Genomic DNA, 433,459 nt, shown 5'->3' on the forward strand with positions numbered 1-433,459 from the left:
GCCGGGACGATCAGTGATGCGCCACACCGCCTGAGCGAGCAGCAGCGTCGCAGTCGGTGCACCCGTGATGTCGAACACACCGCAGCCGGCGAGGATACCCGGGTACGGCTTGGCGATCCCGCCCGGTTCGCGGCCATACGACCAGAATCCGAGGCCGACTTCGCCCAGGTAGTCCCACCCGGTCCAGCCGAAGTCACCGATCACTCCTGGGACCGAGGTCACGCGCTTCCAGATAGCGGGCAGGTCCCCAGGCATCGACTCGGTGCCGACGATGACGCGGTCCGGGTAACGCTTCCGCGCGCGCCGGTAGCTGGCGTAGCCGTAGTTGTACCCGGCAATGTCGACACGTTCAAAGATGCCGCGCGTGGCCTTGTCGGCGGCAGGCAGCGTGGACGCAAGCACCATCATCCGACCGAGCTTGGCAGCAAGCATGTTCGCCGCGGTACTGGTGGCAGGTGTCCGCTCGGGAGGGGTTTGGCCTGCGCTGCCGGGTTTGGCCCGGGCGGCCATCATGGCCAGCAGCGGGTTGACGGCGATCGTCGTCGGACGGGTCGGGTCGACCTCAGTGAAGAACGCCTGGATCTCGCTGGCGAGGGCGACGCCGGTTGCGATGGCGGACTCGGCTATCTCGTTACCGATCGAATACATGATCACCGATGGCCTGTTCCGGTCAGTGGCGATCATCGCGGCAGCATCCGCACGCCATTCGTCACGGAACCGCTCCGCGCCGTCGTGGGGAGTCTTTTGCCCGAACCAGACATCGGTGAGCTCGTCCATGACATACAGCCCGAACTCATCGCAGGCATCGAGGAACGCCCTCGAAAGCGGGTTGTGCGCGCTGCGAATCGCGTTGTACCCGGCCGCTTTGAGCAGCCGGGCCCGCCGGCGCTCAGCATCGGTCCACGTTGCAGCACCGAGCGGTCCATTGTCGTGGTGCACCGCCGCGCCCCGGAGGAGAACTTTCTCACCATTGACACGGAGGCCCTGCCGAGCGTCGACCTCGACCGTGCGAAGCCCGGTGCGGATGAGACGTTCGTCGAGTGTCTCACCGTCGGCAGAAGCGCTCACTCGCACGTCATACAGGTGAGGATGCTCCGCTGACCAGAGTCGCGCATCGGGAATCGGGATAGTCAGGCGGGCCACCGCATCCGAGATAGACGTCTTGCGGCGCGCAGCAAGCTGTCCGTCACATTCAAACTCGATGACGACCTCGGCGGATGCCGGGATCGGGCCGTCGACGTGTACCTCCACATCGACGGCCGCGCCCCCACTGCTGTGACCGACGGCTCGAGTCACCAGGCGAACGCCATCTCGCGAAATGCTGACGGCTCCCGCCGACTCCAGCCACACGGGGCGGTAGATGCCCGACCCGGTGTACCAGCGACTGTTCGGCACGTTCCGGTTGTCGACTTCCACTTCGATCAGCACCGACTCCCCGGGCACGATCCCGTCCAGGGGAACGCTGAACTCCCGGTACGGGCTGTCGCTGCGTCCGATCTCCTGTCTGTCCACGACGACGCGGGTCGTACCGTAGACGCCCTCGAACGTGAGCTGGTACGACCGCTCCCCTGCGTTCACGGGAGCCGTCCACCGTTTGCGGTACACATACGTACCGCCGGCGAAGAAACCGCCGTGGTTGTCGGTGCCGGCATCCGCTGACCGCGGCTCGCCGATCATCGCGTCGTGAGGAAGGCGGACGGGGATGCCCGTATCCTCGCCGGTGCGGTGGAAGGTCCATCCGTCGGTGAAAAGAGTCGTCGTCATGGTTCAGCTCCAAGTCAGTGGCAAGGGAACATCTGGCGGTGTTCAGCGGACGCTCTTGACCTTCCACTGCACCATGATTCCGGCGATGATCGTGAGGACCGCGGCGATGAGGAAGAGAAGGCCATAGTTCTTTTCGTCTCCGCTTACGCCGATCAGGATCAGCGGGGCGGCGGCCAGCGGTGCGAAGCCCTGCGCGATCGACGTCGAGTAGCCGTTGATGCCGAGGAACCGGCCGGCGTCCGTGTCCTTCTCAGGAAGGACGTTCAGAACGAGCGCCTGGTCGACGGACGAGAACACGCCCAGGGCGAGACCGGTCAGGGCAGATCCCACGAGGAGAACGGCGAAGTCGCTGCCCCCAAACGCGAGCGTGATTGCGCCGATGGTGTAGACGATGCCGGAACCGAGGACGAAGATCTTTCGACGTCCGAGCTTGTCAGACAGGATTCCACCGAGGAGCGCTCCGACCCCGGTGACTGCGAGGCTCACGAGCGAAAGGATGACGATGATGCCGCCGATGTCAGCGACCTGTCCGCCTTCGCTGAGCCGCGAGGCAAAGAACAGAGAGGTGAACGTGGTGGAGAACGTCACGCCGGTCATGAACAGGAGACGTGCGAGCCAGTTCCAAGCGAAGTCGGGGTAGTCACTCGGCTTGAAAACCATGCTCCTGAGGACCTTGCCTGTGCTCATCCGGTCGGGGAAATCGAGGTCGCGGGTGTCGCGCTCGGGGACAAAGGCGAACCATGCAAGCATCGCCAGAAGCCCGACCGCGCCCGGTACGAGGAAGACGAGGAAGTTGTTGCCGATGAACGCGCTGGCAAGGCCGACACCGACGACCGGCGCAACCATCTGAACGAACCCGGTCATACCAGCGACTCGCCCGTACTGAACTTCAGGCAGTCGATCAGCCTGCGATTGGATCAGGGAGTTCATCGCGGTGCTCCACCCCGCGGAAGTGATGATCCAGCCCACGATCAGAACCGGAATGCCGCTGGCAGAGGCGACCACCGCGAGCCCGATGAAACCGACGATCGCGCCACCGAGCGCGAACTGACGACGCCGGCCAAACCGCGATCGTGTGCGGTCACTCCAGAGGCCCATGAGCGGACCGGTGATCGTGGTCACAATTGCGGCAATACCGATGATGTAGCCGAGCACCTCGACGTTCGCCGGCGCCAGCTCCTGAACACGCAATGCGAGTGAAATACCGATAGGTGCGACCAGCGCGACGTAAGCACCGAACATCGCCAGCAGCAGGAAAGTGATGTACTTCGCCTTCACGGGCGTACGGATCGCTCCCGTGGCCGTGTTCTCCGCGCGCGTATCAGCAGCAAGTGCCTGCTGGGCAGGCGAGGTTGAAGCGCCTGGCACCGTCGGTGCGTTTGGGTTATCCGACATGATGACTCCTTTGTCTTGGGCCGGGGCATCCGGCTTGTCACATGGGTTGTTGCAGTGCAGCTCACAGTTCGTTACCACGTGACAACTCAGTAGAACACAGCCAATTATCACGTGTCAACTCTCGATTGTCACGAGACAATCCCGTAGGCTCTCATCAACGACGCAGAACGAGGTGGCTAATGGCGACGACAAGTGCAGATGTGGCTCGGCACGCAGGATTGTCGCGCGCCACAGTGAGCCAGGTTCTCAACGGACACGGCAATCGGTTCGCCGCTGACACCGCCGAGCGAGTGCTGCGAGCGGCGAAGGAACTCGGCTACGAACCATCGGCAGCTGGACGGATGCTACGTCAAGGTTCGAGCGACTTCATCATCGCACTCATCCCCAACACGACTTTCGGCGGCAATCTGCAGGACATCTATGAAACCGTCACCGACCTGCTCGCGGAGAAGGGACTGACTCTGGTTCTGCGCCTGTCGACGCAGTCACCGACGTCTCTCGACCGTGTCCTCGCCGGCATGCTGCCCCGCGCCGTCCTCTCCCTCCAGCCCTTTACGGATGCCGAGCGGCAGGTGCTCGCGGAACGCGACGTTCCCGGATTCGATACTTCGAGCGGAGAAGACCTGAATTACAAAATTGGGCGAATCCAGGCGGAGCACCTCATAGAACGCGGTTTCCAGCGCCTCGCGTTCGCTCACCTCCACGACAGCCGACAGGATCCTTTCGGAACGGACCGCGAAGTCGCCGTCCGCGACGCGTGCGAGGAGGCAGGACTCCCCGCGCCCGCTGTCATCAGCCTCGGAATCGACCGGGACCAGGCAAGCGCCGCGCTCGAGGGTCTCGAGCCCGGTTACGGCATCGCTTGCTACAACGACGACGTCGCCATCACGCTCCTCACGGCGATCACCCGTCGTGGATGGCGGGTTCCCACAGACATTGGACTTATCGGGATGGACAACACCCCGCTATCGCACGTGACTGAGCCGCGACTCACAACCGTTGGCCTGGACCTCACGGCGGTAGCCCAGAGCAACGTCGCGGCGGCACTCGCCGCGCTCGGCAGAGAAGATGCACCACCCTTCACCGACATGGGCCTCAGGGTGATACCGGGAGAGTCTGCCTAGGCTGGCGATGGGATCCCGGCAGCGCTACTCGAGACGGATTCACTCGTGACTCCCGACGCCCCGGTGCGGATCGGGGTGCTCGGCGCAGCGCGTATCGTCAAGGGTGCGCTTCTCACACCATCCCAGGGAATGCCAGGAGTCGAGATCGCATCGATCGCGGCCCGCGATCGGGCCCGTGCGACCGACTATGCCAAGAAGCACGGCATCCCGCAGGTGCACGCGTCCTATGACGAACTGCTCGCCGATCCGGAGATAGACGCCGTATACATCCCGCTGCCCGCTTCCCTGCACGCGAAGTGGACGATCGCCGCGATGGCCGCTGGCAAGCACGTGCTATGCGAGAAGCCGTTCGCGAGCAACGGGGCAGCAGCGCAGCGAGTTGCAGAAGCATTCGTAGGTTCGAACCGGGTCGTCATGGAGGCCTACCACTCGCACTTCCACCCACTGTACGGACGGTTGCGAGAGATACTCGCGTCCGGCGAGATCGGCGGCACGAAGTCCGCGCGAGCCGTGTTCTGCGTACCCATCCCACCCGGCCGAGACATCCGCTGGGATACGTCCCTCGGCGGAGGCGGACTGCTGGATGTCGGCTATTACCCCGTCCGCGCCCTGACCGAGCTGTTCGGCTCTTCACCGGTCGTACAGCGCGCGCAGGCGTGGCGCCGCGGCGACATTGATCGCCGTATGGAGGCGACCTTGCAGTTTGAGGGGGGCGTGACGGGCGAGATCGTGTCGTCCATCTGGTCCCGCACCCTTATCTCGATGGGAATGGAGATCGTTGGCGAGGCTGGCTCTATCCGCGTCTCATTCCCCTACCATCCGCAGATGGGTACCCGCATCAGAGTGAACGGCACCCAAGGCCGTCGCGCCGAGAGCACCGAGACGCGTTCCACCTACTCGTACCAACTTGAAGCGTTCCGGGATGCGGTCAGGGATACGGTGCCCGTGCGAACCGGACCCGACTCTGCGGTGGAACACATGCGGCTGATCGACGAGATCTACTCAGCGGCAGGAATGACGCCGCGGTCTGAGGGAAATCGAGTTGATGACACCCAGGTATAGGTGATCCCGCCGAACAAAGCGAACCTCATCAGGGCTTGCGTAGAACCGCGCGGCTGCGGGATTTGTTGCCTGACACCGCCGTGACCAGAAACCCGGTGGAGAAGCGGATTAGGTAAACAAAAAACCCCCGCCGAAGCGGAGGTTTTCACTGCTGGGGTACCTGGACTCGAACCAAGAACAAATGAACCAGAATCATCCGTGTTGCCAATTACACCATACCCCAATGGCCAAAAGCATTGCCCCGGCCGAGTGTCAACTGTAGCCTACCGGCGGCTCACTCTCAAATTGAGCGGGCCTCAGCGAAGACCGTGTCACGGATGATCGTCGCGGACACCTGAGCGCCCTCCCCCGCGGCCACAATGAGCTGCTCAGGCCCCGGCGGAGTGATGTCGCCAGCGGCATATAGGCCGGGAATCGACGTGCGCCCGGCGGCGTCCACGATGAGCAGGCCGTCCTCGTCGGTGTCGGCGCCCAGGGCGTCGAGGTAGTCCAGTGCGGCCGTCCAGCGCGGTCGCACGAAACCGGCAGTGCGCGGCACGACCTCACCATCTTCGAGTCGCAGGCCGGTGAGCTCACCCCGGTCGCCGACGATCTCGGCCACGACGCGTCGCTCCACCGGGATGCCGCGCGCAGCGAGCATCCGTTCGTCGTCGTCGGTCACGGTTGCGACCCCGTTGGTGAAGACGATGATGTCGTCGCTCCACACCGCGACCATCAGGGCACGCTCGACGAGGTCGTCGGTCTCTCCGATTACCGCCAGCGCCTCGCCGGCCTTCTCGTAGCCGTCGCACTCGTAACAGCTGTGCAGCGCGGTGCCATAGTAGGCGCGCAGGTTGCCGATCGACGGCAAAGTCTCGCGGAGCCCGGCAGCCACGAGCACGCGCGTCGTGGTGACGTCACGGTCGGGAGCACCACGCACTCCGGATGCCGTGACGCGGAATCCGCCGTCAACCGCCGTCACGCTGTCGACGAGGGCGAACTGCACCTCTGCATCGGAATACGACGTAACCTCATCGCGGCCCATCCGACGGAGCTCAAGCGGCGAGACACCGTCGCGGGTGAGGAATCCGTGCGAGTGCAGGGTGGCGGCGTTCCGCGGGCGGTTGCCGTCGAGCACCAGCACGCGCTGGCGCGCCCGGACCAGGTTCAGGGCAGCCGAAAGGCCGGCCGGTCCCCCGCCGACGACGACGACATCGACCGGCGCGGTCATGCGGCCAGGTGCGCCGACAGTCGCGACAGACGCGCAAGCGTGTCCGTCTTGCCCAGGATGTCCATCGATTCGAACAGCGGCGGCGAGACGCGGCGACCGGAGACCGCGACCCGGAGTGGGCCGTAGGCGATCCGCGGCTTGAGCCCGATTCCCTCGATGAGCGTCGCGGCGAGGGACGCCTGCACGCTCTCGTGGTTCCAGTCCGCGTCGGCGATCGCATCGAGCGCAGCAACGGATGCCGTGAGCACCTCGTCGGCGTTCTGCGGGAGGCTCTTCAGCGCGTCGTCCTGGTACTCGATGCCTGCGGCATCCGTGAAGAGGAAGCCGAGCATCCCCGGCGCTTCACCGAGCAGGCCGATGCGTTCCTGCACGAGCGGCGCCGCCGCGGTGAGAATCGCGCGCTGGTCATCGCTGAGCGGCTCAGTGAGGATGCCTTCGGTCACGAGATACGGAATCGTTCGTTCGGCGAAGTCGGCGACATCGAGCAGGCGGATGTGGTCTCCGTTGATCGACTCGGCCTTCTTGAGGTCGAACCGTGCGGGGCTCGGATTGACGTTGACGACGTCGAAGGCGTCGACCATCTCGTCGAGCGAGAACACGTCGCGGTCGGCGGACAGCCCCCAGCCGAGGAGGGCCAGGTAGTTGACGAGGCCCTCGGGGATGAACCCGCGGTCCCGGTGGTGGAACAGGTTCGATTCCGGGTCACGCTTCGACAACTTCTTGTTGCCGTCGCCCATGACGTAGGGCAGGTGGCCGAAGCGGGGAACGAAGGTGGTCAGCCCGATGTCGATGAGCGCGTGGTACAGCGCGATCTGGCGCGGGGTCGACGGCAGGAGATCCTCTCCGCGGAGCACGTGGGTGATCCCCATCAGCGCGTCGTCGACCGGGTTCACGAACGGGTAGAGCGGGTGCCCGTTGGGGCGCACGACGACGAAGTCGGTGAACGAACCGGCCGGGAAAGTGATCTCACCGCGGACGAGGTCGTCGAAGCTGAGGTCGGTGTCCGGAACCTTGAGCCGCAGTGCGGGCTGGCGGCCTTCTGCACGGTAGGCGGCCTTCTGCTCGTCGGTGAGGTCGCGGTCGAAGTTGTCGTAACCGAACTGCTTGGGCCGGCCGGCGGCGGCGTTGCGTTCGTCGATCTCCTCGGCGTTCGAAAAGCTCTCGTAAACGTGCCCGGCCTCCATCAACCGGTCGATCACGCCGCGGTAGATGTCCGAGCGCTGTGACTGGCGGTACGGCCCGTGGTCTCCCCCTGCGCCCTCGCCCTCGTCCCAGTCGAGCTTCAACCAGCGCAGGGCCTCGATGATCAGACCGTAGCTTTCCTCGCTGTCGCGGGCGGCATCCGTGTCTTCGATCCGGAAGATCAGCTTGCCTCCCGTGTGCCGCGCATATGCCCAGTTGAACAGGGCGGTGCGGATCAGCCCGACGTGAGGCGTACCGGTCGGAGACGGGCAGAATCGGACGCGAACGTCGCTGCCGGTGGCCGTTGAGAAGAGGGAAGAAGTTGCGGTTGACATCACCGGCAATCCTAGCCGTTGCGCGGCACGAGGGTCGGTGGCCGCCGCGAGACGACGATGGCACCGACCACGACGACAGCGACGAAACCACTGCCGGCGACGGCCAGTCCGCCGAAGCCGATGAGGGCGAGCGTCGGCCCCGCGAGTGCTCCCCCGACGGCGCCGGACAGGTTCATCAAGGTGTCGGTGATGCCCTGCACCCGCGGCCGCCGGAGCGGAGCCGTCGATTCGGTGACGAGCGCCGAACCGGCCACGGTCGACGCACTCCAGCCGAGGCCGAGCAGGATGAGCCCGACGGTGACCGCAGCGGCGGCCTCGGCGCCGATCGCGATGGTGACGAGCGCGGCTGCGAACAGTCCCTGGCCGAGCAGGATGATCGGGATCCGGCCCAGCCGGTCGGCGAGGATGCCGAAGACGGGCGACAGCGCGAACATGCCGGCGACGTGCAGGCTGATGGTGAGCCCGATGATGGTGAGGGTCGCCCCGTGGTGCAGCAGGTGCACCGGCGTCATCGACATCACGGCGACCATGGTCGCATGGCTGAGCGCCACGGTGAGGATCGCGAAGCGTTCCCTCGCGCGGGACTCGTGGGCGGCCACCGCTGGCTTCGCCGAGGCATCCGCCGTTGCGCCGAGCGCCCGCGCCGTGAGGAGCGGGTCAGGCCGGAGGGCGAGCAGGTAGACGGCTGCGGCAAGCACCTGGGCGGTGATGCCGAACAGGAAGGGGCCGCTGAGCGGCACGAGCCCGAAGATCCGGCCGACAGCGTCTCCCGGTTCGAGGAGGTTCGGGCCGACGACGGCGCCGAGCGTGGTGGCCCAGACGACGATCGAGAGGTCACGGCCGCGGGTACGGTCGGTGGCCAGGTCTGTGGCGGCGAATCGTGCCTGCAGGCCGACGGCGGCGCCTGTGCCGATCAGGGCGAGGGCGAGCAGCAGGAGAGGGAAGCTGCGAACGGATGCCGCCACGATGGTGAGCGCGGCACCGAGCGCGGAGACCAGCGCCCCCGTGCTCAGCGCGACCCTCCGTCCGCGGCGAACGGCGAGTCGGGCCAGCGGGATCGCCGCAATGGCCGCGCCGAGAGTCGACATCGTTGCGGCCATCCCGGACCACGCGTCCGAGCCGGAGATGTCAGCGGCGAGGAGGGCGCCCAGCGAGAGCGTGGCGCCGATGGCGAACCCGCCGAGTACCTGACCGGCAGACAGGAGCCAGACGGTGCGTCGCTGCAGGGCGGCGAGCTCCGCCTCCTCGAGTCCGCTGGCGGTCATCCGCGTCAGGCGGCGGTGTTGCGGAGGATGCCGAGTCCGGTGACGGCGACCTCGACAGTGTCTCCGGAGACGATGGGACCGACACCCGCGGGAGTGCCGGTGAGGATCACGTCGCCGGGGAGCAACGTGAAGACGGCCGACGCATAGGCGATGATGTCGGCGACGGAGTGGATCATGTCAGACAGCGGCGCGTGCTGGCGTACCTCACCGTTCACGCGCGTCTCGATCGTGGCGCCGTCGAAGGAGAACTCCGTGTCGATGACAGGGCCGAGGGGGCAGAACGTGTCGAAGCCCTTCGCCCGCGTCCACTGGCCGTCCTTCTTCTGGAGGTCGCGTGCGGTCACGTCGTTGCCGATGGTGTAGCCGAAGATGACGCTCTCGGCATCCTCAGGGCGGACGTTCTTCGCCACAGAGCCGATCACGACGGCGAGTTCACCCTCGTGTTCGACCCGTTCGGAGATGGCGGGCAGCACGATCCGGTCGCTGGGCCCGATCACCGACGTGTTCGGCTTGAGGAAGAGCAGCGGCTCGGCTGGGGCCTCTCCGCCCATTTCCTTGGCGTGGTCGGCGTAGTTCTTACCGACGCAGACCACCTTCGACCGTGGGATGACCGGGGCGAGGAGCACCGCATCCGCCAGGGCGACCCGCTCGCCGGTGGTCTCGAAACCACCGAACATCGGGTCTGCGGCGAGCACGACGAGATCGGACTCGTCGATGATTCCGAAGTTGATGGCACCGTCATGACTGAATCGCGCAATTTTCACGAGTCGAGCCTAGCCGGTGTGTCTCGCGAGCGTCAGGCGATCTCGCCGAACAGCCGGTTCCGGTCTGCCGAGGTCTCGACGACGGCATCCAGCACCGCTATCAGCTGGCGTTCCTCATAGCGGAAATGTGTTTCCATCACGGCTTCGATGCCATCGAGGTGCGCGAGCTGCTCCTCAGCGCTCAACCCACGGTCCATCGCCGCGCGGAGGCCCTGGATGAGATGGTCGATCATGTTGTGATCCTGGCGGAGATTGGCGATCACCGGTTGGAGGTCCGGTCGGGCGGCGACGATCTCGGGGAACAGTGCGGAGTCCTCGCTCCGGTGGTGACCATCGAGCGCGGCGCAGAAACCCCGGCAGTAGACGAGGAGATCCGCAGTGGGATCGCCAGGTGGATCTGCCCCCTCGAGCGATTCCCGCGCGAGTTCGAGCGCATCACGCAGGCGCCGGTGGACGGCCCGCAGTTCATCGCCCCACCTGACGGCGCGGGCACCGTCACCCGACACCGGTCGGGTGGGTGATGTTCCGTCCACCATGTGATTCGTCGCGATGCGTCAGGCGTCGAGCCGGACCAGCCAGCCGTGCCGATCCTCGACGCGGCCGTACTGGATGTCGGTGAGTTCCTGGCGGATCGACATGGTCAGTTCGCCGGGCTCTGCGTCTGCAGCGCCGATCGAGTACTCGGCGGTCTTGAGCTCGCCGATCGGAGTGATGACGGCGGCGGTGCCGCAGGCGAACACCTCGGTGATCTCGCCGGAATCCATGCCTGCACGCCACTCCTCGACCGTCACAGCGTGTTGCTCGACGGTGTACCCGCGGTCCTCGGCGAGCTGGATGATGCTGTCACGGGTGACACCCTCGAGGATGCTGCCGGTCAGTTCGGGCGTGACGATCCGCTTGTCCTTGTGTACGAAGAAGATGTTCATGCCGCCGAGCTCTTCGATGTGGGTGCCGGTTTCGGCGTCGAGGAAGAGAACCTGGGCGCAGCCGTTCTCGGCTGCTTCCTGCTGCGGGAGGAGGGATGCCGCGTAGTTGCCGCCGCACTTCGCCGCACCGGTGCCACCGCGACCCGCGCGGGTGTACTGGGTCGACAGCCAGATCGACACCGGCTTCACACCGCCGGAGAAGTAGGCGCCCGCCGGGCTCGCGATCACGTAGTAGCCGACCTTCTGGGCCGCACGCACGCCGAGGAATGACTCGTTGGCGATCATGAACGGCCGGAGGTACAGACTCGTGTCGTCGCCGGAGGGCACCCAGTCGAGGTCGGCTGCGACGATCTGGCGGAGCGATTCGAGAAAGTCGTCGACGCTCAGCTCGGGCAGCGCGAGGCGCCGGGCCGACCGCTGGAACCGCTCGGCGTTCTTGCCCGGGCGGAACGTCCACACCGATCCGTCGGCATGACGGTAGGCCTTGAGCCCCTCGAAGATCTCCTGGCCGTAGTGGAGCACCGACGACGCCGGGTCCAGCTGCAGCGGACCGTACGGCTGCACGCGGGCGTTGTGCCAGCCCTCGTCGACGGTCCAGTCGATGGCGACCATGTGGTCGGTGAAGTGTTTGCCGAACCCGGGGTTGGCGAGGATCTCCTCTCGTCGCGCCTCGGCGACCGCGTCTGCCGTCGGACGCTGCTCGAAGGCGAGGGGGAAGGAGTCTGTGCCTGTTCCTGTTGCGAGGGTCATGTTCGTTCCTTTGGGTGCTGAGATCTAGTGTGCGCCGATGGCTGCGACGATCGCATCCCCGACCGTTGCCGTCGAGCGGGAACCGCCTGTCCTGGCGGCGATGTCTGCGGTGACCGCGCGGGTGACGGCTGCCGATTCGTCGGCAAGGCCGAGGTGCTCGAGCAGGAGCGCCACGGAGAGGATGGCGGCGGTCGGGTCTGCGACCTGTTGTCCGGCGATGTCGGGAGCTGAACCATGAACCGGCTCGAACATGCTCGGGAACGTGCCGTCCGGGTTGATGTTGCCGGAGGCCGCCAGTCCGATGCCGCCGCTGATTGCGCCGGCCAGATCGGTGAGAATGTCGCCGAAGAGGTTGTCCGTGACGATGACGTCAAATCTAGCAGGATCCGTTACCAGGAAGATCGTCGCAGCGTCGACGTGAAGGTAATCGACGGTGACGGCCGGGAACTCGGCTGCCACGGCGTTCACGATTCGCTGCCACAGGCTGCCTGCGAAGGTCAGCACGTTCGTCTTGTGCACGAGCGTCAGCTTGTTGCGGCGTTCGGATGCCTTCGCGAACGCGAACCGGACGACCCGCTCGACACCGTATGCCGTGTTCACGGAGACCTCGTTGGCGACCTCGTGCTCTGTCCCCTGCCGGATGGCTCCGCCGTTCCCGACGTACGGACCCTCCGTGCCTTCGCGCACGACGACGAAGTCGACGTCACCGGGGTCGGACAGCGGGCTGGGGACCCCGGGGTAGATGCGGGTCGGCCGGAGGTTGACGTAGTGGTCGAGTGAGAACCGCAGCTTCAGCAGCAGTCCGCGTTCGATGTTCGCCTGAGCGAGTCGAGGGTCCCCTGGCACTCCCCCGACGGCACCGAGAAGGATGGCGTCGTGCGAGCTGATGGCGGCGAGGTCTTCGTCGGTGAGCACGTCGCCCGTCTCGAGGAAGCGCGCGGCACCGAGGGAGAACTGCGTCTTGTCGAAGCTGACATCGCTGCCCGCTGTGACGGCATCCAGTACCTTCACGGCTTCGGCGATGACCTCGGGGCCGATCCCGTCGCCGGGGATGACCGCAAGCTTGACCTGACGCGACATGGACGCTCCATCTTCGAGAGAGTGTGGGTTTCAGACCCGTCCAGCCTACTGTGCGTGCTTCGCCGGCTACCGCACCCGACGGAGGGAGACGGCCGCAACGAGACCGGCGGTCACGATGAGGGCGAACCCGATCCAGGCGGCGAGGCCGACCCCGCTGTCGAACGCCAGCCTGGCCGAATCGATGAGCTGCGTCGCAGCCGTCGCCGGCAGCTCCCCTGCCACGGAGATCGCCCCGCCGAGCGTCTCCGATGCCGCATGCTGCTGCTCGGCGCTGAGGCCGCCCGGCAGCACGACGGCGTTCCGGTAGCTGGCGGTGAGGATCGTGCCCAGGGTCGCGGTGCCGAGCACAGCACCCAGTTCGTAGGCCGTCTCCGACACCGCGGATGCCGCACCGGCCTTGTCGATCGGCGCGTTGGCGAGGATCAGCTCGTTCGACACGGTCTCTGCGGCACCGATCCCGAGCCCGAGGGCGACGAAGCAGATGGCGATGCCGACAGCGGACACGTCACCGCCGGTGAGCGCGATCGCGCCATAACCGACCGCTGAGAACGCGAGCGCGACGGGGACGACGACCGCCGGACGCACCCGAGCGGCGATCGGCACGATGACGAGCCCGGCGATGATCATGGTCACCAGCCCGGGCACGAGCGCCAGTCCGGACTCGAGCGGGGAGAGACCGAGCACGAGCTGCAGGTGCTGGGAGACGAAGAACAGTCCGCCGACGAGCGCGACGACGCTGAGCAGGTTGATGAGCACGGCACCGCTGAACGCGGGCTGGCGGAACAGCGCCATGTCGAGCATCGGAGTCTCGAGCCGGATCTGCCTGCGCACGAACAGGACGCCAGCGGTGAGGCCGACCACGATGCAGGCGATTGCGAGAAGGTCGAAACCGTCGGTGGCCGCGTGCTTGATGCCGTAGACGATGGGGAGCATGGTGACGAGCGACAGGATGATGCTCGTCGGGTCCAGCTTGCCCGGGTTCGGGTCGCGTGACTCCGGCACGAGGAACGGCGCCAGGACGAGCAGGGGCAGGAGGACAGGAACGGCGATGAGGAAGACGGACCCCCACCAGTGGTGCTCCAGCAGGATGCCGCCGATGACCGGGCCGAGCGCGCTGCCGGCCGCGAATCCGCTCGCCCAGACCGCGATCGCCAGGCGGCGCTGGTCACGGTTCCGGAAGATGCTGCGGATGAGTGAGAGGGTCGACGGCATGAGCATGGCGCCGAAGAAGCCGAGGGCAGCGCGGGCGGCGATGAGCAGCTCGATCGACGGAGCGAACGCGGCGACGACCGACACGGCGCCAAAGCCGGCCGAACCGATGAGGAGGAGCTTCTTGCGCCCGATCCGGTCGCCGAGGCTGCCCATGGAGACCAGGAGACCGGCCAGGACGAGCGGGTAGATGTCGATCATCCAGAGCAGCGATGTGCCGCTCGGGGTCAGCGCTTCGGAGATGGCCGGGAGGGCGAAGTTGAGCACCGTGTTGTCGACGGAGACCAGCAGCACCGGCAGCATGAGGACGGCCAGAGCCACCCAGCCTCGGACGCCGACACGGTCGGTAGAGGTCTCGGGGCGGGCGCCGAGAACGGGGAGAGTCACAGGAGGTCCTTGCGGGTGGTACGAATGGTCAATCCGTTCACTATACCGACTGGACGGTATAGTGGCAATGTGAGCCCCTCCCCTCCTCGGTACGATGGCCGCATGACGCGCACCGAAACCGCCCGCGATCGCATCCTCGTCGCCTTCGAAGACCTCCTCATCGAGTCCGGTGAGCGCGGAGCGACCCTCGATGCCGTCGCGGCAAGGGCAGGCGTGTCCAAAGGCGGGCTGCTCTATCACTTCGGTTCGAAGGACGCTCTCACCGCCGGGCTGATCGAACGCCTGACTGAGCTCACCGAAGCGGATGTGACGCTGATGCGTGCCGCTCCGGCCGGGGTCGTCGATTACATGGTCCGCACGTCCGTCAACGTCGGCTCTGCATTCGACCGTGCCCTCATCGCCGCCGCCCGCCTGGCTCAGACCTCTGATCCGCGTGCCGGCGACGCACTCGCATCCATCAGGAACAGGTGGCTCGAGATCGTGACCGAGGCCGTCGGCGACGCGACCCTCGCCAGGGCTATCGTGCTGATCAGCGACGGCCTGTACTACAACTCGGCCCTGATGGGGATGGGAACCCCGGATCCCGCCGACACCTCCGAGGAGGGGCTCGACCGCCTGATCGAGATGATCGGCCGGCTCTCGCCTACCACAGACTGAGGCCGACACTCCGGAAAACGGCATCCCTAGCACCGCGGGGGGAATAGCCCATAGTGTGATCTCACCAGACATCTAGTGGATGTCCACCAGAAAGGGAGCAATCACGATGAGTATTGGTTTGGGAATTTTTCTGTTCGCCGTCGGTGCGATCCTCACGTTCGCATTCAACATCACCGTGGACTGGATCGACCTCGACCTGGTCGGCTGGATCCTCATGGGAGCCGGACTCGTCGTCGTCATCATCGGCATCGCGCTCCTCACACGGAAGCGCCGGTCGGTCACGACCACCCGCAGCGGCGTCGACCCGGCCACAGGGGCTCGCATCAACACTGCTGAGCGCGACGACACGCTCTAGACCACGCAGGAACGACAAGAGGGCCACCGCATTCCGCGGTGGCCCTCTTCGTTTCGATCGGCGGGTTACTGCTCGGTGACCTCGATCGCACGGAGAACGGTCGCGTCGATGTCCGACCGGACCGACTCGAGGATCGCGTCGGGAACGGGCGAGTCGACGGTGAGGACGCTGAGCGCCTGTCCCCCGGCCTCGCGTCGGGCGATCTGCATACCGGCGATGTTGATGGATGCCTCGCCGAAGCGACGACCGTAGACGGCGACGATTCCGGGGCGGTCGGTGTACAGCATGACGATGTGGTGCTTCGCGATCGGCACCTCGACGTCGTAACCGTTGATCTCGACGAGCTTCTCGATCTGCTTGGTGCCCGTCAGGGTGCCGGACACCGAGATCTGCGAACCGTCGCTGAGCGCACCGCGCAGCGTGATGACGTTGCGGTACTCCTCGCTCGTGCTGTCCGTGATCAGACGCACGACGATGCCGCGCTGTTCGGCGAGCAGAGGCGCGTTGACGTACGACACCGTCTCGCTGACGATGTTCGTGAAGATTCCCTTGAGGGCGGCGAGCTTGAGCACGCTCACGTCGTAGTCGTTCAGTTCACCGTGAACCTCGACGTCGACGCTCGTGAGTGGCGAGTGCGCGAGGGAGGCGAAGATCTGGCCGAGCTTCTCGACCAGCGGGATACCCGGGCGCACGTACGGGTCGATGACGCCGCCGGCCACGTTGACCGCGTCAGGGACGAGTTCGCCGCCGAGTGCGAGTCGCACGGAACGGGCCACTGACACACCGGCCTTCTCCTGCGCTTCGTCGGTCGACGCACCCAGGTGCGGTGTCACGATGATGTTCGGCAGACCGAGGAGCGCGTCGTTCGTCGGCGGTTCGGAGACGAAGACGTCGAGGCCTGCTCCGGCGATGGTTCCGGTGATGAGCGCTTCATGGAGAGCATCCTCATCGATGAGGCCGCCACGGGCGACGTTCACGATGTAGGCCGTCGGCTTCATGAGGGCGAACTGGTCGGTACTGATCATGCCGGTGGTCTCCGGCGTCTTCGGCATGTGGATGGTGATGAAGTCTGAGCGCTCGAGGAGTTCGTCGAGGGTGACCAGCTGAACGCCGAGCTGCTGGGCGCGAGCGCTCGTGACGTAGGGGTCGTACGCGACGATCGTCGTACCGAAGGCCTGGAGCCTGGCGGTGATGAGGGCGCCGATCCGGCCGAGTCCGATGATTCCGACCGTCTTCTCGTAGACCTCGGTGCCGGTGTACTTCGATCGCTTCCACTGGCCCTGGGCGAGGGCGTTGTGCGCCTGCGGGATGTGACGGGCGAGGCTGAGGATGTGACCGACGGTGAGCTCGGCCGCCGAGATGATGTTCGAGGTGGGGGCGTTGACGACCATGACACCGGCGGTGGTGGCCGCTTTGATGTCGACGTTGTCCAGACCGACGCCTGCGCGTGCAATGACCTTGAGCTGCGGTGCTGCGGCGAGGGCCTCGGCGTCGACCGTCGTGGCGGACCGGACGAGGATGGCGTGCGCGTCAGCGAGCGAGGCGAGCAGTGCCGGCCGGTCGGTGCCGTCCACCTGGCGGATGTCGAAATCGGGCCCGAGGGCGTCGACGGTTGCTGGCGAGAGTTCTTCGGCGATCAGTACGACCGGTTTTGACACAGGGGACATCCTTTGCTGGCAACGGGGAGGCCGGGCGTCGCAGCCGTCGGGACGCACGTGCTCCAACTTTACTCGACCCGGTGCGGGTGTTACGTCAGCACGGCTCCGACCCCGAACAGGGCGAGCAGGCTGAGTGAAACGGCAGCTACCGTGCCGAGACCGGCGAGGTACAGCAACACCTGGGAGAGGACGTCCCGTTTCCGGCCGAGCTGGAAGGCCAGGGCGAAGACGGCGACAGGAAGCAGGATGCCGATGATCAGCACCACCCAGCCGACGGCATTGATGCTCGTCTCCAGGCCAGTTGCGATGAGACTGACCCCGGCGAGATTACCGACCGCCTCCCACACGTCGTAAGCGAAGAGGAGCCCGAACAGGATGGCGAGGGTGAGGGTGAGCCAGCGCGGCGTAGCCGTGCGGGCGGCGGGAACGGTGGATTCGGTCATGTCAGCTCACCCCGACGATGAAGGGCCACGGCGCCAGAACGACGGCGCCGACGACGAGGGCGATGAACCGCGCACGCAGCGACTGTGACGCTCTGGTCACCCAGAACGTCGCCGCGATCCAGAGTGCGGGCGCGAGCACGGCGAACCACAGCCCGACGGTGTACATTGCAGCGCCGACGATGTCGGTCGGGGCGGCGGTGCTCCGCTGGGCGGCGATGAGCCAGCCGATCGAATAGAGCAGGTAGATGCCGGCGATAATCCCGAACGCGACGAGGGCGACCGAGCTCATCTGCCCCTGTCGCTGATCGGCGGGCTCGGGAGCGACACGGCCGGGCTTGCCGACGACCTTCCACCCACCGGCGACCGGGGGCGTGGCGGGCGCCTGTGCACCGCGCGCGGGCGGTGGCGTGGGCTCCGGATCTCCGGCCCAGGTCAGGGCGTCGTCGTCTGGGTGATCCGAACTCATGACTGCCAGCGTACCGGTCGCCCGAACTCTGCGAGATCGCGGTTAGGCACCCAAACGAACCGATCAGGGGTTTTTGGGTGCGTAAGTGCTCTCTCGTGCGGCGGACACTGCACGCGCGACGGTGCCGGCATCCGTCACGTCGTGGCCGTCGTCGCCACCGCCAGGGCCGCTGCCGAATGTTCTGCCGGCGGCCGCGCGGGCGGAGAGGTGGACGGCGTCGACGCCGATCGACGCGAGCGAGGGGATCGACTCGACGGTCACTCCCCCTCCGGCCATGATCTCGACCCGCCCCGCCGACTCGCGCACGAACTCGGCGAGGACGTCGAGTCCGTCCGCACTCGAGGCGGCGCGCCCCGAGGTGAGGATCCGGTGCACACCCAGCTCCGCGAGCTCTGACACGAGCGATGCGGCGCCCACCGCGATGTCGATCGCCCGGTGGAAGGTGACGGTCAGGTCCCCCGCCGCGGCGACGAGTCTCTCGATGGTGGGTCGATCGAGCGACCCGTCCTCGGTGAGGGCACCGATCACCACTCCGGCCGCTCCCAGGCGTCCAAACTCGTCGATGTCCCGTTCCATCACGTCCCTGTCGCTGCGCGAGAAGACGAAGTCGCCCGGCCGGGGACGGATGAGCACGTGGACGTCCTGCGCGCCCGCCGCGCGAGCATCCGCCACGGCGACGCCGACCGCTCCGACGGACGGGGTGAGTCCGCCGAGCACGAGTCCCTGGCAGAGCTCGACCCGCGTCGCCCCGTGTTCCCTGGCGATGCGGGCGCCCTCCACGCTCTGCACGGCGATCTCGACGGCAAGGCTTCCGGCGTGGGAGGGAACGCGGGCGCTGGTCGAATCCATGACGCGAACCTACACGGCGTCGGCCCTCTCCGCACACGCTGACACCGTCCGCCCATGCGGCACTCGGTCCAGGCGAAACGGATGCCGTAACGTCGTCCGCGAGGACGGTCATCCCGTTCGATCCCGTCGCGAAGGACTTCGAATGAACAACGCCCCCGCCTCGCCCGACGTCGCCTGGTTCGACCACGGGCGGTTCGGCCTTTTCATCCACTGGGGCGTGTACGCACTCCCGGCGCGGCATGAATGGGTGCAGAACCGCGAATACATCCACCCCGACCGCTACGAGATCTACAGCGAGCACTTCGACCCCGACCTCTTCGACGCACGCGACTGGGCACGACGGGCGCGACAGGCGGGTTTCACCTACGCCGTCCTCACCACGAAACATCACGACGGGTTCTGCCTCTGGGACTCGGCGCTCACCGATTACTCGGCGCCGAAGACGACCGCCGGGCGGGATCTCGTCCGCGAGTTCGTCGACGCGTTCCGTTCCGAGGGCATGCGCATCGGGTTCTACCACTCCCTCATCGACTGGCACCATCCGGACTTCACGGTCGACGGCATCCACCCGCTCCGCAACGATCCGGCCGAGATCGAGCGCAACAGTGAACGTGGCTTCTCGCGGTACCGCGACTACCTGCACGGGCAGGTGAGGGAACTGCTCACCGGCTACGGCCAGGTCGACTACCTGTTCTTCGACTTCAGCTATTCGCAGGGCATCGGCTCGCTGCCGGGCAAGGGCGCGGCCGACTGGGGGTCCGAAGAACTGCTGCACATGATCCGGGAGCTCCAGCCGGGCTGCCTCGTCAACGACCGGCTGGAGATCGGCGGAGACGTCACGACGCCGGAGCAGTACCAGCCCGCCGTCACGCCGACCGACCACGATGGCGCGCCGATCCGCTGGGAGGCCTGCCAGACCATCAACGGGAGCTGGGGCTACGACCGCGACAACCTCGCGGACAAGTCGAGCGAGCTCCTGCTCAAGATGCTCATCGACACCGTCTCGAAGAACGGCAACATGCTGCTCAACATCGGACCGGATGCCCGTGGGTCACTGGACGACCGGACCACCGAGCGGATGAGCGACCTCGCCGACTGGTTCCGCCTGCACAGCCGGTCGATCTACGGCGCGGGCGCGAGCGAGTTCACGCCCCCGACCGACGTCAGGTACACCCAGCGCGGCGACCGGCTCTTCGTGCACGTGTTCTCGTGGCCGTTCGTGCACGTCCACCTGCCGGGGCTCGGCGGTCGCGTGCGCTACGCGCAACTGCTCGCGGACGGATCCGAGATCCCATTCAAGGTGCACCTGCCCGAGCATGACCAGCCGAACCAGCACACGCAGCCCGTCGGTCTGGGGTCAGACACGGTAACGCTGCACCTGCCGGTGCGTTCCCCGAACACCCCTGTCCCTGTGATCGAGGTCTTCCTGACCGAGGCGTGACAGCGAGATCGCAGTTACGTACTCAAACGGGCTCGAAATGGCCGCTGTCGGTGCGCAACTGCGATCTCGAACAACGACACAACAGAGAACGGCCCCCGCCTGAGGCGAGGGCCGTTCTGTTCAAGCCGGTCGGACCTTAGCGGGCGACCGAACCGTCGGTGTAGTCGTCGTCGTTCGACGCGTTCCACGCGAAGAGCTTGCGCAGTTCGCGGCCGGTCTCTTCGATCGGGTGAGCCTCGCCCTTGGCGCGGAGCTCGAGGAATTCGGGTGCTCCTGCGTCCTGGTCGTCGATGAAACGCTTGGCGAACGCGCCCGACTGGATGTCGGCGAGAACGGCCTTCATGTTCTCCTTGACCGAGGGGTCGATGACCCGCGGGCCGGAGACGTAGTCGCCGTACTCGGCAGTGTCTGAGACGCTCCAGCGCTGCTTGGCGATGCCACCCTCCCACATGAGGTCGACGATGAGCTTGAGCTCGTGAAGAACCTCGAAGTAGGCGACCTGCGGCTGGTAGCCGGCTTCGGTGAGGACCTCGAAGCCGTACTGTACGAGCTGCGAGGTGCCACCACAGAGGACAGCCTGCTCGCCGAACAGGTCGGTCTCGGTCTCTTCGGTGAACGTGGTCTTGATGCCGCCGGCGCGGAGTCCGCCGATTGCCTTCGCGTAGCTGAGGGTCAGCGGCCAGGCGTTGCCTGTCGCGTCCTTCTCGACGGCGACGATGACGGGAACGCCACGGCCTGCCTCGTATTCGCGACGAACGGTGTGGCCAGGGCCCTTCGGGGCGACCATGATGACGTCGACGCCCTCAGGAGCCTCGATGTACCCGAAACGGATGTTGAAGCCGTGGCCGAAGACAAGGGCCTTGCCGTCAGAGAGCTGGTCCTTGATGGACTCTGCGTAGATCGTGCGCTGGAACTGGTCGGGCGCGAGGATGACGATGACGTCGGCCCAGGCAGCAGCCTCGGAGACGGTCTTCACCGTGAAGCCCTGCTCCTCGGCCTTCGCGATCGAGTTGGAGCCCTCCTTGAGGCCGATGACGACCTCGACACCGGAGTCACGGAGGTTCAGTGCGTGGGCGTGGCCCTGTGAGCCGTAGCCGACGACCGCGACCTTCTTCCCCTGGATGAGCGAGAGGTCAGCATCTGCGTCGTAGAAAATCTCAGACAATTGTTGTTTCTCCTTGTTGTTGAGGTTGTTGGTTCGGGCGGTGCCGTCTGTGTCGGCGGATGCCCGGCTAGTTCTTGAAAACGCGCTCGGTGATCGATTTGGAGCCGCGGCCGATGGCGAGCAGGCCCGACTGGGCCATCTCCTTGATGCCGTACGGTTCGAGCACCTTGAGGAACGCGTTGGTCTTTCCGGAATCGCCCGTGACCTCGATCACGACGGCATCCGTTGCGACGTCGACGACGCGGGCGCGGAACAAGTTCACTGCCTCGAGCACCTGGGACCGTGTGGTGTTGTCCACACGGACCTTGATGAGCAGGTGCTCACGCTGGACGGACTGGTCGGGGTCGAGCTCGACGATCTTGATCACGTTGATGAGCTTGTTCAGCTGCTTGGTGATCTGTTCGAGCGGAAGACCTTCGACGGTCACAACGACGGTGATCCGGCTCAGGCCGGGGATCTCGCTCGTGCCGACCGCGAGGGACTCGATGTTGAAGCCACGACGGGCGAACAGGCCGGCGACTCGGGTGAGCAGACCGGGCTTGTTCTCGACGAGCAGGCTCAGGACGTGGGTGCTCATGGTCTAGGCCTCCTCATCGAACGACGGGCTGTGCTCTTTGGCGTACTGCACGTAGCTGTTGCTGACGCCCTGGGGCACCATCGGCCACACCATGGCATCCGCGCTCACCACGAAGTCGATGACGACGGGGCGATCGTTGGTCTCCAGTGCGAGCTTGATCGCGGCGTCGACCTCCTCGGCCTTCGTGACGCGGATGCCGAGGCATCCGTATGCGTCGGCCAGCTTGAGGAAGTCGGGGATCCTGATCGTGTCATGACCGGTGTTCAGGTCGGTGTTGGAGTACCGGCCGTCGTAGAACAGCGTCTGCCACTGGCGGACCATCCCGAGGGACGAGTTGTTGATGACGGCGACCTTGATCGGGATCTTGTTGATCGCACAGGTGGCGAGTTCCTGGTTCGTCATCTGGAAGCATCCGTCACCGTCGATCGACCACACGACGCGGTCGGGTTCGGCGACCTTGGCCCCCATGGCGGCAGGAACCGAGTAACCCATGGTCCCTGCACCGCCCGAGTTGAGCCAGGCGTTCGGGCGCTCGTACTTGATGAACTGGGCGGCCCACATCTGGTGCTGGCCGACTCCGGCCGCGTAGATGCCTTCAGGTCCGGTCAGTTCGCCGATCCGCTGGATCACGTACTGCGGCGCGAGGAGACCGTCGGTCGGTTCGGTGTACCCGAGCGGGAACTCCTCGCGGAGTCCGTTGAGGTAGGCCCACCACTCGTCGGTGTCAGGCGTCGACTCACGCAGAACTGTGCCGAGTGCTGCGGTCAGGTCGATGATGACATCTTTGGCGTCGCCCACGATCGGGACGTCAGCGGTGCGGATCTTCGAGATCTCGGCCGGGTCCACGTCGACGTGCACGATCTTCGCGTTGGGTGCGAACAGCGCGGTCTTGCCGGTGACCCGGTCGTCGAAGCGGGCTCCGAGCGACACGATGAGGTCCGACTCCTGGAGTGCGAGCACAGCGGGAACCGTTCCGTGCATGCCGGGCATGCCGAGGTGCTGCTTGTGCGAGTCGGGGAATGCCCCGCGCGCCATCAGCGTGGTCACGACGGGGGCGCCGATGAGCTCGGCGAGCTCGAGGAGCTCGGCCGATGCCTTCGCGCGGATCACGCCGCCGCCGACATACAGCACCGGTTTCTTGGCCTCGACGAGCAGCTGTGCCGCCGCCTGGATCTGCTTGCCGTGCGCCTTCGTCACCGGACGGTAGCCGGGCAGGTCGATCTTCGGCGGCCAGATGAACGGCGCCTCCTGCTGCTGTGCGTCCTTCGTGATGTCGACGAGCACGGGGCCGGGTCGACCGGTCGACGCGATGTGGTACGCCGATGCGATGGTGGCCGGGATGTCTGCGGCATCGGTCACGAGGAAGGAGTGCTTCGTGATCGGCATGGTGATACCGACGATGTCCGCCTCCTGGAAGGCATCCGTTCCCATGAGATTGGAGAACACCTGGCCGGTGATGGCGAGCACGGGGACGGAGTCCATGTGCGCATCCATGATGGCCGTCACGAGGTTGGTCGCGCCGGGACCGGAGGTCGCGATGGCGACACCGACCTTGCCGGAGGATGCCGCGTAGCCCTCGGCCGCGTGGCCTGCGCCCTGTTCGTGGCGGACGAGGATGTGACGGATCTTGGACGTGTCCATCAGCGGGTCGTAGACCGGCAGGATCGCACCACCGGGAAGACCGAACACGTCGGTGATACCGAGAAGCTCGAGTGTCCGGACGACGGCTTGTGCGCCGGTGAGCGTTTCGGGGCCGTCTTGGGCGGCTTTGAGATCGGCGGGCGATATGGCGGTGCGAGGTTCCGCAGGCATCGTATGGATTCCCTTGTCGATGGTTGGATCTGAACTGAACGCGGAAGCTATCCCGTGATCGCGCCCTCCGCAGCGGAGTGGACGAGCTTGGAATACTTTGCGAGGACGCCACGGGTGTAGCGCGGGGGAAGCGGTGCCCAGCCGTTGCGGCGGGCGGCCAGCTCTTCTTCGTCGACAAGTAGGTCGAGCGACCGAGCTGCGATATCGACCCGTATCAGATCACCATCGCGCACGAAGGCAATGGGACCAGCGTCCACTGCTTCGGGTGCTATGTGGCCGATGCAGAGGCCGGTTGTGCCGCCTGAGAATCGACCGTCCGTCAATAGTAGTACATCTTTTCCGAGGCCAGCGCCCTTGATGGCGGCGGTGATGGCGAGCATCTCGCGCATGCCAGGGCCGCCCTTCGGGCCCTCGTAGCGGATGATGATGACGTCTCCAGCGGAGATCTGTCCGTCGGTGAGCGCGTCCATCGCCGCACGTTCGCGTTCGAAGACGCGCGCTGGTCCTTCGAAGACGTCGGCGTCGAAGCCGGCCGTCTTCACGACGGCTCCGTCCGGTGCGAACGACCCGTGGAGCACGGTGATGCCGCCGGTGGCGTGGATCGGGTTGTCGAGGGTGCGGATGACGGTGCCGTCGATCGGCATCGGGTTGAGGTCGGCGAGGTTCTCGGCGACCGTCTTGCCTGTCACGGTGAGAGCGTCACCGTGGAGCAGGCCGGCGTCGAGGAGGGCCTTCATCACGACGGGGACACCGCCGTGGCGGTCGACGTCGTTCATCACGTACTTGCCGAACGGCTTGAGGTCACCGATGTGCGGCACGGTGTCGCCGATGCGGTTGAAGTCGTCGAGGGTGAGGTCGACGTCGGCCTCACGGGCGATCGCGAGCAGGTGCAGCACGACGTTGGTGGAGCCCCCGAATGCCATCGCGACGGCGATGGCATTCTCGAACGCCTTCTTGGTGAGGATGTCGCGGGCGGTGATCCCGAGACGCAGCATGTTGACGACGGCCTCACCTGAGCGGTGGGCGAAGTAGTCGCGGCGGCGGTCGGCGGAGGGCGGCGAGGCGGAGCCCGGGAGGCTCATGCCGAGAGCTTCGGCCACTGAGGCCATCGTGTTGGCCGTGTACATGCCGCCGCAGGCACCTTCGCCGGGCGCGATGGCGCATTCGATGCGCTTGAGGTCTTCTTCGCTCATCGTGCCGGCCTTGCACGCGCCGACCGCCTCGAAGGCGTCGATGATGGTGACATCCTTCTCGGTGCCGTCGCTGAGCTTCACCCAGCCGGGCGCGATCGACCCGGCGTAGAGGAAGACGCTGGCAAGGTCGAGACGAGCAGCGGCCATGAGCATGCCAGGCAGCGACTTGTCGCAGCCGGCGAGCAGCACGGTGCCGTCGAGGCGTTCGGCCATGACGACTGTTTCGACGGAGTCGGCGATGACCTCACGCGAGACGAGGGAGAAGTGCATTCCCTCGTGGCCCATCGAGATGCCGTCCGATACGGAGATCGTCCCGAACTGCAGCGGGTATCCCCCGCCGGAGTGGACGCCTTCCTTGGCACCCTGCGCAAGCCGGTCGAGCGACAGGTTGCACGGGGTGATCTCGTTCCAGCTCGACGCGATACCGATCTGGGGCTTGTCCCAGTCCGCGTCGCCCATCCCGACCGCGCGGAGCATTCCGCGTGAGGTGGTGGCTTCGATTCCGTCTGTGACTGCTCGGCTGCGAGGTTTCAGGTCGATCTCTGACATGGTTCGAGTCTAGAACCTCGAACATGCCCCGGCTTTCATCGGCCGGTGGCGGCTCTCAGCACGGCAAGGCGCTCGAGAACGGCTGCGACCTCGATCGGCTCGGCGACGCGGAACGGCGCAACGGTGGGACCGTTGCCGCTCTTGAGCGCGAGGTCCTCGCCTCCGAGCACCTTGAAGGCATCCTCGTCGGTGACGTCGTCGCCGGCGTAGAGCACGGCCGTGGCGCCGGTGTAGTCGCGCAGGTGCAGGATCGCGTCTCCCTTTGTGGCAGACAGCACGGAGAATTCGAGCACGTCCTTGCCATCGCGGATCGTCGCATCCGGGTAGACGTCTGCGACGATTCTGCGCGCGGCATCTTCGGCGGTGAACGCGGCGTCGGAGTCGACGCCACGCGTGTGGACGGCGAACCCGGCCGGCTTGCGTTCGATCCGCGTTCCGGGGTGGTCATGGGTGAACCCGGCGAACGCCTGCACGAGGGCGGCGACCCTCTCGGTGTCCTCAGGGTCGAGAGGCGGATGCGCGTCGACACCATCGAACCTGTACTCGGCACCGTGCGAACCGACAAGGAGCACTCCGGCCGGCGCCTCCGACGCTCGCTGCAGACTGTCGACCGCGCGTCCGGAGACGAAGGCGACTGTCGTGTGCGAGACCTCGAGCAACCGCTCGACCGCGAGACGGGCCTCAGGCAGGGCACGCGCATCCTCCGGGCGGTCGACGAACGGGGCCAGCGTTCCGTCGAAGTCGAGAGCGACGAGGAGGTGTTCGGTTTCAGCCAGCCGCCCCAGCGCGGCGTCGAGGGCCGGGTCCACGGCGCTCACTTGCGCAGGTCCGGATACTCGTGGGAGACCGGGTGTGACGTCGAGGCGAGCGCGAGTTCGTCAAGGAAGACCCTTGACCACTTCACCACGTCGTTCTCGAGGACCCGTTTGCGCATGGCCCTCATCCGCCGTCGTCGCTCCGTCTCCGGCATGTCGATTGCCCTGATGATGGAATCCTTCACACCGTCGATGTCGTGCGGGTTGATCAGCAGCGCCTGGCGAAGGTCGTCGGATGCCCCGGCGAATTCGCTGAGGATGAGCACACCCCCGAGGTCGGCGCGGGTCGCCACATACTCCTTGGCCACGAGGTTCATCCCGTCGCGGAGCGCTGTGACGAGCATGATGTCGGCGGCGAGGTACAGCGCGACCATCTCCTCGCGCGGATAACCCTGGTGGAGGTAGTTGATGGCTGTGTGGCCGATCGAGCCGTAGTCGCCGTTGATCCGCCCGACGGTGAGTTCGATCTCGTCACGGAGCTGCATGTAGCTGGCGACACGTTCACGGCTCGGGCTGGCGACCTGGACCAGTGTCACGTCCTCGACGGCCAGGCGCTTCTCGGCGAGGAGTTCGCCGAACGCCTTCAGCCGGTGGCCGATGCCCTTGGTGTAGTCGAGGCGGTCGACGCCGAGCATGATGGTCTTCGGGTTGCCGAGTTCCTCACGGATCTGGGCCGCCCTGGCCTTGACCTCCGGGCGCTGGGCGAGTTCGACGTAGCTCTCGGCGTCGATCGAGATCGGGAACGCCCTGGCGATGACCCGGCGGACAGGCGCGCCGCTCGTGTGGGATCGGTCGCCGGTGCTCTCGTCAGACGAGTCGCCGACCGGCACCCAGATCCGGGTCCCCTTGGTGTCGTAGCCGAACAGCCGGCGGACAGCGCGGGCGAAGTTCCCGGCATCGGCGACACGCTGGAAGCCGATGACATCGGCGCCGAGCAGGCCGGAGATGATCTGCTGCCGCCACGGCAGCTGCGAGAAGATGCCGTACGCGGGGAACGGGATGTGGTTGAAGAAGCCGATGGTGAGGTCGGGGCGTGCCTCACGGAGCATCCCGGGCACGAGCTGGAGCTGGTAGTCGTGCACCCAGACGGTGGCGCCGAAATCCGAGATCCTCGCGGCCGTATCTGCGAATCGACGGTTGACGGCCACGTACGCCTCCCACCATTCCCGGTGGTAGCCGGGCTGCGCGATGACGTCGTGGTAGAGCGGCCAGAGGGTGTCGTTCGAGAAACCCTCGTAGTAGTTCTCGATCTCTTCGGTGTTGAGCGCGATCGGCACCATGCGGATGCCCTCGTGCTCGAACGGATCCAGGTGCACGTCCGGTGCTCCCGGCCAGCCGACCCATGCGCCGTCCGACGCCTTCATCAGGGGCTCGAGCGCCGCCACGAGTCCGCCGGGTGACATCCGCCATCCGGAGCTCCCGTCCGGGCCAGTGACGCTGTCGACCGGGAGCCGGTTGGCGACGACGACGAAGTCGTATGTCTCGTCTGCGCTGGATGTCGTCTCGATGATGTGTTTCCCCCTCGGCCCCTGTTCGGACACCGCCTGTCGGCGACTGTCCGGTGGCCTCACAGGTTACCAGTGGTTGCAGAATGGACACCCCGTGTTCAGGCGCAGATCCTAGGCTAATGGCGTGATCAGGATCGGAATGAGCACATCGTGCGTGTACCCGCTCGGAACGGAGCGGGCGTTCGAGTTCGCCGAGGAGGCCGGCTACGACGGCGTCGAGGTGATGGTCACGAACGACGACGTCACCCAGGAAGCGAGCGCATTGAAAGCGCTGAGTGAGGCCTACCGGATGCCTATCCTCTCGATCCATGCACCGGTTCTGCTTCTCACCCACTTCGTCTGGGGAACGGATCCCCTGGTGAAGCTGCAGAAATCGGCTGAGCTGGCGAGGGATGTCGGGGCGGACACCGTCGTCGTCCATCCGCCGTTCCGCTGGCAGAAGGAGTACGCGGACGGCTTCCTCGACCACGTCCGCACGATCCGGCAAGACTCCGGCATCCGGATCGCCGTCGAGAACATGTTCCCCTGGCAGGTCCGCGGGCGCACCATGAAGGCGTACTCCCCCGGCTGGGATGCCGTCGAACTCGACTGCGACGACGTCACCCTCGACTTCTCGCACGCGGCCCTGTCCGGCCAGGATGCTTTCGACCTGGCCACGAGGCTCGGCCCCAGGCTCCGCCACGTGCACCTGTGCGACGGTTCCGGTTCGATCGATGAGGGCCGGGTCTTCGATGAGCACAGCCTCCCAGGGCACGGCACCCAGCCGGTTGCCCGCGTTCTGGAACTCCTCGGCGCTTCCGGCTGGAGCGGTTCGGTCGTCGCTGAGGTGAACATCCGCAAGGCTAAGTCGGACATCGAGCGCCATCTCGCACTGCACGAGACCCTCGAGTTCGCCCGCAGGCACCTCGGGCACCACCGCCCGGGGCCGGACCATCTCCGCGCGTTCCGCCGCCGTTCTCTCGACGCATTGCTCGGGCGCTGACGCGTCGACCGTGACTCCTCCGGCGAATGCCGATAGCGTTGAGAACCTTGGAGGTGCACCCAGATGCGCAAATACATCCTGAACTTCACGGTCATCAGTGCCTTTTTCGGCGCCGTCACCCTGATCCGGACAAGCAAGTCGGCCCCGCGTGACTGGCGGCTGGCGCTTCTGTGGCTCGGCTGGCTCGTCACCGTGGCGAACGCGTTCGCCCAGGTCTCGGAGCGGGCCGACCAGGACAAGGTCGAGGCGGAGGGCGGCGAGAGCAAACTGAAGCGCAGGGCAGCCGGAAAAGTTTGATCGACCGCGCGGCCGGAAATACCCTCCATTCAGGAGGTTTCCCGCCGTGATCCGGCGTGTCAACGCCCCGTTTCATGGCCGCTCGGCGACACTGTAGACATCACCACAGTCAGTAGCAGGGAGCACCGGACATGTTTGGTCGCCGCCGTCACCGCGCACCGGTCATCGTCGCCCCTCCGGCGCCGGTCCCGATCCCGGGTGTAGAACTCTCCGAAGAGCAACTCTTCGAGAAGATCCGCAGCCGACTCGACCAGCATCTGGGAGCCGGTGGAGACTGGACGCTCGTCCGCCGCAGCGACTCAGACACCGACACGTTCTTCCACGAAATGGCTGCGTTCTCGCTGGCCCGTGAGATCACGTCCGCCATCGTCGCGACCCCGGTCGCTGCGCCCGCCGAGCAGGCCGCAGCCACTGCCGCCGACGTCGTGCCGACCATCACCGTCCAGACCGTCCCGTCAGCGGCATCCGGTCTCACCGATCTCGACTCGGCCTTCAGCGGCGCGCCTGCGGTCGCAGAGCCCGCTCAGGCAGAGGACCGCGAGGTCCTCGAGCACGTGATGTTCGAGCTGAACACCGTGGCTGTCTGGGCGGACCCGCAGCGCCACGACCCGTCGCACGTGGACGCCGAGATGGTCACGCCATCCGGATCCTCCAGAAGGCGCTGGAACGGCACTCGCGCGTCCTGAGCGCGCCTGTCGGTCGACCTCAGGCTTCGGCCGCCTTCGCGGCGACCAATGCCCGTCGTCTGCGGCGGATGACGAACATCGGCCAGCCGATGACCAGAGCAACGAGTCCGAGCGCTGACGGATCGTGACGCCCCAGTGCGTGGCGGCGATCCCACGCACGCCTGAGCGCTCCTCCCCTGCTGCGTCGCGCCGGCCTACGGACGACCAGTCTGCTGTTATCGCGATCGGCCATCAGGTCCGAGAGCCGGCCCTGGAACGTGTTGTCCTCGACGGCGTGGAAGTAGTTCTGCGCCAGCCAGCCCGGTTCGAGCTGGGGGAATCGCAGGTTCAGGAGGTCGTCGGACGGCGCGAGTAGCCCGCTTCCCACGAAGACCTCGGTGATCGTCTCCGCTCCGACCCCGAAGTCGTCCAGCAGGATACTCGGCACCCCGAGGGCTGCCGCTTCGAGGACGGCGGTGGAACTCACGGACGCGAAACCGGCGGCGCGGCGCAGGTGGCCACGCATCGGCCCGGCCTCGACGATGAGATTCGGTGGGGCGTCCGCCGGCAGCAGGTCAGGAAGCGGATACGACTCGGCATGGGTCTGTTCCTCGCCCAGGAGTGCGCGGACCTTGAGAACGACTCGCAGGTCGGGGTGTCTGCGCGCCAGCTCGCACAGTTGCCCGACCAGCCGTAGGCGGTCTGGGCGCTCGCGAGGAACGATGGCCTGCGCGGCGAAGATGATGCTGTCCCTGGGGCGATCGGGCTTCGGCGCTGAGCTCGCGGCCCTGGCAAACGGAAGCGTAGCGAGCACGAACTCGACCGGAGTTTCGTGTTCCCGAGCGAGTTCGTCGTATGCGGCCACCTCGCGATGGCTGTGCAGCACGAACAGGTCTGCCTGTGCCCTATAGAAGATGCCCTTCCACTTGGCGGGGATCGAGATCCCCGGCAGCCCGCTCACGAGCACGGGGCGCAAGGGGCCCCTGCGGGCCAGGGCATGGAGGATGACCTCGGCGACCGGCCCCCTGCACGCGACCAGCACGGCATCCGCACGCGAGACCTCGGAGTCGGCGAGAAGCTCGGCGACCGTGAGGAAGCGGGTTCCGCCCTTCCCGAACCGCGTGTGGGCAACGGCATCCGCCACCTGCCGCGGGCTCGCGGTGAGCGCGCTCGCGACGACGACGAGTGTCAGTTCCCAGTCGTCAGGCAACGAGTCGAGAAGGCTTGCTCCCCATTTGACGAACGAATCCGAATCGGCGATGCCGACGACACGCCGTCCCACCTAAGCGCTGACGCGGCGGAGCTTGGCCAGCGGTGCGAGCTCACCCGGGTACACGCGTTTCACCCCGTCACCGAGTGCCTCCTCGAGCACACGGATGTCCCGGACGAGAGTGGCGAAACCGTGCGGTTCGAGCGAGGCCGCGTGGTCGGAGCCCCACATCGCCCTGTCCAGGGTGATGTGCCTCTCAACGACGCAGGCCCCGAGGGCAACAGCGGCGATGGAGATCTGCAGGCCGCGTTCGTGCCCCGAGTATCCGATTGGGATGCCGGGGAACCGGTCGGCGAGGGTGGGGATCATCCGAAGGTTCGCTTCCTCAGGCGGGAGCGGGTACGTCGACGTCGCGTGGAGGACCGAGAGGCGCTCCGGATCGAACAGGGACACGGCCCTGTCCACCTGGTCGAGTGTCGACATCCCCGTCGAAAGGATCACGGGCCTGCCGGTCTCGCCGATGCGACGGAGCAGCCCTTCGTCCGTGACGGATGCCGATGCCACCTTGTATGCGGCGACGTTCAGGTCTTCGAGGAAATCGACACTGGGTTCGTCCCACGGCGAGGCGAACCAGTCCAGGCCGCGGAGGGTGGCGTGGTCGCCGATCTCGATGTACTGCTCCCGGTCGAACTCCACCCGGTAACGGTAGTCGAGGTACGTCATCTCGCCCCACGGTGTGCTCCGCAGGACGCTCTTCATGTGTTCTGGGGTCGAGATCGCCGGTGTCCGTTTCTGGAATTTCACCGCCTGCGCTCCCGCGTCTGCGGCCACGTCGATGAGTTCCTTCGCCAGGGCGACGTCTCCGTTGTGGTTCAGCCCGATTTCACCGATCACATAGACAGGGTGGCCGGGGCCGACGGTGTGGGTTCCAATGGTCAGCGTCATGGCTGCGTCCTTTCGGTGAGTACGAGATCGGCGAGTTCGCGGACGGCGCCGTCACCGCCGCCGCGGGAGAGAATCAGGCGTGCGGCCGGGATGACGTCCGGGTGTGCGTCTGCCACCACGACGGGCCAGCCGACGAGACGCAGGCATTCGAGGTCGTTGACGTCGTTGCCGAGGTAGGCGATCCGGGTCAGCGGAATGCCCTTGCTCGACGCCCAGCCGCGCAGGGCGGACGCCTTGTCTTCCACGCCGTGGCGCACATCGACCGTGAGCTTCGCTGCGCGGGCGGCGACGACCGGGTTGGTCTCTGTGGACAGGATGAGAACGGGCACGCCTGCGGCTTTGAGGAGCGAGACACCGAGCCCGTCACCGCGATGCGCTGCGATCGATTCGGTGCCGTCCTGCGCGACGTGGACTCGGTTGTCGGTGTGCACACCGTCGAAATCCGTGACGACGGCATCCACATCGATACGACGCCCAGTACGGCCTTCAGCGGAAAGCACAGCGGACGCGAGGTCGGCTTCCGTGTCGATCTCAAGAGCTGATGACGGTGAGACGATGCCCATGCCGATCCGGCCGAAGAACCGGTGGCCGGACCGTTTGAAGCCCTCAGTCCTGAGCACGTAGAACCCGCCCGTTTCCAGGAACTGGGGATCACGGTCCTGCCTGCGCGGGCGGGTCGACGCGTCGTGGTTGACGGCAGCCGCCCCGGTCGGGCTCTCCCGCCAGAGGAACGCATGCGATTCGGCGGCGGAAAAGACGACGTCGCACTCGCCGAGCGTGACCCGTTCGATGGCGTCATCGAGGTCGTCAGGCTCGAGAAACGGCGACGTCGCCTGGATGAACACGAGGATGTCCGCGTGGATGCCGTCGTTCTCCAGTTCCTGGAGCGCGTGGAGCAGCGCGCTCTCGCTCGACGCCTCATCGGTGGCGAGCTCGGCGGGTCGTTCGATGACATGCGCGCCGTATGCGGCCGCGACCTCAGCGATCTCCGGAGCGTCCGTCGACACGAACACCGAGTCGATGAGCGTGGCCGACCGGGCAGAAGCGATCGCGCGGCCGATCAGCGGCACGCCGCCGACCCGCCTGATGTTCTTGCCGGGGACGCCCCGGGAACCACCGCGCGCGGGGATGACGGCGACGACCGTTGTCCTGGGTCTTGAGCTCATTTCCTCAGGCTAGGAAGGCTCTCCCCCGCAAAGATGGCCGCGCCCTGACGATCGGGTGAACGATCGGCGACGGATCGGGGCGCACCGTTCGGCTACACCGCCTCGCCGATCGGCTTCCAGCCGTCCGGGCCGGTCGACCCGGCGGGATACTCCTCGAGCGGCACCTCGCCCGAGCGCCAGGCGGCGAGTACGGATTCCACGATCCGCCAGCATTCCTCTGCGGTGTCTCCGCGAACGGACAGAGAGGGGTCGTCGTCGAGGATGCCCTCGAGGACCTCACCGTATGCGTTCAGCTGGCCCGGGCCGAAGTCAGCGGCGAACGTCATCCGCTCCAGTTCGTGTGGGTCGTCCGGTCCGTTGATGTTGATCGACAGCGACATCTCGTCTGGGGCGAGGAACAGCCGGAGCACGGTGGGCTCTGTGCTCCCGCGGAATCCCGCCGGGACCTGGTTGGCCGGTTTGAACGTGACGACGATCTCGCGACGCCGCTCCCCGAGCCCTTTGCCCGACCGCAACGTGAACGGAACTCCAGCCCATCTCCAGGTGGCGACGTGGAAGGTGACTTCGGCGAGTGTCTCAGTCTCGAGCGCCGGGTCCACTCCCTTCTCGTCGGCGTAGGACGGATAGACCCGGTCGTCGACCGTCCCTGCGGTGTAGCGGGCACGCCGCCCTGCGCCGATCGGGTCATCGTCCCACGGACGTGTCGCGCGCAGCACGAGTCCCTTGGCGTCGCGGAGATCGGCGGCATCCAGTGACGCCGGCGGCTCCATCGCGAACACGGCCAGCACCTGCAGCAGGTGGCTCTGGATCATGTCGATGAGCGCACCGGCCTTGTCGTAATAGCCGGCGCGTCCCTCGAGTCCCAGTTGCTCGTCGTAGACGATGTCGACACGTTCGATGTGCTCGGCGTTCCAGAGGGGCTCGAAGATGCGGTTGGCGAATCGTAGCCCGAGCAAGTTGAACACGGTGGCCCGGCCGAGGAAGTGATCGACCCTGTGGACCTGTTCTTCAGGAACCAGGCGCGCAAGCAGCCGGTTCAGCGCAGCGGCACTGTCACGATCGGTGCCGAAGGGCTTCTCCAGCGCCAGTAGAGTGCCTTCGGGAAGCCGGACCTCCAGCAGCGCCGTGCACGCCTGGACCGTGACGGCAGGGGGCAGGGCGAAGTAGAGGACCGGGTTGCCCTCGGATTCCGCGAGGAGCGGCTCGAGGGCGGACGGATCCGTGACGTCGGCGTGACGGAACACCGTGTCCCTGAGGAGCGCGTCGACAGCGGGTCCTGCCCCGTCGACCGTCGCGAACGATGCCCTGACGATCTCGCGCCAGGCGGCATCCGTCAGCTCGTCGACGCCGACTCCGACGAGGTGAACCCGCCGATCCGGCTGGTGGGTCAGGAGCTGGCCGAGGGCAGGGAGGAGGAGCCGCGAGGAGAGGTCTCCTCCCCCTCCGAGCAGGAACAGGGTCGTCGAGGGCTGCGTCATGGTCCGACCATACGCCAGTGGCGCGCCCCGCACGGTTGCGCTCGCCTCAGGTGTACATCAGCGACCCGGGTGTGGTGAGGAGCTGCCCCGTCTCGAGCCAGGTCTTCAGTCCGGACAGGATCATCGGCCAGCCCCCGTAGAGCTGATCGTTGGCGCCTTCCCGCAACTGGTCGTGCGTGACTGTGAGACGGCAGGAGTCCTCGACCTGCTCGATCTCCCACGTCACACGCGATGTGCCCTCGCTCTTCACATCGTCGTCCCAGAGAGCGACCATGCTCTGAACCAGGCGCCTGGGAGGGTCGAACTCGAGGATCTCGCCCTCCCCAAGCGGCGCAGACGCGTTCCCGTTCGTCATCTCGTAGTGCGATCCGGGCGCCCAGTCAGTGACGATGCGGTTGCCGAACTGATACTTGCTCCGGATGTCGTTGTCGACGATCGCCTCCCAGAGGCGGTCGGGGGTCGTCTTGATGTAGATCTCGAAAATCTTCTCCATGGTCTCTTCCAGTTCGCTTTTCAGGCCGCTGAGTCCAGCGGTCCAGTTCTCTGCGTATTTGCTCACCCAACGGTCGTGGACGAGCTGAATGGGCACGGCGTTCAGGAAGTGAAGTTTCTCCCGCCCGTCGCGCCTCGTCACAACGAGTCCGGCTTCCTCGAGCTGTTTGAGGTGCTTCATCACACCGAATCTGGTGATGTCGAATCGAGCCTCGAGCGCGCCCAGGGTCTGGCCGTCCTCACGGAAGAGCTCGTCGAGCAACGCACGCCGAGTCGGGTCGGCCAGCGCCTTGAAGATCTCATCCATGGATCGAGGTTATGTGACCATTTGGTCACATGTCAAGGGTGGTGGCGCAACCGGTCGGCTCGGGTTACTGCAACGCGGAGGTGAGACGCGCCACCCCGTCGAGGAACGTGGCCGACGCCGGTTCCTTCTGCCATTCCTCCAGGGTGAGCTGCCGACCGGCGTCGCGGTAGCCCTGCTCGACGGCACGCATCTGGGAGACGAACGACGCGCCGCGCACCAGAAGCGACCCCTCCGAGTTGAGGGCGAACGAACGGATGTCCATGTTGCTCGAGCCGATCACGGCGACGTCATCGTCGACCGACAGGTGCTTCGAGTGCAGGATGTACGGGCCCGGGTACAGCCAGATCCCGACACCTGCACGGAGGAGACTGCCGTAGTAAGAACGCTGGGCGTGCCACACCGAACCCTGGTCGCCGATCTCCGAGACGAAGAGCTGCACGTCCAGCCCGCGCTGGCACGCCGAGGTGATCGCGTACATCATCGCCTCATCCGGCACGAAGTACGGGCTCGTGATGATCACCTTGCGCTGCGCGGACGTCACCAGCGTGAGGAACAGCCTGAGGTTGTTCTCGCCGTCATAGCCCGGCCCGCTCGGCACCACCTGGCAGACCAGGGCATCCGCCGACGTGTCTGCGGGCACGTCGACGGCGGCGAGGTGGTCGTCGTCGCCGAGCAGTTCATCGGTCTCGAGGTACCAGTCGGAACGGAAGACGGCGTCGATTGCGGCGACCACAGGGCCGGAGACTCTCGTCATCAGTTCCTGCCACTGCAGGCCACGCTTCAGGTTCTTCGGCGAGTTGTAGCTGCGATCGATCAGGTTCTGCGAGCCCATGAAGCCCACCAGCCCGTCGACGACGACGAGCTTGCGGTGATTGCGCAGGTCCGGTCGCTGATACTGCCCCTTGAGCGGCCGGACCGGAAGCATGTAGCTCCAGGTCACGCCGATGCGGTCGAGTTCGGCGAACGTCTCGTCATTTCCTGCGACCCGCCTAGACGCGACGTAGTCCGCCAGCAGGCGCACCCTGACACCCCGTTGGACGGCGCGTTCGAGGGCTGCGAAGAAGCCCGTCGTCGTCGAGTCGAACGACACGATGTAGAACTCCACGTGCACGAAGCGGGTTGCGGTGTCGATCTCGGCGGACATGGCGTCGATCGACCCCTGATAGTCCCCGAGAAGTGTCGCTGTGTTCCCGCCGAGCGGAGGCAGCGCCCCGAGTTCCTCGTTCTGTGTCGTGAGAGAGGTGAACCACTCGGGCCACGTATGGCGGTCAGGAGCAAGATCGACGCCCTCGGCCTTCGCCCGGATGATGCCGTCGATCTCCCTCTGCTTGTCGCGGCGCGCTTTGGGCAGTTTGGAATTGCCGATCAGCAGGAAGAAGAGGATCCCGATGAACGGGATCAGGAAGATCGCGAGCAGCCAGGCCATCGCCGCCGTCGGCTTGCGCTCTCTGGGCACGATGATGAGCGCCGCCACCCGGATGGCGAAGTCAGCGAGCACGAGAATGCCGCCGAGAATGGCGGCCCACTGCCCGTTCACCGACGGGCCCCGGACACTGACTGATCGCCCATCTGATCGCTCCCTGTGATCCTCGCCCGGCACGGCTCGCCTGCGCCGATGTCGGCACACTAGTCCCGCGCCGGGTCCTGTGGATCACACGGATGGGGTGAGGGTCGGGCCGGCGCCTGACCCGCGCCTCAGAGACCCTCGCGGCGTCCCTTGATGAAGTAGACGATCGGGCCGATCCAGTTCACCGCGATGATCACGGTCCACATGCCCTTCGGACCATTGACCTGATCGGCGGGACGGGTGGCGAGATCCCTCCACGCGACTGCGGCCAGCGCGAGCTGCACCGTCCCGATCACGAGGACGACAGCCTTCCGTCCGGTGCTCATCTCGGTCCACTTCAGCTGCTTCGACTTCGAGTTCTTCGTCACGATCGATGCTCCTGTTCTCGGGAATGCGGTGTGTCGTCTCCCAGACTCCCGGCATCCGCCCCGTGGCACAACCGGTCGAACCATCTTCGGCCGAGTCCAGCGCTCGAACGGCATGAAAAAGCCCCGGTCGAGTGTACGACCGGGGCTGGATGGTGCACCCCCCGAGACTTGAACTCGGAACCCACTGATTAAGAGTCAGTTGCTCTGCCGATTGAGCTAGAGGTGCGTTTTCGACCCACCGACTGCGCGGTGAACCGTGGAAAACCTTAGCATGCGATCCCCGTCGTTCGCCAATCGAGCGGGGCTCGCGACGAGGACCCGTCGATACCCGCAGCACTATCGTGGAAGCATGACTGCGCCTCTCCCCTCCCTCGCTGACGATCTCGACCTGGCCCGCCGACTGGCTGACGTCGCTGACGCGATCTCGTTCGACCGGTTCCGCTCGGCGACCCTGGAGATTTCGACGAAACCGGATGCCACACACGTGACGGATGCGGACCTGGCGGTGGAGCGCGCACTGCGCGACGTCCTGGCCGCCGAACGCCCTGACGACGGCATTCTCGGCGAGGAATACGGCACGGAGGGTTCGACGGAACGCCAGTGGATCCTCGACCCGATCGACGGCACCGCGAACTTCCTCAGGGGCGTTCCCAACTGGGCGACGCTCATCAGCCTCGCCGTCGACGGCACTCCTGTCGTCGGGGTCGCGAGCGCACCGGCGTTCCGCAAGCGGTGGTGGGCCGCTGAGGGTTCCGGCGCATGGCTCGCCGAGGACGGTCAGGAGCCCAGGCGCCTGCACGTCTCCGGCGTCGAGAAACTGGAGGATGCATCGCTCAGCTTCCAGAGCATCGCGCAGTGGGATGAGGCCGGTTACCTCGACCAGCTGATCGGCCTGTCCCGGTCGGTCTGGCGAGACCGCGCCTTCGGCGACATGTGGTCGTACGGGATGCTCGCGGAAGGACTCATCGACATCGTCGGCGAGTTCGACGTGAAGGAGTACGACATCGCTCCTTTCGTGATCCTCGTCCGCGAGGCCGGCGGCCGGTTCACGTCGATCGACGGTCGCGACACGATCGCGGGCCGCAGTTCCCTCGCGAGCAATGGCATCCTGCACGACCAGGTGCTTAGCACCATTGGCCACGGTCCCGCCATCCTCGCTCAGGACAGCTAGATTCCCCGTCGTTCCCTCTACGCTTTCCGTATGAGCGCGCGAACCAGGGAACCCGTCTACACGACCGCCATCGCAGCGGGACGGCTGCTCTTCGGTGGCCTCCGGCTGAAGCCCGTCGTCACCGGAGCCGAGCACCTTCCCGCAACGGGCGGCGCCGTGCTGGCCATCACACACTTCGGATACATGGACTTCGCTCTGACCGAATGGATGGTCTGGCATCGCAACCGGCGGCGCATCCGCTTCCTCGCCAAGAAGGGTGCGTTCGACAAGCCGGTGGTCGGCTGGCTCCTGCGCGGGATGCGACACATCTCCGTCGACATGAAATCGGGGGCCGCGGCATATTCGCAAGCCATCGCGGCACTCGAGTCCGGCGAGGTGCTGGGTGTATTCCCCGAGGCAGGCGTCAACACATCCTTCACCGTGCGCGAACTGAAGACCGGAACGATCAGGATGGCCGCCGAAGCCGGGGTGCCGGTTATTCCCATCGCGGTCTGGGGCGGCCACCGTCTGCTCACCAAGGGACACAAGCCATCGCTCAGCGAAGCGCACGGTGTCCCGATCCGATTCGCCGTCGGGTCGCCACTCGCCGTCGATGCGTCAGGCGACGTCCGAGAGTTGACGGACACCTTGCGCCGAACCATGCAGGCACTGCTCGATGAGGCTCAGTCGAGCTACCCGGACGATGGTGTCGGCGCATGGTGGCAGCCCGCCCACCTCGGCGGAACCGCTCCGACACCGGAGGAGGCCGCAGTGGTCGAAGCCGAGCGTCAGCGACGCAAGGCCGCCGAGGCCGAATCCAGGTGAGCGGCGTGCGACGTCTGCGCACGGTGACGCTCTGGGTTCTCGCCGTCGTGCTGCTCCTCGTCGTGATCGGCCTGGTCTGGGCGCACTCGGTCATGGCCGGCGATCGTGACGCCGCCCTCGAGGCCTGGCGGAACGACGCGATCGAGATCACGTCGACCGATGCGGCGATCGTGATGGAACCGAGCGACAACGCGTCGGCGACCGGCCTGGTCTTCGTGCCAGGCGCGAAGGTCGACCCGTACGCCTACATGTACAAGCTCTCAGGAATCGTCGAAGACGGAGTGACCGTCGTCATCACCAAACCGACCCTGAACCTCGCCATCGCCGACCTGCGCCCGCTCGATGCGTTCACGTCGGCAGCCCCAGGTGTCGAGCGCTGGTTCGTGGGCGGCCACTCCCTCGGCGGAGTGAAAGCCTGCCAGTACGCTGAAGGCGGCGACACCGCCGGCGTCGTGCTTTTCGGCAGCTACTGCTCGTCCGACCTGTCGGGAAGCGGACTGCCGGTGTTGAGTTTCGTCGGCGAGAACGACGGCCTCAGCACCCCCGAGAAGGTCGAAGGCGCGGCAGGCAACCTGCCCGACGACGCCGTCACCATCGACATCCCCGGCGCGAACCATGCGGACTTCGGTGACTACGGCGTCCAGCCGGGCGACGGCGAATCCAGCGCAGACGATTCGGACGTCCGGCAGGTCATCGCAGACGAGTTCCGCGCCTGGGCCGACTCCCCCATCGGCTGACGAAGATCAGGCGGGCTGTGGGGACCGCAGGAGACCGGGCAGGGCGTCGACGAGTGGCGCCAGCTCCGGGAGCGCGGATGCCTCACCGAGCGCGCGTTCCAGCGCCTCGTTGTAGACGGGTCGGGCCTGTGAGAGCAGATCGGCGCCCGGGGGCGTGAGCTCGGTATAGATGCCACGCCGGTCGTCGGCGCAGAGGATGCGGGTGAGCAGGTTCCGGTCTTCGAGCCGGTTCACGAGCCGAGTCGTCGCACTCGGGCTGAGCGCGGTCGCGCGGGCCAGTTGCTGCATCCGCATGTGCCAGCCCTGCTGGCGGCTGAGCGCGTCGAGCACGGTGTACTCCACGGCCGACAGTGACACTGCCGACTGCAACGCGCGTTCGAGTTCGGCCTCGACGAGACCGTGCAGCGCAGCGAGCGTTCGCCATCCCTGCGTCCGCACCTCTACGGCATCGTCTTCGATACTCATGGACCCTCCATCGATTCGCTCCGACCTGCAACACAATTAGTTGCTTGCGCTGGTTAGTTGCGTATGCAATGATTTATCCCGCGCCTGCAAATAACAGCGTACGCGTCATTCAAGCGTAAGTACAGATCGGGAGACACATCCTCATGCCCATCGGCCTCATCGCCCTCGCCATCGGCGGATTCGGGATCGGACTCACGGAGTTCGTCATCATGGGGCTTTTGCCCGACGTGGCACGAGACTTCCAGGTCACCGAAGCGGCGGCCGGCTGGCTGATCACTGGCTACGCGCTCAGCGTGGTCGTCGGCGCGCTTTTCCTCACCGCCGCCGTGACCCGCTTCCCCCGCAAACACGTGCTCGTCGGCCTGATGGTCCTGTTCATCGCCGGGAACCTGCTCTCGGCCCTCGCCTCCGACTACCCGAGCATGATGATCGGGCGGATCGTCGCGGCCCTCTGCCACGGGGCCTTCTTCGGAATCGGATCGGTCGTCGCGGCGAGCATGGTCGAGAAGAACAAGCAGGCAGGCGCCATCGCGATCATGTTCACCGGCCTGACCGCCGCGAATGTGCTCGGCGTCCCGTTCGGCACGTTCCTCGGGCAGACCTTCGGCTGGCGTTCGACGTTCTGGGCCATCACCGCCATCGGGATCGTCGCCCTCATCGGCCTGGTGACCCTCGTTCCGAACGTTCGCTCCCATGGATCGACAAGCCTCAGGAGTGAACTGGGCGCATTCCGGTCCGGCCAGGTGTGGCTGTCGATCCTCGTCACCGTCTTCGGGTTCGGCGGTATGTTCGGCGCGTTCACCTACATCGCGTTCACGCTCACCGAGGTGAGCGGGTTCCCCGCCGGCGCCGTGCCGTGGCTTCTCGTCCTGTTCGGAGTCGGGCTCTTCCTCGGGAACGTGCTCGGCGGCAAGGCCGCTGACCGTGCCCTGGACCGGACACTCATCGTCATCCTCGCGGGCCTGGTCGTCGTCCTCGCGGTCTTCGCGCTGACGGCGCAGAACCCGGTGGTCACCATCGTGTCGCTGCTGTTCATGGGCGGATTCGGCTTCGCGACGGTTCCCGGGCTGCAGATGCGGGTCATGCGGTACGCCAGCAACGCACCGACCCTCGCCTCGAGCGCCAACATCGGGGCGTTCAACCTCGGGAATGCTCTGGGCGCCTGGCTGGGTGGACTGACGATCTCTGCCGGCCTCGGCTACACGTCGTCGATCTGGGCAGGGACGGCGCTCACCGTCGTCGCACTCCTCGTGATGATCGTCGCGGCGGTGACGGCGAAACGCACGACGTCACGCACCTCAGAGACGTTCGCGCCGCCGGTCCTGCAGCACTGACATCTTTCGGCGTCGCTCCGCGAGAGTCAGCGTGGGGCGGATGCCAGCCGGCCCGGCCCGAACGGCAGCAGCGGAGGCACGTACACGAGCGGAGCAGGAGACCCGGCTGCGATGGTGATCTCGGCCGCGCCGAACCGCCACAGCCGGTTGAACAGGAACACGGTCACCTCTGTGGGACCATCCGCCGAGACCTGCCAGGTGCCAGTCCCCCACTGGGCGGGCTGGCCGCGGCCGTTGAACACGACGGTTGGCTTGGGGAACCAGCCGATGCGGGGTTTTCGCAGGGTGAGCTCGAGCCGTTCGCAGTCCGCCATGGTCCCAGCTAACCACGGATCGCCGGAAGCGCCGGCACGCAAAAAGGCCGCCCAGTGGGCGGCCTTTCGGCGTTCAACATCGCGTGACGGCAACAGATGGTGGAGATGCGGGGAATTGAACCCCGGTCCACTGCTGTGGTCGTGTGCCTTCTACGGGTGTATCCAGTGCAGGCGTTCTACTCGGCTCCGGAATTTGCCACTGGCACCTAATCCGACGAGCCCAGCCCCAGTTTGAGTCCCTCTACGCCCTGAGACGAAACGTAGAAGCAATCTCTCTAAATGGCGCCAGGGTCCGGGTAGAGAGCATTCCCGGCCTGACGGACTTCTTTAGTGCGCTCGCTTAGGCAGCGAGGGCGAAGTCAGTGCGCTTTGAATTGGCACTTATTGTTTTCCAGAGATCGTTAACGAGATAACCCTGGATCCTCGACCCGCTTCTCACAGTTGCGCAGGCAATGTCGAAACCGATCATCCCCATGCACACTCCGTGGAGTGAGTTGCTGTCACGCGCTGTGAAATTGCCAAACCGGATGAACCGGCTTCTTCTGGTGCCTTTCGGCCCAGCTTTTCAGTATACGCGTTCCCGGGGCGCTCTGCCAGAACGGGTGAGGCCGAGCGCTCTGGGCAGCACCGGCCGCGGCCTGTAGTGTCGCTGCATGACTGAGAAATCCGAGGCCGGTGGGGTCGTCATTTCCGTGCGCGGCGTCGCGTTCGCCGAGACAGGCGCAGAACGGGCGACCGTTGGTCTGACCATCGGGTTCGATGGGGCGGAACGAACCGACGTCCGCGCGCGGTCCACCCGCGCGCTGGCCGAGTGCATCGACTCGATCACACGTCTGCACGACAGCGTCGACGGACCTCTCGTCGAGTGGACAAGCGACGACGTGCAGGTCTGGGCCGACCGTCCATGGAGCAACGAAGGCATCCAGCTCCCCCTCGTCCACCACTCCCGCGCCACAGTATCCGCAACCTTCGTCGACTTCGTCCAGCTGAGTCTGTGGCTGGAAGAGACCGCGAACCGCGACGGTGTCACGGTGGGCGGGATCGCCTGGACGGTGACGGACCTCACGCGGCGCGAGCTCGAGGCACGCGCACAACGGGATGCCGTCGCGCACGCGCTCGACAAGGCATCCGTCTACGCGGCGTCGCTCGGTCTCAGCACGGTGGCTCCGCTCGAACTCTCCGAGCCGACGGTCTTCGCCCAGCCGTTCGGGCGCCAGGAGGATGCACGGATGTTCGCGCTGGCAGCAGGGGCGCCTGTGGACTTCACCCCGGCTCCGGTCCGCGTGGACGTCGAGGTCCACCTGAGGTGTACGGCACGGGGAGACGCCCCGAGCTGACCCGTGCGGTCAGGCGCTATCGATCAGGGAGGCGTGCAGCAGCTCGAGGTCGTGCATGCTCAGCCCCGAGCGGAGCAGGTATTGGCGAACCGACCCGTACTCCTCGTCGATCTCGTCGAGCACGGCATCGAGCACCTCCGCCGGGCTCCCGCCCATGAGCACGCGAAGTTCAGGTGTCTCGACTCCCCCGTGTTCGACGATGAGCTCGATCATCCCCTCGAGCCATTCGCCGCTGAGGTTCGCCTCCGACCTGGCGTAGTCGTCGACGACGAGCCGTCGGTCCACGCCGACCGCGAGCAGCGCGAGCGCGACGACGATGCCGGTGCGGTCCTTGCCCGCGGTGCAGTGCACGAGAACTCCGGTGCTCGCGTTCGCGATTTCGCGCAGGGCGCGCACGACGACGCCCGCGTGCTGGGTGACGATCTTTGTGTACAGCACAGGGAGGCTCACCGCCGCGCTCCCCTGCGACGCGCCAGACCCCTCGAACACCGGGAGCCGGACCACTGTCACATCCAGCCCGTCGAGATCGTCCGGCATGATCTGGGCCTCGAAGTCGTCCCGCAGGTCGACGACGACCCCGACTCCGAGTTCACGCAGGTGGCGTTTGCCGTCCGGTCCGAGCCGGTACAGGCCGTCTGAGCGGAGCAACCGTCCGGATCTCACGCGGCCATCCACCGCCGGATACCCGCCGACGTCGCGCAGGTTGTACGTGCCGTTCACGGCGATCCGGCGTGAAGTCGTCATTCGCCCAGGTGGTTCTTCGCAGAGATCGCCCGCGCAGCTTCACGGGTCGCTTCGCGCTCGCGCAGTGTCTGGCGCTTGTCGTACTCGCGCTTGCCCTTGGCGATGGCGATCTCGACTTTTGCCTTGCCGTCGCTGAAGTACAGCTGCAGCGGGATGATCGTGTACCCGCCAGGAGCGACCTTGTGACTGATCTTGAGGATCTGGGCCTTGTGCAGCAGCAGCTTGCGCTTGCGCCTCGGCGGGTGGTTGTTCCAGTTGCCGCCGGAGTACTCAGGGATGTGCACGGCATCGAGCCAAGCTTCCCCGCCCTCGATGAACGCGTACCCGTCGACGAGAGATGCCCGGCCGGCGCGCAGCGACTTCACCTCGGTTCCTGTGAGGACGAGCCCCGCCTCGAAGGTGTCTTCAATCAGGTAGTCGTGGCGCGCTTTGCGATTGGTGGCCACGACATTTTGACCACGTTCTCTGGGCACGGTTCACTCCGACAGTCGATGCGCGGCGGGGTGCCGCTGGATGCTTGCCGCACCGGTCGCGCGACAGCCCATTAGTCTAACAACACGAAGGATGCCGGTTGGCCGGTCCCGGCTAGATCTTCAGGTACCGCTTGATCGCGAAGTTGGCCGACAGCGCCGCGAGCACCATCCCGAGGAGGATGAGGAGCGGAACGACCACGAACGCGTCGGAGACGTCGACGAAGCTGACGAACGGCATCCGCGGGGCAAGGTAACCGGCGATGAAGTAGTGCACGATCCCGACGACGGCCGCGCCGGCGAGGACCGAGCCGATCACCGCCGAGAACACGCCCTCGAGGATGAACGGCGTCTGGATGAACCGGTTCGACGCACCGACGAGGCGCATGATCCCGATCTCCTTGCGTCTCGAGTACGCGGACAGCCTGATCGTCGTGGCGATGAGCAGCACGGCGGCGACGAGCATCAGCCCGGCAATGCCGATGGCCGTGTAACTGGCCACGTTGAGCACCTGGAAGATGGCGTCGAGGTATTGGCGCTGGTCGGTCACCTCTTCCACGCCTGCGGTGCTGGAGAACGCTTCGACGAGGACCTCGGACTGGGACGGGTCGTTGAGGTTGACCCAGTAGGTCTCGTTGAGCTGCTCGGGGACGACGAGGGCAGCGAGTTCGTTGCCCTCGAACTGTTCCTGGAAGTTCTCGTAGGCGAGCTGGTGGTCCTCGAAGTAGAACTCATCGATGAACGGCGCCAGGGTCTCCCCCTCGAGTTGCGCGGTGATGCTGGCCTTCTGGTCGTCGGATGCCGCTCCGCCGGTGCACGTCTCGGCCGGCGAATCAGCGGTGCAGAGATAGATCGCCACCTGCGCGCGGTCGTACCAGTAGTTCTTCATCTGGCCGATCTGCATCTGCAGCAGGACGGCCGTGCCGACGAAGGTCAGCGAGATGAAGGTCACGAGGATGACAGAGATCACCATGGACACGTTGCGGCGGAGGCCGGTGCTGGCCTCCTGCCAGATCAGTGAGAGCCTCATTTGACGGGCCCCACACTCTGCTCGTCGTCACTGTCCGGTTTGTCGGCGGCCCGCAATCCGAGTCGCTCAGCGAGCGACAGGTGGTCGGTGACGGCGCTGAGGTCGTCGGCGTCCGACCGAGGGAGGTTGATCGCCCCGGTCGCTGCGGCCGGGGTCACCCGGTCGGTCTCACCGGTGTCGCCGTGGGCATGCAGGGTCCTGCGCTGTGCTGGCGTGGTTTCGGGTGCTGGGGTGTTGATGAGAATCTGGTGTGCCTCTGTCTCGGCGTCGGCCTGGGCGGTCGCTTCTGCGACCTCCTGGCGGGCGGCCTTGGCCGACTGGCCCTTGGCCACGGCGGGCTTGAGTTCAGGAACGATCCCGGTGGTGCCGTATCCGCCTTCGCGCTCATCGCGCACGATCACGCCGTCGACGAGTTCGATCACGCGGCGCTGCATCTTGTCGACGATGCCGGCCTCGTGGGTCGCCATGAGCACGGTCGTTCCTCCGGCGTTGATCCGTTCGAGGATCTGCATGATGCCTGCGCTCGTCGCGGGGTCGAGGTTTCCGGTCGGCTCGTCGGCGAGGAGGATCTGCGGCTTGTTCACCACTGCGCGGGCGATCGCCACACGCTGCTGCTCACCACCGGAGAGTTCGTGGGGCAGGCGGTCGGCCTTGTTCTCCAGTCCGACCATCTTCAGCACGTCGGGCACGGCTTCCTGCACGTAACCGCGTGACTTGCCGATGACCTGGAGGGTGAACGCCACGTTCTGGAAGACCGTCTTGTTCGGCAGCAGGCGGAAGTCCTGGAAGACGACGCCGAGGTTGCGGCGGAAGTAGGGGATCTTCCGGCTGGAGATCGACCCGAGGTCGTTCCCGAGGACGAAGATCGACCCCTTGGACGGCTTCTCCTCCTTGAGGATCAGGCGCAGGCAACTCGACTTTCCGGAGCCGGACGCACCGACGAGGAAGACGAACTCTCCCCTGGCGATCTCCAGGTCCATCTCGTTGATCGCCGGACGCTTGGTGCCGGAGTATTTCTTCGTGACGTTCTCAAACCGAATCATGACGATTCGAGCCTAGGCAGGCTTCGGCTCAATGCCGACGTGACACGCCTACGCCCTCCGGGTTGCCGGGCTCGCCGGTCAGTCGTCAGTCGGCTGTTTGCGCCAGCGGATGCCTGCGGCGATGAATCCGTCGATGTCACCGTCGAAAACGTTCTGTGGGTTGTTGACCTCGTGGTCGGTGCGCAGGTCCTTGACCATCTGGTACGGCGCGAGAACGTACGAACGCATCTGGTCGCCCCAGCTCGCCGTGATGTTGCCGGCGAGTTCCTTCTTCTTCGCGTTCTCCTGCTCACGCTGGACGAGGAGGAGCCGCGACTTGAGCACGCGCATGGCTGCTGCGCGGTTCTGGATCTGGCTCTTCTCGTTCTGGCAGCTCACGACGATGCCGGTCGGGAGGTGGGTGATGCGCACGGCGGAGTCCGTCGTGTTGACGGACTGGCCACCGGGGCCGGAGGAACGGAACACATCGACGCGGATGTCGTTGTCTGGGATGTCGACCTCTTCGGTCTCCGCCATCAGCGGGACCACTTCGACCGCGGCGAAACTCGTCTGACGCTTGCCGGCCGAGTTGAACGGGCTCATCCGCACCAGGCGGTGGGTTCCGGCCTCGACGCTCAGCGTGCCGAAGGCGTACGGCGAATCGATCTCGAACGTGGCGGACTTGATGCCGGCCTCTTCGGCGTAGCTCGTGTCGAGCACCGTGGCCTTGTACTTGTGCTGTTCGGCCCAGCGCAGGTACATCCGGAACAGCATGTCGGCGAAGTCGGCGGCGTCGACGCCACCTGCTCCTGCACGGATGGTGACGACGGCGGGCAGCGGGTCGTACTCACCGTTCAGCAGCGTCTGCACCTCGAGGTCGCCGATCTGCTTCTGCAGGTCGAGGAGTTCGGTGCGGGCTTCAGCTGCCGATTCTTCGTCGCCCTCGGCGATGGCCAGGCCGACGAGCACCTCGAGGTCGTCGAGCTGGTTCTCGATGGCGGTGATGCGCGCGAGCTCGGACTGCCGGTGGCTTAGGGCGCTCGTGATCTTCTGCGCCTTGTCGGTGTCGTCCCACAGATCGGGCACACCGGCCTGTTCGCTCAGGTCGGCGATCTCGGCCCGGAGCCGGTCGAGTCCGACGACTTCACGGATGTCGGCGAAGGTGGTGCGAATGGCCGCGATCTGGTCGTTCAGGTCTAGATCTAACATGTCGCACCCAGCCTACCTTCCGGCGGCTCTCCCCGGTCGGCCGCCATAGACTCGAATCACCATGACAGACGGCACCCCGGCATTCAGCATCCGCTCCGTGGCCACCGGGGTCTTTCTCCCGACGCTGTTGTTCTCGATCGGTGAGGGCGCGTTGATCCCCCTCATTCCGATCGCCGCAACGAGCCTCGGCGCCAGCCTTGCCATCGCCGGGGTCATCGCCGGGATGCTCATGATCGGCGAGCTCGTCGGCGACATCCCGAGCGGATGGCTGGTCAGCCGGGTCGGCGAGCGTCCCTCCATGATCGGGGCCGCCCTGCTCTCGATCGTTGCCGTCCTCGGGGCCGTCCTCTCCCCCAACGCCTGGCTGCTCGGCGCCTCGATCTTCGTGCTCGGGCTCTCGACAGCCGTGTTCGCGCTGGCCAGGCACGCGTTCATGACGAGCTACGTGCCGCTGCAGTACCGGGCGCGGGCCCTGTCGACTCTCGGCGGCGTGTTCCGCGCCGGTCTGTTCATCGGCCCGCTCATCTCCGTCCCGGTGATCCACTTCACCGGAGGAGCGCAGGGCGCGTTCTGGATCATGGTGGTGTCGTGCCTCGCCGCCGTCCTGATCCTCGTGCTGCTCCCGGATCCGGAGTCCATGTTCGGCTCAGTGGCCCAGGCCCGGCGCAACGGGCACACCCACACCGCCGGCCAGGACCTGGCCGCTGAGGAGTCCCACGGCCTGTTCCGCACTCTCTGGATGTTTCGGGGCGTGCTGGCACGGATGGGGTCGGGGGCCGCTCTGATCGGCGGCATGCGGGCCGCGCGCACGCTGATTCTGCCGCTGTGGGCGGTGAGCCTTGGCGTCAGTGAGGCCAACACCGCCCTCATCATCGGACTCGCTGGCGCCGTCGACTTTGCGCTGTTCTACGTCAGCGGCCAGGTGATGGACCGGTTCGGTCGCCTCTGGAGTGCCGTGCCGTCGACGATCGGCCTCAGCCTCGGGATGCTGCTGCTCGCCTTCACCCATGACCGGCCGGACGCCGTGGTCTGGTTCATCGTCGCAGCCGGCGTGCTCTCCGTCGCCAACGGACTGGGCAGCGGCATCCTGATGACGCTCGGAGCCGACCTCGCTCCCCCGGCGCATCCGGCCCCGTTCCTCGGGGCGTGGCGGTTCACCGGTGACGCGGGTTCGGCGACGGCGCCGCTCGTCGTCGCCGGGCTGACCGCCCTCCTGTCGCTGTCGTTCGCGGCTGGGGCGGTCGGAGTGATCGGGGCGATCGGGGCCTGGCACCTCGCCCGGATGATCCCCCGCTATATCCCCGGTCGGCCGAAACAGGCGGTCTAACGCAACGACCCCCACGCTGACCCGCTGATGACGACGACGCAGATCAGCGTGACGACAGCGATGGCGCCGAAGACGCTGGCCATTGCCAGGAGCCGCTTCCGCCCGGCCGGGACGGCGAAGCGGACGACGAGCAGGGTCAGGTAGAGGCAGATGACGACAGTAAGCCCGATCCAGGCGACGACCGGTTCCAGCGCGACAAGGCCGAACAGCACCGCGACGCAGATCCCCGTGAGGAAGGCGCCGAGCACCAGCCAGACCAGTCCGGTCGATGTGGTCAGCGCGGGCTGGTTGCGTACCCCGGTCGGATCCGGAAGGTCAGTCATTTCTGCTCCGCTCGCCAATCGTCGCTCGTGATGTGGGAACCGCCCTGCGGCCCCATCTGCAGCATCCCGCCGTCGACCGCCCAGGATGCACCTGTCACATAACTGGACTGGGCGGATGCGAGGAAGGCGATCACCGCGGCGACCTCACGGGCGTCGCCCGGTCGGCCGAGCGGAACTCCCGGTCGGTGGTGGTCGTGCGGGTCTTCGTCCTCCTGGCCGGTCATCCCGGTGGAGATTTCGCCTGGGGCGACCGAGTTGGCCGTGATCCCGAACTCGCCGAGTTCGAGGGCGAGAGTCTTGATCAGACCGCCGAGCCCGTGCTTCGCCGCGTCGTAGGCGCTCGAGGCGTATCGCGGCTGGTGTTCGTGCACGCTCGTCGTGGCGATGATCCGTCCGCCGGCCCCTGCGTCGACCATCCGTCTGGCAGCGCGCTGGATGCACACGAAGGCGCCGTCGAGGTCGGCCGCGACGGTGTGGCGCCACTGCTCGAGGGTCATCCCGAGGAACGGGACGTTGTCACCGAGACCGGCGTTGTTCACGAAGACGTCGATGCCGCCGAGGTCGTCGCAGAGCGCGTCGATGACGTCGCCACAACGCTCCAGGTCGGTGGTGTCGAGATGGGAGACGACCGCGTTCCTGCCGCGCGCGCGGACCTCTGCGGCCGTCCTGTGCGCTCCCTCTTCGTTGCTGCTCCAGGTGACCCCGACGTCCATCCCGGCTTCGGCGAGCGCAACCGCGGTCGCGCGCCCGATCCCCGAACTGGAACCGGTGACGATGGCGAAGCGAGGGGTGAACGTCATGTGAGAAGCCTCCGGTGCGGTGGTTGGAATGCTCCCACCGAACACCCTCGTGCGCCTTCGTCTCAAGCCCTTGACGTCATTTCGCCCTCAGCAGGCGATGCGATGTCATCCCGCGGTCGGCGAGAGTAAGCCCGGAGGAGGACGAGGCGACCGGTGTCGGACCCGCAGCATGGAAGACATGAACAGCACACCACGACACCGCCTCCTTCCCGCCCTCGCGCTCGCCCTCCCACTGGGGATCGCCTTGTCCGGCTGCTCCGTCATCGATGAGGTCGCGCACAAGATGCGCACCGAGCACTTCGCGACGGCAGCCGAGCTCGTGGACGACTGGCAGGGCGACGCTCCGTGGTTGCCGACAGATGCCACAGACATCCGGATCCGTGAGTCGACGATCAACGACACAGCGGTGCTTCTCGCCACCAGCGACACCGATCTCGATCCGGCGGTATGCACCCAGGTCAGCCGACAGTCCGCTCCCGCCTATTCAATTGACGATGCGCCCGATGCCTACGGCACTGATCAGGTGTACGCCTGCGGTGTCTGGACCGTGATGGCGTCTGATGACGGCTGGTACGGCTGGAACCCCGGCCACCCGGACGAGCAGGCGAAGGCACCGAAGCCATAGCCCGGTCGGGGTGGCGTCCCCGACGCCGGACGTCAGCCGAAGGTTGCCGCGAACTGAGGCGAGCAGGTCTCTCGCGACGTTGGGCCGCCGGGGAACCGGTGACCTTCGTCAAGGAGAACCGAGCGGAATTCCGCATCCTCGATGAGGTGGAAGGCCAACTCGCCCTCGAACCGGTCGACGATCCGGTACAGGTCGTCGTGTGAGACGCCCAGACGTTCGGTGAGCGCTCGCTCCAGGTCCTCTTCGTCGACACTGACGAGAGCACTCAGCCGAGCCAGGGCGGACTCCGCAGGGTGGGTCGCGAGTCGGCTCGCCACGGCTTCAGGCGCAGGGAGCGGCGCGGTGAGCATGGCGGCAGCGTCGACGACCCCTGAACCGTAGGCGTTGGCATCCCAGTCCGCCGGGACGCGGGATCCCCCTGAGCCGAGCTGGTGGAGGAATGCGGCCTGGACACGTGGGCCGTACCGTTCCCTCAGCGCATCCGTCCCGTGGTGCGCGCACCAGAGGGCTGCTACGCCGGCCAGGTGGGCGACGGCGTAGGAGGTACCCGAGGACCGGAACACGTCCGCGTGCGGGGTGTCACCGGTCCAGAGATACCCGGCGACGTGCACTCCCCAGCCCGGCGCGCTCACGTCGACGGCACGGCCCCTGGACGACTCCGGCCAGGGCTGATCGTCCGGGCCGGTCGCCGCGACAGCCAGGCAGTTCGCGTACGAGGCGGGCGCGACAACGATCCGCACATTGTTGCCTGCGGCGGCCATCACGATCATCCCGGCGTCCACCGCGCGTTGGATCGCGGCACGCAGGCCGAAGAACCCCTTGCCGCCGACGCTGATCGACACCACCGGGCAGCCGGTGACCCGCGCGTGTTCGACCGCGCGCGCCACGTCACTGTCGAAGAGCTGTACGACGCTTTCCACCGCGCGGAGCGGGACCACGCGCGCCCCGGGCGCAACGCCGACGATGCCGTCTTCTTCACTCCCCTGCCCGACCATGACACTCGCTGTCGTCGTGCCGTGCCCGGGAAACGTGAGCGGCCAGGGGGAATCGCTCGGGGGCACCATCGGGTCGCGGGCGTCGTCGTCGTTGTCGATGACATCCCGGTCGGTGGCGAGATCCAGTGCCGCCCTGCCGAGATTCGGATGGAGAGTGTACCCGGTGTCCGGATGCCCGATCCGGATGCCGTTCCCTTGTCCAGGCTCGATCGCCCAGGCCTCATCGCACCGGATCGCGTCACGGGCCCAGCGCGCGGACTCGCTCCCCGGAGGGAACTCCTCGGCGACGAGCGACCGGGCGTCGTGCGGCTCACCGATGAACGCCGTCACCGGGAGGTCCGCTTCCGCCCTGCTGACCGTCCCGGTCTCGAGGATCTCCTGCACCAGGGTGTGGGCACGACGGGCGTACTCCGCAGTGCCGACCTCCTCGTCGACGTGCCCGCAGATCAGCACCATGCGGTCGTCGTCCGCCGCGAGCGGCTCGATGTTCCAGTCGCCGAGCGACCCGTTCAGCACATCAGACAGCGCATCGGGCGGGGACTGGAGCGGGTGGCGGCTCTCGACGCAGATCCGCATCTCGTGCACCCGCCGCGTCGCTGCGGCATCCGCTCTGTCCATCTGGCACTTCCGCTCCGATCGGGAACCCGCGTGGGTCGGAGCCTAGCGATGCGGTGCGCCGCCGGACAAGGGTCACCGGAACACCGAGCGAGCCACCGCCGTCACTTCCAGCCGGATGCCGTCCGGCACGAACAGGGTCAGGACCGGTGGCTGCCACGCCGCAGACACCGTCACGGTCGCACTCTTGCCGTCGAGGGAGGCGGCTTCTTCGAGGGCGAGGCGATCGAAGGTCCCGACGCCGACGGGGTTGTCCTCGAGGAAGCCGGTCACGGCATCCCTGACTTCCGGCGACCGGAGGGTGAGTGCCGGCTCACCGCCGTCGAGTGACACGGATGACAGCTCGAACGCCTCCGCCCCGACGAGGGCAGCGGCGTCGGCAAGGCTGTACAACCTCTTCCGTTCGAGGTACAGCGACGTGGCCGCCGCGACCAGCAGGATGAGAAGAAGAGAAAGCATCCCGTAGAAAATGGCGAGAATCAGGGTCGAACCGTCTTCGCCGGGCCCGCCGCGCAGCATCCGTCTCATCGCTCGGCCCAGAACCGGGAGACCTGCTGGCGCGCGGTCGCCTCCACGGGCACGCTCGCCGCATGGGAGAGGTTGAGCACATCGGGGACCAGCGGCAACGGCACGGTCACCCGGACGGTCACTGTCACCACGGCATTGCGAGCCGGGCAGGAGGCGCCGGTCGACCCGCTGCAGGACACAGAGACGGATGCCGCCTCCGGGTCGATCCCGTAATCGGCCAGCCCGAATTCGATCGCGCGAGCTGCGCGCTGGGCTGCGTCCTCCGGCGACTCCGCCTGGACGAAGACACGGGCCGCCTGCCGCGCCGCGCCCTCGGTCGCGAGCGCACCGGCCTGCACGGTGGCCAGCGTCAGGATCAGATACACGAGCGGGACAAGGAGGATCAGGCCGGCCGTGACGAACTCGAGTGCTGCCGTTCCCGCGTCATCGACGAGCCGGAACAGGCGCGGACGGTGCTCACTCGTCGAGGGTTTCGATGGCGGCATGACCGCTGACCTCCAGTGCGCTGTCGAGTCCCACCAGCCCGATCAGGGGCAGCCGGGTGACGACACGGATGCCGACGCTGGGGTGACCGAGGTACGTCCCGTAGTCGGCGGAGACGTCCGAGGCGAAGTCGGACCCGACCGCGACGGTGATGAGCTCGCGAGTGCGCGCCACACCATCTGCCGGTTCGTTGTCGGCGAGCGCCGCGACTCGCGCTCCTTCCGCGGCCGCGTCGATGACAGTGTTCCGCACATGCAAAGCCAGCCCGAGCTGGAGAACCGCGAGGGTGAGCACGGTCAGCAGGATGGCCACGAACGTGAACTCGACAACGGCGGACCCGTCGTCGTCTTTCCACGCCGCCCCAACCATGACTACATTCCCGAGACCCGGGCAATGGCCTGCTCGAAGATCTGGCTGAGTGCCGGACCGGCGAGACTCCAGATCAGGACGACGAGTCCCGCAGTCATCAGGGTGATGAGGACCCAGCCCGGAACGTCGCCCCGTTCGTCATGAACGTGATCGCGCAGGGATCGGTATCGTCTCGACAGGGTGGTCATGATGTCTCCTTCGGTTCGTTGGGATGCGTCCGGGCTGCTGTCAGAATCCGGACTGGAGCACGAAGACTCCCGGGTAGATGGCGAAGAGGATCGAGAGCGGCAGGATCAGGAATACGAGTGGAACGAGCATCGCCACCTCCTTCTTGCCGGCGATCTCCAGGAGTGTCCGTTTGGCATCCTCACGGGCATCCTGCGCCTGGGCCCGCAGCACCTCTGCCAGTGGAGATCCGCGCTCCAGCGCCGCCGTCAGTTGTTCGACACAGCGGGTGAGTGCGGCGAGGTCGACCCGGCGAGCGCAGTCAGCAAGGGCTTCGGTCAGGGGGATGCCGGTGTTCACAGCACTGACGACCCCACGGAACTCGCGGCTGACCTCGCCGGACCCAATGCGGGCCACCCGCCGGATCGAGTCGAGGATGCCCTCCCCCGCCGACAGGCTGAGACTCAGGAATTCGAGCACGGTGGGAAGCTCGGCCGCGATCCTCCCCAGCCGTGATCGCGCCTGACGCTTGAGTGCCGTGTCGCGGGCTACTGCTCCCGCCGCGGCGCCGATGATCGGCGCCGCCGCGACGAGGATCGGCGGGAGGGTGCGGTTGGCGCCTCCGACAACGGAGACGAGCACGCCGGCTACGGCGCCGACGAGTGCCCAGCCCAGTTGCTCCATCCGGAATCGATGCACGGTGGAGGCGCTGCCCGCCTGGCCCAGACGGCGCTGCACGACGGCCGTGCCGCCGAGCAGTCCGGCCAGGACCTCGACGAGTCGGTGCACCGTTGGGGCGAGGAGGGTCCCGAGGATGGGGATCGGATCCACGGTCCGCTTGAGGGTGAAGACCCGTGCGCCTTCTGACACATCCACGATGTACGGCGCGACGCGTTCGGCGAGAGTCGGCCCGCCCATTCGCGGCAGCACGGTCGCGAGCGACCAGAGGCCCAGCCCGAGGATTCCGCCGAACAGCACGCCCCAGGCCAGTGTCGCACTCATCGGAACCACCGTCGTTCCTGCGGCAGCCGCCCGAGCGAGAGCATCGCGCGGTAGGCGAGAAGTGAAAGCGCCGCACCGCCGGCGATGAGCACAGCCCCACCAGCGGAGTTGTACGCCAGCGCTGCCTCCGGTCGTGTGGCCAGCAGAAGGAGGATGCACCAGGGCGCCGCGACTCCAAGCTTCGCGGCGTTGCGGATCCAGGATTGCCGAGCCTCCACCTCTGCGCCGATGGCGATGTCCTCCCGGAGGTATGCGGCGAGGCTCCTGAGCACGACCGTGAGGTCTGAGCCTCCCACGTCCCGTGCCATCCTGAGCGTTTCGAGGATCCGGTCGGGAACAGGATCGGCCAGGGTGTTCTTCAACCGGTCCAGACATCCGCCGAACGACCCTGTGCTTCGGTAGTCGTTCTCGAAGGAGACGAATTCCGGACGCAGGGCTTCAGGGCCGGTGTGCGCGAGACTCGCGACGGCGTCGGGCAGGGCCAGCCCCGAACGCACGGCGCCGATGAGGTGGTCGACGACGTCCGGCCAGAGCGAACGGTTCGACGCACGACGTGCGCGCGCCCTCCACCGGACGATGAGAAGAGGCGTGAGTCCCCCGAGAACGGCTGCGCACAGCGAGAGCGACCCGACACGCAGCACCGCCTGGGCGAGCGCGCCTGTAACGATCCCGGCCAGCACGGAGAGTGTGACGAAGACGGCCGGGGGCACCCGCCCCAAGCCCGCGAGCGCGAGCGCCGCCTGAAACCGTCCACTCGACCGCGTCCGCTGCCGTGTCTCCCTCGCCCGTCTGGGGAACAGCCAGGGCGAGGCCACAAGCAGTACTCCGGCCGCCAGGAGACATCCGAGTGCGATGGCCATCAGGTGCCTCGCCGGAGGATCGCCGCGGGGTTGAGGCCCGCGTTCTCGAATTTCACCAGCCGGGTGGGGTGGCTCCCCGTCGGTTCGAGGAGTCCGTTTCGCATCGCGAACAGAGGGCTCGCCTCGATCACCGGCCCATTGAGGGTGCCGCTGAGTGCGAGGATCTGGACCACCCGCCTGAAGCCGTTCCGGTCCAGCTCGCAGTGCACGACGATGTCGATGCAACTCGCCACCGTGGGTTGGACGAAGGAGGCGTCGATGTTCCGGCCGGCGAGCAGCGGAAGCGTCGACAGTTTGACGAGGGCGTCCCTGGCCGAGTTGGCGTGGATGGAGCACATTCCGGGGACCCCGGAGTTGAGCGCGATGAGAAGGTCGAGGCTTTCCGCCTCACGAACCTCGCCGACGATGAGGCGATCCGGCCGCATCCGGAGCGCCTCCTTGATCAGCCGACGCAGGGTGATCTCGCCAGTGCCCTCCAGGCTCGGCTGCCTGCACTGCATCGCGACGACATCGGCAGCGGCGAGGTCCAGCTCGAACGTCTCCTCGACGGTGACGATCCGTTCGGTCGTCCGCACACTCGATAGGAGTGCGCCGAGCAGCGTGGTCTTGCCCGCCTGCGTGGCACCGGAGATGAGGATGTTCTGGCCGGCGAGAACACAGCACCGCAGGAACTCCGCCGCCTGCGTACTGAGTGACCCCCCGGACACGAGACTGCTCAGGTCGCGGACGTGCCGGCTGAACTTGCGGATGTTCACGGCCATGTGCCGCCTGGTCACATCCGGGATCACGACGTGAAGGCGGGAACCGTCCGGCAGGGACGCATCGACGAACGGAGAGCTGAGGTCAACGCGGCGACCGGTGGTCTGGAGCATTCGCTCCACGAGGTCGCGCACCGAGGTCTCGGTCAGCACCGTGTTCGTCAGTTCGGGGATGCCGTCCCGCGCCACAAACACGCGCGTTGGCGAGTTGATCCAGATCTCCTCGATGCTCGGGTCATCGAGGTAGGGCTGCAACGGCCCGAACCCCGTCAACGAGGCGACCACCTCGCGCTGGGTCACGACTTCGTCATGCAGAAGCGGGAGCGCGCTGCCGAGGGCGCGTTCGCTGTAGCGCCGAACCTCTTCGCGCACATAGTCCTCGGCGAGACCGTCTGCCCCCGACAGGTCGACGCCCTCGCGCCGCACCCGGTCGCGGACACGGCCGGTGATGATCTCGGTTGCCGACGTCATCCTGAAAGTCTGCCCAAACCATCCGCGGCCCGTTCGGGTTATCCACAGGGAGGTCCCAACGGCGCTTTGGAACCTCACAGGATGCTGAGATCCCTGCCTCTATGCTGGTAATCACTCGCGGGAGTGGTGAAATTGGCAGACACGCAGGATTTAGGTTCCTGTGCTTTCGAGCGTGTGGGTTCAAGTCCCACCTTCCGCACGAGGGCATGTCGCCGACCGGCCTCACAGACAACTGACTATCGGAGTAGCTTCGCATGATCCATACCGGGCTCATTCCCTGGCTCGACCCAGCGACCATCATCGACGGCGCGGGACCATGGGCGCTACTTGTGATCTGCCTGATCGTCTTCGCCGAGACCGGGCTCCTCGTGGGCTTCCTTCTCCCCGGTGACACTCTCCTCGTCATCACGGGCATCTTCACCTTCGGTGGCATCATCAACATCGACATCTGGTGGGTGGCCCTCGCGATCGGCTTTGCAGCTTTCCTCGGCGGTGAAGTCGGCTATCTGATCGGCCACAAGGCCGGCCCGCGCATCTTCGAGCGCAAGGAATCCGGCATCTTCAGCATCGAGAACGTGCAGCGCACCAACGCGTTCTTCGAGCGGTTCGGCGGTCTCGCCGTCATCCTCGCCCGCTTCGTGCCGATCATCCGCACGTTCGCGCCCGTCGCCGCCGGTGTCGGCCACATGAACTACAAGAAGTACACGCTCTACAACCTGATCGGTGCCGTCATCTGGGGCGCAGGTCTTACCTACTTCGGTTACCTCCTCGGGTACATCCCTCCTGTGGCTGAGTTCGTCCAGGAGTACATCGACGTCATCCTCATCGGTGCCGTCGTGATCACGCTGATCCCGACCGTGTGGCACTACATCCAGTCGAGCCGCAAGGCCAAGCGTCTCGCAGCAGCGGGCGCAGACGTCGTCACCGATGAGGACGAAGCGCGTCAGATGGTGCTCGACGCCAAGGCGTTCGAGAAGAAGCCCGAACTCTAGGACTTCATTCCCCCTCAGGAATGTCGCGGATGCTCGTGACCGGCGTGTTTCGACGGCTCGAGCTGGAACGTCGAATGCTCGACGTCGAAGTGACCGGCGAGGCACTCTGACAGGGTGTCGAGCATCTCACCTGCTCGGCCTTCTGCGAAGACCGCCGGTTCGACGACGACGTGCGCCGTGAACACGTGCTCTCCCGTCGTGATCGACCAGACATGGACGTCGTGCACGTCGATCACGCCCGGCGCACCACGGATATGGCTGCGGATCAGCTCCACGTCCGTGTCAGGCGGTGTGGACTCGTTGAGCACCCGCCACACGTCGCGCAGGAGGAACCAGGCGCGGGGCAGGATACCTGCGGCGATGATCAGGGAGGCGATGGCATCCACCTGGACGAACCCGGTGAGCAGGATGATGACAGCGGCGATGATCACGCCGATCGACCCGAGCAGGTCGCCGAGCACCTCGAGGTAGGCCCCTCGCATGTTGATCGACGTCTTTGCCGAGTCGCGCAGGATGAGCATCGACACGGCATTCGCCACGAGGCCGATGATCGCCACGACGAGCATCGGGCCGCCGAGCACCTCGATGCCCTCAGGGTCCATCAGGCGGGTCACGCCCGTCACGGCGATCGACACAGCGACGACAACGAGGATGATTCCGTTCGCCAGCGCACCCATCACTTCGACGCGGCGGTAGCCGTAGGTGTGCCGTTCGGTGGCTGGGCGCGCGGCGATCCCGAGCGCCACGAGCGCGATCAGGAGGCCGGTGAGGTCACTGAACATGTGGCCGGCGTCTGCAAGCAGGGCGAGGGACCCGGTGAGGATTCCCCCGACCACCTCTGCGACGAGGACGACGGCGACGATGGCGATTACGAGCACCAGCTTGCGCCGGTTCGTCGTGTTCTGAGCGTGATCGTGTGCCATGGTTCTTCCACGCTAAGCCCCGTCTGGGGCTCCGGGCCAGCGGAACGCACAGATAGGAATGATCGCCGTTCTCATCACCGCGGCCGCGAGGGCCGGAGGCTAGCCGAGTGCTGGTTTCACGTCCCGCACGATCGATTCGAGGATGCGGGCGTTGAACTCCACGCCCAGCTGGTTGGGCACCGTGACGAGCAGGGTGTCAGCGGCGGCGACCGCTTCGTCCTGTGCGAGTTCGGCGGCGATCTGATCGGGTTCGCCGACGTAGCTGCGGCCGAACCGCGCGAGTCCGCCGTCGAGCACGCCGACCTGGTCCTTCGCCTCGACCTGGGCGCGGAGGCCGAAGTAGTGCCTTGTCTCGTCGTCGATGAGGGGAATGATGCTCCGACTCACCGAGACGCGTGGTTCACGATCGTGACCGGCTTCCGCCCACGCCGCCCGGAACATCCGGATCTGCTCCGCCTGGAGCTGGTCGAACGGCACACCCGTGTCTTCGGTCAGCAGAGTCGAGCTCATGAGGTTCATCCCCTGCTCGGCGGCCCAGACGGCTGTGGCCCTGCTGCCGGCGCCCCACCAGATCCGCGCGGGCAGACCGTCTGAGCGCGGCTCGATCGGGAGCGGCTGGTCGACGCCCGTCATCTGCGGGTTCGACCGGGCCACTCCGGCGCCGGCGATGGCCGCACGGAAGAGCTCCGTGTGCCGCCTGGCCATGTCTGCGTCGCTCTCGCCGTCGGCGGGAAGATGGCCGAAGGATTCGTAGCCGCGCAGGGCGGTCTCGGGTGACCCTCTGCTGATGCCGAGCTGCAGCCGCCCGTCGCTGATGAGATCCGTTGCCGCTGCTTCCTCGGCCATGTAGAGCGGGTTCTCGTAACGCATGTCGATCACGCCGGTGCCGATCTCGATGCGGCTTGTCCTGGCTGCCGCAGCGGCGAGCAGCGGGAACGGCGAGGCGAGTTGCCGGGCGAAATGGTGCACCCGGAAATATGCGCCGTCGACGCCGACTTCCTCAGCAGCCACCGCGAGCTCGATCGACTGGAGAAGCGCGTCCCTGCCGGTCCTGACCTGCGATCCGGGTACCGCTTGCGAATGGCCGAAGGAGAGGAACCCGATGCGCGTCATGCTGAGTGCAGCGCCCAGGGGTGCGCGTGTATTCCTCCGATCAGGCGAAGCGGATCTCTAGCGCCCGTCCTTCTTCGCCTGGCGCCTGGCGCCCTGCGACTGGCTCGATGCGTCACGTTTCATTCCCCCGGTCGTCTGCTGATGCGAGCGCGCTCGACCCGTGTCAGTGCCGGGTGCGCTCTCGATCCCGGATGATCCCGGTCCGGTCGATTTGCCGGCGCTCGCCCGTGCCAGACGCTCATCCTTGAGCGACTCAGCGGCGTCATGCGCGACCCGAGCCAGTTCGCCGCTGACGATCGACAACGCTTCTTCGAAAACGTAGGCCCGCGCCCGAGCCTTGTCGGACTTGCTGGCGGCAGCGCCACGGGCCCCGGCGTCGACGACTTCGCCCGCCGCTTTTCGTCGATAGTTCGTCGTGTGCTTGTTCCGCGCCCGTCGGACGCGCTTGTGCAGCGACAGCAAGCCGTCTTCATCCAGCTGTGCGAGGCGAGCGTCCTCCAGTTCGCGAATGAGATCGAGCTCGTCCTGTTTCAACACCCACAGATATTGGTCCATTTGCCGATGCTCGCACACTTCGCCGTACCGGGAAAGAGAAGATGTTGCGTCGAGTCGCCCACCTTGACGGGTGCCCGCGGCGGCTCACCCGTCGAAGTGGGCAACTCGCGGTCAGATCAGGGTGCGGAGCGTCGGCACGAGGTCGGCGAAGGCCCGCGCCCGGTGGCTGATCTCGTTCTTCGTCTCTGGCGGCAGTTCGGCGGAGGAGACCGCGTGGCCTTCGGGGATGAAGATCGGGTCGTAGCCGAATCCGTTGGTTCCGGATGCCTGCGTCGCCAGTCGACCGGCCCACACGCCCTCGGAGACATGCTCGAACCCGCCGTGAGCGAGTCCATCAGGCACGACGAGAGCGATCGTGCAGCGGAAGCTGGCCGACCGGTGTTCGGCAGCGATGTCGGCGAGCTGGGCCAGCAGGAGGTTGAGGTTGTCGCTGTCGCTGTGCCCTGGTCCTGACCACCGAGCGGAGAAGATGCCTGGGGCCCCGCCGAGCACGTCGACGGAGATGCCGCTGTCGTCGGCGAGGGAGATCTTCCCGGTGTGCGCTGCGGCCGTCCGAGCCTTGATCAGCGCATTCTCGCTGAAACTCACCCCGTCCTCGACGGGTTCAGGGCCGTCGTACGCGACGACCGTGATCTCGGGCATGGCGCCGCCGAGAATCCGCTGGAACTCCTGGACCTTGTGCTGGTTGTGCGTAGCCAGCACGACCTCGATACTCATGCCGAGTCGCGCCCGAGGGCCTCGACTTGCAGCTTCGTCAGGTCCGCGGCGCCGCCGAGGGCGAGGTCGAGGAGCGAGTCGAGTTCGCGGCGATCGAATGGGGCGCCTTCGGCCGTGCCCTGCACCTCGACGAAGAGGCCGCGGCCGGTGACGACGACGTTCATGTCGGTCTCTGCGCGCACGTCCTCGACGTAGGCGAGGTCGAGCATGGGCGTGCCGTCGATGATGCCGACCGACACGGCCGCAACGCTGTCGATCAGCGGTGAGGACTTCTGGCCGATGAACTTCTTCTCGCGAGCCCACTCGATGGCATCCGCGAGGGCGACATAGGCGCCGGTGATGGCGGCTGTGCGGGTCCCGCCGTCGGCCTGCAGCACGTCGCAGTCGATGACGATGGTGTTCTCTCCAAGAGCCTTTGTGTCGATGACGGCGCGGAGGCTGCGCCCGATGAGGCGGGAGATCTCGTGGGTGCGCCCACCGATGCGGCCCTTCACGGACTCACGGTCCATGCGGCTGTTCGTCGACCGGGGAAGCATCGAGTATTCGGCGGTGACCCAGCCCTTGCCCTTGCCCGCCAGCCAGCGCGGCACTCCGTTCGTGAACGAGGCGGTGCACAGCACCTTGGTGTTGCCGAAGGAGATGAGGGCCGAGCCTTCGGCCTGGGCGCTCCAGCCGCGCTCGATGGTCACCTCACGCAGTTCGCTCGTCGTTCGGCCGTCTTTGCGGGTGATGTCGGTCATGTCGTGGTTCTCCCTGGTGGGCGCCGATCGGCGCGGGTGTCGGAAAGGCGAAAAATCAGTGGCTGCGGATGTCGGATGCTGCGCGAAGACCGGACAGGTCGATGACGCCGGTCTGTACGAGGTCGACGTGCGAGATCTCGCGGCCGATCAAGCGGTGGGCAAGCAGCAGGAACTCATCCTCGCTCGCGCCGGTTGCCTCGTAGTGGTGTGCAGGCGGTGCCGGGCTGGTGCGTTCGAGACCGCTGGAGACCAGCTCACGGTAGACGTCGTTGGCCGTCTCCGTGTCGCTCGAGACGAGGGTCACGTCCGAGCCCATCACGTACGAGATGGCCCCCTTCAGGAACGGGTAGTGCGTGCAGCCGAGCACGACAGTGTCCACGCCGGCGTCTTTGAGCGGCTGGAGGTAGGCCTGCGCCGTGGCAAGGACCTCGGGGCCTGTGGTGATGCCGTTCTCCACGAACTCGACGAACCGGGGGCAGGCCTGGCTGAACAGTTCCAGGTCCGGGGCTGCGGCGAACGCATCCTCGTATGCCCGGGAGTTGATGGTCCCCGCTGTGCCGATCACGCCGACGCGGTGGTTGCGTGTGCTGCTCACGGCCGTGCGGACGGCGGGCTGGATGACCTCGATCACCGGAACGGAGTACCGCTCACGGGCATCCCTCAGCATGGCGGCGGATGCCGTGTTGCAGGCGATCACGATCATCTTGACGCCCTGGGCGACGAGATCGTCGAGCACCTCGAGGGCATATCGTCGCACGTCGGCGATCGGCTTCGGACCGTACGGGGAATGAGCGGTGTCGCCGATGTAGAGGATCTCTTCGTTGGGAAGCTGGTCCTGGATCGCACGCGCCACGGTGAGCCCGCCGACGCCGGAGTCGAAGATCCCGATAGGCGCGTCATTCACACTCCCAGCCTACTCGCCGCATTCACCGGCCGTAATCGTCGCCGCCATCGCTAGGCTGGCGTCGTGAATCCAACGCCGATCCCCGGGGCCTCGACCGCGCTGCACACCGATCGCTACGAACTGACCATGGTCGATGCGGCCATCCAGCACGGAACGGCAGACACCGAGTGCATGTTCGAGGTCTTCGCACGCCGGCTGCCAGGCGCCCGCCGCTACGGCATCGTCGCCGGCACCGGCCGACTGCTCGACCTGATCCGCGACTTCCGGTTCGGTGACGCCGAGCTCTCCTGGCTCAGGGAGAACGACGTCGTGACCGCGAGAACGCTGGACTGGCTGGCCGACTACCGTTTCTCCGGCGACATCTGGGGGTACCGCGAAGGTGAGGCGTACTTCCCCAACTCCCCCATCCTCGTCGTCGAGTCCAGCTTCGCCGAGGGTGTCCTGCTGGAAACGCTCGCACTCAGCGTCCTCAACTACGACAGCGCCGTGGCCAACGCCGCCACGCGGATGGTGACCGCCGCGCGAGGGCGTCCGCTGGCCGAGATGGGCTCACGCCGCGCACACGAGCACAGCGCCGTCGCAGCATCCCGCGCCGCGTACATCGCCGGTTTCGACAAAACCAGCAACCTCGAAGCGGGGCGCACCTGGGGCATCCCGACCATGGGAACCGCAGCGCACGCTTTCACTCTGCTCCACGACTCGGAGGAGGAAGCGTTCCGCGCCCAGGTGGCAGCGGTCGGCGCAGACACCACTCTCCTCGTCGACACCTACGACGTCCTCGAAGGGGTCAGGGCAGCAGTGCGGGCTGCTGGCACGGGCCTCGGTGCCGTCCGACTCGACTCCGGCGACCTCCCCACCCTTGTCGTCGAAGTTCGCGACCTGCTCGACTCACTCGGCGCGACCGGAACGAAGATCACGGTGACGAACGACCTGGACGAGCACGCGATCGCCACACTCGCCGCCGTCCCTGTCGACTCATACGGGGTCGGAACATCGGTCGTCACCGGCTCCGGATCCCCCGCGGCGGGAATGGTCTACAAACTCGTTGCGCGCCGCGGCGCGAACGGCGAGTGGATCTCTGTCGCCAAGAAATCAGCTGAGAAGGTGAGCATCGGCGGACGCAAGTTCCCGGTTCGACGGCTCAACGGGGCGAACATCGCCGTCGAGGAGCTCATCTACGTCGGCGACGGCCCCGAGGATTCCGATTCGGGTTCCACCTCGGAGCGCCCCCTGCTGGTTCAACTCGTCCGCGACGGGAAGATCGACGAGCAGTACACCGGTCCTGAGGGCACCAGGCTGGCCCGTGAGCACCGTGCGCGGATCCTCTCGGAGTTGCCGGCGGATGCCTCGCGGCTCGGTCGCGGGGACCCGACGCTCCCGACGACCTTCAGGAACTGAACGGCTCTATTCGGACTTCATCTTCTCGTAGATGGCCTTGCAGCTCGGGCAGACCGGGAACTTCTCCGGGTCGCGCCCCGGGGTCCACTTCTTGCCGCACAGAGCCTTGACCGGCTTGCCGCTGAGGGCCGACTCGAGGATCTTGTCCTTCTTCACATAGTGCGAGAAGCGTTCGTGGTCGCCGGGTTCGATTCCCTCGTTGTTGAGGAGTTCCTCCAGCTCACGGTCCAGGACCGAGGTGCCGCCGCCCTCCGATGGGGAGCCGGGATCTGCAATGCTCAGGCGCGCGTCAATCATGGGTCGATTCTACCCGCGTCCGCTGAACAGTCGAGCGGAGTCAGTGGCTCAGGGCGAACGCCATGATCTCGGGACCGCGACGGTCGAAGACCCGCCCGCCCGCCCAGACCCCGACGATGACGGCGATCAGGCCCGCACCGACGCCGAAGAACAGCGACGCGAGGTGCAGCGCCGGGTCCTGGGTCAGGCCGAGCCAGCCGAAGATCAGCGCGGGCGTCGCGACGACCAGAGACCCGATCAGGCCGATCGACTGGGACAGGCCACCGAGTGTTCCGGAGGACTGGGGCTGCTGGAACGGGCTGTCGCCGGGCAGTGTGGCCGGGTACGGCAGGCGTGCGGAGATGTAGCTGGACAGTCCGACACCACCGAGGAACAGCGCGCTCGAAACGCCGATCATCGACGGGAGTGCCGACCAGTCGCCGTACAGCAGGATGCTCACCATCGACCCGATGATGACCAGCGGGATGCCGATGAGCAGGACGGGGAACATCCGGCCGATCCGGTCGGCATACCCGCGAACTCCGGAGACGAAGTGCAGCCAGACGGCCGTCGAGTCGAAGGCGAGGTCGTTGTGCAGCGACCAGCCGAGGAAGATCGCCATCACCGGGAGCGGGAGCAGCGCGAGCGTCTGCAACGGCACTCCGACGACGAGCAGCGCTGCGACCATGACCACGGGGACGACAGGGATGATCACGATCGACGAGAGATAGCGGGCGTCGCGAGTCCAGTAGCTGATGCTGCGGGCCGCGATGACGGATGCCGGCCGGGCCGGAAGCACGTCGAACCAGCCCATGCCGCCGTAGGTCTTGACGACCTGCTCGCGCTCGGGGGTGACAAGCATGTGGGCGACGAGTCGATCCCAGGCCAGCCAGAGCAGCCCGACGGTCGCCACGGCGATGACAAGTTTGAGGAGGGTGGCGAAAATATCGCCCAGAGCGGCGTCCCCGGGGATCGACCACACGGCGCCGAACGGTGTCCAGCTCACGACATTCGCAGCATCTCCCAGCACGGCGGCACCGTCGCGGGTCCAGTCGACGCTGGACAGGAGGATCACGGCTGGCGCAAGCAGCACGAGGACGAGCGTTCCGATCACTCCGGTCAGCTCGCGGGAACGCCGCGTGGCCAGAAGAAGGGAGGCGAGAGCGGTCATGACCCTGGCGGCCAGGACGCAGGTCGCGACGGCCAGAGCCGCGGAAATGACGGCGAGGATCACCGGAAATACCCCGCGCGACCAGGTCACGACGGTGAGGAGGCTGAGGATGATGATCACGACGGACGGCACGCTGACGAGGGCCGCGATGAGCAGACCGGTCGACAACTCACGCGGTTTCAGCCCGACCAGCGCGAATCTCCGCGGATCCATGTCGTCATCGACGCCGAACACGAGCGGGAGCAGCACGAAACCGAGCACGACGAACGACCCGACGATGACCAGCACGTTCCTGGTGAGTTCGTCAGGCGCGAACCGAAGCGCGATGAGCCCACTGCCGATGAGCATGATGAGCGCGATACCTGCAGCGGTGCCGAAGACGATACCGATGACCTGCCAGACACTTCGCCGGAACCCGTTGGCCAGCAGCTGCAGCCTTAGTCGGAGAAGCTGTGCAACCATTCCATTCCTTCTGCGGCCTTGCGACCGCCGGCAAGTTCCACGAACCGGTCTTCGAGCGTTCCGTTGCCGCGCACGTCGTCGACGGCCCCGGATGCCAGCACCTGACCGTTGACGATGATGGCGACGTGGTCGCACACCCGCTGGATGAGGTCCATGCCGTGGCTCGACAGGACGACGGTGCCGCCGTGGGCCACGTACTTCTGGAGGATCTCGATGACGTTGGCCGCTGACACGGGGTCCACCGACTCGAACGGCTCGTCGAGCACCAGCAGTCGTGGCGAGTGGATCATCGCGGCGGCAAGGGCCACCTTCTTGGTCATACCGGCCGAGTAGTCGGTCACGAGGCGGTTGAGCGCGTCTTCGAGCCCGAATGCCTTGGCCAGGTCCTTCACCCGGGAACGGACGGTTCCGCCGTCGAGGCCGCGGAGGATCCCGGCGTAGTAGAGAAGTTGTGCGCCGGTGAGACGGTCGAACAGGCGCAACCGGTCCGGCAGCACGCCGATCGATCGTTTCGCGGTGTCGGGGTCTGCCCACACGTCGATCCCATGAACGGAAATCGACCCGGAATCCGGACGGAGGAGGCCGGTGACCATCGACAGTGTCGTGGTCTTTCCCGCGCCGTTCGGTCCGACGATTCCGTAGAACGACCCTTCGTGCACGTCGAGGTCGATGCCATCGACGGCGACCGTGTCGCCGAAGCGGCGTGACAGGCCGGAGATCTGGAGCACGACGGGCGACGTCGACGGGTCGACCCTGGCGGCGTCAGCTGCACCGGTCTCGTCTGCGGCCTCGATTTCGTCGAGAAGCTCACTCACCATCGCTGCATCGACGTCGGCGGATGCTGCGTCGACGGCGTCGTCACTGACGAGCTCCTCCTCGGTGACGGGAGGGGCCGGGGCGGCGACAAGCGCGGCAGCCGCGATGGCGGCGGTGAGTGCGGCTTCGTCGGCCATGGAGTCGTTGGATGTGTCGGTGTCGGTATCGCCGGGCCCGACGAACTCGGGTTCGATGAACTCGGGTTCGATGAACTCAGGTTCGATGGACTCCGGTTCGACGAGCGGAGCATCGGCGTCGATTGCCGTGTCCCGGCCGGGAGTCTCGTCCAGGACGAGCGCGTCGGCCGCGGGTTCCTCGGCCGCGGCCGACGGCTGTGGCTCGGTGAAGATCGGTTCTGCTCCCTGGGCCGGAAGCGGAGGCAGGGGCGGCACCGGCGGCACATCAGAGACGACGGTCTCCTGGAAGTCGGAGGCCGTTTCGTCGGGCTCGTCGCTGACGGGGCGGGCGTCGACGTCCGGCTCCGTGACGGACGATGCCGGCACGAGCGCGAGGAACGGCCAGCGCTTGCTCCACACGAACCGCATCGGCTCCTGGTCTTCGAGGAGCGGGTGCTGCTCGGGAGCCTCTGGCATCGTCTCGAACTTCAGCGCCGCCTCTTCGGGGCTCAGCGATGGCAGCGGAGGAAGGACACCGGCGGGAGCGGGCACGGCGTCCGTCGGCAGGACAGCGGTGGCGGCCTCGGGCGCGCCTGCGGCCGGCGCACCGGTCTTCCCTGAGTCGCCTGGGGCTGTGATCGCGAAGTCGCCGGAGGTGACCTGCGCGGCAAGGGTGAGAGGAGCGCGTTTCGCAGGTGCTCGTTTCGCCGTGGTGCCCGGGCCGTTCCGCGGCGCCGATGACGTTGATTTTCGTGCGGGAGTCGTCTTCTTCGCCGGTGTCGTCGAGGCATTGGCGGTGCGCTGAGGTGCTTCAGCCGATTCCGTCGTGCCTTCCTCGGCGGGACCGGCAGTGTTCTCTGCCAAAGGCGAAGAAGTCGGTGTCGCGGCAGCGTCGACGGCAGCGGGTGTGGAGTCGATGGTGGTCGGTACTGTCTCGGAATCCGGAACGGGCTTCGTCCCAGCGGCGGCCGGCTTCCTGGCGGCAGCATTGGGTTTCTTCGCGGAACCGCCGGTGGCCGGACGCTTCACCGTCGACGCGGGGCGGACGGGCCTCGTTGGCGCCGGGGTGGTCGAATCACCCTCGGGCGCGGGCGACTTCGGTGCCGTGCTCCTCGGAGTCGTCGTCCGCGCCGGGCGGGACGTGGTGGGCGTGGCTTTCACCCCGCCGGCCTTTGAGGCCGCTGGCTTACGGGCGGCGGGCTTGCGGGCAGCGGGACGCGCGGCTGGTGTCCCCGTCGCCTCGGTGGAGCTTGAGGCAGACTGCGACTTAGCAGACGATTTTGCGCCGGATGTCCCGGATTTCGGCGTCGAGCTGCTGGTCTTCGGTGACCTCGTCGTCGCGGATTTTGTCGAGGGTGCGGAGGCATCCGACGACTGCCCGACAGGGGATGCGTCCTGCATCTTCTGGTCGGGCGCGTCCTGGGGGGAATCGAGCTCGGGAGTCACTGGTACAACCTACCAAGTGGCCACCGTCTATTCGAGGCCGAGGCCGACTTCGACGTCATTCGAACCTGTTAATACCCCGAGTGCCGTATTACGATACGACAACAACAGAGCGGCCACTGCTGTCCCCAGTAGGGGTGTCGCGCTAACGTGGGCGGTGGCATAACGGGGTGTCATTTCATCGACTTACAGGTTAATTCCACGCAAACGTTGCCATCGCTGGCGGCCGGGGGGCCTGAATCTATCTTGAGGAGAATCTCGTGACGACCCAGGTTGTAATTCTTGCAGCGGGCATGGGCAGCCGACTCGGCCGCTCGCTGCCGAAGCCGCTCACCGAGCTGAGCGACGGCCGCACGATCATGCAGCAGCAGTTCGACAACATCCACCACGCGTTCGGCAAGACCGCCAAGGTGACCATCGTTGTCGGCTACAAGCTCGAGCACATCATCGAGGCGTTCCCTGACGCATCCTTCGTCTATAACGAGCAGTACGACCAGACGAACACGTCGAAGAGCCTGATGCGCGCACTGAGCGCGTCACAGCCCGGCGGCGTCCTCTGGATGAACGGCGACGTGGTCTTCGACCCGACCGTCCTCGACCGCGCAGCCGCCATGATGGCTCGCGACCAGTCCTTCGTGACGGTCAACACCTCGAAGGTGTCCGACGAAGAGGTCAAGTACACGACCTCAGCCGAGGGCTACATCAAGGAACTGTCGAAGACCGTCAAGGGTGGCCTCGGCGAGGCCGTCGGCATCAACTACATCTCGCGCGACGACAAGGCGAACCTGCTTCGCCACCTCGCCCGCGTCGACGACCAGGACTACTTCGAGCGTGGCCTCGAACTCGCCATCGAACAGGACGGCCTCCTCGTCGAGCCCGTCGACATCTCGGACCTGTACGCAGTCGAGGTCGACTTCGCCGAAGACCTGGAACGAGCGAACCTTTTCGTCTAGACCGCACAGACACACTGACCGGCACGCGTCCCTGACCGTGCCGGTCTTTGTTTGCCGGTAGGTTGGTCGCTGTGAGTTCACCCGCCGCCGTACGACCGCCACAGCGCTCGTCCGTCACTCGCTACCGGCACGCGCTCTGGCTTCTGACCAAGAGGGATCTGCGCGTCCGGTATTCGACGAGCGCGCTGGGCTACGTCTGGTCGATTCTCGACCCGTTGGTCATGGCCGGGATCTACTGGTTCGTCTTCGCTGTCGTCTTCGACAGGGGCGGGCGTATCGGCGAGCAGCCATACATCGTCTTCCTGTTGATCGGACTGCTGCCGTGGATGTGGTTCAACGGTGCGGTCTCAGACAGCACCCGCGCTTTCCTCCGCGAGGCGAAGCTCGTCAGATCCACGTCGATCCCCCGCACGATCTGGGTGAACAGGCTCGTTCTGTCGAAGGGCATCGAGTTCATCGCTGCCCTTCCGGTGCTCGCACTGTTCGCGATCGTCGGCGGCGCACCGTTGCACTGGGAAGCCGTGTTCTTCCCGCTTGCGATCCTCATCCAGGCGATCCTCACCGTCGGCGTCGGCCTGATCGTCGCTCCGCTGGTGGTCTTCTTCCGCGACCTCGAAAGGGCGACGAAGCTGATCCTCCGGTTCCTCTTCTATGCCTCCCCTATCGTCTATGGGCTCAGTGACCTTCCGCCCGAGATACAGCCCTTCGCGCGATTCAACCCGCTGGCCGGGATCTTCTCGCTCTACCGTGGCGCATTCTTCCCCGCGCAGATCGACTGGCTCGCCGTGGCCATCGCCATCGGCATGTCCCTGCTGTTCCTCGCCCTTGGCCTGTGGATCTTCAAGAGGTCCGAACGCACCGTCCTGAAGGAACTGTGATGCCGGCACCCGTGATCCGCGTCGACAACGTCGGCATCCGTTTCCGAAGGAACCGCGGCGGGCGACGCAACTTCAAGGACCTGTTCTCCAGCCGCGACCGACGGTCACGCCCTGGCGAGTTCTGGGCGTTCCGCAACGTGTCGTTCGACGTCCAGGCCGGCGAGGCGATCGGCGTCGTGGGTCGCAACGGGCAGGGCAAGTCGACCCTCCTCAAGCTCGTCGCCGGCGTTGTGCTCACCGATGAGGGAACCGTCGACGTCAACGGAGGCGTCGCGCCGCTCATCGAGATCACCGGCGGATTTGTCAACGACCTCACCGTGCGCGACAACGTCTATCTCACGGCCGGCCTGCACGGCATGACCCGTCGCGAGATCGAGGAACGGTTCGACGAGATCATCGAGTTCGCCGAGATCGGCGACTTCATCGATACGCCGTACAAGCACCTTTCCAGCGGCATGAAGGTGCGGATCGCCTTCAGCGTGATCTCGATGCTCGAAGAGCCCATCATCCTGGTCGATGAGGTCCTGGCCGTCGGAGACCGTGGCTTCAAGGAGAAGTGCTACCAGCGCATCGAAGAGCTCCTCGCCGGCGGGCGCACGCTGTTCTTCGTCTCGCACAACGAGAAAGATCTGCGCCGGTTCTGCACGAGGGGCCTCTACCTCGACAAGGGCAAACTGGTCCTCGACGGGCCGATCGGCGACGTCCTCGACCGGTACAACGCCGAATACCACCGCTGAGGCGGTTCGGGAACCCCACGGTCGATCCTGCTCGTTCCCAGCACGGAAACCTAGACTTGTGCGCGAACAGCACCACCGATCGTGCCGCAGGGGGACGAATGACCACACAATCTGACCGCGTGAGAATTCTGGATGACGCGACGCCGGCATCCGCACCGGAGAGCGGCCCGGCATGGCTCCGTGGCATCGACAAGGCACTCTCGGTACAGCGCCCCGTCGTTATCGCCCACATCCGTGCGCTGAGGCGCGCACACCCGAACGCGACGCCTGCCCAGCTGGTGCGCATCCTCGAACGGCGCTACCTCGCTGCAATCACCACCGGCGGCGCAGCCGTCGGCGCGACCGCGATGGTGCCCGGCTTCGGCACAGGCCTCACGCTGACACTCTCAGGCGTCGAGACCGTCGGTTTCCTCGAGACCACCGCGCTGTTCGCGCAGTCGGTCACCGAAGTGCACGGCATTTCGCTCGATGACCCGGTGCGAGCCCGCGCCCTCGTGATGACTCTCATGCTCGGCTCCGCCGGAACGGACCTCGTCCGGCAGTTCACCGGTCAGGTGCTTGGGAGCGGACCTGCACGGAAAGTGTTCTGGGGCGAGATGGTCGCACAGCGCGTTCCCCAGGCGATGATGGGACCGGTCGCCGACCAGCTCAAGCGGCGCTTCATGAAAATGTTCGTCGTCAACCAGGGCACCTCGTTCATCGGCAAGGCGATGCCGTTCGGCATCGGCGCGGCCATCGGCGGTATCGGCAACAACATCGCCGGTCGGCAGGTCGTCAACTCCTCCCGCAACGCGTTCGGGCCGGCGCCGCTCTACCTGCCGCTGGAACTCGAGCCGGTCGGCCGGGCGCCACGACCGACGATCAGGGAACTGCGGGAGCGCCTTCCGCTTCCACGCCGCGCGCGACGAATCGACAAAGCAATCGTCAAAGACAGCACGCACTAGCGGAGGTCGTCGTCGTCCTCGCCGGTCTCCTGGGACTGGGTGGGGTCGTCGGCGCCGGTCGGCTGCACGGTCGGTACCGCGGTCGAACCAGTCTCGGCGGATGCCGCGAGCTGCGTTTCCTCGTCGTCGGCGTGCAGGGCAGCGTAGCGCTCCCACTCCCCCATCAGGTGCTCGACTGCATCGTGGAACCGCTGCGTCGCCGCGCCGGGCGTAGGGTCCCCGAAGTAGCGCCGCACCCACTGGTCCAGCCTCCCGACGGTCTCGGGGTCATGGAGCAAGCGGTCGGAGTGTGCGACGATCGACGACGCTTCCGAAGCATCCAGCCATTCGCACGCGGCGAGGTAACCGGCCGTGTCGACCTGGGCTTCCGGATCGGCGGGGCGGGTGATCATCAGCGGCTTCCCGCTGGCGAGACGGTCGTAGACCATCGCGGAGATGTCGACGACGGCGACGTCGGCTGCTGACAGCTGCCAGCCCAAGTCGGAACCGGTGTCGTACACGTGGTGCGCTCCGGGGTCGGACGCATTCGCGGCCGCGAGCATCCCGATGATTTCCCGGTTCGCTGCGCCATAGGCGTGATCGACGACCCCGCTGCGCGGATGCGGCCGGTAGATCACCCGGTGCGTCCCTGTGGCGAGGAGAGCACGGACCATCGGCACACCGTGCGTGGCGATCGAACCGTATGCGGCGGCCCTGCGGTCGCCCTCCCAGGTGGGCGCGTAGAGCACGACCGTGCGGTCGTCAGGGGTGTACGGCAGGGTTCCTGAATAGTGGTCCGCCTGCGGCCGGCCGATCTTGATCGCGCGCTTGTCGAAGTCGTAGTCCCAGAGCACCTTCTGCAGCCGGGCGATGGCGGCGTCGCCGGCGACCAGGCTGTAGTCGTAGGCCTTGAACTGGTTCGTCGTCATGTACATCTTGTCGCTCTCACCATGGTTGATGAAAACGTGCCAGCGCTGCCCGTAGCGGAACATCTGGAAGTTCTTGGTGTTCTGATTGACGTAGAACACGATGCGGATGTCCTGCTCGGCGAGCGTCTGTTCGAGCGCGACGACCGTGCGCACGTAGGCGACAGGGAGCGGGGACTCCTCGAAGAGCCGGGTCGCGGCTGTGGCGCCCCTGCTGAGGACGACGACCGGCCACGTCCGACCGAGGACCTCGAGCGGCTTGTACCACTGGCGGATCTGGTACATGTTCACCTGGCTGTCGGCGAAGTACACGGCGATCTTGTACTTGCCGGGCTCGAGCGGAGGGAGCTGCGCCAGCCGATGTGACAGGGCGGCACGTGCGCGGCGGTTGGCCAGGAGGTCCCGGCCGATCCTGACAGCCTTGCGCGCGTCCCTCAATACACCCATGGGATCCAGCGTAGCCAACTAGATCACCGGGGGTCGGCCTGCGCGGGTCATCCGCCAGACTGTCGACCATCGAATCGGGCGACGCTCCTCCGGGTTGCTTCGCCAGCCTTCACGCCAGCCGCCGAACCAGGCCCGCAGCGCCTTCGGCTGCCGCCACCAGCGCAACAGGTGCACGCCGGTCCAGGCGCCGACGTAGACGGGAACGAGCGGCAGCGGCAGGTTGCGGCGCGCCAACCAGACCCGGTTGCGGGCGTTGAGCCGGTAGTACTCGGAGTGCCGGGTCTGCACGACCACGGGGTGGTGCGCCTCGAGATCGCCCGCGTACCACGCACGCTTGCCCTGGTCCCAGACCCGCCACGCCAGCTCGATGCCCTCGTGTGCGTAGAAGAAGGGCGACGCCCATCCACCGGTCGCGTCGAACACCGCGCGGGGCAGGAAGACCGCCGCCTCGAGGCAGGAGAACACATTGCCCGGGTCGCGCGCGTCACCCTTGCGGATGCGTGGAATCCAGCGCCGCGGCGCCGGTTTGCCCGTCGGATCGGTCAGTCGTGGCTGGACCAGGCCGATCCCGGGCTGGCGGTCGATCAGTGCGATACATGCGGTCAGGAACCCGGCATCCGGGATGAAGGCGTCGTCGTCGAGAAAGAAGATGTACTGGCCGGTGACGGCATCCGCCCCCCGGTTCCTGCCTGCCGGGATTCCGATGTTCTCGGGCAGCGCGACTCCGCGCACCCCGTCGGGGAGCCCCTCCGGCTGCCAGCCGTTTCCGACCACGACGATGTCCAGGTCGACGCCCCGCTGGTCCTGCATGCTCCGGATGCCACGCGCCAGGTCCTCAGGACGCGTCCCCTGGGTGAGGATCACGACGCCGACGTGCGGGAGCAGCTCAGGCACGGACGCGCTTCGATGACATGATCGCGACGAAGTGGCCGAAGAGCGTGATGATGCCCAGGCCGAGGAGGAGGACGAGGACGGCACGCATCGCGGTCAGCTCACCGACGAACAGACCGACGATCGCCGCAGCGAAGATGACCATGGTCAGTTCGACCGAGTGGAAGATCCGGTGGAACGGGAGGAACTTGGCGACCCGGCGTGCGACCGCGAGGATGCCGCCGGTCGGGGCGGACTCCCCCTCGGTGTAGGTGAGTTTGGGGGCGCCGTAGTTGGCCCTGGCGACCCTGACCATGTCGTTGAGCGCCTTGTTGAGCACGATGACGAGCGCGAGCAGCGCACCGAGTGTCGTGTACAGGTAGTCGGCCGGTGCCTCGAACGGGTATCCGGCGGCCCGGATGGCGAGAGCGAGCGGGATCAGGGACTCCGTCGAATAGTGGCCGACGGCATCCAGGAACGCGCCTGCGGGTGAGGAGGTGCGACGCCATCTGGCGACCTCGCCGTCGCTGCAGTCGACGAGCATCTGCAGCTGGCCGAGGAGCAGGCCGAGGAACGCGCCCCAGATCCCGGGGATGAGCAACGCTCCGGCGACCGACCAGCCGGTGAGGATCATCAGGCCGGTGACGCCGTTGGCGGAGATGCGCGTGCGCAGCAGCAGCCAGGTCAGGTATGGCGAGATGTCACGCAGGTACAGCGACGCCGTCCAGTGTTCCGCGTTGCGCCTCCCCCTGACCTCAGGAGGTTGCGCGACTTCGCGCAACTCCGCGATCGACCGGGGCTTGAGCGGACGTTCAGCCGGCGCTTCCGACACTCGTGCCTCCGGTTCTTTCGTTCTTCAGTGCTGAGATGTTGCTCGCCAGCGACAGGAAGCCCAGCACGAAGCCGACTCCCCAGCAGAAATGGATACAGGGCAACACTACGAGAAACCAGAGCTGCGACCGAAGACCGTCACCGCGAGCGACGACGAGCGTCGCGACGATCACGAGAAGGAGGTAGACGGCGGGGACGAACCAGCCGAGCAGGAGGACGGTGGGGTTGCCCATCGCTGCCTGGAGCAACCCGACGAGGCCGAGGATGATGCCTAATCCGACTCCCACCACCATGACCGGAGGAGCGAAGTACCTCAGGGTGTTCGCGGTCGGGAATCGGCGGGTCAGTTCTCCCCGCCACATGCCGGTGGAGAAGAATTGACGGGCGAGGGCGGTGAAGCTCGGCCGCGGACGGTAGGTCACCTTGAGGTCAGGCGTGAACCAGACGACTCCCCCAGTGGAACGGATGCGACGGTTGAGTTCCCAGTCCTGACCGCGCTTGATGCGTTCGTCGAACATGCCGACGCGTTCGAGCGGTTCACGCCGGAACACCCCGAGGTACACGGTGTCGGCCGGGCCTTCGGCTCCGCCGACGTGGTGTGGGGTTCCGCCGAGTCCGACGCGACTCCCGTAGGCGCGCGCCACGGCGCGCTCGAACGGGGTCGTTCCCTGCGCGTCCATGATCCCGCCGACGTTGTCAGCGCCGGTCCGCTGGATGGTTTCGACGGCGATCCGGGCGTAGTCACTCGGCAGCACCGAGTGTGCGTCGACCCGCACGACGACCGGGTAACTGGTCGCCTGGATGGCGATGTTGAGACCGGCAGGGGTCGACCCGACGGGGTTGGAGAGCACTCGGATGCGGGAGTCAGCGCGGGAGAGCTCCTCGACGAGCTCGTTCGTTCCGTCGATCGACGGACCGACGGCGATGGCGACCTCGAACGGTCCGGTGTAGTCCTGGCTGAGGAGGCTGTCTACGGCCGCTCGCACGTGGGTGACATCGTTGAGTACCGGCATCACGTAGGAGACTCCGACAAGAGCGGCGTTGGCGCCGGTCGATGTGCTCTCTGCCATGGTCTCCACTCGATGATTTGGTCGGTTGAGCCTATCAGTGGGCCTCATGGCCAACGTGTTCCGCCCACGCAAAACGCCCGCGAGCGGCGCTCGCGGGCGTTCGGCGGAAGGATCAGAGAACGAGTTCGCCGAGCGTCACCTCGACGGTCTTGGTCTTGCCGTCGCGCACGTAGGTGACCTCAGCCGTTGCGTCTGCCGCGAGTGCGCGGACCTGCGCGGTGAGGTCGGTCGCGTTGGTGACCGGATGTCCGTCGAAGTTGGTGACGATGTCACCCTTCGCCAGACCCGCAGCCGCTGCCGCGCCACCCGAGCTCACGTCGCTGATGAGAGCGCCGACGACCGGGCTGTCTGCCGAGCTGGCGGCGTCTCCGACACTGGCACCGAGCAGACCGTGGGTCGCTTCGCCGTTCTTGATGATCTCATCGGAGACGCGCTTGGCGATGTTCGCGGTGATCGCGAAGCCGACGCCGATGTTTCCGCTCTGGCTGGAGCTCTCCGAGCTGCCGGCGCTGGCGATCGCTACGTTGACACCGATGAGCTTGCCATCGCCGTCGACGAGCGCGCCACCGGAGTTACCCGGGTTGATGGCGGCATCCGTCTGGATCACCGAAAGCGAGATCACGGACTGGCCCTGGGTCTGGGTGTCCGGTTCTTCACCGGGAAGCTGGAATCCCCACACGTCGTAAGGGCTGTCAGAGCTGTCGTCGCCTGAGGAGTCCTCGGGGACTGCAGACGACGCGACGGTGATACTGCGGTTCAGCGCGCTGACGATGCCGTCGGTGACGGTGCCGGCGAGCCCGAGCGGTGCACCGATCGCAACGGCGGCGTCACCGACGTTGAGCTTGTCGGAGTCGGCGAACTCCATCGGGGTCATGCCGCTGGCGTCCTCGAGCTTGATCACTGCAAGGTCGTAGACCGGGTCGGTTCCGACGATGGTGGCCTTGTAGAGGTTGCCGTCGTTGTCGGTGACCTGGATCTGCGGGTCGGACAGCTTGCCGTCGAGGGTGACGACGTGGTTGTTGGTGAGCACGTAGCCGTCTTCGCTGAGCACGACGCCTGAGCCGCTTCCGCCACTGTCTGAACTCTGGACGGCAATCGTCACGACGCTCGGGGAGGCTTTCGCCGCGATGGCCGTGGCGCGGGTCACGTCGCTCGTGTCGTTGATGGTGACGTTCTGCGATCCGGTGGCGCCGGAGGTGACGGTGCCTGACTGGTTCTCCATGAGCAGGGCAGCGGTGCCGGCTCCTGTCGCACCGCCGACGAGGGCGCCGATGGCGAGCCCTGCGATCAGCAGGCCGACGCTGGCGCGGCGCTTGCCGGGCTTGTCGGTCGGCGCCGGGGCACCGGCGAACTGCGGGCCATTCGGGTCGGTCGGGAAGTGCTGGCCGGCGAACTGGTGCTGGTCACCGACCGGCGGGTACACGTCTGTGGCGTAGCCGGTGGGGTTCGTCGGGTAGGCGGCGGTGTGGCCGTGCGGCGCCTGTGCACCGATTCCGAAAGCGGCTCCGGATGCCTGAGGGTATGCGTCTGTTGCAGCTGTCTGCGAGTACTGCGGCTGTGCGGCCTCGGGGAAATACGTCGGCGCCGGCGGAATGTTCTCCGAGGCGGGCGCGGTGGGCGCTTCGACGGCGGGTGTCGCGGCTGCCGGCTCGTGTGACGGAACGTACTCGGGGGTGGATTCGTGGGAACCGTCCGTGGGCGTCGCCGTGGCAGCGGGTGTCTCCGTGGGGCTGGAGGCGGCATCCGTTGCGTGGCCAGAAGGAGCCTGGGGCTCCCGAGCGTCGTTCGAGTCCTGTGGGTGTTCGTTCATGGTGATTGCTCCTTCCAAGCACAGTCAGCATCCAACGCCAAGCTGTACGTTCTATAAGCGCGCGCTGTGAGCGGACTTTGGTCCCGCCGTGACCTTGCCACAGGCACTGCTCGCGGGTTTGCAGACCCTTGAGGAGCGGACTTCCAGCCTAACGCCGGATCAGCAACCAGGCCCGGTCGGATTCCTCGTGCACTCCCGTTCGACCAGTACCGTCTTGGCGTCTCCGGCGAGCGCGGCGACGATCGTCGCCGGGCCGGGAAGAGTGCCTGCGATGCTCTGCCACGGCAGGGAGTCGACCCGGAATTCCACGGTGTACGACACGGTCACACCGATCCGGTAGACACCCTTCGTGTCGAACACATGACTCGTCGGGGTGGGAGAGAATTCCGGGAGGCCGAGGGCAGCCCAGGATGCCCCGGGAACCGTCGACCGCGACGTCGAACCATCGCCCCACGACCATGCGTAACTGGTGGGGGTGAACCGGACGTCGAGCGGGTAGCTGAACAGCGTGCCCGAGACGACATGGGTCTGCGTTCGGGCTATGAAGTTCGCTGGGAGGCCGATGAGCATCCAGCCGTCCGGCTCCATCGTGAGGGTCGGTGCGATCGGACGGAAACTCGCGAGGTCGCTGAGGGTGATCGCTTCGATCACACACATCGGTCCGCTCCCGCATTCGAGGTCACGATTCGGAACGCTTGGCCCGGCGTCTCCCCCACCGCCCCCGTTGTTCCCATTGCCACCGTCGTTGCCGCCGTTGCTCCCTCCGTCGGTGCCCCCATCACCCCGGATGATGGCCTCGCCGCCGTCGATCGAGCCCTCCGTACAGATGCCGCCCTCCTTGTCGGCCTCAGTGCACGCGCTAGCTGGTACGGCTGCAATCGAGAAGGCACCTAAGGCCAAAACCGGGCCGATTACGAGCAAAAATCTTCGCCAGACCACGAGTCGCTCTCCGATATTAGAAGTGATTCAGATCCAACCTCGTCCGTCACAAACGTGACTTGGACGGGAAAGCGCTCCAGCCTCGACGCAGGAGTCACGTCGCTTCCCGCACCATCCAGAACTCGTACGCCAGACACATCCCGGCAAAGGGCCAGAGTCACAGTCGCACTTTCCCCGGCATCAGACAGTTCCTGGACAGAAGCAGTGTCGAATGTTGTGGCTCCAGTGGTCCGCCACCCGTTTTCCTCCAACGCCCCGTCTTCACTAAGTTCGACGAGATATTCGGGCGTTACGTACGCGGCCAAGGAGTCGTCACCTTCTCCGCCGGCGGCAAAGACCTTGTCCAGTGCAGCCGTGTACTGCTGATACACATCCGTCGCCGCCGCGAGCGCTTCCTCCTCGGAAGCGAAAATCGAGGTCGGCGTTGGCGTCGCAACCGGTGGATCCGCGGGGGCACATCCGGCGAGCGCGAGGGCACCGAGAAGGCAGGCGAGTGATCCTGCGACCGCGCGCCGCAGCATCCGTGTCGTCGTTCGCGACCGCTCGAAGGCCATGGCGACAGGTTAGAGCAGTACTTCTCGGGGCGGGAGAGTTATCCACAAGATCGGACCGGCCCACGGATAGCCTTGAACCCTCGGCGGCAGGCGCCTCCGGCGAAAGGACAGGTCATGGCGGAGCACGGAGGCTGGCAGCGAGCGGCAGCGGGTGCAGGGCTGCTTCAGCCGGACGGGTCCATCGCAGCCACGATCTTCGCTGAGATGAGCGGACTAGCCGTCGCGACCGGTGCGATCAACCTCGGCCAGGGATTCCCTGACGAGGACGGGCCACAGGAGGTGCTCGATGCCGCTCGGCAGGCGATCACCGACGGAGCGAACCAGTACCCGCCAGGTCGCGGCATCCCTGACCTGCGCCTCGCCGTCTCCGAGCATCAGCAGCGCTTCTACGGACTCGCTGTCGATCCTGACACCCAGGTGCTCGTCACCGCGGGCGCGACGGAGGGCCTGGCCGCTGCGATCCTCGGCCTGACCGAACCGGGAGACGAGGTCCTCACCTTCGAGCCGTTCTACGACGCGTATGGCGGACTGATCTCCCTCGCCGGCGCCGTTCACACGACGGTTCCTCTGCGCTGGCCGGACTTTCAACCGGACCCTGACGACCTACGCCGCGCGGTGACGGACCGCACCCGGGTCATCCTGATCAACAACCCGCACAACCCGACCGGAGCGGTGTTCGACCGCCAGACACTCGAGCTGATCGTCGAGCTTGCTCACCGGCATGACGCGATCATCGTGACCGATGAGGTCTACGAACATCTCACCTACGGGGTCGCACACACGCCGGTCGCGTCGCTGCCCGGGGCGTGGGAACGCACCGTCACCTTGTCCTCAGGCGGCAAGACCTTCAGCACCACGGGCTGGAAGGTCGGTTGGGCCACCGGCCCCGCCGGGCTGATCACGGCGATCACCACCGTCAAGCAGTTCCTCACGTACGTCAACGGCGCGCCGTTCCACCCGGCGATGGCCACCGGCCTGCGCCTGCCGGACGAGTACTTCCACCGGATCTCGGCCGACCTCGCGGCGAAGCGTGACATCCTGGCCGCCGGTCTGACATCCGCGGGGTTCAGCCTGTCGCTTCCTGACGCGTCCTATTTCATCGTGGCGGATGCCGCAGCGTTCGGCGTCGCGGATGCCGCGGAGTTCTGCCGCCAGTTGCCGTCCCGCGCGGGGGTCGTCGCGGTTCCCATCACGGCCTTCGTGCACGAGGACCACCGGAGCGACTACCGCTCACTGGTGCGGTTCGCTTTCTGCAAGCGCACGACCGTCCTGGAGGAGGCAGCCTCTAAGCTCGCCGGCCTCAACGCCTGAGACAGCCGACTCACTCGGTGCGCGGGACCACCGTGAAGCGACGCGCCTGAAGGGCGGGATTGACGGAGCGAACCGCAGCGATCGTCGCCGCCGACGCGAACCCGACAGCGACATCCGTCTCGGTTCCAACGCCGGCGATCTGCGTTCCCCTCGGGTCGATGATCATGCTGTTGCCGACACCGATCGGCGGCGCGTGGTCGGCAGCAGCCACGTAGACCGTGTTCTCGATCGCCCGCGCCGTCACCAGGGTGCGCCAGTGGTGTTCCTTGAGCGGCCCCCTCACCCACTCGGCCGGAACCAGGACGACATCCGCGCCGGCGTCGACGATGCGTCGCGTCACCTCGGGGAAACGGATGTCGTAGCAGGTCTGGATGCCGAACCGGAGTCCGCCCGCCTCGAAGGTCTCGGGCTCATCCAGGTCACCAGGAACCACCCAGTCGCTCTCGCGCTGGCCGAAGGCGTCATAGAGGTGCTGCTTGCGATACCGCGCGACGAGTTCAGCCTCAGGAGACAGGACGACGATGGTGTTCGCGAACCGAGAAGGATCAGCCGTTCGCTCGACGAGGCCGGCCACCACGTGGACGCGGAGTTCCTGGGCCAGCCCGGAGAGCGACTGCACGAACGTCCCATCGATCGGCTCGGCGTGCGAGACGAGGTCCTCCCCCATCGGATCGCTGAAGTAACTCGAGTACTCAGGGAAGACGACGACCGATGCTCCGCGCTCGACCGCACGCTCCGCGAGGACGCGAATGGTGAAGAGGTTGGCCTCTGCGTCTGCACCGGGAACGAACTGGGAGACGGCGACCCCGACGGGCGCATGTTCGGTCATTGCCCCAGCTTAGGGAAGGTGAACCCCAAAGTGGTGGCCCGACTTGACCGCAGACATGCCCGTCGTCGTGCAGAATGAGTGCATGGGATTTCTGGTCTATGGCGATGGCACTGAGTACGAGATCGACGACCGGGCACTTGCGCACCTCAAGATCGTCGTCGGGTCGAAGCTCCGGCGGCAGGAGGGCTTCTTCGTCAGTTGGGAGCATTCCCCCGAGCAGGGCTCAGGACGGGTGTCGATCTGGGTGTCTCCGTCCATTCCCCTCCAGTTCCGTTTCGTGGGCAGCAAGACACCTGAATTGAACCGGCAGTGGCTCGAGGTTCTGGCGGACTCCTCCTTCGGCCCGCGGGGACTCCACCTGATCAGCGAGGCTGAAGCGAGCAAGCAGGCACCGGCCACAAAGCCCTGACCTCCGCTGCACCAGCCGAAGACTTCGCCGCGGGCGCCTTGGAACAACCTGTGCATTTGCATGGATTTGTCGATCTGCCCGCACTGTTGATCCGGTCCCTTTTTGCCATGATGTTGCGACTGACCCCTGTTCAGGTGTCAGTTTGCGCGCAACCGCGTACTGATCGCACACATCTTGCTTCACCGGCCGTTACCGATTTGTTAACTTAACCGCGCTAAGAGATGAAAATCGGACCCGATTCGCGTAGGGTCTATGTAGTCCAACCGCTCGAACCTGAGCGACAGGACGTGCGTGAGATGCCTCCCCTCTCGTCTTCTCACGCGGTCAATCCCGAATCATGTTGCAGACGAGGCAGCGTCCTTTTGCGTGTCGCTCGTGAGGCCCCCGGAGAATTTACTTTGGCGAATGATGGTGCCCCCCTGTCACGGAACGGCCAGTTGACCCGACGCGACAGACAGCGAACCATCCGCGAAGCAGCCGTCGAAACCACGGAACTCCCCAGCCGTCGCTTGCTGCGTGAACGCGCCGCTGCCGCACGGGCAGCCAACCTCTCGTCTTTTGATGTCGAGGAGCCCTCCGCGACGCTCGCTCCTGAGCCCACACCTCTTCGACGCCGTCGCGACGCCCGTGCCGCGGTGCAGGCGGAGCGCCCCACACCTCTCGAAGACATCCAGATCGTCGAAGAGACCGTCGACCTGTCGCCCGTCTGGGCAGACCCGACGCCGTCGCAGGACTTCACCGAGCCGGCTGCTGTGGATGCGGCCTCTGCTCCCACCTACGACGCACTCGGATCGTCCGATGAAGCCGACGCCCCTCGCGAAGACGCACCGGCTGACGCCTTCACCCCGATCGATGCTCACCACTCCTTCATCGCAGCGGCGTTCATCGCTCCGCCTACGGCCACCCATCGCCCGCTGATCATGTCAGCAAGCGCGGAGTCCGCACCGGTCCGCGCCAGCGACGCAAGCGCCCCGGCACCCGCTCCGAAGCCCGGCCGATGGCGTTCACTCCGTTCTCCTGCGATCGTCGCCCTGGCCATCCCCGCCCTGCTCGGCACCGTCGCCCTCCCCGCCTATGCGTTCTCGCCCGGCAGCGGCACGGCCGCAATCACCGACGCGAATGCAGCGCTCTCCAGCGACAACCTCACCGCCCAGTCACTCACGGTGAGTGACGACGTCACTCTGGCCGAAGTCGAACGCGATGGCTACTCGGCCACGAGCGAGGCTGAGCTCGAAGCGAGCTACGCAGCCGCCGGCTACATCTACGACAGCGCTGCTGCCCTTGCCGGGTACCTCGCACCCTCGTCCAGCGGATGGTGGCGTCCCCTGCCCGGCGAGATCACGTCGAAGTACGGTCCTCGTGGCCTGATCTGCAACGGCGCCGGATGCTCCAGCTCGTTCCATGAAGGCATGGACTTCGGCGGGGCGTGCGGTACCCCGATCAAGGCCACTGCGGCTGGCACCGTCAGCTTCACCGGCAACGCCGGCGCGTTCGGCAACCGGGTCATCATCGACCACGGCAACGGCCTGCAGACGATCTACGGCCACCTGCTCGGCGGGTCGTACAAGGTTGCGGTGGGCGACGTCCTCACTGGCGGAGAAGTCATCGCAGAAGTCGGCGCCACCGGCGTCGTCAGCGGCTGCCACCTCGACCTCAAGGTCGTCATCGACGGAGCACACACCAACCCCGCACCGTTCCTGCGCGAGCACGGCGTCACCGTCTAGTTTCCTGCGAATCGCGCGCTGCCTACAGGCCGGGCGACGTTTTTGCTTGCCATTCGGCGTCGAAGCGGCCAAAATCGGCACTACCCGTCGGTCACGGCGGGATGTTCGCGATCAGGCTTGCCAGGTCGCAGACCTGGTTCGGATGAGACGAGTGGGCATGGGCACCCTGACGTACGACGGCGTGATCGTTGAATTCGACGACCGGCTCCTCGCACACCTCCAGATCGTGATCGTCCAGAAGCTCCGATGCGGCGAGAGTTTCCTCCTGTCGTGGAAGGATGCCGTCAGCATCGGCAACGGTCGCAGCTCTGTCTGGCTCCACCCATCGATCCCGCTGTACTTCAAGTTCTGGGGAAGCCGACCACCGACCATCAACCGTCAGTGGATCGCGGAACTGACCGCCTCCGCGAACAGCGCGCATGGCCTCGTGGTCTTCGGCGAGGATGGCTCACACCAGCCCACCGCGGGTCGCGGCGGCGAGCCCGCCGGGCCTCACACGCCCCACGCACCCGGCGAGAATCCGCCCCAGGAGCACTGACTGCCTGGCCTGTGCGGCGCGGCATCACCCACCATCAAAGTCAAGCCCTTGTCGGGCCCCTGTTCTTGAGGTTTGATGTAAACGATCATTCACTGAGTCTGCCCGCCATCGGGACGGAAGACGGACTCGTGGCTGATCATGACCCGCTGGAGATCAGAATGACCATCGAAGCTGTGCACCCTCCTGCCGGTACTCAGAAGTCGTTCTCGGCAGTCTGGGTGCCCGTCGCGACCGGCCTGTGGGCCGGCAGCACCGCAGGCAACTTCATCGGGTTGATCGAGAAGGTCGCCGATCGTGGGTTCACCGCCAGGAACGGCCGGAGCGAGAATCTGGGCCTGTTCCCGACGCTGCCGGAGGCCAAACGGGCTGTGGAGCGCCAGCGGCGCTGAGTGCACCTACGGTTGCTCGGACCGCTCTCCTGTGACGTTCACGGAGGTCTCCGCACCGTCGAGCCATGATGTGAGGGCGCGGGTGGCCGCTGTGGCTAGAGCGGGCCCAAAGGTCGTGGCCTGCTCCCGGATGGTGCTCGGGTCGATACCGCGGGCAGCGAGTTCGTGCGCGTGGCCGATGAGCCATCGTTCGATCTGCGTATGATCGGCCTCCAGGTGAAACTGGATTCCGAGCACCCTGTCCCCTATCAGGAACGCCTGGTGCGGTGTCGTGGGCGTCGAAGCGAGGGATGTTGCTCCTGGCGGTAGGTCGAACTCCTCCCCGTGCCAGTGGAACACTCGCACACCCTCCAGCGGACCGAGCGCCGACCCGACACCCGCAGGGGCGAGATCGATGGTGGCGTAGCCTATCTCGGCCTTCGTCGACGCGCGAACCGGGGCATCGAGCGCCCTCGCGATGAGTTGCGCGCCGAGGCAGACGCCCAGGGTGGGCCTGTTGACGGCCAGCCGCTCGCGAATCGCATCACGTTCGTTCGACACGAACGGATACGTGGTGGTGTCGTTCACGCTGATCGGACCCCCAAGAACGACGACGAGGTCCGGCGCGAGAAGAGAATCGACTTCCATCGGAAGAACGCCGGCTTCGACGTACGTCACGTCATACCCGCGGGCGTCGAGAATCGGCTCCAGAAGGCCGAGATCTTCGAATCCGACGTGGCGGACAGCTGTCACTGTGCGGCTGATGTGATGCTCCCTTCAGGCGGTGCCGTACTGCCCGCTGGTCGGCCCGGATAAGAGCGTCACCCGCGAGCACGTCCCGAGAGGACATGGTCACCACAGCTCAGCATTGTAGGGACGCGACCAGAGAGCAACCGTTAGGGTCACGGCCTTGAACCGCGCCTGGTGCATCGCCTCGAGTTCTTCCCGGCTGGAGACACCTCTGGCGAGAAACGGCTCGATCGTTGCAGTGAACGGCACGATGAAGGCGATGAGGTGTCGCACCGGGATGTAGGGCGACGCGGATGCCACCTTGTCGGTGCGATTCTTCCCATCGGGAGTGTGACGCCATCGTCGGAGGTCCTTTCGTGCCGTGATGCGTGTTGAGAGGGGCTGTCGGATTTGTCAGCTGCAACGGTCGGGCGGGGCGGACTTCACCCGCCCGACCGTCGTCATTGCCCTAGCGGGTCGCTTTCACTGCACTGAGAATCAGGTCGACGACCTTCTCCGGCTGGCTGATCATCGGCACGTGGGAGCTCCTGACCTCGACCGTCTTCGCTCCGGCCCGTTTCGCCATCGCTCGTTCTGCCTCAGGCGGGATGATCCTGTCGTTCGAGGCAACCATGTACCAACTCGGGATCGTCTTCCATGCCGGCGGCCCTGACGGGGTGACCAGAGACGCAAGGGCGCCGGGACGCTGGCTCGCCGCCATCACGGCCGCCTGCTTCTTCGACAGATCCTGCGCGAACAGGCGGTGGAACCAGACGGGATCGATGTAGGCATCCTGATTCCCATCAGTGGCTCCAGGAATCGGTCGCGTGACGAGATGATTGATCACGTCCGTGTGACCGCCGCCGAGTTCGTTGGCCTGTTGCACCGATTCACCTTCGGCCAGGGCGAACGCAGCGATGTAGACCAGCGCTTTGACGTTCTTGTTCCCTGTCGCGGCATTCGTGATGACTGCACCGCCGTACGAGTGCCCGACGAGAACAATCGGTCCTGGAATGGTTGAGAGGAATGACTTGAGATACTCGGCGTCTGTGGGCACTGCCCGCAGGTTGTTGGGCGGGGCGTAGACCGTGTACCCATCCGATTGGAGACGTTCGATGACACCGGACCATCCGGAGGCGTCCGCGAACGCCCCGTGAACGAGGACGATCGACGGTTTGGCGCCTCCTTTGCCTCCGCCCTCCTTCGCCGGTGACGCCGTCGCGGGTGCCGCGAACGTGAGACCGGCGAGGAATGCGGTGAGGAGCGCCAGGACGATGAGTCGCGGCTTTCTGCGTCGGGTTTCGGTTCTGAACTGCATTGTGATTCTCCCTTGCTTGGCAGAGCGAATTCGCCCGAACGGTTGCTACGGCGACCGTTCTTGTGATGGCGATTCGACCGGTGTGGGCACGCCTGCCTGGAGCCATCGGATCGTCGATCTGACGGCATCAGGAGCGTGGCTGAACACTTCCCGGGCGCTCGTGGCACCCTCGCTGAAGTGGCTCCACCCGTCCGTGTGAACGGGTACGGCGATTCTGGGTTTCAGGCCGGCAAGAAGTGTGGTCGCCTGAGCGGCGGTCATGGTGAAGCGGAGGGGGCCGGTGACGCCGAAGCGCACCGCCCCCATATGCAGGACGGCGACATCGACGTCCAGTCGTTCGGCGACCTGCTTCAGTCCCCGGTAGTAGACGGAATCCCCCGAGAACCACACGGCGGCTTGCTTCTCGGATTCTCGGCGGATCGCGAATCCGATCACCGCCCCCGCGATCGGCCGGCTCAAGGGTGGACCATGACGGGCTGGTGTGGCCGTCACGATGATCGGCCGCCGGCCCGGGTGTTCGAGTCGGGTGCTGGACCACGTACGCAGGCCACGTACGTTCGATGCCGCCAGTCGTCGGCTGCCTGGCCGGGTGGTCACCACGGTGGGGATGTTCGGTAGGAGGGCCCTACCGACGTCATCCAGATTGTCTGCGTGATGGTCGTGGGACAGAAGGACAGCATCCAGGGGCCCGAGATCCTCCAGCGGAATCGCAGGCGGCTCTGTCTTGACCGAGGATGTGCCGAACCCGAACGAGTAGCGTCGGCCCGGGACATCGAAGGTGGGATCCGTGAGAATCCTCCAGTCATCGATCTCGAGAAGCACCGTCGGACCACCGATGTGAGTGAGCACGATGTCGTTCACGGATCCCACCTCCAGCCTCAGTGAAGAAGTTGCGACCGGTTCGTTGTGGCGTGCGTCAGCGCCCAGGACAGGGCATAGTCTGCGACTTCTTCCCAGCCCTTCTGGCTGACGATGCGGTGCGAACGCCCGGGGAACTCCACACGCTCCACCAGCGACGGACCCGCGGAATACTTCTTCAGCATCGCTTTCTGGATGGCCGGAGGTGCCACGTGGTCGATACCACCCGAGATGAGCAAGAGAGGTGCCCGGTCCTTCTTCAGGAAGTCCACTCGGGTGATTCCTGTCTTCTTCTTCGGGAGCGAGAGGACGCCCTCGAAGAAGATGCGGTTGGCGGAGTTCACAGCGCTGGCTTCCCACTCGCGGTCGGATTCAGCCCGGCTGAGATCATTGCCGAAGGTGTAATGGAAATGGCCTGTGCTGAGTCGATTCGCCTTATTGATGCGGAACGGGTTGGACAGGATCGGCAGCCCGGTCCGCAGAGTGGACCACGGCAATGTCAGGACGCCGGCCGGCTGACCGGGTTCGACGCCCACGCCGGCGATACCGAGTCCGCGGTCGAGCAGCATCTGGGTGAAGATCCCCCCGAAGGAATGCCCCATGATGATGGGTTTCGCCGGGAGGTCGCGAATGATCCTGTCGTACTGGTCCACAGCCTTCGTGATACCGAGGCCCTCGAGGGGTTTCGGATTGCGGCGGACCTCAGCCGGCGTCCGATCGCCGATACCGGGCCATCCCGGCACGATGACGTCGTGGCCCAGGTCCCGGTAGCGCTGCGCCCAGGTGTCCCAACTGGATGGGGTCATCCAGAGTCCATGGACGAGGACGATGGGCGGTTTGGGTGCGAGGTTGTCTGACATGATGCTTCCTTCGGGTTGGGGTCAAGACCGGATGAAGTCGAGGAGGTCCTGGGAAAGGCGATCCTTCTCGGTGTCGGTGATTCCGTGGGCTGAGCCTTCGTAGACCTTGAGTTGCGCGCCCTTCACCATCGCCGCGGAGCGTTTCCCCCCGACTTCGAAGGGGACGATCTGGTCGTCGTCACCGTGGATGACGAGGGTGGGGACATCGACCTTCTCCAGGTCCGGGCGGAAGTCGGTGGCGGAGAATGCAGCAATGCACTCGTATGCTCCGCGGTGGCCGGCCTGCAGGCCGTTCAGCCAGAATGCGTCACGGACTCCCTGCGGCACATCGCCGGTTCGGTTGTTGCCGAAGAAGGGTCCGTCGGCAAGATCCCTGTAGAGCTGCGACCGGCCGCCCTTCTCCCCCGCTCGGATGCCGTCGAACACCTCGAGAGGAAGTCCTTCCGGGTTGTCGTCGGTGCGAAGCATCATCGGCGGTACGGCGGAGACGAGCACGAGTTTGGCCACCCGACCGCTCCCGTGGCGGCCGATGTAGTGCGCGACTTCACCGCCGCCGGTCGAGTGCCCGACCAGTACCACTCCTGTCACGTCGAGCGTGTCGAGAAGCTCTGCGAGATCGTCGGCGTATGAATCCATCTCGTTGCCGTTCCACGGCTGGGACGACCGCCCGTGCCCGCGCCGGTCGTGGGTGATGACGAAGCATCCGTGTTCCGCCAGGAAGAGTGCCTGTGATTCCCAGGCGTCCGCGTTCAGAGGCCAGCCATGGCTGAGCAGGACCGGGGTCCCCCCTGGTTCACCCCAGGTCTTGTAGTAGAGATCGACGTCGTCGCGGGTCTTGATGTAGCTCATGGGTATCACTTTCCGTCGGTTCTGTGCGTTGGACCGCCAGGCGGTGCTGGCTGCTTGTAATGACAAGAGCGAATGTAATGACAGGTGGGTGCGCACCGCCTTCACGCAGGGTGCACATTCCTGTGCCACCCGTGCACGAGGAGGCACGACGGCACACGGGGAGGCACTCCGTGCACAGGAAGTTGCACGCTCGGCCATCGCGACCGCGGCCAGCAGCGATTATCGTCCTTCTCGACGGGAGGATTTCGACCGTCGCGGCTGGCTGAAGGGGTGCCCATGAAGCGCTTCGGCGCAGACGTCGCCCTGGTGACGCGCGCCGCGGATGAACTGGGAGAGGAGTTCGTCGCCGCCTTCCTGCGGGAAGGCGCTTCTCGGGTCTACGCGGTGGGCGAGATTCCCCGGGAGTGGGCTGACAGCCGTGTGGTTCCTCTCGTATTCGATCAAGGGAAAACCGGATCTCTGAAGAATCTGGTCTCGGTCGCTCGGGACGTCACCGTCGTGGTGAGCATGCCGGCGCCCGAACCGGCAGCTGTCCCGGTCCTGGCGGTCGACGACGGGACGTTCACGGACCTGGTCATGAAAAACACACTGGGAGCGATCCACCTGGCCGGCGCCTTCGGTCCGGTCCTCGCGAAGAACGGTGGAGGCGTGCTCGTGATCGTCCGGTCGGTCCAGGCATGGATCAGCGTGAACGGTGCATACGCGGCGAGCCAGGCTGCGCTGTGGTCCGTGACGAATGCGCTGCGGGTGGAACTGGCCTATGCCGGCATCGACGTCGTCGGTGTCGTGCTCGGCCTGACCCTGCGTGACGCGACCGGTGATCCGTCGCACCCGCGAACCGATGCGCGCTCTGTGGCCACGATGACACTGGATGCCATCAGCCGGCAGGATCCCGAGGTCCTCGTCGATGAGTACTGCCGCTCGGTGAAGTCGCGTCTCTCCCAACCCCTGGTGATGCTGTACCCCGAGCTGGAATGACGTCAGGACTACGGAAGGTGATCGGGAGACCACGCCTGTCGCCGTCGGAGCACGACCTGTTCGCCCGGGCTCCGGTGGGACCATTCGGAGGGCGCGCAGCCGAACCGCAGCCGGAAAGCTCGCGAGAAGGAGGAATGGTCGCCGAAGCCGCACAACCGCCCGACAGCGGCAACGGAGATGCGGGCGTTCTTGGGCTCGCCCAGCATGGTCGCGGCGCGGATCAGTCGCTCTTCGCGAATCCATTCGTGCATCGGCACGCCGAGTTGGCGCATGATGGTGAAGAGGTACCGACGTGAGATGCCGAAGTGTGCCGAGATCCGCTCCGCGGTGAGATCTGACTCGGTGACGTGGGCACGGATGTACGTCATCACGCGCAGTCCGAGAGTGCGCCCAAGGGGCTCCCTGCTTCGGAATTCGTCACCGACGGCGATCGCCAGCACGGCTCTGACGATGTCCATCGACGGGGTCGCCAGCACTGACTCGCTTTCCGACTCCATCGGAGGCAGCTCGGCGAGGCTCGTGATGTGGCGGGACAGAAGCGAAGCCAGCGGGCTCCTGCTCAGGTCCTTCGTCACCAGATCGCGGACGAGAAGATGCGGGAGCCCGAGTTCGTCCATAGGAATCGAGAATCCCCAGAAGGAACTGCGTTCAGGCACGGCCACTTTCCAGGGCGACAAGCTCCAGATCGGAACCAGCGATCGACCTCTGCCGCGAACCTGCCCGTCGCCCTGCTCGAAGTCGACCCGGCCGTCGGAGAAGGTCAGAACGAGACGCGGTGATGACAGGTCCCTGGCCTGAGACGCCGTCCGCTCTCCCAGATAATTGCAGAAATCCGTGCTGGTGAGTTCGATGTCGCGAAAACGGCGGGTTCTGTGGGTGAACTCGATAGCCGCTGACGGGTCGAGAGCCCGGGCGTGGAACGGAACCGAGGCACCCTGGGCGACCTCGTCGAGCAGCGCGGAGCGCTCCGACGAGCGCAGGTCGCGCAAGCTAAACTCTTCCATGCGGTCGCACCGGCCCTAGAAAGACGGATGCAGCTCGGCGTCCTCCCGAGCCGCTGTTGGCACGACAGTAGCGCACGGCCAGAGACGTTGGCTAGCGGGTTTGAGAGCGCGATCATCGGCGACCGTCCGCAGTGGATGCTCGCGGCGGCGAACAGGCGGTCGGAAGTGCCGGTCGACGGGCGCAGCCGGAGAAGAGAATGGCTGTCCCGGGCAAAGGAAAAGGCCCGGAATCTCAATGATTCCGGGCCTTCTTTGTTGCGGGGGCAGGATTTGAACCTACGACCTCTGGGTTATGAGCCCAGCGAGCTACCGAACTGCTCCACCCCGCGGCACAAGAACTTACTCTAGCACGGGATCAGGGGCCGCGCGAATCGAGGCGGGCCCGGGATCGGGTCAGGACAGGATCGCGTACGCCTTGATCGCCCGTCGCTCGTCCATGGCGCGATAGCCCTCGGGGATCGCCTCGAGATCCACCCTCAGGTCGAAGACTCGGCCGGGATCTACCCGACCTCCGAGAACGTCCGGGAGCAGCTCGTCAGCATACGCACGGGCGGGCGCCACTCCCCCGACGAGTCCGATATTGCGCCTGAACATCAGGGTGATCGGCACGTCCACGCCGTGCGGCACCCCGACGAAGCCGACACGCGAACCGGCACGGGCCAGCCCGAACGCGGTCGTCATGGACTGCTCCGTTCCCACGCACTCCAGCGTGGCATCCGCACCGACGCCGTCGGTAAGCTCCAGCAACTCGGCTACGGCGTCGTCACCACGGGAGGCCACGACGTCCGTGGCGCCGAACTCCCGAGCCTGCGCCTGGCGGTCGGCGTGCCTGCTGAATGCGATGATCCGTGCAGCGCCGAGGCGCTGAGCGGCCAACACACCGGACAGACCGACAGCTCCGTCCCCGACGACGGCGACGGTCGCCCCGGGCGCCACACCGGCGGACACGGCGGCGTGGTGGCCCGTGGCGAAGACGTCCGAGAGGGACAGGAGCGACGGCAGCAGCTCGTCGGCCGGCCTGCCACCGGGAACGACGATGAGAGTGCCGTCGGCGAAGGGAACGCGGGCGGCCTCACCCTGGCCGCCGTCTGCGCCGGCGGAACCCCAGGCCGACCCGTGCGTGCAGACACTCGTGAAGCCATGGAGGCAGTTCGCGCAGGTGCCGTCGCTCCAGGTGAACGGTGCGATGACGAAGTCGCCGACCCTTACCTTCGCGACGTCGCTTCCGACCTCGGTGACCTCGCCGAGAAACTCGTGCCCGATCGTCGAGCCGGATGCGCGCGGGTTCTCGCCGCGGTACGGCCAGAGGTCACTGCCGCACACGCAGGTGGCGACGATCCGCACGACGGCATCCGTGGCGTCGACGATCACCGGGTCGGGTCGGTCGACGACGCGGACGTCGCGTGGCCCGTAGAACTGGACGGCTCTCATGACGCGGCTCCGTTCGGTTTCGATGCAACAAGGGTCAGCGCGAGGGGCAGCCAGGTAGTTTCGGGCCAGCCGAACATGCCCTCGCCTCGCGGCACGAGAGTCGGGAACATCCGCCACGGCAGCTCGTCGTGTTCGCCGAGGTGGTCGACGGTGAGTCCGGCGTCGCGGAGGGCGCCGAAGGTGGCCGACAGCGGGTGCATCCATTCCCACGTGCGCGTGTTCTGGAGCACAGCGGTCTCGTCGGCGTAGTCGACGGTGTCGTCGAAAATGTCGGGCTCCGCGTCGGAGTACGAGTAGGTGAACACGGGAAGGCTCCCGCCCGCCGGGTCCTCATCGAAGACCTGGGCTGACGGATGGCTGTCGGCGAAGTACAGCATCCCGCCCGGCTTCAGGAACCATTCGATGATGCGCGCCCATTCAGCGATATCCGGAAGCCAACCTATTGTTCCCCAGGTGGTGAACACGAGGTCGAAAGAGTCGGGTTCCGGCAGAGCGTGCCTGGCGTCGTAGATGTTCGCCGCGACGAAGCGGGACCGGTCGGCGAGACCGACCTCCTCGGCGAGTTTCCGTGCCTCGCGGACGGCTGGGAGAGAGAAGTCGAGTCCGATGACGGATGCTCCCCGCTGGGCGAGGGTGAGTGTGTCTGCCCCGAAATGACACTGGAGGTGGAGCACACGCTTGCCGCTGAGGTCGAACCGGCCGTCCTCCCCCGGGAACAGGCGTGCCAGCTCGGCCTCATCGACGCGGGTGAGCCGACCGGAACCCTGGCGCAGCGCCGACTGGTCGTAGAAGGTGCTGTTGACGTGGATCGGGACGCGTTCGTCCCATTGTGCCCGGTTGGCGTCGAGCCAGTCACCTGAGCGGAGATCGACCGGGCGTGGGATGTCTGACGAGTTCTCTGTCATTCACCCCACGCTACCGGTCGTCTAGCCGTCCAGCAGGTCGAGAGCCTCGGCGAGTGCCGCGTTGAGTCGGGCGTCGGCTTCGCCGTACGCCGTCCAGTTGCCCTCGGACAGAGCGGCAGCCTTGTCGTCCATGGCCGTCTTCGCGTCATCCAGCGCGTTGCGGAGCGCTGCGTCGACAACCGGGTTGCCGGTGTTGGGATCGACCAGGTCGTCCGGCTCCTCCGGCTCGGTCGGCGTCTCCGGCGCTGCCGGGTCGTCGGTTCCCGGCGTGTTGCCGTCTCCGGCGCTGGCGCCCGAGTCGCCGCCGAACAGGGAGTCGAGCGCCTCATCGAGGGTGTCCTCGAATGCGATCTGGTCGCCGAACGCAACGAGCACCTTCTGCAGCAGCGGATAGCTGGTCTCACCGGTGGACTGCACGTAGACCGGCTGCACGTAGAGCAGTCCGCCACCGACAGGCAGTGTCAGGAGGTTTCCGTTCAGCACCTTCGACTGCCCCTGCTTGAGCAGGTTGATCAGTGAGGAGACCTCGGTGTCGGTGTTGAACGCGTTCTGCACCTGCCCTGGGCCTGGAACCGTCACGTCCTTCGGAAGGGTCAGCAGCCGGAGCTTGCCATAGTCATCCCCGGGCTTTCCTGCACTGGCGCCCGCATCGGCATCCACGGCCAGGTAGCCGGTCAGCACGCTGGACGCGCTGTCACCGGTGCCGCGAGGCACGAAGGTGGAGTACAGCGAGTACGTCGGCGCCTCCTGCCCAGGCATCTGCATGGTCAGGTAGTACGGCGGCTGGAGCAGGTTCTCGGCGGCTTCGGACTGCGGGTCGGTCGGAGTCGACCACGCGTCGGTCTTCGAGTAGAACTTGCCGGCATCCGTCACGTGGTACTGCCCGAGGATCTGGCGCTGCACCTTGAACAGGTCGGCCGGGTAGCGCACGTGGCTCATCAGGTCGCCACTCATCTTCGACATCGGTTCCACCGTCGACGGGTAGATCTTCTGCCACGTTTTGAGGATGGCATCGTCCGTGTCCCAGGCGTAGAGGGTGACCGATCCGTCATAGGCGTCGACCGTGGCCTTCACCGAGTTGCGGATGTAGTTGATGTCGTCGAGCGCGAATCGCTGGTCTGCTGTCGCGGAGTCGGCGATCGCCGTGGACAGGCCCACCGTGCGTGAGTATGGGTACGCGTCCGAGGTGGTGTACCCGTCGACGATCCACACGACGCGGCCGTCGACCACGCTGGGGTACGGGTCGGAGTCGAGCGTCAGGTACGGCGCGACCTTCTTCACACGCGTCGCCGGGTCACGGTCGTAGATGATCTGCGACTCGCTGGTGACGTCGTCCGAAAGGAAGATCTGCTCGGACTGGAACTTCAGCGCGTAGACGAGCTTGTTGAGCACGTTGTCGAGTTTGGGCCCGCCGTCGCCCTCGAAGGCGTTGTAGGTCTCTGACTCGCCTTCGTCTCCGGACGGGTAGTCCAGCTCGACCGGCTTGTTGCCCTTCGGAGCTCCGACGATGGAGTAGTCGGGAGACGCCTCACCGAAGTAGATCCGCGGCTCGAAGTCGCCGAGGGCACCGGTGGTGGGGATGCCTGACTCGAGGAAGACGGGCTGGCCGTCGACGGAGCGCTGGTTGCCGTAGGCGGCGACCAGGCCGTAGCCGTGGGTGTAGACGAAGGTGTTGTTGTACCAGGTGTCATCGGCGTCCTGCTTGAGTTCGCGGAGCGCGACGACAGCGTCCTGGCTCTCCCCGTCGACCTGGTAGCGGTCGACGTCGAGGTCTGGCGAGAAGCTGTAGTAGTTCTTGAACCGCTCGAGCTGCGAGATCGACGGGCTCACGAGTGCCGGGTCGATGATCCGGATCGACGCCGTGGTCTCGGCGTCCTCACGGAGGGCACCCTTCGCGGCGTCCGTCGTCGCGTTGTACGGGATCTCCTCGACATCGGCGACGCCGTATGCGTCCCTGGTCAGGTCGATGTTCCGCTGGATGTATGGCGTCTCGAGGGTCTTCGCGTTCGGGTCGACCTGGAACCGCTGCATCACCCACGGGTACGCGGTACCGACGAGGAGGCCCGCGACGAGGAGCAGCGCGGTTCCGACGACCGGGAGCCGCCAGCGTCCGATGAACGCGGTCACCAGGAACAGGACGGCGACGAGAGCCGCGATTCCGGCGAGGATGACACGACCGGGGATCGTGGCGTTGTCGTCGGTGTAGTTCGCACCGGTGATGAGGTCGCCGGTCTGGTTGAGCGTGACGTACTGGTCGAGCCAGATCGAGACGGCCTGGAGTGCGATGTAGAGGGCGGCGAGGATCGCGATCTGGATCCGCGCGGCCTTCGAGATGCGGAGCTCACGGCCGGAGACGCGGATGGATCCGTAGAGGTAGCTGACGGCGATGGTCAGCAGGGTTGCGAGCAGCACGACGGCCGAGGCGAAGCCGACGAGACCGCGGAAGAACGGAAGCTCGAAGAAGTAGAACGAGACGTCGAGGCCGAATTGAGGGTCGGTCTCACCGACCGGCGTGCGGTTCAGCCAGAGAAGCACGACTTCCCACCGCGTGGCGGCGGCGAATCCGGCGAAGAGCCCGAGGACGATCGGGATGCCGTAGGTCGCGAGGCGCCGGAGCGGCTCGACGAGTTCCTGGTAACGGTCGAGTTGGCTGCTCAGCTTCGCGTATACCGGACGCAGTCGGTAGGCGAGCTGGATGCTCGCCCAGATCGGAATGGCCATGCCGAAGAAGCCGATGGCGAACATCACGGCGGTCGCGATCCACTGGGTGGTCAGGACCTTCGCGAAGCCCAGCTGCTCGAACCAGAGGTAGTCCGAGTACAACCCGGCGAAGATGAAGAACGCAACCACGAGCGCGCCGACGACTGCTGCCGTGATGGCGAGCGGCGCGCGACTGCGGTTGGGGGCGGGACGAGCTTGTGCTGCTTGAGCGGATGTCACTTGTGGCCTCTGTCAGTGTTCGGGGTCTGGTCACAAGTCTATGGGGATGTGCACTCCAGAGGCTGGGAGCTAGCCGGTCGACTGGTGGGGATGCGCCCGGCGAAGGCTGGAAATCAGTCGGTCGACCTCGGCGCCTCACAGGTGGGGAGGGCGTCCAGTCCGTTCGACGACTCGATCGCGTCGAGGGCCGCCAGCGAGTCGTCCAGCGTCGCGACGCTCAGCACCCGCAGGCCGTCAGGAACATGGCCGACCACTTCGTTGCAGTTCGCGGCCGGGGCGAGGAAGTAGCTCGCGCCGGCGTCGAGGGCTCCATAGAGCTTCTGACGGATGCCGCCGATCGGCCCGACGGTGCCTTCGGCATCGATCGTCCCCGTGCCTGCCACGTTCTCGCCGCCGTTCAGCTTGCCCGGCGTCATCTTGTCGATGATCCCGAGCGCGAACATCATGCCAGCACTCGGACCTCCGACATTGTCGAGCTGAATCGTCACGTCGACAGGGAAGTCATAGAGAACCTTCGTCGCGATGCCGATGATGCTCGTGTCCTCGCCGTCAGCGGACGTCGCAGCGACGGGAGTGATCGACACCGTTGACGGCACTCCCCCTCGGACGATGTCGAAGGCGGCAGCCTGGTCGGTTCCGTTCGCAGTGATGGCGTCGCGCAGCGACGTGAGGTCGCTGACGGCGGTGTCGTTCACCGCGATGATCTCGTCATCGACTTTGAGCTTTCCGTCCGCCGGGGCGCCGTCGGCGACCTGCCCGACAGCGAGCTGCGCCGGGAAGTCGTAGTCGAGTTCGGTCAGAGCCGCCGCAATGGCATCCTGCTGCGAATCGACCATGAGGGCGGCGTTCTCCGCTTCGCGCTCCTCGGTCGACACGCCTTCCGGGAAGAGAGCTTCGACGGGCACGACGGCCTTGCTCGGGGAGAACCAGGCAAGGGCGATCTCGAACCAGTTCGGACGCTGTTCCCTGTTTCCGACCGCCTGGACGGTGAGCATGTCGAGTGCACCCCCGGTGTCGAAGGTCTCCGCCCCTTTCACGGTGACCATCGGTACTTCTTCGTCGTCGATCGTCACGGTGCCGAGCGTGTTGAACACCGGGCCCGGCTGCTGGATCACGTAGGACGTGGGCCACAGAGCGAGGGCGAGGAGGATCACGAAGGAGAGGGCGAGGGCCAGCCAGCCGCGGGTGCGCCGACGGTGTGCGCGCTCCATCGACGCGAGCTCCGCCTCCGAATAAAGCGCCTGCGGTTCGGTGCCTGGCGGGTATTCGCTCAAGAGACTCATCGTGCCTTTCATGGTGTTCGCGACGGGCGGACAGCAGCCAGGGGCAGCCGCGCGAAACTCGGAGGATCACCGACTAGCGTAGATCCCGCAACCGAATGCTGTCTGAAAGGTGGCCTCTGTGCCCGACGAATCCGACAAGAACCCCGAGGACGAGTTCCGCGACATGCTGCGGCAGTTCCTGGCAGGGAACGCCGGGATCGACCCGAGTCAGCTCGCCGGTGCCGCCGGTCTTCCCGGTGATCCTGCGTCGGTCAACGCGATGCTCAGCCAGCTCCGAAACGCGCTCCAGGGCGGCGGAGACGGAAGCATCAACTGGCAGGCCGCCACCGACCAGGCCGTGACGCTCGCGAACGGTGAAGCCGTCCCGACGAGTGCCGAGCAGCGAGCTGCGCTCGACCAGGCCTTCTCGATCGCCGCGTTGTGGCTCGACGACGTCACCGGCATTACCGAGCTGACGAGCGTCCCGAAACTCCTCACCCGCGCCGAGTGGGCCCGCGCGACGATGCCGGTCTGGACCCAGCTGGCCGAGCCGGTCGCCACCAGCATCTCGGATGCCCTCACCCGCGTGCTCAGGGAGCAGGCACCCGAGGAGTTCCAGGGCATGGTCGAGAACGCCGGAGCCCTGCTGAGGAGCATCGGCGGCGCCCTCTTCGCCATGCAGCTGGGGCAGGTCGTCGGCCAGCTCTCGATGGAAGTCGTTTCTGGCGGCGACGTCGGAATACCTCTCCTCGACGACAACCAGGCCGCGATCCTCCCGCAGAACGTCGCGGCGTTCGGCGACGGGCTCGACATCCCTGACGACCAGGTGCAGCTGTACCTGGCGGTGCGGGAGATCGCCCATGCCAGACTGTTCCGACACGCCCGCTGGCTCCGCCTGCACCTCATCTCCTCGATCACCGAGTTCGCCCGTGGCATCCGAATCGACACCGACCGGCTGGAGAGCCTCGCGGACGGCTTCGACCCGTCGAACCCCGAGGAACTGCGCCAGGCCATGGTCGACGGCTCACTCATCCCACCGAAGACCGATGCCCAGCTGGCCACGCTCGCCCGCCTCGAAACCATCCTCGCCCTCGTCGAAGGCTGGGTCGACGTGGTGACCGCCCGCGCGACGTCACGCCTGCCCAAGGCCGACGCCATCGCCGAGATGGTCCGTCGTCGCCGCGCGACCGGTGGTCCCGCTGAGTCCGCGTTCTCGACCCTCGTGGGGCTCGAACTGCGGCCACGGCGATTGCGCGAAGCCGCAGCGATGTGGCAGCAGATCACGGATGCCGTCGGCGACGAGCAGCGCGACGCGCTCTGGTCGCACCCTGACGTCATCCCGACCGGCGAAGACATCGACGACCCGGCAGCGCTGATCGCCCGGCTCGAGGCGCATGCTCGCGGCGAGGTACCGGAACCGGACGACTTCGACACGGCGCTCGAGAACCTTCTCCGCGGCGAAGAGGGCTCAGGCAGCAGCGAGAACCCGCCGGTCGTCTGAACCGACGACGCTGCCCTGTGGAGAAACCGCACGGGGCAGCTCCAAGTGGGGCATGATCTCCCGCATGCTTCTCAGACTCGACCCCCGGTACCCGATCGTCTGGCGAACTCCGACGTCGCTGCAGATCGGCGCCGAGCAGGCCATCGCCCGGCTCGACACGATCAGCACGGCCGTCGAGCATCTGCTCGGCGCGGTGATCGCCGGCATCAGCCGCGAAGAACTCGATGAGCTGGCCGTCCGGGTCGGAGCGGCTCCCGCCGAGGTCCAGGAGTTCCTCGACGGTGTCGCGCCTGCACTCGTCTCCCCCGAAGCGCAGCGCGAGTCGCCCGTCTGGATCGTCGACGGACACGGAAGCACTGCCGACGGCATCCGTTCACTGCTCCTGCGCGAGGGACTCGCAGACGCTGAGGACCCCGACACCGAACGACCTCCGGACCTTGCGGTGGTTGTCGCCGCCCACGTGATCGACCCGAGACGATACGTGAGGTGGCTGAGCCTCGACATCCCGCATCTCGCGGTGGTCTACACCGACGTCGGTGTGGAGATCGGTCCCCTGGTCGAACCGGGCGCCGGACCGTGCCTGCACTGCCTCGCCCTCGAACGGACGGATGCAGATCCGGCGTGGCCCGCGATGGCATCCCAGTTGCTCGGTCAGCCGTCCCTGGCCGAACGCGAACCGCTGGTGAGCGAGGTCAGCGCGCGCGTCGCCCGGATCGTGACAGCCCGGCTCGCCGACGGGACGAACGACCTCGCCTCCGCATCCCTCAGGATCGACGGGTTCCGGGTGACGGGGCACCTGCTCGCGCACCGGCCACACCCGGATTGCGGATGCCGATCTCTGTCAGGAACCGCGAGCGATCCCGCGGTTGCGGCGACCGACCGGAGTGCTCCGCCCACGACATGAACAGGCGGGACCGCGCCCTCGTGATCCCGACGTACATCAGGCGCCGTTCCTCATCCACCTGCTCGAATGACTTCGCGTAGCTGATCGGGACCAGGCCCTCGCTGAGCCCGAGGAGGTAGACGACGTCCCATTCGAGTCCCTTGGCGGAGTGGAGGGTGGCCAGCGTCACCGCCGATACCGTCGGTTCGTGCTGTCCGGCCTGCCGCTCGAGCAGTTCGTCGGTGAACTGCCGGAAGGTCGTCCCAGTCGGAGCCTGATCGACGAGACCCATGATCGCGTTGAGGGACTCCCACTTGTCACGCACAGCGCCGGCGACCTCCGGGGCGACCTGCGTCCAGCCGAGCGAGCGCAACACATCGCTGACCGACTTGAACAGAGGCTCCCCCGTGATCGACACGGATGCCCCGCGCAGCGCCATGATCGCCTGGCGGACCTCGGGCAGGTCGAAGAAGCGCTTGCTACCCCGGAGCAGGTACGGGACTCCGACATCGCCGAGCGCCGTCTCGAGCGCCGCCGACTGCACGTTGACTCGGTAGAGGATCGCGATGTGCTCGGGTTTCGTCCCCGCTGCGATCTGCTCGAGCACGGATTGCGCGATCGACCTGGCCTCGGTCATGTCGTTCGGGTACGCCGTGATCTCCGGTTGCTGGTGCGTATCGGCCGACCGGCTCGCGTGCAGGCTCAGCGCGCCAGGGCGTCCTCGCATGAGGCGGTTGGCTGTGTCGACGATCTGCGGTGTCGACCGGTAGTTCTGTTCGAGGCGCACCACCGTCGCATCCGGATGCCGCGCCGGGAAGTCGAGCAGGTACTCGCTCCGCGCACCGGCGAAGGAGTAGATGGTCTGGCTGGCGTCACCGACGACGCAGACGTCGTTCCTGCCGCCGATCCACAATTCGAGGAGTTGTTGCTGCAGCGGCGAGACGTCCTGGTACTCGTCGACGACGAAGAACCGGTACTGCTCGTGCACCTGCATGGCCACGGCGGGTTCCGTCTGGATCATCCCGGCGCAGGCCAGAAGCACGTCTTCGAAGTCGAGCTGACGGCGCTCGTCCTTGAGGTCTTCGTATGCCTGTTGCATCGCCGCCACCTGGTCTGCGGCGAGGTTCTGGGGTGCAGGGCGGTTGGCGGCCGCGTACTGCTCGATGCTCAGGCCAGACACTTTGCGCCATTCGATCTCGGCCGCGATGTCACGGAGGGTCGCGGTGTCGAGTTTGAGCTGGAGGCGTTCCGCCGCGTGCCCCAGCATCCGTCCCTTGCTGGTGACGAGAGCCGGCATGATTCCGCCGACCGTATGCGGCCAGAAGTAGTTGAGCTGGCTCAGCGCTGCAGCGTGGAAGGTGCGTGCTGCCACCCCGCCTGCACCGAGGTGGCGGAGCCGGCCCCGGAGTTCGGCTGCAGCCCGGTTCGTGAAGGTGAGGGCCATCACCCGGTTCGCCGCGTAGGTTCCCGTCGCGACTCCGTGGGCGATCCGGTGCGTGATCGCGCGCGTCTTACCGGTTCCGGCACCGGCGAGCACGCACACAGGTCCTCTGAGCGCCTCGGCGGCGACGCGCTGATCGTCGTCCAGGCCGGCGAGGAGATCGGTCGGCTCAGCGCTCATGCCTGTGTCACCGCGGAATCCGCCGAAGCGGCCCGCGCGGCTTCGTCGAGACCGGGGCCACCGTCTGCGACGAGCCAGTGGTCGATGAGGGAACGGGCGATCGACGCCGGACCCGGCAGGAGCAGGGTTCCCGCTTCACTGCGAAGCTGCTTGCGGCTCAGCCAGCGCAGGTCAACGATCTCCTCTCCGTCCGGTTGGAGAAGGTCGGGGTCGTGTCCTGCTGCAACCCGGGCGGAGAAGCCGAGCATCATGGACCGTGGGAACGGCCACGGCTGGGAACCGAGGTAGACGGGATTCTCAACCGTCAGTCCGGACTCCTCAGCGATCTCCCGGCACACGGCCTGCTCGAGCGACTCGCCCGCTTCGACGAAGCCGGCCAGAAGCGAGTAGCGGCCTTCGGGCCAGAGGATGTTGGACCCGAGGAGGAGCCGGTCGTCGTCGTCGAGGACGAGGACGATGACGGCGGGGTCCGTCCGCGGGAAAACCTGGTTGTGGCAGTTGGGGCAGAGCCGCATCCAGCCACCGAGCGACGGCTGTGTCGCGGTCCCGCACTTGGGACAGTGGCCGTGGGAGGCGTGCCAGTTCGCGAGGGCGACGGCCGCGGTCATGAGGGCCGAGTCGCCGGCGCCGAGTGTGCTCCCAGATTCCCTGAGCGACACCCACCTGTCCGGGTCCGCTTCGATTGCGTGCGCGACGGCATCCGTCACCACGGCGAGGACCACCGGAGCGCCGACCTCGGCATGGGTTCCGGCTTCGACCGTGCGTCCGAGGTAGCACAGCACCTCTGCGGCCGGCATGGCTTCGGGAGTGAGCAGGGCCAGGCGGTCGCCGTCCATCAGGGTCTTGCCATGCCAGAGCGGGAGGACCCGCGCCTGCGGGTCGGCAAGCAGTTCGCGAAACAGGTCGGGTCTGACCCGGGCGTCGGCGTCACGGTTCACCGCGGTCCGAGCGAGGGGAAGATCGGTGAGCGCGCCGAGAACGAACAAAAGCACTCCCAAGTGCAAGGGCGTGGCGGATAGCTGCCACGGGGGTGGGCGACCTAACCTAGATGCCATGGCCAGATCGCATCTAACTCTAGCCGCGTTGGCAACCTCAGCTGTCGCGGACCTGCAGATCGTCGGCGCAGGCCCGTTCGGGCACGGATCGACTGGCGATTTCGACTCGGCGCTGTTGCGCACGAGCGATGACCGCGAACTGGTCATCCGGGTTCCCGCGAATGAGCGAGCGGCGAGCGAGCAGTCCGTCGAACTCATTGCGCTGCAGGCGATGACCGCGGGCATCCGCAGTCGGCTTCCCTTCGATGTCCCTGCCGTCGTCGGGCAGGTGTCGACGCAAGGCCCCCGTGCCGTCGTGTACGACTACCTTCCCGGTTACACCGTCGAAGCCGCCGGAATTCCCGCAGGCGACGGCGTCGCCAGCTCGATCGGTGCGGCGATCGCCGCCATTCACGCCCTCCCCGGCTCGTTCGTCGCGGAGGTCGGGCTTCCCCATCTCACCGCCGCCGAGTGTCGCAACGAGGCGCGAAGTGTCATCGAACGCGCCGCGTCGACCCGATTGCTTCCCACCGCCGTACGCAAACGATGGACGGATGCCGCCGCTGACGACAGCCTCTGGCAGTTTCAGCCCGCGGTGATCCACGGTTCCCTGGGCGCGGAGTCGTTCGTGATCACCGATCATGATGTCGGACCGATCGTCACGGCCGTTCTCGGCTGGAACGCGCTCCGCGTCGGCGACCCGGCCAGGGATCTGCACTGGCTGAGCGGCGCGGGCGAGGCAGCGGAAAGTGTGCTGACCGCCTACCGCTCCGCATCGTCTCGAAACCCGGATCGTCTGCTCGTTCAACGCTCCATGCTGCACGCCGAGCTCGAGTTGGCCCGCTGGCTGCTCCACGGAGTCGACGCGAGAGACAAGAGCATCATCGATGACGCCGTCAGCCTCCTCGACGGCCTCGTGGACCACGTCCTCGGCGACCTCATGCATCCGCTGTCGCCACAGACCGGACCGATCATGGCCGTGTCGGATGTCGAGGACATGCTCACCCGCACGCCGCAGGCTTCTGGCACGCCCGGTTCGTCAGGGATCGGCATGGAGACCGACAGTTACGACCGCTCAGAGCTCGAGGCCGTCTTCGGTCAGGACGCCGAACGGATCGGTACCGAGAAGACGTCGGTTCCCGCCGGCCAGGCGCGCACCGCGGATGAGAACGCCGCGGAACCCGACGATGCTCCTCTGGTCTTCTCCGACGCTTTCGACCCGGATGCTGTCGAGACCGGTCCGATCGAGATCGTCTCCTCGTCGGACGACCGCTCATCGGACGACAGCGGCGAACGGCACACAGACGACCACCGCGGCGATGCCGGCTACACGGCCGAGTTGGACTTCTCCGCGCTCGAAGCGGCGGAGTCCGGCGAGATCACTCCCCTGGTCCAGCGGCGACCGAGGTCTTCGGCGGAGTAGAGCCGCTCCGGCCGGATCACGAGGTCATCGGTCACGTAGTAGAACACGGCGTCGATGATCTCGGGTGAGACCCTCTTCCACTGCGCGAAAGCGAGACGGTAGAGCGCGAGCTGGTACTGCCGTTCGTCGAGCTCAGCGGCTGTCTTCGGGGCTTTGCCCGTCTTCCAGTCCACGATCTGGAACCGTCCGTCCCGCTCGTACACGGCATCGAGTTTGCAGATGATGATCTGTTCCCCGAGAACGAAGTTGATCTCCCTCTCCACCTCGACCGGGCGGAGATCCGCCCACTCGGACGCCTCGAAGGTGCGCTGCAGGACTCTGAGTTCGTCGATCTCCCTCTGCTCGAGTGGCAGCAGGGTTCCGGGCGCCTGGTCGATGTCCTGCTCGAGCAGGGTGGAATCCAGCGATTCCTGGCCGCCGGCGACCCCGGCCCGCTGCTCGACCCAGCTGTGGAACAGCGTGCCGAGCCTGGTCTGCCGGTACGGGCGTTCAGGGAGCGGACGCCGCATGCGTGTGGCGAGGGCAGCGGCATCCGTCACGAAGTCCTTGAACCGGGAAGCGGGGACTCGATCGGGCAGGTCGACGTACTCGTCGGACTGCTGGCGGGCTTCCCGCTCGGCGAGGAGGAGGGCGATGTCGTTCGACCAGATGGTGCGGAGATCGGGATCGGCTGATCGCACCGCTGTTGCGGCGGCGTGCACGGCTCCCGTTCTGGCGCCGAGCGGGTCGAGCGGCCACACGACGGCGTTCTGCTCGTCAGCGAGCGGATTCTCCTCGAATTCTGATTCGTCGGGAAGTCCGTCGCAGCTCGATGGGACGGCAGCGACGATTTCACGGAGGAACCGGCCCGGCCCGCGGGGCCTCGCCTGGGTGGACCAGAACGATCCGCTGGCGAGGAGGGCGTCCCTGGCCCTGGTCACGGCGACGTACGCAAGACGACGCTGCTCGCCCGCGTTCCGCGCCTCGAGTCCCTCGCCGAACGCGGCGTATGCCGCGTCGAAATCGGCCTGAGTGCCGGCTCCCCGCCAGTCCAGAGCGGGCAATTCGCCGCGGTCGCCGCGGAACTCGTACGGCAGTTCACCGAAGGCCGTCCAGCCCCGCTTGCTGCGGAGCGTGCCGGGCAATTCGTCCTGGACCATTCTCGGAACGACGACGCTGTCCCATTCGAGTCCCTTGGACCCATGGATGGTGAGGATCTGGACGGTCCCCGGCTCCGGATCCTCGCCCCTCGGACTGAGGTTCTCTCGTCGCTCGGCCTCCGCCAGCCAGGACAGGAAAGGGCCGAGAGTTCCCCCGTCATCGATGGCGAGGTAAGACGAGATCTGCTCCGAGAATGCGTCGAGGCTGGCCTGGCCGAGCGGGTTCTGCTCGTTGGCCGCCACCTCGATGTCGAGCTGGAGTTCCTGCACCACGAGGTTGACGAGGTCGTAGAGGTCGAGGCCCGAGCGGCGACGGAGGGCATTGAGCTGGCGGGCCACGAGCCGCATCCGGCGGATGCCCTCTGCGCTGAATTCGCGCAGCGCACTGTGATTCGCGGGGGCAGTCTGGAGGAAGTCGATGGCGTCGACGATGGATTTGCCGTCGTCGTTCGCCGCGGATGCCGCGATCCGTTCGCGGATGTCTTCCGCAATCGGCTGTTGGGCCAGATCCCGGTCTGCGAGCCACCTGGCGAGCCCGCTCAGCGCCTTGATGTCTTTCGGCCCGATCCGCCAGCGTGCGCCGGTGAGGAGCCGGACCAGCTCCGAACCTGCGGTCGGGTCGTGCAGGACGCGGAGGGCGCAGACGAGGTCGACGACGACCGGCTGCTCGAGCAGACCGGCGACACCGAGGATGTGGAACGGCACGTTGTTGCGACGCAGTGCCTCAGTGAAGACGTCGACCTTCTTCAGCGAACGGCAGAGCATGGCCGCGGTGCGCTGCCCTCCCCTGCCCGACGGCCGGCCAAGTTCCGCGGCGAGCCAGCGGGCAACGGCATCCGCTTCGTCGACCACCGTCTCGGCGAAGACGACGGTGATGTCGCCGGCACCCGCGTGCGATGGGCTGGACAGCTGCCGCACCGGGACCCGCGGTGTAGGAGGAAGAGGTGCGACGATCGCGTTCGCAGCGTCGAGCACGCGACCCGAGTTGCGCCAACTCGTCGAGAGCGCGAATGCCGCTGCCGTTCCCGTCGTCGCGAAGTCGTCGGAGAACCGTGCGAGGTTGGCCGCACTCGCTCCCCGCCAGCCGTAGATCGACTGGTTCGGGTCGCCGACCGCCATGACCGGATGTCCGGAGAACAACCGGGCCAGGAGATCGGTCTGGACCACGGACGTGTCCTGGTATTCGTCGAGGATGACGACGCGGAACCGGGCCCGGTACTCATCGACCACTCGCGGCACGCGCCGGCAGATCTCGAGGGCGAGCGCGACCTGGTCGCTGAACTCCACGAAGCCGAGCCGTTGCTTCTCGGCGGCAAACCGTTCGGCGAGGTCGACGATCAGTGCAAGCGAATCCACGTCGGCGACCGCGGCCGACACGGAGGCGAAAGGAGTGACCTTGCGCGATGAGCCGTCGTGCAGGGGCAGGGTTTCGAGCTCGTGGAACGCTTCGGCGAATGAGCGGATCTCATCGGTCCGGCCTGCCACGTCGTTATCGCTGAGCGCATGGCTGAGTGAAACAACGGCCGCAGTGACCTGGTCGACGCTCTTGTCGAGCCCCACGAGGCGCTCGTCGCCGCTGTCGACGACGATGCGCCTGGCCAGTCGCCACGCGGACGCCTCGGTGATGACCGTCGCATCGGGTTCCCTGCCGATCAGGCGGGCGTACTCGCGGAACAGCCCGCTGGCGAAGGAGTTGTACGTGGCGATGGTCGGGGCCTCGAGAACGTCGATCTCGGATTCCGGGTTCTCGGCGCGTTGGAGGTCCTGGAGCTGGCCGATGCGTACCCGCACCCGTTCGGCCAGTTCACCGGCGGCCTTGCGGGTGAACGTGAGTCCGAGGATCTCTGGCACCCGGACCTTGTGGTTGGCGAGGAGCCAGACGATGCGGTTCGCCATCGTCTCGGTCTTGCCGCTGCCTGCACCTGCCACGACCAGGGCCGGTTCCAGGTCGGCTTCGATCACGGCGACCTGTTCGGCTGTTGGCTCGGGGAGCCCGAGTCTGGCCGCGATCTCCCGCGCCGAGATTCGCGGTGCACCGGTCTGCGGGGTCATGCGCTCACCGCCGCGACGAGGTGGATGCGATACATGGAGCCTGCTTTCGGGTCGCGCTCGTCGAGGTTCGGGTTGCCGGTGAATTCCGCCGCTGCCATGCCGTGCCCGGCAGTCACCACCCGTCCGGTGAACGCAGCGCGCTCCTCGGCACTCATCGGCTGTTGCGTGAGCACGCGGTAGTTCTTGCCGGCTGGCCCGCCTGAGACGTAGAGCAGCGTGGCACCGCCGGACGTGTCCTCGGGGCTCGTCCCGTCGATGGCTCCTGCGGCCAGCGCGAGCTGGTAGCCGCCGAGCTGCGGGTTCTCGGCGACCTTCGATTTCGTCGGCGCGGTCTTGCCCGTCTTCAGATCGACGATGACCACCTCACCACCGGGAAGCCTTTCCACGCGGTCGATGGTGCCGGAGAGTTTCACCTGGCCGAGAGTCACCGAGAAGGTCCCCTCCGCGCTGATCGTCTCGCTGCCCGCACGGCGGAAGTCGCGCAGGTATTCGGACAGACCCTCGACGAGGCGGTGGGTGAGCCTGCGCTGCCGCTCGGCGAGCCATGGGGCCTCGAAGTACAGCTCGGACCAGTGCTCGTCGATGTGCTGCCAGAGTCGTTCGACGCTGATGTCGTCGTCCGTGAGCTCGGCCGCCGGGATCCTTCCCGCCTGTTCCATGGCGGCGTGGACGACGGTTCCGATTCCCGCGGCGAGCCCGGAAGGGGCGGCCGCCATCGTGTCGATGAACCACGCCAGACCCGACTTCTCGAAGGTCTCGAGCTTGGACGGCGACACGGAGACGAGGGCATCCTCGTGGCTGAGATCCACGAGAGGCGCCGTCGTCGTCGAATCGAGGAGCCCGTACCAGTCATCAGGGTTCGCACCGGGGACGTCTTCGGCCGCCAGCCTGGCGAGCGCGGTCGCCGCGTGGGGATCTCCGGTCGTGACCAGCCGCCGGCGCAATGCTCCGACCATCCCGCGTAAAGACAACGGATGCTGTGCTTCGCTGCCGGACAGGGGCTCCACCGCGCGGATGGCCGGGAAACGCAGGAACGCAGACGGCTGCTCGTCGTCATTCACCGTCGCGGTGAGCACGACCTGGAACCGGGCCCGGGAGACGGCCAGCGCGAACATCCGCAATTCATCCGAGAGGACCTCAGCGCGGGCGTCCAGGTCGGCGATGGGGAGGCCAGCAGCCAACTGACTGAGCTGGTGCGGATACAACAGTGACCCGCGCAGTTGCGGGTTCGGCCAGGCGCCGTCCTGAAGACCAGCGACGACGACGACGTCGAATTCGCTGCCGACGACGGCGCTCGGGGTGCCGATGAACACGGCCGCCGCTGCAGACTGGGGCGTCAGGGAGTCCTCGGGAACCTCCGAAGCGAGAACCTCGTCGATGAAACGACCTGCTGGTTCCTCCGGGTGTCGTTCGACGAAGCGCTTCGCCGCTGTGAAGAGCGCCATCACGCTGTCGAGGTGCCGGTTTGCTTCGTCTGCGGCCAGTCCTGAGCCGAGCGCCTGCGCGGACCACGCCCCCGCAAGGCCGCTCTTCTCCCAGAACAGCCAGAGAAGTTCCTCGATGCTCGCGCCGGAGTCTGCTGCCGAGCGTGCGTCGGCGAGCGTCTGCGCGAACCGGCCGGCTGCGCGTGCTGCCGCAGAGTCGATGGTGGCGAATCGCCCTGGCTGCTCGACCGCGTCGAGGAGGAGGTCATCACCCGAGCGGTTGCCGTCTCCGGCGAGTTCTTCATGGCGGAGGGCACGTCTCACCCGCCGCAGTGAGATTCCGTCGAGCCCGCAGAGCGGACCGCTCAGCATCGAGGTAACGAGCTCTGCTGTCGGTTCGAGCCTGCCGATCGCGAACGCCACGGCGGTGATGAGCTGCGCGGAGGCGTACTCGGCGCGGATCGTCCGGCCGCCCGAAGGCGTGGACGTCGGGACCTCGGCGAGGGCCAGAGCCCTGGCCAGCACAGGGATCGTGGCGCCCGACCGCACGATGACGGCGAGACGGGACCAGGGGATGCCGCCGAACAGGTGGTGTTCGCGGAGCACGCGTGCGATGCGCTGGTGCTCGGCAGCGGTCGATGCCGCCTCGATCCGGACGACCGGCTGGGGCACGTCGATCGGGAACTCTGGCGCGGGAGCGCCCTCGGCCGCACGATGTGCCACGGCGCCTGCCGCGCCCACCCTCGTGGTGATCTCGCGCACGAGTGTGCGGATGCCGTCGCCGTGGCGGTACGCCGTGTCGAGCGTCAGCCGTTCGATGGGGCGCCCCAGTGCTGCGCCGAGACCGGCCAGCGCCGCCGGGTCCGACCCGCGGAACGTGCTCGATGTGACATCCGGGTCGCCGAACGCCACGACCGCGACTCCGCGCCCGGCGAGCGCTCGCAACAGGGCGATCGCCGACGGGCCCTGTTCCTGGAAGTCGTCGACGACGACGAGCCGGAGCCCATCCAGACCGAACCCCCTGTTCAGTTCGGTGGTGGCCTGCGCGACGAGTTCTGCGGAGTCGAGGTGGTCGGCGCCGAAGCTGTCGACGACCTGCTCATACTCTGAGATGAATCGGGCTGCGGCGATCCACTCGGGACGCCCGTGGTCGCGGCCGAGCCTGGCCAGCGACTCGGGTCGGAGGCCCGCTTCGACGGTGCGCATCATCAGTTCGCGGAGCTCGGTCCGGAACCCCTTCAGCCGGCGCACCTCGGGGAGGAGCGGCTCCGGCCACTCCGGCCCTGTGCCGTCGGCCTCGTGCCAGGCGAGCAGCTCGGAGATCACCGTGTCCTGTTCGGCGCCGGTGAGCAGACGCGGTGCGTCACGTCCCTCGAGAGACGCGCGGGCACCGACGATCTGGAAGGCCACCGAGCTGAGTGTGCGGGCCAGCGGCCCCGTCGTCGGCACTGCCACGCGGAGGGCGAGCCGGTCGCGCAGAGCGGCAGCGGCACGCCGGTTCGGTGCGAGCACGAGAACCTCGTGCGGTTCGTAGTCGCGGAACACGATGCGATCGGCGACGAGTTCGACGACGGTCGACGTCTTGCCGGTGCCTGGGGCTCCGGCAATGGAGGCGCTGACGCCGTCCGCGAGGTCGATGACCGCCTGCTGGGAGGGATCCGGGACGATCAGCGGGGAAGCTGCCGTCGCGCGGCGCTGAGCGTTGAATCCCCGGATGGTCACGTCAGCAAAGTTATCGCGGGCCACCGACACGACGTGTCTCGCACGCCGGGGACGGCGGTGTTCGCTCTCGGCGAGTCCCGCCGGTCGAGGAGGGCAGGGCAACTGCCGTAATGTGGGCGGTAACGCATGGAAAGGTGCTTTACGTGGAGATCCGTATCGGTATTACCAACAGCGGGCGCGAGCTCAGCTTCGAGTCGGCACAGACCGCCACCGAGATCGAAAAGACGATCTCAGACGCGCTCGGTTCTGACAAGAGCTACTTCACCCTCACCGATGACAAGGGTCGCCTGTACATCGTCCCCACCGCAGGTCTCGCCTATGTCGAGGTCGGCAGCGAAGAGACCCGCCGCATCGGTTTCGTCGGCTAGGACCTGTCCGTGGAACTGCTCTTCATCATCCTGTTCGGCATCGCGGCCGGGATCGGCGTTCACTACGCACTGCCGTGGCGGGGCACCCACGGGATCGCCCTGACGCCTGCCATCGGCGGAATCGTCGCGGCGATCGTCTGGGTCGGTCTCACCTGGCTCGGCTGGGCATGGGATGGCGGCTGGATCTGGGCGGTCACCCTCGTCGTTGCGACGATCGTCGCCGCGGTCGTCGACCTGTTCCTCGGTCGCGCGCGCAAGGTCGCAGACCAGAACCGGCTCGTCGCGCTCGGCGGCTGAACGCCTGAACCTCTGGTCAGCCGTCACGCTGACCGCCTATCGTTGTGGAAACCCACGCGGAGGTAGCCATGACCAGGTTCGTCGTCGACGCCGGTGCACTCATCCACCTGGTGACCGCTGAGCTGGACGTGTCGCCGTCTCACGACTTGCTCGCCCCGACGCTCATCCGCTCCCAGACGCTTTCGGCGCTGCATGAGGCCGTCGCCCGCGGCGAACTCGAGGACGATCTCGCCCGCGACCGGCTCGCCCGGATCGGACGCATGCCGATCCGGCTCCTCGGCGACGCCGTCCTCCGCCGCCAGGCGTGGAAGGTGGCCGACCGCCTGGGCTCGGCGTCGACCTACGCCGCCGAGTACGTCGCCCTCACCCAGTTGCAGGCCGATGCCCTGGTGACGCTCGATGCCGACCTGGTGCGGAACGTCGAGGGAATCGTCAGGACCGAGTCGATAGACGCTCTCGTCAGGCCGTGAGCCCGAGGGCATCCATCCGGCGGGTGTGGGTGGCGATCAGCTCGGTGAACACCGGTTCGATCCGCTCCTCGTCGCTCTTGCTGTGCCCCTCGAGGTTCAGCGCCGAGTGCGCCAGGAGCAGGGTGTCGCCGACGAGGCGCCGACCGCACATGGCGAAGAAGTGGGCCCTCTTCGCGTCGACGGCGATGGCATCCATCAGCAGGCCGACGATCCCGGCAGATCCTGAATCGGCGCCGAGCAGGCTGGCGTAGCGGGCGCCGATGTCCGGGGGCAGGCCGTCCGACAGCCGGATGAAGAAGTCGTCCAGGAAACCCTGCGTGATGTAGAGGCTGAGCAGGCTCTCGTTGACGGATGCTCCGCGGGTCAGTGCGAGGAACCGGTCGACCCTGTCGACGAACGGAGCCATGACCTCCGTGGGGTCTTCACCGCGACGGCGGATCTCCGCGACGAGGCCCTGGTGCTTGGCCAGCGCGAAGCCGGCAGCGGCCGAGAGGGTCTGCGTGGCGTCGAGATTGCTCGAGGTGGCGCTGATGTTCGAGATCGACTGGAAGAAGCCGAGCTGGAGGTACGCGACCTGTCCGAGGTAACTCGACGTGTCTGGCGCGAGCTCTGCGAAATCGACCTTGGTGGCCTCGATCGTGCTCGCCCGGGAGCGCAGGCGCGGGACCGATGCTCGGGACCGGGACGCGCTAAACCATGAAACCACGGCTCCAGTGTAGATGCTCCGGTAGGCTGGGCTCTGTTCCCGGCACTGGATCGGGATACTACGCCTCGGTGAATATGCAGGGCGTAGACCGCTTATATGCATTGACAGGCAACCAACACGTGACTTTTACCGAACTCGGCGTCGACCAGGACATGGCAGACGCCCTCGCAGCCAAGGGCATCCTCGAACCCTTCCCCATTCAGGAACAGACCATCCCCCTCGCGCTTGACGGCCAGGACATCATCGGCCAGGCCAAGACCGGAACAGGCAAGACCTTCGGTTTCGGACTCCCCCTCCTCCAGCGCATCGGCAAGGACCCGGCGCCCGGCGTCGTCGCCCTCATCGTCGTCCCGACCCGTGAACTCTGCGTCCAGGTCACCGAAGACATCGAGCTCGCCGCCGGCAACCGCCCCACGAAGATCGTCTCGATCTACGGCGGCAAGGCCTATGAGGGCCAGATCGAGCAGCTGAAGGCCGGTGCGCAGGTCGTCGTCGGCACCCCCGGCCGCCTCATCGACCTCAACAACCAGCGCCTGCTCGACCTGTCGAACGTGCGCGAGATGGTGCTCGACGAGGCAGACAAGATGCTCGACCTCGGCTTCCTGGCCGACATCGAGAAGCTGTTCTCGAAGACCCCCCAGGATCGGCACACCATGCTGTTCTCGGCGACCATGCCCGGCCCGATCGTCGCGCTCGCGCGTCGTTTCATGTCGAAGCCGATCCACATCCGTGCGTCTGACCCTGACGAGGGCCTCACCCAGGCGAACATCAAGCACCTCGTCTACCGTGCGCACAACATGGACAAGGACGAGGTCATCGCCCGCATCCTGCAGTCCAACGGCCGCGGCAAGACCGTCATCTTCACCCGCACCAAGCGGGCGGCAGCGAAGCTCGTCGAGGAACTGAACGACCGCGGCTTCAACGCCGCCGCCGTTCACGGTGACCTCGGCCAGGAGCAGCGCGAGCGCGCCATGGCAGCGTTCAAGGCAGGCAAGAAGGACGTCCTCATCGCCACGGATGTCGCGGCACGCGGAATCGACGTCAACGACGTCACCCACGTGATCAACCACACGATCCCCGAGGACGAGAAAACCTACCTCCACCGCGTCGGCCGTACCGGCCGCGCAGGCAAGACCGGCATCGCCGTGACCTTCGTCGACTGGGACGACCTGCACAAGTGGGCGCTCATCAACAAGGCGCTCGACTTCGGTCAGCCCGAGCCGACCGAGACCTACTCCTCGAGCCCCCACCTGTTCACCGACCTCGACATCCCTGAGGGCACCAAGGGCAGGCTCAAGCCGTCCGCCGCCTCAGGTGCTCCGACCGAGAAACGCACGGGGCCGCCCCGTGACAGCTCGCGGCCGCCGCGCGACGGCGCACGCGACTCCGGTCGCGGTCGCACCCGCACACGGACGGCACCGGCAACGGATGCTTCGCAGGAGGACGCCACGGTCGTCGCCGCCGGAACGCACGACGGACAGGGCCCTGAGCACCACGACGGCAACAGCGCACCGCGCCGTCGCAGCCGCACGCGTCGCCGCACCAACCGCCCGGAGTAATCCTCCCCGAGCACCGAACGAGGTCCGTCCCGGCATCTGTCGGACGGGCCTCGTCCCATTGCGGGAGGCCAGGTGTTTTCGGGGTGTCGAGCCGGTCCTGAACGCGACATTGTTTGAGCTGAGGAGAAAACACCTGGCCTCCCGCGGCACAGCGGAGCTACGGATAAACCGGCTTCGACCCCGCCGCCGCGTCGATGATCGCCTGCACCACGGCATCCGGAGTCGTGTTCTCCCCCAGCCGGTTCGGTTTCCCGGCCCCGTGATAGTCGCTCGACCCGGTGAGCACGAGGCCGAACGTATCGGCGAGCTCGCGGAGTCGCTTCTTGCCGTCGTCGGTGTTCTCGCGGTGATCGATCTCCAGGCCGAACAGGCCGGCGGCGACGAGTTCGCCGAGGTGCTTCTCGTCGATCATCGCGTCTCGGCCGCGCGTCGCCGGGTGCGCGATCACCGGCACGCCGCCCGCCGCTCGCACCAACCGGACCGCCTTGAGCGGGTCGGGCGCGTAGTGCGGCAGGTAGTACCCGGTTCTCGGGTGCAGGATGCCGGCGAACGCCTCACTGCGGGTGGGCACGTGTCCGCGGGCGACGAGCGCGTCAGCGATGTGGGGCCGTCCCACGGTGGCACCCGGTGTCGTCTGGGCGACAACGTCGTCCCAGCTCAGCGCGTAGTCGGCTGCGATCTTCTGCACGATCGACTCGGCCCGGCGCAGACGTGACTCGCGGATCCTGGCCGTCTCGGTGTTCAGGTCCCCGTCGGCAGGATCGAACAGGTACGCGAGGAGGTGCACGCTCTTGTATCCGAAGCGGGTACTGAATTCCATTCCGGGAATGAGCGTGATGCCCACGTCGCGGGAGGCGACGGATGCTTCATGCCAACCGGCTGTCGAGTCATGGTCGGTCAGTGCCACGACACCGAGCCCTGCTTCGGCGGCCTGCCGGACCACTCGCGAAGGAGATTCGGTGCCGTCTGACACCCGCGAGTGAGTATGGAGGTCCGCTGGCCCGGTGAAGAGGGGAACGGCGGTCATTCTCACAGTGTATGGCGCGCGCGGCGCGGAGCCGTTTCCGGGCTTCTCCCAGTCCTGGGTCGATAGTGTGGCTGGACCATGCTCAGATTTCTCGGCGCCATCGCCACCGTCGCGGTCGCGGTCGGTCTGCTCATCATCTCCTGGCCGCAATTCTTCGGGCTGCAGACGACGTGGATCATCGCCCAGATCACCTCGATGCGTTCTTTGGCCATCGTCGCGGCGCTCCTCGCCGCCGTCGCGTTCGCCCTCCTCGCGCTGCTCCGTCCGCTCCGTGCATTCGCGGGTACGATCGTCGTCCTGCTCCTCGTCTTCGCGGTCGGCAACGCCGCCATCAATGTGTCGAGAGGACTCGGGAACACCGACTTCGCCGAGGAGACCCCGGACGCCATCACCGTGCTCAGCTGGAACACCCTCGGCGACGCCCCCGGCGCGACGGCCGTTGCCGACCTCGCCGTCGAGTCAGGCGCCGATGTGATCTCCCTGCCCGAGACCACACAGGAAACCGGAATCGAGATCGCCGAGACCATGCGTGCCGCCGGCCGCCCGATGTGGGTGCACACCGAATGGTTCGACCAGATCTCGCCTGCGCGGTCCACAACCGTCCTGATCAGCCCCGACCTCGGCGATTACATGAAGATCACGAGCAACGAGGAACGGGACGACAACACCACCGTTCTTCCCACGATCATCGTCGAACCCGTCGACGGCGACGGCCCCACATTCGTCGCAGCCCACGCCGTGGCCCCGATCACCGGGCAGATGGACAACTGGCGCGACGACCTGTCCTGGTTGGCCGAACAGTGCCAGGGCGAGAACATCATCATGGCGGGCGACTTCAACGCCACCCTCGACAACATGGCCGGACTGGGCAGCGCCCCCGATGCCGCGCTCGGTGCGTGTGTCGACGCCGGGCGGGCCTCGAACAACGGTGCGGTCGGAACCTGGCCCACCCGCATCCCAGCGCTCACCGGAGCCCCGATCGACCACGTCATGGCCACGCCCGACTGGACCGTGACGGGGATGCGTGTCGCCACCGAGTTCGACGGCACAGGAAGCGACCACCGGCCCGTGATCGTCCAATTGACCCGGGCGGGCACCGGCGGCTGACCCCCACCCGATGGCCATCGGTGGAACAATGGGAGCATGCAGACCCCCAGCGACACAACAACCACGACTTCGACCCCTGGCGTCGTGCCGGCCAGCGACGAGACCACGAGCGAAGAACCGCGCGGCACCTCGAACCGGTCGACAACACCGGCGTCGACCCAGTTCCAGGACTTCATCGGCTCCAAGTGGGCCGATCGCGTCGACGAGCTCCCCGCTCCGCGTGAACAGGCCGGCTACACAGCCGGCCGGCGCGCCCGCGTGTCCGCCGCCTTCACTGGCAAGCGCCTCGTCATCCCGGCGGGATCGCTGAAACAGCGCTCGAACGACACCGACTACCCCTACCGCGCCCACTCCGCGTTCTCGCACCTCACCGGCTGGGCCTCCGACGCCGAACCCGACTCGGTCCTCGTCTTCGAGCCGAACGGCGACAGCCACGACGCGACGCTGTACTTCCGTGAGCGCGCCGACCGCACGTCGAACGAGTTCTACGCGAACCCTGCCATCGGCGAATTCTGGATCGGCGCCCGGCCCTCCCTCACTCAGGTCGCCGCCGACCTCGGTCTGGCCACCGCGCACATCGACACCTTCACGACGACGGATGCCGACGTCACGCTCGAAGAGGACGACGAACTGACCACGTTCCTGTCCGAACTGCGCCTGGTCAAGGACGACTACGAGATCGCACAGATGCGGCTCGCGGTCGACGCCACCGCGCGCGGCTTCGACGACGTCATCTCGGACTTCCCGCGGATCACCGCCCACGAACGCGGTGAACGCGCCGTCGAGGGCGTCTTCTACACGCGCGCACGGCTCGACGGGAACGCGGTCGGGTACGACACCATCGCCGCGTCCGGCCCGCACGCGTGCATCCTGCACTGGACCCGCAACGACGGCCCCGTCTCCCCCGGCGACCTCATGCTGCTCGACGCAGGCGTCGAAGTCGACAGCCTGTACACGGCAGACATCACGAGGACGCTTCCGGCGAACGGCCGGTTCTCGGAGGTCCAGCGCGCCGTCTACGAGGCCGTCAGGGAAGCCGCAGACGCCGCGTTCGCGATCGTGCGCCCCGGCATCGTCTTCCGCGACGTCCACGCCGAAGCCATGAAGGTCATCGCGAAGCACACCGCCGCGTGGGGACTTCTGCCGGTGAGTGCCGAGGAATCCCTCGAGCCGGAGAACCAGTTCCACCGCCGATACATGGTGCATGGAACGAGCCATCACCTCGGGATCGACGTCCACGACTGCGCCGCCGCCCGCCGGGAGATGTACCACGACGGTGAGGTGAAGGCCGGCATGGTTTTCACCATCGAGCCCGGGCTCTACTTCCAGCCGGACGACCTCACCGTTCCTGAGGAGTTCCGCGGGATCGGCGTCCGGATCGAGGACGACATCCTCGTCACCGCCACCGGCGCCGAGAACCTGTCAGCGGGCATCCCGCGCACGGCCGACGAGGTCGAGGCCTGGATCGCGCGCCTTTCTCCTTCGGTCATCGGCTCCGCCGCTGCCCTCTAGGAAACGCGACTTCGGTCAGCGGCTCCGCCGCTGCCCTCCAGGAAACGCGACAGGTATCGGGGCAGTCGCCGCGTCAGAGCGGCTGCTGCCCCGCTCCGTTGAGCACGTTCTTCGCGCGGTTGGCGAGGTCGGGTGCGACGGTGACCGTGTAACTCGTCGCGATGACCTGCATGACGGAGGTGAAGTCGCGGCGCCTGCGGTTCACCGCGTAGGACACGATGGTGAACATCATTCCGAACGCGGCACCGATGAGCACCGCTGCCCCGACGAAGACGAGGTCGGATGCCGGGTTGATGATCACGAGCAGAAGCCCGAAGAAGAGACCGAGCCAGGCACCGCTCAGGGCGCCGGCGCCTGCCGCGCGGCCGTAGCTCAGTTTGCCGGTGACGCGCTCGACGCTCTTCAGGCCGTCGCCGACGATCGAGACCTTCTTGACCGGGAAGTCGGCCTGGGCGAGGAGATCGACGGCTCGCTGCGCTTCGCTGTACGTCTCAAAGCTGGCGACGGTCTCGCCGCGGGGAATGACGGTGTCGAGGGGGGCGCGGGACATGCCGCGGCGCTGCTGTTGATTGCTCACTGCCCCATTCTCCCACCCAGCCCGGCAATCCGCCGCAGACCGCGGCATCCGTGCCCCCGCTCCCGGCTTCGCGCACTAAGTTAGAGGGGTGAGTGGCACCAGAGTTTTCGTCGCCCGTCTGGCCGGGTGCACCGTTTTCGACCCCGCGGGCGACCGCGTGGGCAAGGTGCGCGACGTCCTGGTTGTCTACCGAAAAAACGATCCGCCCCGCGTCGTCGGCCTCATCGTCGAGATCCCCGGAAAACGACGGGTCTTCGTATCGATCGGCCGCGTGACCTCGATCGCGTCCGGCCAGATCATCACGACCGGTCTCATCAACGTGCGCCGGTTCGAACAGCGCGGCGGTGAAGTCCGCGTGATCGCGGAACTCCTCGGACGCAAGGTCGTCTTCGTCGACGGTTCAGGCGAGGCGACCATCGAAGACCTCGCCATCGAAGAGGTCGGCCCTGGGGCATGGGCGGTCAGCCAGTACTTCGTTCGCCGACCCAAAGTGTCCTCTTCACCGTTCGCCAAGGGGACGACGGCGTTCGCCACCTGGCGTGAGATTCGGGAAAAGCAGACAGGCAGCGAAGCACAGTCCGCCGAGCAGCTCATCGCGACGTACTCCGATCTGAAGCCTGCCGACCTCGCCAACACCCTCCTCGACCTTCCTCAGGACCGCATGATCGAGGTCGCGGAAGAACTCCCCGACGACCGTCTCGCCGACGCTCTCGAAGAGATGCCGGAGTCGGACCAGGTCCACATCCTCACCCAGCTTGACGACGACCGTGCCGCAGACGTGCTCGACCAGATGCAGCCTGACGACGCCGCAGACCTCATCGCGCAGCTTCCCGCCGAGCGCGGCGAGCACCTGCTCCAGCTAATGGAGCCCGAGGAAGCAGAAGACGTCAGGATGTTGCTGGCGTTCGCCCCTGACACGGCCGGCGGTCTGATGACGACGGAACCCGTGATCCTCTCGGCTGACTCGACGGTCGCCGAGGCCCTGGCGCTCATCCGCCGCCCCGAACTGCCGCCCGCGCTGGGCGCCGCCGTGTGCATCACCCTGCCCCCGTACGAACCGCCCACCGGTCGGTACCTCGGGATCGTCCACTTCCAGCGGATGCTCCGCTACCCGCCTCACGAACGGCTCGGCACGATCATGGACCAGAGCCTCGACCCGGTCACCGCCAAGGCGTCGGCCGCCGAGGTGTCGAGGATCCTCGCCAGCTACGACCTCGTCTCGGTTCCGGTCGTCGACGACACCCATCGACTCGTCGGGGTGGTGACGATTGATGATGTCCTCGACTACCTGTTGCCGGAAGACTGGCGAAGTCAGAACGATGACGACCCCGTAACGACGCACAGACCACAGGGAAGGAGGGCAGCCCGTGCCTAAGATCCGCAGGAACGAGGTTCGCCTCGACGCCCCGAAGGGCCTTCGCACGTCGATGATCCCCGGCCGCAACCGGGAGTCGAGCGACCGGTTCGGCCGCTTCACCGAGTGGGTCGCCAGAAAGATGGGCACCCCGACCTTCCTCGCCGGCCTCACCATCTTCTGCCTGGCCTGGATCGCGTACAACACGTGGGGCCCCGAGAACTTCCGGTTCGACTCCGCCGCCCTCGGGTTCACGGCGCTGACCCTCATCCTGTCCCTGCAGGCGTCGTACGCCGCACCGCTCATCCTCCTCGCGCAGAACCGCCAGGACGACCGTGACCGGGTGCAGATCGAACAGGACCGCCAGCGCTCTGAGCGCAACCTCAACGACACGGAATACCTCGCGCGTGAGGTCGTCGCCCTGCGCCTGGCCATGAAGGATATGGCCTCGAAGGACTTCATCCGCCAGGAGCTTCGCGGGCTGCTGGAGGAGCTCGACAAGGACAGGGACGATGTCCAACGCTGACCTCGAAGCCCGCATCACCGCAGCACTCGGTCGGGTGATCGACCCCGAGATCCGCAAACCGATCACTGAGCTGGGCATGGTCGCCGGCGTGTCCGTCGATGACGCGGGCGCGGCATCCGTCGCCATCTCCCTCACCATCGTCGGCTGCCCCGCCGCCACCGCCATCGAACGGGATGTCACCACAGCGGTCGCAGGGGTGCCGGGCGTCACCGGCACGATGATCACCGTCGGCGTGATGAGCCCTGACGAACGCCGCGCTCTGACCGATCGCCTGCGTGGTTCGAAGGCGGCCAGGGTCATGCCCTTCGGCCCCGACTCGCTCACCAGGGTCATCGCCGTCACGAGCGGGAAGGGCGGGGTCGGCAAGTCCACCCTCACCGCCAACCTCGCCGTCGAGCTGGCATCCAGGGGGCTGACCGTCGGCATCGTCGACGCCGACGTGCACGGTTTCTCGATCCCCGGCCTGCTCGGTCTGACGGATGCCGCGGCCGCGGCAGGTGCGATCACCCGCCCAACGCAGGTCGGCGACCTCATCATGCCGCCCATCGCCTACGGGGTGAAAGTGATCTCCATCGGCATGTTCGTCGAGCCCGGCGCCGGCTCAGCCGTTGCCTGGCGCGGACCCATGCTGCACCGCACGATCACCCAGTTCCTCACCGACGTGTACTTCGGCGACCTCGACGTGCTCCTGCTCGACCTGCCCCCGGGTACCGGCGATGTCGCCATCTCGATCGGCCAGACGCTCCCCCACGCCGACGTGATCGTCGTCACCACGCCGCAACCCGCGGCGGCGGATGTCGCCGAACGAAGCGGCATCGTCGCGAGGCAGACCGGCCAGCGAGTGATCGGCGTCGTCGAGAACATGGCCGGCCTGGCCCAACAGGACGGCACCATCCTGTCGCTGTTCGGCGAGGGCGGAGGCTCGGAGGTGGCCAGACGGCTGAGTACCGATGACGCGGGACCCGTACCCCTGCTGGCCTCCGTTCCGCTGAGTGTGCCGCTCAGAGCGGGAGGCGACTCGGGGATCCCCGTCGTGCTCGGAGCGCCCGGTGACCCCGCCAGCGTCGCGATCAGGTCCGTCGCCGACCGGCTGATGTCGAACGGTCGCGGCCTTGCCGGGCGCCGGCTCGGCCTGGCGCCGGTGTAGCAGACCATGCGCCGGTGGTGGACGACGCCCCTCCTGGTGGCCGCATGCGCCGTCGCGCTCCCGGCTCTGGCCGGTTGCGCCGTTCCCACTCCAGCCGGGCTGCCAGACGGCGTCACCGTCGACGTTCTCCAGGGCCGCACCGACTACACGAGTGGGACCCTCGTGATCCGGATCGTCAACGAGTCCGCCGAGGAACTCGTCGTGAGCAGTGCGAGCCTGGACGCCCCAGGGTTCGCAGAGCCGGCCACCTGGGACAGGGGAACGACGGTTCGGGCGGGGACGACGGTCGACCTGCGGGCCTCCGTGCCCGAGCAGGACTGCACCGAAGCGTCAGGGTCACCCCGGGTCGAGCTGACCACCGGAGCCGGGGACCGGCGAGCCACGGTCGCCGTGGAGGCGACGGATCCGCTCGGCACCCTCGAACGGCTCCACGCCACCGGCTGCATCACCACGCTCGTGGATCGGGTCGCCCGGATCTCCGTCGGCCCGCCCGTCGTGGAAGGGGTCGGCGCGGCATCCGTTGCCGTCCTGCCCCTCAGCCTGGCCCCGACCGGAGCGGACGGCAGTGTCGAGATCGCAGGGATCGGTTCCACCCCTTTGCTCCGGCCCGCCCAGGATGCCGCGGGCGATGCGGACGGCTGGCCGGTCACGCTGGCGGTCGACGCGGCATCCGCACCGGTCACAGTGCCACTGCGAATCGTCCCTGCGCGCTGCGACCCGCACGCGATCGCCGAGGACAAGATCGGTACGGTCCTTGTGATCTCGGTCACGCTGTCGGATGGCACGACGGGCGACTACCGCCTGACCCCGCCAGAGGACGTCCGCGAGGCACTGCTCGACTTCGTCCGTGAGCACTGCGGCATGGCCTGAGATCCAACGGAGCTTCTCGAGAGTGCACTAGTGGCTCGAAAACGGGCCGTCAGAGCGCCACTACTGCAGTCTCGGCGCGTTCCCTGAGTGCAGGGCCGAAGGGTTACGTCGATTCGGGATCGAACGGCGGCGGCTCGACGGCCTCGCCTGCCGCCATGCGACGACCCCTGTCGACCGCAGCAGCCGACACGATCGTCGGTGTGCTGACGGCGGGGGTGGCGGCGGCCGCGGCAGGAGCCGGCGGCTTGATCACCGGTGCCGGGTCGGGGGCGTCGTCGTCGTCGAGGAGGGCCTCACGGATGATCCGGCGCGGGTCGTATTGCCGCGGATCGAGCTTCTGCCAGTCGACGTCGTCGAACTCGGGGCCCATCTCGTCGCGCATGCGATCCTTGGCACCACGGGCCATGTCCCGCAGGGTCCGGATGAGTTGCGCGAACTTCGCGGCATAGCCGGGCAGCCGCTCGGGTCCGAGCAGGAAGACGGCGATCACTGCGATGATGAGCAGCTTCTCGAACGTGAGGCCAAAGAACACGAGTTCAGACTATCGCGCCGCGCCTCACAATTCGGCGCGCCGTGCGCCGGTACTGTTGTGCCAACCACCATCGGGAGCGAAGAAGTGTCTGAACAAGATTCGAACTGGAAGTACGCCGACTACATCGTCACCGAATCTGAGGCGATCGCGAAGGCACGGGCGCAGTCCCTCGAGCTCGGCATAGAACCGCTGTCCCCCGCCATGGGAGCCCAGGTCGCCGTGCTCGCCGCTGCCACCGGCGCCGTCAACATCGTCGAGATCGGCACGGGTGCCGGTGTCTCCGGCCTCTGGCTGCTTCGCGCGTCCACCCGCTCGGTACTGACGTCGATCGACTCGGAGGTCGAGCACCTCGGCTACGCCCGCCAGGCATTCGCCGACGCTCGCATCGCCTCGAATCGCGTGCGACTCATCACAGGCAAGGCACTCGACGTGCTCCCCAGGATGAACGAGAACTCCTACGACCTCGTCTACGTCGACGGCGACCCTGCCCAGGTGATCGAGAACGTCGAGCACGGGCTGCGTCTCGCCCGCACCGGCGGCACCGTCCTCGTGCCACACGCCCTGTGGCGTGGCCGGGTCGCAGACCCCGCGCAGCGCGACGACGTGACGAGCGCGTTCAGGACCCTCGTCCAGGAGATCGCCTCGTCCAGCGCTGTCGTCAGCGCCCTCTCCCCCGTCGGAGACGGGCTGCTGCAGATCACCAAGCTCGACTAGCCCCGAAACGACGAAAGACGCGGATGCGTGTGGTCTGGTGACCACCGGCATCCGCGTCTCTGTTGTTCGACTGACTAGCTGGGAGAAACGACCCCGGCCAGCGCATCGTGAAGTTCTTTGGCCTCTGCATCGTTGACAGAGACGACAAGTCGTCCGCCACCTTCGAGCGGAACCCGCACGATGATCAGCCGACCCTCCTTTACGGCCTCCATTGGCCCATCCCCAGTCCTCGGCTTCATCGCTGCCATTCGGCTCCCCTTTCGTGGCTGTGACTTCTATTATCGGCTATGCAGGGCGGGCAGACGAAATCCGATCGCCCCAATGCCCGTAACTGGGGGCACGATCACGGCGGCGTCCAGTCGTATCCGTCGACCTGCCAGGCGATGAAAACCCAGCCCACCTGCCCGGCCAAAGAGAGCGCGACCATCGACACGCGGTACACGACAGACCGCGGTTGGGCGAGAATGCCCGCCACCGGGAACACCGGAACGAGCAGACGGAACGTGCTCGACTGCGGGAAGAATACCGCGAGCAGGTAGAGCAGGTAGCTCGCCACCCACAACCGGAGATCCACGCCCAGGCGTTTCGCCTGCGGCGAGAACAACAGGGCGACGGCCGCGGCCACGAGCAGGACGACGCCGCAGAACCCCCACCAGTAGCCCGATGGAAGACCGAGGCCGCGGACGGCCCACCAGTCCAGGCCCTGGATCCACGGCGTGAACGGCACGAGATGGGCGTAGCCGATGTAACTCGACCTCCAGGCCAGTTCGGTGTCCGTGTATGCCGAGAGCGACCCGGTCACGGCCCACGCGATGAGCAGCCAGCCCAGGCCGAAGATTCCGCTGGCGAACGCTGTGACGGCTGCCGCGACCGCTTCCCGGCGCGGGAACGGCACCCGGCGACGCGTCCACCACCGATGGCAGACATGCAGTGCGAGGAACAGGGCGAAGGCGAGGCCGCTCGGCCGGGTGAACGACATCACCGCGATCACGGGCAGCGCCGCCCAGTACCTGTGGCGCATCACCAGGTACAGGGCGCCGGCCAGGAGCATGAGGTGCATCGACTCGGCGTACGCCACCTGGAGGATCGGCGACAGCGGCGACACCGAATAGAGCACAACCGCGAACATGGCCGTTCCGGCGTCGAGGACGAGCCGGAACACCTTCGCGACGAGGACCGCCGAGACGAAACCGCAGGCGACGGAGACGAGCACGGCGACCGGCGCCCACGGGAGGCCGGTGAGCACCATGAGGAGCCGAACCACAGCCGGGTACACCGGCATGAAGGCCCACGCGTTCTCGGCGACGTGACCATCCGCCGTGAGCGGGAGCTCGCTCGGATAGCCTACCTCGGCGACGATGTTGTACCACCGGCCGTCCCACATCGACGCAAAGTCGGCGTAACCGGGGCTCGCGCCGGTCCAGGCGTTCGCGTGCTGCCCCGCGGCGAAGACGAGAAGGATGCCTGTCGTCACGATCCGCGCGGCTCCGAAGACGAGCAGGGCCTGCCCCCACCACGGGACACGCCGCCACAGGCCGACGATCGACCTGCCGGTGACCTCAGTCACGTGCGCCGGTCAGCCAGGTGCGCAGCGCCGTCTCGACCGAGGTGATCTCGTCGAGGGCGACGCGCTCGTCATCCGCGTGCGCCTTGAGGGGATCACCGGGGCCGAAGTTGACGGCCGGGATGCCGAGGGCCGAGAACCGCGCCACATCGGTCCAGCCGTACTTGGGCATGGCGCGTCCGCCGACCGCGGCCAGGAACTCCTGGGCGATCGGGGCGTCGAGGCCCGGCCTGGCCCCGTCGGCGGCATCCGTCACTGTCACGTCGAATCCGGCGAAGATCTCGCGCACCTCATCCGCTGCCTGCTCTGCGGTGCGGTCGGGAGCGAACCGGTAGTTCACCTGTACGGTGCAGTCGTCGGGGATGACGTTGCCCGCGACGCCTCCCGAGATGATCACGGCGTTGAGGCCCTCACGGTAGACGAGCCCGTCGACCTCGATCGACCGGGGCTCGTACGCGGCGAGGATACTGAGGATGGGGGCAGCCTTGTGGATGGCGTTCTCACCGACCCAGCTGCGCGCGGAGTGCGCACGGAGGCCGGTGGTAGTGACATCGACGCGGAGGGTTCCGTTGCAGCCGCCCTCGATGTCGCCGCGGGTCGGCTCGCCGAGGATGGCGAAGTCACCGACGAAGAGGTCAGGCCTGCGCTCGGCCAGCAGGCGGAGGCCGTTGATGTCGCTGGAGACTTCTTCGTTGTCGTACCACATCCAGGTCACGTCGAGTGCCGGCTCCGTGAGCTCCGCGGCAAGCTTCAGCTGGACGGCGACACCACCCTTCATGTCGACCGTTCCCCGGCCCCACAGGTACTCCCTGCCGTCGATGGTCTCGAACCGGGTGGGCAGGTTGTTGTTGAGAGGCACGGTGTCGATGTGCCCGGCGATGATCACCCGCTGGTCCCGGCCGAGTGCCGTCCGCGCGACGATGGTGTTGCCCTCACGGACGACCTCCAGGTGGGCGAGGGGCGCGAGCGCGCGCTCGATGGCATCCGCAAGAGGGGCTTCGTTCCCGGAGACCGACTCGATGTCGCAGATCGCCTGCGTGAGGTCGATCGACCCGGCTGAGAGGTCGAGGACAAGGGCTGGGGCGGTCGAATCCGGCATCGCCCCAGTCTACGGGCGGTCGAACCGCCCGGCAGGGCGTCAGCCGGACAGGGGCTGATTCGCTAGCCTTGAGGCATGACGACCGCACCCGAGACCGCAACCGCCCCGACACACGCGTGGGGCTACGGCCTCGCCACGGTGAGTGCGAGCGGAACCGTCCTCGACACGTGGTACCCGGAGCCGCGTCTCGGCACGCTCCCGGCCGGCCGGGAGCGATGGATCGCCCCAGCTGACATCGAAGCGCTGGCCATCCCAGACGATCGCCGGAACGTCCGCGTGGACATCGTCACCGTGGAGATCGACCTCCGCGAACAGCCGAAGGACACAGCGGATGCCTACCTCCGTCTGCACCTGCTCAGCCACCTGCTCGTTCAGCCGAACACGATCAACCTCGACGGCATCTTCGGTCACCTCCCGATCGCGGTCTGGACGAACGCCGGGCCCGTCGCGCCGAATGACTTCGACCGCCTGCGCCCGTCCCTCTCCCGCCAGGGCATCCACGCCACCGGCATCGACAAGTTCCCGCGGATGCTCGACTACGTCACGCCTGCCAAGGTTCGCATCGCCGACGCCTCCCGGGTGCGTCTCGGCGCCCACCTGGCACCGGGTACGACCGTCATGCACGAGGGCTTCGTCAACTTCAACGCCGGGACCCTCGGGTCGTCCATGGTCGAGGGACGCATCTCGCAGGGCGTCGTGGTCGGTGACGGCTCAGACATCGGCGGAGGGGCATCCATCATGGGCACACTCTCCGGCGGCGGCACCCAGCGGGTCTCCATCGGGGCCCGGGCGCTGCTCGGTGCGAACTCCGGTATCGGCATCTCGATCGGCGACGACAGCGTCGTCGAAGCCGGCCTGTACGTCACCGCCGGAACGAAGGTCGTCGTCCTCGACGGACACACCGCCGACGACGGCAGCCCGCGGACGGTGAAGGCCGTCGAGTTGTCAGGCGTCCCGAACATCCTCTTCCGGCGGAACTCCGTCACCGGCGCCGTCGAGGTCCTCCCCCGCACCGGTGCCGGCATCCAGCTGAACGAAGCCCTGCACGCCTGACCCGTTTCCCGACCTCTTCACAAAGGAGTGATGTGGCCCGCACCGCGACACCCGGCCGGCGATCCCGCGCCTTCACCGTCTTCCTCAGCATCGTGGCGGTGTTCGTCGTCGTCGTTCTCATCGGGGGCGGGTTCGTCGTCTGGACCGTGCAGCGGTCGTTCCCCCAGCTCGCCGGGGAGATCTCCGTGCCAGGGCTCGACGGCGAGGTCAGCGTTCTCCGCGACGACGCCGGCATCCCCACCCTCGAGGCGGAGAGTGCACACGACCTGTACCTGGCACAGGGTTTCGTCCACGCGCAGGACAGGTTCTGGGAGATGGACTTCCGTCGCCACGTGACCAGCGGCCGGCTCTCCGAACTGTTCGGCGACGCGCAGGTCGGGACCGACACGTTCGTCCGCACCCTCGGCTGGCGCGCGGTGGCCGAGGAGGAAGTGAAACTGCTCGACGAGGAGACGCTCGGCTGGTACCAGGCGTACGCCGACGGGGTGAACGCCTACCTCGAGCAGAAGAGCGGCGCAGACCTGTCGCTCGAGTACGCCGTCCTCGGGCTCCAAAACCCCGGCTACGAGCCGGAGAAGTGGACACCGGCGGACTCGGTGGCCTGGCTCAAGGCGATGGCATGGGACCTGAGGTCGAATCTCGAGGACGAGATCGACAGGGCCCTGCTCGCGACGGAACTGACCCCTGAGCAACTGGCGCAGGTGTACCCGCCATACCCGTACGACGAGAACCCGACGATCGTCCCGAGCCCCGCCCCCGTGCCTGCCCCGGCATCCGTCGGCGAGGCAACGGCGTTCAGCGCGGTCAGCGACGAGACCGTCGAATCGCTCGTCCAGCTCCGCGGCATCCTCACGAAGATGCCTGCCCTGCTCGGCCGCGCAGGGTCGGACATCGGTTCCAACTCCTGGGTGGTGTCAGGCGACCTCACCGAGTCGGGCAAACCGCTCCTCGCCAACGACCCCCACCTCGGCCCAGCCCTCCCGTCGGTCTGGTACCAGATGGGGCTTCGCTGCTCCACGGTCTCGGACGCGTGCCCGTTCGATGTGGCCGGTTTCAGCTTCTCCGGCATGCCCGGCATCATCATCGGGCACAACGACCGGATCGCCTGGGGTTTCACCAACCTCGGCCCCGACGTCGCCGACCTCTACCTCGAGAAGGTGTCAGAAGACACCGTGGAACTCGACGGCGTTTCGGAGCCGCTCACCATCCGGGAGGAGACGGTCAAGGTCGCAGGCGGCGAGGACGTGCCGATCCGCATTCGTTCCACCTCCCGTGGCCCCCTCGTCACCGGGATCAGCGACGAGTTCGGCACCATCGCCGCCGACTACCCCGCGACAGCCGAGCTGCCTGAGGGCAGCTACGAGTTGTCCCTCCAGTGGACCGCACTCACCCCCGGCCGCACGCCCGGCGCGATCTTCGCGGTCAACAAGGCGACGGACTGGGCGTCATTCCGTGAAGGCGCGAAACTGTTCGACGTACCGTCGCAGAACCTCGTCTACGCCGACGTCGACGGCAACATCGGCTACCAGGCCCCCGGGCTGATCCCGATCCGGCGCAGCGGTGACGGCACCGTTCCGCAGCCGGGCTGGACGAGTACAACCGGCTGGGCTGGCTACCTCACGTTCGACTCGCTCCCGTCGCAGTACAACCCCGCCGCCGGGTACATCGTCACGGCCAACAACGCCGTGGCAGGCAGCGGCTCTCCCACCATGATCACGAGGGACTGGGATGCCGGCTACCGCGCATCGCGCATCGTCGAGAGGATCGAGGAGGGCATCGACTCCGGCGGAGCATTCACCGCGGAAGACATGAGCTCGATCCAGGCCGACAACGCGAACGCCATTGCCGAACGAATGGCACCGTTCATCGCCGACCTCGCACCGTCGAGCAACGCCAGTCTCGGCAAGAAGCTCCTCGACGGCTGGGACTTCCAGGACGACGCGGACAGCGCACAGTCCGCGTACTTCAACATCTTCTGGCGGAACCTGCTCGAGAACTCATTCGCACCGAAGCTGCCGGAGAGCGTTCCGCCCGCAGGGGGCTCCCAGTGGTTCCAGGCGGTCGGCGCCTTGCTCGAGGACCCGGACTCGGACTGGTGGGCCGGCCCTGACGACAACATCGTCACGCGGGACGATGCGCTCACCCTCGCCCTCAGCGAGGCGTGGACCGAGGCGAGCCGCCTCATGGGAGACAACCCCGAGAACTGGACGTGGGGCGAGCTTCACACCCTCACCATCCGCAACGGAAGCTTCGGCGAGTCGGGGATCGCGCCGATCGAGATGCTGTTCAACCGGGGCCCGTACGAGCTTGCCGGTGGGTCGAGTGTGGTGAACGCGGTCGGCTGGTATGCACCTGACGGCTACACCGTCGACTGGGTGCCGTCGATGCGGCAGGTCGTCGACCTGGCCGACTTCGACTCCTCGACCTGGATCAACCTCACCGGGGCATCCGGGCACGCCTACCACGCCAACTACGTCGACCAGACGCCACTGTGGCAGAAGCACGAGACGCGGGTCTGGCCTTTCAGCCCGGACGCCGTCGAGGACGCGGCGAGGGACACACTGACCCTCGTACCGTGAACCGGCTGGCCGCGCCCGACGGCGGCCTGCCGTGGGTCAGGGGGTGTCGGCGACGAAAATGACCTCGGCCACTGCCGGCCACCCGGTCAGGTCGTCCAGCGGGTCTTCGTCGAAGTCCACGGGTTCGGCGTCATCCGCGACCGTGATGACGACCGCGCGCAGTCGCCCGCCGGAGACGACGACGGATGCCTCGGCGAGAATCCCCGATGGCGTACGAAATTGTGCTCTCACGGGGAAGGTGAAGTCGTTCGGGACGACTCTCGGAGTGGCTTCGTCTACCGAGATGACGACCTGACCGTCGAAGACGGCCGTGTCTTCGGTCGGCCAGTACTCGGCCTGGGCGGTCGCCCACTGCCGGCGGAGATCCTCGGCGGAGTACGCCGTGGTTTCGGACAGCATCCCGTCGACCAGGTCCCGGACGGTCGGGTCGACATCGGCGTGGCGCGGGGCGTCATCCCTGTCATCACGCGGATCAGCGCGCCACTCGTAAGGGCTCTGCCAGGGGCTCCCCATCCGGTCGCTCGAGCGGAAAGCTGCAATCGAGGTCAGGGTAGAGGCCACGGCGAGAAGGAGCCGCGGGCGCCGCACGCCCGCCTTCCTCAGCCCGGAGGTGATCCTGGCGTCGATCTTCTCGCTCACGTCGGAGAGCCCGAAGACGGTACCGGCGACGCCGACGGCGGCCGCTGCCCGCAAGAGGATCTCGTCGTGAAGCGCCTCGGTTCGCCTCAGCTCGAGGAACGTGAGTCCACCAGTGATCACGGCGGTGACACCTCGGAACGCGAGCCGCGGGCCCGGGCCAAGTCGCGCCGGGTCGACCAGGCTGAGCGCTCCGACGACGATGCTGGATGCGACTCCGTATTCGATCCGCTCCGGGTCGAGGAGGCTCCTGAGCAGTCGTGAGCCGGTGTTGTCGCGCATGAGCCGGATCGGTCAGCGCTGGGGCAGTTCGCGTTCCACCGAACCGGTGTACAGCTGCTGCGGGCGACCGATCTTGGTCTGCGGGTCGAGATTCATCTCACGCCAGTGAGCGACCCAGCCTGGCAGCCGTCCGATCGCGAACAGCACGGTGAACATCCGCGTCGGGAAGCCCATCGCCTTGTAGATGACGCCAGTGTAGAAATCGACGTTGGGGTAGAGGCGACGTTCCTTGAAGTAGTCGTCTTCGAGGGCGATCTGCTCGAGTTCCTTGGCCAGGTCGAGCAACGGGTCGGAGACGCCGAGCTGGGCCAGAACCTCGTCCGCGCTCTCCTTGACGATCTTCGCGCGCGGGTCGTAGTTCTTGTAGACGCGGTGCCCGAAGCCCATGAGCTTGACACCGTCCTCCTTGTTCTTCACCCTGTCGACGAAGCGCTGGACACTCTCCCCCGAGTCGCGGATGCGACCGAGCATCTCCAGAACGGCCTCGTTGGCACCGCCGTGCAGCGGACCGGAGAGGGCGTTGATGCCGGCCGAGACGGAGGCGTACAGGTTGGCGCCGGTCGATCCGACGAGGCGGACGGTCGACGTCGATGCGTTCTGCTCGTGGTCTGCATGCAGGATGAGCAGTCGGTCGAGCGACTTCGACAGCACGGGGTCGATCTCGTACGGCTCGGCCATGTTGCCGAAGTTGAGCCTGAGGAAGTTGTCGGTGAAGCTCAGGCTGTTGTCCGGGTACAGGAACGCCTGGCCGAGCGCCTTCTTGTGCGCGTATGCCGCGATGATGGGCAGCTTGGCGAGCAGGCGGATGGTGGTCAGTTCGACCTGCTCAGGATCGCGCGGGTCCGCTGCTGTCTCGTAGTAGGTGGAGAGCGCAGACAGTGCGCTGGAGATGACGGCCATCGGGTGCGCGGTGTGCGGAAGTGCCGAGAAGAAGTGCTTGAGATCCTCGTGCAGCAGCGTGTGCCTGCGGATCTTCTCGTCGAATTCACCGAGCTGGTCTGCCGTCGGCAGCTCGCCGTAGATCAGCAGCCAGGCCACCTCGAGGTAGCTCGACGAGTTCGCCAGCTGCTCGATCGGGTAGCCGCGGTAGCGCAGAATCCCTGCGTCTCCGTCGATGTACGTGATGTCGGACTTCGTCGCGGCCGTGTTGACGAAACCGTAGTCGAGCGCCGTCAGCCCCGTCTGGCGGGTCAGCGTGGACACGTCGATGCTGGAGGCCCCCTGGCTGGACCCCAGGAGCGGGAACTCGGCGGTGCCCCCAGGATAGGTAAGGGTCGCTTTGTGGTTTCCTGCGCGGAAGTCCTGCTCGACGTCGCCCACGGCGCCTCCTTGTACTGGTGATTCGCTTCGGACCGTCCTGCTGGAACCGCTCTGAGCGGTGCAAGGTCCGGATACAGCCTAATCGGCTCCCGGGCCAACTGTTGCATCCGCCAACGACCCGGATGCGGTGTTGGAGCTAACCTCCAGCGCCGCTGGCACTCAGCCGCTCGGCAGCAGCGGCGATCCGCTCGTCGGTGGCGGTGAGCGACAGCCGGACGTGCTGAGGGAAGACGTCTCCGTAGAAATGACCCGGACCGGCGAGGATGCCGAGGCCCGCCAGTCTGTCGATCGACGCCCAGGCATCCTTCCCCTCGGTTGCCCAGAGGTAGAGCCCGGCCTCGCTGTGGTCGATCCGGAAGCCGGCGCCCTGGAGCGCCGGGAGAAGCACGTCCCGGCGGGCGCGGTAGCGCTCCTTCTGCTCCGCCACGTGGTCGTCATCGCCGAGTGCGGCGACCATGGCAGCCTGCAGCGGACCTGGGAGCATGAGTCCCGCGTGTTTGCGGACGTTGAGAAGCCGCGCCAGCGTCTCGGAGCAGCCCGCTGCGAAGGCCGCGCGGTAACCGGCCATGTTCGACTGCTTGCTCAGTGAGTAGATCGCGATGATGCCGCTGGTGTCGCCATCGGTCACCCGGGGGTCGAGGATGCTCGGGATCGGTGTCGACTCCCACTCGCCGTCCCAACCGAGTTCGGCGTAGCACTCGTCGTTGACGATGAGCGCGCCCAGCTCACGCGCTCGCGTCACCGCTGCACGCAACCGGTCGACGCCGAGCACGCGTCCGTCCGGGTTCCCGGGCGAGTTGAGCCAGACGAGCCTGGTCGAGTCCGGCCAGTCTGCGGGGTCGTCGGATGCCATGGCGACCGCACCGCACAGGGCGGCGCCGATCGCATAGGTGGGGTACGCGGCCAGCGGATGCACGATCGTGTCGCCCTCGCCCATCCCCACCATGAACGGCAGCAGGGCGACGAGTTCCTTCGAGCCGATGCTCGGGATCACGTTGTCGACTTCGAGGCCGGGGACGCCGCGGCGGCGGGCGAACCACTCGACGATCGCTTCCCGCAGCGCAGGGGTTCCTGCCGTCGTCGGATACGCGTGGGCGTCGGTCGCGGCCGAAAGCGCCGCGCGGACGACCTCAGGAGTCGCGTCGACCGGGGAGCCGATCGACAGGTCGGCGATGCCGTCCGGATGCGACCGGGCGCGCTCGGCGTACGGCGCCATGGCATCCCACGGATAGTCGGGAAGGGGCTGGAGCGCCACCGGTCAGGCCTGCGGCGGAAGGGCCGCGATGATCGGGTGGTCGTACTTGATCACGCCCACCTTGGCCGCTCCGCCAGGAGAACCGACCTCGTTGAAGAACTCGACGTTTGCCTTGTAGTAGTCAGCCCACTCCTCGGGCAGGTCGTCCTCGTAGTAGATCGCCTCGACCGGGCAGACCGGCTCGCAGGCGCCGCAGTCGACGCATTCGTCCGGCTGGATGTAGAGGGACCGTTCACCCTCGTAGATGCAGTCGACGGGGCATTCATCGATGCACGCACGGTCTTTGACATCCACACACGGGAGGGCGATGACGTAGGTCACAGTGGCTCGGTTCCCTTCGAAAACAGGTGAGGCAAGTCTACGCCTCGGGCCGGTGCCGCTCGTCCGCCTGGACGGTCGCGGCGTCACCGCCGGGCTGCGCTGCGGCGCGTTGAGGCAGGCGTGGCCAGGCGACGACCACCGTCGCGAGGCCGACCGCGCCGTACGTCCAGACGAAACCGAGAACACCCTGCGGGATGAGCACCGAGCCGCCGGCACTGGCGAGGGAGAACAGTCCGATGACGACGACCATGCCCAGGGCTGCCCAGAAGACGGCCAGTCGGTCCGTGAAGAGCAGGCGGAAGCCGATCATCAGCGCGAGGACGCCGACGAGCGCGAGAATGAGCGCGATGGGGATCGAGAGTTCGCCGATCCGGAACACGTTCTGGTGAACGACCGTTCCGACGGCGCCGTAGATGGCCCCGACGAGGAAGCAGAGGAGAGCTCCGGCGACCCGTGACAACAGCGGAGAACCGCCTTCGGTGCGGGGGGCGGCCGGCTGGGCGTCATCAAGAGTCACCGCCACAGTGTAACTGGACAGCATCCACGGCCCCGGCTAGTCTCTACTTTGGTAAGGCTACACTTACTTCCCCCCTCCTCCGGTCGCGTCAGCGTTGATTCCCGGCTGCCTCCATCACAGAAGGTCCCGTGTTCGCTAATTACCTGATCGGCCTGCGCGAAGGCCTCGAAGCGGCCCTCATCGTCGGTATCCTGATCGCCTATCTGGTCAAGATCGACAGGAAGGACCTGCTTCCGCGGATCTGGCTCGGCATCGGTATCGCGGTTCTCGCGTCTCTGACCACCGGGGCCATCCTGACCTTCGGTCCGTACGGCCTGAGTTTTCAGGCGCAGGAGGCGATCGGGGGGATCCTCTCGCTCGTCGCCGTCGGCTTCGTGACCTGGATGATCTTCTGGATGGGCCGCACGGCCAAGGATCTCAGCCGCAACCTTCGCACCGGCGTCGACCGGGCAGCAGCGGGGGCCGGATGGGGAATCGTCCTGCTAGCCTTCCTCAGCGTCGGCCGCGAGGGCATCGAGACAGCGTTGTTCGTCTGGACGACGGTCGGCCCCAACAGCACGGGAACTGAGGCGCTCACCGGCGTCCTTCTCGGCATAGCGACAGCCGTCGTCCTCGAGGTCCTGATCTATCGCGGGCTCCTCACCATCAACCTCTCCGTGTTCTTCACGTGGACCGGCTATGCCCTCATCCTCGTCGCAGCCGGCGTTCTGCTCTACGGCATCGGAGACCTGCAGGAAGCAGGCTTCCTCCCCGGCTGGGGTGTGACGGCTTTCGACGTCAGCACCGCGATCCCGCCCACGAGTTGGTACGGCACCCTCCTCGGCGGCACCCTCAACTTCAACCCTGCGCCCACCTGGCTGCAGGTCGGCTGCTGGCTGGCCTACACGGCCATCACCATCGTGCTGTTCGCCCGGCTCACCAGGCGACCGGCGACAGCAAGAACCCCCGCCCTTGTCTAACGGAGTAACCATATGACCGCTCGTCCCGCCCTGGGCCTCGCCGCCCTCGCCGCCGTCGCCCTTACCCTCACCGGATGCGTCGCCAACAACACGGCGACCGACGCCCTGACCGTCGATATCACCGACGACAACTGCGCGGTCTCCAGCGCAACAGCGCCATCCGGCGCGATCACCTTCAGCGCGACGAACAACGGCACGGCCGTGAACGAGTTCGAGATCCTCGCAGAGGACAAGCTGCGGATCGTCGGCGAGAAGGAGAACATCACCCCAGGGCAGACCGTCGACTATGTCATCCAGCTCGAACCGGGAACGTACTACACCGAGTGCAAGCTCGGAATGGTCGGCGCGGGGATCGGCACAGCCGAGTTCACCGTGAGTGGAAACGCCGGGGCGGTCGACGCCGACGAGCAGGAGCGCACGGATGCCGCTGTCACGAACTATGTCTCCTACGTCAAGGACCAGGTCGGCGAACTGGTCGCAGCCGTCGACACCTTCGGCGAGGCATACGCCTCCGGTGACGACGAGACGGCCAGGTCCCTCTTCCCCACCACCCGCGTGCACTACGAGCGCATCGAGCCGACGGCTGAGGCATTCGGCGACCTCGACCCCAAGCTCGACTTCCGTGAGCCGATGGCAGAGGAGGACGGAATCGAGTTCACCGGCTTCCACCGCATCGAAAAGGACCTGTGGGCTCCTGAAGGCTTCACTCCGAGCAACGCCGCCGAACGTCGCGTCCTCGCCGACGGCCTCATCGAGGACGTCGCAACACTGTACGACCTCGTCTACTCCGACGACTTCACCGTGAGCCTGTCCGACATCTCGAACGGCGCCATCGGTCTGCTCGACGAGGTCGCGGCGTCGAAGATCACGGGTGAGGAAGACGAATTCAGCCACACCGACCTCTGGGACTTCCAGGCCAACGTCGAAGGCGCATCCGTCGCCTACGGCAACGTCCGTGAGATCGCTGAAGCTCGCGGCGAGGAAGGCGAGGAGCTGGTTGCGGACATCGACGAGCAGTTCGAGAACCTCAACACCCTCCTGGCACAGCACGGCAACCTCGCTGACGGGTTCGTCTACTACGACGAGCTGACCCCGGAGCAGATCAAGGAACTCTCCGACGGCATCAACGCCCTCGCCGAGCCCCTCGCCGTGCTCACCCACACGGTCCTCGACATCGCCGAGCCCACCGAGTAGATGCAGATGACCGACGCCGAACCCGAACGCACCGACCGCGGTGGGCTGTCCCGCAGGGGGCTGCTCGCCCTGGCCGGTGCGGCCGCAGGAGGGCTCGCTGTCGGCGGGGCGGCCGGTGCCGCGGTCGGCGCGGCCGTCGCTGCCACGCCTGCAGGGCGAGCGACGACGTACCCGTTCTTCGGCGAGCACCAGGCCGGGATCACGACGCCGGCGCAGGACCGCCTGCATTTCGCCGCATACGACGTCTCACGGACGACGGACCGCGCCGATCTGATCGAGCTGCTCCAGGACTGGACGTATGCGGCATCCCGGCTGACACAGGGTCTTGACGTGAGCGAGGAGGGCGCCGTCGGCGGATCGGATGTCGCCCCGCCAGATGACACCGGCGAAGCGCAGGGGCTGCCAGCGGCCGGGCTCACGATCACGTTCGGTTTCGGTCCGACCCTGTTCACCACGGCTGACGGCGTCGATCGCTTCGGGCTCGCGGATCGCCGGCCGGCCGCGCTCGTCGATCTTCCGCACTTCTCCGGTGACACTCTCGACGAGAGCATCTCGGGCGGTGACCTGTGCATCCAGGCCTGCGCAGACGACCCGCAAGTGGCCGTTCACGCCATCCGCAACCTGTCACGCATCGCCTTCGGCCGTGCAGCACTTCGGTGGTCGCAGCTCGGGTTCGGGCGCACATCGTCGACGTCGACCGCCCAGGTGACACCGCGCAACCTGTTCGGCTTCAAGGACGGCACGGCGAACATCAAGGCGGAGGAACCGGCTACCGTCACCGAGCAGGTGTGGGCCGCTTCCGATGACGGCGCCGAGTGGATGGCGGGCGGTTCCTATCTCGTCGCCCGCAAGATCCGCATGATCATCGAGACCTGGGACCGGGCGTCGCTCGGTGAACAGGAGCGGATCGTCGGGCGGACCAAGGGTGAGGGAGCCCCGCTCAGCGGTGGAACCGAGTTCACCGAGCCCGAGTTCGACTCGTCGGAGGGCGCAGCGATCGACCGCGACGCCCACGTGCGGCTCGCGCATCCGAGCATGAACGACGGCGCGAAGCTCCTGCGCCGTGGGTACAACTTCGTCGACGGCAATGACGAGCTCGGCCGCCTCAACGCCGGGCTGTTCTTCATCTGCTTCCAGCGCGACCCGCGCACGCAGTTCATCCCGATCCAGAAACAGCTGGGCCGGAGTGACCTGATGAACGAGTACGTGAGGAACATCGGTTCGGGCATCTTCGCCATCCCGGCCGGCGTCAAGGACGGCGGCTGGATCGGGTCGGCACTGTTCGCCTGAGCTGTGCACCCCGAGGGAGCGGCGCGTTGACCCCTCGAGTCGCCACGAATGGTCGCTCGAGCGCCGAATCGCCGGGAACTGCTGCCTGCACCCGCAAACGACGACATCTCGTGGCGAATCAGCACCGGATGCTGGCAGCGTTGCCGTCGGCGCTCAGGCCATCCCTGTCCACAGGCGGAGCAGCGCCGCCACGACGGCGGCCGCGATCACGACGACCAGGAACGGCACGCGGAGCCAGTACAGCGCAGCGGCGACGACGAGGGCGGGCACCCGGGCGTCGAGCACCAGCTGCTGACCTGCTCCGAGCGTCTGGACGGCGATGAGCGCGGCCAGAAGCGCGACGGTGAGCAGGTCAGCCGTCCGGGCTGCCGCCGGCTTCTCCAGCCAGTGCGGCGGAATCGCATAACCGACCAGCTTGATGGCGACGCAGGCGATGGATGCGAGCAGGACGATGTGCCAGACCGTCATGGCGTCCCCGCCTCCCCCGCGGGCGTCCGTGTGCCGAGCCAGTTCGTCACCCCGAAGATCACGGCGACGAGGGCAGCGGCGATCACCGGGACACCGGGAGACACGACGGGCGTCAGGGCGGCCGCGAGGACCGCCGCCGCGCAGGCGACCGCGATGGTCTGGTGACTCTTCAGGCGCGGCCACAGCAAGCCGAGGAAGGCGGCAGCGGCCGCCGCGTCGAGGCCATAGGCGCGCGTGTCCCCGAGCAGGTCGCCGATCAGCGCGCCGAGCAGGGTGGTGAGGTTCCACCCGATGTAGACGACGATCCCGGTGACCCAGAACCCGCGGCGCTGTGCAGCAGGTTCGTCCTGGGCGAGCGCGACGGCCGTGGATTCGTCGATGGTGAGCCACGCCGCAGCGGTGTCGCGCCAGATCCCCCTGCCGCCGACCACGGGCTTCATCCGCATCCCGTACGCGGCGTTGCGTGAGCCGAGGAGCACGGCACTCGCGATCGCGGCAGGGCCGGCGGCGACTCCCCCGGAGGCGAGAACGCCGACGAGGGCGAACTGCGACCCTCCGGTGAACATCAGGAGGCTCAACACGCAGGTCTGCCAGACGTCGAGCCCCGCAGCGACCGCGAGGGCACCGAACGACACCCCGTACGCAGCGGTGGCGACGCCGACAGCGATGCCCTGGCGGGCCGCCGCCTTCTCAGGGGTAGTCGGTTGGCGTTCTCGTCGTCGCATCGGCTAGGCGACAGGCACGACGGTGTAGATCACCGTCTCAGGCGTGGAGACGAGAGTGACGTCGTAGCCGTCACCGGACAGGTGCACGACGGAACCGTCCGCATTCGACACACGCCCGGTCTCGCTGAAACCGGCCCCGGCGAGGGCTTCGGATGCTGCGTCTCCCGAGTCCTGCGCGGTCACGTTCACGACCCAGCCAGCTTTCCCGTCGATCGTGGTCTCTGCGCCCATGACGTTTCCGCTGACGAGGGGAACGGCGTCGGACGGGAACCCGTCCGGCACTCCTCCACTGAGCTTCACGTCGAGCGCTCCGCCCGTGGCATCCTCGATCGCCTGTTCGACCCCGCCGGTGATGCCCTCGCCGATCTGGGTGCACCCGGTGAGGGCGATTGGGACGGCCAGGCAGGCGAGAAGGGCGACGGTGAGACGAATTCTGGGCATGGGTAGAGATTACCGTCCAACGACAAAGCGCCCGGGATCAGGGATCCCGGGCGCTTCCGCCGTTCGGCGGGTACTACTAGTCGTTCTGCTTCTTCAGCCGGCTCGTGTTGCGCGCGCGGGCGTTCGCGTCGAGCTCGACCTTGCGGATGCGGACGATTGCCGGGGTGACCTCGACGCACTCGTCTTCACGGGCGAACTCGAGGCACTCCTCGAGCGACAGCTGGCGTGATGGCGTCATCGACTCGAACGTGTCCGAGGTCGACTGGCGCATGTTCGTCAGCTTCTTCTCTTTGGTGATGTTCACGTCCATGTCGTCATTACGCGAGTTCTCGCCGATGACCATGCCCTCGTAGACCTCTTCGGTCGGGTTGACGAAGAACGTCATCCGCTCCTGGAGGGCGATGATGGCGAACGGGGTGACCACACCTGAGCGGTCGGCCACGATCGAGCCGTTGTTTCGCGTGACGATGGCGCCTGCCCACTCGTCGTATCCGTGCGAGATCGCGTTGGCGATTCCGGTGCCGCGGGTAAGCGTCATGAACTCGGTGCGGAATCCGATGAGGCCGCGCGAAGGAATGATGAATTCCATGCGGACCCAGCCGGTGCCGTGGTTGGCCATGTTCTCCATACGGCCCTTGCGAGCGGCCAGGAGCTGGGTGATGGCGCCGAGGTACTCCTCGGGAACATCGATGGTGAGGTGCTCGTACGGCTCGTGCGTCTTGCCGTCGACCTTCTTGGTGACGACCTGCGGCTTGCCGACGGTCAACTCGAAGCCTTCACGACGCATCTGCTCGACGAGGATGGCGAGGGCGAGTTCTCCACGGCCCTGCACTTCCCACTTGTCAGGCGCACCGATGTCGAGGACGCGGAGTGACACGTTACCGACGAGTTCACGGTCGAGACGGTCCTTGACCATGCGGGCGGTGAGCTTGTGGCCCTTGACCTTGCCGACGAGCGGTGAGGTGTTCGTTCCGATGGTCATCGAGATCGCCGGCTCGTCGACCGTGATGGTCGGGAGCGGGCGGACGTCGTCGGGGTCCGCGAGCGTCTCACCGATGGTGATGTCCGGGAATCCTGCCACGACGACGATGTCACCGGGGCTTGCGCTCTCAGCCGGGTAGCGGTCGAGGGCCTTGGTGATGAACAGCTCGGTGACGCGCACATTGTGAACGGAGCCGTCGTACTTGACCCAGGCGACCGTCTGACCCTTCTTGATCGTGCCCTGGAAGATGCGCAGGAGCGCGAGGCGACCGAGGAACGGCGAGGCGTCGAGGTTGGTGACGTGAGCCTGGAGGGGGTGCTCGTCGTCGTAGACGGGAGCGGGGATGTGCTTGATGATGGCGTCGAACAGCGGCTCGAGGTCGTCGTTGTCCGGCAACGTGCCGTTGTCAGGCTTGTTCCAGCTCGCAGCACCGTTGCGGCCAGAAGCGTAGACGACGGGTACGTCGAGGACGGCGTCGAGGTCGAGGTCGGGGACGTCGTCTGCCATGTCGCTCGCGAGGCCGAGCAGAAGGTCCTGGCTCTCGGCGACGACCTCATCGATGCGGGCATCGGGGCGGTCGGTCTTGTTGACGAGGAGGATGACGGGCAGCTTGGCCTCGAGCGCTTTGCGGAGCACGAAGCGCGTCTGCGGGAGCGGGCCCTCACTCGCGTCGACGAGGAGCACGACGCCGTCGACCATGGACAGGCCGCGCTCGACCTCTCCACCGAAGTCGGCGTGGCCGGGGGTGTCGATCACGTTGATCGTGATCGGACCGTTCGTCGCGTGCTTGCCCTTGTACGACACCGCCGTGTTCTTGGCGAGGATCGTGATGCCCTTTTCGCGCTCGAGCTCGTTCGAGTCCATCGCGCGCTCTTCGAGGTGTGAGTGCTCGGCGAACGAGTCCGTCTGACGGAGCATGGCGTCAACCAGCGTGGTCTTGCCGTGGTCGACGTGAGCAACAATGGCTACGTTTCGGAGGTCGTCGCGCGAAGCTTGCGCCATGAAGAAAATCCTTACAGAGAATGGATGCCGCTGGAATTCGGTGCGGCCGGAAGTGGAGAGGTGGGCACAGAGCCCGACCCAACAGAATATCCTACCGCACTCGGCTCGCTCCCCCGCTGGGAGCCCCCGGTGGAGCCCCGGTGGCACGGGCCGGAACGATGAAACGGGACCGCCCCGAAGGGCGGCCCCGCTCTGATCAGCTGTGGCGTCGAAGGACACCGACGCTCTGGTGGTGTCGGGTCAGCGCCCGAACTCGAAGTTGCCGCCCGGGATCGCCTCGAGGAGTTCCTGCGTGTAAAGCTCGCGCGGGTTGTCGAAGACCTCGTCGGTCGTCGCGGACTCCACGATCCTTCCCTTCTGCATCACGCTGACGTTGTCGGCCACGAGGCGGACGACGGCGAGGTCGTGTGTGATGAACAGGTAGGTCAGGCCGAGCTCGGACTGCAGCTCGGTGAGCAGGTTGAGGATCTGCCCCTGCACGAGGACGTCGAGCGCCGAGACCGCCTCGTCGAGTACAAGCACATCCGGCTTCAGCGCCAGCGCACGAGCGATGGCGATGCGCTGCCTCTGACCTCCGGAGAGTTCACTCGGGTAGCGGAACCGGGTCGCAGACGGAAGCGAGACCTGGTCGAGAAGCTCGCGGACGCGGGCCTCCCGTTCCTTGGCGTTGCCGACCTTGTGGGCGAGCAGAGGTTCGGCGATCGTGTTGCCGACGCTGTACTGCGGGTCCAGCGACCCGTACGGGTCCTGGAACACGGGCTGCACCCGGCGCCGGAACTTCAGCAGGTCCGGCCCCTTCAATGAAGCAACGTCCTGACCGTCGAAGTCGATCTTTCCGCTCGTGATGCTCTCGAGCTGGAGGATGAGCTTCGCCACGGTGGATTTACCCGAACCGGACTCACCGACGATCGCCGTCGTGGTTCCGCGCTGAACACCGAACGACACGTCGTTGACGGCAAGGAGTTCATCGTGCTTGAACCCCGCTTTGCGGATCCGGTACAACTTCGACACGTTCTGAACCGAGATGAGATCCGCGGTCGGTGCCGCGTTCTCCCGCTCGGCAGCCCGGGCGAGGAGCGCGTCATCCAGCGAGCCTTCGGAGAAGATCTGCGCTTCGTTCGCGGCACGGTGCTTGACCGACTGGATGCGACGCGAGGCAAGGCTCGGCGCAGCAGCGACGAGACGCTGGGTGTACGGGTGCATCGGGTTCGCGAGGATCTCCTGCGACGGTCCTGACTCGACGACTTTGCCCTGGTACATCACCACGAGCTGTTCAGCACGTTCGGCGGCGAGGCCGAGGTCGTGCGTGATGAACAGCACACTGGTGCCGTAGTCGCGCGTGAGCGTCGCCAGGTGGTCGAGGATCTGGCGCTGCACCGTGACGTCGAGCGCCGATGTGGGCTCGTCGGCGATGAGCAACTTCGGCCGGGACGACAGCCCGATACCGATGAGGACCCGCTGGCGCATTCCGCCCGAGAACTGGTGCGGGTACTGCTTCAGACGGTCGCCGGCATCAGCGAGCCCGGCCTCCTGCAGCACCTGGATGGTGCGCTGGCGCGCCTCTTTGCCCTGGGCGATGTTGTTCGCCTTGATGGCTTCCTCGACCTGGAACCCGATGGAGTGCACCGGGTTGAGGTTCGACATCGGGTCCTGGGGCACGTAGCCGATCTGGTTTCCGCGAACCGCCTGGATCTCCCGGGCGGAAAGCTTGGTCAGATCGCGTCCTTCGAAGAGGATCTGGCCGCCGGTGACCTTACCGGTGCCCGGCAGGAGGTCGATGATCGACTGCGCGGTCGTCGTCTTGCCCGAGCCGGACTCACCGACGATCGCGAGGGTCTGGCCTGCGTACAGGGTGAAATCCACACCGCGCACCGCAGGAACGATGCCGCGCTGGGTCTCGAAGCCGACCTGAAGATCGCGGATCTGCAGGAGAGGTTCGTTCGACGGGTCGTCGAGCGAGTTGACGGTCTGGGTGGCTGGCTGGCTCATCGGCGCGCCCTCGCCTTCGGGTCGAGTGCATCACGGACGACGTCGCCGAGCATGAGGAACGAAAGGACGGTGATGGAGAGCGCCGCGGCCGGGTAGAGCAGAGTCTGCGGGCTGGTGCGGAGCGAGTTCGTCGCCTGGTTGATGTCGTTGCCCCAGGACATGACGTTCGTGGGCAACCCGACTCCCAGGAACGACAGCGTCGCCTCAGCGACGATGAATGTTCCGAGCGAGACGGTCGCGATGACGATGACCGGGGCGATCGAGTTCGGCACGACGTGTCGGAGAAGGATTTTGCCCCTCTCCACGCCCAGGGCGACGGATGCCGTCACGTAGTCGGAGTTTCGGGCGCTCAGGACCGCGCCGCGCATGATGCGGGCGATCTGTGGCCAGGCGAAGATGCCCAGCACCACGGCGACCGTGACCGGCGTGCGGTTCGGGAGGACCGAGATGAGGACGATGGCACCGAGGACGGTGGGAACGGCGTAGAAGATCTCACCGACGCGGGAAACGACGGAGTCGAGGAATCCACCGAAGAAGCCGGCGAGAGCTCCGACAACGACACCGATGATGGTCACCATCAACGTAGCCAGCAGGCCGACCGTGACCGACGCCTGTGCCCCATGGATCACCCGGGAGTAGACGTCACAACCCTGCCGGGTGAAACCGAACGGGTGCCCGGCTTCGGGACCGCCGTTGCTGTTGGCCAACTGGCAGTCCGTGTTCGGCGGCACCTGCGTGAACAGGCCGGGGAACAGCGCGACGACGATGATGAGGACGATCATGACCGACGAGATCCAGAACATCGGCCTGCGGCGCATCGCGTCCCAGGCATCCGCCCACGTGCTGCGCGCCTTCTGTGACTCGTCCAGCTTGTCGACCGGGGCGACAGGGGTCTCCTCGATCGGGGCGACGTAGTGGCCCTGAGGTGTGAACTTCTTACTTGGCATAGCGAATCCTTGGGTCAAGCAACGCGTAGAGCAGGTCGACGAGCAGGTTGGCGATCACGAAGATGATGACCATCACTGCGATGAATGAGACGACCGTCGGGCCTTCGCCGAGCTGGATAGCCCGGTAGACCGTTCCTCCGACTCCGTTGATGTTGAAGATGCCTTCGGTGACGATCGCACCGACCATCAGCGACCCGAGGTCAAGGCCCAGGAAGGTGACGACCGGGATGAGCGAGTTCCGGAGCACGTGAACGCGCACGACACGGTTTCGTGAGAGCCCCTTGGCCGTTGCTGTCCGAACAAAGTCAGCACTGAGATTGTCGGACACGCTCGCCCGGGTGAGCCGGACGATATAGGCGAACGAGACGGATGCCAGCACAATGGCCGGCAGGATCAGCTCGCTCCACGGAGCGTCGCCGGACACGGTTGTGCGTGCCCAGCCGAGTTGAACTCCGAAGATCAGCTGGAGCACGAAACCGATGACGAAGGTCGGGACGGAGATGAGGAGAAGACTGACGACGAGAGCGGACGCGTCGAACAGTTTGCCCTTGCGCAGTCCGGCGATGAGGCCGATCAGGATTCCGGCGATCGATTCGAACAGCAGCGCGAGGATCGCGAGGCGGGCCGTGATCGGGAACGCCTGGGCCATCACGTCCGAGACGGGGCGACCGGAGAAGGTCGTGCCGAAGTCGCCCTGGAACAGGCCGATGATGTAGAGGAAGTACTGCACGATGAACGGCTTGTCGAGGTTGTACTCCTCACGGATGATCTCGATCACACCAGGGGCAGGTGGTCGGTCTCCGTACAGCGCCGCAATCGGGTCTCCCGGAAGCGAGAAGACCATGAAATAGATGAGGAACGTTGCCCCGAAGAAAACGGGGATCGTTTGGAGGATGCGTTTGCCTGTGTACCAGAGCATCAGGCAGTCTCGCCGGGTCGAATGAACATGAATGTCGCAATCACTGGAGAAGTCTAATCAATGAAATGTCCGGGGCGAATCCGCCCCGGACATTTCATTGCTTGTTTGTGCTGGGCTGGTGAAACTTAGCCCTTGGTGATCTGGTAGTACAGCGGAACCGAGTTCCAGCCGAACACCACGTTGTCGACGGTGTCAGCCGAAACGCCGGTGACGTTGGAGTACCACAGCGGGATGGACGGGAGGTCCTCGAGGAGGACTTCCTGAGCTTCCTGGTACTTCGCGGTCGCGTCTTCAACGCTGCTTGCCGTTGCACCTTCCTTGAGGAGGCTCTCGAACTCTTCGCTCGAGTAGTCTTCGTAGTTCGATCCGGCGCCAGTGACGTACAGCGGAGCGAGGAAGTTGTACAGCGACGGGTAGTCGGCCTGCCATCCGGCACGAGTTCCACCGGTCAGCTTGTCGGCGTCGCGGTCTTCGAGAGCGGCCGCGAAGGTCGGGTACGGCTTGCCGACAGCCTCGATGCCGAGGGTGTTGACGATGCTGTTGATGACAGCGTCGACCCAGGCCTGGTGGCCACCGTCGGAGTTGTACGCGAGGTCGAACACGGTCGAGCCGTACGGCGCGATCTCGTCGGCTTCAGCCCACAGCTTCTTGGCTTCTTCAGGGTTGTACTCGAGGACGTCAGCACCCTTGAGCTCGTCGGTCCAGCCGTCGATCACCGGGGAGGTGAAGTCGGTGGCCGGGGTACGGGTGCCCTGGAAGATGACATCGGTGATCTCATCGCGGTTGATGGACATCGAGAGTGCGGCGCGACGCAGCTTGCCTTCCTCGCCACTCCAGTGCTCGAGGTAGTACGGCATGTTGAATGCCTGGAAGACCGCTGCCGGCTGGTTGACAGCACGGTCACCGAACTCATCTTCGTAGGTCTCGAATGCGGAGTCGGGAACAGCGTCGAGCACATCGAGGTTTCCGCCCTGGATGTCCGCGTAAGCGGCTTCCTGAGTGGCGTAGAAGATGATGTCGAGTCCGCCGTTGGCCGGCTTGCGAGGACCGTTGTAGTCAGGGTTGGTGACCAGCGAGATCTTTTCCTCGTGGACCCAGGCGCCTTCTTCGGCCAGCATGTACGGGCCGTTGCCGATCGGGTTCTCGCCGAAGGCTTCCATGTCCTCGAATGCGGCCTTGGGCAGCGGCGAGTATGCCGAGTAGCCCAGGCGCAGCGGCCAGTCAGCCTCGGGAGCGGCGAGTTCGACCGTGAAGGTCGTCTCGTCGACGACCTTGAGGCCGGTCAGTTCGGAGTCCTTCTCGTAGTCGAATCCGACGATGTTGTCGAAGAAGTACGAAGAACCCTGCGCGTTGCTGAAGAGTGCGCCGTAGTTCCAGGCGTCGACGAACGACTCAGCCGTGACGGGCTCGTCGTTGCTGAAGGTCCAGCCGTCTTCGAGCGTGACCGTCCAGTTCGTCGCGTCGTCGGACTCGATCGACTCAGCGACCTCGTTCTCGATTTCACCGTCAGCGGTGTACGAAACGAGACCAGCGAAGAGCGAGTCGATGATCTTTCCGCCGCCCACCTCGGTGGTGTTCGTCGGGATCAGCGGGTTCTGCGGCTCGTTGCCGTTCGTGGTGATGATCGCTGTGGCGTCACCCTTGGGGTCTTCTGCTGCCGGCTCATTGCCCGACGCGCAGCCCGTCAGCGCAAGTGCGCTGGCAGACAGCAGCGCAAGGGCGCCGAGGCCAATGCGTGATTTCTTCAATTTTCCTCCTGTGCAAGTGAGCACGGCAGGCAGAATTGTGCCCCGTCTACCGCGCTGGATACAAGAACCCTAAGTATCGTTGGGGTGATCTGCAAAATTCGGCGGGCAATCGTTACACACCGGTAACTCAGTCTGAAGAATCTTGCATTTTTCGCACGTTTCTTGCACTTCTGAGCGTGACGGCGCGCGAAATCCACAACTTTCCCCGATAACGCACACGGAGCGAGAATGCCAGAGCAGGGCCGGGCGCGGGCATGGTGGGAGATCGCGATCGTTTTGGGGCTGAGCGTGGGGGCCTCGGCGGTCTATTCGCTGGTCGCGATCGTCGCCCGGCTGACCGATGACCGACCTCTCTCCGACCAGTCCGCCAGCCTCAACCCGTCGCAGAGCGAACGGGAGTGGCTCGATTTCACCTACCAGTTCCTCGGCATCACCTTTGAGCTCTTCGCCGTCGCACTCGCGCTGTACCTTCTCTGGCGGCCCGGCATGAGCGGCATGGCGCGGATCGGTCTGGACTTCCGTCAGCCCGGACGCGACGCGACCCGCGGCATCCTGCTGTTCCTGGCCATCGGCATCCCTGGCATCGCCCTGTACGCGGCGGGACGGCTGACCGGGATCACCGTCGCCATCGTGGCCTCACCCCTCGACACCCACTGGTGGACGGTTCCCATCCTCATCCTTTCCGCCCTGCGTGCGGCACTCGTCGAGGAGGTCATCGTTGTCGGGTACCTCTTCACCCGGCTGAAGGAACGGGGCTGGTCTGACTGGACAATCATCCTGTCAACGGCAGTGCTCCGCGGAAGCTACCACCTCTACCAGGGCATCGGTCCGTTCATCGGCAACGTCGTCATGGGGATCGTCTTCGGCTGGTGCTACCGCCGATGGGGCCGCGTCGCGCCCCTCGTCGTCGCTCACACGCTGCTCGACGTCGCGTCGTTCGTCGGCTACCCGTTGGCCGTCATGCTCTGGCCGGACTTGTTCATGCAACCGAAGTAACGCCGTCCATCACCTTGTCGCGCGATCATCGACCCCATTAGGGTGTCACGCAGTGCACAGAGCGGTGCGCTGCGCATCGCTGCGCTGAATCCCAGGAGGATCATGGCACACGACGACACAGGGACGAACGCCCCTAACACCGCGATCGACTACATCGCCATCGAAGAATCCCCGCCATTCATCGAACACAAGAGACGGCATCGAAGTTTCGTCTTCCCGCTCACCATCGCCTTCCTCGTCTGGTACTTCGCGTACGTCCTTCTCGCCGACTACGCGCACGAGTTCATGTCGATCAAGGTCATCGGCAACATCAACGTCGGACTGCTGCTCGGACTCAGCCAGTTCGTGACGACGTTCGCCATCACAACCTGGTACGTCTCGTTCGCGAACCGGAAGCTCGACCCGGCCGCTGAGAAGTTCCGGAACGAACTCGAGGAGATGGAACGCTCATGACCGTCGGAGAACCCATACTCAACATCTCGATCTTCGCGGCGTTCGTCGCCGTGACCCTCGTCATCGTCATTCGCGCCTCGCGGTCGAACAAGACGGCGAACGACTTCTACGCTGCAGGGCGATCGTTCAACGGCGGGCAGAACGGTACAGCCATCGCCGGCGATTACCTCTCTGCAGCATCCTTCCTCGGGATCTGTGGGGCCATCGCGGTCAACGGATACGACGGATTCCTCTATTCGATCGGTTTCCTCGTCGCCTGGCTCGTCGCTCTGCTGCTCGTCGCCGAGCTGCTCCGCAACACGGGCAAGTTCACGATGGCGGATGTCCTCTCCTTCCGTCTCAAGGAACGTCCGGTCCGTCTCGCCGCAGCGACAGCGACACTCGCGGTCTGCTTCTTCTACCTGCTCGCGCAGATGGCAGGGGCCGGCGGACTCGTCTCGCTGCTGCTCGGCGTCAACGACAGCCTGGGTCAGTCCGTGGTCATCGCGGTCGTCGGTGTCATCATGATCCTTTACGTACTCATCGGCGGCATGAAGGGCACCACCTGGGTGCAGATCATCAAAGCCGTTCTCCTCATCGCCGGCGCCGGTGTCATGACGGTATGGGTGCTCGCCCTCAACGGGTTCAACCTGTCCACACTGCTCGGCAGCGCGGCGGAGGTCGCGGGCGAAGGCATCCTGAACCCGGGCGCTCAGTACGGACTCACCGGGTTGTCCCGGCTGGACTTCGTCTCGCTCGCGCTCGCGCTCGTACTCGGGACCGCGGGTCTCCCCCACGTGCTGATGCGGTTCTACACGGTCCCGACCGCCAAGGAGGCCAGGCGAAGCGTGGTCTGGGCGATCTGGCTCATCGGGCTGTTCTACCTGTTCACTCTCGTGCTGGGCTACGGAGCCGCGTACCTCGTGGGCAAGGAGACCATCCTGGCCGCACCGGGCGGGGTGAACTCCGCGGCACCACTGCTCGCGTTCGAACTCGGCGGGTCGATCCTGCTCGGGATCATCTCGGCCGTGGCGTTCGCGACGATCCTCGCGGTCGTCGCCGGGCTCACCATCACAGCGGCAACCTCGTTCGCACACGACGTCTACGCCAACGTGATCAAGAAGGGTGCCGTCCCGCCGAACGGCGAAGTGAAGGTCGCCCGCATCACCGTCGTGGTGATCGGACTCCTCGCCATCGCCGGCGGCATCGGCGTGCAAGGCCAGAACATCGCGTTCCTCGTGGCACTCGCGTTCGCCATCGCAGCGAGCGCCAACCTGCCGACCATCCTCTACTCCCTGTACTGGCGCAAGTTCACCACGCGCGGCGCACTGTGGAGCATGTACGGCGGGCTGGGTTCCGCACTGCTGCTGATCATCTTCTCCCCCGTCATCTCAGGGGCGGAGACCTCGATGTTCCCCGACGCGAACTTCGCGTTCTTCCCACTGAACAACCCGGGCATCATCTCCATCCCGCTCGGGTTCCTGCTCGGCTGGCTCGGAACGGTGACGTCGTCGGTGAAGGAGGATCCGAGGGTGGCTGCTGAAATGGAAGTGCGCTCGCTCACCGGTCATGGGGCGGAGAAGGCTTCTTCCCACTAGGCACATAGGGTGAAGGGAGTATTTTCTCCTCAGCTCAGACAATGACAAGGAACGCCCCCGGACACCGTGCTTCCGCTTCGGCGGGCCGTCCAGTCCGGGGGCGTTCCTTGTCATAACTCGACACCCCGAAAACACTCCCTTCACCCGGCGAATATGAGTGGTGCGGCCGTGCCCAGGACCTGCGGGCTCGCTAGGTGGACGGGCGGGCTCGCTGAGCGCTGGAAGGTCGCCCCGGGCTGGGGGCGGGGGCCAAAAGGGCCGATTGGTAGGGTTGGCCGGGACACGGCGTTTCGGGACGCCGATTTCTGAGGGGAAAACATGTCCACTGATACAACGTCGTACATACGCGGCCGTTTCACCGTCATTGCACTTGCCACTGCGCTGCTCGCCTCCGCCCTCGTCGCCGTTCCGGTCACCGCCCAGGCTGCAGAGCCCGTCGTCGGCGGCTACACACTCACTGAGGCGAGGAAGATCATCCTCGACGACACGAACGCGATCCGTAAGGGTCTCGGACTCAAACCGGTGGTCCAAAGCGCTGCGCTCAACACCGTCGCCCAGAACTGGTCGGCGAAACAGGCGAGCGTCAGGACGATGTCCCACAACCCGTCGTACGCGAAGCAGTACCCGGCCGGCTGGACGACAGCGAGCGAGAACGTCGCATACGGCTACGCGGTGAAATCCGTCGTCGCCGCGTGGAAGGCCTCCCCCGGCCACTACAAGAACATCACCCAGGCATCCGCCAACGCACTGGGCATCGGTGTGGCGACAGCCAGCAACGGGTCGCTCTACTACACCCAGAATTTCGCCACCTACCCGGGAGGCGTCCCGTCTGCCATCGCCGGCACCAGACCGAGCATCAGGACGCCGGGCGACATCGTCGTCGCCGACACGTCCGGTCGGCTCTGGAACTACGGCAGGCAGGGTCAGGTCGGCACGACAGCGAGGACGCTCATCGGAAGCGGCTGGACGGGGATCAGGGAACTCCACGTCAACGACTGGAACAGCGACGGCATCCAGGATCTCGTCGTCCAGTGGCAGAACGGGCAGATGCACGTCTACCCCGGTCGCGCAGCCGGGGGGTTCACGCCCAGGATGCTCATCGGTTCCGGCGGCTGGGGCAACGTCGAGGTCGACATCGCGAAGTGGAAGACGACGGACAGGTACCCGTCCGTCGTGATGAAGGATGCCGCGGGCGCGCTCTGGCTGTACCCGAACACCCGCGGTACGACGCTCTCCGCCCGCACATCGATCGGCAGCGGCTGGTCGGCGCTGAGCGTCAAGATCGCCGACTACAACAAGGACGGCAAGCAGGACGTCCTCGCGACGAACGCGAAGGGTGAGATCTGGCTCTACCGGACCACCGGCGCCGGACGATTCGTCGCGGAGACTCGGACGAGGATCGGTTCAGGCTGGTCGGGCTTCACATCCGTCGTCCTCAGCGGCTTCGGCGGGGCCGGCACCACAGGCCTCATCGGCAAGGATTCGGCCGGGGCGCTGTTCTATTACCCGATCCTCACCGGCAAGTTCGGTGCCCGCCAGGCGATCGGCACCGGCTGGGGCGCGATGGCGCTGAGCAACGACTAGTCAGCCTCAGGCCCGCAACCACATCGCGCGACGTGGTTGCGGGTCGCAGTCTCTTTCCAAAGATTGCCTGAGTTAAGGCTGCCGCCTTTCACAAGGCTTCGCCTCGTGAAGCTGAGGAGCAATGCTCCAGCGACCTGCTAACCCTCAAACGCCTCGGGGGGCGGGCAGGCACACACGAGGTTGCGGTCTCCGAACGCGTTGTCGATCCTGCGCACCGGCGGCCAGTACTTCGTCCGCACGAGTGAACGGACCGGGTACACGGCCTGCTCGCGGGTGTAGGCGTGCTCCCACTCCCCCTCGATCACGGCTTGCGCGGTGTGCGGTGCGTGGACCAGCGGGTTGTCGTCCGCCGGCCAGGTTCCGGCCGCGACGGCATCCGCTTCGCCCTTGATCGCGATCATCGCTTCGATGAATCGGTCGATCTCGGCGAGGTCCTCGCTCTCCGTCGGCTCGACCATGAGTGTGCCTGCGACCGGGAACGACATTGTCGGTGCGTGGAATCCGTAGTCGACGAGGCGCTTGGCGACGTCGTCGACCGTCACACCTGTGGCTTCCTTGAGCGGACGCAGGTCGAGGATGCACTCGTGCGCGACGAGACCGTTGTCGCCGGTGTAGAGCACCGGGTAGTGGTCGCGCAGCCGGGTGGCGATGTAGTTCGCCGCCAGGACGGCGGCGCCTGTGGCCTTCTTGAGACCCTCTGCGCCCATCATGCGCACATATGCCCACGAGATCGGGAGGATGCTCGGACTGCCGTACGGAGCGGCTGAGACCGGTCCGCCGCCGTGGACGAACGGACCGTGGTCGTCACGCTGGGCGAGCGGGTGCCCGGGGAGGAACGGCGCGAGGTGCGCCTTCGCCGCGACCGGCCCGACACCCGGGCCGCCACCGCCGTGAGGGATGCAGAACGTCTTGTGCAGGTTGAGGTGCGAGACGTCGCCGCCGAAGTCACCGAACCTGGCGTAACCGAGCAGCGCGTTGAGATTGGCGCCGTCGACATAGACCTGTCCGCCGGCGTCGTGGACGGCCTGCGTGATCGCGGTCACCTCGTGCTCATAGACGCCGTGCGTCGACGGGTAGGTGATCATCAGTGCGGCGAGCGCGTCGGCGTGCAGGGCGATCTTCGCCTTCAGATCGTCGAGGTCCACGTTGCCGAGCTCGTCGCACGCGACGACGACGACCTTCATGCCGGCCAGAACAGCGGATGCCGCGTTGGTGCCGTGTGCACTCGACGGGATGAGGCAGACGGTGCGTTCCGTCTCTCCGTTCGCGCGGTGGTAGCCACGGATGGCGAGGAGCCCGGCGAGTTCGCCCTGGCTGCCGGCGTTCGGCTGGAGGGACACGGAGTCGTACCCGGTGACCTCGGCGAGCCAGCTCTCGAGCTGCTCGATCAGTCCGAGGTAGCCGATCACGTCGGCCTCAGGAGCGTACGGGTGCAGCCCGGCGAACTCGGGCCAGGTGACGGCTTCCATCTCGGTCGCCGCGTTGAGCTTCATCGTGCACGAGCCGAGCGGGATCATGCCGCGGTCGAGCGCGTAGTCCCTGTCGGCCAGCTGCTTGAGGTAACGCATCATGGCGGTCTCGGAGTGGTGGGTGTTGAACACCGCATGGGTGAGGTACTCGCTCGTGCGACGGAGGCCGTCAGGCAGTCGGGTGGTCTCAGCACCGTCGACGATGTCGATCTTCTCGTCCCGTGAGAAACCGAACGCGACGACGACGGCCTTCAGCTCCGCGGCGGTCGTGGTCTCGTCGACCGAGATGCCGATGGTGGCGTCATCGACGAGGTGCAGGTTGATGCCCAACTCGCGAGCCCGGCCGATGATCGTCGACGCCTTGCCGGGGATGTGAACCCGGATGGTGTCGAAGAAGGTGTCGCTGACGAGAGTGAGTCCGTAGCTCGTGAGGATGCTCGCGAGCACGTCGGCGCGGTGCGCTGTCTCGGTGGCGATCCGGCGGAGCCCGTGCGGGCCGTGGTAGACGCCGTACATCGATGCCATCACGGCGAGGAGGACCTGCGCGGTGCAGATGTTCGACGTCGCCTTCTCCCGGCGGATGTGCTGCTCCCGCGTCTGCAGGGTGAGCCGGTATGCAGGGTGCCCCGCGGCATCCTGGCTCACCCCGACGAGGCGGCCGGGCAGCTGGCGTTCGAGTCCCTTGCGGACGGCCATGTAGCCGGCGTGAGGGCCGCCGAAGCCCATCGGCACGCCGAGTCGCTGGCTCGTGCCGACGGCGATGTCGGCGCCGAGCTCGCCGGGCGAGGTGACGAGAGCGAGGGCGAGCAGATCTGCGGCGACGACCGTCAGCCCGCCCTGTGCCTTCACTGACGCGAGGACGGTCGAGGGGTCCCAGACGCGGCCCGATGCGCCCGGGTACTGGACGAACGCGCCGAAGCTGGCGTCAGGGAGTGCGCCTCCGCCTGCGAGGTCCACCTCGACGAGATCGATGCCGACGGCTTCTGCCCTGCTGGCCAGGAGTGCTTTCGTCTGCGGGAACGCGTCTTCATCGACGACGAACACGTTCGTCGCGAGCTTGGACGCTCGCCTCGCGAGGAGCATCCCTTCGACGACGGCGGTGCCCTCGTCGAGCATCGACGCGTTCGCGGTGTCGAGTCCGGTGAGGTCGGTGACCATGGTCTGGAAGTTGATCAGCGCCTCGAGGCGGCCCTGCGAGATCTCCGGCTGGTACGGCGTGTACGCCGTGTACCAGGACGGGTTCTCGAGCACGTTCCGCTTGATGACCGCTGGGGTGACCGTGCCGTAGTATCCGAGCCCGATCATCGACGTGCGGACCGTGTTGAGGTCGGCGAGTTCCCGAAGCTCGGCGAGGGCTTCCCGCTCACTGGCCGCTGCGGGGATCGATGAATTGAGGATCTCGCTCACGTGGATCGACTCGGGCACTGCGGCCTCGACGAGTGCGTCGACGCTCTCGTAGCCGACGGCGGCCAGCATTCCGGCCTGCGCCGCGGCATCCGTTCCGATGTGGCGCTCGGAGAACAGTTCCGCCATTATTCGCCGACCAGCGCGGAGTACTCGTCCCAGCTGAGCAGGCCGTCCGGCAGGGCGTCGAAGCGCACCTTGATCAGCCAGCCGGCTCCGAACGGGTCACTGTTCACCAGGCTCGGGTCATCGACGACGTCGGAGTTCTGCGCGGTGACCGTGCCGTCGACAGGTGCGAAGAGTTCGCCGACGGACTTTGTCGACTCGATCTCGCCCACGACGGTTCCCGAGGCGAGCGTGCCGTCGACGTCGGGCAGCTCGACGAAGACGACGTCACCGAGCTTCTCGGCGGCGTAGTCGGTGATGCCGACCGTGGCGATGTCGCCGTCGATGTCGAGCCACTCGTGCTCGGGCGTGTACTTCAGCGTGGTCTTGTCAGCCATGGCCTTACTTCTCTCTTCTGTAGAACGGGAGTGCTGTGACAGTTGCGGGAATCGCGGTGCCGCGGACATCGACGGCCAGTTCGGTGCCAGGCTCGGCGAGCGCCGGATCGACGTACGCCATCATGATCGGATGCCCGAGGGTCGGCGACAGGGCGCCACTCGTGACGATTCCGACCGTGGCGCCGTCGGCGACGACGGGGTATCCGGCCCGGCCGGCGCGACGCCCGTCAGACACGAGGCCGACGAGGACCCTGGCGCCGTCGGCAGGACCGGCTTCGACGGCACGACGGCCGACGAAGTCACCCTCCTTGGTGAGATGGACGACGCGGCCGAGCCCGGCCTGAACCGGCAGGGTGTCGACGCCGAGTTCGTGGCCGTAGAGCGGCATGCCCGCCTCGAGGCGCAGCGTGTCCCTGCTGGCGAGGCCGGCTGGGACGAGCCCGCGCTCCGCTCCCGCGACGGTGAGCGCGCGCCAGAGATCGGCGGCATCGGCGGCGTCGACGTAGAGCTCGAACCCGTCCTCGCCGGTGTATCCGGTGCGCCCGACGAACACGGAACGACCGTTGAAGGTTGCGCCTGTCGACCAGTAGTACTTGAGGTCGGCGAGCGACTGCTGGCCCTCCGCGACGGCGAACCCTGCGGTGTTCTCGATGATGGCGAGGGCGTTCGGACCCTGCACGGCGATGAGCGCAACGCTGTCACTGACGTCGCGGACAGCCACGTCGAAACCGTCGGCGCGTTCGGTCAGGGCGGTGACGACGGGTTCACGGTTCCCCGCGTTGGCCACGACGAGATACGCGCCTGGGGCGTTCTGGTAGACGATGAGATCGTCGATGATCCCACCGGTCTCGGTGAGCAACAGGCTGTACTTGGCCTGCAGGAATTTGACCGTGGAGATCTTGCCAGCGAGGGCGTAGTCGAGGAACGCTGCGGCATCGGGGCCCGTCACCTCGATCTCGGCCATGTGCGAGATGTCGAAGATACCGGCGGCCGTCCGCACGGCCGCGTGCTCGGCGAGGTCGCTGGAGTAGCGGACAGGCATCTGCCAACCGGCGAAGTCGGTGAAGCTCGCCCCGAGGCTCTCATGGATCGGGAAGAGCGGGCTGGTGCGTTCAGGGATGGGGTCCGACACGAGTTCTCCAGAGTTCCGCCCGAGTCGCTCGGACGGTCGCAAATGCGGCTGCGGCACGCGAGGTGCCTTGGGAACTCCCCCTCTGTCATCGGCCTGAGAGTTTCGCGCGCCTCCGTCGTCTTGACGAGAGGCGGCTTTCACCGTCGGCGGAACGCGCAAGCGTGTTCGCTTTCCAGAGTGGCCAGTTCGATGCGGTACGTAAACCTGAGAGATTGGCGGGGAGGCTTGCTCCTTCGGTGCCGGGCGTGCCCGGCTCTCCCGCATCGCGTGTGCGGCCCGATATTCGATTTGCGCCCAGCCTACCGCGAGCGCGCCCCTCCCCGCGCCGCAATCTGTGGATGTGACGGACGATGAAAGACCGGACTTTCTGTTTTGGTCACAATGACACTAAGATGGTCAGAGACTTAGAGTCATTTCGACTTTAACCACAGATGAACGGGAGGACACTATGACCGCAGCGCACGCCGCCGTTCAGGTTGCCGTTTCGACCGTCATCTTTGCGCTTCGTCCCCATCCGGAAACCGGGCTGATGACGATGTGGATGCCGCTCGTCCGTCGCATCCGCGAGCCGTACGTGGGTCAGTGGGCGCTCCCAGGCGGTCCGCTGGAATCCGACGAGGATCTCGCCGAGTCCGCAGCCAGGACCCTCGCCGAGACCACGCTGCTCACCCCGCGGTACCTCGAGCAGCTGTACGCCTTCGGAAACACCGACCGCTCCCCCGGCGACCGTGTCGTCTCGATCGTCTACTGGGCACTCGTGCGCTCGGAGGAAGCCGACGTGGCGGTCGAGACCGAGAACGTGCGCTGGTTCGAAGCGGACACCCTGCCCGACCTCGCCTTCGACCACAACCTCATCGTCGAATACGCCCTCTGGCGCCTCCGCAACAAACTGGAGTACAGCCACATCGCCCACGAATTCCTGGGCGACACCTTCACCCTCTCCGAACTGCGCGAAGTCCACGAGGCCGTGCTGCAGAAATCACTGGATCCCGCCAACTTCCGGCGCCAGATCGAGGGCTCAGGCCAGGTCGTTCCCACCGAACACCTGCAGACCGGCGGCCGGCATCGCCCGGCGCGCCTCTACCGCTACAACCGCGCGGCGACCGCCGAGAACAACGGACCCCTCGGGACCCGGTCGGTTTCTCCCCGCCCGGTGCAAGGAGCATCATGACCATCACCGCCTCCGTCGACAGCACCCTGACGCAGATCTCCGCCGGCACCGCACCGGGCGCGTCGTGCAGCCCCGACCTCGTGCAGAAGCCCTGGGTCTTCGACCTGCAGCCACCCGGCTACGGCCCTGGCTCGTCGATGGGCGATGTCATCCCGGCCGGCTCGCCGCGCCAGGGTGCCCTGCCCGCCTTCTACCGTGAGGCCGGCGCCGACGAACTCGACCGCCGCATCCGCGCCGCCAAGGCCGCCCTCGGCGACCGGCTCGTCATCCTCGGGCACTTCTACCAGCGCGACGAAGTCCTCGCATACGCGGACTACGTCGGCGACTCGTTCCAGCTGGCGACCGCCGCGAGAGAACGAACCGAGGCAGAGGCCATCGTCTTCTGCGGCGTGCACTTCATGGCGGAGACCGCCGACCTGCTCAGCACCCAGGAACAGTCGGTCATCCTGCCCAACCTCGCCGCAGGATGCTCGATGGCCGACATGGCGAACATCGACCAGGTCGAGGAATGCTGGGAACAGCTCGCCGAGCTGTACGGAACTGAACCGGACGCCTCGGGCCGCGTCCCCGTCATCCCGGTCACCTACATGAACTCCTCCGCCGCTCTCAAGGGCTTCTGCGGCCGCAATGGCGGAATCGTCTGCACATCGTCGAACGCCCAGACGGTCCTCGAGTGGGCCTTCGAGCGCGGACAGCGCGTGCTCTTCTTCCCCGACCAGCATCTCGGCAGGAACACCGCCAAGGCGATGGGGGTGCCGCTCGAGCAGATGCCGATGTGGAACCCGAACAAGCCCCTCGGCGGCAACGACGCGCAGTCGCTCGACGACTCACGCGTCATCCTCTGGCACGGTTTCTGCTCGGTGCACAAGCGCTTCACGGTCGACCAGATCGCGAAGGCCCGAGCCGACTTCCCCGGCGTTCGCGTCATCGTGCACCCCGAATGCCCCATGCCGGTCGTCGACGCCGCAGATGAAGCCGGCTCGACCGACTACATCCGCAAAGCGATCGAAGCAGCGCCCGCAGGCACGACCTTCGCCATCGGCACCGAGATCAACCTCGTGCAGCGGCTCGCCGCCGAACACCCGGAGCACACGATCTTCTGCCTCGATCCGGTGATCTGCCCGTGCTCGACGATGTACCGGATCCACCCCGGCTACCTGGCATGGGTGCTCGACGCTCTGCTCGACGGCGAGGTGCTCAACCAGATCACCGTCTCGGACGACGTCGCCCTTCCGGCACGAGTCGCCCTCAAGCGGATGCTCGCCGCCCGCCCTCCCGTGCAGGCGGGGGCCTGACCATGAGCCGCGTGCTCGTCGTCGGCAGCGGGATCGCCGGACTCACCACAGCGCTGTCCGCCGCTGCACGCCACGAGGTCGTCCTTGTCACCAAGTCCACCCTGGGCCAGAGCAACACCCGCTACGCGCAGGGTGGCATCGCCGGTGTGATGTTCGCGGACGACAGCGTCGATGCGCACATCGCCGACACCCTGTCAGCAGGGGCCGGGCTGTGCGACGAGGACGCCGTGCGGGTGCTCTGTGCGGAGGGCCCCGACCGGATCCGTGAGCTCATCGGGCTCGGGGTTGAATTCGACCGCACCGGAGGCGATTTCGCCCGCGGGCGTGAGGCTGCCCACTCCTACCCCCGCGTCCTGCACGCCGGCGGCGACGCGACCGGCGCGCGGATCGAGGCGGCACTCGTGGCACGCATCCGCGAAAGCGGGGCCGAAATACTCGAGGACACATTCCTCATCGACCTCACTCTCGAAGCGGGACGGGTCTCCGGTGCGCGACTCCGGCTGGCCGACGGCACCGAGCGCACTGTCGACGCCGATGCGGTCGTTCTCGCCACGGGCGGCGCCGGGCACCTGTACCCGTACACGACCAATCCGTCTGTCGCCACGGGCGACGGGGCCGCCGCCGCGCTTCGTGCCGGTGCGGCGCTGGCGGATCTCGAGTTCTACCAGTTCCACCCCACAGCGCTCACGACACCCGACCGTTTCCTCGTCTCAGAGGCGGTTCGCGGAGACGGCGCCGTGCTGAGGAACGCCGACGGCCACCGGTTCCTCGAGGCGATCCACCCCGACGCAGAACTCGCCCCGCGCGACGTCGTCGCCAGGGGAATCGCCTCCGAGATGGCCGCACAGGGCGGGCTTCCCGTCGTCCTCGACGCGACCGCGCTCGGAGCGGACTACCTGGCCGAGCGGTTCCCCGTCATCGACCAGGCCGTGAGGGCATCCGGAATCGACTGGTCGCGTGAGTTCGTCCCTGTCAGCCCGGCCGCGCACTACTGGATGGGCGGTGTCGTCACCGACCTGTGGGGTCGCACGACGGTGCCAGGACTCTACGCCGTCGGCGAGGTGGCCCGCACGGGCGTGCACGGGGCGAACCGCCTGGCCTCGAACTCGCTGCTCGAAGGCGCCGTCTTCGGGGCCCGCACCGCAAACGCGCTCGACACTGATACCGACAGGGACTGGCCGGTCGCGGCCGTCGACACGGTCGCGCTCCTCCCCGATCCCGCCGTTGACGCTCCTGAATTCTCACGCGACGCCCTTCAGCACCTGATGTGGGACGAAGCCGGCCTCCTCCGCAACGGCGCCGGCCTCCGCCGAGCCGCCCGTGTTCTCGGGGCCTGGGCTGGTCGCGCGTTGCCCGCCGACGGCATCCGTTCCCTCGAGGATCGCAACCTGCTCGCCCTTGCCGTCGAGCTCGTCCGCGCAGCCATCGCCCGCACCGAATCGGTCGGGGCGCATGCGCGCTCGGACTTCCCCGCACAGGTCGCAACGCCGGCCGAACCCCGAGAGGTCGTCACCGCATGCTGACCCGCCCGTTCATCGATCGCGTCGTCGGCGCCGCCCTCGAGGAAGACGCCCCGTGGGGCGATCTCACCAGCTCGACCCTCATCCCAGAACAAGCCGTCGCGACCGCGGATCTCACCGCCCGCCAGGACGGAGTCTTCAGCGGTGGCGAGGTCTTCGAGGCCGCATTCCGGCTGGTCGACCCCACGATCGAGGTCAGCCTGCTCGTCGCAGACGGCGATCAGTTCTCGCGCGGGGACCGGCTCGCGACGGTGACCGGACCGGCCCGCGGCATCCTGCAGGCCGAACGGATCGGCCTCAACTTCACCCAGCGGATGTCGGGAATCGCCACGCTCACCGCGCGATACGTCGCCGCTGTGGCCGGCACGAACGCGCGCATCGTCGATACCCGCAAAACCACACCGGGGCTCCGCGCGTTCGAGCGCCACGCGGTGCGTTCCGGCGGCGGCCACAACCACCGTTTCTCGCTGTCTGACGCCGTGATGGCGAAGGACAATCACCTCGCTGTACTCACGGCAGGCGGCCTGTCTGTGACCGATGCACTTCTCGGGGTCCGTGCCCGGCTCTCGCACACCACCCACCTCGAAGTCGAGGTCGACCGACTCGACCAGATCGACGCCGTGCTCGCCGCCGGGGTCGATACGATCATGCTCGACAACTTCAGCCTCGACGACCTCCGTACCGGCGTCGACCTCATCGCCGGGAGAGCGATCGTCGAAGCCAGCGGCAACGTCACCCTCGACACGGTCGGCGCCATCGCCAGGACCGGCGTCGACGTCATTTCGTCCGGCGCGCTCACGCACAGCGTGCCGTCGCTCGACCTCGGGCTGGATGTGTCGATCAGCGCGCCGCAGGAACCCTGATGTTGTACCTCGACCACGCCGCAACGACACCGGTTCGTCGGGAAGTACTCGAGGCGATGTGGCCGTACCTGACCGGCGAGTTCGGCAACCCGTCCAGCCACCACACGGTCGGTGAACGGGCGGCGGTCGCCCTCGCCGACGCGCGCAACCGGGCAGCTGCAGTCCTCGGCGTGCGCGCGGGAGACGTCGTCTTCACGTCGGGCGGCACAGAAGCGGACAACCTCGCGGTGAAGGGCATCGCGCTCGGATCGCCTCGTGGCAGGCATCTCGTCACGGCGGCCACCGAGCACGAGGCCGTGCTCGGGTCCGTCGACTACCTCAGGCGCCTGCACGGCTTCGACGTGACCTTCGTCGATCTCGAGCCGGACGGCACAGTCACGGCCGAAGCCCTCGACGCGGCGATCCGACCTGAGACCGCCCTGGTTACTGCGATGTACGCGAACAACGAGATCGGCACGGTGCAGGACCTCGCGGCCCTCGGCGCCGTGACGACCGCTCACCGCGTGCCGTTCCACACCGACGCCGTCCAGGCCGCCGGCTGGCTCGACCTCCGTGTGTCGAGTCTCGGCGTCGACGCCCTGTCACTCGCCGGGCACAAGATCGGAGCGCCGAAAGGCATCGGCCTGGCGTGGCTGCGCGGCCGCATCCCGATCGAACCGCTCGTGCACGGCGGCGGGCAGGAGCGCGGTCGCCGCTCAGGCACCGAGAACGTCGCGTCAGCGGTCGGCCTGGCCACCGCGCTGGAACTCGCCGAATCCGAGCGGACGGATGCCGCAGCGCGAGTCGGAGCGCTCCGCGACGAGGTCATCGCGCGAGTCCTCCACGACGTCCCAGACGCTGTCCTCACCGGGTCGACGACCTTGCGGCTGCCGAACTCGGCGTCGTTCTGCTTCCCCGGCACGAGCGGCGAGGCGATCCTCCTGGAGCTGGAACGACGCGGAGTGGTCTCATCGAGCGGATCGGCCTGCGCGGCAGGAAGTGATGAGCCGTCACACGTCCTCACGGCCCTCGGTGTGCCCGCGGACCTGGCCAGGACAGCGGTCCGCCTCACCTTCGCCGCCGACCTGACCCGCGAGCAGGCCGACTCCGCCGCCGACGCTGTTGCGGCATCCGTCGCTGCCGTCTCCGCCCTCGGCTGAACCGGACTATCACAGCGAAAACGGGGATCTTCCGTTCGCCTCTGCTCGGGCGTACGGTGGCGTCATGGAGATCAATTCATCCGAGCGGAGGCCGAAACGGCCCGGGGTGACGAGTGCGCTGAAACTCGATGACTCGACGGCGACCGAGAGCCTGGAAACCACTCGGCGCGACCTGTCCGAGCTGCGCAAGCCGCACAGCCCGGTTGAAGGCCTGCTGCCGCACCTGGCCCAACTGCGTGGAGGCGAAGCGCCCCCGCCTCCCTGATGCGCGGCGATGACGACTCCGGTCAGGGCCGGAGGACCTTCCACGCGAGCAAGTGCTCGACCGTGATTCCCTCGTAGCCCGGCAGAGCACCGAAGGCGCGTCGCGCTTTCGCGGTCTCCGCCTCGAGAACCGCCCGGCCCTCGTCGAAGAAGGTGTACTGCGCACCGCCCGCCACATCGGGCGTATCCGTCTCCACTCCGATCGAGAACGGGGTTCCGGATGCCACGGCGGCTCGCACAGCGGGAGTGGCCAGTTCCACGATTCCCTCCTCCCCGCCGGCGTGGTCGGAGAACGCGACGATGGCCACGGTGTCGAGTTCGGCGACGAGCCTGTCGAAGACGGTGCCGGCTTGATACGGCATCCGTGCCAGCCACCACGGCAGGTCCAGGCCGAGCTGCAGTGCACCCGATGCCGACCGGGCAGAGTCGAGCAGCCGGAGAAACCCCTCTGTGAGCTTCTTGGGTTCCATCGGTTCCGTCTTCCCGGCCCACGGTTCGACATTCAGCTGAACGGCGGGGACGTCCGCCGTCGCGCGGGCATCGCGGATCCACTGTGCGGCGAGCCGCGGGTCGCGGAACCACGGCCGGTCACCGCCCAGCGCGGAGACGCGAACGCCCTCGGCGGTCAGCCCATCGACCGAGGCCGAGAACCAGCCCGCCATCGCACCGGTGTGCGTAGCCCAGGGTGCGTTGCAGAACACCCGCCGGAGACGGTGCTGTCGGGCGAAGGACGCGATCTCCGCTGGGGCGAGATCGGCCTGTCCGCGACCACGCTCGTCGACGGCTGGGTCCACCGAGTTGCCCCAGGCCCATGTTCCGGTGATCGCCGAGGCGTCAGGAGTGTCAGTCACGAGGACCCCATCGTCGGGCACAGGAGGCTCAAAAGCAAGGCTCTGTCGTGAATGCCCGGATGTTCCTATCGTGTGGGGATGACTTCAGACAGCTTCGACACAGATCCGCACGACCCGACTGAGTCTCCGCGGGAAGTTCCCGGCTCTCCCGACTCGCCCGATGCGCCGCTCACGTCAGCCGGAGAGCGCTCGGACACGATCGAGGAGGACGAGGACGGCGGCGTCCTGCCCATCGCGGAACCGACGGCGGATGGCGCCACCGCTCCGTGATCGTCTGCCAGCAGGACCGCGTAACCTGAAGGTTGCGGTCGCGGTTCTTCGTGGCCAGACGAAAGGCTGCCCATGGACACCATCGCGCTCAAACGATTCGTCGTGGCTGCCGAGGAGCTGCACTTCGCCCACGCCGCCAAGTACCTCGGCATCCCGCGGTCGACGCTCATCGCGTCGGTCCGCAGCCTCGAGGACGAGCTCGGCACTCCCCTCTTCGACACGGGTGCGTCGACCACGACCCTGACCGCAGCAGGGCGGGAACTCCTCGCCGAGGAGCAGCGCAAGGCGGATGCCACGGCAGCGTCAGTGCAATTTCGTCCCCAGCCGGCCGGCGGCAAGGCGAAGGCGAACAAGGGCAAAGGGCGCGCGCCGGCCGTGAAAGGGCAGCCCCGCCCAGGAAAACGACGGCAGTCGCGCTGAGCCGGCGAGGAATCTTCAGCCGCCTAGGCTGTCAGGCATGATCCAGTTCGCTCTCCGGCCGGCGCCACGCACCTCGATCCCCCGCGCCATCGCGCGCCTCGCGCTCGGGGCCTTCCTGCTGATGGCCGGTATCAGTCACCTCACCTGGAGCCGGGAGGCCTTCCGGGCCCAGGTTCCGACGTGGCTGCCGCTCGACACCGACTTCGTGGTTCTCGCCTCCGGCGTGGTCGAGATTCTCCTCGGGCTCTCGCTTCTCCTTCTGGCTCGTTGGCGGGTTCCGGTCGGCTGGATGACTGCGGCCTTCTTCGTCGCGGTGTTCCCCGGGAACATCTCGCAATTCACCACCGGCACCGACTCGTTCGGACTCAACACCGACCTGGCGCGCGGCATCCGTCTGCTGTTCCAGCCGCTTCTGGTGATCTGGGCACTCTGGGCCACCGGCGCCTGGCGGGCCTGGCGGCAGGCGAGGGCCGAACGTCGTGACCCGGCGGACGAGACAACGGATTCCGCACGACGCTAGCGTGGACGGCATGATCATCGACGTACCGACCTCGCTGGGCCCCGGCCGCCTGACCGTCAGCGAAGCCGCTGAGCCGAGGGCGCTCCTGTGGCTCGGACATGGGGCGGGCGGGGGCATCGGAGCCGCGGACCTGACGGCTCTCGCCGGCGCTCTCCCGTCGCGTGGGATCACTGTCGTGCGATATGAGCAGCCCTGGCGGGTGGCCGGCAAGAAGGTCGCGTCCCGCCCGGCGACGTTGGACATCGCCTGGCGGGAGACCGCGCCGGTCGTCGCCGGGCTGGCCGCAGGGGTGCCTCTCATCGTCGGCGGTCGAAGCGCCGGCGCGCGGGTCGCCTGCCGGACAGCCGCGGAGCTCGGTGCTGCCGGCGTGGTCTGTCTCGCCTTCCCGTTGCATCCGCCCGGGCGACCTGCCGTGTCGCGAATCGAGGAATTGCTGCAGCCGACGGCCCCTGTGCTCGTGCTCCAGGGCGATCGCGACACCTTCGGGATCGCGACGGATGTGGCCTCGGATGCGGCCGGTCGCGACAACATCCGCGTCGTCGAGGTGACCGGTGCCGACCACGGAATGAAGGTGCTGAAAGCGTCCCCGCTGACCGCCGGAGACGTTGCCAGGCTCGTGACGGCATCCGTCGTCGAGTTCGTCGATGGCTTACCCGGCTGAGTTCTCCGGACGGACGGATGCTGGTGTCGCCGCCTGAGCCGACGACCTACGCCGCGCGGACCTCGATCTCGCCGGGCAGCGCGCCGTCGACCCCGAAGACGAGCTTGCGGTTCGCGACCTTGTCGCTGAAGAAGCGGTCGTGACTGACCACGACCACTGCGCCAGGGAAGTGCACGAGAGCCCGCTCCATCACCTGGGTGCTGGCCATGTCGAGGTGGTTGGTCGGCTCGTCGAGGACGAGCACAGACGCACCGGAAAGCAGGCACTGGGCCATGGCGACGCGTGCCCGCTGTCCTCCGGACAGGGTGCCGATGCGCTGCTTCAGCTCGGCCTCGGAGAACTGGAACATCGCGAGAAACCGCCCGACCGACTTTCGCGTGGCCGCGAAGGCGAGGCTGCCGGGCATCGCGTTGACCGAGTGGGTGATGGTGTCTTCGTCGTCGAGTTCGGCGAGAACCTCGTTGTACGACACCACTCGGGCACCGCTGGCCCAGACCGCTTCACCAGAGTCCGCCTTCTCCTGGCCGGTCAGCACACGCAGGAGGGACGATTTGCCGCTGCCGTTCGCACCGATCACGACGATACGGTTACCGCGTCGGACCTCGAAAGTGAGGTCCGAGAAGAGCTGTTTATCTCCGTAGGCCTTCGACAGTCCTGACACGCGGCACAATATGTCCTTGACATGGAGGCCGCCGTAGATCTCGGTGATGATCTGGTCGACGGGCCGAGGCGCGCGGGATTTCTTGATGCCCGACAGCTTCTTGTCGAGCCCGCGACTCGCGGCCTTCGCGGCCTCGCGACGGTCGGCGATGCCCTCCGCCTCGAACGCCAGCAGCTCTGACTCATGCACGAACTGCTGCTCGAGGGTCTTGAGCCTGAACTGTTTCTGCACCACGTACTCGGCGAAGTTGCCCGGGTACTCGTGCAGGTGGAAGTTCTCGAGTTCGACGATGCGGGTGACCACGGAGTCGAGGAACCGCCGGTCGTGCGAGACGATGATGGCCGCGCCGCGGAAGTCCCGGAACCAGGCTTCGAGCCACTCGACACCCGCGACGTCGAGGAAGTTGGTCGGTTCGTCGAGGAGAAGCACGTCAGGGCGCTCGAGCACGATCTTCGCCAGCGCGGCGCGGTTGCGCCATCCGCCGGACAGCTCGTCGATCGGGCACACTCGGTGCGCGGCGTCGAACCCGAGTCGGGTCAGGGCCTCGTCGATCCGGCGCGTGTAGTCCCATCCGTCGAGCCGGTCCATCTCCTCGAACAACTCACCCTGACGGCCGACCAGTGCGTCGAGGTCAGCGGTCGGGTCAGCGGCGATGGCCGCGTCGATTCCGGCGAGCTCCGCTTCAACGGCACGGATGTCGCTGAACACGTCGTCGAGGACCTCGCTGATGGTGGCAGACCCGTCCAGTTCGGAGAACTGCGAGAAATAGCCGAGGCGGATGCCATTCTCCAGCGCGAGCGTTCCGGCATCCGGCGTCACCTGCTCGAGGATCAGTTTGATCAGGGTCGTCTTGCCAGAGCCGTTGCGGCCGATGAGACCGACCCGGTCGCCGGTCTCGAGCCGGAAGAAGGTGTCACGGAGCACCGGGGTGTTCTCGTAGCGGACGGTGACGTCGTTCAGCCGGATCAGGCTCATGCCCATGTCCTCCTCAAGGATCGTGTCGTTGAGGAGGAAGTACCTGAACGCTGGAGCACCTCCACCGTAGCCGAACGATCTGTGACCCGCGTCCAGCGGGTCACGCGACCAGGGCTACGACAGAAGCTTCGCCTTCGCGGCCGAGAATTCCTCGTCGGAAAGGATGCCCTGGCTGTGGAGTGCGGCGAGGCTCTGGAGCTGCGCCATCATGTCGTTTCCGCCGCCGGCGGGTGGTGGAGGCGGAGGCGCCTGTTGCGCGTACTGCGCCGCTGCTTGCTGCGCAGCGGCGTCGATCTGAGCCTGCTGCTGTTGCTGCGCCCAGGCGTCCGCCTGGGCCGCTTCCTGCGCCTTTGCAGCCTGGCGGTTCTGCATCCCACCCGACACCGCTGTGGCGGTTCCAGCCACGACCGCGGTCGTCGCCGCCGCGCGGAGCAAACCTCCGCGCCTCCGTCTACCCAGCATGATTACTCTCCTTCGTTCGTAGCTTCGGCGCTCATCGCCGCAACCAGTTCGTTGACGACGGGCGCGGGAATCTGTTCGGTGTGAAGCACCCGGCCGCCTGCTGAATAGAGGGTCTGCGCGAATTCCCTGGCCCATCGGTGCTCGACGACGAGGATCGCCGCCGATGTTCCCGGTTCGATCGCACCGGCGAGATCTTCGACGTCTTCTTCGCCGGCAAGCCCGACCTCGACGACCTCGAGCTGACTCAGGCCGTACTCGTCGGCGACGGCGTCCAACTCGATCACCCGTAGTTCGTCTTCGGCCGAGCGCGAGACGAAGAGGAGGTCGAGCAGTCTCACCGTGTCAGCCTGAACGAGGTCGATGATCGCTCCGATCACAGCTGTACCGGGCCGGTCTCCATCGAACCCGATCAGGTAGAGCTCCACCGGCCCGTACTCAAAATCCGACATGATCTGCGCTCCGTCTTCTCTTCGTTGGCATGGGTCCGCGCGACACCATCACTTTCTCGAAAGCGTAGGCAGATGCAGACGACGGAGCCTCACCCGCACCGGATGATGTCGGTCGGTTTTCAGACCGGCGGCTGCCGAACAGGCAGCGCGCGACCCATCAGTGGACGAGCACCTTGAGCACGATCATCGCAACTCCCATCAGTGCCGTGCCCAGACTGCCCAGGACGCGGATGCTCGGCTTCGCCCCTCGAACAGCGAAGACCCGGTACCCGACAACGGCAAGGATTCCGACTCCCAGCCACAGGGCTGTCCACACCGCCGCGTCGTCCGAGATTGCCTCGAGTGCGCCGAGAAGCAACACGATCGACGGCGCGATGGCGGCGGTCAGGAACCCGACGGACCGGCGGAGTGCGCTTCTGAATGCCGCTCGCAGGGTCGTCTCGTCCCCTGCGACCGTGTGATAGCTGGCCACTGTTCCTGCGTAGAGGTGCGCGATCCAGAAGACCAGAACCGTGCCGAGTACCGCCTCGAGCGTCTCCCACGCGGTTGCGCCCGCACTTCGCGAGACCACGATCATCCCTCCGACGAGCACAGTCCCATAGACCGACTCCTCGCTGATGAGAAGCAGCCGGGGCTTCCCGTGAACGTGTTCATGGTGGTGATGACGCGTCGGGTCACTCATCGTTTGCCCATCGATCATTCGGATCGTTCATCGAGGGTTTGCCTGACATCAGAGGCTCCCGATACCTTTGCCCACCATCACCACTCCGATCACCAGGAGAAGCACCGCCATCACGGTCGCGTTGTTGTGCACGAGCCAGCCTCGCAAACTCTCGAGGGGACCGGCCATGCGCTTCGATGCAATGAGGTAAGCGATCACCGGAACGGCGACCGAGCTCGCGGCGATGACGACGAAGATGAGAAGAACTCCCGCGGTCTCCCCCGCGGTCAGCTCGCCGGTGCCGATGATCACGCCGGCGCCTGCCGCCATTAGGAGGTTCTTGGGGTTCACCGCTGCGAGCAGGAAGCCCAGGCCGAGGCTTCGAGCCGGAGTGATCGTGTCGATCGCGGCCATCCATTTGGGCAATGCTGCCTCCTCGCCCGGTTTCGGACGGCTCCGCCATTGCTTCAGGGCGAGGAAGAGGAGCCCGGCGCCGAGGAGGATCTTGATCGTTCCAGCGACCGGCTTCGAGGCATCCGAATCCTGCTCGGGGATGACTGACGACAACAGGGTGAAGAGGACGACGCCGACGATGATGCCGAGAAGCCAGCCGACGAGGAACCCGACGCTTGCCCCTCGAGCCTTCGGCGCGAGCAGCATGAGGATCGCTGCGATGATCGGGATCGGACTGATCGCAATACCGAGTGCCAGCGGCAGGATGTCTCCGATTACTGATCCCACGACCTTCCCTCCGTACCGTTGCGGGCCACGCGTCGCCCGGTCCCACGGGGCTGGTCGGCTCAGGCTATCCACCGGGTCTTCACGCCGACTCATCCGGAACGGGTGAGGACCTCTTCTGTCCCGCATTCGCGTCTCATCTCTTCTGCGTGAAGTCACCGTGCAGGGGGTGGCAGGCGATCTTGCGCCGGGTCTATGCTGCTCCGATCCGAGGGGCTTTGAGCTTCGCTCACGAATGGAAGATTGACATGCCAACACACGACCGTCACGCCCGCTCCATGTTGCCGATTCCGGACCGGCCGGCCCCGGGTCTGACAACGTACGATGCCAAAGACCCGGCCACGGCCTATCCACCGATCGAGCCGCTGCTCCCACCACACGAAGCACCAAATGTGCTCGTCATCCTGCTCGACGACGTGGGCTTCGGCGCCTCGAGCGCGTTCGGCGGCCCGTGCCACACGCCGAATGCTGAGAAGCTCGCCGCAGGCGGACTGAAATTCAACCGTTTCCACACGACAGCACTATGCGCACCCACACGCCAGGCGATGCTCACCGGGCGCAATCACCACTCCGTCGGGATGGGTAGCATCACCGAGACGGCTACCTCCGCTCCAGGCAACAGTTCGTTGAGACCCAACTCGAAAGCGCCACTCGCCATGACGCTCAAACTCAACGGCTACTCGACGGCCCAGTTCGGCAAATGCCACGAAGTGCCGGTCTGGCAGTCATCCCCGATGGGACCCTTCGACGCGTGGCCGTCTGGCGGCGGCGGATTCGAGACGTTTTACGGGTTCATCGGTGGCGAGAACAACCAGTGGGAGCCGGCCTTGTACGACGGAACCACACCGGTCGAGCCCCCCGCGACCGCCGAAAACGGCTACCACCTCACCGAAGATCTGGCCGACCACGCCGTCAGCTGGATCCGTTCGCAGAAGGCGCTCATGCCTGACAAGCCGTTTTTCGTCTACTTCGCACCAGGAGCGACGCACGCTCCGCATCACGTTCCTCCGGAATGGCCGGCAAAGTACAAGGGCAAGTTCGCCGGCGGCTGGGATGCCCAACGCGAATCGACTTTCGCTCGGCAAAAGGAGCTGGGTGTCATTCCGGCCGATGCCGAACTCACTCCGCGGCACAAGGAGATCCCCGCATGGGACGACATGCCCGCCGAGCTCAAGCCAGTTCTAGAACGGGAGATGGAGGTCTACGCCGGTTTCCTCGAGCACACCGACCACCATGTCGGCCGGGTGATCGACGCCATCGATGACCTCGGAGTGCTCGACGACACGATCATCTACTACATCATCGGCGACAACGGAGCGTCAGCGGAGGGAACGCTCAACGGCGCCTTCAACGAAATGGCGAACTTCAACGGAATGGCGGCTCTCGAGACCCCCGAATTCATGGTTTCCAAGATGGATGAATTCGGCACTCCCACTTCCTACAACCACTACGCGGTCGGCTGGGCGTGGGCGATGGACACGCCCTTCCAGTGGACCAAGCAGGTCGCCTCGCACTGGGGCGGCACCAGGAACGGAACCATCGTGCACTGGCCGAACGGCATCGCCGAGAAGGGTGGAATGCGATCCCAGTTCACTCACTGCATCGATGTCGCCCCCACCATCCTCGAAGCCGCCGGCCTTCCCGAGCCGACCATGGTGAACGGTGTGTTGCAGACGCCGATGGAGGGCACGAGCATGCTGTACGCGTTCGGCGATCAGACTGCCGCCGAACGCCACAGCCTGCAGTACTTCGAGATGTTCGGCAACCGCGGGATCTACCACGACGGCTGGAGCGCCGTCACGAAACACCGGACCCCGTGGGACATGGTCGGAGGAGGCACGATCGCGTTCGACGACGACGCCTGGGAACTCTATGACGGCACTGCTGACTACAGTCAGGCCCGAAACCTCGCCTCCGAACATCCCGACAAGCTCCACGAACTTCAGCGGCTCTGGCTGATCGAGGCGGTCAAGTACAACGTGCTTCCTCTTGACGACCGCACCGCGGACCGGGTGAACGCCGACATCGCCGGCCGGCCGACCCTCATCCGTGGCACCTCGCAGCTTCTCTTCTCCGGAATGGGCCGACTCTCGGAAAACAGTGTCATCAACATCAAGAACAAATCGTTCTCGGTGACCACTGAATTGGAAATCCCCGCGAAGGGCGCCAACGGTGTCATCATCGCCCAGGGCGGTCGTTTCGGGGGCTGGAGCCTCTATCTAAGGAACGGGACGGCGAAGTTCGTCTACAACGTCCTCGGGATCCACGAGTTCGGCACCGAAGCCGAAAAACCGCTTCCGACGGGAATCCATCAGGTGCGGATGGAGTTCGCCTACGACGGCGGCGGGCTCGCGAAAGGCGGCGGCGTGACGCTGTACTACGACGGCACCACTGTCGGGACCGGCCGGGTCGGTGCCACCCAGGCCATGATCTTCTCCGCGGATGAGACGACGGACGTGGGGTACGAATCCGGCACGTCCGTCAGCCCCGATTACGACCTGCACAGCAGTCGCTTCACCGGGAAGATCAACTGGGTGCAGATCGACGTCGGCGACGACGACAACGACCATTTCATCGACCCGGACGAACGCATGCGTGTCGCGATGGCGAGGCAATAGGCGGCGGCCCGTCCCCCAGAGCTCTAGTGTGCGTCGTCGACGAGCTTCAGGCCGACGATGCATCCGATGAGCCCGAGAAGCAGCGCGATCTTGATCCAGGAGATGCTCGCATCACCGGTGATCATCGACCACGCCACGGTCAATGCCGCGCCGATGCCCACCCACACCGCGTATGCGGTGCCGATCGGGATCTCACGCATGGCCCACGCGAGACCGCCCATGCTGACGGCGAGAGCAACGCCGAAGATCACAGACGGCCAGAGCTTTGTGAAGCCCTCGGACTTGCCCAGGGCCGTCGCCCAGACGGCTTCAAGGATTCCGGACGCAATAAGAATGACCCACGACATGACTGTTCGTTCCTGGCCAGTCTTGTCGCGTTCCGGGTACTGATCCCTCGTCCGGGGCCGCATCCCGCGGCCTCTGATCAGGTTAGCAAGGATGCGCGTTCCTGGCCCGTTTGCTCCGCATTTGCACAGGGAGCGGGGCTTGCGTCCCCGCCGTGACACGAATCATCCCGATCGGGTGATGATTCGTTGGCGCGGCAGGAAGAGCCTGTCCATGCGCGCGAAATTCGCGCTGAGCAAGGAACACCCAAAGGATTGGCGACATGGCTGACAGTGACGTGGACAAACTGGGACCGGTGGATTTTCTCGTGATCGAGTTTCCGGCGGGCCAGGCGAACTTCACGGGCGAGATCGCTCAGGAACTGGTGAAGCTGGTAGACGCAGGCACGATCAGGGTGATCGACATGGTCATCCTTTCCAAGGACGACGATGGAAGCGTCGAGGCGATGGAGTTGTCGGATCTCGGCGATCTCGGCGCTCTGGTCCAACTCGAAGCCCAGCTCGCCGAGCTGCTCGCGGCGGAGGACGTGGAGCGGCTCGCCAACGCGATGGAGCCGGGAAGCGTCGCCGGTGTTCTCGTCTATGAGAACCTCTGGGCGGCGCCCTTCGCGTCGGCGGCGCGGCATGCCGGTGGCCAACTGATCGCCAGCGGACGAATTCCTATCCAGGCGATCATTGCCTCGGTCGAGGCCGATGAAGCACGCGAGAAGACAGGAGCATGAGATGCCATTGAGAGCTGCACGAGTCGGACGGGTGGGCGTCGTCGGCGCTCCGGTGGCCCGCGCCGCTGTCGTCGGAGCCGCGGTCCGCCCCGGCCCTGCCCCGGTCGCAAAAGCGGCCGTGGTCACGGCAGCCGTCACACCGGGGCGGCGTCGCCGTTTCTAGACGGGACCGGGTCCGAGTGGCCTGGAATCGTTCTCAGACACAGCCGGGCGTCTCAGCCCAGCTGCGCCGTCAGCGCGTCTTCGTCCGCGGTCAGGGTCACTGACGCGCTGTGCCCGTCCGACCGCACGACGTAGTCGCCGAGGAACCCTGAGAGCGACAGCCTCCCGTCGGCATCCGTACGCATGTGCGTTTCCGGCAGCCACCACTCGCCCTTGATCAGCGACCGCAGCGCCTCGAACGACGGTTTCGCCGAGCCGTCAGCACGGACGAGACCGCCTGGGGCACCGAGCCAGGCACCGTCATCCGTGATTCCCCAGTAGGTGATCGCCTCGACCGACGGATGCCCGACGAGCGATCGGTAGTGGCGGACGATCTCGTCGGCCTGGCGCTCCTCGCCCTCCGGCGTCGACGGCCACGACGGGATCTGGTAATCGTTGAGGTCGACGATCTCCGGCGGCATGAGGTGTCCCGAGAGGATCGTCGACTCGGTCAGGTGCAGGGGCAGCCCGAAACGGGCGAAGCGGTCGACCGTCTCCAGCATGGCTTCCTCACCCCAGTAGCCCTGGTGCATGTGAGTCTGGAGACCGATCGCATCCACGGTGATGCCCGCGTCGAGGACGGCCTCGATCAGCGCCTCGTATTCGCTCGACAGGTCGAAGTCGTTGAGGACCAGCGTGGCCGACGGGTTCGCGGCCCGCGCCTCCTCGAACGCCAGCCCCACGATGGGAACACGACCGATGCTTCTGGCCAGCCGGGAGATGCCGTTCTCCTCTGCCGTGAACACCGGCATGATGACGACCTCGTTGATGGCATCCCAGGTGTCGATGACACCGGCGAAGTCGGTGACCTCACGTCGGATCCGCGCCCGCTGCAGTTTCTCGATCTCGTCGACCGGCACTGCGGTGAGCCATTCGGGAGCGAGCGTGTGCCAGGTCAGCGGATGCCCCTTCACCGTCACTCCCCGGTCGGCGAACCACTTCGCCGCGGCGAGGAGACGCGCGGTGTCTGGGCTGCCCTGAACCGGCTCGAACCCCCGCCAATAGAACGGCAGGGTCGCGGTGTTGAAGAGCTCCAGCCATTTCGCGGACAGATCGGCGAGCCCGTCGAGCGACGCACCACCGAACGTCGCTTCGTTCGCCGAGTCGCGACCCGTTTCACCGTTGGCGAGCGGGATGAAATCGAACCCGATGTTGCCGAAGGCGAAGGCATGACGCTGCTGTTCGACGGTGACGGTCGCATCGCGAACCCGCTCACCGCGAGCGTCGAGCACGGTGACCTGTGCGGTCGCGCGTCGGTGGTCGACGCTCACCCGGTGTGCCGCGCGATCTCGTCGATACTCGGGTGGAACGCACGGTCGAACCCGACCCGGCGCGTGTCGCCGGTCAGCCGAACGGAGTGCGAGATTCGGATGTCGGTGCTCGACGCTCCGAGTCCGACCACGATCTCGCCCGGCTCGACGACGCGCCGTCCGTCTCGCCCGGTGAAGCTCGTGACATCGGCGGGGACGTGGATCGAGAGGTCGACCGATTCCCCGGGCTCGAGTTCCACACGGTGGAAGCCGACGAGACGCTGGACCGGCCGGACCACGGATGCGACGGGGTCATGGACATAGACCTGCACGATTTCGACGCCCCTCCGCTCCCCTGTGTTCTGGACGCGCAGACCCACGGTCGCGACACCGTCGACGGAGATCGTGTCAGGGCCGTGGTCGCGAGCGCTCCAGGCGAAGTGCGAGTATCCGATGCCGTGACCGAACGCGAACGCCGCGGTCGGGTCGATGCTCGACACGCTGTTCGAGCGAGCGAGAGGCGCGGCGAGGTACGTAGACGGCTGCGTACCCTCAGAAGCGGGGATGCTCACCGGAAGCCGGCCGCTCGGGTTGACCCGACCGGAGAGGATGCCGGCGAGTGCACCGGTTCCTTCCTCACCTGCGAAGAAGGCCTGCACGATCGCCGCGGCACCGGTGACGGCGGAGCCGAGAGCGTACGGCCGACCGGCGAGCAGGGTGACGACGGCGGGGGTCGACGATGCGAGGACCGCGTCGAGCAGATCCTGCTGGGCGCCGGGCAGACGGAGCGACTCGACATCGCATCCCTCACCGCTCGTGCCGCGACCGAAGAGCCCGGCCCTGTCGCCGAGCGCGACGATGACGATGTCTGCCCGATTGGCAGCATCCACCGCGGCGTCGATCCCGGACGTCTCTCCCCCGTCGATCGTGGTGCCGACGACGTACTCGATTTCGGCCCCGGGGAACTCGGCACTCAGGCTCTCCAGCAGGGTCGGCAGCTCGATTCCCATGGCCGAATCGGGATGCTGGACACCCACGTGGGCAGGGAACGAATAGCAACCGAGAACGGCGAAGGGATCGTCGGCTGTCGGACCGACGACGGCTATGCGCCGCGGCGAGGCGAGCGGGAGGGTGCGGTCGTTGCTCAGCAGAACGATCGACTGTTCAGCGATCTCGCGGGCGACGGCGCGGTTGCCGGCATTGTCGAGGTCGATGGTCCCGCGAAGCGCTTCGGCGTCATCGACGTTGACGCCGTTCAGGGCGTCAGGGGTGGCATCCCAGTCGAGGTCGAGCAGACCGAGCTCGACCTTCTGACGCAGCACGCGACGCACGGCGCGGTCGATGACGGCTTCGTCGAGGGCCCCGGATCGGATCGCTTCGACGAGCGGCTCACCGAAGGTCTTCACGGTAGGGAGTTCGACATCGACACCTGCGGTCAGCGCGAGCGCCGCAGCCTCGCCCCAGGAACCAGCGACCCGGTGGAGCATTTTGAGGAAGGCGATGCCGAAGTAGTCGGCGACAACGGTTCCGTCGAAGCCCCAGGTGTCGCGCAGCAGCCCGGTGAGAAGTGACTCGTCAGCGGCCGACGGTACGCCGTCGATGTCGGTGTACGAGTGCATCACCGAACGCGGCTTGCCCTCCCGCACGACCATCTCGAACGGCGCGAGCAGCACATCGGCGAGCTCCCGCGAGCCGACCGAGACAGGAGCGAGGTTGCGCCCGGCCTTGGACGCCGAGTAGCCGACGAAGTGCTTGAGGGTTGCGATGATCCCGGCCGATTCAAGGCCGCGGACGTAGGCGGTTCCGATCGCGCCGATGAGGTACGGATCCTCTCCGATGGTCTCTTCGACGCGACCCCAACGGGCATCCCGGACGACGTCGAGCACCGGAGCGAGGCCCTGGTGGATGCCGACTGAGCGCATGTCGGAGCCGATGCGGTGTGACATCCGTTCGATGAGGCGGGGGTTGAACGAGGCACCCCATGCCAACGGCACCGGGTATGCGGTTGCCCCCCACGTCGCGAATCCGGCCAGGCATTCCTCGTGGGCCACGGCGGGTATGCCGAAGCGATTGGATGCCGCGATCCGGCGCTGGCTGCGGAGGAGCGACAGGGCTCCGAGAGCCGGGTCCACCGGTGCGGATCCGAACGGCCGGGTCAGCTGACCGAGACCGTTCGGCAGGAGAGCATCGAGGTCGACGACGTCGTCCATGTCGTGCTGGTGCGGTGCGACGTCTCCTCCCTCACTTGAGGCGCCGACCCAGACTCCGAACAGCTGGGCGATCTTCTCCTCGAGGGTGAGTTCGGCGAGAAGTGCTTCGACCCGGTCTGGACCGGATGCGGTGACGTCACGCCACGCAGGCGCGGTTGTAGTCGGTGTCGTGGTGCTCAAGGGAGGTCCTAACCTTTGACGGCGCCAGTGAGTCCGCCGACGATGCGGCGCTCGAACAGCGTGAAGAAGATGAGCGCCGGAATCATCGAGAGCGAGGTGAACGCGAGCACCTTGGCCGTGTCGACCGAATACTGCGAGGCAAACGCCTGGACGCCAAGCGGCAGTGTGTACGTCGACTGGTCACTGAGGATGAACAGCGGCAGGAGATAGCTGTTCCAGCTCGCCACGAAGGCGAGGATGCCTGTCGTCACCACGCCGGGCAGGGATAGCGGAACGACCATCCGGAAGAAGAAGCCGAGTCGGCTGGTACCGTCGATCGACGCGGCCTCCTCGATTTCATCGGGGATGGCTTTGAGGAAAGGCACCAGGATGATGATCGTCACAGGGAGGCCGAAGGCGATCTGCGGGAGGATCACGCCCGCCAGGCTGTTCATCAGGCCCAGGTCCTTGACGAGGATGTAGAGGGGTGTGATCGCCACGGTCATGGGGAACATGAGCCCGGCGGCGAACAGCGAGTACATCGCTCCCCGACCGGCGAACCTGTATCGAGCGAGGATGAAGCTCGCCATGAGACCGAGCACCACCACACCGAGTGTCGTGGCGATCCCGGCAATTGCCGAGTTGCCGACCTGCTGCCAGAACGTGGAGCTTGCGAGCACCTCGGCGTAGTTGTCGAATCGCCACGGGTTCGGGAATCCTGCAGGCGAGTTGGTGATCTGCGAATTGTCGCGGAACCCACCGAGGATGATGTAGATGACGGGTCCGAGACAGAGTGCGATGAAGACAAACGCAATGAAGTAGGTCGCCGGGCTGCCCCACGGCTGGCGGCCACCTGGTGGACGCTTTTCGCGAGGGAGCGCGGGGGCTTCGAGAACAGTCATCACTTCTTTCCTTCTGTGAGAGCGCCGGCTGTGTCACGTCGAAGGACGAACCGCTGGTAGATCAATGCGATGACGAGGGAGATCAGGAACATGACGACCGCGACAGCACTGCCGTAGCCGAAGTTGCCCGATGTGCGTCCGTTGGCGACCATGTAGGTGGCCATCGTGGAGGTTCCAGCCGTCGATGCGACGTACTGACCCCAGATGATGAAGACGAGGTCGAACAACTGCAGTGAGCCGATGATCGAGAGGAACGCCCAGATCCGGAGGGTCGGTCCGAGGAGGGGCAGAGTGATCGTGCGCTGAATCTGCCAGTAGCTGGCTCCGTCGATCGCAGCCGCTTCGAACAGTTCGTCGGGAATACTCTGCAAACCCGCGAGGAACAGGATCACGGCGAAGCCGATGTACTTCCACGAAATGATGACCATCAGAGACCAGATGGCGATGTTCGGATCCGAGAGCCAGTCGGCCTGGAGTGCGCCAAGTCCGATGCTCTCGAGAAGTGCGTTGACAGCACCTGAGGTCTGGAGCATGAGGCCCCAGCCGATCCCGACGATGACCTCGGAGATGATGTACGGGACGAAGATGAGGACGCGGATGAGCGAACGGCCTCGGATCTTCTGGTTGAGCAGGAGTGCGAGGATGACCGCGATGGGTCCCTGGATCACAAGTGACAGCACCAGGATGAACCCATTGTGGCGCAGCACGTCGTGGAACGCAGGGTCCTGGAAGATGATCATGTAGTTGTCGAAACCGACGAAGTCGGTGGCTGGCCCATAGCCCTTCCAGCGGAAGAAACCGTAGTAACCGGCGAGGATGACCGGGAAGATCACGAAGCCGACGAAGACGACGATCGCTGGTCCGGCCAGGACCGTGATTTCGAGGCGCTTGCGCCAGTCAGTTTTACGCCGTCTGGGCCGCGGTGCGGCAGGGGACGACGCGCGTGCGCCATCCCCTGCCGTAACCGTGGCCTGCGGCGGCTGCTTGTCGGTCATTGACGAAGCACCCCCTGCAGGTTCAGTCATTATCTGGTGCTATCCCTTTGCTGCTGCGTCGTTCACGGCGGAGACGATGTCTTCAGCTGTACCCTGACCGGCGAACAGGTCGACCACACCCTTGTTGAGCGCGTTTCCGACGTTCTGTCCGAACAGCGTGTCGAGCCACACCGTGACGTACGGCGCCTCGTTGTAGGACTCGATGATGGAGAGCAGCGCAGCGTCCTTCACGACGCCCTGAGCCTCCTGGTTGGCGGGAATCGTCTGGAACGCCTCCGCGTAGCCTTCCTGGTACTCCTTCTGCATGAAGAAGTTCAGGAAAGCGCTGCACTCTTCCTTCGGGGCCTGTGCCGAGCAGGTGAAACCGTCGACGCCGCCCATCATTGCGCCAGGCTCGCCCTCGCCACCGTCGACCTCGGGGAACGGGAACCAGCCAAGGTCGGGCAGCGGCTTCTCGTCAGGGGTCAGCGAAGCGATGACACCCGGGTTCCACGCACCCATGAGTTCCATGGCTGCCTTGTGGTTGGCGATGAGGCCTGCGGAGCTACCTGCACCCTGCTGCGCCGAGGTGGTGAGGAATCCGTTGTTGAACGGCTCGGTCTCGACGAAGTCTGCGAGGTTTTCGCCAGCCTCCAGCCAGCACGGGTCGTCGAACTTCATGGTTTCTGCTGCCGTGTTGAGGGTGTCCTGCGAGCAGGCCCGAACCGCGAAGAAGTAGTACCAGTGCGCTGCAGGCCAGGCATCCTTCGCCCCGACGGCGATGGGGTCGACACCTGCACCCTTGAGCTTGTCAACGGCTGAACCCAGCTCGTCGAGGGTCGTCGGCGTTCCTTCGACACCTGCTTCAGCGAAAAGGTCCCCGCTGTAGTAGATGCCGCCGGGCAGCACGGCCGTCGGCATTCCGTAGATCTTGTCTTCGATTGCGAAGGCGCTCAGCACGCCTTCCGGCACCGCGGCCTTGGTGGAATCGTCGACCAGGTCGGTGATGTCCATCGCCTGTCCGGCCGCCACGACGTCGGCGAGCTTGCCGCCACCACGTGCCATGAAGATGTCGGGAGCGTCACCGGAGTTGAGCGCCGTCTGGAGCTTCCCATCCATTTCTTCGTTCTGGATGGACTGGACCTTGATCTTGACGCCCGGGTTCGCCTCCTCGAAGTCGGCGACCGTTGAGTCCCAGTAGGCCTTGCCTGCGCCGGTTGTCGAGTTGTGCCAGAACGTCATGGTGACATCGCCACCATCTCCGCCCTGGTCACCCGAACTACAGGCTGCCAAGCCTGCGAGCGACACTGTCGCGACAGCTCCCGCCGCGAGCAGCTTTTTGATGCTGCGTTTGTTCATCGTTGAACGCCTCTCGAAAGTTTCGACAACCACGTCGAAAGTGATTAGGATGGTTTGAGCCTAGGCATTTGCCTGGCGAAGCGCAAGTTGTCTCAGACAACAAATAGGGATTGGTTTCTCCATGGCCGACACCGAACACAAGGTAAAGCTTGCTGAATTGGCCGATGAGGCGGGTGTTTCGCTCTCCACGGTTTCAAAAGTCCTCAACGGACGATCCGATGTTTCTGCCGGAACGAGGGCGAAGATCGAGAAAATTCTGGACCGCCAAGGGTACAAACGACGGGCTGGACTCCCCAATCGCGGCACGCTGATCGAGCTGGTATTCCCGGAACTCGAGACGGCATGGGCGATGGAGATCATTCGTGGCGTCGAAAATATCGCCCGTGCCAACGGGCTCAGTGTCGTCCTCACTGAGTCCGGTGACCGTCACTCCCCCTCCGCGCCGTGGATCACCGGCGTGCTGCGACGTCGCCCGGTCGGGGTCGTGCTCGTCTTCTCCGATCTGGCCGCCGAGGCGAAAGCGAAACTGCGGTCACGCGCCATCCCCTTCGTGATCATCGACCCCGCAGGGGACCCGGCACCCGACGTCCCCTCGGTCGGATCCGCGAACTGGTCCGGCGGCCTCGTCGCCACCCGTCACCTCATCGAGCTCGGACACACCAGAATCGCAGCGATCACCGGCCGTGACGACATGATGTGCTCGTTCGCCCGCGTCGACGGCTACCGGTCAGCCATGAACTCGGCCGGCATCGAGATCGACGATCGATTCGTACGTTTCGGAAACTTCCAGGTCGACGGTGGGCGCAGCATCGCGCTCGAACTACTCTCGCTTCCCGACCGTCCCACGGCGATCTTCGCGGGAAGCGACCTTCAGGCACTCGGCGTGATCGAGGCGGCCAGAACACTCGGACTCCGCGTGCCCGACGACCTGTCGATCGTCGGCTACGACGACCTGCAGCTCGCACAGTGGTCGAGCCCGGCGCTCACGACCGTGCATCAGCCGCTCACCGCCATGGCGGAAGAGGCGGCTCGACTCGTCATCCGGATGAGCGAGACGCCGCTCGACTCCGCCCCGCGCATGGATCTCGCCACGCGGCTCGTCGTCCGCGAGAGCACGGCGGCACCCGCTTCGGTCTAGTCGCCTCAATCGAGACTGCAGTAGTGGCTCTATCTGGCGAGGTTTTCGAGCCGCTGCTGCACTCTCGATCGTTCGACGCGCCCTCTTCCCGCCGAGTGATCGTTGATGGCACGATGGACCCGCGTCCACAAGGACGGACGGAGGCGGATGTCATGACCATCGAGGTGAGACCGGCCCACGACTTCGACGACATGGCGACCATGTTCGCACCGAAGAAGCCGGAGTCCTCGGTCTGCTGGTGCCTCTCGTGGCGGTTGAGTGCGAAGGAGAATCGGGAGCTCAAGGGAACACAACGGGCGGACAAGGTCCGCGAGCTCTGTTCGCGGAAGCTTGCGCCGGGCGTTCTCGCGCATCGGGATGGCGAGGTGGTGGGCTGGGCCGGAATCGCGCCGCGCGCAGACCTGCATCCGTTTGCGAACTCGAAGAAGATTCCTCACATCGACGACATCCCGGTGTGGTCACTGTGGTGCATCCGGGTTCGGCCCGGTTTCCGAAAACAGGGCATCACCGAGGCGCTCATCGAGGGCGCAGTCGAGTATGCACAGGCATCCGGAGCGCCGGCGGTCGAGAGTTACCCCGTCGATAACGCCGGTGAACGTGTCGATCTGACGATGGCGTTCGTCGGCACGCGCAGCATGTTCGAGCGGGCGGGCTTCACCAAGGCCGCCGACACCGACTCGATCGCGGGCGGATTCCCGCGAATCCTGATGCGGCGGAGTCTCGTCTGACCCGGAGCTTTCGCCTCACTAGTCGGCGAACTCGAACCGTGCCTCTGGGCGGTTCTCCACGGCGGCCTGAATCCGGCGGGCCATGTCGGGCGACAGCGTGGGTAACGCGTCCAGGGCGAACCAGGATGCCTCGGTGTTCTCGTCATCGGCCGGCTCAGGTTCTCCGGCCACCCACGACAGGCGGAACACGAGATCGAGGTACTGGGTCACATCACCGTTCGAGTAAACGACGGGTTCGGTGACACGCACCCAGACCAGGCTTTCCGGACGGGACTGAACACCCGCCTCTTCCTCCACCTCGCGAACCGCCGCAACCGCGGGTTCTTCGCCCGGGTCGATGATCCCCGTAACCGGTGTCCACGCCCCGTTGTCGACTCGCCGCACGAGCAACACCTCGTTCCCTCGAACGACGACGGCTGTGACGCCGGAAAGCCACAGGGGGGCGGTGCCGATCTTCTCGCGCAGGGCCAGCACGAACTCCGGTGTCGCCATCGTCAGGACCTCTCCCCTGTGTTCGGTGGAATCGGCCCATCCTGACACGGTTGACACCCATCTGCTTGCCAGGCGTCTCAGTGGGCGCCGAGCTGCACTCGCTTGAGCTCAAGGAAGTCGTCGACCTGCACCTCGAAGGATTCCGCCGGAGTCCGCGGCCACCACCGGAGCAGCGGCGAGCGCTCGGGGGCCGGCCGGCGGACCACAAAGGGCGGCCAGTATTCGTCGGCGCCCGCACCGCGCCAGGCGCGATCGGAATGGAGGGCCTCGTCGACCTGAACGCCGAAGGGCTGGTCGGGTCGCAGGGGTAACCATCGCAACAACGGCGAGCGCCTGGGCGGTGGATAGAGAGTCAGGTGGGTCCAATCGTCGGGATCGCCCCAGTAGAAAACCGTCGTCCAAGCCTCGGCCCACGGATCGGCGAACTCGGCCCAGCGATCACGGAGGTAGCGGATGGAACCGTAGATCCAGACATCCGCCGCGTATTCGGTCGGCGAGTCCTGAGGCGACAGTCGGGCCAGGAGGTGGTCTAGCTGGTCATACTCATCCGACAACACCAGAGCGATCTCCTCTTCGATGGCGCCCAGGGGCCGCGACGTCTGGAGGTCGAGAAAGAAGTCGCACACCTCGCGCGATCGAATCATCCCCGCCCGGTGTCCTGCACGGACCACATCCGGCGTGATCAGGGACGGTGGGAACATCGCGCACAGGCTTGGGAAGGGCACCGTTACCGTCATGCCCTCACCACTTCTTTTTTCGCGCCCACATCTGAGTCCGCTGCAATCCTCGTGCAGCGTGTTCGTTATACCTGTGCAAGGCTCCCGGCACGATCCAGAACACGGTCAGCGGTGACAGGAACTTTCGCCCCCTGGCGTCTGTCCAGACGAGCCAACTGAAATCGGAGACGCCCGTGACTCGGTCGCGGCTGACCGTGCGACTCCACAGAAAGCCGCGGACGACGATTCGGTCGGGGGCGAGTATCACCGATTGGCGCCAGGAACGCACGCCGAACAGAACGGCCATTCCAGCGGACGCGATCAACGCTAGTGCGGTCCATGACTCGGGAATAACCATCTCTCGGACGGCTATCAGCGCCACGTACAGGAACCCAAGGGGTACAGCTTGGCAGGCAATACGCGTTGCAAGAAGAGGTCGGAGTACCACAGTTCTCGCTACGTGTGTCATCCCTGGCCTCTCTGTGCGCCGGCCGAGCCTATCGCCATGTCGCGCCACGATGGTGACGCGCACTCCCCCACAAGATGGGACAGCGACGTTGCGGCAAGTCGCAATTCGTCACCTCCGCTCTGCCAGACTGATGCCCACCATGCACGAGTTGAGACCCACATCACACAACGGCATACCTGCCTACTCGCTCGGGCGCGAGGGAGTCACGACGGGGACGCTGACCTTTGGGGTTGGCCGACGCGACGAGCCTCCGACGCTGGCAGGGATCACCCACCTGATCGAGCACGTCATACTGCGCCTGGTCCAACCCGTTCCGATCCTCCACAGCGGCAGCGTCGATACTGACTCCGTCGAGTTCTTTGCTTCGGGGACGGATGCCGCCGTTGCCAACTTCCTGAACGCCGTCAGCGCGGCGATCGCCGGGCTCTCCTCCATCTCCGACGAAGCTGTGTCCTTCGAGAAGCGCGTGATCGAAGCGGAGAATGCGTTGGCGTTCCATCATGTATCTCCTGGACTTCTGTCGTATCGGTTCGGACTGCGGGGGCTTGGAGTCGCGGGACTCGGCGCTCCGACGGTTCATGGACTCAGCCGATCCGAACTCGTCGAATGGGCTCGGCGTTGGCTGACCGCGGAGAACGCCACGTTGTCGTTCACAGGAGCGGTGCCAGCAGCCCTTGACCTCGTGCTCCCATCGGGCAGTCCCGAAACGCGCGAGCCCGCACAATCTCCGGCAACCTCACCGAGAATCATCAGATCCCCTAAGGACGGAGTCGCGCTGTCACTCCTCGTGCCGACGGCGCAGGTGGATGTCCTCGGTGCGGCGCTGACCGCCGATCTGTTCACCCGGCTTCGGCACGCCCGCGGGCTGATCTACGGCGTCGAACACTTCATCACCCGTGTTGACAACGACGTCTGTCAATTGGACCTCATCTTCGACCCCACTGACAAAGATCTCATCATCACGCTTACGACAAGCATCGACACCCTGCGCGAGCTTGCGGCTCTCGGATTCTCTGCAGACGCCATCGAATACACCCGCAACGTTGTCGCAGCAGCCGTCAGCCAGGACAGGGTGAACGGGACTGTATACCTCGACAGCGTGGTGGTTGACGCGCTCCGCGGGCGGGCGACTCCCTCCCCCGCGTCGTTGATCGACGCCGCGGAGTCGGCGACGGCGACGGGATTGAAATCAGTGCTCAACAGCTGTCTTCCGTCCCTGATCGTGGCCGTGCAGCGCGACGGTCGCCTGCCCAAGAAAGCGATCCAAGAGCTTGCTCTGCCCATAGACGACTACAGCATTTGGCGTCAGCACACTGGCAAGAAGGCGGAACGTCAGCACAAGAATATGCGAGAGTCCCGGCCCAGCTGGCACAACAGATCTTCGAATGATCGGCTTTGGCTCACGAAGACACATCTCTTGAGGCGCAAGGCAGGTCGCCTGACCTCGATCCGGCTGGCCGATGTCGCGGTAGTCGGGAATCGCAGTTGCGGATGCATCTGCCTGATCGATCGCGAAGGCAGGAGTCTGGAACTGGTCGTGCGCGCTTGGAAGCAGAAGAGACGTCTGCGGCGTCAACTGTTGAACGCGTTCCCCGCCGAGCTGGTGCGAGCGTTCCCCGGAGACGAGTGAGCTGTCACATCGTCGGCGGGAACGCGTGCGGGCGATACACGCTCTCCTTCATCCGGTCGCAGCGGGCGCACCCGTGGTAACGCCCGCCATCTGGCGCGTCCTGCTTCAGGACCCATTTGTGGAGTCCCAGCCGGCATCGAAGTGGACGTTTCATTTCCGCCTCCCAGAGTGTGGGACGACGCCGACTGCGGAGTGATCTGGCCGGGTGAACGCCGGCCGTGACGCCCACGGCGCCGTTTCCTCGCAAGGTACTCCTCAGGGTTGTCGAAAACAACCGTCGGCGAACCGACCACTGCGGAAGTCCGCGGTCTCAAGGGGCTGCCGCACCGACCGCGTGCAGGTTATTGTGAGCCCGTGAGCCCATCGAAGAGCCCAGCCGCCGTGCTGGAGGTCGACGCCCGCGAGGTGCACGTCTCGAGTCCCGACAAGATGGTCTTCCCCGAGCCGGGAGTCACGAAACTCGACCTGGTCAAGTATTACCTGGCCGTCGCCGACGGAGCGCTTCGCGGAGCCGCCGGCCGGCCCATGGTTCTCAAGCGGTTCGTGAAGGGCATCGACCAGGAGGCCTTCTTCCAGAAGCGCGCGCCCGACAAACGGCCGGAGTGGATCGACACCGCCACGCTGCACTACGCCTCAGGGAATTCTGCTGAGGAAGTCGTCCTCCGGGATGCCGCCTCCCTCGCCTGGGTTGTGAACCTCGGATGCATCGACCTCAACCCCCACCCTGTCCGAGCGGAGGACCTCGATCACCCGGATGAGCTCCGCGTCGACCTGGATCCCATGCCCGGCGTCGACTGGCGCCAGATCGTCGACGTCGCGATGATCGCCCGCGACGTGCTCACCGACCATAGTCTCGTCGGCTGGCCGAAGACATCCGGATCACGTGGCATCCACATCTACGCCCGGATCGAACCACGCTGGGATTTCCGACAGGTCCGGCTCGCGGCCGAGACCCTGGCGCGCGAAGTCGAACGACGCGCGCCAGGCCTCGCCACCGCGAAGTGGTGGAAGGAGGAGCGCGGCGAGAGCGTCTTCGTCGACTTCAACCAGAACGCGAAGGACCGCACCGTCGCCTCGGCGTACTCGGTTCGCGCACTGCCGGATGCCCGCGTGTCGACGCCACTGGACTGGGAAGAGGTTCCGGGATGCCGCCCGGAGGAGTTCACCGTGCGCTCGGTCATGGAGCGGTTCGCAGAGCGCGGCGACCCGGCATCCGGAATCGACCGCGCGGTCGGCAGCCTTGAAGCGCTGCTCGCTCTCGCCGACGAGCTCGGCCCGGCGGAGAAGCCTCCGAAATCCTCCGACGGATCCGGGCGACGGGCGTCGACGATGCCGCTCATCGAGATCGCCCGCGCAAAGACCAAGCCGGAGGCGTTGGACGGCCTCGAGCACTGGAAGTCGAAACACCCCGGCGTGGTCAAGCTCCTCGAGCCGGCCGACGTGCTGGTCGACGGGATGCGTGGATCGAGCTCGCTCTGGTACCGAGTCCGCGTGAACCTGCAGCACGTCCCAGAGAAGGAGCGCCCGGAACAGGAGGAACTCGAGGTCGACTACGACCCGTGGGCGGGAAAGAGTCACCCCTAGACGCGGCCCGGGCGGCGCGACGATCGGTGCTGCTCATACGTCGTCCGGAGCGAATCATGCCCCGAAAGGGGTGGGGTGCGCACGCGCCCCCGGACAATACGCTCGTGGCCATGCCTCCAACGAATGTCGCGCCGGCAACGCCGTCAACGTGTGACCGCCCGCGTGAACACTGACCTCCCCGACAACGGCGCGAGCGGCGTCCACCCCGCACCGTTCACGCACCCATTTGCCACAAACCCCGAAACAACAGGCCCTCCAATCGTGTTTCCCGGGTACGCCGGGGGTCCCGTGGAGCAGGCCAACTACTATTCGTATGCGCCTGCCGCTCCGTTCCAGGCGCCGCCGCCTCCTCCGCCGGCTCCAAGAAAGCGAAGGGGATGGCTCGTCATCGCGGCCTGGATCGGCGGCGCGGCCCTGGTGCTCGGTCTGACGCTCCAGGCCGGCACCCTCGTCGCCGACGCGGTCACCGACGCGGTGCAGGGCTCCGACTTCCTTGCCGACCCCGTTGGGGCAATCTATTCCGACCCATACCTCGTGGACGGCGTCGAGGTCGTAGAGGTTGCGGAGGCGTGGACTTTGTGCGCGAGCGAGTCATGCTGGGAGTGGGTGCTCATGACCGAGCCGGAGTGCGCCACCGCCACTGTCACAATCACATTCACCAACATGTACGGCAACTTCCCTCACGAGATCGAGCGCTTAGTGACGGTCGAACCCATGACATCCATCGTCGTCGAAGCCGCTGAAGCGGAGGGCGACGACTATGCGCAGCTGACATCGATCAGCTGCAAGTAGGTCGATGGGGGTGAAATCTACCCAGGCGAACGTTGCCTGTTTTCCTCCTCTTCGCCCGAGGCTCCTCTTCCAATGGTTCATGGATGCCTGGTGCAGGCCTGTGTCTCGGACGTATCGTGTGTGAGACGTTCGCGGGCGACGGTTTCGGATCCGTCAGTGCATTTCGGAGCACAGGGCCGCGGCGAAAGGAGATTCCCATGCCAGGACGCATCCACATCGACCACTTCACAACGCTCGACGGGGTTGCCCAGGCCCCAGGTGGCCCCGACGAAGACACCGAAAGCGGGTTCAGGTTCGGCGGCTGGCAGGCGCCCCTGATCGACGAGGCCGACGGCGCCCAGGTATCCGAGGGGATACAGGCCATGGACGCCCTCCTCCTCGGGCGGCGAACCTACGACATCTTCGCCTCCTACTGGCCCCATCATCTCGACGGGCCCGCTGCCGAGATCGCACGCAAGTTCGAGGCGATCCCGAAATACGTCGCGTCGCGGGGAACGCCGGAGCTGACCTGGCGCGACTCGCACCTGCTCGGGAGCGATCTCGTTGCCGAGCTCTCAGCATTGCGCGAGCGGCACCAGGAGATCCACGTCATCGGCAGCATCGACTTCGCCCGTACCCTCGTCGCCGAGAACCTGTTCGACCAGTTGAACCTGTGGGTGTACCCGATCGTGGTCGGTGCCGGCAAACGCCTGTTCGCCGACGACGGACCACCCACCGCCCTCACTCTGCTCGCTGCAGAGCCTGCTTCTTCGAAGGGCGCGGTCCTCCTGCGTTACGGCCCGACCGGATCTGTCCCCGAGACAGGCGATATGAGTGACGAGGGCGGCGCATGACCGGCGCGCCCACAGCGTTCGAGGTCCACGAATCGGGAGCCCTGTTTCACGGCACAAAGGCGGACCTGACGATCGGAGAATTCCTGGTTCCCGGACGCGGCTCGAACTTCGAAGAAGGAAGGACGGCCAACCACGTCTACGTCACCGCGACTCTGGATGCCGCGACCTGGGGCGCTGAGCTGGCCGTCGGTGAGGGCAGCGGTCGGATCTACATCGTGGAACCGACCGGCGCGCTGGAGGACGACCCCAACGTGACGGACAAGAAGTTCCCCGGCAATCCGACCCGGTCATTCCGTACCCGGGAACCGGTGAAGGTCGTGGGAGAACTCGTGGAATGGGTGGGACACACGCCCGACCAGGTGCAGGCCATGCGCGACGGCCTCGCTGACCTCCGACGCCGAGGCCAGGCGGTCATCTACGACTGACGCCAACCGCGGAGTGCGGGCACCCGAAGTGGGTGGCGTCCGACGGGCCGGCGAAACCATATTCTGGGGGCTATGCCCCGAACGATCGTCGCGCCGGCAACGCCGCCTGCCCTCGAGATGTCATGTGAACGCTAGAGAACCCTCTGACGACGCGAATGCTCTTGACTCTGCTGAACCGCTGAACCCATTCGATGTAGCTCGAATCTCTTCCGAGTCGTATCTGTACCCGGCAAACCCCGCGCATCCACCGACGTTCACCTCCCTGGCGCCCGAGCCCCCGACAGCTGAGGTGTCTCCGGCCCCGGACGGGAGCTCGGGGTTCCTCCACCGGTGGCGCCAGGCGACACGACGGGAGTCGGAGAGTGAGCAGGCCCGCGACCCGATCAGTGAAAATATCCGGGCCGAGAGGCGTAGGTCGATCCGTCGGATCGCCGTCCCTGGCGTGCTCGTCCTGATCGCCGTCGCGGCTCTCGCAGTGGTGCTGGCAGGAGTCGTCGAGTGGTGGTCGCTGGCGACATTCATGGTCTCTTTCTTTGCGTACAGGGTCTACATGGCGACCGATGAGTTCCGCAGGCGCCCACCGTCGACCCGTCCGCCCGGCGAAAGACGCAGACGCGTCGCGCAGCTTCGTGAAGCAGAAAGCCGGCGACTCGAGGTGAAGGAGGGTCCATTCGGCTAGCCGGTGAAGTATCACCATCCCCGCTCCAAAACTTAGCCCTTGTGCTTAGTATCTTCTCCCGATAACTTAGCCGTATGGCTCAGTATTCGGCCCCGCTCGACGGCGTCTTCCAGGCCCTCGCCGATCCCACCAGACGTGCGGTTCTCGGACGTCTGGGATCGGGTCCGGCGAGCATCGGTGAGCTAGCGCAACCATTCGACATGGCACTGCCCTCGTTCATGAAGCACATCCGCTACCTCGAGGACACGGGGTGGATCACGACCCGCAAGAGCGGCCGGGTGCGGACCTGCACCATCGAGAAGAAGTCGTTCGACGTGCTCGAATCCTGGCTCAGCGACCAACGACGCATCTGGGAGGACCGCACCGACCGTCTCGAGCAGTTCGTCACCACCAATCACGACAAGGAAGCATCCGAATGAACACGACGCCGCATCCCGAACTCGACCTGACCGTCTCGCGCATCATCAAGGCTCCACGGACCGTGGTCTGGAACGCGTGGACCGAACCGGAGAGGTTCCAGCAGTGGTGGGTTCCCGCGCCGGAGATCTGCCGGGTGCAGGAGATGGACCTGCGGCCCGGTGGCTCATTCCGCACCGAGATCAGCCAGGATGCTCGCGAGTTCGGCCCGCACATCACCGGCTGTTTCCTCGTCGTCGACGAACTCGAGCGCATCGTCTTCACCGACGCCCTCGTCGCCGGCTGGCGCCCATCGGAAGCATCCTTCGTGACCGCCGTCATCACGATGAAGGATCACCCCGAAGGCACCGAGTACACGGCCACCGCGATGCACCGCAATGTGACCGACCGTGACCAACACGAAAAGCTTGGGTTCCACGACGGCTGGGGCACCGTCACACGACAACTCGCCGAGCTGGTCGAGTCGCGAGCCTAGCGGTCCACCCGAGTCGGCCAGTGCGACCCGCTTGACGCGTGCTCGACCCTGAGTAGCATTTTTCGCATGTCCGGTCGCATCGTCGCACGCACCCTGTCCGCCGCCTCACTGAGCGCCCTCCTGATCATCTCGGGAGCACCCGCGGTCGTCGCCGCTCCCCAGGTGACGCGAGGCCACGTCGAGGAGGTGATCGCGCTTCCAGACGGGTTCCAACCGGAGGGCATCACGATCGACCATCGCGGCACCGCATACGTCGGCTCACTCGCGGACGGCGACATCTACGCCTTCGACGTGCGCTCCGGCGAGGAGATCAGGACCCTCGAGGGCCCCGGCACCCCGTCGGTCGGCCTGAAGATCGACAATCGGGGCCGGCTCTTCGTCGCAGGCGGGCCGACCGGTGAGGGCCGGGTCGTGGATGCCGCCTCTGGCGATGTTCTTCGCAGCTACATTTTCACCGATGCGCCGACGTTCGTGAATGATGTCGTCCTGACGCGCGACGCAGCATGGTTCACGGATAGCCAGCAGGCGCAACTCTACAAACTCCCTCTGGGACGACACGGTGCTCTGCCGAAACCTGATGGCTTCAAGGTCCTCCCCCTGTCGGGCGCATGGGTGCAGCAGCCCGGGTTCAACGCCAACGGCATCGCAGAAACGCCCAATCACAAGGCGCTTCTCGTCATTCAGTCGGCCACCGGCATCCTGTATCGGGTCGACGCCAGGACCGGTGTCGCTACGGCGGTCGATCTGGGGGGTGCCCTGCTGCCCAACGGCGACGGGCTGCTCGTCGTCGGACGGACGCTGTACGTCGTGCAGAACCAGTTGAATCAGGTCGCCGTGATCCGCCTCAACGCGTCGGGGACCAGCGGAACGCTCGTCGACGAGCGCACAGATCCGGACTTCCAGGTGCCGACGACGATCGCACGGTACGGCAAGGCTCTCTATCTGCCGAACGCGCGCTTCGGCACTCCGCCTACGCCGGACACCGAGTACTCGGTGGTCCGCATTCGCCGGTAACTCGCACGACGCCGCCACTGTCATCTGAAGAGGAGGCCCGCAGTGGATACCTGGATGATCATTTTTCTCGGGGTAGGAGCCCTCGGGTTCTTCCTCGTCGCGTTCCTTATTCATCGCCGCGACAAAAGAGCACGAAACACTGGGGCCGATCCGGAGTCCTCCAGGAGGGAGATAGCCGACGCCCAGGCCCGGGCTGCGAACACGGGCCCATCGATGGATGGTTTCGGCGGCGGTCTCTGAAGCGATCAGACGTTGAAGCGGAACTCCACCACGTCGCCATCGCTCATGACGTAGTCCTTGCCCTCCATGCGGGCTTTGCCCTTGGACCGCGCCTCGGCGACCGAACCGGTCTCGACGAGGTCGTCGAAGGAGACGATCTCAGCCTTGATGAAGCCACGCTCGAAGTCGGTGTGGATGACACCGGCCGCTTGAGGCGCCTTCGCCCCCTTGGGGATCGTCCATGCGCGGGTCTCTTTCGGACCGGCCGTGAGGTAGGTCTGCAGTCCGAGCGTGTCGAAGCCGATGCGGGCGAGCTGGTCGAGGCCGGACTCCGCCTGGCCGGTGGATGCCAGCAGCTCGGCGGCATCCTCGGGGTCGAGGTCGATGAGCTCGGACTCGAGCTTCGCGTCGAGGAAGATCGCCTTCGCCGGGGCGACCAGAGCGGCCAGCTCGGCGAGCTTGGCCTCGTCCTGCAGCACGGCCTCGTCGATGTTGAAGACGTAGATGAACGGCTTCGACGTGAGCAGTCCGAGTTCCTTGATCGGCTCGAGGTCGAGGCCGGAGCTCGACAGCGGCTTGCCGGTGTCGAGATAGGCCTTCGCCGCCTCAGCAGCCGTCAGAACGCTCGGGTCGAGCCTCTTGCCACGGACTTCCTTCTCGAAGCGCGACTGCGCCTTCTCAAGGGTCTCCAGGTCGGCGAGGATCAGCTCGGTGTTGATGGTCTCCATGTCGCCCGCCGGGTTCACCGCGCCGTCGACGTGCACAACGTCTTCGTCGGCGAATCCGCGGATGACCTGCGCGATGGCATCCGCTTCACGGATGTTGGCGAGGAACTTGTTGCCCAGCCCCTCCCCCTCGCTCGCGCCACGGACGATGCCGGCGATGTCGACGAACGACACGGCAGCGGGAAGGATCCGCTCGCTGCCGAAGATCTCGGCGAGCACAGGCAGACGCGAGTCTGGCAGGTTCACCACACCGATGTTCGGCTCGATCGTGGCAAACGGGTAGTTTGCCGCGAGCACCTGGTTCTTGGTGAGCGCGTTGAACAGGGTTGATTTGCCGACGTTAGGAAGACCGACGATACCGATAGTTAGAGCCACGAGGGTCTATCGTACCGGGCGTTCCTCCACGAGCCGTGCCCGGAAGCACTCGGTGATGTACGGCAGCCCGACCACCGGTCGGCCGGACAGGTCGGGGTGGTCCTCGAGCAGCTCGATCTCAGCGGCGATCGTCGCATCCTGCTCCGCTTTCGACTTGACCAGGAAGTAGCTTCGCGAGCGGACGAGGTCGAGCATCCCGTCACGGTCCAGCGTCTGCACCCACCGGGTCTGCCAGGTCTCGAGCGGCCCGAACGGCGGACCGACCGGAGGCGCCTCATCGTCCACCTCGTAGTGGGCCGTCCCACCCATGAGCTCGCCGAGCCGCGCCACCCAGTCGATGCTCTCGTCGCGGGTGTTCCAGACGAGGCCCAGGGTCCCTCCCGGGCGGAGCACCCGCGCCACCTCCGGCACCGCCCGCTCAGCATCGACCCAGTGCCAGGCCTGCGCCACGGTGACCGCGTCGACGCTGGCATCGGCGAGAGGGATCGTCTCAGCGGTTCCGACGAGGGTTGTGATGTCGGGGGCGGATGCCGTGAGCTGGGCGAGCATGTCGGCGGACGGATCGATGGCGATCACGTCTCGGCCGCTCCGTGCGAGAAGGGTGGTCAGTTTGCCGGTCCCCGCCCCGAGGTCGAGCACAGTGCCCGCGCCATCAGGAACGAGCCACTCGACGGCATCCGCCGGATAGCTGGGCCGTGCAACCGCGTAGGCTTCCGCGGCCTGCCCGAAGGACAGCGCATGGTGCTCAAGCCGGCTGCGGTCACGCATGGAATCTCCCTGGTTATCGGTTCACGCTAACGGACGGCACTCCGCCCGGACACGTCGGCGAGATCGACCGCAGGTGCCGGACGGCTGGTGAGCCACACACCGGCGATCACGAGCGCCCCGCCGATGAGCTGAACGACGGTGATCGGCGTGCCCATCGCGAGCGCGATCAGGGCAGTGAAGACGGGCATGAGGTTGAGGTAGACCCCGGCGCGGTCAGCTCCGATCTTCTTGACCGAGATGTTCCACAGCATCAGGCTGAGCACCGACGGGAACAGACAGATGTACGCCACACCCCACCAGCCTGCGGCGTCGAGGGTGATCGGGCCGCCGATCGTCAGGCTGATCGGGGCGAGGATGACAGCGGCCATGACCGCCTGTACAGCGGCGGATGCCACCGGCGGCGTCGAGAGGGACCGCCCGATCACCGTGTACGCGGTCCACACGGCGACGGCTCCGAGCATGAACAGTCCGCCGATGTTGTAGTCGGTGGTGAAGACCTGCAGCAGCCGACCGTCGGTGAGCACGAGCAGCACCCCGAGGAGCGAGATGGCCAGTCCGATACTCGCAGCCGGGCGCATCCGCTGCCGGATCACGATTGCGGCGACGACCGCGATCAGCGCCGGATTGGTGGCGCCGACGAGGGCCGCGTTGAGCGCGGTCGTGTGCCGGAGCGCCTCGTAGCTGAACAGGCAGAACGCGATGAGTCCGAGGCACGCCTGGAGCAGATGCATACGCCACTCACGGAGCGCCGCACGCCAGTTCGGCTTGTCGATCACAACGGCAAGGCCGACCAGGAGCGGGGCCGCGACAGCCCAGCGGATCGACGTCAGCTGAAGCGGACTGACGTGCCCGGCGACGAGGTGGCCGACGACGTAGTTGCCCGACCAGAACAGGTTGGCGAGCACGAGGAAGAGGTACACCCGCCACGAAGCCATTGCTCGAGCCTATCGAGTCATTCCGCCGGTCGAGTTGCGGGCGTCAGCGGGACCGCAACCGGCCGCTCTGCCTCCCGTCGCGTGTCGGCGGTCGCTGTCACACTGGCGACATGGATCCCATACTGGCTCTCGTTCTCGGAGTACTGCTCGGCGCTCTCGTCGGCGCTCTGGCCACGCTCGTCGTCGTTCGGCGACGGTCGACGGGTCCGGGCGACCCGGCTGTCACCGAGGCCAGGCACGAGTCCGAACTCATGCGCCTGCGCGCGGCAGAGGGCGAACGCCAGGCCCAGCTCGCCGAGCTCCTCGCCCGAGCCGAGACCCGCGCAGAAGCCCTCCAGGAGCGCATCGACGCTCAACGCGACCAGTACCAGGATCTCGTCGACCGGCACCGCCGCGAGCGCGACGACGAGGCCGAACGCGCCCGCGCCGAGAGCCGGGTGCTGCAGACGCTCGCCCCGGTGCGCGAGAGCCTGCAGGAGATGCAGCTGAAGGTGACCGAACTCGAGACCCAGCGCAGCCGTCAGCATGGCGAACTCGCCCAGCAGCTGCGGAGTGCGACCGAGTCAGAGGAACGGCTCCGTTCGACGGCTGAATCGCTCGCAGCGGCGTTGAACAACAACTCCACGCGTGGGGTGTGGGGTGAAACGCAGCTCCGGAGCGTGGTCGAAGCCGCCGGCCTGCTCGAACGGGTCAACTTCGATGTGCAGTCCAGCGTGACGAGCGACAGCGGCGCCGGCCGCCCAGACATGGTCGTCTACCTGCCAGGCGGCAAGAGCATCGCAGTGGATGCCAAGGTGCCATTCAGTTCGTACATCGAGGCGAGTGCGATCCCGCTGACGGCATCCGAACCCGAACTCGCCCGCCGGGCGCTCCTGCTGAAGGCGCACGTGAAGGCGATGCGTGACCACATCACCGCGCTCGGCAGCAAGACCTACTGGGACGGCCTCGACGCGAGCCCGGAGATGGTCATCGCGTTCATCCCGAGCGAGTCACTCGTCTCCAGCGCCCTCGAGGCCGACCCGACCATCATGGAGTTCGCGTTCAGCAAGCGCGTCGCCCTCTCCTCCCCCGTCACCCTGTGGTCGGTGCTGAAAACGGTGGCGTTCAGCTGGCAGCAGGATGTCGTCTCCCAGGAGGCGAAGACCCTCTTCGACCTCAGCCGCGAGCTCTATGGCCGCCTGGCGACGATGGCCGGGCACATCGACAAGCTCGGACGCTCGGTGAAGGCGACCGTTGCCGACTACAACCGTTTCGTCGGATCACTCGAACGCCAGGTCCTGCCCTCGGCACGCAAACTCAACGTGCTCGACGAGTCGAAGACGATCCCTGCGCTCGCCTCCCTCGACGAGTCGGCTCGCGACCTCGCCGCCGTCGAACTCGTCGCCGAGCTCGACAGCGGGATCGAGGCGGGCAGGATCACCCAGGAGATCCGTGACCGCGCCAACAACTGACCGGGGCTGCAGGGAAAAGTAGCTCCTAGAGCCACTTCTCCGCGAGGTGCTCGGCAACGATGCGACGCATGGTGCCTGACTTGGAGCGGAGCACGACGCTCTCGGTACGGATGATGGAGCCGAGCCGGCGCACGCCGTCCACGAGCCCACCGTCGGTGACGCCGGTGGCCACGAAGAACGTGTTGTCGCTGGCGACCAGCTCGTTCGCTTCGTAGACGTAGTCCATCTTGAGACCGGCATCGATGCCACGCTGGCGCTCGAGGTCGTCCTTCGGCCACAACTGGCCCTGGATCAGACCGCCGAGGGCCTTGACCGCACACGCGGTGACGATGCCTTCAGGGCTTCCGCCGACGCCGACGCACATGTCGATACGGGTCGAGTCACGGACGGCATTGATGCCGCCGGCCACGTCGCCGTCGAGCATGAGCCGCGTTCCCGCGCCGCCTGCACGGATGTCGTCGATGAGTTGCGCGTGGCGCGGGCGGTCGAGGACGGCGATGGTCATGTCACCGACGGACTTGCCCTTCGCCTTCGCGAGTGCACGGATGTTCTCACCGATCGGCTTGCGGATGTCGACGACACCGATCCCCTCGTGGCCGGTGACGATCTTGTCCATGTAGAACACGCTGGACGCGTCGAGCATCGTGCCACGGTCGGACACGGCGATGACCGACAGGGCGTTCTGTCGCCCGGCCGCGGTGAGGCTCGTGCCGTCGATCGGATCGACGGCGATGTCGCAGGCGGGGCCGCGGCCGTTGCCGACACGCTCCCCGTTGTAGAGCATGGGGGCTTCGTCCTTCTCGCCCTCACCGATCACGACGAGTCCATCGAAGTTCACCGTTCCGAGGAACGCGCGCATGGCGTCGACCGCAGCGCCATCCGCGGCGAGTTTGTCTCCCCGGCCGATGAACGGAACGGCGCGAATCGCTGCCGCTTCAGTGGCTCGCACGAGCTCTAGAGCGAGGTTGCGATCCGGGTGTGCGAGGAGCGAAGAATTGTAGGTGGTCACAATGGTCCTTAATCGAAAACGACGGCGTTGCGATGGCGGGCTCGCTGTGTACCCCTTCAGCTTATCGGCGACACACTCCCCGGGCCACGAAGATGAACGCATGTGCGGTCGCCTCGGTGAACGACACCACCCGTGCGCGGCTGCGTCGCATTGTCAGCGAGGTGTTCGGACCTCGGTGTCCCGAATGTCGATTCCCGGCCCGACGCTCCAGGAGCGGGTGACGATGTGGTCCCCGTCGACCCGAACGCCGGCGAGGACTCTGCCCGTCTCCAGCCGGCAGTCGGTGACGGCCGTGAGGAACAGCCAGGCGTCTCCGGCACAGAGATCGGCGAGTGAGAGGATCGTGCCGGTGCTGAGACCGGCACGACGGATGCTGTCTGCCTCCCTGCGGCGCTGCGGCGCGAGTCGGCCCTGCATCTGCCCGCCGAGCGCGCGAACGGCCGCGGCCGTGAGGATTCCCTCAGGTGCTCCCCCGATGCCGACGACGAGGTCGATTTCCGTGCCGGTCTGAGCGGCCAGCAGGGAGCGTTCGACGTCCCCGTCGCCGAAGAGATCGACCCGGGCACCGGCCGCGGTCGCCTCCGCCGCGAACGCGGCATTCCTCGGCCGGTCCTGCACTGCGACGATGAGATCACTGACGCTGATGCCGCGCGCTGCGGCGAGGCGCGCGAGGTTCTCGCGCAGCGGGGCGGCCAGATCAAGCGACAGGCCCGACGCATCCGTCACCAGCTTCTCCATGTAGTGCGCCGGACCGATGTCGAACAGCGTGCCGCGGGCGGCAGCGGCGAGCACGGCGACCGATCCCGGGCGGTCCTCGGCGGCGAGTCTGGTTCCGTCGACGGGATCGACGGCGATGTCGACGGCCGGTCCGTTGCCTGAACCGAACCTCTCGCCGATGTGGAGCATCGGCGCTTCGTCCTTCTCGCCTTCCCCGACGAGGACGAGTCCGTCGACGTCGAGGGAGGCGAGCGCGTCGCGCATGGCGACGACGGCGACCCGGTCCACTTCGTGTTTGTCGCCTGAGCCGATGAGGTCCAGAGTGGCGATGGCCGCCCTGCGCGTGGCGTGGGTGAAGCCCTCGAGGAGGTCGGGGGTCAAGGCAGGAGAAGGCACGGCTCCATCCTGCCCTGTCCCCGCGCGGACGCGTCGCCGATGGGCTGATCGCTACACTGAATCCGAAGACATCCATCTCGTCAAGGAGAAGCTATGCCCGTCGCAACCCCAGAGCAGTATGCAGAAATGCTTGACACCGCGAAGGCGAAGGGCTTTGCCTATCCCGCATTCAACGTGTCGAGCTCTCAGACCATCAACTCCGTACTCCAGGGTCTGACCGAAGCAGGCTCTGACGGCATCATCCAGGTCACCACCGGAGGCGCAGACTACTTCGCCGGGCACACCGTGAAGAACCGGGCTGCCGGAGCGATCGCCTTCGCGAAGTTCGCCACCGAGGTCGCGAAGAACTACCCCGTCACCGTTGCGCTGCACACGGACCACTGCCCGAAGGACGCCCTCGACGGCTTCGTGATGCCGCTCATCGCCGCCTCCGAAGAAGAGGTCAAGGCCGGCCGCAACCCGCTGTTCCAGTCGCACATGTGGGACGGTTCAGCCGTTCCGCTCGACGAGAACCTCGAGATCGCCAAGGAAATGATCAAGCGCACCCGCGCGATCAACGCCATCCTCGAGGTCGAGATCGGCGTCGTCGGCGGCGAGGAAGACGGTGTCAGCCACGACATCAACGAGCACCTCTACACGACCCTCGATGACGCGATCGCGACCGTCGAAGCGCTCGGCCTCGGCGACAACGGCCGTTACATGGCTGCTCTCACCTTCGGCAACGTGCACGGCGTCTACAAGCCGGGCAACGTCAAGCTCAAGCCTGAGCTGCTCAAGGAGATCCAGGAAGGGATCGCCGCGAAGTACGGCACGGCTGCCAAGCCCCTCGACCTCGTCTTCCACGGCGGATCCGGCTCGACGGACGCCGAGATCGCCGAGGCCGTCGCGAACGGTGTCATCAAGATGAACATCGACACAGACACCCAGTACGCGTACACCCGTGCGATCGCCGACTACATGCTCAAGAACTACGACAGCGTGCTCAAGGTCGACGGCGAAGTCGGAAACAAGAAGGTGTACGACCCCCGCGCCTGGGGCAAGGTCGCCGAGTCCGCCATGGCCGCTCGCGTCGTCGAATCGACCCGCCAGCTCGGCTCGGCAGGACACTCTCGCGGCTGATCCCCGCCCGAACAACGACGGATGCCCCGGCCGATTCGGCCGGGGCATCCGTCATTCCACGGGAAAAGCGGTCAGTTCATCCGGTTGACGTACTCGGCGAAAGCCGGGTCGCCTGCCATGGCGATGGCGATACAGGCGAACACCGCGATGTTCGCGATCACGCCGAAGACGAGTGGAATCCACCAGGCAACCTTGCCGCGGCCGAGCGCACGGAGCGAGAGCCAGAGGGCGAGACCCCAGAGCAGCACCTCGACGACGATGGCGGTCCAGCCCATCGTCGCGGCGAGACCGGTGGAGGTGAACTCGCCGACATCCAGCTGCGCGAACGCGGCGGTGATGGCATCCGGCAGATCGACGAGGGCGGACAACGACAGGAGGATCGTCACGAGTCCGATACCGAGCAGAAGCACCGTGGCGAACCGGTCACCGCTCGGCGCCTTGCGTTCCGGCGTCTGGACGCTGATGTGGCTGGTGGGCGACACCTGCGATTCGACGGGAACCGGCTCGATGTCGTCAAGCGGTACCTTGATGGCCGCGCGCTGTTCGTCTGGCGTAGCGTATTCGCCGAACTGCGGGCGCGGGCGGGGAGAGTCGCTCATGGTCGGTTGCGTCCGCCGAGGGCTCGGGAGTCCTTGGCGCCCTTCAGATTGGTGCGGAGTTCCTTCGGCAGCGAGAACATGAGGTCCTCTTCGGCCGTCTTCACTTCCTGGACGTCGACGTATCCCGCCGACGCAAGGCTGTCGAGCACTTCGGTCACGAGAACCTCGGGCACCGATGCGCCGCTCGTCACGCCGATGGTCTCGGCCCCGTCGATCCATTCCTGCTTGATCTCGCTGGCGTAATCGACGCGGTACGCCGTCTTCGCCCCGTATTCGATGGCGACCTCGACGAGCCGGACCGAGTTGGAGGAGTTCGCCGAGCCGACGACGATCACGACGTCGGCATCCTTCGCGACCTTCTTGATCGCCACCTGGCGGTTCTGGGTGGCGTAGCAGATGTCGTCGCTGGGCGGGTCCTGCAGGTTCGGGAACCTGGCGCGCAGGCGGCGGACCGTCTCCATTGTCTCGTCGACGCTCAGCGTCGTCTGGGAGAGCCAGACCACCTTGTCCGGGTCCCTGACCTGAACGGTGTCCGCTTCGTCTGGGCTGCCGACGAGCGTCGTGTGCTCGGGCGCTTCGCCTGCGGTTCCCTCGACCTCTTCATGGCCTTCATGGCCGATCAGCAGGATCTCGAAGTCGTCTCGGGCGAACCGGACGGCCTCGCGGTGGACCTTGGTGACCAGGGGGCAGGTGGCGTCGATGGCCTGCAGGCCACGATCGGATGCCGCGTTCACCACAGCGGGAGAGACCCCGTGTGCGCTGAAGACGATGTGCGACCCCTCGGGGACCTCGTCGACCTCCTCGACGAAGATCGCACCCTGGCTCTCGAGTTCCGAGACCACGTGGATGTTGTGCACGATCTGCTTGCGCACATAGACGGGGGCGCCGTAGTGCTCGAGCGCCTTCTCCACAGCGATGACGGCACGGTCCACACCGGCGCAGTACCCGCGGGGCGCAGCGAGCAGCACCCGCTTGTGTCCGACCACCGGGGTATCCTTGAGCCTCGAACGCACGCCGGGGATTCTCGGCATGGGCAGGCTGATTGTTGCGTCACTCACGTTCCAATTGTAGGTGGCTCCCGATGTGCACACGCTGGACGACGAAGAAGAGAGCAAACGGATGCCGGACGCCCCCGCCACCGCAGAGAATCCGTGGCCGGTCGGCCTGCTCGGCGCGAAGATCCGGGACTACATCGACCGGCTCGGCACGGTCTGGGTCGAGGGCGAGATCACCCAGTGGGGAACATCGGCCGGGAACATCTACGGCAAGCTCAAGGATCTCAACCAGGACGCCACGGTCGGCTTCACCATCTGGTCGTCGGTGAAGGCACGGATCCCCGATGACCTCAAGCACGGCGATCATGTCGTGGCCCTGATCAAGGCCAACTACTGGGTCAAGGGCGGAAGCCTGACCATGCAGGTGCTGCAGATGAAGCACGTCGGGCTCGGCGATCTCCTCGAACGCCTCGAGCGCCTGCGCACCCAGTTGGCCGGTGAGGGCCTGTTCGACGTATCGCGCAAGAAGCGGCTCCCATTCCTGCCGCACTGCATCGGGCTGATCACCGGCAAGGATTCGGACGCCGAGAAGGATGTCATCCGAAACGCACAGTTGCGCTGGCCCGCCGTGAACTTCCGCGTCGTCCATGCCACCGTCCAGGGCGACCGCACAGTGCCCGAGGTGATCTCGGCGATCAAGCGCCTCGACGCCGATCCGGAGGTCGATGTCATCATCGTCGCCAGGGGTGGCGGCGACTTCCAGAACCTGCTCGGTTTCAGTGACGAGCGCCTCGTCCGGGCCGCAGCCGCGGCATCCACCCCCCTGGTCAGCGCAATCGGCCACGAAGCCGACCGGCCGCTCCTCGACGACGTCGCCGACCTCCGTGCCTCGACACCGACCGATGCGGCGAAGCGGGTCGTCCCCGACGTCACCGAGGAACTGGCTCGCGTCCAGCAGGCCCATGCCCGGCTCGGAATGAAACTGGCGTCGTACCTCAACACGGAGACCGCGAAGATCCACCAGATCCGGTCCCGACCCGCCCTGGCCTCAGCGACGTGGATCGTCGACACCAGGGCGCAGGAACTCACGCGATACGTTGCCCGCGGGTCCGAACTGATCGAGCGCATGCTCGACCACGGCTCGCGCGAGATCGCCGACCTCCGCTCTCATCTGCGCGCACTGTCTCCGCAACGCACCCTCGACAGGGGTTACGCGATCGCCCAGCGCGTCGACGGCGGCATCCTGCGCACCCCTGCGGATGCCCCAGCAGGCACCGCACTCACCCTCACCCTGGCCGCCGGTCGGATCACCGCCCACTCGGACGGAGAACCGGACGAGGCCGAAGCCGTCCGCAGTTAGGATTGGACCATGCCAGAAACCTCCGAGGTGGCCAGCCTCAGCTACGAAGACGCGCGCGATGAACTCGTCCGCGTCGTCTCCGAACTCGAGCAAGGGGCTCCGACACTGGAGCAGTCCCTCGCCCTGTGGGAGCGCGGCGAAGCACTGGCACGCCGCTGCGAGGACTGGCTGATCGGCGCGAAGGCACGGCTCGATGCTGCGCGCGCGGCGACTGGGTCGACTGAGGCGCAGATCACCGAATGAGTCCCCGCCGCCCACCGCGAGTCGTCGCTGAGCTCGGCCGCCCCGAAACTCCCGAGGAGACGGCCGCTCGCAAGGCCGAGAACTCGCGGAACTACCGCAAACGCAAGACGATCAACAACCTCGTCTACTCACTGCTCGTGTGCGTCGCCCTCGTCGTGGTCATCGCGCTGGCGGTGCCCCGCTCAGACACCTCCCTCCTCGAGGACGTCGACTATCACGCCGTCGCCGCCGACGCTCAGAAGTCCTCGGACGCACCACTCGCCGACCCCGAGCTCCCGGGCAGCTGGAGCGCGAACCGCGCCGAAACCGACACCGAGGGCGGGGTGTCGTCCTGGAACATCGGGCTGATCACGCCCTCCGACCAGTTCATCCAGATCACGCAGGGCTTCGACGCCAACGAGACCTGGCTCTCCGACCAGCTCAGGAAGTCCGCGGCCTCTTCGACCCTCACCGTCGACGGCGTCGAGTGGACCGTCTACGACAACCGGGAGCTCGACGACGTCGGCAACGTCGAGTATGCACTGACCACCGAAGCAGGCACGTCGACCTTCATCGTCTTCGGAACCGCGACCGAGGAGGAATTCCTCACCGTGGCATCCGCACTGAGCGATCAGGTCACGGCCAATCTGAACGAGGGAGACGAGTAATGCCCACTCTCAGGCCCAGCAAGGCATGGTCAGTCATGCAGCGCGGCAACGCGAGGTTCGTGTCGGGCGAACCGGAGCATCCGCGCCAGGACGTCGAGCGACGGGAAGCCCTCGCGCTCACCCAGGACCCGGACGTGGTGCTCTTCGGCTGCTCTGACTCCCGGCTGGCCGCCGAAATCATCTTCGACAAGGGACTCGGTGACCTCTTCGTCGTGCGGAACGCCGGCCAGGTCATCTCCGACTCCGTCGTCGGGTCCCTTGAATACGCCGTCGGCGTCCTCCACGTTCCCCTCATCGTCGTCCTCGGACATGACGGATGCGGCGCGGTGCGGGCCGCCATCGACGCGTGCGCGCCGGATGCGACACCGCTGCCCCCGCACATCGACGGCCTGATCCAGCAGATCGTTCCCGCCGTCCATCGGGTCGCGAAAGCCCGCGGCGTCGAACCCCAGAACGCCGACCCGTTCGAGGTCGGTCGCGAGCACCTGCGCGACACGGTCGCCGAACTGCTCGAACGGTCGGAGATGATCAGCGACGCGATCGCCGCAGGCACGCTCGGTATCGTCGGAGCCAACTACAAGCTTCTGGAAGGCACCGCCGTGCCAGACATCATCATCGGAAACATCAGCTCCACCCCCGAGGCGGAGTAACAACGCAGCACAACGACGCAGAGCAGCGTCGCAGAACACACATCAAGGAGATCACACCGTGTCTGACACCACCGAGTACCGCATCGAGCACGACACCATGGGCGAGGTCCGGGTGCCGGCGAACGCGCTGTACAGCGCACAGACGCAGCGCGCCGTCGAGAACTTCCCGATCTCGGGCGCCGGACTCGAATCGACCCAGATCGCCGCGCTTGCCAGGATCAAGAAGGCCGCCGCGGCCGCCAACGCCCGCCTCGGTGTGCTCGACCCCGCCATCGCCGAGGCAATCGGTGGCGCCGCTGACGACGTCATCTCCGGCCGCTACGACGACCAGTTCCCGATCGATGTGTACCAGACCGGTTCAGGGACCTCGTCGAACATGAACATGAACGAGGTGCTCGCGAACCTCGCCGGAACCCGTCTGGGCTCTCCCGTTCACCCCAACGACCACGTGAACTGCTCGCAGTCGTCGAACGACGTATTCCCCACGTCGGTGCACATCGCGGTCACCAGCGCCCTCATCGACGACCTCATCCCCGCTCTCGACCACCTCGCCGTCGCGCTCGAGGCGAAGGCCGAGCTGTGGAAGGATGCCGTCAAGGCGGGCAGGACGCACCTCATGGATGCGACGCCGGTCACCCTGGGCCAGGAATTCGGCGGCTACGCCCGCCAGGTCCGGCTCGGCATCGAGCGGGTCCGCTCCGCACTCCCCCGCGTCGCCGAGGTCCCGCTCGGCGGAACCGCCGTCGGCACCGGCATCAACACGCCGGCAGGGTTCCCGCAGCTGGTCATCCAGCTGCTCGTCGAGGACACCGAACTCCCGATCACCGAGGCGGCAGACCACTTCGAGGCGCAGGCCAACCGCGACGGACTCGTCGAGGCATCCGGTGCCCTCCGCACCATCGCCGTGAGCCTCACCAAGATCTGCAATGACCTGCGCTGGATGGGTTCAGGCCCGAACACCGGGCTCGGCGAACTGCACATCCCCGACCTTCAGCCCGGCTCGTCGATCATGCCGGGCAAGGTCAACCCGGTGATTCCCGAGGCCGTGCTCATGGTCGCCGCTCGTGTCATCGGCAACGACGCGACGATCGCCTGGAGCGGGGCATCCGGCTCGTTCGAGCTGAACGTGCAGATCCCCGTCATGGGAACCGCCCTGCTCGAGTCGATCCGCCTGCTCTCGAACGCGTCTCGCGTTCTCGCCGACAAGACCGTCGACGGGCTCGAAGCGAACGTCGAACGGGCTGAGGCTCTGGCCGGAATGTCCCCGTCGATCGTCACCCCGCTCAACAAGATCATCGGCTACGAGAAGGCCGCGAAGATCGCCAAGCACGCCGTCGCGCAGGGCATCACGGTCCGTGAGGCCGTCGTCGGCCTCGGCTTCGTCGAACGCGGCGACATCACCGAGGAGCAGCTGGACAGCGCCCTCGACCTACTGTCGATGACCCACCCCGGTTAAACCCGTCACGAGGTGCCCGGTTCGGCAGGTTCTGTCCAGGCAGAACCCGCCAGACCGGGCAACTCGCGTCAACGGCGGTTACCAGCGGTCGTGGACCGCGCTCTTGATGTCGGCGTCATAGATGGTGCGCACGGCGTCGAGGTACGCGGCGGGAAGCGGGCCTGCCGTGCCGGCCTCGGCGTTGGCCTCGGCCTGGGTGATCGACCGTGCTCCGGGGATCACCGAGGTGACGCCGTCCTGCTGGCTGACCCATGCCAGAGCGGCCTGAGCGGGCGTGAGCCCTGCCGGGGCGAACGAGGCCAGTTCGGCCGCGGCACGGACACCGGTCGAGAAGTCGACCCCGGCGAAGGTCTCGCCGACGTCGAAGTGGCTGCCGTCTCGGTTGTAGTTGCGGTGGTCGTCGGCGGCGAATTCCGTCGTTGGCGTGTAGCGACCGCTGAGCAGGCCCGACGCGAGCGGGACACGGGCGATGATGCCGACGCCGGCCTCCTTCGCGGCCGGGAGCACCTTGTCGAGGGGCTTGAGCCGGAACGCGTTGAGGATGATCTGAACGCTCGCCGTGCCAGGACGCGCGATCGCGGCGAGGGCCTCGTCGCAGGTTTCGACGCTCACCCCGTAGTTCGCGATGGCGCCTTCGGCGACGAGGGTGTCGAGGGCGTCGTAGACGGCGTCTGAGGAGAACACCGAAGTGGGCGGGCAGTGCAACTGCACGAGGTCGAGTCGGTCGACGCCGAGGTTGAGGCGCGACCGGTCTGTCCACCCTCGGAAGTTGGCGAGCGTGTAGTTGGCTGGGTCCTGTTCGGCGCGACGGCCCATCTTCGTGGCCACGAACACATTGGTTCCGGGATTCGCCGCGAGGAACCGGCCGATGACCTGCTCGCTGCGGCCGTCGCCGTAGACATCGGCGGTGTCGAAGAAGGTGACGCCGGAATCGACGGCGGCGTCGAGCACGGCGAGCGCATCAGCCTCTGACACGTCGCCCCAGTCGGAGCCGAGCTGCCAGGTGCCGAGGCCGATGATCGAGACGGGGTGGCCGGTGCGGCCGAGGGTGCGCTGTTCCATGCCCACAGCCTACGGGGTGGACCCCGTCATCGGAGCGAGTGCGAGAGTCACCCAGAAACCCGCGAGAAGGAAAGGCCCGAACGGAATGCGGGTGTGTCGACCACCCACGCGGCGAGCCAGGACGACGACCCCCGCGACGCCTCCTGCGACGAATGCCAGCACGATCCCGAGCACGGCGGGGACCACTCCGAACGAACCGAGGCAGAGCCCGAGCACACCGGCGAGCTTCACGTCACCCATGCCCATTCCCCCGCCCAGGTTCAGGAGCAGGAAAAACCCGAACCAGGCCGCACCCGCGGCGAGCGCGACGGTCGGCGGCGTCCCGGTCAGGATTCCGTGCAGCGCGATCCCGGCGATGGCCGCCGGATAACAGGGCAGGACGAGCCGGTTCGGCAGCCTGCTCGACTCGACGTCGATACGGACAAGGTCGAGGGTGACGGCGGCGACGGCCAGCGGACCAAGAAGGAGCGGACCTGGCCCGATCGCGAGCGCGGCGACGGCCGCGAGCATCAGTGCGGCAGCGGTGCGACGCACGAGCAGGAACCGGTGCCGACGGGCATCCGTCTCGATTCCAGGTGCAGTCTGCAGAGCCATGGCGACACGCTAGCCGGGCTGTGGCGCCCCGAGGGGGTTATCCACAGCCCGGCATTGCTGTCAGGCGAGTTCGTTGCCCTCCAGGAGCTCGGTCACCAGGGCGGCGATGTTGCTCCGCTCCGACCGGGTCAGTGTGATGTGCGCGAACAGATCGTGACCCTTGAGGGTTTCGATGACGGAGGCGACGCCGTCGTGACGGCCGACCCGGAGATTGTCCCGCTGTGCGACGTCGTGGGTGAGGATCACCCTCGAGTTCTGGCCGATCCGCGACAGGACGGTCAGGAGCACGTTGCGTTCGAGGGACTGGGCCTCATCGACGATGACATACGCGTCGTGGAGGGAACGGCCACGGATGTGGGTCAGCGGCAGCACCTCGAGGATGCCGCGCTCCACCACCTCTTCCAGGACGTTCTGGGAGACGACCGAGCCGAGGGTGTCGAAGACGGCCTGGCCCCACGGGTTCATCTTGTCGCCCTGGTCACCCGGCAGGTAGCCGAGTTCCTGGCCGCCGACCGCGTACAGCGGACGGAACACCATGATCTTGCGGTGCTGCTGGCGTTCCAGAACGGCTTCGAGTCCAGCACAGAGGGCGAGCGCGGACTTCCCCGTCCCTGCTCGACCTCCCAGGGAGACGATGCCGACCTCCGGGTCGAGGAGCAGGTCGATCGCCAGGCGCTGCTCGGCGCTGCGACCATGGAGGCCGAACACGTCACGGTCGCCGCGAACCAGCTTGAACTCCCGCTTGCCGGTGACCCGCCCGAGCGCCGAACCACGGTCGGAGTGGATGACCAGACCGGTGTTGACCGGCAGGTTCTCCACCGACTTCGACAGCCCGATCTCGGTCTCGTAGAGGTCGCTCATCTCGTTCGCCGAGACGGTGATGTCGGCCATCCCGGTCCAGCCCGAATCGACCGCCTGCTCGGCGAGATACTCTTCGGCGGCGAGACCGATCGACGCGGCCTTCACCCGGAGAGGCAGGTCCTTCGAGACCACGGTCACCGCGAGTCCGTCGTTGGCCAGGTTCATGGCAACGGCGAGGATGCGGGAGTCGTTGTCGCCGAGCTGCAACCCACTGGGGAGAACGGCCATGCTGGAGTGGTTCAGTTCGACGCGGAGCGTTCCGCCTTCGCCGACGGGAATCGGGAAGTCGAGCCGCTCGTGTTCGATCCGGAGTTCATCGAGAATCCGCAGGGCCTGGCGGGCGAAGTACCCGATCTCGGGATCGTGACGCTTTCCCTCGAGCTCTGAGATCACCACCACCGGGATCACGACGGCGTGTTCCGCGAACCGGAACAGTGCCTTCGGATCAGACAACAAAACCGAGGTATCCAAAACATAGGTACGCTCGGTCTGCTTCTGGTGTGACGGCTGTGAGGTTGTGTTCTGTGCTTGCCCTTCTGTTCTCTGCTGTGCTGTGTGGGTGCGTGTCGCGGTCATAGCCACTCCCAGCCGAACCTTTCGGTTCGGTTCTCCAGCGAGTGCGGCCACGTACGTTTCGAGTCGAACTTATATGGCCGTCTCGACCAGGCGCCGTGCCTGATAACTGAGACGTTACGACTCCTCTGCCGCGGTGCCACACCCGACACGCTGACTGGACATTGCGCGCAGGTAAACTTTTCCCGAACGCCGGATCAGTACGCGATCGCCGTGGAGAACGAGACGAAGGAGTCGCGGAGCATCCCGAGCGTTTCGCTCGTCGTCCCGGCGTGAATGCTGAGCCGGATGCGGTTCTGCCGAATCGTCGCCGTGACGCCGTGGTTGTGCAGCGAAGCGACGAGGAGGGTGACCTGGTCTTCGGGCGGGTCGAGGATGACGATACCGGCCCGCTCGTGTTCAGCCCTCGCCGATACGACCGAGATCACGAACTCGTCGGCGAGCTCGAGGACTTCGCTGACCCGCTCGCTCACCGCCGAGTGGATCACACCGACACCGACACCGGCGATCTCCTCCAGTGCGGCGGACAGCCGGGCTTCGGCTGAATAGTCCGGGTTCGCCACGCTGTAGGCACGCGCCGTCTTAGACGGGGGTGGAACGGCGTCCCAGGGTTCGTACTCGTCTGTTCCGGTGTAGCCGCTCACGACGGGGACGAGGTGATCGAGTGCCCGGTCGCTCAACGCGAGGAATCCGGTCCCCCACCCGGCGCGTACCCATTTCTGGCCACCGGATGCGACGACATCCGCGAGCTCGAACGGTGCGTCGACGACGCCGAAGCCCTGGATGGCGTCGACGATGAGCAGGCGCTCCCCGATGACCTGCCTGATGCCCTCGAGGTCGGCGAGGTAGCCGGTCCTCGTGTCGACGAGGCTGACGGCGACGGCCGTGATGGCCGGCGTGAGCTGCTCCTTGATGGTGTGTGGTGTGACCCGCCCGTGGTCGGTCTCGAGCCAGGTGGGCTGAAGGACCTGCATCGACTCAGCGGCCCTGGTCGCAGCCACGGTCAGGCTCGGGAAGTCCCCAGCAGACAGCAGCAGTCCCCCGGTCATGCCGAACATGGTGTGCATGAGGCCCATGCTCGTGTTCGGCTGGCTGACGATGTTCTCGGGCGCGAAGCCGGTCAGCGCAGAGACGGCCGTGCGCATCCGTTCGTCCTGGCTGCGGAGCGCGTCGGCGGCGCCGAATCGTGCCCGCCCCAGCAGGTCGACCTGGCCGCGGACCTCGTCCTGTACGACCGCGGCGAGCGGACCCACCCTCCCATAGTCGAGATAGCCGGATTCCTCACCGAATCCGTCGATAAACTCGTCGATTCCGGTCATCATTCCCCCTCAGCCGCCGTAACGACGTTGCCGTCTCGAGTAGTCGCGCAGCGCCCGGAGGAAGTCCACCTCGCGCAGGTCAGGGCCAAGCGCTTCAACGAAGTAGAACTCGCTGTGGGCGCTCTGCCAGAGCATGAAGTCGCTGAGCCGTTGCTCTCCGGAGGTGCGGATCACGAGGTCGGGGTCCGGCTGGCCGCTCGTGTACAGGTGCTCGCCGATGAGGTCGGGGGTAAGGAGTTCGGCGAGGGACTCGAGGTTGCCGCCGGTGAGGTGGTGCTTCTCGACGATGTCGCGCATGGCGTGCACGATCTCGGTGCGCCCGCCATACCCGACGGCCAGGTTGATGTGGAGGCCCTTCTTCTGGGCGGTCCGCGATTCAGCGGCGTCCAGTGCGCCGATGAGGGGCTCGGGCAGTCCGACAGTCGACCCGACCCGCTTCACCCGCCAGTCGCGGTAGTGCGACAGCTCTTCGGCGAGGTCGGCGATGATCTCGATCAGATCGTGCAGTTCGTCGGACGACCGGGAGCTGAGGTTGTCGCTCGACAGGAGATAGAGGGTGACGACCTTGACGCCGAGATCGTCGCACCACTCGAGGAACTCGCGCATCTTCGCAGCGCCGGCGCGATGGCCGTGCGCTGCGGTCTCGTAGCCGAGCTGCCTCGCCCACCGGCGGTTGCCGTCGATGATCATCGCCACGTGGTGCGGGAGCGACTCGGATGTCAGACCGCGGCGCAGGCGCTTCTGGTACAGGTTGTAGAGAAACCCGGGTCCCGGCTTCGACTGGCTCTTTGTCACACCGTTACGTTAGTCCAATCCGTCGGATTCCTGCGGTCCTGCCGCGTATCCTGTGATCTATGCCCCGAACTCCCCCTGCAGCTGAACGTCCCCGGCGCGGAGCCGGGAATCCGCCGGTCGGGTCGGACGAGGCCGTGGATGCAGCGGTCGCCCGCGACGACGCCGAGGGCCCGTCGCTCCCCAACATCCCGCTCCTCGACGATGAGATCGCCACCCCTGAGGACGTGAAGCCGACCTGGCGCGGCTGGATCCACGCCGGCACGTTCCCGCTCGCCATCGTGGGCGGAATCGTGCTCGTGACCATTGCCCACGGCCCACCGGCGAAGTGGAGCACTGCGGTGTTCGCGCTGAGCTCGATGCTGCTGTTCGGCATCTCGGCGCTCTACCACCGCTTCAACTGGGCTCCACGGACGAAGATCCTCCTCAAGAGGATGGATCACGCCAACATCTTCCTGCTCATCGCGGGCAGCTACACGCCGATCGCGGTGCTCGCCCTGCCGCCCGAGAAAGGGACGCTCCTCCTCGCGCTGGTCTGGGGCGGAACCATCCTCGGCATCGCGTTCAGGGTGTTCTGGCTGCATGCGCCTCGCTGGCTGTACGTGCTGCTGTACATCGCTCTGGGCTGGGCGGCCGTGATGTACCTGTTCGACATCTTCCGGGTCAACCCGGCCACGATGACGCTGATCATCGTCGGAGGACTGCTGTACACGGGCGGCGCCGTCGTCTACGCGATGAAACGGCCGAACCCGTTCCCCGGGCATTTCGGATTCCACGAGATCTTCCACGTCTGCACGGTGCTGGCGTTCCTCTGCCACTGGACCGGCATCCTGCTCCTGGCGATCGATCCGGCCTACAACGTCGGCTGATCCCGCTCAGTCTCGGCGGGTGAGAACGAACACCGGGATCTCGCGCTTCGTCTTCGTCTGGTAGCCGGCATACGGCGGGAAGGCCGCTACCGCGCGCTCCCACCAGAGCGCCTTCTCGTCCCCGGTCACTTCCCTGGCCGTGTAGTCGTGCTTCTCGGTCTCGTCCTGCAGTTCCACGTGCGGGTGTGCCCGAACGTTGTAAAACCAGACCGGATGCTTCGGCGCGCCGCCGAGGGACGCCACGACCGCGTACTCTCCGTCGTGTTCGACGCGCATGAGGGCTGTCTTGCGGATCTTGCCGGTCTTCGCACCCAGGGTGGTGAGGACGATCACCGGACGGCCCTGGAGGGTCGTCCCCTCCGTACCGCCCGAACTCTCGTACAACTCGACCTGCTTCAGGGCCCAGTTGGACTTCCCCGGTGCGTACTCGCCTTCCAGCGGCATGATCCCCTCCACGTGTCGGAGGCGTTCGCGTCCGACCCGATCAGTGTAGTGTCGCCGCTTCCCGGTCCCTACCATGGGAGCGTGGGCGAACCATCCGCAGCCAGGAGGACCGAGGTCCTCGTCGTGGGAGCCGGCCCGACCGGCCTCCTGCTGGCGGTCGCGCTCACGAAGCTCGGTGTCGATGTCATGCTCATCGACGGCAAGGACGGACCCACCCGCGAATCACGCGCGCTTGCGGTGCAGGCTCGCACCATGGAGATCCTGGACCAACTGGGGCTCGCCGACGACTTCCTCGACGAACGGATGCTGGCGACACGCGTGAGTCCCGGGTTCGAACGCACATCGTTCGGCGTCGTCCCGATCGGTAGCATCGGCGCGGGGGTGTCACCGTTCCCCGGGCTGAACATCCTCGAGCAGTCACGCACGGAGCGGATCCTCGTCGACGAGCTCACCAGACTCGGTGGGGCGGTGTTGTGGAAGCACGCACTCTCCGGCCTCGTCTCCCCCGGCTCGAGCGGAACGGGCGTGGATGCCGTCATCGACGGACCTGACGGCCCCGTGACCATTTCCGCCGAGTACTGCGTCGGTGCCGACGGGGCCTCGTCGGCCGTGCGCAAACTCCGTGGCATCCCGTTCGAGGGCATCACAAACGAGCACACGTTCTACGTCGCCGACGCCCACGGCGTCACCGGTCTCGAACCCGGTGCGGTCTGTGTCCGATTCGGCACGGACGACTTCCTCGTGACATTCCCGATGGCTCCAGGAGGTCACGACCGCCTGCTCGGCACGATCCGGTTGTCGCGTTCGGGCGAGGTCGTCACCGAGGACGCCGCCAGGGCCAAACTCTCGAAAGTGTTCGGGGTCGACTACGACACCACGAGCTGGTTCTCCACCTATCGGATCTCACACCGGGTGGCTGCTCGGTTCCGCGACGGCCCCGTGTTCCTGGCCGGGGACGCCGGGCATGTGCACTCGCCGGTCGGTGCGCAGGGCATGAACACCGGTCTCCAGGACGCACACAATCTCGCCCTGGCCCTCGTCGGCGTGCTTCGGCGAGGCGTGGATCCGTCTGCGCTCGACCGGTATGAAGCCGAGCGCCGGCCGGTGGCACTGCGGCTGGTGTCGACGACCGACCGGGTGTTCGCTCTCGTGACCGGCACCTCGCGGCTGTCCCGGTTCATCCGTCGCCGTGCCAGCCGCGTGGTCGTACCGCTCGTCGTCCAGGTCGTCCCGGGGGTGCCAGGCGCGAGCAGGTTGTTCGAGTATCTGTCGCAGACCAGGATCCACTACTGGATGAGCGAGGATGCCAGGAAGACGGGCAGACGGGGACGCGTGGTCGGCCGGCGGCTGCCGTGGACCGGCTCGAACTTTGACGTCCTTCGGAGCCTCGACTGGCAGGTGCACGCGTATGGCCCGGTCGAGCGCCGCGACGCGGTCCGGGTGAGATCAGGGACCGGACTCCCGCTCCACCTCTTCGCGACGACAGGAGGCAGCCGCCTGGTGAGCGGCCGGTTCTACCTCGTCCGCCCCGACGGATTCGTGGCCGCGGAGTCGGCGGGCCCGCCCGCGCCGGCGGTGTTCGGCCGCGCGCTCGAGGACGCCGGCGTGCGGCGCGCTCGCCCGAGGCGGGTCGATACGCTGGTTCGATGAGTTCTGTCAGGATCACGTCACCCACCGAAGACGACTGGGAGCGCGTGCGCGCCCTCCGAATCGAAATGCTCAGGGACACGCCGATCGCCTTCATGGAGACTGTCGAGGCGGCCGAAGCAAACACCGAGGACGTCTGGCGGATGCGCGCGAACCGCGGCTCCACTCCTGACAGCGTCCAGCTCGTGGCCGTGGACGAGGCCGGATCCTGGGTGGGGACGATGAGCGGTTTCGTCGATCACGTCGAGACGAGCGGTCCGCTGCTCGTCGGCGTCTACGTCTCGCCCGGTTTCCGCGGCAGCGAGGCCGGCGTGACCGATGCACTCCTCGACGCCGTCGAGGAGTGGGCGCGGGGCCTCAGCGACGTACTGACCCTGCACGTACACGAAGACAACGACCGGGCGATCGCCTACTACCGCAGGCGCGGTTACGAGGCGACCGGCCACACCGTTCCGTACAACCTGGACCCGTCGAAGAACGAGATCGAGATGCGGCGCAGCCTCTGACCGCTACGGTCGCTCGTCGCCTGGCCGTGGCGCGTCGCCGGCCGGGCCGTCATCCGTGGCGGCAGTGCCGTCACGTTCGTCCAGCTCGGCCTGGAGACGCTCGCTGATCTCCGCCTTGTAGTTGACCCGCCTGATACGTCGCAGCATGTCGAAGATGAGCAGGAAGACGGCTGCCGCGATGGCCGCCACGATGAAGAAACCGGCCGGCCCCGGGGTGACATCGTTGGCGTCGATGTTCAGCGACGGCGTCGGAGTCGGGGTCGCCGCCAGCCGCCATATGGCATCCGTCACGGTGTTCCAGCTGGCGGTCATTCAGTGTCCTCAATCCCGGCGAACAGGTCGCTCTCGTTTGCGACGGGCGGCACAAGGGAACGCACCCGTTCGAAGTCTTCGTACGGCCACGCCGCACGTTGCAGGTCGTTCGACCAGAAGAAGAAGCTGGAGTCTGCAGCGACCTGGCTGGCGTGCGACCTGAGCGCGGCATCCCGCACCTCGAAGAACTCGCCGACCGGCACGTGCGTCGTCGCACGGGCAGGACGATCCTTCATCCAGGACACCATCTCGCTGAGCTGCTCGATGAGCGGCGAATCCGGCTCCTGCCGCAGGAGTTCGTCGAAGTTCGCCTGGACCCGTTCCGCATTGAAGATGTGGTCGTAGTACAGCTTGGAGACCTGCCAGGCCGGTCCGGCTTCCGGATAGGCCGATGCATCGGATGCCGCATCGAACGCAGCGACGGACACCTCGTGGCAACGGATGTGGTCGGGGTGCGGGTACCCACCGTTCTCGTCGTAGGTGATCATCACCTGCGGCTTGAACTCGCGGACGATTCGCACGAGCGGCTCAGCGGACACGCTGAGCGGGATGGCAGCGAACGAATTCGGCGGCAGGCTTCCGTCCTCCTGCCGCATTCCCGAGTCGACGTACCCGAGCCAGCGGTGACTGACGTCCATGATCCGCGCCGCTTCGGCCATCTCCCTGCGTCGGAGTCCTGCAAGGTCCCGCTCCCCCATCGCCCGCTCGGCGAGATCGTCATTGAGGATGTCGCCCCGCTCGCCGCCGGTGCAGCTGACGACGAGGACTTCGACGCCCCGCGAACGGTAGTAAGCGGAGGTCGCTGCGCCCTTGCTCGACTCGTCGTCGGGATGCGCGTGGACCGAGAGCAAGCGGAGTGTCACGATGGCCTGGTCTTCCGGTGAGAGTGTGGAGGCGTCGAAGCGATTAGCCTTGTCTCTACAGACTAACGTTTGCACGGATGAGGGTTGATGGTTTCGAACACTGAGCGGGACGCCTCCGTCATCGATGACCGCTACGGACGCACCCCGCGCCGGCGGACCCGCGAACGCCGCATCGCCTGGACTCTCGGTGGCGCGTTCGCCCTCGTCTTCGTGGCCTGGGTGGTGTGGGCAGGGCTCGACGCAGCCGGTCCGGGAATCGACGTGAGGGATACCGCGCACGTGGTCGTCGATGAACGGACAGTCAACGTGACATTCGAGCTGTCCGTCGGTGAGGGAACGACGACCCATTGCGCCGTCCAGGCGCTCAATGACACGTTCGCCGTCGTCGGCTGGAAGGTCATCGAAGTCCCCGCTTCAGAGCAGCGAACCCGGACATTCACCGAGTCGGTCACCACCATCGAAAAAGCTTCGACGGGTTTGATTTATCGCTGCTGGCTGGCATAAGCTCATCTGATACCCGGAAGCCGGGTCCAGTTGATACGCCCTGACGCAACCGTCAGGGCGTCCGTTTATGTAAGGAGTTCGCCATGGCTGCAGAGACTCAGGTCACCTTCCTCACGCAGGATGCTTATGACCGACTCGCCGGCGAGCTTGAGACGCTGTCCACCGTCGGGCGCGAAGAGATCGCCAAGAAGATCGAATCCGCTCGCGAAGAGGGCGATCTCAAGGAGAACGGCGGCTACCACGCAGCCAAGGACGAACAGGGCAAGCAGGAAGCGCGCATCCGCACCCTCACACAGCTTCTTCGCGACGCGACGGTCGGTGAAGCCCCCGAGAGCCACGGCGTCGTCGAGTCCGGCACCGTCATCACCGCCACCGTCGCCGGGGGCAAGGAAGTCTTCCTCCTCGGCAACCGTGAGATCGCCGCCAACTCCGACCTCGATGTCTACAGCGAGCAGAGCCCCCTCGGCTCCGCCATCCTCGGGCTCAAGGTCGGCGAGAGCACGACGTATACCGCTCCGAACGGCAAAGAGATCACAGTGAAGATCACGAAGGTCGACACCTACGCGGGACAGTAGCCCCGACGACACACGAACGGGCCGGCGAGATTCTTCTCACCGGCCCGTTTCTCGTATCCCGCCTCGGTCAGTCCTCGACGATCTGAGGTGAGTAACCGGCATCCTGCAACGTCCGGACGACGAGGTCTCGGTGTTCAGGTCCTCTGGTCTCCACGCTGAGCTCGAGCTCCACTTCGCCGATCTTCAGTCCGTGCCCGTGCCTGGTGTGCAGCACCTCGATCACGTTGGCGTTGGCCTGTGCGACGAGTTCCGCGGTCCGTGCCAGCTGCCCAGGACGGTCGGGCAGCGGAATGCGCAGGGTGAGGTACCGGTCGGATGCCGCGAGACCGTGGCTGATCACCCTCTGCATGAGCAGCGGGTCGATGTTTCCGCCAGAGAGGATGACGACGGTCGGTCCGGTCGGGGCAACGCTGCCGGCGAGGATGGCTGCGACGCCGACGGCTCCGGCCGGCTCGACAACGAGCTTCGCCCGTTCGAGCAGCACGAGAAGAGCTTTGGCGATGTCGTCCTCGCTCACCGTGATGACCTCGTCGACGACGTCGCGGATGATGTCGAAGTTCAGCAGGCCGGGCTTGCCGACGGCGATCCCGTCGGCGATGGTGGCCTGCACGATCACCTCTTGCGGGGTTCCTGCGGCCAGCGATGGCGGGTAGGCGGCCGCGTTGGCCGCCTGGACGCCGACGACGCGGACCGTGCGGCCGGCCGCCGCAGCGCGCTGCTTGAGCGCTGAGGCGACGCCGGCGATGAGCCCTCCTCCACCGATCGGGATGATGACGGTTTCGACCTCGGGGACGGAGTCCCAGATCTCGAGACCGAGGGTGCCCTGCCCGACGATCACGTCGGGGTGGTCGAACGGCGGAATGAAGATCGCCCCGGTCTCCTCGGCGTACGCGGCCGCGGCGAGCAGGGGCTCTGCGACTGTGTGTCCCTTGAGGATCACCTGGGCGCCGTACTGCTTCGTGGCCTGCAGCTTCGGCAGCGGAACACCGATCGGCATGAAGATCGTCGACGCGATGCCGAGTTCCCTCGCCGCGAATGCCACGCCCTGGGCATGATTTCCGGCCGAAGCCGCCACGACGCCGTGCGCCCGCTCCTCGTCTGTCAGCTGCGCCATCCTGTTGTAGGCACCGCGGATCTTGTACGACCCCGTCCGCTGGAGGTTCTCGCATTTAAGGAAGACCGGTGCGCCCAGAAGCTCGGCGAGGTACCGCGAGCTCTCCATCGGTGTCTCCTCCGCGACCCGGGCGACGACCGTGCGTGCCTTCTCGAACTGGTCGAGCGTGGGTCCTGCGAGGGGGGTGTCAGTCATTCGGGATTCCTTGCTGTGGTGACGCTGCTGCCTGCGGGTGCGCTGCGGGCTTCTTGCGGACGTGCCGCTCGGTCGGGACGGTCTGCCAGATCACATCGCCGAGGATGAGGGGGGTGCCTGGTGCCCGGGTTCTCCACGCGCCGGACGAGATGTACTTCGCCATCACGTTGATCACTGCGGCCACCGGAACGGCGAACAGCGCGCCTGGGATCCCGGCGAGCAGCGTGCCTCCTGCGACGACGAGGACGACAGCAAGCGGGTGGACCTTCACCGCCGCACCCATCAGGAGCGGCTGGAGCACGTGGCCTTCGAGCTGCTGCACCAGGAGCACCACGCCGACCATGAGCAGGGCGATGACCCAGCCGTTGTAGACGAGGGCGATGAAGACGGCAACCGTACCGGTGACGACAGCACCGACGATCGGAACGAACGAACCCAGGAAGACGAGCACGGCGATCGGGATCGCGAGGGGCACCCCGAGGAGGAACGCGCCGAGACCGATGCCCACGGCGTCGATGGATGCAACGAGGATCTGCGTCCGCGCGTAGTTGGTGAGCGTGGACCACCCGGCCTTACCCGCGCCGTCGATCGCCGGTTGGGCCTTCTTCGGCATCAGCCGGACGATCCATCCCCAGATGCCCTTGCCGTCGATGAGGACGAAGATCAGGCAGAACAGCGCGAGGAAGACACCGGTGGCGACGTGCCCGATGGTGGAGCCCAACGACAGTGCACCGCTCAACAGCGCCTGGCCGTCGTTCTGGACCGCGCTGAGGGCATCCGCGATGAAATCGTTGATCTGCGAGTCGGTGAGATGCAGCGGCGACTGCAGGAGGAACGTCTTCAGGTCCTCGAACGACGCGACCGTCCGCTCGCGGACGACGTCGAAGTCACGCGTGATCTGCCAGATCGCCAGCCAGAGCAGTCCGCCGACGATAGCGAGGGTACCGAGGATGGCCGTGGCGATCGCCAGTCCCCTCGGCCAGCGATGGCGGGTCAGGAAACCGACCAGCGGCGTGAGGAGCGCGGAGACCAGCACACCGATGAGCAACGGGATGATGATGAGTCGCAACTGGACGATGAGGACCACCAGGACGGCGAGCGCACCGGCGATGACGAGCAATCGCCACGACCAGGCGCCGGCGATCCGCATGCCGCGGGGGACGTCGTGCTCGATCCCGCTCGATGGCACGGGGTCGTGGGCTACGGCTTCGGTTTCTGAGGGCCGAAACACGCGGGCCCACCAGCTTTTCTCAGTCGATTTGGCCACCGGATCAGTCTATGCCGCCACTGTCGGCGGCACGCGCTAACGTCGGGAGCTATGACCGACACTGTTTCCCCGGCGCTGGCCAGACGGATCGCCCTCTCCGCGCAGGGTTTCGGGCGGCCCCTCCCCGCCGACGCCGGCACTCGTCAGCTGAACGCCCTCGTCGACCGGCTCGGAGTGCTGCAGATCGACTCGGTGAACGTGTTCGAACGCAGCCACTACCTTCCTGTGTTCGCCCGGCTCGGTGCCTACGACAAAGCAGCGCTCGACGCCCTCACCTTCGCACCGAAGGGCCGGTACATCGAGTACTGGGGTCATGAGGCGACGATCATGCCGCGCGACAGCTGGCCGTTGTTCCGGTGGCGGATGCAGGGCTACCGCGATCGCAGCTCCGCCGACCCCGCGAGCTGGTCGAACGCGAACACCGAATTCCTGCGCTGGCTCCACTCGGAACTCGCCGAGAAAGGGCCGTTGCCCGCGAGCCAGATCGAGCACGACGCGAACAAGCGGGTCGGTCCATGGTGGGGCTGGTCGGACGTGAAGATCGGCCTGGAGACCCTGTTCCGCTGGGGCGAGATCGTCTCAGCGGGCCGTGTCGGGTTCGAACGCCGCTACGCGCTCCCCGAGCAGGTTCTGCCTGGCGAGGTGCTCGACCGGACCATCCCGAAGGCTGATGCGATCCGGGAACTCGTCAGGCGGTCGGCCGTCGCGCACGGCATCGGAACCCTCGACGACCTGGCGGACTACTACCGCCTTCCCTCCGCAGACGCCAGGCTGGCCGTCGCCGACCTCGAGGACGCGGGCGAGCTCCTGCCCGTGACCGTACCGGGCTGGCTCCGGGGAAACCGGCCGAGGGAGGCCTGGCTCCACCGGGACGCACGTCGGCCTCGCCGCATCGAGGCATCCGCTCTCCTGTCACCCTTCGACCCGGTCGTCTGGGCGCGCAACAGGGCACACCGGCTGTTCGACTTCCACTACCGGATCGAGATCTACACGCCGAAACACAAGCGAGTCCACGGCTACTACGTGCTTCCCGTACTGCTCGATGACCGCCTCGTCGCACGCCTCGATCTCAAGAACGACCGCGCCGCAGGCACGCTCCGCGTGCAGTCCGCCTGGCTCGAACCCGGTGCCCCGTCGGATACCCCAGAACGGGTCGCGCAGCTCGTCCGCCGGGCAGCCGCCTGGCAGCGAAACGATTCCGTCACCGTGGCCGACCGTGGCACGCTGGCGCGGGCGCTGGCCGGGGCGCTCGGCGTGTCTCTCGGCGTCCCGGTCGATGACGATGGGGAGAAGTCCCCATAGATCAGGGCATTTTGCGCTCAGTGAGTCCCCTTCTTCGATGCTAGGTTTGCAGCGATCACGTACGACGAGGGGAACGCACACATGGCCGAGGACGACAAGACGCCGGCAACACCCGGGGGCAATGGGAATGGCCAGGACGGTGAGCCGATAAACGCGCCACAGCCCGGCACTCCCGGTACCGGTCAGGAGCCGTACAGCCAGGGTCCGAGCGACCCCCAGGCTCCATACGCTCCGGGGCAGGACAACCAGCACAACCCTTACAACCAGGGTCAGGCAGCACCCCAGAACCCGGCCTCGCCGCAGAACCCGTACGGGCAGGCCCCGGCCGGTCCGCAGAACCCGTACACGCAAGGCCAGCCCGCATACGGCCAGGACCCGAGCGCTCCCCAGGCTCCGTACGGTGAGAACCCCTACGGTCAGACCCCCGCGCAGAACCCGTACACGCAGGGACAACCACCCGTCGACGGTTACAGCCAGGGGGCACAGGCTGCAGCTGCGTACACGCAAGGCGCATACAGCCAGGGCGCTCAGCAGGCAGGTAACCAGGGTGGCTACCCGCAGGCCGGCTATGCTCCCGGCGCGTACCCTCAAGGTCCTGCCGGCGCACCGACCCCGGCGGGCTACCCGCAGCCGGCGGGCGGACAGCGGCCCCCGATGGACCCGAAAAAGAAGAGGAAGATCATTCTCTTCTCGTCGCTCGCCGCCGCACTGGTCCTCCTGCTCATCATCGGTTCGGTCGTCATCAACGTCATCAACTCGACCCAGTACGGCCCCGAAGCTACTGTGCGCAGCTACCTGACGGCGATCAGCCAGGGTAAGGCGTCGCAGGCCAACAAGCTCGTCGACCCCGGAGTGACGAAGGACGCCGCGTCGCTCCTCTCCGATGACGTGCTCGGCGAAGCCAAGGCGCTCATGAAGAACGCCAAGGTCACCAAGGTGTCCTCGCGCGGCGACTCCGCGTACGCCGAGGTCAGCTACAGCGTCGACGGCACCGCCTTCGACGACGTCCTGGAACTCAGCAAGGACGGCAAGCAGGGCGTGTTCTTCGACAAGTGGAAGATCGACAAGCCGCTCCTGTCATCGGTGTACGTGTACACCGACCAGGGCACGGTCGTCTCGGTCAACGGCAAGGACGTCGACTTCGGCAAGGAATACGAACTCGCCGCGTACCCGGGCACCTACGAAATCGGCGCACCTGAGGGCGACTTCTTCGAGGCCGAATCGCAGACGTTCGTCGCTGGTACCGGTTCGAAGGCCAACTACGAAGCGGTCGAACTCGAGTTCACCCCGAGTGAAGGTCTGACCACGGCGGTCCAGGAAGCACTCGACGCCCACCTGGACGAGTGCGCAACGTCGAAGACGGACGACCCTGAGGGTTGCGGGATGTACACCGGCGCTGTCTATGACTTCGCCGATGAGCCGACGATGAAGTACACCGTCGAGAAGTACCCGGTTGCCGTCGTCGACGAGTCCGGCCGGTACTTCTCCACCGAGGGCGGAAAGGTCACGGCAGTCGCGACCGGCACGCTCTACGGCGGTGGCACAGGCACCGAGAGCTACACGACAGGTACGGACTGGAACCTCGACGGTTCCATCGTCATCGACGGTGAAGAAGTCACCCTCGAGGACATCTACTAAACGCGCGGTACAACGAAGCGGAGCGGGCCGACAGGCTCGCTCCGCTTCTGCGTTTCAGCGGTAGATGACCGCCGGCCCGTACGCCACCTCCTCCCAGCGTCCACCCGTTCCGGACCCTGTCACCCGGCGCACCGGGTGAGTTCGACCGACGTGAGTCCGTGAGCAGCTGTGCCGCGTATGAGTCGCGAGTATCGCTGTCGACGGCTAGAAACCTCCGCCGATGGTCCGCAGCCGGGCGACCCGCTCGTCGATCGGCGGGTGTGTGCTGAACAGGCGCGCGACAGCTCCCGGCTTCAGCGGGTCGGAGATCCACAGGTGCGCCATCGACGTGTTCTGCCGCCGCATCGGCCGACCGTAGGCCGCAAGCTTCTCGAGGGCGCTCGCGAGGGCGTCCGGGTGGCGGGTCGTCAGGGCACCGGTGGCATCCGCGAGATACTCACGCTGCCGCGAGACGGCCATCTGCACGAGGCTGGCCAGCAACGGTGCGATGATCATCGCGGCGATCCCGAAAATCAAGACGATCGGGTTCCCCCCACCATTGCTGTTGCGGTTTCCGCCACCGAACCAGACCATGCGCATGAGCATGTCGGCGAGGAAACCGATGGCGACGACGAGCCCGAAGACCATCATCGAGACGCGGATGTCGTAGTTCTGCACGTGGCCCATCTCATGCGCCATGACTCCTTCGAGCTCGGAGTCCGTCAGGATGTCAAGCAGTCCGGTCGTCGCGGCGACCGAGGCGTGCTGGGGGTCTCGGCCGGTGGCGAATGCGTTGGGCGCCGGGTCGTCGATCAGATAGACCTTCGGCATGGGCATACCCGTCGTGATCGCGAGGTTCTCGACGATGCGGTAGAGCCGCGGGTTGTCCGACTTCTGGATCTCGTGCCCGCCGCTGACAGCGAGGGTTTGGCTCGACGCGAAGAAGTACTGGATGACGGCGTAGATCGTCGCTCCGACGAGCGTGAAGATCGTGATGGTCAGGCTGTTGTAGATCGCGCCGGCCAGGGCGCCCAGTCCCCCGATGATGAGCAGGAACACGAGAATGATGACAACGGTGTTCACCTTGTTCTTGCGGATGGCCCGGTACATTCAGTGTCCTTTCGGGGAAACAGAACAGGCTCGGGTGCACGCTGTTCGCGCGCACCCGAGCCCGGAAATCGCTCTGGCGCTTAGAACTGCACGCGCGGCGGCTCTGCGATGGCCGCGTTGTCGGTGACCTCGAAGAACTCGCGCTCGCTGAAACCGAGGTTCTTGGCGATGAGGTGGTTCGGGAAGACCTTGATCTTCGTGTTGAGTTCGCGGACGCCGCCGTTGTAGAACCGGCGTGAGGCCTGGATCTTGTCTTCGGTGTCGACGAGCTCACCCTGCAGCTGCAGGTAGTTCTGGCTGGCCTGGAGCTGTGGGTACGCTTCGGCGACCGCGAAGATCGACTTGAGTGCCTGCTGCATGTGGTTCTCGGCCGCTGACGCGTCTGCCGGGCCCTGCGCGCTGAGGGTTTCGGCTCGCGCCCGCGTGACGTTCTCGAAGACTGCCCGCTCGTGTGCCGCGTAACCCTTCACCGACTCGATCAGGTTGGGGATGAGGTCGGCCCGTCGCTTCAGCTGCACCGTGATGTCGCTCCATGCCTCGTCGACACGGACATTGAGGGACACCAGCGAGTTGTAGGTGACCCAGAAGTAGATGCCGATGATGGCCGCCAGTGCGACGACGATGAGTACCGGAATGAGCCATTCCATGGCGAGAACTCCCTTATGTGCTGTGTGCAGTGCGTACGGGTGACGCCTGTGAACTCCATCATTCTACGTGCCTGACCAGCCCGGGAGCGCGGTAATCAACCCACCTCAAGGCAAACCCTCGGGGTCAGGAACCGAGAACCCGGTCCAGGTACGCGTTGGAAAAGAGGCGGCGGGGGTCGAGCCTGTCTCGGAGGGCGATGAAGTCGCCAAAGTGCGGATACAGCGCCGACAGCGACGCGGCATCCTGCGTGTGCATCTTGCCCCAGTGCGGCCGGCCGCCGTACTCCTGGAAGATCGATTCGACCGCCGCGAAGTACGAGTCCGGGTCTTCGCGGTGATACCGGTGCACGGCGATGTAGCCGGTGGCGCGACCGGATGCCGTCGACATCCAGAGGTCGTCCGATGCGGCGAAACGCACCTCGATCGGGAAGCTGACGCGCCATTTCCTGCGCGCGATGAGCGTCGTGATCTCGCGGACGACGGCCGGAACGTGTTCAGCGGCGACCGCGTACTCCATCTCGCGGAAACGGACCGTCCTCCGTGTCGTGAAGACCCGATGGGAGGAGTCCGTGAACCGCCGGTTGCCCGTGAGCTTCTCGGCCAGCCGGTTCACGGTCGGCGTCACGGACGGCACGACCGTCCCAGCGAAGCAGCTGGCTCGGTAGATGCCGTTGGCCATGACCGTGTCGTCGACCCAGCGTGAGAGCGGAGGGAGGGGTTTGCGGGGTGCGGATGCCGGCAGTCTCGTGTTCGTCTTCGTCAGGGCGGTCTCGGTGTGGGGGAACCAGTAGAACTCGAAGTGATCTGCCGTCGCCGCCCGCTCGGCGATGGTGTCGACCACGTCGGCGAGGGGCTCGGGCCGTTCGACCGCGTCGAGGAGGAACGTCGGCACACACGCGATCGTCACCTCGGCCAGGATGCCGAGCGCGCCGAGGCCCAGCGCGACGGCAGGGAGGAGATCGGCGTTGTCCTCCTTGTCGATCCGCAGCACCTCACCGTCCGCCGTGACGAGCGTGGCGCCGACGACCTGGCTGGCGAGTCCGCCGAACCGCGACCCGGTGCCGTGAGTGCCCGTGGAGATCGCTCCACTTATGCTCTGCCGGTCGATGTCGCCGAGGTTGGCCATGGCAAGGCCGAACGGTGCGATCAGACGCGGGATCTGGTGCAGCCGGGTGCCCGCGTAGAACGAGACATGACCGTCCGGGGTCGGCCGCCCGACCAGGCCGGTGAGGTCATCCAGCGCGAGCTGGACTCCTGTGGCGACCGCAATGCCTGTGAACGAGTGTCCTGCTCCGACGGCCTTGATCGGGATTCCTGACCCGGCGGCGGCCCGGACGGCGCGCTGCACCGCCGCCGTGGTGCGTGGTCGTTCGACCCGGAGTGGCCTCGACTGCTCGGTTCGCGCCCAGTTGTGCCACACTGCCCCGGTCGCCGTCACAGAAACGCCTTTCCCTCGCCGCGATAGGTCGGAAGCCGGTCGATCACCTGGTCGCCGTCGACGACCACGAAGTCGTTCACCCGCTCGCTCAGCTCGCCCGATTTCGAATGCCGGAGCCAGACCCGGTCGCCGGTGCTCAGGCCGGATGCGGCCGCGCCGCGGATCGGCGTCTGCACCTCCCCCGCCATCTCGCGCGGGATCAGCTCGAGGCCTTCCGGCCACGCCAGTCGTGGAAGCCGGTCCTCGCCTGGCGGGCCTGATGCCACCCAGCCGCCGCCGAGGATGACGGCCATCGACGGGGAGGGTTTGCGCACCACCGAGAGCGCGAACGATGCCGCGGGCGCCGGGTGGAACGTGCGGTAGTTGTCGAACAGGTGGCCGCCGAGGATGCCGCTTCCTGCGGCGATCTCGGTGACCGAGTCGTCCTGGGAGGTGCTCTCGACCGAGCCGGTGCCCCCTCCGTTCACGAATTCCAGGTCGGAGACCGCGCGCACGGCCGCAACGGCCTCGCCACGGCGCTCGGTGAGCTCGCGGATCGAGTTTCGCTTCATCCAGCGCATGGTTTTGGACCAGGCACCCCTCGACGCGGTCTTGTCGCCCAGGCCGGCGATCTGTGCCTCGTACGCCATCATCCCGACCAGCGTGAACCCGGGCCGCGCCTCGATCGCTCGCGCGAGAGCCGCCGCCTCTTCCGCCGTGCGGACCGGCGAGCGCCAGACACCCACGTGGCCGAGTGGAGCAGCGGTCTGCCACGACACGTCCAGTTCGAGGCAGACGCGGATGTTCTCCCGTGCGTTCGGCGGCACGCACGCGTCGACGAAATCGAGATGCTCGACCGAATCGACCATCAGCGTCACGCGCGAGGCCGCAACGGGGTCCGCTGCGAGCCTGCAGATTGCCGCGGTGTCCGCCGTCGGGTAGCCCACCACGATGTCGTCCACGGTCTCAGCGAGCCAGAGTGCCTCAGGCAGTGTGAACGCAAGGATTCCGGCGTAGCCGTCGGTGTCCAGAAGGGCGTCGACGAGCCCCCGCACCCTGATCGACTTGCTCGCCACCCTGATCGGCTTGCCTGCTGCACGCCGGACGAGGTCGTGGGTGTTGTGCTGGAGGGCCCCGAGGTGCAGCACGGCGAGCGGGCTTTCAAGACCTGCCGTCGCGGCATCGAGCCCCGTCCAGAACCGATTCGGGTCCTGCCAGGGCGCCGGAGTTGGGGCCGCCTTGCCCATGGCGGAGAGCGTGATGGCCATCGGCCCTCCCTTCCGGTCTCCACGCTAGCGGTTCCCGGCCCCAGGACGCCCTGTCTCTGAGACTGAGAATGACCCCCAAACAGGCGTGGCGGTTTGACATCAGGCAGGGCCGGCTCGTAAATGGAAGCACGGTGGGGATACTCAGAGTTGCTCGACGTGTTGGGGGCCGGTCGGCGCAGCTGACCTGGCGACGCTCGCGAGCCTCCGGGTCGATCATGGCAGCATCCGTCGCTCTCATTCTGCTCCTGGCCGCTCCGACCGCCGCCCATGCCGACCCCGACGACCTTCCGCTGGCCCCTGAAACCGCACCCACGATCACCTCGCCGGACACCGGAGAGTTCCTCGGCTCTGCGAGCACGGTGATCACCGGCACCAAGGCCGCGGGATCGGAAGTCCAGATCCTCGCCGGCTCGTCGCGCACGAATGTCTGCACGGTCGAGAGCGATGACACCGACTTCTCCTGTGAAGTCTCTCGTCTGCCCAGCGGCCCGTCGATCAGTCTTTCCGCCGTACAACTGGGCGAAGGGGGCCCCAACCTCGAGTCGGTTCCCGTCGTAGTCGACGTCCTCGCTGAGCCCACGATCGCAGGGTCGACGCTCCAGCTGACCAGCGGCCTGGTCCAGGGCGGCGGCTACCCCAACGCGACGATCACCCTCTCCGTCGGCGGCGGATCATCGTGGAGCTTCCCTGCCGGTCCGGATGGCACGTGGGCCTACGTCCTGCCCCGCTCCATCGGAAGCGGTGCACACACGCTCACGGCGACACAGGCGACCTCGTTCAGCCACAGCCGGCAATCGAGCCCCGCCCCCGAGAGACGAATCCTCCTCGACGTCGACGCACCAGCCGTTCCGCGGCTGACATCCCCCGCCCCCGGCAGCACCGTGCGCACGAGCGGTGTGGTGTTCGCCGGCACCGGAGAGAATCAGGCGACCGTCGAAGTCTTCGCGGTCACGGCATCGGGCTCAGACGTCGCCCTGTGCTCGGCCGTCGTCTCCCGCGGGTCGTGGACCTGCACAGGTGCTGCTCTGCCCGCCGGCACGGCCAGGGTGACGGCGTTCCAGAAGGATGCCGCAGGCAACGTCGGCGGAGGGAGCGCCCCGCTCGAGCTTCGGATCGTGGCGCCATCGACGACGTCGCCGTCCCCGAGCCCGACACAGGAAGACAGCGAAGGGCCCGATCCGGCTCCCGTGGTTCCCGCCGTCCCGCCGACGACACCCAGCCCGGCTCCGCCCGGATCCGGACCGACGACCACCCCCGAGTCGAACGGCTGGGTGAACGCGACGCCGTTCACGTCCGGGGTGCCGTCGGCGCTCGGCGCCGTCGACCTGTCCTGGCTCCGCGCGCTTTCCCTGGCCGCCGTGGCCATCCTCCTCCTGCTCGTGCCGGCCCGGATGCTGGCGACCACCGTCGGCGCACGCCGCGCGGGCCACCGCCCGCCGAGCCTCACCGGCAGGAACCGGGTACCGACGCACGACGATCCCGATCCCCTCGTCTCGACACCCGGCGCCGTCCTCACCGCCGGCGGTGCGGTCGTGGCCGCAGGCGGCATCGTCCTGTTCGCCAATCCCGTCCACGGGCAGCCGGAATACCTCCGCGTCTTCCTCGCTTCGGTGATCGCGATCGCTCTGCTGAACCTGGCCTCGACATACCTGCCGAAGCTCCTTGTGCCCCGCTGGGCGGCGAGCACAGCGCGGATCGCGCTGTCGCCGCGGTTCCTCGTCACGGTCGCCGCCGTCGCCCTCTTCTCACGCCTGCTCGACCTGCAGCCCGCTCTGCTGTTCGGCGTCGTCTTCACCGTCTCCGCCGTAACAGGACTCCGCACCGCCCGTGGCGTCCTCGCCCTGATCCGCATCGGTGTGGTGTTCACATTCGGCCTCGTGGCTTGGCTCGCCTCCACGGTGCTCGGCGCGCCCTCCGGCTTCGCCGACATCCTCCTCACCGAAGTAGCGAACATCGCCGCAACCGCCGGCATCGGCTCCGCGGCGATCCTCCTCGTACCGCTGGGGAGACTGGATGGCCGGGCACTGCTGATCTGGTCACGACCAGCCTGGTTCGCCTCTGCGTTCGTCGTGCTGACCGTCCTCTTCGCGCTCCTCGCTCCCGTCGTCGACGTGTGGCAGAACAGCGGCGGCATCCTGATCGGGCTGTTCGCTCTCGTCGTGTTCGGCGCCATCGGGATCTCCGTCTGGCTCTGGCGCCGCCTCGTCCAGCCCGACCTGACCTCGGACTGAATCCACCGCCCACGGGCTGACGACGTCGTCCATGTCGGTCGCCTGCAGGAGAATGGGAGCGTGTTCATCGTGCTGTCAGGATCCCCCCGCGGTGCGGTGACCCTGACAGAACTCGACGACGATGGTGCCGTCACGGGGTCGTTCCTGCTCGGCGCCGACGTGTCTGGAGACATCGCGCGACGTGAGCGCGACCGCCCGCGCTGGGTATGGAGCGACACGACCCTCTGGTATCCGGTGCTCCTGGCCGCCGGGATCACGATCGAACGCACGCACGATCTGCGCCTCTGCCACCGCATTCTCAAGCTGTCAGAGGCTACGAGGGGATCGCAGCTGGCCGACGCACCGCAGAACGCCTGGGATCAGGCCGCCGTCCCGTCGAGCGATCACGCGAACACGCTTTTCGATGACGGGCCATCCCCGGACGAAGCCGACCCGGTGGAGGAGTTCCTGCTGCAACGGCGCACCCTGGACGAGGTCGCGAGGGCCGAGCCGGAGCGAGCGTCGCGCCTGCGGCTGCTTCTGGCCGCTGAGTCGTGTGGCGCGCTGATCGCGGAAGAGATGCGACAGCGCGGGATGCCATGGCGGGCGGACGTTCACGCGGCCACCCTGTCCGAGGTCCTCGGTCCGCGGCCGCAGTTCGGCGGACGCCCGGCGAAGCTGGAGATCCTGGCTGAGCAGATCCGCGTAGCGCTCGACGCCCCGAGCCTCAACCCCGATTCGCAGCCCGAGTTGCTCCGCGCGCTGAAGCGGGCCGGCCTGGCCGTCACCGGAACGAGCAAATGGGACCTCCGCGAGCTGGAGCATCCGGCGATCGCACCGCTCCTCGAGTACAAGAAGCGCGCCAGACTGCTGTCTGCCAACGGCTGGGTGTGGATGGATGCCTGGATCCGCGACGGCCGGTTCCATCCCGAGTACGTCGTCGGGGGCGTGGTCACCGGGAGGTGGGCGACGCGGGGCGGCGGCGCGCTGCAACTGCCTGCCCAGGTGCGTGGCGCGGTGATGGCCGATGACGGCTGGACCCTCGTCGTCGCGGATGCCGCACAGCTCGAGCCGCGCATCATCGCGGCGATGTCCCGAGACGAGGCCATGGCGAATGCCGGCCGCGGACGCGACCTCTACCAGGGGCTCGTCGACGCCGGCGTCGTCGACACTCGGGCGCACGCCAAGGTGGCGATGCTCGGCGCACTGTACGGCGCGACCACCGGCGAAAGCGCGCAGCTCATGCCCAGGCTCACCCGGGCGTTCCCGCGGGCGATCGGCCTCGTCGAGGCAGCAGCGAGGTCCGGGGAGCGTGGCGAGCAGGTGAGCACCTGGCTCGGTCGCAGTTCCCCGCTGCCCGGCGAGAACTGGCACGAGGTCCAGCGCGCGGGGACCGACCCTGAGGCAACCGCACACGACGAACGTCGCGCTCGTCAGGTGGGCCGCGATTGGGGCCGCTTCACACGAAACTTCGTCGCCCAGGGCACCGCGGCGGAATGGGCCATGTGCTGGATGGCCGGCCTTCGGCAACGACTGCGGGCGCTGGGCGACGAGCGGGGTGAACCGCACCTGGTGTTGTTCCTCCACGACGAAGTGATGGTCCACTCCCCCGAGCACCTGGCGGATGCCGTCGGCGACGCGATCCGCGAAGCAGCCGCGGAGGCCGGTCGCCTCCTGTTCGGCACGTTTCCGGTGGACTTCGCGCTGACCGTTGCAGCGGTGTCGAGCTACGACCAGGCGAAGTAGGGCGCCGTCACGCCAGCCTCGCCACCATCTCGACGGGAGCGAGCACCCCGGCCTTCATGCCGGCGAGGAGGTTGCCCATCCGGTTCCTGCCGTCCGGACCGAGCACGAGGTGCATCCCGAGTGGTGACGGCTGACCGCCCGGTGACGGCTGCGGGCCCCGTTCGATGAACTCGATCCCGGCGTCACGGCGATCGGTGGTGCTCTCGACGGTGAAGCCTGCCGCCTGGAGCGCCTTCGCGTAGTCGTCCGGCGAGCCGACGAACGAGATGTCTGCCGTCGGTGCCCACGGCTGGGGATAGGTCATCTCCCCGGAACTCGTGATCATGATGTCGTACAGGGCGAAGACTCCCCCCGGCTTGAGAACCCTGGACACTTCGGTGAACAGGGCCGGCTTGTCTGCGATGTTCATCCCGACGTGGATCATCGTGGCCACGTCGAATTCGTCGTCGGTGAACGGCAGTCGGAGTCCGCTTCCCTCGATGAAGGCGACGTTCTCGGAGAGGCCGGTCCTGCCGGTGAGGGACGTGGCGGTTCGGACGAACTCCGGCGTGACGTCCACGCCGACGACCGTCGCCCCGAAGTGGTGCGCGAAGAGCCGCGCAGGTCCGCCGATGCCTGAGCCGACGTCGAGCACGGTCGACCCTGCAGCGATCCCGGCCGCGCGGGCCAGGTCGCGGGTCGCCTGGACACCGCCGACGTGGAACTCATCGACGGCGAGGAGGTCGTCGGGCTCGAGCCGATTCAGGTCATGCCCTGTTCGCACCAGTGCGTCGAGGATCGAGTCCTCGAGCTCAGGGTTACCGTAGTGGCGGGCGACGGCGGTGTCGGTGTCCATGGCATGTCCTCTTCATCGAGTTGTCCGCGAAGTATACGCGCGGAGGCACATGCCGGGACAGGGGTAAGGCGAGGAGACCGACTGCCGTCAGCCTGCGACCTTCGGGTTCGACACACAGGCAAGAGGAACGAGGGTGATCGCTCCGGCCCGAGGGACCGCGAGGAAGAAGCTGCCGTGACGGACTGCTACCACCGACGTTGATTCCTAGCCAACTCAGATCGACAAACCCAAGGGCACCTTCGGTCGAATAGGCGAGGCGCGCTTCGCATACCCTGGACGCACTGTTGTCATCCATGTTCAGTCGTGCATTGGGGGATGCTCCTGGAGGAAGCGAGAGTCTTCAATAGGCGTAAACCCCTCCGGCCAGATCGTTTTCTCATCCCAGCCGCCTATGGCGGTGAGTTGATCCGCGTCCACAGGTGAGATGCTCGACAGGTCGGTCCAGAGCATGTTGGAGCCGCTGAAGTCTGCGCCTTCAACCCATGTATGTTGAAGCCGCGACCGCGATAATTCTGCACCGGTGAAGTTGGCATCTGTGAAGTCGCCCCCATCGATCTGCGCGTCGTAGACGAGCGCATCCGTCAGGTTTGCTTCGCGAAAAGACGCGTTTGTTATGACCGCTCCACGCAGCCACGCCCCTGTCAGGTTTGCTGAGCTCATGTCACTTCGCCAGAGCGATGCTCGACTAAAGTCCCAGCCAGACAGTTGAGCCCTCGCAAATGAAGCCTCAGATAGGTTCACGTTAGAGAGATTCAACGGTCTAAGCAGCTTCGTTTTAGCGACTCGGCCTAACGATTCCGCCACGGTCTTGCATACGGACGCGATTTGGGATGGGTCAACCTCTTGAGTTTGAGATTCGTCCATCGCATCGAATTCCGACTCGGAGGGAACTTGTGAGTATTCGCGGAGGTAAGCGGCGAAGACTTCGGCGATTGTTTGACGATCCGACTCGCTCGGCGCATCTTGCGCGAGACGTTCTAATGCATAGATGCCGCCCAGTTGAATTGCGACCGGCTCAGCCCCGAGTTGGGAGACGGCCTCTGTGTATCGGTGAGTCCAGTGACGGTCTCCCTCGAGCCTGGAGAGATACTCCTCCCTCCTATGGCGAAGCCACGTGAAGGTGAGCCCGACCACAGCGAGCGCGCCACCGAGCACGAGCAGCACACCTTGACGCGCGGTACTCTCGGCATTTGCCCAAGTCGCCCCGGAAATCCCGTGGGGCTTTCGTTCCCACGGCCAGGTCCAAGTCCAGCTCAGAAGAAAAACAGGAACCGAAGTAACCGCAAGGGCCACCCCTGCAAGAGCAACAAGGACGATGACAGCTGCAGCCGCAATGCGAACCGACCGGATAACGAGGCCCTGGGTCTGCCCAGACCGCGACCCCATTCGCTGCTTGCTTTGTTGTGGGGCCGTGTCGCGAGGCTTGATCGCCATGCAGGAGTCCCTCGTCTCTGTTTTGTGGAAATTGCGATCCTGTACTTGTACCCTGCCAGCGGTCGAGCCTCAACCGACCAGCCATGGATCCCCCAAAAGGGGTGTGGTCTGGATCACGGGAAGAGCGCCGGCTCTTGCCGGAGCTTGTCGTTCGCCGATTGGATTGTGTGTCGGATGAAAATCCGTCGAGCACACAGCTCGGACACAGTCCCCCAGAGAGGGGACTGATCGTTACCCGGAGCATCGGCATAGGCTGACGGCCTGGGCAAGGGGCATTGCTCAGGAGAAAGCGATAGTCCCCTCGCAATACTCCGAATGCATTGCGAGGGGACATTTGCCCGATCGGGGGCACTCCCGGGCCCCTCAACCGTATTGGTTCGCCCAGGCACTCCGGTATCCCTCGGACGGGGCCGTGGCATCGATGATCGCCGTCAACGGTTGCAATTCGGTGAATATCTGGTGCACCCCTGCCGCCGGAGCATCCCGGATCCTATTCTCGAAGACATGAGCGGGCGTCCTCGGCGTGTGTGTCAGTTCTGCAGGGAACTGAGTCTGATCCTGGAGCTCTCCGAGGGTGCGATCAACGACACCGCTCCTGCCTGGCGCTGCCACAACAAGTACTGCGAGCACCACAACGAGGTGCAGTGCCTGAAACCGTCGGCGAGGCAGCGAGGCGACGCTCGAGATCATCACGCGGCCCGCGGCTGACGTGAGGGCAGTGGTACCCCCGGTGGGACTCGAACCCACACTGGAGCGATTTTAAGTCGCCTGTCTCTGCCATTGGACTACGGGGGCGTGCGGTTCCAGCTTATGGGGCGCGTCACAGCGATTTAGACGGAATACCACGTTCAGGGAACGACGACGACCTTGCCGAGTGCACGGCCCTCCCCCACCCGGCCGAGCGCCTGCGGCACCTCGTCGAGGGTGAACGTACGGTCGATGTGGATGCCGACTTCGCCGGCGACACATCGTTCCGCGACCGGCTCGAAATATGCAGGCCCCTCCCGAGCGACGAGGATCCCCATTCGGCGACCGGTGACGAGCCCGATCGCCGCCCCCACCGTCACGATTCTCAGGAGCGCCCGGACGCTGCCGCCCACGCAGTAGTACCGCCCGCCCGGCGCCAGCGCCCGGCGGTACGCGAAGACGGATCGATGGGCGACGAGATCGAGCACCAGGTCGAACGGCTCCATACGGGTGAAGTCCTGCGTGCGGTAGTCGACCACGGCGTCAGCGCCGAGCTCGCGCATGAAGTCGAGCTTGCCTGCGTTGTCGACACCTGTCACGTGCGCACCGGCGAGCCCGGCCAGCTGGATCGCGAAGGACCCGGCGCCGCCACCCGCCCCGTTGATCAGCACCCGCGCGCCCGGACGAGCGAGCGACATCCCCTGACTCGCAATCGCTCCGGCCTGTGGAATGGTGGAGGCCTCGGCGAACGTGAGTTCCACCGGTTTGGTTGCGAGAGCATCCGCCGACGCCACAGCGAATTCGGCGAACCCGCCAAGAAGAGCCAGATTGTCGCCGTACACCTCGGCCCCGACCCGGAACCGGGTGACTCCGGGTCCGACGGCAGTGACCCGCCCGGCGATGTCGGAGCCGAGCACTCGACGCCTCGGCGCTCGCAGGCCGCCGATCCTGGCGTACCCCGGAGATCCGGTCAGCCCTTCCCAATCCGAGAGGTTGACGGAGGTCGCGGCGATCTCGACGAGCACCTGGCCAGCCCCGGGCACCGGCACGGGGACGTCCTCGACCCTCAGTACGTGCGGCAGGCCGTACCGGTCGTGAACGACGGCTTTCATGCGTCAGCCGGTTCGGCACCGACCACGCGACCGTCACCGTCGGTGACGTAACGGCCGATGGAGAGATCGAGCACGACGATGGTGTTTCCGAACGGATCGTTGACGACCGCGAGGCGTCCGACGGGAATGTCCGTCGGGGCGACGACGACCGATCCCCCGGCGCTGACGATGTCCACCACGGCATCGTCAGCGGACTCCACGAGCCAGTTCACGGCCGCGTCGAGCGTCGTGGTCAGCACCAGTTCGGTGTCACTCGCCGGCAGACGCAAACCCGCCTGCCCGATGTCGTCGTTGCGCCACGCCAGCTCGTGGCCCAGCCGATCCCGGTAGAAGCGGAGCCCCTCCTCGATATCCGGCACGGGGATCATGACGGCATCCACGGAGCGAAGAATCGCTGTTCTGTTCATCGATCGCCTCCCAACAGTCGGCTGAGGCGATTCTAGACAGGCATCCCCGCCAACGGGAAAGGCCCGGTCCGTTCCCGGACCGGGCCTTTCTCTTTCTCGAGCTACTTCGACGCGGCGACAGCTTCCTTCTCGGCCACAGGCTTGGGGGCCTTCTTCGTCGCAGGCTTCTTCACGGTCTCGACCGGCTTCACCACTTCGGCCGCAGCAGGCTTGGGCCGGGAGGCGAACTCCTCGAACGCGGCGCGCGGGTTCTGCGCGGCGCTGAGGTTCACGATGTCGCGGCCCAGGAAGAAGTTGTTCACCCAACCGACGATGACGCGGATCTTGCGCTCCCACGTCGGCATGGCGAGTCCGTGGTAGCCACGGTGCGCGAGCCAGGCCGGAAGGCCCTTGATGGCGATCTTGCCGGCCTGGAAGACGCCGACGCCAAGACCGAGGCCGGCGACGGCACCCATGTTCTTGTGGAAGTACTGCTTGGGCTCTTCGCCCCGCAGCACGGCAACGATGTTCTTGGCCATGAGCTTGCCCTGACGCACAGCGTGCTGTGCGTTCGGAACGCAGAAGCCGCCGACTCCGCCACCGGACAGGTCGCGGATCGCGGTGACGTCACCGGCGCCCCAGGCATCCGGAATGAACTCGTCATCGGTGCCGACGCGGAGGTCAGGACGGACGACGAGGCGCCCGCGCTCTTCGATCGGAAGGTCGGTGTTGCGAACGATCTGCGGGTTCGCCATGACGCCGGCGGTCCAGACGATGAGGTCGGACTCGAATGTCTCGCCCGTCGACAGCTCGATCTTGCCGTCGAGCGCAGACGAGAGCTGCGTGTCGAGGTGCACGAGGGCTCCTCGCTGGGCCAGGTTCTTGAGCACCCAGTGGCTGGTCTTCAGGCTGACCTCGGGCATGATCCGTCCCATGGCCTCGATGAGGTGGAACTGGACGTCCTCGAAGGTGATCTGCGGGTACCGTTTCAGCAGAGCGCTGGCAAATGAACGCAGCTCGGCGAACACCTCGATGCCGGCGAACCCTCCGCCGACGACGACGAAGTTGAGCAGGCGGTCGCGTTCGGGGCCGGCGGGAAGGCTGGCCGCCTTGTCGAAGTTGGCCAGCATGCGGTCGCGGATCGCGATCGCCTCTTCGATCGTCTTGAGGCCGATGGCCTGGTCGGCGACACCCGGGATCGGGAAGGTCCGCGACACGGCGCCTGCGGTGACCACGACGATGTCGTAGTCGAACTCCCACGATTCGCCGAGGGAAGGCTGGATGGTGGCCTTCTTGTCCGCGTGGTTGATGTTGGTGACCTTGGCGGTGATCACCGTCGTCTTCTTGAGGTGGCGTCGCTGGGCGACCACCGCGTGGCGGGGCTCGATCGAGCCTGCAGCGACCTCCGGGAGGAAAGGCTGGTACGTCATGTAGGGAAGCGGGTCAACGACGGTGACCTCTGCTTCGCCGTGGCGAAGCCACTTTTCCAGCTTCCATGCGGTGTAGAAACCGGCATAGCCGCCGCCGACAATCAGAATTTTTGGCACGGTGAGAATTCTCCTACTGGGGGGTCACAAGGACTCAAACAGGTTACTTACTGCGAGACACACGTTTGAAATGCCGGGTAGCGGCGATGGCACCGAGCACTACTAGGGTACCAGTTCCCAGGAACAGGGCGAGCGGGAGGCTGACATAGAGCAGGCTGTCCCGCGTCGGCAGGAACGGATTGGCCGGTCCGGCCACGGTATCGAGCGGAGGCACGGTCGGGATGCTTCCCTCATCTTCAGGCACAGGCTGAGGTGTGGATGCGGCCTTCCTGTGCTGGGTGATCCACGCGGCCAGGTCGCCCATCGGGTTGGCGTCGACGGAGGGAACGTCAGCCGTGAGTGCGGCGAGAGCGTTGATGTAGCCGTATCCATAGATCGCGCTGGGGAGCTTCTCGCCTGCCACGGGCGACGCGGTCTTGATGATCCGGTTGATCACGTTGGCGGTATCCATGTCCGGGTAGCGCGAGCGCACGAGGGCAGCGATTCCCGCGACGATCGGCGACGCGCCCGAGGTACCGGCCCACTGGACGTAACTGCCGTCCGGGGACACTCCGACGAGCTCCTCGCTCGGTGCGGCCACCGACAAGGTGATGCCCTGGCTGGACGCGTCATAGCTGGCCTTGCCTGACGGGTCGACCCCGGCGACGACGAGCACGCCGGGGATCGTTGCAGGGGCACCGACCTCGTCTGTGCCGCTGCCGCGGTTGCCTGCGGCAGCAACGATGATGACGTCGTGCTCGTTGGCGTAGGTGAAGGCTTCGTCCCAGCTCTCCGGCCAGTCCTTCGTGTTCGTCGTGAGCGACATGTTGATGACGTCAGCACCGTTGTCGACTGCGAAGTGGATGGCGTCGGCGATCTGGTCGGCGAACTGGATGGTCGATCCGCTCGAGCCGAAACCGACGGAGATGGCGATGAGGTTCGCTGAGGGCGCGGTGCCGATGACCCCGGTGTCGCTTCCGTTGCCCCGGCCGGCCGCGAGCGATGCCACCCAGCTGCCGTGCGGGTTCTCGTCCGCTCCACCGACCGGTGTGCGTCCGTCTGCGCTTCCGACACCGGATGCGTCATGACCGGCGACGACCGCGCCGGTGAATTCAGGGGGCCCGCTCGCGATGCCGGTGTCGATGATCGCGATCGTCGCCCCAGCACCTGTGCTGAACTTCCAGGCCTCCGAGACGCCGTAGTCGGCGAGCCAGTATTCGGCGTCCCTGACGGGGTCGGCACTCGCCGGGCTGGCGCCGGCCGTCACCGTGCCCGCCACGATGAGGGCGGTCAGCCCGCCTGCGAAGATCCCCCGATACTTCATGCCCCTGCTCACTCCCCCGCCGGAGCGGTTTCTGCGATGTCGACGACGCACTGGCACACCGTCGGACTCCAGTCTGCACGTTCGAGCGCAAGATCGCCGACCGGATTCACTCCCGGCCCTGCCGCGAGCGTATGACCGACGAGAGCGTGGAGGCATTTCACGCGCACAGGCATCCCCCCTGCGGAGATGCCGGCGATCTCAGGAACCACGGCGATGCTCTCCCGATCGGCGAGGTACGCCGCGTGCGCTGCGGCGTAGCCGGACCGCAGCGCGTCGTCGTCAGCCAGCAGGTCGTTGTACTCGTTCATCACCTGGGTCGCCTCGAGGGCAGACACTGCTGCGGTTGCCGCGGGGTGGGTGAGGTAGTAGAAAGTCGGGAACGGGGTCCCGTCGTCGAGCCGCGGAGAGGTGGAGACCACGGTCGGTGCTCCGCACACGCAGCGGGCGGCGATCCCCACCACGTTGCGCGCGGGGCGGCCCAGCTGGGCTGAGACGGCCCGGATGTCCTCAGCCGTCACGGTCTCGAAAGGCGGTGTCGTCATGCATCCATTATCCCTGCTCGGGACGACGGGTCAGGGCGTCGGCTCAGGGGTGGGCGTCGCCGGGACACCCGAGTCGGTGGCGACCTCGGCGAGACCTGCGCTGACGAGTGAAGCGAGCATGGATTCCGCCCAGTCGACCCTGGTGGCCTGTAGCTCCGTGCTGACCGGCGCTTCCGACTCTCCGAACAGCGCGGCATCCACGTCGTTCATGACGATGAAGCTGATCTCACCGGGGTTCACGTAGAAGAGCCGGTCGCGCGCCTGCGTCATCACGTATGTGCTGTCGTTCCACCGTTCACGTTCTTCGCTGAGCCGGCTGATCTCGTCTTCGCTGGCGTCGACGGATGCCTGCAGCTGCGCGATCTGCTGGCGCTGCTCGATGTATGACTTGAGGTTCGGCGCGATGACGATGATCCCCAGAACGAGAAGCGCCATCATCAGCAGTCCGAACCCGGAGAAACGGATGCCGCGGATCCAGCTTCCCGCCTCGGATTCGGGCACAGCGACAACGGGCTCGGGCAGGCGCGCGTCGCGCTCCCGGCCGATGCGCCACTTGCCTGCCTGCGTGCCGGTGGAACCCGGTCGTCTGGCCATGCGTACCGCCCCGTTCCTGTCGTCGCTCCACGCACAACTCCCGGTGTGCGCCGATTTCTCAGCGCGCACCGGGAGTCGGGTGAAAGTGGTTTACGCCGAGAACCTCGGGAAGGCGCCACGACCCGCGTAGACCGCGGATTCGCCCAGCTCTTCTTCGATCCTCAACAGCTGATTGTACTTTGCGACCCGCTCGGATCGGGCAGGCGCACCGGTCTTGATCTGGCCCGCGTTGGTCGCGACCGCGAGGTCGGCGATGGTCGTGTCCTCGGTCTCACCCGAACGGTGGGAGAGGATCGCCGTGTAGCTGGAGCGCTGCGCAAGGGCGACGGCGTCGAGCGTCTCGGTGAGCGTTCCGATCTGGTTCACCTTGACGAGGATCGAGTTGCCGACCTTGAGGTCGATGCCCTTGCCGAGACGGCTCGGGTTCGTCACGAACAGATCGTCGCCGACGATCTGGACCTTGTCGCCGAGTTCGGCGGTGAGGTGCTGGTAGCCTTCCCAGTCCTCTTCCTCGAGCGGGTCTTCGATCGACACGAGCGGGTACGCGGCAACGAGCTCGGCGTAGTACGCGCTGAGGTCCTGTGCCGAGAGCTGCTTGCCCTCGAAGTGGTACGAACCGTCCTTGAAGAACTCGGTCGCCGCGACGTCGAGCGCGAGGGCGATGTCCTTGCCGGGGGTGTAGCCGGCGTTGGTGATTGCCTCGACGATGAGGTCGAGCGCTGCGCGGTTGCTCGGCAGGTTCGGTGCGAATCCGCCCTCGTCGCCGAGCCCGGTTGCGAGGCCCTTCGACTTGAGGAGCGCCTTCAGCGCGTGGTAGGTCTCGACGCCCCAGCGCAGGCCTTCAGAGAAGCTCTCGGCCCCGAGGGGAACGATCATGAACTCCTGGATGTCGACGTCGTTGTCCGCGTGGGATCCGCCGTTGATGATGTTGAGGAGCGGCACGGGGAGTACGTGTGCGTTCGGCCCACCGAGGTAGCGGTAGAGCGGGAGGTCCGCAGCCTGCGCTGCGGCCTTCGCGACGGCGAGGCTGACACCGAGGATGGCGTTGGCGCCGAGGCGTTCCTTGTTGTCGGTGCCGTCGAGGTCGATGAGGGTCTTGTCGAGCAGGCGCTGGTCGTCGGCTTCGAGGCCTTCGACCGCTGCACCGATCTCGTCGAGGATGCCGTCGACGGCCTTGAGCACGCCCTTGCCCTGGTAACGGTCGGAGTCACCGTCGCGCAGTTCGTACGCTTCGAATGCGCCGGTGGATGCGCCGGATGGAACGGCAGCGCGCTCCACAACGCCGTTGTCGAGGAGGACCTCGACCTCAACGGTCGGGTTCCCACGGGAATCCAGAATTTCGCGAGCGCCTACAGCCTCAATGAGTGCCACAGTATTTCTCCTGTTCGGGGTGGTGCGGTGGATTGTGTGGAGCGACGTTGACCCGAGGATCAGTCTAGCCATCCGGTTCAGGCAGGTTACGAGTGCGTTGCGGGAGGCACCCCCCCCGAACGCCCGGAAAGTTGCATCCCGTGCACAAAGAAGGCGAACCGTGGCCAGCCGGGAGTTGTGGAGTTCCCCAACAATTCGATCCGATCGTCGTTCACCATCGCCAACGCTGCTACGTTCACCCTGCTACCAGGAGTGACACCGATGGGCCGCGTCAGAGACGACCGGACCGGAGGCGTCGAGGCCACAAACCGGCTGGTCGCAGCATCCCGCAACCCGCCGGTTCGCCGGCACCCCGAACAGACGTACGTCACAGCAGACCACTCGCGTTCGGCTTCCCACCTGCTCCTCCGGTGGCGGCTGCCCGGTCTCTTCGTCGCGCCTGTGAGGGTCCCTCTTCGGCACACTTCAGGAGAATCCTTTGAGCAGCACTCCCCTATCAGGCCCGGCCCCGGCCCTCGCCTGGAAGATCGCGACCATCGTCCTCAGCGTTCTGATGATCGCCGCGGTGGCGTTCTTCTTCTACTTCACCCAGAAGATCACAGACGGCGCCCAGCAGCTCGACTCGGGTGCGAGCCTGGCCGCCGCCGGATCAGGCGACCTCTCGGACGGTGCGACCGAGATCGACGACGGTGCTGCGACCCTCGCGGACGGCGCGACGAGCGCCGCCGCAGGGGCGGAGAAGCTCGAGGCGGGAGCGACAAGCGCCTCTGCGGGAGCCGGAAAGATCGCGACGGGTGCGCAGAGTGCCGCCGATGGCGCCTTCGCCCTCTCGAACGGTGCAACGAGCGCCGCCGCGGGAGCGCAGAAGCTCTCCGCAGGTGCGACGAATGCATCGGCGGGCAGCTCGACGCTCGCGGCTGGCGCCGGAAGCGCCTCAGACGGCGCCGCGCGGGTCTCCGCCGGGGTCGCCGGCGTCAGGGACGCGATCGAGGACAAGCTGTACCCGGGTGCGACCGACCTCGCCGCGGGCGCCAAGCGGCTCAATGCCGGGGTCATCGAGCTCAGCACGGGTGCCACCACTCTCGCGACGGGCGCCGGTCAGCTCGCCCCGGCGGCAAAGAGCCTCAACTCGGTCCTGCCAATGGTGACGACCTTCGCCGGTTCAGCACGGGATGACTCGGCCATCGTCGTCTCCGAGCTGGAAACCCTCATCAAGGATCTCAAGAACACGGGCCCCACCAGTGACCTCGTCGCCAAGCTCGAAGCCATCCAGACGACCGCCACCGCGACACGCGCAATGGCGACGGGAGCGGCGAACACCCTCGATGCGCTCGAGCCCGCTGTGACAGCGATGGCAAGCTTCCCGACGATCGCGTCCGGAAGCGCCGGCCTTGCGGCCGGACTGGGCGACACCGCACCGATCAAGGGCGTTTTGCCCAAGGGCGGGCTGCTGTACGCCGAGAACGTGCCCGCACTCGCCGCTGGCGCCGGTCAGCTCGCAGCCGGACTCGGGGCCACTCCGCCGATCAAGGATGTGCTCCCCACCGGCGGCCTGCTCTACGTCAAGAACCTGCCGACGCTCGCTGCCGGAGCATCCGACTTGTCTGCCGGGGTGAACAAACTCTTCGTCGGCGCGACGAGCCTCAACGCAGGTCTGTCCACGCTGCAGGCCGGCGCGTCGAGCCTGTCCGTCGGCAACGACAAGCTGGCGGTCGGCGCGTCGAGCCTCTCCACCGGCACGCAGACACTCGCCGAAGGCTCATCCAGGCTGAACGCAGGACTCGCCGCCCTGTCGGCAGGCTCGACCTCACTCGCTGAGGGCACCACGAAACTGGCCGACGGCGCAGGCACGCTCAGCGACGGCACCACCACGCTGGCCGATGGCGCCGCCTCGCTCGCCGACGGCAACGCGAAGATCAGCGACGGCACCACCGAACTGCACAGCGGCGCAGCTGCCTTCAGTGCGAGCCAGCTGACCGGTTCCCCGTGGCTCTGGGCTACTGTCCTGGTGCTCGTGCTCGCCGGAGCAGCACTTCTCGTCCGTCGCATGGTCCTCACCACGCGCGCCGAGGCCGCAGCCGACTCGGTCTGACCAACTCGAGAGGCGTGGATCACGGGGCCAGCCGGCATCCGTCATCCACGCCCCTCGCGTCGTCAGCTGAGTGGCTTGAACTCCAGGTCCTCTGCGGATGCCATCGACGCGGCCACGAAGGCGAACGCGCTGAATCCGGCAGTGGTGACGCGGTCGAGCAGGGCTTTCATGTTCTTCACCCGCGGTTCGAGCCTGACCCGCCTGCCGGAGGCTACGAGGTCAGATTTGAGTGCGATGAGGGCGGCTGGGTCGACGTCACGGTCGTAGACGAGCACGACGGACTCGACACCGGCGTCCTCGGGCAGGTCGAGCAGGTCCACGATCCGTTCGAAACCGATCGAGAAGCCGGTCGCGGGCACATCCTGGCCCAGGAATCGGCCGATCATCCCGTCGTAGCGTCCGCCGCCACCGAGGGAATAGCCGAGACCGGGGTGTTCGATCTCGAAGATCGGGCCCGTGTAGTAGCCCATCCCCCGCACGAGGAACGGGTCGAAGACGACGGGGGTCGCGCCGCTTGCGTCTCCCTGCCCAGCCGCCAGTCCGATGGCCGCCAGTTCGGCGATCACCGACTCGTCGACCCCGCGGGGCAGCCTCGAGCGGATCTGTTCGGCGCCGAACGGCAGCGCGGGTGCTTCGGGCTGGGCGAAATACTCCTCCAGCCGGTCGACGGCCGCCGGGGTGGCCTGTCGTTCGCGCAGTTCGGCGATGACGCCGGCCGTGCCGACCTTGTCGAGTTTGTCGATGGTGATGAGCACCCCGGGGTGCTCGTCCGCGACGAAACCGAAGGCGTCGAGCATGCCTGTCAGCAGTCGGCGGTCGTTGATCCTGACCCGGCAGTCTGTGAGGCCGAGGGCGGCGAGCGCGGCGGAGGTCGCCGTGATCAGTTCGATCTCGGCGAGCGGCCCTGCCTCACCGATGATGTCGATGTCGCACTGCACGAACTGGCGATAGCGGCCCTTCTGCGGCCGCTCCGCCCGCCAGACCGGCGCGATCTGGATCGACCGGAAGACGGGTGGCAGTTCGGCGCGGTGGGTGGCGTAGAACCGTGCGAGCGGCACGGTGAGGTCGAACCGCAGGCCGAGGTCGGTGAGCGAGTCCAGGCTGTCCGATGACGCCGCGGCGGCGGCATCCTCAGCGGTCAGGCCGCGCTTGAGCACGTTGAAGGCGAGCTTCTCGTTGTCACCGCCGAGCCCGGAGTGCAGGCGGGCGAAGTCTTCGACGACCGGCGTCTCGATCTCGTCGAAACCGTATGCGGAGAACACGCGCCGGATGACACCGAGGGCGTGTTCTCGCCTGGCCTTGTCTCGGGGAAGGAAATCGCGCATGCCGCGGGGCGGTGTCACAGGAGAGGCCATGGCTCAATTCTGGCACGCGGTCGGGCGCGGCCCCGGTCAGTCGCCGCGGTCTGCGCGTTCCCGCTCCCTGATGCCGTCCTGAAGCTCGCGCAGCGCTGAGCGGAGGGCGCGCTCGGCGTCGAGTCCCTGCGACCTCGCGTCCGCGGCGATGTCGAGCAGCACGCGGCCGAGCTCCGATTCGTCGGCGAACCTCTCGATCGGGCGCTCGACGGGTGGTGTGAGTCCCGCGCGTTCTGCCCGGGTGAGGACCTTTTCAGCGAGGGCGAGGGCAGGCATGCTCTGGGGAATCCCGTCGAGGGCGCTCGTCCGCGTCGACTTCTCGGCGGCCTTCGCTGCGCTCCAGACCCGCCAGACATCCTCGACCGTGAGCGCGGTCTCGTCGCCGAAGACATGGGGATGCCGACGGATCATCTTCTCGTTGGCCGCTCTCGCGATGTCATCGAGCGAGAACCGCTCGGAGTCGGTCCGCCTGGCGATCTCCGCGTGGAAGACCACCTGGAGAAGCACGTCTCCGAGTTCTTCGAGCATGACGTCACGGTCATCGGCCTCGACCGCGTCGATCAGTTCGTAGCTCTCTTCGATCAGGTAGGTGACGAGGGAGGCGTGGGTCATGGTCTTGCTCCACACGCAGGTGTCGAGCACCGTTCTCATCGACGCGGCAAGCGCGTCCATGTTCGGCAGGGCGCGAGGGTTCCCCGCTCCGAGGTCGTCCGTCATCGCTTGCGACGCCAGGTCCTGGCGATGACGGCGCGGATCAGGAAATCGCGGAGGTCGTCGTGCGGGGGGTAGATGATCTGCAGGGTGTCAGGCTTCGTCGACTTCGACAGCACGGCCTTCTCGTGGCTGAAAGTGTCGATCGAGAACCTGCCGTGGTATCGCCCTGTGCCGCTCTCCCCCACTCCGCCGAACGGCAGGGTCGGAACGAGCAGGTGGGCGGCGGGTATGCCGAGCCCGACAGCACCGGAGGAGGTCTCCCTCAGGAACCGGCGCTCCACCGACCGGCTCGGGCTGAAGACGTACAGGGCGAGCGGCTTGTCACGTGCGGTGATGAAACGGATGGCGTCACTCACCCCGGCGACGTGCACGATCGGCAGCACAGGGCCGAAGATCTCGTTCTCCATGAGTGGGTGGTCTGGATCGACGCCATTGAGCACCGTCGGTGCGATGTACCTGGCGTCCCTGTCCACCTCCCCGCCGATCTCCGGGGTCGTCCCTGCGAGCAGCGTAGCGAGCCTGTCGACATTCTGCCCGTTGACGATTCGAGCCAGGTCCGCGCTCGTGCGTGGTTCGTTCCCATAGAGCTCGGCGATGGCCGCTGCGAGGTGCGGTACGAGGGCTGCGGCCGTCTTCGCCGTGGCAAGAAGGTAGTCGGGCGCGACGCAGGTCTGCCCGGCGTTGAGGAACTTGCCCCATGCGATGCGCCGTGCCGCGACGGCGAGGTCTGCGCCGTCGTCGACGAAGACCGGTGACTTGCCTCCGAGTTCGAGCGTGACAGGGGTGAGATGCTCGGCGGCCGCGCGCGCGACGATGCGTCCGACACGTCCGTTGCCGGTGAAGAAGATGTGGTCGAACCGTTCGGCCAGGAGAGCGGTCGTTTCGTCGACGCCTCCTTCGACGACGGCGACGGCGGCCGGGTCGAGGTACTCCGGCAGGAGTTGGGCCATCAACCGGGATGACGCGGGGGCGAGTTCGCTCGGTTTCACGAGCACCGCGTTGCCCGCGGCAAGTGCGCCGACGAGCGGGACGAGCGAGAGCTGTACGGGATAGTTCCACGGGCCGATCACGAGGACGACACCGAGCGGCTCCCGCACGACCTTCGCGCTCGCTGGGGCGAAAGCGAGCGGGACCGCGACGCGGCGCGGGCGCAGCCAGGACCGGAGGTGACGAAGGGTGAAGTCGATCTCGCCGACGATGAGCCCGATCTCGCTGATCTGAGCTTCTGTCGGGCTTTTTGCGAGGTCGGTGGCGAGGGCCCGCTCGAAGTCGGGTCCGCGCTCGATCAGCATGCGCTTGAGCGCGGTCAACTGCCGCACCCGCCAGGCGAGCGGCTTGGTGCCGCCCCGTTCGAACGCGTTGCGCAGCGTGCCAACGATCGACGCGGCATCCGCACCGGGAACGGACACGACGGGGACGCCGGTCTCTGTCGTGCTCATGCTTTCGGCTCCTCCGGAACGACGGCAACGGACGGAGCGGTCTGCTCCGTCCTGCCGGTGAACTCATCCATGCTCGAGTACACGCGGAATACCTGATCGGCGACGACGTCCCAGGCGCGCTGAGGGAGGGCACCCTTGAGAACGGTGGCGAGGCTCACCGTCCACGGTGTCATCCGCATCGGCCTGCCCGAGAGCATGGCCTGCCAGGCCCGCGCGACCGCGATGTCAGGAAGAAGGACTGGCGTGAGCAACGGCCCGCGTGCACCGTCGAACATTCCCGTCGCGACATACGACGGGCAGAACGTGGTGATCTTGACGTGGGTGTTGCCGGACCGTTCGAGTTCGAGCCGGACCGAGTCGCTCCAGCCGATGAGCGCCCACTTGGACGCCGCGTAAACGCTCATCCTCGGGTTGGACAGGGTGCCTGCTGCCGACGCGATGTTGAGGATCCGCTTCTCCCTGGTGGGATCCAGGATCATGGCCGGCAGGAATTCGCGGGTGACGTGCATCGGAGCGATCGCGTTGATGCGCATCGTCGGCTCGGTGTCGCGTTCCGAGTCGGTGTTCCAAAAGTAGTCGTTCCCCCGAACGATTCCGGCGTTGTTGATGAGGACGTCCGGGACGCGTCCCTCATCGAGTTCGTGGCTGGCCGCGCTCCTCACGTCGTCGAGTTTCGACACGTCGACGACGCGGGTGTGGATCACCGTCCCGTAGCCGGAGAGGGCGCTGGCCGTCGCATCGAGGGCGAGCGGATCGATGTCCCACAGGGTCACCGATTCCGCCTCTTCCTGGACGGCGCGTTGCGCGTAGAGCCGGCCCATCCCTGACGCCCCTCCCGTCACCAGGACGCGGGCGTGTGCGACGGTAAAAGCCACGGGAACCTCCATCGGTTGCTGAGGATTCTCACCCTATTCCATGCCGGAAGCACGAGGGCCGGGGCACGCTAGGAAGCGGCCTCGGCCCCCTTCGGAGGGAGTGGGAACAGTGCGTCGAGGAACTGCGCCACCCACGCGATGAGGTCGGCGTCGGTGAGTTTCTCGCCGTGCTTCTCCGGCATCGGGACGATCAGTGCGTTGGCCTGCGCCAGGTATTTGCCGCCGGGGTACATCCGTCGGAGGCGTGCCTGCAGAGAGTCGGGCAGGTTCGCCGGGGCGGCGCGCAGGTTGCTGCCCATCGCCACGAGTTCGCTGAGCCCGACGCGCTGGGCACGCTGACGCAGCTGGGACACGGCGATGAGGTTCTGTACCTGGGCCGGCGGCTCTCCGTACCGGTCGGTCAGCTCGTCGATGACGAGTCCGATCTGGTCGTCGGCCGCAGCGGGCCCGGATGCCGCGGACAGCTTCTGATAGGCCTCGAGCCGCAGTCGCTCGCTATCGACATAGTCCTCGGGGATGTGGGCGTCGACGGGCAACTCGAGACGGAGTTCCGTCTGGCCCTCGGCGACGTCCCCGCGGAAGTTGGAGACCGCCTCGCCGATCATCCGCAGATAGAGGTCGAAGCCGACGCCGGCAATGTGCCCCGCCTGCTCGCCGCCGAGCAGGTTGCCCGCTCCACGGATTTCGAGGTCCTTGAGCGCCACCTGCATCCCGCTGCCGAGTTCGTTGTTCGCGGCGATGGTCGACAACCGGTCGTGTGCCGTCTCGGAGAGCGGCTTGTTTTCGTCGTAGAGGAAGTAGGCGTATGCGCGTTCGCGACCGCGGCCGACTCGACCGCGGAGCTGGTGCAGCTGGCTCAGCCCGTACTTGTCTGCCCTGTCGATGATGATGGTGTTGGCGTTCTGGATGTCGAGGCCGGTCTCGATGATCGTCGTGCAGACGAGCACGTCGAACTTGCGTTCCCAGAAGTCCACGACGACGCGTTCGAGCACGTTCTCGGACAGTTGCCCGTGGGCCACGGCGATGCGGGCCTCCGGAACGATCTCGGCGAGCTGTGCCGCGATCCGGTTGATGCTCGATACCCGGTTGTGGACGAAGAAGATCTGGCCCTCGCGGAGGAGCTCCCTGCGGATGGCTGCACCCACCTGCTTCTCGCTGTACGGGCCGACGAAGCTGAGGATCGGATGCCGTTCCTCGGGCGGGGTGGCGAGCGTGGACATCTCCCGGATGCCGGTGACCGCCATCTCGAGGGTGCGCGGGATCGGCGTGGCGCTCATCGCCAGGATGTCGACGTTGGTCTTGAGCTTCTTGAGAGCGTCCTTGTGCTCGACACCGAACCGCTGTTCCTCGTCGATGATGACGAGTCCGAGGTCCTTGAACTTCATTCCCTCGCTGAGGAGCCGGTGGGTTCCGATGACGACGTCGATGGTTCCACGTTCGAGTCCGTCCCTGGTCTCCTTCGCCTCCTTCGCCGTCTGGAACCGGCTCAGTGCCCGCAGGTGCACGGGGAACCCGGCGAACCGCTCGGAGAAGGTTTCGAAGTGCTGTTTGACGAGCAGGGTGGTCGGCACGAGCATGGCGACCTGCTTGCCGTCCTGGACGGCCTTGAACGCCGCCCGGATGGCGACCTCGGTCTTGCCGAAGCCGACGTCGCCGGAGAGGAGCCGGTCCATCGGTATGGGCCGTTCCATGTCTGCCTTGACTTCGTCGATCGTAGTCAGCTGGTCGGGAGTCTCCGCGAACGGGAAGGCCTCTTCGAGTTCACGCTGCCACGGGGTGTCCTTGCTGAAGGCGAACCCCTTCGACGCCATCCGCGCCGAGTACAGCTTGACGAGTTCGATGGCGATGTCGCGCACGGCACGGCGCGCCCGGCCTTTGGCCTGCGACCAGTCGCTTCCACCCATCTTCGACAGGGCGGGGGCTTCTCCGCCGACGTATCGGCTGAGCAGGTCGAGCTGGTCGGTGGGGACGAGGAGTTTGTCTCCCGGGTAGCCGCGCTTGGACGGCGCGTACTCGAGGGTGAGGTACTCGCGGCGCGTCTTCGTGGGGTTGCGGCCGCCGCTGGACACCTCACGCTGGCTCAGTTCGACGAACCGGCCGATGCCGTGCGTCTGGTGCACGACGTAGTCACCGGCTTTGAGCTGCAGAGGGTCGACGACGTTCTTGCGCCGTGAGGCCAGCTTCTTGACCTGGCGGGAGTCGTAGCCGATCGTGCGGCCGTAGAACTCGTTCTCGCTGATCAGGGCGAGCCTGGCGTCGACGAGCTCGAAGCCGTTCTCGACCGTCGCCTGCAGGAGGTACGCGATTCCCGGTTCGGGATCGGAGGGGAACTCGGCGACGAGCCTCGCCGGTACCTCACGCTCCGCAAGGACGTCCCTCGCTCGTTCGACGAGTCCGGTTCCGCGGGCTGCGATAGCGACAACCCAGCCGTCTCGGAGCCGTTCGGCCACGTGATCGATAGCACCGTCGACGTTTCCGGAGAAGCTCGGGACCGGGTCGGCCGAGACTCGCACGGTGAGGAGCTCGTCCATCTCGCGTTCCTCGGGCAGGACGTCGTCCGGCCCCTGCTGAAAGGTACTGAACGTCCACCACGGGTGGTCGGAGGCCGGGGCACCTGGTGCGGTGAACCTCGTGGCGTCCCTGAGGTCACCGAGGCTGATGAACTCGCCGCTGGCGAGGTCGATCGGCGCCTGAGCGCCCGCGGTTGCCGCGCTCCACGCCGCAGCGAGGAACTCGCGGTTGGTCTCGGAAAGGCTGATCGCCCGCGTCGCGACCCGTTCAGGCGAAATGACGGCGACCGCCGCTCCGGCCGGGAAGTAGTGGCTCACGGGGACGAGCCGCTCGAGCAGCGCCGGTGCGAGCGATTCCATGCCTTCGACCGGGATGCCGTTGGCGATCTTCTCGAGCATCGCGGTCATGCTCGGGAACTCGTGCTGCATCTCGGCCGCACGCTGGCGCACGGCATCGTTGAGCAGCAGCTCGCGCGCCGGCGGGAGGGCGATCCGGGCGACGGCATCCGGGATGGACCGCTGGTCGGCGACCGAGAACGCGCGGATCTGCTCCAGCTCGTCGCCGAAGAACTCGACGCGGTACGGATGCTCCGCCACCGGTGGGAAGACATCCAGGATGCCGCCTCGGACGGCGAACTCGCCACGACGGGACACCATGTCGACGCGGACGTACGCGAGTTCGACGAGCTGGCGGGCAAGCTGCCCGAGATCGTGACCGCGGGCACCGGCGACGAGCGGAAGCGGCTCGACCGCGGTGAGGTTGTCTGCCAGGGGCTGCAGGGCAGCGCGGACGGAGGCGACGACGATGAGCGGCGCGTCTCCTGACCAGTCCGTCATCTCGCGCAGGGCGGCGAGCCGCTTGCCGACGATCTCGGCGCTCGGGCTGAGTCGCTCGTGCGGCAGGGTCTCCCAGGCCGGGAAGTCGACGATCCTGGCATCAGGAACGACGCTTTCGAGCGCAGCTCGCAGGGATTCGGAGTCGCGTCCGGTCGGTGTGACGACGAAAAGCGCTGCGGGAAGACCCGCACGCCGCCTCGCCTCGATCAGCCCGGCCAGGAGGGGCGCGCGGAGGCCGTCGGTGACGGAGAAGTCCGCGTCACGGGTGGCATAGCCCAGGGCGTTGTCGAACGTGGAGGCGCGCGAAAGCGCTGCGATTAAGCCCTGAAGGATCACCGGGACAGTCTACGCGGCACGTCCGACATTGCCGCCCGCAGCGTCAGGAGGGCGAGTGGACCTTGAGCTGTGCGGCCTGCAGCCCGACCGTCGCGATGAGCTCGACAGCATCCGCCGCGTCCGCGATCAGATTGGGCAGGACGTCCCGCTCAGCGCCCGCGAAGTCCTTCAGCACGTAGTCGGCGGGATCCTGGCGGCCGGGAGGACGCCCGATTCCCACGCGAACCCGGAGGAAGTCCGGGCTCCCAGCGGCCTTCACGATGTCGCGGACACCGTTGTTGCCCCCGTGCCCGCCACCCTGCTTGAGCTTGATCGTGTCGAACGGAAGGTCGAGTTCGTCGTGCACGATGATGAGGCGCTCAGGCTCCAGCGAGTAGAAGCGGAGCAGGGCGGCGACGGGTCCGCCCGACACGTTCATGTAGCTGTTGAGCTTCGCCAGGACGAGCTTCGGTCCGCCGGGAGCCGCGAACCCCTCTGCCACCAGGGCAGGGGTCTTGTGCTTCTTGAACCCTGAACCCAGACGTGTGGCGAGCTCGTCGACGACCATGTGCCCGACATTGTGCCGGTTGCGGGCGTATGCAGGACCCGGGTTGCCGAGCCCGACGATGAGCCAGGTGTTCTCCGCCACAATCGGCTCCTTCTTTCTGCGCCACCACATGAGTTCTCCTTAAGCGGACGAGCCCGCCGGTTCGCAACCATTCGGCTGCGAACCGGGCAGGCTCGGTCTGTTCGACGGGACGTTACTCGGCGGCCGGAGTCTCGGCTGCTTCGGCCTCGGCTGCAGCTTCGGCTTCTTCTTCGGTCTCCTCCGGCTCGGCGATCGCGACGACGAGCAGGTCGGGGTCGCTGAGCAGGCTGGAGCCGGTGGGCAGCGGGACGTCCTTGGCGAGGATGTGCGCACCGACCTCGAGGCCCTCGATCGAGACGGTGAGGTTCTCGGGGATGTGAGTCGCCTCGGCCTCGATGGACAGCGTGGTCGCGTCGCGGTTGACGACGGAGCCGGGAGCGGACTCGCCCTCGAGGTGGACGGGGATGTCCACGGTGACCTTCTCGCCCTTGATGACGACGATGAGGTCGAGGTGCTCGATGATGCGGAGCACGGGGTCCTTCTGGACGTCCTTGACGAGGGCGAGGCTCTGCTTGCCGTCGATTTCGAGCTCGAGGACCGCGTTCGACTTGCGGATGATGAGGCCGATCTGGTGCGCGGGGAGCGCAACGTGCTTCGGCTCGGTGCCGCGACCGTACATGACGGCCGGGATCTTGCCTGCGGCGCGAAGCTTGCGCGCCGCACCCTTGCCGAATGAGGTGCGGGTTTCTGCGACTACTTTGTTGTCGTCAGCCATGGTGATCTCCTTGGGGTGAGCCTGGGCTCTTTCGCGTGAACCGGAGCGCACTCCGGATGGTCTGGGAGGAGGGCCGGCGAACCGGACTCCGTGTCAACTCGAACGCATGTCAGCGTGAGGAAAAGCCGGTTCCTGGAGAAAATCCTGGGTGCCTTGCCCACCGCGTCGATTACGGATGCCGCTGTGCAGCATCCCTCGCCGAAGTTCAGTCGCCAAGTCTACCCCATGACGCGGAGCGGTAACGCGGGCAAGCGAGACGGCGGGCGATCAGCGCTCGGCGTTGACGGAGTTGATCGCGTCGACGGCTTCGGAGACGATGGCGGGGACGGCCTGGTCGATGTCGACGACGATTCCCGGCTCGTCGTCCGCCAGGGGCTCGAGGGCCGCGAACTGCGAATCGAGGAGACTGGGCGGCATGAAGTGGTCGCTGCGGCCCTCGAGGCGTGAGGCCAGCACCTCGCGCGAGCCGGAGAGGTGCACAAACCGCGTCGCCGGCGCGTTCTTCAGGATGACATCCCGGTAGACACGGCGGAGTGCTGAGCACGCGATCACCATTCCCGTTCCCTCCTTGCCCGCTGTGGCGAGGGTGGAGCCGACTGTCGCAAGCCACGGCCAGCGATCGTCGTCGTTCAGCGGGGTCCCGCCGGCCATCTTCTCGACGTTCGACTGGGGATGCAGCGCGTCACCATCGACGAACGGAACCCCGAGGGCGCCGGCGATGAGCGCTCCGATCGTGCTCTTGCCCGACCCCGACACCCCCATCACGATGATCTGGGCGCCCTCGGATGTTCCGTGTGAATTCGTCATGCGTCGATTCTGCCTGTTACCAGTCGTGGACGGTGCCGTCGGCGAGGCGGTTGTACGGCAGGTAGGCGGTTTCGTACGGGTATTTGCCTGCCTCGTCGACGTTGAGTTCGACGCCGAGACCCGGCTTGTTGCCCGGGTGCAGCATGCCGTCGTTCCAGGTGAACGACTGCTCGAAGACGCTGTTGGTCTTCTCTCCGTGCTGCATGTACTCCTGGATGCCGAAGTTGTGGATCGACATCCCGAGGTGCATGGCCGCGGCCATTCCGACCGGCGAAATGTCGGTCGGTCCGTGCATGCCCGACTTGATCTGGTACTGCGACGCGTAGTCGAGCACCTTCTTGAGGTGGCTGATTCCGCCCGTGTGGGTGACGGCGCTCCGCACGTAGTCGATGAGCTGTTCACGGATGATCTGCTGGTAGTCCCAGACCGTGTTGAAGATCTCTCCGATGGCAAGCGGAGTCGTGGTGTGCTGGCGCACGAGGCGCAGGGCTTCGGGGTTCTCGGCGGGCGTGCAGTCCTCGAGCCAGAACAGGTCGTACGGTTCGAGCGACTTGCCGAGCTTCGCGGCCTGGATCGGAGTCATCCGGTGGTGACCGTCGTGGAGGAGCGGGATCTCGGGGCCGAACTCGTTGCGGACAGCCTCGAAAACCGTGGGGACGTGGCGCAGGTAGCTGCGCGTGTCCCAGTCCTCCTCGGCCGGCAGCGCACCGCGCTGGGCGGGTTCGTGGTCGTAGCGCACGCCGGTGTTCGCCTCGAACGTCGCGTTGGACGCGATGCCGTAGATCGACTTCAGCCCGGGAACGCCCGTCTGGATCCGGATCGACTTGTAGCCCTGTTCCTGGTGCTCGCGCACGCTGTCGAAGAGCTCGGGGAGCGACTTGCCCGATGCGTGGCCGTATGCCATGAGACCGGTGCGGGACGCGCCTCCGAGAAGCTGGTAGAGCGGCATGCCCGCCGCCTTGGCCTTGATGTCCCAGAGCGCCACGTCGACGGCGGCGATGGCCGCCATGGTCACCGGTCCGCGACGCCAGTAGGCGCTGCGGTACAGGAACTGCCAGGTGTCCTCGATGTTGTGGGCGTCACGGCCGATGAGCAGCGGCACCACGTGTTCGGTGAGGTACGCCACGACGGCGAGTTCCCGGCCGTTGAGGGTGGCGTCACCGAGGCCGGTGATTCCGTCCTCCGTGGTGAGCTTGAGGGTGACGAAGTTCCTGTCGGGACTCGTGACGATGACGTCGGCCTTCTCGATTTTCATTGGGTTCCTTGTGTCGTTGGGGATGATTCTCAGGAGGGGCTATCTGGCGGCGGGGTCGTCGACGTCGGTCGGCGGGACCGCCGTAGCCGCCGGGCGCTGTGCCGTGAAGGCAGCGGTGGAGAGAGCAGGGTCGATCGGCGACGGATCCTGGCCGGCGTCGTCGCGGCGCGCGGCGATCTCGAGGACGATCTCCTTGTGGCGCTTGTCGGTGAGCGGGTAGAAGAACATCACGACGATGGCGAGAACGGATGCCACCACGGGGATGAGGCCTGCACCGGCCCGGATGCCCCACTCGGCCTGAACGGACTGCTGCACTCCGCCGGAGACGTAACCGCCCCAGGCGAGGGCGTATGCGGCGAGCGCGCCGCCGACGGCCTGGCCGGTCTTGCGGGTGAAGGAGAACAGGGCGTAGATGATGCCCTCGGCGCGGACGCCGGTCTTCCATTCGCCGTATTCGACGGTGTCGGCCTCTAGCGCCCAGACGAGCATGTTCACGAGCACGATGCCGAGCTGGCAGACGACGAGTCCGCTGAAGCCCAGCCAGACCAGATTCGGCGGGGCGAGGAAGACGATCACGCCGCCGACGGCCATGATTCCTGCGCCGGCCATGTATGCGGCGCGTTTTCCGAACGTGCGGACGATCTTCGGCACGAAGCCGGCGATGCCGAAGACGATGACGAGCTGGATGATCGAGAACACAGCGTAGAGCGGGAGCGCGTCGAGGACGTCACGCAGGTAGTACAGCTGCACCGTACTGAGTGCAAGCATGCCGGTGAGGAACACGAACGAGCTGATGCAGAGCATGACGAGCGGCTTGTTGCTCTTGAGAATCGCGAAACTCTGCTTCATGGTCACGTGCGGCACGTCGCGCTTCACGCGCTCCTTCGCCGTGAACGCCGTGAAGAAGTACAGCATCGTCCCGACCACGACGAAGCCGAGCGTCATCGACGTGAAGATCGACTGGAGGTCGTTCTCCGGGGTGATCAAGGGCGCGACGAAGATGCCGAGGCCTGCGCCGACGATCATGGCGCCGATGGTCCTGGCGCTCGCGAGCTTGGCCCGCTCCCCCGGGTCCTGTGTCATCGCGCCGGCGAGCGAACCGAACGGGATGTTCACCAGGCTGTAGGCGAGGCCGAGGGCCGCGTACGTGAGGTAGGCGTAGATGAGCACGCCGGTTTCACCGATCTGCGGGATGGAGAAGGTGGCCACGCTCAGCAGCAGGAGCGGAACCGAGCCGAACATGAGGAACGGACGGAACTTACCGAATCGCTTGCTGTAGGTCTTGTCGACGATGCGGCCGGCGAACAGGTCCGCGAACGCGTCGAACACCCGCACGACGAGCAGCAGTGTTCCTGCAGCAGCAGCCGAAATGCCCGCGACATCCGTGTAGTAGATGAGCAGGAACATCGTGGCCGTTGTGAACGCCAGGTTGTTGGCCGCGTCACCGGCGCCGTACCCGATGATGCTGATCTTCGGCAGCTTGCCGAGCGCCTCGATCGGTGGCGTCGTCGTTGTCGAACTCATGGGGGCTCCTTTACCCGTGTGGCCGCGAGCGGCTATGCGTCGAGGGCGCTCCGCGTGCGGAACAGCATGGGCCAGGAGGTGCGGGCACCCGCTGGCGTTCTCGTGGTGTCGGCAACCTCACCGGTCGTGGTGCTCGCCAGGATGGCAAGGTTGCCGAGCTCGATGGAATCGCGTCGATTCCTGATCGTTGCGATGAGCGTGCGCGACGCGACGGAGCGAGCCGACCGGCGGAAGGCAACTGCCGACATGGTGTCTCCTCTACGCATCGTTGCGGGAACGCGTCCTCGCGAAACTTCGAATGATTTCGGTCGGGATACCCGGCCGCTGGTTAACAGTGAAGCACGGATTTCTCGATTTGGCAAACGGTTGCCATCCTTGTCCCGAAAGATGTCCTGCGGCCAGGTTCACGTTCGACGAACCACCCGGCGGCGACCCTGCATCCGCTCATGTGTCCCGGCATCCGTTCATCCGTCGCGAATGTCGGGTTCCGGCGCGGACACTCGGCACACGCGCCGGATGAGCCAGCGGCGACGCGCTTCACCCGTTCACGCGTCACAAACGGTCGGAATACGAGTCGCGAACGCGCACTTTGCGTCCAACGAACGACCGGCGGCGTCGCGGCATCCCACCGGGCCCCGCGTCGGGTCGTGCGTCAGACGAGGGTGGGCACGACTTCCGCGGCGATGGCCCGGATGTCGGAGAGGAGGCTCTCGTCCGCGGCGAGCCGGGCGTCGATGAGGCGCAGCAGTGCGGCATCCCGGGCGTCACCCGAGGCCAGAGCGGTCGCGATCGCGGGCGCCTGGGCGTCCGGCAGCTCGGTTCCCGCCGTCACGAGGGCCAGCCACGATCCGATGGCACGGGTGCCGCCGCCGCCGTCACGGCCGGCCGCTCGCTCCGCGAGGAGCACGTCGACGACCCGGACCCTGAGTTTCGTCACGCCCTCCATCCCGATCTGGGCCAGCTGGTGTTCGATGCGCGCGTTTCGAAAGCGTTCGAGAAGCGAGGCTCGATACTCGTCGAGGTCCAGTCCCTCAGGCAACTGCCTGGAGGCCTCGTCCCAGAAGGCGGTGACCCACGCCAGGCAGGTCTCGTCGACGATGGCCGCGGCCACGGTCTGATGACCCCGCAGGCGTCCCGCATAGGCCAGAAGACTGTGGGCGCCGTTGAGGAGCCAGAGCTTGCGGCGCTCGAACGGTTCGATGTCGTCGACGAACCGTGCTCCTGCGCGTTCCCATGCCGGGCGCCCTGCCGGGAAATCGCCTGACAGGACCCAGTCTCGGAACGGTTCCGTGATGACCGGTGCGGTATCGAGCCAGCCGGAGATCCGCGCAGCCTGGTCGATATCAGCCGACGTCGTTCTCGGCGTGATCCTGTCGACAGACGTCGAGACGAACGACACGTTGCCGGTGATCCAGGATGCGGTCGCCGGGTCGACGAGGTTCGCGAGAGCCGTCAGGCCGTTTGCGACGAATGCGCCGTTGTCCGGCATGTTGTCGCAGGGGATGATCGCGAGTGGTCCGCCGCCTGCCAGCCGGCGGGCGTGCAGGCCGAGAACGAGGCGACCCAGCGTCGTCGTCGGCCCGCCGGCGAGCGACGGCGGAGCCTCGTCGCCGAGAGCGGCCGACAGCCAGTCGATATCGGCGCGGACCGCGGCGTCGTCGAGGTTCGGCAGCGCGGCCGAGGTGAGGCGATAGCCCGGCTCTGTGACGGTGGTGGTCACGATGGCGGTGGTCGATGCGGCCAGAAGGTCGACGAACCGGTCGAGATCGGCGCCGTCGATCGCCTCGACGATACTGGGGACGACGGATGCCGAGTCCCCATCGGCCGACCGCTCGATGAGCGTGTAGAGCCCGCCCTGCGGTGCGAGTTCCTGTGCGGCGGTGGCGTTGCGTCCGGTGAAAGCTGCAATACCCCACTCCCCCTCCGGGTCGGCCTGGGCCGTGTACCAGGCCTGGTGCGCGCGGTGGAAGGCGCCGAGCCCGATGTGCACGATCCGGACCGGGGCGACAGATGCCTGTCGCCCCTCACGGGCGGCATACGTCTCACGGGTGAGCGGCTGGGCGGGTGTGCCGGAGGGCGAAGTCACAGTTTGAAGACCTTTCGGGGCAGGGTGTCGACGAGGTCGACGGCGATGCGTTCGGCGGCGGCCTGGTCGACCCGTCCTTCGCGGACGAGCCTGGCGAGGAACACGGAGTCGAGCCGCCTGGCCATGTCGTGCCTGGCAGGAATGGAGAGGAATGCGCGTGTGTCGTCGATGAACCCGGAGCTGCGGTAGAAGCCGGCCGTCTCGGTCACGGCCGACCGGAACCTGAGCACGGAGTCGGGGGCGTCGAGGAACCACCACGGCGCACCGATGAACACGCTGGGGTAGAAGCCGGCCAGGGGCGCGACCTCACGCGAGTAAACGGTTTCGTCGACGCTGAACAGGACCAGGTGGAAGTCCTTCTCGTTGCCGTACTTCTCGAGCAGGGGGCGGATGTTTTCGACGTACGTGGTCGTGACTGGGATGTCGTGGCCGGTGTCAGGTCCGAACGCGGCGAAGGTCTCGCTCGAGTGGTTGCGGTACACACCAGGGTGGACGGTCATCACGAGACCGTCCTCGACGCTCATCCTGGCGCTCTCGAGCAGCATGTGTCCGGTGAACGCACGGCTCTCGTCTGCGTCGAGCGCGCCGGAGAGCGCGCGGTCGAACAACGCAGCGGCATCCGATGGCGACAGGTCGACCGTGTACGGTTCGAGCACGCCGTGGTCGGCTGAGACGGCCCCGTTGTCCACGAAGAAGCGCCGGCGGCCGGCGAGAGCTTCCAGATAACCCGTGTAGCTCGAGAGGGATGTTCCATTCCAGTCGGCGAGCCGGCCCACATTTGCGGCCCATCCTGGCGCAGCGGGGTTGAGGTAGGCATCCGGACGGAACGTGGGCAACACACGACCGGCGAAGGACGGGTCCCCCGCAAGGGCGCGGTGGCCGGCGAGGTCGTCCATCGGGTCGTCGGTCGTGGCCAGCACCTCGATGCCGAAGCGCTCGAAGAGGGCACGCGGCCGGAAAGCCGGGGTGGCCAGCGACGCCTGAATCCTGTCGAAGACGGCATCCGCATTGGTGGAGTCCGGGTGCACGTCGATGCCGAACAACTCGCTGAACGTGCTCTGCAGCCAGTACCCCGAAGCGGTTCCGGCGTAGAGGTGCCAGTGGGCGCTGAAGGTGCGCCACACCTCGCGGGGGGACGCAACAGCCCCACCCGAGGTCCGGTCAGGGATGCCGAGAGCGTCGAGACCGACACCGGACGCGTGCATGAGCCGGGTGACGTAGTGATCGAACCGGATGAACAGTTCGGCCGGATTCGGGAACGGCTCGTCGTCGACGAGGAGCGCTGGGTCCACGTGGCCGTGCGGGGAGATGATAGGCAGGTCTGCGACCCGTTCGTACAGCGCCCTGGCCACGTCACGCGTGGCGGGGTCTGACGGGAACAGTCGGTCCTGGTCGAGTTGCAGCTTCATTGACACTCCTTCATTCAATCTGCACCCTACCGTTTTGTCAACCGGTTGCCAAGTCACTGCCCCTGTGCCACACTGAGGATTATCGAGGGACCCGCCCAGCGGTCCCGGTATCTGTCAACCGGCTTCCACTGGCGGCGGCCGCGAATCCAATGGAGGACTTCACTGTGGCGAAAATCGGCGTTCAGGCCATGATGCTCAAAGACAGCTTCGCGGAGGTCGGTCCGTTCGAGACACTCCGCCGCGTCAGCGACATCGGCTACTCGGCCGTAGAGATCTCGCAGATCCCGATGACAGGCGAGAACGTTGCCGAGCTGGCGAGGGCACGCGATGAACTCGGCATGGACATCGCCTCACTCTCCGCGAACCTCACGATCGCTCCGGGGATGCCGGGGGAATCGCTGACGACGGGGTTCGACAAGATCGTCGCAGACGCGAAAGCACTGGATACGTCGATGGTCCGCATCGGCATGCTCCCGTTCGATGCAATGGGGTCTCTCGACAAGGTGCTCGCCTTCTGCGACGCCACGAATGACGTGGCCGGACGCCTCGCCGGGCACGGGATCAGCCTGTACTACCACAACCACCACATCGAGTTCGCGAAGTACGACGGCAAGCACCTGCTGGACATCATCGCCGACCGGGCCCCGCTCCTCGGCCTCGAGCTCGACGTGCACTGGATCCAGCGCGGAGGTCTCGACCCGGTTTCCACCATTGCGAAGTATGGTGACCGCGTGGCGATGATCCACCTCAAGGACTACCGGATCGGCACGCTGCCCGACTCGGCGTTCACGGCCCTGGCGGCCGGGGACTTCCCCGGCTTCATGACCGCGTTCACCGGCGTCGTCCAGTTCGCCGAGGTCGGCGAGGGAAACCTCGACTTCCGCGGGATCATCGAACAGAGCATCGCAAGCGAGGCGAAGTACCTCCTCGTCGAACAGGACGACCTCTACGGGCGGGACGTGTTCGACTGCCTCACCACGTCGAAGGACAACCTCGTCAGGCTCGGCTACGCCGACCTGTTCTAGGATCGCCGGGAGGTTTCGCCCGGAACGCCCGATCAGCGCCTGGGCGTCCCGGTCGAACCGCGGATGACGAGTTCGGTGACGATGGGCTGCTCGTCGGCATCGGCGGCCACGTCCGCACCGCCGCCGCCGCTGATCATGCTCAGCGCGAGACGCACGGCCCGCTCCCCCGCGAGCGCCAGCGGCGTGCGGATGGTGGTGAGTGCAGGGGTGGTGAAGTCCGAACCGAAGATGTCGTCGAAGCCGATGATGCTCATCCGCCCGGGGACGTCGATCCCCTGCTCGGCAGCCGCGCGAAGAAGGCCGATGGCCATGAGGTCGTTGTACGCCACGACGGCGGTGACGCCTGCGGCAACGACGCGCGACAGCGCGGCGCGACCACCGTCGAGGGTCGGGACGCCTGGCCCGATCTCAACGATCGACATCCCGCGCGCCGGAGCACGATCGAGCAGGCTTGCCCACCTGGTCGCGCTCATCCACGAGGTCGCCGGGCCTGACAGGTAGGCGATGCTGGTGTGACCGAGGGATTCGAGGTGCGCGAGTGCCTCCTCGATGCCCGGCGAGACATCCGGAAGAATGCTCGACACGCCTTCAACGTCGCGGTTGATCAGCACGAGCGGCTTCGATTCGGCCAGCTTCTGGATCTGTTCGTCGTTGAGTCGGGTGGTACCGAGGATCAGGCCGTCGACGGACGGCTGAACACGCTCGGCCGTCGTCGCCTCGCGCTCCCCCGATTCCTGCGACTCGGCGATGACCAGGGTGTATCCCTGCTCGGATGCCGCGTGCTCTGCGCCGCGGACGATGCCGAAGATCATCGGGTTGGTGATGTCGGCCAGGAGCAGCCCGAGGGTGTTCGTCCGGCCGGTCGGCAGGGCGCGGGCCATCGGGTTGAGCCGGTAGTTCAGCTCCTTCGCCGCCTGATGGATCCGCTCCTCGGTCTTGATGTTGATCCGGCCGGGCTGACTGAGCGCCCGTGAGACGGTCGACGGGTTCACCCCGGCGAGCTTCGCGACGTCGTAAATGGTCGGGGCGGACTTGCCGCCGCGCGGGCCACGCTGCCGCACCGGCTGCTGCGGTTCTTCGGCTACGGCGTCACTCGGCATGTCGGTACTCCTCCGGGCGCGATCTCGGCGCCGTCTCGTCCGCCTCTGCGGTCGGGTCTACGGTATCGCACGGATTTGCGACTCGGCCTACGCCGCGACGCCGGCCTGAATGTCCTGTTCACGCTGTTGCGCGAGAAGTCGGAGCCGATTCGCGCGGCGCTCCTCCTGGCGGTCGGGATCAGGGACGGGTGATGCGAGCAGAAGCCGCTGGGTGTACGGATGCTCCGGGGTGACGGTGACGTCTCCTGCATGCCCCTGTTCGACGATCTCACCCCGGTACATCACGGCCACCCGGTGGCTGATGTGGCGCACGACGTCGAGGTCGTGCGACACGAACAGGTACGAAACTCCTGTGTCCCTCTGGATCTGGAGGAAAAGATCGAGCACTCGGGCCTGCGTGGTGAGGTCGAGCGCTGAGACGGGCTCGTCGCAGACGATGAGCTTCGGCGAGAGCGCGAGAGCTCTGGCGATCGCGACGCGCTGGCGCTGCCCGCCGGAGAACTCCCGCGGGAGCCGCTGGGCGGCATCCGACGGCAGTCCGACCTGATCGAGGAGCTCTCCGACGCGTTTGCGGGCCGCCGCCTTACCGATGCCCTGGACACCGAGCGGTTCGGCGAGGATGTCTCCGATCTCAAGGGCGGGGTTGAGCGATGTGTACGGGTCCTGGAACACGACCTGGAGGTCACGACTCAGTTCCTTGCGCTTTTTCCGGCTGGCGTGGCTGATGTCCTGTCCGGCGAAGGTGATCGAGCCGGCGGTGACCGGGGCGAGGCCGAGGACGGCCCTGCCGAGCGTCGTCTTGCCCGACCCGGACTCTCCGACGAGACCGAGCGTTTCGCCCTGCCCGATGGAGATGTTGATGTCGGTCAGTGCGCGGAACGACTTCGCCCGGAAGCCCGAGCCCGGGTATTCCACGTTGAGGCTGTCGATGGTGAGGAGACGGTCGCCCATCATGCACCGTCCTTTCCGGTTGTCGTGAGCATGGACATCGGCGTCTTGCCTTCGAGCATCGAGCCGAGCAGGGTCTGCGTGTACGGATCCTGCGGATTGCGGAGGATGTCACGGACTTCGCCGGACTCGACCACCCGGCCGCTCTTCATCACGACGACACGATCGGCGAGGTCTGCGACGACACCGAAGTTGTGGGTGACGAGGATGACACCGACGCCCAGACGTTTCTGCAGGTCGCGGATCAGGTCGAGCACCTCCGCCTGGACGGTCACGTCAAGCGCCGTGGTCGGCTCGTCCGCGATGATGAGGTCCGGTTCGCAGCTGATCGCTCCGGCGATGAGCACACGCTGCGCCATCCCGCCAGACACCTCGTGTGGATAGGCGTCGAATGTTCGCTGCGGGTTGACGATTCCGACGCTCTCCAGGAGAGCGAGGGCACGCTTCTTCGCTTCGGCTCTGGAGATCCCGAGGACTTTGACCATCGGTCGGACGAGCTGGGACCCGACGGTGTATGCCGGGTCGAGGTTCGACATCGGTTCCTGCGGGATGTACGAGATGCGCTTGCCGCGGAGGTCTCGGAGGCGGTCCTGGTGCACAGTCTCGTCGCCAGGAGCGACCGAGTACTTTCCGTCGAACTGGATGCTGCCTCCGACGATCCGCGCCGTATCCGGGAGCAGGCCGAGGATGGAGAACGCGGTCTGGGACTTGCCGGAGCCCGACTCCCCCACGATCCCGAGGACTTCTCCGCGGTCGAGGGAGAAGGACACGTCGTCCACGACCTTCTTGATCGACCCGTCCGCCTGCGGGTAGCCGACAGCGAGGTGGTTGACCTTGAGCAGATGTTTCTCGGTTCCGGCTTCGACCTTCGCGATGATCTTGCGGAGCTTCCCCGTGCGCGGTGACGGGGTGTCACTGCGCGGCGACGGCGCCGGGACGACCGTTTTCTTCGGCTTCGGGATCTTCTGGCCGTCCTCGAGAGCATCGCGCACGGCGTTCCCGAGGAGGACGAGCGCACCGATCGTGAGGCCGATGGCGAGACCTGGCCAGAGCAGGAGGAGGGGGTTGAGGTAGACGTTGCGGAACCCGTCACTGAGCATGACGCCCCAGGTGGCCTCACTCGGGTCACCGAGACCGAGGAACTCAAGTCCGGACTGGATGGCTATCGCCACTCCGCAGACCATCGCGGTCTGGATGATGATCGGGGCCCGTACGACGCTGAAGATGTGCCTGGTGATGATGCTCACGTCGCTGAGACCCGCCACTCGTGCCGCATCGACATACAACTCGTTGCGGACCGACTGCACCGCCGTCCGTGTGAGCCGGAAGTAGCCGGGACTGATCAGCACGCCGAAGACGATCATGCTCGTCCAGACCGACGGACCGAAGGCGGCTCGGACGGAGAGGAGGACGATGATGCCCGGGAGGCTCATCAGCATGTTCGCGAACCAGCTTGCGACCTGGTCGAATTTGCCGCCGTAGTACCCGGCGATCAGGCCGGTGGGCAATCCGATGGCGATGGCGACGATCGCGCAGAGCAACGCGGACAGCAGGGTGAGTTGTGCTCCGTAAACGAGCCGGCTGAACACGTCCCGGCCGGCGCTGTCGGTACCGAGGAGGTTGTCGCCGCCTGGGGGCGCCAGCGTATTGGTGATGTTCGCGAAGTTCTGGTCGAACGGAGCGATGAGAGGGGCGAAGACGGCCACGAGCACCACGATGCTGAGGACGGAGAGGGCGAGGACACCGAGCGGGTTCCTCAGTATGCGGCGGAAGACGTGGGCACGCACGACCGTGCCCGCCTGGCCGGGGATGTCGACGGGCTGGGTCATGAGACACGCACCTTCGGGTTGAGCCAGCCGTTGATGAGGTCGACGACCAGATTGACGATGATGACGATGACGACCGTGTAGAGCACGACCCCCATCACGAGCGGGATGTCGCCGAGGGTCGTCGCACTGACGGCGAGGGCGCCCATCCCGGGGAGGGCGAAGATCTGCTCGATAATGACGACACCGCCGAGCATGCCGACGAACTGCAGGCTGAGCACGGTGAGTCCGGCGGGAGCCGCACTGCGGAGCACGTGCTTGAACAGGATCTCGCGTTCGGAGATGCCGCGGCTGCGGAGCGTACGAACGTAGTCCTTCTCCAGTTGCTTGATCACGGCACTCCGAATCTGCTGGGCGCCTGAGGTGACGGCATTGATGGTGAGGGCGATGACCGGAAGGGCCATCGAGGCGATCCAGGCATCCGCGCCTGCTCCAGGCGTGATCGTCGAGATGGCGGGGAAGAATCCGAGTTGGATACCCAGGACGGTGACGAGGACGATGGCGAGGACGAACCCGGGGATGGCGTCTCCGATGACGGCGCCGATCTGCACCACCCGGTCGACCCAGCCGCGCTTCACCGCTGCGGCCATGCCGAGGGCAGTGGCGACGATCGCGGTGAGGAGGATGGCGACGACGACGAGGGTGAGGGTGATCGGGAGCCGGTTGGTGAGGGCGTCGGCGACCGTCTCGGCGCTGAACCAGGAGCGGCCGAGATCACCGGTGATCGCGGACCCTGCCCAGCCGAAGAAGCGGACGGGGAGTGGCTGGTCGAGGCCGAGCTCGGCCTCCTTGAGCGCGACGGCCCCCTCCGTCGCCTGGTCCCCGAGGATGTTCCTGGCGATGTTCGAGCTGGAGAAGTACAGAAGCGTGTAGGTCAGGATGCTGATCGCCGCGAGGAGGACGACTCCCGCCGCGAGACGCTTGAGAGTGAAGGTAACCATGCTGCTCCATTGCAAGTTGGTTGAGGTATGCGGGGGTAGGGGCGGATGCCGATGCATCCGCCCCCGCGCCGGGAATCGGCGCGTCGATGGGTGTTAGCTCGCCGGAGCGAAGTTGTAGATGGACGGAACAGCCTGCTGCGTCTGCGGCGTCGAGGTGATCTTCTTGCCGTTGATGTAGAACATCTGGTCGACGCGGAACAAGGGGGCGAACCAGGCGTTTTCGGTGACGTACGTGTTGACGTCCTTCGCGAGTTCGGCCGATTCGTCGCCACCCGTGCGGACGGCGTCGATCATTTCCTGCAGTTCAGGGTCGGTCGAGTCGAATGCGTTGTACAACGCGTCAGTGGAGATCATCTGGTTGATGGCCACCCACGGTTCGCCCTGGAAGAGGAAGAAGAATGCAGCCGGGTACTTGCCAGAAGAGATGTCCGTCACGATGTTGGCCGGAGGAACTGTCACGGACGTGAGCGTGATGCCGACATCTGCGAATTGCTGGGTCAGGATGGCCATCAGGGATTCGAGGCCGACGAAGGACGGGATGGTCAGGTCGAAGCCGTCTTCGTAGCCTGCCTCAGCGAGGAGTTCCTTCGCCTTCTCGGGGTCGTACGGGTAGCTCTCATCGAGTTCATCCACATACGCGCCACTGTCCGGCCCGAAGACCTGGTTGGTGACGGTGCCGTAGCCGAGCTGGAACTGCTCGAGGATGCTCTCGCGGTCCAGAGCGTAGTTGATCGCCTGGCGAACCTTGACGTCGCCCATTGCCGGGTTGAGTGCGCCGTCGCGGTCGAGGAGGAGCAGTCCTGCCCAGTCGACCTGGTTGTCGCTGAGCGTGAGGCCAGCGCCCTCGACCTGCGCTGCGGCGCGGGCGTCCACCAGGGTCGCGTCGACCTGGCCGGAGACGATCGCGTTGGTCCGGGCGGTCGGGTCCGTGAGCACCTTGAAGACGATGCTGTCGAACTTCTGGAGGTCCTTGTTCCAGTAGTCCTCGCGAGCGGTGAAGGTGTACTGGGAGCCGACGACCGAGGCCTTGGCATCCATCACGTATGGGCCTGAACCGACCGGGTCGGCGGCGATCTCATCGGTGCCGAGGGCCTCGGGGCTGCCCATCAGGCCGAGGGCCTGGCTGAGGTAGTACTCGAAAGCGGGGTCAGGTGACGTGAGCGCGATCTCGATCGTGTCCTCGTCGACGACGCTGACGGAGTCGAGGGCCTTGGCCTGCGCGGCCTGACGTCCGTTGGATGCCGTGAAGCCTTCGAGGTTGGCCTTCGCTGCTTCCGGGGTGAAGTCCTCGCCATCGCTGAACGTCACATCGGTCCGAAGGTCGACGGTGAGCTTGGTGAGCGAATCGTCGTACTCCCATTTCGTGGCGAGCATCGGGCTCAGGGTGCCGTCCGGCTCGCGGAGAAGGAGCGAATCGTACGCGGCCTGGTACGGCTGGAGCGCGTGACCCACGTGAGCCTGGCTGGGATCCCACGAGGGAATGTCGACGACGGCGCCGAGTGTGAGAGTTCCACCGCGGGCTGACGTCTTGTCGCCGGCTGGAGTAGAACCACCGGCTCCGCAACCCGAGAGCAGCACTGCTGCCCCGGCTGCGAACGCAGCGACTGTGAGTGAATTACCGAACTTCATTGTTGGCTCCTGTGCATCTTTGCGGGAAGGACCGGATCTTTCTCCGGGTAAAGGGGCGAAGCGGGCCTCGCTGGACTCAGGCTACAAAGAATTGCCCGGTTTGGCAACCGATTGTCAAAATTGCCTCATCGACCGTTACCTGGGTGTGATAACTCCGGTATTTGCCGGAGAATGCAACAAAGCAATCGGTTGCATAATTCTCCAGGACCATGCCGCGGAAACACGAAAGGCCCCGCCGCTTTCGCGCCGGGGCCCTCCTGGAATCCAGTCAGCCGCGGACGGCAAAAGTTCCCTCGTCGACGATCCGCGAGTTCAGCTCCGACAGGAACTCGTCCTCGTCGAAGTCCAGTGAGACCTCCTTGCCCGTCCACGCAGACAGGTGGATGGCGTTAGCAAGTCGCACACCCTTCACGCCGTCCGAGCCTGGGGCGAGCAGCGGTGTGCCGTCCAGGATGTTCGCCGCGAAGTTCTGGAGGACGCCGGAGTGCTGCGTGCCCCAGGCCGAATCGAACTCGATGGTTTCCTGCGTGTACAGCTCGTCGACGTCGAGCTGACCCATGAACAGTTTCATGACGTCGCCCATGTCCATGCTCTCGGAGAGTTCCCGCTCGGGCCGCTTCAGCCGCGTGACCGTTGCGGTCTTGCTGTTCTCGACGACGATCTTGCCCTGGTCGCCGACGATCTCGAACCGGTCCGTCCCCGTGAGCTCATGGGTGGCGGTGATGAAGACGCCTGTCGCGCCGTTGCCGTAGTCGACGAGGGCGGTGACCTCGTCCTCCACGGCGATGTTGCGACGGTAGCCGAAGGCGACCTTCGAGTAGACCGACTTCGGGACGCCGCAGATCCACTGCCACAGGTCGAGCTGGTGGGGTGCCTGGTTGACGAGTACCCCACCGCCCTCGCCGCCCCAGGTCGCGCGCCAGGCACTCTGGTCGTAGTACCCCTGCGGCCGCCACCAGTTGGTGATGATCCAGTTGGACCGCAGGATCGTGCCGATCTCGCCGTTGTCGACGATCTCCTTGAGCCGGATGTAGAGCGGGTTGTTGCGCTGGTTGAACATGATCCCGAAGCTGAGTTCCGGCTTCGATGCCGCGAACGCGTTGAGTTCTGCCACCTGCTTCGTGTAGACGCCAGCAGGCTTCTCGACGAGCGCGTGGATGTCACGCGCCAGGGCGTCGATGCCCATCTGAGGGTGCAGGTAGTGCGGCACACATGTGACGACGGCATCGACCGTTCCGCTCTCGAGGAGTGCGATGTGGTCATCGAAGAACGCAGCATCGGGGTAGGCCTCGGCGGCGACAGCAGCCTTCGCCGGGTCGATATCGGCGATGGCGCCGATCTCCATGTTGGGCACGAGGCCGTCGGCGATGAACGTGGCGTACATCGAGCCCTGGGCGCCGAGCCCGATGATTCCGAGGCGGACTTTTGTCGTCATTGCTGTGGGTTCCGTTCTGAGTTGTCGAGCGTCGGGGAGCCGGGAAATCCGGCCCTGTCGGGGAAGGATTGGTCGTACACGTCCTGGATGATGTCGAACGAGGCGCGGGCTGCTGCCGGCCCGATCCAGAACGGGTTGCCCGTTCCGAAGCCGGCGTAGAAATCCTGGATGAGCAGCTCGTGCGAGACACCCCAGTAGGCTCGCTCACCCTCTGCCGTCTTCCGCTCCGCGACCCTCTCGACGGCTCCGTCCGCGTGCGTGATCGTGAGATCGCCACGGATGTGCAACGTCGCCCGCTCGGTCACGATCTCGATGTCGACGGGGGCGTTCGCCGAGTGGGCGAGTGTGGCGTAGAAGACACTGCGCGCACCGTTGACGTGCCGCAGCGTCATCTCCGCGGTGTCCTCGACCTCGATGACGTCGTCGAGGAATCGGGTACTCGCGTTGCCGCTGACCGATGCAACCGGGCCGACGAGCCACTGGACGAGGTCGAGGGTGTGGATGGCCTGATTCATCAGCAGCCCACCGCCCCCGGTCGACCAGCGCCCACGCCAGGGGCGATCGAGGTAGTAGTCGGCGCTCCGGTGCCACAGCACCGTTGCCGATGCCCCGAGAACGGCGCCGAGATCGCCGGTGGCGAGTGCGGCGCTGGCGGCCTGGACAGGGGCGTTGTACCTGTTCTGGAAGCAGACGGCGAGGCGCGCGCCGCTCGTCTCAGCCGCCAGCTGAAGCCGGTCGGCCTCGTCCCGGGTGTGCGCAAGCGGCTTCTCGAGGATCACGTCGATCCCGCGGTCGAGCGCGGCGACCGCGATGGCGGAGTGGGTGTGGTGCGGGGTGCAGATGTGCACGACGTCGGGCTTCAGCTCGTCGAGCAGTTGCCGGTGGTCGGCGAAGCCGGGAACACCGTTCGCCGTGGATGCCGCCGCGAGTCTCCCCTGATCGGTGTCGCAGACCCCGACCAGGGTGGCCCCAGGCACGGTCGCGATGGCATCGAAGTGCAGAGCTGAGATGTCGCCGCAACCGATCACGGCGGCGCGGATGGTTGTCACGAGCGCGCCCCTGCCTGATCGGCGAGCGGGCCGAATCCGATCCGCCCGATGATGCCCTCGTACTGGCGGAGGTGGTCGGCGAATGCGACGTCATCGGCGCTTCTGCCGTCGGAAGGGCCGGCATCGAACGGGAACCAGGTCGCGGCATCTCCGTCAGAGAGTGCGCGTCCGCCGACGACTGCCGTACCGGCGCGAACGGCGGCCGTCGCGGTGCCCGACGCGTCGTCGGGGACGCTGATGGCCACGATATGGATCGCCGTGGCGTCGAGCGCGGCAGCCAGGTCCGGGAAGAGACGTGGGCGTTCGCCTTCGAAGCGATTCACGACATCGTCGGCAAGGGCCTGTCCCGACTGTTCGTCCGTACCGATCAGGGCGACGAGCCTCAGGTCGGGGTGAGCGACAGCGACCCTGGCGTGCGCGCGGGCGAGCTCACCGGATCCGACGATCGCGACGAGAGCGGGTGACCCACTCATCTGGTCGCCACCCCGATGCCGGAGAGCAGTACGTCGAGGGCCCTGGCGGCCTCGCCGAAAGCGGCGGGACCGGAGAAGCCGCCAAGCGCGTGGGCCTCGTCGAGATGCGGCTCGAGTGAGGCGAAACCGGTGTACCCGTCGTCGCGCAACGCCGTGAGCGTCTGGAGCACCTGCCCGTCACCCTGCCCGGCCGGAACGACCGTGCCGGTCGAGGCGACGGCATCCTTCACCTGCAGGTAGTCGAGGTAGGGGCGGAGCATCGCGAAGCCGTCGTCGTGCGGTGCGGCGACACCGACCTGGACGAAGTTGGCACTGTCCCAGGCCAGGCGGAGCGCAGGGGAACCCACTGACTCCACGAGGTCGAGCACGCGCTCGGGGGTGTCACCGTAGATGTCCTTCTCGTTCTCGTGGAGGAGGACGACGCCCTCGTGCTCCGCCTCGTCGGCGAGCAGTCGCATCCGGAGCATCACGTCGTCGCGGGTCGACTCGACGGAGACGCCGTCACCTCGGAAGAACGAGAAGATGCGGATGTTCGGGGTCTCGAGTGCGTGGGCGACACGGATGATGCGGCGCAGGCGCTGGACTTCGAGGTCCGGGTCGAGTGAGATGTCCACTTTGCCGATCGGCGACGCCACCGCGGACACGCCCATGTCCTCCTTCGCCAGGAAGCCGGCGAGGGTCGAGAGCTGGTCGTCGGAGAGGTCTACGACATTCGTGGTCCAGGCGCTTCGCACTTCGATGTGGGAAGCGCCGAGGGCCTTGAGCACGGCGACCTGGACGGCAGGGTCGGGATCGATCTCGTCGCCGAAGCCGGACAGGGTCCAGGTCACCGGATTGGACTGGGTCATGAAAGGAAAACCACCTTTGCGTGTGTTCACGTCACTGGGAACCTCGCCGGAGCAACTCCGCAAGGCAATGCGCCCACTCTAGGCCGGAGTACGAGTTTGTGCAACCGATTGCCAAACCTCGCAGGAGCGGCCGGGTCGAGAATGTCCTGCGGTTTGGCAATCGGTTGACAAATTGCGGGGCGATGGTGTCTCATGGATGCTGCGGCGTGTGTTCTTCCCGCCGATCCGTCCCCTGAAAACAAGGATGTCCTCATGGTCGATCTTCGCGCGAAACCGTTCAATCTCGACGACGAAGCGGTCGCGTGGGTCGAGCGGACCGCCGAATCTCTCACCCTCGAGGAGAAGATCGGCCAACTCTTCATCAACCTCAACGTCTCGTTCGACGAGGGTTACCTGGACAACGTCGTGAACAACCTCCACGTCGGCGGGATCCGCTACATGGGCGCCGACTCTGCAGCGGTCCAGAAGCACATCCGCTACGCGCAGTCGAAGGCGAAGGTGCCCCTTCTCGTCGCCTCGAACCCGGAGATGGGCGGAGCCGGCAGCGCAGACGACGGCACCCTCGTCTCGACGCACCTCCAGGCCGGGTCACACCCGGACAAGTCGATCGCCCGCCGGATGGGCCGCGTCGCCGGCCGGGAGACGGCAGCGATGGGGTGCAACTGGGCGTTCGCCCCGATCGTCGACATCCATTACAACTGGCGGAACACCGTCATCAGCACGCGCTCGTTCGGCAACACCCCTGACGTCGTCATCGAACGGGCCAAGGAGTACTTCGACGGCATCAGCGAATCGAAGACCGTCTGCGCGATGAAACACTTCCCCGGTGACGGAATGGACGAGCGTGACCAGCACGTCGTCACGAGTTACAACACGCTCGGTTACGACGACTGGACCGCCACATACGGCCGGGTCTACCGCGAGCTCATCGACCACGGCGTGCAGTCGATCATGATCGGGCACATCGGAGCGCCTGAACTGTCCAAGCACTTCCGCCCTGCGATGACGGATGCGGATGTCCTGCCGGCGACTCTCGCCCCCGAGCTCCTCAACGACCTGCTGCGCGACGAGCTCGGCTTCAACGGGCTGATCCTCACCGACGCGTCGATGATGATCGGTATGACCCAGGCGAAGAAGCGCAAGGACCTCGTCCCGGCCGCGATCGCCGCCGGGTGCGACATGTTCCTCTTCTTCCGGAACGCCGACGAGGACTTCCGGTACATGCTCGACGGCTACCGAAACGGCATCATCACCGAGGAGCGACTGCATGACGCCGTCCTCCGGATCCTGGCGCTCAAGGCATCCCTCGGCCTGCACACCGCTCCGCGCGACGAACTCGTCCCGTCGCCTGAGGCACTCTCGGTCATCGGCAACGCCGAGCATCACGCCATCGCCGCCGAGATCGCCGACAAGACGGTCACGCTCGTGAAGGACACCCAGGGCAACCTGCCCCTCACGCCGGCGACTCACAAGCGAATCCGCCTGTATGGCATCAGCGGCCAGGCCGACTTCACAGGTACAGACCCGAACGGCTATCTCGAGATCGCTCGCGACGAACTCGAGAACGCCGGCTTCGAGGTCCACGTGTTCAAGAACGCGAAGCAGCGGGCCGCAGAGGGTGAGGAGAACGTCTACTTCCACACCGTGATGGCTGACGAAGCGAACGAGCAGTACGCCGAGAAGTACGACGCGGCGATCGTGTTCGCCAACGTGACCGGCTTCGCGCAGGAAGCCAGCGTCCGCATCATCTGGTCGACGCCGATGGCGGCGGAGATCCCCTGGTACGTCACCGAAATACCGACCGTCTTCGTCTCGCTCGCACAGCCGAACCACCTCATCGACGTGCCCATGGTGAAGACCATGATCCACGCGCACGCGCCGAGCCGTGAAGCGATCTCCGCTGCCGTCGACAAGATCCAGGGCCTGTCCGAGTTCACCGGGACGTTCAACGAGAACGTCTGGTGTGACACGTTCGGGACCCGCCTGTAACCGACGGCCTCACATCATCGGCGTCGTCACGTGAGAAATCGGACACACCCGGTTTGCTAGCGTGTACACAGAGCCGCCGTGATCCGGCCGCCCCATGTTTTCTTCGTCTTCCTTCGGTGCGCCGTCGCGTGGACTGTCCGAACTTCTGACCGCTGAACACAAGAGGAGACCTCCATGGCGGATACATCACAGGCCCAGGCCAACATCGGCGTCGTCGGGCTGGCGGTGATGGGCTCGAACCTGGCCCGGAACCTGGCCAGTCGCGAGGGCAACACGGTCGCGGTCTACAACCGCTCGTGGGCCAAGACGGACACCCTTCTCACCGAGCACCCCGAGGCTGGATTCGTGGCCTCGGAGAAAATCGAGGACTTCGTCGCGTCGTTGCAGAAGCCGCGCACGGCGATCATCATGGTGCAGGCGGGCAAGGGCACCGACGCGGTCATCGACCAGCTGACCGAACTCTTCGAACCGGGCGACATCATCGTCGACGGCGGCAACGCGCTGTTCACCGACACCATCCGTCGCGAGAAAGCCGTCCGTGAAACCGGCATCAACTTCGTCGGCGCAGGCATCTCCGGCGGCGAGGAAGGCGCGCTCAAGGGCCCGTCGATCATGCCGGGTGGCTCCGCCGAGGCCTATGAGACCCTCGGCCCGATCCTCTCGTCGATCGCCGCGGTCGCCGAAGGCGAGCCGTGTGTCACGCACATCGGCACCGACGGCGCGGGCCACTTCGTCAAGATGATCCACAACGGCATCGAATACGCCGACATGCAGCTCATCGCAGAGGCCTACGACCTGATCCGCCGCGGAACGGGCAAGTCCCCCGCAGAGATCGCCGACGTGTTCGCCGAATGGAACAAGGGCGAGCTCGAGAGCTACCTCATCGAGATCACCGCGGAGGTCCTCCGTCAGGCCGACGCGAAGACCGGGCAGCCGCTCGTCGACGTCATCGTCGACCAGGCCGGTTCGAAGGGCACAGGCGTCTGGACCGTGCAGACCGCCCTCAACCTCGGCACCCCGGTGTCAGGCATCGCCGAAGCAGTGTTCGCCCGCGGCCTGTCGTCTCACCCGGAGCAGCGCGAAGCGGCATCCGGCCTGCCGGGCCCGAGCGACACCTGGACCGTGGACGACAAGGACGCCTTCATCGAAGACGTTCGCCTCGCGCTGTACGCATCGAAGATCGTCGCGTACTCGCAGGGCTTCGACGCCATCGCCGCCGGCGCTGACGAGTACGACTGGAACATCGACCTCGGCGCCGTGTCGAAGATCTGGCGGGGTGGCTGCATCATCCGTGCGCAGTTCCTCAACCGGATCGCCGACTCTTACGAGGCCGTGCCCGACCTGAAGCTCCTCCTCTCTGCGCCGTATTTCGCTGACGCCATGGCTGGTGCCCAGGATGCCTGGCGTCGCGTGGTCGTCGCATCGGCGCAGTCCGGCATCCCGGCCCCTGCCTTCTCATCGTCGCTCTCCTACTACGACGGCCTGCGTGCCGAGCGTCTGCCCGCTGCCCTCGTGCAGGGCCAGCGCGACTTCTTCGGCGCGCACACCTACAAGCGGGTCGACGCGGAAGGAACGTTCCACACGCTGTGGTCCGGGGACCGCTCCGAGATCCAGGCCACGGACAGCCACTAGACACCCACCGGCCGACGGGTCCCCACCGCTTCCGCGGTGGGGGCCCGTTCCGGTTGCGGGCGAGGCCGGAAACCGTTCGGCCCGGTACGCTCGAGGTAACGCCGCACACCGGAAGGCCCCATGACCTCGAACCTGTCGACGACCACCCCCGAGACCCGCCGCGTGGTCAGCTGGAACCTCCTGCCCGGGCTTCTGCTCGCCGCGTCCGGCTTCCTGCTCTTCGGAGTCCACTGGCGCCCTGGCGGTTACGTCGTCCTCCTCGCTGCGCTGATCGCCGCCGTCATCGTCAATCGCGCTTTCGCGAAGGACCTGCTGCTCATCGCCGCCGGCCTGGTGATCATCAGCCTCGTCCAGATCAACACGGACATCTCCTGGGACCACATGATCATCATGGGGATCGCCCTCGCTGCCGCTGTACTCGTCCCGTACCTGACGTCACGTTTCCTGTACCGCGACCACGCGATCCGGTTCCCGGTGGCGACAGGGCAACGCTGGACGAAGGTCGAATGGTGGTACCTCATCGCCGTTGTCGTGCTGGGCTGGATCCTGCTGCCGATCTACATGATCCCGACCGGTGTCTACGAGAACTGGCCGGCGGCATCCTCCCCTGACGAGATCGCGCGCCTCTTCCTCGGCACCAACGCGCTCGGTATCTGGGACGAACTGTTCTTCATCTGCACGTGCTTCACCCTGCTCCGCAGGCACTTCCCCGACTGGCAGGCGAACCTCATCCAGGCCGTGCTGTTCACCTCGTTCCTCTGGGAACTCGGCTTCCACGCCTGGGGCCCTCTGATCATCTTCCCGTTCGCACTCGTTCAGGGCTGGATTTTCAAGCAGACCAAGTCGCTCAGCTACATCGTCAGCGTGCACCTGCTGTTCGACTTCGTGCTGTTCCTCGTGCTGCTGCACGCCCACAACCCCGAGTGGCTGACGATCTTCCCCTACTGAGAGTCCCCGGCTGGGAATCGCCCGGGTGGCTCGCCTGCCCGTTGGCGGCGCGCCCGCTGCGGAGGACAATGGGGACCCCAACCACGAGGAGATCATCATGACCGACGACCACACCCTGGATACGCCCGTCGAGGACCAGCACCCGCAACCGCTCGACGACAAGGTGGCCGGCATCCTCATCCAGGAGGAAGCCGACCTCGCCGGGCACGATCAGGCCGAGATTCTCGAGGCACTCCGCCAGCGATTCTCGGACGCAGGCATCGCCATCTCCGAGGACGAAATTCTCGAGCAGAGCACCCGGATCGCCGCAGCAGACGCCGGGTCGTTCTCGAGCGAGTGAGGCAGGTCGGCTGAGATCACGGGTTCGAAAACTGTCAACCCCCTGTGCGGGGGCCCATTCCGAACTACCCTCAGAAGTAGAAGATTCTCCCCCGAGTTACCCCGCTTAGGCGCTAGTGAGAGCACCCGGACGACGGGATATTCCGGAGAATCCTCGAGGGCGGGATAGTCGGGATATTCCGCCCTCTTCCTTGGCCTGTTGGGTGTCGGCTTATGCCGCGCCGTCGAACATGCTCGTCACGGAGCCGTCCTCGAAGACCTCACGGATGGCGCGCCCGAGCAGCGGGGCGATCGGCAGCACCGTGAGCCGTTCGAACCGCTTCTCCTCCGGGATCGGCAGCGTGTCGGTGACGACGACGGAGTCGATGAAGTCGCTCTGCAGGATCTCGGTGGCCGGGTCGCTGAACACCGCGTGAGTGGCGGCGACGACGACGCCGATGGCCCCTGCGGCTTTGAGTGCCTCCGCGGCGCGAACGATGGTACGGCCGGTGTCGATGAGGTCGTCGACAAGGAGGCAGACACGCCCCTCGACCTGACCGACGATCTCGTGCACGGAGACCTGGTTCGGGACCAGCGGGTCGCGGCGCTTGTGGATGATCGCGAGGGGAACGCCGAGCTTGTCGCTCCAGATGTCTGCGACCCTGACCCGGCCCATGTCAGGGGAGACGATAGTGAGGGTGCTCGGATCGAGCTTCTCGCGGAAGTGGCCCAGGAGAACGGGCATCGCGAACAGGTGGTCGACGGGGCCGTCGAAGAAGCCCTGGATCTGGGCGGCGTGAAGGTCGACAGACATGATGCGGTCGGCGCCCGCCACCTTGAAGAGGTCGGCCACGAGACGGGCGGAGATGGGCTCACGTCCGCGGCCCTTCTTGTCCTGGCGGGCATAAGGGTAGAACGGCGCGACGACGGTGATGCGCTTCGCTGAGGCCCGCTTGAGCGCGTCAACCATGATCAGCTGTTCCATCAGCCACTCGTTGATCGGTGCCGTGTGGGACTGGATGACGAAAGCGTCGCTCCCCCGCACGCTCTCATCGAAGCGGGCGTAGAGTTCGCCGTTCGCGAAGGTCCTGGCATCCGTCGGCACGAGTTCCGAACCGAGCTCTGCAGCGATGTCGACGGCCAGTTGCGGATGCGCACGGCCTGACACGAGAACGAGTCGTTTCACTCCACTGCTTTTGATGCCCGACACGACCCCTGCTTCCTGCCGACACCGTCGGCGTTACTGCCTAGTTTTCTTCGAGAGAAGTTTGCTGTGCTGCCTCAGCCGCCTGGGCTGCTGCCGTGCCTGGCCGGTGCGAAACCGTCCACCCGTCCATGTTGCGCTGTGGGGCGACGCTGATGGCCAGCGCTCCGGCCGGGACGTCCTTGCGGACGACTGTTCCTGCGCCGGTGTAAGCCCCGTCGCCAATTCTAACCGGAGCGACGAAGACACCGTGCGACCCGGTGCGCACGTGGGAGCCCACGACCGAGGAGTGCTTCTTCACACCGTCGTAGTTGGCGAAGATGCTGCCTGCGCCGATGTTGGAGCCCTCGCCGATCTCGGCGTCGCCGACGTAGGAGAGGTGCGGCACCTTGCTGCCGGTGCCGATCCGGGCATTTTTGGTCTCGACGAATGCCCCGATCTTTCCGTCGGAACCAAGGATCGTTCCCGGTCGCAGGTAGGAGAACGGGCCGACGGATGCCCCGGCACCGATCACAGCGAGGGTCGCGTCCGTGCGCTTCACTTCGGCGCCTTCACCGACCTCGCAGTCGACGAGGGTGGTGTCTGGCCCGATGACGGCGCCGGTCTCGATCGCGGTGGCGCCGAGGATCTGTGTACCCGGCTTGAGGGTGACGTCTGGGGCGAGGGTCGCTTTGAGGTCGATCCACGTCGACGCCGGGTCCTGGACCGTGACACCGGCCATCTGCCATCCCCGCACGATCAGTGCGTTGAGCCGCAAGGCCTGTGCGCTGAGTTGTGCCCGGTCGTTGACCCCTTCAACCAGCCACGGTTCCGCGACAGGGATGGCATCCACGCCGCCGCCGGCCGAGCGGAGCAGCCCGACGACGTCCGTGAGGTACTTCTCCCCCTGCGCGTTGTCCGTGGTGAGGTTCGCCAGCTGTGCCCGCAGGGTGCCGAGCGTGAAGAGGTATACCCCGGCGTTGATCTCGTGGACGGCGAGCTCGGCGTCCGATGCGTCCTTCTGCTCGACGATGTAGTCGAGGCCGCCGGAGTCGCCGCGGATGATTCGACCGTATCCGGTCGCGTCGTCGAGGATCGCGGAGAGCAGGGTCGCAGCCGTCCCCGCGTCGCGGTGGCGGGCGACGAGGGAGGCGAGAGTCTCCGCGTCGAGGAGCGGAACGTCTCCGTTGACGACGAGGACGTCGCCGTCGAAGTCGGCCGGGAGCGCGGCGACGGCCTGCTCGACGGCACGACCGGTGCCGGGCACCTCGTCCTGGTCGACGATGATGCTGTCAGGCAGCTCGGCGGTGATGACCTCGACGAGGCGATCACGCTCGTGCCGAACGACCGCGACCACGTGCGCGGCGTCGAGCGCCCGTGCCGTGGCGAGGACGTGACCGACGAGCGGCACACCCGCGATCGGGTGCAGCAGTTTGGGGGTCGAGGACTTCATCCGTGTCCCCTGGCCTGCGGCCAGGATGACGATGGCGAGCTTGGTGTCTGGCACAGGTTCTCCCCGAGAGTGCGATGGGCGCGAAGCCCGGATGGTGGTCTGTCGTGCCGGTCCGGTTGGCCGGGATTCTCCGCTCCGCCTCCAGGACTCGAACCTGGACCGAACAACTCCAAAGGTTGCCGTGCTGCCATTACACTAAGGCGGACCGCACTCGCGTGCAGGAACCAAGTCTGCCAGATACTTGCCGGACCGCCCGCCGCCGTCTCGCCGTCATAATGGGAACATGCCCGAAGACACCGACGAAGTCGACCGCATCGTCGACGCGTGGCAGACCGAACGCCCCGACCTCAACTTCGCCCCGTTGCAGGTGCTGTCCCGAGTCGGCCGGCTGACCAGGCACCTCGACAGGGCGCGCAAGACCGCGTTCACCAGGTCGAAGCTCGAGTCGTGGGAATTCGACGTGCTCAGCGCCCTCCGCCGGGCAGGGAGACCGTACACCCTGAGCCCTAAGCAGCTGCTGCAGCAGACGCTCGTCTCGAGCGGAACCATGACCAACCGGATCGACCGGCTCGTCGATTCGGGCCTGGTCGAACGCAAGGCGGACCCAGGGGACGGCCGCGGCATCCTCGTCGTGATGACCGCAACCGGTCTCACACGCGTCGACGCGGCCATCACCCGGCTTGTCGATGCCGAGTCCGAGCTGCTGTCCGCCCTGTCGACCGCAGACCAGCACAAGCTGGCCGCGCTCCTGCGGAAGCTCAGCCTGGGGTTCGACCAGAACTGACGGACGTCAGCGCCTCATGATCTTGCGCGCGAGCTTGTTGCCCACGAACTGGATCACCTGCACGAACACGATGACGACGAGCACGGCCGCCCAGGTGACGACCGGGTTGAACTGACGGTAGCCGTACTGGATCGCGAAGTTACCGATCCCGCCGCCGCCGATGTAGCCGCCGACCGCCGACATGTCCACGAGAACGATCAGCACGAAGGTGTAACCGAGGATCAGCGGTCCGAGAGCCTCAGGCAGAAGGACAGTGCGGATGATCCGGAACGGTCCTGCACCCGCTGCGCGAGCCGCTTCGATCACGCCGGGCGAGACGGTGAGCAGGTTCTGCTCGACGATGCGGCTGATGCCGAACGCCGCACCGATCGAGATGGCGAAGATGAGTGCGCCGTTGCCGATGCCCGTTCCCAGGACGGCGCGCGCAAGCGGCTGGATGGCAGCGATGAAGATGATGAACGGAATCGGGCGGAAGATGTTCACGAGCACGTTGATCACGGTGAAGGCGAACCGGTTCTCGAGGATCGAGCCCGCCCGTGTCGTGTACAGGCCGAGGCCGATGAACAGTCCCGCGATCCCGCCGAACAGCAGGCTGGCCGCGACGATGTACAGCGTCTCCCACGCCGCTTCACCGAGCAGGGGCAGAAGGTCGATGAGTTTGTCCACCTCAGCTCACCTCCGTCACTTCTGAGTGGGTGGCTATTCGGGTCAGCGCCGCATCGATCGCGGCATCCTCACCGGTCAGGGCGAGCGTCAGGTGGCCGAACGCCCGGCCGCGGATGTCGTTGATCCCGCCGTAGACGAGTTCGAAACGGATGCCAGCGGCCGCGAGGTCGAGGAAGACCTGCGCCTGGGAGTCGTTGCCGTCTCGGAACGAGAAGGTGACGATCCTGCCATCGTGGCGGGCTTTGAGCGTGGCGACCTCGACCGGGGACGGGATGCCCTGCACGACGGTCGACACGAACCGCGCGGATGCCGCGTTTTGCGGCTGGGAGAACACGTCGAAGACGTCGCCGCGCTCGACGATCCGACCGCCGTCCATGACCGCGACCTTCGTGGCGAGGCTGCGGATGACGTCCATCTCGTGGGTGATGAGGATGATGGTGACGCCGAGCTCACGGTTCACCCGGTCGAGCAGGCCGAGCACCTCGCTCGTCGTCTCCGGGTCGAGCGCGCTGGTTGCCTCGTCTGCGAGGAGTAGTGACGGGGAGGTGGCGAGAGCGCGGGCGATGCCCACGCGCTGCTTCTGCCCGCCGGAGAGCTGGTCGGGATAGTTCTTCGCCTTGTCGCTCAACCCGACGAAGGCGAGCATCTCGGCGACGCGGGCCGTGACCTCTGCAGCCGGGCGGCCGGCGACCTCGAGCGGGTACGCGACGTTCCTGGCCACTGTCTTCGAGTTGAAGAGGTTGAACTGCTGGAAGATCATCCCGATGTCACCGCGGACGGCGCGCATCGAGCGTTCGCGGAGCGACGTGATCTCGGTGCCGTTGACGATGATGCTGCCTGAGGTGGCTTTCTCGAGTCCGTTCACCAGGCGGACGAGCGTGGACTTACCGGCGCCGGAATAGCCGATGATCCCGTAGACGTCACCCCGCTCGACCTCGATGGTCACGCCGTCGATCGCGACGACGGGGGTGCCACCCTTCTCGGACGATGGGTACGACTTCACGACATCAGTCATGCTGACGATGCTCACGGGGTGTTCCTCTCGCTGACGCGAACAGGCGCCGAAGCGGATGCTCCGGCGCCTCTCACGCTTTCTCGTGCTTTGACGTGGGTCCTAGCCCTGCTTGGCGATGTTTTCCTGCTCGGTCTTGAGCGACGCGATCAGGTCCTCGACCGGGGTCTTCACGATGACAGCGGTTCCGCCGGAGTTCTCGATGACACCGTCGGTGACGGCCTGCGTGTCCTGGTAGATCTTGACGAGCTTCTTGTAGGTCTCGTTGTCAGCGTCCTCCGACCGCGCGGCGAAGATGTTGACGTACGGGAGCGCATTCGGGTCGGACGGGTCGTCCTGGGCGATGGCGTCGGTGGCTTCGAGGCCGGAGTCGACGATGAAGTCGTTGTTGATGATCGCCGCGGCGACGTCAGGAAGCGACGTGGCCGTGAGGGTCGGGTCGAGCTCGGTGACCTTCACACGGGACTTGGACTCATCGATCTCGGAGACGGTGGAGAAGGTGCTTCCGCCGCCCTTCAGCGTGATGAGGTCCGCCGACTGCAGGACGAGGAGCGCGCGAGCCAGGTTGCTGGGGTCGTTGGGGACGGCGACGGTGGCGTCGTCGGGGATGTCCTCGACGTTCTCGTACTGGGTCGAGTAGAGGCCGAGCGGGTAGATCGCCGTCGCGCCGATCGGCACGAGGTCCTGGCCGTTGGCCTCGTTGAACTGCGCGAGGTAGATGATGTGCTGGAACTGGTTGAGGTCGACTTCGCCCTCGGCCAACGCCGGGTTCGGCTGGTTGTAGTCGGAGAAGTCGACGAGCTCGACAGTGATTCCCTCGTCGGCCGCAGCCTCGACGTAGGTCTCCCAGTAGGGGTCGCTCGCGCCGACGACTCCGATTTTGACGGTCTCGTTTTCGCCCGATGCATCGTCGGAGGTGCCGCCGGCGTTCCCGGCGCACCCAGCGAGGAGCGCTGCGAGCGGCACGACGGCCAAAGAGGCCAGGATGCTCTTCCTGAGGGATGACTTCTTCACAGTGGTTCCTTTTGTTCAGCGTTCGTGACGCGTGGTGCGTGCCATCGGTGGGCGACGTGCGGGCACAGCGAACACCGGAGGTTCCCGGAGGAAAAGGGGAGCTGCGCCGCGTCGACGCTGGCACAGAGCAAAAATAGCTGGGAATTCTCCAGAAAGCGAAGCGAGTCGTCATGCTCCGTAACAGAATGTCCGGCTGAAACGTCCTCCGGCCTCAGAATCTTCGATTCCGCCGGATGCCGGGGAAACGACCGTCGGCGGGCGCGCGCTGTGGTCGCAGTCCGGCCGATTTCTGAGAGTACGCCGGGCCCGGCCGCCTACGGCCGTCAGACGGCGACGTCGACCTCGAGCACCGCCCACGACAGGGCGGGAAGGCTGAGCTTCACTCCCCCGTCGATCACGCTGACTCCGGACAACGGGCGCAGGCGGACCCGCTCCTCGTCAGGAGAGTTCGACGTGTGACGGTCGCCGTCCGGCGCTTCGAGGACCTCGGCCCTGACGACGTGCTCGGCCCGGAAGCCGTGGAGCACCAGGTCGACGTCGGCCGCATCGTCGAGACTCCGGTTGGCCAGGAACAGCGCCACCCTCGAGTTCTCCTCGTCCCAGGTCGCGCTGACGTCGACGACGTCCGCGCCGCCGAACTGGGCGGTGTCGATGCGGTCGGCTGCGACCCTCGCGGAGAGAATCCTGCCGCGAGCGAGCGCGGCCATCCTCGCGAACGGCCAGAAGATGGCCTGACGCCAGGCCGGCCCGTTCTCCTCCGAGCGGATCGGTGCGATCACGTTCACCAGCTGCGCCTGGTTGGCGATGTGCACCCGGTCCCCGTGCCGAAGAAGCGAGTTGAGGAAGGTGCCGACCACGACGGCATCCGTCATCGTGTATTCGTCCTCGATCAGCCGCGGGTGCTCCCGCCAGCCGGACTCCTTGACCCGATGCTCCTGGTCTTCGGTGTCCTTACCGCGCTGGTACCAGACGTTCCATTCGTCGAACGAGAGGTTGATGTGCTTCTTGTGCCTGCCTCGCGCGCGGACGGCGTCCGCGGTGGAGATCACCGACTCGATGAAGTGGTCCATGTCGAGTGCTGAGGCGAGGAAGCTCGCGGCGTCGCCGTCGTGTTCCTGGTAGTAGGCGTGCAGGGAGATGTAGTCGACCTCGTCGTACACGTGGCTGAGCACCGTGTGCTCCCACTCTCCGAAAGTCGGCATCCCTGAGTTGGAGCTGCCGACGGCCACGAGTTCGATGCTCGGGTCGACGTAGCGCATGGCTTTCGCGGCTTCCTTGGCGAGGCGGCCGTACTCCTCTGGGGTCTTGTGGCCGATCTGCCAGGGTCCGTCCAATTCGTTGCCCAGGCACCAGAGTTTGATGTCGAACGGCTCATCGGAGCCGTTGGCCTTGCGCAGGTCGGACAGGTACGTGCCACCCGGGTGGTTCGCGTACTCGACGAGCTCGCGCGCGGCATCCACTCCCCGTGTCCCGAGATTGATGGCCTGCATCACCTCGACGTCGGCGAGCCGGGACCAGTCCATGAACTCGTGCAGGCCGAACTCGTTGGTTTCGACGGTGTGCCAGGCGCCGTCCAGTCGCCGCGGCCGTTTCTCGACCGGACCGACGCCGTCTTCCCAGTTGTAGCCGGAGACGAAGTTCCCGCCCGGGTAACGCACGACGGTCGGGCCGAGTTCGCGCACGAGGTCGAGCACGTCTGTGCGGAACCCGGACGCGTCGGCCGAGGGGTGTCCAGGCTCGTAGATTCCGGTGTAGACGCACCGGCCCATGTGCTCGACGAAGGATCCGAACAACCGGCGGGGAACATCCCCCACCGTGAACTCGCGGTCGAGGGTGATTCGCGCCGTGCTCATGTGTGCCTTTCGTCGGTCACGCGCCTACTGCCCGCCGAAGCCGGTGGTGGCGATGCCCTTGATGATCTGTCGCTGGAAGAAGAGGAAGAGGATGATCAGCGGCGCTGCTGCCAGGAGAGCCATCGCCATGTTCTGCGCGTACTGCACGCCGTACGCGCTCTTGACCGTCTGCAGACCGACCGGGAGGGTCATCAGCGACGTGTCGTTGATGATGATGAACGGCCAGAGGAAGTTGTTCCACGCCGCGATGAAGACGAAGATCGCCACCGCGGACAGGATGGGACGCGAGAGCGGCAGCACGATGGTCCAGAAGATCCGGAGCCGGTGCGCCCCGTCGACGCGCGCGGCGTCCTCGAGCTCGATCGGGATCTGGTCGAAGAACTTCTTGAGAATGAACACCATGGCCGGGTGGACGACCTGAGGCAGGATGAGTCCCCAGTAGGTGTCGACCAGGTTGAAGGCGAGCATCTCGTAGAACAGCGGGATGATGAGCACCTGCGGCGGGATGATGATCGACGCGATGACGAGGAAGTACAGCCAGCCGCGGCCGGCGAAATCGAGTCGCGAGAACGCGTACGCGGCCAGGGCGGCCGTGCCGACCGTGATGACGGTGATCACCGCAGACGTCAGCAGACTGTTGATCGCCCAGATCGGGATGTTCCCCTCGCTGAGCACGTTGGCGTACGCCTCGAACGTGAAGCCGTTGGGAGCGGACCAGGTGACGGGCGTCGCCCCGGCATCCGCTTCGCTCTTCAGCGACGTGACGATGGCCCATGCGAACGGAAGCAGCCAGGCCGCGGCCATGAGGATGAGGATGGCGATCGCGACGATCCGGCCGACGCCGAAACGTTTCTCCCCCGGTTTGCGCGAGGTCGTCGTGCGGGCCCGGACCTCGACGGTGGTCGTGTCGACGGCGGTCATGACCGTGCCCCCCTGCTGCGCGAGATGCGTATCTGGATGATCGAGATGATGATGATGATCGCGAAGAAGATGAACGAGATCGCCGCGGAGTAGCCGAAGCGGTATCCGGTGAATCCTGTCTCAAAGATGTACACGACGGCTGAGCGGGTCGCGCCGCCAGGACCGCCAGAGGTCATCTGGTAGATCTGGTCGAACACCTTGAGCGAGGCGAGAACCTGCAGGATGAGGATCAGCCCGGTCGTCGGGGCGAGCTGCGGGAGGGTGATCGAGAAGAGCTGGCGCCATTTGCCCGCTCCATCGATCGATGCCGCCTCGTACTGCTGCTCGGGGATGTTCTGCAGGGCGGCCAGGTAGAGCAGGAAGTTGAAGCCCACCGTCCACCACACGGTCGCGACGACGATTCCGTGCATGGCCCACGCCGGATCCTGGAGCCAGGCGATCGGCTCGACACCGAACGGTTTGAGCATCTCGTTGATGAGCCCGAGCTGAGGGTTGAGCATCCAGACCCAGAACAGCGACACCACGGTCGACGCCAGGAGGAACGGCATGAAGAACGAGAGCCGCCAGAGCCACTGGCCGGGAAGACCGAGGTCGACGAGCAGCGCCATGATGAGCGCGATGAGCACGAGGGGGATCGTCGACAGGACGGTGAACCAGAGCGTGTTGCCCATCGAACGCCACATGTCCGGATCGCCCAGAGCTTCCGCGTAATTCGCGAAGCCGACGAAATCCGTGTTGGCGCCGGTCAGTGTCGTTCCGGTGAAGCTGAGGTAGAGGCCGTAGAGAATCGGCCAGATGAGAAAGAGAGCGAAGAAGATGCCGAACGGCGCGAAGAACGCCCAGCCTGTGAGGTTTGCCGCCCTCCGCCTCGAGCTCTTTGTATCCGCCGCTGCCGGGCCCGCCTGGCCCTGTGCGCGGCTGCTGACTGCTGATGTCGTCATTGCAGGCTCCTTACTCAGGCGACCGGGTTTGGTTTGGCGAGGAGCTTGTTCAGGCGGTCTTCGAAGCCCTGGATGCCCTCAGCGGAGTCGCCGCCTCGATAGACGCCCTGGACGTACTCGGCGAAGTAGGTCTGGAAGTCCGAGCCGGAGCCCGTGAACCATGCCGGCGGGTCGTAGTTGAGCACCTCGGCAGCTGACGCGTAGTGAGCCTGCGGAACGAGGTCGGCGTAACCGTCGGATTCGATGATCGGGAGAAATGCCGGGATGTGGCCGGCACCGGCCCAGTCGAACGATCCCTTCAGGACGCTGGAGACGAAGCGGTAAACCTCGCGGCGCTGTGCCTCGTCCGGTGTCGACTGGTGCGGGAGCACGAATGCGTGCGAATCGGCGTATGCGGCAGGGGTGCCGAAGAGGTTCGGGATGGGCTGGGCGTCGAACGGGATGCCGGCCTTGACGGCTGTCGGCAGTTCCCAGACACCGGTGAAGAACATGCCGCTCTCGCCGTTGACGAACTCGGCGACGGCGGTCGCGTAGTCGCCGTTGGTGGCGGCGATGGTGCCGTCCAGCAGCTGCTTGATGAAGTCGAGGGCCGTCACGGCTGCGTCGTGATCGATCTGTGCGGGTTCGCCGGGATTCAGCGACATGTCCGCGCCGAGCTGCTTGTAGAACGTGTAGAACAGCCGCCACATCTGCGCACCGTCACCGAGGTAGCCATACGAGAGCCCGTGTTTTCCCGTCACTTCCTGCATCGCCGCTGCGACCTCGAGGAACTGCTCAGGCGACGTGATCTCGACCAGTTGTCCGTCCTCGCCGAGGACCCCGGCCCGTTCCGCGACGTCCGTGTTGTACATCAGGATGAACGGATGCGCGTCGAGCGCGATCGAGAACAGGTCGCCGTCGATGATCCCCTTCTCCCAGATCCGTTCGGGGAAGTCCTGCTCCGTGACACCGAATTCTTCGAGCAGGTCCAGGTCCCAGGGGTCGAGGAGGCCCCCAGGTGCATAGCCCGGCAGCCGTGACGCGTGCATGATGGCCACGTCAGGGGCCCGCCCGCCGACGGATGCCATGGCGAGCTTCGTGTAGTACGGCGTGCCCCAGGCAAGCACCGTCTGCGTGGCGTTGAACTCGGGATTGTCGGCGTTGGCCTGGTCGACCAGGCCGGCCATGACGATCCCGTCACCGCCGGAAAGCAGGTGCCAGAACTTCAGCGGACGTGCTTCGTCGCCGCCGACGACGGAGCAGCCGGCGAGCCCTGGCCCGATCATCGCCCCGCCGAGAACGGCGGCTCCGCCGATCAGCAGTGTTCGCCTGGACAGGTGGGTCAGGTCGGTCATTGTGCACTCCCTCGTGGACCCGGCCAACTTTACAGCGTTGTAAGAATGGCGCAAGCTTTTTTCCCGCGGGAATGCAAAATCCCCCGCCGGCCCTGGTCGGGGCTCAGCGGGGGATCTCGGCGACAGGACCTAGGGTCGGCGGAACTGGTTGACCATTGGGCAGTCGAACGGATCGCGAGCGGAGAGCCCGACCCGGTTGAGGTAGTCGACGACGATCGCGTACGAGCGGACCAGGGTCGTCTCCGTGTATGGGACGCCGATGGTCTTGCAGTGCTCGATCACGATCTCGCGAGCGTGCTTGAGGTGCGGGCGGGGCATGCTCGGGAAGAGGTGGTGCTCGATCTGGTAGTTGAGCCCGCCCATGAAGTAGCTCATGCCGCGGCCGCGGATGTTGCGGCTGGTCAGGACCTGCTTGGAGAGGAAGTCGACCTTCGCGCCTTCTGCGATGAGCGGCATCCCCTTGTGGTTCGGTGCGAAGGACGCACCCATGTAGACGCCGAAGACGGCCATCTGGACACCGAGGAAGGCGAACGCCATTCCGATGGGGAGGAAGGTGAAGAGAACGGCGAGGTACAGTCCGAGCCGCAGGGCGATGAGGGTGAGCTCGAGCCAGCGCTTGTCGACCTTCTCGGTCGTGAACAGCGTCAGGATGGAGCGGAAGTGCAGGTTGATGCCTTCAAGGGTGAGCAGCGGGAAGAACAGGTAGCCCTGCTTCCTGGTGATGAACGCGAGAACGCCCTTCGCCTTCGCAGCGTCTTCCTCGATGAACGAGATCGTGTCGATCTCGATGTCGGGGTCCTTGCCGACCGTGTTCGGGTTGGCGTGGTGCCTCGTGTGCTTGGTCATCCACCAGGCGTAGCTGATGCCGACAACGCCATCGGCAAGGATCCGCCCGAGGCGGTCGTTTGCCGGGCCGGACTCGAACACCTGGCGGTGCGAGGCCTCGTGGGCGACGAAGGCGACCTGGGTGAGGATGAGGCCGAGGCCCGCTGCGATGAGCAGCTGGAACCAGGAGTCGCCGAGCAGGATGAACCCGGTAGCGAGTCCGCCGAGCGCAAGGGCAAGGGCAGAGAGGACGAGCATGTAGAACCCGGTGCGGCGCTGCAGGAGGCCGGCCTCCCGGATGGTCTTCAGAAGCGATGCGAAGGTCGTGGTTGGATTTTCCAGCCCATCGATGCGTGCGGTGGTCTTGCGTACAGGGCCAAGGGTCGCAGTAAGCGTCATGGCACCTCCCAAAGTGGTAGGTCCGGCTTCCCAGCCGTGATGTAAACGGGATGTTCCAGACACTACGCGAGTGCATATGCCCGGAACTGATTACAGTACGGCTCTGGGCATATAATCAGCGAAATTTGGCTTGCGGTTGTGCTTTGCCGGAGCGTGGGTTAGTGTGGGCAACGCAGTAGTAGTGTTACGCAGTGATTGATTTACGGCGGTTCCTTCATCTGAAGAACCGCCGTTTCTTGTAGGAGCGGACAGGTACGCCGCATTTGGGATGCCGACAGTCGGCATCCACGCAAGACTCCTAAGGAGATCATCATGGCAACAGGAACCGTCAAGTGGTTTAACGCAGAAAAAGGCTTCGGATTCATCGCTCCCGATGACGGAAGCGCCGACGTGTTCGCGCACTTCTCGGCCATCGCTTCCAGCGGCTTCCGCTCGCTCGAAGAGAACCAGAAGGTTGAATTCGAAACCGCAACGGGCCCCAAGGGCCTGCAGGCTGAGAACATCCGCCCGCTGTAACCAAAACTATTACTCCGTCAGCCTCGGCTGACCTTGTGATTCTTTGAACGCCGGCCTTCACGGGAAACCGTGGAGGCCGGCGTTTTTTGTGCGGTAGGCGACGACGGGGCAACCGGCCGGAACGCCGGCCGGCCGCTCCGGGTGGCTACTCGAGAAGTTCGGAGAGTTCCAGCCAGCGTGTCTCGAGCTCGACCAGGTCGGATTCGTACCCTCGCAGCTTTTCGCTGAGGTCGCCGAGGCCGACGTAGTCACCCTGGTCGTGGGTGGCGAGGAGCTCGTGGGTGTCGACGATCTTCTGCCTGACCTTCTGGATCTTCCTGTCGGTCGAGGCGATCTCCTTCTGCGCGTTCCGCAGCTCGGCTCCCCCGAGCTTCGGGGTCGATGCCTGGACGGAACCGTCGGCGGCGAGCGGGGCGATCAGCGCTGCAGCGCCCTGGCCGGCACGGAGCGCGAGGTATTCATCCACGCCTCCAGGGAGGTGGCGCAGGTGCCCGTCGAGCACCGCGTACTGCTGGTCGGTGACCCGTTCTACGAGGTACCTGTCATGCGAGACGACGAGAAGAGTGCCGGGCCACGAGTCGAGGAGGTCCTCGATCGCGGCGAGCATGTCGGTGTCGAGGTCGTTTGTGGGCTCGTCGAGGATGAGGACGTTCGGCTCGTCGAGGAGGATGAGCAGGAGCTGCAGCCTGCGGCGCTGCCCTCCTGACAGGTCCTTCACCGGTGTGGAGAGCTGGGCGCTCGAGAAGCCGAGCCGCTCGAGCATCTGCCCGGGGGTCATCTCCTTGTCACCGGTCACGTACGAGGTCTTCTGCATGCCGACGACCGTCGACACCCGCTCGTTCTCGAACTCGGTGAGCTCGTCGAGCTGCTGGGTGAGGCTGGCGATGCGAACGGTCTTGCCACGCTTGACCCGGCCGGAGGTCGGTTCGACCGTTCCGGTGACGAGACCGAGCAGGGTGGACTTCCCTGCACCGTTGACGCCGAGGATGCCTGTCCGCTCCCCCGGCGCGATCCGCCACTCGATGTCCTTGAGGACCGTCCTCGTCCCTGTCGCCGATTCGGGATCCGGGTAGACCACCCCGGCGTCGAGCAGGTCGACGACGTCCTTGCCGAGCCTGGAGGTGGCCATCTGCGCGAGTGCGACCGTGTTGCGGGGCTCAGGTTCGTGTTCGATCAGTTCGTATGCGGCATCCATGCGGAACTTCGGCTTCGTCGTCCGCGCGGGCGCTCCGCGGCGCAGCCAGGCGAGTTCCTTACGCATGAGGTTCTGCCGCTTCGATTCGCTTGCCGCGGCCATCCTGTCGCGTTCGACGCGCTGGAGGATATATGCGGCGTAACCGCCTTCGAACGGTTCGATGATCCGGTCGTGGACCTCCCACGTGGCCGTGCAGACCTCGTCGAGGAACCACCGGTCGTGTGTCACGACGATGAGTCCGCCGCTGGAGGGCGACCAGCGCTTCTTGAGGTGGTTGGCCAGCCAGGCGATGCCCTCGACGTCGAGGTGGTTGGTGGGCTCGTCGAGGAAGATGACGTCCCAGTCGCCGACGAGGAGCGCGGCGAGGGCGACGCGGCGGCGCTGGCCGCCGGAGAGCGAGCCGATGGTGGCGTGCCACGGGATGTCCTGGATGAGCCCGGAGATGACGTCACGGATGAGGGAGCTTCCTGCCCACTCGTGTTCCTCGGCCGATCCGACGATGGCCTGGGAGACGATGAGATCGTCCGGCTGCTCGTCGCGCTGGTCGAGCATGCCGATGGTGACGCCGCGGCGTCGGGTGACGCGGCCGCCGTCCGGCTCGATCCGGCCGGCGAGGAGGGAGAGCAGGGTCGACTTTCCGTCGCCGTTGCGTCCGACGACGCCGATCCTGTCGCCCTCGTTCACCCCGGCAGTGACGTTATCGAAGATCACACGGGTCGGGTATTCAAGGTGGAGCTGTTCCGCTCCGAGAAGATGGGCCACCCTCCAAGACTAAGCGCCGGAGGCGGACGGTCCCACCACTCAGTCGTGCAGCAGCCGCGCCCCGTGGACGGGCCCTGTCACCCGGATGACGTGCAGCCGGGAGGCGCTGAGTCCGACCTGTAGTTCGAGTGCGGTGTCGGCGTCAGGGGCGAGGAACGCGACGGTGGGTCCTGATCCCGACACGATACCGGCCAGCGCACCCATCTGTTCCCCGAGTTCGAGGATGGTGCCGAGCCCGGGCGCGAGGTGGAGCGCCGCAGCCTGGAGGTCGTTGTGCAGTGCTTCGGCGAGTTGCCTGGCGTCTCCGGCGCGGAGGGCCTGGAGCACCTCGGTGTCGACGGTGGGCTGTGCCTGGGCGGGGAAGATGTCCTGTGCGTGGCGTTCCCGGTGGGCGTCGAGAGCGCGGTAGACGTCGGGAGTCGACATCCCGAACTCGGCGAGGGCCAGCACCCAGTGGAAGGTGCCCTTCGCCAGCGCCGGGCTGAGGCGGTCTCCCCTGCCCGTGCCGATCGCCGTGCCGCCGATGAGGGCGAACGGGACGTCAGCGCCGAGCCTCGCTCCCATCGCGATGAGATCCTCGCGCGAGGCATCCGTGCCCCACAGGGCGTCGCAGGCGAGGAGGCTGGCAGCGGCGTCCGCGGACCCGCCGCCCATTCCACCGGCGATCGGGACGTGCTTCTCGATCTCGAGCCGGACTCCTCCGCGGTAGCCGGCCTTGCGGGCGAGCATCCGGGCGGCCTTGATGGCGAGGTTGCTGCCGTCGACCGCGAGTGACGACGTGTCGATCGGACCGCTGAAGCTGACGGAGAAATCGGACGCCGGGAATGCACGGACCTCTTCGTAGAGCGAAACGGCCTGATAGGCGGTGGCGAGGTCGTGGTAGCCGTCGTCCATGAGTTCGCCGACCTTGAGGAAGACGTTGATCTTGCCTGGCGCCCGTGCGTGCGCGAACGTCTGGGCAAGCGGAGCGGTCATGGATCCAACCTAACGCAGCGCAGGGGGCAGGGCGTTTCGCAGGAGTTCCTTCGCCAGGGGCATGGCCTCCTCCGATGGGAGCCCGAGAAAGGTCAGAGCGACGGTGCTCTTGCCGCCTGAGCTCGGCGGGACGCTCGCGGTCACAGCCGTTCCGTCGTCGAGCTTCCACCTGGCGCTGTAGTACTTCCCTGACGCATTCACCGACGACGCCGGTCGGCCGAGGGCTGCAGAGACGGAGTCAACTGCGGCGCTGAGGGCCGCCTCCTGTTCATCGGTGACGCGACGGGATGCCGTGACCTCGAACGTGCCGTCGGCACGCTGCCCTGGACGGCGTCGCCCGGCGTGCTGTTCGAAATCCACGGTGATGTTCTGCGCCCACCACGGGTTCACACCGTTCTCGGCGACGAGCCAGGTGGCGATGGCGTTGTGGCTCCACGCGCCCGCCCCGACGTCCGCCAGCGTCTCCCGCCAGTGCTCGCGGCTCCGCCCTGTCGCCGCGAGCACGGAGGCGTCCCCCGTGTTCCCGCTCTGCGGCGAGACGACCATCAGAGCGACCCGACCTGCCTGGCAATCGCAAGAAAATCGTGGACGGTGAGTTCCTCACCGCGTGCCGTCGGCGCGACGCCCGCAGCGGTCATGGCATCCGTTGCCGCCGCAGACCCGCCGAGGAGCTGTCCGAGCGACTGTCGCAGCATCTTACGGCGCTGCTGGAATGCGGCGTCGACGATGCTGAACGTGGTGACGCGTTCCTCCTCGGTACCGATCGCGTCTTCGCGTCGTTCGAAGCCGACGAGAACCGAATCCACGTTCGGGACGGGCCAGAAGACCTGACGGCTCACGTTGCCTGCGGTCCGCCACGCGCCGTACCAGCTCGCCTTCACACTGGGGCTGCCGTAGATCTTCGACCCGGGCTCAGCGGCGAGCCGGTGTCCGACTTCGGCCTGGACCATGACGACGCCAGCCCTGATCGACGGGAAGTGCTCGAGGAGGTGCAGCAGGACAGGCACCGAGATGTTGTACGGAAGGTTCGCGACGAGCCTGGTCGGGTCTCCCGGCAGGTCCGTGATCCGCATGGCGTCGGCGCTCACGACCGTGAGCGGCGCGCCCGGCTGCAGCAGTTCGACCGTCTTCGGGAGCTGGTCGGCGAGGCGGTGGTCGATCTCGACCGCCACGACACTTGCCCCTGCAGCGAGCAGTCCAAGGGTGAGTGAACCGAGCCCTGGACCCACTTCGACGACATGTTCGCCCGCGGTGACCTTCGCCACCTTGACGATACGGCGGACGGTGTTCGCGTCGACGACGAAGTTCTGGCCGAGCTTCTTGGTCGGCTGGACGTCGAGGAGGTCGGCCAGGTCACGGATCTCTGCGGGGCCGAGCAGGCTCATGAGCCGTCCTTCTGTGAGGGGGTGTCGTAGGGGTCAGGGGGCGAGCTCACGGGGTCGTCGTCCCAGTGACCGTAGACGTATTCGGTGTTCGACGAGATCTGGGCGGCCAGCATCGACGGATCGGTGCCGAGGTGGGCCGCGATGGACCGCACCGTGTACGGAAGCAGATACGGGGCGTTCGGCCGGCCGCGGTGCGGCATCGGCGTGAGGTACGGGGCATCCGTCTCGATCAGCAGCAGGTTCCGAGGGGCTACGTCGAGGGCGTCCCGGAGGTTCTGCGCGTTCTTGAACGTCGCGGTACCGGCGAACGACATGAACCAGCCGTTGTCGGCGCACTCCCGGGCGAGCTCGGCGTCACCGGAGAAGCAGTGGAAGACGGTGCGCTGGGGCGCTCCGACACGGCGGAGGGTCTCGAGAACCTCTGCGTGCGCGTCGCGGTCGTGGATCTGCAGGGCGAGGTTGTGGTCCTTCGCCATCCGGATGTGGGCTTCGAACGAACGCTGCTGGGCGTGCCTGCCGTCCGGTCCTGTGCGGTAGAAGTCGAGACCGGTCTCGCCGATGGCGCGGACGCGGGGGCGGGCGGCGAGTTCGTCGATCGCGGCCAGGGCGTCGTCGAGGGTGCCATCGGCGTCGAGCCGCGGTGTCTCGTTCGGGTGAATGGCCACCGCGGCAAGCATCCGGGGTTCGATGGCGGCGGTCTCGGCGCTCCAGATGGAGCTGGGCACGTCCGTGCCGACCTGGACGATCCCGCGGACGCCGACACTCGACGCGCGGTCGAGGTGCTGCCGGTAGTCCAGGGCGCCGTCGGCGACCGGGCGACCGGATGCGACGTCGGGGTCGAGGTGCGTGTGGTTGTCGTACACCGGCACGAGAAGAGCCTCAGGCAGCGGGGGGTAGCTGAATTCCGTGCGCGTGGAAGCGGGATCAGTCATGGCTTCGACGGTACCCCACTTGGGCGGCGAATCGAGGCCGGGGATCCGGGCCGGTCAGTTGACGGTGCTCTCGATGCGCGGGAACAGTGCCTCGAGAGCCGAGACCGTCGTTCCTGCCGGGAGCTGGCCCCAGGTCCCCGCTTCGCGGAGCGGCTGGTCGTCGAGCGCGCCGAGGGCTTCGGCGGCGCCGAGCGACGTCCACAGCCGCGCGGTCGCGTCAGGCAGCACGGGTGAGAGCAGCACAGCGAGGGCACGAAGGCCGTCGACGGCCGTGTACAGCACGGTGCCGAGCCTGTCCCGGTTGGCCTCGTCCTTGGCGAGGGCCCACGGTTCCTGGTCGGTGATGTAGCCGTTGAGTTCGTCGACGATCGTCCAGATGGCCGCGAGCGCGTCGTGGACGGCCAGCTTGTCAACGGCGGCATCCGCGTTTGCAGCGGCGGCCGCGACGACAGCGCGGATGCCGAGGTCGGCTTCGGTCGGTTCGGCTTCGGACGGGACGACACCGTCGTAGTAGCGGCTCACCATCGCCACCACCCGGGAGGCCAGGTTCCCGAACCCGTTCGCGAGCTCGGCCTGGTACCTGGCGGACAGGTCCTCCCAGCTGAACGAGCCGTCCTGACCGAAGGCGATGGCGCGCATGAAGTAATACCGGAAGGCATCCGTCCCGAACGTGTCGGTGATCTCGGTCGGTGCGATGCCGGTGAGCTTCGATTTCGACATCTTCTCGCCGCCGACGAGCAGCCAGCCGTGGCCGAAGACCTGCTTCGGCACGTCGAGTCCTGCGGCCATCAGCATGGCGGGCCAGATGACGGCGTGGAAGCGGAGGATGTCCTTGCCGACGATGTGGGTGGCCGGCCATCTGCGGGCGAACTCTTCGTCGTCCTGGCCGTAGCCGACCGCTGTGACGTAGTTGAGGAGGGCGTCGAACCAGACGTAGACGACGTGTGAGTCGTCCCACGGCACCTTCACACCCCAGTCGAAGCTGGACCGGGAGATCGACAGGTCGCTGAGTCCCTGGCGGACGAACTGGATGACCTCGTTTCGCGCGGATTCGGGCTGGACGAAGTCCGGCCGCTCCTCGTAGAGGGCGAGCAGTCGGTCGGTGAAGTCGCTCATCCGGAAGAAGTAGTTCTTCTCCTTGAGCAGTTCGAGCGGCTTGGAGTGGATCGCACAGACCTTCTGGCCCTCGAACGGTCCTGTTCCGTCGACGATCTCGGACTGAGGCTTGAATTCCTCACAACCGACGCAGTACAGGGCCTCGTACTCGCCCGAGTAGATGAAGCCGGCGTCGTACAGCCGCTGGAGGAACAGCTGCACGTTGGTCTCGTGACGCTCATCTGTGGTGCGGATGAAGTCGTCGTTCCTGATGTTGATCGTCTTCAGCAACGGCTTCCACGCCTCGTTGACGAGCTTGTCGGCCCATTCCTTCGGAGTGGTGCCGTTGGCGGTCGCCGTGCGGAGGATCTTCTCGCCGTGCTCATCGGTGCCCGTGAGCGACCAGGTGTCGTCGCCGGCCTGGCGGTGCCAGCGTGCGAGGACGTCTGCGGCCACCTCTGTGTACGCGTGCCCGATGTGGGGCGCATCGTTCACATAGAAGATGGGCGTGGTGATGTAGAAGGATTTGCCGCTGGCCATGGGAACAATCCTATGGCCGGACCCCCCTGCGTTACGCCCGCCCGCGAGTTGCTGGGTTTGCGGGGGTACGAGGCGGGCGCGACCCCCTCATACCTTGCAACTCGCGTCAGTTCTTGACGGCGAGCGCCGCCTGGTACAGCTCGCGCCTGCTCAGACCTGTGGCCTCGGAGACCTGCGCAGTGGCATCCTTCAGCCGCTCCCCTGCCGTGACGAGTTCGAGGACCTGGACGACGCCGTCGTGCAGGTTGAACTCCCGTTTCTCTGCGCCGGCGACGACGACGCAGATCTCGCCGCGCACGCCGGCCCCGGCCCATTCGGCCAGTTCAGTGGCGGTGCCGCGTTTCACTTCCTCGAACATCTTCGTCAGCTCGCGGCAGACGACGACGCGCCTGTCTGCGCCGAAGACGGATGCCGTGTCGGCGAGCGAGGCCGCGAGGCGGTTCGGCGACTCGAAGAAGACCATCGTGCGTCGCTCGTGCTCGAGCAGGCGCAGGGCCTGCACGCGGTCCCCATGCTTGCGCGGCAGGAAGCCCTCGAACGTGAACCGGTCGGTGGGAAGCCCTGAGACGGCGAGCGCCGTGATGACCGCGCTCGGACCGGGGATGACGGTGACAGCGACTCCGGCGTCGACGGCCGCGACGACGAGGTGATAGCCGGGGTCTGACACGGTCGGCATCCCCGCGTCACTGAGCACCAGGAGGTCGGACTCGCGGGCCAGTTCGATCAGCTCTGCCGATTTCTCCCGCTCGTTGTGCTCGTGCAGGCTCACCAGCCGCGGTTTGTGGGCGATCCCCAGCCCCTTGAGCAGCTTCACGGTCGTCCTGGTGTCCTCGGCGGCGACGACCTCTGCCGTGCTGAGTGCGTCGACGAGGCGCTTCGATGCGTCCCCGAGGTTTCCGATCGGGGTCGCTGCGAGGATGATCATGGCTCCAGTCTCCCACCCCGGGCGGCAGGCAGAGCCGCGCCTGTCGTTAGCATTGCAGGGTGTCCACCCCGAATCGCGCGCCGTTCGGCGAGGTCGTGACCGGCGACCAGGCCGACGTCACCGGCCCCGTCGACACCGTCGACGATGAACCCGTCGAACGCGGTTCCCGGCTGGACGAGTGGGCCACGCGGATGCTGTCGACCAGGCGCCGCCGACTGGCCTGGTACTGGGGGGCGCCGCTTCTCGTGACGCTGCTGGCCGGCATCCTGCGATTCTGGAACCTCGGTCACCCGCACTCCCTCGTCTTCGACGAGACCTTCTACGTCAAGGATGCCTGGACGCTCCTGCAGAACGGGTACGAGTCGTCGTGGCCGGCGGACTCTGATGCCGCGTTCAACCGCGGTGACACGTCCGGATTCCTGGACGACCCGTCGTACGTCGTGCACCCGCCGCTCGGCAAGTGGATGATCGCCCTGGGGCTGGCGGTGTTCGGCGCAGGGGACAGCGTCGGCTGGCGGATCTCCACGGCGATCGTGGGTACTCTCGCCGTCCTGCTGCTCATGCTCATCGCGCGCCGTCTCTTCGCCTCCACCCTCCTCGCGGTTCTCGCCGGGTTCCTCTTCGCCATCGACGGCCAGGCGATCGTCATGTCGCGGGTCGCCATCCTCGACAACTCCGTGATGCTGTTCACCCTGCTCGGATTCGGCTGCGTACTGCTCGACAGAACCAGGCACGAACGGGTGCTCGGCGCGCGCGTGGCCGCCGCCAGGGCAGCCGGTCGGAACCCGGCCTGGGGTCCGGTCATCTGGTGGCGCCCCTGGGTGCTCGCGGCCGGGCTCTCGTTCGGCCTTGCCTCAGGAGTGAAGTGGAGCGGATTCTACTTCCTCGCCGCGTTCGGCCTCTACCTGATCGTCGTCGATGCACTGACCAGGCGCAGGCTCGGCCTCGGGCTGTGGACAAGCGCGGCCGTGCTCAAGCAGGGTCCGGCCACGTTCCTCCTCTTCGTGCCGCCAGCCATCGCCGTCTATGTGGCGAGCTGGACGAACTGGTTCGTCACGGACAACGGCTACTACCGGCACTGGGCCGATCAGGCCTCGAACGCCTGGACGGGAGCGTTCGCCTGGGTCCCTCCGGTCTGGCAGAGCTTCGTGCACTATCAGCAGTCGATCTACACCTTCCACGTCGGGCTGACGCAGCCACATCCATACTCGGCGAATCCGCTGGGCTGGCTCGCCATGACCAGGCCGACGAGCATGTGGTACGCGTCGCCTGGCGCGGGCGAAGAGGGCTGCGTTGCCGAGCCGTGCTCCCAGGCGATCACGTCGATCGCGAACCCCGTGATCTGGTGGGCGGCCGTCGCAGCGCTGCTCTACCTCGTCTACCGCCTCGCCCGCTACCGCGAATGGCGGGTGGGCCTGATCCTCATGGGGGTCGTCGCCGGCTACCTTCCCTGGCTGCTCTACACGGAGCGAACCGTCTTCCAGTTCTACACGATCGTCTTCCTCCCCTATCTTCTTCTCGGGCTGGCCTTCGTTCTCGGACTCGTCCTCGGTTCCGCCGAGGACGAAACCTGGCGCAGGAGCAGGGGAATCGCCCTCACCGCCGTCTTCCTCGTGTCCGCAGTGCTCCTCAGCGTGTTCTGGTACCCGCTCTGGTCGGCCACGACCGTGCCGTACTGGTTCTGGATGCTGCATTCCTGGCTGCCGACGTGGGTGTGACAGCACCGCAGGCCCTCCCGGTGTGGCGGTCCCGCGCCCCTGGGCTGGCCCTCGCGGCCGTCGCCGTCGCCGTCGCCTCCGGCGTCCATCTCCTCGTGCCCGTCGTTCCGCTGCTCACCTTCTGCGTGGTGCTCGGCATCGTCGTCGGGCAAATCCCGGCGAGCCGCGCCCTCCTGGACGGCGTCTTCGCCGCAGGCATCGCCTTCTCGGCCAGACGGCTGATGAGGATCGGTGTCGTCCTGCTCGGGCTGAAGCTCAGCCTCGTCGACGTCGCCGGCCTCGGCTGGGCCACGTTCTTCAGCACGGTGGCAATCGTGCTGGTGAGCTTCGGCGGAACGTGGGCACTCGGCAAGCTGTTCCGCCTGCCCGGTCACGAGCCGTTGCTCATCGCGACCGGATTCGCGGTCTGTGGGGCGAGCGCGATCGGCGCGATGGCCGGAGTGGTCCGGGCGAAGAACTCGGACCAGGCGCCGCCGATCGCCCTCGTCACCCTGTGCGGGACACTCGCCATCTTCGTCCTTCCCGCGTTCTGGCATCCACTCGGGCTCGATACCCTGCAGTTCGGTCACTGGGTCGGTGCAGGCGTCCATGACGTCGGCCAGGTCGTCGCAACAGCCCAGCTCGCCGGCTCGGGCGCGCTGGCCGTGGCCCTCGTCGTGAAGCTCACCCGCGTGCTGATGCTTGCGCCGATGGTGGCCGTCGCCGCCGTCGTGGAGCGTCGCCGCGCTGTCCCGACCGGAAGCACGCGGCCGCCGATCGTCCCCCTCTTCGTCGTCGGTTTTCTCCTCGCCATCCTCGTGCGGACCTTCCTGCCGGTCCCCGAAACGGCGCTCTCGGCGGCAGACACCGTGCAGACGATCCTGCTCGCGCTGGCCCTGTTCGCGCTCGGTGCCGGTGTGGATCTCCGCCGACTGCTGACGACCGGCTGGCGTGCGCTCGTCGTCGGCCTGCTGGCCTGGCTGCTCATCGCGCTCCTCGCCCTCGCCGCGGTTCACCTCGTCGGCTGAGCCGCCCAGCCCTCTGCGTCACAGTGTTACGACGACGCAGAACCGGCCGTCGACTGAGCCGGTAGCCTCGGTATCATGGCAGATCGCGAATACGGCTTCCGCACAAGAGCAATCCACGCGGGCAACATCCCCGACTCGGCAACAGGCGCCCGCGCCCTGCCGGTCTACCAATCGACGGCGTTCGTCTTCGACGACACCTCGGATGCCGCGGCCCGCTTCGCGTTGCAGAAGTACGGCAACATCTACTCCAGGCTCGCCAACCCGACAGTGGCCAGCTTCGAGGAAAGGGTGGCCAGTCTCGAGGGCGGACTCGGTGCCGTCGCGACGGCATCCGGCCTAGCCGCGCAGTACATCACCTTCGCCAGCCTCGTCGGCGCAGGCGACCACATCGTCGCGTCCGCGAATCTCTACGGCGGGTCGATCACCCAGCTCGACGTGACCCTGCGCCGCTTCGGTGTCGACACGACGTTCGTTCAGTCGGCGAACCCCGAGGACTACGCCGCTGCCATCACTGACAAGACGAAGCTCATCTTCGCCGAGACGATCGCGAACCCGTCAGGAGAGATCGCCGACATCGAGGGACTCGCCGACGTCGCCCGCGCCCACGGCATCCCCCTCGTCATCGATTCGACGATCGCAACGCCATACCTCAACCGCCCGATCGAGTGGGGCGCTGACATCGTCACCCACTCGGCCACGAAGTTCCTCGGCGGGCACGGCACTACCCTCGGCGGTGTCGTCGTGGAGAGCGGCCGGTTCGACTGGCACAGCGACAAGTTCCCGCTGTTCGGTCAGCCGGTGCCAAGCTACGGCGGCCTGCAGTGGTCGGGCAACTTCGGCGAATACGCCTTCCTCACCCGGTTGCGCGCCGAGCAGCTCCGCGACATCGGCCCCGCCCTGTCGGCCACGTCCGCAGCGCAGCTGGCGCAGGGCGTCGAGACGCTGTCCTACCGGATCCAGGCTCACGTCGACAACGCGGCCGCCGTCGCCGGCTGGCTCGAACAGGACCCGCGCATCGAAGCAGTCAACTGGGCCGGCCTCGAGTCGCACCCGCACCACGAGCGCGCGAAGAAGTACCTTCCGAAGGGCCCAGGCAGCGTGTTCAGCTTCGTCGTCAAGGGCGGCCGTACCGTCGGGCAGAAGCTCATCGAATCCGTCGACCTCGCCAGCCATGTCGCGAACATCGGCGACACCAAGACGCTCATCATCCACCCGGCATCGACCACCCACGCTCAGCTGACCGAGCAGCAGCTCGTCGACGCCGGCGTGCTTCCCGGTGTGGTGCGATTGAGCGTCGGCATCGAAGACGTCGACGACATCATCTACGACCTGGACCAGGCACTCACACAGGCAGTGGAGGCATGACCATGACCGACCTCGTCACCACGCAGCTGCAGAACGGGCTGACCTGCTCGCTCCCGGCGGACTCCCCCCTCGCGAAGCTGCTGAAGTCGCAGCGTACCTGGGTGGGCCCTGACGCGAAGGAACGCCTCGGCATCCTGCGCACGGCGAAATCCGTCGCGATCGTCGGCGCCTCACCGAACCCCGCGCGCTCGAGCTACTTCGTCGGCACCTACCTGCTCCAGTCGAGCGACTTCCGCGTGTACTTCGTCAACCCGAACGCGACCGAGATCCTCGGCCAGAAGGCCTACCCGGACCTCGCCTCGCTCCCCGAGGTGCCTGACATCGTCGATGTGTTCCGTAAGGCGAGCGACATCCCCGCCGTGATCGACGACGTGCTCGCCAGCGGCGCGAAAACCGTGTGGGTGCAGCTCGGCATCTGGAATGAGGAGGCTGCGCGGTACGGCGAGGAGAAGGGCCTCACCGTCGTGATGGACCGCTGCATCAAGGTGGAGCACGCGCGGTTCAACGGCGGGCTCAACCTGTTCGGGTTCGACACCGGACAGATCACGTCACGCAAGAGCCTGCGCTAGCCGTTCGCGCTCCCACGCACCTTTTCTGCGGTGTGCGCAGGATCTGCACCGTTTTCTTGCGCCAGATCACCCGTGTCGTGTGCACTCTGCCCACCCGGGTTCCGCCCCGTTTATAGTGGCGGAGGACTCCCGCTGGGAGCGGATTCGCAAGGAGGCGATATGACGGCGTACGTCTCTGCGTTCGAGTTGTTCTCGATCGGGATCGGGCCGTCGAGTTCGCATACGGTCGGGCCGATGCGCGCTGCGCTCGCCTTCGTCGCTGCGCTCGACGACGCCGGGGCCCTCGACGACGTCGAGCGGATCACGTGCGTCCTCTACGGCTCGCTCGGTTCGACGGGCATCGGCCATGGGACGCCGGATGCCGTCGTCGCCGGGCTCAGCGGCGCCAATCCTGAAACCTGCGATCCAGCGGCCGTTCACCGGGCCTGGACGGATCTCGAACCCGGCTCGACCCTCATGCTGGCCGGACGGCGTCCGATCCGGTTCGAGAAAGCGGATGTCGGCTTCGAACCCCGCACCCGCCTGCCGGGGCATCCGAACGCGATGACCATCCACGCCTGGTCCGGTGGCCACGAGCCGTTCTCGAGTGAGACCTACTACTCGGTCGGCGGAGGATTCATCCGCCGCGAGGGCGAAGATCTCAGCGCGCGCCCCTCCCCGGCCTATCCGCTGCCGTTCGCCACGTCCGTCGCCCTCCTCGAACTCTGCGACCAGTCCGGACTGCGGATCGACGAAATCGCCAGGCGCAACGAAGAAGCCGTCCGCTCCCCTGCCGACGTCGACGCGGGTCTCGACGCGATCTGGGCGGCCATGACCGAATCCGTACAGAACGGCCTCGCAGGCAGCGGGCTGCTCCCCGGAGGACTCCGCGTCAAACGACGCGCAGCAGCGGTGCGCGAGCACCTCGAGATCGCCGAGGCCGAAAGCGGGAGGGAACTGCCGAGCGAGTGGCTGCACTCCTTCGCCCTCGCCGTGAATGAGGAGAACGCCGCAGGCGGACGCGTCGTCACCGCGCCGACCAACGGCGCGGCCGGTATCATCCCCGCCGTCGGCTCGTACTACCTCCGTTTCGTCCCAGGGGCGTCCCACGACGGCATCCGGCGCTACCTGCTCACCGCGACGGCCATCGGTTCCCTGTTCAAGGCGAACGCCTCGATCTCCGGCGCGGAGGGCGGTTGCCAGGCCGAGGTCGGTTCTGCCTGCGCCATGGCCGCCGGGGCGCTCTGCGCTGTGCTCGGCGGCACCCCAGGCCAGGTGGAGAACGCCGCGGAGATCGCGATGGAGCACCACCTCGGCCTGACCTGCGACCCGGTCGGCGGCCTGGTGCAGGTTCCGTGCATCGAACGGAACGCCATCGCATCGTCGACGGCGGTGAGCGCAGCCCGGCTGTCGCTGCACGGCGACGGCACCCACCTCGTGTCCCTGGATGCCGTGATCGAGACCATGCGGCAGACCGGCGTCGACATGTCGACCAAATACAAGGAGACGAGCGAGGGCGGCCTCGCCGTCAACGTGATCGAGTGCTGACCACCGTCACCGTGTGACGCAGCGTGACCGTGTGTGTCACCGCGTGGGACACGCCGGCCTGTCCCGGCCTAGCGTGGAATCATGCCTCCCCTCCTCAGCGGCCCGACGGTCACGACGCAGTGGCTCGCCGACCATCTCGGCTCGGACGACCTCGTCATCCTCGACGCCACGGTCCTCGTCGTGAGGGACGCCACGGGGACGCCTGCCTTCATCTCCGGCTACGACAGGTACCTGCTCGACGCGCACATCCCCGGCGCGGTCTTCGCGGATCTTCTCGAGGTGTTCAGCGACCCCTCCGCCCGGTTCCCGTTCACCAGACCGGACGCCGCATCGTTCGAGCGCGCTGCGGCATCCGTCGGCATCCGGGATTCCAGCACCGTCGTCGTGTACGACAGTGCAGGCGGGGCGTGGGCGTCCCGGCTGTGGTGGCTCTTTCTCAGCTACGGGTTCGAGACGATCGCGGTGCTGGACGGTGGGCTGACCGCATGGCACACCGAGGGCCGGGACACCGACGCCGGGCACATCGAGCCTGAGGCGGGTACGATCGTCGCGAGATCCCGACCGGGGTTCTGGGTGGACAAGGCCGAGGTCGAGCGGGTCGTCGCCGGTGATGCCGGCGGTGCTCTCGTCTGCGGCCTGCCGTCTGCAGAGTTCTCCGGCGCCTCTCCGACCGGGCGACGCCCAAAACACATCCCCGGGAGCGTGAACGTCCCTGCTTCCACACTCATCGAACGCGCAACCAGGACGTTCCTCGACCCCACCGACCTGCGTGCCCTGTACCCGGCGGACGTCACCGGCGCCGACCGTGTGATCGCCTACTGCGCCGGAGGGATCGCCGCGACCGCGACCGCCCTCAGTCTCGTGCTGACCGGGCACGGCAACGTGGTTGTCTTCGACGGCTCGCTCAACGAATGGCTGGCCGACCCGGCAGCACCGGTGTCGACGGGCTGACGCTCAGACCGCCGTCGGCAGACGGCAGACGAAGTCCTCGCACAGGTACGCTGCCCGCGCCCCGTTCCTGCTGGTTCGCGCCTCGAACAGCTCGAATCCGGCCGAGGCGAACTCCCGCGCCTGCTGCTCGGTGACCAGTGCGGTCACGTCGGTGGCCTGGTGCCGGATGCCGTCGGGCAGGCCCGCGGTGCGTCCGGAGTCGTCAGGACTGACGACGACGAGCTGCACAGGCGTCCCGGCCAGGCGACGCATCAGGGTCAGCGACGTGCCGAACGCGATCGGGTTGGCCAGGGCGAGCCCCGCGACCGGTTCGAGGGCGCTGACGGCTGCGTCGAGGTAGCGACGACCGCCGGTGAGGACATGGAGGCGCCACGCGGCCTGCGCGCTCGCGCTCGTCCCGGACGGGTATGCACCCTCGGAGGGGTCGCTGCCGATGGCGATGCCGTGGCCGGCCAGCACCGGGTCGCCGCCGCCCGGCTCGGCGAAGACCGTGCCCGCCGCCTCACCGGCCGTGAGGATCTCATCGACCAGGGCGCGCGCTGCGATCGCGTAGACCGGCTCGCCTGTCGCTGTGGCGAGCGAGAGGAGGCCGTCTGCGAGCATGCCGTAGTCCTCGAGGGTGGCTCGGGCTGCCGAGCGCCGTTCGGCAACGGATGCACGGATCAGCCGGCCGTCGCCGTCGCGGTGGTTCTCGAGCAGGTAGTCTGCCGCCCATCTCGCCGACTCCAGCCAGTCGTCCCTGTCGAACACCACTGCGGCCCTGGCCATGGCCGCGATGGCCAGGCCGTTCCAGCCGGCAAGGACCTTCTCGTCGAGGGCAGGAGGGTCCAGGAGAGCCCGTCCGGCGGCATCCTCGGCGTAGTAGCCGCCTTCGGAACGCGCACCGTCGATCACCGACTCCGAGTCCTGGGCGCTGGCGTAGCCGCCGGTGGGCAACTGCAGCACGCCGGTCAGGAAGCCGGCCACCCCTGCGGCTGCCTCGCCTGCCCAGTCACGGCTGTCGTCTGCTGCCCACGCGGTCGTGCACGCGTCGAGGAGGAGAGCGTTGTCGTAGAGCATCCGCTCGTAGTGCGGGTCGCTCCAGTCGCGTTTCGTGGCGTAGCGGAAGAATCCACCTTCGACCGGATCGCGGAGAGGCGACGCGGCCATGCGCTCGAGCGTCCGGACGCCGAGCGGGTCCCCTGATGCGAGGAGAAATCCCAGGACGGGGGCGACCGGGAATTTCGGCGCCCCGCCGAAGCCGCCGTACTGGGGGTCTTCGTGTGCGGCGAGCAGGGCGACGGCGGTGTCGAGGTCCGCGTCGGCAGGCAAAGCTCCGCCGGTGGGAACGGGAGACGCGGCAATGGCCTCCCCGATCGCTGCCGCGTTCTGCATCACTTCCGTCCTCCGGTTCGACCACGCGTCGATTACCGCGTCGAGGACCTGCCGGAACGACGGATGCCCCTGCACCGGCTCAGGGGGAAAGTAGGTCCCTGCGTGGAACGCGACTCCACCCGGCGTCGCGAAGACGCTCAGTGGCCAGCCCAGCTGCCCGGTGAACGCGGCGGCCTGTGCCAGATAGCTGGCGTCGACGGACGGGTATTCCTCGCGGTCGATCTTGATGCTGACGAAGTTGTCGTTCAGCACAGCGGCGATCGCCGGGTCGCTGAACGACTCCCTGGCCATGACGTGGCACCAGTGGCAGGTCGAATAGCCGATCGACAGGAAGACGGGGACGTCGCGCGTGGCTGCCTCGTCAAAAGCATCCGTTCCCCATTCACGCCAGTCGACCGGATTCCCGGCGTGCGAGCGGAGGTAGGGGCTGATGGCGGTGGCGAGGCGGTTGACCATGCCTTCAGCCTAGGCTCGGCTGGGCTACCAGGCTCCGACGTACGCGGATATCTCGTCGATCTCGCGGTCGCGGTTGTGCACGAACGGCAGTCCCCTGAGGACGGCGAGTTCGACCCGCTGCTTCACCGCATCCGAGGTGAGGGTGTACTCGGTGAAGTCCGTCGTCGACGCATAGACGCCGATCGGCAGGGTGAGCGCCTGGAAGAATCCGAACAGCGGCCGGAACTGGTGCTCGAGGATGAGGGCGTGGCGTTCGCCGCCGCCCGTCGCCGCCAGCAGCACCGGCTTGTCGACAAGGGAGTACTGGCCGACGAAGTCGAAGAGGTGCTTGAACAGGCCGGTGAACGAACCCCGGTAGACGGGGCTGGCGACGATGAGGAGGTCGGCGTCCTCGATCCGGCGGAGTTCTTCTTCGACCCCTGGCGCAACCTGCTCGCGCGTGAGAGCACCGGCGAACTCGGGACCGATGTCGCTGAGCTCGATGACGTGACGGGAGATCTCCTGGCGTTCGGCGATCGCGTCGAGAATGGTCGTCACGAGCACGCTCGTCTTGGACGGCGCGTGAAGGCTGCCGCAGACCGCGACGACCCTCAGGGGACGGTTTCCTGTGTTCTCGACCATGCTGCGACGCTACGCCGGTTCACACCGGCGATGCCATGCGCGTGCAACACGACGTAACGCGCGTGTCAGGAGGCGAGGACGACGTTCTTCTCGCCGGCCCGGATCGGCGTGGACAGCCGGTTCCCTGCGGGGGGCAGCGGGCACACGTAGAAGTCGCTGAAGGCGCACGGCGGAAGGTAGGCCCGGTTGAAGTCGACGACCACGCGGCCGTCCTCGTCCGCGAGGGGCATGTCGAGGAACCGGAACCGGTAGCTCTCGGTGCCGCTCGTTCCGTCGGCGAAGACGGCGTGCAGGCCACCTCGCTCGCGCGTGACGGTGATCGACACGGGTCCGTCGGGCAGGTCGAGGTCGACGACGCCGGCGGGTGCGTCCTCAGACCGGTGCCCGTCGATCGTGGTGAACTCCACGCTTGCGTCAGGTGCCGCCGGGCGGAAGGTGCCCTCGAAGATGAAGGACTCGTCCGGATCGAACGCTTCGATGCCGCGCAGGACGGTGCGCGTCGGCGCGTCGGGATCGAGCAGGCGGAGCGCGAGTGCCCCGTCGCGCTCGAAGTAGCGCAGTCGCTTCTCACCCCACTCGATGTCCTGGCCGGCGCCGAGGGTCACCGAGTCACCGGTGACGGCGCCGATGGGCCGTCCGCTCTGGAGCAGTGTCAGGCCGTCGAGGTCTGGACCCGTTCCGATGATCCCGTCCGGCGCGGCATGCCACCGGCCTGGCACACCGTCGTACTCGGCAGGAGCACCCGCCAGCCAGTGGGTGGCCGCGAGAGCGGCGAGGCCGAGGGGGGAACCTGTGCCCCGTTCCCGGGCTTCGTGCCAGGTGTCCCAGTCGGACGTGAATGCGTCTGTGCTCGAGTCGAACGTGTCAGGCAACGTCATGGTGTGTCTTCCCTGTCCGATCAGTTGACGTCGTTCGGGTGGGAGCCGACCCGGCCGTCGCGCTCGAGAGCGGAGATCGCTGCCACCTCGGCATCCGTCAGTTCGAAGTCGAAGACGTCGAGGTTCTCGGCGATCCGCCCACGGCTGTTCGACTTGGGGAAGACGATGTTGTCGTTCTGCAGGTGCCAGCGGAGAACCACCTGGGCGGGGCTCTTGCCGTGGGCTGCTGCCGCTCCGGCCACACTTGGCTCATCGAAGAGCGGGTACTTGCCCTGGCCGAGCGGGCCCCAGGCCTCGATCTGGATCCCGTTGTCCCGTGAGTACGAAACGACGTCCCGCTGCTGGAGCGCCGGGTGGAGTTCGATCTGGTTGACAGCCGGGACGGCTCCGCCGTCGGCGATGATCTTCTCGAGGTGTTCGACGAGGAAGTTCGAGACTCCGATCGATGTGGCCTTGCCGTCTGCCTGGATCCGCTGCAACGCTTTCCAGCTTTCACGGTAGAGGTCCCGCTTCGGGGTGGGCCAGTGGATGAGGTAGAGGTCGACGAAGTCCAGCCCGAGCTTCTCGAGGCTGAGGTCGATGGCGTCGTGTGCGGACTGGGTGCCCTGGTCCGAGTTCCACAGCTTGGTGGTGATGAACAGGTCTTCGCGCGGGATGCCGCTGGCCGCGATCGCCCGTCCGACGCCCTCTTCGTTGCCGTAGATGGCTGCGGTGTCGATGTGGCGATAACCGACTTCGAGGGCATCCGTCACGATCCGTTCGGTCTCATCCGGGTCGACCCGGAAGACTCCGAAGCCGAGCTGCGGGATCGTTGCGCCTGAGTTGAGAGGGAGTACCGGACCAGTCCACGTTGTCGTCATCGTTCCAGCTAACCACCAGCGGCTGGGGTTCCCAACTTCAGCGGGGTCGGCTTCGCCGTCAGCGGAATCGGCGGCCCTGGTCGCGGCGGAACAGCACGAGCGCGACGACGAGCATGACGAGGGTCCAGACGAGGATGCCGACCCAGGCCCACGTTTCCAGTGCCCCGCCCTGCACCGCCCAGATCACCAGTTCCCTCGCCTGTCTCGACGGGAAGAACTTCGAGAGGGTGTCGGGCCACGGCGCGAACATCACCGGGGGAAGGAACAACCCGCCCGCGAAGGCGAACCCGAACGAGATGAGCTGGATGACGGCGATCGCAGCCTTGGACGGCATCGAGTAGCCGACGGCGATTCCGATGAGCATGAACGGGAGCGCCGAGACGGCGAGGGTACCGAACCCGAAAAGGATCCGCCACGGTGGCGCCTCCGCGGCTGTGAAGATCCCGCCGATGACGATCACCGGGATGATGGCGACGAGTCCCATCAGGCCGATCGAGAAGATGTAGGCGAGGACCCTGGACATCCCAGGGGCTGGGAGCGTTCGCAGGTACGGGTCCCAGGGCTTCTCTCGGTCCTGGGCGATGCTGAGGCCGAAGCTGAACAGCGAGTTGCTCATCACGGCGAAGACACTGAGCGAGATGACGGCATGGGTCGCGAACAGCGGGTTCGCCGCCACCGTCTCCTGGGGGACGACGAAGAAGAGCAGTGCGAGCGCGGGGAACACGAGGGAACCGATGACGGCGATGGGCACGCGCAGAGTCTCGATGAGGGAGTATTTCGCGTGGACGACGGCGAGGCGGAGAACGGTCATGGCCCGGTGTTCCCTTCGGTGGCCGGCACCGCTGCCGCGGCGCCGGTGAGGGTGAGGAAAGCTTCCTCGAGGCTCGCGCCCCTGACGGTGAGGCCGGCGAACGGGATGCCCGACCGCACGAGGTCGGTCACGGCGGCGTCGGCGTCCTTCACGAAGAAGGTATGTGAGCCGTCGTCCTCCTGCTGGGTGGACATGACGGTGCTGAGCCGGGCGACGGCCGCGGCATCCGGCGTCGTCAGCCGCATCATGCGCACCCCGACCCGGTCGAGGACGGCTCCGAGGTCGTCGTCGGCGAGGATCGTGCCACCGCCGAGGACGACGACCCGTTCGGCGAGCGCCTCGATCTCGTCGAGGTAGTGGCTGGTGACGACGACGGTCGCTCCCTGGTCATGCTGCCGTCTGACGGCATCCCACAGCGTCCGTCTGGCGTCGACGTCGAGCCCTGTGGTGGGTTCGTCGAGGAGGACGAGAGTGGGGCGCCCGACGAAGGCCAACGCAACACTCAACCGGCGTTTCTGCCCTCCGGAGAGGGCGCCGGTCTGTTTCTTGAGCATGGCGGACAGGCCGAACTCGTCGGCCACCGCGGCCGTCGGAACCGGATTTTCGAAGTGCTTGCCGACGAAGTCGATCACCTCGCCGACGCGGAGGGTCGGCGGCAGCGCGGTCTCCTGCGGAGTCGAGCCGAGCAGCCGACGCGTCCGGAAATCGGACGGGCTGGCACCGAACAGCTCGACGCTGCCGCTGGTCGGGCGCCTCAGGCCCTGCAGGAGGGACAGCAGGGTGGTCTTCCCTGCGCCGTTGGGCCCGAGGAGGCCGACGATCCGGCCGGCGCCGATCTCGAGCGAGACGTCGTCGAGCGCGGTGACGTCACCGAACCGCCGGGTGACGTGGTCGAAGCGGGCGAGGGAGGTCATGATGCTTCTCCGAGCAGAGCGCGCAGCGACTCCGTGTAGTCCTCGAACGCGCGGCGACCGCTCCGGGTCAATTCAAGGTAGGTCACGGGCGTCTTTCCCTGGTGGGTCTTGGTGACGAGAACGTAGGACGCCCCTTCCAGCTTGCTGAGATGGGTGGAGAGATTGCCTGCGGTCATCTCGAGGATCTCCTGGAGTCGGGGAAACGAGATGCTCTCTCCGGATTCCAGCGTTGCGAGAGCTGCGGTGATGCGGAGCCTCGCCTGGGCGTGGATGACGGGGTCGAGGTCAGCCATTGCGCCGCGCTCCGGACAGCGCTGCGCGACGCACCCGCCGCGCATAGATCTCGGAGCCGATCGCGAGCGCGATGAACGCTCCACCGCCGGCAAGCGCGAGGAAGAGGTAGTGGTTGGGGTACTGGAAGAACGGGGCGACAACGGCGACGACGACGAGCCAGACCCCGCTCACGAGGGCGGGGACCGCGTGCCAGATTGCCCCAGACACCATGAACAGCACCCCGGTCATCAGCACGTAAGCAGAAGGGAAGTAGATGCTCGCCACCGCTGGAGGCATCCCGTTGACGATGAGCCCAGCCCCGAGAACGTACAGGGCGATCATCGACACCGACCAGGTCGAACCGTAGACGGCACCCGTGAATGCGCTCGCCGGGGAATTTTTCACACCGCGGGTGTTGCGGATGCCGAGAACGATCGAAATGACGATCGCAATGGCGACGAGAATGCCGAATCCTGTGGCCGCGATCGGCACCGGGAGCGAGAACGCGGGCTCGGCACCATCGATGAGCCAGAGGAGAAGGAAGCCGACGAGCCAGGCGATCCCCCACGTGGCGGTGATCACTCCGACGAAGCTGCCCATCTGGGTCGTGGCGCTGCGCTGCTGAGCCTGCACGAGCTCGAGCATGGCCGCCGGGTCGAGCGGCTCATCGCCATCGACCGTGCGAGCGTTCGATGCGGATCCGGGTTGCCGGTCTCCGTGGTCTGCGTTGTCCATGACTACTTTGTAACACAAACCACTTTGCTCAATCAAGAGGTTTGCTCGAAGTTTCTCGCGAGTTGCCGAGTATTACGGGTGTCAGGGCATCCGTCACCCATCGAACCGGGCAACTCGCGGGGCGCGTGTCCTACGATGGAGGGCTATGTCTTTCACGATCTCCTACCCTCCCGAGCTGCCCGTCAGCCAGATGAAGGACGAGATCATGGAGGTCATCCGTGACCACCAGGTCGTCATCGTCGCTGGAGCCACCGGGTCGGGGAAGACCACCCAGCTGCCGAAGATCCTCCTCGAACTCGGGCGCGAGTCGATAGCGCACACCCAGCCCCGGCGCCTGGCCGCCAGGACCATCGCCGAACGCATCGCCGAGGAGCTCGGCGTCGAGCTCGGCGGTCTCGTCGGGTATCAGGTGCGGTTCACCGACCAGGCCGGCAAGGACACGAAGGTCAAGCTGATGACCGACGGCATCCTGCTCAATGCGATCCACCGTGACCGGATGCTGCGGGCCTACGACACGATCATCATCGACGAGGCCCACGAACGCAGCCTCAACATCGACTTCCTGCTCGGTTACCTCAAGCAGTTGCTGCCGAAACGGCCGGACCTCAAGGTCATCATCACCTCGGCCACCATCGACCCGCAGAGTTTCTCCCGCCATTTCGAGGATGCTCCGATCGTCGAAGTGTCCGGCCGCACGTATCCGGTGGAGATCCGCTTCCGGCCACTCGTCGCAGACGCGCCCGCCGAGGACGACGACCAGGACGACGCCTCCGAGACGCAGCCAGACCTCGACCCCATCGACGGCATCACCGCAGCCCTCGACGAGCTGGCCACTGAATCGATGGGCGATGTGCTCGTCTTCCTCAGCGGCGAGACGGAGATCCGCGACACTGCCGACGCCCTCCGCGCCCGGTATGCCTCAGGCGGCGCCGGCGTCACCGAGGTCCTCCCCCTGTACGGCCGTCTGAGTTCGGCCGAGCAGCACCGTGTCTTCCAGCCGAGCACCGTCGCCGGGGTCCGCCGCCGGATCGTCCTCGCCACGAACGTTGCCGAGACGAGCCTCACCGTTCCCGGCATCAAGTACGTCATCGACGCAGGCACCGCGCGGATCTCCCGCTACAGCGTGCGGTCGAAGATCCAGCGGCTCCCCATCGAGGCGATCTCGCAGGCGTCGGCGAATCAGCGCTCAGGACGCTCCGGCCGCACGAGCGACGGCATCGCGATCCGCCTGTACTCGGAGCAGGACTTCGAGGCCAGGCCTGAGTTCACCGAACCGGAGATTCTCCGCACCAACCTCGCCGCCGTCATCCTGCAGATGGTGTCGCTGGGTCTCGGCGACATCCAGGCCTTCCCGTTCCTCCAGCCGCCGGACTCCCGCGGCATCAAGGACGGGCTGGATCTGCTGCGCGAACTCGGCGCCATCAGCACCGCCGAAGGACAGACCCCTGCCCTGACCAGGGTCGGCCGTGACCTGTCCCGCCTGCCCATCGACCCGCGCTTCGCCCGCATGGTGGTCGAGTCGAAGAGGCACGGTGTCTCCCGCGAGGTGATGGCCATCGTCGCGGCCCTCACCATCCAGGACCCCAGGGAGCGGCCACTGGAGAAGCGGCAGCAGGCGGACGAACAGCACGCCAGGTTCACCGACCCGACGAGCGACTTCCTCTCGCTGCTGAACCTCTGGAACTACCTCGAGGACAAGCAGAAAGAGCTCGGCTCGAGCGCCTTCCGGCGGTTGTGCAAGACCGAATTCCTCAACTACCTGCGCGTGCGGGAGTGGCAGGACGTCGTCCGCCAGCTCCGGCAGCTGTCCAAACCGCTCGGGCTCACCCTCTCCGACCGGGCGACGAACCCCGACGGCATCCACAAATCGCTTCTCGCCGGCCTGCTCTCCCACATCGGTCTGAAGGATGCCGCCGCAGCGGCAGCGAACAGTGCCCGCGGCAAGACCCCTGGCCGCCCAGGGCCCGCGAAGAAGGGCGACTACATCGGCGCGAGGCAGACCCGTTTCGTGATCTTCCCGGGTTCCGCCCTGTCGAAGAAACAGCCGAATGCGCTCATGGCGGCGGAACTCGTCGAGACGTCCCGGCTGTTCGCGCGCACCAACGCGGCCATCGATCCGGCGTGGGCCGAGCAGATCGCCGGGGACCTCGTCAAACGCAGTTTCTCGGAACCGCACTGGGAGAAGGGACAGGGTGCCGTCGTCGCCTGGGAGAAGGTGATGCTCTACGGTCTCGCCATCGTCCCCCGTCGCCGCGTCCAGTACTCCCGGATCGACCCGGAGCTCTCGCGTGAGCTGTTCATCAGGCACGCGCTCGTCGAAGGTGAATGGGACTCGCCCCAGGCCTTCGACCGAGCCAACCGCAAGCTCCGCAAGGAACTCGCCGAACTCGAAGAGCGCACCAGGCGCCGTGACATTCTCTTCGACGACGAAGCCGTCTTCGACTTCTACAATTCCCGCATCCCCGCCGAGGTGTTCTCCACCCGCAGCTTCGAGGGCTGGTGGCGCGATGCCAGGAAGTCGACGCCCGACCTGCTCACCATGCGGCAGGAGGACCTCCTCCCCGATGACGCTCCCGAGGTCGATGAGGCCCAGTTCCCGCCGGTGTGGCGACAGGGCGATCAGAAGCTCAGCCTGCGGTACCGGTTCGAACCGGGCGCCGAGGACGACGGCGTCACAGTCCAGGTCCCGCTTCCCCTGCTCCCCCGGCTGTCGCCGGCCGGATTCGACTGGCAGGTCCCCGGTCTCCGCCAGGACCTCGTCACCGCCATGATCAAGTCCCTGCCGAAGGCGATCAGGCGCAATGTCGTCCCTGCGGCCGACTGGGCCCGCCGGCTGATGGCCGAACTGCCGGATGCTCCTCCCCAGCCGCTTCCGCAGGCCACGAACAACGACACACTTGCCGCACACCTCGCCATCGCGATCAAGCGACTCTCATATATGCCGATCGAAGCATCCGATTTCGATCTCTCCCGCATTCCCGGCCATCTGCAGGTGACCTTCCGGGTCGTGGACGAGAAGGGACGGCAGGTCGCAACGGGGAAAGACCTCGTCGAGCTGCAGCGCCGCCTGGCCTCCCGTACCAGGGAGAGTGTGGCGAAGGTCGCCGAGGCGACTCCGAACGCCCTCGAACGCTCGGGGATCACCCGGTGGGACTTCGACGAGCTGCCCAGGTACGTCGACACCCGCCACGCCGGGAACACCATCCGCGGCTACCCCGCGCTCGTCGATGACGGCGCGTCCGTGTCGATCCGGATCATGGCGACGGAGGCCGACCAGCGCCGGGCGATGCCTGGTGGTGTCCGGCGGCTTCTGCTGCTGGCGGTGCCGTCGCCGGTGAGCTACGTGCAGCAGCACCTCACCTCTGCCGAGAAACTCGTGCTCGCCACAAGCCCGTATCCGTCGACCCAGGCCCTGTTCGACGACTGCCTCGTCGCGTGCATCGACGACATCCTCTACCGCGTGTCTCCGGACGGATCCCTGTTCATGCGGGCCGAGTTCGAGACCGTCCGTGATCGGGTCTCAGGCGCGATGATGAACACGATGTTCGACACGGTCTCCCTCGTCGCCAAGGTGCTCTCCGCCGCCAGGACAGCGGAGAAATCGCTCAAACGGGCCACGAGCCTCTCCCTCCTCCCAGCCCTGTCAGACGCAACGGCCCAGCTCAACGGCCTCGTCTTCCCCGGGTTCGTCTCGTCGACGGGAACGGCACGGCTTGCCCACCTGCCCCGTTACCTGGCCGGGATAGCCCACCGCGCGGAGAAGCTCCCGGACAACCCGAATCGCGACCGGGTCTGGATGAACGAGATCCAGGCCGCCACGGCGCTGTTCGAAGCGGCGGGAGGGACGATCCCGCTCGACGCGTTCGCTCCCCCGCACCTCGCGAAAGCGCGCTGGATGCTCGAGGAACTACGACTCAGCCTGTTCGCCCAGAACATCGGCGCTGCAGAGACCGTGTCCCTGCAGCGCATCCGCAAGGTTCTCGCCGGCTAGAGCACCTTCGACAGGAATGCCTGCGTCCGGCCGTGCTGCGGGTTGGCCAGGACCTCTCGCGGGTCACCGGACTCGACGACGACCCCTCCATCCATGAAGACGAGGGAATCGGCGACCTCGCGGGCGAAACCCATCTCGTGGGTGACCACGATCATCGTCATCCCGGTGCTCGCGAGTTCCTTCATCACGTCGAGCACTTCGCCGACGAGTTCCGGGTCGAGGGCGCTGGTCGGCTCGTCGAAGAGCATGAGCTTCGGTTCCATGGCCAGTGCCCTGGCGATGGCGACACGTTGCTGCTGCCCGCCAGAGAGATGAGCCGGATAGTGGTCGATGTGGCCGGCCAGACCGACGCGCTCGAGCAGTTCCCTGCCCTTGGCGACCGCTGCGGAGCGGCTCAGCCCGCGGACCTGGATGGGCGCCTCGATGACGTTCTCGAGGGCGGTCATGTGCGGGAAGAGATTGAACCGCTGGAACACCATGCCGATGTCCCGGCGCTGGCGGGCGGCGACCTTCGGCTTGAGCTCGTAGAGCTTGTCTCCGCGCTGTTCGTACCCGACAAGCTCGTCATCGACGAACAGACGTCCGGCATCGACCCGCTCGAGGTGGTTGATGCAGCGGAGGAACGTCGACTTGCCCGACCCGCTGGGGCCGACGAGACACATCACCTCGCCACGCGCGACTTCGAGGGTGATTCCCTTGAGGACCTGGTTGGAGCCGAAGTTCTTGCAGACGCTTTCGGCGCGGACCATCGGTGCGTCGGTCATGTTCTGCCCCCCTCCTCGTGCGATTTCGGTGTCTGTACGGGCTGGGTTCCGGTGTTGGCTCCGTCGGCCGAGTCGTCGATGGGGGCGTTCCTGTCGAGGCGCATCGCCCCGATGCCGCGGGAGAACCGCTTCTCGAGGAAGTACTGGCCGACCATGAGGATGGAGGTGAACAGGAGGTACCAGCTCGACGCGACGAGCAGCATGGCTACGACGTTGAAGTTCACTGCCGAGATGTCACGCGACCGGGTGTACAGGTCAAGGCTGAACGGCACAGCGACCACGAGCGACGTGGTCTTGAGCATCGAGATGACCTCGTTGCCGGTCGGAGGGATGATGATGCGCATCGACTGCGGGACGATGATCCGGCGCATCGTCTGCGCCCAGCTCATCCCGAGTGCAGTGGCCGCTTCTTCCTGGCCCTTGTCGACCGAGAGGATACCTGCACGCACGATCTCCGCCATGTATGCGGCCTCGTTCAGCGCCAGACCGATGACGGCGAGGGTGAACGTGTTCAGCAGTTCGCTGGTCTCCCATGAGGCCAGCGGCTGGAGCCCGGGGACACCGATGTCGATGGTGTTGTAGATCACAGAGATGAGGCCCCAGAACACGAGCTGGACATACACGGGTGTGCCGCGGAAGATCCAGAGGTAGAGCCAGGCCACGCTCTTCACCACGGGATTCGGCGAGAGCCGCATCACGGCGAGCAGAAGTCCGAGAACGATGGCGATGACCATCGAGTAGACGGTGAGCTGGAGGGTCACCCACGCCGCCGCGGCGATGCGCCGGTCGAAGATGTACTTGCCGTATTCAGGCCAGTCGTACGCGGGCCTGAGTGCCGCGTCCCAGACGAACAGCGCAAGCGCTGCGACGAGGACGACGGCGATGACCATGCGCCACGGGTGACGCAGCTTGATGGCCTTGATCGGCCCGGCACCCACCGGCGCGGCGGTTTCCTGCTGCGCCGATGGGTTCTGCATGTCCGCGGACATGATTAGCCCTTCGAGGCTGCGTTGATCGTGATCTCGTCGAGGCCGCCGTCTGCAACGCCCCACTCGTCGAGGATCTCGGTATAGGTTCCATCGGCGATCAGCGACTCGAAGGCGGAGACGATGGCCTCGGTCAGCTCGCTGTCCTTGGCGATCGGGAGGCCGTACGGCGCCTCGTCGAAGGTCTCGCCAGCGGCCTGCAGCTTGTCGGGGTTCTGAGCGATGGCGTAGAGCGTCACCGGGGAGTCAGCGCTGAACGCGTCGGCCTGGCCGAGAGCAACCGCGTTCGCGGCGGCATCCTGGGCCTCGAACTGCAGCTTCTCGATCGGTTCCTTGCCTGCAGCCACACACGCATCCGACTTGGCCGGGACCTCTTCGGTGTCCTGGAAGGTGGTGGACTGGACGGCGACCTTGAGCCCGCAGGCGTTGTTCGGGTCGACCTCGGTACCCTTGGTCGACGCCCACTGGACGCCTGCCGTGTAGTAGTTGATGAAGTCGACCTGCTCTTCACGCTCGAGCGTGTCGGTGAAGGAGGAGAGACCGAAGTCGAGCTTGTTGCCGACGATCGAGGGGATGATGTTGTCGAACTGAGACGACTTGTACTCGGTCTCGAGCCCGAGCTTGGCGGCCATGGCGTCGATCAGGTCGATCTCCCAGCCGATCACCTTGCCGTCGGGATCCTTGTACTCATTCGGCGCGTAGTTGGCGTCCGTGCCGATGACGAGCTTGCCGGCCTCCTTGATGTCGTCCGGGAGGAGCGCGACGCTGGCCTCGTCGACGGAGACGCCGCTGCCGCCGTTGCCACCTTTCGATGGGGCGTCCTCGTTGTTCACACAGCCGGTCAGCACGAGGGCAGCGGCTGCCGCCAGGGCCAGGGGTGCAACAAAGGTTTTGATGCGCATGAAGATCGTCCTTACGTTCGCAAACGCCAATGCTGGCGTTACACCGAGACTAACCCAACAGCGACGGGGGTCAGGCCGCCGCAGGCGCCGTTTCGGGCTCAGCGCACCTCGACGGTGCGCTCGTGCAGCCCGGTCGCCCCATCAGGTAGCACGCCCTGTCTCTTCGAGGTCTGCTTCTCGCCATCGGAGTCGACAGCGCGCACACGCAGAGTGTGGGTGCCGGCGCCCGCGTCCCAGGTGTAGTGCCACTGGACCCACGTGTCGATCGAGATCGCCGTGGCCAGAGTCGCTTTCTGCCATGCCCCCTCGTCGACCTGCACCTCGACACGACCGATCCCGACATGCTGGTGCCAGGCGACACCGGCGACCGTGATCGGACCGGCCGTGAGGGATTGTCCTGTGGCCGGCACGTCGATGCGCGACGAGAGTTTCACCGGGCCCCTCTCCCCCCAGCCACGATCGGTCCAGTAGGCGGACGCGGCGTCGAATCGCGTCACCTCGAGTTCGGTGACCCATTTCGTGGCCGAGACGTACCCGTAGAGTCCGGGGACGACCATGCGAACGGGAAATCCATGTTCCGGCGGAAGGGGCTCGCCGTTCATTCCCAGCGCGAGGATCGCGTTGCGGTCGTCTTCGAGCACTGCGAGTGGCGTCGAGGCCGTGAACCCGTCGATGCTGCGCGAGAGCACCATGTCGGCCCTGGCGCTCGGTACCGCCCGGGCGAGCAGCTCACGAATGGGATAGCCGAGCCACAGCGCGTTTCCGATCAGTCCGTCGCCGACCTCGTTCGAGACGCACGCGAGAGTGGTGATGCTCTCTTCAAGTGGCAGCGCGAGCAGTTCGTCCCAGGTGATGATGACCTCGCGATCCACCATGCCGTGGATGCGCAGGCTCCACGTCGACGGGTCGACCGCGGGGACGGCGAGCGCCGTGTCGATGCGGTAGAACTCGGCGTTGGGCGTGATCACGGAGGTAAGGCCGTCGATCCCGAGTTCGGCGGCGGACGGAACCGACGCCGTCGAGGCGGGCTTAGGCAGACGGATGGCGTCGCGGGCCGCCGCGATCGTCCGGGAACCCGCCTGCAGCGCGTAGCCTCCGACGGCGGAAATAACCCCGAGTGCCGCCGCGCCGCCCGCCCAGCCCAGGAAGCGCCGCCTGTCCACCCCGCCGTCACGAGCCGGGAGCACCGGCGCCGAGAGCGTCTGGACCTCTGGCAACCGGCGCACGAGTAACTGCAGCGCGACGACCCCCGCCAGAGCCGCTATCGCGGCGGGCGCGATGGCGAGCATCGGTGGGTTGGCGCGCGTCGACGCGGCAATCGCTCCGACGACTCCGAGGAGCCAGATGACCACCCGCCCGAGGGGCGGCCGACGGGCCTCGAGCACGCCGGCGGCGCCGGCGACAGCGACGAGCACGGCACCGATTCCGATGAGGAGCGCGATCTTGTCGTTGGTGCCGAACAGCGCGATCGCCGTCTCTTTCGCCCATGACGGCGCCAGGTCGATGAGCAGCGAGCCCACCACCACGAACGGACTCGATGAGGGAGCGAGGAGTGCCGCCCCCAGCTCACCGACGCCGGTTCCGAAGACGACGGATGCCACACCGGCTGCTGCCGGCAGCACCCAGTGCCCTCGCGGGCCGCGCCGGTCTCTCATGGGTTCAGGGTAGCCCCGCATCCTGTATGGTGCGGCCCGAAACCATCAGTGGGCCAGGGCCACCGTCACACCGCCAGTAGGATGCCGATCACCAGAAGCTGACCTGCGCGAGAACGAGGAGACCGATCAGGAAGACGACCACGATTCCCGCGAGGATTCCCAGCGTCTTGCGCGACATCTTCGCCACTCCGAACCCGACGAGGAACGGGAGCGAGAGCAGGAACAGGGTGGCCACCCACCAGAACGTGGCGTACCCGGTCGCCGAGACGTCGACCGCGTTGGTGAACAGGAACCGCGTCTCAGGGTGGGTCGCGAAGGCGAACGCCGCCGAGAGAGGGACCGCGATGAGAGCCGCAGTGACGACTCCGGCGAAGAACCCCCACATCCCGGCCTTCGAGCTGTCGACCGTGGATGACGAACGTGATTGCGACTTCTGCGCGGCAGCCATGCTGAGACCTCTTTCGTCGCGCGGGCGTCGACCCGCGGCTGTTCTGACTCGTAGCTTGGCACCCGCGGGCGTCCGATGCCACGCCCCGTGGTCACCGACGCCGAATTTCACCCGCCGAGGGTGACCGCCACCGGCCGGATCACCCCCTGGCGCAACAGCGCCGACGGGAAACCGGGGTCCGCATCTTCTGATCCGTTCACCCCTGAAGGATGATGTGGGCTGGCCGAGGTGCGTCCACCATCAAGGAGTCCGGTCCTGTGACGGGTGCGCCCGCGACAGGACGCCGGGCATTCGCGCGAGAGGAACCTCATGAGCACACAGCTGGCCAGCTGGAACGAGGGGACGGCGAAGGATGCCATCCTCGATTTCGTCAGAAGGAGCACGGCCGACGACTCCGCTGAAGCAGTGCCGCCAGAGGATCGTGTCGCCGTGTTCGACAACGACGGCACGCTCTGGTGCGAGAAACCGATGCCGATCCAGCTCGACTTCATCCTGCGACGACTCGTGGCCATGACGGAAGACGACCCGGACCTGCGCAAGGCTGAGCCGTGGCGTGCCGCCTCCGAACGTGACTACGTCTGGCTGGCCTCTGTGCTTTCCGACCACTACGCCGGCGACGACACGAAGCTGGCCGGGATGGCCGCCGGCATCCTGAAAGCCCACGCCGACATCAGCGTCGACCGGTTCGACGAGCTTGCTGCCGAGTTCCTTCGCACGGCGCGCCACCCGACGCTCGACCGCAGCTACCTCGACTGTGCCTACGCCCCGATGATCGACCTCCTCGGCTATCTTCGGGCGAACGGCTTCGCCACGTACATCGCGTCGGGTGGCGGACGTGACTTCATGCGACCGATCACGGCCGACGTGTACGGGATACCGCGGGAGAACGTGATCGGCAGCGCGACCGCCCTCGCGTACACGGCCGACGACGACGGGGGGACCATCGTCAGGCGGGCTGAGGCCGACTACCTCGATGACGGACCGGAGAAGCCGGTGCGGATCTGGGATCGAACGGGTCGGCGCCCGGTTCTCGCCGCCGGAAACTCGAACGGCGACATCGAGATGCTGGAGTTCACCCGACGCTCGGGGAGGCCGTCCCTGCAGTTGCTTGTTCTGCACGACGACGCCGAGCGCGAATTCGACTACACCTCAGGGTCGGAACGCGCTCTCGAGCGGGCGAGAGACGAAGGCTGGACTGTCGTGAGCATCCGGAACGACTGGAACACCGTCTTCTGACCGGCCGATGACATCCGCCCGCCGCCCCCAGAGCACAGCGACGGCCGACCAGATCCTGGAACGGCTTCGCGAGATGGCGGACCCCGCCGAATTCGCGAAGATCAGCACACGGGTCGACCCCGGCCAGGTGATCGGCGTGCGGATGAAGTCCCAGTTCGACCTGGCGAAACGGGAGTCGACGATGGACCTCGACGAGGTACGCCGACTGCTCCGGTCGCCGTGGTACGAAGCGAGGATGGTGGCCATCAGCATCCTCGACGCCCGCGCTCGCCGCTCTCCCGCCGACACGGACGAGCGACGCCGCCTGTACGAGCTGTACCTGTCCGAGCACAGCCACATCGACACATGGGACCTCGTCGATCGCGCGGCGCCCCGCGTGATCGGGGGCTACCTGCTGCACCGCTCGCGGGCTCCCCTGTTCGACCTCGCGAGATCGGTGAATATCTGGGAACGACGCACGGCCATCACCGCGTCGTTCTGGATCATCCGCTCGGGTGATCTCACCGACCCCCTGGCAATCGCTGACCTCCTGCTCGACGACGAGGAGCATTTCGTGCAGACCTCGGTCGGTACGGCGCTCCGTGAGGTCGGCCGGGTCGACGCGGACGCGCTCGAGGCCTTCGTGACACGCAATGCCGACCGGATCAGTCCGGCCACCCGCCGCCTGATGAAGGACGGTTCATCGCGCTAGAACGTCGGGCACGGAGGGCGGAGGTGTCGCAGCCCTGCCCGGCACGCAGAAGGCGGTCATCCGATGGGTGACCGCCTTCTGTACAACGAACCGGACGGGCTAGAAGTTCCAGTCCTCGTCTTCGGTGACAACGGCCTTGCCGATTACGTACGACGAACCGGACCCGGAGAAGAAGTCGTGGTTCTCGTCGGCGTTCGGAGAGAGCGCTGAGAGGATCGCCGGGTTCACATCGGTGACCGTCTTCGGGAACATCGGCTCGTAGCCGAGGTTCATCAGCGCCTTGTTAGCGTTGTAGTGCAGGAACTTCTTCACGTCTTCGGTCAGGCCGACGGCGTCGTAGAGGTCCTGCGTGTACTGCACCTCGTTGTCGTAGAGCTCGAACAGGAGGTTGAACGTGTAGTCCTTGATCTCCTGGCGGCGCTCCTCGGTCTCCTTCTCGAGACCCTTCTGGAACTTGTAGCCGATGTAGTACCCGTGAACGGCCTCATCGCGGATGATGAGCCGGATCATGTCGGCCGTGTTGGTGAGCTTCGCGCGGCTCGACCAGTACATCGGCAGGTAGAACCCGGAGTAGAAGAGGAACGACTCGAGCAGTGTCGAGGCGACCTTCCGCTTCAGGGGGTCGTCGCCGGTGTAGTAGTCCATGACGATCGAGGCCTTCTTCTGAAGGTTCTCGTTCTCGACCGACCAGCGGAACGCCTCGTCGATCTCCTTGGTGGAGCACAGGGTCGAGAAGATCGATGAGTAGCTCTTGGCGTGCACGGACTCCATGAACGCGATGTTCGTGTACACCGCCTCTTCGTGCGGAGTGACGGCATCCGGGATCAGCGACACGGCGCCGACGGTGCCCTGGATTGTGTCGAGGAGCGTGAGCCCCGTGAACACCCGCATCGTCAGCTGCTGCTCCTCGGGGGTGAGCGTGTTCCACGACTGGACGTCGTTGGACAACGGCACCTTCTCGGGCAACCAGAAGTTGTTGACGAGGCGGTTCCACACCTCGACGTCCTTCTCGTCCTCGATCTTGTTCCAGTTGATCGCCTGGACGTGGTCGACCAGCTTGAGCTTGTCAATCATTGAAGAGTTCCTTTATGAGTACGTTGATCGAGCGAGTCGAGATCAGAGCATGCAGCTGACGCAGCCGTCAACCTCGGTGCCCTCGAGTGCCAGCTGACGCAGGCGGATGTAGTAGATCGTCTTGATGCCCTTGCGCCATGCGTAGATCTGAGCCTTGTTGATGTCACGCGTGGTGGCGGTGTCCTTGAAGAACAGCGTCAGCGACAGGCCCTGGTCGACGTGCTGCGTTGCAGCGGCGTACGTGTCGATGATCTTCTCTGCGCCGATTTCGTAGGCGTCCTGGTAGTAGTCCAGGTTGTCGTTCGTCATGAACGGAGCCGGGTAATAGACGCGACCGAGCTTGCCTTCCTTGCGGATCTCGATCTTCGACGCGATCGGGTGGATCGATGACGTGGAGTTGTTGATGTACGAGATCGACCCGGTGGGCGGCACGGCCTGCAGGTTCTGGTTGTAGATACCGTGTTCCATGACGGATGCCTTCAGCGCGGCCCAGTTGGCCTGCGTCGGGATGGCCACGGCGGAGGTGGCGAACAGCTCGGCGACGCGTTCGGTCGCGGGCTCCCACACCTGATCGGTGTACTTGTCGAAGAACGTTCCTGAGGCGTAGGTCGACTTCTCGAAACCGTCGAAGGCGATGCCACGCTCGATGGCGATCCGGTTGGATGCCCGCAGCGCGTGGTACAGCACGGTGTAGAAGTAGATGTTCGTGAAGTCGATGCCTTCTTCGGAGCCGTAGTAGACCCGCTCGCGGGCGAGGTAGCCGTGGAGGTTCATCTGGCCGAGGCCGATGGCGTGCGACTTGTCGTTGCCGTCTTCGATGGAGCGGACAGATTCGATGTGGCTCTGGTCGGACACCGAGCTGAGGCCGCGGATGGCGGTCTCGACGGTGCGGCCGAAGTCGGGCGAGTCCATCGACAGGGCGATGTTCATCGAGCCGAGGTTGCAGGAGATGTCCTTGCCGATGACGTCGTACGACAGGTCGGCGTTGTACGTGGTCGGCGTGTTGACCTGGAGGATCTCGGAGCAGAGGTTCGACATGTTGATGCGACCCTCGATCGGGTTCGCCTTGTTCACCGTGTCCTCGAACATGATGTACGGGTAACCGGACTCGAACTGGATCTCCGCGAGGGTCTGGAAGAAGTCGCGCGCCTTGATCTTGGTCTTCTTGATCCGTGCGTCGTCGACCATCTCGTAGTACTTCTCGGAGACCGAGATGTCGCCGAAGGGAACTCCGTAGACCTTCTCGACGTCGTACGGCGAGAACAGGTACATGTCCTCGCCCTTCTTGGCGAGCTCGAACGTGATGTCGGGAACGACAACGCCGAGGGAGAGCGTCTTGATCCGGATCTTCTCGTCGGCGTTCTCACGCTTGGTGTCGAGGAACCGCATGATGTCCGGGTGGTGCGCCTGCAGGTAGACCGCGCCTGCACCCTGGCGGGCTCCGAGCTGGTTGGCGTAGCTGAAGGAGTCTTCGAGGAGCTTCATGACGGGGATGATGCCGCTGGACTGGTTCTCGATCTGCTTGATCGGCGCGCCGGCCTCACGGATGTTCGAGAGGAGGAGGGCGACACCCCCTCCGCGCTTCGACAGCTGCAGCGACGAGTTGATGCCGCGGGAGATGGACTCCATGTTGTCTTCGATACGGAGCAGGAAGCAGGAGACGAGTTCGCCGCGCTGGGCCTTGCCCGAGTTGAGGAAGGTCGGGGTCGCTGGCTGGAAGCGACCGGCGATGATCTCCTCGACGAGCGCAGTGGCGAGCTTCTCGTCGCCCTGGGCGAGTCCGAGGGCGGTCATCACGACACGGTCCTCGAAGCGCTCGAGGTAACGCTTTCCGTCGAAGGTCTTCAGCGTGTACGACGTGTAGTACTTGAACGCACCGAGGAAGGTCTGGAAGCGGAACTTCTTGGAGTAGGCCAGGTCGTTGAGTCCGGTGATGAACTCGAACGAATACGCGTCGAGCACCTCCCTCTCGTAGTACTCCTTCTCGACCAGGTAGTCGAGGCGCTCGCGCAGCGAGTGGAAGAAGACCGTGTTCTGGTTGACGTGCTGCAGGAAGTACTCCCGCGCGGCCTCCTGGTCTTTGTCGAACTGGATTTCACCGTTCGGGCCGTAGAGGTTGAGCATCGCATTGAGCGAGTGGTAATCCATACCGGTGTCCATGGGCACCTCGGTCACTACTGTTCCAGCCAAAATGATTCCAATCCTTCGTGAACGACTCGTACGTCGTCTGGTGTTCCGAATACTTCAAAGCGATACAGGTTCGGCACACTGCACTTGGCGGAGATGATGTCTCCGGCCAGGCCGTATGCCTTACCGAAATTCGTGTTGCCTGCGGCGATCACGCCGCGGATGAGCTTCCGGTTCTTCTCGTCGTTGAGGAACCGGATGACCTGCTTGGGCACCGCGCCATGCCCGTCTCCCCCGCCATAGGTGGGGGTGACGAGCACGTACGGTTCGTCCACGGCGAGAGCGGGCTCTTTGGCGTGGAGCGGGATGCGCGCGGCCGGCACATCGAGCTTGTCGATGAAACGCCGGGTGTTCCCCGAGACGCTGGAGAAATACACCAGCTTCGTCATGGCTGTCACCCCGATAGCGCGTTGATTGAGCTTGTCGAAATCACTCAGGAAAGACGCGATGCCAGCTCGTTGATCTTGTCGGGGCGGAAACCGGACCAGTGGTCCTCGTCGGTGATGACGACAGGGGCCTGCAGGTAGCCAAGAGCCTTGACGGCCTCGAGCGCGGTTTCGTCGGCAGAAAGGTCGAGGATTTCGTACTCGAGCCCCTTGTTGTCGAGTGCGCGATAGGTCGCGGTGCACTGGACACACGAAGGCTTGGTGTAGACCGTGATTGTCATCGAACTGAGGCCCTTCTTCTTCATTCTTACTTGCCGCCGGCCGGTACTGGCTGACCGGGTGTCCCAATACTACATATAGTTGGTGCCTTTGGGGAGCACCCCAACCACTAGTAGTTACACGCCTGTAGTTATCAACACCTGTTTCCACCGATTTGTTCCGTTTTCCACCGTTTCTCCACCTTCTTATCCACATGTTCGCGAGGGTCGGAACAGGCGGAATTGAGCAGATTCCGGGGCGTTCGCTACCGCCTTCTCCACAGTTCTCACGCTACGGCGAACCACCGACATTTAATTTCCCGCGCGCGGCCGTTTCCGGCGTGTCGCGCACCCCGGACATCGCACGCCAGCGTGTCGCCCTCGCCGCTCCCTAGACTTGACCCCATGAGTGCATATTCGAGCCTGCTGAAGACGTCAGGCGTCGCTCGAATCATCACCGCCCAGCTCGTGGCCCGGTTCCCGTTCGGGATGCTGTCGCTCGCGTTCCTCCTCCACGTCGAGCAGGTCACCGGTTCATATGCGGCCGCTGGGCTCGTCCTCGCCGCCGCGAGCGTCGGCCAGGCCGCCGCTGGACCCCTGACGAGCAGGTGGATGGGTGTCTGGGGCATGCGCCCCGTCCTCACGCTCACGCTCGTCGTCTGCGCGGTGACAGTGACCGCCGTCGCTCTCATCGAGATGCCCGTTCCCGGCTACATGGCGTTCGCGCTCGTCGCAGGGTTGTCCACTCCTCCGATCCAGCCGGCCGTGCGCACCATCTACCCCAAGATGGTCAACTCGAAGCAGCTCACTCCCCTGTTCTCCCTCGACGCCTCCGCACAGGAGATCATCTGGATCCTCGGCCCGGTGATCACGACCTTCATCTCCACGCAGGTCGGCACCGACTGGGGAATCCTCGTGGCCGTCGTGATCATGGTGCTCGGCGGAACCTGGTTCATCTCGTCGCCCGAGGTCGGTCGGGTGCGGATCCCCCGCTCGAAGCGCAAGCTCGGGCAGGTCCTCAAACGTCCGCCCGTCCTCCTGGCAACCGTGGTGGGGTTCCTCCTGATCGGTGCCTGTGCCGCCGTCGAAGCCGGGGTCGTCGCGACCTTCGGCCACGACGGCCTCGATGCCGGGATCGTGCTCGGCATTTTCTCGCTCGGCAGCCTCGCCGGCGGACTGACCCTCGGTCACATCCCGATCGGGCCGTGGGCGCTGGCCAGGCGCATGTTCATCGTTCTCGTCGGCATGGCGGCGTCGATCTTCTTCTCCAACGCGATTCTGCTGTCCATCACGCTGTTCGTAGCCGGAATCGGGATCGCGCCGGCCCTCACGGTACTCTTCGCGATGGTCTCGGCCAGCGTGAAGTTCAGCGACACCGCCGAGGCGTACGGCTGGGTCGGCACCGGACAGCTCATCGGCGCCGCGCTCGGTTCAGCAGTCGCAGGGCTCCTCATCGACCAGAACGGCGCGACGGGCGCATTCTGGGCGGCGACGCTGTTCGCTCTCGTCGGTTTCCTCGTGCCGCTGCTCGGCAAGCGCTGGCATCCCGATCTCCGTGGCAGGGACATCAGCCCGATCCCTGACACAGAACCGATCCAGGTCCACCCGTCCTGACGGGCAGACCTGGATCGTTTCGCTCAACCGGCGATGAGTGCTGTTTCGCGGACCGCGCGCAGTGCAGGTGCCAGCGCCCCCAGTTCGTCGATCAGGCCGTCGAGCTGAGCCACCTGTCGGTCACTCGGGGTGAAGAACCCGTCGTCGACCTGACTGGACGCTTCCATGATGTCGACGTGGGTGCTCGCCGCGACGAGCCCGAGGGAGGACAACACCGGCCGCAGCGCGGCGGCGCCGAAGGCTCCACCACCTCGTCCGCCGTAGCTGACCAGCCCGACCGGCTTCCTGCCCCATTCGTCGAAGAGGAAGTCCAGTGCGTTCTTGAGTGCAGGCGCGTAGCTGAAATTGATCTCGGGTGAGACGAACAGGAACGCGTCCGCCTGCGCCACCCGCGTACTCCACGCGACCGTGTGCCTGCGACTGTACTCGTGCAGCCGAGGCAGCCGCACTTCATCGACCATCGGCAGATTGAGTTCTGCCAGGTCGACGAAGTCGATGTCGAAGCCGCCGCGTTCCGTCACGTGTTCGTGGACCCAGAGGGCGACGGAGAGTCCGCACCGCCCTGGTCGTACGCTACCAATGATGACCATGAGTCTGATCGGGGTTTCGGGCCCCCGGTCAGTTGGGTAATTTTCCAACATAAGGGTTATGTCTCCAGCAAAAGGAGAAACTGGGGGCAGCAGTCCTCGCGGGATTCGGGGAGGTACTCGGGTGGGGCAACCCTTCGTACGTGACCTCTAGCATGCTCTGCTGGAGCGCCCCTGCAACCCCCCACTATGGGGCTGATGACACGGAGTGTCATCCTGTGATTCGGATCGTGACGCTACTGTGAGCAATCGCTCTTCTGCGACGCAGACCCCGACTCCTAGAGTGTGTCCATGGAGCTCCAATCGACTCGCCGCCGTGCTGCCGGCCGCGCTGTGCCGCTCGTCGCACTCGTCCTCGCCTGCTTCCTGCTCGCCGGCTGCTCGGCCGCAGGGAGCTCGGACAGCGAGAGCCCGGCCGATGGCGGCGCGATCCCCGGCAGGGACCTCGGATCGTCTGAGGATGGCGGCGGTATCGATGAGGGTGCTCTGGATGCCGACCGCCAGGTCGTCAGCACCGCCTCGCTGTCGCTGACATCGAACGACCCGGTCGCCGCGGCCGACTCCGCCGTCAAGATCGTCCTCGATGTGGACGGGCACGTCGACAACCGCACAGACACCCCCACCGATGACTTCCAGGAGGAGTCGTCGCAGCTGGTCCTGCGGGTGCCGTCGGCAGACCTCGACGCGACGATGGTCGAACTGAAGACTGTCGGCGAACTCGTCAGGTCGTCACTGAGCCAGAGCGACGTCACGACCCAGGCCGTTGACCTCGATGCCCGCATCTCGGCCCTCGAGACCAGTGTCGCCAGACTGCTCACGCTGATGTCGCAGGCCACGACCACCGCCGACCTGATCGACCTGGAGTCTGCACTGTCCCAGCGCCAGACCGAGCTCGACGGGCTCTCCGCCCAGCGCGACGCCCTCGGCGACCTCGTCGACTTCGCGACCGTCGAAATGTACATCTCGACACCGGGCGAAGTGGCCGGTGCTGCCCCCGGCGACTTCTGGGGTGGCATCGTCGTCGGCTTCCAGTCCCTCATTGCGTTCTTCGGCGGCCTGCTCGTCGTCGTCGGCGTGATCCTGCCCTGGCTCATCCCGGTCGGGCTGCTCGCCCTCCTGATCTGGTGGCTGGTCCGCCGTCGCGACCGCTCCGCGACCGCCCCACCGGCGCAGGGTGGCCCTGGCACGACGACGCAGGACGCCATCCCCCCACGCCCACCGCTCCCTCCCCGGCAGGAGGAAGCCGGGGTCGACGGCGCCGTCCGATAGAAGGCAAGCCCGCCGGGACCCGGGCATGAGCCGACATACGATGGGCCCATGACGACTCTGATCGACAGCCCGGCCGACGCCGAGCGCCGTGTCGCGCTCACCAGGATGAAAGGAACAGCGACGGCCCTCCTCGGGCTGATGGCCGTGATCTTCTGCGTGTCATTCGCGCTGCAGGACGAGGTGCCGTGGCTGGCATGGGTCCGGGCGGCGAGCGAGGGCGGCATGGTCGGCGCGATCGCCGACTGGTTTGCCGTCACCGCCCTGTTCCGGCATCCGCTCGGGTTGAAGATCCCGCACACCGCGATCATCCCCCGCAGGAAGGATGAGATCGGCGCGAGCCTGGGAGAGTTCGTCGAGTCGAACTTCCTCTCCGCCGCCGTCGTCCGACAGAAACTCGAGTCGATCGGCGTCGGCCGAACGATCGGCGCGTGGCTGGCCCGCCCGGAGAACGCGGCCCGTGTGGCAGACGAAGCCTCGAGCGCGGCACGCGGGATGCTCGAGCTCCTCGATGACGACGACGTGCGGGATGTCGTGGAACAGCTCGCCCGCACCCACCTCATCGACCCGGCGTGGAGCGAACATGTCGGGGCGTGGGGCGAGCGGCTGATTGCGGACGGCGGGCACCACAGCGCCGTCAACCTGTTCATCGACGGTCTCGACGAGTGGCTCACGGCGAACCCCGAAGCGTTCTCCCGGCTCGTGTCCGCACGGCTGCCCGGCTGGCTGCCGTCCTTCGTCGACCGTCTCGTCGACGAGCGGATCTACCGTGAAGCCGTCGACTTCGTGCGGCGGGTGCGGTCGGACGACCGGCACGCGGCCAGGCTCGCCCTCGACACCTACCTGTCCGAACTGACCCGCAAACTCCAGGAAGACCCCGAGACGATCGCCGCCCTCGAACGGGCGAAGACCGAGGTGTTCGACAGCCCACGGGTCCGCGATCTGGCCACCCGGGCGTGGAACACGACGAGGCAGGCCCTCATCGTCTCACTCGAGAACCCGGAGAGCGGGCTCAGAACCCAGCTCGCCGCCACCCTCGTCGACGTCGGCCAGCGCCTCGGACGTGACGACCGGCTGGCCGGCAAGATCGACGACTGGGTGACGGATGCCGCCGTCACGCTGGTCGGAAATCATCGACACGAGATCGCCGGCATCATCGCCGAGACCATCGAACGCTGGGACCCCCAGGAGACGAGCGAGAAGATCGAGCTGCAGGTGGGCAAGGACCTCCAGTTCATCCGGATCAACGGCACCGTCGTCGGCGCACTGGCCGGACTGGGGATCTACACGGTGGCGACCGCCCTGTTCGGCGGCTGACGCCAAGCTTTCACCTTCCGGTCAGCTGGGCGCAGCAGGACATTCGGTTGCCGTCGACCCTCGCGGGACAGTCTGAGGGCATGAGAGTCGCACTGGTTGCCGAATCATTCCTGCCTCACATGAATGGAGTGACCCACTCGCTCCTCCGCGTGCTCGACCACCTCGCCGAGCGCGGCGACGACGTTCTCGTCATCGCGCCGAAGGCATCCGCCACCCCGACCGAGCTCCACGGGTACCGCGTCACCTCCCTGCCCGCGTTCTCATTGCCGTCGTATCCGAACGTTAGGCTCGCAGCGGGAAGCGTCGCCAGGCTGAGCCGGATCCTTGCCGCGTTCCGTCCTGACGTCGTGCACCTGGCCTCCCCGTTCGTGCTGGGGTGGCGAGCGCTCCGCGCCGCTGAACGACTCGCCCTTCCCACGGTCGCCGTGTACCAGACCGATGTGCCCGCGTATGCCAGCAGGTACGGGTTCCCACTCGCCGAACCGTTCCTCTGGGACCAGGTCAGGCGCATCCACGGGAGCGCCACTCTCAACCTCGCACCGTCGGGTTACGCGCTGGCGCAGCTGGAGTCGCACGGAATCGGGAGGACCCGACTGTGGGTGCGCGGGGTCGACACCGAGCGGTTCTCCCCGGCTCGGCGCGACGACGGCTGGCGGCGGCTGGTCGCCCCGAACGGCGAGCGCGTCATCGGCTACGTCGGCCGGCTGGCAGCCGAGAAGCAGGTGGAGGACCTCAGGGCCCTGGCCGGCATCCCCGGTACCAGGCTGGTGATCGTCGGCGACGGACCCCTGCGCTCCCGCCTGCAGCGGCTCCTCCCCCACGCCGTGTTCCTCGGCTTCCTGGGCGGTACCGAGCTGGCGACCGCCGTCGCCGGTTTCGACGTCTTCGTCCACCCGGGAGAACTCGAGACCTTCTGCCAGACCATCCAGGAGGCTATGGCGAGCGGTGTCCCCGTCGTGGCAACCGGCAGAGGCGGCCCGGTGGACCTGGTGGACTCGAGCCGCACTGGCTGGCTCTACCGACCTGGCGACCTCGACGAGTTCAGGGACCGGGTGGCCGATCTCACCGGTGACGAGACGAAACGACGGGCGTTCGGCGCCGCAGCCAGGCTCGCCGCAGAGCCAAGGACCTGGAAGAGCGTCTGCAGCGCCCTGATCGGCCACTACAGTTCCGCCATCGAGATCAACGCCGACCAGTGGACCAGCCGTCTGGCCAGGCGGGGACGGCAGGACGCGTAACGACCGGGCGGCCGTTGACCCTCTCGCGCCGCGGTGCGACGATGGAGCCATGGCAGAGCAGAAGACCCTTCCGAGCTCGAGCGATCCCGCCGAATTTCTTCGGTCGGTCGAGAGTGACGCACGCAGGGCAGACGCCGAACGACTGCTCGCCATCATGACCGACGTCACAGGAGAAGCGCCGGTGATGTGGGGATCGACCATGATCGGGTTCGGTGCCTTCCACTACCGGTATGCCAGTGGCCGTGAGGGAGACTCCATGAAGGTGGGGTTCTCACCGCGCAAGAGCGCGCTCACGCTGTACGGCCTGCAGGGTCACCCGGGCAGTGCCGACCTGCTGGCGCGGCTGGGCTCCCACACACTCGGCAAGGGCTGCGTGTACGTGAAGAAACTCGAGAGCGTCGACGAGGACGTTCTCCGCGAGCTCATCGCCAACGGATTCGAACACGCCGAGGCATCACTCAACTCCGCGTCCTGAGCCGGCCGCCGTGTTTCAGTCGGACGATGAGGAGCCTGGCGGTGAGCAGGCCTGCTGGCTGACCCTGGTCTGCGACGTCTGCGGCGCACTGAACGAGCGCGAAGCCGCGGTGTGCTGGCGGTGCGACACTCCCGTGCAGGTCGCCCGCTGAATCAGGCCAGGTCGATGACGGCCGCCGCGTGACGACCGGGACGCGAGCCGGGCGAACGCAGCACACCGTCGTGAAGCTCGAGGACCCGGTCGGCACGTTCCATCAGCAGGGGGTCGTGTGTGGTGACGACGGCGGCGACACCGCGGGAGTGCACGAGGTCGCCGATGAGGTCCATCATGTCGGCCGCCGTGCGACTGTCGAGCTGCCCCGTCGGTTCATCGGCGAGCAGGATGCGCGGCGACGAGGCGAGCGCCCTGGCGATGCCGACCCGCTGCTGCTGCCCGCCGGACAGCTCGTACGGCCGCTGGTCGGCATGCGAACCGAGACCGACCAGGTCGAGCATCTCCGCGACGACCCGCGAGCGGTCGGCCGGGTCCGTCCGGGTGATCCGGAGGGGGACCTCGATGTTCTCCGCGGCAGACAGGATCGGGATCAGGCCGAACGACTGGAAGATGTAGCCGAGTTCGTCGCGCCTCACCGCCGCGAGGTCCTGCTCGCTCATGGTCCCCAGCTCACGGTCGCCGACCCAGACCCGGCCGTGCGTCGGCGTGTCCAGGCCGCCGAGCAGGTTCAACAGGGTGGTCTTCCCCGACCCGGACGGACCGCGCACGACGAGAAGCTCCCCCGCGTGCGCCTCGAGGGAGACGTCGCGGCAGGCATGTACGTCGCCGGCAGCCGTGGTGAAGACCCTGGAGACCGATTCGGCCCGAAGTGCCACCGTCATGATTCCTGCCCGTCCTCTGTTCTGCGCCCCTGGCCGCCCTCATCGCCCGGCCAGACGCCGACGTGGTCAGGCTCGAGCGCCAGTCGCACCCGGTCCTGCAGCCGGAGCGCAGACGTGAACTCCTCGGGCAGCTGCAGCCGCCCTGCACGGTCCATCACGGCGAACTCCTCGGCGATGCTGTACTCCGTTCCGTGTTCGTCGGTCTCCATCCGTCTGAGCACTTCGGTGGATGTGCGACCGTCACGGATCTGGATCGTCCTGCGGACATGTCCAGACACCGCCGGGTCGTGGGTGACGATCAGGGTCGTCACCCCGCTCTCCTCGTTCACCGTCCGCATCGCCGCGAGGACCTCCGTGCTGGTGGCCTCGTCGAGTTCCCCGGTCGGCTCGTCGGCGAGGAGCACCTTCGGAGCGTTCGCCATCGCCACAGCGATTGCCGTGCGCTGCTGCTGCCCGCCCGACATCTCGAACGGCCGCCGGTCGCGGCAATCGCCCACGTCGAGCAGCTCGAGCACCTCAGCGACCCGGGCTTCCCGTTCCCTCGCGGTCGTGCCGCCGGCGACCGTGAGCGCCATGGCGACGTTCTCCGCTGCCGTGAGGTACGGCAGAAGGTTCCTCGAGGTCTGCTGCCACACGAATCCCACACTCCGTCGCTGGTAGCGGATGCGTTCGGCCCGCCCCATCTCCAGCAGATTGTGCCCGGCGACATGCGCGACGCCCGCCGTCGGGGTGTCGAGACCGGACAGGATCGTGAGCAGGGTGGACTTGCCGGAGCCGGATGCCCCGACGAGCGCGACCATCTCACCTGGGTCGACCCTCAGGTTCAGTCCCTGCAGCGCCTGGACCTCGATGCCCTTGGCCGTGAAAATCCTGACCAGGTCGATGCACAGGATGTCCGGTGGTGTTCCTGGAACCATCATTCCTCTTCTCCCGTTCCGATCGTGCCGGATCGGTTGACACGGCGGAGCAACCACGTCGCTGCGAGCACCCCGCCACCGGCCACGATAACAAAACTGCCGGTGATGACAGCGGTGAGCAGCGGGTTCATCGACACAGAGGGCTGAACCGTTCCACCGGTGAACGGCCGCAGGTCGATCCCCGCGATCACCAGGTACGGGAGGACGTGGCCGAGCAGCACGCCGACCACGACGGCCGTTGCGAGCATCGGCCCGAGCTCCCACCAGACCAGACGGCCGTTCTCCCTCCTGTCTGCACCGAGGATCCGGAGCATCCGCAGGACCCGGTTGCGCGCTGGCGCGTTGACCACGAGCGTGATCACGAGTGCGAGAGCGCAGAGAAGCCCGGTGACGATCAGGGTTGCCACGAGGGTTCCGGTCAGGCCGGAGACCACCGGATTGGCCCGTTGCTCGTTCGCGGCGGAGACCGGTGACGTGACATCGGAACCGGGGCCGAGGATCGACTCGATCTCGCCCGCCAGTTCCGGGGTGTCCACGCCGTCGACGAGGTCGATCAGGACGATCTTCGGGGAGAAGTCCACGTTGATGAGGTCGTCGGCGACCTCCCTGTCGATCAGCGCCCACGTCCGTCGACTCGACAGCGGGGTCTCGCTGGGAACCACACCCGCCACGTCGACCGTCTCCGACCCGAGCTCGATCCCGGTGGCGGGGCCGAGGGCGTCAGCGAGCTCCGCGGAGACGAGAACGGATGCACCGTCGCTGGCGGGCACGGTGAGCTCGGCTCCGAGCGGGAGGGCTCCAGGGGCTCCGTCTTGAACGGCGCGGAGAGCATCGACGTCGACGACGAGGAAGGTCACGTCTGTGCGCGTCCCGTCGATGACCGTCTGGGTCTGTGCTTCGTCGTAGACGACGGCGAGGCTCTCGACACCGTCGAGTCCTTCCATCTCGGCAACGCCGTCGCGGGTAACCACGGAAGACTTCGCGCGGAGGTCTGCGCCCACCTGGGTTCTGGCGGCCGTCGAGATGCCGTCGTCGAGCGTGGTGAAGAACACACCGGAGAAGACGGCCACCGAGACTCCGACCGTCATGGCCAGGACGGGGACGACCCCGGCGACAGGGTCCCGCAGCGCTCGAACCGATCCGACAAAACCCGTGAGGCCAGCGCGTGCCCGAGTGACCCGGACGAGGCTGCGCAGGGGAATCGGGTACACCCGGAGTGCGAGAACGCAACCGGCGAGCGAGAGGAGCAGCGGTGTCGCCGCGAGGAGCGGATCGACGCCGGTCTGCTCGGCAGACGTCGTCAGCCCGCGGGTGAGAAGCAAGGCGACGGACACCGCGGCAAGGGCAACGACGACAAGCTCGAGAAGCGGCCGGGTCCCGCTCCGGTCGCCCAGGTCGGATCTGACCTGGCGGAAACTCCCCGGGCTGCTCGCCGCGAGCAGGGCAGCGGGCGCCAGCCCGACGAGGAGGCCGACAACGACGGCGGGGGCGCCGACGGCCAGGTTCCCGGGCCGGAGGATCGTTCCGGCGATGGTGCCGATCACGGCAGCGGGAAGGCCGATCAGAAGGCCTTCGACAGCCAGGGTGCCCCGGACCTGTCCGTCGGTTGCTCCACGTGCCGCCGCGAGCACCAGGCCGGGGCGACGCCGGGACGCGATCAGCCCTGCGGCCAGCCACACCACCGCGAAAGCAACCCCCAGCGGACCGGCAACCACGAGGGCCATGACGGCGTTCGTCGCCTGCACCCGGTCGATCGACTCCTGGATGGTGGAGAGTGCGCCGCTCGTGAACGCCCGGGTCGGCGGGGCGAGGCTGAGAAAGTCCTCCGGTGGTGTGACCTCGTACCGGACGCGGGAGAACTCGCGGATGGACGTGGCGAGAGGTTCGGCGTCTGCTGCGTGGATCGCGGATCCGTCGAGCGGGAACCAGACGCGGGTCTGGACGCGCACCCCGACGCCTGCGGACTCTGGCCACGATTCGGGGTTCACGTACGCCCCGCCGATGTACGTCGGAGGGGAGACTCCGTCATCGATGATCGACGGGCGGAGGGTGGCGAGGGTGTGATCCCAGTACGGGTCGTCGCTCGCCCGCGCGTCGAAAGTCCCGGAGAGCTCGACGGATTGTCTGCCCCCGTTCGCGACTCCGATCGACCGGACCTCACCGACCGGCCATCTCATGAACGATGCCGTCGCCTCGGACAACGCCACCTGCATGACTCCGGTTGTCGGCACAGGCGAAGTGACCGCCGCGGGGAACTCGCCGTCGACGAGCTCGATGTGGTCCTCCATCCGCGGGTCGAAGGTGAGGGAGATGAAGTTCCGCTGGCCACCGGTGTCGTCTGCACCCTCGACGATGACCGGATCGTATGTCGCCGTGTATCTGGCCGCACCCACCGCTGACTGCAGGAGCTCCGGCATATCGCTGCGCACGTCGGCCAGTTCCTCGTCGAACTTCCCCCATACCGCCTCCAGGTCGGCAGGCAGGTCGGTGGACCCGGCTTCCCGTGGCGCACCGGATGCGGGCGGGATCCTGTCGTTCGACATGATGTCGCGCTGGGCGGCGGACAGCCGGGCGAGGTCGAATCCCAGTCCTGCCGTATTCGACGCTTCGATGGTGCCTGGCGTGAACGCGAACAGCGCAGCGATCGCGAAGGTCAGCACGGCCACGAGCAGGGAAGCGCTCACGTCTGAGGCGATGTGCCGCCAGAGCAGCCACCGGGCTTCGACTCGGGAGCGACGGGCGGTCATCGGGACTCCGCTCGTATTCCCCGACGGGCATGAACGTTCACGCGGCTTGCGGACAGAGTGGCGATCCCGACGGCGACGACGAGGAAACCGGCCAGAAGGGCGGCGAGCGGCGGGAGCGCGAAGCCGAACCCCATGGGCACGCTCCCCGGTGTCGCCCCCACCGCCGCGCGCGAGAGCACCTCGACGGTTCCCGCAGAGACCAGGATGCCTGCACCGAGACCGAGGACGACAGCTGTGTCGAGAATCGCGACGAGTTCGGAGAAGCGGCTCCGCGCCTGGTCTCTCTGTGGCATCCCGAACGCACGCAACACCGCGACGTCGTCCCTCCCGGCGACCGCGAGAGTGGCCGTCATGGCCGCGAAACCGACCGCGGCGAGGAGGAGGGCGCCCGCCATCCCCCACCACAGGACGGCGAGGACCGGTTCGAGGAGGAGGGAGCTCGACTCGGTGGCGCGCGACGTGACGAGACTGGTGTGGTTGGACAGCGCCCCGACGGCAGCGGTCACGGCGTCCGGTCGATCGGTTCGAAGCCACACGTCGCCGGGTTGCGGAATGCGCTCGGACGTCCGCAGGAGGTAGTCGTTGAGGCTGGGCAGGTCGGCACTGATGCCCTGGCTTCCCGTCGTCCCGGGAAGAACCGTCGTCGTACCGACGATCACGGCCTCCACAGATGCGCCGGACCCTGCCAGGCGAAGAGACAGCCGGTCGCCGACGGTCGCAGCGACCCGAGAGGCCGTGCTCTCCGTCACCACGACGGCCAGATCCTTCGCCTCTGCGTCGCCGCCGACCATCGCGCGGCGGGTGGGGTCCCGCCACGACAACGTCAGCTCCAGGGGCGCGGGGAGAGAATTCCCTGCTAGGGTCACGGCGACGTTCTCGGCGCCCTCGGATCCGGACAAGCTCGCCTCTGCAGCCTGGATCCGCCAGACGCCGGCCGGAGGATCGACGGTGAAGGTCACGGTCTCACTCGCGTCGCCGATCGTCGTCGTTCCGAGTGGGAATCGCGTGAGTGCTCCGTCTTCATCGGCCATCCAGAGGAAGGCCCCCACTGTCCCCTCACTGTCTGCGGTCGGCGCCGCGACCGTCAGGGTGATGCTGACGGGGCCGCGCTCCAGCGGAGTTCCCGCCGGCTCGGCGGCGAGTGCGTCCGCGAGAGCCACGGCATCCGCTTCTCCACCGGGAAAGGTCATCAGACCGGGGACGGCCGCCGCACGGACCGCGATGAAGGGAATCGCGTCACTGCCGACGGTCGCCTCAGTGGCGAGCACGGGGGCGGCCGCCTGCACTCCGGCCAGTGCCGCATATGGGACAGCCGAAACGAAGGACCCGTCGTCACGGATGCTGCTGGACACGTCGATCGCGACGCGCACGTCAGCGCCTGTGCGAAGCGCCGCTGCCCGGTCGTCGAGGGTGCGCCACCCGTTCTCGTACCCGGCCGCGAACGTCGCACCTCCGACTGCCAGGGTGACCAGGAGAACCACCAGACCGTAGATCGGGAGCCGCCTCGCCATTTGTCGGACGGGGAACACCGGGAGCATCCCCGGCCGGGCAGCGGCGAGCCGCTCCACGGCCGTGAGGATCGGAAACAGCAGCAGGAGGCCGAGGAGCCCGACGGCGAGGAGAGTCGCCGTGGGCGCGACGACCGCGATCGGATCGACCTGTCCGCCGCCTTCCCGAGCCCCGTAGAGTCTGAGCTGCCAGAGCGAGACCGCAGCAGCGATCACGGCGATGACCGTGGCACCCGATGTGACGGCCAGAGCACGGCGCGCCGTCCCGATGTCCCGTGCCTCCCGCTCCGAACGTCGAACCGCGAGCAGGGACGCGATCGCCACGGCCAGGGCGACGGCCAGGGCGACGGGCCAGAGGGATGCGACCTCCGAGGCCGCGGTGCCTCCGGCGATGAGGGCGAGCAGGAGCCACGCGCCTGCCGCGCCGATGGCGGCGGCGGGCAGTGCGACGAGCAGGGCCTCGGCCACGGTCACGGCCGCCAGCTGCCCGGCTGAGAACCCGCGGGAACGGAGCAGGCGGGAGTCGGCGGTACGCGCGGAAGCGAGCAGCCGGACGAGCTGCCAGACAGCCACGAGCCCCAGTGTCGCGACGAGGGCGATGGGCACCACGGCGATCGCGGTGACGGTGGCAAGCCGGTCACCGATCACCTGGAGCGTGGCGGCCAGGGTGCCCCGGACGGTGGCGGAGTCGACTGTCAGGTTTTCATCGTCGGCGACGCGTGCCTCGAGCCGGGGCAACGCCGCCGAGAGTGAGGCGATGTCCTCTGCGGCGACGACCGACGTGTCAGGCGCCACTTGCCAGCGGACCGTCGCCGGCACGTCGAGAGAGGCCAGCTCGTCCTCTCCGAGAACGAGCGGACCGGCGACATCGCCGTCGGCTCCTGAGAGAATCGCCGGCTCGGCGAACCAGTAAGGGTCGGTCGCGTCGTTCGGGCGCCACGTGCCCACGACGGTGACCGGCTCAGGCGATTGCGCGAGGTCGAGCACGTCTCCGACGCCGACGCCGAGACGCTCGGCGGCATCCGCCTGCATGGTGGCCTGGTCTCCCATCCCGGAGTTCCCCGCCCAGTCGCCGTCGACCAGGCTGGCGTGGTCCTCCAGCTCAGGGTCGACGCGCAGCAGGACCTGTGCCGCATCGAGCGGTTCACCGGGTCTCGACACCTCGACCGCTGACGACTGCACGGTACGGACCACCGTCACCGGCAGATCGCCGAACACGGTATCGAACTGCGCACTCGCTGCTGCGGTCTGGGCCTCGGGGTCGTCGGACAGGTTCGTCTCGATGAGGATCGCCGACGCGGTCGGCGGCGCAGTCTCCAGCGTCGAGCGGATGCCGGACTCCGACGCCGTTGCGAGGAAGGCCGCGAGGCCGACCAGAAGCGCGACGATCATGGCGGCGACGAAGCCGATGGCTGCCAGCAGGCCAGCGTGCGCGCGCGACCGCTTCGCTGCCAGCACCAGAGGACCCACTGCCGAGCCCTCCCCGATGTCTGTTCCCAGCGGCCTTCGCTGTTCGTCCGACCGATCGGTGAACGATGACTTCACACTATCCGCGCCGCGGCCGCCAGCTGGGTGACGCCGCGCGCTCAGAGAACGCGATTGCCCTGCGCGTCGAGGAACGTGGTGTCAGGCATCCGTCTGGCGATGATCTGAAGCGCCGCGTAGCCGTCCGGTGTCGTCTGCGGCCAGTGCCACGTGCGGACCTGTGGTGCTGAGGGAAGTGCAGCCTCGAACAGGTCCACCTCGACGCCGGTCCTCAGGTGTTTGGCGGGCACGACGATGCCGAGCACCCGGCCCTGCTCGTGGAGGGTGGCGAACTGGATGCGCGACCCGGTCTTGTCGTCCCGGACGATGAACTCGCGGGATTCGGGGTCGTCAGGTGGGATCTCGGTGGTGTCGAACCGCGCGGACCCTTCCGCCGAGAATGCGCCCTTCATCCTCCGGCCGAAGAGAACGATCACGACAACGAGCATCGCCGCAATGGCGACTCCCCAGAGCCATCCACCTGGCACACTGTCGAACATGGGACTCCTCCTGGCTGCAGAAATCCCAGCTTACTGATCGGCGTCGGTACGAGACGCAACCAAGTGTTTACACACCCGAAACAGTGAGGACTACTCAGGTTCGTCCGGTGAACTTAGAGTGGCACCACCGGACGCGGAACCCGCACCTGCCGCATCCGCCCGGACGCCGACGATGTCGCTCTGACCTCTCGACCCGCACGGCCGATGCCTGGCACCGGCCGTGACGAGACAGACCGCACCAGCTCTTCTCCCGAATAGAGTTCGCCATGACGTCCATCGAGTCCCGATCCCGCCTGTCCACGAGCCTCGTCGTTGAGCCGGCCCTGCCCCTGCGTTCAGCTGAGAGTGGCAGGTCGCAGTCCCCCTCGCTGATCCTCCTCGTCCTGATCGCGACGATCGGGATCCTGGCGTACACCGGGTTCCTCCTGAACCCGGCCAGCCGCGGAGACTGGCTGCCGTACATCATGGTCATAGCCGCCGAATCCATTCTGATCGCCCAGGCGCTCCTCTCGATGTGGACGATCCTGTCCGCCGCCCACGATCCGAGGGACTTCGCCTTCCACCACGCGCACGGGTCACTCTTCCGTTCGCGGGACATCATGCGGGACGGCCACGGCGATTCCCCGGAACGCTGGGTGATGCATCTGGAGAACAACCCAGCGTCGATCGACGTGTTCATCACGACATACGGAGAGGATCTCAGCACCATCAGGCGGACCGTGACCGCTGCGCTCGCGATGACCGGCTCGCATCTCACCTGGGTTCTCGACGACGGCAAGTCCGACGAGGTGAAGTCGCTGGCCGGGGAACTCGGAGCCCGCTACGTGAGACGGCTCAGCACCGGAGGCGCAAAGGCAGGCAACATCAATCACGCCCTTTCTCTGACGAACGGCGAGTTCTTCATGATCCTCGACGCCGATTTCGTCCCCCAGGAAGACTTCCTCGTCGAAACGATGCCGTTCTTCGCCGACCAGCGGGTCGCCTTCGTCCAGACCCCGCAGAGCTACGGCAACCTGCACAACGTCATCTCGCGAGGCGCTGGCTACATGCAATCGGTGTTCTATCGGTTCATTCAACCCGGCAGGAATCGGTTCAATGCCGCGTTCTGCGTGGGGACGAATGTCATCCTCCGCCGCACGGCTGTTTCCGACATTGGCGGCTTGTACACCCACTCGAAGTCTGAGGACGTCTGGACCTCGCTCATGCTCCACGAGCGGGGATGGCGGACGGTCTACATCCCGCTGGTCCTCGCCGTCGGCGACGCCCCAGACACCATCGAGTCCTACACGAAGCAGCAGTTGCGCTGGGCGACAGGCGGATTCGAGATCCTTTTCCAGCACAACCTGTTCAGCCGTCGGAGCCGGCTCACCGTGGATCAGCGGCTGCAGTACCTTGTGACGGCGTCGTTCTACCTCACCGGCATCTCGCCCCTGCTTCTCCTTCTCGTTCCCCCGCTGGAGATCTACTTCGACTTGCGACCGGTGCACCTCTCCACCACCCTGGCCACCTGGCTCGTGTACTACGCGGGCTTCTACCTGTTGCAGATCCTCTTGGCGTTCTACACGATGGGTTCGTTCCGCTGGGAGACCCTGATGCTGGCGACCGCGTCCTTCCCCATCTACGTCACTGCCCTGCTCAACGTGCTGGTCGGTAAGGACCAGAAGTGGACGGCGACCGGCGACAGGAACCGGGCACGGTCACCGTTCAACGTGATGATCCCGCAGATCCTCTTCTTCGTTTTCCTGTTCCTCACCTCGATCGTCGCCATCTGGCGCGACATCGACAACGGGATGCTGACGCTCGCCACCGCGTGGAATGTCACCAACACCGTCATCCTCGGCGGATTCGTCGCTACCGCTGTCCGCGAGGCATCCAGGGCGGTCCGCCCTGTTCGGTCGGCGCCGCGTGTCCTCGCGAACGACACGGCGACGGCAGTCCCGTCCGCGGTGACCTCATGACGTGGCAAAGCCGGCTGAAGCTCTTCTTCGGCCTCATCGCGGTCGTCGGTATCGTCGCCGTGCTTACGTTGGTCTTCACCCAGCGCCAGTCGCAGGTCGCGAGCGACTCCGCCACCATTCAGGCTGAACGGTTCCCGGTCGGCATCGACTACGGAGGCACGGTCGTCGAACGCCTCGTCGACGACGGCGAAAGCGTCGAGCAGGGCGACCCCCTCTTCGTGATTCTGAGCACCACGCTGCAGGCGGATCTCGCCGAGGGTCTGCTGAAACCGGAAACCATCGCGTACTCGGTCACGGCCGACGGCACGATCACCATGACGGCGTCGGTGGCGGGTACTGTCAGGGACGTCACGACGGAGCGGGGATCGTTCGCCCAGGCAGGGCAGGTGCTCGCCACGATCGACCGGACCGGTTCGCTCTTCGTAGCCGCTGAGTACGAACTCACGAGCCGCGACTATGGCCGCATCGAAGAAGGTGCGAGCGTGGACATCCTCCTCCCTGACTTCCAGCGGATCACCGGTCGTGCGGCATCCGTCGAGGTCTCGACGACCGACGGGAGCGCAACGACCACCGTTGTCGTCACCAGCGATGAACTGGTGGACGGTGGGAACAACGGGCTCATGTCCCGCGGCACACCGGTCACCGCAACCCTTCAGCTGCGTAACGACGGCATATTCGCCGGACTCAGTGATGGCTTGTTCGACTTCCTTCGAAAGATCGGGGTGTGACGTGCTCTCTCGCAATCTTCGGCTCCTGGCGGCGGCAGTCGTCGTGGCGTCAGTGAGCGGCTGTGCGTGGCCGCACGAGGGTCGGACCGAGCCTGCGACGTCCTCGTCGATGCCTGCGACGATCTTCCCCGACGATGCCATCGCCCCGCTCCTGGGCGATGTTCCTCAACGCACGGTGACGGCTCTCCCCCTCGCCCGCCTGGCGGACGGACTGATTCCCCCGACGAATCGGTGGTTCTCCGGCCTGGTGTACGGGGAACCGTCGATGCCCATCTTCCCCCTCCCGCTGTCCTTCCAGTTGACGGACGACGGAATGAGTTTCGGCCTCCCAGTCGTTTCGTCATCCTCCGCGGTCATCATGGGTGGTTTCCTCGGGGCCGTCGTCGCCGACATCGGCGCCCAGGAGCACGAGGTAGTGGCATACGACACGGCCTCCGTCACGTTGTCGCACCTGGTCGATGGCGACGAGATCGGCCGCACCGTGATCGCCCAGGGTTCGCCATTCGTCACGTTTACGGCATCAGTCGACTCGACGGTTAATATGAGTACTTCGTTCACCCCGTCGTCAGAGTACGGCGTCGCGACGGCCTCCGTCGGATCTACGACCTACGGACTCGTCTCAGACGCGACGCTCGGGACAGATGGGTCATCGGTCAGCGTCGGAGAAGCGCAGAGTGTGACGTGGTTCGCCCTCCCGACGGACGGCGATCTCGATGAGCTGGCCGCGACTGCCCGCCACCGGGTGACAGGGACAGCGCTCAGTTATGGCATCGACGAACGGAACGCGAAGACCTCACTCACGTACCGGACGACGGGAGCAGCGGACACTCTCGTGGCCGCGATGCCGCATCAGGAACGTACTGACGCCGACTGCACCGCGGGGACGTACCCAAGCGTTTACGGTGAACTGCGGCTCTGCCGCACATCGACGCTGAGTTGGACCACTCCGCTCCTCACGCCAGCGGGCTCAGTCGACCTCTCTGGCCTGGATGCTGAGGAACGGAGCCGACTCGTCACGCAACTGGAATCCGACGTCGCTGCGTCGCCCGATTTCCCAGCGGACACCTACTTCGGTGGCAAGGCCCTCTACCGGTCGGCGAACCTGCTCAGCATCGCGCGCGACCTGGGAGCCGACGACATCGCAGCGACAGTGGAGGACCGGCTCATCGCCGAGATCGGAACCTGGATGGATCCGGCTGGCTGCGAGGATCGGTCCGCCCGGTGCTTCGTCTACGACCGAACGGCACAGGGCATGGTCGGACTCGAGCCGTCGTTCGGCTCCGACCAGTTCAATGACCACCATTTCCACTACGGGTACTTTCTTTACGCGGCCAGCGTGGTCGCGGCAGGAAACGACGAGCTGGCGGATGAGTGGGCGCCGGTGCTGAACCTGCTGGCAGCCGATCTCGCGACAAGCGGCTCGAGTTCGTTCTTCCCTGAGCGACGCGTGTTCGACGCCTACGCCGGCCACTCCTGGGCCAGCGGCACAGCGCCGTTCGCAGACGGAAACAACCAGGAATCGAGTTCAGAGGCCGTCACCGCCTGGAACGGTCTCGCTCTCTGGGCGCAGGTCAGCGGCCAGCCAGGCCTGCTCACCGAGGCGACCTGGATGCTGTCGGCTGAGGCAGAGTCCGCGCGCTCCTACTGGACCGACTTTCCCCTCAGTGAGGCGGTGTACGACGGTTTCGACCGCACAATCACGTCGCTCGTGTGGGGTGGCAAGCGCGACTACGCCACATGGTTCAGCGCCGAGCCGAGCGCCATGCTGGGAATCCTGGTGCTGCCCATGAGTCCGGTGTCCTCCTACCTCGCAGGCGATCCGGAACGGATCCAGGCGAACATCGACGACGCAGCGCCCGATGGCTTCGACGTGCTCTTCGGCGACTACCTCCTGATGTACTCCGCCCTGGCCGGAACGGCCGCAGCGGCCGCCGCGCTCGACGCCGCGACGAAGCTGCCTGAAACTCGGATCGACGACGGAAACAGCCGTACCTACCTCCTCGCGTGGATCATGTCCCGCCGAGCCGGGTGAAAGTGCTGGACGGATGTCCGAGGTCTGGCGGACACTGGGACGGTGCCTGAACTTCCGGAAGTACACGCGCTCGTCACCGATCTCGGCTCACGCCTCGACGGCCGTCTCCTCGAGCGGTTCGACATCGTGGCATTCGCCGCGCTCAAGACATTCGACCCTCCGGTCGCCGCGCTCGCCGGCGGCACCGTCCGGCAGGTGACGAGGCACGGAAAGTTTCTCGACATCCAGGTCGACGACCTCCACGTGATCATCCACCTCGCTCGGGCCGGGTGGATCCGCTGGCGCGCCGATCCACCCGCAGCGTCGGGCAGGCCGGGGAGGACCGCTCTCGCCGCACGACTGGTCCTCGACGACGGGTCCGGCTTCGACATCACGGAGGCAGGCACGAAAAAGAGCCTCGCCGTGTACGTGGTGCGCGATCCGAACGACGTCCCTGGGATCACCCGGCTCGGACCCGACCCGCTCTCCCCCGACTTCACCCTCGACGTGTTCAGAGGCATCCTGGGCGGGGCGGGGCGGTCGCAGATCAAGGGGGTGCTCCGCAACCAGTCGCTCATCGCCGGCATCGGCAATGCGTATTCCGACGAGATCCTGCACACCGCTCGGATGTCGCCGTTCGCGCCGGCGGCGATGGACGACGAGAAGGTGGCCCGGCTGTTCGAGGCCATGCAGTGGACGCTGGCCGGCGCGATCGAACGTGCTGACGGGCTGGCGGCGTCGGAGCTCAAGAAGGAGAAGAAGTCCGCAATGCAGGTGCATGGCCGGACCGGAGAACCGTGCCCGGTGTGCGGAGACATCGTTCGCCAGGTGATCTACACCGACTCGACCTTCCAGTACTGCCCCACCTGCCAGACCGGCGGAAAGCCGCTCGCCGACAGGGTGCTGTCCCGGCTTCTCAAATGAGCCGCTGACGCCTGGTCAGTTCTTCGCCGCGAGACTCTTCGCGTGATCGGGGACGAAGTGCTGCTCGTCGATGTCCGGGCGATCCTTGTCGCTGGCGTCGGGCCGATCGGGAATCGTCACCTCAGGCGGTTCGGTCTGCTCGTACGGTACCTGGGAGAGCAGGTGGGCGATGCTGTTCAACCGCGCCGCTCGTTTGTCGTCACTCTCCACGGTCCACCACGGAGCCTCGGGGATGTCCGTCGCGGCGAACATGGCGTCCTTCGCGTGGGAGTAGTCCTCCCACTTGGTGATCGACGCCAGGTCGGTATCCGACAACTTCCAGCGCCGCATCGGATCCTTCAGTCGCGAAGCGAAGCGCTTCTGCTGCTCGACGTCCGAGACCGAGAACCAGTACTTGATGAGAAGAATTCCGTCGTCGACCAGCATCCGCTCGAAGGTCGGCGTCTGCACGAGGAACCTCTCGTATTCCTCGGACGAGCAATAACCCATGACGCATTCGACACCGGCGCGGTTGTACCAGGAACGGTCCATGAGGACGATCTCGCCAGCAGTGGGAAGGTGCTCGATGTACCGCTGGTAGTACCACTGGCCGCGTTCGCGCTCGCTCGGAGTGGGCAGCGCGACGACCCGGGCCGACCGGGGGTTGAGGTACTGAACGATTCGCTTGATCGCCCCGCCTTTTCCTGCGGCGTCACGCCCCTCGAAGAGCACCAGCACGCGCGCGCCGCTCGAAACGACCCAGCGCTGCATGGCGACCAGTTCGACCTGCAGTCGGGCGAGTTCGGCCTCATAGAGCGCCTTGTCGACCCGCTTCTGCTTCTTCTTCGACTTTTTCGATTCGGACAACGTGTGCCCTTCCCAGCTCGGATGCCGGACCCCAGGGTCCAGACGGTGCGGCACTTACGAAACGGCGACGGTTTTCAGGGTGGACCTAAGGAGATTCGAACTCCTGACCTCCTCGATGCGAACGAGGCGCGCTACCAACTGCGCCATAGGCCCTGATGTTGTCCAGATTATCACGCGATTCATCGCGCGCGATTCACTAGCTTGCGACGCGGCGGCGGCTGAGGATCGCCGCGACGTCGGTCTGCGGGATCTCGGTGTCGTCGACGATTCCCATGCCCGCGAAGCGGTTCTGAGCCTCCGTGCCGGCCGCAGGCTGGTCGACGACCGGTGTGGTGATCGACGGCAGAACCGGTGCCTGTTCGGCAGCGCGTGCAGCCATGACCTGGGCCAGTGCCGCACGTCGGAGGGCTGCGTGCGCGTCGGCCTGCGCGATGGCATCTGAGGCCGCTGAACCCTGCGAGAGGTGAAGCGGTTTGGGGAGCGGCGACGGCGTCCAGGTCGCGACCTCGGGTGCAGACTCTTCGACATCGACCGGCTCGAACACGTCGGCCTGCCTGGCCGCCTGTGCGGGCGCAGCTACCCGAACACCACGTGCGGTCACCCTGGCCATGCGGACGAGGGCAGAGAGCGCGAGGACGGCCGTGCCGCCTGCTGCTGCCAGGAGGACGGGGGATCCGGCGGTGGCGAACAGCCACCCGCCTGCTCCTGCGGCGAGAAGAGAGACCATGAGCACGCCCGTAGCGGCGAGCCGTGCCCGGCGGCGTGCCCGGGCCAGCCGGACCCGCGGTTCGGCGCGCAGAGAGGCGATCGCGGCCGATGCTGAGGCGCGAGCGCTCTCGGCGGAGACGGTGGCCTCGAGGCGAGCGCGTTCGCGGGCCTCCGCTTCGAGCTGCTTGAGGACCTTCTGTTGTTCGGCGACATCGCGTGCTGTCGCTTCGACCCGGATCTCCTGCGGAACTTCAGAGGTCTCGGCGAGGATCCGCAGTGTCTGCTGAAGCCGGATCGCGTTCCGTTCGACCGCGACGTACTCGCTGCGACGCAGCCAGGTCGGGAGAAGGTAGACGATCCAGAGCGCGGCGGCGACGGCGAAGACGATTCCGCCGCTGAGGAGTCCGCCACCATTCATGGCTCTACGGTATGAGCGTTCCGGTCATTCGGACTTCATTGCGGGGGGTGTGTCACCCGAAAGTTGAGGTTGAAGGTTTAAAACAGTGCGGGGGGCGGCAGCAACGGTGTCTGGGACGCCAGAAGGTCGGTGGCCGGGATGCTCGCGGCTCCTGCCGGTACTGTGCCGTCGCGCCAGCGACGCAGCACGCCATGCGGAACCTCTTCGCGGACGAGCCCGAAGCAGAAGTGGTCACGCCAGTCCCCGTTGATGTGGATGTAGCGGCGGCGGAATCCCTCGTAACGGAATCCCAGCTTCTCCACGACCCGCAGGCTCGGACCGTTTTCCGGCCGGATGCAGATCTCCATCCGGTGCAGGCCCAGTTGACCGAAGCAGTAGTCGGTGGCGAGCGCGACTGACGTGGGGGTCACCGACTTGCCCGCGAAGCGCTCGGACACCCAGTAACCGAGGGTCGCCGATGAGAGGGAGCCGTACGTGATCCCGGAGACATTGAGCTGGCCGGCGAACTGGCCCTCATATTCCATCACCAGAGGCAGTCCACCCCCGGACCGCGCGTTCTGCAGGAGCGAACGGATGCTGGACCGCATGTCGAATGAGCGCGGTGCGTACGGGCTGGTCGCCTCCCATGGGCGCAACCAGGTGCGGTTGCTCAGGAGTTCGTGCTCCATCGCCTTCGCGTCGCGAACGCGAACCGGGCGGACCGAGATCGGGCCGTCGCTCAGCACGGGCACGGGTAGAGGCACCGCTGTTCTCCTTCAGGCTGTCCGGCGAGGGCTATTCGAGGTTGGCGGCGAATTCCTTGAGCCACGGCTTCAGGTCGACTCCGAGATCCTCGCGGTCCGACGCGAGCTGGACGATCGCCTTGATGTAGTCGAGGCGATCGCCGGTGTCATAGCGGCGGCCGCGGAAGATCACGCCGTACACGCCCCCGGCGATCGACTCGTCAGCGGCGAGCACCTGGAGCGCGTCGGTCAGCTGGATCTCGTTTCCCTTGCCCGGCTCGGTCGTCTCGAGGATGTCGAAGATCTCCGGGCGGAGCACGTACCGGCCGATGATGGCGAGGTTCGACGGCGCATCCTCAGGGGACGGCTTCTCGACCAGCCCGGTAACCCGGACGACGTCAGGGTTGTCGGTGGCCTCGACGGCCGCGCAGCCGTACATCTGAATGGTGGAGGGATCGACCTCCATGAGGGCGATGATCGTCGCGTTGCGGGTCTCCTGCTCGTCGATCATGGTGGTGAGGAGCGGGTCGCGGGCATCGATGAGATCATCGCCGAGCAGGACGGCGAACGGCTCGTTGCCGATGTGACGGCGGGCACGAAGGACGGCGTGGCCGAGGCCCCGCGGGTCACCCTGACGCAGGAAGTGGATGTCAGCGAGCTCACTCGCTTCGACGACACGGTCGAGACGGGTGGTGTCACCCTTCGCCTCGAGGGCGTGTTCGAGCTCAGTGACCCTGTCGAAGTGGTTCGCGAGGGCGTTCTTGTTGCGGCCGATGATCATCAGGACGTCGTGCAGACCTGCCTCTACCGCCTCCTCGACCACGTACTGGATCGCCGGCTTGTCGACGACAGGCAGCATCTCCTTGGGCATGGCCTTGGTTGCCGGAAGGAAGCGAGTCCCAAGTCCGGCTGCGGGGATGACGACTTTTCGTACTGATGAAGACATGGGTCAATCGTAGTGGGAGCCGATTTCGCCCGGATAACCCCTGAGCGAACGGATGCCGGTTACGACGCATCCCCCGTTTAGAATGAGGCCATGCCCAGTCCCGCCGATCATCAGAAGCGCGCGCTCCGTGCCGAACTGCGGGAACGGCGGCAGAATCTCACCGCGAACGAGCGGGAGAAGGCCACCATCGGTGTGACGAACAACCTCGTCGCCCTGGTCACCGGCCTGGATGCCAGGAGCATCGCCTGCTACCTCTCCGCGGTCAACGAACCCAACACGCGGCCCTTCCTCAACTGGGCCCTCTCCAATGACATCCGCGTTCTGTTCCCCGTCAGCCGCGAGGACGGACTCCTCGACTGGACCGTCGGAGACGAGGGCGCCGAGACCGAAGGCCTGTTCGGGATGCCCGAGCCGGTCGGCGAACTCCTCGGACCGATCGCCATCAACGAGGTCGACCTCATCATCGTCCCCGCCGCCGCCATCGGCACCGACGGAACCCGCCTGGGCTGGGGCCGCGGCTACTTCGACAAGACCCTCGGCTCGATGGAGAAATGCCCGCCGGTCTATGCCGTCGTCTTCGACAACGAAGTCCAGTCGGACGTCCCCCGCGAGAAGCACGACCAGCCGGTCAACGGCGCCGTGACGCCGTCCCGCATCTACGATTTCTAGCTCCACGACCCGGCACACTGCCGCAACCACCCAGGAATACTCATGCCCACGTACTCGTACAAATGCACCGTCTGTGACACCGCCTTCGACATCCAGCAGTCGTTCACCGACGCGTCCCTGACCGAATGCCCCACCTGCCAGGGCAAGCTGCGCAAGCTGTTCAGCGCCGTCGGCGTGACGTTCAACGGGTCGGGTTTCTACCGGAACGACTCGAGGGCGTCGGAGAAGAGCTCAGCGAAGAAGGCACCCGCGAAGAAGGCGGAGAAGGCTGTATCGTCGTCTCCTGCTGCCAGCAGCTCGACCTCGAGCTCCTCAGGCAGCACCGCTTCCGCTTCGTAGTTCGCTCGTCAGACAGGAGACACCTGCCATGCTCAAGGGTTTCAAGGATTTCATCATGCGGGGCAACGTCATCGACCTTGCCGTCGCCGTCGTCATCGGTGCCGCATTCACGGCGGTCGTGAACTCGATCGTCGTCAACATCTTCAACCCGCTGATCGGCGCCCTGTTCAAGGCCGACAGCCTGAACGAGGCGTTCAATGTGTCGATCGGTGACGCCACGATCAAGTTCGGCGCCGTGGTCGGGGCGATCATCACCTTCCTCATCGTGGCCGCCGTCGTGTACTTCGTCTTCGTCCTCCCGATCAACAAGATGAAGGAGCACGCTGAAGCCCGCCGCAAGGCCGGCGTTGTCACCGAGAAGGCTCCAGTCACCGAGATCGACGTGCTCACCGAGATCCGCGACCTCCTGGCCAAGAACAACGCCAGGTCCTGACGAGGACTGAACGTCCGACCGCGAGCAGCCAGGCTGCTCGCGGTTCGTCGTTAACGGTGGTGTCCTGGCGGACGGCCGGTCAGCCCCAGTGCGGAGGGACGTCCCGTTTCAGCTGGTCGTCGTTGCTGTCCGCTCCGCGCGACCCCCACGTGGCGTCCGTGTCCTCTGTCGCCTTCACCGGCACCTGGACGTCCTGCGGAGTCGGGTCCGCACCGGGCACGCCAGGACGGACGGCGCGCCGGGAACCGCGGATGCGTCGTACGGGCGGGTCGCCTCGCTCGCCTGCTGCGGGGGGTGGGGCGCTCATGCTCCCAGTTTAAGCATCAGAACCGCGTGTCGCCGTCCGTGGCATCCGTCTGCCCGGTCCGCGTCGACGCGTCGAGCTGCGGTGCCCCGAGCATCGACACGATCTTCGACGCGACGCCGTCCGGGTCGCTGAAGAGGTCGAAGCTGTGCACACGGAGGTAGTGCCAGCCCAGGCGCCGGAGCACATCAGGCCGCAAGCGCAGGGACTCACGCAGCGAGTCCGATCCGACCTCGGGGTCGGACTCGACGGCGATGGCCTTGCCGTCGTACGACGCGACAAGTGCGAGCTTGCCCCGGTAGCCGACCTCGACCGAGAGGCCGTGGCGGTACAGGCGCTCGGCCAGGTCGAGCAGCATCGGCTCGGCACCGTCCGTCGCCGGTGGGGTCGGGACGTGCTGGACCGGCTGGCGCAGGATCTCGGTGAGCGCGGCGATGCCGTGCTGCATGCGATCGACGTCGATGTCCTCGGGGCGGATGCAGGAGACGATGACCATGGAGCGGCGGGCCCTGGTCATGCCGACGGCGAGCAGCCGGTCTCCGCCCGGCTTGGCGAGGGAGCCGAAGTTGGACAGCACGCGGCCGTGCGGGGTGACCCCGTAGCCGAGCGAGAAGATCACCCGGTCGCGGCTCTCTGCGACCGATTGCTCGAGGGTGAGCACCGTGAACGGCTCCGCCCGCTCCTTGAGGATGAAGTCAGAGAGATCGGCGCGCATCGCGAAGGCGGAGATGACGGCCTGGTGGACCCGGGTGGCGTGCTTCTCACTCGCGGTGATGACCATGAGCGACTCGCGCGGCCGATTGATGGCGTGTTCGAGGACGAGGTTGACGACGCGGGCGACCTCGGCGTCGACGCTCTCCACTCCCCCGGTCTCGGGGTCTGGCATGCCGTGGCCGTTGGGAACGTAGTCCAGGGTGAGGCTGCCGTGGCCGAGGAACGATCCTGCCCAGGGCAGGGATTCGATCTCTCCACCGTAGAACCGGTGGTTGACGAGTTCGGCCAGGTCCTCACCGCCTGCACGGTAGCTGCGGGTCAGTGTGAGGGTCGGCAGCAGTCCCGACAGGTGCGCGAGGGCGGAGTCGGCATGCCTGGCGTCGACGTCGTCTGCGGCGGGTTCGGCGTGGGCCGTCTCGCCGATGGCGATGTCGAACGGGGTCGGGCTCTGCGTGACCGGGTCACCGACGGCGACCACCTGTCGTGCCCGTCGGATCGCTCCGGCGTTCTCGGCGAGCGTCGTTGCGCCGGCGTCGACGAGGAAGACGGTGTCGAAGCGGACTCCGTCTGGGATGACGTGCACTTCATACGGCGACGCCAGCCAGACCGGTGACAGCACGCGGGACAGGTGAGGTGCCGTCGCCTCGAGGCGAGCGGCGGTGGCGCCGTCGCCGCGGAGCAGCTTCTTCAGGGCGGTCGCCTCCTCCGGGAAGTCGACGAGGCCGATCTTCCAGGTGTCGGCGAGCAGCGAACCGAGGAGAGCACCGGATGCCGAGGCGTGCGCTTCGTCGACGAGGCGGAAGTCTGCCTCGAGGCGGTCGATGACGCTCGTGTTGGCTCCGAGCAGGGCTCGGTCGGTGGCCAGCATGTGTTCGAGCACGGACTGCCACCAGGCGAGTTCGAGCTCGGCGGAGACCTGCTCCTCGGGGACGTGCCTGACGGACAGGTCCGTGATGAGCGGCGCAAGGCCCTTCTCGCGCAGTTCGGCGATGAGGGTGGTGCGTTCCTGGAGGTTCTCCATCACCTGCGAGTCGGCGGCCAGGCCGGAGAGCAGGCGAACGAGTTCCTTCACCGGGAGGGAGATCAGGGCCTGCGACTTGTCGCGGCCGAGGGGCACATCGAGCTTGCCGAGGTCCTCGACGACGCGCTGGTAGGCGACCTGGACGTCGGCGATACCGAGCGGAACCTCGGGCGTGACACCGGCGGCCACGTAGCGCTGCCACAGTGTGCGCTGCTGCTGGATGCGACGGAGCGCTGCGTTCATGTCGGCGACATGGACGCCCGGGCGCACGTATTCGCGGGCGAGCTTCTTCAGACGGCGACGGTTCGCGCCTGACATGGCCGGGGCATCCCGCCTCGCGCTCGTCGCGGCGATGAGTTCACCGAGCGACCGGTCGAAGACGCTCGGCTGGAACTTGTCCAGGGTCTCGCGGACGTCGAGGAGGAGTCGCAGGTAGACGCCGAGCTCCTCCACCGACTCGAATGCGCGCATCCGGGTCTGGCCGATGAGCTCGTAGCCGCGCTCGAGCAGGCGGGGCAGCTCGGTGCGGTGCAGTTTCTTGGCGAGGTCGTGGGTCGCCTTGGCCTGCTTGGTGCTCGCGAACTGGGCGCCGTACCACGGCGAATCGTCCGGGCCGTACTGGAATTCACCGAGGGATGCGGCTGTGGCGAGCTTGCGGGCGATGAGTTCGCGCTTGCCGGCGAGCTTCTCGAGCGATGCCAGGTCGAGGCGTGCCGAGGTCGTCGGCGGAACGGGCAGGTTGCCGAGGCGGGTCAGTGCTTCGAGGGTGTCGATGACGCTGACCTTGAGTCCCCCGTCGACGCGCCCGAGCGAGCCGCGGTAGTCGAGAAGAACCTTGCGCAGACGAACGAGTGCGTCGTCGACGTCGGCCACCTTGGGCGCGACGGCCTTTTCGTTGCGTGAGATCGCCTGGATCAGGTCGCGGCGGATGGTCCCCGGGCTCACCGTGAATCCGGGAAGGCCCACCTTGCTGAAACGGTGACGGATGCCGTCGAGGCTGGAGCGTCTGGCGCTCACGACGAGGACCCGTTTGTGCTGGGAGACGAGCTCACCGATGGCGTTGACGACCGTCTGGGTGCCTCCGGTGCCCGGGAGTGTCGTGACGACGATGGAGTGCCCGGCGGAGATCTGGGCGATCACGTTCTCCTGCTCGGTGTCTGCATCGAGGAGGAGGGTGTCCGTTGTCGGCGGGCGGTCGTCCTGGCCGATGGCATCCACGGGGCTGAACAGTCCTTCGACGAGTCTCCGCGCGCCCGGGTTGCCTGCCAGCGCGTCGAGGACCGGGTGTTCGAGTTCGCCGGCGTCGCGAGAGAGGGCGGTGCCGACGTCTGCGAACGACGAGACGACGAGGCGCGGCTGGACGCTGAACCATTCGAGGTGCTGGGTGAGGCCGCGGAGCCGGTCGATGACCGGCTGCGGCTTGAATACGCCGTTCGTGACGGCGAGCGCTTCGAACGCCTCGGCGTCGAGGGTGATCCGGTACTGCTCGTGGAGCGCACGGGCGAGCTCAGGGTTGAGGAACGGAGCGCCCTTGAGCTTGAGCTCGAAATCGCGGCCGTAGCGGCGGATCGCCACGGGGCGAAGCAGAACGGGTGCGGAGAAGTCCTCGCCGTCGTTGCGCCACTGGGCGAGGCCGATGGCGAGATGCACCGACTCGATCCCTCGGACCGTTCGGAGCTCGATGCCCTTGACGGTGATCTGGTCTGCGGCGGCTTTCGCGCTGCGGAGGGCGAGTTCGTCGCGGATGAGGTTGGACAGAAGTGTGGAGTGTCCGGTGATGAACTGCGGCAGACCGCCGGGGTGGGTGGAGCTCAACTCGATGCGCGTGCGCGGTTCGTCGACGAAGTGCAGCAGAGGTGAGCGACCGCCCACTGCTGCGAGCTGGCTGCGCCAGCGCTGTCGTTCCGTTTCTGCCACGTTGCCCACCGCGAAGTTAGGATCGCCCGTGCTCAAGCCAGTCGGACTGGTGACTGAGAGCGCAAGCGAAGTATTGGCGTCGTCGATATCAAAATCACGCGCATCTGGTTTCTTGTCTAGCCGCCACACAACCCACACCCTAAGCGCTCGGGTGGCCAATCGCCGGTAGCTTCACCGGTTTTTCGCCGAGTTGGACTCGTTCTCGAGGTATTCAGGCCCGCGCCCTCACCCGCCCACGCAATTGTTGCTCCCGCTGTAGCACGGCTGGTAGTTCGTTGGAAGGGGTTCGGGGGCCTCGTCGGCACGCATCCATCGCCCCTGGGGAACAGCGAACAGGAGTGCGGCCACCAATCCGATGACGACGAGGATGCCGGCGACCCACGCGAGTTCCCAGCGTCGCGAAATCACGGCGCTGAGAACGGATGCTCCGAGCGCGATCACGCAGATGGCCGCCGTCAGCTCGTACCGGTGGACATCTCCGCCGTTGACGACCGCGGGAGTCCAGATCGTGAAGTACACGTCGACGAACTGGAAGAAGAGCACGCCGACGAGGATCGTGCCCCCGCCACACAGGATGCCCGACAGGATGGCGAGAGCCGTTTCCCACCACGGAATCCGTCGCGAGGGCACCGCCGGCGTGTTCTCGACAGCGTCAGTTTCGGTCCCCCCGGAATCCACCATCCGTCCATACTGCCTCGTGGGCATCCGCCGGTCGAGTCTCGCCCACCGAGCGCTGCACTTTCCGTCGAGCGCGGCAGTTGCAACTGCAGCGTTCGACGGGAGCTGTAGCGCTCGAGCAAAATCGCGACAAGCTCAGGAGAAGTTCCCGAAAAAAGTTGTTGCGCGCTCCGAGTCGATTCCACTACGGTGATGCCTGCGCCATTTACGAAAGGAGCCCAGCGTGATCAATTTCAAGTCTGCAATCGCATTCCACACGTCCGTCGGCTTCGTCGGCGTCTTCACCGCCTGATCGGCCAGTAGATAACCCACCGGTCCAGACGGTGGTGACGCTTTCGAAGCCCGACCAGGCAGGTCCAGCAGAAGTCTGCGTTCTCCTGCCCGCAGGTCGATCACCCCGCGTGTGACGCGCATCCGCGTGTCATCCCCGTGTCGCCTAGTGCGGCCATCTCTCTCTTCGGCGACCCCGAACGCTCTCCTCAGTGCGCCCGGAATCGCCAGCCAACGCAAGGAATTCCATCATGAATACCCAACTGGTAACCGCGCCCGGTCGCCAATCCCACCCGCCCCAACCTGTTCCCGCCCTCGACCAGCGCCCCGTGCGCCGCGTCGGACTGCTCGATCGAGCCGCGCTGCACCTCGGTGTCGCTCTCATCAAATGGGGGCGTCGACCGAACCAGCGCAAGTCTCGCGAGGGGCTCGCCTCCTGGGCCGAAACGTATGAAGCCCGCCGCAAACTGGAACAACTCCACAATGAGCACGAGATGTGGGGCGCCGACCTCACCCGGCTCAAGTAAATGACCGCGACCGAACGGGGTCGGTACCGAAGCTCAGCTCCGGTACCGACCCCGTTGTCGTGCGCAGCCTCAGCGCACTGAGTGCTCCCCCAGGACGACGGTTCAGGGGTGTCGTGAGGGATTTGAGACTCATAGGGCGGTGGAGAGGATGCGCTCGGTCGGGAGCGGGTGCAGGCTTCAGACCAATGCTCAGCTGACGGCAACGCCGTCGTGCGTCGCGGAGGGCACGGCCGCCGTGGCCGGTCGAGCACCGAGGGATCCTGTACTGCGCAGGAAGACGATGACCCAGCTGAAGATCAGGACGCCTGCAACGAGCTCCACGGCGGTGAGGTTGTAGTACCCGGTGATGAAGAAGACGGCCAGGACGACAATCACGCCGATGTACACGTAGCCGAGGATCAGGAAGATACGCGGCATCGACGGGACCCACCAGCGCAGGGCGATGACCATGACCACATAGATCGCGACCATTCCCGAGGCCACCGTGTTGTGGATCTCGAGAAACTCGTCGACGGGGAAGATGCCGACGCAGGCGAGGAAGATTCCGATGAGCACGAGCGCGATCCGCAGGAATCGTCTGCCTCGCGCTTCACGAGGCGTCGTCGTCGGGAGGTTTGCTGTCGCGTAGTGCGCGATCGTCGTGACCATGACTCCGGCGATGATCAGGGTGAGGTTGAACGCCCGAGCCGACACGTCGTCGGTGATGCCGAGCGAACTGAGGTTGAGCTTCCACCAGAGCGGATCCGACGCGCTCAACATACTTGCCAGGGCGCCGACGACGAGGAACACGGCAAGGACGAGCGAGAGCAGCATCGGGGTGAGGCTGACCGATGAGATGAACGTCACATAGGCGGTCAGCCCGATGCCCACCCCCGCGAGCACCGATGCTGACAGGGCGAAGACGACCGCACCCTGGAAGCTCATCTCCAGCAGCGACGACATCCCCAGCCATCCCAACAAGGCGACGAAAGCATGAGCGAGAGCGACTGCGGCCACGTCCCACCAGTGCAGGCGGGTGGCGGACATCGGCCCGCCCCCGGATCTGGCGACGAGCATCCGCCCCCCGATGAATGTGACGAACGACGCGATCGCACCACCGATGGCGATGAACTGGCCGAGTGAGCCCGGGCCGGCGATCGGCAGGTAGCTGCCCCAGAAGACGATCCCCGCGACGATGAAGGAGATGACGAGGACGAGGGCGGCCACGACGAGCGCGCTGGATTCGACCGACTCGGAGTCGGCGATGGGACGTCGCAGAATGCGGCCGATCGGTCTGGGCTGGCTCACGGGGTCTCCTTCTTCCTGGCTCGGCTGGATGGCGCGCGCGGACCCCGAACGGGGACCACGTTGGGGATGCCGCGGCTCAACAGAAGCGACACGAGCGCGATCACGACGAGGGCGAAGAACGCCGTCTGGAGGGACGAGATCTGCGACTCGGTGTAGATCGTGTTGAGCGTTTCGCCTTCGCTGTCGGACAGGCCGGCGTCCTCGGCGATCTGGGCGACGGTGGAGACCGGAACGATCGGGAGAGCGCCCTGGGTCTGTTCGCTCACGGTCGCCTTGACCCCGTCGGGCAGGTCACTTGCGGCGACGCCTGTGGCGAACGACGTCGTCAGCGCCCCGATCAGCACCGAACCGATCAACGCTGTACCGAGAGACGACCCGAGATTCTGGAACACGCCCTGAAGCCCGCCCACCTCACTCGTCTCCTTCTCGCCGACGCTCGACATGTTGACGTTGCCGAGCTGACTGGCCAGCAGGCCGAGTGCGGCACCCGCGAAAAACATGCCGATGCCGAATGCAGGACTCTTCAGCTCGGTATCGATGGCGCTCAGGAGCACGATCGAACTGATGACGAGGACCCATTGCCCCACACGAACGATCCGGCGCGGCGACCAGAGACTGGAGAGCCGTGTCCCGACGATCGAGAAGAGTATGAGGGAGATCGACAGGGGGAATATGCGGACGCCGGTTTCGAGGGCGTCGAGCCCCAGTGTCATCTGCAGGTAGACCGGCACCATGAAGAAGAGCCCTGCCGTGATGGTGTACTGCGACCCCAGCACGGAGAGACCGCTGCGGAGAGGCTTGATGCTGAACAGCGAAACGTGGACGAGAGGAGCCTTGCCCGCGGAAACGAGCGCGGACTGGCGGCGGATGAAGGCCCAGAGCAGGATGCCGCCGACGAGCATGAACCACGACGTCAGGGAGATACCCAGCGGCGCGATGTCCTGGCCGTTGACCTCGGGTGAGTCGAGCGGAGTGATCCAGCCCCAGGTCTTGCTCTGCAGCATCCCGAAGACGACGGACACGAGACCGAATGCCGAAAGCAAAACGCTGAGCAGGTCGATCCTGGTCTTCTGGCGGGGCGTACTGTCGGTGATCAGGCGATGGGTGAGGACGACGACCGCCATGATGACGACTTCGGCGACGAAGACGTACCGCCAACTGAAATAGGTGGTGACGAAGCCACCGATCAGCGGGCCCGCTGCAACGGCCCCACCGGATACCGCGCCGATTATTGCGTACGCGGTGATGCGATCTTTGCCCGTGTAATTGTCGGCGATCAGGGCAGCGATCGCCGGGATCACGAGCACGGCGCCGAGGCCCTCGATGATCGACCAGCCGAGGAATAGGACCTGGATCGTGGGAGCGATCGCCGTGATGAGCGAACCGCTTGCATAGACGATCGAGCCGATGACGAACGCACGTCGACGGCCCCAGATGTCGCCCAATTTGGCGCCGAGGAGCATCACGGATGCCATGGTCAGCGTGTAGAAGGTGATCGCCGACTGCATCGCGGCCACCGTTGTGTCGAGGTCGACCACCACGGTCGAGATCGAAACATTCATCACAGTGCCGTCGAGCACCATGACGAACTGAGCCGCACCCAGGATGATGACGACAAGCCACTTCTTCACCGCGTCCCGCCTCACTGTCAGGTCGATTGAGGCTAAGGCGCTCCCCTTCCCCGCGCAACCGATTTCGGCGAGAGTCACCTGATCCGCATGATGCACACCGGTGAGTGAGCACCGTATCTTTCAACCGCAGCCTCGCGATGGCGTTGCGGCGAAGACACGGGCCATGTGCCGCGGACATGAGAGAAAAGGTGTGGAAATGACCACGGTAACGAAAACGGGATGGGTCGGCTGGGCGAAATTCGCGGGCGTGATTCTCTTCATCAGCGGCGCGTTCAGCGTCGTGCAGGCCCTTGTGGCGCTGATCGGTCCCAACACGTACTACGCGGTCGAGAACGGGACACTGTGGCTGCTCGACCTCACCGGGTGGGGCTGGTGGAACCTCATCATCGGTGCACTTCTGATCGTCACCGCTGTCGCCCTCTTCGCCGGCCAGACCTGGGCACGCGTGATCGCGATCATCCTGGCGGTTCTCAGCGCACTCGGTCAATTGCTGTTGATGCCGGCGCAACCATGGTGGTCACTCATCGTGATCGCGATCGACGTCCTGATCATCTACGCGCTCACCGTGCACGGAAACGAGCTGCGCGCGGAGGACTGACCCCGGCGGACGCCCGAAGGAAAAGTGCCCCTGGAGGGACTCGAACCCCCAACCAACTCCTTAGGACGGAGGTGCTCTTCCATTGAGCTACAGAGGCTGACCGTCCAAGTTTAGCGGAGCCGAATACCCCCTGTGCGACGCACCCGCCCGGGCGTACCATGCGAGGTGGAACACGGTCCATACGCGGCGCCTCCCGAGGCCGGCGGAACATCCGACATCGAGCGGGCACCTTTCCTCCCTCACCTGATCCCTGATCAGGCCCACCTATCCGGTGGCGACACATCCGGCCGCATCCGGCCACACCCGCATGGAGTTGACATCATGCTCACCCTTTCAGCCTCATTCCCCGTCCTTCCAGCCGAAGACATCGCCCGCGTCCGCGACTTCTACAGCAAGCTCGGGCTGACACCGTTCCGTGAGGACGACGAAAGCCTGCTGTACGGCTCGACCGAAGACCCCGAACTCATGATCTACAAGACACCGAACGTCGGGACCGCCAAGAATACCCAGATCTGCTGGGCCGTGACAGACATCCGCGCGACGATGGACGAACTCCGCTCTGCGGGCATCACCTTCGAGGACTACGACTTCGACGGCCTCAAGACGGTCGACGGCGTCGTCGAAATCGACGGCGAGTACAGCGCCTGGTTCAGGGACAGCGAAGGAAACTTCGTCTGCCTCGCCCAGACAATACAGTAGGGATCAGGCCGCAGCCGGCGTGAGGTACTGGTCCCACAACGGCATGGCCCGCTCGGCACCGCGCACCGCCCAGGTCGGTCCGTATGGCATCCGCGGCTTCGTGCGGAGGGACCAGCCCATCTCGCCGGGGGTCCTGTCGCTCTTCGCGTTGTTGCAGCGCAGGCAGCAGGCCACAAGGTTCTCCCATGAATCCGCTCCCCCGCGCGACCGCGGCAGGATGTGGTCGATCGTCGAAGCGGATGTGCCGCAGTAGCCGCACCGGTTCGCGTCGCGCCTCAGTACGCCCCGGCGGGTGACAGGAACGCGGCGGGACGTCGGGATCTTCACGTAGCGCGACAACACGATCACCGCCGGGCGGTCATGCGCACCGTCGGTCGCCCACACCGGGTGACCGGTGTCGATCTCCACGATCGAGGCTTTCTGGTTCATGACGAGCACGAGTGCCCGTCGGAACGAAACGATAGCTAGGGGCTCGTACCCGGCGTTCAACACCAGTGTGCGCATGTCGGTTCCTCTCAAATCGCCGTGACGGCTTCACGGTCATTCGGTTCTCTCCGACCGATGAGAGAACGGGATCCAGACAACAAAAAAGGCGCCGTCTTTACAGACAGCGCCTTTCCACAACCGACAGGCGGCTGTGACATGTGTGGCCGGCGGGCCCAGGTCCGAGGCAACCGCAAGCATCCGTGGTGTGGATACCGGGTATTCGATCCATGAGCTTCCCGCACTTTCCAAAGGTCAGGGCTTTAATGTAACGCACAATCGGCGTGCCCCCGAACGGAGGCACGCCGATTCTGAGCGCGTGCTGTGTCGCATGAGGTCGGGAAGGACCTCGGTCGACTAGATCCCGATGCGGACGATCCACCAGTTCTCGGCGTAGATGGGGCCGATGCGCAGCGGGGTGCCGGGACGTGACGCGTGCAGAATCATGCCATTGCCGGCGTAGAAGCCGATGTGACCGGCACTCACCACGAGGTCGCCTGGCACGGCATCCTCGACGGAAATGCGGGTACCCATGTTGCCCTGGGCGGTCGACGAGTGAGGCATGTCGATTCCGAACTGCGCGTAGACGTACTTCACGAAGCCGGAGCAGTCGAAGCCGGCAGGCGTCGCACCGCCGTAGACGTAAGGAACGCCCTGGTACTGCAGCGCGACCGAGAAGACCTGTTCGAGGCTGAAGTCGGGGTACGGCGGGGCTGTGAGATAGTCCTCGGCCGATGGGCCCGAGAAGGTCGCCTGCGTGTCGACGAATGTCGCACGCTGCGCGGCTGCCTCGGCCTGGGCCTTCGCCGCGGCGAGTTCGGCGACCGTGGTCGCCGAGTAGCCGTCGCGAGTCACGGCCGTGGAGGCCACATCGGCGTCGACCGACAGGGACTGCGCGCCGGACTCCTTCAGCGACTGCAGTTCGGAGGTAGCAGACGCGTCATCAGCGGAAGGAGTGAACGCGTACGCCGGAAGGGCGACGGTGGCGAACAGGCCGGGCACGACGAGAGCCATGATCGCGGTCGAACGCCATGAACGCCACTTGCCTGGCTTGGCTGCGGGCTTCGGCTTGGCAGCCGGGCCGGTTGACGCGGTGGTCGTGGGAGCAGTGCGGCGGCTGACTGAACCGCGCGGCGAAACCGCTACCTGGCGTGCACTGGTGTCGGAGCCTGTCAGCTTCAACGAGTCACCGAGCGACTCCTGGTTTGTGTTTTCGGCCAAAGTGCGAACCTCCGGCGCCTCGCACAACGCTTAGGGGCGTTGTCTCGTCCGCAAGGAAAATATCGGGTTTCGCGATACGGGGAGACGAGCAAGAGAGGCGCCCCATATCGGGTCCTGCGATCGACTTGCGACCTTCGGACTTATCCGAGGGTACGGGACCGTTACCAATTTGTCACCTTTATCCACCAATAAATAACAAACGGGTAACAGGAAAGAACGCCAGACGGAGGCGTCCCGACCGTCTGCGCGCGACGCTACAGCGCCCGCGAGGCCCGGAACTACGCGTTCTGGACGAAGATGTGCCCGGCGACCTCGTTGGGCAGTTCGAGTCCGTTGCCGAATCCTTCAACCTGAACGAGAACGTACGAACCGACGGCCGAGAAGACTGCCTCATTGCCAGGAACGACGCCTGCCTGCTTCAACTGGAGGAGGAGTTCCGGGTCGACCTGTGCAGGTTCTCCCAGCCGCCGGATGGTGGCGGTCACGCGATCGGACCCGTTCCGCACCAGTTCGACGAGGTTCGTCACACCGTGCGAGAACGTACCGGCCGGTGCGTCGCCCAGTTCGTCCAGCCCGGGGATCGGGTTGCCGTATGGAGACTCGGTCGGGTGGTCGAGCATCGCCAGGAGCTTGCGCTCCACCTGCTCGCTCATCACGTGCTCCCAGCGACATGCTTCCTCGTGGACGTATTCCCACTCCAGGCCGATCACGTCACTGAGCAGACGCTCCGCCAGGCGGTGCTTTCGCATGACGTGCACGGCTTTGCTCCGGCCGGCGCCGGTGAGTTCGAGGTGCCGATCGCCGGAGACGACGACGAGACCGTCGCGTTCCATGCGTCCGACCGTCTGTGACACCGTGGGGCCTGAGTGACCGAGCCGCTCGGAGATGCGTGCCCGAAGGGGCACGATGTTCTCTTCTTCCAACTCAAGGATGGTACGGAGGTACATCTCGGTGGTGTCAATCAAGTCAGTCATTGACGGCTCCCCATGGTTAAGCGCAATTGCGACCAGCCTAGCGGCCCTGAGCAGACACTCGGCGCTGTGGCGCGTTCACCGCCCGCGTATCGCCGCCACGGCATCCCGTGGCTCCTAGAATTGGGGAATGCCTGAGATCGCGATCCCCACAGAACTCCTGCCCACCGACGGTCGTTTCGGTTGCGGCCCCTCCAAGGTTCGGGCGGAGCAGGTGGACGCCATCGTTCGCGCCGGTTCCGGCCTGCTCGGCACCTCGCACCGCCAGGCCCCCGTGAAGAACCTCGTCGGAAGTGTGCGATCGGGATTCGAGACCCTGTTCTCCCTTCCGGACGGCTACGAGGTCGTCCTCGGCAACGGCGGGTCGACGGCCTTCTGGGATGCCGCCGCGTTCGGCCTGATCGAGCGTCGCAGCGAGAACCTCGTCTTCGGCGAGTTCGGTCAGAAATTCGCCAAGGCAGCGGCAGCGCCGTGGCTCGAGGCTCCTCTCGTCCGTGAGGCCCCTGGCGGATCCCGCAGCGAGGTCGAGGTCGCAGAGGGCGTCGACGTGTACGCCTGGCCACACAACGAGACCTCCACCGGAGTGATGGCCCCGGTCACACGCGTGGCGGGAGACTCAGGCGCGCTCACCGTCGTCGATGCGACAAGCGCGGCCGGCGGCATTTCGGTCGACGCGTCCGAGACGGATGTCTACTACTTCGCCCCGCAGAAGAACTTCGCCTCAGACGGAGGACTGTGGTTCGCCCTCTTCTCCCCCGCCGCGATCGAACGCGTCGAGCGGATCGCGGCCTCCGAACGGTACATCCCGGAATTCCTCAGCCTGAAAAACGCGGTCGACAACTCCCGTCTCAACCAGACCCTGAACACCCCGGCACTGGCGACGCTCGTCATGCTCGAGAACCAGCTGGAGTGGATGAACGGCAACGGCGGACTGGACTGGGCATCCGGTCGCACCCTCGAGTCCTCCTCACACCTCTACGACTGGGCGGAGAAGACCTCGTACACGACGCCGTTCGTGGTGAACCCGGAGCACCGATCCCAGGTCGTCGTCACGATCGACTTCGACGATGCGATCGACGCCACCGCGATCGCCAAGGCGCTGCGCGCCAACGGCATCGTCGACACCGAGCCGTACCGGAAGCTCGGCAGGAACCAGCTGCGCGTCGCGACGTTCGCAGCGATCGATCCGGACGACGTGCGTCAGCTGACCCGCAGCATCGAGTTCGTCGTCGACGCCCTCTGACCCGCACCGACCAGACGAGAAATGCCCCCTCCGAGGAGGGGGCATTTGTCATCGATCACTGAGCCGGGTGGCGCGCTCAGTAGCTGCGCTCGGGGCCGTCTTCGTCGTCCTCGTCGTCGTCGTCCTCGTCATCCGATTCGTCATCGTCGTCCGACTCATCGTCGTCCGATTCGTCATCGTCGTCCGATTCGTCATCGTCGTCCGATTCGTCATCGTCTTCGTCATCGTCGTCGACATCCGACTCGTCATCATCATCCGACTCATCGTCAGCCGACTCGTCGATCTCGTCGACGTCGACACCGTCGACGTCACCGGCGTGGAGAATGCTGAACTCGTCTTCGTCGTCCTCGTCATCGTCGTCGCCATCGAGAACGGCAGCGGCCTCAGCCAGGGCGCGCGCTTCGCTCTCGGCGACTTCCTGGGATGCCTGGTAGTCGGCGAGCCGCTCGGACCACGGGACCCAGTCGGGTGCCAGCAAGGCGTTCTCGCTCGGCATCAGCTCGGTCTCCAGGATGGTCGCCTCGCCGTCGTCACCCACACGGGCGAGGGTGGCGGTCCAGTGCCAGCCGGGGTACCCGGGCAGCTTGCTGTCGAAGAACAGCGAGAGTACGTGATCGTCCTCGGCGACGTGACCGACGACGTCGCCGATGGTCGACTCAGGGGTCACCTCGAGCAGCGCAGCGCGCGCAACGTCGACGGAGGCCAGCAGGACTTCGTCCGTCATAGGCGCCGGCCGTTCAATGACGGGCTCGTCGACGACAGTCTCGGTGACGGCCGGTTCGTCGGGTTCGGTCACGGGTGCCTCGACGGTGTCCGTTTCGGCGACCGACGGTGCGGATTCCTCGACAGGCTCGGCGGCGACGGCATCCGTCACCGGAGCCTCAGCCGGTGTCGTGACCTGAGCCGGTTCGGCCTCGATCGGTTCTGCGGTGGAGTTCTCTGTGTCGGTCATCGGAGTGCTCCTCGTGAAAAGACGGCGGGCCCAGCCTGGCGCGGCGATCACGCGTCCAGTTCGTCGGCTACGCGTCGCAGCAACTGGGCGACCTTGCGGCTGTGGGCGTTGTCGGGGTAGCGACCCTTGCGAAGGTCCCCGCCGAGGCCGTCGAGCAGCTTCACGAGGTCTTCGATGATGATCGCCATGTCGTCAGCCGGCTTGCGTTTGAGCTTGACAAGGCTCGGCGGGGCATCGAGCACCCGGACCGAGAGAGCCTGGACACCGCGCTTGCCGTCGGCGATGCCGAATTCGAGCCGCGTGCCAGCCTTCACCGAGGTCACACCTGCGGGAAGAGCGGATGCGTGCAGGAAGACTTCCTGTCCGTCATCGCTCGAGATGAAGCCGAAGCCCTTCTCGTCATCGTAGAACTTAACCTTGCCGGTGGGCATGGACGAAACCTCGCTGTGAACTGGGACACCCAGGCCCAAGCCGGAGTGCGGTGCTGTCGCTGCGGCAGGGGCTGCAGACGAACGGGACTCTCCCCGCCCCTCCAGCTTAGAGCGTCGGCGAATAGTCGGCACATCGTGGCTCATTGGGCATCGCGACGCCGGTGCAGATAACCTGAAGATGTGACCGACCCTCAACCGCACAACGCCAGCCGCTTCGAGCGGATCCTCGCGTTCATGCTCCTCGCCCTCGTGCTGCTGTCCATCGGCAGCTTCGTCGCGATCATGGTGGGCACGGGGCAGGGCATGGGTTCGGACGACTTCGGGCAGGGGTTGTGGCCCGTCGTCGTGATGGTTCCGTACATCGGACTCCCGCTGGCGATCGTCCTCCTCATCACGCTCATGATCTCCAGTGCCGCAAGGCGCGCCCGCGAATCACGGCGAGACCAGCCGGAGAGCTGACCGGGGAACCGGCTGCCCATGACTGACATCCTGACCCTCGCCGGAAGCCTTCGGGCGCTCTCCGACGCGGCCATCGAGGGTCTCCTCACCGAACGCCGGGTCTCCAGCCAGGCGCGGGTCCAGGACTTCTTCGACCTGGCAGAAATCCTCCTCGACGCTGCAAGCATCCGCGGCGCGCTGCAACGACTCGACCGGCCCACCCTCAGCGTGATCGCGGTCGCGACACCCGAACCCCTCTCGGTCGCAGACCTCGCCGCACGCCTCACCTCGTTCGGTGCGGAGTCCGTCGACACGGAATCCGTCGCCGAACGGGCCGCATTCGCCGCCGATCGTGCACTGCTTTCCCGTGTCGGTGACGGTTTCGCCGCCATCGACGCCGTCGACACCGTCCTGGCCGGCTGGGCAACGCCCGACCTCCCCGTTGCCGCGCACCTGGCCGCCACTCCTCCCCCTGCCCTCCCCACGGCCGAACCGGAGGACTCAGCAGCCCTCACCGACCTCAGCGCCGCCGAGCAGGCGTTCCAGACCACCTCGGCGAGCGCCGAACTGCTCAGCGAACTCCTCGTGAACCCCGCCCGAGAGCTCGGCAAGGGCGGGCCGGCCCTTCCGGAACGCAAACGGCTGGCCATGGCCATGCAGGTGGATGCCACCACCGTCGATGCCTACCTCGACCTCACGGTCAGGGCCGAACTCGTCAGCCACGAACCCGGCCTGTGGCTCACCGCCCCCGCCGGGGAGGACTGGCTGGTCCGGACGGCAGGCGAACGCTGGCGTATCCTCGCGGCGGCCTGGCTCGACGCGCTCCCGCAGCAGGTCAGACAGGTCCTGAGCGGACGCACACGCTCGTCATGGGGAGCCGCCCTGCACGAGTACGCCCAGTGGCTCTACCCCGCCGGAGGCGACTGGATCCACGCCCAGGTGCAGCGGGTGACCGACCAGGCCAGGATGCTCGGCATCACGAGCGGTCCGAGCCCAGATACACAGGTTCCGAGCACTGCAGGCAGGATCCTCCTCGAAACGGATGCCGCCGCCGCCGCGACCGCGATGTCTTCCCACTTCCCCACCCACGTTCGCCAGGTGTATCTGCAGCACGACCTGACGATCATCGCGCCTGGGCCGCTCGAACCGACGACGGACCTGCGCCTCCGCGCCTTCGCCGACCTCGAGGGCCGTGCGCAGGCGTTCAGCTACCGGTTGAGCGCCGAGAGCGTCAACCGGGCGCTGTCCGCCGGTGAGACCGCCGAAGGGATGCTGGAGTTCCTCTCGGCGCTGTCACTCACCGGCATCCCGCAGCCCGTGGACTACCTCATCTCGCAGGCCGCATCCAGGTTCGGTTCGGTGCGTGTCGGCCCGCTCAACGATTCGCACCCCGGCGCCTCCCCGAGCGAGGCGAGGAGCTACGTCCGGTCGGACGACACATCCCTCATCGGCCTGCTCGACGTCGACCAGGCGCTGAGCTCGCTCGGTCTGCGACGTTCGGGAACCAACCGGATGCTCAGCCGTTTCGAATTCGACGTCGTGTTCTGGGCGCTGAGCGACGCACGGTACCCGGTCGCAGCCGAAACCGAAGACGGAGAGCTCGTGAGCCTGCGCCGCCGTCGGGTGGCGCACCCGGTCACCGCTCCCGTCGTCGTCGACCACGGCGACGTCATCGCCCGCCTGCGACAGGCAGAGGCCGACGTCTCCGGCGGAACCGACCTCGCCTGGATCGCCCGCCAGCTCGACGCCGCGATCCGCGCCAAGCAGACCGTCACCGTGACCGTCCAGGTTCCCCGTTCAGGGCCGATCGATTTCGTCCTCGAACCGACCGGCGTTTCTGGCGGCCGCCTCCGCGGGCGGGACAAGAAGGCAGACATCGAACGCACACTGCCGCTGTCGAGCATCCTCGAGCTGAAGTAACGCCGCGCATCGACTTCACAGCCGACCGGACTAGGCTGGCTAGCTATGTCTGATGGCCCCCTGATCGTCCAAAGCGACCGCACCGTACTGCTCGAGGTCGCCCACCCCCTCGCCGAAGACGCCAGACACGATCTGGCCGTGTTCGCGGAACTCGAACGCGCCCCTGAGCACATCCACACCTACCGGATCACCCGGCTCGGACTGTGGAACGCACGCGCAGCGGGCCACGACTCCGCCGACATGCTCGCGACGCTGGAGAAGTACTCCAAGTTCGCCATCCCGCCGACGGTCTCCATCGACATCACCGAAACGGTCGGCCGGTACGGTCGCCTCGTCATCGAACGCAACGACGACGGCGAACTCGTCCTCCAGTCACACGACGAAGCCGTCCTCACCGAGATCTCCCACGCCAAGCGCATCGCTCCCCTGCTCATCGGCCACCCGACGCCGGATTCGTACCTCGTCGAGCCGTGGGCCCGCGGGCAGCTGAAGCAGGAACTCGTGAAGATCGGATGGCCGGCAGAGGACCTCGCCGGTTACACCCCAGGCACCCCGCACGAGATCGACCTCCTCGAGGGCGACTGGCACCTCCGCGACTACCAGCAGAAGGCCGTCGACAACTTCTTCGATGGCGGTTCAGGCGTCGTCGTCCTGCCCTGCGGCGCCGGCAAGACCCTCGTCGGTGCCGGAGCGATGGCCACCGCCAAGACGAACACCCTCATCCTCGTGACCAACACCGTCTCCGCGCGCCAGTGGCGCGACGAGCTGCTCAAGCGCACGAGCCTCACCGAGGACGAGATCGGCGAGTACTCCGGGCAGCTCAAGGAGGTCAAGCCGGTCACCATCGCGACCTACCAGATCCTCACGGCCAGGCGGAAGGGCGAATACGCCCACCTCGCACTCCTCGACGCCATGGACTGGGGCCTCGTGGTCTACGACGAGGTGCACCTGCTCCCCGCTCCGGTGTTCAAGCTCACCGCCGAGCTGCAGGCCCGCCGCCGGCTCGGCCTCACTGCGACCCTCGTTCGTGAGGATGGTCGCGAGGGCGACGTCTTCAGCCTGATCGGTCCGAAGCGCTTCGACGCACCGTGGAAGGAGATCGAAGCCCAGGGCTTCATCTCCCCCGCATCCTGCTTCGAAGTGCGCATCGACCTTCCGCAGTCTGACCGGCTCAGCTATGCCGCGGCATCCGACGACGACCGGTACCGCCTGGCCGCGACCGCCCCTGCGAAGCTCGACGTTGTCCGCGACCTCGTCGCGCGGCACCCGGGCGAGCGGATTCTGGTGATCGGCCAGTACCTCGACCAGATCGATGAGCTCGCCGAGGCCCTCGGCGCTCCGAAGCTGACCGGTGCCACCCCCGTCGACGAACGGGAACGACTCTTCCAGGCGTTCCGGGTCGGGGAGATCACCGTGCTCGTCGTCTCGAAGGTGGCGAACTTCTCCGTCGACCTTCCCGAGGCGACCGTCGCCATCCAGGTCTCCGGCTCGTTCGGTTCACGACAGGAGGAGGCGCAGCGCCTCGGTCGGCTGCTCCGCCCGAAGGAGTCAGGCCTCAGCGCCAACTTCTACACCCTCGTCGCGCGCGACACCGTCGACCAGGACTTCGCCCAGAACCGCCAGCGGTTCCTCGCCGAGCAGGGTTACAGCTACACGATCCTCGACGCGCACGCTCTGGCGGCCTGACAGGTCAGAGCGCACCGACCGGCCGGACATAGCGGAGCAGGAGCGTCCCCTCGCTGCTGAGCACATGGGCGACGTCCATCTGGCGACGGATGTCGATGGGCTGCCCGGCCACGATCCGCGGCGCCCCCGGGCCCTCGAGACCCGGACCGATGGTCAGGCACACCTCGTCGACGGCGTCGTCCCTGAGCAGATCCGCGAACAGGCTCGGACCGCCCTCGCAGTGCACCTGACGAAGACCGCGCTCTGACAGCAGCGCACGCATCCTCGCGGTGTCGACCGACGACTCACCCGCCGTGAGGACGTCTGCGACAGCCGAGAGCGCGTCGACCCGCACAACCGGGGCGTCTTCCACCGTGACGACGATGGGTCGCACCGGCGCCTCGGTGAAGATCGGGGACCCGGGATCCAGGTCGAGCCCTGCTGAGACGATGGCGAAGACCGGATGCTCGGCCAGACCGTGCGCGAGCCGCCAGGCGGCCGCGGGCGGGTCGAGGCGCATCGGGCCGTAGCCCTCCGCCCGGACCGTTCCCGCCCCGACAACGACGACGTCGCACAGGCGGCGAAGCAGGTCGAAGACGCGAAGGTCCGCCGGGGAGCCGAGCCCTGCTGACAGCCCACCGGACGTGGCCGCTCCGTCGATGCTGGAGATGAAGTTGACCCTGGCCCACGGCACGGCACGGTCTGCCACCGAGTACAGGGCGAGGATGTCCTCGTCGCTGAGGTCTGCACCACCCGCCTGGAGCAGGGCGATCGCGGGCTCAGTCATTGCGCTCTCCCATGTTGTGCCGAAGGTACGCGGGTTCGCGGAAGCCGAGGATGGCCTCGGTCATCCTCGCGGCATCGACGGCCGGGCGGACGTTGTGCATGCGGATGAGCCTCGCGCCGTTCACGATCGCGACGACTGCTGCAGCGAGGGATCCGTCGACGCGGTCGCCCCGGTCCCTGTCGAGGGTCTCTCCGATGAAATCCTTGTTGGAGACGGCGGCGAGCGCCGGATAGCCCAGGGCCGCGATCTCACCGAACCGGCGGGTCAGTTCGAGCGAGTGCAGCGTGTTCTTGTTGAGGTCGTGTCCGGGGTCCACGATGATGCGATCGGCGGGAATGCCTGCGGCGAGCGCCACCTCCACCTGCCCGGCCAGGAAGGCGGCGACTTCTGCGACCACGTCCGCGTATGCGGGTCGGGCGAACGGCGTCCGCGGTTCGGCGAGGCTGTGGGTGAGAACGACCCCGGCGGCGCTGTCGGCGAGCACCCGGGCCATCTCCGGGTCACGGAGCCCTGTGGTGTCGTTGATCAGATCGGCACCGGCCTCGATACTCCTGCGCGCCACCTCCGGCTGGAAGGTGTCGACGGAGATGACGACATCGGATGCCGCCCGGACGGCCGCGATGACCGGCACAACCCGGTCGATTTCGTCGGCGACGGGCAACTCGGGTCCCGGCGCAAATGGCGCCCCGCCGATGTCGATGATGTCTGCCCCGTCTGCAACGGCCTGAAGCGCTGCCGCGACCGCGGAGTCGAACGCGAACGTGCTGCCCCTGTCGTAGAACGAGTCCGGCGTGCGGTTGACGACCGCCATGACAGCGACCCGGCGGGAGAAGTCGAAGGTGTGCGCCCCGATCGTGCGCACAGGTGAGATGAGGGGCGGGGAGCCGATGGCCGAGGTCGGCCGGGATTCAGTCATACCGTCCATCGTGCCGCACGGCGATCAGAGATCGCCGATGGCCACGCTCGGATCGGCGAGCCGGGCGGCATCGACGGTACGCCCGGACCGGACGAGTGCCCTGATGTCGTCGTTGACATCCCAGACGTTGACGTTCATGCCGGCGACGACGCGACCATCACGCATCCAGAACGCGACGAACTCGCGACCGTCGACGTCACCCCGGTAGATGACATCGGCACCGATCGCGAGCGGGAAGAAGCCGGCGTACTCCATGCCGAGGTCGTACTGGTCGGTGTAGAAATACGGGACCTTGTCGTACGACAGAGGCTGGCCGAGCATGGACCCGGCGACCGCCTTGCCCTGGTCGAGAGCGTTCGCCCAGTGCTCGCTGCGGAGACGTGCCTCGAGGGTGGGATGCCACGCGTTCGCAACGTCACCGGCGGCGAAGACGGCCGGATCCGCGGTCCTGAGGGCCGCGTCGACGACGATTCCTCCGTCCACGTCCAGTCCGGCAGCCCTGGCGAGGTCGACAGAGGGGGTCGCTCCGATGCCGACGACGACGAGGTCGGCGGGGATCGTGTCTCCGTCGTCCGTCAGTACACCGGTGACTCTCCCCTTGGCGCCGGTGAAACCGGTCACCCCTGTTTCCATCGCGAAGGTGACGCCGTGTTCGACGTGGAGGCGCTGGAACTGCCGGCCGAGCTCGTCGCCGAGGGCTGAAGCGAGCGGAACGGAGGCAGGGGAGACGACGGTGACCTCGTTGCCGTAGCCCCTGGCGGCCGCGGTCACTTCGAGGCCGATCCAGCCCGAGCCGACGCTGACGACCTTTTTCCCGCCGGAGGCGAGGTCGTCCCTGAGGAGGTCGGAGTCGTCGATGGTGCGCAGGTAACGGATACCATCGAGGTGGGAACCCGGCACGTCGAGCCGTCGAGGGACCGCCCCGGTCGAGAGCAGCAGCCGCCGGTACGGCAGCGTCCTGCCCGATGCGAGAGTCACCAGGTGACCGGCACGGTCGATGGCGGTTGCCGCGTCCCCGACGATGAGGTCCACGGCCGAATCCGCGTACCAGCCGTCGTCGTGGATGAAGGCGGTCTCCCTGCCGGCCTTCCCGGTGAGCACGTCCTTGGAGAGAGGAGGGCGGATGTACGGATGGTGCCTCTCGCCGGCGACCAGATGGATGTCGCCGGTGAAGCCCTCCTGACGGAGCGCTTCCGCCGCGGTGGCGCCGGCGAGGCCCGCTCCGATGATGACGATTCCTCCGGACGAATCCGGGTGGTGGTGATCCAGCTGAGACATGGGATCCCGCTTTCTCGATGGTCTACTTGCGACCCTAGGACGCTCACCGGGCGCCGTCCAGCGTCCAGATCGGATTCGCTCGAACCCCGCACCGCGGACGCTCAGGAACATCTCAGGCAACACGCAGATACTGGAGCCATGACTGGACCACGCATTCTCATCGTCGATGACGAACCGAACATCCGCGACCTGCTCACCACGAGCCTCCGCTTCGCCGGCTTCGCCGTGCGAGCCGTCGGAAACGGCGCCCAGGCCATCTCGGCCGTCCTGGAAGAAGAGCCTGACCTGATCATTCTCGACGTCATGCTCCCCGACATGAACGGATTCGGCGTCACCAAACGCCTCCGTTCCGCCGGCTACACCGCGCCCATCCTCTTCCTCACCGCCAAGGACGACACCGAGGACAAGATCATGGGCCTGACCGTCGGTGGTGACGATTACGTCACGAAGCCGTTCAGCCTCGACGAGATCGTCGCCCGCATCAAGGCAATCCTCAGGCGGACAATGCATGCTGATGAGGATGCCGTCATCCGCGCAGGCGAACTCACCATGGATCAGGACACCCATGAGGTTCTCGTCGGCGAAACGCCGATCGAGTTGAGCCCCACGGAGTTCAAGCTTCTGCGGTACCTCATGCTGAACCCCAACCGGGTGCTCAGCAAGGCCCAGATCCTTGACCATGTCTGGGAGTACGACTTCAACGGGGACGCAGGCATCGTCGAGAGCTACATCTCTTACTTGCGACGCAAGCTGGACCAGTTCTCGACTGAACCGCTCATCCAGACCAAGCGCGGATTCGGCTACATGCTGAAGACAGCGAAGGCGTAGACCGAATACGGGTAGATGCACGATCCAGTAGCCGAGTGGTGGAACGCGATTTCACTGCGCACGAAGATCACCGGCGTGACCGTGCTCGTCCTCACCTTCGGGTTGCTCGTCGCAGGTGTCGGAACCGTCGTGATGCTGCGCCCTGCGCTCATCAGCAAGGTCGACTCCGACCTCGTCTCCACCGCGCAGTCCCCCGTTCCACCGGGGTTCCTCGATGCCGACAGTGCCGACGACATGGGCGACATGGTCAAGGACTCCACGTCCTCCGACTACTTCACCGCGATCTACGACCCTGACGGTCAGCTGCGGGCGGCTACCTGGCAGGACAAACCGGAGCGGTCCCTGCCGGCGATCGCCACGAATTTCCAGCTGTCGGATGCCGTGAAGCGGGACTACGTCTTCGAGATCCACAGCCTGGACCACAAGACGACGTACCACGCCGTCGTCGTTCCGTATCAGTGGAACGACCAGGGCGACATCGGCGTCGTCCTCGTCGCGATCTCGATGCGGGAGACCGAACAGATCATCGCCACCTACCTGACGATCTTCTTCGGCCTCGGTCTCGGCGTGATCATCATCGGGGCCCTGCTCACCCGGTTGCTCGTGACGAGCACGTTCCACCCGCTCCGCGAGGTCGAACACACCGCTGCGGCCATCGCCGACGGTGACTTCAGCCAGCGGCTCGCCGTCGCTACCCCGAACACCGAGGTCGGCAGACTCAACCGTTCCCTCAACACGATGCTCGCGCGCATCGACAAAGCGTTCTCCGACCGTGCCCGCACCATCGACCAGATGCGCCGGTTCGTCGGCGATGCCAGCCATGAACTGCGCACCCCTCTCGTGACCGTGCGCGGTTACGCCGAGTTGTACCGGATGGGGGCACTCCAGAACTCCGACGACCTCCGCCAGGCGATGGACCGAATCGAGAAGGAAGCAATCCGCATGGGTGGCCTCGTCGAGGACCTGCTCGAACTCGCCCGACTCGACGAGACCCGGCCGATGGTCCTCACGCCTGTGGACCTCTCCCCCATCGCCAGGGATGCCGCGCTCGACGCGAATGCGTCATCTCCGCGCCGCACCGTGACCGTTGTCGTAGATCACCCGCCTGTTCCGGACTTCGTGCCTGAACTCACGACAGAGGACACCGTGCCGTCACCGACGGTGACCCGCCCGCAGCCCGACGACGATGAGACGACGACGGCGACCGGCCCGATCGCCTTCGCCGGGGCCACCCTCGCCCGTCTGCGTCGCCGACCGCGTCGACAGTCGGATCCCGCTGACAAGCTGACCGTGCACTCCGATCTCATGCTTCCGCCCGGGCAGCGCCCAGAGGTCCCTGCCATCGTTCTCGCGGAGGAGAACAAGCTCCGACAGGTCGTCACCAACCTCGTCGGCAACGCTCTCCGTTTCACTCCGGAGAACAGCCCGCTCGAGATCGGTGTCTCTGCGAACAGACACACCGGCAAGGCGACCATCGCGGTCATCGACCACGGCGAAGGCGTCCCCCCGCAGATCCGGGAGAAGATCTTCCAGCGTTTCTGGCGGGCAGACAGCTCGCGCACGCGCGAAACCGGCGGGTCAGGCCTCGGCCTCGCCATCGTCTCGTCCATCGTCGCCGCCCACAACGGCACGGTGAGCGTGTCAGAGACCCCTGGCGGTGGGGCGACGTTCCGTATCGAGCTTCCGCTTGCCGGCTCTGCCGACACAGCCGCCGTCCAGCCCGCCGCCGCCGGCTGACGAGGCACCTCCTCCACAGTCCGAAACGCGGCACAGCTTCTCCCCTGCGAGCATCAGCCCTCCGTCTGCCGCAGATCAGGCGGCTACCGTCGGCCGCGACGGATGCCGCCAGTGAGCATCCGCAGGCGAGGAGAGAACCATGACCAGGTACCAGGTCGACAGCGACATCGTGATGGGCACGACGGGCTCGGTCCGCGCGCGCATCGAGACGATCCAGGGGGAGGTCAACGCGATGATGCACCAGTTGACCGAACTTCAGTCGTCGTGGACGGGCGAGGCAGCCAACGCCTTCCAGGGCGTCGTGGCCGACTGGCGCGGCACGCAGCGGCGGGTCGAGGAGAGCGCTGTGCACATCAATACGGCACTGGCGAGGGCCGGTGCGCAGTACCAGGAGATCGAGCGGTCGAACACCGACCTGTTCCGGGTCTGATCACGGCCCACAGGCCGAGACCACGACAGCGGGGCGCCTCCCGAAGGAGACGCCCCGCTGTCTGAAACGAGTTGCTCGGACTTAGAAGTCCATGCCACCGGTCGGGTCGCCGGCCGGAGCCGGGTTCTTCTCCGGCTTGTCGGCGACGACGGCCTCGGTGGTGAGGAACAGTCCGGCGATCGACGATGCGTTGAGCAGCGCCGAGCGGGTGACCTTCACCGGGTCGTTGATGCCTGCAGCGAGCATGTCGACGTACTCACCGGTCGCGGCGTTGAGGCCGTGTCCGACGGGCAGGTTGCGGACCTTGTCGGCCACAACACCCGGCTCGAGGCCGGCGTTCAGCGCGATCTGCTTGAGCGGAGCGTCGATGGCGACCTTGACGATGTTCGCGCCGGTTGCCTCGTCACCCGAGAGCGACAGCTTCTCGAATGCGGTCTTGCCAGCCTGGATGAGCGCAACGCCACCACCGGCGACGATGCCCTCTTCGACGGCAGCCTTCGCGTTACGGACGGCGTCCTCGATGCGGTGCTTGCGCTCCTTGAGCTCGACCTCGGTCGCGGCTCCGGCCTTGATGACCGCAACACCGCCGGCCAGCTTGGCCAGGCGCTCCTGCAGCTTCTCGCGGTCGTAGTCGCTGTCGGTGTTCTCGATCTCCTTGCGGATCTGGGCGACGCGGCCCGCGATCTGCTCGGTATCGCCGGCACCTTCGACGATGGTGGTCTCGTCCTTGGTGATGACGACCTTGCGTGCACGGCCGAGAAGGTCGAGCGTGACGTTCTCGAGCTTGAGGCCGACCTCCTCCGAGATGACCTGTCCGCCGGTGAGGATCGCGATGTCCTGCAGCTGAGCCTTGCGACGGTCTCCGAAGCCAGGTGCCTTGACGGCGACCGACTTGAAGATGCCGCGGATCTTGTTCACGACGAGGGTGGCGAGGGCTTCGCCGTCGACGTCCTCAGCGATGATGAGGAGCTGCTTGCCCGACTGGATGACCTGGTCGACGATCGGGAGCAGATCCTTGATGCTGGAGATCTTGGAGTTCGCGATGAGGATGTATGGGTCCTCGAACACGGCTTCCTGGCGATCGGGGTCGGTGACGAAGTATGCCGACAGGAATCCCTTGTCGAAGCGCATTCCCTCGGTCAGCTCGAGCTCGGTGCCGAACGTGTTCGACTCCTCGACGGTGACGACGCCTTCCTTGCCGACCTTGTCGATCGCCTCGGCGATGATCGCGCCGATTTCTGAGTCGCCGGCCGAGATGGAGGCTGTTGCCGCGATCTCTTCCTTGGTCTCGACCTCTTTCGCGTTGGCGATGAGCTCTTCGATGACCGCAGCGGTGGCCTTTTCGATGCCACGCTTCAGCGAGATCGGGTCAGCGCCGGCTGCGACGTTGCGCAGGCCTTCGCGGACGAGAGCCTGAGCCAGAACGGTTGCGGTGGTCGTGCCGTCGCCCGCGACGTCGTCGGTCTTCTTGGCGACCTCCTTGACCAGCTCTGCGCCGATCTTCTCGTACGGGTCGTCGAGCTCGATCTCCTTGGCGATGGACACACCATCGTTGGTGATCGTGGGGGCGCCCCACTTCTTCTCAAGGACAACGTTGCGACCGCGGGGGCCAAGCGTGACCTTGACAGTGTCAGCCAGAATGTTCAGGCCGCGCTCGAGGCCGCGGCGGGCTTCCTCGTCAAAAGCAATGATTTTTGCCATGTGGTTTTTCGTCCCTCCCGGACGTGATGAACGTAGTTAGCACTCAACGAATGCGAGTGCTAACACGATTCTGGCACTCTGCACCTGCGAGTGCAAGCTCAACAGGTCGGGGGCTGAGGTTACGCCGGGCGCGGAACCGACAGCAGCGCGGCCTTCAGGAACAGCACGACGCCGCCCGCGGATGCGCGGACGGCGTCGTGACGGATCGAGTGGTGGCTCAGGCTGGTCGCACGGCCTCCGCCTGCGGTCCCTTCGCCCCTGTACCGATCTCGAAGCTCACCTGCTGGCCTTCTTCAAGCGACTTGTACCCACCCACGTCGATGGCGGAATAGTGGACGAAGACGTCCTGCCCATCGCCATCGACAGTGATGAAGCCGTAGCCCTTCTCAGCGTTGAACCACTTCACGGTCCCGTTCGCCATGTGTTACTCCCATTGCTGTGTTCCTCGTGCAGGCAGGCGCCCGCCCGGGTCTGCCGCACCAAGGCCCGGCGATCGTGCCGACCGTCGTCTGCCTGGAAGGCTGGTGCGATGGAGCACAATGTTTGACCAGTTCCAGATACTAGCGAGGGAATCGGTCGTTCCAACAGGAGTTTGCGCCGGATTTCCGGGAGTTTCCACCCTCTCAACACGCGGGAAACAGGGCCGAAACATGACGCGGCGGCCACCGACCTGGGTCCTACGCCGCGGCGTAGTCCGCGCCGAGCACGACGGTGATCTGGAGGATCGGCTCTTCGCCCTCACCGACGGGGATCTGGAACTGCGTCGACAGCTGGATGCTCCCGATTCCGAGGTCCTGGGCAAGACCGCGCGCTGCGCCCTCCTGTGTCGGGTCCTCGTAGTACACGGTCGTGGTCGCCACGTCCGTTGCCGATGCGCTGCCGGGAGTGATGCTCTGGGTCCAGCCCGCGGCGTTCAGCTGCTCGATGGCCTGCGTGGCGAGCCCCCTCGTCTCGGTTCCGTTGAGGACGGTGACCATGGAGTTCGGGTCGATCGTCGGGGCGGCGGTCGGGGTCTCAGTGGGCGTCGGTGTCGTCGCGGCAGGCGTGGATGTGTCGACGAAGTTGATGCGATCACCGAGCAGGTTCAAGCCGACGATCCCGCCGGCCACGAGGACGATCACGGCCAGTGCAGACCAGAGGAAGACGAACCAGCTCCGTCCTGGACGGACAGGGGCGCGGTGCGCGCCGACGCGCTTCAAATCAGCGGGGACCTCGTCGAACCTGTCCTTGGCGTAATGGTGAGCCATATCGGTGCTCTGGAGTCCTCTGCGGTCGCGTGCGGGTGTGAACGGCGGTGATCCGGCGCCCGAGTGAGCTGACCGCTGGTCTCAGTCCGCGTTTCGGGCTCGCGCCCGCCGTGCGGCCTGCCGGGTGTCTCGCAGTCGCTGGAGACGCTTGACCAGAAGGGGATCGTGCACGAGGGCGGCGGGCGAATCGATGAGAACGCCCAACAATTGATAGTACCGGGTGGGCGAGAACGAGAACGTGGAACGAATCGCCTCTTCCTTCAGCCCGGCGTGCTGCCACCACTGGTTCTCGAAGTCGAGGATGGCGAGGTCACGTTCGTCGAGGGCATCCGCGTGTCCGTGCGCCGATCTGTCCGGCTTTCCGCTCATCGTCCACCACCGCTCGAATCTCAACCTGACTCTGGCCGTGTCGCCATACTAATGCGGGCGGTGCTGAAGAAACGCTCAACCGCGCGCGTCGGCCACGATGATTACTCAGTGTTTCCCCAGCCTGAGCCACAGCAGGGAACATGACCGGCTCCGAACCGGTTAGATAAGACGCAAGATCTATCCGTGAGGAGTACGACCCATGACCCAGCCAGTGAACAAGAGCAACGAAGAGTGGCGCGAGACCCTGAGCAGCGAGCAGTACGCGGTGCTGCGTGAAGGAGCGACCGAGCGTCCGTGGACGGGTGAACTTCTCGACGAAGGCCGCGCAGGCCTCTACACCTGTGCCGCCTGTGGCGCCGAACTCTTCAAGAGCGGCACGAAGTTCGACTCCGGCTGCGGCTGGCCGAGCTTCTACGAGTCGGTCCGGCCAGAGGCCGTCAAGCTGATCGAGGACAACTCGCTCGGTATGGTGCGCACCGAGGTCCGTTGTGCCACCTGCGACTCACACCTCGGTCACGTGTTCGATGACGGTTTCGGCACCCCGACCGGTGACCGCTACTGCATGAACTCGCTCTCGCTGAACTTCGCCCCGGCCGAGTAACGTGCCGGATCTCATCGACATCGTCGCCGGACGCAGGTCCTGGTCGAAGGTGACGGAGGATGCCCCGACGCATGAGGAGCTTCTCCCGCTCGTCGCGGCATCCGCCCGTGTGGCCGATCACAGTGCCCTCCGCCCATGGCGGTTGATCGAGTTGCGCGGGAACGCTCGCCACAAGCTCGGCAAGGCCATCGCCAAAGCGGAGGGTGACGACAAGCCGTCGACGAAGCCGCTCCGCGCCTCGCTGCTCATCGCGATCGTCGTGAGCGTGAAGAAGAGCGGAAAAGTCCCGGTCTGGGAACAGGAGACCGTCGCATCAGGAGTCGCACACACTCTCAGCCTGCTCCTGCACGATGCCGGCTGGGGTGTGTTCTGGCGCAGCGGCCACTACACGCGGTCGAAGCCCGTTCGCAAGATGCACAAGCTCGCGAGGAACGAGGAGCTGCTCGGCTGGCTCTACGTCGGCGGCATCCCTGAGAAGGTGAAGCCGGGCCACCGCAGAATGATCGACGCCGAGAAGTTCATCACCGAGCTGTAGGCCGCCGCCTGATCGTCGCCACGGCCACCGCGACGAGGGCGAGCACTGCTCCGCCGACCGTCGCGAATCCCAGCCCGGCGCCGCCCGGCGCGACGGCGTCGATCAGGACGGAACCGACGAGCTGCCCCGCAACAGTGCCGAGTCCGAGGATCAGGACGCCGGTGTGCGCGACGAGGTATGCATTGACGCCGATGAAGATGCAGCCGATCGCTCCGCCGAGGTAGAGCAGCGGTTCGGTCGGCAGCCGGTCGGGCCAGCCGACGAATCCTGCACGCACGAGCATCACGGCGACGAGGGCTGCCGTTCCCACGACGAAATTGATGAACGTGGCCGAAAATGCGCTGTTCGCGCGTGCCCTGACCCTGCCGTTGACGGCAGACTGCCAGCCGGTTCCGAATCCGGCAACGAGCGGCATCGCGAGCATCCAGAGCGGGACGGAACCACCGACCTGACCGGACACCGACCACACGACGGCGACGATGGTGAGGCCGGCACCGACGAGCCTTGGCCACGTGCTGGGCACTTTTCCGTGCGGCCCGAACCCGATCCTGTCGAGGATCAGTCCTGACACGGTCTGCCCGGCCACAAGGGCGACGCTGAACAGGGCGACTCCGACCACGGCACCCGCGATGCCCTGGGAGAGCACGAGGAAAGCGCCGGAGAGGCCGCCGAGAACGGTCCACCACGGCATGCTGCCGTTCCGGAGGGCGCGGGAGACCTTACCGAGACCCACCCTGCCACTGCGGACGAACACCATGCAGACGGTGAGGATGAGAAGCCCGGAACCGAACGAGATGGCGGCCGCCACGAACCCGTCGCCGAGCGCGACGCCGAGGGCACCGTTCAGCCGGGTCTGCACCGCGGCGAGCGCTCCGCAGATCGCGGCGAGGGTGACGGCGAGCCACGTGGGAACGCGGCCGTGGGCTTGCGCGGTCACGAGGCTGGGTTGAGAAGTTCGAACATGAGAGCCGCCTGTCGGATTCGAACCGACGACCTGCGCATTACAAGTGCGCTGCTCTGGCCAACTGAGCTAAGGCGGCGTGGACTCGTCAATCATAACCAACGGTCGCGGGCCCTTCGGCCATGACATCCTTGGGAGGACCGTCCACGACGAAAGACACGCATGCCTGACCAGTCCACACCGACCGGCTCCCCCGACCTCAGCCGATCGGTCCTCGACCTGGCCATCCGGTGCGGCGAAGTGATCTTCGCGTCCGGTGCGAGCGCCGAGGATGCTACGGCGACGATGCTCGCGGTAACGAGGGCGTACGGTCTCAAGGGCTGCGAGGCGGATGTGACGCACACGGTGATCACGTTGACCTGGGACGATGCGTCGACCAGCGACAGCATCACCCGGTCGAGGAACGTCAAATACCGGACCATCGACTACACACGCCTGACGAACACGTCGACACTCATCGGCGACCTGCTGCACGATCCGATCCCCGTTGCCGAAGCCAGGGCACGGGTCAACGCGATCATCGGCGCGCGGCCGATCTATCCGATCCTGGTCAGGCGCACCGGCTGGAGCCTCGTCGGCGCAGGAGCCGCCTTCCTGCTCGGCGGCGGGCCGCTCGTCATTGCCGCGGCGTTCGTCGCCACCTTCTTCGTCGACCTGCTCACCGGGACGCTCGCCAAGACCAGGATCTCGGTGTTCTACCAGACACTGGCCGGCGGCGCCGTCGGGCCGATCGTCGCCGCCGTCGTGCACTTCATCGACCCGGCAGCGAACTCGTCGCTGGTCGTCGTCGCCACGATCATCATGCTGTTGGCAGGGGTGACATCATTCGGCGCCGTGCAGGACGTCCTGTCCGGGTTCTACGTGACAGGAACGGCACGTGTCCTCGAAGCGCTGCTCATCACCGGCGGCCTCGTCGCAGGCGTCGCAGGAACCACGATGCTTCTTGCACGGTTCGGCCTGGTGCTGGACATCGAGCCGTACGTGGCGCCGACACTCGCCGAGATCCCGCTTCAGCTCGTGGCATCCGTCGTCATCATCGTCGGGTTCGCCCTCGCCGTCGAGGTCCCGCCGCGGGCGATCTGGGCCGTCAGCGCACTGGGAATCGTCGCATACCTGGTCTACGCCTCGGGCGTCGCCACAGAGGTCGGAGTGGCCTGGGCTGCTGGCACAGCCGCTCTCGTCGTCGGCGTCCTGTCCGCAGTCGCATCACGCATCGTGCGCATCCCGCCGCTGCCGCTCGTCGTCTCGGCGCTCGTCCCGCTCGTGCCTGGCCTGATCCTGTTCAGGGGGCTGCTCGAACTGAGCGCCGGGTCGATCGAGGGGCTGCTGAGCATGCTCGAAGCGGCCTCTGTCGCCGTCGCACTCGCTGCGGGGGCGTTGCTCGGGCAGTACGTGGTCCAGAACGCTCTCGGCCCTGCCAGGCGCATCCAGCGTCGGTTCGTCGGCCCGCTGATGGGTGTTCAGGTCCGCCTGGGGCGGAAGCGGGAAGAGAAGATCTGACCCGCTACTCGGCCGGCGCCGAAGGCGAGGGCGACGGGCTCGGGCTCGACTTCGCGTAGGTCTCGCTCGCGACGGAGAGCACGAAGGCCTGGAATTCCTTCTCGTCAGTGATCGAGCCGGTGTACTGCTTGTCGTTCACAAGGACGGTCGGGGTTCCCTTGACCTTGCTCAGCGACGAGTTCGGCACAGCTTCAGTCGTTGCGCGGTCGGTGGACGACTGCACCCAGGTCTTGAAGGTCGCGTCGTCGATGCAGGACTCGATGCTGCCCTGGGCCGGGCCGGCAGGAGCGGTTCCCGCTTCGGTCTCGCCTGCCGTTGCGACCATCTGCTTCAGCTGGTCATCCGAGAGCCCTTCGGTGCCTTCCTCAGGCTGGTTCTCGAACATCAGCGTGTTGAAGGTGAAGAAGTTGTTCGGCGCGTAATTCGCCACGCACGCGGCGGCGTTGGCGGCGCGGAGCGAGTACTGGGTTCCCGCAGACCGGCCGGTGAGGATGGCGATCGGGTGGTACTCGACGGTCGCAGTGCCGTTCTCGGCCCAGGTCGCGAGCTGTTCCGTGTTGGTCGCTTCGAACTGGCCGCACAGCGGGCAGAGGTAGTCGACGAAGATCCGGATGTTCGGGACGTTCGGGTCGATGGAGGTGGGCACCGGCTCTGCACCTGCGGCGAGAGCAGGACTCTTCACGACCTTGAGCTCTTCACCGATGACGATTCCGCCGCTGGCCATGTTGGCCGGGCCTGGAGTCGGTGGACGGATCGCGCTCGTGATGATGAACGCGACACCGGCGATGACGGCGAGGACCACGACGACGATTCCACCCTGCAGGAAGATGCGATTCCGCTTCTCCCGCTTGCGCTGGGCATCCCGAAGTTCCTTCGCCTTCTCGCGAGTCGCCTCGCGTCGCTGGTTCTTCGTCGGAGGAACTTCCGGTCCGCCGCTGTCCATGAATCCTCGCTTCGTTTAAGTAGACAGTCGGGCACGGCCTGCCGAACCCAACACCCACCGATCGTAGTTCCGCAGTCTGGGAAATGCCCAAACGGATGCTGGACGCGGCCGGTCCGGACGCAGCGTCCCGATTCCAGTCGCGGGGTGCCGTCGTGCAATACTGGTGAAATCGCGATCGTGTACCCACACGCTCGTGCGCATGCAACGCAGCACGCAATGCATGATTCCATTCACTCGGATCGTCCGGCACGTACCTGCCGGTGAAGGAGAAATACACATGTCATCCGTCACGTTCGACAACGCCACCCGCCTGTACCCCGGTGGCACCCGCGCCGCCGTTGACAAACTCAACCTCGAGGTCGCCGATGGCGAATTCCTTGTTCTGGTTGGCCCGTCCGGCTGTGGTAAGTCCACGTCTCTGCGTATGCTCGCCGGCCTCGAAGAGGTCAACGACGGCCGCATCCTCATCGGTGACCGCGACGTCACCGACGTGCCGCCGAAGGACAGGGACATCGCGATGGTGTTCCAGAACTACGCGCTGTACCCGCACATGACCGTCGCAGAGAACATGGGCTTCGCCCTGAAGATCGCCGGCGTCAACAAGGACGAGCGCGCCAGCCGCGTTCTCGAGGCTGCCAAGCTCCTCGACCTCGAGGAGTACCTGACCCGCAAGCCGAAGGCTCTCTCCGGTGGCCAGCGTCAGCGTGTTGCCATGGGTCGCGCCATCGTCCGTCAGCCCCAGGTCTTCCTCATGGACGAGCCGCTGTCGAACCTCGACGCCAAGCTCCGCGTCCAGACCCGTACGCAGATCGCGTCGCTCCAGCGCCGCCTCGGTGTCACCACGGTCTACGTCACGCACGACCAGACCGAGGCACTCACCATGGGTGACCGGATCGCCGTGCTGAAGGATGGCATCCTGCAGCAGGTCGGAACGCCTCGCGACCTGTACGAGAGCCCGCAGAACGTCTTCGTCGCCGGGTTCATCGGCTCCCCAGCCATGAACCTCCTCACCGCGGATGTCGCTGACGGCGGCATCCAGTTCGGCGCGCGCGTCGTTCCCGTCGACCGCGACGTCCTCGGCCAGGCCAGCGCCAAGCAGGTCACCGTCGGTGTCCGTCCCGAGGACATCGAAGTGTCGACTGAACCGGGCAACGGCCTCGAGGTCCAGGTCGACCTCGTCGAGGAACTCGGCGCTGACGGCTACCTCTACGGACACGCTGACGTCAACGGCAAGCGCACCGACCTCGTCGCGCGCGTCGACGGACGCACCCACGCACACGCCGGTGAGAAGGTCTTCCTGATCCCGACGCCGCGCCACGTGCACCTCTTCGACACCGAGTCCGGGCTTCGCCTCAACGCGGCAGTCCACGCGGACTGACAGCATCGCGCCGGCTGATGGGGTCTTTCGCTCCGTCAGCCGGCGCTACTGTTTAAGCCACCATGACCTCACTCAGCATCACCGCGGCCACCGTCGACCCCGCACTCCTCGACCTCCCCTGGGATCTTCCTCTGGAGAACTGGCCGAACGAGACCATCGCCTCCCTGCCCAAGGGCATCTCCCGCCACCTCGTGCGGTTCGCCAACCTGTCCGGTTACGTCGTCGCCGTCAAGGAAACGACGGCAGAGATGGCACGCGGCGAATACGACATGCTGGGCACGCTGCAGCGCCTCGACATTCCCTGCGTCGACCGCGTGGCCGTGATCACGGGCCGTTCTGACGACTCCGGTGAGCCGCTGCCGAGCGCCCTGGTCACCCGGCACCTCAAGTTCTCGCTCCCCTACCGCGCCCTGTTCTCGCAGCAACTCCGTCCTGACACGGCTTCGAGGCTCGTCGACGCCCTCGCGGTGCTCCTCGTGCGGCTCCACATCGCCGGGTTCTTCTGGGGCGACGTCTCGCTCTCCAACACGCTCTTCCGTCGCGACGCCGGCGCCTTCGCCGCGTACCTCGTCGACGCCGAGACCGGCAAGCTCTACGAGGGCGGCCTGTCCAACGGCCAGCGCGAGAACGACCTTGAGATCGCCCGCGTCAACATCGCCGGCGAACTGATGGACCTCGAAGCCGGCGGACGTGTCGACGTCGAACTCGACCCGATCCAGCTCTCCGACGGCATCGTCGCCGCATACCGGTCCCTGTGGGCGGAACTCACCGGCGCCGAATCGTTCTCATCGAGCGAACGCTGGCGGATCAGCGAGCGCGTGGACCGCCTCAACGCTCTCGGTTTCGACATCGAGGAGCTCGCGATCAAGACGGATGCCGGCGGGACGACCGTCCGGATCCAGCCGAAGGTCGTCGACGCCGGCCACCACCAGCGCCGGCTGCTCCGCCTCACCGGGCTCGACGCAGGCGAGAACCAGGCGCGCAGGCTCCTCAACGACCTCGACTCGTACGCGGCGACATTCGGGAAACCGAACATGGACGAGGAGATGATGGCGCACGAATGGCTCACCCGCGTCTTCGAGCCGGTCATCAAGTCGATCCCCCGCGACCTCAAGGGCAAGCTCGAGCCGGCCGAGGTGTTCCACCAGCTGCTCGAACACCGCTGGTTCATGTCTCAGCGTGAGGCGAGGGACATCCCGCTCTCCGAAGCGCTCACCTCGTACATCAACGACATCCTGAGACACCGCCGCGACGAGGCGACGGTGATCGCCCCGCTCACGGGTTCGATCACCATGCCGAACGACGTTGTCGCCACCGATGACGTGAATTGGCGCGACCGGGTCTGAGACCCGGCCGCGCCGTTTCGAGCCCTTCGGCTACTTCTTGCCGTGCTTTTTCGAGCGCAGTTTCGAGATCTCGTAGAGCGTGACGGATGCCGCGATCCCGGCGTTCAGCGACTCGGTCGCCGATGTGATGGGGATCGACACGATCGCGTCGCAGGTCTCGGTGACGAGACGTGACAGGCCCTTGCCCTCGCTGCCGACGACGATGACGACAGGCCGGTCGGCGAGGGGCAGACCGGGAAGGTCGGTGGTCCCTCCGCCGTCCAGGCCGATGACGAACACGCCGGCCTCCTTGAACGCCTTGAGCGTCTGGGTGAGGTTCGTGGCCATGGCGACAGGGGTCCGTGCAGCTGCTCCAGCAGACGTCTTCCACGCGGATGCCGTGAGGCCGACGGAGCGACGCTGGGGCACGATGACCCCGTGTCCGCCGAACGCCGCGGTCGACCGGATGATCGCTCCGAGGTTGCGCGGGTCGGTGATGCCGTCGAGGGCGACGAAGAGAGGCGTCTGGCCCCGGGACACAACCTGCTCGAGCAGCTCGGTCGGGTGCGCGTAGCTGTACGGCGGCACCTTGAGAGCGAGGCCCTGGTGCACCGAGTCGAATCCGGCGAGACGGTCGAGTTCCGGCCGCATCACCTCGAGGATCGGCAACCCACGTGCTGTGGCCAGTGCGAGGACTTCCTTCACCCGGTCATCGAATTCGATCCGGGTGGCCATGTAGAGCGCTGAGGCGGGAATCTTGGCCCGGAGTGCCTCGAGCACCGAGTTACGGCCGGTGACGATCTCACTGTCGTCCGACTGCTTCTGCTTGGGCTTCCGACCGGCGACGGGCGCGGTTCCGGTGCGCGCACCGGACTTCGCCTGCGCCTGGTTGAGGCGGTCCTTGGCGATCTTGCGCTTTCCTGCGGCATGGTAGGTGCGGTCCTCAGCCTTCGGCGTCGGTCCCTTACCTTCGAGGGATCGACGACCGAGTCCGCCTGTGCCCTTTGCCGGGCCCTTCTTGGTCTTGCGTACCGCCCCTGGGCGTGGCTTACTGGCCATCAATACTCCAATGTGCACCTGTCGAGGTGTCTTCAATCGTGATTCCCGCGGTGGTGAGGACGTCGCGGATTCTGTCGGCGGCCGCGAAATCGCGCGCCGCCCTGGCGTTCTGGCGTTGGTCGAGCAGCTGGTCGACGAGGGTGTCGAGCACCCCGTGGACGGCACGGTCCTGACCGTGCGACCACTCGGCGGAGAGCGGATTGATGCCGAGGACCTCGGTCATGGCCATCACCTGCCCCTGCGCGGCGGCGGCGAAAGCAAGATCTTCGCCGTCAATGCTCGCGTTGCCTTGCCTTATTGTGTCATGTAATACGGCCAGCGCCTGCGGGATGGCCAGATCGTCGTTCATGGCTGCGGCGAATGCCTCGGGGATCCGCTCTGTTCCCGTGCCGGCGAACCGTGTGCCCGTCAGCCTCCTGGAGACCCGTTCGAGGAAACTCTCGATCCTGTCGAGGGCTGCCTCGGCCTCGGCCAGCGCACCGTCGTGGTAGTCGATCGTCGACCGGTAGTGGGCCTGCCCGAGGTAGTAGCGGACGACGATCGGACGGGCGGCGCCGAGCAGGTCGGCGGCGTAGACCGAATTACCCAGCGACTTCGACATCTTCTGTCCATTGACGTTGACGAGGCCGTTGTGCACCCAGTAACTCGCGAAGGCGTCACCGGCAGCCGTCGACTGCGCGAGCTCGTTCTCGTGGTGCGGGAACCGCAGGTCGAGGCCTCCGCCGTGGATGTCGAATGCGCTGCCGAGGTACCGGCTGGACATGGCCGAGCATTCGATGTGCCAGCCCGGTCGCCCGGCGCCCCACGGGCTCGGCCACGTGGCCGACGCCGGCTCGTCCACCTTGTGGCCCTTCCAGAGGGCGAAGTCGCGGGGGTCCCGCTTGCCGCGCGGATCAGCGTCCGTCGCCGCTTCCATGCTGTCGATGTTCTGCCTGGTCAGTTCGCCGTATGCCGGCCAGCTGCGCACGTCGAAGTAGACGTCGCCCGAGTCGTCTCCTGCGGCGTAGGCGTGCCCGTTGGCGAGGAGGCGTTCGATGATGGCGTGCATCTGCTGAATGCTCGCGGTCGCGCGTGGCTCGTATGTGGGAGGCAGGATGCCGAGGGTGCGGTACCCGTCGGTGAACTCCAGTTCGGTACGGTAGGCCAGCGCCCACCATTCCTCTGAACCGGTGGCGTTGACGAGGACCTTGTCGTCGATGTCTGTGACATTGCGGACAAGGGTCACGTCGAAACCGGAATAGTTCAGCCAGCGGCGCAGCTGGTCGTAGACGAGCGCCGATCGAAGGTGCCCGATGTGCGGCGACGACTGCACGGTGGGTCCGCAGACGTACAGCCCGACCTTCCCCGGAACGAGGGGGACGAAGTCACGGAGGGCCTGCGCCCGGGAATCATAGAGTTGCATTGCCACGACTCAAGAGTACTGGCGCACGACCGTCGCCGTCGCGATGGCGCAGACACCCTCGCCCCTGCCCGTGAAACCGAGCCCGTCCGTCGTCGTGGCCGACAGACTGACCGGGGCGCCGAGAAGGCCGGTCAGGAGTTCTTCCGCCTCGAGGCGCCTGGGCGAGAACCGCGGGCTGTTGCCGATGAGCTGAACGGCGACGTTGCCGATGGCGTAGCCTGCCTCGGCCAGGCGGGAACGCGTCGCCGCCAGGAAGACCTCGCCGTGAGCCCCGTCGAATTGCGGGTCGTCGGTTCCGAAGACGCTGCCGATGTCTCCGAGACCGGCGGCGGACAGCAGGGCGTCGGTGATGGCGTGGCTGACAGGGTCCCCGTCGCTGTGCCCGGCCAGTCCGGTCTCCCCCGGCCAGTGCAGGCCCGCGAGCCAGAGCTCCGAGCCGTCGTCGAAGGCGTGGACGTCCACGCCGATTCCGGTGCGGATACCGCCTGGCGCCTCCTGGGAAGTGAGCAGCCCCTCTGCCCGGCGGAGGTCCCACGGCGTGGTGATCTTGAAGGACGCCGCGTCACCGTCGATGACGGAGACGGTGTGGCCTGCAGCCGAGAACAGCGCGGCATCGTCGGTGTGCTCGGCAGCAGCCATGGCGTATGCGTCGTCGAGTGCGGCGCGCGGGAAGCCCTGCGGTGTCTGGATGGAACGGAGTTCGGACCTGTCGACGGTCTCGACCACCGTCTCGTCGTCATCGACCCGCTTGACCGTGTCCTGCACGGGGACGCCTGGGACGATCCCGGATGCCGTCTGCGCGACCGCGGCGACGACACCATCGAAGATCGCCGACGGCGTCAGCGCCCGTGCGGCGTCGTGGACGAGGACGATCCGAACGGATGCGCCGAGAGCCGAGAGCCCACGCGCAACGGACTGCTGCCTGGTCGGTCCGCCGGCGACGACGGAGATGGCCTCGACCGCGGCACCGGCGGAGCGCACGGCGATCGTCTCGGCTTCCTCCACGAAGTCGGCTGGTGCGACGACGACGACCTGGGCGTCTCGCTGCATCCCGAACACCGAGGAAAGGCACCGCTCGAGGACGGTGCGTCCGGCGAGGTCCACGAATGCCTTCGGGCGGGCGGCGCCGAGCCTGGTCCCGCTTCCTGCTGCCACGACGATGACGCCGACGATCGGTGCGCGACTATTCATAGCTCCCGAGCTTAGCCACCCCGGGCATCACCCCAGGTACGACGAAACCCTGGTCACTGAGCTCGTCGAAGTGCGGCCCCGCTTGCGCGGTGCACGGCGCCTCAACAACGACAAAGCTCGACCACCGGATACCCGGTGATCGAGCTTGTCGAGATCAAGAGATCAGATCGAAGACCCCGCTATGACGCGAGCACCTCGTCGAGAACGTTCGAGGCTTTCTCCTCGTCGGTCTTCTCTGCGAGGGCGAGTTCCGAGATGAGGATCTGGCGCGCCTTGGCCAGCATGCGCTTCTCGCCGGCCGAGAGGCCGCGGTCCTGGTCACGGCGCCAGAGGTCGCGGACGACCTCGCTCACCTTGATGACATCGCCTGAGGCGAGTTTCTCAAGGTTCGCCTTGTAACGGCGCGACCAGTTGGTGGGTTCTTCTGTGAACGGCGCACGAAGGACGTCGAACACGCGTTCAAGTCCTTCTTTACCGATCACGTCACGAACGCCGACCAGGTCGACGTTCTCAGCGGGCACCTCGATAACGAGGTCACCCTGGGTGACGCGAAGCTTCAGATAAAGCTTCTCTTCTCCCTTGATGACCCGAGTTTTCACTTCCGCAATAGTTGCGGCTCCGTGGTGGGGGTATACGACGGTTTCGCCAACCTCAAAAAGCATGGATGTGTATCCCTTCAGCATCTACCAGAATACCACAGCGGGCATGCACTAAAGTTCGCTCAGCAGCGACAGGGCCGGCCCCCTCGCTAGGCTAAACTCGGACTCGTTCCGCACGTGTCGCCTCAGCGCGCGTGCACCCCTGTGTTCTTGGAGGACCTGTGAAGGCGCGTTTGATCGCAACCGTCGTACTGGCGGCATCCGTCGTACTGGGCACGAGCGCGTGCAACCTGATCTCCCCGCAGACCACGACGAAGCCGTATGACGCGAGCGACGGCATCTCAGGACGCGTCGGCGACCTGAAACTTCGCAACGCGGTCATCATCACCGGTGACGGTACAGACGGCAACCTCCTGGTCTCCGTGACCAACACCGGTGGCGCGCACAACCTCAAGATCCAGTTCGGTGACGACAGCGAAACGATCGAAGCGATCATTCCCAAGGAGTCGACGGTCTCGTTCGGCACCGAGGAAGAAGGCCCGCTCCTTCTCGAAGGCATCGACACTGAGCCCGGCGCCCTCCTGCCGGTGTTCTTCCAGTACGGCGATGAGACCGGCGTCGAGCTCCTCGTCCCCGTCCTCGACGGCACGCTGGGCGAGTACAGCGAGTTCGTTCCGGGTGGAGTCGCCGAGTAACGCCGCTCCAGGTTTCCTTTGGGAGAACTCAGGCTTCGAAGCGGTATCCGAGCCCTCGAACGGTGACAAGCATCCGTGGCTCTGACGGGTTCTCTTCGATCCTCGACCTGATCCGCTTGATGTGGACGTCGAGCGTCTTGGTGTCGCCGAAGTAGTCGCTCCCCCACACCCTGTCGATGAGCTGACCGCGGGTCAGCACGCGGCCGGCGTTGCGCAGGAGCAGCTCGAGAAGCTCGAATTCCTTCAACGGCATAGATATCTCACCACCGTTGACTTCCACGGTGTGTCGTTCGAGATCCATCCGGACGGTTCCTGCCTCGAGGACGGATTCGGCGACGTCCTCGTCCGTGATCCGTCGGCGGAGGACGGCCCGGATGCGGGCGAGGAGTTCGCGGCTCGAGTACGGCTTCGTGACGTAGTCGTCGGCTCCCAGTTCGAGCCCGACGACGATGTCCACTTCGGAGTCTTTGGCCGTGAGCATGATGATCGGCGTGCTCGACACCGCCCGGATCTGCCGGCAGACCTCTGTTCCGGGGATCCCGGGGAGCATGAGGTCGAGCAGCACGAGGTCCGGTTCATCGGCGAGGAACGCGGCGACGGCACTCCGTCCGTCCTGGACCACGTCGATGTCATATCCCTCTCGTCCGAGGAGGTAGGCGAGCGGCTCGCTGAGGGCTGCTTCGTCTTCGACGAGGAGAATACGTGTCATTGGCTGGAGTCCTAACCTGCGTTGTCGTATGTGGGGGCGTCGGCTGGCCCGGAGATGCTGATCTGGCCGGTGAGCGGCTTTTCCTGTGCTTCGGGGAGCCGGATGGTGAAGGTCGATCCTTTACCGACGAGCGACCAGACCTTCACGTCGCCGCCGTGGTTCTGCACAGCGTGCTTGACGATGGAGAGGCCGAGACCAGTGCCGCCGGTGTGGCGCGATCTGGCCTGATCGACCCGGTAGAACCGTTCGAACACCCTGTCGCGATCCTCCTCCGGGATGCCGACACCCTGGTCGGTGACGGCGATCTCGACGAAGCCGTCCCTTCGGGAGATTCCGACACCGACGCGTCCGCGCTCAGGCGAGTAGGCGATCGCGTTGGCGATGAGGTTGTGGACGGCGACGACAAGCAGGTCCTCGTCACCGTAGACACGTGCACCTGGGTCGCGGGCGGCCACCAGGGTGACTCCACCGACCTCTGCCGCCACCCGGTTCTGGTCGACGGCAGCGGCGATGACCCTGTCGACGTCTAGTAGTTCGGGCTGGTGGAGCGCGTCTGCGGCCTGCAACCGGGACAGGTCGATGATCTCACCGGTGATCCGGGCGAGCCGTGCGGCCTCTGTGGCCAGCCTGGCCGCGAATTTGCGCACCTGCGCCGGGTCGTCGGCTGCCGGCTCGAGGGCTTCGGCGAGGAGACTCACCGCCCCGATCGGCGTCTTCAGCTCATGGCTGATGTTCGCGATGAAATCCCGCCGCACCTCGTCGAGGCGGCGGGACTCGGTGTGGTCCTGGGCGAGGAGAAGCACGTAGCGGGTGCCGAGCCGTGCGGCGCGGACAGACAGGTTGAGGCTCACGTCACTGAAGCGACCGCGGGTGATGTCGATGTCGGCGGTGGCAGGGTCGCCGCCGTCGCGCACCAGTTCGGCAAGCCGGCTGAACTCCGCGTGGGCGAGTTTCCCGTCGCGAACGAGCCCGAGGGCGAGGGCACCGGGCGAAGCCTTGACGACGTTGCCTGACGGGTCGACGACGATCCCGGCACTCTCGAGAGCATCGAGCACCTGGCTCACGCCATCCGGAACCGACGGGGTCACGACGTTTGCGACCCGCTCGCCACGGCGAGCGGCAAAGAAGACGGCGACGGCGAAGCCAGCGCCGATGAGAAGGCCGAGCACGAGCGATACCAGCACCAGCCAGGTGGAGTCCATACGACTAGATTAGAGGCACGGGCAGACCACGCCGGCCAGACGAGGCGCCTCATCAGGGCATTTTCGTGAGTGTTCAGACGGGCGCCACCAAACGTTAACCTGAGGGCGACAGAGTGGAACCGTGGCCTGTTCCCCGGCGCCAGACAGCATGTGCCCGGGCCCCGACATCCGAAACGGAGATCAAGTGCGTGAAGTATTCCAGCAGGAGCTGGCAGAGGTGCAGGACCGGCTCGTGGCCATCTCCGAGCTCGTGTCCATCTCCATCACGAACGCCGTTCAGGCGTTCAACGAATCCAATGTGACCATCGCAGAAGAGGTCATCGAGAACGACGTCAGGATCGACGAGCTCACCGTCGCTCTCGACGAGCTGGCCATCAACATCCTGGCCAGGCAGCAGCCAGTGGCCCGCGACCTGCGCATCGTCGTGAGCGCCCTGCGCATCAGCTCATCGCTCGAGCGGATGGGTGACATGGCCGAGCACATCGCCCAGCTCGCCCGCTACCGGTTCCCCGAGCGCGCCGTCCCGAAGGGGCTGCGTTCGACCTTCGCTGAGATGGGTCGCCTCGACGTGGAGATCTCGCTCAAGCTGACCGAACTCCTCCGCACCCAGAACGTGCGCCTCGCGGAGGAGATCCGCAACGAGGACGACAAGGTAGACGAACTCCACGTCAGCGTGTTCGACAAGGTGCTCGGCGAAACCTGGAAGGGCAAGCCGATCGCGACGGTCGACGCCACGCTGGCCTCCCGCTACCACGAGCGCTTCGCAGACCACGCGGTCTCGATCGCCAAGAAGGTGCAGTACCTCGCCACCGGTGACTGGATCCCGGACACCGAGGACTGACCTCCCGGCAGACGACAGAAGAGGCGCGAACCGATCGGTTCGCGCCTCTTCTTCTTGCTACTCCGGGTGGCTTACTTCTTGCCCTGGGCTGCCACGGCGGCTGCGCCTGCGGCGGCCGCCTCGGGGTCGAGGTACTGGCCGGGCTCGATCGGCGCGAAGTCCTCGTCGAGCTTGTAGACGAGGGGGATGCCGGTCGGGATGTTCAGTTCGGCGATCTCGTCGTCAGAGATTCCGTCGAGGTGTTTGACCAGCGCGCGGAGCGAGTTGCCATGCGCGGTGACGAGCACGGTCTTCCCTGCGGCGAGGTCGACGGTGATGTCGGAGTGCCAATAGGGCAGCATCCTGTCGATGACGTCCTTGAGGCACTCGGTCTTCGGAACCTCGCCGTCGATGCCGACATAGCGCGGGTCATGCGCCTGCGAGTACTCGTTGTCGTCGTCGATCTCTGGCGGCGGCACGTCGAACGAACGGCGCCAGGTCTGGAACTGCTCGGGGCCGTACTCCGCAAGGGTCTGGGCCTTGTCCTTGCCCTGCAGAGCTCCGTAATGGCGCTCGTTGAGACGCCAGGTGCGCTTCACAGGGATCCACGCGCGGTCGGCGACGTCGAGGGCGATGTTCGCGGTCTGGATCGCGCGAGTGAGCACGGACGTGTACTGGATGTCAGGCATGAGACCCGACTCGTTCAGGAGCTCTCCTGCGCGGTTCGCTTCCGTGACGCCCTGATCGCTCAGGCGGACATCGACCCAGCCGGTGAACAGGTTCTTCTGGTTCCAGTCGCTGTTTCCGTGGCGCAACAGGATGAGGGTGTATGGCAAAGACATGCCCCCACTCTACCGATCAGGAGATTCCAATCTGGCGACTGAGAGGATGGTCGGATGCCTGTCGGGACCATCACGCGCGGAACAACGAATACCAACAGGCTCCGCCGGGTGGATCGTTGGATGCAGACCCTCGACATCCTCCCCCGCACGCATGACCCGCTCGTGGTCGACCTCGGCTACGGGGCGAGCGCGGTCACGAGCCTCGAACTCCATTCCCGGCTTGCGATGGTGAGGCCGGACGTCGAGGTGATCGGGCTCGAGATCGACCCGGCCCGCGTCCGCAGTGCATCCGCCCAGCTCGCGGCCGTTCGCGCGGGAGTCACCGGCTTCTCCCCCGGTGCGGACGTGTCGTTCGCGGTCGGTGGCTTCGAGGTGCCGCTGGCGGCCAGGCGCAGGCCTGCCGTCATCCGAGCGTTCAACGTGCTGCGCCAGTATGACGAGTCGGCGGTCGCGGACGCCTGGGCGCTGATGACGTCGCGCCTGCAGCCCGGAGGGGTCCTCGTCGAAGGCACCTGTGATGAGATCGGCCGTGTCTCGAGCTGGATCGCCGTCACTGCCGGCGGACCGGTGTCGTTGACGATCTCGCTCCGTCTCGGCGAACTGGACCGGCCGTCGATCGTCGCCGAGCGGCTGCCGAAGGCGCTCATCCACCACAACGTCCCTGGCGAGCGGATCCATGAACTGCTCGCGGACCTCGACCGGCAGTGGCAGTACGCCGCACCGCTGGCACCGTATGGTCAGGTGCAGCGCTGGCAGGCCGCCCTGGCCGGGCTGGCGGATGCCGGATGGCCGCTCGAAGGACGCCGCACGCGCTGGCGCCTCGGCGAGTTCACCGTGCCCTGGTCCGCCGTGGCGTGACGGCGTCCCGTCGTCGTTCATCCGTCGCAAATGTCGGGTTCCGGGCTCCGCTACCGACATACGCGACGGATGGATCCGGCACCCGCGCTCCGAACGGTTCTAGCCCCGGCGCACAGCCCCGAGCCGGGGAAGCCGGGGAACATCGGCGACAGCGCCAGCGTCGGACGGCACGATGACCTGCTGCGATGCGGCGATGGTGATCCCGTCCTCGTCCACGGTGAGGACGGCAGCGGGGTCGACGTTGCGACGCACGACGGCAAGGGCGATCGGTCCGAGTTCGTGGTGCATCACCGCGGTCGTCACCGCGCCGACGACGGTCGGTTCGCCGTTCCGGTCGGCACGGACGTCTGCTCCATGGGCTGGGAGCACCGAGTCCGACCCGTCGAGGTGGAGCAGGACCAGCCGGCGCGGCGGGTGGCCGAGGTTGTGGACCTTCGCGATGGTCTCCTGGCCCCGGTAGCAGCCCTTGGTCAGGTGCACGGCACTGCGCAGCCAGTCCAGTTCGTGGGGAATCGTCTTCTCGTCGACCTCTGTGGCCTTCCGCGGTCGCCACGCGGCGACTCGCAGCGCCTCTGCCGCCAGCGAACCAGCGGCAGGCAGGGAACCTTCGGCAAGCGCGGCCAGGGCGTCGCGCTCCACGAGCACCTCGGTCCAGCTCCAGCCGGAAGAGGGGTGCTCGCCACGTGCGTACTGGTGTCCGCCCGGAGCAACGGTGCTCCACGGATCTGTCCAGACGAGGGGGATGCCGTTCGGCGAAGCAACAGGCAGGTCGATCGGCTGGTCACCGGCCATGAGGCCGATCCTGGCGTAGTCGCCGGTTCGGTCGGCAATCTCCACCCGCAGCATGAACTTCATCCGCGTGAGCCACGCGACGAGCGGTTCGACGGCAACGTCCTCGACGAGGAGCCATGCCGTGTCGCCGTCGTCGATGATCCCGGCGGCGTACTCGAGGCGACCCTGAGGGTCGAGGAATAGGGTTTCGCTCGAAGACCCGGGCGCAAGTCTGGTGAGCTCAGCCGACGTCATCGAGTTGAGCCAGCTGAGGCGGTCGGGCCCGGAGACGGACACGACGCCGCGGTTCGACAGGTCGACGATCGCCTCACCTGCCGCGAGCATCCGTTGTTCGATGGCCGGACTTCCGTAGTGCGACGGGACGCCTGCATCGACGGCATCCGGCAGCGCGACGGCGGCAGGGCGGGAGAGAAACGGGGAGGGGGATGTCATCAGTCCACTTTCGCGAGTCGGCCGGAGGCATGCGTGCGCAGGTCCTGGCCGAGCGCTGCGATGTCCCACGCCCAGAGCAGATGGTTGTCGACCAGGCCGTACAGGCGTGTGGCGGCCGCGTATTCCTTCGCGCCGGCAGTACGCATCACGGCATCAGTGGCGAGGTCGATCCGGGGTCCGCGGACCTGGCCGAGGTACAGCTCGCTGACACCTGTCGGGTGCACGAGGGAAACTTCCAGGTCGAAGCCGTCGTCGCTGTTGCGCAGGGTCTCGACGTCCTCAGCCGTCTGGAACGGCGGCTGTCCGACACCGGGGAGCATGGCGGGTCCCGGGTCACCGGCGGCCTGCGGCCGATGCAGCCGCCAGTAACCGGTCTCGGCCACCAGGCCGGTGTGCTCCTCATCGAGCAGCCAGGTGTACGAGGTGTAGTTGAGGTATGGCATGCCGTCGTGGCTGAAGCTCACGCGCTGGCCGAACTCGGAACTGATCGTGCCGTCTGCCGTCGAGTAGTCGATGACGCCGCTCCCCTCCCAGACTCCGAGGAGCCAGGAGACAGGGACGAGTTCGGCGGGCAGGCCGGTCGGGATCTCGATCATCGGCGCGCCAGGAGTCAGCGCTGGCCGCGGAAGAGGTTGACGAGCACGACGACGGAGATGCCGGCGATGGCGAGGCTGGCGAGGGCGAGCAATCCGACGAAGAAGAGTTCGAGCGCGACGAGGTCCATGCCAGCAGTCTATCCCTCGAAGAGCGTCGCGAGCCCGAGGATGGCCGCCGCCAGGGTGAGAATCCCGAGCACGCCCACGATGCTGATCGCCATCCGGTCGATGAATCCGACCTTCTGGTGCGTGAGCAGCTGGATGACGAAGGTCAACAGCGTGCAGGTCGCGAGTGTTAGCGAGAGCCAGGTGAAGCGCAGTTCGTGGTGCACGAAGACGAGGACGAGGATGGCCCCGATGAGGGCAACGGCCCAGACCGCGAGGATGCCGCGCCAGGAGCGCGACGGAGTCAGCGGAGCATCGGTCATGGCTCTATCTTGCCTGATCTGACGGGCATGTGGGCGAGCTGACGGCCACGGTTCAGAACCGGCGATCAGCGAAAGCTAGTATGGGGTCAGGTAATCACTGGAGGTCACGCGTGGCGCAACTGTTGATTCTGACCTCACGGGTCGACAATGACGTGTTGCCTTCTCTCGGGCTGCTCAGTCACCGTGTGCGCCAGATACCGGCACAGCCGGCTCAGCTCGTCAACGCGCCATCGAGCGATGTCATCATCATCGACGCGCGAACCGATCTCGCCGGCGCCAAGTCCCTGTGCAAGATCCTCCGCACCACCGGTCTCACCGTTCCCCTTCTCGTCGTGCTCACCGAGGGCGGGCTCAGCGCTGTCAGCGCCGACTGGGGAGTGGATGACGTGCTGGTGGACGCGGCGGGGCCCGCGGAGATCGACGCCCGCATCCGCCTGGCCATCGGCCGCCAGGCACTCGAACAGACGTCGACGAAGATCCAGACCTCTGGCGTGGTCATCGACGAGGCCAGCTATTCGGCCAAGGTGCAGGGGAAGCCCCTCGACCTCACCTACAAAGAGTTCGAACTCCTCCGCTTTCTCGCCACTCATCCGTCCCGCGTCTTCACCCGCGAGCAGCTGCTCAGCGAGGTGTGGGGTTACGACTACTTCGGCGGCACACGCACCGTCGACGTCCACGTGAGGCGCCTGCGAGCCAAGCTCGGCGACCTCGAGCAGCTCATCGGCACCGTCCGCAACGTCGGCTACCGGTTCAACGTCTACGAGGACGACAGTGCGGAAGCCCATACTCCGCGTTCGTGACATCTCGGATGCCGCGTCGCGCGCCGCATTCGACCGTCTTGTCCACCGCGCGGTCGCCGGCGACGGAGCATCCCCGTTCAACGACCAGGCGCTCATCGACGTCGAGACAGGGGCACGGTCGCTCGTCTTCGCCGTCGCCCCTCCTGAGTCACCGAGCGCGGTGGAGCTCCTTGTCGGGGCTGCCCTTCTCGGCCAGGGCGAACTGGAATTCGTCGTCGACCCCGAATGGCGCGGTGCCGGTGTCGGCGCGTCCATGCTCAGGGAGATCCTCGACAACGCTCCCCCGCGCCTGCTGGCCTGGTCGCACGGCGACCACCCGGCAGCGCGGGCACTCGCCGCACGGTACGACTTCGATCGGGTGCGCACGCTGCTCCAGTTGCGGATGCCGCTCGAGCCGGTCCGCGAGGTCGCGCCCCTCCCGGCAGGGGTCACCACCTTCCGGCAGGGCGCCGACGAGACCGAATGGGTCGAGCTGAACGCCCGCGTATTCGCCAGCCACCCCGAGCAGGGCAGGCTCACCGTGGCCGACGTCACCGCCAGGCAGGCGGAGGACTGGTTCGATCCGGGCGACTTCCTCCTCGCCCGCGATGACTCCGGGCGGATGATCGGGTACAACTGGCTCAAGATCGACGGCGACCACGGCGAGATCTATGTCATCGGCGTCGGCGAGCCCGGCCGTGGCCTGGGACGCACGCTCATGCTGGCAGGCCTCGACCGGATGCGGGAACGCGGTGTGACGACGGCGTCGCTGTACGTCGAGGGTGACAACGACCCGGCCGTGCACCTGTATCGGTCCCTCGGCTTCACCGATCATGCCGTCGACGTTCAGTACCGGCGACGCGAGCCGGCCTGATCGCCGGTTCGAACTCGCGATCCGGCTCAGGTTGCCCAATGTTCACCCTGGCGGGCCCCGCCGGGCGACGCGAAGTGACAAGATGTTGAGATGGCAGACAGCATTGCGCTCGATTCGGGACTCGGCGGAGACGACGACGACTTCGACCCGGTGTTCGAACGGGACGACCCGGCACTCCCCGAAGGACGGTACCTCGATCGTGAGGTGAGCTGGCTCGCGTTCAACCAGCGTGTGCTCGAACTGGCGGAGGACCGCACGGTCCCTGCGCTCGAACGCGCGAACTTCCTGGCCATCTTCGCGTCGAACCTCGACGAGTTCTTCATGGTCAGGGTCGCCGGCCTCAAGCGCAGGGTGCTCACGGGGCTCGCCGTTCCCACGAACGTGGGCCGCGCCCCTGCCGATGTGCTCAGCGACATCAGCGACAAGGCGCACGAACTCCAGGACAGGCACGCCCGCGCGTGGGCCGACCTCGTGAAGCCGGACCTCACGGCCGCCGGGGTCAACGTCGTCACCTGGGACTCCCTCACCGGCGACGACCACGACCGGCTGCGGGACTACTTCAGCCAGCAGATCTTCCCCGTGCTCATGCCCCTCGCCGTCGACCCGGCGCATCCGTTCCCCTACATTTCCGGCCTGTCCCTCAACCTCGCCGTCCGAGTCCGCAACTCGAAGACCGGCAGGCAGGAGTTCGCGCGGCTCAAGGTCCCGCAGATGCTCCCGCGGTTCGTGCCGGTCGACCCATCCACATCACTCGAGCAGGTGCAGTACATCCCGCTCGAGGATCTCATCGCCAACCACCTCGGGGATCTGTTCCCCGGCATGGAGATCATCGAGCACCACGTGTTCCGGGTCACTCGGAACGAGGATGTCGAGATCGAGGAGGACGAGACCGAGAACCTCATCCAGGCCCTCGAGAAGGAATTGCTCCGACGCCGCTTCGGCCCGCCGATCAGGCTCGAGATCACCGAAGACATGGACGACGTGACGCTCGATCTGCTCGTGCGCGAGCTCGACGTCACCGACCAGGAGGTGTACCGGCTTCCCGCTCCGCTCGACCTCGGCGGACTGTTCAGCCTGTCGGGGATCGACCGCCCTGACCTCCGCTACCCGCCCCGGGTTCCGACGACCGTCGTCCAGTTCCAGCCGGCCGAGTCGAACGCGAAAGCGGACATCTTCGGCGCCATCTCACGGCAGGACGTCCTCGTCCACCACCCGTACGAGTCCTTCGCCACGAGCGTCCAGGCATTCCTCGAGCAGGCGGCCGCAGACCCTCAGGTCCTCGCCATCAAGCAGACCCTGTACCGCACGTCGGGTGACTCGCCCATCGTCGAAGCGCTGATCGACGCGGCCGAGGCCGGCAAGCAGGTCCTCGCGCTCGTCGAGATCAAGGCCCGGTTCGACGAACAGGCGAACATCTCCTGGGCACGCAAGCTGGAGAAGGCCGGCGTGCACGTCGTCTACGGACTCGTCGGGTTGAAGACGCACTGCAAACTCGCCCTCGTCATCCGTGAGGAGAAGGGCACCCTCACGCACTACAGCCACATCGGCACGGGCAACTACAACCCGAAGACCAGCCGGATCTACGAGGACCTCGGGTTGTTCACCGCGGATGCCCAGGTCGGCAAGGACCTCACCCGGCTGTTCAACGAACTCTCCGGTTACGCCATCGAGAAGAAGTTCAAGAGACTGCTCGTCGCGCCACTGCACCTGCGCAAGGGACTGCTCAAGCACATCGACCAGGAGCGCAGGAACGCCGAAGCCGGCAAACCGAGCGGCATCCGGATCAAGGTGAACTCGATCGTCGACGAAGCCATCATCGACGGGCTCTACCGGGCGAGCCAGGCGGGGGTCCCCGTCGACATCTGGGTCCGAGGCATCTGCAGCCTCAAGCCGGGCCAGAAGGGCATGAGCGAGAACATCCGGGTCCGGTCGATCCTCGGCAGGTTCCTGGAGCACTCGCGGATCTTCTCGTTCGTCAACGACGGAGACCAGCACGTGTTCATCGGGAGCGCCGACATGATGCATCGCAACCTCGACAGGAGGGTCGAAGCTCTCGTCCGGCTGACGGCTCCTGCGCACCTCAGCGAGATCTCGGGCCTCTTCGACGTGGCCATGGACGACAAGACGTCGTCATGGCACCTCGGTGAGGACGGGATCTGGCAGCGACACTCCACCGATGACACCGGGACTCCGCTCGTCGATCTCCAGGATCGGCTCATGCTGAAGACGAGCCTGCGGCGACGCCCGAGGTCCAGGCTGTGACCACGGCGATCTACGCGGCCGGTGCGGTCTGCTGGCGGGTCATCGACGGCAAGGTCCACCTGCTCGTGATCCATCGCACCAAGTACGCGGACGTCACCCTGCCCAAGGGCAAGGTCGAGCCAGGCGAATCGCTGCCGCAGACGGCTGTCAGGGAGATCCTCGAGGAGAGCGGACTCAGCGTCGCACTCGGGGTTCCCCTCGGCGTGTCCCGGTACCCGCTGTCGAGCGGCAGGGAGAAATTCGTCCACTACTGGGCGGCTGAGGTGAGCGATGCCGCTGTGCGGGCGTCCACATTCGTCCCGAACGGCGAAGTCGCCGCGCTCGAGTGGGTGACGCCGAGAAAGGCGCGCAGCTACCTCAGCTACGACCGCGACGTCGACATCGTCAACACCTTCGCGAAGCTGCTCGAGGAGGGCGTCACGTCCACATTCGCGATCATCGCGCTCCGCCACGGGAAGGCCGTCCCGGCATCCGCGTGGGCGGGTCCGGATGCCTCACGGCCGCTGACCGCTCGCGGGGTCGAACAGGCCGCGAGCATCGTTCCCACCCTGCAGGCGTTCGGCGTGCGCAAGATCGTCTCGAGCACCGCCGTCCGCTGCGCGACGACCGCTGCCCCTCTCGCAGCAGCGACGGGAATCGAACTGCGCCGCACAGACCTCATCAGCCAGGACGCCCAGGCGGTCGGCGAGGACGACGTGCGCAAGGTCGTCGGCAAGCGGGTTCGGGCGCGGAAGACCGCTGTTCTCTGCAGTCATGGGCCGGTACTCCCGGAGATCCTCAGAGAGGTCGCGCTGGCCACAGGAAGCCTGGCCGGCTCCTACCTCTCCAGCGCCGCCGACCTCAACACAGGCGCGTTCAGCGTCGTGCACCTCTCCGCGACGAATCCCAGCTCCGGCATCATCTCGATCGAGACTCACGAACCCCGCGCCTGAGCCGTGATGGCGGGGATCGACGCACGCCGTTTACCTTCCGTTCACCATCGTGAGGGATTCTCGTAAGACCACGCGCCTACCGTTCCAGATGGGCCTGCACCGGCCCGTCCCGAAATCACAATGAATGGAACCAATTCCGTGAAGTTCTCGAAAGCCGGCCGCGTCGCGGCTGTTGCAGCACTCGCTGCACTCACACTCACTTCCTGTGCCGCGAACGAAACCGGCGCCACTGGCTCTCCTGAGGTCGCCAGCGACCTCACCGGCACCCTCGTCGGCGGCGGCGCATCGTCTCAGCAGTCCGCCCAGGAGGCCTGGGTCGCAGCGTTCCAGGAAGCCAACCCTGATGTGACCATCGAGTACGACCCCGCAGGCTCCGGCGCAGGCCGCGACACCTTCATCGCCGGCGGCAGCGCCTTCGCCGGTTCGGACCGCGCGTTCAACGACGAAGAAATCGCCGAGGACAACTTCGCATCCTGCGTCCCCGGCACGGGCCTGATCGAGCTGCCGGCGTACATCTCGCCGATCGCCGTGATCTTCAACCTCGAGGGCATCGACACCCTCAACCTCGACGCAGCAACCGTCGCAGGCATCTTCGCCGGAACCATCACCAACTGGAACGACGAGGCCATCGTTTCGCAGAACGCCGACGCTGACCTGCCCGACCAGGCGATCACCGCCGTCCACCGCGCTGACGACTCGGGCACCACCGAGAACTTCACCGACTACCTCCACGCCACGGCACCTGATGTCTGGACGAACGAGGCTGACGGTGTCTGGCCGCTCGAAGGCGGAGAGGCTGCCTCGCAGACCTCCGGCGTGATCGACGCCGTCACCAACGGCACCGGAACCATCGGCTACGCAGACGCTTCCCGCGCCGGCGACCTCGGAACCGTCGCGATCAAGGTCGGCGAAGAGTTCGTTCCGTACTCCGCTGAAGCCGCCGCCGCGATCGTGGACGCATCTCCTGCAGCCGAAGGCCGCACCGAGGGCGACCTCGCCATCGAACTGGACCGTACCTCGACTGAGTCCGGCGTCTACCCCATCGTCCTCATCAGCTACCTCATCGGCTGCTCCGAGTACGAAGACGCTGACTCGGCGAAGCTCGTCAAGGAGTACTTCAGCTACATCGTGAGCGAAGAAGGCCAGACGGTCAGCGCGGACGCCGCAGGATCAGCACCGATCTCTGCTGCCATCGCTGAGAAGTCGCAGGCTGCGATCGAGCTCATCAAGTAAACACCGTCACGTGACCCCGGCTGTGTCTGTCAGACAGACACAGCCGGGGTCGCCCCGGGTTACGGCACCCGCCCGCCCCGCCCCCATCCACACACAGGAGATCACTTAGATGTCGTCGCCAGCGGTCGTCCAGACGCCCAGCGCTCCCCCGAAGCCGGTCCAGCGACTCGCCGACCGGGTCTTCTCGGGCGCCGCCCTCACTGCAGGCAGCCTGATCCTCGCCACCCTGGCCGCCGTCGCGGCGTTCCTCATCGTTCAGAGCGTCCCCGCCGTCACGCGGGACCCCGCAGACATCTCGATCCTCGCGGGCGAGAACTTCTGGTCATACGTCTGGCCGCTCGTCTTCGGCACCATCTGGTCCGCGGCGATAGCGCTGCTCATGGCCGTTCCGCTGGCCATCGCCATCGCGCTCTTCATCTCGCACTACGCCCCCCGCAAGCTCGCGCAGGGCCTCGGCTACATCATCGACCTCCTGGCCGCAGTGCCGTCCGTCGTCTTCGGCCTCTGGGGCGCGAACACCCTCGCACCGGCCATCCAGCCGTTCTACGCGTGGCTCACCGAGAACCTCGGCTGGTTCCCCCTGTTCGCCCCACCTGCTTCAGGCACGGGCCGCACCATCCTCACCGCATCGATCGTGCTCGCGGTGATGATCCTTCCGATCATCACCGCCCTCTGCCGTGAAATCTTCCTCCAGACGCCGGTCCTCCACGAGGAGGCCGCCCTCGCCCTCGGGGCGACGCGGTGGGAGATGATCCGGATCGCTGTGCTGCCCTTCGGTCGCGCAGGCATCATCTCTGCCGCGATGCTGGGTCTCGGCCGGGCCCTCGGCGAGACCATGGCCGTCGCCATGGTCCTCTCCTCGTCCGGTGCGATCACCTTCGCGCTCCTGACCTCGTCGAACCCGAGCACGATCGCCGCGAACATCGCACTGAGCTTCCCCGAGGCGTACGGGTACAACGTCAACCTCCTCATCGCGACGGGCCTCATGCTCTTCGCCATCACGCTGGTCATCAACGCCATCGCGCGCTACATCATCAGCCGCCGCAAGGAATTCTCGGGAGCGAACTAATGGCACAGACAACAACCGCTCCTCCGAGGAGCACACCCCCTCTCAAGCCGGTGAAGACCGCCCCGATGTCGAACGTGTACGCGAGCGGCCGGCTCGGGCGCGGTGTCCCGTGGATCGTGCTCGGCGTCGCCCTCGCGGTCAGCCTCGCGATCTTCGGTCTCGTGGCCATGGCATCCGGAGGCGAGTACAACGTCGTCGGCGCCGTCGTGCTCACCGGCGTGCTCAACGGGTTCCTCATCTACCTCACGGCTCTCCTCATCGAGGGTTCGCGGCAGGCCAAGGACCGTCTCGTCACCACGCTCGTCGCCAGCGCGTTCATCGTCGCCCTGGCACCGCTGGTCTCGCTGTTCATCACGGTGCTCTCGCGAGGTACGGCGAGGTTCGACCTTGCACTGTTCACGGAGTCGATGCGGAATGTCGTCGGCGAGGGCGGCGGAGCGCTCCACGCGATCGTCGGCACGCTGATCATGACCGGGATCGCCACGATCATCTCGGTACCGATCGGCCTGCTCACGTCGATCTACCTCGTCGAGTACGGTCGCGGGGCGCTCGCGCGGGCGATCACCTTCTTCGTCGACGTGATGACGGGCATCCCGTCGATCGTCGCCGGCCTCTTCGCCTACGCTCTCTTCACCCTCATCTTCGGCCCGGGCATCCGGCTCGGCATCTCCGGTGCCGTCGCCCTGAGCGTGCTGATGATCCCCGTCGTCGTGCGCTCGAGCGAAGAGATGCTGCGACTCGTCCCCAACGAACTGCGTGAAGCGGCTTTCGCCCTCGGCGTACCGAAATGGCTGACCATCCTCAAGGTCGTACTGCCGACGTCGATCGCCGGCATCACGACCGGTGTCATGCTCGCCATCGCGCGCGTCATCGGCGAGACGGCCCCGCTGCTCATCGCCGCAGGATTCACCCAGAACATGAACTACAACCCGTTCGAAGGCCGGATGCAGAGCCTCCCGGTCTTCGTCTACAGCTCATACGTGAGCCAGGGCACCGACGCGCAGGCATACATCGACCGCGCGTGGGCTGCAGCCCTCACCCTGATCCTCATCGTGATGGCGCTCAACCTCATCGCCAGGATCGTCGCCCGCATCTTCTCGCCCAAACTCGGCCGTTAGCACCAAAGGAATCCATGTCCAAGAGCATCGAAGTCAAAGACCTCAACGTCTACTACAGCAAGTTCCTCGCGGTCGAAGACGTCTCCCTCTCGATCGAACCGCGGAGCGTGACCGCGTTCATCGGGCCGTCCGGCTGCGGCAAGTCGACGTTCCTCCGCACGCTCAACCGCATGCATGAGGTCATCCCAGGCGCCCGCGTCGAGGGTGAGGTCCTCATCGACGGTGACAACCTCTACGCGCAGGGTGTTGACCCTGTGCTGGTCCGCCGCAACATCGGCATGGTGTTCCAGCGGCCGAACCCGTTCCCCACGATGTCGATCCGCGAGAACGTCCTCGCCGGGGTCACGCTCAACAACCGCCGGATCTCCAAGGCATCCGCCGACGACCTGGTCGAGAAGTCGCTGCAGGGCGCCAACCTCTGGAACGAGGTCAAGGACCGTCTCGACAAGCCCGGCTCCAGCCTGTCCGGCGGCCAGCAGCAGCGTCTCTGCATCGCCCGCGCGATCGCCGTCTCCCCGGACATCCTGCTGATGGACGAGCCGTGCTCAGCGCTCGACCCGATCTCGACGCTCGCCATCGAGGACCTGATCGAGGAGCTGAAGAACGAGTACACGATCGTCATCGTCACTCACAACATGCAGCAGGCATCCCGTGTCTCCGACCGGACCGCGTTCTTCAACATCGCCGGGACGGGCAAGCCGGGCAGGCTGATCGAATACGGCGACACGAACACCATCTTCACGCAGCCGTCTGTTCAGGCGACTGAGGACTACGTTTCCGGACGCTTCGGATAACCATCCGCTGAGTCCGGATTCGGCCGGGGGGCACACGACAAGCAGGAGATCCAGCGGATCTCCTGCTTTCGTCGTTCGGGGCCGCGGAGCGGCTACGCCGTGTGGATGACGATCAGCGGGTCGGTTGTCGGCTGCTCGGAGCCCCCAGCGGGTTCCACGGTCACGCCGACGGCGTCGCCTGAGGCCATGGTGCCGTCGAGGATCTGCCAGCTGCTGCCCATGCGGTCAGTGTTGAAGGTGCCTGCCGAGATCGGGCCGTCTTCGCCGATGTACCAGAGTTCGTAGATCTGCTCCTCGGTGAGGGCGGTGAGGCCGTCGACGATGAGTGCCGACTGCCCGAGTTCACCCGACCACACCAGGGTGGCGACGACACGCTGTTCGTCGTTGATGTTCGTGAGCTTGATGGTTTCCCGCTGGGCATCCGGCTGCGCGTTGATCTGCGCGAGCTGCAGGGCCTCGTTCAGGCCGTTGCCGCCGTTGAGTGCGCTCGTCACCGTGTTCACGCCGAGGAGGACGGCAACGAGGGCGACAGCGGCGACCGCGAAGGCGAGTGGCTGCGAGTACCAGCGCCGGTCGGCTCTGCGCTGTGCGCTGCTCGAAGCGGGGCGGCCGGTCGCGGCTTTGGTGGTCGGGCGCGCTGGGACCGTCGTCGGAATCACGGGCTGGGCTTCCGGAAGTCCTGCCTGGGTCGCGGCTACAGGAGCTGGCGCAGCCGCAGGGGCGGCTGCATCCGTGGTCCCTGACCGCGTTGCCGGTGCGTCCTGGCGCGGAAGTTGAGGGGTCGTGGCGATCGCGGAGAGGATGCTGGACCGGAGGGCGGGCGACGGTTCGAGGGGTTCGGCATCGAGCCCGAGCGTCGCAGCGACCTCCCCGAAGCTGTCGGCCTCGCGCCTGGCATCGGCGGACGACGCCAGGTGACGTTCGTATTCGGCCGTCTCTTCGGGGCTGAGCGCGCTGAGGGCGTATGCCGCGGCGAGGTCGGACGGGTTCGTGTCCTGGTTCTCGGTCATGATGCCACCCCCAATTCCTCTCGTAGTCGGATCATCCCGTCGCGGAGACGGGTCTTCACTGTGCCAAGCGGCACTGACAGGATCTCAGCCACTTCGCTCTGGCTGTAACCGCCGTAGTACGCGAGCGACACGGCCTGTCGTTGGATGTCGGTCAGGCTCGCCATCGCGCGGCTGACCCGTTCGTGTTCAATTGTGATCTCCGCCGACTCGGCAACCTGATCGAATGCTGTGTCGATGTCGCGGATACCGATCCGGACGTCCCGATCACGGCCGGCCTGCGAGGCACGGACCCTGTCAATCGCCCGGCGGTGGGCCATGGTCATGATCCACGAGGTGGCTGCCCCCCTGCCCGGTTCGAAGCGGGTGGCGTTCTGCCAGATTTCGAGGAAGACCTCCTGGGCCACTTCTTCGGACTGGGCGTGGTCGATGAGGACTTTGCGGATCAGGCCGAGGACGCGGGGTGCTACGAGGTCGTAGAGAGAAGCGAAGGCCTGCTGGTCTCCCGTGGCGACGAGACCGAGCAGTTCCTCGAGCGTCGAGGACGGAGCGACGACGTCGCTTCCTGTGCCTGGTGCCTTTTCCACAAGAACTAGCATGTCAGGTCTGTCGCCGTTGTGTGGGCGGCTGGCAGGCGGGCGGCGGATCTGATACCGCCGCCCTCCTGCTTCGCCTGGTGGGAAGTGCTACTGGATGTCCTGGTCTTCAGCGATGGCTCCAGCGATGGCCGTTGCGGTCATCGGCATGTGGCCGGCTGCTTCCTTCAGGAGGGTGTAGTACTCGGGGTCGCCAGCGATGTCAGCATCGATGGCAGCGATCAGCGAGGTGGCGTGCATTCCGAGCGCCTCTTCGACAGCGTCAGCCGGGAGGGTCGGGACGACGGAGTTCAGCAGTTCGCCGAAGCTCGCCGCGTATTCGGTGAGGTCTGCGACGGCCATGTCGGACATTGCCTGGTCACCGGTTGCTTCGCCCAGCGTGTAGTTGACGAAGAAGCCGATGTGCTCGCGCCATGACTCGAGGAAGGGCTCCTCGGCGTCCGGGTAGACCGAGCCGACGGATGCGGCGATGTCGACGGAGTTGGCGTCGAGGGCCGCAACCGCACCGGCGGTCTTCGCCTCGGTGAGGTCTCCACCTGCGGCGAGAGCGGCGTGGATGGCTGCTCCTGCGAGGTAGACGTGGTCACTGAACTGCGACGTCAGAGTGGCGCGCAGTGCGGCTCCGTCGCTGTTGACGGTGTCGACTGTTTCGCTCGACGACGCCTTGGTGTCGTCATTCGCCATGGAGTCGCTTGCAGCGCCCATGCTGCAGCCGGACAGGAGCAGGGCTGCGGCGAGTGCTGCGCCGACGAGAGGTAGTGCCTTCTTCATGAGGTTCTCCTTGTGATGTGCCCGGGTGGGCGGATGTGACGGGGGTGGTTGGTCGATCGCCGGGTGTGGCGATCATTCTTCGACGACCACGGTGGCGTTCATGCCGTCGTGGATGTCGCAGAAGTACTGGAAGGTCCCGGCGGTCTCGAAGGTGTACGAGAACGTGCCACCCTTCTCGCCGAGCTTTTCGTCGAAGACTCCATCGGCCGCTTCGCTTCCGCGAAGACCGGTGGTTTCATCGACGTCGGAGAAGGTCCCACTCGTGATGGTGTGGGTGATCGACTCTCCGTTGACCCAGGTGACGGTGTCTCCGACCGAGACCGTAAGGGTCTCCGGCATGAAGTTCAGGCTCACCAGGGTGACGTCGCCCTCCACAGCCTTTTCAGTGCTGGTGGATGAGCTCGACTCGGGCGATGCGGGCTCGCCCATCGCGCAGCCGGTGAGGCTGAGTGCGCCGAGCGACAGCGCGAGGACTGCGGGGGCCAGGCGGGTGAGGAGCCGGATCTGTGAGGTCATGACAACGGTTCGGTGCCGTCAGCGGAGCGGTTTGCCCCTGGTCCCGGATTTCAGCGAACTATCAGACTCGGACCGAGGAGCGGCGGCCGGACCGATCGGGCCCGAAGGGCGGTTCGTGCGATCGACTGGGCCCGTAACGCGGCTGAAGCGCTCGAGGAACGACCGTTTGGGACTGCTCAACGCCGGACCGGCCGAGTGAGCGGGGCGGCGGTCGGATGCCGGAACAGGCCGTTAAATGAAAGGAGCCGGGCCGCAAAACGCCTCTCGGCGGAAGGCCGCTCGCGGCGGCAAAAATTGGAGCCCGGGGTTATGCGGCCCGGCCTGAATCAGTGTAACAATTCATCGGCGCGGATGTTCCCTGTTCTCGCGCCGCGAACATTCTTGACTACGGGAGCGGTCATCGTCGGCGCGACTTAGCCCCGGCCGGACTCGGCGGTGCGTAGATTCGGAGCCCGCCCTCGACGATGCGCACCGTGGAGAGGTATCCGCCGCGCGGCATCCCACCGTCTCCTACCTCGCGCTGGACTTCACCGTCGTGCGCGAAACCGGGGGCCTGCCCGTCGCGGGGCAGCACGGCGACGACAAGGTCGGGCGTCGTGAACGATTCGACGACCGAGGAGCCGGGGAGAATCCGCAACCGGGTGAGGATGCCGCTGATCCGGCGGCCGAATGACAGTGCGGCGACGGCGTGCGCGCGGCTGCGCGCGTGCAGGATGCGGATGTCGAGCACTCCGTCGTCGAGCCGTCTGCGCTGCAGCGGGGCGGGAATCACTGCGTGGTTGCGGTTGATCCCCACGAACAACGACCAGGCCCTGATGGGTCTGCCGTCGATCACCAGGTCGACGGGGTCGGCATGCCGGAGCACCCGCACCGCCGACACGATCCCCGCAATCCACTTGCCGAGGACGCCCTGCCGCTCCTCCCGCTCGGCGACGAAGTCCGGGTACAGACCGACGGACGCCGCGTTGAGCACGGTCTCCGGCTCGCCGGTGCCGAGACGCAGCTCGCCGATGTCGACGACGAGGCCGTTGCCGGCTGCCAGCGCGGCGACGGCATCCTCGATCGATTCGATACCGGCAGTGCGGGCGAAGTGATTGAACGTGCCGCCTGGGACGACGAGGAGCGGCAGGTCGGCGTCCCTGGCGAGCTGTGCCACTGCCGCAACGGTGCCGTCTCCACCGCAGACGCCGAGGGTTCCCGGCGGCGGGTCCTCGGCGAGCGCCGCCCGGACGACGTCCGTCACGCTGTCGCCATCGGCCAGGAGGTGGATTCGGGCATCGGGGAGCAGCCTGGTGAGGATCGGTTTCGCGTCCGGGCGGGTGAGCACCGCCCGACCGGATGACGGGTTGAGAACGAGGAACACGCCCTCCCCTGTCGGCGACGGCGGCAGGCTCACCTCGGTCCCGCCGTGCCGTTCTGGATGCCGCGACGGAGCGGGCACGAGCACCTTACCGAGGAGGGCGACCCCGGCGCCGATCGCGACGCCGCCGAGCACGTCAGAGAGCCAGTGGGCTCCCGTGTGCAGTCGCGACCAGGCGACCGCACACGCCACGGGGGCGATGGCCGCGCCGATTCGCGGAGACTCGAGCGCGACCCCCGTTGCGAATGCCGCGGCGCTGGCCGAATGCCCGGAAGGGAACGAGGGGGACTCCGGATGCTTCGCCAGGCGGCGCCCGACGGGAATGTCCTTCAGCAACGGACGATCGCCGCCGAAGAGCTCTTTGCCGACAAGGTTGGCGAGCGCGCTGGCCACGGTCAGCGAGGCGAGTCCGCGAATCGCCGCGCGGTGACGGGTGAGGACGACGAGGACAGCGGCCGCGGTGAACCAGAGCACACCGCGATCGGCGAAACGGGAGAGCCTCACGAATCCCCGATCGACCAGCGGATGCGCCTGGCGCGCGTTGATCCGGCGGCCGGCGGCGGCATCCATCCGTCGAACCCATGCGGGCAGGAGGGCGGCGCGGCGCAAAAGCAGAAGGGGGTGCGCCAGGTGGCTCGGGCTCATCTGCCAACAGTACTGACCGGCGAGAGGGTCAGTCGAGCGACTCGTGCCGCCAGAGCCGGGCGCAGCTCGTGAGGTCCTGGGCGAGCGTCGACAGCCGGAGCGCCCTCGTGGTGAGTTCAGCGGACCGGGTGGGCTCTGCGGCATCCGCGTCGTCGGCGACACTGGCGCTGCCTGCGGCGGACACCCGGCAGAATGCCGCTGCACGCTCGAGTGCAACGGCGAAGTCCCCCTCGAACAGCCCGCGAAGGATCTGGTCGGCGAGGACGATGATCTCGTCCGGTCCTGTTGGCACGGATGCTCCGGCGACGACGGGGTCGATGGTTCCGATGATCTCGCTCCCCCGCTGGAACAGGAAACTCGACTCGTGGGGGTCCTCGCGGATCATCAGCCGGAGGAGGTAGATCCGCCACAGCGCACCGGGAAGGCTCCGCGGGGTCGCGTGCGACCACAGTTCGGCGATCGTGTCGATCCCATGTTCGTCCGTGTAGGCGATGAGCCGGTCGACGACGTCCGGATCGGGGTCCTGGCGTACGCGGGCGAGCAGGGCCATCGCCGTCTCGTGGGCGATACGGCTCGACTCTGCCGGGTCGATCCCACCCTGGAACGATTCGATGATCTTGCTGGGGAACTTGGTGGGCTTGTGGAAGTCCTCGGCCATGAACCTCCCCCTCTCGCGTCAGTCAACGATTAACGGTACTCCGCACCGGCTGGATCGGTGTGGTCACAGCTCCCAGCGGGAACCGGTAGATTAACTGTGTTGGGGCCTCTAGCTCAGTTGGTAGAGCATCGGACTTTTAATCCGCGGGTCGCCGGTTCGAGCCCGGCGGGGCCCACCAATATTTCACTGGGAACGAGCACGGACCAGAATCGCTCCCCGAACGGGGAGCCCTCCATATCCCCTCCATGCTGCCAAGATGTGAGCGTGAATAATGCTCCCCTGCTTCAACTCGGTTCGTGTGCCACCAAACAAGACGAGTACTGGTACCACGTGGCGCCACAGGAGCAGATGCCGCTCGCGGGCACCGCGCGACCGGCCAGACTCCTGGACGAACTTGACGCCATCTATCCGACGGCGGATAGCTACGTCGCCGGGTCGCTAACTCAGGACACCATTTCGAAATGGCTGCTGGATCGGCCCGACTTGGCGAAGGAGTTGCGCCTCGTCCTCTCACTGTCCGACAAGCGCTTTTACTTGGATCTCAGCTACCGCTTCAGCCGTGAACCGATCTCGGAGACCGCGCCCTCGGCGACGATCTGCGGTTGCGCCCCTCATGGAATGAAGCGACACGGAACCAATGCAATTCTGAGCATGCTGAAGACCGGGCCGCTGCCGCGACGGACGCGCGCATCCGACGTGATGGCACGTTACTTCGTCGGCAAGGGGCTGTTGGTCGTCCTCGATCTGTATTTCAGCCTTGATCAGGTCCGGCGCACTGCGGTGAATGACCTGTGGCTTGCTCCTCACGACGTGCAACAGAACGAGACGAAGCGGCGAGGGCACGGTGCTGAGGCGGAAATCGCGGTCGCCTTGCAGGAGACCAACATCGCCATTTTCCCTGCCGATAAGGCCATAGATCCGATGGGAGCTGCCGATCCGAACATTGCTCTCGACAGTTTCACAATCGCTCCACGCAAAGCTGGCGAAACGGTAAGTGCAGATATCGTCGTCCTCAACGGGTCTGGAACGCCGCAGGCCATTGTTATGGGCTTGGTTCAGTCATCTGACCCCGGTCAATTCGGCGTAGATAAGGCTGCGACGAACGGGGTGATTCGAGCACGACTCGAGGAGCACCGAGCTAAAACTGGCTCCACACTACAACTGTGGGGCATCGTGGATGGCGTTGGCTACGCCGAGAATCCAAACGGGACGATCCATCGGATGCTTGAGCATTTCGATGTGTTCGTGCAACACAATTCTGCTTATAAGTCGGTCCTAGCAGCGGGCGACCTGGGTCTATGTGAAGTCGTCGCGATTCACTACGATCCGGACTTCTATTCTCCAACCACCGCCAAAGAAATGCACAGCAGATACGCCCCAAACGTGAAGAGACTCCAACCGCAAGAGAGTGCTCCCTCGGGCACGGTGCGAGTAAGGGCCGGGCGCGCAACCGTTTGGGTCAAGTAAGGACGCCAGCGTGTTCGACGTCTTCGGTCGAGACAACGGGGACGTCCCACAGCATCGCCACGGCTCTATCTAGGTCGCGCACCGTTTCTGCGAGGGCCAAAGCGTCGCCCGCCGCTGTCTGTTCGTGGCCGGTACGACACAGTGTGCTGATCAATCTGTGTATTGCATTCTCCGAATCGAAAACAGGCATCGCGATACCCGAAATGATGCTCGGGGAAATCTGGGTCGACACCATCCGACTCTCTACATGCCGCACTACTAGAGAACTAGCGAGCACCCCTCCGACAAAGTACGCCTCGTCGCTCGATGAACAGGCAATGAGCATGAGCTTTTCATTTACGATTGCAGGCTTGGCTGGCATACCTGCGATTCGAACCGGACCGATCACCGCCGTGGTGAACGTTTTCGAGATATACCGCCACGCAACCTTCCACTCTGAGAATGTGTAATCGCCGACACGTTGGCAGGCATAAAAGCCCTCGTCGCGGAACGCCTGCTCCCACGACGAGAAACCCTTTCGATCGTCCAGGATTTCCCGGAACTGCTCCAAATATGCGAGCGAATTAGGCGCTCTGTCTGAAAGAACCTTCGGATCGACAGGCCTCATCTTTGTCTCGGCGGTGTGCGGTAAGAGAACGCCCAACTCCGCGGTGTAACTCCACTGGTTAACGTCGCGGCCCCGCAGGAACGGATACACGAATTCTGTCTCCAGCGTCGCCTCAACTTGAGGCGCGACTCGTTTAGCCCGCTCGATGACGTTTGCCACACGAATCGTCTCGTCCTTGGCCTCTTCGAGCAAACGGAGGTGGAATACAGCGTTTGCACCGCCTGTGAAGAGACCTGTGCGAGCCCGATAGGGGTTCTTTCCGTCGAGGGCGCGATGCGCCGCAATATTTTCGGCAGTCCCCGTGGACCAGCTGCTCGACGGGTCGCCAACCTCCGCGAGTTGCGCGAACCCCACGACCTGTTCACCTTCAAGCGCGGATGATCCGGTCGTTGGCTGGATCCCTCGGCGCACCGCGGTCCATGTGTTGAAGGGCAATGGGTATTCCGTTGTTCCAGCTCTATCGCCGTAGAGAACGATCGTTCGATTGGCGACTCCCTCGAAAGGCCTGACTTTCACGAAGTCCTCAGCCCACAAGATTCGATATGGCTCGGCTGCGGGGCCCAGCTCGAAGCGACGGAAACCACGATGATTCAGCGTGGACTTGACCAGAGACTCCGGTAATACGAAGGCGAATCGCCCATCCTTGCTCAGACGGGTGTCTACTGCGTGGGCAACGAACAGCGCCGAAATGTCTTCTTTGCTGAACGAAAACGCGTTTCCCTGCTGCCCAAACAAGCCCAAGTCTCGCCACAGGGAAGTGTGCTTGCGCTTGTACTCTGCGGGCATGTACTCCCAGTTGACCCATGGCGGATTCCCCACCACCACGTCGACGCTGTTCGGGGCATCGACAGGGTCCAGCGAATCGGCATGGCGGACAGACTCGGAAATGAATCTCGCATCGAGCTTTTGTTCACCGATTATGCTCTTCGCGGCAAGGGCGAGGGAGGCGATGGTCAGAAGACACGGCACTAGCTCAATGTCGATGCCAATAAGCCGCGTGCTGATTAATTCGACTGCATCGCGCTTGTCCAGTCGCCCCGCTTTGGCCGCCTGCCGGATCTCCTCTGCTGCGGCCAGCAGGAACACACCGGACCCGCAGGCGGGATCGCAAACTGTTTGCTGAAGGCTTTCCACGTCCTCCCATTTGTATCCCGTACCTCGGAGAACGTGTCGAGCCAACCACTGAGGGGTGAAGAACGAACCGATCGCATGTCGCACCTGTCGAGGAATAAGCGACATGTATTCAGCCTGAAAAACGTCCGAAATCTCTGCGTCGTGGGAGGCTGTCACAAGCTTGTCGGTCTCGGCGCGGTCGACAAGAAGCGCTTCCGGCGCTGTGTCGGTCACGAAGCGCGCAAGTGAGTCACGGATCTCCAGGGCCTCCGCGACCACCTTTGGTAGAGCGGCCATCGAGGAGAGCCTTTCCCCTACGCAAAGCTCTATGACGCGAAATGCCCGCAACATCAAATATCGCTCCACGGCATACATGAAGCGATAAAGGTCAGCGTCTTCTAGTTCGTAACCGAGAACGGCCCGCAGTTCCTCCCGACTCACCTTTTTCTTTCGGTCGAGTTCGCCCCGTTGGCTGACCACTTGGTCGTTCCAGTTCTGGAAATCTGCTGACAAATAGCTAACGTCGTCGCAGGAGCCTTCGTAGATAGCTCGGACAATTTGCTTCTGATGTGTGCGCATAGGCCAATGATTCGAAGTTGGGATTCGGGGTTCGAGGAACGACTCCACGATACGGTAGCGGTCCGACACGAGCGGAGATCTCTTCATCTGGCCACCCCCGCGAACTTGTCGAAACGAGCTACGTGCTCGCGGCAGCCCGTCGGATAGAGATTGGCGTAGATGCTGTCCGTCGTATTGATATTGGCGTGCCCAAGCCAACGACTTACTTCGTATGGCTTGAAGCCGGCAGCTAGCCAGAGCGACGCGGCAGTGTGTCGAAGGTCACGCGCTCGGATTTCTGATAGCCCAGCGCGCTTCAAGGCAGGACGAAAGTCATTTCTTCGGAAGCTCCCCACATCGAGCACTCGACCGAAGTCCAGCGTGCGTGGTCCAAGCTTGCGTCCAGGCCACAGAAATGCCTCCGCGCTGCCGGACTGTGGGTGAGCCATTCCGCTGTGCACGAGGGGAACGTCACGCGTAGAGCGCTTTGACTTTGGTGTTCCGAGAACCCACTCTCAGCGAATCCTCTGGATCGTCTGTCGCACCTGTAGGTGGCACCAGCGAGGTCCACGTCGCTGACGCGCAGTCCGGCGAGCTCTGCCGCTCGGCAGTGAATGCGGCGAACCGCACCAGCAGGTCTAGGGTGCTGCTATTCCCAACTCAGTCGCCAACAACTCGACCTGCGCGGCGATCAGGAAAGATGGCGTGAACTGGTCGGCGGTGTGGTTTTTCGGTACCTTCACGCCGTCGCAAGGGCTGTGCGCGATCAGACGGTCGTGCTGGGCGTGCTTGAACGCTTTCTTCAGTGCCACATAGTGGTGATGCACGGTTGCCGCAGACGGGCCGTCTCCATGCAGTTTTGCAATCCAGCCTTGAACGTCGGCCCGGGTCACAGTCGATATCCGGCGAGCGCCGAACGTTGGGAGGATGCGGTTGTTGTAGATCGTCTCGTAGCTCTGCAGTGTCCCAGGCCGCAACTCGGGTCGGCTGGCGGCGAGGGAAGCCTCCACGATCTGAGCAACTGTCTTCCCGTTCTTCACGAGCGTCTCGGTGCTGCTTCCCTCAGCGAGTTTCGTTCTCGACTCTGAGGGCAAAGCGCTCTGCGTCTCGATTCACAGTGAACGACCGCTGCTTGAAGCTCCCACCTACCCGCCAGCGCACTTCATAAGCAACGCCGGTCTTACGCTCGACTGTTCGAACGTGTGCCATCAGATTGCCCTTTGGAGAAGTGCTTGGAGGTGGAAGGTGCCGAGTCGCCACGCTGGCTCGATGTCGCGTTGCCAGACGAACCGCGCATCGATGGTGCGGGTCTTGGCCTCGCGTCCACCGTCGCGAAGAGTCTTGCCCGCATCCTCAAGGGACAGGAGGCGGCAGCATGAATGAACTCGACTTCCGGCCCAAGACCAGATCCGTTCCGGCTCGCCTGATCCGCGGGGGTCAGGTCGGACGCAGCTGCAGAGCGCGTGCTGGAGCTGCATCGTTCCGGTCTGTCCGCCAGGAGGATCGCATTTCGACTCAATGGCGAGTGCACCCCTGCCGCGCTTGGAGGCCAGTGGTACAGGAATAGCCTGCCGTCTCCTGAGTTGAAGAGTAGGTAAAGGGAGACGACGATGACAACGACCACCTGGACCAGCGAAGAACTGTCTCGCATCGGAGACGCCGAAGAACTCAGGATCGCATCGACGCGCAAGGACGGCACGCTGCGCCCGTTCGTGATCATCTGGGTCGTCCGCGTAGGCGACGACCTCTATGTCCGGTCGGCGTACGGGTCGGACAACCCGTGGTTCGTCCGTGCGAAAGCCAGTGGCACCGGCCGGATCCGGGCAGGCGGCATTGAGAAGGATGTCGTCTTCGCCGAGGCCGACGCATCCGTCCATCCGGACATCGACGCGGCGTACCACGCCAAGTACGACAGGCACGGTCCCGCCATCGTCGGCACGGTCGTCGGGCCGCAGACGGTCGCGACGACGATCAGGCTCGAGCCTCAGGCGTCCTAGCGTCGGATCGCGCGACCGGACCGGATGCCGCTCGGCGACGAATCCGGTTCGCTGGTCGCTCAAGCACGCTTTGAGGCGGGTTCAGTCGCCGTTTGCGCTTTACGAACGATTGCCGCCGGGCGACCGATCCCGCTCGTCCGTCCTTGATCTCGACAAGCTCGATCAGCGGGCAGGCCCGTGAAGCTCGATCAGGGGCGGGCTCGTGCCGCAAGCCTCCTAGCGCTTGGCGAGGACGTGCGCGGGGATGCCGAACGACAGGCTGATCGCGATGATCCCGGCGAAGAAGACGATCGCCTGGAAGCTGTCGATCGTGAACGCGAAGCCGAAGAGGAACATGCCGACGATGAACAGCGCGAAGGAGAGGACGAAAGCCATGCGGCAAGTCTAGCGAAGATCTGCTCGCCAGGGCGTCGCCCGCCACGCTTCGGACCGGATGGCATCGGCCCTGTGCCACAGTTGAACGGTGACACTTCGACACAGCCTCCTCGCGCTCCTCGTGGCCCTGATCTGGGGCCTCAACTTCGTCGTCATCGACGAGGGTCTCGCCGGAGTGCCTCCGCTCGTGTTCGTCGCCATGCGGTTCGTCCTCGTCGCCATCCCGGCCGTGTTCTTCCTCCGCCCTCCCGCCATCGGCTGGCGGAACATCCTCTACATCGGAACGTTCCTCAGCCTGGGCCAGTTCTGCCTGCTCTACCTGGCGCTCCACCTCGGCATGCCCGCCGGTCTCGCCTCGCTGCTGCTTCAGACGCAGGTGATCCTGACCATCGTCATCTCGGCTGGTTTCCTCGGCGAGCGACCCAGCCGCCGCCAGCTCATCGGCGTTCTCGTCGGGACCGTGGGCCTCGGCATCGTTGTCGTCGGCCACAGCGTCACGGCGCCGTGGGTGCCGCTCGTGATCACGCTCGGAGCCGCACTGTCCTGGGCGATCGGCAACGTGCTCAGCCGCCGTGCGAAGGCGGCATCCGGACTCTCCCTCGTGGTGTGGTCCGCTCTCGTCGTCCCGATCCCGAGCTTCGCGCTCGCCCTCGTGCTCGACGGCCCGGACATCGTGTTCGGCGCGCTGTCGAATCTGTCGCTCGTGGCGATCCTCAGCACGCTGTACACGGCGGTCGCTGCGTCGCTCATCGGCTACGGAATCTGGAACACGCTGATGGCCAAATACCCCACCAGCGCTGTCGTGCCGTTCACCCTGCTCGTGCCGGTGATCGGCATCGCCGCCGCGTGGATCGTGCAGGGTGAGGTGCCGACCTTCAGCGAGATCCTCGGCGGCGCGGTCATGCTGGCCGGGCTCGCTACCGCGGTGATCCGCCGCGAGGTGAAGGCACGTCGATCACTGGAAGTCTCTCGACCGGGTGCGGGCGCTGAGGGTGAGGGGCTCGAGCCGGTCGGCGAGAAGGTTGACGATTCCCTCCGGTGACCGCTCCAGGATGCCGCGGACGATCATCGCCGGCGCCTCCCGTGCCGTCCGCCGATAGCGGCCCCACACCCCGACACTGCAGATCACGTTGACGAGTCCGGTCTCATCCTCCAGGTTCATGAACGTGATGCCGCTCGCGGTCGCCGGACGCTGTCGGTGCGTGACGACGCCGCCGACCTCGACCCGGCGCCCTGACTCCGTGGTCTGAAGCTGCTCTGCGCTCTTCACCCCACGCTCGGCCAGTGCATCGCGGACATACCTGATCGGATGATCGTCTGGAGTGATCCCGGTCGACCAGAGGTCGTTGAACACCTGTTCCTCACCGGTGAGCATGGCGAACAGGGGCGGTTGCACGGTGATGTGGGTGCCCTGCAGCTGATCCGGTCGTTCCTGGGATGCCTGCTCCGAGTCCCAGAGCGCGCCTCGCCTCGAGATCCCGAATGTGTCGAACGCCCCTGCCGCCGACAACGCCTCGAGCTGGGCGGACGTGAGCCCGACCCGCCTGGCGAGGTCGCGCATGTCACGGTAGTCGCCTCCGCGCTCGCGCTCGGCGACGATCTGCTCCGCCTTGCGCGCGCCGATCGATGAGACCCCGGCGAGGCCAAGCCGCACGGCATGGTGACCGTCCCGGCGGTGCACGGCCGGGTCGAACGGCGCAAAGCGGTCGTATGCTTCGACCGGCGGCTGCGGGGTGGCGAGGCAGGCGTCGAGGCCGGTTGCACCAGCGCGAGGGGATCTCGACACGCTCGCTTCGCGAGCTGCTCGATCGACAGATGGGGCAGCGAGGGGCTCCAGCCGCGCCTCCGCCCCCGAGAGCAGGATGTCCGGCCGCAACGTCTCGACACCGTGCCGCGTGGCATCCGCGACGAGGGACTGAGGCGAATAGAACCCCATCGGCTGGGCCCGCAGCAAGGCGGCCAGGAACGCCGCCGGGTAGTGCAGCCGCATCCACGCGCTCGCGTAGACGAGCAGGGCGAAACTGATCGAGTGGCTCTCGGCGAAACCGAAGTTCGCGAATGCCTGGATCTTCATGTAGATCGTGTCTGCGTCGTCGCCGGTGATGCCGTTCCCGGCCATCCCCGCGTAGAGCTTCGCCTTGAGCGATTCGATCTTCTCCTGCCCGCGTTTCGACCCCATCGCCCGGCGCAGCAGGTCGGCGTCCTCACCGGTGCAGCCGCCGACCACCATGGCCATCTGCATGAGCTGCTCCTGGAACAGGGGAACGCCGAGCGTGCGCTTGAGCACCGGTTCGAGGTCCGGGTGCAGGTAGGTGACCGGCTCTCCACCGGTGCGCCTCCTGATGTACGGGTGCACAGCACCGCCCTGGATCGGCCCAGGGCGGACCATGGCGATCTGGATCACGAGGTCGTAGAAGCACCGCGGCTGCAACCGGGGCAGCATCCCCATCTGCGCGCGGCTCTCGACCTGGAACACCCCGACGGTGTCTGCCCGGCAGAGCTGGTCGTACACCGCCTGTTCCTCCTTGGGCATGGACTGGAGGTCCCACCGCTCACCGCAGTGCTCTGCGGCGAGGTCGAAGGAGTACTGCAGCGCGGCGAGCATGCCGAGACCGAGCAGGTCGAACTTGACCAAGCCCATCCAGGCGCAGTCGTCCTTGTCCCATTGCAGGACCGTCCTCCCATCCATGCGTCCATGCTCGATCGGGCATACTTCACCCACCGGCCGGTCGGTGAGCACCATTCCGCCGGAGTGGATGCCGAGATGGCGCGGGAAACTGAGCACCTGCTGCGCCAGGTCCACGACCGGCTGGGGGATGTCATGGTCGTCGCTCGAGGTGAGGGCCCCCCAGCGCTCCACCTGCTTCGACCAGGCGTCCTGCTGCCCAGGGCTGTGCCCGAGCGCCTTGGCCATGTCACGGACGGCGAACTTGGGCCTGTAGGTGATCACGTTCGCCACCTGCGCGGCGTTGAACCTTCCGTATCTCTCGTAGACGTGCTGGATCACTTCCTCGCGCCGGTCGGAGTCGAAGTCGACGTCGATGTCCGGCTCTTCGTCGCGCATGCTCGAGAGGAACCGCTCGAACGGCAGCCCGTAGGCGATCGAGTCCACTGCGGTGATGTCGAGCAGATAGCAGACGGCCGAGTTGGCTGCAGACCCCCTGCCCTGGCAGAGGATGCCACGGCTGCGGGCGAACTGCACGATCTCATGCACGATGAGGAAATAGCCGGGGAAGTCCTTCTGCTCGATCACCTCGAGTTCGCGTTCGATCCTCTCGGTGACGGAGCTGTCGGCATCGGGGTATCGTCTCGCCGCCCCCTGCCAGGTGAGTTCACGCAGCCAGCTCATCGGCGTGTGCCCTTCTGGCACTTCCTGGAGCGGGAGCCCCGGTTTGACGCTCCGCAGCCGGAAGGCCAGTTCGTCGGCGATCTCGACGGTGCGCGCGACGGCTCCAGGGTAGCGAGCGAACCGGCGGGCCATCTCGGCGCCGCTGCGGAGGTGAGCACCACCGGATGCCGGCAACCAGCCGTCGAGCTCGTCCAGGCTGCGGCGCGCACGGACGGCGGCGAGCGCAGAGGCGAGCGGATGCTGCGCCGGCGTCGCGTAGTGTGCTCCGGTCGTGGCGACGACGGGGAGGCCGAGATCGGCGGCGACGGCAGCGAGGGTGTCGTTGGAGGTGGTGTCCTCCGGGTTGCCGTGGTCGAAGAGTTCGACGACGACGTTGCCGTCGCCGAACAGCCGGACGAGCTCGGCGAGTTCCCGCCGCGCCCCAGCCGCTCCCTCGGCGGCGAGCGCCGTCCGGACCGCACCCTTGCGGCATCCGCTGAGCACCAGCCAGGTTCCGTCTGCTGCGGAGGCGAGGTCGGCGATGTCGTAGCATGGCCTGCCCTTCTCGGCTCCGAGCGCCAGCTGGGCGGCGGTGATAGCACCGGCCAGCCGGTGGTAGCCCTCCTCCCGCCTGGCGAGCACCACGAGGTGGGTGCCTTCGGGGTCCGGTTCACCGTTCTGCGGTTTGCTGAGCCCGAGGGAGAGTTCAGCGCCGAAGATGGTGCGGAGCCCCGGGTATGCCTCGGCCGCTTCTGCCATCCGGACGATGCCGTACAGCCCGTCGTGATCGGTGAGGGCGATGCCGTCGAGCCCCAGCCGCACCGCCTCTTCGACGAGCTTCTCTGGCCCTGAAGCACCGTCGAGGAAGCTGAAGTTGGAGTGGGCATGGAGTTCGACGTACGGAACGCTCGCGTCGACGGGTTCCGCTGTCGGCACCTCGGGCACATAGGCGTTCCGTTTGCGCGACCAGGCGGGGCTGTCACCGCCGTCTGCCCCTGGTGGAGGGGAGCCGGGACGGCTGGCATCGGAGAGGGCGCGTTCGAACTCGGACCACGGCACCGGCGGGTTGTGCCAGCCCATCAGCGCACCCCCGTCGTCGATCGTCGCAACATGCGCTCAGTCATAGCGGGCCTCCGCCCACCAGCCGGAGTCGTCGAGGACGAGCAGCCAGGCTCCCCCGGTTTCGTCGACGAGCTGGAACCGGTTCAGCCGCTTGCCCCCTGCGTCCCACCAGCGTTCGGTGACCGGCCACGGGCCGGCCCATGCGCTGACCGCTCCCTGTGCTCCCCCCGGTGCGGCGAACAGCGCAGGCGCTGCCGAGAGTTCCCCACGCTCGTCGACGTCGACCTCTGCCCCTCCTGCGGCGTTGACCAGCACGCGTTGCCTCTCGGGAAACACGGTCGCCGGTGGTGGTCCTGGCAACCGGCCGGGCCACGGCAGCGCCTGGGACGCACGAACGGATGCTTCGCCACCAGGCGGCAGGTCGCCCCACGGTACGAGAACCCGGCGATCGGAGGGCTGGCGCCCGCCGGAGATGCGCGCGGTGAGCACTCCGGCGTGCCCGACCATGCCCTGCACCCGCGAGAGCCCCGAGTGGATGCGTTCGTCGTTCGCTCCCCCGTACAGTCCGTTCTCGTGGTTGCCGGCGGGGTCGACACTCTCCGGCTCCACCCTGAGCTTCGTGATGGCGCTGCCCAGACCGCTCTCTGCCAGCCCCGCCCCCTGCACTTGCCAGCGCACGCGGTCGAGAACGTCTCCGGCCGTGAACCACCGAGGATGCAGCCAGGTACGCGACCGGGAATCGCCTCCCTCCGTCGACACCTCGATCCGGATAGCCGTCGCGACGAGCGATGACGCCTGCAGCCTGGCCACGAATTCCTCCGCCGCCGTGCGGAAAGCGAAGGCCACCTGGTCGACCCGGTCGAGCGCAGGTTCGAACTCGACGACGCTCGAGTGGTCGGCCGGCGGGACGCGGGCGTCGACGTCGCTCGGGTCGAAGCCGGACGCCACCCGGTGGGCGAGCACGCCGTCCGGTCCGAACCGGTCACGCACCTGCATCTGTTCGAGCGCGGCGAAGTCGCCGAGGGTGCGGATGCCGAGCCGGCGCAGCAGGGCGGCCAGCTCGGGGCGTTCGAGGAGTTCGACGGGGAACGGGGCGAGGAATTCGGGCGAGCGGCCGACGGGGACGAGACGGATGGCATCCTCCTCGCTCGATGACGCGAGCTTCGCAGCCTGCTCAGCGGCGAACGGGCCGTCGGCGATGCCGACCCTGGCACCGGGAACGCCGAGGCCGGCGAGGGTGTCGAGGAGTGCCTGCGCTGCCTGGCGTTCCCCGCCGTAGTAGCGGCTGGGACCCCGTGCCCGCATCACACAGGTTCCTGGCCGGGAGAGCTGGACCCCAGGCACGATCTCTTCGACAGCGGCGACGATCGGTTCGAACACCCGGTGGTCGAGCACCGGGTCGTATGGCAGCGCGATCAGGTCGGGGCAGCGCGATTGCGCCTCACGCACGCGGAGCCCACGCCGAACTCCCTCGTCCCGGGCGGTGGGCGAGCAGGCGAACACTTCGCCGCGCTCGATCAGGGCGAGCGGGGCACCTGGTGCACAGCCGAGTTCCGCCGCCGCTGCGTTCGTCGGCCAGTCAGGGCACCAGATGAGCATGGTCCGTACCGGGGCGGCCGTCATGACACGGCCGCCTCGTCGTATCGGTCGGGCAGGACGACGGGCACTCCGGCCAGGCCTGCCGGGCGGATCGACTGCTCGGCGTCCGGCAGCCACAATTGCTTGCGGCGCGGTTTGCCTGTGAGGGTCCGCCCCGTGACCGACACTGTCACCTGCCTGGCGGCCAGGTAGCCGTGACCTGAGCCGAGTCCCATCCAGCGATCCTCAGAGACCCGCAGCGTAGCCTCGCTCTGCGGCCAGTCGCCGAGCGCGATCAGGGTGGATCCCCGCTGACGCAGCCGGGACCCCAGCCTCGCCACCTCGGCGGAGGTGAGGGAGGACGGAGGACGCGCGAGCACGACGGTGACGACATCGGCCAGCGCTGCGGTGACCTGCAGCCACTGCGCCCCAGGGTCTGGGACGAGCACGAGCCGATCGAGATCGATACCGGCTGCAGCGGCCGCTTCGACGCCGAGCGACGGCATCCCGACCACGCCGCACCACGCCCCAGCGGCGCTGGGCCCTGCGAGGAGGGCAAGTGCCAGGCTCGTCGAGGAGTGCACCGAATAGGCGGCCCCTGCGCGGAGCACACCACCGGGCAGCAGCTCGGCGACCCCCGGCGATGTCGGCAGCCCGTGCGAATCTATCCGGGTGCGTTGCATCCCCCGGATCCGTGCCTGCAGCTCGGCGACCTGGCTCGCTGCGGCGGCCGAAGCACCGGCGAATACCGGCGGACGGGCGGGAGCTGCGGACAGGGTCATGCGTTAATAGTCGAACACATGTTCGATTAAGTCAATCGGGTGCAACCGCCCGGGAGAGTCGCGATTTCCGCCCGGATCCAGACAGCGTCAGACCTGTTCCCACAGCCTCGCCCGGAGGCGTCGGACTGCCGCATCAGTGTCAGTGGTTGGTGGCTCATGGGGGTATGAAAGTACAGGTCAGCGATCGATTCCCGGTCTCCGCGGCGCGGGTCGCCCGGCCGCGGGGCAATGTCAGTGGTCGGTGGTGGAATGGAGCCATGAAAGAGCCAGCCGCCACCGCCGATCCGGCCCTGTCGGGTTCGAGGTCAGCGCCGTCCGGTTCGACCGTGTGGCTGGCTGTTCGACGCGCGTTCGGTGGTGACCCCGAGTCGTGACTTCCCCGGTCAGCGTCCTCGCGCCTGCACTCGATGTGCCGGTAGAAGAGTTCGCGCTTGACCGGTTGGGAGAACAGCTCGCCGAGGTGATCGAAACGCTCGATCTCGACCACCTCGACCGGCTGACCGGCGACGGCGTGCTCAACGTGTTGTCGAAGACCGCAGCACTCGGGCGCGGGATCGAGGCGATCCTCGCGGCAGCGGCCAATGAGGTTGCGGTGCGGTCGGATCCTGTGCGCGGCAGCGCGGGGCTGGCGGCCCGGTTGAACTTCGCCCGGCCATCGCATCTGGTCGAGCTGGTCGCCGGCATGTCCGCGTCGACGGCACTGCGGTTGATCCGGGTCGGCTCCCGCACCTCACCACGGGCGACGGATGCCGGACTCCCCCTGCCGCCACTGTTCCCGACCGTGGGTAATGCGTTCCGGGCCGGGTTGATCGGCATCGAGACCGCCGATGTGATCAGCAAGGAACTCACCACCGCGGCGCCCCGCACAGACGTCGAACAGCTCGCCGTCGCCGAGGAGGTCCTGGTCGGGCAGGCGACCGGCAGCGGCACCGACATCGGCCTGCCGCTGCCACCGGACCTCGTCGCCGTTCAAGCGAGACAATGGCGCGACCGACTCGACCAGGACGGCATCGAGCCACGAGCCGAGAAAGCGTTCCAGAACCGCGACTTCTGGGTCTCGAACACCACGACCAACGGGCTGGTCCGGTTCGGCGGCCAGGTCACCGTCGACGTCGGAGCGAAACTCCGTGCCCTGTTCGCCGCCGTCCTCAGCCCCCGAACGGCGCCCAGGTACCTGGCCGGCGACCCCTCGAATCCCGGCGGCGATCACACGGACGCCACGCCCGCGACCGCGACCATTGAGCCCGGCGAGTCTGCCCAGGCCACCGACGACCCCGAAAGCGGCACGACCAGTGAAGGCCCTGACCCGACTGGCCCGCGAGAGACCCGCACCCCCGGTCAGATCCGCGCCGACGTGTTCGCCGCGATGATCGACTCACTCGCCCGATCGACCGACGCCCCCACCGTCGGCGGCGCAGCACCCACGGTCATCGTCACGGTCACCGCAGAAGTCCTGAAGAACGAGAAAGGCACCGGCGAGATCGTCGGGATCGCCGACCCCATCCCCTACTCGACCATCAAACAGATCCTCTGCGACAGCAGCATCCTCCCCGCGATCATCGACCCCGATGGAGCACTGGTTGCCCTCAGCAACACCCAGCGAGGCTTCACCCGCACCCAACGACTGGGCATGATCGCCCGTGACGGACCCACCTGCGGAATCCCCGGATGCACCATCCCCGCGTCCGCGTGCGAGGCCCACCACATCATCGAATACTCCGACGGTGGACCCACCCACACCGACAACGGCGCCCTCTACTGTTGGTTCCACCACCGCATGATCGACACCGGCGTCTTCTCCGTCACCATGATCGACGGCAAACCGGTCGTCACCATCCCCGACTGGCTCCAGCGGAAACCCTACTTCCACTGACCCGGATGCGTCCTCAGATCATCCGAACCAGGCAGCTCCACGCACAGCCGGCTCGTGGGCGGACGCCGGAAGAATGCGATACTGAAAGCCGATCGCGAATCGGCAGAGATGCCCGGGAAGCAGACAGATGTCCGAGAGGACGAACGCCCCAGGAACGGCCAGAATCGTCGAGCCCGCACGGATCGCCTGGGTCGCGGACGGTGCGCCCCGATCGGCCCTCTGGCGCTCCGAAAGCGGGTGGCCTCCCCCGGCCACGGTCGTGTCGGGCGACGACACGATGACGGCAGCGACCGCCTTCCGGCTCGCGTCGACAGGGACAGCGATTCTCTGGACGGGCGACTTCCACAACGCCAGGCAACTGCTCAGCGCCATGGGCAGGCGGCTGGGCGAAGCACGTGCCCCCAGGAACGACGACATCACCGCCGCGTTCTTCCGGTCTCGCGACGAGGCACTCCGCCGGGCGACGATCCTCGGGATGCTCCTCGTCCCGGTCTCCTCTGACGGCACGCTCCCGCTGCGCCGGGCGCCGGACATCCGCCTCGCCACCTCCCACGCCTGGGCGGACACCGCCGAGGACTCCGTCGTCTCGCTCAGGGAACTGCTCGGCGTGATCGGGGCCGAGGAATGGCGCGCCACCGGGGTCGAGATCCCGGCACTCGGCGCTCGGATCCACCCGCACTATGGCGTCTTCGCGCCGGTCCGGGGCGAATACCTCGACCTCGTGGCCACAGCGCCGCTTCCACCGTCAGCGGCGAGCGCATTCGACATCGGCACAGGCACAGGCGTGCTCTCGGCGATCCTCGCGGCCAGGGGCATCCGTCGTATCGTCGCCACCGACCTGGACCGGCGGGCGATCGCCTGCGCGACGGAGAACATCGACAGGCTCGGCTTCAGCGAAGCGGTGACCATCGTGGCGGCCGATCTCTTCCCCGACGGCCGTGCGGACATCGTGGCCTGCAACCCGCCGTGGATCCCCTCGACGCCGAAGACCGCGACGGACCACGCCGTCTACGACGAAGACGGACGCATGCTCGCCGGTTTCCTCACCGGCCTCGCCGACCATCTCACTCCTGGCGGCGAAGGCTGGCTCATCATCTCCGACATCGCTGAACGGCTCGGCCTGCGCTCGCGCGGTGACCTGCTCGACGCCATCGAGGACGCCGGGCTCGTCGTGATCGCCCGGATGGACACCCGCCCGACCCACGCCCGCGCCGCCGACCGCTCCGACCCGCTGCACACCGCCAGGGCCGCAGAGGTCACGTCGCTCTGGCGGCTCGCCGCAAGCACCGCATAGCCGCAGCTAAACTTGTGTGATGCAGTCCGTCCACAACCCGCCCGCAGGGCGTCAGGAGGTTGCCGGCGTCATTCTCGCCGGCACGAGGTAGCCCTCCCCACTGATCTGCTTCGCACACTCGCGGGGCGCGCGCCCGACTCCCGGTCAGCACAGCCGCACCGGCGGAACGGGCCCGACCATCACCATGCCGGCCCACCGGCTTTCCAGCCGCCACGGCCGACGATCAGAGACCCAGGACATGCTTCCCCTCACCGAAAAAGACATCCGTTCATCCTTCATCAACGCATCCAGGAGGGAGGTCGGCGACCTCACCCTCCCGTCAGATCTCGACGCCCTCGACTGGGAGCGGCTCGACTTCCTCGGCTGGCGCGACCGGAAGTTTCCCCGACGCGCCTACGTCGTCCTCCGGCAGGGCGACACCGTGACGGGAATCCTGCTCCAGCAGGCCGAAGCGCTTCCTCGGGCGCGGGTGCTGTGCTCCTGGTGTCAGGACATCACCCTGACCGATGACGTCGTGTTCTACGGCGTCAAACGCGCGGGCGCGGCCGGTCGCAAAGGCAACACGATCGGCACGCTTGTGTGCGCCGGTTTTGGTTGCTCCGTCAACGCTCGAAAGCTCCCTGCCGTGGCGTACCTCGGCTTCGACGTGCACGCGGCCAGGGAGAAGCAGGTCGCGGGACTGCAGGAGCGGGTGCGGCGCTTCGTAGACGACGTGAGCATCGGGGCGGATCTGCCCTGAGGGTGATCGGCGCCTAGACCGGCGCGAACCCGTCTGCCCGAACGCCCCAGCTGGCCTCCCAGGTCTCGCCAGGGGCGAGCCATTTCAGGTCCTGGCCGGAGTTGAAGGCATCCGTCGGCGCGGTCATCGGCTCGATGGCCACCGCCTTCGACTGGCCCGGGTACTGGTCGGTGGTGAACACCTGCCAGTACGGGAAGTTCTCGTCGCCCCAGACGGTCACGGTTCGGCCGTCCGGAGCCGACACCGAGTGTTCTGACACACCGTCGTTCATGACGGCGCCACCGAAACCGGCGTCGAGGGAGAGGTCCGCCAGGAGCACGCCGCCCCGCAGGTCGAACGGAGTGCCATCGACGGGGACTTCGGCCGTCGGCAGCAGCCGCTCGTCCACCTCGAAATACGTGCTGACGTTCACGGTGACGGTGAGGTCCTCCGGTTCGACGTCACCGATGGTGAAGAACGGGTGCGCACCGATAGCGACAGGAGCTGCGGCATCCGACTGGTTCGTGATCGTGTGGGTGACCTCGACGCCGGCGTCGACGAGCCGGTAGGTGACAGCGGTGTCGAGCAGGAACGGGTAACCGTTCTGCGGGAACACTTTCGCCTCGAGCCGCAGCGTCGACTCGGTGCGCGCGGCGACCGAGTACGGACTGAAGCGCAGCAGGCCGTGGATGGCGTTGTTCTTCGCCGGTTCGGTGATGGCGAGCTGCTGGGTCTCGCCGTCGAGCGACCAGCGTCCGTCGCGGATGCGGTTGGGCCAGGGCACGAGGATGATCCCGCTGCCCCATGGGCGCTTCCGCCCGGCGTCGTACGGCGGGACGATGTCGATCCCGTGCACGCTCAGACGGCGGATGCCTGCAGCCACCTGCGTGATCGTCGCCTGGACGATGCCGCCTGACGACGTCTCCAGGCTCAGGTCGAACTGTTCGCCGGTGACTGCATTCATTGGGTCTGGCTCCTCGTGACGTTTTCCTCCCCGAGCGTAGTCGCCTCCCCGCACAGCGGCGACGGCTATCCGAATTGTGTCCGCGGGAGCAGAATCGGAAAAACCCGACGATCCAAGGAGGAAAAATGAGTTCGGTTGCCCGTATCACCACCATCAGCGCCCGGTCCGACACCAGTTTCGACGACGCCGTCGCCGCCGGCGTCGCCAGGGCGAACGAGACGCTGCGCCACGTGTCCGGCGCGTGGGTCAAGGACCAGAAGGTCGAAGTGCAGGACGGCAAGATCGTTGCCTGGCAGGTTGCGCTGGAGGTGACGTTCGTCCTTGAATGACGGCCTTCAGCTCAGGCCGTGAGAACCTCGACGCCGGCCGCCGAGATATCGGCGACCAGCGCCGGGTTCGCGTTGTCGCTGGTCACGAGTAGGTCGACCCGGTCAAGCGGTGCGATGGTGCCGAGACTCACCCGGCCGAGCTTCGACGCGTCCGCGACGACGACGATCCGTTCGGCGGCAGCGACCATCAACTGTTTCACCTCGGCCTCGGGCAGGTTGACGTTGGTCACGCCGCCGACGACGTCAACGCCGTTGCAGCCGAGGATGGCCAGGTCGGCGTGCACCTGGTCGAGCACGGCGCGTGCGAGCGGCTGAACGAGGGAATGCTGAAGCGGGCGCAGAGCGCCGCCGGTCACGATGACGGTGAACCGCGGGATCTCGGATTCGAGTTCCAGCGCGATGTTGAGACCGTTGGTGATGATGACGAGGTCTTCGAGGTCCGTCCGCTCCTTGAGCGCCTGCGCGACGGCGAGGGTCGTCGTGCCGACATCGAGGAGGATGCTCTGACCGGAACTGACGAGAGAGGCGGCCAGCCGTCCGATCGCCTGCTTGGCCTGCGCTGATGACTCGAGCGATTCCTCGAAGCTCGACTCTCGTTGACGCCCGTCGCGGGGCATGGCTCCCCCGTGCACCCGGAGCAACGCGCCGTCGTCGTCGAGTGCGGCCAGGTCACTCCGAACGGTGACCTCACTCACCGCGAAGACATCGGCGAGTTCCGACACCCGGACGAACCCACGGCCGGCGATGAGGTCGGCCATTCGCCGCCGCCGAACCGGCGCGGGAACGGCGTCTCCACCTTCGGGCGCATGCCGCATCGTCACCATGCGGCAATCTTCATTTACTTTCGTTTGCTTGTCAACAGTGAAATGGATGCTTAGAATGCTTACGTATTTGAAAGCATCCGCTCGAAAGGCCGCCGCCAGATGTCCAGCATCACCTCACAGACGGACGTCCTCGCCGACGGTCGCGAGATCATCTACTTCGACGATGCCGACACGACGCTCGGCCCGGAACGGTCAGCGGACACACGAGACCTTCCGGACAGGCCGCCGACGGCATCCATGCGCCAGGATCCCCTCACCGGCGAGTGGATCTCGATCGCGTCAGCCCGCCAAGGCCGTGCGTTCCTGCCCCCGGCGCACCTCGACCCGCTCGCACCCCAGACCCCCACGAACCCGTCGGAGGTGCCGAGCAACTACGACGTCGCCGTGTTCGAGAACCGCTCCCCGTCGTTCGGCCCCCTGCTCGAGGACGACAACGCTCCTCTCGGGCTCGACGACCTCGCCGAGATCGGTATCGGTCGCACCCGCACGTCGGTCGGCCGCTGTGAAGTGGTGTGCTTCAGCCCTGAGCACGAAGGATCATTCGGATCGCTCAGCCGTTCCCGCGCGCGGACCGTCATCGAGGCGTGGGCATCGCGCACCGCTGCGCTCTCGGCCCTGCCAGGGATCCAGCAGGTGTTCCCATTCGAGAACAGGGGCGTCGAGATCGGCGTGACACTTCTGCACCCGCACGGCCAGATCTACTCCTACCCGTACGTCACGCCGCGCACGCAGCGCCTGCTGGCATCCGTCGAGAACTACGGACCGACACTGTTCGCCGACATCCTCGCCAGCGAGCAGGCCGGCGACCGGGTGGTCCTGCGCGGCGAGCACTGGACGGCGTTCGTGCCTTTCGCGGCCAGGTGGCCGATCGAGGTGCACATGCTCCCCCACCGCCACGTGCCCGACTTCGACGGCACCACGGACGAGGAGCGCGACGAACTCGCGGTGCTCTACCTGCGGCTGCTCCGCGGCATCGACGCCCTGTACGAGACCCAGACCCCGTACATCGCCGCGTGGCACCAGGCCCCGGTCGCGACAGGCCGCGACGAGATCCGGCTGATGCTTCAGCTCACGTCACCGCGCCGCGCCGCCGACAAACTGAAGTACCTGGCCGGTTCCGAAGCGGCCATGGGCGCCTGGATCGGCGACATCCCGCCTGAGCAGACCGCGGAACGGGTGCGCGACGCCATCGCCCGCGCCGACAAGGAGAACCCCGTATGAGCGAGCTGAGCAACCGGGCACGAGCGGGCTTCGTGGAGCGGTTCACCCGCGAGCCCGAGGGAGTCTGGCGCGCCCCGGGCCGCGTCAACCTCATCGGTGAGCACACCGACTACAACGACGGCTTCGTCTTCCCGTTCGCTATTGACCGGTCGACCGTCGTGGCACTCGCTGCACGGGAGGACCGCATCATCCAGGTGACGACGGCGTACACCGACGACATCGTCAGGATCGCACTCGATGACGTCACCCCGGCGGCCCTCTCCGGCTGGTCGGCCTATCCGCTCGGCGTGGTCTGGGCCCTCGGCGAGTTCGGCGCCGACCTCTCCGCGGTGTCCGGGTTCGACGCGCACATCGATTCGGCCGTGCCGATCGGCGCAGGCCTGTCGTCGTCAGCAGCGATCGAGTGCGCCGTGTCCGTCGCGCTCACCGAGGTCTGGGGCCTCGACCTCAGTCGCGAGACCCTGGCACGCGTCGGCCAGCTCGCCGAGAACAAGGCTGTCGGCGCGCCGACAGGCATCATGGACCAGTCGGCATCCCTGCTCGGCCAGAAAGATGCAGCGGTGTTCCTCGACTGCCGCAGCCTCGATGCCGAGGTCATCCCGCTTGGATTCGAGGCGGCAGGCCTTGTGCTCCTCATCATCAACACGAGGGTTTCCCACGCGCACGCGACCGGCGGGTATGCCGACCGTCGGGCATCCTGCGAGCGCGGGGCGCGCGAGATGGGCGTATCGTCCCTCCGCGACCTCGACGTCGACGACCTCGAGCGCGCAGCGGAAGTGCTCGACGCGGAGACCCTGCGACGGGTTCGTCACATCCTCACCGAGAACCAGCGCGTGCTCGACACGGTTCGCACGCTGCGTACGGAGGGACCCGAGGCGATCGGCGAGCTGCTCACCGCCTCGCACGTCTCCATGCGGGACGACTTCGAGATCTCGGTGGCCGAACTCGACGTGGCCGTCGACTCCGCCAATGCCGCCGGCGCTGTCGGCGCGCGGATGACCGGCGGCGGCTTCGGAGGCGCGGCGATCGCGCTCGTCCGGGTCGCCGACCTGCATGCCGTGTCCGATGCCGTCACAGCGGCCTTCGCCGCGCACGGGTTCCGCGAGCCCGAACTGTTCACCGTCACGGCGGCGGACGGCGCGTCCCGCGTCGACTAGTCGCCGACGTTCAACAGAGAAAAACGCGCCTCACGCACACGCAACAGGACGAAACGCCACTTTTCACAAGACTGCTCCTGTTGAGCGAGCGCCGCTAGCCCGGCTCGACCGCTGTCGGCGTTCCTCCGGTCAGCCGGACGAGTTCGTCGAACGTGGTCGGGAACACGGTGTGCGGATGCCCCGCCGCCGCCCACACCTCCGGGTACGCGGCGAGCGCCGTGTCGATGAAGGTCCGCACAGGGGCCGGATGTCCGACCGGCGCGACTCCCCCGATCACCTGGCCGGTCGCTGACCGGACCGTCACGGCATCCGCCCGCCTGAGCCGTCCGCCGAGCTGCTCGCCCAGCCAGGCCGTGTCGACGCGGTGAGCGCCCGAGGTCAGGACGAGGACGGGGTCGCCGTCGAGCGTGAAGATGAGCGAGTTGGCGATTGCTCCGACCTCGACCCCGAGCGCCGCAGCAGCGTGCACAGCCGTGGGTGTCGCATCGTCGAACCAGCGCACGTCGCCGCCGGCTCCCCCTGCCCTGAGCTCGGCGACCACACGGTCGACGGTCGGGTGGCCGGCACGGCTGTCTGTCATGCCGGAATCCTATCCACGCGTGAGCGCTCCAGCCACGCGGCGGCAGCGCTCAGGATCGATGGTGAGCCCGGCGTCCAGCGCCCAGAGCCAGTAATCGACGGTGCGATACAGCGCCCAGGCCCTGGCGCGGTGGTCGTCCAGTCCGGCCGCGCGGACCATCCGGGAGAAGCAGTCGAGGATCTCCGGCGGGTCGCCCATGTCGTCGACACGCGTCCACAGCGCGCGGGCGATGTCGTACTCGATGTCGCCTCGCAGCAGCAGCGGATCGACGACGAGCCACGGCTCACGGCTGCCACGGAGCACCTGGTCGGCGTGCAGGTCGCCGTTCACGGCGGTGTCCGGGGTCGCCGTGTGTTGCAGCGGGCGCCCGGCCGCGACCGCCGCGTCGAGAAGAGCACGGTCGAACGGGCGGCCGAGTTGCTCCCACTGCGGCTCGAGTTCGGGCAGGCGGGACAGCACGATGTCGGCGGTGGACGGGGCTGACGCCGGTGCGGCAACCGCCAGTCGGCGCATCGCGCGCCCGAGTTGGTCCATGGCCACCTCGAGCGGTTCGTCGGCGAGCGTGCCCGTCGTGTCGAGTCGTTCGAGCAACAGGGCACCGGAATCGTCGTCGCCCACGAGCATCACGGTGCCGCGGCCCGCCCAGAACGCCAGGGCGTCCCTCTCGGCCGCGAAGGCGGCATCCGGCGGCGACAGGCGCAGCACCAGCCTCTCGGTTCCCCGGAGCACTGGCACGACGAGCGCGTTCGAGCCGTGCAGCGGTTCGCCGTCGACGACGAGACCCCAGGCGTCGCAGCGCTCGGCGACAACAGCGGGCAGGGTCGCGAGCCACTCCGCTCCCTCGGTCCACCACCGCGGCATGGCGAGGAACGACGCTGGAACCTCGATGTCGCCCATGATCAGAGCCTAACGATCGCCGAGAACGCAGTAGTGGCTCGAAAACCACAGGTTTTCGAGCCACT

408 protein-coding genes, 10 tRNA genes, 1 other RNA gene, 3 pseudogenes and 3 riboswitches (1 of these 425 running past the window's edge) are annotated in these 433,459 nt (G+C 66.3%); of the genes and pseudogenes, 158 read left to right on the forward strand and 264 right to left on the reverse strand.

What is annotated here, in order from left to right; translation table 11 throughout:
• On the reverse strand, positions 1–1,764 hold the 5' portion of the coding sequence (locus AC1M0F_RS04210; protein ID WP_480236939.1) for a glycoside hydrolase family 2 TIM barrel-domain containing protein. It extends 684 nt beyond the left edge of the window; only the first 1,764 of its 2,448 coding nucleotides appear in the window; its start codon is at positions 1,762–1,764; the stop codon falls past the left edge of the window.
• Positions 1,765–1,806: 42 nt separating this feature from the next.
• Positions 1,807–3,159 (reverse strand): MFS transporter, encoded by a 1,353-nt coding sequence (locus AC1M0F_RS04215; protein ID WP_480236940.1) that lies wholly within the window; start codon positions 3,157–3,159, stop codon positions 1,807–1,809.
• A 179-nt stretch (positions 3,160–3,338) separates the two neighbouring features.
• On the opposite strand from AC1M0F_RS04215, the gene AC1M0F_RS04220 reads away from it, so the two are divergent.
• Together AC1M0F_RS04220 and AC1M0F_RS04225 are read left to right on the forward strand one after the other, a co-directional pair.
• Positions 3,339–4,283 (forward strand): LacI family DNA-binding transcriptional regulator, encoded by a 945-nt coding sequence (locus AC1M0F_RS04220; RefSeq protein WP_480236941.1) that lies wholly within the window; start codon positions 3,339–3,341, stop codon positions 4,281–4,283.
• 45 nt (positions 4,284–4,328) lie between these two features.
• Positions 4,329–5,345 carry a Gfo/Idh/MocA family protein gene (locus AC1M0F_RS04225; RefSeq protein ID WP_480236942.1) on the forward strand — a complete coding sequence of 339 codons (1,017 nt, stop codon included), beginning with the start codon at positions 4,329–4,331 and terminating at the stop codon, positions 5,343–5,345.
• Between the two features lie 151 nt (positions 5,346–5,496).
• Here AC1M0F_RS04225 and AC1M0F_RS04230 read toward each other — a convergent pair.
• From AC1M0F_RS04230 to AC1M0F_RS04270, 9 genes are all read right to left on the reverse strand, one after another.
• Positions 5,497–5,568, reverse strand: a tRNA-Gln gene (locus AC1M0F_RS04230).
• Between the two features lie 57 nt (positions 5,569–5,625).
• On the reverse strand, positions 5,626–6,555 hold the full coding sequence (locus AC1M0F_RS04235) for an NAD(P)/FAD-dependent oxidoreductase (protein ID WP_480236943.1): 930 nt from the start codon (positions 6,553–6,555) through the stop codon (positions 5,626–5,628).
• Positions 6,552–8,072 carry a glutamate--tRNA ligase gene (gltX, locus tag AC1M0F_RS04240; RefSeq protein WP_480236944.1) on the reverse strand — a complete coding sequence of 507 codons (1,521 nt, stop codon included), beginning with the start codon at positions 8,070–8,072 and terminating at the stop codon, positions 6,552–6,554. Before gltX ends, AC1M0F_RS04235 begins: the two co-directional genes overlap by 4 nt.
• 11 nt (positions 8,073–8,083) lie before the next feature.
• A complete protein-coding gene (locus AC1M0F_RS04245; RefSeq protein ID WP_480236945.1) occupies positions 8,084–9,337 on the reverse strand; it encodes an MFS transporter in 1,254 nt (417 codons plus the stop codon).
• 5 nt (positions 9,338–9,342) lie between these two features.
• Entirely contained in the window at positions 9,343–10,101 is a 759-nt protein-coding gene (locus AC1M0F_RS04250) for a fumarylacetoacetate hydrolase family protein (protein ID WP_480236946.1), read from the reverse strand.
• A 32-nt stretch (positions 10,102–10,133) separates the two neighbouring features.
• On the reverse strand, positions 10,134–10,637 hold the full coding sequence (locus tag AC1M0F_RS04255) for a hemerythrin domain-containing protein (protein WP_480236947.1): 504 nt from the start codon (positions 10,635–10,637) through the stop codon (positions 10,134–10,136).
• 18 nt (positions 10,638–10,655) lie between these two features.
• Entirely contained in the window at positions 10,656–11,777 is a 1,122-nt protein-coding gene (locus AC1M0F_RS04260; RefSeq protein WP_480236948.1) for a branched-chain amino acid aminotransferase, read from the reverse strand.
• Positions 11,778–11,801: 24 nt separating this feature from the next.
• A complete protein-coding gene (locus AC1M0F_RS04265) occupies positions 11,802–12,857 on the reverse strand; it encodes a 3-isopropylmalate dehydrogenase (RefSeq protein WP_480236949.1) in 1,056 nt (351 codons plus the stop codon).
• Between the two features lie 66 nt (positions 12,858–12,923).
• Positions 12,924–14,453 (reverse strand): MFS transporter, encoded by a 1,530-nt coding sequence (locus AC1M0F_RS04270; RefSeq protein ID WP_480236950.1) that lies wholly within the window; start codon positions 14,451–14,453, stop codon positions 12,924–12,926.
• A 102-nt stretch (positions 14,454–14,555) separates the two neighbouring features.
• On the opposite strand from AC1M0F_RS04270, the gene AC1M0F_RS04275 reads away from it, so the two are divergent.
• Both AC1M0F_RS04275 and AC1M0F_RS04280 read left to right on the forward strand, forming a co-directional pair.
• Positions 14,556–15,110 carry a TetR/AcrR family transcriptional regulator gene (locus AC1M0F_RS04275; protein WP_480236951.1) on the forward strand — a complete coding sequence of 185 codons (555 nt, stop codon included), beginning with the start codon at positions 14,556–14,558 and terminating at the stop codon, positions 15,108–15,110.
• A 106-nt stretch (positions 15,111–15,216) separates the two neighbouring features.
• The gene (locus tag AC1M0F_RS04280) at positions 15,217–15,465 is read left to right on the forward strand and encodes a DUF6458 family protein (RefSeq protein ID WP_480236952.1); all 249 of its coding nucleotides are present in this window, start codon (positions 15,217–15,219) and stop codon (positions 15,463–15,465) included.
• A gap of 65 nt (positions 15,466–15,530) precedes the next feature.
• Here the strand turns inward: AC1M0F_RS04280 and serA are convergent, their stop codons facing one another.
• The 4 genes from serA to AC1M0F_RS04300 form a co-directional block, all read right to left on the reverse strand.
• The gene (gene serA / locus AC1M0F_RS04285) at positions 15,531–17,123 is read right to left on the reverse strand and encodes a phosphoglycerate dehydrogenase (RefSeq protein ID WP_480236953.1); all 1,593 of its coding nucleotides are present in this window, start codon (positions 17,121–17,123) and stop codon (positions 15,531–15,533) included.
• An 89-nt stretch (positions 17,124–17,212) separates the two neighbouring features.
• Positions 17,213–17,566 (reverse strand): hypothetical protein, encoded by a 354-nt coding sequence (locus AC1M0F_RS04290; protein ID WP_480236954.1) that lies wholly within the window; start codon positions 17,564–17,566, stop codon positions 17,213–17,215.
• Between the two features lies 1 nt (position 17,567).
• The gene (locus AC1M0F_RS04295; RefSeq protein WP_480236955.1) at positions 17,568–18,032 is read right to left on the reverse strand and encodes a hypothetical protein; all 465 of its coding nucleotides are present in this window, start codon (positions 18,030–18,032) and stop codon (positions 17,568–17,570) included.
• Positions 18,033–18,095: 63 nt separating this feature from the next.
• Entirely contained in the window at positions 18,096–18,881 is a 786-nt protein-coding gene (locus AC1M0F_RS04300) for a copper homeostasis protein CutC (RefSeq protein ID WP_480236956.1), read from the reverse strand.
• A 142-nt stretch (positions 18,882–19,023) separates the two neighbouring features.
• Here AC1M0F_RS04300 and AC1M0F_RS04305 point away from each other — a divergent pair, with 142 nt between their 5' ends.
• Entirely contained in the window at positions 19,024–20,322 is a 1,299-nt protein-coding gene (locus AC1M0F_RS04305) for an alpha-L-fucosidase (protein WP_480236957.1), read from the forward strand.
• A 136-nt stretch (positions 20,323–20,458) separates the two neighbouring features.
• On the opposite strand, the gene ilvC is transcribed toward AC1M0F_RS04305, so the two are convergent.
• From ilvC to AC1M0F_RS04335, 6 genes and pseudogenes are all read right to left on the reverse strand, one after another.
• A complete protein-coding gene (gene ilvC, locus AC1M0F_RS04310; protein WP_480237360.1) occupies positions 20,459–21,682 on the reverse strand; it encodes a ketol-acid reductoisomerase in 1,224 nt (407 codons plus the stop codon).
• A pseudogene (gene ilvN, locus AC1M0F_RS04315) lies at positions 21,591–22,064 on the reverse strand (acetolactate synthase small subunit); the annotation flags it as partial. The gene ilvC and the pseudogene ilvN, both read right to left, overlap by 92 nt.
• A gap of 3 nt (positions 22,065–22,067) precedes the next feature.
• On the reverse strand, positions 22,068–23,876 hold the full coding sequence (locus tag AC1M0F_RS04320) for an acetolactate synthase large subunit (protein WP_480236958.1): 1,809 nt from the start codon (positions 23,874–23,876) through the stop codon (positions 22,068–22,070).
• A gap of 47 nt (positions 23,877–23,923) precedes the next feature.
• Positions 23,924–25,618: a dihydroxy-acid dehydratase gene (ilvD, locus tag AC1M0F_RS04325; RefSeq protein WP_480236959.1), complete on the reverse strand. Its 1,695-nt coding sequence runs from the start codon at positions 25,616–25,618 to the stop codon at positions 23,924–23,926.
• 35 nt (positions 25,619–25,653) lie between these two features.
• On the reverse strand, positions 25,654–26,436 hold the full coding sequence (otsB, locus tag AC1M0F_RS04330; RefSeq protein ID WP_480236960.1) for a trehalose-phosphatase: 783 nt from the start codon (positions 26,434–26,436) through the stop codon (positions 25,654–25,656).
• Positions 26,433–27,944, reverse strand: coding sequence for an alpha,alpha-trehalose-phosphate synthase (UDP-forming) (locus AC1M0F_RS04335; RefSeq protein WP_480237361.1), 1,512 nt, complete (start codon positions 27,942–27,944; stop codon positions 26,433–26,435). The genes otsB and AC1M0F_RS04335 overlap by 4 nt, the downstream gene beginning before the upstream one ends.
• A gap of 136 nt (positions 27,945–28,080) precedes the next feature.
• Here AC1M0F_RS04335 and AC1M0F_RS04340 point away from each other — a divergent pair, with 136 nt between their 5' ends.
• The 3 genes from AC1M0F_RS04340 (at position 28,081) to AC1M0F_RS04350 (ending at position 29,906) form a co-directional block, all read left to right on the forward strand.
• Entirely contained in the window at positions 28,081–28,923 is an 843-nt protein-coding gene (locus AC1M0F_RS04340) for a sugar phosphate isomerase/epimerase family protein (RefSeq protein ID WP_480236961.1), read from the forward strand.
• 63 nt (positions 28,924–28,986) lie between these two features.
• Entirely contained in the window at positions 28,987–29,220 is a 234-nt protein-coding gene (locus AC1M0F_RS04345) for a hypothetical protein (protein WP_480236962.1), read from the forward strand.
• Positions 29,221–29,351: 131 nt separating this feature from the next.
• Positions 29,352–29,906, forward strand: coding sequence for a hypothetical protein (locus AC1M0F_RS04350; RefSeq protein WP_480236963.1), 555 nt, complete (start codon positions 29,352–29,354; stop codon positions 29,904–29,906).
• 19 nt (positions 29,907–29,925) lie between these two features.
• On the opposite strand, the gene AC1M0F_RS04355 is transcribed toward AC1M0F_RS04350, so the two are convergent.
• The 8 genes from AC1M0F_RS04355 to AC1M0F_RS04390 all read right to left on the reverse strand — a co-directional run bounded on the left by AC1M0F_RS04355 (position 29,926) and on the right by AC1M0F_RS04390 (position 37,644).
• Positions 29,926–31,167, reverse strand: a complete 1,242-nt coding sequence (locus tag AC1M0F_RS04355; protein WP_480236964.1) for a DUF6716 putative glycosyltransferase — start codon at positions 31,165–31,167, stop codon at positions 29,926–29,928.
• On the reverse strand, positions 31,168–32,040 hold the full coding sequence (locus AC1M0F_RS04360) for an N-acetylneuraminate synthase family protein (protein ID WP_480236965.1): 873 nt from the start codon (positions 32,038–32,040) through the stop codon (positions 31,168–31,170).
• Positions 32,037–33,206, reverse strand: coding sequence for a cytidylyltransferase domain-containing protein (locus AC1M0F_RS04365; protein WP_480236966.1), 1,170 nt, complete (start codon positions 33,204–33,206; stop codon positions 32,037–32,039). Before AC1M0F_RS04365 ends, AC1M0F_RS04360 begins: the two co-directional genes overlap by 4 nt.
• 92 nt (positions 33,207–33,298) lie before the next feature.
• Positions 33,299–34,684 carry a glucose-6-phosphate dehydrogenase gene (locus AC1M0F_RS04370; RefSeq protein WP_480236967.1) on the reverse strand — a complete coding sequence of 462 codons (1,386 nt, stop codon included), beginning with the start codon at positions 34,682–34,684 and terminating at the stop codon, positions 33,299–33,301.
• 46 nt (positions 34,685–34,730) lie between these two features.
• Entirely contained in the window at positions 34,731–35,483 is a 753-nt protein-coding gene (locus tag AC1M0F_RS04375; RefSeq protein ID WP_480236968.1) for an ArsR/SmtB family transcription factor, read from the reverse strand.
• A gap of 64 nt (positions 35,484–35,547) precedes the next feature.
• Positions 35,548–37,020: a cardiolipin synthase gene (cls, locus tag AC1M0F_RS04380; protein ID WP_480236969.1), complete on the reverse strand. Its 1,473-nt coding sequence runs from the start codon at positions 37,018–37,020 to the stop codon at positions 35,548–35,550.
• A 158-nt stretch (positions 37,021–37,178) separates the two neighbouring features.
• A complete protein-coding gene (locus AC1M0F_RS04385; RefSeq protein ID WP_480236970.1) occupies positions 37,179–37,418 on the reverse strand; it encodes a PLD nuclease N-terminal domain-containing protein in 240 nt (79 codons plus the stop codon).
• 150 nt (positions 37,419–37,568) lie between these two features.
• Positions 37,569–37,644: transfer RNA gene (locus tag AC1M0F_RS04390), tRNA-Lys, on the reverse strand.
• A gap of 123 nt (positions 37,645–37,767) precedes the next feature.
• Here AC1M0F_RS04390 and AC1M0F_RS04395 point away from each other — a divergent pair.
• Genes AC1M0F_RS04395 through AC1M0F_RS04405 form a run of 3 tightly spaced genes read left to right on the forward strand, consistent with a single transcriptional unit; the run spans position 37,768 to position 40,130 of the window.
• Positions 37,768–38,589 (forward strand): inositol monophosphatase family protein, encoded by an 822-nt coding sequence (locus AC1M0F_RS04395; protein ID WP_480236971.1) that lies wholly within the window; start codon positions 37,768–37,770, stop codon positions 38,587–38,589.
• A 30-nt stretch (positions 38,590–38,619) separates the two neighbouring features.
• A complete protein-coding gene (locus AC1M0F_RS04400) occupies positions 38,620–39,393 on the forward strand; it encodes a lysophospholipid acyltransferase family protein (protein ID WP_480236972.1) in 774 nt (257 codons plus the stop codon).
• Between the two features lie 5 nt (positions 39,394–39,398).
• Complete coding sequence (locus AC1M0F_RS04405) at positions 39,399–40,130, forward strand: alpha/beta hydrolase (protein ID WP_480236973.1); 732 nt, start codon at positions 39,399–39,401, stop codon at positions 40,128–40,130.
• A 6-nt stretch (positions 40,131–40,136) separates the two neighbouring features.
• Here AC1M0F_RS04405 and AC1M0F_RS04410 read toward each other — a convergent pair whose 3' ends face one another.
• The gene (locus AC1M0F_RS04410) at positions 40,137–40,595 is read right to left on the reverse strand and encodes a MarR family winged helix-turn-helix transcriptional regulator (protein WP_480236974.1); all 459 of its coding nucleotides are present in this window, start codon (positions 40,593–40,595) and stop codon (positions 40,137–40,139) included.
• A 143-nt stretch (positions 40,596–40,738) separates the two neighbouring features.
• Between AC1M0F_RS04410 and AC1M0F_RS04415 the strand changes: the two genes are divergently transcribed.
• Positions 40,739–41,929: an MFS transporter gene (locus tag AC1M0F_RS04415; RefSeq protein ID WP_480236975.1), complete on the forward strand. Its 1,191-nt coding sequence runs from the start codon at positions 40,739–40,741 to the stop codon at positions 41,927–41,929.
• Between the two features lie 26 nt (positions 41,930–41,955).
• Here AC1M0F_RS04415 and AC1M0F_RS04420 read toward each other — a convergent pair whose 3' ends face one another.
• Both AC1M0F_RS04420 and ssrA read right to left on the reverse strand, forming a co-directional pair.
• On the reverse strand, positions 41,956–42,243 hold the full coding sequence (locus AC1M0F_RS04420; protein WP_480236976.1) for a hypothetical protein: 288 nt from the start codon (positions 42,241–42,243) through the stop codon (positions 41,956–41,958).
• A gap of 97 nt (positions 42,244–42,340) precedes the next feature.
• Positions 42,341–42,716, reverse strand: a transfer-messenger RNA (tmRNA) gene (gene ssrA / locus AC1M0F_RS04425).
• A 180-nt stretch (positions 42,717–42,896) separates the two neighbouring features.
• Here ssrA and AC1M0F_RS04430 point away from each other — a divergent pair.
• Entirely contained in the window at positions 42,897–43,580 is a 684-nt protein-coding gene (locus tag AC1M0F_RS04430; RefSeq protein ID WP_480236977.1) for an SIMPL domain-containing protein, read from the forward strand.
• A gap of 9 nt (positions 43,581–43,589) precedes the next feature.
• Here AC1M0F_RS04430 and AC1M0F_RS04435 read toward each other — a convergent pair whose 3' ends face one another.
• From AC1M0F_RS04435 to prfB, 5 genes are all read right to left on the reverse strand, one after another.
• On the reverse strand, positions 43,590–44,324 hold the full coding sequence (locus AC1M0F_RS04435; protein ID WP_480236978.1) for a tyrosine-protein phosphatase: 735 nt from the start codon (positions 44,322–44,324) through the stop codon (positions 43,590–43,592).
• Complete coding sequence (smpB, locus tag AC1M0F_RS04440) at positions 44,321–44,797, reverse strand: SsrA-binding protein SmpB (protein ID WP_480236979.1); 477 nt, start codon at positions 44,795–44,797, stop codon at positions 44,321–44,323. Before smpB ends, AC1M0F_RS04435 begins: the two co-directional genes overlap by 4 nt.
• Positions 44,798–44,909: 112 nt before the next feature.
• Entirely contained in the window at positions 44,910–45,824 is a 915-nt protein-coding gene (ftsX, locus tag AC1M0F_RS04445; RefSeq protein ID WP_480236980.1) for a permease-like cell division protein FtsX, read from the reverse strand.
• Positions 45,821–46,867: a cell division ATP-binding protein FtsE gene (gene ftsE / locus AC1M0F_RS04450; protein ID WP_480236981.1), complete on the reverse strand. Its 1,047-nt coding sequence runs from the start codon at positions 46,865–46,867 to the stop codon at positions 45,821–45,823. The genes ftsX and ftsE overlap by 4 nt, the downstream gene beginning before the upstream one ends.
• 78 nt (positions 46,868–46,945) lie before the next feature.
• Positions 46,946–48,055: a peptide chain release factor 2 gene (gene prfB, locus AC1M0F_RS04455; protein WP_480236982.1), complete on the reverse strand. Its 1,110-nt coding sequence runs from the start codon at positions 48,053–48,055 to the stop codon at positions 46,946–46,948.
• A gap of 61 nt (positions 48,056–48,116) precedes the next feature.
• On the opposite strand from prfB, the gene AC1M0F_RS04460 reads away from it, so the two are divergent.
• Positions 48,117–49,382, forward strand: coding sequence for an MFS transporter (locus AC1M0F_RS04460; RefSeq protein ID WP_480236983.1), 1,266 nt, complete (start codon positions 48,117–48,119; stop codon positions 49,380–49,382).
• On the opposite strand, the gene AC1M0F_RS04465 is transcribed toward AC1M0F_RS04460, so the two are convergent.
• A complete protein-coding gene (locus AC1M0F_RS04465) occupies positions 49,379–49,705 on the reverse strand; it encodes a hypothetical protein (RefSeq protein ID WP_480236984.1) in 327 nt (108 codons plus the stop codon). The genes AC1M0F_RS04460 and AC1M0F_RS04465 overlap by 4 nt on opposite strands.
• On the reverse strand, positions 49,702–50,505 hold the full coding sequence (locus AC1M0F_RS04470; RefSeq protein ID WP_480236985.1) for an SDR family oxidoreductase: 804 nt from the start codon (positions 50,503–50,505) through the stop codon (positions 49,702–49,704). Before AC1M0F_RS04470 ends, AC1M0F_RS04465 begins: the two co-directional genes overlap by 4 nt.
• 178 nt (positions 50,506–50,683) lie before the next feature.
• On the opposite strand from AC1M0F_RS04470, the gene AC1M0F_RS04475 reads away from it, so the two are divergent.
• Positions 50,684–51,130 carry a hypothetical protein gene (locus AC1M0F_RS04475; RefSeq protein WP_480236986.1) on the forward strand — a complete coding sequence of 149 codons (447 nt, stop codon included), beginning with the start codon at positions 50,684–50,686 and terminating at the stop codon, positions 51,128–51,130.
• A 32-nt stretch (positions 51,131–51,162) separates the two neighbouring features.
• On the opposite strand, the gene AC1M0F_RS04480 is transcribed toward AC1M0F_RS04475, so the two are convergent.
• The 8 genes from AC1M0F_RS04480 to AC1M0F_RS04515 all read right to left on the reverse strand — a co-directional run bounded on the left by AC1M0F_RS04480 (position 51,163) and on the right by AC1M0F_RS04515 (position 57,376).
• On the reverse strand, positions 51,163–52,743 hold the full coding sequence (locus AC1M0F_RS04480) for a S8 family peptidase (RefSeq protein ID WP_480236987.1): 1,581 nt from the start codon (positions 52,741–52,743) through the stop codon (positions 51,163–51,165).
• A gap of 72 nt (positions 52,744–52,815) precedes the next feature.
• Positions 52,816–53,268: a pilus assembly protein TadG-related protein gene (locus AC1M0F_RS04485; protein ID WP_480236988.1), complete on the reverse strand. Its 453-nt coding sequence runs from the start codon at positions 53,266–53,268 to the stop codon at positions 52,816–52,818.
• On the reverse strand, positions 53,265–53,753 hold the full coding sequence (locus tag AC1M0F_RS04490) for a hypothetical protein (RefSeq protein ID WP_480236989.1): 489 nt from the start codon (positions 53,751–53,753) through the stop codon (positions 53,265–53,267). The genes AC1M0F_RS04485 and AC1M0F_RS04490 overlap by 4 nt, the downstream gene beginning before the upstream one ends.
• Complete coding sequence (locus AC1M0F_RS04495; RefSeq protein ID WP_480236990.1) at positions 53,725–54,120, reverse strand: TadE/TadG family type IV pilus assembly protein; 396 nt, start codon at positions 54,118–54,120, stop codon at positions 53,725–53,727. The genes AC1M0F_RS04490 and AC1M0F_RS04495 overlap by 29 nt, the downstream gene beginning before the upstream one ends.
• A gap of 2 nt (positions 54,121–54,122) precedes the next feature.
• Positions 54,123–54,308, reverse strand: coding sequence for a hypothetical protein (locus AC1M0F_RS04500; protein WP_480236991.1), 186 nt, complete (start codon positions 54,306–54,308; stop codon positions 54,123–54,125).
• Between the two features lie 40 nt (positions 54,309–54,348).
• The gene (locus AC1M0F_RS04505) at positions 54,349–55,287 is read right to left on the reverse strand and encodes a type II secretion system F family protein (RefSeq protein ID WP_480236992.1); all 939 of its coding nucleotides are present in this window, start codon (positions 55,285–55,287) and stop codon (positions 54,349–54,351) included.
• The gene (locus tag AC1M0F_RS04510) at positions 55,284–56,147 is read right to left on the reverse strand and encodes a type II secretion system F family protein (RefSeq protein WP_480236993.1); all 864 of its coding nucleotides are present in this window, start codon (positions 56,145–56,147) and stop codon (positions 55,284–55,286) included. Before AC1M0F_RS04510 ends, AC1M0F_RS04505 begins: the two co-directional genes overlap by 4 nt.
• Positions 56,147–57,376, reverse strand: coding sequence for a TadA family conjugal transfer-associated ATPase (locus AC1M0F_RS04515; protein WP_480236994.1), 1,230 nt, complete (start codon positions 57,374–57,376; stop codon positions 56,147–56,149). The genes AC1M0F_RS04510 and AC1M0F_RS04515 overlap by 1 nt, the downstream gene beginning before the upstream one ends.
• A gap of 117 nt (positions 57,377–57,493) precedes the next feature.
• Between AC1M0F_RS04515 and AC1M0F_RS04520 the strand changes: the two genes are divergently transcribed.
• Both AC1M0F_RS04520 and AC1M0F_RS04525 read left to right on the forward strand, forming a co-directional pair.
• Positions 57,494–57,575: transfer RNA gene (locus AC1M0F_RS04520), tRNA-Leu, on the forward strand.
• Positions 57,576–57,630: 55 nt separating this feature from the next.
• Positions 57,631–58,368, forward strand: coding sequence for a DedA family protein (locus AC1M0F_RS04525; RefSeq protein WP_480236995.1), 738 nt, complete (start codon positions 57,631–57,633; stop codon positions 58,366–58,368).
• A gap of 14 nt (positions 58,369–58,382) precedes the next feature.
• Here AC1M0F_RS04525 and AC1M0F_RS04530 read toward each other — a convergent pair whose 3' ends face one another.
• The 6 genes from AC1M0F_RS04530 to murI all read right to left on the reverse strand — a co-directional run bounded on the left by AC1M0F_RS04530 (position 58,383) and on the right by murI (position 63,320).
• Positions 58,383–59,291, reverse strand: a complete 909-nt coding sequence (locus tag AC1M0F_RS04530) for a cation diffusion facilitator family transporter (protein ID WP_480236996.1) — start codon at positions 59,289–59,291, stop codon at positions 58,383–58,385.
• A 99-nt stretch (positions 59,292–59,390) separates the two neighbouring features.
• Positions 59,391–60,404, reverse strand: a complete 1,014-nt coding sequence (locus AC1M0F_RS04535) for an LLM class flavin-dependent oxidoreductase (protein WP_480236997.1) — start codon at positions 60,402–60,404, stop codon at positions 59,391–59,393.
• A 57-nt stretch (positions 60,405–60,461) separates the two neighbouring features.
• A complete protein-coding gene (locus AC1M0F_RS04540) occupies positions 60,462–60,959 on the reverse strand; it encodes a hypothetical protein (protein WP_480236998.1) in 498 nt (165 codons plus the stop codon).
• 111 nt (positions 60,960–61,070) lie between these two features.
• A complete protein-coding gene (rdgB, locus tag AC1M0F_RS04545) occupies positions 61,071–61,676 on the reverse strand; it encodes an RdgB/HAM1 family non-canonical purine NTP pyrophosphatase (RefSeq protein ID WP_480236999.1) in 606 nt (201 codons plus the stop codon).
• Positions 61,673–62,416: a ribonuclease PH gene (rph, locus tag AC1M0F_RS04550; protein ID WP_480237000.1), complete on the reverse strand. Its 744-nt coding sequence runs from the start codon at positions 62,414–62,416 to the stop codon at positions 61,673–61,675. Before rph ends, rdgB begins: the two co-directional genes overlap by 4 nt.
• Positions 62,417–62,471: 55 nt before the next feature.
• Positions 62,472–63,320: a glutamate racemase gene (gene murI / locus AC1M0F_RS04555; RefSeq protein ID WP_480237001.1), complete on the reverse strand. Its 849-nt coding sequence runs from the start codon at positions 63,318–63,320 to the stop codon at positions 62,472–62,474.
• Between the two features lie 126 nt (positions 63,321–63,446).
• Here murI and AC1M0F_RS04560 point away from each other — a divergent pair, with 126 nt between their 5' ends.
• Positions 63,447–64,718 (forward strand): nicotinate phosphoribosyltransferase, encoded by a 1,272-nt coding sequence (locus AC1M0F_RS04560; RefSeq protein ID WP_480237362.1) that lies wholly within the window; start codon positions 63,447–63,449, stop codon positions 64,716–64,718.
• A 6-nt stretch (positions 64,719–64,724) separates the two neighbouring features.
• Here the strand turns inward: AC1M0F_RS04560 and AC1M0F_RS04565 are convergent, their stop codons facing one another.
• The 3 genes from AC1M0F_RS04565 to AC1M0F_RS04575 are packed head-to-tail and all read right to left on the reverse strand — an operon-like array spanning position 64,725 to position 68,423.
• Positions 64,725–65,015, reverse strand: coding sequence for a DUF3039 domain-containing protein (locus tag AC1M0F_RS04565; RefSeq protein ID WP_480237002.1), 291 nt, complete (start codon positions 65,013–65,015; stop codon positions 64,725–64,727).
• A gap of 40 nt (positions 65,016–65,055) precedes the next feature.
• Complete coding sequence (locus AC1M0F_RS04570; protein WP_480237003.1) at positions 65,056–66,627, reverse strand: hypothetical protein; 1,572 nt, start codon at positions 66,625–66,627, stop codon at positions 65,056–65,058.
• Entirely contained in the window at positions 66,603–68,423 is a 1,821-nt protein-coding gene (locus tag AC1M0F_RS04575) for an ABC transporter ATP-binding protein (RefSeq protein ID WP_480237004.1), read from the reverse strand. The genes AC1M0F_RS04570 and AC1M0F_RS04575 overlap by 25 nt, the downstream gene beginning before the upstream one ends.
• On the opposite strand from AC1M0F_RS04575, the gene AC1M0F_RS04580 reads away from it, so the two are divergent.
• The 5 genes from AC1M0F_RS04580 (at position 68,410) to AC1M0F_RS04600 (ending at position 72,514) form a co-directional block, all read left to right on the forward strand.
• On the forward strand, positions 68,410–69,168 hold the full coding sequence (locus tag AC1M0F_RS04580; protein ID WP_480237005.1) for a hypothetical protein: 759 nt from the start codon (positions 68,410–68,412) through the stop codon (positions 69,166–69,168). The genes AC1M0F_RS04575 and AC1M0F_RS04580 overlap by 14 nt on opposite strands.
• Before the next feature lie 94 nt (positions 69,169–69,262).
• Positions 69,263–69,955, forward strand: a complete 693-nt coding sequence (locus tag AC1M0F_RS04585; protein ID WP_480237006.1) for a phosphocholine cytidylyltransferase family protein — start codon at positions 69,263–69,265, stop codon at positions 69,953–69,955.
• 62 nt (positions 69,956–70,017) lie between these two features.
• Positions 70,018–70,833, forward strand: coding sequence for an ABC transporter permease (locus AC1M0F_RS04590; protein ID WP_480237007.1), 816 nt, complete (start codon positions 70,018–70,020; stop codon positions 70,831–70,833).
• Positions 70,833–71,570, forward strand: coding sequence for an ABC transporter ATP-binding protein (locus AC1M0F_RS04595; protein WP_480237008.1), 738 nt, complete (start codon positions 70,833–70,835; stop codon positions 71,568–71,570). Before AC1M0F_RS04590 ends, AC1M0F_RS04595 begins: the two co-directional genes overlap by 1 nt.
• 98 nt (positions 71,571–71,668) lie before the next feature.
• Positions 71,669–72,514: a hypothetical protein gene (locus tag AC1M0F_RS04600; protein ID WP_480237009.1), complete on the forward strand. Its 846-nt coding sequence runs from the start codon at positions 71,669–71,671 to the stop codon at positions 72,512–72,514.
• Here AC1M0F_RS04600 and AC1M0F_RS04605 read toward each other — a convergent pair.
• The 7 genes from AC1M0F_RS04605 to AC1M0F_RS04635 all read right to left on the reverse strand — a co-directional run bounded on the left by AC1M0F_RS04605 (position 72,511) and on the right by AC1M0F_RS04635 (position 79,940).
• Positions 72,511–73,866, reverse strand: coding sequence for a CDP-glycerol glycerophosphotransferase family protein (locus tag AC1M0F_RS04605; RefSeq protein WP_480237010.1), 1,356 nt, complete (start codon positions 73,864–73,866; stop codon positions 72,511–72,513). The genes AC1M0F_RS04600 and AC1M0F_RS04605 overlap by 4 nt on opposite strands.
• Before the next feature lie 18 nt (positions 73,867–73,884).
• Complete coding sequence (locus AC1M0F_RS04610) at positions 73,885–74,760, reverse strand: glycosyltransferase family 2 protein (protein WP_480237011.1); 876 nt, start codon at positions 74,758–74,760, stop codon at positions 73,885–73,887.
• The gene (locus tag AC1M0F_RS04615) at positions 74,753–75,568 is read right to left on the reverse strand and encodes a CDP-alcohol phosphatidyltransferase family protein (protein WP_480237012.1); all 816 of its coding nucleotides are present in this window, start codon (positions 75,566–75,568) and stop codon (positions 74,753–74,755) included. The genes AC1M0F_RS04610 and AC1M0F_RS04615 overlap by 8 nt, the downstream gene beginning before the upstream one ends.
• On the reverse strand, positions 75,549–76,637 hold the full coding sequence (locus AC1M0F_RS04620; RefSeq protein ID WP_480237013.1) for a glycosyltransferase family 2 protein: 1,089 nt from the start codon (positions 76,635–76,637) through the stop codon (positions 75,549–75,551). Before AC1M0F_RS04620 ends, AC1M0F_RS04615 begins: the two co-directional genes overlap by 20 nt.
• 112 nt (positions 76,638–76,749) lie before the next feature.
• Positions 76,750–78,447, reverse strand: a complete 1,698-nt coding sequence (locus tag AC1M0F_RS04625; protein ID WP_480237014.1) for a S1C family serine protease — start codon at positions 78,445–78,447, stop codon at positions 76,750–76,752.
• A gap of 159 nt (positions 78,448–78,606) precedes the next feature.
• Positions 78,607–79,104, reverse strand: a complete 498-nt coding sequence (locus tag AC1M0F_RS04630; RefSeq protein ID WP_480237015.1) for a PKD domain-containing protein — start codon at positions 79,102–79,104, stop codon at positions 78,607–78,609.
• A gap of 254 nt (positions 79,105–79,358) precedes the next feature.
• Entirely contained in the window at positions 79,359–79,940 is a 582-nt protein-coding gene (locus AC1M0F_RS04635) for a hypothetical protein (RefSeq protein ID WP_480237016.1), read from the reverse strand.
• A gap of 114 nt (positions 79,941–80,054) precedes the next feature.
• On the opposite strand from AC1M0F_RS04635, the gene AC1M0F_RS04640 reads away from it, so the two are divergent.
• Complete coding sequence (locus AC1M0F_RS04640) at positions 80,055–81,251, forward strand: aminotransferase class I/II-fold pyridoxal phosphate-dependent enzyme (RefSeq protein ID WP_480237017.1); 1,197 nt, start codon at positions 80,055–80,057, stop codon at positions 81,249–81,251.
• A 10-nt stretch (positions 81,252–81,261) separates the two neighbouring features.
• Here the strand turns inward: AC1M0F_RS04640 and AC1M0F_RS04645 are convergent, their stop codons facing one another.
• Positions 81,262–82,080 carry a carbon-nitrogen hydrolase family protein gene (locus tag AC1M0F_RS04645; protein ID WP_480237018.1) on the reverse strand — a complete coding sequence of 273 codons (819 nt, stop codon included), beginning with the start codon at positions 82,078–82,080 and terminating at the stop codon, positions 81,262–81,264.
• 82 nt (positions 82,081–82,162) lie between these two features.
• Between AC1M0F_RS04645 and AC1M0F_RS04650 the strand changes: the two genes are divergently transcribed.
• From AC1M0F_RS04650 to AC1M0F_RS04665, 4 genes are all read left to right on the forward strand, one after another.
• Positions 82,163–82,489, forward strand: coding sequence for a DUF7882 family protein (locus AC1M0F_RS04650; RefSeq protein WP_480237019.1), 327 nt, complete (start codon positions 82,163–82,165; stop codon positions 82,487–82,489).
• A gap of 437 nt (positions 82,490–82,926) precedes the next feature.
• Positions 82,927–84,213, forward strand: coding sequence for a M23 family metallopeptidase (locus tag AC1M0F_RS04655; RefSeq protein WP_480237020.1), 1,287 nt, complete (start codon positions 82,927–82,929; stop codon positions 84,211–84,213).
• Between the two features lie 157 nt (positions 84,214–84,370).
• On the forward strand, positions 84,371–84,751 hold the full coding sequence (locus tag AC1M0F_RS04660) for a DUF7882 family protein (RefSeq protein ID WP_480237021.1): 381 nt from the start codon (positions 84,371–84,373) through the stop codon (positions 84,749–84,751).
• A 158-nt stretch (positions 84,752–84,909) separates the two neighbouring features.
• Positions 84,910–85,140, forward strand: coding sequence for a hypothetical protein (locus tag AC1M0F_RS04665; RefSeq protein WP_480237022.1), 231 nt, complete (start codon positions 84,910–84,912; stop codon positions 85,138–85,140).
• A gap of 6 nt (positions 85,141–85,146) precedes the next feature.
• On the opposite strand, the gene AC1M0F_RS04670 is transcribed toward AC1M0F_RS04665, so the two are convergent.
• From AC1M0F_RS04670 to AC1M0F_RS04695, 6 genes are all read right to left on the reverse strand, one after another.
• Complete coding sequence (locus AC1M0F_RS04670) at positions 85,147–85,872, reverse strand: glutamine amidotransferase (RefSeq protein WP_480237023.1); 726 nt, start codon at positions 85,870–85,872, stop codon at positions 85,147–85,149.
• Positions 85,873–85,971: 99 nt separating this feature from the next.
• Positions 85,972–86,169, reverse strand: a complete 198-nt coding sequence (locus AC1M0F_RS04675) for a protoglobin domain-containing protein (RefSeq protein WP_480237024.1) — start codon at positions 86,167–86,169, stop codon at positions 85,972–85,974.
• Between the two features lie 148 nt (positions 86,170–86,317).
• On the reverse strand, positions 86,318–87,166 hold the full coding sequence (locus AC1M0F_RS04680) for an alpha/beta fold hydrolase (protein ID WP_480237025.1): 849 nt from the start codon (positions 87,164–87,166) through the stop codon (positions 86,318–86,320).
• 45 nt (positions 87,167–87,211) lie between these two features.
• Positions 87,212–88,027 (reverse strand): MBL fold metallo-hydrolase, encoded by an 816-nt coding sequence (locus AC1M0F_RS04685; protein WP_480237026.1) that lies wholly within the window; start codon positions 88,025–88,027, stop codon positions 87,212–87,214.
• Between the two features lie 17 nt (positions 88,028–88,044).
• A complete protein-coding gene (locus AC1M0F_RS04690) occupies positions 88,045–88,884 on the reverse strand; it encodes an alpha/beta hydrolase (RefSeq protein WP_480237027.1) in 840 nt (279 codons plus the stop codon).
• 21 nt (positions 88,885–88,905) lie between these two features.
• The gene (locus AC1M0F_RS04695) at positions 88,906–89,733 is read right to left on the reverse strand and encodes an alpha/beta fold hydrolase (RefSeq protein ID WP_480237028.1); all 828 of its coding nucleotides are present in this window, start codon (positions 89,731–89,733) and stop codon (positions 88,906–88,908) included.
• A 276-nt stretch (positions 89,734–90,009) separates the two neighbouring features.
• Between AC1M0F_RS04695 and AC1M0F_RS04700 the strand changes: the two genes are divergently transcribed.
• Entirely contained in the window at positions 90,010–90,711 is a 702-nt protein-coding gene (locus AC1M0F_RS04700; RefSeq protein WP_480237029.1) for an SDR family NAD(P)-dependent oxidoreductase, read from the forward strand.
• Between the two features lie 8 nt (positions 90,712–90,719).
• Here AC1M0F_RS04700 and AC1M0F_RS04705 read toward each other — a convergent pair whose 3' ends face one another.
• The 6 genes from AC1M0F_RS04705 to AC1M0F_RS04730 all read right to left on the reverse strand — a co-directional run bounded on the left by AC1M0F_RS04705 (position 90,720) and on the right by AC1M0F_RS04730 (position 98,274).
• On the reverse strand, positions 90,720–91,715 hold the full coding sequence (locus AC1M0F_RS04705; protein ID WP_480237030.1) for a helix-turn-helix transcriptional regulator: 996 nt from the start codon (positions 91,713–91,715) through the stop codon (positions 90,720–90,722).
• Positions 91,716–91,970: 255 nt separating this feature from the next.
• A tRNA-Met gene (locus AC1M0F_RS04710) sits at positions 91,971–92,044 on the reverse strand.
• Between the two features lie 64 nt (positions 92,045–92,108).
• Positions 92,109–93,146: a zinc-binding dehydrogenase gene (locus tag AC1M0F_RS04715; protein ID WP_480237031.1), complete on the reverse strand. Its 1,038-nt coding sequence runs from the start codon at positions 93,144–93,146 to the stop codon at positions 92,109–92,111.
• The gene (locus tag AC1M0F_RS04720) at positions 93,143–94,051 is read right to left on the reverse strand and encodes a class I SAM-dependent methyltransferase (protein WP_480237032.1); all 909 of its coding nucleotides are present in this window, start codon (positions 94,049–94,051) and stop codon (positions 93,143–93,145) included. Before AC1M0F_RS04720 ends, AC1M0F_RS04715 begins: the two co-directional genes overlap by 4 nt.
• Positions 94,052–94,072: 21 nt before the next feature.
• Positions 94,073–96,991: a UPF0182 family membrane protein gene (locus AC1M0F_RS04725; protein WP_480237033.1), complete on the reverse strand. Its 2,919-nt coding sequence runs from the start codon at positions 96,989–96,991 to the stop codon at positions 94,073–94,075.
• A 113-nt stretch (positions 96,992–97,104) separates the two neighbouring features.
• Positions 97,105–98,274: a YlbL family protein gene (locus tag AC1M0F_RS04730; protein ID WP_480237034.1), complete on the reverse strand. Its 1,170-nt coding sequence runs from the start codon at positions 98,272–98,274 to the stop codon at positions 97,105–97,107.
• A 118-nt stretch (positions 98,275–98,392) separates the two neighbouring features.
• On the opposite strand from AC1M0F_RS04730, the gene AC1M0F_RS04735 reads away from it, so the two are divergent.
• The gene (locus AC1M0F_RS04735) at positions 98,393–99,754 is read left to right on the forward strand and encodes a zinc-dependent metalloprotease (protein WP_480237035.1); all 1,362 of its coding nucleotides are present in this window, start codon (positions 98,393–98,395) and stop codon (positions 99,752–99,754) included.
• A gap of 64 nt (positions 99,755–99,818) precedes the next feature.
• Positions 99,819–100,577 (forward strand): annotated as a pseudogene (locus tag AC1M0F_RS04740) (TOMM precursor leader peptide-binding protein); the annotation flags it as partial.
• Here the strand turns inward: AC1M0F_RS04740 and AC1M0F_RS04745 are convergent.
• Positions 100,519–102,258, reverse strand: a complete 1,740-nt coding sequence (locus AC1M0F_RS04745) for an ATP-dependent helicase (protein WP_480237036.1) — start codon at positions 102,256–102,258, stop codon at positions 100,519–100,521. The pseudogene AC1M0F_RS04740 and the gene AC1M0F_RS04745 sit on opposite strands and share 59 nt — an antisense overlap.
• On the reverse strand, positions 102,255–103,250 hold the full coding sequence (nudC, locus tag AC1M0F_RS04750) for an NAD(+) diphosphatase (protein WP_480237037.1): 996 nt from the start codon (positions 103,248–103,250) through the stop codon (positions 102,255–102,257). The genes AC1M0F_RS04745 and nudC overlap by 4 nt, the downstream gene beginning before the upstream one ends.
• A 91-nt stretch (positions 103,251–103,341) precedes the next feature.
• Between nudC and AC1M0F_RS04755 the strand changes: the two genes are divergently transcribed.
• Positions 103,342–104,715 carry a phosphotransferase gene (locus tag AC1M0F_RS04755; protein WP_480237038.1) on the forward strand — a complete coding sequence of 458 codons (1,374 nt, stop codon included), beginning with the start codon at positions 103,342–103,344 and terminating at the stop codon, positions 104,713–104,715.
• On the opposite strand, the gene AC1M0F_RS04760 is transcribed toward AC1M0F_RS04755, so the two are convergent.
• A complete protein-coding gene (locus AC1M0F_RS04760) occupies positions 104,619–107,906 on the reverse strand; it encodes an ATP-dependent DNA helicase (RefSeq protein ID WP_480237039.1) in 3,288 nt (1,095 codons plus the stop codon). The two genes, AC1M0F_RS04755 and AC1M0F_RS04760, sit on opposite strands and share 97 nt — an antisense overlap.
• A complete protein-coding gene (locus AC1M0F_RS04765) occupies positions 107,903–111,052 on the reverse strand; it encodes a PD-(D/E)XK nuclease family protein (RefSeq protein ID WP_480237040.1) in 3,150 nt (1,049 codons plus the stop codon). The genes AC1M0F_RS04760 and AC1M0F_RS04765 overlap by 4 nt, the downstream gene beginning before the upstream one ends.
• Positions 111,053–111,195: 143 nt before the next feature.
• Between AC1M0F_RS04765 and AC1M0F_RS04770 the strand changes: the two genes are divergently transcribed.
• From AC1M0F_RS04770 to AC1M0F_RS04780, 3 genes are all read left to right on the forward strand, one after another.
• Entirely contained in the window at positions 111,196–111,420 is a 225-nt protein-coding gene (locus AC1M0F_RS04770) for a DUF3107 domain-containing protein (RefSeq protein WP_480237041.1), read from the forward strand.
• 9 nt (positions 111,421–111,429) lie between these two features.
• A complete protein-coding gene (locus tag AC1M0F_RS04775; protein ID WP_480237042.1) occupies positions 111,430–111,717 on the forward strand; it encodes a hypothetical protein in 288 nt (95 codons plus the stop codon).
• A 68-nt stretch (positions 111,718–111,785) separates the two neighbouring features.
• Positions 111,786–112,187, forward strand: a complete 402-nt coding sequence (locus AC1M0F_RS04780; protein ID WP_480237043.1) for a type II toxin-antitoxin system VapC family toxin — start codon at positions 111,786–111,788, stop codon at positions 112,185–112,187.
• Here the strand turns inward: AC1M0F_RS04780 and AC1M0F_RS04785 are convergent.
• Positions 112,177–112,893: a ferritin-like fold-containing protein gene (locus AC1M0F_RS04785; RefSeq protein ID WP_480237044.1), complete on the reverse strand. Its 717-nt coding sequence runs from the start codon at positions 112,891–112,893 to the stop codon at positions 112,177–112,179. The genes AC1M0F_RS04780 and AC1M0F_RS04785 overlap by 11 nt on opposite strands.
• A gap of 119 nt (positions 112,894–113,012) precedes the next feature.
• Between AC1M0F_RS04785 and AC1M0F_RS04790 the strand changes: the two genes are divergently transcribed.
• Positions 113,013–114,452 (forward strand): DEAD/DEAH box helicase, encoded by a 1,440-nt coding sequence (locus tag AC1M0F_RS04790; RefSeq protein ID WP_480237045.1) that lies wholly within the window; start codon positions 113,013–113,015, stop codon positions 114,450–114,452.
• Between the two features lie 157 nt (positions 114,453–114,609).
• Here the strand turns inward: AC1M0F_RS04790 and AC1M0F_RS04795 are convergent, their stop codons facing one another.
• Entirely contained in the window at positions 114,610–115,479 is an 870-nt protein-coding gene (locus AC1M0F_RS04795) for a PHP domain-containing protein (protein WP_480237046.1), read from the reverse strand.
• 78 nt (positions 115,480–115,557) lie between these two features.
• Here AC1M0F_RS04795 and AC1M0F_RS04800 point away from each other — a divergent pair, with 78 nt between their 5' ends.
• Entirely contained in the window at positions 115,558–116,586 is a 1,029-nt protein-coding gene (locus AC1M0F_RS04800) for an endonuclease/exonuclease/phosphatase family protein (protein WP_480237047.1), read from the forward strand.
• A 36-nt stretch (positions 116,587–116,622) separates the two neighbouring features.
• On the forward strand, positions 116,623–118,098 hold the full coding sequence (locus AC1M0F_RS04805) for an aminopeptidase P family protein (RefSeq protein ID WP_480237048.1): 1,476 nt from the start codon (positions 116,623–116,625) through the stop codon (positions 118,096–118,098).
• A 73-nt stretch (positions 118,099–118,171) separates the two neighbouring features.
• Here the strand turns inward: AC1M0F_RS04805 and AC1M0F_RS04810 are convergent, their stop codons facing one another.
• Positions 118,172–118,675 carry a YflT domain-containing protein gene (locus AC1M0F_RS04810; protein ID WP_480237049.1) on the reverse strand — a complete coding sequence of 168 codons (504 nt, stop codon included), beginning with the start codon at positions 118,673–118,675 and terminating at the stop codon, positions 118,172–118,174.
• Positions 118,676–118,763: 88 nt separating this feature from the next.
• On the opposite strand from AC1M0F_RS04810, the gene AC1M0F_RS04815 reads away from it, so the two are divergent.
• The 4 genes from AC1M0F_RS04815 to AC1M0F_RS04830 are packed head-to-tail and all read left to right on the forward strand — an operon-like array spanning position 118,764 to position 122,572.
• Positions 118,764–120,050: a magnesium transporter MgtE N-terminal domain-containing protein gene (locus AC1M0F_RS04815; protein WP_480237050.1), complete on the forward strand. Its 1,287-nt coding sequence runs from the start codon at positions 118,764–118,766 to the stop codon at positions 120,048–120,050.
• Between the two features lie 52 nt (positions 120,051–120,102).
• Positions 120,103–120,555 (forward strand): DUF1003 domain-containing protein, encoded by a 453-nt coding sequence (locus AC1M0F_RS04820; RefSeq protein ID WP_480237363.1) that lies wholly within the window; start codon positions 120,103–120,105, stop codon positions 120,553–120,555.
• Positions 120,542–121,702, forward strand: coding sequence for a P-loop NTPase (locus AC1M0F_RS04825; protein WP_480237051.1), 1,161 nt, complete (start codon positions 120,542–120,544; stop codon positions 121,700–121,702). The genes AC1M0F_RS04820 and AC1M0F_RS04825 overlap by 14 nt, the downstream gene beginning before the upstream one ends.
• A 6-nt stretch (positions 121,703–121,708) precedes the next feature.
• Positions 121,709–122,572: a hypothetical protein gene (locus AC1M0F_RS04830; RefSeq protein WP_480237052.1), complete on the forward strand. Its 864-nt coding sequence runs from the start codon at positions 121,709–121,711 to the stop codon at positions 122,570–122,572.
• Positions 122,573–122,675: 103 nt separating this feature from the next.
• Here AC1M0F_RS04830 and AC1M0F_RS04835 read toward each other — a convergent pair whose 3' ends face one another.
• A complete protein-coding gene (locus tag AC1M0F_RS04835) occupies positions 122,676–123,104 on the reverse strand; it encodes a twin-arginine translocase TatA/TatE family subunit (RefSeq protein WP_480237053.1) in 429 nt (142 codons plus the stop codon).
• A gap of 84 nt (positions 123,105–123,188) precedes the next feature.
• Here AC1M0F_RS04835 and AC1M0F_RS04840 point away from each other — a divergent pair, with 84 nt between their 5' ends.
• The gene (locus AC1M0F_RS04840) at positions 123,189–123,818 is read left to right on the forward strand and encodes an O-methyltransferase (protein WP_480237054.1); all 630 of its coding nucleotides are present in this window, start codon (positions 123,189–123,191) and stop codon (positions 123,816–123,818) included.
• A gap of 74 nt (positions 123,819–123,892) precedes the next feature.
• Here the strand turns inward: AC1M0F_RS04840 and AC1M0F_RS04845 are convergent, their stop codons facing one another.
• The 3 genes from AC1M0F_RS04845 to dapE form a co-directional block, all read right to left on the reverse strand.
• Positions 123,893–124,066 carry a DUF3117 domain-containing protein gene (locus tag AC1M0F_RS04845; protein ID WP_090712530.1) on the reverse strand — a complete coding sequence of 58 codons (174 nt, stop codon included), beginning with the start codon at positions 124,064–124,066 and terminating at the stop codon, positions 123,893–123,895.
• Between the two features lie 95 nt (positions 124,067–124,161).
• Entirely contained in the window at positions 124,162–125,385 is a 1,224-nt protein-coding gene (locus AC1M0F_RS04850) for a mannosyltransferase family protein (RefSeq protein ID WP_480237055.1), read from the reverse strand.
• Positions 125,378–126,481, reverse strand: a complete 1,104-nt coding sequence (gene dapE, locus AC1M0F_RS04855; protein ID WP_480237056.1) for a succinyl-diaminopimelate desuccinylase — start codon at positions 126,479–126,481, stop codon at positions 125,378–125,380. The genes AC1M0F_RS04850 and dapE overlap by 8 nt, the downstream gene beginning before the upstream one ends.
• Before the next feature lie 75 nt (positions 126,482–126,556).
• Here dapE and dapD point away from each other — a divergent pair, with 75 nt between their 5' ends.
• Together dapD and AC1M0F_RS04865 are read left to right on the forward strand one after the other, a co-directional pair.
• Positions 126,557–127,534, forward strand: a complete 978-nt coding sequence (gene dapD, locus AC1M0F_RS04860; protein WP_480237057.1) for a 2,3,4,5-tetrahydropyridine-2,6-dicarboxylate N-succinyltransferase — start codon at positions 126,557–126,559, stop codon at positions 127,532–127,534.
• 32 nt (positions 127,535–127,566) lie between these two features.
• On the forward strand, positions 127,567–130,113 hold the full coding sequence (locus AC1M0F_RS04865; protein ID WP_480237058.1) for a penicillin acylase family protein: 2,547 nt from the start codon (positions 127,567–127,569) through the stop codon (positions 130,111–130,113).
• Between the two features lie 36 nt (positions 130,114–130,149).
• Here the strand turns inward: AC1M0F_RS04865 and AC1M0F_RS04870 are convergent, their stop codons facing one another.
• The 5 genes from AC1M0F_RS04870 to AC1M0F_RS04890 form a co-directional block, all read right to left on the reverse strand.
• Complete coding sequence (locus AC1M0F_RS04870; RefSeq protein ID WP_480237059.1) at positions 130,150–131,031, reverse strand: hypothetical protein; 882 nt, start codon at positions 131,029–131,031, stop codon at positions 130,150–130,152.
• Between the two features lie 12 nt (positions 131,032–131,043).
• Complete coding sequence (locus AC1M0F_RS04875; RefSeq protein WP_480237060.1) at positions 131,044–132,351, reverse strand: citrate synthase; 1,308 nt, start codon at positions 132,349–132,351, stop codon at positions 131,044–131,046.
• A gap of 136 nt (positions 132,352–132,487) precedes the next feature.
• On the reverse strand, positions 132,488–133,606 hold the full coding sequence (gene dapC / locus AC1M0F_RS04880; RefSeq protein ID WP_480237061.1) for a succinyldiaminopimelate transaminase: 1,119 nt from the start codon (positions 133,604–133,606) through the stop codon (positions 132,488–132,490).
• A 3-nt stretch (positions 133,607–133,609) separates the two neighbouring features.
• The gene (fdxA, locus tag AC1M0F_RS04885) at positions 133,610–133,927 is read right to left on the reverse strand and encodes a ferredoxin (protein ID WP_480237062.1); all 318 of its coding nucleotides are present in this window, start codon (positions 133,925–133,927) and stop codon (positions 133,610–133,612) included.
• Positions 133,928–133,964: 37 nt separating this feature from the next.
• Positions 133,965–134,444, reverse strand: a complete 480-nt coding sequence (locus tag AC1M0F_RS04890; RefSeq protein WP_480237063.1) for a hypothetical protein — start codon at positions 134,442–134,444, stop codon at positions 133,965–133,967.
• Positions 134,445–134,572: 128 nt separating this feature from the next.
• Between AC1M0F_RS04890 and efeU the strand changes: the two genes are divergently transcribed.
• Genes efeU through efeB form a run of 3 tightly spaced genes read left to right on the forward strand, consistent with a single transcriptional unit; the run spans position 134,573 to position 137,887 of the window.
• A complete protein-coding gene (gene efeU / locus AC1M0F_RS04895) occupies positions 134,573–135,403 on the forward strand; it encodes an iron uptake transporter permease EfeU (protein ID WP_480237064.1) in 831 nt (276 codons plus the stop codon).
• A gap of 12 nt (positions 135,404–135,415) precedes the next feature.
• Positions 135,416–136,597: an iron uptake system protein EfeO gene (gene efeO / locus AC1M0F_RS04900; protein ID WP_480237065.1), complete on the forward strand. Its 1,182-nt coding sequence runs from the start codon at positions 135,416–135,418 to the stop codon at positions 136,595–136,597.
• A complete protein-coding gene (efeB, locus tag AC1M0F_RS04905) occupies positions 136,598–137,887 on the forward strand; it encodes an iron uptake transporter deferrochelatase/peroxidase subunit (RefSeq protein WP_480237066.1) in 1,290 nt (429 codons plus the stop codon).
• Between the two features lie 153 nt (positions 137,888–138,040).
• On the opposite strand, the gene AC1M0F_RS04910 is transcribed toward efeB, so the two are convergent.
• From AC1M0F_RS04910 to AC1M0F_RS04945, 8 genes are all read right to left on the reverse strand, one after another.
• The gene (locus AC1M0F_RS04910) at positions 138,041–138,355 is read right to left on the reverse strand and encodes an AzlD domain-containing protein (protein ID WP_480237067.1); all 315 of its coding nucleotides are present in this window, start codon (positions 138,353–138,355) and stop codon (positions 138,041–138,043) included.
• Positions 138,352–139,080, reverse strand: coding sequence for an AzlC family ABC transporter permease (locus tag AC1M0F_RS04915; protein ID WP_480237068.1), 729 nt, complete (start codon positions 139,078–139,080; stop codon positions 138,352–138,354). The genes AC1M0F_RS04910 and AC1M0F_RS04915 overlap by 4 nt, the downstream gene beginning before the upstream one ends.
• A gap of 3 nt (positions 139,081–139,083) precedes the next feature.
• On the reverse strand, positions 139,084–139,521 hold the full coding sequence (locus tag AC1M0F_RS04920; RefSeq protein ID WP_480237069.1) for a hypothetical protein: 438 nt from the start codon (positions 139,519–139,521) through the stop codon (positions 139,084–139,086).
• A gap of 76 nt (positions 139,522–139,597) precedes the next feature.
• Positions 139,598–141,505 carry a translational GTPase TypA gene (typA, locus tag AC1M0F_RS04925; protein WP_480237070.1) on the reverse strand — a complete coding sequence of 636 codons (1,908 nt, stop codon included), beginning with the start codon at positions 141,503–141,505 and terminating at the stop codon, positions 139,598–139,600.
• Positions 141,506–141,745: 240 nt separating this feature from the next.
• Entirely contained in the window at positions 141,746–143,494 is a 1,749-nt protein-coding gene (locus tag AC1M0F_RS04930; RefSeq protein WP_480237071.1) for a dipeptide ABC transporter ATP-binding protein, read from the reverse strand.
• Entirely contained in the window at positions 143,491–144,441 is a 951-nt protein-coding gene (locus AC1M0F_RS04935; RefSeq protein WP_480237072.1) for an ABC transporter permease, read from the reverse strand. The genes AC1M0F_RS04930 and AC1M0F_RS04935 overlap by 4 nt, the downstream gene beginning before the upstream one ends.
• Positions 144,431–145,360 carry an ABC transporter permease gene (locus AC1M0F_RS04940; RefSeq protein ID WP_480237073.1) on the reverse strand — a complete coding sequence of 310 codons (930 nt, stop codon included), beginning with the start codon at positions 145,358–145,360 and terminating at the stop codon, positions 144,431–144,433. Before AC1M0F_RS04940 ends, AC1M0F_RS04935 begins: the two co-directional genes overlap by 11 nt.
• A 125-nt stretch (positions 145,361–145,485) precedes the next feature.
• Positions 145,486–147,108 (reverse strand): peptide ABC transporter substrate-binding protein, encoded by a 1,623-nt coding sequence (locus AC1M0F_RS04945; protein WP_480237074.1) that lies wholly within the window; start codon positions 147,106–147,108, stop codon positions 145,486–145,488.
• A gap of 228 nt (positions 147,109–147,336) precedes the next feature.
• On the opposite strand from AC1M0F_RS04945, the gene AC1M0F_RS04950 reads away from it, so the two are divergent.
• The 4 genes from AC1M0F_RS04950 (at position 147,337) to AC1M0F_RS04965 (ending at position 151,718) form a co-directional block, all read left to right on the forward strand.
• Positions 147,337–148,104, forward strand: a complete 768-nt coding sequence (locus AC1M0F_RS04950; protein ID WP_480237075.1) for a CPBP family intramembrane glutamic endopeptidase — start codon at positions 147,337–147,339, stop codon at positions 148,102–148,104.
• A gap of 102 nt (positions 148,105–148,206) precedes the next feature.
• Complete coding sequence (locus tag AC1M0F_RS04955; RefSeq protein ID WP_480237076.1) at positions 148,207–148,557, forward strand: DUF485 domain-containing protein; 351 nt, start codon at positions 148,207–148,209, stop codon at positions 148,555–148,557.
• The gene (locus AC1M0F_RS04960; protein ID WP_480237077.1) at positions 148,554–150,134 is read left to right on the forward strand and encodes a solute symporter family protein; all 1,581 of its coding nucleotides are present in this window, start codon (positions 148,554–148,556) and stop codon (positions 150,132–150,134) included. Before AC1M0F_RS04955 ends, AC1M0F_RS04960 begins: the two co-directional genes overlap by 4 nt.
• Before the next feature lie 318 nt (positions 150,135–150,452).
• Positions 150,453–151,718: a CAP domain-containing protein gene (locus AC1M0F_RS04965; protein ID WP_480237078.1), complete on the forward strand. Its 1,266-nt coding sequence runs from the start codon at positions 150,453–150,455 to the stop codon at positions 151,716–151,718.
• 137 nt (positions 151,719–151,855) lie between these two features.
• Here the strand turns inward: AC1M0F_RS04965 and gcvP are convergent, their stop codons facing one another.
• From gcvP to gcvT, 3 genes are read right to left on the reverse strand one after another with little or no spacing between them, the layout of a single operon-like run.
• Entirely contained in the window at positions 151,856–154,720 is a 2,865-nt protein-coding gene (gcvP, locus tag AC1M0F_RS04970; RefSeq protein ID WP_480237079.1) for an aminomethyl-transferring glycine dehydrogenase, read from the reverse strand.
• Positions 154,720–155,094, reverse strand: a complete 375-nt coding sequence (gene gcvH / locus AC1M0F_RS04975; RefSeq protein ID WP_480237080.1) for a glycine cleavage system protein GcvH — start codon at positions 155,092–155,094, stop codon at positions 154,720–154,722. The genes gcvP and gcvH overlap by 1 nt, the downstream gene beginning before the upstream one ends.
• Positions 155,095–155,098: 4 nt before the next feature.
• Positions 155,099–156,226: a glycine cleavage system aminomethyltransferase GcvT gene (gene gcvT, locus AC1M0F_RS04980; protein ID WP_480237081.1), complete on the reverse strand. Its 1,128-nt coding sequence runs from the start codon at positions 156,224–156,226 to the stop codon at positions 155,099–155,101.
• A 75-nt stretch (positions 156,227–156,301) separates the two neighbouring features.
• Positions 156,302–156,407, reverse strand: a riboswitch (glycine riboswitch).
• A 1-nt stretch (position 156,408) separates the two neighbouring features.
• Positions 156,409–156,497: riboswitch (glycine riboswitch) on the reverse strand.
• Positions 156,498–156,674: 177 nt separating this feature from the next.
• Here gcvT and AC1M0F_RS04985 point away from each other — a divergent pair.
• The 6 genes from AC1M0F_RS04985 (at position 156,675) to AC1M0F_RS05010 (ending at position 162,479) form a co-directional block, all read left to right on the forward strand.
• Positions 156,675–157,397: an NUDIX hydrolase gene (locus tag AC1M0F_RS04985; protein WP_480237082.1), complete on the forward strand. Its 723-nt coding sequence runs from the start codon at positions 156,675–156,677 to the stop codon at positions 157,395–157,397.
• Positions 157,394–158,692: a quinolinate synthase NadA gene (gene nadA / locus AC1M0F_RS04990; protein WP_480237083.1), complete on the forward strand. Its 1,299-nt coding sequence runs from the start codon at positions 157,394–157,396 to the stop codon at positions 158,690–158,692. Before AC1M0F_RS04985 ends, nadA begins: the two co-directional genes overlap by 4 nt.
• A gap of 2 nt (positions 158,693–158,694) precedes the next feature.
• Complete coding sequence (gene nadB / locus AC1M0F_RS04995) at positions 158,695–160,215, forward strand: L-aspartate oxidase (protein ID WP_480237084.1); 1,521 nt, start codon at positions 158,695–158,697, stop codon at positions 160,213–160,215.
• A complete protein-coding gene (gene nadC / locus AC1M0F_RS05000) occupies positions 160,209–161,075 on the forward strand; it encodes a carboxylating nicotinate-nucleotide diphosphorylase (RefSeq protein WP_480237085.1) in 867 nt (288 codons plus the stop codon). Before nadB ends, nadC begins: the two co-directional genes overlap by 7 nt.
• The gene (locus AC1M0F_RS05005; RefSeq protein WP_480237086.1) at positions 161,075–162,214 is read left to right on the forward strand and encodes a cysteine desulfurase family protein; all 1,140 of its coding nucleotides are present in this window, start codon (positions 161,075–161,077) and stop codon (positions 162,212–162,214) included. The genes nadC and AC1M0F_RS05005 overlap by 1 nt, the downstream gene beginning before the upstream one ends.
• A gap of 64 nt (positions 162,215–162,278) precedes the next feature.
• On the forward strand, positions 162,279–162,479 hold the full coding sequence (locus tag AC1M0F_RS05010; protein WP_480237087.1) for a hypothetical protein: 201 nt from the start codon (positions 162,279–162,281) through the stop codon (positions 162,477–162,479).
• A gap of 22 nt (positions 162,480–162,501) precedes the next feature.
• Here AC1M0F_RS05010 and AC1M0F_RS05015 read toward each other — a convergent pair whose 3' ends face one another.
• Positions 162,502–163,329 (reverse strand): hypothetical protein, encoded by an 828-nt coding sequence (locus tag AC1M0F_RS05015; protein WP_480237088.1) that lies wholly within the window; start codon positions 163,327–163,329, stop codon positions 162,502–162,504.
• A gap of 78 nt (positions 163,330–163,407) precedes the next feature.
• On the opposite strand from AC1M0F_RS05015, the gene AC1M0F_RS05020 reads away from it, so the two are divergent.
• The 4 genes from AC1M0F_RS05020 (at position 163,408) to AC1M0F_RS05035 (ending at position 165,200) form a co-directional block, all read left to right on the forward strand.
• Positions 163,408–163,599, forward strand: a complete 192-nt coding sequence (locus AC1M0F_RS05020; RefSeq protein ID WP_480237089.1) for a hypothetical protein — start codon at positions 163,408–163,410, stop codon at positions 163,597–163,599.
• A 72-nt stretch (positions 163,600–163,671) separates the two neighbouring features.
• Positions 163,672–164,019, forward strand: coding sequence for a LysR family transcriptional regulator (locus AC1M0F_RS05025; RefSeq protein ID WP_480237090.1), 348 nt, complete (start codon positions 163,672–163,674; stop codon positions 164,017–164,019).
• 37 nt (positions 164,020–164,056) lie between these two features.
• Complete coding sequence (locus AC1M0F_RS05030; protein WP_480237091.1) at positions 164,057–164,539, forward strand: DoxX family protein; 483 nt, start codon at positions 164,057–164,059, stop codon at positions 164,537–164,539.
• Positions 164,540–164,549: 10 nt separating this feature from the next.
• Positions 164,550–165,200, forward strand: a complete 651-nt coding sequence (locus tag AC1M0F_RS05035; protein WP_480237092.1) for an alpha/beta hydrolase family protein — start codon at positions 164,550–164,552, stop codon at positions 165,198–165,200.
• 46 nt (positions 165,201–165,246) lie between these two features.
• Here AC1M0F_RS05035 and AC1M0F_RS05040 read toward each other — a convergent pair whose 3' ends face one another.
• From AC1M0F_RS05040 to AC1M0F_RS05060, 5 genes are all read right to left on the reverse strand, one after another.
• A complete protein-coding gene (locus tag AC1M0F_RS05040) occupies positions 165,247–166,836 on the reverse strand; it encodes an ABC-F family ATP-binding cassette domain-containing protein (RefSeq protein WP_480237093.1) in 1,590 nt (529 codons plus the stop codon).
• Positions 166,837–166,950: 114 nt separating this feature from the next.
• Positions 166,951–167,298 carry an SHOCT domain-containing protein gene (locus AC1M0F_RS05045; protein WP_480237094.1) on the reverse strand — a complete coding sequence of 116 codons (348 nt, stop codon included), beginning with the start codon at positions 167,296–167,298 and terminating at the stop codon, positions 166,951–166,953.
• Between the two features lie 2 nt (positions 167,299–167,300).
• A complete protein-coding gene (locus AC1M0F_RS05050; RefSeq protein ID WP_480237095.1) occupies positions 167,301–167,747 on the reverse strand; it encodes a DUF6325 family protein in 447 nt (148 codons plus the stop codon).
• Between the two features lie 157 nt (positions 167,748–167,904).
• Entirely contained in the window at positions 167,905–168,429 is a 525-nt protein-coding gene (locus AC1M0F_RS05055) for a hypothetical protein (RefSeq protein WP_480237096.1), read from the reverse strand.
• Positions 168,430–168,477: 48 nt separating this feature from the next.
• Complete coding sequence (locus AC1M0F_RS05060) at positions 168,478–169,149, reverse strand: GAP family protein (protein WP_480237097.1); 672 nt, start codon at positions 169,147–169,149, stop codon at positions 168,478–168,480.
• A gap of 245 nt (positions 169,150–169,394) precedes the next feature.
• Between AC1M0F_RS05060 and AC1M0F_RS05065 the strand changes: the two genes are divergently transcribed.
• Positions 169,395–171,764 carry an arylsulfatase gene (locus AC1M0F_RS05065; RefSeq protein WP_480237098.1) on the forward strand — a complete coding sequence of 790 codons (2,370 nt, stop codon included), beginning with the start codon at positions 169,395–169,397 and terminating at the stop codon, positions 171,762–171,764.
• A gap of 23 nt (positions 171,765–171,787) precedes the next feature.
• Here the strand turns inward: AC1M0F_RS05065 and AC1M0F_RS05070 are convergent, their stop codons facing one another.
• Positions 171,788–172,111, reverse strand: coding sequence for a DMT family transporter (locus AC1M0F_RS05070; RefSeq protein WP_480237099.1), 324 nt, complete (start codon positions 172,109–172,111; stop codon positions 171,788–171,790).
• Positions 172,112–172,122: 11 nt separating this feature from the next.
• Positions 172,123–172,187: riboswitch (guanidine-III (ykkC-III) riboswitch) on the reverse strand.
• Between the two features lie 184 nt (positions 172,188–172,371).
• Here AC1M0F_RS05070 and AC1M0F_RS05075 point away from each other — a divergent pair.
• Positions 172,372–172,830 carry a DUF6325 family protein gene (locus tag AC1M0F_RS05075; RefSeq protein ID WP_480237100.1) on the forward strand — a complete coding sequence of 153 codons (459 nt, stop codon included), beginning with the start codon at positions 172,372–172,374 and terminating at the stop codon, positions 172,828–172,830.
• Position 172,831: 1 nt separating this feature from the next.
• The gene (locus tag AC1M0F_RS05080) at positions 172,832–172,993 is read left to right on the forward strand and encodes a hypothetical protein (RefSeq protein WP_480237101.1); all 162 of its coding nucleotides are present in this window, start codon (positions 172,832–172,834) and stop codon (positions 172,991–172,993) included.
• 52 nt (positions 172,994–173,045) lie between these two features.
• Here the strand turns inward: AC1M0F_RS05080 and AC1M0F_RS05085 are convergent, their stop codons facing one another.
• Genes AC1M0F_RS05085 through AC1M0F_RS05105 form a run of 5 tightly spaced genes read right to left on the reverse strand, consistent with a single transcriptional unit; the run spans position 173,046 to position 179,885 of the window.
• Positions 173,046–174,302: an endo-1,4-beta-xylanase gene (locus AC1M0F_RS05085; protein ID WP_480237102.1), complete on the reverse strand. Its 1,257-nt coding sequence runs from the start codon at positions 174,300–174,302 to the stop codon at positions 173,046–173,048.
• Positions 174,299–176,671, reverse strand: a complete 2,373-nt coding sequence (locus AC1M0F_RS05090) for a beta-xylosidase/alpha-l-arabinosidase (protein ID WP_480237103.1) — start codon at positions 176,669–176,671, stop codon at positions 174,299–174,301. The genes AC1M0F_RS05085 and AC1M0F_RS05090 overlap by 4 nt, the downstream gene beginning before the upstream one ends.
• Positions 176,672–176,679: 8 nt before the next feature.
• Positions 176,680–177,552: a carbohydrate ABC transporter permease gene (locus AC1M0F_RS05095; RefSeq protein ID WP_480237104.1), complete on the reverse strand. Its 873-nt coding sequence runs from the start codon at positions 177,550–177,552 to the stop codon at positions 176,680–176,682.
• A complete protein-coding gene (locus tag AC1M0F_RS05100; protein WP_480237105.1) occupies positions 177,552–178,547 on the reverse strand; it encodes a carbohydrate ABC transporter permease in 996 nt (331 codons plus the stop codon). Before AC1M0F_RS05100 ends, AC1M0F_RS05095 begins: the two co-directional genes overlap by 1 nt.
• Before the next feature lie 39 nt (positions 178,548–178,586).
• Positions 178,587–179,885 carry an extracellular solute-binding protein gene (locus tag AC1M0F_RS05105; protein ID WP_480237106.1) on the reverse strand — a complete coding sequence of 433 codons (1,299 nt, stop codon included), beginning with the start codon at positions 179,883–179,885 and terminating at the stop codon, positions 178,587–178,589.
• Positions 179,886–180,006: 121 nt separating this feature from the next.
• Between AC1M0F_RS05105 and AC1M0F_RS05110 the strand changes: the two genes are divergently transcribed.
• Complete coding sequence (locus tag AC1M0F_RS05110) at positions 180,007–181,023, forward strand: LacI family DNA-binding transcriptional regulator (protein ID WP_480237107.1); 1,017 nt, start codon at positions 180,007–180,009, stop codon at positions 181,021–181,023.
• A gap of 152 nt (positions 181,024–181,175) precedes the next feature.
• Positions 181,176–181,751, forward strand: a complete 576-nt coding sequence (locus AC1M0F_RS05115; RefSeq protein WP_480237108.1) for a GNAT family N-acetyltransferase — start codon at positions 181,176–181,178, stop codon at positions 181,749–181,751.
• A gap of 18 nt (positions 181,752–181,769) precedes the next feature.
• Here AC1M0F_RS05115 and AC1M0F_RS05120 read toward each other — a convergent pair whose 3' ends face one another.
• Positions 181,770–182,300, reverse strand: coding sequence for an NUDIX hydrolase (locus tag AC1M0F_RS05120; protein ID WP_480237109.1), 531 nt, complete (start codon positions 182,298–182,300; stop codon positions 181,770–181,772).
• A gap of 20 nt (positions 182,301–182,320) precedes the next feature.
• Positions 182,321–182,980, reverse strand: a complete 660-nt coding sequence (locus tag AC1M0F_RS05125) for a hypothetical protein (RefSeq protein ID WP_480237110.1) — start codon at positions 182,978–182,980, stop codon at positions 182,321–182,323.
• A 497-nt stretch (positions 182,981–183,477) separates the two neighbouring features.
• Here AC1M0F_RS05125 and AC1M0F_RS05130 point away from each other — a divergent pair, with 497 nt between their 5' ends.
• The 8 genes from AC1M0F_RS05130 to AC1M0F_RS05165 all read left to right on the forward strand — a co-directional run bounded on the left by AC1M0F_RS05130 (position 183,478) and on the right by AC1M0F_RS05165 (position 191,277).
• Positions 183,478–185,058 (forward strand): insulinase family protein, encoded by a 1,581-nt coding sequence (locus tag AC1M0F_RS05130; protein WP_480237111.1) that lies wholly within the window; start codon positions 183,478–183,480, stop codon positions 185,056–185,058.
• A gap of 354 nt (positions 185,059–185,412) precedes the next feature.
• Positions 185,413–186,642 (forward strand): non-homologous end-joining DNA ligase, encoded by a 1,230-nt coding sequence (gene ligD / locus AC1M0F_RS05135; RefSeq protein WP_480237112.1) that lies wholly within the window; start codon positions 185,413–185,415, stop codon positions 186,640–186,642.
• Positions 186,643–186,930: 288 nt separating this feature from the next.
• Positions 186,931–187,434: a hypothetical protein gene (locus tag AC1M0F_RS05140; RefSeq protein ID WP_480237113.1), complete on the forward strand. Its 504-nt coding sequence runs from the start codon at positions 186,931–186,933 to the stop codon at positions 187,432–187,434.
• Positions 187,435–187,631: 197 nt separating this feature from the next.
• Positions 187,632–188,267, forward strand: coding sequence for a dihydrofolate reductase family protein (locus AC1M0F_RS05145; RefSeq protein WP_480237114.1), 636 nt, complete (start codon positions 187,632–187,634; stop codon positions 188,265–188,267).
• Positions 188,264–188,692, forward strand: coding sequence for an NAD(+)--rifampin ADP-ribosyltransferase (gene arr / locus AC1M0F_RS05150; RefSeq protein WP_480237115.1), 429 nt, complete (start codon positions 188,264–188,266; stop codon positions 188,690–188,692). Before AC1M0F_RS05145 ends, arr begins: the two co-directional genes overlap by 4 nt.
• Positions 188,693–189,445: 753 nt before the next feature.
• A complete protein-coding gene (locus AC1M0F_RS05155) occupies positions 189,446–189,790 on the forward strand; it encodes an ArsR/SmtB family transcription factor (RefSeq protein ID WP_480237116.1) in 345 nt (114 codons plus the stop codon).
• The gene (locus AC1M0F_RS05160) at positions 189,787–190,263 is read left to right on the forward strand and encodes an SRPBCC family protein (RefSeq protein ID WP_480237117.1); all 477 of its coding nucleotides are present in this window, start codon (positions 189,787–189,789) and stop codon (positions 190,261–190,263) included. The genes AC1M0F_RS05155 and AC1M0F_RS05160 overlap by 4 nt, the downstream gene beginning before the upstream one ends.
• A gap of 66 nt (positions 190,264–190,329) precedes the next feature.
• Positions 190,330–191,277 carry an SMP-30/gluconolactonase/LRE family protein gene (locus AC1M0F_RS05165; RefSeq protein WP_480237118.1) on the forward strand — a complete coding sequence of 316 codons (948 nt, stop codon included), beginning with the start codon at positions 190,330–190,332 and terminating at the stop codon, positions 191,275–191,277.
• A 245-nt stretch (positions 191,278–191,522) separates the two neighbouring features.
• On the opposite strand, the gene ychF is transcribed toward AC1M0F_RS05165, so the two are convergent.
• From ychF to AC1M0F_RS05180, 3 genes are read right to left on the reverse strand one after another with little or no spacing between them, the layout of a single operon-like run.
• Positions 191,523–192,596, reverse strand: coding sequence for a redox-regulated ATPase YchF (ychF, locus tag AC1M0F_RS05170; RefSeq protein WP_480237119.1), 1,074 nt, complete (start codon positions 192,594–192,596; stop codon positions 191,523–191,525).
• Positions 192,597–192,602: 6 nt separating this feature from the next.
• Positions 192,603–193,364, reverse strand: a complete 762-nt coding sequence (locus AC1M0F_RS05175) for a class I SAM-dependent methyltransferase (protein ID WP_480237120.1) — start codon at positions 193,362–193,364, stop codon at positions 192,603–192,605.
• Positions 193,365–193,390: 26 nt separating this feature from the next.
• Positions 193,391–194,299 (reverse strand): DMT family transporter, encoded by a 909-nt coding sequence (locus AC1M0F_RS05180; RefSeq protein WP_480237121.1) that lies wholly within the window; start codon positions 194,297–194,299, stop codon positions 193,391–193,393.
• Positions 194,300–194,409: 110 nt separating this feature from the next.
• Between AC1M0F_RS05180 and AC1M0F_RS05185 the strand changes: the two genes are divergently transcribed.
• Positions 194,410–195,750, forward strand: coding sequence for a DNA recombination protein RmuC (locus AC1M0F_RS05185; RefSeq protein ID WP_480237122.1), 1,341 nt, complete (start codon positions 194,410–194,412; stop codon positions 195,748–195,750).
• Between the two features lie 25 nt (positions 195,751–195,775).
• Here the strand turns inward: AC1M0F_RS05185 and glpX are convergent, their stop codons facing one another.
• Both glpX and AC1M0F_RS05195 read right to left on the reverse strand, forming a co-directional pair.
• Positions 195,776–196,759, reverse strand: coding sequence for a class II fructose-bisphosphatase (gene glpX / locus AC1M0F_RS05190; RefSeq protein WP_480237123.1), 984 nt, complete (start codon positions 196,757–196,759; stop codon positions 195,776–195,778).
• Between the two features lie 153 nt (positions 196,760–196,912).
• Positions 196,913–197,872: a fructose-bisphosphatase class II family protein gene (locus AC1M0F_RS05195; protein WP_480237124.1), complete on the reverse strand. Its 960-nt coding sequence runs from the start codon at positions 197,870–197,872 to the stop codon at positions 196,913–196,915.
• Between the two features lie 93 nt (positions 197,873–197,965).
• Here AC1M0F_RS05195 and fbaA point away from each other — a divergent pair, with 93 nt between their 5' ends.
• Positions 197,966–198,991, forward strand: a complete 1,026-nt coding sequence (fbaA, locus tag AC1M0F_RS05200; RefSeq protein WP_480237125.1) for a class II fructose-bisphosphate aldolase — start codon at positions 197,966–197,968, stop codon at positions 198,989–198,991.
• A gap of 71 nt (positions 198,992–199,062) precedes the next feature.
• On the opposite strand, the gene AC1M0F_RS05205 is transcribed toward fbaA, so the two are convergent.
• Together AC1M0F_RS05205 and AC1M0F_RS05210 are read right to left on the reverse strand one after the other, a co-directional pair.
• Entirely contained in the window at positions 199,063–199,590 is a 528-nt protein-coding gene (locus AC1M0F_RS05205; RefSeq protein WP_480237126.1) for a DUF6264 family protein, read from the reverse strand.
• A complete protein-coding gene (locus tag AC1M0F_RS05210) occupies positions 199,587–200,621 on the reverse strand; it encodes a 4-hydroxy-3-methylbut-2-enyl diphosphate reductase (RefSeq protein WP_480237364.1) in 1,035 nt (344 codons plus the stop codon). Before AC1M0F_RS05210 ends, AC1M0F_RS05205 begins: the two co-directional genes overlap by 4 nt.
• 88 nt (positions 200,622–200,709) lie before the next feature.
• Here AC1M0F_RS05210 and xseA point away from each other — a divergent pair.
• The 5 genes and pseudogenes from xseA to AC1M0F_RS05235 all read left to right on the forward strand — a co-directional run.
• Positions 200,710–201,997: pseudogene (xseA, locus tag AC1M0F_RS05215) on the forward strand (exodeoxyribonuclease VII large subunit); the annotation flags it as partial.
• A complete protein-coding gene (locus tag AC1M0F_RS05220) occupies positions 201,955–202,188 on the forward strand; it encodes an exodeoxyribonuclease VII small subunit (RefSeq protein ID WP_480237127.1) in 234 nt (77 codons plus the stop codon). The pseudogene xseA and the gene AC1M0F_RS05220, both read left to right, overlap by 43 nt.
• The gene (locus tag AC1M0F_RS05225; protein ID WP_480237128.1) at positions 202,185–202,835 is read left to right on the forward strand and encodes a DUF4245 domain-containing protein; all 651 of its coding nucleotides are present in this window, start codon (positions 202,185–202,187) and stop codon (positions 202,833–202,835) included. Before AC1M0F_RS05220 ends, AC1M0F_RS05225 begins: the two co-directional genes overlap by 4 nt.
• Positions 202,835–203,485 (forward strand): carbonic anhydrase, encoded by a 651-nt coding sequence (locus tag AC1M0F_RS05230; protein WP_480237129.1) that lies wholly within the window; start codon positions 202,835–202,837, stop codon positions 203,483–203,485. The genes AC1M0F_RS05225 and AC1M0F_RS05230 overlap by 1 nt, the downstream gene beginning before the upstream one ends.
• A 58-nt stretch (positions 203,486–203,543) precedes the next feature.
• Positions 203,544–204,941: a class II fumarate hydratase gene (locus AC1M0F_RS05235; RefSeq protein ID WP_480237130.1), complete on the forward strand. Its 1,398-nt coding sequence runs from the start codon at positions 203,544–203,546 to the stop codon at positions 204,939–204,941.
• Positions 204,942–205,019: 78 nt separating this feature from the next.
• Here AC1M0F_RS05235 and AC1M0F_RS05240 read toward each other — a convergent pair whose 3' ends face one another.
• From AC1M0F_RS05240 to AC1M0F_RS05260, 5 genes are all read right to left on the reverse strand, one after another.
• Positions 205,020–206,003, reverse strand: a complete 984-nt coding sequence (locus tag AC1M0F_RS05240) for an aldo/keto reductase (RefSeq protein ID WP_480237131.1) — start codon at positions 206,001–206,003, stop codon at positions 205,020–205,022.
• 9 nt (positions 206,004–206,012) lie between these two features.
• On the reverse strand, positions 206,013–206,597 hold the full coding sequence (locus tag AC1M0F_RS05245; RefSeq protein WP_480237132.1) for a prepilin peptidase: 585 nt from the start codon (positions 206,595–206,597) through the stop codon (positions 206,013–206,015).
• Between the two features lie 60 nt (positions 206,598–206,657).
• On the reverse strand, positions 206,658–208,034 hold the full coding sequence (locus AC1M0F_RS05250) for a PhoH family protein (RefSeq protein WP_480237133.1): 1,377 nt from the start codon (positions 208,032–208,034) through the stop codon (positions 206,658–206,660).
• Positions 208,035–208,228: 194 nt separating this feature from the next.
• On the reverse strand, positions 208,229–209,350 hold the full coding sequence (locus AC1M0F_RS05255) for an aminotransferase class V-fold PLP-dependent enzyme (protein WP_480237134.1): 1,122 nt from the start codon (positions 209,348–209,350) through the stop codon (positions 208,229–208,231).
• Positions 209,351–209,359: 9 nt separating this feature from the next.
• Positions 209,360–210,145: an isoprenyl transferase gene (locus AC1M0F_RS05260; protein WP_480237135.1), complete on the reverse strand. Its 786-nt coding sequence runs from the start codon at positions 210,143–210,145 to the stop codon at positions 209,360–209,362.
• A 59-nt stretch (positions 210,146–210,204) separates the two neighbouring features.
• Between AC1M0F_RS05260 and trhA the strand changes: the two genes are divergently transcribed.
• Positions 210,205–211,011, forward strand: coding sequence for a PAQR family membrane homeostasis protein TrhA (trhA, locus tag AC1M0F_RS05265; protein ID WP_480237136.1), 807 nt, complete (start codon positions 210,205–210,207; stop codon positions 211,009–211,011).
• 6 nt (positions 211,012–211,017) lie between these two features.
• Here the strand turns inward: trhA and AC1M0F_RS05270 are convergent, their stop codons facing one another.
• Complete coding sequence (locus AC1M0F_RS05270; RefSeq protein ID WP_480237137.1) at positions 211,018–211,455, reverse strand: nitroreductase family deazaflavin-dependent oxidoreductase; 438 nt, start codon at positions 211,453–211,455, stop codon at positions 211,018–211,020.
• Positions 211,456–211,536: 81 nt separating this feature from the next.
• Here AC1M0F_RS05270 and AC1M0F_RS05275 point away from each other — a divergent pair, with 81 nt between their 5' ends.
• Positions 211,537–213,105 (forward strand): FAD-dependent monooxygenase, encoded by a 1,569-nt coding sequence (locus AC1M0F_RS05275; protein WP_480237138.1) that lies wholly within the window; start codon positions 211,537–211,539, stop codon positions 213,103–213,105.
• Positions 213,102–213,608: a GNAT family N-acetyltransferase gene (locus AC1M0F_RS05280; RefSeq protein WP_480237139.1), complete on the forward strand. Its 507-nt coding sequence runs from the start codon at positions 213,102–213,104 to the stop codon at positions 213,606–213,608. Before AC1M0F_RS05275 ends, AC1M0F_RS05280 begins: the two co-directional genes overlap by 4 nt.
• Before the next feature lie 3 nt (positions 213,609–213,611).
• Here AC1M0F_RS05280 and AC1M0F_RS05285 read toward each other — a convergent pair whose 3' ends face one another.
• Positions 213,612–213,920 (reverse strand): hypothetical protein, encoded by a 309-nt coding sequence (locus AC1M0F_RS05285; RefSeq protein ID WP_480237140.1) that lies wholly within the window; start codon positions 213,918–213,920, stop codon positions 213,612–213,614.
• The gene (gene mca / locus AC1M0F_RS05290) at positions 213,917–214,783 is read right to left on the reverse strand and encodes a mycothiol conjugate amidase Mca (protein ID WP_480237141.1); all 867 of its coding nucleotides are present in this window, start codon (positions 214,781–214,783) and stop codon (positions 213,917–213,919) included. The genes AC1M0F_RS05285 and mca overlap by 4 nt, the downstream gene beginning before the upstream one ends.
• 87 nt (positions 214,784–214,870) lie before the next feature.
• Between mca and AC1M0F_RS05295 the strand changes: the two genes are divergently transcribed.
• Both AC1M0F_RS05295 and greA read left to right on the forward strand, forming a co-directional pair.
• Positions 214,871–215,287 (forward strand): DUF4307 domain-containing protein, encoded by a 417-nt coding sequence (locus tag AC1M0F_RS05295; protein ID WP_480237142.1) that lies wholly within the window; start codon positions 214,871–214,873, stop codon positions 215,285–215,287.
• Between the two features lie 83 nt (positions 215,288–215,370).
• Positions 215,371–215,862 (forward strand): transcription elongation factor GreA, encoded by a 492-nt coding sequence (gene greA / locus AC1M0F_RS05300; protein ID WP_480237143.1) that lies wholly within the window; start codon positions 215,371–215,373, stop codon positions 215,860–215,862.
• A gap of 67 nt (positions 215,863–215,929) precedes the next feature.
• Here the strand turns inward: greA and ilvA are convergent, their stop codons facing one another.
• Positions 215,930–217,171, reverse strand: a complete 1,242-nt coding sequence (ilvA, locus tag AC1M0F_RS05305; RefSeq protein WP_480237144.1) for a threonine ammonia-lyase — start codon at positions 217,169–217,171, stop codon at positions 215,930–215,932.
• Positions 217,164–218,402 (reverse strand): AI-2E family transporter, encoded by a 1,239-nt coding sequence (locus AC1M0F_RS05310; protein ID WP_480237365.1) that lies wholly within the window; start codon positions 218,400–218,402, stop codon positions 217,164–217,166. The genes ilvA and AC1M0F_RS05310 overlap by 8 nt, the downstream gene beginning before the upstream one ends.
• Before the next feature lie 87 nt (positions 218,403–218,489).
• Between AC1M0F_RS05310 and AC1M0F_RS05315 the strand changes: the two genes are divergently transcribed.
• Both AC1M0F_RS05315 and AC1M0F_RS05320 read left to right on the forward strand, forming a co-directional pair.
• Positions 218,490–219,740 carry a winged helix-turn-helix domain-containing protein gene (locus AC1M0F_RS05315; protein WP_480237145.1) on the forward strand — a complete coding sequence of 417 codons (1,251 nt, stop codon included), beginning with the start codon at positions 218,490–218,492 and terminating at the stop codon, positions 219,738–219,740.
• Positions 219,741–219,821: 81 nt separating this feature from the next.
• The gene (locus AC1M0F_RS05320) at positions 219,822–221,378 is read left to right on the forward strand and encodes a zinc ribbon domain-containing protein (protein WP_480237146.1); all 1,557 of its coding nucleotides are present in this window, start codon (positions 219,822–219,824) and stop codon (positions 221,376–221,378) included.
• Between the two features lie 204 nt (positions 221,379–221,582).
• Here the strand turns inward: AC1M0F_RS05320 and AC1M0F_RS05325 are convergent, their stop codons facing one another.
• The 4 genes from AC1M0F_RS05325 to AC1M0F_RS05340 all read right to left on the reverse strand — a co-directional run bounded on the left by AC1M0F_RS05325 (position 221,583) and on the right by AC1M0F_RS05340 (position 225,799).
• Entirely contained in the window at positions 221,583–222,467 is an 885-nt protein-coding gene (locus AC1M0F_RS05325; protein WP_480237147.1) for a M48 family metalloprotease, read from the reverse strand.
• Positions 222,468–222,547: 80 nt separating this feature from the next.
• The gene (locus AC1M0F_RS05330; protein WP_480237148.1) at positions 222,548–223,114 is read right to left on the reverse strand and encodes a LemA family protein; all 567 of its coding nucleotides are present in this window, start codon (positions 223,112–223,114) and stop codon (positions 222,548–222,550) included.
• 124 nt (positions 223,115–223,238) lie between these two features.
• The gene (locus tag AC1M0F_RS05335; protein WP_480237149.1) at positions 223,239–224,552 is read right to left on the reverse strand and encodes a D-arabinono-1,4-lactone oxidase; all 1,314 of its coding nucleotides are present in this window, start codon (positions 224,550–224,552) and stop codon (positions 223,239–223,241) included.
• Positions 224,549–225,799: an alanine racemase gene (locus tag AC1M0F_RS05340; protein ID WP_480237150.1), complete on the reverse strand. Its 1,251-nt coding sequence runs from the start codon at positions 225,797–225,799 to the stop codon at positions 224,549–224,551. Before AC1M0F_RS05340 ends, AC1M0F_RS05335 begins: the two co-directional genes overlap by 4 nt.
• 215 nt (positions 225,800–226,014) lie before the next feature.
• On the opposite strand from AC1M0F_RS05340, the gene AC1M0F_RS05345 reads away from it, so the two are divergent.
• Together AC1M0F_RS05345 and AC1M0F_RS05350 are read left to right on the forward strand one after the other, a co-directional pair.
• Positions 226,015–228,030 carry a hypothetical protein gene (locus AC1M0F_RS05345; RefSeq protein ID WP_480237151.1) on the forward strand — a complete coding sequence of 672 codons (2,016 nt, stop codon included), beginning with the start codon at positions 226,015–226,017 and terminating at the stop codon, positions 228,028–228,030.
• Between the two features lie 60 nt (positions 228,031–228,090).
• On the forward strand, positions 228,091–229,755 hold the full coding sequence (locus AC1M0F_RS05350) for a bifunctional 3'-5' exonuclease/DNA polymerase (RefSeq protein ID WP_480237152.1): 1,665 nt from the start codon (positions 228,091–228,093) through the stop codon (positions 229,753–229,755).
• Between the two features lie 7 nt (positions 229,756–229,762).
• Here AC1M0F_RS05350 and AC1M0F_RS05355 read toward each other — a convergent pair whose 3' ends face one another.
• The 10 genes from AC1M0F_RS05355 to eno form a co-directional block, all read right to left on the reverse strand.
• The gene (locus AC1M0F_RS05355; protein ID WP_480237153.1) at positions 229,763–230,590 is read right to left on the reverse strand and encodes a class I SAM-dependent methyltransferase; all 828 of its coding nucleotides are present in this window, start codon (positions 230,588–230,590) and stop codon (positions 229,763–229,765) included.
• Between the two features lie 297 nt (positions 230,591–230,887).
• Positions 230,888–232,024, reverse strand: coding sequence for a pentapeptide repeat-containing protein (locus AC1M0F_RS05360; protein ID WP_480237154.1), 1,137 nt, complete (start codon positions 232,022–232,024; stop codon positions 230,888–230,890).
• Positions 232,025–232,743: 719 nt separating this feature from the next.
• Positions 232,744–232,819, reverse strand: a tRNA-Leu gene (locus AC1M0F_RS05365).
• A gap of 53 nt (positions 232,820–232,872) precedes the next feature.
• Positions 232,873–233,823 carry an NAD(P)-dependent alcohol dehydrogenase gene (locus AC1M0F_RS05370; protein ID WP_480237155.1) on the reverse strand — a complete coding sequence of 317 codons (951 nt, stop codon included), beginning with the start codon at positions 233,821–233,823 and terminating at the stop codon, positions 232,873–232,875.
• Positions 233,820–234,230, reverse strand: coding sequence for a VOC family protein (locus AC1M0F_RS05375; RefSeq protein ID WP_480237156.1), 411 nt, complete (start codon positions 234,228–234,230; stop codon positions 233,820–233,822). The genes AC1M0F_RS05370 and AC1M0F_RS05375 overlap by 4 nt, the downstream gene beginning before the upstream one ends.
• 101 nt (positions 234,231–234,331) lie before the next feature.
• Complete coding sequence (locus tag AC1M0F_RS05380) at positions 234,332–235,756, reverse strand: NAD(P)/FAD-dependent oxidoreductase (RefSeq protein ID WP_480237157.1); 1,425 nt, start codon at positions 235,754–235,756, stop codon at positions 234,332–234,334.
• A gap of 43 nt (positions 235,757–235,799) precedes the next feature.
• Positions 235,800–237,059: a S8 family serine peptidase gene (locus AC1M0F_RS05385; protein ID WP_480237158.1), complete on the reverse strand. Its 1,260-nt coding sequence runs from the start codon at positions 237,057–237,059 to the stop codon at positions 235,800–235,802.
• Positions 237,060–237,067: 8 nt separating this feature from the next.
• Positions 237,068–237,601, reverse strand: a complete 534-nt coding sequence (locus AC1M0F_RS05390) for a DUF501 domain-containing protein (RefSeq protein ID WP_480237159.1) — start codon at positions 237,599–237,601, stop codon at positions 237,068–237,070.
• 30 nt (positions 237,602–237,631) lie between these two features.
• Positions 237,632–238,195, reverse strand: coding sequence for an FtsB family cell division protein (locus AC1M0F_RS05395; protein ID WP_480237160.1), 564 nt, complete (start codon positions 238,193–238,195; stop codon positions 237,632–237,634).
• Positions 238,196–238,285: 90 nt separating this feature from the next.
• Positions 238,286–239,566, reverse strand: a complete 1,281-nt coding sequence (gene eno, locus AC1M0F_RS05400; RefSeq protein ID WP_480237161.1) for a phosphopyruvate hydratase — start codon at positions 239,564–239,566, stop codon at positions 238,286–238,288.
• Between the two features lie 478 nt (positions 239,567–240,044).
• Between eno and AC1M0F_RS05405 the strand changes: the two genes are divergently transcribed.
• Positions 240,045–241,658 carry a hypothetical protein gene (locus AC1M0F_RS05405; protein ID WP_480237162.1) on the forward strand — a complete coding sequence of 538 codons (1,614 nt, stop codon included), beginning with the start codon at positions 240,045–240,047 and terminating at the stop codon, positions 241,656–241,658.
• A 62-nt stretch (positions 241,659–241,720) separates the two neighbouring features.
• On the opposite strand, the gene hisS is transcribed toward AC1M0F_RS05405, so the two are convergent.
• The 13 genes from hisS to uxaC all read right to left on the reverse strand — a co-directional run bounded on the left by hisS (position 241,721) and on the right by uxaC (position 258,148).
• Positions 241,721–243,013, reverse strand: a complete 1,293-nt coding sequence (gene hisS, locus AC1M0F_RS05410; protein ID WP_480237163.1) for a histidine--tRNA ligase — start codon at positions 243,011–243,013, stop codon at positions 241,721–241,723.
• A gap of 36 nt (positions 243,014–243,049) precedes the next feature.
• Positions 243,050–243,730, reverse strand: a complete 681-nt coding sequence (locus AC1M0F_RS05415) for a nucleoside triphosphate pyrophosphohydrolase (protein WP_480237164.1) — start codon at positions 243,728–243,730, stop codon at positions 243,050–243,052.
• Positions 243,727–245,166 carry an aldehyde dehydrogenase family protein gene (locus tag AC1M0F_RS05420; RefSeq protein ID WP_480237165.1) on the reverse strand — a complete coding sequence of 480 codons (1,440 nt, stop codon included), beginning with the start codon at positions 245,164–245,166 and terminating at the stop codon, positions 243,727–243,729. Before AC1M0F_RS05420 ends, AC1M0F_RS05415 begins: the two co-directional genes overlap by 4 nt.
• Positions 245,163–246,041, reverse strand: coding sequence for an SDR family NAD(P)-dependent oxidoreductase (locus AC1M0F_RS05425; RefSeq protein ID WP_480237166.1), 879 nt, complete (start codon positions 246,039–246,041; stop codon positions 245,163–245,165). Before AC1M0F_RS05425 ends, AC1M0F_RS05420 begins: the two co-directional genes overlap by 4 nt.
• A 68-nt stretch (positions 246,042–246,109) precedes the next feature.
• Positions 246,110–249,724, reverse strand: coding sequence for a transcription-repair coupling factor (gene mfd, locus AC1M0F_RS05430; RefSeq protein WP_480237167.1), 3,615 nt, complete (start codon positions 249,722–249,724; stop codon positions 246,110–246,112).
• A 43-nt stretch (positions 249,725–249,767) separates the two neighbouring features.
• Entirely contained in the window at positions 249,768–250,382 is a 615-nt protein-coding gene (gene pth, locus AC1M0F_RS05435) for an aminoacyl-tRNA hydrolase (protein WP_480237168.1), read from the reverse strand.
• A gap of 82 nt (positions 250,383–250,464) precedes the next feature.
• Positions 250,465–251,067 carry a 50S ribosomal protein L25/general stress protein Ctc gene (locus tag AC1M0F_RS05440; RefSeq protein ID WP_480237169.1) on the reverse strand — a complete coding sequence of 201 codons (603 nt, stop codon included), beginning with the start codon at positions 251,065–251,067 and terminating at the stop codon, positions 250,465–250,467.
• A 267-nt stretch (positions 251,068–251,334) separates the two neighbouring features.
• Positions 251,335–251,874, reverse strand: a complete 540-nt coding sequence (locus tag AC1M0F_RS05445; RefSeq protein WP_480237170.1) for a gluconokinase — start codon at positions 251,872–251,874, stop codon at positions 251,335–251,337.
• A gap of 16 nt (positions 251,875–251,890) precedes the next feature.
• On the reverse strand, positions 251,891–253,129 hold the full coding sequence (gene manD, locus AC1M0F_RS05450; RefSeq protein ID WP_480237171.1) for a D-mannonate dehydratase ManD: 1,239 nt from the start codon (positions 253,127–253,129) through the stop codon (positions 251,891–251,893).
• A 39-nt stretch (positions 253,130–253,168) separates the two neighbouring features.
• On the reverse strand, positions 253,169–254,653 hold the full coding sequence (uidB, locus tag AC1M0F_RS05455; RefSeq protein ID WP_480237172.1) for a glucuronide transporter: 1,485 nt from the start codon (positions 254,651–254,653) through the stop codon (positions 253,169–253,171).
• Between the two features lie 32 nt (positions 254,654–254,685).
• Positions 254,686–254,901: a hypothetical protein gene (locus AC1M0F_RS05460; RefSeq protein WP_480237173.1), complete on the reverse strand. Its 216-nt coding sequence runs from the start codon at positions 254,899–254,901 to the stop codon at positions 254,686–254,688.
• Positions 254,902–255,305: 404 nt separating this feature from the next.
• Positions 255,306–256,739 carry a mannitol dehydrogenase family protein gene (locus AC1M0F_RS05465; RefSeq protein ID WP_480237174.1) on the reverse strand — a complete coding sequence of 478 codons (1,434 nt, stop codon included), beginning with the start codon at positions 256,737–256,739 and terminating at the stop codon, positions 255,306–255,308.
• Complete coding sequence (gene uxaC, locus AC1M0F_RS05470; RefSeq protein WP_480237175.1) at positions 256,736–258,148, reverse strand: glucuronate isomerase; 1,413 nt, start codon at positions 258,146–258,148, stop codon at positions 256,736–256,738. The genes AC1M0F_RS05465 and uxaC overlap by 4 nt, the downstream gene beginning before the upstream one ends.
• Positions 258,149–258,312: 164 nt before the next feature.
• Between uxaC and AC1M0F_RS05475 the strand changes: the two genes are divergently transcribed.
• Positions 258,313–259,173, forward strand: a complete 861-nt coding sequence (locus AC1M0F_RS05475; RefSeq protein WP_480237176.1) for a sugar phosphate isomerase/epimerase family protein — start codon at positions 258,313–258,315, stop codon at positions 259,171–259,173.
• A gap of 32 nt (positions 259,174–259,205) precedes the next feature.
• Here the strand turns inward: AC1M0F_RS05475 and AC1M0F_RS05480 are convergent, their stop codons facing one another.
• The 9 genes from AC1M0F_RS05480 to AC1M0F_RS05520 form a co-directional block, all read right to left on the reverse strand.
• Complete coding sequence (locus AC1M0F_RS05480; protein ID WP_480237177.1) at positions 259,206–260,273, reverse strand: LacI family DNA-binding transcriptional regulator; 1,068 nt, start codon at positions 260,271–260,273, stop codon at positions 259,206–259,208.
• An 87-nt stretch (positions 260,274–260,360) separates the two neighbouring features.
• Entirely contained in the window at positions 260,361–261,224 is an 864-nt protein-coding gene (locus AC1M0F_RS05485; protein WP_480237366.1) for an ATP-binding cassette domain-containing protein, read from the reverse strand.
• Complete coding sequence (locus tag AC1M0F_RS05490) at positions 261,224–263,050, reverse strand: dipeptide/oligopeptide/nickel ABC transporter permease/ATP-binding protein (RefSeq protein ID WP_480237178.1); 1,827 nt, start codon at positions 263,048–263,050, stop codon at positions 261,224–261,226. Before AC1M0F_RS05490 ends, AC1M0F_RS05485 begins: the two co-directional genes overlap by 1 nt.
• The gene (locus tag AC1M0F_RS05495; protein ID WP_480237179.1) at positions 263,047–263,988 is read right to left on the reverse strand and encodes an ABC transporter permease; all 942 of its coding nucleotides are present in this window, start codon (positions 263,986–263,988) and stop codon (positions 263,047–263,049) included. Before AC1M0F_RS05495 ends, AC1M0F_RS05490 begins: the two co-directional genes overlap by 4 nt.
• Positions 263,989–264,081: 93 nt before the next feature.
• Positions 264,082–265,617, reverse strand: a complete 1,536-nt coding sequence (locus AC1M0F_RS05500; protein WP_480237180.1) for an ABC transporter substrate-binding protein — start codon at positions 265,615–265,617, stop codon at positions 264,082–264,084.
• Between the two features lie 268 nt (positions 265,618–265,885).
• Positions 265,886–267,052, reverse strand: a complete 1,167-nt coding sequence (locus AC1M0F_RS05505; protein ID WP_480237181.1) for a Gfo/Idh/MocA family protein — start codon at positions 267,050–267,052, stop codon at positions 265,886–265,888.
• Entirely contained in the window at positions 267,049–268,101 is a 1,053-nt protein-coding gene (locus AC1M0F_RS05510; protein WP_480237182.1) for a Gfo/Idh/MocA family protein, read from the reverse strand. The genes AC1M0F_RS05505 and AC1M0F_RS05510 overlap by 4 nt, the downstream gene beginning before the upstream one ends.
• The gene (locus AC1M0F_RS05515) at positions 268,098–268,574 is read right to left on the reverse strand and encodes a Gfo/Idh/MocA family oxidoreductase (RefSeq protein ID WP_480237183.1); all 477 of its coding nucleotides are present in this window, start codon (positions 268,572–268,574) and stop codon (positions 268,098–268,100) included. Before AC1M0F_RS05515 ends, AC1M0F_RS05510 begins: the two co-directional genes overlap by 4 nt.
• Entirely contained in the window at positions 268,571–269,422 is an 852-nt protein-coding gene (locus AC1M0F_RS05520; RefSeq protein WP_480237184.1) for a sugar phosphate isomerase/epimerase family protein, read from the reverse strand. The genes AC1M0F_RS05515 and AC1M0F_RS05520 overlap by 4 nt, the downstream gene beginning before the upstream one ends.
• Before the next feature lie 252 nt (positions 269,423–269,674).
• Here AC1M0F_RS05520 and AC1M0F_RS05525 point away from each other — a divergent pair, with 252 nt between their 5' ends.
• From AC1M0F_RS05525 to AC1M0F_RS05540, 4 genes are all read left to right on the forward strand, one after another.
• Entirely contained in the window at positions 269,675–271,411 is a 1,737-nt protein-coding gene (locus AC1M0F_RS05525) for a glycoside hydrolase family 3 protein (protein WP_480237185.1), read from the forward strand.
• A 174-nt stretch (positions 271,412–271,585) separates the two neighbouring features.
• The gene (gene gndA / locus AC1M0F_RS05530; protein ID WP_480237186.1) at positions 271,586–273,043 is read left to right on the forward strand and encodes an NADP-dependent phosphogluconate dehydrogenase; all 1,458 of its coding nucleotides are present in this window, start codon (positions 271,586–271,588) and stop codon (positions 273,041–273,043) included.
• A gap of 120 nt (positions 273,044–273,163) precedes the next feature.
• On the forward strand, positions 273,164–273,991 hold the full coding sequence (locus AC1M0F_RS05535) for a CPBP family glutamic-type intramembrane protease (RefSeq protein ID WP_480237187.1): 828 nt from the start codon (positions 273,164–273,166) through the stop codon (positions 273,989–273,991).
• Positions 273,992–274,088: 97 nt separating this feature from the next.
• On the forward strand, positions 274,089–274,331 hold the full coding sequence (locus tag AC1M0F_RS05540; protein WP_480237188.1) for a hypothetical protein: 243 nt from the start codon (positions 274,089–274,091) through the stop codon (positions 274,329–274,331).
• A gap of 210 nt (positions 274,332–274,541) precedes the next feature.
• Here AC1M0F_RS05540 and AC1M0F_RS05545 read toward each other — a convergent pair whose 3' ends face one another.
• The 3 genes from AC1M0F_RS05545 to AC1M0F_RS05555 all read right to left on the reverse strand — a co-directional run bounded on the left by AC1M0F_RS05545 (position 274,542) and on the right by AC1M0F_RS05555 (position 277,150).
• On the reverse strand, positions 274,542–275,519 hold the full coding sequence (locus AC1M0F_RS05545; RefSeq protein ID WP_480237189.1) for a ribose-phosphate diphosphokinase: 978 nt from the start codon (positions 275,517–275,519) through the stop codon (positions 274,542–274,544).
• Between the two features lie 37 nt (positions 275,520–275,556).
• Positions 275,557–276,999: a bifunctional UDP-N-acetylglucosamine diphosphorylase/glucosamine-1-phosphate N-acetyltransferase GlmU gene (gene glmU, locus AC1M0F_RS05550; RefSeq protein ID WP_480237190.1), complete on the reverse strand. Its 1,443-nt coding sequence runs from the start codon at positions 276,997–276,999 to the stop codon at positions 275,557–275,559.
• 79 nt (positions 277,000–277,078) lie between these two features.
• Positions 277,079–277,150 (reverse strand) — tRNA-Gln (locus AC1M0F_RS05555).
• Between the two features lie 78 nt (positions 277,151–277,228).
• On the opposite strand from AC1M0F_RS05555, the gene AC1M0F_RS05560 reads away from it, so the two are divergent.
• Positions 277,229–277,729, forward strand: coding sequence for a MarR family winged helix-turn-helix transcriptional regulator (locus AC1M0F_RS05560; RefSeq protein ID WP_480237191.1), 501 nt, complete (start codon positions 277,229–277,231; stop codon positions 277,727–277,729).
• 6 nt (positions 277,730–277,735) lie between these two features.
• Here the strand turns inward: AC1M0F_RS05560 and AC1M0F_RS05565 are convergent, their stop codons facing one another.
• The 8 genes from AC1M0F_RS05565 to AC1M0F_RS05600 form a co-directional block, all read right to left on the reverse strand.
• Positions 277,736–278,395: a methionine ABC transporter permease gene (locus AC1M0F_RS05565; RefSeq protein WP_480237192.1), complete on the reverse strand. Its 660-nt coding sequence runs from the start codon at positions 278,393–278,395 to the stop codon at positions 277,736–277,738.
• A gap of 1 nt (position 278,396) precedes the next feature.
• Complete coding sequence (locus AC1M0F_RS05570) at positions 278,397–279,425, reverse strand: methionine ABC transporter ATP-binding protein (RefSeq protein ID WP_480237193.1); 1,029 nt, start codon at positions 279,423–279,425, stop codon at positions 278,397–278,399.
• Between the two features lie 84 nt (positions 279,426–279,509).
• Entirely contained in the window at positions 279,510–280,421 is a 912-nt protein-coding gene (locus AC1M0F_RS05575; RefSeq protein ID WP_480237194.1) for a MetQ/NlpA family ABC transporter substrate-binding protein, read from the reverse strand.
• A 323-nt stretch (positions 280,422–280,744) separates the two neighbouring features.
• Positions 280,745–282,274, reverse strand: coding sequence for an arabinosylfuranosidase ArfA (arfA, locus tag AC1M0F_RS05580; RefSeq protein ID WP_480237195.1), 1,530 nt, complete (start codon positions 282,272–282,274; stop codon positions 280,745–280,747).
• Between the two features lie 24 nt (positions 282,275–282,298).
• Entirely contained in the window at positions 282,299–283,195 is an 897-nt protein-coding gene (locus tag AC1M0F_RS05585; RefSeq protein WP_480237196.1) for a carbohydrate ABC transporter permease, read from the reverse strand.
• Positions 283,192–284,136 carry a carbohydrate ABC transporter permease gene (locus tag AC1M0F_RS05590; protein WP_480237197.1) on the reverse strand — a complete coding sequence of 315 codons (945 nt, stop codon included), beginning with the start codon at positions 284,134–284,136 and terminating at the stop codon, positions 283,192–283,194. The genes AC1M0F_RS05585 and AC1M0F_RS05590 overlap by 4 nt, the downstream gene beginning before the upstream one ends.
• A gap of 14 nt (positions 284,137–284,150) precedes the next feature.
• On the reverse strand, positions 284,151–285,470 hold the full coding sequence (locus AC1M0F_RS05595; protein ID WP_480237198.1) for an extracellular solute-binding protein: 1,320 nt from the start codon (positions 285,468–285,470) through the stop codon (positions 284,151–284,153).
• Between the two features lie 129 nt (positions 285,471–285,599).
• On the reverse strand, positions 285,600–286,694 hold the full coding sequence (locus AC1M0F_RS05600) for a fatty acid desaturase family protein (RefSeq protein WP_480237199.1): 1,095 nt from the start codon (positions 286,692–286,694) through the stop codon (positions 285,600–285,602).
• Between the two features lie 312 nt (positions 286,695–287,006).
• On the opposite strand from AC1M0F_RS05600, the gene AC1M0F_RS05605 reads away from it, so the two are divergent.
• On the forward strand, positions 287,007–287,210 hold the full coding sequence (locus AC1M0F_RS05605) for a cold-shock protein (RefSeq protein ID WP_090712708.1): 204 nt from the start codon (positions 287,007–287,009) through the stop codon (positions 287,208–287,210).
• Between the two features lie 145 nt (positions 287,211–287,355).
• Here the strand turns inward: AC1M0F_RS05605 and AC1M0F_RS05610 are convergent, their stop codons facing one another.
• From AC1M0F_RS05610 to rsmI, 7 genes are all read right to left on the reverse strand, one after another.
• Positions 287,356–289,167 (reverse strand): ABC-F family ATP-binding cassette domain-containing protein, encoded by a 1,812-nt coding sequence (locus tag AC1M0F_RS05610; RefSeq protein WP_480237200.1) that lies wholly within the window; start codon positions 289,165–289,167, stop codon positions 287,356–287,358.
• A gap of 39 nt (positions 289,168–289,206) precedes the next feature.
• Positions 289,207–290,142 (reverse strand): 4-(cytidine 5'-diphospho)-2-C-methyl-D-erythritol kinase, encoded by a 936-nt coding sequence (locus AC1M0F_RS05615; RefSeq protein WP_480237201.1) that lies wholly within the window; start codon positions 290,140–290,142, stop codon positions 289,207–289,209.
• Positions 290,143–290,151: 9 nt separating this feature from the next.
• Positions 290,152–290,688 (reverse strand): hypothetical protein, encoded by a 537-nt coding sequence (locus tag AC1M0F_RS05620; RefSeq protein ID WP_480237202.1) that lies wholly within the window; start codon positions 290,686–290,688, stop codon positions 290,152–290,154.
• On the reverse strand, positions 290,688–291,527 hold the full coding sequence (gene rsmA / locus AC1M0F_RS05625; RefSeq protein ID WP_480237203.1) for a 16S rRNA (adenine(1518)-N(6)/adenine(1519)-N(6))-dimethyltransferase RsmA: 840 nt from the start codon (positions 291,525–291,527) through the stop codon (positions 290,688–290,690). The genes AC1M0F_RS05620 and rsmA overlap by 1 nt, the downstream gene beginning before the upstream one ends.
• Positions 291,524–292,459: a TatD family hydrolase gene (locus AC1M0F_RS05630; RefSeq protein ID WP_480237204.1), complete on the reverse strand. Its 936-nt coding sequence runs from the start codon at positions 292,457–292,459 to the stop codon at positions 291,524–291,526. Before AC1M0F_RS05630 ends, rsmA begins: the two co-directional genes overlap by 4 nt.
• Before the next feature lie 54 nt (positions 292,460–292,513).
• The gene (metG, locus tag AC1M0F_RS05635; RefSeq protein WP_480237205.1) at positions 292,514–294,094 is read right to left on the reverse strand and encodes a methionine--tRNA ligase; all 1,581 of its coding nucleotides are present in this window, start codon (positions 294,092–294,094) and stop codon (positions 292,514–292,516) included.
• 106 nt (positions 294,095–294,200) lie between these two features.
• Complete coding sequence (gene rsmI, locus AC1M0F_RS05640) at positions 294,201–295,019, reverse strand: 16S rRNA (cytidine(1402)-2'-O)-methyltransferase (protein ID WP_480237206.1); 819 nt, start codon at positions 295,017–295,019, stop codon at positions 294,201–294,203.
• A 59-nt stretch (positions 295,020–295,078) separates the two neighbouring features.
• Here rsmI and AC1M0F_RS05645 point away from each other — a divergent pair, with 59 nt between their 5' ends.
• The 6 genes from AC1M0F_RS05645 to AC1M0F_RS05670 all read left to right on the forward strand — a co-directional run bounded on the left by AC1M0F_RS05645 (position 295,079) and on the right by AC1M0F_RS05670 (position 302,156).
• The gene (locus AC1M0F_RS05645; RefSeq protein WP_480237207.1) at positions 295,079–296,737 is read left to right on the forward strand and encodes a dolichyl-phosphate-mannose--protein mannosyltransferase; all 1,659 of its coding nucleotides are present in this window, start codon (positions 295,079–295,081) and stop codon (positions 296,735–296,737) included.
• Positions 296,734–297,744, forward strand: coding sequence for a YeiH family protein (locus AC1M0F_RS05650; RefSeq protein WP_480237367.1), 1,011 nt, complete (start codon positions 296,734–296,736; stop codon positions 297,742–297,744). The genes AC1M0F_RS05645 and AC1M0F_RS05650 overlap by 4 nt, the downstream gene beginning before the upstream one ends.
• Positions 297,745–297,819: 75 nt before the next feature.
• Positions 297,820–299,109, forward strand: coding sequence for an O-acetylhomoserine aminocarboxypropyltransferase/cysteine synthase family protein (locus AC1M0F_RS05655; RefSeq protein WP_480237208.1), 1,290 nt, complete (start codon positions 297,820–297,822; stop codon positions 299,107–299,109).
• Positions 299,106–299,678: a CoA-binding protein gene (locus AC1M0F_RS05660; RefSeq protein ID WP_480237209.1), complete on the forward strand. Its 573-nt coding sequence runs from the start codon at positions 299,106–299,108 to the stop codon at positions 299,676–299,678. The genes AC1M0F_RS05655 and AC1M0F_RS05660 overlap by 4 nt, the downstream gene beginning before the upstream one ends.
• 159 nt (positions 299,679–299,837) lie before the next feature.
• Complete coding sequence (locus AC1M0F_RS05665) at positions 299,838–301,205, forward strand: L-serine ammonia-lyase (protein WP_480237210.1); 1,368 nt, start codon at positions 299,838–299,840, stop codon at positions 301,203–301,205.
• Positions 301,206–301,286: 81 nt separating this feature from the next.
• Entirely contained in the window at positions 301,287–302,156 is an 870-nt protein-coding gene (locus AC1M0F_RS05670; RefSeq protein ID WP_480237211.1) for a sulfurtransferase, read from the forward strand.
• 3 nt (positions 302,157–302,159) lie between these two features.
• Here AC1M0F_RS05670 and AC1M0F_RS05675 read toward each other — a convergent pair whose 3' ends face one another.
• From AC1M0F_RS05675 to AC1M0F_RS05710, 8 genes are all read right to left on the reverse strand, one after another.
• The gene (locus tag AC1M0F_RS05675; protein WP_480237212.1) at positions 302,160–303,986 is read right to left on the reverse strand and encodes a thioredoxin domain-containing protein; all 1,827 of its coding nucleotides are present in this window, start codon (positions 303,984–303,986) and stop codon (positions 302,160–302,162) included.
• 24 nt (positions 303,987–304,010) lie between these two features.
• Positions 304,011–304,607, reverse strand: a complete 597-nt coding sequence (msuE, locus tag AC1M0F_RS05680; protein WP_480237213.1) for an FMN reductase — start codon at positions 304,605–304,607, stop codon at positions 304,011–304,013.
• Between the two features lie 65 nt (positions 304,608–304,672).
• A complete protein-coding gene (locus tag AC1M0F_RS05685; RefSeq protein WP_480237214.1) occupies positions 304,673–305,485 on the reverse strand; it encodes a DUF1684 domain-containing protein in 813 nt (270 codons plus the stop codon).
• A 20-nt stretch (positions 305,486–305,505) separates the two neighbouring features.
• Positions 305,506–306,345 carry an aldo/keto reductase gene (locus AC1M0F_RS05690; RefSeq protein ID WP_480237215.1) on the reverse strand — a complete coding sequence of 280 codons (840 nt, stop codon included), beginning with the start codon at positions 306,343–306,345 and terminating at the stop codon, positions 305,506–305,508.
• A 58-nt stretch (positions 306,346–306,403) separates the two neighbouring features.
• On the reverse strand, positions 306,404–307,156 hold the full coding sequence (locus AC1M0F_RS05695; RefSeq protein WP_480237216.1) for an ABC transporter permease: 753 nt from the start codon (positions 307,154–307,156) through the stop codon (positions 306,404–306,406).
• Positions 307,153–308,070: an ABC transporter ATP-binding protein gene (locus tag AC1M0F_RS05700; RefSeq protein ID WP_480237217.1), complete on the reverse strand. Its 918-nt coding sequence runs from the start codon at positions 308,068–308,070 to the stop codon at positions 307,153–307,155. The genes AC1M0F_RS05695 and AC1M0F_RS05700 overlap by 4 nt, the downstream gene beginning before the upstream one ends.
• Positions 308,067–308,363 carry a transcriptional regulator gene (locus AC1M0F_RS05705; protein ID WP_480237218.1) on the reverse strand — a complete coding sequence of 99 codons (297 nt, stop codon included), beginning with the start codon at positions 308,361–308,363 and terminating at the stop codon, positions 308,067–308,069. The genes AC1M0F_RS05700 and AC1M0F_RS05705 overlap by 4 nt, the downstream gene beginning before the upstream one ends.
• Positions 308,356–309,078: a hypothetical protein gene (locus AC1M0F_RS05710; protein WP_480237219.1), complete on the reverse strand. Its 723-nt coding sequence runs from the start codon at positions 309,076–309,078 to the stop codon at positions 308,356–308,358. Before AC1M0F_RS05710 ends, AC1M0F_RS05705 begins: the two co-directional genes overlap by 8 nt.
• A gap of 88 nt (positions 309,079–309,166) precedes the next feature.
• Here AC1M0F_RS05710 and hrpA point away from each other — a divergent pair, with 88 nt between their 5' ends.
• Positions 309,167–313,069, forward strand: a complete 3,903-nt coding sequence (gene hrpA, locus AC1M0F_RS05715; protein ID WP_480237368.1) for an ATP-dependent RNA helicase HrpA — start codon at positions 309,167–309,169, stop codon at positions 313,067–313,069.
• Here the strand turns inward: hrpA and AC1M0F_RS05720 are convergent.
• The 5 genes from AC1M0F_RS05720 to AC1M0F_RS05740 all read right to left on the reverse strand — a co-directional run bounded on the left by AC1M0F_RS05720 (position 313,066) and on the right by AC1M0F_RS05740 (position 317,824).
• On the reverse strand, positions 313,066–313,833 hold the full coding sequence (locus tag AC1M0F_RS05720; protein WP_480237220.1) for an amino acid ABC transporter ATP-binding protein: 768 nt from the start codon (positions 313,831–313,833) through the stop codon (positions 313,066–313,068). The two genes, hrpA and AC1M0F_RS05720, sit on opposite strands and share 4 nt — an antisense overlap.
• On the reverse strand, positions 313,830–314,810 hold the full coding sequence (locus AC1M0F_RS05725; protein ID WP_480237369.1) for an amino acid ABC transporter permease: 981 nt from the start codon (positions 314,808–314,810) through the stop codon (positions 313,830–313,832). Before AC1M0F_RS05725 ends, AC1M0F_RS05720 begins: the two co-directional genes overlap by 4 nt.
• A 14-nt stretch (positions 314,811–314,824) precedes the next feature.
• On the reverse strand, positions 314,825–315,721 hold the full coding sequence (locus tag AC1M0F_RS05730; RefSeq protein WP_480237221.1) for an ABC transporter substrate-binding protein: 897 nt from the start codon (positions 315,719–315,721) through the stop codon (positions 314,825–314,827).
• Between the two features lie 98 nt (positions 315,722–315,819).
• Positions 315,820–317,376 carry a molybdopterin-dependent oxidoreductase gene (locus tag AC1M0F_RS05735; RefSeq protein ID WP_480237222.1) on the reverse strand — a complete coding sequence of 519 codons (1,557 nt, stop codon included), beginning with the start codon at positions 317,374–317,376 and terminating at the stop codon, positions 315,820–315,822.
• A gap of 88 nt (positions 317,377–317,464) precedes the next feature.
• The gene (locus AC1M0F_RS05740; RefSeq protein ID WP_480237223.1) at positions 317,465–317,824 is read right to left on the reverse strand and encodes a hypothetical protein; all 360 of its coding nucleotides are present in this window, start codon (positions 317,822–317,824) and stop codon (positions 317,465–317,467) included.
• Positions 317,825–318,133: 309 nt separating this feature from the next.
• On the opposite strand from AC1M0F_RS05740, the gene AC1M0F_RS05745 reads away from it, so the two are divergent.
• Positions 318,134–319,060, forward strand: a complete 927-nt coding sequence (locus AC1M0F_RS05745; RefSeq protein ID WP_480237224.1) for an HAD family hydrolase — start codon at positions 318,134–318,136, stop codon at positions 319,058–319,060.
• Between the two features lie 7 nt (positions 319,061–319,067).
• Complete coding sequence (locus tag AC1M0F_RS05750) at positions 319,068–319,751, forward strand: DNA alkylation repair protein (protein ID WP_480237225.1); 684 nt, start codon at positions 319,068–319,070, stop codon at positions 319,749–319,751.
• Between the two features lie 99 nt (positions 319,752–319,850).
• Here AC1M0F_RS05750 and nrdF read toward each other — a convergent pair whose 3' ends face one another.
• The 4 genes from nrdF to nrdH are packed head-to-tail and all read right to left on the reverse strand — an operon-like array spanning position 319,851 to position 323,679.
• Entirely contained in the window at positions 319,851–320,825 is a 975-nt protein-coding gene (nrdF, locus tag AC1M0F_RS05755; protein WP_480237226.1) for a class 1b ribonucleoside-diphosphate reductase subunit beta, read from the reverse strand.
• A gap of 42 nt (positions 320,826–320,867) precedes the next feature.
• Positions 320,868–322,985, reverse strand: a complete 2,118-nt coding sequence (gene nrdE / locus AC1M0F_RS05760) for a class 1b ribonucleoside-diphosphate reductase subunit alpha (RefSeq protein WP_480237370.1) — start codon at positions 322,983–322,985, stop codon at positions 320,868–320,870.
• A gap of 14 nt (positions 322,986–322,999) precedes the next feature.
• The gene (nrdI, locus tag AC1M0F_RS05765) at positions 323,000–323,401 is read right to left on the reverse strand and encodes a class Ib ribonucleoside-diphosphate reductase assembly flavoprotein NrdI (protein ID WP_480237227.1); all 402 of its coding nucleotides are present in this window, start codon (positions 323,399–323,401) and stop codon (positions 323,000–323,002) included.
• Between the two features lie 44 nt (positions 323,402–323,445).
• Positions 323,446–323,679, reverse strand: a complete 234-nt coding sequence (nrdH, locus tag AC1M0F_RS05770; protein WP_480237371.1) for a glutaredoxin-like protein NrdH — start codon at positions 323,677–323,679, stop codon at positions 323,446–323,448.
• A gap of 381 nt (positions 323,680–324,060) precedes the next feature.
• Here nrdH and AC1M0F_RS05775 point away from each other — a divergent pair, with 381 nt between their 5' ends.
• Positions 324,061–325,269 carry an MFS transporter gene (locus AC1M0F_RS05775; protein ID WP_480237228.1) on the forward strand — a complete coding sequence of 403 codons (1,209 nt, stop codon included), beginning with the start codon at positions 324,061–324,063 and terminating at the stop codon, positions 325,267–325,269.
• Between the two features lie 23 nt (positions 325,270–325,292).
• On the opposite strand, the gene AC1M0F_RS05780 is transcribed toward AC1M0F_RS05775, so the two are convergent.
• On the reverse strand, positions 325,293–325,859 hold the full coding sequence (locus tag AC1M0F_RS05780) for an NADPH-dependent FMN reductase (protein ID WP_480237229.1): 567 nt from the start codon (positions 325,857–325,859) through the stop codon (positions 325,293–325,295).
• 288 nt (positions 325,860–326,147) lie between these two features.
• Between AC1M0F_RS05780 and AC1M0F_RS05785 the strand changes: the two genes are divergently transcribed.
• The 5 genes from AC1M0F_RS05785 to AC1M0F_RS05805 all read left to right on the forward strand — a co-directional run bounded on the left by AC1M0F_RS05785 (position 326,148) and on the right by AC1M0F_RS05805 (position 330,303).
• Positions 326,148–327,125 (forward strand): DUF4349 domain-containing protein, encoded by a 978-nt coding sequence (locus AC1M0F_RS05785; protein WP_480237230.1) that lies wholly within the window; start codon positions 326,148–326,150, stop codon positions 327,123–327,125.
• Positions 327,126–327,173: 48 nt separating this feature from the next.
• Positions 327,174–328,439 carry a DUF445 domain-containing protein gene (locus AC1M0F_RS05790; RefSeq protein ID WP_480237231.1) on the forward strand — a complete coding sequence of 422 codons (1,266 nt, stop codon included), beginning with the start codon at positions 327,174–327,176 and terminating at the stop codon, positions 328,437–328,439.
• A gap of 80 nt (positions 328,440–328,519) precedes the next feature.
• The gene (locus tag AC1M0F_RS05795; RefSeq protein ID WP_480237232.1) at positions 328,520–329,677 is read left to right on the forward strand and encodes a glycosyltransferase family 4 protein; all 1,158 of its coding nucleotides are present in this window, start codon (positions 328,520–328,522) and stop codon (positions 329,675–329,677) included.
• A gap of 49 nt (positions 329,678–329,726) precedes the next feature.
• Entirely contained in the window at positions 329,727–330,152 is a 426-nt protein-coding gene (locus AC1M0F_RS05800; RefSeq protein ID WP_480237233.1) for a DUF1801 domain-containing protein, read from the forward strand.
• Between the two features lie 10 nt (positions 330,153–330,162).
• Positions 330,163–330,303: a hypothetical protein gene (locus AC1M0F_RS05805; RefSeq protein ID WP_480237234.1), complete on the forward strand. Its 141-nt coding sequence runs from the start codon at positions 330,163–330,165 to the stop codon at positions 330,301–330,303.
• Position 330,304: 1 nt separating this feature from the next.
• Here AC1M0F_RS05805 and AC1M0F_RS05810 read toward each other — a convergent pair whose 3' ends face one another.
• The 5 genes from AC1M0F_RS05810 to AC1M0F_RS05830 all read right to left on the reverse strand — a co-directional run bounded on the left by AC1M0F_RS05810 (position 330,305) and on the right by AC1M0F_RS05830 (position 338,223).
• Positions 330,305–331,027, reverse strand: a complete 723-nt coding sequence (locus AC1M0F_RS05810) for an ABC transporter ATP-binding protein (RefSeq protein ID WP_480237235.1) — start codon at positions 331,025–331,027, stop codon at positions 330,305–330,307.
• Positions 331,024–331,944 carry an ABC transporter ATP-binding protein gene (locus AC1M0F_RS05815; RefSeq protein ID WP_480237372.1) on the reverse strand — a complete coding sequence of 307 codons (921 nt, stop codon included), beginning with the start codon at positions 331,942–331,944 and terminating at the stop codon, positions 331,024–331,026. Before AC1M0F_RS05815 ends, AC1M0F_RS05810 begins: the two co-directional genes overlap by 4 nt.
• The gene (locus AC1M0F_RS05820; protein WP_480237236.1) at positions 331,944–334,691 is read right to left on the reverse strand and encodes an FtsX-like permease family protein; all 2,748 of its coding nucleotides are present in this window, start codon (positions 334,689–334,691) and stop codon (positions 331,944–331,946) included. The genes AC1M0F_RS05815 and AC1M0F_RS05820 overlap by 1 nt, the downstream gene beginning before the upstream one ends.
• Positions 334,688–337,657, reverse strand: a complete 2,970-nt coding sequence (locus AC1M0F_RS05825; protein ID WP_480237237.1) for an FtsX-like permease family protein — start codon at positions 337,655–337,657, stop codon at positions 334,688–334,690. Before AC1M0F_RS05825 ends, AC1M0F_RS05820 begins: the two co-directional genes overlap by 4 nt.
• 128 nt (positions 337,658–337,785) lie before the next feature.
• Positions 337,786–338,223 (reverse strand): hypothetical protein, encoded by a 438-nt coding sequence (locus AC1M0F_RS05830; protein WP_480237238.1) that lies wholly within the window; start codon positions 338,221–338,223, stop codon positions 337,786–337,788.
• Positions 338,224–338,489: 266 nt separating this feature from the next.
• Between AC1M0F_RS05830 and AC1M0F_RS05835 the strand changes: the two genes are divergently transcribed.
• Genes AC1M0F_RS05835 through AC1M0F_RS05850 form a run of 4 tightly spaced genes read left to right on the forward strand, consistent with a single transcriptional unit; the run spans position 338,490 to position 343,844 of the window.
• Entirely contained in the window at positions 338,490–340,181 is a 1,692-nt protein-coding gene (locus tag AC1M0F_RS05835) for a glycosyltransferase family 2 protein (RefSeq protein ID WP_480237239.1), read from the forward strand.
• Complete coding sequence (locus AC1M0F_RS05840) at positions 340,178–340,909, forward strand: efflux RND transporter periplasmic adaptor subunit (RefSeq protein WP_480237240.1); 732 nt, start codon at positions 340,178–340,180, stop codon at positions 340,907–340,909. Before AC1M0F_RS05835 ends, AC1M0F_RS05840 begins: the two co-directional genes overlap by 4 nt.
• Position 340,910: 1 nt before the next feature.
• A complete protein-coding gene (locus tag AC1M0F_RS05845; RefSeq protein ID WP_480237241.1) occupies positions 340,911–342,941 on the forward strand; it encodes a glycosyl hydrolase in 2,031 nt (676 codons plus the stop codon).
• 42 nt (positions 342,942–342,983) lie between these two features.
• Positions 342,984–343,844: an Fpg/Nei family DNA glycosylase gene (locus tag AC1M0F_RS05850; protein ID WP_480237242.1), complete on the forward strand. Its 861-nt coding sequence runs from the start codon at positions 342,984–342,986 to the stop codon at positions 343,842–343,844.
• Positions 343,845–343,859: 15 nt separating this feature from the next.
• Here the strand turns inward: AC1M0F_RS05850 and ppk2 are convergent, their stop codons facing one another.
• From ppk2 to galU, 5 genes are all read right to left on the reverse strand, one after another.
• A complete protein-coding gene (ppk2, locus tag AC1M0F_RS05855) occupies positions 343,860–344,690 on the reverse strand; it encodes a polyphosphate kinase 2 (protein ID WP_480237243.1) in 831 nt (276 codons plus the stop codon).
• Positions 344,691–344,770: 80 nt separating this feature from the next.
• A tRNA-Ala gene (locus AC1M0F_RS05860) sits at positions 344,771–344,843 on the reverse strand.
• A 43-nt stretch (positions 344,844–344,886) separates the two neighbouring features.
• Positions 344,887–345,816 (reverse strand): hypothetical protein, encoded by a 930-nt coding sequence (locus tag AC1M0F_RS05865; RefSeq protein ID WP_480237244.1) that lies wholly within the window; start codon positions 345,814–345,816, stop codon positions 344,887–344,889.
• Positions 345,817–345,893: 77 nt separating this feature from the next.
• Positions 345,894–346,559 carry a GNAT family N-acetyltransferase gene (locus tag AC1M0F_RS05870; protein ID WP_480237245.1) on the reverse strand — a complete coding sequence of 222 codons (666 nt, stop codon included), beginning with the start codon at positions 346,557–346,559 and terminating at the stop codon, positions 345,894–345,896.
• Positions 346,560–346,590: 31 nt separating this feature from the next.
• A complete protein-coding gene (gene galU, locus AC1M0F_RS05875; RefSeq protein WP_480237246.1) occupies positions 346,591–347,484 on the reverse strand; it encodes a UTP--glucose-1-phosphate uridylyltransferase GalU in 894 nt (297 codons plus the stop codon).
• A gap of 90 nt (positions 347,485–347,574) precedes the next feature.
• Here galU and AC1M0F_RS05880 point away from each other — a divergent pair, with 90 nt between their 5' ends.
• From AC1M0F_RS05880 to mscL, 3 genes are read left to right on the forward strand one after another with little or no spacing between them, the layout of a single operon-like run.
• Positions 347,575–348,153: a 5-formyltetrahydrofolate cyclo-ligase gene (locus AC1M0F_RS05880; protein ID WP_480237247.1), complete on the forward strand. Its 579-nt coding sequence runs from the start codon at positions 347,575–347,577 to the stop codon at positions 348,151–348,153.
• Positions 348,154–348,195: 42 nt separating this feature from the next.
• A complete protein-coding gene (locus tag AC1M0F_RS05885) occupies positions 348,196–348,492 on the forward strand; it encodes an FmdB family zinc ribbon protein (RefSeq protein ID WP_480237248.1) in 297 nt (98 codons plus the stop codon).
• 28 nt (positions 348,493–348,520) lie between these two features.
• Positions 348,521–348,925, forward strand: a complete 405-nt coding sequence (gene mscL, locus AC1M0F_RS05890) for a large conductance mechanosensitive channel protein MscL (protein ID WP_480237249.1) — start codon at positions 348,521–348,523, stop codon at positions 348,923–348,925.
• 79 nt (positions 348,926–349,004) lie between these two features.
• On the opposite strand, the gene AC1M0F_RS05895 is transcribed toward mscL, so the two are convergent.
• The 3 genes from AC1M0F_RS05895 to AC1M0F_RS05905 form a co-directional block, all read right to left on the reverse strand.
• Positions 349,005–349,232 (reverse strand): hypothetical protein, encoded by a 228-nt coding sequence (locus AC1M0F_RS05895; RefSeq protein ID WP_480237250.1) that lies wholly within the window; start codon positions 349,230–349,232, stop codon positions 349,005–349,007.
• Positions 349,233–349,248: 16 nt separating this feature from the next.
• Entirely contained in the window at positions 349,249–353,010 is a 3,762-nt protein-coding gene (locus AC1M0F_RS05900) for an AAA family ATPase (protein ID WP_480237251.1), read from the reverse strand.
• A 96-nt stretch (positions 353,011–353,106) separates the two neighbouring features.
• The gene (locus AC1M0F_RS05905) at positions 353,107–353,562 is read right to left on the reverse strand and encodes a DUF6234 family protein (protein WP_480237252.1); all 456 of its coding nucleotides are present in this window, start codon (positions 353,560–353,562) and stop codon (positions 353,107–353,109) included.
• Between the two features lie 518 nt (positions 353,563–354,080).
• Here AC1M0F_RS05905 and AC1M0F_RS05910 point away from each other — a divergent pair.
• Positions 354,081–354,356: a hypothetical protein gene (locus AC1M0F_RS05910; protein ID WP_480237253.1), complete on the forward strand. Its 276-nt coding sequence runs from the start codon at positions 354,081–354,083 to the stop codon at positions 354,354–354,356.
• A gap of 189 nt (positions 354,357–354,545) precedes the next feature.
• Here the strand turns inward: AC1M0F_RS05910 and AC1M0F_RS05915 are convergent, their stop codons facing one another.
• Together AC1M0F_RS05915 and AC1M0F_RS05920 are read right to left on the reverse strand one after the other, a co-directional pair.
• On the reverse strand, positions 354,546–355,643 hold the full coding sequence (locus AC1M0F_RS05915) for a DUF998 domain-containing protein (RefSeq protein ID WP_480237254.1): 1,098 nt from the start codon (positions 355,641–355,643) through the stop codon (positions 354,546–354,548).
• Entirely contained in the window at positions 355,640–357,274 is a 1,635-nt protein-coding gene (locus AC1M0F_RS05920; protein ID WP_480237255.1) for an MFS transporter, read from the reverse strand. Before AC1M0F_RS05920 ends, AC1M0F_RS05915 begins: the two co-directional genes overlap by 4 nt.
• Positions 357,275–357,470: 196 nt before the next feature.
• On the opposite strand from AC1M0F_RS05920, the gene AC1M0F_RS05925 reads away from it, so the two are divergent.
• Complete coding sequence (locus AC1M0F_RS05925; protein WP_480237256.1) at positions 357,471–357,872, forward strand: DUF7144 family membrane protein; 402 nt, start codon at positions 357,471–357,473, stop codon at positions 357,870–357,872.
• 25 nt (positions 357,873–357,897) lie between these two features.
• Here AC1M0F_RS05925 and AC1M0F_RS05930 read toward each other — a convergent pair.
• Positions 357,898–357,969: transfer RNA gene (locus tag AC1M0F_RS05930), tRNA-Arg, on the reverse strand.
• 224 nt (positions 357,970–358,193) lie between these two features.
• Between AC1M0F_RS05930 and AC1M0F_RS05935 the strand changes: the two genes are divergently transcribed.
• A complete protein-coding gene (locus AC1M0F_RS05935; RefSeq protein WP_480237257.1) occupies positions 358,194–358,571 on the forward strand; it encodes a VOC family protein in 378 nt (125 codons plus the stop codon).
• 3 nt (positions 358,572–358,574) lie between these two features.
• Here AC1M0F_RS05935 and AC1M0F_RS05940 read toward each other — a convergent pair whose 3' ends face one another.
• The 3 genes from AC1M0F_RS05940 to AC1M0F_RS05950 all read right to left on the reverse strand — a co-directional run bounded on the left by AC1M0F_RS05940 (position 358,575) and on the right by AC1M0F_RS05950 (position 361,249).
• Positions 358,575–359,075, reverse strand: coding sequence for an HNH endonuclease (locus tag AC1M0F_RS05940; RefSeq protein ID WP_480237258.1), 501 nt, complete (start codon positions 359,073–359,075; stop codon positions 358,575–358,577).
• A gap of 336 nt (positions 359,076–359,411) precedes the next feature.
• Positions 359,412–360,275 (reverse strand): C40 family peptidase, encoded by an 864-nt coding sequence (locus AC1M0F_RS05945; RefSeq protein ID WP_480237259.1) that lies wholly within the window; start codon positions 360,273–360,275, stop codon positions 359,412–359,414.
• Positions 360,276–360,553: 278 nt separating this feature from the next.
• Positions 360,554–361,249, reverse strand: coding sequence for an iron-dependent transcriptional repressor DtxR (locus AC1M0F_RS05950; protein ID WP_480237260.1), 696 nt, complete (start codon positions 361,247–361,249; stop codon positions 360,554–360,556).
• Between the two features lie 127 nt (positions 361,250–361,376).
• Here AC1M0F_RS05950 and serC point away from each other — a divergent pair, with 127 nt between their 5' ends.
• On the forward strand, positions 361,377–362,489 hold the full coding sequence (gene serC / locus AC1M0F_RS05955; RefSeq protein ID WP_480237261.1) for a phosphoserine transaminase: 1,113 nt from the start codon (positions 361,377–361,379) through the stop codon (positions 362,487–362,489).
• A 76-nt stretch (positions 362,490–362,565) separates the two neighbouring features.
• Here serC and AC1M0F_RS05960 read toward each other — a convergent pair whose 3' ends face one another.
• Positions 362,566–363,441 carry a DUF3027 domain-containing protein gene (locus AC1M0F_RS05960; protein ID WP_480237262.1) on the reverse strand — a complete coding sequence of 292 codons (876 nt, stop codon included), beginning with the start codon at positions 363,439–363,441 and terminating at the stop codon, positions 362,566–362,568.
• A 47-nt stretch (positions 363,442–363,488) separates the two neighbouring features.
• Positions 363,489–363,872 carry a cold-shock protein gene (locus tag AC1M0F_RS05965; protein WP_480237263.1) on the reverse strand — a complete coding sequence of 128 codons (384 nt, stop codon included), beginning with the start codon at positions 363,870–363,872 and terminating at the stop codon, positions 363,489–363,491.
• A 180-nt stretch (positions 363,873–364,052) separates the two neighbouring features.
• Between AC1M0F_RS05965 and AC1M0F_RS05970 the strand changes: the two genes are divergently transcribed.
• From AC1M0F_RS05970 to AC1M0F_RS05980, 3 genes are read left to right on the forward strand one after another with little or no spacing between them, the layout of a single operon-like run.
• Positions 364,053–364,331 carry a multidrug ABC transporter ATPase gene (locus tag AC1M0F_RS05970; protein ID WP_480237264.1) on the forward strand — a complete coding sequence of 93 codons (279 nt, stop codon included), beginning with the start codon at positions 364,053–364,055 and terminating at the stop codon, positions 364,329–364,331.
• A gap of 18 nt (positions 364,332–364,349) precedes the next feature.
• The gene (locus AC1M0F_RS05975; RefSeq protein ID WP_480237265.1) at positions 364,350–366,230 is read left to right on the forward strand and encodes a helicase-associated domain-containing protein; all 1,881 of its coding nucleotides are present in this window, start codon (positions 364,350–364,352) and stop codon (positions 366,228–366,230) included.
• A 45-nt stretch (positions 366,231–366,275) separates the two neighbouring features.
• Positions 366,276–367,916, forward strand: a complete 1,641-nt coding sequence (locus tag AC1M0F_RS05980) for a DNA repair helicase XPB (protein ID WP_480237266.1) — start codon at positions 366,276–366,278, stop codon at positions 367,914–367,916.
• Between the two features lie 4 nt (positions 367,917–367,920).
• Here the strand turns inward: AC1M0F_RS05980 and AC1M0F_RS05985 are convergent, their stop codons facing one another.
• From AC1M0F_RS05985 to AC1M0F_RS05995, 3 genes are read right to left on the reverse strand one after another with little or no spacing between them, the layout of a single operon-like run.
• A complete protein-coding gene (locus tag AC1M0F_RS05985; RefSeq protein WP_480237267.1) occupies positions 367,921–368,682 on the reverse strand; it encodes a pyrimidine reductase family protein in 762 nt (253 codons plus the stop codon).
• Positions 368,675–369,598, reverse strand: a complete 924-nt coding sequence (folP, locus tag AC1M0F_RS05990; protein WP_480237268.1) for a dihydropteroate synthase — start codon at positions 369,596–369,598, stop codon at positions 368,675–368,677. The genes AC1M0F_RS05985 and folP overlap by 8 nt, the downstream gene beginning before the upstream one ends.
• A 24-nt stretch (positions 369,599–369,622) precedes the next feature.
• Complete coding sequence (locus tag AC1M0F_RS05995; RefSeq protein ID WP_480237269.1) at positions 369,623–370,876, reverse strand: NAD(P)/FAD-dependent oxidoreductase; 1,254 nt, start codon at positions 370,874–370,876, stop codon at positions 369,623–369,625.
• A gap of 138 nt (positions 370,877–371,014) precedes the next feature.
• Here AC1M0F_RS05995 and AC1M0F_RS06000 point away from each other — a divergent pair, with 138 nt between their 5' ends.
• The 3 genes from AC1M0F_RS06000 to AC1M0F_RS06010 all read left to right on the forward strand — a co-directional run bounded on the left by AC1M0F_RS06000 (position 371,015) and on the right by AC1M0F_RS06010 (position 373,871).
• On the forward strand, positions 371,015–371,704 hold the full coding sequence (locus tag AC1M0F_RS06000; protein ID WP_108391630.1) for a response regulator transcription factor: 690 nt from the start codon (positions 371,015–371,017) through the stop codon (positions 371,702–371,704).
• Between the two features lie 15 nt (positions 371,705–371,719).
• Positions 371,720–373,441, forward strand: coding sequence for a sensor histidine kinase (locus AC1M0F_RS06005; protein WP_480237270.1), 1,722 nt, complete (start codon positions 371,720–371,722; stop codon positions 373,439–373,441).
• 139 nt (positions 373,442–373,580) lie between these two features.
• Positions 373,581–373,871 carry a WXG100 family type VII secretion target gene (locus tag AC1M0F_RS06010; RefSeq protein ID WP_480237271.1) on the forward strand — a complete coding sequence of 97 codons (291 nt, stop codon included), beginning with the start codon at positions 373,581–373,583 and terminating at the stop codon, positions 373,869–373,871.
• Positions 373,872–373,952: 81 nt separating this feature from the next.
• Here the strand turns inward: AC1M0F_RS06010 and groL are convergent, their stop codons facing one another.
• From groL to AC1M0F_RS06030, 4 genes are all read right to left on the reverse strand, one after another.
• On the reverse strand, positions 373,953–375,572 hold the full coding sequence (groL, locus tag AC1M0F_RS06015) for a chaperonin GroEL (protein ID WP_480237272.1): 1,620 nt from the start codon (positions 375,570–375,572) through the stop codon (positions 373,953–373,955).
• 217 nt (positions 375,573–375,789) lie between these two features.
• Entirely contained in the window at positions 375,790–375,993 is a 204-nt protein-coding gene (locus AC1M0F_RS06020; protein ID WP_480237273.1) for a cold-shock protein, read from the reverse strand.
• Between the two features lie 256 nt (positions 375,994–376,249).
• Positions 376,250–376,819 (reverse strand): LytR C-terminal domain-containing protein, encoded by a 570-nt coding sequence (locus AC1M0F_RS06025; RefSeq protein ID WP_480237274.1) that lies wholly within the window; start codon positions 376,817–376,819, stop codon positions 376,250–376,252.
• A gap of 81 nt (positions 376,820–376,900) precedes the next feature.
• On the reverse strand, positions 376,901–377,188 hold the full coding sequence (locus AC1M0F_RS06030; RefSeq protein ID WP_480237275.1) for a DUF3263 domain-containing protein: 288 nt from the start codon (positions 377,186–377,188) through the stop codon (positions 376,901–376,903).
• A 199-nt stretch (positions 377,189–377,387) separates the two neighbouring features.
• Here AC1M0F_RS06030 and msrB point away from each other — a divergent pair, with 199 nt between their 5' ends.
• Together msrB and AC1M0F_RS06040 are read left to right on the forward strand one after the other, a co-directional pair.
• Entirely contained in the window at positions 377,388–377,789 is a 402-nt protein-coding gene (msrB, locus tag AC1M0F_RS06035; protein ID WP_480237276.1) for a peptide-methionine (R)-S-oxide reductase MsrB, read from the forward strand.
• A gap of 1 nt (position 377,790) precedes the next feature.
• Entirely contained in the window at positions 377,791–378,324 is a 534-nt protein-coding gene (locus tag AC1M0F_RS06040) for a nitroreductase family protein (RefSeq protein ID WP_480237277.1), read from the forward strand.
• Here the strand turns inward: AC1M0F_RS06040 and AC1M0F_RS06045 are convergent.
• Positions 378,311–379,261, reverse strand: a complete 951-nt coding sequence (locus AC1M0F_RS06045; protein WP_480237278.1) for a DMT family transporter — start codon at positions 379,259–379,261, stop codon at positions 378,311–378,313. The two genes, AC1M0F_RS06040 and AC1M0F_RS06045, sit on opposite strands and share 14 nt — an antisense overlap.
• Before the next feature lie 29 nt (positions 379,262–379,290).
• A tRNA-Thr gene (locus AC1M0F_RS06050) sits at positions 379,291–379,364 on the reverse strand.
• Between the two features lie 83 nt (positions 379,365–379,447).
• On the opposite strand from AC1M0F_RS06050, the gene AC1M0F_RS06055 reads away from it, so the two are divergent.
• Complete coding sequence (locus AC1M0F_RS06055) at positions 379,448–380,785, forward strand: threonine/serine exporter family protein (protein WP_480237279.1); 1,338 nt, start codon at positions 379,448–379,450, stop codon at positions 380,783–380,785.
• A gap of 4 nt (positions 380,786–380,789) precedes the next feature.
• On the opposite strand, the gene AC1M0F_RS06060 is transcribed toward AC1M0F_RS06055, so the two are convergent.
• Positions 380,790–381,728 carry a DsbA family protein gene (locus AC1M0F_RS06060; protein WP_480237280.1) on the reverse strand — a complete coding sequence of 313 codons (939 nt, stop codon included), beginning with the start codon at positions 381,726–381,728 and terminating at the stop codon, positions 380,790–380,792.
• Between the two features lie 277 nt (positions 381,729–382,005).
• On the opposite strand from AC1M0F_RS06060, the gene AC1M0F_RS06065 reads away from it, so the two are divergent.
• Together AC1M0F_RS06065 and AC1M0F_RS06070 are read left to right on the forward strand one after the other, a co-directional pair.
• Complete coding sequence (locus AC1M0F_RS06065) at positions 382,006–383,106, forward strand: ABC transporter ATP-binding protein (protein WP_480237281.1); 1,101 nt, start codon at positions 382,006–382,008, stop codon at positions 383,104–383,106.
• 62 nt (positions 383,107–383,168) lie between these two features.
• Positions 383,169–384,452 (forward strand): DUF4032 domain-containing protein, encoded by a 1,284-nt coding sequence (locus tag AC1M0F_RS06070; protein ID WP_480237282.1) that lies wholly within the window; start codon positions 383,169–383,171, stop codon positions 384,450–384,452.
• 30 nt (positions 384,453–384,482) lie between these two features.
• Here the strand turns inward: AC1M0F_RS06070 and rlmB are convergent, their stop codons facing one another.
• From rlmB to AC1M0F_RS06090, 4 genes are all read right to left on the reverse strand, one after another.
• Positions 384,483–385,490 carry a 23S rRNA (guanosine(2251)-2'-O)-methyltransferase RlmB gene (gene rlmB / locus AC1M0F_RS06075; protein WP_480237283.1) on the reverse strand — a complete coding sequence of 336 codons (1,008 nt, stop codon included), beginning with the start codon at positions 385,488–385,490 and terminating at the stop codon, positions 384,483–384,485.
• Positions 385,480–386,892 (reverse strand): cysteine--tRNA ligase, encoded by a 1,413-nt coding sequence (cysS, locus tag AC1M0F_RS06080; RefSeq protein WP_480237373.1) that lies wholly within the window; start codon positions 386,890–386,892, stop codon positions 385,480–385,482. The genes rlmB and cysS overlap by 11 nt, the downstream gene beginning before the upstream one ends.
• Before the next feature lie 9 nt (positions 386,893–386,901).
• Complete coding sequence (gene ispD / locus AC1M0F_RS06085) at positions 386,902–388,083, reverse strand: 2-C-methyl-D-erythritol 4-phosphate cytidylyltransferase (protein WP_480237284.1); 1,182 nt, start codon at positions 388,081–388,083, stop codon at positions 386,902–386,904.
• Between the two features lie 179 nt (positions 388,084–388,262).
• Positions 388,263–388,745 carry a CarD family transcriptional regulator gene (locus AC1M0F_RS06090; RefSeq protein WP_090713134.1) on the reverse strand — a complete coding sequence of 161 codons (483 nt, stop codon included), beginning with the start codon at positions 388,743–388,745 and terminating at the stop codon, positions 388,263–388,265.
• Between the two features lie 158 nt (positions 388,746–388,903).
• Here AC1M0F_RS06090 and AC1M0F_RS06095 point away from each other — a divergent pair, with 158 nt between their 5' ends.
• Complete coding sequence (locus AC1M0F_RS06095; RefSeq protein WP_480237285.1) at positions 388,904–389,377, forward strand: hypothetical protein; 474 nt, start codon at positions 388,904–388,906, stop codon at positions 389,375–389,377.
• A 28-nt stretch (positions 389,378–389,405) separates the two neighbouring features.
• On the opposite strand, the gene AC1M0F_RS06100 is transcribed toward AC1M0F_RS06095, so the two are convergent.
• Both AC1M0F_RS06100 and AC1M0F_RS06105 read right to left on the reverse strand, forming a co-directional pair.
• Entirely contained in the window at positions 389,406–390,086 is a 681-nt protein-coding gene (locus AC1M0F_RS06100) for a winged helix-turn-helix domain-containing protein (protein ID WP_480237286.1), read from the reverse strand.
• Positions 390,087–390,097: 11 nt separating this feature from the next.
• Positions 390,098–391,288: a sensor histidine kinase gene (locus AC1M0F_RS06105; RefSeq protein ID WP_480237287.1), complete on the reverse strand. Its 1,191-nt coding sequence runs from the start codon at positions 391,286–391,288 to the stop codon at positions 390,098–390,100.
• A gap of 184 nt (positions 391,289–391,472) precedes the next feature.
• On the opposite strand from AC1M0F_RS06105, the gene phoU reads away from it, so the two are divergent.
• Positions 391,473–392,129: a phosphate signaling complex protein PhoU gene (gene phoU / locus AC1M0F_RS06110; RefSeq protein WP_480237288.1), complete on the forward strand. Its 657-nt coding sequence runs from the start codon at positions 391,473–391,475 to the stop codon at positions 392,127–392,129.
• 71 nt (positions 392,130–392,200) lie between these two features.
• On the opposite strand, the gene AC1M0F_RS06115 is transcribed toward phoU, so the two are convergent.
• Positions 392,201–392,950 (reverse strand): phosphoglyceromutase, encoded by a 750-nt coding sequence (locus AC1M0F_RS06115; RefSeq protein ID WP_480237289.1) that lies wholly within the window; start codon positions 392,948–392,950, stop codon positions 392,201–392,203.
• 54 nt (positions 392,951–393,004) lie between these two features.
• On the opposite strand from AC1M0F_RS06115, the gene AC1M0F_RS06120 reads away from it, so the two are divergent.
• Entirely contained in the window at positions 393,005–393,808 is an 804-nt protein-coding gene (locus AC1M0F_RS06120) for a class I SAM-dependent methyltransferase (protein ID WP_480237290.1), read from the forward strand.
• 99 nt (positions 393,809–393,907) lie between these two features.
• Here AC1M0F_RS06120 and ygfZ read toward each other — a convergent pair whose 3' ends face one another.
• The 3 genes from ygfZ to AC1M0F_RS06135 form a co-directional block, all read right to left on the reverse strand.
• On the reverse strand, positions 393,908–395,032 hold the full coding sequence (gene ygfZ / locus AC1M0F_RS06125; protein ID WP_480237291.1) for a CAF17-like 4Fe-4S cluster assembly/insertion protein YgfZ: 1,125 nt from the start codon (positions 395,030–395,032) through the stop codon (positions 393,908–393,910).
• A complete protein-coding gene (locus AC1M0F_RS06130; protein WP_480237292.1) occupies positions 395,032–395,628 on the reverse strand; it encodes a nitrobindin family protein in 597 nt (198 codons plus the stop codon). The genes ygfZ and AC1M0F_RS06130 overlap by 1 nt, the downstream gene beginning before the upstream one ends.
• 137 nt (positions 395,629–395,765) lie before the next feature.
• Positions 395,766–396,056 carry a hypothetical protein gene (locus tag AC1M0F_RS06135; RefSeq protein WP_480237293.1) on the reverse strand — a complete coding sequence of 97 codons (291 nt, stop codon included), beginning with the start codon at positions 396,054–396,056 and terminating at the stop codon, positions 395,766–395,768.
• Positions 396,057–396,166: 110 nt separating this feature from the next.
• Here AC1M0F_RS06135 and AC1M0F_RS06140 point away from each other — a divergent pair, with 110 nt between their 5' ends.
• The 8 genes from AC1M0F_RS06140 (at position 396,167) to pstB (ending at position 405,117) form a co-directional block, all read left to right on the forward strand.
• Entirely contained in the window at positions 396,167–396,856 is a 690-nt protein-coding gene (locus AC1M0F_RS06140) for a response regulator transcription factor (RefSeq protein WP_480237294.1), read from the forward strand.
• Positions 396,828–397,709, forward strand: a complete 882-nt coding sequence (gene mshD, locus AC1M0F_RS06145; protein WP_480237295.1) for a mycothiol synthase — start codon at positions 396,828–396,830, stop codon at positions 397,707–397,709. The genes AC1M0F_RS06140 and mshD overlap by 29 nt, the downstream gene beginning before the upstream one ends.
• 90 nt (positions 397,710–397,799) lie before the next feature.
• The gene (locus tag AC1M0F_RS06150) at positions 397,800–399,971 is read left to right on the forward strand and encodes an RNA degradosome polyphosphate kinase (RefSeq protein ID WP_480237296.1); all 2,172 of its coding nucleotides are present in this window, start codon (positions 397,800–397,802) and stop codon (positions 399,969–399,971) included.
• A complete protein-coding gene (locus tag AC1M0F_RS06155; protein ID WP_480237297.1) occupies positions 399,968–400,903 on the forward strand; it encodes an NUDIX hydrolase in 936 nt (311 codons plus the stop codon). Before AC1M0F_RS06150 ends, AC1M0F_RS06155 begins: the two co-directional genes overlap by 4 nt.
• Positions 400,904–401,041: 138 nt before the next feature.
• Complete coding sequence (locus AC1M0F_RS06160; protein ID WP_480237298.1) at positions 401,042–402,136, forward strand: phosphate ABC transporter substrate-binding protein PstS; 1,095 nt, start codon at positions 401,042–401,044, stop codon at positions 402,134–402,136.
• Positions 402,137–402,245: 109 nt separating this feature from the next.
• The gene (gene pstC, locus AC1M0F_RS06165) at positions 402,246–403,205 is read left to right on the forward strand and encodes a phosphate ABC transporter permease subunit PstC (RefSeq protein ID WP_480237299.1); all 960 of its coding nucleotides are present in this window, start codon (positions 402,246–402,248) and stop codon (positions 403,203–403,205) included.
• Entirely contained in the window at positions 403,205–404,323 is a 1,119-nt protein-coding gene (pstA, locus tag AC1M0F_RS06170) for a phosphate ABC transporter permease PstA (RefSeq protein WP_480237300.1), read from the forward strand. Before pstC ends, pstA begins: the two co-directional genes overlap by 1 nt.
• A 14-nt stretch (positions 404,324–404,337) precedes the next feature.
• A complete protein-coding gene (pstB, locus tag AC1M0F_RS06175) occupies positions 404,338–405,117 on the forward strand; it encodes a phosphate ABC transporter ATP-binding protein PstB (RefSeq protein WP_480237301.1) in 780 nt (259 codons plus the stop codon).
• Between the two features lie 92 nt (positions 405,118–405,209).
• Here pstB and AC1M0F_RS06180 read toward each other — a convergent pair whose 3' ends face one another.
• From AC1M0F_RS06180 to AC1M0F_RS06205, 6 genes are all read right to left on the reverse strand, one after another.
• On the reverse strand, positions 405,210–406,127 hold the full coding sequence (locus tag AC1M0F_RS06180; RefSeq protein WP_480237302.1) for an anti-sigma factor: 918 nt from the start codon (positions 406,125–406,127) through the stop codon (positions 405,210–405,212).
• Entirely contained in the window at positions 406,124–406,723 is a 600-nt protein-coding gene (locus AC1M0F_RS06185) for a sigma-70 family RNA polymerase sigma factor (protein ID WP_480237303.1), read from the reverse strand. Before AC1M0F_RS06185 ends, AC1M0F_RS06180 begins: the two co-directional genes overlap by 4 nt.
• A gap of 87 nt (positions 406,724–406,810) precedes the next feature.
• Positions 406,811–407,491 carry a hypothetical protein gene (locus tag AC1M0F_RS06190; RefSeq protein WP_480237304.1) on the reverse strand — a complete coding sequence of 227 codons (681 nt, stop codon included), beginning with the start codon at positions 407,489–407,491 and terminating at the stop codon, positions 406,811–406,813.
• A 72-nt stretch (positions 407,492–407,563) separates the two neighbouring features.
• Positions 407,564–408,007, reverse strand: coding sequence for a cupredoxin domain-containing protein (locus AC1M0F_RS06195; RefSeq protein ID WP_480237305.1), 444 nt, complete (start codon positions 408,005–408,007; stop codon positions 407,564–407,566).
• A 397-nt stretch (positions 408,008–408,404) separates the two neighbouring features.
• Positions 408,405–410,012 carry a phosphatase PAP2 family protein gene (locus tag AC1M0F_RS06200; protein WP_480237306.1) on the reverse strand — a complete coding sequence of 536 codons (1,608 nt, stop codon included), beginning with the start codon at positions 410,010–410,012 and terminating at the stop codon, positions 408,405–408,407.
• Between the two features lie 28 nt (positions 410,013–410,040).
• Entirely contained in the window at positions 410,041–410,670 is a 630-nt protein-coding gene (locus AC1M0F_RS06205) for a DNA-directed RNA polymerase subunit beta (RefSeq protein WP_480237307.1), read from the reverse strand.
• 102 nt (positions 410,671–410,772) lie between these two features.
• Here AC1M0F_RS06205 and AC1M0F_RS06210 point away from each other — a divergent pair.
• A tRNA-Lys gene (locus AC1M0F_RS06210) sits at positions 410,773–410,848 on the forward strand.
• Positions 410,849–410,934: 86 nt separating this feature from the next.
• Positions 410,935–412,137, forward strand: coding sequence for a hypothetical protein (locus AC1M0F_RS06215; RefSeq protein ID WP_480237308.1), 1,203 nt, complete (start codon positions 410,935–410,937; stop codon positions 412,135–412,137).
• On the opposite strand, the gene AC1M0F_RS06220 is transcribed toward AC1M0F_RS06215, so the two are convergent.
• The 3 genes from AC1M0F_RS06220 to AC1M0F_RS06230 all read right to left on the reverse strand — a co-directional run bounded on the left by AC1M0F_RS06220 (position 412,130) and on the right by AC1M0F_RS06230 (position 415,455).
• Positions 412,130–414,436: an N-6 DNA methylase gene (locus AC1M0F_RS06220; RefSeq protein WP_480237309.1), complete on the reverse strand. Its 2,307-nt coding sequence runs from the start codon at positions 414,434–414,436 to the stop codon at positions 412,130–412,132. The two genes, AC1M0F_RS06215 and AC1M0F_RS06220, sit on opposite strands and share 8 nt — an antisense overlap.
• Positions 414,437–414,519: 83 nt before the next feature.
• Entirely contained in the window at positions 414,520–414,864 is a 345-nt protein-coding gene (locus AC1M0F_RS06225) for a tyrosine-type recombinase/integrase (RefSeq protein ID WP_480237310.1), read from the reverse strand.
• A gap of 189 nt (positions 414,865–415,053) precedes the next feature.
• Positions 415,054–415,455, reverse strand: coding sequence for a tyrosine-type recombinase/integrase (locus AC1M0F_RS06230; protein ID WP_480237311.1), 402 nt, complete (start codon positions 415,453–415,455; stop codon positions 415,054–415,056).
• 192 nt (positions 415,456–415,647) lie between these two features.
• On the opposite strand from AC1M0F_RS06230, the gene AC1M0F_RS06235 reads away from it, so the two are divergent.
• Entirely contained in the window at positions 415,648–415,794 is a 147-nt protein-coding gene (locus AC1M0F_RS06235) for a hypothetical protein (RefSeq protein ID WP_480237312.1), read from the forward strand.
• Between the two features lie 231 nt (positions 415,795–416,025).
• A complete protein-coding gene (locus tag AC1M0F_RS06240; protein WP_480237313.1) occupies positions 416,026–416,412 on the forward strand; it encodes a DUF2255 family protein in 387 nt (128 codons plus the stop codon).
• Positions 416,413–416,628: 216 nt separating this feature from the next.
• Here the strand turns inward: AC1M0F_RS06240 and AC1M0F_RS06245 are convergent, their stop codons facing one another.
• Positions 416,629–416,787 carry a hypothetical protein gene (locus AC1M0F_RS06245; protein WP_480237314.1) on the reverse strand — a complete coding sequence of 53 codons (159 nt, stop codon included), beginning with the start codon at positions 416,785–416,787 and terminating at the stop codon, positions 416,629–416,631.
• Positions 416,788–416,875: 88 nt separating this feature from the next.
• Here AC1M0F_RS06245 and AC1M0F_RS06250 point away from each other — a divergent pair, with 88 nt between their 5' ends.
• Positions 416,876–417,829, forward strand: a complete 954-nt coding sequence (locus tag AC1M0F_RS06250; RefSeq protein ID WP_480237315.1) for an EamA family transporter — start codon at positions 416,876–416,878, stop codon at positions 417,827–417,829.
• On the opposite strand, the gene AC1M0F_RS06255 is transcribed toward AC1M0F_RS06250, so the two are convergent.
• The 3 genes from AC1M0F_RS06255 to AC1M0F_RS06265 are packed head-to-tail and all read right to left on the reverse strand — an operon-like array spanning position 417,743 to position 423,537.
• The gene (locus AC1M0F_RS06255; RefSeq protein WP_480237316.1) at positions 417,743–421,195 is read right to left on the reverse strand and encodes an error-prone DNA polymerase; all 3,453 of its coding nucleotides are present in this window, start codon (positions 421,193–421,195) and stop codon (positions 417,743–417,745) included. The genes AC1M0F_RS06250 and AC1M0F_RS06255 overlap by 87 nt on opposite strands.
• 36 nt (positions 421,196–421,231) lie before the next feature.
• Positions 421,232–422,800: a DNA polymerase Y family protein gene (locus AC1M0F_RS06260; protein ID WP_480237317.1), complete on the reverse strand. Its 1,569-nt coding sequence runs from the start codon at positions 422,798–422,800 to the stop codon at positions 421,232–421,234.
• The gene (locus AC1M0F_RS06265) at positions 422,797–423,537 is read right to left on the reverse strand and encodes a hypothetical protein (protein WP_480237318.1); all 741 of its coding nucleotides are present in this window, start codon (positions 423,535–423,537) and stop codon (positions 422,797–422,799) included. The genes AC1M0F_RS06260 and AC1M0F_RS06265 overlap by 4 nt, the downstream gene beginning before the upstream one ends.
• 370 nt (positions 423,538–423,907) lie before the next feature.
• Here AC1M0F_RS06265 and AC1M0F_RS06270 point away from each other — a divergent pair, with 370 nt between their 5' ends.
• The 3 genes from AC1M0F_RS06270 (at position 423,908) to AC1M0F_RS06280 (ending at position 427,443) form a co-directional block, all read left to right on the forward strand.
• Positions 423,908–425,410 carry an HNH endonuclease signature motif containing protein gene (locus AC1M0F_RS06270; protein ID WP_480237319.1) on the forward strand — a complete coding sequence of 501 codons (1,503 nt, stop codon included), beginning with the start codon at positions 423,908–423,910 and terminating at the stop codon, positions 425,408–425,410.
• Between the two features lie 127 nt (positions 425,411–425,537).
• Positions 425,538–426,704, forward strand: coding sequence for a methyltransferase (locus AC1M0F_RS06275; protein ID WP_480237320.1), 1,167 nt, complete (start codon positions 425,538–425,540; stop codon positions 426,702–426,704).
• 238 nt (positions 426,705–426,942) lie between these two features.
• Positions 426,943–427,443 (forward strand): FBP domain-containing protein, encoded by a 501-nt coding sequence (locus AC1M0F_RS06280; protein WP_480237321.1) that lies wholly within the window; start codon positions 426,943–426,945, stop codon positions 427,441–427,443.
• A gap of 13 nt (positions 427,444–427,456) precedes the next feature.
• Here the strand turns inward: AC1M0F_RS06280 and AC1M0F_RS06285 are convergent, their stop codons facing one another.
• Complete coding sequence (locus tag AC1M0F_RS06285) at positions 427,457–428,386, reverse strand: aldose 1-epimerase family protein (RefSeq protein WP_480237322.1); 930 nt, start codon at positions 428,384–428,386, stop codon at positions 427,457–427,459.
• A 125-nt stretch (positions 428,387–428,511) separates the two neighbouring features.
• Here AC1M0F_RS06285 and AC1M0F_RS06290 point away from each other — a divergent pair, with 125 nt between their 5' ends.
• Entirely contained in the window at positions 428,512–428,715 is a 204-nt protein-coding gene (locus AC1M0F_RS06290; RefSeq protein ID WP_480237323.1) for a dodecin family protein, read from the forward strand.
• A gap of 11 nt (positions 428,716–428,726) precedes the next feature.
• On the opposite strand, the gene AC1M0F_RS06295 is transcribed toward AC1M0F_RS06290, so the two are convergent.
• Positions 428,727–429,473, reverse strand: coding sequence for a DeoR/GlpR family DNA-binding transcription regulator (locus tag AC1M0F_RS06295; RefSeq protein WP_480237324.1), 747 nt, complete (start codon positions 429,471–429,473; stop codon positions 428,727–428,729).
• A 165-nt stretch (positions 429,474–429,638) separates the two neighbouring features.
• Here AC1M0F_RS06295 and galT point away from each other — a divergent pair, with 165 nt between their 5' ends.
• The gene (galT, locus tag AC1M0F_RS06300) at positions 429,639–430,760 is read left to right on the forward strand and encodes a galactose-1-phosphate uridylyltransferase (RefSeq protein WP_480237325.1); all 1,122 of its coding nucleotides are present in this window, start codon (positions 429,639–429,641) and stop codon (positions 430,758–430,760) included.
• Complete coding sequence (gene galK, locus AC1M0F_RS06305) at positions 430,757–431,917, forward strand: galactokinase (RefSeq protein WP_480237326.1); 1,161 nt, start codon at positions 430,757–430,759, stop codon at positions 431,915–431,917. Before galT ends, galK begins: the two co-directional genes overlap by 4 nt.
• Positions 431,918–432,011: 94 nt before the next feature.
• Here galK and AC1M0F_RS06310 read toward each other — a convergent pair whose 3' ends face one another.
• Both AC1M0F_RS06310 and AC1M0F_RS06315 read right to left on the reverse strand, forming a co-directional pair.
• The gene (locus AC1M0F_RS06310) at positions 432,012–432,497 is read right to left on the reverse strand and encodes a YbaK/EbsC family protein (RefSeq protein ID WP_480237327.1); all 486 of its coding nucleotides are present in this window, start codon (positions 432,495–432,497) and stop codon (positions 432,012–432,014) included.
• 9 nt (positions 432,498–432,506) lie between these two features.
• The gene (locus tag AC1M0F_RS06315) at positions 432,507–433,394 is read right to left on the reverse strand and encodes an aminoglycoside phosphotransferase family protein (protein ID WP_480237328.1); all 888 of its coding nucleotides are present in this window, start codon (positions 433,392–433,394) and stop codon (positions 432,507–432,509) included.
• Positions 433,395–433,459 lie beyond the last annotated feature (65 nt).

Source organism: Mycetocola sp. Y719, from assembly GCF_056713205.1.

Bases quoted from the DNA above. Each gene is read 5' to 3' on its own strand.
- AC1M0F_RS04215 (WP_480236940.1), bottom strand. From the start codon at position 3,159: ATGTCGGATAACCCAAACGCACCGACGGTGCCAGGCGCTTCAACCTCG.
- AC1M0F_RS04220 (WP_480236941.1), top strand. From the start codon at position 3,339: ATGGCGACGACAAGTGCAGATGTGGCTCGGCACGCAGGATTGTCGCGC.
- AC1M0F_RS04235 (WP_480236943.1), bottom strand. From the start codon at position 6,555: ATGACCGCGCCGGTCGATGTCGTCGTCGTCGGCGGGGGACCGGCCGGC.
- gltX (WP_480236944.1), bottom strand. From the start codon at position 8,072: ATGTCAACCGCAACTTCTTCCCTCTTCTCAACGGCCACCGGCAGCGAC.
- AC1M0F_RS04245 (WP_480236945.1), bottom strand. From the start codon at position 9,337: ATGACCGCCAGCGGACTCGAGGAGGCGGAGCTCGCCGCCCTGCAGCGA.
- AC1M0F_RS04255 (WP_480236947.1), bottom strand. From the start codon at position 10,637: ATGGTGGACGGAACATCACCCACCCGACCGGTGTCGGGTGACGGTGCC.
- AC1M0F_RS04260 (WP_480236948.1), bottom strand. From the start codon at position 11,777: ATGACCCTCGCAACAGGAACAGGCACAGACTCCTTCCCCCTCGCCTTC.
- AC1M0F_RS04265 (WP_480236949.1), bottom strand. From the start codon at position 12,857: ATGTCGCGTCAGGTCAAGCTTGCGGTCATCCCCGGCGACGGGATCGGC.
- AC1M0F_RS04275 (WP_480236951.1), top strand. From the start codon at position 14,556: ATGACGCGCACCGAAACCGCCCGCGATCGCATCCTCGTCGCCTTCGAA.
- AC1M0F_RS04280 (WP_480236952.1), top strand. From the start codon at position 15,217: ATGAGTATTGGTTTGGGAATTTTTCTGTTCGCCGTCGGTGCGATCCTC.
- AC1M0F_RS04290 (WP_480236954.1), bottom strand. From the start codon at position 17,566: ATGACCGAATCCACCGTTCCCGCCGCCCGCACGGCTACGCCGCGCTGG.
- AC1M0F_RS04295 (WP_480236955.1), bottom strand. From the start codon at position 18,032: ATGAGTTCGGATCACCCAGACGACGACGCCCTGACCTGGGCCGGAGAT.
- AC1M0F_RS04300 (WP_480236956.1), bottom strand. From the start codon at position 18,881: ATGGATTCGACCAGCGCCCGCGTTCCCTCCCACGCCGGAAGCCTTGCC.
- AC1M0F_RS04305 (WP_480236957.1), top strand. From the start codon at position 19,024: ATGAACAACGCCCCCGCCTCGCCCGACGTCGCCTGGTTCGACCACGGG.
- AC1M0F_RS04320 (WP_480236958.1), bottom strand. From the start codon at position 23,876: ATGCCTGCGGAACCTCGCACCGCCATATCGCCCGCCGATCTCAAAGCC.
- ilvD (WP_480236959.1), bottom strand. From the start codon at position 25,618: ATGTCAGAGATCGACCTGAAACCTCGCAGCCGAGCAGTCACAGACGGA.
- AC1M0F_RS04340 (WP_480236961.1), top strand. From the start codon at position 28,081: ATGAGCACATCGTGCGTGTACCCGCTCGGAACGGAGCGGGCGTTCGAG.
- AC1M0F_RS04345 (WP_480236962.1), top strand. From the start codon at position 28,987: ATGCGCAAATACATCCTGAACTTCACGGTCATCAGTGCCTTTTTCGGC.
- AC1M0F_RS04350 (WP_480236963.1), top strand. From the start codon at position 29,352: ATGTTTGGTCGCCGCCGTCACCGCGCACCGGTCATCGTCGCCCCTCCG.
- AC1M0F_RS04360 (WP_480236965.1), bottom strand. From the start codon at position 32,040: ATGACGCTGACCATTGGAACCCACACCGTCGGCCCCGGCCACCCTGTC.
- AC1M0F_RS04365 (WP_480236966.1), bottom strand. From the start codon at position 33,206: ATGAGCTCAAGACCCAGGACAACGGTCGTCGCCGTCATCCCCGCGCGC.
- AC1M0F_RS04370 (WP_480236967.1), bottom strand. From the start codon at position 34,684: ATGACGCAGCCCTCGACGACCCTGTTCCTGCTCGGAGGGGGAGGAGAC.
- AC1M0F_RS04375 (WP_480236968.1), bottom strand. From the start codon at position 35,483: ATGGATGAGATCTTCAAGGCGCTGGCCGACCCGACTCGGCGTGCGTTG.
- AC1M0F_RS04395 (WP_480236971.1), top strand. From the start codon at position 37,768: ATGACTGCGCCTCTCCCCTCCCTCGCTGACGATCTCGACCTGGCCCGC.
- AC1M0F_RS04400 (WP_480236972.1), top strand. From the start codon at position 38,620: ATGAGCGCGCGAACCAGGGAACCCGTCTACACGACCGCCATCGCAGCG.
- AC1M0F_RS04410 (WP_480236974.1), bottom strand. From the start codon at position 40,595: ATGAGTATCGAAGACGATGCCGTAGAGGTGCGGACGCAGGGATGGCGA.
- AC1M0F_RS04415 (WP_480236975.1), top strand. From the start codon at position 40,739: ATGCCCATCGGCCTCATCGCCCTCGCCATCGGCGGATTCGGGATCGGA.
- AC1M0F_RS04420 (WP_480236976.1), bottom strand. From the start codon at position 42,243: ATGGCGGACTGCGAACGGCTCGAGCTCACCCTGCGAAAACCCCGCATC.
- AC1M0F_RS04430 (WP_480236977.1), top strand. From the start codon at position 42,897: ATGACTGAGAAATCCGAGGCCGGTGGGGTCGTCATTTCCGTGCGCGGC.
- AC1M0F_RS04435 (WP_480236978.1), bottom strand. From the start codon at position 44,324: ATGACGACTTCACGCCGGATCGCCGTGAACGGCACGTACAACCTGCGC.
- ftsX (WP_480236980.1), bottom strand. From the start codon at position 45,824: ATGAGGCTCTCACTGATCTGGCAGGAGGCCAGCACCGGCCTCCGCCGC.
- ftsE (WP_480236981.1), bottom strand. From the start codon at position 46,867: ATGATTCGGTTTGAGAACGTCACGAAGAAATACTCCGGCACCAAGCGT.
- prfB (WP_480236982.1), bottom strand. From the start codon at position 48,055: ATGTTAGATCTAGACCTGAACGACCAGATCGCGGCCATTCGCACCACC.
- AC1M0F_RS04460 (WP_480236983.1), top strand. From the start codon at position 48,117: ATGACAGACGGCACCCCGGCATTCAGCATCCGCTCCGTGGCCACCGGG.
- AC1M0F_RS04465 (WP_480236984.1), bottom strand. From the start codon at position 49,705: ATGACTGACCTTCCGGATCCGACCGGGGTACGCAACCAGCCCGCGCTG.
- AC1M0F_RS04470 (WP_480236985.1), bottom strand. From the start codon at position 50,505: ATGACGTTCACCCCTCGCTTCGCCATCGTCACCGGTTCCAGTTCGGGG.
- AC1M0F_RS04475 (WP_480236986.1), top strand. From the start codon at position 50,684: ATGAACAGCACACCACGACACCGCCTCCTTCCCGCCCTCGCGCTCGCC.
- AC1M0F_RS04480 (WP_480236987.1), bottom strand. From the start codon at position 52,743: ATGGACAGAGCGGATGCCGCAGCGACGCGGCGGGTGCACGAGATGCGG.
- AC1M0F_RS04485 (WP_480236988.1), bottom strand. From the start codon at position 53,268: ATGAGACGGATGCTGCGCGGCGGGCCCGGCGAAGACGGTTCGACCCTG.
- AC1M0F_RS04490 (WP_480236989.1), bottom strand. From the start codon at position 53,753: ATGCCGCCATCGAAACCCTCGACGAGTGAGCACCGTCCGCGCCTGTTC.
- AC1M0F_RS04495 (WP_480236990.1), bottom strand. From the start codon at position 54,120: ATGGTTGGGGCGGCGTGGAAAGACGACGACGGGTCCGCCGTTGTCGAG.
- AC1M0F_RS04500 (WP_480236991.1), bottom strand. From the start codon at position 54,308: ATGACCACCCTGTCGAGACGATACCGATCCCTGCGCGATCACGTTCAT.
- AC1M0F_RS04505 (WP_480236992.1), bottom strand. From the start codon at position 55,287: ATGAGTGCGACACTGGCCTGGGGCGTGCTGTTCGGCGGAATCCTCGGG.
- AC1M0F_RS04510 (WP_480236993.1), bottom strand. From the start codon at position 56,147: ATGGCCATCGCACTCGGATGTCTCCTGGCGGCCGGAGTACTGCTTGTG.
- AC1M0F_RS04515 (WP_480236994.1), bottom strand. From the start codon at position 57,376: ATGACGTCGGCAACCGAGATCATCACCGGCCGTGTCCGCGACCGGGTG.
- AC1M0F_RS04525 (WP_480236995.1), top strand. From the start codon at position 57,631: ATGATCCATACCGGGCTCATTCCCTGGCTCGACCCAGCGACCATCATC.
- AC1M0F_RS04530 (WP_480236996.1), bottom strand. From the start codon at position 59,291: ATGGCACACGATCACGCTCAGAACACGACGAACCGGCGCAAGCTGGTG.
- AC1M0F_RS04535 (WP_480236997.1), bottom strand. From the start codon at position 60,404: ATGACGCGCATCGGGTTCCTCTCCTTCGGCCATTCGCAAGCGGTACCC.
- AC1M0F_RS04540 (WP_480236998.1), bottom strand. From the start codon at position 60,959: ATGGACCAATATCTGTGGGTGTTGAAACAGGACGAGCTCGATCTCATT.
- rdgB (WP_480236999.1), bottom strand. From the start codon at position 61,676: ATGAGTATCGAGGTCGTGCTGGCTACGCACAACCAGCACAAGGTCCAG.
- rph (WP_480237000.1), bottom strand. From the start codon at position 62,416: ATGACCGACATCACCCGCAAAGACGGCCGAACGACGAGCGAACTGCGT.
- AC1M0F_RS04560 (WP_480237362.1), top strand. From the start codon at position 63,447: ATGGTCGATGCGGCCATCCAGCACGGAACGGCAGACACCGAGTGCATG.
- AC1M0F_RS04565 (WP_480237002.1), bottom strand. From the start codon at position 65,015: ATGATTGACGCGCGCCTGAGCATTGCAGATCCCGGCTCCCCATCGGAG.
- AC1M0F_RS04570 (WP_480237003.1), bottom strand. From the start codon at position 66,627: ATGGTTGCACAGCTTCTCCGACTAAGGCTGCAGCTGCTGGCCAACGGG.
- AC1M0F_RS04595 (WP_480237008.1), top strand. From the start codon at position 70,833: ATGCCGGCACCCGTGATCCGCGTCGACAACGTCGGCATCCGTTTCCGA.
- AC1M0F_RS04600 (WP_480237009.1), top strand. From the start codon at position 71,669: ATGACCACACAATCTGACCGCGTGAGAATTCTGGATGACGCGACGCCG.
- AC1M0F_RS04605 (WP_480237010.1), bottom strand. From the start codon at position 73,866: ATGGGTGTATTGAGGGACGCGCGCAAGGCTGTCAGGATCGGCCGGGAC.
- AC1M0F_RS04620 (WP_480237013.1), bottom strand. From the start codon at position 76,637: ATGGCAGAGAGCACATCGACCGGCGCCAACGCCGCTCTTGTCGGAGTC.
- AC1M0F_RS04625 (WP_480237014.1), bottom strand. From the start codon at position 78,447: ATGAACGAACACCCACAGGACTCGAACGACGCTCGGGAGCCCCAGGCT.
- AC1M0F_RS04630 (WP_480237015.1), bottom strand. From the start codon at position 79,104: ATGTGTGTGATCGAAGCGATCACCCTCAGCGACCTCGCGAGTTTCCGT.
- AC1M0F_RS04635 (WP_480237016.1), bottom strand. From the start codon at position 79,940: ATGGCCTTCGAGCGGTCGCGAACGACGACACGGATGCTGCGGCGCGCG.
- AC1M0F_RS04640 (WP_480237017.1), top strand. From the start codon at position 80,055: ATGGCGGAGCACGGAGGCTGGCAGCGAGCGGCAGCGGGTGCAGGGCTG.
- AC1M0F_RS04645 (WP_480237018.1), bottom strand. From the start codon at position 82,080: ATGACCGAACATGCGCCCGTCGGGGTCGCCGTCTCCCAGTTCGTTCCC.
- AC1M0F_RS04650 (WP_480237019.1), top strand. From the start codon at position 82,163: ATGGGATTTCTGGTCTATGGCGATGGCACTGAGTACGAGATCGACGAC.
- AC1M0F_RS04660 (WP_480237021.1), top strand. From the start codon at position 84,371: ATGGGCACCCTGACGTACGACGGCGTGATCGTTGAATTCGACGACCGG.
- AC1M0F_RS04665 (WP_480237022.1), top strand. From the start codon at position 84,910: ATGACCATCGAAGCTGTGCACCCTCCTGCCGGTACTCAGAAGTCGTTC.
- AC1M0F_RS04680 (WP_480237025.1), bottom strand. From the start codon at position 87,166: ATGCAGTTCAGAACCGAAACCCGACGCAGAAAGCCGCGACTCATCGTC.
- AC1M0F_RS04690 (WP_480237027.1), bottom strand. From the start codon at position 88,884: ATGTCAGACAACCTCGCACCCAAACCGCCCATCGTCCTCGTCCATGGA.
- AC1M0F_RS04695 (WP_480237028.1), bottom strand. From the start codon at position 89,733: ATGAGCTACATCAAGACCCGCGACGACGTCGATCTCTACTACAAGACC.
- AC1M0F_RS04700 (WP_480237029.1), top strand. From the start codon at position 90,010: ATGAAGCGCTTCGGCGCAGACGTCGCCCTGGTGACGCGCGCCGCGGAT.
- AC1M0F_RS04705 (WP_480237030.1), bottom strand. From the start codon at position 91,715: ATGGAAGAGTTTAGCTTGCGCGACCTGCGCTCGTCGGAGCGCTCCGCG.
- AC1M0F_RS04715 (WP_480237031.1), bottom strand. From the start codon at position 93,146: ATGAGAGCCGTCCAGTTCTACGGGCCACGCGACGTCCGCGTCGTCGAC.
- AC1M0F_RS04720 (WP_480237032.1), bottom strand. From the start codon at position 94,051: ATGACAGAGAACTCGTCAGACATCCCACGCCCGGTCGATCTCCGCTCA.
- AC1M0F_RS04730 (WP_480237034.1), bottom strand. From the start codon at position 98,274: ATGAGTCTCTTGAGCGAATACCCGCCAGGCACCGAACCGCAGGCGCTT.
- AC1M0F_RS04745 (WP_480237036.1), bottom strand. From the start codon at position 102,258: ATGAGCGCTGAGCCGACCGATCTCCTCGCCGGCCTGGACGACGATCAG.
- AC1M0F_RS04760 (WP_480237039.1), bottom strand. From the start codon at position 107,906: ATGACCCCGCAGACCGGTGCACCGCGAATCTCGGCGCGGGAGATCGCG.
- AC1M0F_RS04780 (WP_480237043.1), top strand. From the start codon at position 111,786: ATGACCAGGTTCGTCGTCGACGCCGGTGCACTCATCCACCTGGTGACC.
- AC1M0F_RS04795 (WP_480237046.1), bottom strand. From the start codon at position 115,479: ATGACCGCCGTTCCCCTCTTCACCGGGCCAGCGGACCTCCATACTCAC.
- AC1M0F_RS04800 (WP_480237047.1), top strand. From the start codon at position 115,558: ATGCTCAGATTTCTCGGCGCCATCGCCACCGTCGCGGTCGCGGTCGGT.
- AC1M0F_RS04805 (WP_480237048.1), top strand. From the start codon at position 116,623: ATGCAGACCCCCAGCGACACAACAACCACGACTTCGACCCCTGGCGTC.
- AC1M0F_RS04820 (WP_480237363.1), top strand. From the start codon at position 120,103: ATGATCCCCGGCCGCAACCGGGAGTCGAGCGACCGGTTCGGCCGCTTC.
- AC1M0F_RS04825 (WP_480237051.1), top strand. From the start codon at position 120,542: ATGTCCAACGCTGACCTCGAAGCCCGCATCACCGCAGCACTCGGTCGG.
- AC1M0F_RS04830 (WP_480237052.1), top strand. From the start codon at position 121,709: ATGCGCCGGTGGTGGACGACGCCCCTCCTGGTGGCCGCATGCGCCGTC.
- AC1M0F_RS04845 (WP_090712530.1), bottom strand. From the start codon at position 124,066: ATGGCAGCGATGAAGCCGAGGACTGGGGATGGGCCAATGGAGGCCGTA.
- dapE (WP_480237056.1), bottom strand. From the start codon at position 126,481: ATGCCGGATTCGACCGCCCCAGCCCTTGTCCTCGACCTCTCAGCCGGG.
- dapD (WP_480237057.1), top strand. From the start codon at position 126,557: ATGACGACCGCACCCGAGACCGCAACCGCCCCGACACACGCGTGGGGC.
- AC1M0F_RS04870 (WP_480237059.1), bottom strand. From the start codon at position 131,031: ATGCGCGACAACACCGGCTCACGACTGCTCAGGAGCCTCCTCGACCCG.
- efeO (WP_480237065.1), top strand. From the start codon at position 135,416: ATGACCGCTCGTCCCGCCCTGGGCCTCGCCGCCCTCGCCGCCGTCGCC.
- efeB (WP_480237066.1), top strand. From the start codon at position 136,598: ATGCAGATGACCGACGCCGAACCCGAACGCACCGACCGCGGTGGGCTG.
- AC1M0F_RS04910 (WP_480237067.1), bottom strand. From the start codon at position 138,355: ATGACGGTCTGGCACATCGTCCTGCTCGCATCCATCGCCTGCGTCGCC.
- AC1M0F_RS04915 (WP_480237068.1), bottom strand. From the start codon at position 139,080: ATGCGACGACGAGAACGCCAACCGACTACCCCTGAGAAGGCGGCGGCC.
- AC1M0F_RS04920 (WP_480237069.1), bottom strand. From the start codon at position 139,521: ATGCCCAGAATTCGTCTCACCGTCGCCCTTCTCGCCTGCCTGGCCGTC.
- typA (WP_480237070.1), bottom strand. From the start codon at position 141,505: ATGGCGCAAGCTTCGCGCGACGACCTCCGAAACGTAGCCATTGTTGCT.
- AC1M0F_RS04930 (WP_480237071.1), bottom strand. From the start codon at position 143,494: ATGAGCCAGCCAGCCACCCAGACCGTCAACTCGCTCGACGACCCGTCG.
- AC1M0F_RS04935 (WP_480237072.1), bottom strand. From the start codon at position 144,441: ATGCCAAGTAAGAAGTTCACACCTCAGGGCCACTACGTCGCCCCGATC.
- AC1M0F_RS04940 (WP_480237073.1), bottom strand. From the start codon at position 145,360: ATGCTCTGGTACACAGGCAAACGCATCCTCCAAACGATCCCCGTTTTC.
- AC1M0F_RS04950 (WP_480237075.1), top strand. From the start codon at position 147,337: ATGCCAGAGCAGGGCCGGGCGCGGGCATGGTGGGAGATCGCGATCGTT.
- AC1M0F_RS04955 (WP_480237076.1), top strand. From the start codon at position 148,207: ATGGCACACGACGACACAGGGACGAACGCCCCTAACACCGCGATCGAC.
- AC1M0F_RS04960 (WP_480237077.1), top strand. From the start codon at position 148,554: ATGACCGTCGGAGAACCCATACTCAACATCTCGATCTTCGCGGCGTTC.
- AC1M0F_RS04965 (WP_480237078.1), top strand. From the start codon at position 150,453: ATGTCCACTGATACAACGTCGTACATACGCGGCCGTTTCACCGTCATT.
- gcvP (WP_480237079.1), bottom strand. From the start codon at position 154,720: ATGGCGGAACTGTTCTCCGAGCGCCACATCGGAACGGATGCCGCGGCG.
- gcvH (WP_480237080.1), bottom strand. From the start codon at position 155,094: ATGGCTGACAAGACCACGCTGAAGTACACGCCCGAGCACGAGTGGCTC.
- AC1M0F_RS04985 (WP_480237082.1), top strand. From the start codon at position 156,675: ATGACCGCAGCGCACGCCGCCGTTCAGGTTGCCGTTTCGACCGTCATC.
- nadA (WP_480237083.1), top strand. From the start codon at position 157,394: ATGACCATCACCGCCTCCGTCGACAGCACCCTGACGCAGATCTCCGCC.
- nadB (WP_480237084.1), top strand. From the start codon at position 158,695: ATGAGCCGCGTGCTCGTCGTCGGCAGCGGGATCGCCGGACTCACCACA.
- nadC (WP_480237085.1), top strand. From the start codon at position 160,209: ATGCTGACCCGCCCGTTCATCGATCGCGTCGTCGGCGCCGCCCTCGAG.
- AC1M0F_RS05005 (WP_480237086.1), top strand. From the start codon at position 161,075: ATGTTGTACCTCGACCACGCCGCAACGACACCGGTTCGTCGGGAAGTA.
- AC1M0F_RS05010 (WP_480237087.1), top strand. From the start codon at position 162,279: ATGGAGATCAATTCATCCGAGCGGAGGCCGAAACGGCCCGGGGTGACG.
- AC1M0F_RS05020 (WP_480237089.1), top strand. From the start codon at position 163,408: ATGACTTCAGACAGCTTCGACACAGATCCGCACGACCCGACTGAGTCT.
- AC1M0F_RS05025 (WP_480237090.1), top strand. From the start codon at position 163,672: ATGGACACCATCGCGCTCAAACGATTCGTCGTGGCTGCCGAGGAGCTG.
- AC1M0F_RS05030 (WP_480237091.1), top strand. From the start codon at position 164,057: ATGATCCAGTTCGCTCTCCGGCCGGCGCCACGCACCTCGATCCCCCGC.
- AC1M0F_RS05035 (WP_480237092.1), top strand. From the start codon at position 164,550: ATGATCATCGACGTACCGACCTCGCTGGGCCCCGGCCGCCTGACCGTC.
- AC1M0F_RS05040 (WP_480237093.1), bottom strand. From the start codon at position 166,836: ATGAGCCTGATCCGGCTGAACGACGTCACCGTCCGCTACGAGAACACC.
- AC1M0F_RS05045 (WP_480237094.1), bottom strand. From the start codon at position 167,298: ATGCTGGGTAGACGGAGGCGCGGAGGTTTGCTCCGCGCGGCGGCGACG.
- AC1M0F_RS05050 (WP_480237095.1), bottom strand. From the start codon at position 167,747: ATGTCGGATTTTGAGTACGGGCCGGTGGAGCTCTACCTGATCGGGTTC.
- AC1M0F_RS05055 (WP_480237096.1), bottom strand. From the start codon at position 168,429: ATGAGTGACCCGACGCGTCATCACCACCATGAACACGTTCACGGGAAG.
- AC1M0F_RS05065 (WP_480237098.1), top strand. From the start codon at position 169,395: ATGCCAACACACGACCGTCACGCCCGCTCCATGTTGCCGATTCCGGAC.
- AC1M0F_RS05070 (WP_480237099.1), bottom strand. From the start codon at position 172,111: ATGTCGTGGGTCATTCTTATTGCGTCCGGAATCCTTGAAGCCGTCTGG.
- AC1M0F_RS05075 (WP_480237100.1), top strand. From the start codon at position 172,372: ATGGCTGACAGTGACGTGGACAAACTGGGACCGGTGGATTTTCTCGTG.
- AC1M0F_RS05080 (WP_480237101.1), top strand. From the start codon at position 172,832: ATGCCATTGAGAGCTGCACGAGTCGGACGGGTGGGCGTCGTCGGCGCT.
- AC1M0F_RS05095 (WP_480237104.1), bottom strand. From the start codon at position 177,552: ATGACTGTTCTCGAAGCCCCCGCGCTCCCTCGCGAAAAGCGTCCACCA.
- AC1M0F_RS05100 (WP_480237105.1), bottom strand. From the start codon at position 178,547: ATGACCGACAAGCAGCCGCCGCAGGCCACGGTTACGGCAGGGGATGGC.
- AC1M0F_RS05105 (WP_480237106.1), bottom strand. From the start codon at position 179,885: ATGAACAAACGCAGCATCAAAAAGCTGCTCGCGGCGGGAGCTGTCGCG.
- AC1M0F_RS05110 (WP_480237107.1), top strand. From the start codon at position 180,007: ATGGCCGACACCGAACACAAGGTAAAGCTTGCTGAATTGGCCGATGAG.
- AC1M0F_RS05115 (WP_480237108.1), top strand. From the start codon at position 181,176: ATGACCATCGAGGTGAGACCGGCCCACGACTTCGACGACATGGCGACC.
- AC1M0F_RS05125 (WP_480237110.1), bottom strand. From the start codon at position 182,980: ATGACGGTAACGGTGCCCTTCCCAAGCCTGTGCGCGATGTTCCCACCG.
- AC1M0F_RS05130 (WP_480237111.1), top strand. From the start codon at position 183,478: ATGGTGACGCGCACTCCCCCACAAGATGGGACAGCGACGTTGCGGCAA.
- AC1M0F_RS05145 (WP_480237114.1), top strand. From the start codon at position 187,632: ATGCCAGGACGCATCCACATCGACCACTTCACAACGCTCGACGGGGTT.
- arr (WP_480237115.1), top strand. From the start codon at position 188,264: ATGACCGGCGCGCCCACAGCGTTCGAGGTCCACGAATCGGGAGCCCTG.
- AC1M0F_RS05155 (WP_480237116.1), top strand. From the start codon at position 189,446: ATGGCTCAGTATTCGGCCCCGCTCGACGGCGTCTTCCAGGCCCTCGCC.
- AC1M0F_RS05160 (WP_480237117.1), top strand. From the start codon at position 189,787: ATGAACACGACGCCGCATCCCGAACTCGACCTGACCGTCTCGCGCATC.
- AC1M0F_RS05165 (WP_480237118.1), top strand. From the start codon at position 190,330: ATGTCCGGTCGCATCGTCGCACGCACCCTGTCCGCCGCCTCACTGAGC.
- AC1M0F_RS05175 (WP_480237120.1), bottom strand. From the start codon at position 193,364: ATGCGTGACCGCAGCCGGCTTGAGCACCATGCGCTGTCCTTCGGGCAG.
- AC1M0F_RS05180 (WP_480237121.1), bottom strand. From the start codon at position 194,299: ATGGCTTCGTGGCGGGTGTACCTCTTCCTCGTGCTCGCCAACCTGTTC.
- AC1M0F_RS05185 (WP_480237122.1), top strand. From the start codon at position 194,410: ATGGATCCCATACTGGCTCTCGTTCTCGGAGTACTGCTCGGCGCTCTC.
- fbaA (WP_480237125.1), top strand. From the start codon at position 197,966: ATGCCCGTCGCAACCCCAGAGCAGTATGCAGAAATGCTTGACACCGCG.
- AC1M0F_RS05205 (WP_480237126.1), bottom strand. From the start codon at position 199,590: ATGAGCGACTCTCCCCGCCCGCGCCCGCAGTTCGGCGAATACGCTACG.
- AC1M0F_RS05210 (WP_480237364.1), bottom strand. From the start codon at position 200,621: ATGCCGAGAATCCCCGGCGTGCGTTCGAGGCTCAAGGATACCCCGGTG.
- AC1M0F_RS05220 (WP_480237127.1), top strand. From the start codon at position 201,955: ATGCCAGAAACCTCCGAGGTGGCCAGCCTCAGCTACGAAGACGCGCGC.
- AC1M0F_RS05225 (WP_480237128.1), top strand. From the start codon at position 202,185: ATGAGTCCCCGCCGCCCACCGCGAGTCGTCGCTGAGCTCGGCCGCCCC.
- AC1M0F_RS05230 (WP_480237129.1), top strand. From the start codon at position 202,835: ATGCCCACTCTCAGGCCCAGCAAGGCATGGTCAGTCATGCAGCGCGGC.
- AC1M0F_RS05240 (WP_480237131.1), bottom strand. From the start codon at position 206,003: ATGGAACAGCGCACCCTCGGCCGCACCGGCCACCCCGTCTCGATCATC.
- AC1M0F_RS05245 (WP_480237132.1), bottom strand. From the start codon at position 206,597: ATGGCTCTGCAGACTGCACCTGGAATCGAGACGGATGCCCGTCGGCAC.
- AC1M0F_RS05250 (WP_480237133.1), bottom strand. From the start codon at position 208,034: ATGACCGCGACACGCACCCACACAGCACAGCAGAGAACAGAAGGGCAA.
- AC1M0F_RS05255 (WP_480237134.1), bottom strand. From the start codon at position 209,350: ATGACCGGAATCGACGAGTTTATCGACGGATTCGGTGAGGAATCCGGC.
- trhA (WP_480237136.1), top strand. From the start codon at position 210,205: ATGCCCCGAACTCCCCCTGCAGCTGAACGTCCCCGGCGCGGAGCCGGG.
- AC1M0F_RS05270 (WP_480237137.1), bottom strand. From the start codon at position 211,455: ATGCCGCTGGAAGGCGAGTACGCACCGGGGAAGTCCAACTGGGCCCTG.
- AC1M0F_RS05280 (WP_480237139.1), top strand. From the start codon at position 213,102: ATGAGTTCTGTCAGGATCACGTCACCCACCGAAGACGACTGGGAGCGC.
- AC1M0F_RS05285 (WP_480237140.1), bottom strand. From the start codon at position 213,920: ATGACCGCCAGCTGGAACACCGTGACGGATGCCATATGGCGGCTGGCG.
- AC1M0F_RS05295 (WP_480237142.1), top strand. From the start codon at position 214,871: ATGGTTTCGAACACTGAGCGGGACGCCTCCGTCATCGATGACCGCTAC.
- greA (WP_480237143.1), top strand. From the start codon at position 215,371: ATGGCTGCAGAGACTCAGGTCACCTTCCTCACGCAGGATGCTTATGAC.
- ilvA (WP_480237144.1), bottom strand. From the start codon at position 217,171: ATGACTGACACCCCCCTCGCAGGACCCACGCTCGACCAGTTCGAGAAG.
- AC1M0F_RS05315 (WP_480237145.1), top strand. From the start codon at position 218,490: ATGACCGACACTGTTTCCCCGGCGCTGGCCAGACGGATCGCCCTCTCC.
- AC1M0F_RS05320 (WP_480237146.1), top strand. From the start codon at position 219,822: ATGGCCGAGGACGACAAGACGCCGGCAACACCCGGGGGCAATGGGAAT.
- AC1M0F_RS05325 (WP_480237147.1), bottom strand. From the start codon at position 222,467: ATGTACCGGGCCATCCGCAAGAACAAGGTGAACACCGTTGTCATCATT.
- AC1M0F_RS05330 (WP_480237148.1), bottom strand. From the start codon at position 223,114: ATGGAATGGCTCATTCCGGTACTCATCGTCGTCGCACTGGCGGCCATC.
- AC1M0F_RS05340 (WP_480237150.1), bottom strand. From the start codon at position 225,799: ATGGCCATCACGCTCTCCGCCATGGGCAAGGCGGCCCCAACTCCGGCG.
- AC1M0F_RS05345 (WP_480237151.1), top strand. From the start codon at position 226,015: ATGGCAGCATCCGTCGCTCTCATTCTGCTCCTGGCCGCTCCGACCGCC.
- AC1M0F_RS05355 (WP_480237153.1), bottom strand. From the start codon at position 230,590: ATGGACACCGACACCGCCGTCGCCCGCCACTACGGTAACCCTGAGCTC.
- AC1M0F_RS05360 (WP_480237154.1), bottom strand. From the start codon at position 232,024: ATGGCGATCAAGCCTCGCGACACGGCCCCACAACAAAGCAAGCAGCGA.
- AC1M0F_RS05370 (WP_480237155.1), bottom strand. From the start codon at position 233,823: ATGAAAGCCGTCGTTCACGACCGGTACGGCCTGCCGCACGTACTGAGG.
- AC1M0F_RS05375 (WP_480237156.1), bottom strand. From the start codon at position 234,230: ATGAACAGAACAGCGATTCTTCGCTCCGTGGATGCCGTCATGATCCCC.
- AC1M0F_RS05385 (WP_480237158.1), bottom strand. From the start codon at position 237,059: ATGAAGTATCGGGGGATCTTCGCAGGCGGGCTGACCGCCCTCATCGTG.
- AC1M0F_RS05390 (WP_480237159.1), bottom strand. From the start codon at position 237,601: ATGACGACACCGCCTTTCGAGACCGTGACGGCTGAGGACATCCGGGCC.
- AC1M0F_RS05395 (WP_480237160.1), bottom strand. From the start codon at position 238,195: ATGGCCAGACGACCGGGTTCCACCGGCACGCAGGCAGGCAAGTGGCGC.
- hisS (WP_480237163.1), bottom strand. From the start codon at position 243,013: ATGGCCTCTCCTGTGACACCGCCCCGCGGCATGCGCGATTTCCTTCCC.
- AC1M0F_RS05415 (WP_480237164.1), bottom strand. From the start codon at position 243,730: ATGACGGACGACCTCGGAGCGGGGAACCCTCGCGCCCTGCCGAACATG.
- AC1M0F_RS05420 (WP_480237165.1), bottom strand. From the start codon at position 245,166: ATGAGCACGACAGAGACCGGCGTCCCCGTCGTGTCCGTTCCCGGTGCG.
- pth (WP_480237168.1), bottom strand. From the start codon at position 250,382: ATGTGGTGGCGCAGAAAGAAGGAGCCGATTGTGGCGGAGAACACCTGG.
- AC1M0F_RS05440 (WP_480237169.1), bottom strand. From the start codon at position 251,067: ATGGCTGACGACAACAAAGTAGTCGCAGAAACCCGCACCTCATTCGGC.
- AC1M0F_RS05445 (WP_480237170.1), bottom strand. From the start codon at position 251,874: ATGACGAATTCACACGGAACATCCGAGGGCGCCCAGATCATCGTGATG.
- manD (WP_480237171.1), bottom strand. From the start codon at position 253,129: ATGAAAATCGAGAAGGCCGACGTCATCGTCACGAGTCCCGACAGGAAC.
- uidB (WP_480237172.1), bottom strand. From the start codon at position 254,653: ATGAGTTCGACAACGACGACGCCACCGATCGAGGCGCTCGGCAAGCTG.
- AC1M0F_RS05460 (WP_480237173.1), bottom strand. From the start codon at position 254,901: ATGTCGGCAGTTGCCTTCCGCCGGTCGGCTCGCTCCGTCGCGTCGCGC.
- uxaC (WP_480237175.1), bottom strand. From the start codon at position 258,148: ATGAAGCTGCAACTCGACCAGGACCGACTGTTCCCGTCAGACCCCGCC.
- AC1M0F_RS05480 (WP_480237177.1), bottom strand. From the start codon at position 260,273: ATGCCGAGTGACGCCGTAGCCGAAGAACCGCAGCAGCCGGTGCGGCAG.
- AC1M0F_RS05485 (WP_480237366.1), bottom strand. From the start codon at position 261,224: ATGGGCGACCGTCTCCTCACCATCGACAGCCTCAACGTGGAATACCCG.
- AC1M0F_RS05490 (WP_480237178.1), bottom strand. From the start codon at position 263,050: ATGACCCAGCCCGTCGACATCCCCGGCCAGGCGGGCACGGTCGTGCGT.
- AC1M0F_RS05495 (WP_480237179.1), bottom strand. From the start codon at position 263,988: ATGGTTACCTTCACTCTCAAGCGTCTCGCGGCGGGAGTCGTCCTCCTC.
- AC1M0F_RS05500 (WP_480237180.1), bottom strand. From the start codon at position 265,617: ATGAAGTTCGGTAATTCACTCACAGTCGCTGCGTTCGCAGCCGGGGCA.
- AC1M0F_RS05505 (WP_480237181.1), bottom strand. From the start codon at position 267,052: ATGACGACAAAAGTCCGCCTCGGAATCATCGGGCTCGGCGCCCAGGGC.
- AC1M0F_RS05515 (WP_480237183.1), bottom strand. From the start codon at position 268,574: ATGAGTGGGTCACCCGCTCTCGTCGCGATCGTCGGATCCGGTGAGCTC.
- AC1M0F_RS05520 (WP_480237184.1), bottom strand. From the start codon at position 269,422: ATGACCCAGTCCAATCCGGTGACCTGGACCCTGTCCGGCTTCGGCGAC.
- AC1M0F_RS05525 (WP_480237185.1), top strand. From the start codon at position 269,675: ATGGTCGATCTTCGCGCGAAACCGTTCAATCTCGACGACGAAGCGGTC.
- gndA (WP_480237186.1), top strand. From the start codon at position 271,586: ATGGCGGATACATCACAGGCCCAGGCCAACATCGGCGTCGTCGGGCTG.
- AC1M0F_RS05535 (WP_480237187.1), top strand. From the start codon at position 273,164: ATGACCTCGAACCTGTCGACGACCACCCCCGAGACCCGCCGCGTGGTC.
- AC1M0F_RS05540 (WP_480237188.1), top strand. From the start codon at position 274,089: ATGACCGACGACCACACCCTGGATACGCCCGTCGAGGACCAGCACCCG.
- AC1M0F_RS05560 (WP_480237191.1), top strand. From the start codon at position 277,229: ATGCCCGAAGACACCGACGAAGTCGACCGCATCGTCGACGCGTGGCAG.
- arfA (WP_480237195.1), bottom strand. From the start codon at position 282,274: ATGAGCACGGCGCGAATCACCCTCGACCGCGAGTTCACGGTGGGGGAT.
- AC1M0F_RS05585 (WP_480237196.1), bottom strand. From the start codon at position 283,195: ATGACCGCCGTCGACACGACCACCGTCGAGGTCCGGGCCCGCACGACG.
- AC1M0F_RS05590 (WP_480237197.1), bottom strand. From the start codon at position 284,136: ATGACGACATCAGCAGTCAGCAGCCGCGCACAGGGCCAGGCGGGCCCG.
- AC1M0F_RS05595 (WP_480237198.1), bottom strand. From the start codon at position 285,470: ATGACCGACCTGACCCACCTGTCCAGGCGAACACTGCTGATCGGCGGA.
- AC1M0F_RS05600 (WP_480237199.1), bottom strand. From the start codon at position 286,694: ATGACGCTTACTGCGACCCTTGGCCCTGTACGCAAGACCACCGCACGC.
- AC1M0F_RS05605 (WP_090712708.1), top strand. From the start codon at position 287,007: ATGGCAACAGGAACCGTCAAGTGGTTTAACGCAGAAAAAGGCTTCGGA.
- AC1M0F_RS05615 (WP_480237201.1), bottom strand. From the start codon at position 290,142: ATGACCGCTCCGCTTGCCCAGACGTTCGCGCACGCACGGGCGCCAGGC.
- AC1M0F_RS05620 (WP_480237202.1), bottom strand. From the start codon at position 290,688: ATGGTCGTCTCGCCGCAGAGCGGGAACACGGGGGACGCCTCCGTGCTC.
- rsmA (WP_480237203.1), bottom strand. From the start codon at position 291,527: ATGAGCCTGCTCGGCCCCGCAGAGATCCGTGACCTGGCCGACCTCCTC.
- AC1M0F_RS05630 (WP_480237204.1), bottom strand. From the start codon at position 292,459: ATGACTGATCCCGCTTCCACGCGCACGGAATTCAGCTACCCCCCGCTG.
- metG (WP_480237205.1), bottom strand. From the start codon at position 294,094: ATGGCCAGCGGCAAATCCTTCTACATCACCACGCCCATCTTCTATGTG.
- rsmI (WP_480237206.1), bottom strand. From the start codon at position 295,019: ATGATCATCCTCGCAGCGACCCCGATCGGAAACCTCGGGGACGCATCG.
- AC1M0F_RS05655 (WP_480237208.1), top strand. From the start codon at position 297,820: ATGGCAGATCGCGAATACGGCTTCCGCACAAGAGCAATCCACGCGGGC.
- AC1M0F_RS05660 (WP_480237209.1), top strand. From the start codon at position 299,106: ATGACCATGACCGACCTCGTCACCACGCAGCTGCAGAACGGGCTGACC.
- AC1M0F_RS05665 (WP_480237210.1), top strand. From the start codon at position 299,838: ATGACGGCGTACGTCTCTGCGTTCGAGTTGTTCTCGATCGGGATCGGG.
- AC1M0F_RS05670 (WP_480237211.1), top strand. From the start codon at position 301,287: ATGCCTCCCCTCCTCAGCGGCCCGACGGTCACGACGCAGTGGCTCGCC.
- AC1M0F_RS05675 (WP_480237212.1), bottom strand. From the start codon at position 303,986: ATGGTCAACCGCCTCGCCACCGCCATCAGCCCCTACCTCCGCTCGCAC.
- msuE (WP_480237213.1), bottom strand. From the start codon at position 304,607: ATGGTCGAGAACACAGGAAACCGTCCCCTGAGGGTCGTCGCGGTCTGC.
- AC1M0F_RS05685 (WP_480237214.1), bottom strand. From the start codon at position 305,485: ATGACGTTGCCTGACACGTTCGACTCGAGCACAGACGCATTCACGTCC.
- AC1M0F_RS05690 (WP_480237215.1), bottom strand. From the start codon at position 306,345: ATGACGACAACGTGGACTGGTCCGGTACTCCCTCTCAACTCAGGCGCA.
- AC1M0F_RS05695 (WP_480237216.1), bottom strand. From the start codon at position 307,156: ATGACCGTTCTCCGCCTCGCCGTCGTCCACGCGAAATACTCCCTCATC.
- AC1M0F_RS05700 (WP_480237217.1), bottom strand. From the start codon at position 308,070: ATGACCTCCCTCGCCCGCTTCGACCACGTCACCCGGCGGTTCGGTGAC.
- AC1M0F_RS05705 (WP_480237218.1), bottom strand. From the start codon at position 308,363: ATGGCTGACCTCGACCCCGTCATCCACGCCCAGGCGAGGCTCCGCATC.
- AC1M0F_RS05710 (WP_480237219.1), bottom strand. From the start codon at position 309,078: ATGGACAACGCAGACCACGGAGACCGGCAACCCGGATCCGCATCGAAC.
- AC1M0F_RS05720 (WP_480237220.1), bottom strand. From the start codon at position 313,833: ATGACCGACGCACCGATGGTCCGCGCCGAAAGCGTCTGCAAGAACTTC.
- AC1M0F_RS05725 (WP_480237369.1), bottom strand. From the start codon at position 314,810: ATGCAGAACCCATCGGCGCAGCAGGAAACCGCCGCGCCGGTGGGTGCC.
- AC1M0F_RS05730 (WP_480237221.1), bottom strand. From the start codon at position 315,721: ATGCGCATCAAAACCTTTGTTGCACCCCTGGCCCTGGCGGCAGCCGCT.
- AC1M0F_RS05735 (WP_480237222.1), bottom strand. From the start codon at position 317,376: ATGAGAGACCGGCGCGGCCCGCGAGGGCACTGGGTGCTGCCGGCAGCA.
- AC1M0F_RS05740 (WP_480237223.1), bottom strand. From the start codon at position 317,824: ATGGCTGCCGCGCAGAAGTCGCAATCACGTTCGTCATCCACGGTCGAC.
- AC1M0F_RS05745 (WP_480237224.1), top strand. From the start codon at position 318,134: ATGAGCACACAGCTGGCCAGCTGGAACGAGGGGACGGCGAAGGATGCC.
- AC1M0F_RS05750 (WP_480237225.1), top strand. From the start codon at position 319,068: ATGACATCCGCCCGCCGCCCCCAGAGCACAGCGACGGCCGACCAGATC.
- nrdF (WP_480237226.1), bottom strand. From the start codon at position 320,825: ATGATTGACAAGCTCAAGCTGGTCGACCACGTCCAGGCGATCAACTGG.
- nrdE (WP_480237370.1), bottom strand. From the start codon at position 322,985: ATGGACACCGGTATGGATTACCACTCGCTCAATGCGATGCTCAACCTC.
- nrdI (WP_480237227.1), bottom strand. From the start codon at position 323,401: ATGACGAAGCTGGTGTATTTCTCCAGCGTCTCGGGGAACACCCGGCGT.
- nrdH (WP_480237371.1), bottom strand. From the start codon at position 323,679: ATGACAATCACGGTCTACACCAAGCCTTCGTGTGTCCAGTGCACCGCG.
- AC1M0F_RS05775 (WP_480237228.1), top strand. From the start codon at position 324,061: ATGAGTGCATATTCGAGCCTGCTGAAGACGTCAGGCGTCGCTCGAATC.
- AC1M0F_RS05780 (WP_480237229.1), bottom strand. From the start codon at position 325,859: ATGGTCATCATTGGTAGCGTACGACCAGGGCGGTGCGGACTCTCCGTC.
- AC1M0F_RS05785 (WP_480237230.1), top strand. From the start codon at position 326,148: ATGGAGCTCCAATCGACTCGCCGCCGTGCTGCCGGCCGCGCTGTGCCG.
- AC1M0F_RS05790 (WP_480237231.1), top strand. From the start codon at position 327,174: ATGACGACTCTGATCGACAGCCCGGCCGACGCCGAGCGCCGTGTCGCG.
- AC1M0F_RS05795 (WP_480237232.1), top strand. From the start codon at position 328,520: ATGAGAGTCGCACTGGTTGCCGAATCATTCCTGCCTCACATGAATGGA.
- AC1M0F_RS05800 (WP_480237233.1), top strand. From the start codon at position 329,727: ATGGCAGAGCAGAAGACCCTTCCGAGCTCGAGCGATCCCGCCGAATTT.
- AC1M0F_RS05810 (WP_480237235.1), bottom strand. From the start codon at position 331,027: ATGACGGTGGCACTTCGGGCCGAATCGGTCTCCAGGGTCTTCACCACG.
- AC1M0F_RS05815 (WP_480237372.1), bottom strand. From the start codon at position 331,944: ATGGTTCCAGGAACACCACCGGACATCCTGTGCATCGACCTGGTCAGG.
- AC1M0F_RS05820 (WP_480237236.1), bottom strand. From the start codon at position 334,691: ATGACCGCCCGTCGCTCCCGAGTCGAAGCCCGGTGGCTGCTCTGGCGG.
- AC1M0F_RS05830 (WP_480237238.1), bottom strand. From the start codon at position 338,223: ATGTTCGACAGTGTGCCAGGTGGATGGCTCTGGGGAGTCGCCATTGCG.
- AC1M0F_RS05835 (WP_480237239.1), top strand. From the start codon at position 338,490: ATGACGTCCATCGAGTCCCGATCCCGCCTGTCCACGAGCCTCGTCGTT.
- AC1M0F_RS05840 (WP_480237240.1), top strand. From the start codon at position 340,178: ATGACGTGGCAAAGCCGGCTGAAGCTCTTCTTCGGCCTCATCGCGGTC.
- AC1M0F_RS05865 (WP_480237244.1), bottom strand. From the start codon at position 345,816: ATGAATGGTGGCGGACTCCTCAGCGGCGGAATCGTCTTCGCCGTCGCC.
- galU (WP_480237246.1), bottom strand. From the start codon at position 347,484: ATGTCTTCATCAGTACGAAAAGTCGTCATCCCCGCAGCCGGACTTGGG.
- AC1M0F_RS05880 (WP_480237247.1), top strand. From the start codon at position 347,575: ATGCCCAGTCCCGCCGATCATCAGAAGCGCGCGCTCCGTGCCGAACTG.
- AC1M0F_RS05885 (WP_480237248.1), top strand. From the start codon at position 348,196: ATGCCCACGTACTCGTACAAATGCACCGTCTGTGACACCGCCTTCGAC.
- mscL (WP_480237249.1), top strand. From the start codon at position 348,521: ATGCTCAAGGGTTTCAAGGATTTCATCATGCGGGGCAACGTCATCGAC.
- AC1M0F_RS05895 (WP_480237250.1), bottom strand. From the start codon at position 349,232: ATGAGCGCCCCACCCCCCGCAGCAGGCGAGCGAGGCGACCCGCCCGTA.
- AC1M0F_RS05905 (WP_480237252.1), bottom strand. From the start codon at position 353,562: ATGGTGGATTCCGGGGGGACCGAAACTGACGCTGTCGAGAACACGCCG.
- AC1M0F_RS05910 (WP_480237253.1), top strand. From the start codon at position 354,081: ATGAATACCCAACTGGTAACCGCGCCCGGTCGCCAATCCCACCCGCCC.
- AC1M0F_RS05925 (WP_480237256.1), top strand. From the start codon at position 357,471: ATGACCACGGTAACGAAAACGGGATGGGTCGGCTGGGCGAAATTCGCG.
- AC1M0F_RS05935 (WP_480237257.1), top strand. From the start codon at position 358,194: ATGCTCACCCTTTCAGCCTCATTCCCCGTCCTTCCAGCCGAAGACATC.
- AC1M0F_RS05940 (WP_480237258.1), bottom strand. From the start codon at position 359,075: ATGCGCACACTGGTGTTGAACGCCGGGTACGAGCCCCTAGCTATCGTT.
- AC1M0F_RS05950 (WP_480237260.1), bottom strand. From the start codon at position 361,249: ATGACTGACTTGATTGACACCACCGAGATGTACCTCCGTACCATCCTT.
- serC (WP_480237261.1), top strand. From the start codon at position 361,377: ATGCCTGAGATCGCGATCCCCACAGAACTCCTGCCCACCGACGGTCGT.
- AC1M0F_RS05960 (WP_480237262.1), bottom strand. From the start codon at position 363,441: ATGACCGACACAGAGAACTCCACCGCAGAACCGATCGAGGCCGAACCG.
- AC1M0F_RS05965 (WP_480237263.1), bottom strand. From the start codon at position 363,872: ATGCCCACCGGCAAGGTTAAGTTCTACGATGACGAGAAGGGCTTCGGC.
- AC1M0F_RS05975 (WP_480237265.1), top strand. From the start codon at position 364,350: ATGACTGACATCCTGACCCTCGCCGGAAGCCTTCGGGCGCTCTCCGAC.
- AC1M0F_RS05980 (WP_480237266.1), top strand. From the start codon at position 366,276: ATGTCTGATGGCCCCCTGATCGTCCAAAGCGACCGCACCGTACTGCTC.
- AC1M0F_RS05985 (WP_480237267.1), bottom strand. From the start codon at position 368,682: ATGACTGAGCCCGCGATCGCCCTGCTCCAGGCGGGTGGTGCAGACCTC.
- folP (WP_480237268.1), bottom strand. From the start codon at position 369,598: ATGACTGAATCCCGGCCGACCTCGGCCATCGGCTCCCCGCCCCTCATC.
- AC1M0F_RS05995 (WP_480237269.1), bottom strand. From the start codon at position 370,876: ATGTCTCAGCTGGATCACCACCACCCGGATTCGTCCGGAGGAATCGTC.
- AC1M0F_RS06000 (WP_108391630.1), top strand. From the start codon at position 371,015: ATGACTGGACCACGCATTCTCATCGTCGATGACGAACCGAACATCCGC.
- AC1M0F_RS06005 (WP_480237270.1), top strand. From the start codon at position 371,720: ATGCACGATCCAGTAGCCGAGTGGTGGAACGCGATTTCACTGCGCACG.
- AC1M0F_RS06010 (WP_480237271.1), top strand. From the start codon at position 373,581: ATGACCAGGTACCAGGTCGACAGCGACATCGTGATGGGCACGACGGGC.
- groL (WP_480237272.1), bottom strand. From the start codon at position 375,572: ATGGCAAAAATCATTGCTTTTGACGAGGAAGCCCGCCGCGGCCTCGAG.
- AC1M0F_RS06020 (WP_480237273.1), bottom strand. From the start codon at position 375,993: ATGGCGAACGGGACCGTGAAGTGGTTCAACGCTGAGAAGGGCTACGGC.
- AC1M0F_RS06025 (WP_480237274.1), bottom strand. From the start codon at position 376,819: ATGGCTCACCATTACGCCAAGGACAGGTTCGACGAGGTCCCCGCTGAT.
- AC1M0F_RS06030 (WP_480237275.1), bottom strand. From the start codon at position 377,188: ATGAGCGGAAAGCCGGACAGATCGGCGCACGGACACGCGGATGCCCTC.
- msrB (WP_480237276.1), top strand. From the start codon at position 377,388: ATGACCCAGCCAGTGAACAAGAGCAACGAAGAGTGGCGCGAGACCCTG.
- AC1M0F_RS06055 (WP_480237279.1), top strand. From the start codon at position 379,448: ATGCCTGACCAGTCCACACCGACCGGCTCCCCCGACCTCAGCCGATCG.
- AC1M0F_RS06060 (WP_480237280.1), bottom strand. From the start codon at position 381,728: ATGGACAGCGGCGGACCGGAAGTTCCTCCGACGAAGAACCAGCGACGC.
- AC1M0F_RS06065 (WP_480237281.1), top strand. From the start codon at position 382,006: ATGTCATCCGTCACGTTCGACAACGCCACCCGCCTGTACCCCGGTGGC.
- AC1M0F_RS06070 (WP_480237282.1), top strand. From the start codon at position 383,169: ATGACCTCACTCAGCATCACCGCGGCCACCGTCGACCCCGCACTCCTC.
- rlmB (WP_480237283.1), bottom strand. From the start codon at position 385,490: ATGGCCAGTAAGCCACGCCCAGGGGCGGTACGCAAGACCAAGAAGGGC.
- cysS (WP_480237373.1), bottom strand. From the start codon at position 386,892: ATGCAACTCTATGATTCCCGGGCGCAGGCCCTCCGTGACTTCGTCCCC.
- ispD (WP_480237284.1), bottom strand. From the start codon at position 388,083: ATGAATAGTCGCGCACCGATCGTCGGCGTCATCGTCGTGGCAGCAGGA.
- AC1M0F_RS06090 (WP_090713134.1), bottom strand. From the start codon at position 388,745: ATGCTTTTTGAGGTTGGCGAAACCGTCGTATACCCCCACCACGGAGCC.
- AC1M0F_RS06100 (WP_480237286.1), bottom strand. From the start codon at position 390,086: ATGACACGTATTCTCCTCGTCGAAGACGAAGCAGCCCTCAGCGAGCCG.
- AC1M0F_RS06105 (WP_480237287.1), bottom strand. From the start codon at position 391,288: ATGGACTCCACCTGGCTGGTGCTGGTATCGCTCGTGCTCGGCCTTCTC.
- AC1M0F_RS06115 (WP_480237289.1), bottom strand. From the start codon at position 392,950: ATGTCTTTGCCATACACCCTCATCCTGTTGCGCCACGGAAACAGCGAC.
- AC1M0F_RS06120 (WP_480237290.1), top strand. From the start codon at position 393,005: ATGCCTGTCGGGACCATCACGCGCGGAACAACGAATACCAACAGGCTC.
- ygfZ (WP_480237291.1), bottom strand. From the start codon at position 395,032: ATGACATCCCCCTCCCCGTTTCTCTCCCGCCCTGCCGCCGTCGCGCTG.
- AC1M0F_RS06130 (WP_480237292.1), bottom strand. From the start codon at position 395,628: ATGATCGAGATCCCGACCGGCCTGCCCGCCGAACTCGTCCCTGTCTCC.
- AC1M0F_RS06135 (WP_480237293.1), bottom strand. From the start codon at position 396,056: ATGACCGATGCTCCGCTGACTCCGTCGCGCTCCTGGCGCGGCATCCTC.
- AC1M0F_RS06150 (WP_480237296.1), top strand. From the start codon at position 397,800: ATGGCAGACAGCATTGCGCTCGATTCGGGACTCGGCGGAGACGACGAC.
- pstC (WP_480237299.1), top strand. From the start codon at position 402,246: ATGTCGTCGCCAGCGGTCGTCCAGACGCCCAGCGCTCCCCCGAAGCCG.
- pstA (WP_480237300.1), top strand. From the start codon at position 403,205: ATGGCACAGACAACAACCGCTCCTCCGAGGAGCACACCCCCTCTCAAG.
- pstB (WP_480237301.1), top strand. From the start codon at position 404,338: ATGTCCAAGAGCATCGAAGTCAAAGACCTCAACGTCTACTACAGCAAG.
- AC1M0F_RS06180 (WP_480237302.1), bottom strand. From the start codon at position 406,127: ATGACCGAGAACCAGGACACGAACCCGTCCGACCTCGCCGCGGCATAC.
- AC1M0F_RS06185 (WP_480237303.1), bottom strand. From the start codon at position 406,723: ATGCTAGTTCTTGTGGAAAAGGCACCAGGCACAGGAAGCGACGTCGTC.
- AC1M0F_RS06190 (WP_480237304.1), bottom strand. From the start codon at position 407,491: ATGAAGAAGGCACTACCTCTCGTCGGCGCAGCACTCGCCGCAGCCCTG.
- AC1M0F_RS06195 (WP_480237305.1), bottom strand. From the start codon at position 408,007: ATGACCTCACAGATCCGGCTCCTCACCCGCCTGGCCCCCGCAGTCCTC.
- AC1M0F_RS06200 (WP_480237306.1), bottom strand. From the start codon at position 410,012: ATGAGCCCGAGCCACCTGGCGCACCCCCTTCTGCTTTTGCGCCGCGCC.
- AC1M0F_RS06205 (WP_480237307.1), bottom strand. From the start codon at position 410,670: ATGGCCGAGGACTTCCACAAGCCCACCAAGTTCCCCAGCAAGATCATC.
- AC1M0F_RS06220 (WP_480237309.1), bottom strand. From the start codon at position 414,436: ATGCGCACACATCAGAAGCAAATTGTCCGAGCTATCTACGAAGGCTCC.
- AC1M0F_RS06225 (WP_480237310.1), bottom strand. From the start codon at position 414,864: ATGGCTCACCCACAGTCCGGCAGCGCGGAGGCATTTCTGTGGCCTGGA.
- AC1M0F_RS06240 (WP_480237313.1), top strand. From the start codon at position 416,026: ATGACAACGACCACCTGGACCAGCGAAGAACTGTCTCGCATCGGAGAC.
- AC1M0F_RS06245 (WP_480237314.1), bottom strand. From the start codon at position 416,787: ATGGCTTTCGTCCTCTCCTTCGCGCTGTTCATCGTCGGCATGTTCCTC.
- AC1M0F_RS06255 (WP_480237316.1), bottom strand. From the start codon at position 421,195: ATGGGCTGGCACAACCCGCCGGTGCCGTGGTCCGAGTTCGAACGCGCC.
- AC1M0F_RS06260 (WP_480237317.1), bottom strand. From the start codon at position 422,800: ATGACGGCCGCCCCGGTACGGACCATGCTCATCTGGTGCCCTGACTGG.
- AC1M0F_RS06265 (WP_480237318.1), bottom strand. From the start codon at position 423,537: ATGACCCTGTCCGCAGCTCCCGCCCGTCCGCCGGTATTCGCCGGTGCT.
- AC1M0F_RS06275 (WP_480237320.1), top strand. From the start codon at position 425,538: ATGTCCGAGAGGACGAACGCCCCAGGAACGGCCAGAATCGTCGAGCCC.
- AC1M0F_RS06280 (WP_480237321.1), top strand. From the start codon at position 426,943: ATGCTTCCCCTCACCGAAAAAGACATCCGTTCATCCTTCATCAACGCA.
- AC1M0F_RS06285 (WP_480237322.1), bottom strand. From the start codon at position 428,386: ATGAATGCAGTCACCGGCGAACAGTTCGACCTGAGCCTGGAGACGTCG.
- AC1M0F_RS06290 (WP_480237323.1), top strand. From the start codon at position 428,512: ATGAGTTCGGTTGCCCGTATCACCACCATCAGCGCCCGGTCCGACACC.
- AC1M0F_RS06295 (WP_480237324.1), bottom strand. From the start codon at position 429,473: ATGGCCGACCTCATCGCCGGCCGTGGGTTCGTCCGGGTGTCGGAACTC.
- galT (WP_480237325.1), top strand. From the start codon at position 429,639: ATGTCCAGCATCACCTCACAGACGGACGTCCTCGCCGACGGTCGCGAG.
- galK (WP_480237326.1), top strand. From the start codon at position 430,757: ATGAGCGAGCTGAGCAACCGGGCACGAGCGGGCTTCGTGGAGCGGTTC.
- AC1M0F_RS06310 (WP_480237327.1), bottom strand. From the start codon at position 432,497: ATGACAGACAGCCGTGCCGGCCACCCGACCGTCGACCGTGTGGTCGCC.
- AC1M0F_RS06315 (WP_480237328.1), bottom strand. From the start codon at position 433,394: ATGGGCGACATCGAGGTTCCAGCGTCGTTCCTCGCCATGCCGCGGTGG.